The sequence below is a fragment of the Marinomonas sp. IMCC 4694 genome, assembly GCF_008122525.1.
Lineage (GTDB): Bacteria > Pseudomonadota > Gammaproteobacteria > Pseudomonadales > Marinomonadaceae > Marinomonas.
In genome coordinates, this window is sequence record NZ_VSRV01000001.1 from 1,095,756 (window position 1) to 1,557,128 (window position 461,373).

At 45.5% G+C, this 461,373-nt stretch carries 390 protein-coding genes, 24 tRNA genes, 1 other RNA gene, 2 pseudogenes and 1 riboswitch (2 of these 418 running past the window's edge); of the genes and pseudogenes, 259 read left to right on the forward strand and 158 right to left on the reverse strand.

The window, feature by feature from the left end:
• From FXV75_RS05040 to FXV75_RS05065, 6 genes are all read left to right on the forward strand, one after another.
• Positions 1 to 212 carry the final stretch of an aldehyde dehydrogenase family protein gene (locus FXV75_RS05040; protein ID WP_148831472.1) on the forward strand. It extends 1,306 nt beyond the left edge of the window, so only the last 212 of its 1,518 coding nucleotides appear in the window; the start codon falls outside the window, past its left edge; it ends in the stop codon at positions 210 to 212.
• 344 nt (positions 213 to 556) lie between these two features.
• On the forward strand, positions 557 to 1,939 hold the full coding sequence (locus FXV75_RS05045) for an L-serine ammonia-lyase (RefSeq protein ID WP_148831473.1): 1,383 nt from the start codon (positions 557 to 559) through the stop codon (positions 1,937 to 1,939).
• A gap of 346 nt (positions 1,940 to 2,285) precedes the next feature.
• Positions 2,286 to 3,860 carry an inorganic phosphate transporter gene (locus tag FXV75_RS05050; protein WP_148831474.1) on the forward strand — a complete coding sequence of 525 codons (1,575 nt, stop codon included), beginning with the start codon at positions 2,286 to 2,288 and terminating at the stop codon, positions 3,858 to 3,860.
• 157 nt (positions 3,861 to 4,017) lie between these two features.
• Entirely contained in the window at positions 4,018 to 4,710 is a 693-nt protein-coding gene (locus FXV75_RS05055; protein WP_148831475.1) for a hypothetical protein, read from the forward strand.
• Positions 4,711 to 4,761: 51 nt separating this feature from the next.
• On the forward strand, positions 4,762 to 5,544 hold the full coding sequence (locus FXV75_RS05060; RefSeq protein WP_148831476.1) for a hypothetical protein: 783 nt from the start codon (positions 4,762 to 4,764) through the stop codon (positions 5,542 to 5,544).
• A gap of 61 nt (positions 5,545 to 5,605) precedes the next feature.
• Positions 5,606 to 6,226 (forward strand): LysE family translocator, encoded by a 621-nt coding sequence (locus FXV75_RS05065; protein ID WP_148831477.1) that lies wholly within the window; start codon positions 5,606 to 5,608, stop codon positions 6,224 to 6,226.
• Here the strand turns inward: FXV75_RS05065 and FXV75_RS05070 are convergent.
• From FXV75_RS05070 to FXV75_RS05080, 3 genes are all read right to left on the reverse strand, one after another.
• The gene (locus FXV75_RS05070) at positions 6,223 to 8,229 is read right to left on the reverse strand and encodes a DNA topoisomerase III (protein ID WP_148831478.1); all 2,007 of its coding nucleotides are present in this window, start codon (positions 8,227 to 8,229) and stop codon (positions 6,223 to 6,225) included. The genes FXV75_RS05065 and FXV75_RS05070 overlap by 4 nt on opposite strands.
• A gap of 68 nt (positions 8,230 to 8,297) precedes the next feature.
• Positions 8,298 to 8,780: a universal stress protein gene (locus FXV75_RS05075; RefSeq protein ID WP_148831479.1), complete on the reverse strand. Its 483-nt coding sequence runs from the start codon at positions 8,778 to 8,780 to the stop codon at positions 8,298 to 8,300.
• 16 nt (positions 8,781 to 8,796) lie between these two features.
• Complete coding sequence (locus tag FXV75_RS05080) at positions 8,797 to 9,036, reverse strand: hypothetical protein (RefSeq protein ID WP_148831480.1); 240 nt, start codon at positions 9,034 to 9,036, stop codon at positions 8,797 to 8,799.
• A 195-nt stretch (positions 9,037 to 9,231) separates the two neighbouring features.
• On the opposite strand from FXV75_RS05080, the gene FXV75_RS05085 reads away from it, so the two are divergent.
• Complete coding sequence (locus FXV75_RS05085) at positions 9,232 to 9,852, forward strand: FKBP-type peptidyl-prolyl cis-trans isomerase (protein WP_148831481.1); 621 nt, start codon at positions 9,232 to 9,234, stop codon at positions 9,850 to 9,852.
• Positions 9,853 to 9,940: 88 nt separating this feature from the next.
• Here FXV75_RS05085 and FXV75_RS05090 read toward each other — a convergent pair whose 3' ends face one another.
• The 3 genes from FXV75_RS05090 to purB form a co-directional block, all read right to left on the reverse strand.
• Positions 9,941 to 10,357: a GNAT family N-acetyltransferase gene (locus FXV75_RS05090; RefSeq protein ID WP_148831482.1), complete on the reverse strand. Its 417-nt coding sequence runs from the start codon at positions 10,355 to 10,357 to the stop codon at positions 9,941 to 9,943.
• A gap of 18 nt (positions 10,358 to 10,375) precedes the next feature.
• A complete protein-coding gene (locus FXV75_RS05095) occupies positions 10,376 to 11,593 on the reverse strand; it encodes a cupin domain-containing protein (RefSeq protein WP_148831483.1) in 1,218 nt (405 codons plus the stop codon).
• 113 nt (positions 11,594 to 11,706) lie between these two features.
• Positions 11,707 to 13,080, reverse strand: a complete 1,374-nt coding sequence (purB, locus tag FXV75_RS05100) for an adenylosuccinate lyase (RefSeq protein WP_148831484.1) — start codon at positions 13,078 to 13,080, stop codon at positions 11,707 to 11,709.
• A 271-nt stretch (positions 13,081 to 13,351) separates the two neighbouring features.
• Between purB and FXV75_RS05105 the strand changes: the two genes are divergently transcribed.
• A complete protein-coding gene (locus tag FXV75_RS05105) occupies positions 13,352 to 14,953 on the forward strand; it encodes a methyl-accepting chemotaxis protein (RefSeq protein WP_187424849.1) in 1,602 nt (533 codons plus the stop codon).
• Between the two features lie 112 nt (positions 14,954 to 15,065).
• Here FXV75_RS05105 and FXV75_RS05110 read toward each other — a convergent pair whose 3' ends face one another.
• The 5 genes from FXV75_RS05110 to FXV75_RS05130 form a co-directional block, all read right to left on the reverse strand.
• A complete protein-coding gene (locus tag FXV75_RS05110; protein WP_148831486.1) occupies positions 15,066 to 17,285 on the reverse strand; it encodes an NADP-dependent isocitrate dehydrogenase in 2,220 nt (739 codons plus the stop codon).
• Between the two features lie 304 nt (positions 17,286 to 17,589).
• Positions 17,590 to 18,219, reverse strand: coding sequence for a high frequency lysogenization protein HflD (gene hflD, locus FXV75_RS05115; protein WP_148831487.1), 630 nt, complete (start codon positions 18,217 to 18,219; stop codon positions 17,590 to 17,592).
• Between the two features lie 17 nt (positions 18,220 to 18,236).
• On the reverse strand, positions 18,237 to 19,367 hold the full coding sequence (gene mnmA / locus FXV75_RS05120; protein ID WP_148835229.1) for a tRNA 2-thiouridine(34) synthase MnmA: 1,131 nt from the start codon (positions 19,365 to 19,367) through the stop codon (positions 18,237 to 18,239).
• A 69-nt stretch (positions 19,368 to 19,436) separates the two neighbouring features.
• A complete protein-coding gene (locus FXV75_RS05125; RefSeq protein WP_148831488.1) occupies positions 19,437 to 19,835 on the reverse strand; it encodes an NUDIX domain-containing protein in 399 nt (132 codons plus the stop codon).
• The gene (locus FXV75_RS05130) at positions 19,771 to 20,499 is read right to left on the reverse strand and encodes a pseudouridine synthase (protein ID WP_148831489.1); all 729 of its coding nucleotides are present in this window, start codon (positions 20,497 to 20,499) and stop codon (positions 19,771 to 19,773) included. The genes FXV75_RS05125 and FXV75_RS05130 overlap by 65 nt, the downstream gene beginning before the upstream one ends.
• A 345-nt stretch (positions 20,500 to 20,844) precedes the next feature.
• Here FXV75_RS05130 and clpS point away from each other — a divergent pair, with 345 nt between their 5' ends.
• Positions 20,845 to 21,195 carry an ATP-dependent Clp protease adapter ClpS gene (gene clpS, locus FXV75_RS05135; RefSeq protein ID WP_148831490.1) on the forward strand — a complete coding sequence of 117 codons (351 nt, stop codon included), beginning with the start codon at positions 20,845 to 20,847 and terminating at the stop codon, positions 21,193 to 21,195.
• 20 nt (positions 21,196 to 21,215) lie between these two features.
• Positions 21,216 to 23,468 (forward strand): ATP-dependent Clp protease ATP-binding subunit ClpA, encoded by a 2,253-nt coding sequence (gene clpA, locus FXV75_RS05140; RefSeq protein ID WP_148831491.1) that lies wholly within the window; start codon positions 21,216 to 21,218, stop codon positions 23,466 to 23,468.
• A gap of 105 nt (positions 23,469 to 23,573) precedes the next feature.
• On the opposite strand, the gene infA is transcribed toward clpA, so the two are convergent.
• On the reverse strand, positions 23,574 to 23,792 hold the full coding sequence (gene infA, locus FXV75_RS05145; protein WP_148831492.1) for a translation initiation factor IF-1: 219 nt from the start codon (positions 23,790 to 23,792) through the stop codon (positions 23,574 to 23,576).
• A 225-nt stretch (positions 23,793 to 24,017) separates the two neighbouring features.
• Positions 24,018 to 24,767 (reverse strand): leucyl/phenylalanyl-tRNA--protein transferase, encoded by a 750-nt coding sequence (aat, locus tag FXV75_RS05150; RefSeq protein WP_148831493.1) that lies wholly within the window; start codon positions 24,765 to 24,767, stop codon positions 24,018 to 24,020.
• 546 nt (positions 24,768 to 25,313) lie between these two features.
• On the opposite strand from aat, the gene FXV75_RS05155 reads away from it, so the two are divergent.
• From FXV75_RS05155 to cobA, 7 genes are all read left to right on the forward strand, one after another.
• Positions 25,314 to 26,189 carry a hypothetical protein gene (locus tag FXV75_RS05155; protein WP_148831494.1) on the forward strand — a complete coding sequence of 292 codons (876 nt, stop codon included), beginning with the start codon at positions 25,314 to 25,316 and terminating at the stop codon, positions 26,187 to 26,189.
• A 160-nt stretch (positions 26,190 to 26,349) separates the two neighbouring features.
• Complete coding sequence (locus FXV75_RS05160; RefSeq protein ID WP_410428242.1) at positions 26,350 to 29,067, forward strand: DNA translocase FtsK; 2,718 nt, start codon at positions 26,350 to 26,352, stop codon at positions 29,065 to 29,067.
• A gap of 122 nt (positions 29,068 to 29,189) precedes the next feature.
• A complete protein-coding gene (gene lolA / locus FXV75_RS05165) occupies positions 29,190 to 29,816 on the forward strand; it encodes an outer membrane lipoprotein chaperone LolA (protein ID WP_262368465.1) in 627 nt (208 codons plus the stop codon).
• The gene (locus FXV75_RS05170; RefSeq protein WP_148831496.1) at positions 29,816 to 31,204 is read left to right on the forward strand and encodes a replication-associated recombination protein A; all 1,389 of its coding nucleotides are present in this window, start codon (positions 29,816 to 29,818) and stop codon (positions 31,202 to 31,204) included. The genes lolA and FXV75_RS05170 overlap by 1 nt, the downstream gene beginning before the upstream one ends.
• A complete protein-coding gene (crcB, locus tag FXV75_RS05175) occupies positions 31,201 to 31,572 on the forward strand; it encodes a fluoride efflux transporter CrcB (protein ID WP_148831497.1) in 372 nt (123 codons plus the stop codon). The genes FXV75_RS05170 and crcB overlap by 4 nt, the downstream gene beginning before the upstream one ends.
• A 59-nt stretch (positions 31,573 to 31,631) precedes the next feature.
• A complete protein-coding gene (serS, locus tag FXV75_RS05180) occupies positions 31,632 to 32,933 on the forward strand; it encodes a serine--tRNA ligase (RefSeq protein WP_148831498.1) in 1,302 nt (433 codons plus the stop codon).
• Positions 32,934 to 33,009: 76 nt separating this feature from the next.
• Positions 33,010 to 33,753 carry a uroporphyrinogen-III C-methyltransferase gene (gene cobA, locus FXV75_RS05185; protein ID WP_148835233.1) on the forward strand — a complete coding sequence of 248 codons (744 nt, stop codon included), beginning with the start codon at positions 33,010 to 33,012 and terminating at the stop codon, positions 33,751 to 33,753.
• A gap of 19 nt (positions 33,754 to 33,772) precedes the next feature.
• Here the strand turns inward: cobA and FXV75_RS05190 are convergent, their stop codons facing one another.
• The 5 genes from FXV75_RS05190 to FXV75_RS05210 all read right to left on the reverse strand — a co-directional run bounded on the left by FXV75_RS05190 (position 33,773) and on the right by FXV75_RS05210 (position 35,923).
• Complete coding sequence (locus FXV75_RS05190) at positions 33,773 to 34,090, reverse strand: TusE/DsrC/DsvC family sulfur relay protein (RefSeq protein ID WP_148831499.1); 318 nt, start codon at positions 34,088 to 34,090, stop codon at positions 33,773 to 33,775.
• Between the two features lie 7 nt (positions 34,091 to 34,097).
• Complete coding sequence (locus tag FXV75_RS05195; RefSeq protein ID WP_148831500.1) at positions 34,098 to 34,385, reverse strand: DsrH/TusB family sulfur metabolism protein; 288 nt, start codon at positions 34,383 to 34,385, stop codon at positions 34,098 to 34,100.
• A gap of 28 nt (positions 34,386 to 34,413) precedes the next feature.
• Positions 34,414 to 34,761 carry a DsrE family protein gene (locus tag FXV75_RS05200; RefSeq protein WP_148831501.1) on the reverse strand — a complete coding sequence of 116 codons (348 nt, stop codon included), beginning with the start codon at positions 34,759 to 34,761 and terminating at the stop codon, positions 34,414 to 34,416.
• Positions 34,762 to 34,775: 14 nt separating this feature from the next.
• On the reverse strand, positions 34,776 to 35,168 hold the full coding sequence (gene tusD, locus FXV75_RS05205; RefSeq protein ID WP_148831502.1) for a sulfurtransferase complex subunit TusD: 393 nt from the start codon (positions 35,166 to 35,168) through the stop codon (positions 34,776 to 34,778).
• A gap of 101 nt (positions 35,169 to 35,269) precedes the next feature.
• The gene (locus tag FXV75_RS05210) at positions 35,270 to 35,923 is read right to left on the reverse strand and encodes a Bax inhibitor-1/YccA family protein (protein ID WP_148831503.1); all 654 of its coding nucleotides are present in this window, start codon (positions 35,921 to 35,923) and stop codon (positions 35,270 to 35,272) included.
• A 243-nt stretch (positions 35,924 to 36,166) separates the two neighbouring features.
• Here FXV75_RS05210 and FXV75_RS05215 point away from each other — a divergent pair, with 243 nt between their 5' ends.
• From FXV75_RS05215 to FXV75_RS05265, 11 genes are all read left to right on the forward strand, one after another.
• Positions 36,167 to 37,027 carry a DnaT-like ssDNA-binding domain-containing protein gene (locus FXV75_RS05215; protein WP_262368466.1) on the forward strand — a complete coding sequence of 287 codons (861 nt, stop codon included), beginning with the start codon at positions 36,167 to 36,169 and terminating at the stop codon, positions 37,025 to 37,027.
• Positions 36,993 to 37,754 carry a replication protein P gene (locus FXV75_RS05220; protein WP_262368467.1) on the forward strand — a complete coding sequence of 254 codons (762 nt, stop codon included), beginning with the start codon at positions 36,993 to 36,995 and terminating at the stop codon, positions 37,752 to 37,754. Before FXV75_RS05215 ends, FXV75_RS05220 begins: the two co-directional genes overlap by 35 nt.
• Before the next feature lie 119 nt (positions 37,755 to 37,873).
• Positions 37,874 to 38,521: a response regulator gene (locus FXV75_RS05225; RefSeq protein WP_148831504.1), complete on the forward strand. Its 648-nt coding sequence runs from the start codon at positions 37,874 to 37,876 to the stop codon at positions 38,519 to 38,521.
• Positions 38,522 to 38,533: 12 nt separating this feature from the next.
• Positions 38,534 to 40,357 (forward strand): excinuclease ABC subunit UvrC, encoded by a 1,824-nt coding sequence (gene uvrC, locus FXV75_RS05230; RefSeq protein ID WP_148831505.1) that lies wholly within the window; start codon positions 38,534 to 38,536, stop codon positions 40,355 to 40,357.
• A gap of 45 nt (positions 40,358 to 40,402) precedes the next feature.
• On the forward strand, positions 40,403 to 40,963 hold the full coding sequence (gene pgsA / locus FXV75_RS05235) for a CDP-diacylglycerol--glycerol-3-phosphate 3-phosphatidyltransferase (protein WP_148831506.1): 561 nt from the start codon (positions 40,403 to 40,405) through the stop codon (positions 40,961 to 40,963).
• A gap of 96 nt (positions 40,964 to 41,059) precedes the next feature.
• Positions 41,060 to 41,134: transfer RNA gene (locus FXV75_RS05240), tRNA-Gly, on the forward strand.
• 22 nt (positions 41,135 to 41,156) lie between these two features.
• Positions 41,157 to 41,230 (forward strand) — tRNA-Cys (locus FXV75_RS05245).
• Positions 41,231 to 41,240: 10 nt separating this feature from the next.
• Positions 41,241 to 41,327, forward strand: a tRNA-Leu gene (locus tag FXV75_RS05250).
• A gap of 186 nt (positions 41,328 to 41,513) precedes the next feature.
• Entirely contained in the window at positions 41,514 to 41,759 is a 246-nt protein-coding gene (locus tag FXV75_RS05255) for an Arm DNA-binding domain-containing protein (RefSeq protein WP_148831507.1), read from the forward strand.
• Positions 41,760 to 41,973: 214 nt separating this feature from the next.
• Positions 41,974 to 42,183: a hypothetical protein gene (locus tag FXV75_RS05260; RefSeq protein ID WP_148831508.1), complete on the forward strand. Its 210-nt coding sequence runs from the start codon at positions 41,974 to 41,976 to the stop codon at positions 42,181 to 42,183.
• Positions 42,184 to 42,188: 5 nt separating this feature from the next.
• Positions 42,189 to 42,902 (forward strand): nucleotidyl transferase AbiEii/AbiGii toxin family protein, encoded by a 714-nt coding sequence (locus FXV75_RS05265; RefSeq protein WP_148831509.1) that lies wholly within the window; start codon positions 42,189 to 42,191, stop codon positions 42,900 to 42,902.
• A gap of 395 nt (positions 42,903 to 43,297) precedes the next feature.
• Here FXV75_RS05265 and FXV75_RS05270 read toward each other — a convergent pair whose 3' ends face one another.
• Positions 43,298 to 44,536 (reverse strand): saccharopine dehydrogenase family protein, encoded by a 1,239-nt coding sequence (locus tag FXV75_RS05270; protein ID WP_148831510.1) that lies wholly within the window; start codon positions 44,534 to 44,536, stop codon positions 43,298 to 43,300.
• Positions 44,537 to 44,586: 50 nt separating this feature from the next.
• Entirely contained in the window at positions 44,587 to 45,684 is a 1,098-nt protein-coding gene (gene nspC / locus FXV75_RS05275; RefSeq protein WP_148831511.1) for a carboxynorspermidine decarboxylase, read from the reverse strand.
• A 179-nt stretch (positions 45,685 to 45,863) separates the two neighbouring features.
• Between nspC and FXV75_RS05280 the strand changes: the two genes are divergently transcribed.
• The 3 genes from FXV75_RS05280 (at position 45,864) to FXV75_RS05290 (ending at position 49,071) form a co-directional block, all read left to right on the forward strand.
• A complete protein-coding gene (locus FXV75_RS05280; protein ID WP_148831512.1) occupies positions 45,864 to 46,451 on the forward strand; it encodes an NnrU family protein in 588 nt (195 codons plus the stop codon).
• A gap of 89 nt (positions 46,452 to 46,540) precedes the next feature.
• Positions 46,541 to 47,905, forward strand: coding sequence for a molecular chaperone (gene yegD, locus FXV75_RS05285; RefSeq protein ID WP_148831513.1), 1,365 nt, complete (start codon positions 46,541 to 46,543; stop codon positions 47,903 to 47,905).
• 203 nt (positions 47,906 to 48,108) lie between these two features.
• Positions 48,109 to 48,320: riboswitch (cobalamin riboswitch) on the forward strand.
• Between the two features lie 79 nt (positions 48,321 to 48,399).
• Positions 48,400 to 49,071 (forward strand): energy-coupling factor ABC transporter permease, encoded by a 672-nt coding sequence (locus FXV75_RS05290; protein WP_148831514.1) that lies wholly within the window; start codon positions 48,400 to 48,402, stop codon positions 49,069 to 49,071.
• 72 nt (positions 49,072 to 49,143) lie between these two features.
• Here the strand turns inward: FXV75_RS05290 and FXV75_RS05295 are convergent, their stop codons facing one another.
• Entirely contained in the window at positions 49,144 to 50,034 is an 891-nt protein-coding gene (locus FXV75_RS05295) for a LysR family transcriptional regulator (protein ID WP_148831515.1), read from the reverse strand.
• 115 nt (positions 50,035 to 50,149) lie between these two features.
• Between FXV75_RS05295 and FXV75_RS05300 the strand changes: the two genes are divergently transcribed.
• A complete protein-coding gene (locus FXV75_RS05300) occupies positions 50,150 to 51,346 on the forward strand; it encodes an MFS transporter (RefSeq protein ID WP_148831516.1) in 1,197 nt (398 codons plus the stop codon).
• Between the two features lie 72 nt (positions 51,347 to 51,418).
• Entirely contained in the window at positions 51,419 to 51,838 is a 420-nt protein-coding gene (locus tag FXV75_RS05305; RefSeq protein WP_187424850.1) for a tetratricopeptide repeat protein, read from the forward strand.
• Positions 51,839 to 51,983: 145 nt separating this feature from the next.
• Here the strand turns inward: FXV75_RS05305 and FXV75_RS05310 are convergent, their stop codons facing one another.
• From FXV75_RS05310 to rnt, 4 genes are all read right to left on the reverse strand, one after another.
• Positions 51,984 to 52,244 (reverse strand): YdcH family protein, encoded by a 261-nt coding sequence (locus FXV75_RS05310; RefSeq protein ID WP_148831518.1) that lies wholly within the window; start codon positions 52,242 to 52,244, stop codon positions 51,984 to 51,986.
• A gap of 151 nt (positions 52,245 to 52,395) precedes the next feature.
• Positions 52,396 to 55,788, reverse strand: coding sequence for a DUF748 domain-containing protein (locus tag FXV75_RS05315; protein ID WP_148831519.1), 3,393 nt, complete (start codon positions 55,786 to 55,788; stop codon positions 52,396 to 52,398).
• A 38-nt stretch (positions 55,789 to 55,826) separates the two neighbouring features.
• Entirely contained in the window at positions 55,827 to 56,237 is a 411-nt protein-coding gene (locus FXV75_RS05320) for a YbaN family protein (RefSeq protein WP_148831520.1), read from the reverse strand.
• A gap of 68 nt (positions 56,238 to 56,305) precedes the next feature.
• The gene (rnt, locus tag FXV75_RS05325) at positions 56,306 to 56,977 is read right to left on the reverse strand and encodes a ribonuclease T (RefSeq protein WP_148831521.1); all 672 of its coding nucleotides are present in this window, start codon (positions 56,975 to 56,977) and stop codon (positions 56,306 to 56,308) included.
• Between the two features lie 95 nt (positions 56,978 to 57,072).
• On the opposite strand from rnt, the gene FXV75_RS05330 reads away from it, so the two are divergent.
• From FXV75_RS05330 to FXV75_RS05350, 5 genes are all read left to right on the forward strand, one after another.
• Complete coding sequence (locus FXV75_RS05330; protein WP_148831522.1) at positions 57,073 to 57,960, forward strand: flagellar protein MotY; 888 nt, start codon at positions 57,073 to 57,075, stop codon at positions 57,958 to 57,960.
• Between the two features lie 201 nt (positions 57,961 to 58,161).
• A complete protein-coding gene (locus FXV75_RS05335) occupies positions 58,162 to 59,394 on the forward strand; it encodes an argininosuccinate synthase (RefSeq protein WP_148831523.1) in 1,233 nt (410 codons plus the stop codon).
• Between the two features lie 134 nt (positions 59,395 to 59,528).
• Positions 59,529 to 60,422 carry a ribokinase gene (locus FXV75_RS05340; RefSeq protein WP_148831524.1) on the forward strand — a complete coding sequence of 298 codons (894 nt, stop codon included), beginning with the start codon at positions 59,529 to 59,531 and terminating at the stop codon, positions 60,420 to 60,422.
• A 44-nt stretch (positions 60,423 to 60,466) separates the two neighbouring features.
• Entirely contained in the window at positions 60,467 to 61,408 is a 942-nt protein-coding gene (locus FXV75_RS05345; protein WP_148831525.1) for a nucleoside hydrolase, read from the forward strand.
• Between the two features lie 9 nt (positions 61,409 to 61,417).
• Positions 61,418 to 61,747, forward strand: coding sequence for an RNA recognition motif domain-containing protein (locus FXV75_RS05350; protein WP_410428243.1), 330 nt, complete (start codon positions 61,418 to 61,420; stop codon positions 61,745 to 61,747).
• Between the two features lie 37 nt (positions 61,748 to 61,784).
• Here FXV75_RS05350 and FXV75_RS05355 read toward each other — a convergent pair whose 3' ends face one another.
• The 10 genes from FXV75_RS05355 to metG all read right to left on the reverse strand — a co-directional run bounded on the left by FXV75_RS05355 (position 61,785) and on the right by metG (position 72,616).
• Entirely contained in the window at positions 61,785 to 62,111 is a 327-nt protein-coding gene (locus FXV75_RS05355; protein WP_148831526.1) for a hypothetical protein, read from the reverse strand.
• A 171-nt stretch (positions 62,112 to 62,282) separates the two neighbouring features.
• Positions 62,283 to 63,620 carry an aspartate aminotransferase family protein gene (locus tag FXV75_RS05360; protein WP_148831527.1) on the reverse strand — a complete coding sequence of 446 codons (1,338 nt, stop codon included), beginning with the start codon at positions 63,618 to 63,620 and terminating at the stop codon, positions 62,283 to 62,285.
• 125 nt (positions 63,621 to 63,745) lie between these two features.
• Positions 63,746 to 64,381: an endonuclease III gene (nth, locus tag FXV75_RS05365; RefSeq protein WP_148831528.1), complete on the reverse strand. Its 636-nt coding sequence runs from the start codon at positions 64,379 to 64,381 to the stop codon at positions 63,746 to 63,748.
• 38 nt (positions 64,382 to 64,419) lie between these two features.
• Positions 64,420 to 65,181, reverse strand: coding sequence for an electron transport complex subunit E (locus FXV75_RS05370; RefSeq protein ID WP_148835241.1), 762 nt, complete (start codon positions 65,179 to 65,181; stop codon positions 64,420 to 64,422).
• Between the two features lie 15 nt (positions 65,182 to 65,196).
• Positions 65,197 to 65,814 (reverse strand): electron transport complex subunit RsxG, encoded by a 618-nt coding sequence (gene rsxG / locus FXV75_RS05375; protein WP_148831529.1) that lies wholly within the window; start codon positions 65,812 to 65,814, stop codon positions 65,197 to 65,199.
• Complete coding sequence (rsxD, locus tag FXV75_RS05380; protein ID WP_148831530.1) at positions 65,814 to 66,872, reverse strand: electron transport complex subunit RsxD; 1,059 nt, start codon at positions 66,870 to 66,872, stop codon at positions 65,814 to 65,816. The genes rsxG and rsxD overlap by 1 nt, the downstream gene beginning before the upstream one ends.
• 2 nt (positions 66,873 to 66,874) lie before the next feature.
• A complete protein-coding gene (rsxC, locus tag FXV75_RS05385; protein ID WP_148831531.1) occupies positions 66,875 to 69,109 on the reverse strand; it encodes an electron transport complex subunit RsxC in 2,235 nt (744 codons plus the stop codon).
• Positions 69,109 to 69,705: an electron transport complex subunit RsxB gene (gene rsxB, locus FXV75_RS05390; protein ID WP_148831532.1), complete on the reverse strand. Its 597-nt coding sequence runs from the start codon at positions 69,703 to 69,705 to the stop codon at positions 69,109 to 69,111. The genes rsxC and rsxB overlap by 1 nt, the downstream gene beginning before the upstream one ends.
• Before the next feature lie 8 nt (positions 69,706 to 69,713).
• Complete coding sequence (rsxA, locus tag FXV75_RS05395; protein ID WP_148831533.1) at positions 69,714 to 70,295, reverse strand: electron transport complex subunit RsxA; 582 nt, start codon at positions 70,293 to 70,295, stop codon at positions 69,714 to 69,716.
• 269 nt (positions 70,296 to 70,564) lie between these two features.
• Positions 70,565 to 72,616 (reverse strand): methionine--tRNA ligase, encoded by a 2,052-nt coding sequence (gene metG, locus FXV75_RS05400; protein ID WP_148831534.1) that lies wholly within the window; start codon positions 72,614 to 72,616, stop codon positions 70,565 to 70,567.
• Between the two features lie 223 nt (positions 72,617 to 72,839).
• Here metG and apbC point away from each other — a divergent pair, with 223 nt between their 5' ends.
• From apbC to FXV75_RS05415, 3 genes are all read left to right on the forward strand, one after another.
• Positions 72,840 to 73,922 (forward strand): iron-sulfur cluster carrier protein ApbC, encoded by a 1,083-nt coding sequence (gene apbC / locus FXV75_RS05405; RefSeq protein WP_148831535.1) that lies wholly within the window; start codon positions 72,840 to 72,842, stop codon positions 73,920 to 73,922.
• 9 nt (positions 73,923 to 73,931) lie between these two features.
• Positions 73,932 to 74,519, forward strand: coding sequence for a dCTP deaminase (dcd, locus tag FXV75_RS05410; protein WP_148831536.1), 588 nt, complete (start codon positions 73,932 to 73,934; stop codon positions 74,517 to 74,519).
• Positions 74,520 to 74,693: 174 nt separating this feature from the next.
• On the forward strand, positions 74,694 to 75,281 hold the full coding sequence (locus FXV75_RS05415) for a 3'-5' exonuclease (protein ID WP_148831537.1): 588 nt from the start codon (positions 74,694 to 74,696) through the stop codon (positions 75,279 to 75,281).
• Between the two features lie 260 nt (positions 75,282 to 75,541).
• Here the strand turns inward: FXV75_RS05415 and ppsA are convergent, their stop codons facing one another.
• Entirely contained in the window at positions 75,542 to 77,941 is a 2,400-nt protein-coding gene (gene ppsA / locus FXV75_RS05420) for a phosphoenolpyruvate synthase (RefSeq protein ID WP_148831538.1), read from the reverse strand.
• A gap of 216 nt (positions 77,942 to 78,157) precedes the next feature.
• On the opposite strand from ppsA, the gene FXV75_RS05425 reads away from it, so the two are divergent.
• The 14 genes from FXV75_RS05425 to FXV75_RS05490 all read left to right on the forward strand — a co-directional run bounded on the left by FXV75_RS05425 (position 78,158) and on the right by FXV75_RS05490 (position 91,841).
• Positions 78,158 to 78,961, forward strand: a complete 804-nt coding sequence (locus tag FXV75_RS05425) for a pyruvate, water dikinase regulatory protein (protein WP_148831539.1) — start codon at positions 78,158 to 78,160, stop codon at positions 78,959 to 78,961.
• A 389-nt stretch (positions 78,962 to 79,350) separates the two neighbouring features.
• The gene (rnr, locus tag FXV75_RS05430) at positions 79,351 to 81,978 is read left to right on the forward strand and encodes a ribonuclease R (protein ID WP_187424851.1); all 2,628 of its coding nucleotides are present in this window, start codon (positions 79,351 to 79,353) and stop codon (positions 81,976 to 81,978) included.
• Positions 81,979 to 82,084: 106 nt separating this feature from the next.
• Positions 82,085 to 82,852 carry a 23S rRNA (guanosine(2251)-2'-O)-methyltransferase RlmB gene (gene rlmB, locus FXV75_RS05435; protein WP_148831540.1) on the forward strand — a complete coding sequence of 256 codons (768 nt, stop codon included), beginning with the start codon at positions 82,085 to 82,087 and terminating at the stop codon, positions 82,850 to 82,852.
• A gap of 76 nt (positions 82,853 to 82,928) precedes the next feature.
• Positions 82,929 to 84,032 carry a nicotinate-nucleotide--dimethylbenzimidazole phosphoribosyltransferase gene (cobT, locus tag FXV75_RS05440; protein ID WP_148831541.1) on the forward strand — a complete coding sequence of 368 codons (1,104 nt, stop codon included), beginning with the start codon at positions 82,929 to 82,931 and terminating at the stop codon, positions 84,030 to 84,032.
• Positions 84,032 to 84,817, forward strand: coding sequence for an adenosylcobinamide-GDP ribazoletransferase (locus FXV75_RS05445; RefSeq protein WP_148831542.1), 786 nt, complete (start codon positions 84,032 to 84,034; stop codon positions 84,815 to 84,817). The genes cobT and FXV75_RS05445 overlap by 1 nt, the downstream gene beginning before the upstream one ends.
• A complete protein-coding gene (locus tag FXV75_RS05450) occupies positions 84,814 to 85,398 on the forward strand; it encodes a histidine phosphatase family protein (RefSeq protein WP_148831543.1) in 585 nt (194 codons plus the stop codon). Before FXV75_RS05445 ends, FXV75_RS05450 begins: the two co-directional genes overlap by 4 nt.
• Positions 85,399 to 85,490: 92 nt before the next feature.
• Entirely contained in the window at positions 85,491 to 86,105 is a 615-nt protein-coding gene (locus FXV75_RS05455) for a trimeric intracellular cation channel family protein (RefSeq protein ID WP_148831544.1), read from the forward strand.
• Between the two features lie 12 nt (positions 86,106 to 86,117).
• Entirely contained in the window at positions 86,118 to 86,726 is a 609-nt protein-coding gene (cobO, locus tag FXV75_RS05460; RefSeq protein ID WP_148831545.1) for a cob(I)yrinic acid a,c-diamide adenosyltransferase, read from the forward strand.
• A gap of 264 nt (positions 86,727 to 86,990) precedes the next feature.
• The gene (locus FXV75_RS05465; protein ID WP_187424852.1) at positions 86,991 to 88,520 is read left to right on the forward strand and encodes a methyl-accepting chemotaxis protein; all 1,530 of its coding nucleotides are present in this window, start codon (positions 86,991 to 86,993) and stop codon (positions 88,518 to 88,520) included.
• 240 nt (positions 88,521 to 88,760) lie between these two features.
• Entirely contained in the window at positions 88,761 to 89,381 is a 621-nt protein-coding gene (locus FXV75_RS05470) for a YitT family protein (RefSeq protein ID WP_148831547.1), read from the forward strand.
• Between the two features lie 144 nt (positions 89,382 to 89,525).
• Positions 89,526 to 90,062 carry a GNAT family N-acetyltransferase gene (locus FXV75_RS05475; protein ID WP_262368469.1) on the forward strand — a complete coding sequence of 179 codons (537 nt, stop codon included), beginning with the start codon at positions 89,526 to 89,528 and terminating at the stop codon, positions 90,060 to 90,062.
• Between the two features lie 26 nt (positions 90,063 to 90,088).
• The gene (locus tag FXV75_RS05480) at positions 90,089 to 90,781 is read left to right on the forward strand and encodes a pseudouridine synthase (protein ID WP_148831548.1); all 693 of its coding nucleotides are present in this window, start codon (positions 90,089 to 90,091) and stop codon (positions 90,779 to 90,781) included.
• Between the two features lie 29 nt (positions 90,782 to 90,810).
• Positions 90,811 to 91,179: a DUF2750 domain-containing protein gene (locus FXV75_RS05485; RefSeq protein WP_148831549.1), complete on the forward strand. Its 369-nt coding sequence runs from the start codon at positions 90,811 to 90,813 to the stop codon at positions 91,177 to 91,179.
• A 65-nt stretch (positions 91,180 to 91,244) separates the two neighbouring features.
• Complete coding sequence (locus FXV75_RS05490; protein WP_262368470.1) at positions 91,245 to 91,841, forward strand: TetR/AcrR family transcriptional regulator; 597 nt, start codon at positions 91,245 to 91,247, stop codon at positions 91,839 to 91,841.
• 3 nt (positions 91,842 to 91,844) lie between these two features.
• On the opposite strand, the gene FXV75_RS05495 is transcribed toward FXV75_RS05490, so the two are convergent.
• Positions 91,845 to 95,303 (reverse strand): PAS-domain containing protein, encoded by a 3,459-nt coding sequence (locus FXV75_RS05495; RefSeq protein ID WP_148831551.1) that lies wholly within the window; start codon positions 95,301 to 95,303, stop codon positions 91,845 to 91,847.
• A 367-nt stretch (positions 95,304 to 95,670) separates the two neighbouring features.
• Here FXV75_RS05495 and FXV75_RS05500 point away from each other — a divergent pair, with 367 nt between their 5' ends.
• Together FXV75_RS05500 and FXV75_RS05505 are read left to right on the forward strand one after the other, a co-directional pair.
• Positions 95,671 to 96,153, forward strand: a complete 483-nt coding sequence (locus FXV75_RS05500; protein ID WP_148831552.1) for a peptidylprolyl isomerase — start codon at positions 95,671 to 95,673, stop codon at positions 96,151 to 96,153.
• A 274-nt stretch (positions 96,154 to 96,427) separates the two neighbouring features.
• Positions 96,428 to 99,469, forward strand: coding sequence for a hybrid sensor histidine kinase/response regulator (locus FXV75_RS05505; protein WP_187424853.1), 3,042 nt, complete (start codon positions 96,428 to 96,430; stop codon positions 99,467 to 99,469).
• Between the two features lie 16 nt (positions 99,470 to 99,485).
• Here FXV75_RS05505 and FXV75_RS05510 read toward each other — a convergent pair whose 3' ends face one another.
• From FXV75_RS05510 to FXV75_RS05520, 3 genes are all read right to left on the reverse strand, one after another.
• Positions 99,486 to 99,884, reverse strand: a complete 399-nt coding sequence (locus tag FXV75_RS05510) for a PleD family two-component system response regulator (RefSeq protein WP_148831554.1) — start codon at positions 99,882 to 99,884, stop codon at positions 99,486 to 99,488.
• A gap of 33 nt (positions 99,885 to 99,917) precedes the next feature.
• Positions 99,918 to 101,738, reverse strand: a complete 1,821-nt coding sequence (locus tag FXV75_RS05515) for an EAL domain-containing protein (RefSeq protein WP_148831555.1) — start codon at positions 101,736 to 101,738, stop codon at positions 99,918 to 99,920.
• 236 nt (positions 101,739 to 101,974) lie between these two features.
• Positions 101,975 to 104,971: a chemotaxis protein CheB gene (locus FXV75_RS05520; protein WP_148831556.1), complete on the reverse strand. Its 2,997-nt coding sequence runs from the start codon at positions 104,969 to 104,971 to the stop codon at positions 101,975 to 101,977.
• 247 nt (positions 104,972 to 105,218) lie between these two features.
• Here FXV75_RS05520 and FXV75_RS16695 point away from each other — a divergent pair, with 247 nt between their 5' ends.
• On the forward strand, positions 105,219 to 105,356 hold the full coding sequence (locus FXV75_RS16695; RefSeq protein ID WP_410428244.1) for an RRXRR domain-containing protein: 138 nt from the start codon (positions 105,219 to 105,221) through the stop codon (positions 105,354 to 105,356).
• Between the two features lie 470 nt (positions 105,357 to 105,826).
• On the opposite strand, the gene FXV75_RS05530 is transcribed toward FXV75_RS16695, so the two are convergent.
• Complete coding sequence (locus FXV75_RS05530; protein WP_148831557.1) at positions 105,827 to 106,579, reverse strand: anti-sigma factor domain-containing protein; 753 nt, start codon at positions 106,577 to 106,579, stop codon at positions 105,827 to 105,829.
• A complete protein-coding gene (locus FXV75_RS05535) occupies positions 106,576 to 107,145 on the reverse strand; it encodes a sigma-70 family RNA polymerase sigma factor (RefSeq protein WP_222863088.1) in 570 nt (189 codons plus the stop codon). The genes FXV75_RS05530 and FXV75_RS05535 overlap by 4 nt, the downstream gene beginning before the upstream one ends.
• Before the next feature lie 224 nt (positions 107,146 to 107,369).
• Between FXV75_RS05535 and FXV75_RS05540 the strand changes: the two genes are divergently transcribed.
• Both FXV75_RS05540 and FXV75_RS05545 read left to right on the forward strand, forming a co-directional pair.
• The gene (locus FXV75_RS05540) at positions 107,370 to 107,921 is read left to right on the forward strand and encodes a DUF3455 domain-containing protein (protein WP_148831559.1); all 552 of its coding nucleotides are present in this window, start codon (positions 107,370 to 107,372) and stop codon (positions 107,919 to 107,921) included.
• Positions 107,922 to 108,193: 272 nt separating this feature from the next.
• The gene (locus tag FXV75_RS05545; protein ID WP_222863090.1) at positions 108,194 to 108,556 is read left to right on the forward strand and encodes a PAS domain-containing protein; all 363 of its coding nucleotides are present in this window, start codon (positions 108,194 to 108,196) and stop codon (positions 108,554 to 108,556) included.
• Positions 108,557 to 108,727: 171 nt separating this feature from the next.
• On the opposite strand, the gene FXV75_RS05550 is transcribed toward FXV75_RS05545, so the two are convergent.
• Positions 108,728 to 109,831: a transposase gene (locus FXV75_RS05550; protein ID WP_222863066.1), complete on the reverse strand. Its 1,104-nt coding sequence runs from the start codon at positions 109,829 to 109,831 to the stop codon at positions 108,728 to 108,730.
• A gap of 91 nt (positions 109,832 to 109,922) precedes the next feature.
• Here FXV75_RS05550 and FXV75_RS05555 point away from each other — a divergent pair, with 91 nt between their 5' ends.
• The 3 genes from FXV75_RS05555 (at position 109,923) to FXV75_RS16510 (ending at position 111,432) form a co-directional block, all read left to right on the forward strand.
• On the forward strand, positions 109,923 to 110,942 hold the full coding sequence (locus FXV75_RS05555; RefSeq protein ID WP_148831561.1) for a methyl-accepting chemotaxis protein: 1,020 nt from the start codon (positions 109,923 to 109,925) through the stop codon (positions 110,940 to 110,942).
• A gap of 97 nt (positions 110,943 to 111,039) precedes the next feature.
• On the forward strand, positions 111,040 to 111,159 hold the full coding sequence (locus FXV75_RS16505; protein ID WP_262368471.1) for a hypothetical protein: 120 nt from the start codon (positions 111,040 to 111,042) through the stop codon (positions 111,157 to 111,159).
• 141 nt (positions 111,160 to 111,300) lie between these two features.
• Positions 111,301 to 111,432, forward strand: a complete 132-nt coding sequence (locus FXV75_RS16510) for a hypothetical protein (protein WP_262368472.1) — start codon at positions 111,301 to 111,303, stop codon at positions 111,430 to 111,432.
• A gap of 121 nt (positions 111,433 to 111,553) precedes the next feature.
• Here the strand turns inward: FXV75_RS16510 and FXV75_RS05565 are convergent, their stop codons facing one another.
• The 13 genes from FXV75_RS05565 to FXV75_RS05625 form a co-directional block, all read right to left on the reverse strand.
• Complete coding sequence (locus FXV75_RS05565; protein WP_148831562.1) at positions 111,554 to 112,027, reverse strand: PaaI family thioesterase; 474 nt, start codon at positions 112,025 to 112,027, stop codon at positions 111,554 to 111,556.
• A gap of 57 nt (positions 112,028 to 112,084) precedes the next feature.
• Entirely contained in the window at positions 112,085 to 113,725 is a 1,641-nt protein-coding gene (locus FXV75_RS05570; RefSeq protein ID WP_148831563.1) for an electron transfer flavoprotein-ubiquinone oxidoreductase, read from the reverse strand.
• Positions 113,726 to 113,836: 111 nt separating this feature from the next.
• Positions 113,837 to 115,627 carry an acyl-CoA dehydrogenase gene (locus FXV75_RS05575; RefSeq protein WP_148831564.1) on the reverse strand — a complete coding sequence of 597 codons (1,791 nt, stop codon included), beginning with the start codon at positions 115,625 to 115,627 and terminating at the stop codon, positions 113,837 to 113,839.
• A 66-nt stretch (positions 115,628 to 115,693) separates the two neighbouring features.
• On the reverse strand, positions 115,694 to 116,629 hold the full coding sequence (locus tag FXV75_RS05580; protein ID WP_148831565.1) for an electron transfer flavoprotein subunit alpha/FixB family protein: 936 nt from the start codon (positions 116,627 to 116,629) through the stop codon (positions 115,694 to 115,696).
• Positions 116,630 to 117,418 carry an electron transfer flavoprotein subunit beta/FixA family protein gene (locus FXV75_RS05585; RefSeq protein ID WP_148831566.1) on the reverse strand — a complete coding sequence of 263 codons (789 nt, stop codon included), beginning with the start codon at positions 117,416 to 117,418 and terminating at the stop codon, positions 116,630 to 116,632.
• Positions 117,415 to 119,127, reverse strand: a complete 1,713-nt coding sequence (locus FXV75_RS05590) for an acyl-CoA synthetase (protein ID WP_148831567.1) — start codon at positions 119,125 to 119,127, stop codon at positions 117,415 to 117,417. The genes FXV75_RS05585 and FXV75_RS05590 overlap by 4 nt, the downstream gene beginning before the upstream one ends.
• Before the next feature lie 24 nt (positions 119,128 to 119,151).
• Positions 119,152 to 119,955 carry an enoyl-CoA hydratase-related protein gene (locus FXV75_RS05595; RefSeq protein ID WP_222863091.1) on the reverse strand — a complete coding sequence of 268 codons (804 nt, stop codon included), beginning with the start codon at positions 119,953 to 119,955 and terminating at the stop codon, positions 119,152 to 119,154.
• Positions 119,945 to 120,793 (reverse strand): 3-hydroxyacyl-CoA dehydrogenase NAD-binding domain-containing protein, encoded by an 849-nt coding sequence (locus tag FXV75_RS05600; RefSeq protein ID WP_148831569.1) that lies wholly within the window; start codon positions 120,791 to 120,793, stop codon positions 119,945 to 119,947. The genes FXV75_RS05595 and FXV75_RS05600 overlap by 11 nt, the downstream gene beginning before the upstream one ends.
• A gap of 23 nt (positions 120,794 to 120,816) precedes the next feature.
• Positions 120,817 to 121,740, reverse strand: a complete 924-nt coding sequence (locus FXV75_RS05605; protein WP_148831570.1) for a branched-chain amino acid ABC transporter permease — start codon at positions 121,738 to 121,740, stop codon at positions 120,817 to 120,819.
• A gap of 11 nt (positions 121,741 to 121,751) precedes the next feature.
• Positions 121,752 to 122,639 carry a branched-chain amino acid ABC transporter permease gene (locus FXV75_RS05610; protein ID WP_148831571.1) on the reverse strand — a complete coding sequence of 296 codons (888 nt, stop codon included), beginning with the start codon at positions 122,637 to 122,639 and terminating at the stop codon, positions 121,752 to 121,754.
• An 81-nt stretch (positions 122,640 to 122,720) separates the two neighbouring features.
• On the reverse strand, positions 122,721 to 123,935 hold the full coding sequence (locus FXV75_RS05615; protein WP_148831572.1) for an ABC transporter substrate-binding protein: 1,215 nt from the start codon (positions 123,933 to 123,935) through the stop codon (positions 122,721 to 122,723).
• A gap of 53 nt (positions 123,936 to 123,988) precedes the next feature.
• Entirely contained in the window at positions 123,989 to 124,702 is a 714-nt protein-coding gene (locus tag FXV75_RS05620) for an ABC transporter ATP-binding protein (RefSeq protein WP_148831573.1), read from the reverse strand.
• Entirely contained in the window at positions 124,699 to 125,481 is a 783-nt protein-coding gene (locus tag FXV75_RS05625; RefSeq protein WP_148831574.1) for an ABC transporter ATP-binding protein, read from the reverse strand. Before FXV75_RS05625 ends, FXV75_RS05620 begins: the two co-directional genes overlap by 4 nt.
• Before the next feature lie 179 nt (positions 125,482 to 125,660).
• Here FXV75_RS05625 and FXV75_RS05630 point away from each other — a divergent pair, with 179 nt between their 5' ends.
• The 4 genes from FXV75_RS05630 to FXV75_RS05645 all read left to right on the forward strand — a co-directional run bounded on the left by FXV75_RS05630 (position 125,661) and on the right by FXV75_RS05645 (position 142,654).
• Positions 125,661 to 128,573 (forward strand): cache domain-containing protein, encoded by a 2,913-nt coding sequence (locus tag FXV75_RS05630; protein ID WP_148831575.1) that lies wholly within the window; start codon positions 125,661 to 125,663, stop codon positions 128,571 to 128,573.
• The gene (locus FXV75_RS05635; protein ID WP_148831576.1) at positions 128,566 to 129,267 is read left to right on the forward strand and encodes a response regulator transcription factor; all 702 of its coding nucleotides are present in this window, start codon (positions 128,566 to 128,568) and stop codon (positions 129,265 to 129,267) included. The genes FXV75_RS05630 and FXV75_RS05635 overlap by 8 nt, the downstream gene beginning before the upstream one ends.
• Before the next feature lie 140 nt (positions 129,268 to 129,407).
• Positions 129,408 to 140,903: a YDG domain-containing protein gene (locus FXV75_RS05640; protein WP_148835249.1), complete on the forward strand. Its 11,496-nt coding sequence runs from the start codon at positions 129,408 to 129,410 to the stop codon at positions 140,901 to 140,903.
• Between the two features lie 17 nt (positions 140,904 to 140,920).
• Positions 140,921 to 142,654: a ShlB/FhaC/HecB family hemolysin secretion/activation protein gene (locus tag FXV75_RS05645; RefSeq protein ID WP_148831577.1), complete on the forward strand. Its 1,734-nt coding sequence runs from the start codon at positions 140,921 to 140,923 to the stop codon at positions 142,652 to 142,654.
• Between the two features lie 78 nt (positions 142,655 to 142,732).
• Here the strand turns inward: FXV75_RS05645 and fdhA are convergent, their stop codons facing one another.
• Together fdhA and FXV75_RS05655 are read right to left on the reverse strand one after the other, a co-directional pair.
• Positions 142,733 to 143,926: a formaldehyde dehydrogenase, glutathione-independent gene (gene fdhA / locus FXV75_RS05650; protein WP_148831578.1), complete on the reverse strand. Its 1,194-nt coding sequence runs from the start codon at positions 143,924 to 143,926 to the stop codon at positions 142,733 to 142,735.
• A gap of 179 nt (positions 143,927 to 144,105) precedes the next feature.
• Complete coding sequence (locus FXV75_RS05655; RefSeq protein WP_148831579.1) at positions 144,106 to 144,987, reverse strand: LysR family transcriptional regulator; 882 nt, start codon at positions 144,985 to 144,987, stop codon at positions 144,106 to 144,108.
• Between the two features lie 137 nt (positions 144,988 to 145,124).
• On the opposite strand from FXV75_RS05655, the gene FXV75_RS05660 reads away from it, so the two are divergent.
• The 3 genes from FXV75_RS05660 (at position 145,125) to FXV75_RS05670 (ending at position 147,750) form a co-directional block, all read left to right on the forward strand.
• Positions 145,125 to 145,826, forward strand: coding sequence for a CoA transferase subunit A (locus FXV75_RS05660; protein ID WP_148831580.1), 702 nt, complete (start codon positions 145,125 to 145,127; stop codon positions 145,824 to 145,826).
• A 2-nt stretch (positions 145,827 to 145,828) separates the two neighbouring features.
• Positions 145,829 to 146,488 carry a CoA transferase subunit B gene (locus FXV75_RS05665; protein WP_148831581.1) on the forward strand — a complete coding sequence of 220 codons (660 nt, stop codon included), beginning with the start codon at positions 145,829 to 145,831 and terminating at the stop codon, positions 146,486 to 146,488.
• An 86-nt stretch (positions 146,489 to 146,574) separates the two neighbouring features.
• Entirely contained in the window at positions 146,575 to 147,750 is a 1,176-nt protein-coding gene (locus FXV75_RS05670; RefSeq protein WP_148831582.1) for an acetyl-CoA C-acetyltransferase, read from the forward strand.
• A 146-nt stretch (positions 147,751 to 147,896) separates the two neighbouring features.
• Here the strand turns inward: FXV75_RS05670 and FXV75_RS05675 are convergent, their stop codons facing one another.
• Positions 147,897 to 148,886, reverse strand: a complete 990-nt coding sequence (locus tag FXV75_RS05675) for a 2-hydroxyacid dehydrogenase (RefSeq protein ID WP_148831583.1) — start codon at positions 148,884 to 148,886, stop codon at positions 147,897 to 147,899.
• Between the two features lie 485 nt (positions 148,887 to 149,371).
• Between FXV75_RS05675 and FXV75_RS05680 the strand changes: the two genes are divergently transcribed.
• Positions 149,372 to 153,556 (forward strand): CHASE domain-containing protein, encoded by a 4,185-nt coding sequence (locus FXV75_RS05680; protein ID WP_262368473.1) that lies wholly within the window; start codon positions 149,372 to 149,374, stop codon positions 153,554 to 153,556.
• Between the two features lie 58 nt (positions 153,557 to 153,614).
• On the opposite strand, the gene FXV75_RS05685 is transcribed toward FXV75_RS05680, so the two are convergent.
• The 4 genes from FXV75_RS05685 to FXV75_RS05700 form a co-directional block, all read right to left on the reverse strand.
• Positions 153,615 to 154,070, reverse strand: a complete 456-nt coding sequence (locus FXV75_RS05685; RefSeq protein ID WP_148831585.1) for a MarR family winged helix-turn-helix transcriptional regulator — start codon at positions 154,068 to 154,070, stop codon at positions 153,615 to 153,617.
• A gap of 126 nt (positions 154,071 to 154,196) precedes the next feature.
• Positions 154,197 to 155,516 (reverse strand): TRAP transporter large permease, encoded by a 1,320-nt coding sequence (locus FXV75_RS05690; RefSeq protein ID WP_148831586.1) that lies wholly within the window; start codon positions 155,514 to 155,516, stop codon positions 154,197 to 154,199.
• Positions 155,509 to 156,012, reverse strand: a complete 504-nt coding sequence (locus FXV75_RS05695) for a TRAP transporter small permease (protein ID WP_148831587.1) — start codon at positions 156,010 to 156,012, stop codon at positions 155,509 to 155,511. Before FXV75_RS05695 ends, FXV75_RS05690 begins: the two co-directional genes overlap by 8 nt.
• Before the next feature lie 23 nt (positions 156,013 to 156,035).
• A complete protein-coding gene (locus FXV75_RS05700) occupies positions 156,036 to 157,070 on the reverse strand; it encodes a TRAP transporter substrate-binding protein (RefSeq protein ID WP_148831588.1) in 1,035 nt (344 codons plus the stop codon).
• Between the two features lie 312 nt (positions 157,071 to 157,382).
• Between FXV75_RS05700 and FXV75_RS05705 the strand changes: the two genes are divergently transcribed.
• The 9 genes from FXV75_RS05705 to FXV75_RS05745 all read left to right on the forward strand — a co-directional run bounded on the left by FXV75_RS05705 (position 157,383) and on the right by FXV75_RS05745 (position 167,657).
• Complete coding sequence (locus FXV75_RS05705) at positions 157,383 to 158,948, forward strand: acyl CoA:acetate/3-ketoacid CoA transferase (RefSeq protein WP_148831589.1); 1,566 nt, start codon at positions 157,383 to 157,385, stop codon at positions 158,946 to 158,948.
• Positions 158,949 to 159,010: 62 nt separating this feature from the next.
• Complete coding sequence (locus FXV75_RS05710; RefSeq protein WP_148831590.1) at positions 159,011 to 160,213, forward strand: thiolase family protein; 1,203 nt, start codon at positions 159,011 to 159,013, stop codon at positions 160,211 to 160,213.
• A gap of 22 nt (positions 160,214 to 160,235) precedes the next feature.
• Entirely contained in the window at positions 160,236 to 160,997 is a 762-nt protein-coding gene (locus FXV75_RS05715; protein ID WP_148831591.1) for a crotonase/enoyl-CoA hydratase family protein, read from the forward strand.
• Positions 160,998 to 161,046: 49 nt separating this feature from the next.
• Positions 161,047 to 161,814, forward strand: a complete 768-nt coding sequence (locus tag FXV75_RS05720; RefSeq protein ID WP_148831592.1) for a 3-hydroxyacyl-CoA dehydrogenase — start codon at positions 161,047 to 161,049, stop codon at positions 161,812 to 161,814.
• A 13-nt stretch (positions 161,815 to 161,827) separates the two neighbouring features.
• Positions 161,828 to 163,570 carry an acyl-CoA dehydrogenase family protein gene (locus tag FXV75_RS05725; protein ID WP_222863092.1) on the forward strand — a complete coding sequence of 581 codons (1,743 nt, stop codon included), beginning with the start codon at positions 161,828 to 161,830 and terminating at the stop codon, positions 163,568 to 163,570.
• A gap of 66 nt (positions 163,571 to 163,636) precedes the next feature.
• On the forward strand, positions 163,637 to 165,490 hold the full coding sequence (locus FXV75_RS05730) for a feruloyl-CoA synthase (RefSeq protein WP_148831594.1): 1,854 nt from the start codon (positions 163,637 to 163,639) through the stop codon (positions 165,488 to 165,490).
• Positions 165,491 to 165,499: 9 nt separating this feature from the next.
• Positions 165,500 to 165,919, forward strand: a complete 420-nt coding sequence (locus tag FXV75_RS05735; protein ID WP_148831595.1) for an acyl-CoA thioesterase — start codon at positions 165,500 to 165,502, stop codon at positions 165,917 to 165,919.
• 56 nt (positions 165,920 to 165,975) lie between these two features.
• Complete coding sequence (locus tag FXV75_RS05740; RefSeq protein ID WP_148831596.1) at positions 165,976 to 166,725, forward strand: electron transfer flavoprotein subunit beta/FixA family protein; 750 nt, start codon at positions 165,976 to 165,978, stop codon at positions 166,723 to 166,725.
• A complete protein-coding gene (locus tag FXV75_RS05745; protein WP_148831597.1) occupies positions 166,725 to 167,657 on the forward strand; it encodes an electron transfer flavoprotein subunit alpha/FixB family protein in 933 nt (310 codons plus the stop codon). Before FXV75_RS05740 ends, FXV75_RS05745 begins: the two co-directional genes overlap by 1 nt.
• 71 nt (positions 167,658 to 167,728) lie before the next feature.
• Here FXV75_RS05745 and FXV75_RS05750 read toward each other — a convergent pair whose 3' ends face one another.
• Both FXV75_RS05750 and fdhD read right to left on the reverse strand, forming a co-directional pair.
• Complete coding sequence (locus tag FXV75_RS05750; RefSeq protein WP_262368474.1) at positions 167,729 to 170,077, reverse strand: FdhF/YdeP family oxidoreductase; 2,349 nt, start codon at positions 170,075 to 170,077, stop codon at positions 167,729 to 167,731.
• A complete protein-coding gene (fdhD, locus tag FXV75_RS05755; RefSeq protein ID WP_262368475.1) occupies positions 170,055 to 171,155 on the reverse strand; it encodes a formate dehydrogenase accessory sulfurtransferase FdhD in 1,101 nt (366 codons plus the stop codon). The genes FXV75_RS05750 and fdhD overlap by 23 nt, the downstream gene beginning before the upstream one ends.
• Positions 171,156 to 171,352: 197 nt before the next feature.
• Between fdhD and FXV75_RS05760 the strand changes: the two genes are divergently transcribed.
• The gene (locus FXV75_RS05760) at positions 171,353 to 172,729 is read left to right on the forward strand and encodes a peptidoglycan DD-metalloendopeptidase family protein (RefSeq protein WP_148831599.1); all 1,377 of its coding nucleotides are present in this window, start codon (positions 171,353 to 171,355) and stop codon (positions 172,727 to 172,729) included.
• A 25-nt stretch (positions 172,730 to 172,754) separates the two neighbouring features.
• Here the strand turns inward: FXV75_RS05760 and FXV75_RS05765 are convergent, their stop codons facing one another.
• From FXV75_RS05765 to folX, 3 genes are read right to left on the reverse strand one after another with little or no spacing between them, the layout of a single operon-like run.
• Positions 172,755 to 173,582 carry a CsiV family protein gene (locus tag FXV75_RS05765; protein ID WP_148831600.1) on the reverse strand — a complete coding sequence of 276 codons (828 nt, stop codon included), beginning with the start codon at positions 173,580 to 173,582 and terminating at the stop codon, positions 172,755 to 172,757.
• Positions 173,579 to 176,992: a transcription-repair coupling factor gene (gene mfd, locus FXV75_RS05770; protein WP_148831601.1), complete on the reverse strand. Its 3,414-nt coding sequence runs from the start codon at positions 176,990 to 176,992 to the stop codon at positions 173,579 to 173,581. Before mfd ends, FXV75_RS05765 begins: the two co-directional genes overlap by 4 nt.
• Positions 176,993 to 176,999: 7 nt before the next feature.
• Positions 177,000 to 177,368, reverse strand: coding sequence for a dihydroneopterin triphosphate 2'-epimerase (gene folX, locus FXV75_RS05775; RefSeq protein ID WP_187424854.1), 369 nt, complete (start codon positions 177,366 to 177,368; stop codon positions 177,000 to 177,002).
• A 438-nt stretch (positions 177,369 to 177,806) separates the two neighbouring features.
• Between folX and FXV75_RS05780 the strand changes: the two genes are divergently transcribed.
• The 9 genes from FXV75_RS05780 (at position 177,807) to sthA (ending at position 186,440) form a co-directional block, all read left to right on the forward strand.
• Complete coding sequence (locus tag FXV75_RS05780; protein WP_148831602.1) at positions 177,807 to 179,144, forward strand: Na(+)-translocating NADH-quinone reductase subunit A; 1,338 nt, start codon at positions 177,807 to 177,809, stop codon at positions 179,142 to 179,144.
• Between the two features lie 3 nt (positions 179,145 to 179,147).
• Positions 179,148 to 180,344, forward strand: a complete 1,197-nt coding sequence (locus FXV75_RS05785; RefSeq protein ID WP_148831603.1) for an NADH:ubiquinone reductase (Na(+)-transporting) subunit B — start codon at positions 179,148 to 179,150, stop codon at positions 180,342 to 180,344.
• Entirely contained in the window at positions 180,337 to 181,134 is a 798-nt protein-coding gene (locus tag FXV75_RS05790) for a Na(+)-translocating NADH-quinone reductase subunit C (protein ID WP_148831604.1), read from the forward strand. Before FXV75_RS05785 ends, FXV75_RS05790 begins: the two co-directional genes overlap by 8 nt.
• A gap of 2 nt (positions 181,135 to 181,136) precedes the next feature.
• Positions 181,137 to 181,799 (forward strand): NADH:ubiquinone reductase (Na(+)-transporting) subunit D, encoded by a 663-nt coding sequence (locus FXV75_RS05795; RefSeq protein WP_148831605.1) that lies wholly within the window; start codon positions 181,137 to 181,139, stop codon positions 181,797 to 181,799.
• The gene (nqrE, locus tag FXV75_RS05800; RefSeq protein WP_148831606.1) at positions 181,800 to 182,408 is read left to right on the forward strand and encodes an NADH:ubiquinone reductase (Na(+)-transporting) subunit E; all 609 of its coding nucleotides are present in this window, start codon (positions 181,800 to 181,802) and stop codon (positions 182,406 to 182,408) included.
• Positions 182,409 to 182,450: 42 nt separating this feature from the next.
• A complete protein-coding gene (gene nqrF, locus FXV75_RS05805; RefSeq protein WP_148831607.1) occupies positions 182,451 to 183,677 on the forward strand; it encodes an NADH:ubiquinone reductase (Na(+)-transporting) subunit F in 1,227 nt (408 codons plus the stop codon).
• 62 nt (positions 183,678 to 183,739) lie between these two features.
• Complete coding sequence (locus tag FXV75_RS05810; RefSeq protein ID WP_148831608.1) at positions 183,740 to 184,753, forward strand: FAD:protein FMN transferase; 1,014 nt, start codon at positions 183,740 to 183,742, stop codon at positions 184,751 to 184,753.
• A 37-nt stretch (positions 184,754 to 184,790) separates the two neighbouring features.
• Positions 184,791 to 185,024: a (Na+)-NQR maturation NqrM gene (gene nqrM, locus FXV75_RS05815; RefSeq protein ID WP_148831609.1), complete on the forward strand. Its 234-nt coding sequence runs from the start codon at positions 184,791 to 184,793 to the stop codon at positions 185,022 to 185,024.
• A 21-nt stretch (positions 185,025 to 185,045) separates the two neighbouring features.
• The gene (gene sthA, locus FXV75_RS05820; protein ID WP_148831610.1) at positions 185,046 to 186,440 is read left to right on the forward strand and encodes a Si-specific NAD(P)(+) transhydrogenase; all 1,395 of its coding nucleotides are present in this window, start codon (positions 185,046 to 185,048) and stop codon (positions 186,438 to 186,440) included.
• Positions 186,441 to 186,556: 116 nt separating this feature from the next.
• On the opposite strand, the gene FXV75_RS05825 is transcribed toward sthA, so the two are convergent.
• Both FXV75_RS05825 and FXV75_RS05830 read right to left on the reverse strand, forming a co-directional pair.
• A complete protein-coding gene (locus tag FXV75_RS05825) occupies positions 186,557 to 187,108 on the reverse strand; it encodes a hypoxanthine-guanine phosphoribosyltransferase (RefSeq protein WP_148831611.1) in 552 nt (183 codons plus the stop codon).
• Between the two features lie 37 nt (positions 187,109 to 187,145).
• The gene (locus FXV75_RS05830; RefSeq protein WP_262368476.1) at positions 187,146 to 187,958 is read right to left on the reverse strand and encodes a YihY family inner membrane protein; all 813 of its coding nucleotides are present in this window, start codon (positions 187,956 to 187,958) and stop codon (positions 187,146 to 187,148) included.
• A gap of 364 nt (positions 187,959 to 188,322) precedes the next feature.
• On the opposite strand from FXV75_RS05830, the gene FXV75_RS05835 reads away from it, so the two are divergent.
• From FXV75_RS05835 to FXV75_RS05870, 8 genes are all read left to right on the forward strand, one after another.
• Positions 188,323 to 188,399: transfer RNA gene (locus FXV75_RS05835), tRNA-Arg, on the forward strand.
• Positions 188,400 to 188,516: 117 nt separating this feature from the next.
• Positions 188,517 to 189,842, forward strand: coding sequence for a trigger factor (gene tig, locus FXV75_RS05840; RefSeq protein WP_148831613.1), 1,326 nt, complete (start codon positions 188,517 to 188,519; stop codon positions 189,840 to 189,842).
• 74 nt (positions 189,843 to 189,916) lie between these two features.
• Positions 189,917 to 190,549 carry an ATP-dependent Clp endopeptidase proteolytic subunit ClpP gene (gene clpP, locus FXV75_RS05845; protein ID WP_148831614.1) on the forward strand — a complete coding sequence of 211 codons (633 nt, stop codon included), beginning with the start codon at positions 189,917 to 189,919 and terminating at the stop codon, positions 190,547 to 190,549.
• Between the two features lie 16 nt (positions 190,550 to 190,565).
• Positions 190,566 to 191,846 (forward strand): ATP-dependent protease ATP-binding subunit ClpX, encoded by a 1,281-nt coding sequence (gene clpX / locus FXV75_RS05850; RefSeq protein ID WP_148831615.1) that lies wholly within the window; start codon positions 190,566 to 190,568, stop codon positions 191,844 to 191,846.
• A 229-nt stretch (positions 191,847 to 192,075) separates the two neighbouring features.
• On the forward strand, positions 192,076 to 194,469 hold the full coding sequence (gene lon, locus FXV75_RS05855) for an endopeptidase La (protein WP_148831616.1): 2,394 nt from the start codon (positions 192,076 to 192,078) through the stop codon (positions 194,467 to 194,469).
• Between the two features lie 125 nt (positions 194,470 to 194,594).
• A complete protein-coding gene (locus tag FXV75_RS05860) occupies positions 194,595 to 194,867 on the forward strand; it encodes an HU family DNA-binding protein (RefSeq protein WP_148831617.1) in 273 nt (90 codons plus the stop codon).
• Between the two features lie 7 nt (positions 194,868 to 194,874).
• Positions 194,875 to 194,951: transfer RNA gene (locus FXV75_RS05865), tRNA-Asp, on the forward strand.
• 76 nt (positions 194,952 to 195,027) lie between these two features.
• Entirely contained in the window at positions 195,028 to 196,854 is a 1,827-nt protein-coding gene (locus tag FXV75_RS05870; protein WP_148831618.1) for a SurA N-terminal domain-containing protein, read from the forward strand.
• Between the two features lie 161 nt (positions 196,855 to 197,015).
• Here FXV75_RS05870 and FXV75_RS05875 read toward each other — a convergent pair whose 3' ends face one another.
• The 6 genes from FXV75_RS05875 to FXV75_RS05900 are packed head-to-tail and all read right to left on the reverse strand — an operon-like array spanning position 197,016 to position 203,974.
• Positions 197,016 to 198,839, reverse strand: coding sequence for a BatD family protein (locus tag FXV75_RS05875; RefSeq protein ID WP_148831619.1), 1,824 nt, complete (start codon positions 198,837 to 198,839; stop codon positions 197,016 to 197,018).
• On the reverse strand, positions 198,833 to 200,563 hold the full coding sequence (locus tag FXV75_RS05880; protein WP_148831620.1) for a VWA domain-containing protein: 1,731 nt from the start codon (positions 200,561 to 200,563) through the stop codon (positions 198,833 to 198,835). Before FXV75_RS05880 ends, FXV75_RS05875 begins: the two co-directional genes overlap by 7 nt.
• Positions 200,560 to 201,573 (reverse strand): VWA domain-containing protein, encoded by a 1,014-nt coding sequence (locus FXV75_RS05885; RefSeq protein ID WP_148831621.1) that lies wholly within the window; start codon positions 201,571 to 201,573, stop codon positions 200,560 to 200,562. Before FXV75_RS05885 ends, FXV75_RS05880 begins: the two co-directional genes overlap by 4 nt.
• Complete coding sequence (locus FXV75_RS05890; protein ID WP_148831622.1) at positions 201,566 to 202,063, reverse strand: DUF4381 family protein; 498 nt, start codon at positions 202,061 to 202,063, stop codon at positions 201,566 to 201,568. The genes FXV75_RS05885 and FXV75_RS05890 overlap by 8 nt, the downstream gene beginning before the upstream one ends.
• Entirely contained in the window at positions 202,063 to 202,974 is a 912-nt protein-coding gene (locus FXV75_RS05895; protein WP_148831623.1) for a DUF58 domain-containing protein, read from the reverse strand. Before FXV75_RS05895 ends, FXV75_RS05890 begins: the two co-directional genes overlap by 1 nt.
• Positions 202,975 to 203,005: 31 nt before the next feature.
• Positions 203,006 to 203,974, reverse strand: a complete 969-nt coding sequence (locus tag FXV75_RS05900; protein WP_148831624.1) for an AAA family ATPase — start codon at positions 203,972 to 203,974, stop codon at positions 203,006 to 203,008.
• Between the two features lie 129 nt (positions 203,975 to 204,103).
• Between FXV75_RS05900 and FXV75_RS05905 the strand changes: the two genes are divergently transcribed.
• From FXV75_RS05905 to FXV75_RS05925, 5 genes are all read left to right on the forward strand, one after another.
• Positions 204,104 to 204,325 carry a DUF2835 domain-containing protein gene (locus tag FXV75_RS05905; RefSeq protein ID WP_148831625.1) on the forward strand — a complete coding sequence of 74 codons (222 nt, stop codon included), beginning with the start codon at positions 204,104 to 204,106 and terminating at the stop codon, positions 204,323 to 204,325.
• A 35-nt stretch (positions 204,326 to 204,360) separates the two neighbouring features.
• Positions 204,361 to 205,401: a quinone-dependent dihydroorotate dehydrogenase gene (locus tag FXV75_RS05910; protein WP_148831626.1), complete on the forward strand. Its 1,041-nt coding sequence runs from the start codon at positions 204,361 to 204,363 to the stop codon at positions 205,399 to 205,401.
• A 63-nt stretch (positions 205,402 to 205,464) separates the two neighbouring features.
• Positions 205,465 to 207,633, forward strand: a complete 2,169-nt coding sequence (gene rlmKL, locus FXV75_RS05915) for a bifunctional 23S rRNA (guanine(2069)-N(7))-methyltransferase RlmK/23S rRNA (guanine(2445)-N(2))-methyltransferase RlmL (protein WP_148831627.1) — start codon at positions 205,465 to 205,467, stop codon at positions 207,631 to 207,633.
• 97 nt (positions 207,634 to 207,730) lie between these two features.
• A complete protein-coding gene (gene purU, locus FXV75_RS05920; RefSeq protein WP_148831628.1) occupies positions 207,731 to 208,591 on the forward strand; it encodes a formyltetrahydrofolate deformylase in 861 nt (286 codons plus the stop codon).
• A gap of 190 nt (positions 208,592 to 208,781) precedes the next feature.
• On the forward strand, positions 208,782 to 209,042 hold the full coding sequence (locus FXV75_RS05925) for a formyltetrahydrofolate deformylase (protein ID WP_148831629.1): 261 nt from the start codon (positions 208,782 to 208,784) through the stop codon (positions 209,040 to 209,042).
• A gap of 287 nt (positions 209,043 to 209,329) precedes the next feature.
• Here FXV75_RS05925 and FXV75_RS05930 read toward each other — a convergent pair whose 3' ends face one another.
• Entirely contained in the window at positions 209,330 to 210,400 is a 1,071-nt protein-coding gene (locus FXV75_RS05930; RefSeq protein ID WP_148831630.1) for a DUF3549 family protein, read from the reverse strand.
• Between the two features lie 99 nt (positions 210,401 to 210,499).
• Here FXV75_RS05930 and FXV75_RS05935 point away from each other — a divergent pair, with 99 nt between their 5' ends.
• From FXV75_RS05935 to can, 5 genes are all read left to right on the forward strand, one after another.
• Positions 210,500 to 210,841 (forward strand): YqcC family protein, encoded by a 342-nt coding sequence (locus tag FXV75_RS05935; RefSeq protein ID WP_148831631.1) that lies wholly within the window; start codon positions 210,500 to 210,502, stop codon positions 210,839 to 210,841.
• The gene (locus FXV75_RS05940; protein ID WP_148831632.1) at positions 210,841 to 211,713 is read left to right on the forward strand and encodes a DUF1853 family protein; all 873 of its coding nucleotides are present in this window, start codon (positions 210,841 to 210,843) and stop codon (positions 211,711 to 211,713) included. The genes FXV75_RS05935 and FXV75_RS05940 overlap by 1 nt, the downstream gene beginning before the upstream one ends.
• Before the next feature lie 61 nt (positions 211,714 to 211,774).
• Positions 211,775 to 213,805: a putative bifunctional diguanylate cyclase/phosphodiesterase gene (locus tag FXV75_RS05945; protein WP_148831633.1), complete on the forward strand. Its 2,031-nt coding sequence runs from the start codon at positions 211,775 to 211,777 to the stop codon at positions 213,803 to 213,805.
• A 120-nt stretch (positions 213,806 to 213,925) separates the two neighbouring features.
• On the forward strand, positions 213,926 to 214,762 hold the full coding sequence (locus FXV75_RS05950; protein WP_148831634.1) for a putative RNA methyltransferase: 837 nt from the start codon (positions 213,926 to 213,928) through the stop codon (positions 214,760 to 214,762).
• 9 nt (positions 214,763 to 214,771) lie between these two features.
• Positions 214,772 to 215,404: a carbonate dehydratase gene (gene can / locus FXV75_RS05955; RefSeq protein ID WP_148831635.1), complete on the forward strand. Its 633-nt coding sequence runs from the start codon at positions 214,772 to 214,774 to the stop codon at positions 215,402 to 215,404.
• Positions 215,405 to 215,425: 21 nt separating this feature from the next.
• Here the strand turns inward: can and FXV75_RS05960 are convergent, their stop codons facing one another.
• Complete coding sequence (locus FXV75_RS05960) at positions 215,426 to 216,379, reverse strand: LysR family transcriptional regulator (protein ID WP_148831636.1); 954 nt, start codon at positions 216,377 to 216,379, stop codon at positions 215,426 to 215,428.
• A gap of 96 nt (positions 216,380 to 216,475) precedes the next feature.
• Entirely contained in the window at positions 216,476 to 217,660 is a 1,185-nt protein-coding gene (locus FXV75_RS05965) for an AGE family epimerase/isomerase (RefSeq protein ID WP_148831637.1), read from the reverse strand.
• 171 nt (positions 217,661 to 217,831) lie between these two features.
• On the opposite strand from FXV75_RS05965, the gene FXV75_RS05970 reads away from it, so the two are divergent.
• Both FXV75_RS05970 and FXV75_RS05975 read left to right on the forward strand, forming a co-directional pair.
• Positions 217,832 to 219,052, forward strand: coding sequence for an ROK family transcriptional regulator (locus FXV75_RS05970; RefSeq protein ID WP_148831638.1), 1,221 nt, complete (start codon positions 217,832 to 217,834; stop codon positions 219,050 to 219,052).
• Positions 219,049 to 220,545: a TyrR/PhhR family helix-turn-helix DNA-binding protein gene (locus tag FXV75_RS05975; protein ID WP_148831639.1), complete on the forward strand. Its 1,497-nt coding sequence runs from the start codon at positions 219,049 to 219,051 to the stop codon at positions 220,543 to 220,545. Before FXV75_RS05970 ends, FXV75_RS05975 begins: the two co-directional genes overlap by 4 nt.
• A gap of 85 nt (positions 220,546 to 220,630) precedes the next feature.
• Here FXV75_RS05975 and FXV75_RS16335 read toward each other — a convergent pair whose 3' ends face one another.
• The 4 genes from FXV75_RS16335 to FXV75_RS05990 form a co-directional block, all read right to left on the reverse strand.
• The gene (locus FXV75_RS16335) at positions 220,631 to 220,792 is read right to left on the reverse strand and encodes a hypothetical protein (RefSeq protein ID WP_187424855.1); all 162 of its coding nucleotides are present in this window, start codon (positions 220,790 to 220,792) and stop codon (positions 220,631 to 220,633) included.
• A 169-nt stretch (positions 220,793 to 220,961) separates the two neighbouring features.
• Entirely contained in the window at positions 220,962 to 221,783 is an 822-nt protein-coding gene (locus FXV75_RS05980; RefSeq protein WP_148831640.1) for an HAD-IIB family hydrolase, read from the reverse strand.
• Positions 221,784 to 221,914: 131 nt separating this feature from the next.
• Complete coding sequence (locus FXV75_RS05985; RefSeq protein ID WP_148831641.1) at positions 221,915 to 222,268, reverse strand: HopJ type III effector protein; 354 nt, start codon at positions 222,266 to 222,268, stop codon at positions 221,915 to 221,917.
• A 66-nt stretch (positions 222,269 to 222,334) separates the two neighbouring features.
• On the reverse strand, positions 222,335 to 223,528 hold the full coding sequence (locus FXV75_RS05990) for a Bcr/CflA family multidrug efflux MFS transporter (protein WP_148831642.1): 1,194 nt from the start codon (positions 223,526 to 223,528) through the stop codon (positions 222,335 to 222,337).
• A 305-nt stretch (positions 223,529 to 223,833) separates the two neighbouring features.
• Between FXV75_RS05990 and FXV75_RS05995 the strand changes: the two genes are divergently transcribed.
• Both FXV75_RS05995 and FXV75_RS06000 read left to right on the forward strand, forming a co-directional pair.
• Entirely contained in the window at positions 223,834 to 225,696 is a 1,863-nt protein-coding gene (locus FXV75_RS05995) for an ABC transporter ATP-binding protein (protein WP_148831643.1), read from the forward strand.
• Positions 225,697 to 225,705: 9 nt separating this feature from the next.
• Positions 225,706 to 226,035, forward strand: a complete 330-nt coding sequence (locus FXV75_RS06000; RefSeq protein ID WP_148831644.1) for a DMT family transporter — start codon at positions 225,706 to 225,708, stop codon at positions 226,033 to 226,035.
• 56 nt (positions 226,036 to 226,091) lie between these two features.
• On the opposite strand, the gene FXV75_RS06005 is transcribed toward FXV75_RS06000, so the two are convergent.
• Genes FXV75_RS06005 through FXV75_RS06015 form a run of 3 tightly spaced genes read right to left on the reverse strand, consistent with a single transcriptional unit; the run spans position 226,092 to position 229,989 of the window.
• Positions 226,092 to 227,852 carry an alpha-amylase family glycosyl hydrolase gene (locus FXV75_RS06005; protein ID WP_148831645.1) on the reverse strand — a complete coding sequence of 587 codons (1,761 nt, stop codon included), beginning with the start codon at positions 227,850 to 227,852 and terminating at the stop codon, positions 226,092 to 226,094.
• A 36-nt stretch (positions 227,853 to 227,888) separates the two neighbouring features.
• Positions 227,889 to 229,124, reverse strand: coding sequence for a glycosyl transferase (locus FXV75_RS06010; RefSeq protein ID WP_148831646.1), 1,236 nt, complete (start codon positions 229,122 to 229,124; stop codon positions 227,889 to 227,891).
• Positions 229,125 to 229,146: 22 nt separating this feature from the next.
• Positions 229,147 to 229,989: an HAD-IIB family hydrolase gene (locus FXV75_RS06015; RefSeq protein ID WP_148831647.1), complete on the reverse strand. Its 843-nt coding sequence runs from the start codon at positions 229,987 to 229,989 to the stop codon at positions 229,147 to 229,149.
• 140 nt (positions 229,990 to 230,129) lie between these two features.
• Here FXV75_RS06015 and FXV75_RS06020 point away from each other — a divergent pair, with 140 nt between their 5' ends.
• Positions 230,130 to 231,038: a DMT family transporter gene (locus FXV75_RS06020; protein WP_187424856.1), complete on the forward strand. Its 909-nt coding sequence runs from the start codon at positions 230,130 to 230,132 to the stop codon at positions 231,036 to 231,038.
• 364 nt (positions 231,039 to 231,402) lie between these two features.
• Here the strand turns inward: FXV75_RS06020 and FXV75_RS06025 are convergent, their stop codons facing one another.
• A complete protein-coding gene (locus FXV75_RS06025) occupies positions 231,403 to 232,377 on the reverse strand; it encodes a transposase (RefSeq protein ID WP_148831648.1) in 975 nt (324 codons plus the stop codon).
• 239 nt (positions 232,378 to 232,616) lie between these two features.
• Positions 232,617 to 233,054, reverse strand: a complete 438-nt coding sequence (locus FXV75_RS06030; protein WP_148831649.1) for a DUF3010 family protein — start codon at positions 233,052 to 233,054, stop codon at positions 232,617 to 232,619.
• Positions 233,055 to 233,362: 308 nt separating this feature from the next.
• Between FXV75_RS06030 and FXV75_RS06035 the strand changes: the two genes are divergently transcribed.
• Entirely contained in the window at positions 233,363 to 234,595 is a 1,233-nt protein-coding gene (locus FXV75_RS06035) for a pyridoxal-phosphate-dependent aminotransferase family protein (protein ID WP_148831650.1), read from the forward strand.
• 18 nt (positions 234,596 to 234,613) lie between these two features.
• Here FXV75_RS06035 and FXV75_RS06040 read toward each other — a convergent pair whose 3' ends face one another.
• Positions 234,614 to 235,531 carry a DMT family transporter gene (locus FXV75_RS06040; protein WP_148831651.1) on the reverse strand — a complete coding sequence of 306 codons (918 nt, stop codon included), beginning with the start codon at positions 235,529 to 235,531 and terminating at the stop codon, positions 234,614 to 234,616.
• Between the two features lie 249 nt (positions 235,532 to 235,780).
• Between FXV75_RS06040 and FXV75_RS06045 the strand changes: the two genes are divergently transcribed.
• From FXV75_RS06045 to FXV75_RS06120, 16 genes and pseudogenes are all read left to right on the forward strand, one after another.
• Entirely contained in the window at positions 235,781 to 236,773 is a 993-nt protein-coding gene (locus FXV75_RS06045) for a Bug family tripartite tricarboxylate transporter substrate binding protein (protein WP_148831652.1), read from the forward strand.
• Positions 236,774 to 236,855: 82 nt separating this feature from the next.
• A complete protein-coding gene (locus FXV75_RS06050) occupies positions 236,856 to 237,296 on the forward strand; it encodes a tripartite tricarboxylate transporter TctB family protein (RefSeq protein WP_148831653.1) in 441 nt (146 codons plus the stop codon).
• Position 237,297: 1 nt separating this feature from the next.
• Entirely contained in the window at positions 237,298 to 238,821 is a 1,524-nt protein-coding gene (locus FXV75_RS06055) for a tripartite tricarboxylate transporter permease (RefSeq protein WP_148831654.1), read from the forward strand.
• 101 nt (positions 238,822 to 238,922) lie between these two features.
• On the forward strand, positions 238,923 to 239,606 hold the full coding sequence (locus FXV75_RS06060) for a response regulator transcription factor (RefSeq protein WP_148831655.1): 684 nt from the start codon (positions 238,923 to 238,925) through the stop codon (positions 239,604 to 239,606).
• Positions 239,569 to 241,047, forward strand: coding sequence for a sensor histidine kinase (locus FXV75_RS06065; protein WP_148831656.1), 1,479 nt, complete (start codon positions 239,569 to 239,571; stop codon positions 241,045 to 241,047). Before FXV75_RS06060 ends, FXV75_RS06065 begins: the two co-directional genes overlap by 38 nt.
• A complete protein-coding gene (locus tag FXV75_RS06070) occupies positions 241,044 to 242,108 on the forward strand; it encodes an ABC transporter substrate-binding protein (RefSeq protein ID WP_148831657.1) in 1,065 nt (354 codons plus the stop codon). Before FXV75_RS06065 ends, FXV75_RS06070 begins: the two co-directional genes overlap by 4 nt.
• 127 nt (positions 242,109 to 242,235) lie before the next feature.
• Positions 242,236 to 242,859, forward strand: coding sequence for a methylamine utilization protein (locus tag FXV75_RS06075; RefSeq protein WP_148831658.1), 624 nt, complete (start codon positions 242,236 to 242,238; stop codon positions 242,857 to 242,859).
• 65 nt (positions 242,860 to 242,924) lie between these two features.
• Positions 242,925 to 243,767, forward strand: a complete 843-nt coding sequence (locus FXV75_RS06080) for a DUF3034 family protein (RefSeq protein WP_262368478.1) — start codon at positions 242,925 to 242,927, stop codon at positions 243,765 to 243,767.
• Positions 243,767 to 244,192, forward strand: coding sequence for a group I truncated hemoglobin (locus FXV75_RS06085; RefSeq protein WP_262368479.1), 426 nt, complete (start codon positions 243,767 to 243,769; stop codon positions 244,190 to 244,192). Before FXV75_RS06080 ends, FXV75_RS06085 begins: the two co-directional genes overlap by 1 nt.
• A 151-nt stretch (positions 244,193 to 244,343) precedes the next feature.
• Positions 244,344 to 244,682: a carboxymuconolactone decarboxylase family protein gene (locus FXV75_RS06090; protein WP_148831660.1), complete on the forward strand. Its 339-nt coding sequence runs from the start codon at positions 244,344 to 244,346 to the stop codon at positions 244,680 to 244,682.
• 392 nt (positions 244,683 to 245,074) lie between these two features.
• The gene (locus tag FXV75_RS06095; protein WP_148831661.1) at positions 245,075 to 245,890 is read left to right on the forward strand and encodes an alpha/beta fold hydrolase; all 816 of its coding nucleotides are present in this window, start codon (positions 245,075 to 245,077) and stop codon (positions 245,888 to 245,890) included.
• Positions 245,874 to 246,740: a diguanylate cyclase domain-containing protein gene (locus FXV75_RS06100; RefSeq protein WP_148831662.1), complete on the forward strand. Its 867-nt coding sequence runs from the start codon at positions 245,874 to 245,876 to the stop codon at positions 246,738 to 246,740. Before FXV75_RS06095 ends, FXV75_RS06100 begins: the two co-directional genes overlap by 17 nt.
• Positions 246,740 to 249,952: an ATP-binding protein gene (locus FXV75_RS06105; RefSeq protein ID WP_148831663.1), complete on the forward strand. Its 3,213-nt coding sequence runs from the start codon at positions 246,740 to 246,742 to the stop codon at positions 249,950 to 249,952. Before FXV75_RS06100 ends, FXV75_RS06105 begins: the two co-directional genes overlap by 1 nt.
• Positions 249,953 to 249,968: 16 nt before the next feature.
• Positions 249,969 to 250,841 (forward strand): annotated as a pseudogene (locus FXV75_RS16640) (methyl-accepting chemotaxis protein); the annotation flags it as partial.
• 305 nt (positions 250,842 to 251,146) lie between these two features.
• Positions 251,147 to 251,425 carry an STAS domain-containing protein gene (locus FXV75_RS06115; RefSeq protein WP_148831665.1) on the forward strand — a complete coding sequence of 93 codons (279 nt, stop codon included), beginning with the start codon at positions 251,147 to 251,149 and terminating at the stop codon, positions 251,423 to 251,425.
• Between the two features lie 35 nt (positions 251,426 to 251,460).
• Complete coding sequence (locus tag FXV75_RS06120) at positions 251,461 to 253,878, forward strand: SpoIIE family protein phosphatase (RefSeq protein ID WP_148831666.1); 2,418 nt, start codon at positions 251,461 to 251,463, stop codon at positions 253,876 to 253,878.
• A gap of 156 nt (positions 253,879 to 254,034) precedes the next feature.
• Here the strand turns inward: FXV75_RS06120 and FXV75_RS06125 are convergent, their stop codons facing one another.
• The 9 genes from FXV75_RS06125 to FXV75_RS06165 form a co-directional block, all read right to left on the reverse strand.
• A complete protein-coding gene (locus tag FXV75_RS06125) occupies positions 254,035 to 254,577 on the reverse strand; it encodes a chemotaxis protein CheD (protein ID WP_187424858.1) in 543 nt (180 codons plus the stop codon).
• Entirely contained in the window at positions 254,574 to 255,680 is a 1,107-nt protein-coding gene (locus tag FXV75_RS06130; protein WP_148831668.1) for a chemotaxis response regulator protein-glutamate methylesterase, read from the reverse strand. Before FXV75_RS06130 ends, FXV75_RS06125 begins: the two co-directional genes overlap by 4 nt.
• Positions 255,680 to 256,546 carry a CheR family methyltransferase gene (locus FXV75_RS06135; protein ID WP_148831669.1) on the reverse strand — a complete coding sequence of 289 codons (867 nt, stop codon included), beginning with the start codon at positions 256,544 to 256,546 and terminating at the stop codon, positions 255,680 to 255,682. Before FXV75_RS06135 ends, FXV75_RS06130 begins: the two co-directional genes overlap by 1 nt.
• A 62-nt stretch (positions 256,547 to 256,608) precedes the next feature.
• Positions 256,609 to 257,136, reverse strand: coding sequence for a chemotaxis protein CheW (locus FXV75_RS06140; RefSeq protein ID WP_148831670.1), 528 nt, complete (start codon positions 257,134 to 257,136; stop codon positions 256,609 to 256,611).
• Between the two features lie 12 nt (positions 257,137 to 257,148).
• Positions 257,149 to 259,218, reverse strand: coding sequence for a methyl-accepting chemotaxis protein (locus tag FXV75_RS06145; protein WP_148831671.1), 2,070 nt, complete (start codon positions 259,216 to 259,218; stop codon positions 257,149 to 257,151).
• A gap of 14 nt (positions 259,219 to 259,232) precedes the next feature.
• Positions 259,233 to 261,338 carry a chemotaxis protein CheA gene (locus FXV75_RS06150; protein ID WP_148831672.1) on the reverse strand — a complete coding sequence of 702 codons (2,106 nt, stop codon included), beginning with the start codon at positions 261,336 to 261,338 and terminating at the stop codon, positions 259,233 to 259,235.
• Entirely contained in the window at positions 261,335 to 261,649 is a 315-nt protein-coding gene (locus FXV75_RS06155; protein ID WP_187424859.1) for a lipid asymmetry maintenance protein MlaB, read from the reverse strand. The genes FXV75_RS06150 and FXV75_RS06155 overlap by 4 nt, the downstream gene beginning before the upstream one ends.
• Before the next feature lie 33 nt (positions 261,650 to 261,682).
• Positions 261,683 to 262,045, reverse strand: coding sequence for a response regulator (locus tag FXV75_RS06160; RefSeq protein WP_148831674.1), 363 nt, complete (start codon positions 262,043 to 262,045; stop codon positions 261,683 to 261,685).
• 209 nt (positions 262,046 to 262,254) lie between these two features.
• Positions 262,255 to 263,631, reverse strand: coding sequence for an anti-phage deoxyguanosine triphosphatase (locus tag FXV75_RS06165; RefSeq protein WP_148831675.1), 1,377 nt, complete (start codon positions 263,629 to 263,631; stop codon positions 262,255 to 262,257).
• Between the two features lie 110 nt (positions 263,632 to 263,741).
• On the opposite strand from FXV75_RS06165, the gene FXV75_RS06170 reads away from it, so the two are divergent.
• Complete coding sequence (locus FXV75_RS06170) at positions 263,742 to 264,107, forward strand: LysR family transcriptional regulator (RefSeq protein WP_148831676.1); 366 nt, start codon at positions 263,742 to 263,744, stop codon at positions 264,105 to 264,107.
• Positions 264,108 to 264,162: 55 nt separating this feature from the next.
• On the opposite strand, the gene FXV75_RS06175 is transcribed toward FXV75_RS06170, so the two are convergent.
• The 3 genes from FXV75_RS06175 to pabB form a co-directional block, all read right to left on the reverse strand.
• Positions 264,163 to 264,897, reverse strand: coding sequence for a phosphoadenylyl-sulfate reductase (locus tag FXV75_RS06175; RefSeq protein WP_148831677.1), 735 nt, complete (start codon positions 264,895 to 264,897; stop codon positions 264,163 to 264,165).
• A gap of 159 nt (positions 264,898 to 265,056) precedes the next feature.
• On the reverse strand, positions 265,057 to 265,707 hold the full coding sequence (locus tag FXV75_RS06180) for an NUDIX hydrolase (protein ID WP_148831678.1): 651 nt from the start codon (positions 265,705 to 265,707) through the stop codon (positions 265,057 to 265,059).
• Positions 265,708 to 265,715: 8 nt separating this feature from the next.
• A complete protein-coding gene (gene pabB / locus FXV75_RS06185) occupies positions 265,716 to 267,140 on the reverse strand; it encodes an aminodeoxychorismate synthase component I (protein WP_148831679.1) in 1,425 nt (474 codons plus the stop codon).
• A gap of 131 nt (positions 267,141 to 267,271) precedes the next feature.
• Between pabB and FXV75_RS06190 the strand changes: the two genes are divergently transcribed.
• The 5 genes from FXV75_RS06190 (at position 267,272) to FXV75_RS06210 (ending at position 270,474) form a co-directional block, all read left to right on the forward strand.
• Entirely contained in the window at positions 267,272 to 268,138 is an 867-nt protein-coding gene (locus tag FXV75_RS06190) for an alpha/beta fold hydrolase (protein ID WP_148831680.1), read from the forward strand.
• Between the two features lie 92 nt (positions 268,139 to 268,230).
• On the forward strand, positions 268,231 to 268,740 hold the full coding sequence (locus FXV75_RS06195) for a GspH/FimT family pseudopilin (protein ID WP_148831681.1): 510 nt from the start codon (positions 268,231 to 268,233) through the stop codon (positions 268,738 to 268,740).
• Positions 268,737 to 269,105, forward strand: coding sequence for a hypothetical protein (locus FXV75_RS06200; RefSeq protein ID WP_148831682.1), 369 nt, complete (start codon positions 268,737 to 268,739; stop codon positions 269,103 to 269,105). The genes FXV75_RS06195 and FXV75_RS06200 overlap by 4 nt, the downstream gene beginning before the upstream one ends.
• Positions 269,102 to 269,989, forward strand: coding sequence for a type II secretion system protein (locus FXV75_RS06205; protein ID WP_148831683.1), 888 nt, complete (start codon positions 269,102 to 269,104; stop codon positions 269,987 to 269,989). The genes FXV75_RS06200 and FXV75_RS06205 overlap by 4 nt, the downstream gene beginning before the upstream one ends.
• A gap of 41 nt (positions 269,990 to 270,030) precedes the next feature.
• Positions 270,031 to 270,474 (forward strand): hypothetical protein, encoded by a 444-nt coding sequence (locus FXV75_RS06210; protein WP_148831684.1) that lies wholly within the window; start codon positions 270,031 to 270,033, stop codon positions 270,472 to 270,474.
• Here FXV75_RS06210 and FXV75_RS06215 read toward each other — a convergent pair.
• Positions 270,458 to 270,718 carry a PP0621 family protein gene (locus FXV75_RS06215; protein ID WP_148831685.1) on the reverse strand — a complete coding sequence of 87 codons (261 nt, stop codon included), beginning with the start codon at positions 270,716 to 270,718 and terminating at the stop codon, positions 270,458 to 270,460. The genes FXV75_RS06210 and FXV75_RS06215 overlap by 17 nt on opposite strands.
• A 73-nt stretch (positions 270,719 to 270,791) precedes the next feature.
• Between FXV75_RS06215 and FXV75_RS06220 the strand changes: the two genes are divergently transcribed.
• From FXV75_RS06220 to FXV75_RS06230, 3 genes are all read left to right on the forward strand, one after another.
• Positions 270,792 to 272,429, forward strand: coding sequence for an NAD+ synthase (locus FXV75_RS06220; protein WP_148831686.1), 1,638 nt, complete (start codon positions 270,792 to 270,794; stop codon positions 272,427 to 272,429).
• 176 nt (positions 272,430 to 272,605) lie between these two features.
• Positions 272,606 to 273,919, forward strand: a complete 1,314-nt coding sequence (locus FXV75_RS06225) for an NAD(P)/FAD-dependent oxidoreductase (protein ID WP_148831687.1) — start codon at positions 272,606 to 272,608, stop codon at positions 273,917 to 273,919.
• Positions 273,920 to 274,036: 117 nt separating this feature from the next.
• Positions 274,037 to 274,522 (forward strand): YbjN domain-containing protein, encoded by a 486-nt coding sequence (locus tag FXV75_RS06230; RefSeq protein WP_222863094.1) that lies wholly within the window; start codon positions 274,037 to 274,039, stop codon positions 274,520 to 274,522.
• Between the two features lie 183 nt (positions 274,523 to 274,705).
• Here FXV75_RS06230 and FXV75_RS06235 read toward each other — a convergent pair whose 3' ends face one another.
• The 3 genes from FXV75_RS06235 to FXV75_RS06245 form a co-directional block, all read right to left on the reverse strand.
• A complete protein-coding gene (locus FXV75_RS06235) occupies positions 274,706 to 276,778 on the reverse strand; it encodes a putative bifunctional diguanylate cyclase/phosphodiesterase (protein WP_148831688.1) in 2,073 nt (690 codons plus the stop codon).
• 81 nt (positions 276,779 to 276,859) lie between these two features.
• On the reverse strand, positions 276,860 to 277,300 hold the full coding sequence (locus FXV75_RS06240) for a hypothetical protein (RefSeq protein ID WP_148831689.1): 441 nt from the start codon (positions 277,298 to 277,300) through the stop codon (positions 276,860 to 276,862).
• Complete coding sequence (locus FXV75_RS06245) at positions 277,301 to 278,539, reverse strand: hypothetical protein (protein WP_148831690.1); 1,239 nt, start codon at positions 278,537 to 278,539, stop codon at positions 277,301 to 277,303.
• Between the two features lie 126 nt (positions 278,540 to 278,665).
• Between FXV75_RS06245 and FXV75_RS06250 the strand changes: the two genes are divergently transcribed.
• Positions 278,666 to 280,120, forward strand: a complete 1,455-nt coding sequence (locus FXV75_RS06250; RefSeq protein WP_148831691.1) for an FAD-dependent oxidoreductase — start codon at positions 278,666 to 278,668, stop codon at positions 280,118 to 280,120.
• A gap of 124 nt (positions 280,121 to 280,244) precedes the next feature.
• Here the strand turns inward: FXV75_RS06250 and FXV75_RS06255 are convergent, their stop codons facing one another.
• Positions 280,245 to 281,723, reverse strand: a complete 1,479-nt coding sequence (locus FXV75_RS06255; RefSeq protein WP_148831692.1) for a RimK family protein — start codon at positions 281,721 to 281,723, stop codon at positions 280,245 to 280,247.
• Between the two features lie 278 nt (positions 281,724 to 282,001).
• Between FXV75_RS06255 and FXV75_RS06260 the strand changes: the two genes are divergently transcribed.
• Complete coding sequence (locus tag FXV75_RS06260; RefSeq protein ID WP_148831693.1) at positions 282,002 to 283,153, forward strand: peptidase C39 family protein; 1,152 nt, start codon at positions 282,002 to 282,004, stop codon at positions 283,151 to 283,153.
• Between the two features lie 47 nt (positions 283,154 to 283,200).
• Here FXV75_RS06260 and FXV75_RS06265 read toward each other — a convergent pair whose 3' ends face one another.
• On the reverse strand, positions 283,201 to 284,034 hold the full coding sequence (locus tag FXV75_RS06265; RefSeq protein ID WP_148831694.1) for an amidohydrolase family protein: 834 nt from the start codon (positions 284,032 to 284,034) through the stop codon (positions 283,201 to 283,203).
• 214 nt (positions 284,035 to 284,248) lie between these two features.
• On the opposite strand from FXV75_RS06265, the gene FXV75_RS06270 reads away from it, so the two are divergent.
• On the forward strand, positions 284,249 to 285,313 hold the full coding sequence (locus FXV75_RS06270; protein ID WP_148831695.1) for a threonine aldolase family protein: 1,065 nt from the start codon (positions 284,249 to 284,251) through the stop codon (positions 285,311 to 285,313).
• A gap of 248 nt (positions 285,314 to 285,561) precedes the next feature.
• Here the strand turns inward: FXV75_RS06270 and FXV75_RS06275 are convergent, their stop codons facing one another.
• From FXV75_RS06275 to FXV75_RS06305, 7 genes are all read right to left on the reverse strand, one after another.
• The gene (locus FXV75_RS06275) at positions 285,562 to 286,134 is read right to left on the reverse strand and encodes a chemotaxis protein CheW (protein WP_148831696.1); all 573 of its coding nucleotides are present in this window, start codon (positions 286,132 to 286,134) and stop codon (positions 285,562 to 285,564) included.
• Positions 286,135 to 286,155: 21 nt separating this feature from the next.
• Positions 286,156 to 288,225, reverse strand: coding sequence for a methyl-accepting chemotaxis protein (locus FXV75_RS06280; protein WP_148831697.1), 2,070 nt, complete (start codon positions 288,223 to 288,225; stop codon positions 286,156 to 286,158).
• Positions 288,226 to 288,235: 10 nt separating this feature from the next.
• The gene (locus FXV75_RS06285; RefSeq protein WP_148831698.1) at positions 288,236 to 289,969 is read right to left on the reverse strand and encodes a chemotaxis protein CheA; all 1,734 of its coding nucleotides are present in this window, start codon (positions 289,967 to 289,969) and stop codon (positions 288,236 to 288,238) included.
• Positions 289,966 to 290,274 (reverse strand): lipid asymmetry maintenance protein MlaB, encoded by a 309-nt coding sequence (locus FXV75_RS06290; protein WP_148831699.1) that lies wholly within the window; start codon positions 290,272 to 290,274, stop codon positions 289,966 to 289,968. The genes FXV75_RS06285 and FXV75_RS06290 overlap by 4 nt, the downstream gene beginning before the upstream one ends.
• A 44-nt stretch (positions 290,275 to 290,318) precedes the next feature.
• Complete coding sequence (locus FXV75_RS06295; protein WP_148831700.1) at positions 290,319 to 291,425, reverse strand: PleD family two-component system response regulator; 1,107 nt, start codon at positions 291,423 to 291,425, stop codon at positions 290,319 to 290,321.
• A gap of 384 nt (positions 291,426 to 291,809) precedes the next feature.
• On the reverse strand, positions 291,810 to 292,661 hold the full coding sequence (locus FXV75_RS06300; protein ID WP_148831701.1) for a universal stress protein: 852 nt from the start codon (positions 292,659 to 292,661) through the stop codon (positions 291,810 to 291,812).
• Between the two features lie 56 nt (positions 292,662 to 292,717).
• Positions 292,718 to 294,208, reverse strand: coding sequence for a SulP family inorganic anion transporter (locus FXV75_RS06305; RefSeq protein WP_148831702.1), 1,491 nt, complete (start codon positions 294,206 to 294,208; stop codon positions 292,718 to 292,720).
• Between the two features lie 439 nt (positions 294,209 to 294,647).
• Between FXV75_RS06305 and FXV75_RS06310 the strand changes: the two genes are divergently transcribed.
• Positions 294,648 to 305,786 carry an Ig-like domain-containing protein gene (locus FXV75_RS06310; protein ID WP_148831703.1) on the forward strand — a complete coding sequence of 3,713 codons (11,139 nt, stop codon included), beginning with the start codon at positions 294,648 to 294,650 and terminating at the stop codon, positions 305,784 to 305,786.
• A 111-nt stretch (positions 305,787 to 305,897) separates the two neighbouring features.
• Here FXV75_RS06310 and msrA read toward each other — a convergent pair whose 3' ends face one another.
• On the reverse strand, positions 305,898 to 306,554 hold the full coding sequence (gene msrA, locus FXV75_RS06315) for a peptide-methionine (S)-S-oxide reductase MsrA (protein ID WP_148831704.1): 657 nt from the start codon (positions 306,552 to 306,554) through the stop codon (positions 305,898 to 305,900).
• Between the two features lie 268 nt (positions 306,555 to 306,822).
• Between msrA and FXV75_RS06320 the strand changes: the two genes are divergently transcribed.
• The 6 genes from FXV75_RS06320 (at position 306,823) to umuC (ending at position 309,985) form a co-directional block, all read left to right on the forward strand.
• A tRNA-Met gene (locus FXV75_RS06320) sits at positions 306,823 to 306,899 on the forward strand.
• A 46-nt stretch (positions 306,900 to 306,945) separates the two neighbouring features.
• Positions 306,946 to 307,022 (forward strand) — tRNA-Met (locus FXV75_RS06325).
• Positions 307,023 to 307,097: 75 nt separating this feature from the next.
• Positions 307,098 to 307,174, forward strand: a tRNA-Met gene (locus tag FXV75_RS06330).
• An 83-nt stretch (positions 307,175 to 307,257) separates the two neighbouring features.
• Positions 307,258 to 307,334: transfer RNA gene (locus FXV75_RS06335), tRNA-Met, on the forward strand.
• 933 nt (positions 307,335 to 308,267) lie between these two features.
• Positions 308,268 to 308,717, forward strand: a complete 450-nt coding sequence (gene umuD / locus FXV75_RS06340) for a translesion error-prone DNA polymerase V autoproteolytic subunit (protein WP_148831705.1) — start codon at positions 308,268 to 308,270, stop codon at positions 308,715 to 308,717.
• The gene (gene umuC / locus FXV75_RS06345; protein ID WP_148831706.1) at positions 308,714 to 309,985 is read left to right on the forward strand and encodes a translesion error-prone DNA polymerase V subunit UmuC; all 1,272 of its coding nucleotides are present in this window, start codon (positions 308,714 to 308,716) and stop codon (positions 309,983 to 309,985) included. Before umuD ends, umuC begins: the two co-directional genes overlap by 4 nt.
• A gap of 470 nt (positions 309,986 to 310,455) precedes the next feature.
• On the opposite strand, the gene FXV75_RS06350 is transcribed toward umuC, so the two are convergent.
• Together FXV75_RS06350 and FXV75_RS06355 are read right to left on the reverse strand one after the other, a co-directional pair.
• Complete coding sequence (locus tag FXV75_RS06350) at positions 310,456 to 310,698, reverse strand: type II toxin-antitoxin system ParD family antitoxin (RefSeq protein ID WP_148831707.1); 243 nt, start codon at positions 310,696 to 310,698, stop codon at positions 310,456 to 310,458.
• Positions 310,699 to 311,089: 391 nt separating this feature from the next.
• A pseudogene (locus FXV75_RS06355) lies at positions 311,090 to 311,398 on the reverse strand (hypothetical protein); the annotation flags it as partial.
• A 575-nt stretch (positions 311,399 to 311,973) separates the two neighbouring features.
• Between FXV75_RS06355 and FXV75_RS06360 the strand changes: the two are divergent.
• The 5 genes from FXV75_RS06360 to FXV75_RS06380 all read left to right on the forward strand — a co-directional run bounded on the left by FXV75_RS06360 (position 311,974) and on the right by FXV75_RS06380 (position 318,281).
• Positions 311,974 to 313,389, forward strand: coding sequence for a HAMP domain-containing protein (locus FXV75_RS06360; protein WP_222863095.1), 1,416 nt, complete (start codon positions 311,974 to 311,976; stop codon positions 313,387 to 313,389).
• Positions 313,390 to 313,472: 83 nt separating this feature from the next.
• Positions 313,473 to 314,519, forward strand: coding sequence for a LacI family DNA-binding transcriptional regulator (locus FXV75_RS06365; protein ID WP_148831708.1), 1,047 nt, complete (start codon positions 313,473 to 313,475; stop codon positions 314,517 to 314,519).
• 155 nt (positions 314,520 to 314,674) lie between these two features.
• Positions 314,675 to 315,454, forward strand: coding sequence for a ThuA domain-containing protein (locus tag FXV75_RS06370; protein WP_148831709.1), 780 nt, complete (start codon positions 314,675 to 314,677; stop codon positions 315,452 to 315,454).
• Complete coding sequence (locus FXV75_RS06375) at positions 315,454 to 316,503, forward strand: Gfo/Idh/MocA family protein (RefSeq protein WP_148831710.1); 1,050 nt, start codon at positions 315,454 to 315,456, stop codon at positions 316,501 to 316,503. Before FXV75_RS06370 ends, FXV75_RS06375 begins: the two co-directional genes overlap by 1 nt.
• 173 nt (positions 316,504 to 316,676) lie before the next feature.
• A complete protein-coding gene (locus FXV75_RS06380; RefSeq protein WP_148831711.1) occupies positions 316,677 to 318,281 on the forward strand; it encodes a putative bifunctional diguanylate cyclase/phosphodiesterase in 1,605 nt (534 codons plus the stop codon).
• A gap of 71 nt (positions 318,282 to 318,352) precedes the next feature.
• Here FXV75_RS06380 and hpxO read toward each other — a convergent pair whose 3' ends face one another.
• Positions 318,353 to 319,507 (reverse strand): FAD-dependent urate hydroxylase HpxO, encoded by a 1,155-nt coding sequence (gene hpxO, locus FXV75_RS06385; protein ID WP_148831712.1) that lies wholly within the window; start codon positions 319,505 to 319,507, stop codon positions 318,353 to 318,355.
• A gap of 254 nt (positions 319,508 to 319,761) precedes the next feature.
• Positions 319,762 to 320,142: a hydroxyisourate hydrolase gene (uraH, locus tag FXV75_RS06390; protein WP_148831713.1), complete on the reverse strand. Its 381-nt coding sequence runs from the start codon at positions 320,140 to 320,142 to the stop codon at positions 319,762 to 319,764.
• 152 nt (positions 320,143 to 320,294) lie between these two features.
• Here uraH and uraD point away from each other — a divergent pair, with 152 nt between their 5' ends.
• Complete coding sequence (uraD, locus tag FXV75_RS06395) at positions 320,295 to 320,816, forward strand: 2-oxo-4-hydroxy-4-carboxy-5-ureidoimidazoline decarboxylase (RefSeq protein WP_148831714.1); 522 nt, start codon at positions 320,295 to 320,297, stop codon at positions 320,814 to 320,816.
• Between the two features lie 108 nt (positions 320,817 to 320,924).
• Here uraD and FXV75_RS06400 read toward each other — a convergent pair whose 3' ends face one another.
• The 5 genes from FXV75_RS06400 to FXV75_RS06420 form a co-directional block, all read right to left on the reverse strand.
• Positions 320,925 to 321,911, reverse strand: coding sequence for an isopenicillin N synthase family dioxygenase (locus FXV75_RS06400; RefSeq protein WP_148831715.1), 987 nt, complete (start codon positions 321,909 to 321,911; stop codon positions 320,925 to 320,927).
• 90 nt (positions 321,912 to 322,001) lie between these two features.
• The gene (locus FXV75_RS06405) at positions 322,002 to 322,793 is read right to left on the reverse strand and encodes an ABC transporter permease (protein WP_148831716.1); all 792 of its coding nucleotides are present in this window, start codon (positions 322,791 to 322,793) and stop codon (positions 322,002 to 322,004) included.
• A complete protein-coding gene (locus FXV75_RS06410; protein ID WP_148831717.1) occupies positions 322,771 to 323,574 on the reverse strand; it encodes an ABC transporter ATP-binding protein in 804 nt (267 codons plus the stop codon). The genes FXV75_RS06405 and FXV75_RS06410 overlap by 23 nt, the downstream gene beginning before the upstream one ends.
• Before the next feature lie 3 nt (positions 323,575 to 323,577).
• Positions 323,578 to 324,573 carry an ABC transporter substrate-binding protein gene (locus FXV75_RS06415; RefSeq protein WP_148831718.1) on the reverse strand — a complete coding sequence of 332 codons (996 nt, stop codon included), beginning with the start codon at positions 324,571 to 324,573 and terminating at the stop codon, positions 323,578 to 323,580.
• 198 nt (positions 324,574 to 324,771) lie between these two features.
• Positions 324,772 to 325,518, reverse strand: coding sequence for a pseudouridine synthase (locus FXV75_RS06420; protein WP_148831719.1), 747 nt, complete (start codon positions 325,516 to 325,518; stop codon positions 324,772 to 324,774).
• 216 nt (positions 325,519 to 325,734) lie between these two features.
• Between FXV75_RS06420 and xdhA the strand changes: the two genes are divergently transcribed.
• The 4 genes from xdhA to pssA all read left to right on the forward strand — a co-directional run bounded on the left by xdhA (position 325,735) and on the right by pssA (position 331,979).
• Complete coding sequence (xdhA, locus tag FXV75_RS06425; RefSeq protein WP_148831720.1) at positions 325,735 to 327,264, forward strand: xanthine dehydrogenase small subunit; 1,530 nt, start codon at positions 325,735 to 325,737, stop codon at positions 327,262 to 327,264.
• Positions 327,257 to 329,596, forward strand: a complete 2,340-nt coding sequence (gene xdhB / locus FXV75_RS06430) for a xanthine dehydrogenase molybdopterin binding subunit (protein ID WP_148831721.1) — start codon at positions 327,257 to 327,259, stop codon at positions 329,594 to 329,596. Before xdhA ends, xdhB begins: the two co-directional genes overlap by 8 nt.
• The gene (gene xdhC, locus FXV75_RS06435) at positions 329,593 to 330,471 is read left to right on the forward strand and encodes a xanthine dehydrogenase accessory protein XdhC (RefSeq protein ID WP_148831722.1); all 879 of its coding nucleotides are present in this window, start codon (positions 329,593 to 329,595) and stop codon (positions 330,469 to 330,471) included. The genes xdhB and xdhC overlap by 4 nt, the downstream gene beginning before the upstream one ends.
• Before the next feature lie 170 nt (positions 330,472 to 330,641).
• Positions 330,642 to 331,979, forward strand: coding sequence for a CDP-diacylglycerol--serine O-phosphatidyltransferase (gene pssA, locus FXV75_RS06440; protein ID WP_148831723.1), 1,338 nt, complete (start codon positions 330,642 to 330,644; stop codon positions 331,977 to 331,979).
• 63 nt (positions 331,980 to 332,042) lie between these two features.
• On the opposite strand, the gene FXV75_RS06445 is transcribed toward pssA, so the two are convergent.
• On the reverse strand, positions 332,043 to 333,323 hold the full coding sequence (locus tag FXV75_RS06445) for an aromatic ring-hydroxylating oxygenase subunit alpha (RefSeq protein WP_148831724.1): 1,281 nt from the start codon (positions 333,321 to 333,323) through the stop codon (positions 332,043 to 332,045).
• Between the two features lie 309 nt (positions 333,324 to 333,632).
• On the opposite strand from FXV75_RS06445, the gene FXV75_RS06450 reads away from it, so the two are divergent.
• From FXV75_RS06450 to FXV75_RS06485, 8 genes are all read left to right on the forward strand, one after another.
• Entirely contained in the window at positions 333,633 to 334,760 is a 1,128-nt protein-coding gene (locus FXV75_RS06450; protein ID WP_316247094.1) for a hybrid-cluster NAD(P)-dependent oxidoreductase, read from the forward strand.
• Positions 334,761 to 335,039: 279 nt separating this feature from the next.
• Positions 335,040 to 336,146, forward strand: a complete 1,107-nt coding sequence (locus FXV75_RS06455; RefSeq protein ID WP_148835264.1) for a GlxA family transcriptional regulator — start codon at positions 335,040 to 335,042, stop codon at positions 336,144 to 336,146.
• Positions 336,147 to 336,286: 140 nt separating this feature from the next.
• Positions 336,287 to 337,078, forward strand: a complete 792-nt coding sequence (locus tag FXV75_RS06460; RefSeq protein ID WP_222863096.1) for a glycosyltransferase family 32 protein — start codon at positions 336,287 to 336,289, stop codon at positions 337,076 to 337,078.
• Positions 337,079 to 337,236: 158 nt separating this feature from the next.
• Positions 337,237 to 337,917, forward strand: a complete 681-nt coding sequence (locus tag FXV75_RS06465; RefSeq protein ID WP_148831726.1) for a response regulator transcription factor — start codon at positions 337,237 to 337,239, stop codon at positions 337,915 to 337,917.
• A complete protein-coding gene (locus FXV75_RS06470; protein ID WP_148831727.1) occupies positions 337,914 to 339,200 on the forward strand; it encodes a sensor histidine kinase in 1,287 nt (428 codons plus the stop codon). Before FXV75_RS06465 ends, FXV75_RS06470 begins: the two co-directional genes overlap by 4 nt.
• 113 nt (positions 339,201 to 339,313) lie before the next feature.
• The gene (locus FXV75_RS06475) at positions 339,314 to 340,312 is read left to right on the forward strand and encodes a pirin family protein (protein WP_262368480.1); all 999 of its coding nucleotides are present in this window, start codon (positions 339,314 to 339,316) and stop codon (positions 340,310 to 340,312) included.
• Positions 340,313 to 340,354: 42 nt separating this feature from the next.
• Positions 340,355 to 340,552 carry a tautomerase family protein gene (locus FXV75_RS06480; protein WP_148831728.1) on the forward strand — a complete coding sequence of 66 codons (198 nt, stop codon included), beginning with the start codon at positions 340,355 to 340,357 and terminating at the stop codon, positions 340,550 to 340,552.
• Positions 340,553 to 340,591: 39 nt separating this feature from the next.
• On the forward strand, positions 340,592 to 340,948 hold the full coding sequence (locus tag FXV75_RS06485) for a VOC family protein (protein ID WP_148831729.1): 357 nt from the start codon (positions 340,592 to 340,594) through the stop codon (positions 340,946 to 340,948).
• A 34-nt stretch (positions 340,949 to 340,982) separates the two neighbouring features.
• Here FXV75_RS06485 and FXV75_RS06490 read toward each other — a convergent pair whose 3' ends face one another.
• The gene (locus FXV75_RS06490) at positions 340,983 to 341,189 is read right to left on the reverse strand and encodes a DUF2986 domain-containing protein (protein WP_148831730.1); all 207 of its coding nucleotides are present in this window, start codon (positions 341,187 to 341,189) and stop codon (positions 340,983 to 340,985) included.
• Between the two features lie 92 nt (positions 341,190 to 341,281).
• Positions 341,282 to 341,366, reverse strand: a tRNA-Leu gene (locus FXV75_RS06495).
• A 158-nt stretch (positions 341,367 to 341,524) separates the two neighbouring features.
• On the opposite strand from FXV75_RS06495, the gene queA reads away from it, so the two are divergent.
• The 5 genes from queA to secF all read left to right on the forward strand — a co-directional run bounded on the left by queA (position 341,525) and on the right by secF (position 347,064).
• Positions 341,525 to 342,586 carry a tRNA preQ1(34) S-adenosylmethionine ribosyltransferase-isomerase QueA gene (gene queA, locus FXV75_RS06500; protein WP_148831731.1) on the forward strand — a complete coding sequence of 354 codons (1,062 nt, stop codon included), beginning with the start codon at positions 341,525 to 341,527 and terminating at the stop codon, positions 342,584 to 342,586.
• 5 nt (positions 342,587 to 342,591) lie between these two features.
• Entirely contained in the window at positions 342,592 to 343,737 is a 1,146-nt protein-coding gene (gene tgt / locus FXV75_RS06505; protein WP_148831732.1) for a tRNA guanosine(34) transglycosylase Tgt, read from the forward strand.
• Positions 343,738 to 343,808: 71 nt separating this feature from the next.
• Positions 343,809 to 344,135: a preprotein translocase subunit YajC gene (yajC, locus tag FXV75_RS06510; protein ID WP_148831733.1), complete on the forward strand. Its 327-nt coding sequence runs from the start codon at positions 343,809 to 343,811 to the stop codon at positions 344,133 to 344,135.
• Between the two features lie 151 nt (positions 344,136 to 344,286).
• A complete protein-coding gene (gene secD, locus FXV75_RS06515; RefSeq protein ID WP_148831734.1) occupies positions 344,287 to 346,140 on the forward strand; it encodes a protein translocase subunit SecD in 1,854 nt (617 codons plus the stop codon).
• A 9-nt stretch (positions 346,141 to 346,149) separates the two neighbouring features.
• Positions 346,150 to 347,064, forward strand: coding sequence for a protein translocase subunit SecF (gene secF / locus FXV75_RS06520; RefSeq protein WP_148831735.1), 915 nt, complete (start codon positions 346,150 to 346,152; stop codon positions 347,062 to 347,064).
• Positions 347,065 to 347,157: 93 nt separating this feature from the next.
• On the opposite strand, the gene asd is transcribed toward secF, so the two are convergent.
• The 3 genes from asd to rsgA form a co-directional block, all read right to left on the reverse strand.
• Positions 347,158 to 348,018, reverse strand: a complete 861-nt coding sequence (gene asd / locus FXV75_RS06525) for an archaetidylserine decarboxylase (protein WP_148831736.1) — start codon at positions 348,016 to 348,018, stop codon at positions 347,158 to 347,160.
• A gap of 40 nt (positions 348,019 to 348,058) precedes the next feature.
• Complete coding sequence (locus tag FXV75_RS06530) at positions 348,059 to 349,531, reverse strand: HDOD domain-containing protein (protein WP_148831737.1); 1,473 nt, start codon at positions 349,529 to 349,531, stop codon at positions 348,059 to 348,061.
• A 99-nt stretch (positions 349,532 to 349,630) separates the two neighbouring features.
• Positions 349,631 to 350,665, reverse strand: coding sequence for a small ribosomal subunit biogenesis GTPase RsgA (gene rsgA / locus FXV75_RS06535; RefSeq protein WP_148831738.1), 1,035 nt, complete (start codon positions 350,663 to 350,665; stop codon positions 349,631 to 349,633).
• 74 nt (positions 350,666 to 350,739) lie between these two features.
• Between rsgA and orn the strand changes: the two genes are divergently transcribed.
• Positions 350,740 to 351,300 (forward strand): oligoribonuclease, encoded by a 561-nt coding sequence (gene orn, locus FXV75_RS06540; protein WP_148831739.1) that lies wholly within the window; start codon positions 350,740 to 350,742, stop codon positions 351,298 to 351,300.
• A gap of 57 nt (positions 351,301 to 351,357) precedes the next feature.
• Here the strand turns inward: orn and FXV75_RS06545 are convergent, their stop codons facing one another.
• Complete coding sequence (locus tag FXV75_RS06545) at positions 351,358 to 352,107, reverse strand: sulfite exporter TauE/SafE family protein (RefSeq protein ID WP_148831740.1); 750 nt, start codon at positions 352,105 to 352,107, stop codon at positions 351,358 to 351,360.
• A 134-nt stretch (positions 352,108 to 352,241) separates the two neighbouring features.
• On the opposite strand from FXV75_RS06545, the gene tsaE reads away from it, so the two are divergent.
• The 34 genes from tsaE to mutT all read left to right on the forward strand — a co-directional run bounded on the left by tsaE (position 352,242) and on the right by mutT (position 390,008).
• Complete coding sequence (gene tsaE, locus FXV75_RS06550) at positions 352,242 to 352,694, forward strand: tRNA (adenosine(37)-N6)-threonylcarbamoyltransferase complex ATPase subunit type 1 TsaE (RefSeq protein WP_148831741.1); 453 nt, start codon at positions 352,242 to 352,244, stop codon at positions 352,692 to 352,694.
• A gap of 104 nt (positions 352,695 to 352,798) precedes the next feature.
• Positions 352,799 to 354,127 (forward strand): N-acetylmuramoyl-L-alanine amidase, encoded by a 1,329-nt coding sequence (locus FXV75_RS06555; protein WP_148831742.1) that lies wholly within the window; start codon positions 352,799 to 352,801, stop codon positions 354,125 to 354,127.
• 83 nt (positions 354,128 to 354,210) lie between these two features.
• Positions 354,211 to 356,142, forward strand: coding sequence for a DNA mismatch repair endonuclease MutL (mutL, locus tag FXV75_RS06560; RefSeq protein WP_148831743.1), 1,932 nt, complete (start codon positions 354,211 to 354,213; stop codon positions 356,140 to 356,142).
• Positions 356,143 to 357,075 (forward strand): tRNA (adenosine(37)-N6)-dimethylallyltransferase MiaA, encoded by a 933-nt coding sequence (gene miaA / locus FXV75_RS06565; protein WP_148831744.1) that lies wholly within the window; start codon positions 356,143 to 356,145, stop codon positions 357,073 to 357,075. It abuts the gene before it with no gap.
• A gap of 130 nt (positions 357,076 to 357,205) precedes the next feature.
• Entirely contained in the window at positions 357,206 to 358,183 is a 978-nt protein-coding gene (locus FXV75_RS06570) for an IS5 family transposase (protein ID WP_148830718.1), read from the forward strand.
• Between the two features lie 213 nt (positions 358,184 to 358,396).
• Complete coding sequence (gene hfq, locus FXV75_RS06575) at positions 358,397 to 358,642, forward strand: RNA chaperone Hfq (RefSeq protein WP_148831746.1); 246 nt, start codon at positions 358,397 to 358,399, stop codon at positions 358,640 to 358,642.
• Positions 358,643 to 358,677: 35 nt separating this feature from the next.
• On the forward strand, positions 358,678 to 359,967 hold the full coding sequence (gene hflX / locus FXV75_RS06580; RefSeq protein ID WP_148831748.1) for a ribosome rescue GTPase HflX: 1,290 nt from the start codon (positions 358,678 to 358,680) through the stop codon (positions 359,965 to 359,967).
• A gap of 42 nt (positions 359,968 to 360,009) precedes the next feature.
• Entirely contained in the window at positions 360,010 to 361,257 is a 1,248-nt protein-coding gene (gene hflK, locus FXV75_RS06585) for an FtsH protease activity modulator HflK (protein WP_148831750.1), read from the forward strand.
• Positions 361,257 to 362,138 (forward strand): protease modulator HflC, encoded by an 882-nt coding sequence (hflC, locus tag FXV75_RS06590; RefSeq protein ID WP_148831752.1) that lies wholly within the window; start codon positions 361,257 to 361,259, stop codon positions 362,136 to 362,138. Before hflK ends, hflC begins: the two co-directional genes overlap by 1 nt.
• Before the next feature lie 114 nt (positions 362,139 to 362,252).
• The gene (locus tag FXV75_RS06595) at positions 362,253 to 362,459 is read left to right on the forward strand and encodes a DUF2065 domain-containing protein (RefSeq protein ID WP_148831753.1); all 207 of its coding nucleotides are present in this window, start codon (positions 362,253 to 362,255) and stop codon (positions 362,457 to 362,459) included.
• A gap of 4 nt (positions 362,460 to 362,463) precedes the next feature.
• Complete coding sequence (locus FXV75_RS06600; RefSeq protein ID WP_148831755.1) at positions 362,464 to 363,651, forward strand: ATP phosphoribosyltransferase regulatory subunit; 1,188 nt, start codon at positions 362,464 to 362,466, stop codon at positions 363,649 to 363,651.
• A gap of 26 nt (positions 363,652 to 363,677) precedes the next feature.
• Complete coding sequence (locus FXV75_RS06605) at positions 363,678 to 364,976, forward strand: adenylosuccinate synthase (RefSeq protein ID WP_148835269.1); 1,299 nt, start codon at positions 363,678 to 363,680, stop codon at positions 364,974 to 364,976.
• A 223-nt stretch (positions 364,977 to 365,199) separates the two neighbouring features.
• The gene (locus FXV75_RS06610) at positions 365,200 to 365,898 is read left to right on the forward strand and encodes a response regulator transcription factor (RefSeq protein ID WP_148831756.1); all 699 of its coding nucleotides are present in this window, start codon (positions 365,200 to 365,202) and stop codon (positions 365,896 to 365,898) included.
• Positions 365,899 to 365,904: 6 nt separating this feature from the next.
• On the forward strand, positions 365,905 to 367,212 hold the full coding sequence (locus FXV75_RS06615) for an ATP-binding protein (protein ID WP_148831758.1): 1,308 nt from the start codon (positions 365,905 to 365,907) through the stop codon (positions 367,210 to 367,212).
• Between the two features lie 74 nt (positions 367,213 to 367,286).
• Positions 367,287 to 367,635, forward strand: an RNA gene (gene rnpB / locus FXV75_RS06620) — RNase P RNA component class A.
• Positions 367,636 to 367,832: 197 nt separating this feature from the next.
• On the forward strand, positions 367,833 to 368,288 hold the full coding sequence (mraZ, locus tag FXV75_RS06625) for a division/cell wall cluster transcriptional repressor MraZ (RefSeq protein WP_148835271.1): 456 nt from the start codon (positions 367,833 to 367,835) through the stop codon (positions 368,286 to 368,288).
• Complete coding sequence (rsmH, locus tag FXV75_RS06630; protein ID WP_148831760.1) at positions 368,285 to 369,223, forward strand: 16S rRNA (cytosine(1402)-N(4))-methyltransferase RsmH; 939 nt, start codon at positions 368,285 to 368,287, stop codon at positions 369,221 to 369,223. The genes mraZ and rsmH overlap by 4 nt, the downstream gene beginning before the upstream one ends.
• Positions 369,216 to 369,494: a cell division protein FtsL gene (ftsL, locus tag FXV75_RS06635; protein ID WP_148831762.1), complete on the forward strand. Its 279-nt coding sequence runs from the start codon at positions 369,216 to 369,218 to the stop codon at positions 369,492 to 369,494. The genes rsmH and ftsL overlap by 8 nt, the downstream gene beginning before the upstream one ends.
• On the forward strand, positions 369,491 to 371,254 hold the full coding sequence (locus FXV75_RS06640; RefSeq protein WP_148831764.1) for a peptidoglycan D,D-transpeptidase FtsI family protein: 1,764 nt from the start codon (positions 369,491 to 369,493) through the stop codon (positions 371,252 to 371,254). Before ftsL ends, FXV75_RS06640 begins: the two co-directional genes overlap by 4 nt.
• Before the next feature lie 17 nt (positions 371,255 to 371,271).
• Positions 371,272 to 372,753: a UDP-N-acetylmuramoyl-L-alanyl-D-glutamate--2,6-diaminopimelate ligase gene (locus tag FXV75_RS06645; RefSeq protein ID WP_148831766.1), complete on the forward strand. Its 1,482-nt coding sequence runs from the start codon at positions 371,272 to 371,274 to the stop codon at positions 372,751 to 372,753.
• Entirely contained in the window at positions 372,743 to 374,089 is a 1,347-nt protein-coding gene (gene murF, locus FXV75_RS06650) for a UDP-N-acetylmuramoyl-tripeptide--D-alanyl-D-alanine ligase (RefSeq protein WP_148831768.1), read from the forward strand. Before FXV75_RS06645 ends, murF begins: the two co-directional genes overlap by 11 nt.
• A 14-nt stretch (positions 374,090 to 374,103) precedes the next feature.
• A complete protein-coding gene (gene mraY, locus FXV75_RS06655; RefSeq protein WP_148831770.1) occupies positions 374,104 to 375,186 on the forward strand; it encodes a phospho-N-acetylmuramoyl-pentapeptide-transferase in 1,083 nt (360 codons plus the stop codon).
• Positions 375,187 to 375,195: 9 nt separating this feature from the next.
• The gene (gene murD, locus FXV75_RS06660) at positions 375,196 to 376,545 is read left to right on the forward strand and encodes a UDP-N-acetylmuramoyl-L-alanine--D-glutamate ligase (protein WP_148831771.1); all 1,350 of its coding nucleotides are present in this window, start codon (positions 375,196 to 375,198) and stop codon (positions 376,543 to 376,545) included.
• Positions 376,542 to 377,738: a putative lipid II flippase FtsW gene (gene ftsW, locus FXV75_RS06665; protein WP_148831773.1), complete on the forward strand. Its 1,197-nt coding sequence runs from the start codon at positions 376,542 to 376,544 to the stop codon at positions 377,736 to 377,738. Before murD ends, ftsW begins: the two co-directional genes overlap by 4 nt.
• Positions 377,735 to 378,808, forward strand: coding sequence for an undecaprenyldiphospho-muramoylpentapeptide beta-N-acetylglucosaminyltransferase (gene murG, locus FXV75_RS06670; RefSeq protein WP_148831775.1), 1,074 nt, complete (start codon positions 377,735 to 377,737; stop codon positions 378,806 to 378,808). Before ftsW ends, murG begins: the two co-directional genes overlap by 4 nt.
• Positions 378,805 to 380,226, forward strand: a complete 1,422-nt coding sequence (gene murC / locus FXV75_RS06675) for a UDP-N-acetylmuramate--L-alanine ligase (RefSeq protein ID WP_148831777.1) — start codon at positions 378,805 to 378,807, stop codon at positions 380,224 to 380,226. The genes murG and murC overlap by 4 nt, the downstream gene beginning before the upstream one ends.
• 1 nt (position 380,227) lies before the next feature.
• Positions 380,228 to 381,181 (forward strand): D-alanine--D-alanine ligase, encoded by a 954-nt coding sequence (locus FXV75_RS06680; RefSeq protein ID WP_148831778.1) that lies wholly within the window; start codon positions 380,228 to 380,230, stop codon positions 381,179 to 381,181.
• Positions 381,182 to 381,184: 3 nt separating this feature from the next.
• Positions 381,185 to 381,865: a cell division protein FtsQ/DivIB gene (locus FXV75_RS06685; protein WP_148831780.1), complete on the forward strand. Its 681-nt coding sequence runs from the start codon at positions 381,185 to 381,187 to the stop codon at positions 381,863 to 381,865.
• Positions 381,866 to 381,940: 75 nt separating this feature from the next.
• Positions 381,941 to 383,212 carry a cell division protein FtsA gene (gene ftsA, locus FXV75_RS06690; RefSeq protein ID WP_148831782.1) on the forward strand — a complete coding sequence of 424 codons (1,272 nt, stop codon included), beginning with the start codon at positions 381,941 to 381,943 and terminating at the stop codon, positions 383,210 to 383,212.
• 39 nt (positions 383,213 to 383,251) lie between these two features.
• Complete coding sequence (gene ftsZ / locus FXV75_RS06695; RefSeq protein WP_148831784.1) at positions 383,252 to 384,481, forward strand: cell division protein FtsZ; 1,230 nt, start codon at positions 383,252 to 383,254, stop codon at positions 384,479 to 384,481.
• A gap of 106 nt (positions 384,482 to 384,587) precedes the next feature.
• Complete coding sequence (gene lpxC / locus FXV75_RS06700) at positions 384,588 to 385,505, forward strand: UDP-3-O-acyl-N-acetylglucosamine deacetylase (protein ID WP_148831786.1); 918 nt, start codon at positions 384,588 to 384,590, stop codon at positions 385,503 to 385,505.
• A 143-nt stretch (positions 385,506 to 385,648) separates the two neighbouring features.
• Positions 385,649 to 388,354, forward strand: coding sequence for a preprotein translocase subunit SecA (gene secA / locus FXV75_RS06705; RefSeq protein WP_148831788.1), 2,706 nt, complete (start codon positions 385,649 to 385,651; stop codon positions 388,352 to 388,354).
• A gap of 47 nt (positions 388,355 to 388,401) precedes the next feature.
• Entirely contained in the window at positions 388,402 to 389,622 is a 1,221-nt protein-coding gene (argJ, locus tag FXV75_RS06710; protein WP_148831789.1) for a bifunctional glutamate N-acetyltransferase/amino-acid acetyltransferase ArgJ, read from the forward strand.
• Complete coding sequence (gene mutT / locus FXV75_RS06715; protein WP_148835273.1) at positions 389,622 to 390,008, forward strand: 8-oxo-dGTP diphosphatase MutT; 387 nt, start codon at positions 389,622 to 389,624, stop codon at positions 390,006 to 390,008. The genes argJ and mutT overlap by 1 nt, the downstream gene beginning before the upstream one ends.
• Before the next feature lie 80 nt (positions 390,009 to 390,088).
• Here mutT and FXV75_RS06720 read toward each other — a convergent pair whose 3' ends face one another.
• On the reverse strand, positions 390,089 to 390,886 hold the full coding sequence (locus FXV75_RS06720; protein ID WP_148831791.1) for a response regulator: 798 nt from the start codon (positions 390,884 to 390,886) through the stop codon (positions 390,089 to 390,091).
• A gap of 135 nt (positions 390,887 to 391,021) precedes the next feature.
• Here FXV75_RS06720 and FXV75_RS06725 point away from each other — a divergent pair, with 135 nt between their 5' ends.
• From FXV75_RS06725 to FXV75_RS06740, 4 genes are read left to right on the forward strand one after another with little or no spacing between them, the layout of a single operon-like run.
• On the forward strand, positions 391,022 to 391,300 hold the full coding sequence (locus tag FXV75_RS06725) for a peptidylprolyl isomerase (RefSeq protein WP_148831793.1): 279 nt from the start codon (positions 391,022 to 391,024) through the stop codon (positions 391,298 to 391,300).
• Between the two features lie 21 nt (positions 391,301 to 391,321).
• Complete coding sequence (locus FXV75_RS06730) at positions 391,322 to 391,750, forward strand: TIGR01244 family sulfur transferase (RefSeq protein WP_148831795.1); 429 nt, start codon at positions 391,322 to 391,324, stop codon at positions 391,748 to 391,750.
• 40 nt (positions 391,751 to 391,790) lie between these two features.
• Positions 391,791 to 392,402: a helix-turn-helix domain-containing protein gene (locus FXV75_RS06735; RefSeq protein ID WP_148831797.1), complete on the forward strand. Its 612-nt coding sequence runs from the start codon at positions 391,791 to 391,793 to the stop codon at positions 392,400 to 392,402.
• A 36-nt stretch (positions 392,403 to 392,438) separates the two neighbouring features.
• Positions 392,439 to 393,785 carry a class II 3-deoxy-7-phosphoheptulonate synthase gene (locus FXV75_RS06740; protein WP_148831799.1) on the forward strand — a complete coding sequence of 449 codons (1,347 nt, stop codon included), beginning with the start codon at positions 392,439 to 392,441 and terminating at the stop codon, positions 393,783 to 393,785.
• Between the two features lie 106 nt (positions 393,786 to 393,891).
• Here FXV75_RS06740 and FXV75_RS06745 read toward each other — a convergent pair whose 3' ends face one another.
• The gene (locus FXV75_RS06745) at positions 393,892 to 394,593 is read right to left on the reverse strand and encodes a GIY-YIG nuclease family protein (protein ID WP_148831801.1); all 702 of its coding nucleotides are present in this window, start codon (positions 394,591 to 394,593) and stop codon (positions 393,892 to 393,894) included.
• A 93-nt stretch (positions 394,594 to 394,686) separates the two neighbouring features.
• A complete protein-coding gene (locus FXV75_RS06750) occupies positions 394,687 to 395,313 on the reverse strand; it encodes an O-methyltransferase (protein ID WP_148831803.1) in 627 nt (208 codons plus the stop codon).
• Positions 395,314 to 395,550: 237 nt separating this feature from the next.
• Here FXV75_RS06750 and thrS point away from each other — a divergent pair, with 237 nt between their 5' ends.
• From thrS to FXV75_RS06870, 24 genes are all read left to right on the forward strand, one after another.
• A complete protein-coding gene (gene thrS / locus FXV75_RS06755) occupies positions 395,551 to 397,488 on the forward strand; it encodes a threonine--tRNA ligase (RefSeq protein WP_148831805.1) in 1,938 nt (645 codons plus the stop codon).
• 8 nt (positions 397,489 to 397,496) lie between these two features.
• Complete coding sequence (gene infC, locus FXV75_RS06760) at positions 397,497 to 398,030, forward strand: translation initiation factor IF-3 (RefSeq protein WP_148831807.1); 534 nt, start codon at positions 397,497 to 397,499, stop codon at positions 398,028 to 398,030.
• Between the two features lie 92 nt (positions 398,031 to 398,122).
• Positions 398,123 to 398,317, forward strand: coding sequence for a 50S ribosomal protein L35 (gene rpmI / locus FXV75_RS06765; protein ID WP_012070284.1), 195 nt, complete (start codon positions 398,123 to 398,125; stop codon positions 398,315 to 398,317).
• A 47-nt stretch (positions 398,318 to 398,364) separates the two neighbouring features.
• On the forward strand, positions 398,365 to 398,721 hold the full coding sequence (gene rplT, locus FXV75_RS06770) for a 50S ribosomal protein L20 (RefSeq protein ID WP_112139413.1): 357 nt from the start codon (positions 398,365 to 398,367) through the stop codon (positions 398,719 to 398,721).
• 129 nt (positions 398,722 to 398,850) lie between these two features.
• Positions 398,851 to 399,846, forward strand: coding sequence for a phenylalanine--tRNA ligase subunit alpha (gene pheS / locus FXV75_RS06775; RefSeq protein ID WP_148831809.1), 996 nt, complete (start codon positions 398,851 to 398,853; stop codon positions 399,844 to 399,846).
• Between the two features lie 23 nt (positions 399,847 to 399,869).
• Entirely contained in the window at positions 399,870 to 402,254 is a 2,385-nt protein-coding gene (gene pheT / locus FXV75_RS06780) for a phenylalanine--tRNA ligase subunit beta (RefSeq protein ID WP_148831810.1), read from the forward strand.
• A 4-nt stretch (positions 402,255 to 402,258) separates the two neighbouring features.
• Positions 402,259 to 402,555 carry an integration host factor subunit alpha gene (locus tag FXV75_RS06785; protein WP_148831813.1) on the forward strand — a complete coding sequence of 99 codons (297 nt, stop codon included), beginning with the start codon at positions 402,259 to 402,261 and terminating at the stop codon, positions 402,553 to 402,555.
• A gap of 306 nt (positions 402,556 to 402,861) precedes the next feature.
• Positions 402,862 to 402,938 (forward strand) — tRNA-Pro (locus tag FXV75_RS06790).
• A 13-nt stretch (positions 402,939 to 402,951) separates the two neighbouring features.
• A tRNA-Thr gene (locus FXV75_RS06795) sits at positions 402,952 to 403,027 on the forward strand.
• Positions 403,028 to 403,082: 55 nt separating this feature from the next.
• A tRNA-Thr gene (locus tag FXV75_RS06800) sits at positions 403,083 to 403,158 on the forward strand.
• A 42-nt stretch (positions 403,159 to 403,200) separates the two neighbouring features.
• Positions 403,201 to 403,276, forward strand: a tRNA-Thr gene (locus FXV75_RS06805).
• A 45-nt stretch (positions 403,277 to 403,321) separates the two neighbouring features.
• A tRNA-Thr gene (locus FXV75_RS06810) sits at positions 403,322 to 403,397 on the forward strand.
• Positions 403,398 to 403,424: 27 nt separating this feature from the next.
• A tRNA-Val gene (locus FXV75_RS06815) sits at positions 403,425 to 403,500 on the forward strand.
• Positions 403,501 to 403,549: 49 nt separating this feature from the next.
• Positions 403,550 to 403,626, forward strand: a tRNA-Asp gene (locus FXV75_RS06820).
• Between the two features lie 36 nt (positions 403,627 to 403,662).
• Positions 403,663 to 403,738: transfer RNA gene (locus FXV75_RS06825), tRNA-Val, on the forward strand.
• Between the two features lie 358 nt (positions 403,739 to 404,096).
• Positions 404,097 to 404,306 carry a YqiA/YcfP family alpha/beta fold hydrolase gene (locus tag FXV75_RS06830; RefSeq protein ID WP_148831815.1) on the forward strand — a complete coding sequence of 70 codons (210 nt, stop codon included), beginning with the start codon at positions 404,097 to 404,099 and terminating at the stop codon, positions 404,304 to 404,306.
• A gap of 125 nt (positions 404,307 to 404,431) precedes the next feature.
• Complete coding sequence (locus tag FXV75_RS06835) at positions 404,432 to 406,162, forward strand: type I restriction-modification system subunit M (protein ID WP_262368481.1); 1,731 nt, start codon at positions 404,432 to 404,434, stop codon at positions 406,160 to 406,162.
• Positions 406,152 to 407,615 carry a restriction endonuclease subunit S gene (locus tag FXV75_RS06840; RefSeq protein ID WP_148831816.1) on the forward strand — a complete coding sequence of 488 codons (1,464 nt, stop codon included), beginning with the start codon at positions 406,152 to 406,154 and terminating at the stop codon, positions 407,613 to 407,615. Before FXV75_RS06835 ends, FXV75_RS06840 begins: the two co-directional genes overlap by 11 nt.
• A 75-nt stretch (positions 407,616 to 407,690) precedes the next feature.
• Positions 407,691 to 410,969, forward strand: coding sequence for a type I restriction endonuclease subunit R (locus FXV75_RS06845; protein ID WP_148831818.1), 3,279 nt, complete (start codon positions 407,691 to 407,693; stop codon positions 410,967 to 410,969).
• Positions 410,970 to 411,124: 155 nt separating this feature from the next.
• A tRNA-Asp gene (locus FXV75_RS06850) sits at positions 411,125 to 411,201 on the forward strand.
• A gap of 36 nt (positions 411,202 to 411,237) precedes the next feature.
• Positions 411,238 to 411,313 (forward strand) — tRNA-Val (locus tag FXV75_RS06855).
• Positions 411,314 to 411,362: 49 nt separating this feature from the next.
• Positions 411,363 to 411,439, forward strand: a tRNA-Asp gene (locus tag FXV75_RS06860).
• A gap of 86 nt (positions 411,440 to 411,525) precedes the next feature.
• Positions 411,526 to 411,602, forward strand: a tRNA-Asp gene (locus FXV75_RS06865).
• A gap of 36 nt (positions 411,603 to 411,638) precedes the next feature.
• Positions 411,639 to 411,714: transfer RNA gene (locus FXV75_RS06870), tRNA-Val, on the forward strand.
• Positions 411,715 to 412,441: 727 nt separating this feature from the next.
• Here the strand turns inward: FXV75_RS06870 and hpaR are convergent.
• The 7 genes from hpaR to FXV75_RS06905 form a co-directional block, all read right to left on the reverse strand.
• The gene (hpaR, locus tag FXV75_RS06875; RefSeq protein ID WP_148831820.1) at positions 412,442 to 412,873 is read right to left on the reverse strand and encodes a homoprotocatechuate degradation operon regulator HpaR; all 432 of its coding nucleotides are present in this window, start codon (positions 412,871 to 412,873) and stop codon (positions 412,442 to 412,444) included.
• Positions 412,874 to 413,294: 421 nt separating this feature from the next.
• Positions 413,295 to 414,470, reverse strand: coding sequence for a multidrug effflux MFS transporter (locus FXV75_RS06880; protein ID WP_148831822.1), 1,176 nt, complete (start codon positions 414,468 to 414,470; stop codon positions 413,295 to 413,297).
• A gap of 61 nt (positions 414,471 to 414,531) precedes the next feature.
• Positions 414,532 to 414,954: a GlcG/HbpS family heme-binding protein gene (locus FXV75_RS06885; RefSeq protein WP_222863098.1), complete on the reverse strand. Its 423-nt coding sequence runs from the start codon at positions 414,952 to 414,954 to the stop codon at positions 414,532 to 414,534.
• Positions 414,955 to 415,154: 200 nt separating this feature from the next.
• Positions 415,155 to 415,961, reverse strand: a complete 807-nt coding sequence (gene hpaI, locus FXV75_RS06890; RefSeq protein WP_148831826.1) for a 4-hydroxy-2-oxoheptanedioate aldolase — start codon at positions 415,959 to 415,961, stop codon at positions 415,155 to 415,157.
• Between the two features lie 54 nt (positions 415,962 to 416,015).
• A complete protein-coding gene (gene hpaH / locus FXV75_RS06895) occupies positions 416,016 to 416,819 on the reverse strand; it encodes a 2-oxo-hept-4-ene-1,7-dioate hydratase (RefSeq protein WP_148831828.1) in 804 nt (267 codons plus the stop codon).
• A 10-nt stretch (positions 416,820 to 416,829) separates the two neighbouring features.
• Positions 416,830 to 417,597: a fumarylacetoacetate hydrolase family protein gene (locus FXV75_RS06900; protein WP_148831830.1), complete on the reverse strand. Its 768-nt coding sequence runs from the start codon at positions 417,595 to 417,597 to the stop codon at positions 416,830 to 416,832.
• Positions 417,598 to 417,610: 13 nt separating this feature from the next.
• On the reverse strand, positions 417,611 to 418,348 hold the full coding sequence (locus FXV75_RS06905) for a fumarylacetoacetate hydrolase family protein (protein WP_148831831.1): 738 nt from the start codon (positions 418,346 to 418,348) through the stop codon (positions 417,611 to 417,613).
• 290 nt (positions 418,349 to 418,638) lie between these two features.
• Here FXV75_RS06905 and hpaE point away from each other — a divergent pair, with 290 nt between their 5' ends.
• From hpaE to FXV75_RS06935, 6 genes are all read left to right on the forward strand, one after another.
• Complete coding sequence (hpaE, locus tag FXV75_RS06910; protein ID WP_222863099.1) at positions 418,639 to 420,102, forward strand: 5-carboxymethyl-2-hydroxymuconate semialdehyde dehydrogenase; 1,464 nt, start codon at positions 418,639 to 418,641, stop codon at positions 420,100 to 420,102.
• A gap of 99 nt (positions 420,103 to 420,201) precedes the next feature.
• Positions 420,202 to 420,582 carry a 5-carboxymethyl-2-hydroxymuconate Delta-isomerase gene (locus tag FXV75_RS06915; RefSeq protein WP_148831836.1) on the forward strand — a complete coding sequence of 127 codons (381 nt, stop codon included), beginning with the start codon at positions 420,202 to 420,204 and terminating at the stop codon, positions 420,580 to 420,582.
• A gap of 29 nt (positions 420,583 to 420,611) precedes the next feature.
• Entirely contained in the window at positions 420,612 to 421,541 is a 930-nt protein-coding gene (gene hpaD, locus FXV75_RS06920) for a 3,4-dihydroxyphenylacetate 2,3-dioxygenase (RefSeq protein ID WP_148831838.1), read from the forward strand.
• Between the two features lie 27 nt (positions 421,542 to 421,568).
• Positions 421,569 to 422,030: a DUF3237 domain-containing protein gene (locus tag FXV75_RS06925; protein ID WP_148831840.1), complete on the forward strand. Its 462-nt coding sequence runs from the start codon at positions 421,569 to 421,571 to the stop codon at positions 422,028 to 422,030.
• 116 nt (positions 422,031 to 422,146) lie between these two features.
• On the forward strand, positions 422,147 to 422,683 hold the full coding sequence (locus FXV75_RS06930) for a TRAP transporter small permease (protein ID WP_148831842.1): 537 nt from the start codon (positions 422,147 to 422,149) through the stop codon (positions 422,681 to 422,683).
• Position 422,684: 1 nt separating this feature from the next.
• Complete coding sequence (locus FXV75_RS06935) at positions 422,685 to 424,013, forward strand: TRAP transporter large permease (protein ID WP_148831844.1); 1,329 nt, start codon at positions 422,685 to 422,687, stop codon at positions 424,011 to 424,013.
• A 249-nt stretch (positions 424,014 to 424,262) separates the two neighbouring features.
• Here the strand turns inward: FXV75_RS06935 and FXV75_RS06940 are convergent, their stop codons facing one another.
• Entirely contained in the window at positions 424,263 to 425,240 is a 978-nt protein-coding gene (locus FXV75_RS06940; protein ID WP_148830718.1) for an IS5 family transposase, read from the reverse strand.
• A 75-nt stretch (positions 425,241 to 425,315) separates the two neighbouring features.
• On the opposite strand from FXV75_RS06940, the gene FXV75_RS06945 reads away from it, so the two are divergent.
• A complete protein-coding gene (locus tag FXV75_RS06945; RefSeq protein ID WP_148831846.1) occupies positions 425,316 to 426,344 on the forward strand; it encodes a TRAP transporter substrate-binding protein in 1,029 nt (342 codons plus the stop codon).
• 463 nt (positions 426,345 to 426,807) lie between these two features.
• Positions 426,808 to 427,050, forward strand: a complete 243-nt coding sequence (locus FXV75_RS06955) for a hypothetical protein (RefSeq protein WP_148831848.1) — start codon at positions 426,808 to 426,810, stop codon at positions 427,048 to 427,050.
• Between the two features lie 22 nt (positions 427,051 to 427,072).
• On the opposite strand, the gene FXV75_RS06960 is transcribed toward FXV75_RS06955, so the two are convergent.
• Positions 427,073 to 427,157 (reverse strand) — tRNA-Leu (locus FXV75_RS06960).
• A 214-nt stretch (positions 427,158 to 427,371) separates the two neighbouring features.
• On the opposite strand from FXV75_RS06960, the gene FXV75_RS06965 reads away from it, so the two are divergent.
• The 4 genes from FXV75_RS06965 (at position 427,372) to FXV75_RS06980 (ending at position 431,958) form a co-directional block, all read left to right on the forward strand.
• Positions 427,372 to 428,103: a DUF599 domain-containing protein gene (locus tag FXV75_RS06965; RefSeq protein ID WP_148831850.1), complete on the forward strand. Its 732-nt coding sequence runs from the start codon at positions 427,372 to 427,374 to the stop codon at positions 428,101 to 428,103.
• Positions 428,093 to 428,797, forward strand: coding sequence for an O-methyltransferase (locus tag FXV75_RS06970; RefSeq protein WP_148831852.1), 705 nt, complete (start codon positions 428,093 to 428,095; stop codon positions 428,795 to 428,797). Before FXV75_RS06965 ends, FXV75_RS06970 begins: the two co-directional genes overlap by 11 nt.
• A 162-nt stretch (positions 428,798 to 428,959) precedes the next feature.
• Entirely contained in the window at positions 428,960 to 430,888 is a 1,929-nt protein-coding gene (gene htpG / locus FXV75_RS06975) for a molecular chaperone HtpG (protein ID WP_148831853.1), read from the forward strand.
• A 161-nt stretch (positions 430,889 to 431,049) separates the two neighbouring features.
• A complete protein-coding gene (locus FXV75_RS06980) occupies positions 431,050 to 431,958 on the forward strand; it encodes a DNA ligase (RefSeq protein ID WP_148831856.1) in 909 nt (302 codons plus the stop codon).
• Positions 431,959 to 432,002: 44 nt separating this feature from the next.
• Here the strand turns inward: FXV75_RS06980 and FXV75_RS06985 are convergent, their stop codons facing one another.
• Both FXV75_RS06985 and xthA read right to left on the reverse strand, forming a co-directional pair.
• Positions 432,003 to 432,317: an ArsR/SmtB family transcription factor gene (locus FXV75_RS06985; protein ID WP_187424860.1), complete on the reverse strand. Its 315-nt coding sequence runs from the start codon at positions 432,315 to 432,317 to the stop codon at positions 432,003 to 432,005.
• A gap of 176 nt (positions 432,318 to 432,493) precedes the next feature.
• Positions 432,494 to 433,306, reverse strand: a complete 813-nt coding sequence (xthA, locus tag FXV75_RS06990; protein ID WP_148831859.1) for an exodeoxyribonuclease III — start codon at positions 433,304 to 433,306, stop codon at positions 432,494 to 432,496.
• Positions 433,307 to 433,483: 177 nt separating this feature from the next.
• Here xthA and gorA point away from each other — a divergent pair, with 177 nt between their 5' ends.
• Positions 433,484 to 434,860 carry a glutathione-disulfide reductase gene (gene gorA, locus FXV75_RS06995; RefSeq protein ID WP_148831862.1) on the forward strand — a complete coding sequence of 459 codons (1,377 nt, stop codon included), beginning with the start codon at positions 433,484 to 433,486 and terminating at the stop codon, positions 434,858 to 434,860.
• 252 nt (positions 434,861 to 435,112) lie between these two features.
• The gene (locus FXV75_RS07000; RefSeq protein WP_148831865.1) at positions 435,113 to 436,420 is read left to right on the forward strand and encodes an OmpP1/FadL family transporter; all 1,308 of its coding nucleotides are present in this window, start codon (positions 435,113 to 435,115) and stop codon (positions 436,418 to 436,420) included.
• A gap of 175 nt (positions 436,421 to 436,595) precedes the next feature.
• Here the strand turns inward: FXV75_RS07000 and FXV75_RS07005 are convergent, their stop codons facing one another.
• The 6 genes from FXV75_RS07005 to FXV75_RS07030 form a co-directional block, all read right to left on the reverse strand.
• Positions 436,596 to 438,863, reverse strand: a complete 2,268-nt coding sequence (locus tag FXV75_RS07005; RefSeq protein WP_148831867.1) for a GGDEF domain-containing phosphodiesterase — start codon at positions 438,861 to 438,863, stop codon at positions 436,596 to 436,598.
• Positions 438,864 to 438,975: 112 nt separating this feature from the next.
• Complete coding sequence (locus tag FXV75_RS07010) at positions 438,976 to 440,085, reverse strand: DUF1513 domain-containing protein (RefSeq protein WP_148831870.1); 1,110 nt, start codon at positions 440,083 to 440,085, stop codon at positions 438,976 to 438,978.
• A gap of 2 nt (positions 440,086 to 440,087) precedes the next feature.
• Positions 440,088 to 441,143, reverse strand: a complete 1,056-nt coding sequence (locus FXV75_RS07015; protein WP_148831873.1) for an imelysin family protein — start codon at positions 441,141 to 441,143, stop codon at positions 440,088 to 440,090.
• Positions 441,143 to 442,519: a di-heme oxidoredictase family protein gene (locus FXV75_RS07020; protein ID WP_148831876.1), complete on the reverse strand. Its 1,377-nt coding sequence runs from the start codon at positions 442,517 to 442,519 to the stop codon at positions 441,143 to 441,145. The genes FXV75_RS07015 and FXV75_RS07020 overlap by 1 nt, the downstream gene beginning before the upstream one ends.
• A gap of 132 nt (positions 442,520 to 442,651) precedes the next feature.
• A complete protein-coding gene (locus FXV75_RS07025; protein ID WP_148831878.1) occupies positions 442,652 to 443,944 on the reverse strand; it encodes an imelysin family protein in 1,293 nt (430 codons plus the stop codon).
• Positions 443,945 to 444,069: 125 nt separating this feature from the next.
• Complete coding sequence (locus FXV75_RS07030) at positions 444,070 to 444,654, reverse strand: hypothetical protein (RefSeq protein ID WP_148831881.1); 585 nt, start codon at positions 444,652 to 444,654, stop codon at positions 444,070 to 444,072.
• Positions 444,655 to 444,989: 335 nt separating this feature from the next.
• On the opposite strand from FXV75_RS07030, the gene FXV75_RS07035 reads away from it, so the two are divergent.
• Together FXV75_RS07035 and FXV75_RS16405 are read left to right on the forward strand one after the other, a co-directional pair.
• Positions 444,990 to 446,180: an NAD(P)/FAD-dependent oxidoreductase gene (locus tag FXV75_RS07035; RefSeq protein WP_148831884.1), complete on the forward strand. Its 1,191-nt coding sequence runs from the start codon at positions 444,990 to 444,992 to the stop codon at positions 446,178 to 446,180.
• A 63-nt stretch (positions 446,181 to 446,243) separates the two neighbouring features.
• On the forward strand, positions 446,244 to 446,486 hold the full coding sequence (locus FXV75_RS16405) for an N-6 DNA methylase (protein WP_148831886.1): 243 nt from the start codon (positions 446,244 to 446,246) through the stop codon (positions 446,484 to 446,486).
• 146 nt (positions 446,487 to 446,632) lie between these two features.
• Here the strand turns inward: FXV75_RS16405 and FXV75_RS07045 are convergent, their stop codons facing one another.
• Both FXV75_RS07045 and FXV75_RS07050 read right to left on the reverse strand, forming a co-directional pair.
• Positions 446,633 to 449,431 carry a bifunctional aconitate hydratase 2/2-methylisocitrate dehydratase gene (locus FXV75_RS07045; protein ID WP_148831889.1) on the reverse strand — a complete coding sequence of 933 codons (2,799 nt, stop codon included), beginning with the start codon at positions 449,429 to 449,431 and terminating at the stop codon, positions 446,633 to 446,635.
• Between the two features lie 235 nt (positions 449,432 to 449,666).
• Positions 449,667 to 451,427 carry an SUMF1/EgtB/PvdO family nonheme iron enzyme gene (locus tag FXV75_RS07050; protein ID WP_148831892.1) on the reverse strand — a complete coding sequence of 587 codons (1,761 nt, stop codon included), beginning with the start codon at positions 451,425 to 451,427 and terminating at the stop codon, positions 449,667 to 449,669.
• A gap of 88 nt (positions 451,428 to 451,515) precedes the next feature.
• On the opposite strand from FXV75_RS07050, the gene FXV75_RS07055 reads away from it, so the two are divergent.
• Together FXV75_RS07055 and FXV75_RS07060 are read left to right on the forward strand one after the other, a co-directional pair.
• A complete protein-coding gene (locus FXV75_RS07055) occupies positions 451,516 to 452,127 on the forward strand; it encodes a tRNA-(ms[2]io[6]A)-hydroxylase (protein WP_148831895.1) in 612 nt (203 codons plus the stop codon).
• Between the two features lie 97 nt (positions 452,128 to 452,224).
• On the forward strand, positions 452,225 to 452,536 hold the full coding sequence (locus tag FXV75_RS07060) for a hypothetical protein (RefSeq protein WP_148831898.1): 312 nt from the start codon (positions 452,225 to 452,227) through the stop codon (positions 452,534 to 452,536).
• Between the two features lie 102 nt (positions 452,537 to 452,638).
• On the opposite strand, the gene FXV75_RS07065 is transcribed toward FXV75_RS07060, so the two are convergent.
• From FXV75_RS07065 to queC, 3 genes are all read right to left on the reverse strand, one after another.
• Positions 452,639 to 453,418, reverse strand: coding sequence for a UDP-2,3-diacylglucosamine diphosphatase (locus FXV75_RS07065; RefSeq protein ID WP_148831901.1), 780 nt, complete (start codon positions 453,416 to 453,418; stop codon positions 452,639 to 452,641).
• Positions 453,415 to 453,921 (reverse strand): peptidylprolyl isomerase, encoded by a 507-nt coding sequence (locus tag FXV75_RS07070; protein WP_148831903.1) that lies wholly within the window; start codon positions 453,919 to 453,921, stop codon positions 453,415 to 453,417. The genes FXV75_RS07065 and FXV75_RS07070 overlap by 4 nt, the downstream gene beginning before the upstream one ends.
• A gap of 124 nt (positions 453,922 to 454,045) precedes the next feature.
• Positions 454,046 to 454,705 carry a 7-cyano-7-deazaguanine synthase QueC gene (queC, locus tag FXV75_RS07075; RefSeq protein ID WP_148831905.1) on the reverse strand — a complete coding sequence of 220 codons (660 nt, stop codon included), beginning with the start codon at positions 454,703 to 454,705 and terminating at the stop codon, positions 454,046 to 454,048.
• A gap of 172 nt (positions 454,706 to 454,877) precedes the next feature.
• On the opposite strand from queC, the gene FXV75_RS07080 reads away from it, so the two are divergent.
• The 4 genes from FXV75_RS07080 (at position 454,878) to cysS (ending at position 459,121) form a co-directional block, all read left to right on the forward strand.
• Positions 454,878 to 455,588 (forward strand): AzlC family ABC transporter permease, encoded by a 711-nt coding sequence (locus tag FXV75_RS07080; RefSeq protein ID WP_148831908.1) that lies wholly within the window; start codon positions 454,878 to 454,880, stop codon positions 455,586 to 455,588.
• Complete coding sequence (locus FXV75_RS07085; RefSeq protein WP_148831911.1) at positions 455,585 to 455,914, forward strand: AzlD domain-containing protein; 330 nt, start codon at positions 455,585 to 455,587, stop codon at positions 455,912 to 455,914. The genes FXV75_RS07080 and FXV75_RS07085 overlap by 4 nt, the downstream gene beginning before the upstream one ends.
• Before the next feature lie 146 nt (positions 455,915 to 456,060).
• Positions 456,061 to 457,734 (forward strand): glutamine--tRNA ligase/YqeY domain fusion protein, encoded by a 1,674-nt coding sequence (locus FXV75_RS07090; protein ID WP_148831914.1) that lies wholly within the window; start codon positions 456,061 to 456,063, stop codon positions 457,732 to 457,734.
• A gap of 4 nt (positions 457,735 to 457,738) precedes the next feature.
• Positions 457,739 to 459,121 carry a cysteine--tRNA ligase gene (cysS, locus tag FXV75_RS07095; protein WP_148831917.1) on the forward strand — a complete coding sequence of 461 codons (1,383 nt, stop codon included), beginning with the start codon at positions 457,739 to 457,741 and terminating at the stop codon, positions 459,119 to 459,121.
• Between the two features lie 63 nt (positions 459,122 to 459,184).
• On the opposite strand, the gene FXV75_RS07100 is transcribed toward cysS, so the two are convergent.
• Positions 459,185 to 459,619, reverse strand: coding sequence for a universal stress protein (locus tag FXV75_RS07100; RefSeq protein WP_148831920.1), 435 nt, complete (start codon positions 459,617 to 459,619; stop codon positions 459,185 to 459,187).
• 63 nt (positions 459,620 to 459,682) lie between these two features.
• On the opposite strand from FXV75_RS07100, the gene FXV75_RS07105 reads away from it, so the two are divergent.
• Positions 459,683 to 460,162 carry a hypothetical protein gene (locus FXV75_RS07105; RefSeq protein ID WP_148831923.1) on the forward strand — a complete coding sequence of 160 codons (480 nt, stop codon included), beginning with the start codon at positions 459,683 to 459,685 and terminating at the stop codon, positions 460,160 to 460,162.
• Positions 460,163 to 460,206: 44 nt separating this feature from the next.
• Here FXV75_RS07105 and FXV75_RS07110 read toward each other — a convergent pair whose 3' ends face one another.
• On the reverse strand, positions 460,207 to 460,962 hold the full coding sequence (locus FXV75_RS07110; RefSeq protein ID WP_148831925.1) for a DNA topoisomerase I: 756 nt from the start codon (positions 460,960 to 460,962) through the stop codon (positions 460,207 to 460,209).
• 190 nt (positions 460,963 to 461,152) lie between these two features.
• On the opposite strand from FXV75_RS07110, the gene topA reads away from it, so the two are divergent.
• Positions 461,153 to 461,373, forward strand: the 5' end (the start) of a protein-coding gene (gene topA / locus FXV75_RS07115; protein WP_148835280.1) for a type I DNA topoisomerase. 2,407 nt of this gene lie beyond the right edge of the window; the window shows 221 of its 2,628 coding nt (coding positions 1-221); it begins with the start codon at positions 461,153 to 461,155; its stop codon lies beyond the right edge, outside the window.

Consider the following 461,373-nt stretch of genomic DNA (forward strand, 5'->3'; position numbering starts at 1 on the left):
GTGATACCAATTTGGCGTACCGCATGGGCCGCAACTTAGAAGCAGGCCGCGTATGGATGAACTGCTATCATCAGTATCCTGCCCACTCTGCGTTTGGTGGCTATAAGAAATCTGGCGTGGGTCGTGAAACTCATAAAATGGCACTTGAACATTATCAGCAAACCAAAAACATGTTGGTGAGCTACGACGTTAATCCTCTCGGGTTTTTCTAATCCGGCGGGATAAGCAAAGATAAACACACACGAATAAAGTGTTTACATTAAATGACAGACATAAAAACCAAAAGACGGATCGGTCTTTTGGTTTTTTTCGTTTGTGGGTTGTTAAGCGTTTAACGGTAAACGCTACTCGCCGCATCAGGAGCGAATGCGGAGCGGGTATTGGTCTTTAAGCGTCATAAAGTTGCTTATTTGCTCTGTTGAGCAGGATTTAGTGGCGAATCCCGTGTTTCCGATTGGAAACTTAATATCATAAATGCTAATTTCTTACATCAATGATTTTTTGTTATTCATCTTTAGCGTCGTATGGCATTGCTGCCTCGGCAAAGGAAAACACCATGGCCATCAGTTTATTTGACCTTTTCAAAGTGGGGATCGGCCCCTCCAGCTCCCACACCGTTGGCCCAATGGTGGCAGCCAATCAATTTGCCCATCAACTGGAATCACGCGGCTTACTGCCAAGCGTGTGCCGTTTGAAAGTTGACTTATATGGGTCACTGGGTGCAACGGGTAAAGGTCATGGAACCGGAACAGCGGTATTAATGGGGTTAGAAGGTGAATTGCCAGAATCGATCGACCCCAGTGGCGTCAATGATCGCGTAGCAGAAATACAAGCTGTTTCGAAATTAGTATTATTGGCGCATCATGTTGTTGCGATGGATGTTTCAAACGATATTATTTACCACCGTGTTGACCGTTTAGATTTTCATGCCAATGGCATGGTGCTTGTGGCGTTTGATGGTCAAGGTGCTGTGATGCATCAGGCGACGTTTTATTCAGTCGGTGGTGGCTTTATTGTTCAAGAAGATGAAGATGGTAACGTTGCGCTTGTCGAAGACACAACAGAGTTGCCTCATGTATTCCATAGTGCCGAAACGCTGATCACGCTGTGTCGAGAGCAGGACAAGAGCATCGCACAAATTATGATGGAAAATGAACGACATTGGCGAAGTGACGCCGAGATCAAACAAGGCATTTTATCTATTTGGTCGGTGATGAAAGAGTGCGTTCAACAAGGTATTCGTAACGAAGGTATTTTGCCTGGTGGATTAAAAGTGAAGCGAAGAGCCGCCAGCTTGCACAGAGATCTGAGCAGCAAGACGCGCATGGATATGATTACACCGTCTTTAGGTGCGATGGATTGGGTCAATTTATACGCCCTGGCTGTGAACGAAGAGAATGCCGCGGGCGGTAGGGTGGTCACGGCTCCTACTAACGGTGCGGCTGGCATTATCCCCGCGGTATTGCATTATTATTGGGAGTTTTGCCCACGTTCCAGTGAAGAGGGAATTGTGACTTTTTTCCTAACCGCAGCGGCAATTGGTATGTTGTTTAAAGAAAATGCGTCTATTTCTGGCGCCGAAGTGGGTTGTCAAGGCGAGGTTGGATCAGCTTGTGCGATGGCCGCAGCGGGTTTGGCGGCTGCTACAGGTGGCTCTCCAGAACAAGTAGAAAACGCCGCCGAGATCGGCATGGAGCACAATTTAGGATTAACATGCGATCCCATTGGCGGTCTGGTGCAAGTTCCTTGTATAGAGCGTAATGCTATGGGGTCAATTAAAGCCATTAATTCCGCCAGCATGGCGTTGCGTGGAGACGGTACGCATTATGTGTCGCTCGATAAGGTTATTCGCACCATGCGTGATACCGGTCGAGATATGAATGATAAGTACAAAGAAACCTCACGAGGCGGGCTTGCCGTTAACGTGATTGAGTGCTGATCTGCAGCGTTTGGTATGGCTCTTTTTTATCAACGTATTTAGGCAATCACGGGTCTAAATAGGGCTGTAACAAAACAGTCACATTTCTGTAGTATATTCTTAACAAGCGCCTCAAGGGGTGCTTTTTTCATTCTTTTTATCACCTTGTACACGAGCCGTTTAAGGGTTTTTATCTGTGAATGCTCAGTGTAGAATGGCGTTAAAAATCACATGTTGAGAAATGTGATGTGATGATTTGAGAGCCAAATGAGTTTGGATGCTAGGACAAGCATGTCGTTGATTTTATGCGTGTGACGTGAAAATTGATGGTTTGGCAAAGATTAATATTAGAGACAGAAGAGCCCTTATGGATCTTAAAAATAACCTGAAAGAAGAATCTAGTTTATTAAGTGGTCATGAATTTGTACGTGTATTGATTGCTTTAGCATTCGTGTTGGCGGCTGGTTTTTATGCCTCTAGCCATGGCGCTGGCGTTTCTAACCTTTCTATTCTTGTTATCGCGGCGGCGATTGGCGCTTACATGGCTGTCAATATCGGCGCCAATGACGTAGCGAACAACGTCGGTCCGGCCGTTGGATCGAAAGCTTTGTCTATGACAGGGGCTATACTCATTGCCGCTGTATTCGAAGCCGCTGGTGCCCTTATCGCTGGTGGTACTGTGGTCGGTACGATCAAAAACGGCATTATTAACCCTAACGCTATAGGTGACACAGAAACCTTTATTTGGGTCATGATGGCGGCTTTGCTGGCCGGTGCTATTTGGTTAAACTTAGCGACTTACTTGGGCGCACCAGTGTCCACTACTCACTCTATTGTAGGGGGCGTATTAGGGGCTGGCATTGCAGCGGGTGGCTGGGACATTGCTAACTGGGACAAAATGATCGCTATTGTGGCTAGTTGGATTATTTCCCCAGTAATGGGGGGGGGCATCGCTGCATTGTTTCTGATGTACATTAAACGATCCATTACTTACAAAAATGACATGATTGAATCGGCAAAAAAAGTCGTGCCTGTATTAGTCGCTTTTATGATGTGGGCTTTTTCAACTTATTTGATTTTGAAAGGTTTGAAGAAGATCTGGAAACTGGATTTCATCAGCGCAAGTTTGGTCGGTTTTGCCATTGCTTTAACCGTGTACTTTGTTGTGCGTCCTATCGTGGATAAGGCCGCTTCTGCCTTAAAAAATGATAAAGATGCTGTAAACAGTCTATTTACTATTCCTTTAATTGTATCGGCGGCGCTGTTAAGTTTTGCCCATGGTGCCAATGATGTCGCTAACGCGATTGGGCCATTAGCGGCGATTAACGACGCTTTGATGACAGGCGCTGTTTCTGCCAAAGCTGCAATTCCTCTTTGGATTATGCTAGTGGGTGGTGTCGGTATTGCGGTTGGTTTGGCACTATTTGGCCCTAAATTGATCAAAACAGTAGGCTCAGAAATCACAGAATTGGATAAAACCAGAGCATTTTGTGTTGCTATGGCAGCGGCGATTACGGTGATTATTGCCTCTCAGCTGGGGTTACCGGTGAGTTCTACACACATTGCAGTAGGTGGGATCTTTGGTGTGGGTTTTCTTCGTGAGTACTTGAAGTTATCCTACGAGAAAAAACTGTCTGGTATTATTGCACATTCAGAATCCGCAGGTCACAACGGTCAACAGACTCAAGTTTTTGTTAAACGCTTTAAGCTGGCCGATGTTGAAGAGAAGCGTGCTATTCTGAAAGAATTAAAAGCGGCTCAATCGGCTTCTCCTATTTCTTCTTCAGAACGCAGAGGGTTGAAGAAAGCGACTAAAAAAGAGCTTGTTAAGCGTTCAGCCTTGTTTAGAATCGCAGCGGCTTGGGTAATTACGGTTCCTGCGTCGGCGACACTGTCTGCTATTATATTTTATATGCTGTTAGGTTTTTCTGTTTCTCGATAAATCCATTTTCAGCATTCAAAAAAAGATCAGGCGAACTGGTCTTTTTTTGTTTTTATCACCTCGACAATGTTATATAACATCTTATCATTGTTCAATTTTTACTAATGTTTCAATTAAGAGTAGAGAAATAGATAAAATCTAAAAAGTGGAATCGAGAATGTGGATTTTTGTAGCCATTATTACTGTGGCAGTGAGTTGTCTAATTCCTCCTTATTTTCATTGGAAGAGTAAGCAACGAGAGATGAGAGAGAGATTACTGTCACGTTTGTCCAAACGCAGCGATCACATGTTGTATTCTCTAAAGAAGGTATCAGACCGTTACCTCACGAGAGACACTAAAATTTTCATCATAGAATACTTACTTAATGTGATAGCGGAATGCGTAAGGGCCAATTTTCGAACGCCGTTTATTGAAAAGAAAGAAGAGCTTCTCATTCATTTGTCTGAGTTAAAGCTGGGCCGTAACATAGCGTCAAAAGATCGTGTGTCGAGCCAGCAACAGTTTGAACAAATGCAGAATATCCTGCAGTACATGCTCAGAGAAATTCGCAATATGCCAGAGAGTTATGGTGGTAGTCGGGTGGTCATAAAGCATCACCTGACCCTCATTCGTTACGCTCATGCTTTGGCGCAACGTGATTTATTGGTCAAACAAGCGCGGCAAGATTTAGAGGAAAACAAAAAAGCGCGTGCGTTAGAGCGTTATCGCTTTGCGCTGTCCATCATTGAGAAAAATGGCTCCATTGTGAGCTCCAAGCGCGAGAAAGCACGATTGCAAAAAATGATACAAGATGTCGAAATGCTTTTGTTTGACAAAAACAGCGATGATATTGCAATAAAACGACAATGAACATACAGGGCGACGTAAGCATGAATTTTATTAAGGTTCACGATATTTAAAATGGCCACTTTAACCACAGCCGCACTTTTATTGTTTATTGTAGGATTTCTTGCTCTTGTTATTTTTTTGCAATTGAAAGAACAGGCCCGACTGGACAGATTGCGCAAGGTGGCATTTTTAAACAATCAGTTGCGTCAAGTACGACGCTACCTCGATGATATTCCCCCTCAGTATCAGCCTAAAGATATGAGGTTGTGGCTGTATTCTCGAAAAGTCGCGATATACGAACAGTTGCTTGTTTTACACCCAGACCCAACCCTTGCGCGGCGTCATAATCATATCGTAGAAGAAATGAATGCGTTTCAAAACAGTAAACATAAACGCCGAGCCAAACCCATCAATGACGAATTGTTGATTATGGAAATAAAGCGCCAATTTGAATCGTTTAAAGTATTTCTCGCGTTATGCCAAAAAGACAGTACGATCAGTTCGGACGTTGCCCATAGGTACAAAAAGCTGATGAACTTTTACCACTTTAAAGTCAATGCGGATTACCACTCTTACCTTGCTAGGCAAGCATTTTTAAATGGCTTAATGGAGAACTCGGTCAAAATGTACAAAGAGGCTTTGGCACAGTTAGCGCCGGTGAAAGACACGCCCGAGGCTCAACCTACTATTTTAAAATTGAATGATTTAATACGAGAAATTGAAGAAGACTCTGCTTTGCAAAAGGCCGAAGAGGAGATGGCAAGAAGCTCAGACAATAAAGCCGATGCCGAGCTGGATTCTGAATGGGATAAGTTCATGGAAGACTCAAACCGAAATATTAAGAAGCGTTTTTAGCAATTTTTGTGTTTTTAAAGGGTTGTTTACCGAATAACTTTAATGTCTATAAGGATTTTCTGTGAGTCTAGCCGTACTTTCAGCGTTTATTCCCACCTTTTTCTTTGTTTCCATCACCCCTGGTATGTGCATGACCTTGGCCATGACATTAGGCATGACCATTGGTGTAAAAAGAGCCCTATGGATGATGTTGGGGGAGCTTGTCGGCGTTGCAATGGTGGCGACCTTGTCGGCCATTGGGGTCGCAGCCTTACTGTTGAATTACCCAAGTGTGTTTATGATTTTAAAATACATTGGAGGGGCGTATCTTGCTTTTGTGGGCCTGCAAATGTGGCTTTCCAAAGGCAAAATGGCGATCAAGACAGAAGACGCCAACGCCACGCCCGCTTCGCGCGTTGAACTGATGTCGCAAGGTTTTGTGACCGCGATAGCCAATCCAAAAGGGTGGGCATTTTTTGTGGCTTTATTGCCGCCTTTTTTGGATGCCAATCTGCCTCTTACTGGACAGTTAGTTATTTTGATTAGTATTATCTTGGCGCTAGAGTTCAGTTGTTTGCTCATTTATTCTGCTGGGGGCAGAACGCTCAAATCCATACTAATGAAAAGTGGCAACGTGCGTATTATGAACCGTATTGCGGGTTCACTCATGATCGGGGTAGGGGTCTGGTTAGCTATTGGCTAGGCCTTTGATCGCCTTTTAGTATGAGAGGTGCTGGTGGTTTTGGCGTTGCTTGCACTTCTCGTGAAGGACACTTTTTTTCCTCTGCTTTTACGTTTTGAAAAGGGGGTTTTGTTAGGCGAGGGCAGGTTTTGCAGTGCCGATGAGGGCATATCGCGTGATGCAATAAGCAGATCATTTAAATTATTTTCCAGGTGTATCATGAAATCTTGATAACTGGCCTCTCCCAGGCTAATGCTATTGAGTATAGACTCCCATTGTGCCGTCATGTCTGGCGTCACCAGTTGTTCAGGTAGGCAATCAATAAAAGCTCGACCTGTTTGGCTGGCGTTAATTTGCTTGCCCTGTCTTATTAGAAATCCCCGTTTAAATAGTAATTCAATAATACTCGCTCGAGTGGCCTCTGTACCCAATCCATCGGTGTCTCTTAAAATGGCTTTAATGTCTTTATTGCTGACAAAGCGACTGATGCCCGTCATGGCCGCCAGTAGCGTAGCATCGGTAAAAGCCGCCGGTGGCGTGGTTGTTTTTTCTTGAACCATGCCTTTAGTGCACCAGAGCGCTTCATTATTATTTAGTTTTGGCAGTTCGTTTTGGTTTTCGTTGTCCGCATCGTCTGCAGGCTTTTTGTTGGGTAATAAGACCTTCCACCCAAGCGCCACAGGGGTGTTACCTTTTGCTTCAAATAAGCCTTTTTCAATATCGAGCTGGATGTAAGACGCTAAATAGGTGTAATCAGGATAAAATTGCATTAGATATTGTCGAGCGATTAAACCAAATACTAACGCTTCTGTTTTGGACAGCGAGGCTACTTTGTGGGCTTGTGTAGTAGGAATAATGGCGTGGTGAGCAGTAACTTGTTTGTCGTTCCAGGCTTTATTTTTACGCGTTGGATCAGCATTAAGCGCGCCCTTGCTCAACTCTTTACTCAGTCCCTCGCCCTCGGCGCGACGCAGAGCGGCGAGGACAGCGGTCGCGTCTTTGTGTTGCTGAGTGGGTAAATATCGACAATCCGATCTGGGATACGTGATTATTTGATGACGCTCGTACAAGGCCTGACAGGCATCCAAAACGTGCTGGGCAGACAGTCCAAACGCTTTTGCTGCATCAATTTGTAATGCCGATAAGCTGTAAGGTAAGGGTGCGGCTTGTTTTTTCTGTTGGTAACTTGCTTCGATCACACGAGCGGGTTTATCGGTAATCCGAGACGCCACATTGTGCGCAAGTGATGCACTCAATACTCGGTTGTCTGTGTCCATGTAGGGTTGGCAGGCCTCGCTCGGCCGCCACTTAGCTTGAAAACACGTGCCCTGAGGGGTTTGCACATTCGCCCATACTTGATAAAAATCCTTAGCAACAAAAGCCTCTCTTTCTTTGTCTCGAGCAACGACCAGCCCTAATAAAGGTGTTTGCACCCGCCCTATTGATAATACTCCTTGATAGCCAGCTTGACGTCCTTTAATGGTGTAGGCTCGGGTAAGATTGAGGCCAAAAAGCCAATCGGCCCGAGCACGACCCAGTGCCGATCGAGATAAAGCAGCAAATTCGTTATTGGAACGTAAAGTATGCAGGGCTTTTTTTACTGCAGAGGGGGTCAGGTCACTGATCAATAAGCGCTGAGTGCTTTTTAGTTTTTGTGCTGAAACTTTTGTGTAATGCAGCACTTCATCTACTAATAATTGACCTTCTCTGTCAGGGTCACCTGCGTGAACCAAAACAGAGGCTTTTTTAATCAGCTTTTTGAGAATGCTTAATTGTTTTTTGGTACTGGCTTTTTCTTGCCATTGCCATTCTGTTGGAACGATGGGTAAGTGGTCCAAACTCCACGATTTGTAAGCAGGGTTATACTGGTGTGGCTCGGCTTGTTCCAGTAAATGCCCAATGCACCAGCTGACACAATCCCCATTGGGCAACCAAATGCAGCCCTCTTCTTTTTTTTGAGGCGAGGGAAGAGCCGCGGCGATCGCTCGGGCGAGGCTGGGTTTTTCAGCAATATAAAGAATCATAGATACACTTACTGTTTATATATACAGTAAGTGTATCTAAGGTAGGCAAGCATGACTAGAGAAATGTGCTATTTAATGGGCACAACTAAAACCGGAATAGTGCTGGTGTGAATGACTTTGTTGGCAGTTGAGCCAATGATCATTTGGCTGATCCGACTGTGCGTCCGGCTGTTCATGACAATAAGATCGGCTTTTTTGTCTTTGGCGGTACGTTGGATGCATTCAGACGGCACCCCATTGGCTAATACGGTTTCAGGTTCGATGGCTAAGGTAGAAAGTTCATCCGCATAGGTGGTCATAAAGTGGGACAGCAATGCATTCATACGGGCATTGATCTCAACGATCGCATCTTGGCGCATCGTTTCTCTTACGTCTTCACTGATGTAATTAGAGATCATAGTCGTGGCTTGTGCGTTGAGTGGTTCCATTGCGTGCATCAAAACAACTTTCGAACCATGAGCTTTTGCAAGGCTCATTACTAACGCCATAGCAGAGTCGGTTTTGTTGTCTAGGTCGCAGGCATAAACGATCGTATTAATCTTAGGTAGCATGATAAGGTCCTCTTCTTTATGTCTCTAAAGTGTAAGCCTTTTCGCTTTTCCCGTTCTGATCTGTATCAATCATTGTGGTGCTTATTGGAGGAATAGGGTCTAAATAATCAGACGCTTTTTTACTGCCATGGTTAGCCAACAAAAAGCTCCCCATAGAAGACAGACAAATAATAAAGACAAACAGTGCCCCCCAGAAATCGGTCTTTTTGCGGTTTGGTTGCATCTGATCTTTCAGAATAATCGTTCTTTTTTTCATTTTAACACCTCACTTTTACTAATTTATTAAATGATAATGAATATCATTAAAATAGTATATGGGGAGGGATAAAAAACAATAAACCCTTTTTTTGTGGGTGGATATCCAGTGCGCCATGAAAAACCCGCCTAGGAGATTCTGCCTATGTTATAATTCGCCTTCAATTTTTTCGTAAATGAATAAGAGAGTGTAACCATGTCAGAACTGTCGTTCGATTCTAATGAATCAAAAATCGCCTACGGTATTGGTCGTCAGATCGGTGATCAACTTCGCGGCAGCGATTTAGGTGAATTGTCCTTAACGCATCTTTTTGCTGCGATCGAAGATGCGCTTAACGGCGTAGAAATGCGCGTTCCAGGTGAAGAGCTCGAGGCCGCTTTCGCTCAACTTCAAGCGTCAATGGAAGAAAAAGCCCGTACAGGATCTGAAGAGACAGTCAAAGCGGGCGAAGATTTTCTTGCTCAAAACAAAGCAAAAGACGGTGTTCAAGTGACCGAGAGTGGCTTGCAGTTCGAAGTGCTTGAAGAGGGGGCTGGTGCCACGCCTGTTCGTGAAAACACCGTTCGTGTTCATTACGAAGGTCGTTTGATTGACGGACAAGTATTTGACAGCTCTATCGCTCGTGGCGAGCCAATTGAGTTTCCATTGACTGGCGTGATCGCTGGTTGGACGGAAGGCCTACAGTTAATGAAAGAAGGTGCAAAATACCGTCTTACTATTCCAGCTGAATTGGCTTACGGCGCACAAGGTGCCGGTGCTATGATACAGCCTTTTTCTGTATTGCAGTTTGATGTTGAATTGATTGCGGTTGTGTAATCATTTACTGAATACAAAAAAAGAGTACGCCCTAGTGGGTGTGCTCTTTTTTTGTCTCTATTTTGCAGTTACTTTAAAGAACCAACGGCTAAATATCACGCTCCATGCGAATGTGCATTTTGCCTGCTTCTAAAAATACTTTACCGTCTGTGGTGAAATTTTGCTTATCATAAAAAGGTTGAACATCGACCTGCGCATGCAAAAAAACCTGGCGGATCCCCATTTCTCTGGCCACTTTAATTGCACGAGCTAATAGCATTTCGCCGTAGCCTTGGTGGCGATACGCTTGCAGCACGGCCAAGCGGCTTATTCTGCCATCGTCGGTGAGTCGACAGGTTCCCGTTGGAACGGCGGTGGTGCCAAAAGAAACAAAATGTACAGCGTCTTCATCTTGATCGTCCCACTCCTCTTTTGGGTCGATGCCTTGCTCCAGAATAAACACTTGTTTTCGTACAAAACTGATTTGATCTTTGCTGCTGTTCCAGTCTGATGTTAGTACTTTCATAGTATGTCCTAAATCCTTTTATTCTTCTGGGGCCATTAATTCAATCAAACCTTGCTGACGAATAAAGAAGCGAACTAGGGGTTCCAGTTCGGCATTTTGCGACAAATCTAAGCCAGAAAAATCAAACTCAACCTGATGACAAACGGCTTCTACAAAGCCGATTAATGTGGCGTTGACGAGCAGATGCTCGCCGTTACAAAATACCCGTATTTCGCCTTGTTCTGCTTGCAGGTGTTCAAGGTTCTGCTCTTGTACATAATAGCAGATACGTGCGTCGCCAGGGCGAACAAAGGTTTGCCCTTTAACGGCATTAACAAACGCTTCGTCCACATCGTGTTGATTGAGGGGAGACAAGTATTCTGGATACTTGCTTTCACTCATGGTTTCCCCAAGCCATTGTGCCAGTTGATCTGGCTGGTTGATCAGGCGAGCCAATTGAGCCTGAAGATAGCCGATATCGTCTTTACTGATGTGCGCGCTGTGTTGTCGCGCGGCGGTTTCTGGCGCGGCAAAGCGGTCTTTGACGTTGTCTGTTTCGCACAGTTTGTCACGAATGCCAGTGAGCACATCTTGCATGCTTGGAGCGCGAAAGCCAATGGAGTAGGTCATGCAATCGTCGTCCAAAGCGCGGCCATTGTGGGCAAAGTTTGGTGGTAAATAGAGAATATCACCGGTTTCTAATTCCCAATCCATGTCGGTATTCACGGGAAAGTTATCTAAAATATGCAGCGAGATGTTTTCAATGGCGGAATCTTGGTATTCGTTTGGTGCCAATACTTGCCAACGACGACGACCGCTGACTTGCACTAAAAACACATCGTATTGATCGTAATGAGGGCCAACACTGCCGCCTTCGGTGGCGTAACTGACCATCACATCGTCTAAACGCCAGCTGGGTAAAAACTCAAATTGCTCTTTTAAGGCTTGTACTTCCGGCACCCAATGGTCGAGCGCTTGGATCAGCAGTGTCCATTCTTTTTCAGGCAAGTTAGCAAAGGTTTTCTCAGTAAATGGCCCTTGTTTGGTTTCCCATGGGGTTTTGCCATGTTCGATTACAATGCGGGACTCAATGTCTTCTTCCATCGCCATGCCAGCCAATTCGTCGGCTTCTAACGGCAAAGTGAAATTCACTAACCCCCCTCGAATCAACAAAGGCTTTTTCTGCCAATAATCATCAAGAAAAGTTTGTGCGGTCATGCCACCAAGAATAGTCAGCGGAGTCGTTAGGTCTGTCATGGAATGCTCATTAAAAGAAGAAATAAAAGGGCGTTGATCTAGTAAAATAAAGCGACAAAAAAGAGCCGATAAATCGGCTCTTTTTTTCAGTAACCGTCTCGTAAGCTAAAAAATTAGTGACGAATGGCTTTGGCTTGTGCCACCGCGTTACCGATGTAAGTGCCAGGTGTTAATTTTTTCAGTTCGGCTTTCGCTTGTTCTGGCATCTCAAGCGTATCGACAAACGCTTCGATCGTCGCTTGGTCTATAGTCCGGCCACGGGTCAGTTCTTTTAGCTTCTCGTAAGGCGATTCGATGCCGTAACGACGCATCACGGTTTGAATGGGCTCCGCCAGAACTTCCCATGCATTGTTTAAATCCGCGTTAAGACGTGGCGCGTTAATTTCTAACTTGCTGATGCCTTTTAATGTCGCTTGGTAAGCGATTAAGCTGTGTGCCAAACCAACACCAAGGTTACGAAGAACTGTAGAGTCTGTTAGGTCGCGCTGCCAGCGAGAGATCGGAAGTTTCGCGCTTAAGTGGCCCATGATGGCATTTGCAATCCCCAAGTTGCCTTCGGAGTTTTCGAAGTCGATTGGGTTTACTTTATGGGGCATAGTAGAAGAGCCGATTTCGCCAGCAATGGTTTTTTGTTTGAAGAACCCCATGGAAATGTAGCCCCACACATCGCGGTCGAAATCGATCAGGATGGTGTTGAAACGACAAATGGCATCGTACAATTCCGCGATGTAATCGTGTGGTTCGATTTGCGTGGTGTAAGGGTTCCAAGTCAAACCCAAAGAGGTAACAAACGCCTCAGCATGCGCTTGCCAATCTACGTCTGGGTAAGCAGAAAGGTGAGCGTTGTAGTTACCTACTGCGCCGTTGATCTTACCCAAAAAATCCACTTGTTCGATCTGCTTAAGCTGACGACTCAGTCGCGCCGCCACGTTGGCCATTTCTTTACCAACCGTTGAAGGCGATGCTGTTTGTCCATGAGTACGAGACAACATAGGTTGTTCAGCGTGTTCAATTGCAAGGTCTTGAATGGCCGTAATCACTTTGTTTAATTCTGGAGAAATACCGTCAGCCAAGGCCTCACGTAACATCAGCGCGTGGGACAAGTTGTTGATGTCTTCTGAAGTACAAGCGAAATGGACAAACTCAGAAATAGCGGCCAGTTCAGCGTGGTCAGCCATTTTGTTTTTAATAAAGTATTCAACGGCTTTGACATCGTGGTTAGTGGTTTTCTCAATGTCTTTAATCGCTTGCGCATCGGCTTCGCTGAAGTTATCTGCAAGTTGGTCTAAAACGGCGCTTGCTTGAGCGCTAAGAGCAGGAACTTCCATAATTTGTGGGTGATTGGCCAAAGCCTGTAGCCAGCGAACTTCGACTATGACTCGCATACGCAGCAAACCGTACTCGCTCACTGAGCGACGTAATACGTTGGTTTTCGATCCGTAACGACCGTCGATAGGGGAAATTGCATTTAAGCTAGTTAATTCCATTGAGATAACGCCTCGAACATGGTTTTCAGGGAGCCACTATTATAGGCAAAAGAGGCGGTCACGGCTATGGCTGAGGAGTGACTCAGGCCTAGCCTGAGAGACATTTTGTGCGCCGCTATAGATCGATCGCTCAATTGGCATTCAATAACGAACATTTTGAATTTAATTAGACTGTTTTTGACTACATTCAGCGTTATTATAGCGACGATTAAACGCCATGCCGTTTTGGTAATGTGCAACTTTTATGCTGTTTGCTAGGAAGCTGTTTATTATGAAGATAAGTCGTATTATGAACATAGTCATTGTTATCGTAATGATAGCCTTGTCTTTATTGTATTTTATCAGTCACCAAGGGCTAAACCGAAATGAGGACGCAATACGCCAACAAGTGGTTGTGTCTGATGCTGTATCGGCGATGAAGGACGCTCGTTATTATGTTGTTCAAGTGCAGCAGTTTTTGACAGACATGGGAGCAACTCGTAGTGAAGAAGCGCTCCCAGAGGTTGAGGTGAGTTTGAAGGGGGCCATGAACAGTCTCGACGAATTGTCGGCTATTCTGCCTGAATACAGCGTCCGTGTGATGGGGTTGGAGAAACAGCTTAGCAACGTTTATAACGTGGGCCGAGACATGGCATCGGCGTATATCGAGAATGGCACCTTTGCAGGTAACACCTTGATGAAAGGGGAAGGGGGCTTGGATGACGCCGCGGCGAATCTTGCTGATGCTTTCGAGCTTATTGCCAATGAATTGACCGATCGGCTTGATAAAAGTGCAGAGGCATCGATTGGAACACTGGAAGACTCTAAATTTTTGTTTTTGATAAGCAGTTTGGTGTCTGCGTTTGTCATCATTGGTGGGATTGTTCTCTTGCGTCGGCGTATATTGCCAGGCTTGAATTCATTGGAAGCTTCTTTGCACAACATTTCGGTCGGTGCTCGTGATTTAACGGTGCGATTGGATGATAATGGCAACGATGAATTGGCGTCTGTTGCCGGCAGCTTTAATGTGTTTATAAAAGGCATTCAAGAGCTTGTTGTTACTCAACAGGGTCAAGCGACTCAGTTATCTGTCGCCGGTGAACAAATGTTGGTTTCTTCTAATAAAACCAGTAAGGGAATGCAAGGGCTACAAAAAGAAACGTCAGGCATTGCAAACGTTGTTGCGGATATGCAAACGACGGTACGTCATGTTGCTGACAGAGCCGATGCGGCGGCAAAAGCGGCAAAAGAATCTGACAATATTGCGAAAGATGTCGAGTTGGTCGTGCAAACCAGTGTTTCGTCTATCGAAGAATTGGCAAAAGGTGTTGATAAGGCATCGAGTGTTCTTCAAGCATTGGAGAAAGACACATCGGATGTTGGCAGTATTTTGGATGTGATCCGTGGTATTGCTGACCAGACTAACTTACTTGCCCTTAACGCGGCGATAGAAGCAGCAAGAGCCGGAGAACAAGGTCGAGGTTTTGCGGTGGTTGCTGATGAAGTTCGTACTTTAGCGCAACGCACACAAGAATCGACAGAGCAAATTCAGCGAATGATTTCTCAATTACAAGCTGGCTCACACGATGCTGTTCAGGTAATGGGCATCAGTAAGCAGCAAGCGGAGCAAAGTGTTTCTCAATCGTTAAAAGCGAGAGAAGCATTACGAGCAATAACTTCCTCAATGGGCAGTATTTCTTCTATGGCGATCGACATAGCCTCTGCCATGGAGCAACAAGCAGCAGCGTCTGAAAATATTGATGGTCGTATTCGCTCGATTCGCGATGAAGCGGAGTTAACGAATGACAATGCCAAGCAGTCAAACCTTGCTGCGACTCAGGTATTAAGTCAGTCTAAATCTCTGTCTCATCTTATCTCCAGCTTTAAAGTATAAGGAACACGTTCGACACAAAAAAGCCTAATAAAAAACCCCGAGCAATTTACGTTGCTCGGGGTTTTTTATTACTAGGTAAAAACCGTAATGGTTTTTACCTTCGTTGTTGGTATTACAAAGAAGACAGTGCTGTGTTGAACGTGGTGCTAGGACGCATGATCTTAGTCACTTCAGCTAGATCAATATGGTAGTAACCTGATAGGCCAGCAGGCTTACCTTGAACCGCGGCTAACTCGGCTACAATAGTGGCTTCTTGGTCAGCCAAGACTGTCGCTAGAGGAGCAAATTTTGCCGTCAGCTCAGCGTTGTCAGACTGTGTCGCAAGTTCTTGAGCCCAGTACATAGCAAGGTAGAAATGGCTACCACGGTTATCAATTTCACCCACTTTACGGGAAGGTGATTTGTTCGTATCCAAAAGTTTGCCTGTTGCTTTGTCTAGGCAGTTCGCCAACACTTTTGCTTTTTCGTTGTTGTGCTTAATGCCAAGCTCTTCGAAAGACACCGCGACGGCCAAGAATTCACCTAGTGAATCCCAACGTAGGTAGTTTTCTTCCATTAGTTGCTGAACGTGCTTAGGCGCTGAACCACCTGCGCCCGTTTCATACATACCACCGCCTTCTAGCATAGGTACGATGGACAGCATTTTTGCAGACGTGCCTAATTCTAAGATTGGGAACAAATCGGTTAGGTAATCACGCAAGATATTGCCGGTAACAGAAATCGTATCTTGACCACGAATGATGCGTTCCATAGAGAAACGGATCGCTTCATTGTAGTTCATGATGCGAATGTCTAAACCGTTAGTGTCATGTTCTTGTAGGTAATGCTGAACTTTTTTACGGAGTTCATTATCGTGTGCGCGGTTCTCTTCTAACCAAAACACAGCCGGTGTAGACGATTGGCGAGCGCGGGTAACGCCTAACTTCACCCAGTCGCGGATCGGAGCGTCTTTGGTTTGACAAGCGCGCCAAATATCACCTTTTTCGACGTTGTGTTGCATTAACACATTGCCATCAGCATCAACAACGCGCATAACGCCATCTGCTTTTAGTTCAAATGTTTTGTCATGAGAGCCGTATTCTTCGGCTTTTTGTGCCATTAGGCCAACGTTTGGTACGGTGCCCATCGTCACTGGGTCAAAAGCGCCATTCGTTTTACAGAAGTTAATGGTTTCTTGGTAAATACGAGCATAAGTGCTGTCTGGAATGACGGCTTTAGCGTCATGTGCTTTGCCATCGCGCCCCCACATTTTACCTGAGTTACGAATCATCGCTGGCATGGACGCATCAACAATCACGTCGCTTGGTACGTGTAGGTTGGTGATGCCTTTGTCAGAATCTACCATCGCCAATTCAGGGCGTGTTTTGTAAACGTCTTGAATGGCTTGTTTGATCTCTTCTTGTTGTGCGGCTGGCAAGGTTTGGATCTTGTCGTAAACACTGCCCAAACCGTTGTTTGGATTAACGCCAATCTCTTTGAACAACTCGTCGTATTTTTCAAACACGTCTTTGAAAAATACCGTTACCGCATGACCGAATACGATAGGGTGGGATACTTTCATCATGGTCGCTTTTAAGTGAACAGACCACATAATGTTGTCTTCTTTCGCTTCTTGTAGCGATTTTTCGAAAAAAGCGCGTAACTTGGTGGTGCTGATGTTCATACTGTCGATAATTTCACCCGCAATAACAGGCAGTGATTTTTTTACTTCAACAGAACCGTCTTGGCCTACAAATTCAAGGCGAAGCGTTTGGGCTTTTTCCATAGTCACGGATTGTTCAGATGAGTAAAAATCGCCATCACGCATGTAATCAACGTGTGAAACCGATGTTTTGCTCCATTTGCCCATAGAATGCGGGTTTTTGCGAGCAAAGCCTTTAACCGCAGCTGGCGCGCGACGGTCAGAGTTACCTTGACGTAAAACCGGGTTTACCGCAGAACCGAGCACTTTAGAGTAACGTGCTAATACGTCTTTTTCTTCGTCTGTTTGAGGGTTTTCTGGGTAGTTAGGTAAGTTATAACCTTGCGCATTTAATTCTTTAATGGCGGCATTTAGCTGTGGGAGAGAAGCACTGATATTCGGTAGTTTTACAATGTTAGCTTCTGGCGATGCCGTCAACTCACCTAGAAACTTCAAGCCATCTTCCGCTTGTTTGTCAGCAGGAAGTAGATCTGAAAAAGACGAAAGAATGCGGCTCGCTAGTGAAATGTCCGTAAGCTCAAGTGTGATGTCCGCTTCTTTTGCAAAAGCACTAAAAATTGGAAGCAGAGAGGCGGTCGCAAGTGCGGGTGCTTCATCCGTCAATGTGTAATAGATGGTTTGTTTCGACATGTATTTTCCCCTAACATTTCAGGCTGTTGGCCTATTGGATCGAAGATGACTTTTAGTCGCCATTCGCGAATGTACATGACTTAGTCGAGACGAACGCGTCTAAGTCAAAAAATTGCACAATATAATACCTAAAAAAATTACACAGAGATATTGGCTGTTGGATATAGTGAAAATTGATTTTAATTATCTGTCAATAAATGGCTATTTTTAAAGGCAATTTAGCGGTGATAGGTGGCTATAAAAAAAAGACCCATAGGGAGCGCTGTAGGGTCTTTTATAGGCGAATTGAAGCGTATTTATGGCATTAGGGTCGAGCGTCGAGCGCCTGTAAGAGCGCTTTTCGTTTGAACACCAGATGCCAGCGTTTACCGCCCAGTTGTCGCCATAGCATGGCCGCACGAATGCCTGACATGAGGATGGCTCTGACTTGATTGGCCACTTGAGGTTGTTGCAAAAAACGACTGTCGCCATGCACTTGAATTCGAAAAGGCAGTTTACTCAAGGTGTCTTGGTACATTCCTGAAATAGACGCAATCATGTTTTCGTGTAATACGCTGTCATAATGGGCTTTTTTTTGTTCAATCTGGCCGATTTTTTGCCCGATTAGCGACAGCATATCCGGTGCTTTTGACAATTTGTTTTCCAAGTGAATTAAGCTTAAGGCGTATCTTAGTGTATCGGGGTTGACACTGCTGCGTTCTTTGCCCAGCGCCTTGCGTGACACTTTTCGACCGAGCGCGAGGTGGGTTTGGCAGTCCCATTGGCCGCCATAAATGTCTTCAGTTGAGCTCGCATTGACGGTGAGAATGCTGTTTAGCATAGGTGCTAAGCTGTCTTTGTCGACTTGGCCTGTTTTGGCCAAAATAGACACCAATTCTGCCGCTTGAAATACCGCAGACAAGGCAATGGATTGCTCTTTTTCTCGACTACTCACGTAATACGCTCTCTGAATTATGGGTTAAAGGCAACATTGATGATGCCGCCACCTAGGCAAAGGTCATCGATGTAAAATACCACCGACTGGCCTGGTGTGATGGCACGTTGAGGTTCGACAAACGATACCTGTACTCGACCATCGGCTAATTCGGTTAGGGTGCATTCTTGATCTGGTTGGCGATATCGGCATTTAGCCTTGCAGGTCAATGGGAACGCGGGCTTTTCTCTGGCGACCCAGTCAAAGCCATCTGCAATAAGATGCGTTGTGAATAAGGATTCGTGTTGGCCACCTTGGGTGACAATCAGCACGTTGCGTTCTAAGTCTTTTTTGACCACATACCAAGGATCATCAGAATACTTAGCCAAACCGCCGATGCCCAAGCCTTGACGTTGCCCAATGGTGTGATACATCAAGCCGTGATGGCGAGCAATAGTATCGCCCTCTAACGTTTCAATGTTGCCCGGTTGTGCCGGCAAATACTGCTCTAAAAAGTCTTTAAAACGACGTTCACCGATAAAACAAATGCCGGTACTGTCTTTTTTGTTGTGAGTAACCAGCTGGTACTCTTCGGCTAAGCGGCGTACTTCGGGCTTTTCTAGTTCACCTACAGGAAACAAGGTTTTGGCTATTTCGTTTTTACCAACCGCATACAAAAAATAACTTTGGTCTTTATTGGCATCAAGGCCTTTAAGCAACAAGGCTTCTCCATTTAAGCCTTTCCCACGGCGTACATAGTGCCCCGTGGCAATGTAATCGGCGTTGAGTGCCATAGCGTATTCTAAAAAGGCCTTAAATTTGATTTCTTTGTTGCACAAAATATCAGGGTTTGGGGTGCGTCCGGCTTTGTATTCTTCTAAAAAATGCTCGAACACGTTGTCCCAGTATTCCGATGCGAAATTAGCGGTGTGCAATTTAATACCAAGCTTGTCCGATACCGCTTGCGCGTCGGCAAGGTCGTCTTTGGCGGTACAATATTCGGTGCCGTCGTCTTCGTCCCAGTTTTTCATGAAAAGACCCTCTACCTGATAGCCCTGTTTCATCAAAATAAGTGCAGAGACAGAGGAGTCGACGCCGCCAGACATGCCTACAATGACTTTTTTATCGTGATTGGCGGGGTTATTCGTGAGGTATTGGTTTTCATTCATGACCGGTTGTTTCTCATTAAGCGTAGAGGGCGAGCCTCGGTAAATTGTATGTTTCATTGTACTGTATTTTCACGAGGTCAGCACGGGAGATAGAAACTGATCGGATAGAAACGTTAAAGGTACAATGGGGGTGTTTTGTGAATCTTCAATGCAGGTTTTTATTAGTGGGCTGCGGTGTGGTAGCGCCATGATCTCGTCATAGGTTAACCAGTGGCTGGAGACAATATCGTCGTCCAGTGGTGTATGGGTTTCCGTTATCGGTTCACATAAAAAGCACAAGCGGTGATAGGTGTCTGCACCTTCAAACGGCGTGAACGAATACAATCCCAGCAAACCTATGGGTTTTACTAGCCAGCCAGATTCTTCTTGGGTTTCACGAATTACCGCTTCTAGGGCGCTTTCGTCATTTTCGATGTGACCGGCGGGCTGATTCAATACGAGTGTCCCGTCCTGCCATTCTTTTACCATCAGAAACGTGGGGCCTTTTTTGACCACCGCGGCGACGGTCAGATGAGGTCGTTTTGTTCTTTCTTTGCTTGCTAAGCGCTCTTTGTTGTTCAAACTGAGTGACCTCTTTTATTAGGGTGTCTGTTGGCGAGGCAAACTGCCATTCACTGACTGCAATGGCATCTAAAGTATAAGGACCAATAGCATAACGAATTAAGCGTAAGGTAGGGAAGCCAACCGCAGCGGTCATACGTCGTACTTGGCGATTTTTCCCTTCACGAATTTGCAATGACAACCAGCTTGTCGGAATGTTTTCTCGATGTCGGACCGGTGGGTTTCTTTGCGCTACGTTGGGAGCATCCATTCGCTCTGCCATCGCCGGTTTCGTCATGCCATCGTTGAGCTCGACGCCTTGACGAAGCTGTGACAGGGCGGTTTCAGAAAGGTCGCCTTCTACTTGTACCCAATAAGTTTTGGGCAATTTAAAATCAGGCGACGCAATAACATGTTGTAAAGCGCCTTGATCGGTTAAGAGCAGAAGGCCTTCGGAGTCGTAGTCGAGTCGCCCAGCAGGGTAAAAATCCGGTGCATCTATGTAATTTGCCAGCGTGTCTTTCTCGCCCTCGACAGAAAACTGACTGAGTACACGAAAAGGTTTGTTAAATAAAATTAAATTAGAAGTCATTTTTATGAGTGTAGTTGAGTGTAATTAAGTGCCGTAAAACCCATATTTACCAAGGATTTTTTACTTTTTATCAAATGCTAAGATAACAAACTTGTCACAGGATAGCGATGGCTGCCTAGTTTGGTAGGCGAGAGCTCGGTTTATTAAACGTGTTTACAATAAACATCACAACTAACCCGCTGTGTTTGATTGATTACCTCTTAGCTCGCCCCCATAAAACTTAAAAGGTCATTTGGCGTTTGTAAAATCTAAGTGGTAATCTGTAATGCGTAACATGACGTATATAAATAATAATAGGCCAAAGTTTGGCCTATTATGTGAACAGTGTAGCCACAGAGGCGTGGAATGATTGTAGATCAGAAAATTAAACTAACATCAGAAGATGACGAGCAACATGGGCATTCGAATATTGCCATTGCGCCAGAAGAGACCGAGTTGAAACCACCTTCCTTGTATCAGGTTGTGTTGTTTAATGATGACTACACGCCAATGGATTTTGTCGTGTTTGTATTGCAGCGTTTTTTTTCGATGGAAGGAGAGAAGGCAAACCAAGTAATGTTAGAAGTACACATGAAAGGAAAAGGTGTGTGTGGAATTTATCCTTTTGATATTGCCGAAACCAAAGTAGCAATGGTACAACAGTTCGTAGAGCAAAATGAGCACCCTTTAATGTGCGACCTACAAAAAGTCGACTGATTCAGAGTGAGGGCATAGCAATGTTAGACAAAGAACTAGAGCAAACCCTAAACACCGCGTTTAAAGCGGCGCGTGACAAGTGCCATGAATTCATGACAGTAGAGCATTTATTACTTGCTCTTATTGATAACAGCGCCGCGTCTAGTGTGCTTAAAGCGTGTGGCGTTGATGTAACGGTTTTAAGTAAAGAGCTTGAAGAGTTTGTTGACAGCACAACACCACTTATTCCTAACGACGACGAAGAGCGCGAAGTGCAGCCTACCTTAGGGTTTCAACGTGTCCTTCAGCGTGCTGTTTTTCATGTGCAATCTTCTGGCAAGCGCGAAGTCACCGGTGCCAACGTGCTGGTAGCGATTTTTAGTGAGCAAGAAAGCCAAACCGTGTATCTGTTGAAACGACATGGCGTGGCAAGAATCGACGTCGTCAACTTTGTAGCTCATGGTATTTCTAAGTCAGGCGATACGGCGCCACAAGGGGAGCAAGACGAAGAGGTCGAAGATACCGCAACGGCTCCTTTGCAAAAATTCGCGACCAATCTCAACGAAGAAGCCAAAGCCGGTAAAATAGACAAACTAATAGGACGTGAATACGAAGTAGAGCGAGTAATTCAAACCTTGTCTCGTCGTCGTAAAAATAACCCTTTATTGGTTGGCGAGTCTGGAGTGGGTAAAACTGCCATCGCAGAAGGCTTAGCAAAACGCATCGTGGATGGTCAGGTGCCCGATGTTATCGCCGATGGCGTGGTGTATTCATTGGATTTAGGTGCCTTGTTAGCCGGTACTAAGTATCGAGGGGATTTCGAGAAACGCCTCAAGCAGTTGTTGAATGAATTGAAAAAACTGCCTAATGCGATTTTGTTTATTGATGAAATTCACACCATTATCGGTGCGGGTGCCTCGTCTGGTGGGGTGATGGACGCATCCAATTTACTCAAACCAGTTCTAAGTTCTGGTGGTTTGCGTTGTATCGGATCGACCACTTTCCAAGAATTTCGTGGTGTGTTTGAAAAAGACCATGCGCTGGCGCGTCGTTTCCAAAAAATTGATGTAAATGAGCCTAGTGTAGACGACACCTACCAAATTTTAAAAGGCATTATAGGGGCGTTTGAAGATCATCATCAGGTGAAATACGAAGAGCCTGCGTTGTTGGCGGCCGCAGAATTAGCTCAGCGTTATGTGACCGATCGTCATATGCCAGACAAAGCCATCGATGTGATTGACGAAGCGGGCGCTTATCAGCGTTTACAACCCGAAGATCAGCGTACGGGTGTGATTACCGTGGCCGATATTGAAGACATAGTGTCCAAAATCGCCAGAGTGCCAGTAAGAGCCGTTAACTCAGACGACAGACAAGTCTTGTCGAACCTTGAGCGCAATTTGAAAATGGTGGTGTTTGGGCAAGATAGCGCCATTACCACCTTATCCGCAGCGATTAAGTTGTCTCGTGCTGGCCTTAAAGCAGAACAAAAGCCCATAGGCTCCTTTCTAATGGCGGGACCCACTGGCGTCGGTAAAACCGAAGTTACTAAGCAGCTGGCGAAACAGCTAGGCTTGGAGCTAATCCGTTTTGATATGTCGGAATACATGGAGCGCCATGCCGTATCTCGTTTGATCGGTGCGCCACCAGGTTATGTTGGTTTTGATCAGGGCGGTTTATTAACCGAAGCGGTCACTAAAAACCCACACAGCGTTGTTTTGTTAGATGAAATTGAGAAAGCACACCCAGAAGTATTTAATTTACTTTTACAAGTGATGGATCACGGCACCTTGACAGACAACAACGGCCGCAAAGCGGATTTTCGTAATGTGATCTTGGTGATGACGTCTAACGCGGGAGCCGAAGAATTGGCGCGTCGTTCGATTGGCTTCTCAAGTCAGGATAACTCGACCGATGGCATGGAAGTGATCAATCGTACCTTCACGCCAGAATTTAGAAACCGATTAGATGCAGTGATTCAGTTCCAGCAACTGGACGAACGCATTATCTTTAATGTGGTGGACAAATTCTTGGTGGAACTGCAAGCTCAGCTTGACCCTAAAGGTGTGTTGTTGGATGTATCTGACACCGCAAGGGGTTGGTTAGCCAGTAAAGGCTATGACCGTCAGATGGGCGCTCGTCCGATGGCGCGCGTGATTCAGGAACACCTGAAAAAACCCTTAGCGGAGTATATCTTGTTTGGTGACTTGAACGAAGGCGGCCATGTTAAAGTGGCGCTGGATGAAAAGAGTGACGAACTGAAATTTGAAGTGATCAAAGAAACCGTCGTGCATTAAAACACGTTTTTTAGACATAAAAAAACCGGACGTAAATCCGGTTTTTTTATGTCTTCTGTTTGCGTTATTTCGTCAAAAACAAAGCAACACTAAAAACTCTGCCAATTAACGCGCGCGGTAAACGATACGGCCCTTGGTAAGGTCGTAGGGCGTTAATTCAACTTTTACCTTGTCACCGGTTAAAATACGAATGTAGTTTTTGCGCATTTTTCCAGAGATATGAGCGATTACAACGTGTCCGTTTTCTAATTCGACACGGAACATGGTATTAGGCAACGTATCAATGATAGTGCCCTCCATTTCTAAGCCTTCTTCTTTTGCCACAATATGTGTCCTATGGTATTAAAACTGTCTATTAATTAGTAGACGCCGACCATACCTTCTTCGGAGGTCTACGGACGAAGAGAAAAAATGTTCCTCTTGGTCGATTGAGCGCTAAATGTTGACACTTAGGATTACGTATTTAGCGACGTCTGAATTTTGATCGAGCGTATTTTGCCTAAAAAAGCGCCGTAAGGCAAATCGAGTTACGGTTTAATGCGCTCTATTTTAGCGAAAAATGGGCTGTTTTTGCTGTCGTTGGCCTATTTCGATCAACGCGACGTTCTTTTGTATCGTCGATATTCGCTGTTTTAGTCCTGTGCAAAAGGCTTCCCGAGTGACGCATCTTGCCCCCAAGGAAAGCAAATGATCCGATTCGACTTGGCAATCGATGAGCGTGATGCCGCAGTCTTTGGCAAGGTCGCAAAAGAGTTTAAGCGCAACCTTAGAGGCATTCGGTTGCAGCGAAAACATGGATTCACCAAAAAACACCTCACCCATAGCAACGCCGTAAAAGCCTCCAATAAGCTCGTCCTCACGCCATATTTCTATCGAATGAGCGAAGCCCATGCTGTGAAGCTGGGTGTAAGCGGCTTGAATGTCTTTAGAGATCCAGGTGCCTTCTTTGTCAGCTCGTAGCGCGGCGCAGTGGTGAATCACGCGTTCAAAGGCGGCATTGACAGAGAACGTCCAAGGGGTGTTTTTTACGGTTTTATTTAAAGACTTAGCACAGTGAAATTGCTCTGGGAGAAGTGTGCAGCGTTCTTTAGGATGCCACCATAAAATCGGATCTGGATCGCTGTACCAAGGAAAAAAACCGTTACGGTAAAGGTGAAGTAACCGTGTTGACGACAAGTCCCCTCCAACGGCGCAAAGCCCTTCTGGATCGAGCAAGGCGTTGTCTGGATCGGGAGTGTCGTAAGGGGAACCTGTGAGCCATACGAGCTCTTGTTGTTTGGCGTTATTAGGGGGAGTCATTCGTTACTGATGAGCCTTTTTTGTTTGATTTTTGAACATGTTAGGGTGATTAGAGAGATTGTATTTATAGGCAGCAATACTGTCTTAAAAAAATAACAAAATAAATTAAAGAATCAACATCACCTACCGATACATGAAGTAAGGAAGAAAAAATATTCAGCTTGCGACTTACTGACACAATGTTATGCTTGACTCATTAAATAAAGCATGAAAAAAGCACACAAAATGTATCTCGCATGCTGGGTTGAGTGTTTTTTGCTCAAACCGGCGAGTAAAATGGAAAAAAAGAGAAAAAAAGTGCACGGAGTGCTTGACCAGTAATGGAAAACTTGGTTTTAATCGATGTAGTCCAAAACGGTAGCTCGAAAGTTCATTGAATGCGGTGTTGGGAACTACAATTAATCTTGCTTTTTAGTGATTGTCACAAAAGCGAAACTGATTGGTTTTAAGATACGAGGGTCGTTGTTTTTCAACGAGTCTTATAATGATAAAGATCAATCAATAGGTCTACTAGACCACATAATATAATATAAAGGGGAATCTTGAATGAAAGCGACTAAACTTGCTTCTGTGTTTGCGGTAACTGCTCTTGCGGCTGCTGTTTCTTCAACTACTTTTGCAGCTGAGGCAGTTATCTCTGGTCAAGCTGGTCTTGAGTATCGTTTACTTGGTGATACCCATGCTGATGCTGCAGGCGCAGCTGCCAATAACAATACTTGGAGAAGCAAAGGTGAGCTTAATTTAAATGTTGATACAGGTGTTGTCGCGGCTCTTGTTGAGTTTCGTGAGAATGTAGCAACTATTGTTAAAGCAACAGTAACTCAAGGTGCTGTATCTTTTGGTGACTTCGATGGGTCTATCTCTGATGATGCTTACTTGAAAGCAACACGAGTAATTGAAGGTGAATACGGTGACGGTTCTAAAACTGATCTAGGTGTTCGTTATGATCTTGGATCAGGTTTGGTTGTTGCACTAGAAATGAAAACTGATCAAGACGGTGTTGGTTTTGCAGCAGACTATAGCGTAGATCTAGGCATGGCTTCTCTTGATCTTTCAGCTGGTACTTATGCTGGTGAAAGTTCTGCTAAAGTTAAAGATGAAGTGTCTAACTATGCAATAGGTGTTTCTGTTCCAGTTGGACCAGCAACATTTATAGCTTCATATGCTGGTGGTACAACAACTACTGGTACAACTGATACTGATATTGGTGTTACTACAGTAGGTGTTACTTTTGCAGTATCTGATGCGTTTACTCTTGGTATTCAGAACTCAACTGACTTAGAGGCTGCTGCAGGTACAGACGATAACAACACTGAAGTTGCTGCTTTCTATACAGCTGGTGATATCACTTATTATGCAGCGGCTCTTTCTGGTGATGATCTAAAAGAAGAGACTCGTATTGGTGCTAAAGCTTCTTTCTAAGACTTTACTTTTAAAAGTGTTTTCTTAAAAGTAGTCTTTCTTAGTTAAAGCGAAAGCCAACCCTTTGGGTTGGCTTTTTTTATGGTAAGCTTAGCGAACTTGTCGCTCCGTGATATGGAGTCAATTTTGTTTTGCTTGGCATAAGATAGGAAGGCGTGTTTTGTCAGAAAAAATGAGTGAGTCGGTACGATCACCAATTTGGGATATGTTTGCCAAACAGGCAGCGTTTATTACTGCCCTATTGTTATTATTCTTTTTTGGGTTGGCGACCTATACTTACAACCCAGCTGATGCGGGTTGGTTTTATTCTGGTAGCGGTGCAGCGACTCAGAACTCTATGGGGCCAATCGGTGCTGTTATCGCAGATTTAGCATCTGGCTTTTTTGGTTCTTTGTTTTATTCCTTACCGCCTTTGTTTTTTTGGGTAGCCATCATTATATGGCGCAACCCTCATTCTTTATTGCCTCTCAATAATGCCTTGCTCTGTACTATTGGCAGCATTTTGTATTTATCTTTTGGCTCTGTGTTGTGTTTTTTGCATACCGTTGGTGAACCATCATTGCAATATGGCACTGGCGGCATCTTAGGGCGCGGTCTTGGTGTCTTGTTATATGGCTTTATTGGCTACGACGGAGCGACGTTAGTCAGTCTCGCCTTGGTTGTGCTGTCTTTTACTTTGTTGGCGCAACTGCATTGGTTAAGCCTGATGGATGGATTGGGTGAAAAGGCTTTTGCGTTGATTATGCATATTCGACAAAAATGGTCAGCTCGACAAGAGTTGAGACATCAGAAAAAAGCGGATCTAGATGGGGCTGTTGACGATATTATTGAAGAACCTGCCATCGTCAGAAAAAGGCGTTTAGCTAAAAAAGACACGGCTGAAACGAAAGAGGCAGACCGTATTGAGTTGGATGATTCCAATGATGTGGATGTGCAGGAAGGTAAAAGGTCTCGATTTGGCTTTTTGTCTTTATTGTCTAAATCAAAGGACAGATCATCGAAAGATGCTGTGACGGAGGAATCGTCGAATCGCGTCCATGAAGAACCTGAGTTTGGTGGTCTGGATGAGCTGTCTCTAGATGATGAGGTAAACTTTGGTGATACGCTTTACATAGAAGAGTCTTGGGATACGCCAAAACCCAAGCCAACCGCTGCGGCGGATACTGCCTCGCCAGTGACGGATAATTCAGCTACAGATCAAGAGCCTTCTCAGATCCAAGTACCTTCATCTACTGTTTCTAAAGAGCAAGCGGATGCCATGTTGTTTGAAGAGGATTCAGCTTTTGTTATTCCTCCTGCTCATAAGCCAGCGTTTCGAACGTTATCGGAAGCCAAGCAATTGGATTCTCTTTCTGGGCCTTATTCCGATGAAGCTGAGAGTAATAAAAAAGCAGAAGTTTACTCTTTGCCTGATCGCTCGGTTCTCACCAAGCCAAAACCTAAGCAGGGTGGTTACTCTGAAGATGAGCTGCTGGCGCTGTCAGAATTACTGGAGCAACGTTTACAAGATTTTGGCGTGAAAGCCGAAGTGGTTGAGGTAAACCCAGGACCAGTTATCACGCGTTTTGAAATTCAGCCAGCACCGGGTGTGAAAGTATCCAGAATCACGAATTTAGCAAAAGATCTTGCCCGTTCTTTAAGCGTTATGAGTGTGCGAGTGGTAGAAGTCATTGCGGGTAAATCCACCATTGGTATTGAAATTCCCAATCAGGTGCGGGACACGGTGTATTTTTCTGAGGTCATTAACTGCGAAGCCTATGACCGTTCCTCTTCGCCGCTCACCTTGTCCCTCGGTCATGATATTTCGGGTGAGCCTGTGGTGGTGGATTTGGCAAAAATGCCCCACGTATTGGTGGCGGGCACGACCGGCTCGGGTAAATCGGTCGGTGTGAATGCGATGATTTTAAGCATGTTGCTCAAATCGACCCCAGACGAAGTGCGTATGATCATGGTGGATCCCAAAATGTTGGAGTTGTCGATTTATGAAGGCATTCCGCATCTGTTAACACCGGTGATTACCGATATGAAAGACGCTGCGAATGGCTTGCGTTGGTCGGTCGATGAAATGGAGCGACGGTACAAGCTGATGTCGAAATTGGGCGTGAGAAACATTGCCGGTTATAACAAAAAAGTGCGTGATGCGATCGAGGCGGGTGAGCCCATTCAAGACCCCTTGTGGCAACCAGAAATGGCGATGTTCTCAGAAGACGGTGTGGCGCGAAGCGTGCCGTATTTAGAGCCGCTGCCTTACATTGTGATTGTGGTGGACGAATTTGCCGATATGATGATGATCGTCGGTAAAAAAGTCGAAGAGCTGATCGCTCGTATTGCGCAAAAAGCCCGCGCGGCGGGTATTCATTTGATCTTAGCCACACAGCGACCTTCGGTGGATGTGATCACGGGGTTGATTAAGGCGAACATTCCGACACGAATGGCGTTCCAAGTTTCGTCTAAGATCGACTCCCGTACTATTCTTGATCAAGGCGGTGCGGATCAATTATTAGGCATGGGAGATATGCTGTATCTTCCTGCTGGTTTGCCAACGCCAATACGCGTGCATGGGGCCTTTGTGTCAGATGAAGAGGTTCATGCGGTGGTTGAAGAGTGGAAGTTAAGAGGTGAGCCTGAATACATCAATGATGTGGTGGTGAACCCTGAAGATTTAATGTCGGGCGACGACAGTGAAGACAAAGACGCTTTGTACGATGAAGCCGTTAAAATTGTTATTGAAACCCGCAAAGCGTCTATTTCATCGGTTCAGCGACGTCTCAAAATTGGCTACAACCGAGCGGCTAATTTAGTGGAAGCGATGGAGGCGGCGGGTTTAGTAGGCCCCATGGGCACAAATGGACAGCGAGATATTTTAATACCCGAATAGCGACCGCTGTGTTAAACGGCTCATATTGAATTGTTTATTGAATCCTTTGTTGGGTTCTTGATTGAATCGTTTATTGGATTGTTAGTTGGATTGTTAGTTGAATCGTTTATTGGAGAGATAGGTTGATAAATACGTTAGTTGCCATAGCAATATTGAGTGTTGTTGCTTTTCAAGCGGTTATTGTAAAAGCCGAAAGTCAGGCTTCTGGTTCGATTGAAAACCTACTCGAAACGAACCGAAACATTGAGGGAGAGTTTCGCCAAGTAACCTACGATGAAAAAGGTAAGCAACTACAGGTAAGTGAAGGTATTTTCCTTTTGGCAAAACCCAATCAATTTGTATGGGACAGCGTGACGCCTTTTGCCCAGCGTATTATTTCAGACGGTCAATACATCACGATCTGGGATGTGGATTTAGAGCAAGCGACCAAAAAGCCGCTGTCTGGCGCGGTGGGGAATTCTCCAGCCGCTTTATTGGGGCAGCCAGCCGCTGAGGTGTTGCCAAATTATGTGGTGACTCAGTTAGGTGAGCAAAAATTCCGTTTGGCGCCAAAAGGAGATCAAGATTTATTCCAAAATTTGACCTTATCGTTTCGTGATTACACCATCAGTGCGATGAGTATTTTAGATGCACTGGGTCAAACAACGGTGATTGAATTTAAACATGTAGAAGCACACGATGGTGTGGCAAAAGAAAACTTTGTATTGGATTTACCAGACAACGTGGACATTATCGTAGAAGGTCAGTAATGAAAGACCTGTTTTCAGAGGCGCCTGAGTCGGCTTATCAGCCGCTCGCCGCGAGAATGCGCCCCCACACACTGGACGACTATATAGGTCAGGCGCATTTGGTTGGCCCCGGAAAACCGCTAAGGCGCATGGTAGAAACAGGGCATTGCCATTCGTTTATACTTTGGGGGCCGCCGGGTGTGGGTAAAACGACGTTTGCTCAACTTTTATCTCATGCCTTAGAGGCGCAGTTTATTGAGTTGTCTGCGGTGATGTCTGGGGTAAAAGACATTCGTGCCGCGGTGGATCAGGCTAAGCAGTTGCGAGGGATGAGCGGCACGCAAACTGTACTGTTTGTCGATGAAGTTCATCGGTTTAACAAATCACAACAAGATGCTTTTTTGCCGTTTATTGAAGACGGTACTTTTTTGTTTATTGGCGCCACAACGGAAAACCCCGCGTTTGAATTAAATTCGGCCTTGTTGTCTCGAGCTCGAGTTTATCGTTTGACGACTCCCAGTGCAGAGGATGTCGCTTTAGCGTTGAATCGCGCTTTGGCTCATGTTTTACATCGTCACGATGACGGTAGGGCAGAGCCAGGTTTTCACATTGACGACGGTTATTTGTCGGTCATCGCACAAGCGGCGGACGGTGATATTCGACGAGGATTGAATTTTCTAGAAATTTTGTCGGATTTAGTAGAGCCTGGCGCGGCGGTTACGCAAGAGCAGCTTGAAGATGTATTGGGTGGCAGCGTTCGCCGTTTTGATCGTAAGGGCGATGTCTTTTACGATCAGATATCTGCGTTTCATAAATCCGTTCGTGGTTCTTCTCCAGATGGGGCTCTATATTGGATGGCGCGTATGCTCGATGGAGGCTGTGATCCTTTGTATATTGCCCGGCGTTTGTTGGCGATTGCCTCCGAAGACATTGGCAATGCAGACCCGCGAGCTTTGCAAGTTGGGCTCAACGCGTGGGATGTGTTTGAGAGAGTGGGTCCGGGTGAGGGCAACCGTGCTATTGCACAAGCGGCGGTTTATATGGCGTGCGCACCGAAAAGTAACGCGGTGTATAAAGCGTTTAACCAAGCAATGGCCGATGTGGGTGCTCAGCCGAGTTATGAGGTGCCAAATCACTTACGAAATGCCCCCACCACATTGGCGAAAAGTATGGGCCATGGTGAGGGTTATCGATACGCCCACAACGAAGACTTTGCCTACGCAGCAGGGGAGCACTATTTGCCCGAGGCGCTTGTAGGCCAGCGCTATTATTCTCCTTCAGATCGTGGGTTGGAAAAGAAAATTAACGACAAACTGGCTTGGCTTGCGGATCTTGACGAGCAAAGCCCCGTGCAACGTTATGAGACCAATGTAGCGAACCGTGACTTGCCTCAGGAGAACGAGAAATGATGTACGTTATGATCGCCATTGGTGGTGCTTTAGGGGCGCTGAGCCGTTATGGGGCAACGAAGTGGATCAACAGCCACTGGCACTCTTCTTTCCCCATGGCGACCTTGTCGATTAATGTCCTTGGAAGCGTGTTAATGGGGGTGGCGTTCGTGATTATCATGGAGCGAATGCCAGCTTTGGTGCCTTATCGTCCCTTGGTTATGGTGGGGTTTTTAGGGGCTTTCACTACTTTTTCGACTTTTTCTTTAGAAATTGTCGCGCTTATTAACATGCAGGCTTGGCTAAGTGCGATAAGCTATTTATTATTAAGCTGCATTTTGGGGATCGCTGGCTTGGCGGCTGGCATGGCGATGGCTCGTTTATTTTAACAGCGAGAAACCTCCTTCTCTTTATTTTTACACACTGTTTAAAGGATATTGTTGCACAAATGTTAGACATTAAAGCATTGCGCGCTGACCCGGAAGCCATTGCGGCTCAACTTAAAAAGAAAGGCTACGAGCTGGATGTCGCGATTTTTTCTTCGCTGGAAGAGCGCCGTAAAGTCATTCAGATGGAAACGGAGCAGCTGCAACAAGCCCGAAACTCGGTCTCCAAAGAAATTGGCCAAGCGATGAAGTCTGGCGACAAAGATAAAGCCGCTGAACTGAAATCACAGACAGCCACTTTAGGCGATGATTTGGAAGCAGCCAAAACACAGCTAGCGCAAGTTCAATTTGAATTTGAAGCCTTACTCGAAGGTATTCCCAATTTGCCTCATGCCTCTGTTCCAGAGGGCGTGACGGAAGACGATAACGTCGAAGTCCGTCGTTGGGGTACGCCAAAAGACTTCGATTTCGATGCGAAAGATCATGTTGACCTTGGTGAAGCTTTGGAGATGCTCGATTTTGCGGCGGCGGTGAAAATTACCGGTTCTCGCTTTGCGGTGATGCATTCTGACCTTGCACGCCTTCACCGCGCATTAACACAGTTTATGATTAATACCCACGTTGATGTGCATGGTTATACGGAAGTGTACGTGCCGTATTTGGTCAATGCACATTCTTTAAAGGGCACCGGTCAGTTACCTAAGTTTGAAGCGGATTTGTTCAAAGTGCCAGTAGACAAAGACAGCGGCAATAATGACTTGTACTTGATACCCACAGCGGAAGTTCCTGTGACTAACTTGGTTCGTGACGAGATCTTAAACGACGCCGATTTACACAAGAAATTCGTCGCTCATACGCCGTGTTTTCGCAGTGAAGCGGGCAGTTATGGTCGTGATACTCGAGGCATGATTCGTCAACATCAGTTTGAAAAAGTGGAGCTGGTGCATGTTTGCCGTCCTGATCGCTCTGAAGCGGTGTTGGAAGAATTGGTAAGCCATGCAGAGTCTATTTTGCAAAAGCTGGATCTACCTTATCGTACGGTCATTTTATGCGGCGGTGATTTGGGCTTTTCCGCTCACAAAACCTACGACATTGAAGTGTGGTTGCCAGGTCAAGCCAAATACCGTGAAATTTCGTCTTGCTCAAATATGTGGGATTTCCAAGCTCGTCGTATGCAAGCGCGCTGGCGCAACCCTGAAACGGGTCGTCCGGAATTGGCACATACGTTGAATGGTTCTGGTTTGGCGGTAGGTCGAACCTTGGTTGCTGTGTTAGAGAATTATCAAAATGCGGATGGCAGTGTTCGCGTTCCTGATGTGTTGGTCCCTTATATGGGCGGTAAAACTCTGTTGAAAAAAGCGTAATTCACAGCTCTTTTAGATAAGTAACGCAAAAAAGCCTTAAGAAAAGGCTTTTTTTTATGATTGGATAGTGAATATTATGACGGGTAAGGTGTATTTAATTGGTGCAGGTCCTGGTGATCCTGAGTTATTGACGTTGAAGGCGCATCGCTTACTCACTATGGCCGATGTCGTGTTGTACGATCGCTTGGTCGGCAAAGAGATAATTGATCTTATTCCAGCAACGGCGGAAAAAATGTACGTTGGCAAAGCGAAGTCACTGCACAGCTTGCCACAAGAAGAGATCAACAGTTTGTTGGCGGCGAAAGCAAAAGAAGGCAACATGGTGGTGCGTCTTAAAGGCGGTGATCCGTTTATTTTTGGGCGCGGCGGTGAAGAGCTCGAAGAGCTTATCGAGGAAGGCGTGCCTTTTGAAGTGGTGCCAGGTGTCACGGCAGCAGCAGGTTGTGCTGCTTACGCGGGCATTCCCTTGACGCATCGTGATTATGCTCAGTCGGTTCGTTTTTTAACCGGTCACTTAAAAGATGGTACAACAGACTTACCCTGGGAAGAGTTGGTGCATCCAGCGCAGACCTTGGTGATTTATATGGGGCTCACAGGGCTTAAAGAGATCAGTGAGTCGTTAATGCGTTTTGGTATGCTGCCATCGATGCCAGTGGCTATTGTGGAAAAAGGCACCACGAGTGAGCAGCGTGTGTTTACCTCGACCATGCAAGACATTTATGAAGTTGCCATACAAAATGAAGCGAAATCGCCGGCTTTGCTGATTATTGGCGAAGTCGTCACTTTGCAGAAAAAATTAGAGTGGTACGGAAAGTATTAACCCTTAAAAATGTGTACGGTTACAGGCAGTTTGCTGGTTTGGGAAGGCCAGCAATTTTCGCGGCTAATTTGGGTGGGCTGCCAGGAAATAAAGTCATTAAATAGATGCTTCTTCCTTTGTCGGCACCGAGTTTTCTGCTGACGGCTTTTACCAACGGTCGCATGGCGGGTGAGATTTCGAAAGCGGCGTAAAATTCTCGCAGTAGATAAATAATTTCCCAATGTGCCTCGGTCATTTCAACCTCAACCTCAAGCGCTAGCTGGTTCGCCAGTTCAGGCGTCCAATCTTGTAAGTCGAGTAAATACCCTTCTTCATCGAGCAGAATGTCGTTGTTCATAGCGTTGTTACCAGCTTATGTGCGTTTCGGCGTTAAAGGTGAGTGTTACCCATTCTTCGTCTGTTAGTGGCGTGCCTATCGAAGGAAAGACACCGTACGCGTTAGCGTCACTTTGAAGATAGTACAGGGTCACGCCTTTTTCGTCGCTCAGTGCGTTCATCGCTTTGCTGTGTTGGGTTAGGCGTAATAGGCCAGATTCTATCAATACAATTTGATCGCCAATTTGTAGGCTATTTTGCCAGCAGTTTTCGATGGCGCTGGGGTAGTCGAGTTGATTAATCTGATGAAGTTGCATAGTCAAAGTCGCTTATGGAAGTCAAAGGTTAAAACCGAAAAACTTGTTGGTATTGTGAAAATAAAGCCTGCCATTGCTCGGTATCGAGTGGTGTTATGCCGGACCAGACACTCTCATTACTTGGGTCTATGGTGTTGATTTCGACAAATACATTTTCGATGTCATAAAACTCTAGCCCATCGAGGAGTTTGTGCAGGTTTTTACCTTGGGTTGAGTCAGGCTGTTGTTGGGTTGATAGCAGCGAGACCGCTGCGCCAGATACGCAGAGGTCCACCGATTGCTCAAAGGTGGCAAATACTAAAGCAAGATCCAAGCCTTCTTTGCAGGCGAGGCTCGAATATGGGCCGCTGTTTAGGTGTATTAACGTTTTTTTCATGGTGTTTTAGGGTGCTATCTAAACTGAATGAGTTTATGAGTGGTGTTCATCAGATCAACTAAGGTGCCTAGTCCTTCTAATTGGAAATGCTCCGCAAGAGAGCTTTGATTAAGCCCATAACGCTGGCTTTCAGATTCACTGATAACGCCGCGTCTCACCGCGGCGGCAATGCACAAGTAAAGTGGAATATTGTGCTGAACGGCGATCTCTTGCCACGCTTTTGTCAGGTGTATTTCATCTCTTGGGGGCTGTGCTAATGCGTTACCGATTAAAACAGCGTCTTCATAAAAAAACACACCTTTGATGCTATCAGGGGACATAGACACCGCGGCATTAACGAAGCGTAAGGCAGAGTGACAGGCTTTGCTGTGATATGGCGATCCTGTGATCAGCAAGGTGTGTTGCATAGTAAATATGACCTTAATGAATAATTCGATAAATTTTACACACAAAAAAGGCCGCAGTCAGCGGCCTTTTTGTGTTCATTTTTACGTTGGTTGCCTGCTGTTTAATCGCGAGACATACCAAGCAACGACAAGACACTAATGAACATGTTGTATAAAGATACATACAGATTCACGGTCGCCATGATGTAATTGGTTTCACCGCCGCGTACGATCTGGCTTGTTTGCAACAAGATAACCGCTGCTGAAAACAGCGCAAAACCCGCCGAGATAAAAATTTGAAGTGCAGGCATTTTAACGAAAATGCCAGCAATAACGGCAAATAGGAGTACAAAGAAGCCAACCGTAATGAATCCATTAAGGAAGCTGAAATCTTTCTTTGAAACCAGTGCATAAGCCGATAAGCCTAGGAAGGATAGGCCTGTAATACCTAATGCGCTCATGATCAAGCTAGCACCGTTGGTCATGTTCATATACATGCTCAAAATTGGTCCAAGCGTCACTCCCATGAATCCAGTTAGCGCGAATACGCATAAAATGCCCAGCGCGCTGTTCTTAAATTTGTGGGTTAAAAATAGTAAACCATAAAAGCCGACTAGCGTGATAATCAGACCAGGATGGGGTAAGTTTAAAGCCATGCTCAAGCCCGCAGTGAAGGCGCTGAACAAGAGGGTAAGCGACAACAGTCCGTAAGTATTGCGGAGCGTTTTGTTTGCCGCTAGTGACGAATGTGTCGAAAGGGCTTCTGTGTAACGCATGGTAATAACTCCTATGAGGTTAATTGCAAATCAATAGAGTTAATATGCGGTGGAAAGTTCCAAACTTCAAGGTAGATTGTTTTATTCGCGGCTAAATAAGCATAAATATCTACGCTGATACAGCCTCCCCATCCAATAGCGTTTTTTTTCCAGCGCTATTGCTGTCAATGGTATTTCTTGATCCGCTAGCGGCTGACTTAAATCACTAAAAGTTCATGGCCTTGATCGAAGGTTATCGTGCTTATGGCAAAGGCTTTTGATAAACTATTGCGCTCATTATACGAAGTGGGATTTATGTTGGATAACGACTATTCATTGCCGATATCATTTTCGACGGCCGCTCAAATAGGCTTAGAAGAAACCGTGTTGCTTACCTTTTTGAAGCAACAGGCTTACCTCGTTAATTCGACAGTTTTGCGTGTTGAAATGCACAGATTGAGTGCTCAGTTACCTTTTTGGACTGTGCCTATGCTAATGAAGTTGTTAGGAAACTTGCAGCTCAGCCAGTTGCTCAGTTTTCAGCGTCAGGAAGAGGTGTTAGAGATACACCTGGTGTCGCCGCAGAAAACGGCACAAGCGGTGAAACCCACTGTCGAGCGATCTTCGTCAGACGAGTCTTTGATGAACAAAATGGATCGTTTACACAAAGCGTCTCGGGATAAAAACGATGAGTTTACACCTCAATCGAAGAGTTATCCTACCAAGCCGCCTGTTCGTCAATATGGCGCGCCACCTTCTCCGCCGGTAGCAAACGATCGACGTGGTGTGACAGATTTTGATTTATATTTGGAGCAAAAAGAGCGTGCGCGTCAGCCAGATCAGTGGCAACCAGAAGAAGCAACATTAGAACAAATTGTACAATCAGGCATTGCGCGTGAGTTTGCCTTGACGTTGCAAACTGAATTTTTGCTAAGAATCAAAGAACAACGTAAAAACGTCAGAACGTGGAACAGCGAGTTTTTCAAATACGTAAAACGCCAGTGGCAATATAAACAATCGGATCGGTCTTCATATGAAGGAACCTCAGGCAGTTCAAAATTTACTAAAACCTCTCGAGAGCAAGTTAGCGATGCCCTCAACAACATACACGACACCGACTGGTGAGTTTGAGGCGGGCCATCACTCTTCTCGTGATGCGGGCCCAACGGAAGCAGAACAGCAAACACGTGTGCTTGTTAATATGCTTTTTGCACGCTTTAAAGCCATTTATACCCATAAATTTGCCTCAGCATACAGCACCACAGACGAAGTAAAGCTGGCAAAACGAGAGTGGGCTGTCGCGTTAAAAGGTTTTCAGGAGCCCCTGTTGGCGTATGCGGTTGAGCGCACCAAAGAGGTCCATGCTTGGCCGCCGACCATTTCTGAATTTTTAAAGCTCATTAGTACCGCTTATAAGGCGTATGGTTTAGTCGATCCTCGATCTGCCTATCTTGAGGTGTGTGCCTGTCGTACAGACCCTTTAAAGCACAGATGGAGTCATCCTGCGGTTTTTTTTGCGGGTTCTGCAGCAGGATGGTACAAGATTAAGTCAGAAGAAGAGCGCGTTAGTTGGCCTTTGTTTGAAGCGAGTTATTTGAAAGTAGTCGACCGTGTGATTGCCGGCGAGCGTTTGTGCATTCCTAAAGTCATTATGATCGAAAACAAGCAGACCTTGAGTGTGCATAACTTGGCCGGCGACATTGCCCGCGCCTTGTCATTGTCTGTAGACGCCGTTATGCCGTTACTGTATTACACTCAAAAAACGCATGGGTCTGGTGTGCGAGTCCGATATCGAGAAGTGAGCCAAAAAAAGCTACAGGAAATGGGATACAACGAAAAACTACCAGAATAACGGTGAGTTTTGTGTCCTGGTTCGATACCATCATTAGAAACGGCGGGATGCCGTTGGCACGATTCCTTTGTACAGAATGGGGATTGATACAGAGAGTGACAAACTTTGCTGAGGTTACCATGTTAAAAGTATTAATTGTTGATGATCATGATGTGGTTAGTCACGGTATTAGCCGTGTATTACAGGATGTAAATGGAGTGGAGGTTGTTGGTGTGGTTCACAGTGGCGAAGAGGCGGTAATTCAATCTAAGGCCTTGCTGCCAGACATCGTTTTGATGGATGTACACATGCCAGGGATAGGGGGATTAGGGGCCACCAAAGAAATAAAGCGCTTGTTTCCAAGCATAAAAGTGATTGCTTTGTCGGCCCTAGACGATAATTTGTACCCGATGAAGCTACTGGAAGCAGGAGCGTCCGGTTATTTAACGAAGGGTACCAAAACGTCGGAATTGCTGGATGCTATCCAAGCCGTTGCGAGAGGGGAGCATTATATTTCCAACAGCATCGCCCAGAAAATGGCACTGACGAAGTTTACGGTTGATGGTCAAGGGTCGCCCTTAGGTCAATTGTCTGACAGAGAATTGCAAGTGTCGCAAATGATTGTAGATTGTAAAAAATCTCACGAAATCGCTGAGTATCTTAATGTCAGTCCCAAAACAGTCAGCACGTACCGTGCGCGTATTTTCGCTAAATTAAATATAGAGAGCGATGTAGAGCTCATTCATTTGGCCATGCGATATAACGTATTGGGCATGGGCCAGGCGTAAAACGAGGTTGGTTTGAGCCATTCAGAATTTGATCCAAAACATTTTGTAAACAATCTCACCAGTCGCCCAGGCGTGTATCGCATGTATGACAGTAAGGGTGAGTTGCTTTACGTTGGAAAAGCAAAAAACCTTAAAAATCGTGTTGCCAGTTATTTCAGGCCCACTGGATTAACAACCAAGACCATGGCCTTAGTAAGCCGTATTGATTCGATCGAAATTGCCGTGACCAAGAGCGATACAGAAGCTTTGTTGCTTGAGCAGACGCTGATTAAGCAACATCGACCTCCGTACAACATATTGCTTCGCGACGATAAATCGTATCCTTACATTTTGTTATCCAATCATTCGCACCCTGCTTTACTGTTTCGTCGTGGCGAAAAGGCCGCTAAAGGTACTTTATTTGGTCCCTTTCCAAGCGGCTCAGCCGTAAAAGACAGTTTAATTACCATGCAAAAAGTCTTTAAAGTCCGCCAGTGTGAAGACAGCACGTACGCCAATCGGTCGCGCCCCTGCTTGCAGTATCAAATTAAACGATGCTCTGGACCTTGTGTTGGCTTGATTTCAGACGAAGAGTACGACGTGGATGTACGCCATGCACGGATGTTTTTACAGGGCAAAGATCAAGAGCTCACCGCTGAGATTACCTCGCAAATGAGCACCGCCGCCATTGATATGGAATTTGAACGTGCCGCTGAACTGCGTGACCAGATTATTCAGCTGAAGCACATACAAGAGCAGCAGTATGTATACGGTCAAACAGGAGAGGCCGATGTCATCGCTTCCATTATTCAGCCTGGTGGCTTGTGTGTGCATGTGATGATGGTGCGAAAAGGTAAAGTGGTGGGCAGCAAAAGCCATTACCCTAAAATGCCGATTGAGATTTCTGAAAGTGAGCTATTGTCTTCTTTTATCGCACAATTTTACCTTGGCGGAATTCAAGAGCTGCCGAAGACGCTTATCATTAGTCATGCGCTAGAAGATGCCGATGCCTTGGTTGAGGGTGTTTTTGAGACTACACAGAAAAAAATTGAGGTTCTTAGCAGCGTGCGTGGTCAGCGCGCGCGTTGGCTTGAGTTGGCACAATTGAACGCAGAGCAGGGCTTGCAGGCGCGTTTATCTGATAAACGCAATCACTTTAGTCGTGTCACTGCATTGCAAAAGTTGTTAGGCTTTGACGAACCGCCTGCGCATATGGAATGTTTTGATATCAGTCACTCCAGTGGTGAAGCCACCGTCGCGTCTTGCGTGGTATTTGGTCCTGATGGTCCGGATAAAAAACGTTATCGTTCCTTTAATATCGAAGGGGTTGAGCCGGGTGATGACTACGGCGCCATGAAACAAGCACTGACACGTCGTTATAAACGCGTGAAAAGTGGTGAACTAGATGCCCCTGATGTGTTGCTTATTGATGGCGGCAAAGGCCAGCTGACACAAGCCGAAACAGTATTAAAAGAGTTGGGTTTGGTGAATATCTTTTTATTGGGCGTGGCAAAAGGGGATACAAGAAAGCCAGGTTTAGAAACTTTGTATATCGGTTCTAAAGAAGATGAAGTCGTGTTGCCGCCAGATTCATCCGCTTTGCATTTGATCCAGCACATACGAGATGAGGCACACCGATTTGCCATTACAACCCATCGGCGTAGGCGCGACAAAAAGCGTCGACATTCGTCACTGGAAGGTATTCCTGGGATTGGCCCAAGTCGTCGCAAAGAGTTGCTTATGGCCTTTGGTGGTTATCAGGAATTACTCTCTGCAAGCCAGGAAGATATTGCAAAGGTGAAAGGGATCAGCGCTAAAAAAGCAGAAGACGTGTATCTTTATCTTCATAAAAGTTAAGTTTGGCCAGATGTTGGTGCATCGGGCGTAATCATTAGGAATAAAATGAACATACCAAATATATTGACTTCCGTACGGATTTTTATGATTCCGATATTGGTCACTATTTATTATTTGCCATGGGAAGGTCGCTATTACGCTTGTGCCATTATATTCGCATTAGCCGCGGTCACTGATTGGCTGGATGGTTACTTGGCCAGGAAGCTCGACCAAACCACCGCTTTTGGTGCTTTCTTTGACCCAGTCGCCGATAAACTCATGGTGTCAATTGCTTTGGTGTTGCTGGTGGCGAGTTATGCTAACCCTTTACTGACATTGGCCAGTGCTGTGATTGTAGGGCGCGAAATAGTGATTTCTGCTTTGCGTGAATGGATGGCTGAAATGGGCAAGCGCGCCAGCGTTGCAGTCTCTTACATTGGCAAGTTAAAAACGACGATGCAGATGTTGGCGATTTTTATTCTACTGGGCAGTCGTCCAGATACCTTCGAAGCCCATGTGGGTGAAGTTGTGCTTATTGCAGCGGCATTATTAACGCTTTGGTCAATGTATGTTTACCTGAAAGCCGCGTGGCCCGAGCTAATGTTCAAAGAGTCGAACAAAAAATAAACAGATATTAAAAAAATGGCTAAGTTCGTTATTTATTTGGTTTTTTCCCTTGACGTGAAAGCTCAAATACATAGAATAGGCCACGTCTTTTGAGACGCGGGAATAGCTCAGTGGTAGAGCACAACCTTGCCAAGGTTGGGGTCGCGAGTTCGAGCCTCGTTTCCCGCTCCAATCAAAAGATAATCTGATATGAGGCCGGATGGCAGAGTGGTCATGCAGCGGACTGCAACTCCGTTAACGCCGGTTCGATTCCGACTTCGGCCTCCAATTCAGATATGCCCGGGTGGTGAAATTGGTAGACACACAAGACTTAAAATCTTGCGCTTTAACGAGCGTACCGGTTCGATTCCGGTCCCGGGCACCACTTAGTGGTGCCTTTTTTTTGCTCAAACATTCCAGCCTCGTCAAGCCCCCGTACTTCCTAGCTTTCAGCGCTTTTATTCCCCCATTAAAATTTTAAACTTTTGCTATCTTATGCTATCTTTTCCGAAACTCAGCACCTTTTTTGCACCCAATTTTGCACCCATTAGGCATTTCAGGAAAATTTAATATGGCTACGGCTTACAGGAAGAATAATGGTTGGCGCGGTCAAGTGACAATAAAGACCAAAGAAGGGTTCACAACCAAACGCGAGGCTATGGCATGGGCTGCAAATGAAGAGCGATTGGCCAAGGAAAGCACTTCCTCTGATATTCTTGATCGCCCATTTTCTGATGCGCTGACTCGCTTAGCCAAGAAAGTTGATGTGCTTAACTTGGCTAAAATATCGGGCCATACGGATTTGCGGATTTTGTAGAAGGTGTATTACGCGCCCGACATGGGCGATATTGCGCTGATGTTGGACTAAATAAGCAATGATGTAACTAATTTTTGTTTACTGTGTGTACAATTAATATGTTTTTATGTAGGATTTTTATTAATAGTTTTTTCTAAATTCGGCACCCAACGATCTTTTTTGTGTTAGCTTAGTGCTATACGATAACTATTTAAGTGAGTGATGAGAGGCAACTGTGCCAAATATCAACAGAACTAAATACCATGAGTTAAATCTTCTTTTGTGGGATATGCACAAGAAGTTTGTTGATCCCCAAACTGCTTTTGAATTGTATGAGAAGCGCTGGGCCTACGTAGATCAGGATAAATTATCAGATAAAGAGCAGAGCCTGATTCGAAAGTTGACGGAAGATTTTGGTAATGGTTATTTTATGCCAGCAATGTAATTAAAATGACTAAACACACCTTAGCTCATCATAAAACAATAGTATCAGCGTTAAGTAATTTTAACGCTGATTTTTTTTGTCAAAATATTATAATTTTTGGCGGAGGAACTCGTATAGCGCTTGAGCTTGACGAGTTCAGAGAATCTATTGATATTGATTTTCTTTGTCCGAACAAAAAGTCTTATAGGGCTGTAAGAAGTAATGTTACTAATTCAAGTCTTGGCGATCTAGTAAAAACAGAATTTGAATATGTAAGAGAAGTTCGTGCAGATCGCGATGGCGTTAGGACTATAATAAAATACCAAGATACAGCGATAAAGCTTGAATTTTTGAGCTTTGATAATTACGGGCTCTCTTATGAATATCAAAAGGATGTATTTAATGTTCCCTTCCTTGATAGGCAGTCCTGTTTTTACACAAAGTTGTTAGCAAACAGTGATAGAAAGCTACAGTCACCTTTTAAAGATATTTTTGATATACTTGCAATGTATAAATGCTGGGGATCAATACCCAGTAAGTCTATCGAGTTAGCTGAAAAACATTATGGAAAAAGAGTTGTTTTATCGAGCTTGATAAATGCATTAGAAGACATAATGAAGAATAAGTCGAAGTACTACCAGGCATGTGAAAATGTAAAAATGAAGGGGAGCTGGCCTCATGATCTTATAGAAGTAGAAGTAGAAGTGGATAAGCTTTTAGGTGAAATGCGATCAGTATAGGCATTAAATCGCAAAAAATTATTGGTAACTCATTAACGATTAGCTGTATTAAGAACGGCCTTTTGGTCAAGACAAACGCATTAACATTATTTAATCACCCCCACCACCTTAAACAGATACTTATCATCCCAGCCGCAGGCTTTGCGTTTGTTCTTGATGCCCAACGTTTACCGCTGTCTCCCATGGTGATTTAGTCGGTGATGAGTGATCAGGTTGGGCCGACATTGTTAATTGAGCCGACATTGTTAATTGAGCCGATATTGTTGATTGGGCTAATATTGTCATAAATAGCCTTTCAAAGTGAATTTAGTAATTTGGAGACAGATACAAAAAAACCTCCGTATTATGGGAGGTTTTTTGTACAAAAATCTAAACGGTTTTAACTTGAGTGGGTTTTAAAGTGTGAACGGACGGTCGCCGTTTTCGTCTTTAATGCGCGTCGGTAAGCCCATGTCGTTTAGTAACGCTAAGAAGGGTTTAGGGTCGAGTTGCTCTACGTTGCGCATTTCTTGGGCATCCCAAGTGCCATTAGCAACAAGGATAGCGGCGGCGACCGGTGGCACGCCCGCGGTGTAAGAAATACCTTGGCTACCCACTTCATTGAACGCGTCTTTATGATCGGCTACGTTGTAGATAAAGACTTCTTTTTCTTTGCCATCTTTTAAGCCTTTCACTACATCACCGATGCAGGTTTTGCCTGTGTAATCAGGGGCAAGAGAAGAAGGGTCAGGCAGTACCGCTTTTACCACTTTTAATGGAATGACTTCTAGGCCTTCCGCGGTTTTAACGGGTTGTTCAGACAAAAGCCCTAGGCTTTTTAATACGGTAAATACATTGATGTAGTGCTCGCCAAATCCCATCCAGAAGCGCACGTTTGGTACGTTTAGGTTTTGCGAAATAGAGTGCACTTCATCATGCCCTGTCATGTAAGCGGTTTGTTTACCGACAACAGGTAAGTCGTCTGTTCGGCTGACTTCGAACATCTTGTTTTCTTGCCATGCACTGTCTTGCCAAGAGTAAACACGACCGGTAAATTCACGGAAGTTGATCTCTGGGTCAAAGTTTGTAGCGAAATATTTGCCATGGCTACCGGCATTAATATCAATAATATCGATGTCGCTGACGCTATCGAAATAGTCATTGTAAGCCAATGCGGCATAAGCATTGACCACACCCGGATCAAAACCTACGCCAAGAATAGCGGTCACGCCTTTGTCTTTACATAATTCGCGGCGTTTCCATTCGTAGTTTGCATACCAAGGGGGTGTTTCACAGATTTTTGCTGGGTCTTCATGTATTGCGGTGTCTAAGTACGCCACGCCTGTTTCAATGCACGCTTCGAGAACCGACATGTTAATAAACGCAGAGCCAACATTGATGACCATTTGTGACTCTGTGTCTTGAATCAGTTTAACCGTTGCGGAAACATCAAGGGCGTCAAGAGCGAATGCTTGAATGCGGCCCTCTACCTTCATGCTGCCTTTGTCGAGGACACTGGCTACAATATCGTCGCATTTCGTAACGCTGCGCGAAGCAATTGCGATATTGCCCAGTGTGTCATTGTGTTGGGCGCATTTGTGGGCTACAACTCGAGCCACGCCTCCGCCACCGATGATGAGGACATTTTTTTTCATAATAACGCTATCTCCAAAATAAAAAAGTGTTGAACGGTCTTAACTTATGATCAAGACAAGTTCTGTTCGAAATCGTGGTAACCGAATTCCCTAACGAGTTCGATGCGGCCATCCAATTGGCGAATGGCAATCGACGGCATTTTGACGCCGTTGAACCAGTTCTTTTTCACCATGGTGTAACCGGCTGCGTCTTGAAACGACAAGCGATCACCCACCTTTAGTGTCTTATCAAATTTGAATTCGCCAAAAATATCGCCCGCTAGGCAAGATTTTCCACAAATCATGTAGTCATGTTCACCTTCACAGGGCGCCATTTTCGCATTTTCTCGATAAATTAATAAGTCCAACATGTGGGCTTCAATTGAACTATCGACCACGGCCAGATTTTTGCCATTGAATAAGGTGTCTAATACCGTGACTTCAAGGGTCGTACTTTTCGTGATGCTGGCTTCACCAGGTTCTAAAAATACCTGAATATCGTATTTTTCAGCGAAGGCTTTTAGGCGCTGGCAAAATTGATCGATAGGGTAATCGTCACCGGTAAAGTGAATCCCACCACCGAGGCTGACCCATTTTACTTGCTCAATGAGGTGACCAAAGTTTTCCTCAATGAGGGTTAACATGTCATCAAAGCGGTCAAAGTCGTCGTTTTCACAATTGTTATGAAACATGAAGCCTGAAATGTCGTCGATTACCGTGGCGATTTTTTTAGGATCCCATTCACCAAGGCGGCTAAAAGGACGCGCTGGATCAGCAATCAAAAACTCCGAGGTGCTGACTTGAGGGTTGACGCGTAGGCCGCGGGTTTTGTCTTGGCTGATGTTTTTGAAGCGGTTAAGCTGGCCAATCGAATTAAAAATGACTTTATCCGAGTGGGCAAGTACTTCAGCGATTTCATCGTCTGCGAAGGCGACGCTGTAGGCGTGAGTTTCACCTTGAAATTTGGTCTTACCCAATTTGACTTCGTATAAAGACGAGGACGTTGTACCGTCCATATACTCTTGCATTAAATCGAACACAGACCAAGTTGCAAAGCACTTAAGTGCCAGCAAAGACTTGGCGCCAGATTGCTGACGCACATAGGCTATCTTTTCTAAATTCTTTAGCAGCGCGGCTTTATCGATGAGGTAATAAGGTGTCTTAATCATGTCGACCTGTCTGGGTATAAAAACGGACTATTTTAGAGCAAAGAAGGGGGCGTTTTCTAGCTAAAAATCGCCATTTACCTTTATAATCGCAGCCAATAATGAGAAATAGGGCGTGTTAACACCTTGGCGTTTAGCCGCCAATAAATGATTTTTTAAATAACAATAAGGGATACCTTGGCATGTTGGTTTTAGTGATAGGTTTGGTGATTTTTTTTGGTGTGCATTCTATCGGTATGTTTGCACCAAAGTGGCGTGAAAGAGCCATGGCACGTGAAGGTTCCCTGCGTTGGAAATTACGCTTTGGTATGATAACCCTGATTGCGACGGGCTTTATTATAATGGGTTATATGCAAATGCGTGTGGAACCCGTGTGGTTGTGGTTTCCGCCGCTGTGGACGCGCCACGCGTCGGCATTGATGATGCTGGTAGCGTTGTTTTTCGTCGGTTCTGCTTTTATACCCAACAGTACGATGAAAAACAAAATGGGCTATCCATTGTGGATCGCAGTGAAAATTTGGGCGCTTGCACATTTGCTTAGTAATGGCACTTTGGCGGATGTCATGGTGTTTGGTGGCTTTTTGGTATGGGCGATTGTGGGCTTTGCTGTGTATCGCCGTCGAGACCGCAAAGCGGGTGTGGTGTACAAAACGTCCGATAAATCGAGTCTTCGACCTAATATTGTCTCGTTGGTGTTCGCGATGGTGTCTTGGATCATGATTGCCTTTCATTTGCACCTTGCTCTTATTGGCGTAGCGCCATTTGTATAACGCTATGTATGTGATATTCAAAGTGATAATGCCCGCGTTTTCTGCTATCTTGCGCGGCCATTTTATTGGTAATTTTAGGTAAGACATAGATGATTTGTGGATTTGATTACGGCACATCGAACTGCGCCCTGGGTATTGTGCAAGACTCAGCGGTGCGTTTGGTGGCATTGGAAGGCAATCATTCTTTTTTACCCTCTACGCTTTATGCGTTAGACCGAGACCTAATTACAGAAGCGGTCGGGCGTGGCATGCAAGGGATGACTGCGCGCCATGACTTTGCTCAGTTACGACAAAACGCGCTGACTAGAGCGAAGCGTGCACGTTATGAAGAAGACATCGCCGACGACGATCAAACGGTGTTTTTTGGTCGTGCGGCGTTTGAAGAATATTTCCAATGGCCGGAAGAAGGCTACTTTGTGAAATCCCCCAAGTCGTTCTTGGGTGGCACCGGCCTGCGTGCGGAGCACATCTATTTTTTCGAAGATATCGTGACCTTGATGATGCAAAACATCAAACAACGTGCGGAAAAAAGCCTAGGCGCTGAGATCACCCACACTGTGATCGGTCGTCCGGTGAACTTTCAAGGCTTAGACGCCGAAGCGAGTAATCGACAGGCCTTAGAAATACTCACCACCGCGGGCAAACGGGCGGGATTCAAAGAAATCGAATTTCTGTATGAGCCGATCGCGGCGGGGTTGGATTTTGAGGTCAAAATGACCGACAACAAAACCGTGTTAGTGGTCGACATCGGTGGCGGCACCACCGACTGCGCCATGGTACGAATGGGGCCAGATTACGTCAAAAAAGACGATCGCCGCGGTGACTTTTTGGCTCATACCGGTGAGCGTGTCGGCGGGAACGATTTAGACATACAAATTGCCGGTAAACATCTCATGCCGTTGTTTGGTATGGATTCTTTGTTAAAAACCGGTTTGCCCATGCCAACGCAGATGTATTGGAACGCGATCACGACCAATGATGTGTCGGCGATTGCGACGTTTAACAGTATGGAAACAAAGCATCAGATTACTCAGATGCGTCAAGACGCGGCGCAACCCAAGCTGATCGAACGCTTTATGCGTATGCGTGAAGAAAAGCACAATTACCACATTGTGCGAAGTGCAGAGGAAGCCAAAATCGCCTTGTCTGACACCCACGAGCATAACGTCTTGTTAAATTACATTGAAGCGGGACTGAGTGCGGACATCACTCGTGACAGATTAGCGGCTTCTATTGCGTCGCCGCTGGAAAAAATGTTGAGCTTGATGTCGGCTGCGATAGAGCAAGCTGGTGAAAAGCCGGATGTGATATACATGACCGGTGGTTCAGCAAAATCGCCTGTTATTCGTGCGGCGATTCAGCAGCGAATTGGCGATATCCCCGTACTAGACGGGGACCACTTTGGTAGCGTTGCCGCGGGCTTAACTGTCTGGTCTGAACGTCTTTTTAAGTAATATGCTTGGTTGTTTAGAATGTTTTTGTGTGTTTTTTTAGATTATAGTCAGAAAATACCATGCATTAAGTGGGCTGTGGATGAGTCGCGTTCTGATGAGCATGAAAAGTATTCTTGCTGGCATGACTATTTGCTCTTGATTGGTTGCTTAACCTCTCATAAAACTTTAGGCTTCCAGCCTGCGATAGCACGCTATTTAGTGTGCTTATCGATTCTTGTAAAGGTGCTCAAATACGAGTGAAACGGGAAACAGGTGCGAGTTTGAACAAAGCCTGTGCTGCCCCCGCAACGGTAGATCAGCGATGTGTTTTTTCTTATTGCCACTGTTTGATTATGGGAAGGAATGAGAATCGCAAAAACACAGTATTCCCCTACGCTGATGAGTCCGGAGACCGGCCTTTATTGTTGGGCTTTTTATGAGCAACGTGTGTTGTATTAAAAGTCGTTGAATTTGAATCATACGGGTGTGTATGACATTTATTTTGGAGGCACATTGTGCATATTGAACCAGGCGTTGTAGACGGCGCTAAAATTGTTTTAAGTTACGCTACGGCGTTAGCGGCGTTTGGCTTTTCTGCGAAAGCGTCCATCGACATGATCAAAAAAGACGGATTTATGTCCTTGGTGGGGCGCAGTGTATTCACGACGCTGCTTGTGTTTGCTTTTTTTGAAATATTGCCCCATCAAACGGTGGGTGTCTCCGAAGTGCATCTTATTTTGGGTTCAACTTTGTTTCTGATCTTTGGTCCAGCGGCGGCGTCCATTGGGCTTATTTTGGGATTACTCACTCAAGGCGTTCTGTTGGCGCAGTTTGACCTGCCTCAATACGGTATGAATGTGACCACATTGTTGTTGCCATTGTTTGCTATGTCTGTGGTTGCGCGTCGCACGATTGCGGCCAATACTGCTTACGTGGATATTAGCTACCAACAAGCATTCAAATTGTCTTTGACTTACCAAGGCGGCATCGTAGCTTGGGTAGCGTTTTGGGCATTTTATGGACAAGGTTTTGGTGCTGAGAATCTAGCGTCAGTGGCGACCTTTGGTATGGCGTACCTGAGCGTGGTTTTGCTTGAGCCCTTGTTAGACCTTGCGGTACTAGCGAGTGCAAAAAACCTCCAACGTTTCAAAAAATCTACATTGATTGAAGCGCGCTTGTTTCACTGATCAACGGGTTTTAGCATTCCAAACGGTAAGATACCCAAGCAGTCGCTGCGCTACTTGGGTATTTTTTGTTTTCTAAACACGCTGACGTTCGCTTTGACTGTGTTCAATCACAAAATCGAGAAAAGCGCGGTTGGCTTTAGATAGGTAACTATTTTTACGCCAAGCGATGTTGAGATCGAGCCAAATGGGCGGGTCAAACGAGCGAGTGATCAGTTGGTCGTCGTCTTCAATGACCATGGCCAGCAAAGTAGACACGCCAAAGCCTTGTTGAGTAATGGACTTAATCAGCGGAATCAAATTGGTTTCGAAGCCAATTTTAGGCGTTCGTTGACACGCTTTTGCCAATTTATCGACGATGCGCCGATGAAAGAATCCTTCTTTAAACATCACTAATTCTTCGTCAAAAAACGCTTCTGGCGAGATCTTGTCCAGTTGGCTAAAAGGGTGGTCTGTTGCAATGGTGACCAGCATTTCTTCCCTGAGTAGCGCTCGAGTGTCTAAGCTGTCTGGCAATGTTTCGGCCACGATCACGCTCAAATCCAGCTCGCCTTTTTCGAGCATTTGCTGAAGCTGCCAAGTGCCACCTTCAATGACTTTTAAAGTGAGTGTTGGGTGTCGATGTCGAAACGCCATTAAAATGGGGGGGAAATAATACGATCCCAGCATGCTGGGAATCCCTACGCGAACTTCCCCTTGGCTAAGGCCTTTGAGTTCACTCATTTCAAGCAGGGCTTCGTCGGTCGCCTGAATGATTTTTTCTGCATGCAGTAAGAGCTTCTTACCTTCATCGGTTAGGCCGATATTGCGATCGGCACGATGAATCAGGGTCAAGCCCAGATCTTGTTCGAGTTTTTTAATCGCCATACTGACGGCAGGTTGTGCCACCTTTAGCTGCTGAGCGGCCTGGGTGAAGCTGGCCGTGTTGGCAATGGCAATAAAATAGCGCAAGGGTTTAATGTCCATCAACAAACCTTATGAATTGAATAAATTACATATATTTTATTGATAAATGACGCCAGCGTATAGTGGCCCCCTTGTTTCATTTTACGTGGGGGTTGTTACCCCAGTGGAGTCTCGTGTGATCGAAGTAGGCAGTGCGGTGTTTTGGCGAGGGACTTTGGCCTTGGTTATTGGGTCTTTTATGATTTTTTCGAATGTGTACGTAACGCAGCCTCTGTTGCCCATGATCGCCAATGAATTTGACATTACGCCCTTGCAAGCCAGTGCGAGCTTTACGATTACCACATTGACTTTGGGTATTTCTTTGTTGTTCTACGGGCCGATTTCCGACGCATTAGGCCGTAAAGGCATCATGGTGATGACCATGGTCGGCATTACGTTAACCACGTTTTGTTTATCGTTGGTAAAGAGTTATGACATGTTGTTGGCGTTGCGTGGTTTACAGGGATTTTTTCTTGCGGGGTTACCGGCTATCGCGGTGGCGTATCTGGGCGACGAATACACCCCAGAAGCGTTGTTGGTGGCCGTGGGCTTGTACATCAGTGGCAACACCTTGGGTGGCATTGGTGGACGTTTGATTGGGGGCTTTGTGGGGGAATGGCTGGGGTACTCCGCCGCGTTCAGCGTGATGAGTGTGATCAGCCTATTGTGCTTGTTGGCGTTTTTTATTTTATTGCCGACCTCACGGCACTTTGAACCCAAGCCGCTTCGCGTTGGTCATATTGTGTCGAACATGAAAAGCCACTTACAGAACCGTCGTTTGTTAACCTGTTATTTGATTGGTGGCTTTAGCTTTTTTATTTTTATCAATCAGTACAGTTATGTGACGTTCGTATTGGAAGCTGAGCCATATGGCTTGTCAGCGAAATACGTTGGTTTATTGTTTTTGACCTATTTGTCGGGCACCTTGGGTTCGGCTATTTCGGGTAAGCTTGCTAAGCGTTGGAGTCAGCCAAACATCATGGTGCTGGGCACGGGTATTTTTATGATGGGGTCGTTGGTGACGCTTGGTGATTCCTTGTTGGCGATTATCCTTGGTTTGCTGATCAACAGTTTTGGTTTTTTCTTGTGTCATTCGACGACCAGTGGGTTTGTTAGTCGTAACGCCAAACACGCCAAAGCCAGCGCGTCGTCTTTGTATTTGGTGTTCTATTATTTGGGTGCGAGTTTGGGGGGGTTCTACCTTGATCCTTTTTGGCAGGCGAAGGGTTGGACAGGAGTCATTATGGGCTCTTGGATCGTGCTAGGTTTGGTTTTGTTAGCGGGTCTTAGTTTGATTCGTCGACACAACAAAGCGCTGCAGATGGCACAATAAACTGTCATAACAGCGGATTTATAATTACCATATGATCGATTGAATCATTAAGTGCCTAATGCTGAGTAAATTATGAACACCAAAGTCTATAAAGAAGTACTGTACCTTGCTAAAGAATTAATGAGCTGCGCCCATAAAAAAGACCAAGCGGGTTTTGATGCTTTTTATGCCGAATTGCAGCAATTGTGTGATGAAAACGACGGCACAGATAAAGATCATCCGGTGCAGTGGGAAACATTAGGGGATTTTACCGATGATTTGGAAGAGGCGATTAAAATCTACGATAAAGCACTGGTGAAAGCCTTAGCGATTAATTCGAAAGATTATTTATCCTCGTTAGGCTTTGCGGCAGCGACGTTAAAAATTGAGCTAGGAGATACGGTTGGTGCGATAGCGTATTTAGAGCAGGCTAAAATACACAGCAATAAAATCATCGATAAAGAGCTCAAAGCGGAAATCCATGACGTACTAAAAGCCTTACAAGACGTTTAAAAAGTCGTTTTAAGCAGGGAGTGTTTAGGTGCGATGACCCCAAGTAATTTAACAATTTTTTTAAATTAGATCGCTGAAGCAAAAAATATAAAAGTGGATCAATTGATCCACTTTTTATGGTACTGACCACACATACAGTGTTATTTTACGCTTTTATTGACGCGAGTTTGGAGGCTTTAATATAACCTTGAATCGTATCTTTTAACTGCAAACGTTGCTTCTTCAATTTCTCTTCTTCTAGCGTTGTTGATGGAATAATCTCTTGTTCCATTTTCGCCACCTCTTTCGTTAGGTGATGGTATTCGTCGTATAGCTTTTTAAAATGTGCATCGTCCATTTTTAACTGGTGTATATCGTCTTTAAATTCTGGAAATTCGTTCACTAAGCTATGATTTTCAATCGGCATACTGGCCTCCTTGGTTATTATCTTTATACCTAGAATAGCTTAGTTAATGCTGTTGTAACTTGATGCGTGTCAAGTTTTACACTTTCTGTTCGCTCTGGTTATCGTGTCCTTTCTATGGCTATTTATTATATCTGGCACATTAGATCTGACGTTAGAAATTCAGCTCGATACGCGGTGGGCTGTTTTTACCTAAATCTACTTCTGGCGAGCACACAAACACTCTTGAAGAAGGGATGCCTTCTTTTACCAAGTAGTCTTTTAAGTGATTAGCTCGCGCTTGTGCCAGCGCTTTAGCGGTCTCTTGCTGGGTGTTATTCAGTGTTGCCGGCGGATTTTCTAGGGCAAGGTCAAGGTAGCTGGCTACTCCGCAGGCTTTTAATTGGCTGTCTTCTTTGTCTTTCATCAGAGCAGCAAGCTGAGATAAAAACGGGGTTTGGCGTTCGTTGAGGTTTTCATCGCCAACGTCAAATAGCAGCGGTTCAACACGGATTTTGAGCAACTGATCCCCAGCGAATTGCGCAATACTGATGACGTTCGCATACGGTATGAAGGTCTGCATCAAATAGCTGCTAGAGGCGGTGTAAAGTGCTTTTTTAACCGGCAAAAACAGAAAGTCTCGCCAGCCAAACTCTGGGTTATCAATGTCGCCTGAAAAGGGGATATCCAGTTCAATGGTGTTGTTGCTGTCTTTTAAAATCCCCACAGCAATGTTCAGCGGTACAGCGCCTGCTTTTATTACCGAGCTGCTGTCTTGGCGCCCTCCAAGATCAAATTCCCGCAACACAATGTGAGAGCTGCCATCGAGCACACCCTCGTTGGCGTGCAATGTGAGGTCTAAATCCAATTGCCCCGAATCGATCTGATAGCCTAAAACACTGGCAATATAGGAGGAAAAAGGCGGTAATTCTGCTTCTCGAACCCTAAATTGACTGTTCAATGTGAGTCGGTCGGCGAGAGGCTGAATCGTCACGTCGCCCTCTAAAATGGCGTACTTATCGTTGCGTGCTTTAAGAGTGACCAGCGTTTGTTGGTCTTTTTTCTGAGTATTGAGATGTCTCAAAGACAAGATTTCAATGTCGACTGAGCGCTGAAGAGCCGGCGAAATGCGGTTGTCTTGAACATAAAAAGTAGATTTTCCGGTGGTATCGTAGCGGTCTATTATTAGGTAATAGGGGACTTTAAAGGCGTTTTGTTGTTCGACATCGACATCGATATCTACATTGGCTTTGGGCAGAGTATCTTGTGATTTTGGTGTCGACGCCGCCTGTTGTTCAGCGTCAATGAAAACAAGGTTTTCAAGGCGTTTTTGTGCATCCAAAATAACGTTGACGTTAAAGGTATCAGCGGTGATTCGATGTATTTCAGCACCTTCCTGGTTCGCTTTTAACTGTTCAATGTTAAGGGCGCCAATATGGCTTAAAGCGGGCAATGGGGTTTGATTGTTATCGTCTGCAATTTGCTGCGACAGCACTAAATCCTGTAGTGAAAGTTGTGCGAGCGACACGTCGTAGTGTTTACCTTGTTGGCGGAACGATACGCCACTTAGCTCGACTTCTTCCCAAGACGCTAAACGCTTATTATGATTCAGAATACTGTCTAAAGATTCGCTCGACAGATTGAGATTTGCGGCTTCAATGCTGGGTTCCTGTTCCCCCTCCAACTGGACGGTTAACAGATCTGCGTTTAAATTGGCGGCTGTCAACGAGATTTGTGTTCCATCTGCTTGTTCGGCGCTTAAACCTTGGATGTCGAGAGTGAGTTGACGATTCTCAGCGGTCAGTGTGTTGCCCTTTTTTTGCAATAATAGGGTGTTGCTAAAGCTTAATGCATCGTAATGAGCCTGATTGCCAGCTTGTTGTATGGATAGGTCTTGGCTGTTGATGGCTGCGGTGACAACGGCGGTGAGGGCTGACGGTGTTGTATCGAGCGTATCGAGATCTTGCGGCGTATGCAATGTGGCGTCTACATCGCTGAGTGTTAGGGCTAGGTGCTCATTGTGTAGAGCAAGATCGTCTAGTGCAACGGACAGTCCATGAACGTCTAACTGTGTTGAGAGGGTTTTAGCCGATAAGTCAGTCGGATCACGTGAGACTTTGAAGGGTGACCACAACGACAACGCATCAAATTGCATGGTCTGGTTTCCCTGATTTAGTAATGCGTTGCTAGACGTTGCTTTTAACTCTCCTGAGATCGACAGGTTGGCATTATTTTGTTTTATATCAAAAGGCGTCACCAGTGTGACGGTATCAAACTGGGCTTTTTGCTCATCTTGGGCAAACTGTGGTTTGAGCATGCTGACATTAAGACGACCATTGGCTGCAATGTCATTCTCGTTTTGCAACACATCAAATGGTAACGTCAATGCCAGTTCATCGTACTCTACGGTTTGTTCCGCTTGGCGAAAATGCAGCTGCTCAGACACGATATTAAGCATACCAGAGGCCGTTAATTTTTCGCCATTTTGTTCGATATGTAAAGGCGAGCCTAGGGTGAGAAGAGCAAACTTCAGAGTCTGATTTTTTTGAGTGAAAGACGCATGGCTAGCCTGTAAATCAAAGGCGCCTTTGACTGAAAATTGAGTTGGAGAAGCAAAGGTAAGTTCTGAATCCTGAACATGAAAAGACGTCGACTGTGTGCTGGCCTGGCTTTGCTGATCTGTGAATAGGGTTAGGTCCTCGCCTTGAACTTGAAGGTTAAGCTTTTTAACGTTTAGAGACGTCGCGCCATTCATGCTGGTTTGCAAGACTTGAAGGTTAGATGTCAGGTCCACTTGCCCTTTGCTTTGGTTAAATGGTGCGGGGATGAAGTGGCGAAAATCTTCTAACCACAAACGGGTATTGTCAATATTAACGCTCGCCTGAGCCTGCTCGGGCGAGTAATCAAATTGGCTTCTTATCGACACTTTAGTGCTGTTTATCAAGGCCGACAGCGAAAGGTCGCCTTGCCAGGTTAAGGCTTGCCCAAACAAATCATTTACCGTTAGTTCGGCTACGCGAAGCGTGTCTTGCATGGCAGGTAAGGTTAAGTCAGGTTGCTGAGAGACATTGACCTGGCTATTGGTGAAAGTAAATACCGGCAAGGAGATGGTCCAAGCACTTTCTAGAGGCACTTTTAGTTCTACTTCCTTTGAATCAGCGTCTGGCTTGTCTGTCGATGTGTCTGTGAGGTACTGAGTTGTATTGACGCCGGCAATGATCCAATCATTTTCTTGTTGGGTTACTTGCAGGGTCAAACCGTCTATTTTTGCGTCCGAGATAGACAGTTTTTTTGTGAACAGCGGCCACAGTTCAACTTCAAACAGCGCGCGTTTGAGTGTCAGGGTGTCTTGTTTTTCGTTGTTAATGGTGAGGTTTTTAAGGTCGATTCGCGGAGGAAAAAAGTCGACAGACAGGGTGCCAATAGAAAGGCGCTGCCCTTGTTCACTCATATATCTGCTTAAGTAATGTTCCGCTACAAATGGCGTTGCTAACCAGATGAGCGTGATTAAACCGATTAATGCCGCAAAAGGGTAAAATACAAATTGACGAAAGTAATGGCGTGTCATTATGAAAATGCCTTTTAAAGGATGTTCTTGAATGGAGGCTAGTGGTCTTTGTCTTGCTGTGTGGTCACGTCAGCCGGGTCTTGTTCTGTACGTAATGGCATGCGCAGCAAATACGTGCTCACGCACATGCCGATAGCAATGAGTCCAATGGTGGCCCAAAAACGTGATACAACCCATATTGAAATTCCCATGCCAAGCCACATAAACACAATCGCGCGGTTTCTGGCTTGGCGAGGAATGCCATCTGAAGATTGCCAATCTTTCACAATAGGGCCCAAAAATTTGTGCTCAAGCAGCCAAGTGTGAAAGCGTTTAGACGACTTAGAAAAACACCATGCCGCCAGTAAAACCAGGGGGGTTGTCGGCAGCAAGGGCAAGAAAATACCAATAATACCGGTGAAAAGGGAGAGCCACCCGAGCAATAAATATAAGATTCGCTTACCTTGCATCGTGAACCTCGTCCTGGGGGTAAAGAGTAACGCACTGGATAAAGCCCGAATGCGTTTTCAAAAAAGCTTTATTTTCCAGAATGAAAAATAGCCGCCATACTGTCTTCTTCCACTTCGTTTTGAACCAAGGGCCAACCGCCAAGGCGTTTCAGTCGGTTTACCATTTCACAAAACAATTCAGCGGTTTTCTCGGTATCGTATTTGGCCGAATGCGCTTCTGAACTATTAAACGGAATGGCCGCGGCTTCGCAAGCTTTTGCCAGCACTGTTTGTCCATACACCAGGCCGCCTAGACTCGCTGTGTCGAAGCTTGAAAAAGGATGGAATGGGTTGCGCTTAATGTCGGTGCGCGCAATCAGGGCATTTAAAAAGCCATGGTCGAATGCCGCATTGTGTCCCACTAAAACCGCCCGTTTGCACCCCACGGATTTCAGTTCCTTTCTTACTTTAGTGAACAGCTGAGTCAGTGCGTCGCTTTCATCTATGTCTTCCCTGCCTGGGGCGAAAGGGTCGATGCCGGTGAAGTCTAACGCGGACTTTTCAAGATTGGCGCCTTCAAAAGGTTTAATTAAAAACGCCAATGTTTCATGAATGTACAGGTCACCATTTTCATCCATTCTGAGAATGCTGGCGGCCATTTCTAATAAAGCGTCCGTTTTTTGATTAAAGCCTGCGGTTTCTACGTCGATAACTACCGGTAGGAAGCCGCGGAATCGGTCTTTGATTTCATGGTTTGACAAAAGAGGGTCCTTAATTCTACCGTCTTATCAACAGTGACGGTGTACAATAGAGTCGGATCATAACACAATTGATAATGCTTGAACGAGATGTCTAAATGGGAATTACCCAACAACTGCTAATTCGTACTACATTTTTTTTGGCCACGTGCTGGCCCTTTGTTCAGGTGAACGCCATTACCCATTATCAGTCTGGCATTTCTGATTCTGAATGGCTGCTTTCTGGCGATATTTTTTCATGCAGTTTGACGCATCCTGTTCCGCATTATGGTGAGGGCCACTTTATCAAGGAAGCGGGTGAGCCGATGAAATTTATTTTACAGCCGCAAAATGAGAAGCTGGGCCCAGGTCAGGTGTACATTATTTCTCAAGCCCCTAATTGGTCACCTGGCGTGAAACCTGAGACATTAGATATTTTACCCTACCCAGGTTATGGCTTAACCGTAGAAGTGGGCGGCAAGGTCGCAGAACGTATGCTTACAAGCTTGGATCGTGGCCGTCATCCTGTGGTGGCGGGCACCGCTTGGGAAAACAATCGTGAAACTGTTGAAGTGGGCTTATCGAACATTAACTTTGCGCCCGCATACAATGAATTCAGACGTTGTCTTTCGGGTTTATTGCCCGTTAATTATGACCAAATAGCCAGAACCGCCGCCTTGTTTACGACTAATGGTGTTAATCTTACAGACAGGATAAGGGCGCGGTTGGACTTGGTCGCCTTGTACGTTTCCTCTGATCCTAGCGTGGGGTATATCTACATCGACGGTCACACCGATATTATTGGCTCGCGCCGCGATAACCGCGAGTTATCTAAAGTTCGTGCCGAAAAAGTCACCGCGTACTTATTAGAAAAAGGCGTACCCGCTGAGAAAATCATCTCTCGCTACCATGGTGAGCGGTACCCTTCGACCACTAATAATACGGCCCAAGGTCGAGAGCGTAACCGCCGTGTGACGATTCGTTTAGAGAAGTCTGACGCGAATTAATCGGTGTTTCTACCGGCTTACTGTCGAATGGCTTTTAAAGGCTCTTTTTGTTCAATTGTCGACGCAAAAAAGGCTTTTTACTTGCTAAGCAAGAATCGAGATCTTACACTTGCGTTCCCATTTTTTAATTATTTGCGCCGCCATGTACTGGTTTAAAGGCATTGGTGTGGGAGCGCTAGCTCGTTGAGGAGAACAGAAAAAATGTCTGACGTGAAGAAGGTAGTGCTTGCCTATTCTGGCGGCCTTGACACTTCGGTAATCGCGAAGTGGCTTCAAGAAGAGTATAACTGTGAAGTGGTTACCTTTACCGCTGATTTGGGTCAGGGTGAAGAGGTTGAACCAGCTCGCGCTAAAGCTCAAGCGTTGGGTATTAAGGAAATCTACATTGAAGATTTGCGTGAAGAGTTTGTCCGCGACTTCGTTTTCCCTATGTTTCGTGCCAACACCATCTATGAAGGTGAGTACTTGTTAGGTACGTCTATCGCACGTCCTTTGATCGCAAAACGCTTGATCGAAATCGCTAACGAAACAGGCGCTGATGCCATTTCTCACGGCGCGACAGGTAAAGGTAATGACCAAGTACGTTTTGAGCTGGGCGCTTACGCGTTGAAACCTGGCGTTAAAGTCATTGCCCCATGGCGTGAATGGGACCTTACTTCTCGTGAAACGCTCATGGCATACTGCGAAGAGCATAAAATTCCAGTAGATTTCTCTACCAAAAAGAAAAAATCTCCTTATTCCATGGATGCCAATTTGCTGCACATTTCCTTTGAAGGCGATCAGCTAGAAGATCCTTGGACAGAGCCAGAAGACGACATGTGGCGTTGGTCTGTGTCTCCTGAAGAGGCACCAAACGAAGCAACTTACCTAGAAATCGGTTACGAAAAAGGTGACCCTGTTTCTATTAATGGCGAAGCCATGTCGCCAGCGACCATTTTGGAAACGTTGAACAAGGTCGGTGGCGCAAATGGCATTGGTCGCGTAGACATCGTCGAAAACCGTTTCGTTGGGATGAAAGCGCGTGGTTGTTACGAAACCCCTGGCGGCACCATCATGATGAAAGCGCATCGCGCGATTGAGTCCATTACACTTGACCGTGAAGCGGCGCATTTAAAAGACGAAATGATGCCTCGCTACGCTAAGTTAATTTACAACGGCTTTTGGTGGTCTGAAGAACGTCGTATGATGCAAGCGATGATCGACACCTCGCAGAAATACGTCAGCGGTACCGTGCGTCTTAAATTGTACAAAGGCAACGTGAGCGTTGTAGGTCGTCAGTCTGAAAACAGCCTATTCGATAGCTCTATTGCCACTTTTGAAGACGATGCAGGCGCTTACGATCAAAAAGACGCAGCGGGCTTTATTAAGCTTAATGCGCTTCGTATGCGCATCGCAGCTCAAAAAGGCCGTGGCTTTTTAGATAACGACAAGTAATTCGTTTATCTAAGAGAAAATAAACTTCCCAAAAACGCCTCATTCTTGCAGAATTGAGGCGTTTTTTTATTTTTGTACAATTGGTCAGTATTGGAAGTGCTAACAATACTGACTCCGACGCTGAAGGAAAAAGCATGACAATATACAATGTGGGTTCGATTAACCTTGATCATCTATATCAATTGGATCATTTTGTTCGTCCAGGCGAGACGATGGCGTCTAATAGCTATCAGTGTTTGCTAGGCGGTAAAGGAGCAAATCAATCTGTTGCCCTTGCTAAAGCGGGTGCTGATGTAAAACATGTAGGCGCAATTCATCGCAGTGATCAAGGGGTTATTGAGCAGTTAGAATCCCTTGGTGTGGATACTGGACTGATAAATCGAATCGATGTGCCAACGGGTCATGCGATTATCCAGCTAACCAAAGAGGCGGAAAACTCGATTATTTTGTATCAAGGCGCCAACCATGCATTGACCCATGATCAAATCGATCAAGTTCTGTCGCAAGCAAATGCTGGTGATTGGGTGTTGCTACAAAATGAAACGAACCTTATCGAATACACAATGCGCAAAGCGCAAGAAAACAAAGTTAAGGTCGCGTTTAATCCAGCTCCTATGGACGCTGAACTCACCAAGAAAGTGCTTGGTTTTGTTGATCTATTAATTGTTAACGAAGTGGAAGCCATGGATTTGATTGGCACGGTGGATATAGACAGCACCATTGAAGCATTTCCAAAAATTTACCCTGAGCTGGCCGTATTGATGACGCTTGGCAAAGCGGGTGTTTGTTACTTTAACGGTAATGAGAAGTTATCGGTCAAAGCGTTTGCTGTGGAAGCGGTAGATACGACTGCGGCTGGCGATACTTTTATTGGTTTTTGTTTATCTTCTTTAATGAATGGGGAGAACATGACGAACGCCATTACTCGTGCGTGTGCCGCGTCGGCTATCTGCGTGACTCGTTTGGGGGCGGCATCGGCGATTCCTACTCAACAAGAAGTGACCGATTTTCTGGTGAAAAATACCTAATCTAAGACTAAGCCAAACACACAGAATTAAAAAAGGACGACATTATGGCTCGTAAAATTATTATTGATACGGATCCAGGCATCGATGATGCAATGGCAATTTTCTTTGCTTTTCAAGCGCCGCAGTTAGAAGTATTAGGCTTAACAACAACCTTTGGTAACGTGTCAGTAGACTTGGCGACCCAAAATGCCATCACTCTGACTGAAATTGCAAAAGTGACCGTACCTGTCGCGAAAGGGGTGTCGGTTCCTTTTGTTATTGCACCGCGTCCACACCCAGACTTTGTTCATGGTAAAGATGGTTTTGGCAATATTGATCTGCCTGCTCCTCAAGGCAAAGCGATTGATAAAAGTGCGGCGCAATTTATGGTTGATACGGTACGGGAATTTCCTGGGGAAGTGACCATTATTGCACTGGGCCCACTAGGGAACTTGGCTTCGGCGCTGATTTTAGATCCAGGCATTGCCAACCTCGTTGACGAAGTGGTTTTGATGGGCGGCACGGCTCTTGAATATGGCAATGTTTCACCGGTTGCTGAAGCCAATATTATGAATGATCCACACGCTGCGGACGCTGTTTTTACCGCCCCTTGGCAAGTGACCATGATAGGTTTAGACGTGACACACCAGGTGTTACTTGATAATTCGATTTTAGAACGTATCAAAGCCGCTAACCCAGTGCAGGGTGGTTTTTTATACGATTGTGCGCAGTATTATATTAATTTCTACAGTAGCCGTTTTGATATGAATGGGTGCTATTTTCATGACGCATCCACCATTGCCTATGTGATGGATCCGAGTATTTTTAGCGTGGAATTAGGGGCGGTGCGTGTTGCGTGTGAAGGCATTGGTATTGGCCAGACCATTTTTGCGCCACAAGGCATGAGTTTTCCAGAACCACATTGGAACGATATGCCAATGACACAGGTGTGTATGGAAGTAGACAGTCAAAAATTGTTAACACTGTTTGAGACAACGTTGTCGTAAGCCGTTAGAATGGCGACAACACACCAAGGCATGGAAAACGCCATGCCTTTTATTTATCAAGAGAAGAATATGAAATTATTAGTCAGAAATTTAGCGCGTAATACCACGGAAGACGAGTTAAAAAACTTGTTCTCTGTTCATGGTACTTTGCAATCTTGCAACCTAGTCATAGACAAAGAAACAGGTGAGTCAAAAGGCTTTGCATTTATTGAAATGCCAAAAGTGGGTGAGGCGAAGGTGGCCATCAAAACGTTAAATGGTATGGACGTTGACGGTTCAAAAATTCGTGTCAAAAAAGCCGAAGAAACGGTCAAAAAAGAAGAGGCAGACACAGAGTAACAACGTTCGTTTAAACGCTTTTCGCTATTGGCTTGTGCTATTTGTGAGACTCAGTAAAGGCTTGTATAAACGCTACATCTTTCTTTGAGATCGTGTGGTAGCTCATTTTTATGTAGTGTTTGTTGTGCTCGTTAAACACATCTAAAATAGGATCACATAGGGCCACAATCGTAGTGGTGTTGCCTTCATGAATCGCCTTTAACTCTAGTTTGAGCAATTTGGATCCTTGCAAACCACCGTCTGCTTCCACTTCAACCATCTCAGTCGATATGTGTGTACAATGAACCGACATGACGACACCATTGGTTAAAAACAGCGAGCCTTTCCAGAAACAGCGAACATAATGAGGATCAGTAATAGGCACCGATTTTATCCTTTAACAAAAGAGGATTCAAAGACGTAACTAAGACTAACAGAATACTCATTTCAATGTGACTGTGTCAAATAAGGATGTGTGAAAAAACACGATGAATCAAGATGTTATATAAGCACATAACATCTTGATTCATCGGAGCAGAATACGAGGGGCACTTTCTCAGTTTTGCTGCTTAATGGTTTCGCCTAGGGCGTTTATTAGGCTGTCAATCTCAGATTGCTCGGTAGTGAAAGGTGGGGCTAATTGAATGGTGTCGGCGCCATATCGTACATAGTAGCCTTTTTCCCACATAGCCATGGCTATTTGGAATGGGCGTTTCGCTGGCTCGCCATCGATTGGTGCGATGGTAATGCCCGCAGAAAAACCAAAGTTGCGAATGTCCGTCACAATGTCACTGGCAACTCTAAGCTGGTGCACACTGTTTTCCCACGTGCTGCTCATACCGTTAACCCGTTCGATTACCCCTTGTTTTTTGATTTCACCTAGGGACGCTAAACCAGCAGCACAGGCGATAGGGTGCGCTGAATAGGTATAGCCATGCGGAATTTCTAGCATGTAATCTTTGCCACCATGCTCCATAAACGTATCGTAAATTTCTTGTTTAAAAGCGACGGCACCCATTGGAATAACGCCATTGGTCACTTGTTTTGCTAGCGTGATAATATCGGGCGTCGCGCCAAACGCTTCAGCGCCGGTTTTCGTGCCCATGCGGCCAAACGCCGTGATCACTTCATCAAAAATCAGCAAGATATTATGTTGATCACATATCTCACGTAAACGTTTTAAATAGCCAATGGGGGGGACGATGACGCCCGCTGATCCAGACATGGGCTCCACAATAACTGCAGCAATGTTAGACGCATCGTGCATCATAATTAAATTAAGAAGATCATCGGCGCGTTCTGCGCCTTTTTCGGCCATGCCTTTGGTAAATTCAGTACCGGGTACTTGTGTATGAGGCAGGTGGTAAGACTCTAGGCCTTGGCCGTAAAGAGCGCGGTTGGCCGGAATGCCGCCCACACTGAATCCCGAAATCCCGGCGCCATGATAGCCCTTGGCACGACCGATAAACTTGGTCTTCGTACCCATGCCTTTTTTACGCCAATACGCGCGCGCGACTTTCAATGCGGTATCAACCGACTCAGACCCAGAGCCTGTAAAGAAAATTCGATTCAAACCCTCAGGCATGAATTCGGTGATTTGCTCGGCCAACAAAAAAGACTTTTCATGACCAAATTGGAAGGCAGGCGAGTAATCCAGAGTTTTGACTTGTTCAGCTACCGCCTCATTAATAGCGGGCACGCTATGGCCCAATCCGCACGTCCATAAACCAGACAAGCCATCAAAGATTTTGCGTCCCTCGATGTCCGTATAATAATGCCCCGCTGCGGCCGTTAGAATGCGCGGATCTTGCTTGAATTGGCGATTGCCTGTGTAGGCCATCCAATGCGCGTCAAGTTGGGCTTGGGTTAAACGGGACTTAGCAATATGGCTCATGGCATCCTCTTTAAAAGATAAAGTGATAAATTAGGTGATGTATTAAATTCAAGAGAGACAGAATGCCGAGATGGAAAGGTTTAATAAATTCGATGTTATTTAATTTTAGATTAGTAAATAGTTAACTAATTAGACGCCTTATTGCTGTACTCACATAAGTCTTCAATAATACAAGCATCGCATTTGGGTTTGCGTGCCACGCAGATGTAGCGCCCATGCAATATCATCCAATGGTGAGCGTCTAAGAGAAATTCTTTTGGAACGAATTTAAGCAATTTCATTTCCACTTCTAAGACATTTTTGCCGGGGGCAACCTTAGTGCGATTACCAAAGCGGAAGATGTGTGTGTCTACCGCCATGGCGACTTGGCGAAAGGCTGTATTCAGCACCACGTTGGCGGTTTTTCGACCGACGCCGGGGAGTGCTTCGAGTGCTTCACGAGTGTCTGGTACGACGCTGTTATGTTGTTCGACTAAAATCTGGCAGGTTTTGATGGCGTTTTCAGCTTTGGCATTAAACAAACCGATGGTTTTTATGTAGGTTTTTAAACCATCAACGCCCAAAGCCAGCATGCTTTCCGGCGTATTGGCGACTGGGAAGAGTTTCCGAGTCGCTTTGTTGACACTAACGTCGGTGGCTTGGGCAGAAAACAACACAGCAATCAACAATTCAAAAGGCGAGCTGTATTCCAGTTCGGTAACGGGGTTGGGGTTTTCGGCTCTAAGGCGAGAAAAAATCTCGTGGCGTTTTTGCTTGTTCACACTCTTAGCCTTATTAGGTTGCAGTTGAGGATGTCATGTTAACTCACTTGGCCTGTTACGCGCACACGCTTTGAGGTCGCTGGGCCTTCTTTGGCTTTTTCGGCGGCAAGGCGTTTTTTCTCGCGTTCGTCTAAGTAATTCTTGCCAGCGATCAATAAACCTAAGCCAATAAACGCGCCGGGCGGGAGCACCGCAAACAAGACGTTTGGATAATTCTCAAATACAACCCACTTCCAATGTACTGCGTTGTCCCCAAACAGCAGCTGCATGTCAGAAAATAAAGTGCCTTGGCCAATCAATTCACGCATGGCGCCTAAGGTGACAAGGATAAACATGAAGCCCAAGCCCATCATAAAACCATCGAGTGCAGAAGGAAGTACTGGGTTGCGGCTGGCAAAGGCATCAGCACGACCTAAGATGGCGCAGTTAGTGACGATTAGGGGAATGAAAATCCCTAAAATCTGATACAGCTCGTAGGTATATGCCTGCATGATGAGCTCGATAGAGGTAGTAAACGACGCGATGATCATCACAAACGCAGGCAAACGAACCGCGTCCGCCACGTAGTTTCTAATCAAGGACACGGCGATATTGGAGCCAACCAATACTACGAGTGTCGCTAAACCTAGTCCTAAAGCGTTCACCACGGTGCTGGTCACTGCGAGCATAGGGCACAAGCCGAGTAGCTGAACCAGTGCGGGGTTGTTTTTCCAGATGCCGTTGTAAATGATTTCAGCGTAATTGGCGCTTGGCTTGCTCTCTTCTTGAGTAGCGTCACTTGTTGCTGTTTCTGCGCTCATTTTCATTAGCCTGTCCTAATACGCAAGCAGCGTATCTTTGTGTTGATCAAAATACGTTAAGGTGTTTTTAACCGCACGAACCACCGCACGGGGTGTAATGGTCGCTCCAGTAAACTGGTCAAATTCGCCGCCGTCTTTTTTCACTGCCCAGCCTTTAAGGTTTGGCTGATCAAGTGATGTATTCGCAAAGCTGAGAATCCAGTTCGATTTTTTCAGGTCCACTTTGTCACCCAGTCCAGGCGTTTCTTTGTGACTGATGACTCGACTGCCGGTGACAACACCGGTTTTATCGATAGCAACGAGCATGTCTAAATTGCCGTTGTAGCCGCGGGGTGCAATAGTTTCAAAAATAATGCCCGTCACCGCGCCATTTTTTCTGGCAATGTGAATTTTGATGTCGGTTTCACTGCCCAGCAATGGGTCGGCTGGCAAGATCGCCGTGTCTGTAGTCAGATCGTTATCGTACAGGTCCGCAGGCAGAATTTCATTAAACGCAGCGATTTGCGCGTCTAAGATATTATTCTTAATGGTGTGGTCAGTGAGCTGGTGAGTGATCGCGATTAATCCAGCGGTTAACACAGCAAAAATGGCTAACCCTAAGCTGTTGCGACGAATGGAAGCGAATAATTCCATCAGTGATCCTCTCCTATGGTTAAGCCACTTTTGGCTTTTTTGTGGCCATATGTTCTGGGTTGCGTGTAATAATCGATTAAAGGTGCGGCAAAGTTCATCAGCAAAACGCCAAAGGCAACGCCATCAGGATAGCCACCCCAAGCGCGAATGATGTAGATTAAAATCCCAATGCCAGCGCCATAAATCAGTTTGCCTTTATTACTTGTGCAAGACGATACCGGATCCGTCGCAATAAAGAAGGCTCCGAATACGGCCGCGCCTGTAGTCAAATGAAACCAAGGTGTGGCAGTTTGCGCCATATCGAACACATGGAAAACGCCGGACATCACTAACAATGCGCCCAACAACGCGACGGGCGTGTGCCAGGTAATAATGCGTAACCAAAGTAGGGCAATGCCACCGACTAGGTAAGCAAGATTAACCCACAACCAGCTGTTTATGCTGGCCGCTTGCAGGGCCGGAACGGTTGCGAAAGCCGTTTGGCTGTCGAGCAAATCTTTGTGTTTAAACCCATCAAGAGGCGTCGCCATGGTATAGGCGTCGATGGTCGGCAAGTGATGAAAGATCGCTTGAATGCTCTGCATGAAAGACAGGGTTTCTCCAGCCGTTACCATGCTGTTAACGCCCAGCCATTGGCTCATCGGAACCGGAAACGACACCAAGACAATGGCATAACCGACCATGGCCGGGTTGAAGGGATTATTACCCAGGCCGCCATACAGTTGCTTTGCAAAAATAATCGCAAAAGAGATGGCGGTTACCGTGACCCACCAGGGAACGGCCGGAGGCAAGGCGACCCCAAGTAATACGGCCGTGAGTAGCGCACTGTAATCCTTGAGAAAAAAGCCAACCGCACGTCGACGAATGGCTAAAATAGCGGCTTCACTCAACAAAGCGGTGATACAAGCAATTACCACGTTAATCGCTGTGCCCCAGCCAAACAACCAGGTTTGTACCAACATCCCGGGTACGGTTGCCAAGATCACCATTTGCATGACCCAAGAAGTACGGCGACCTGCACGTTGAGTGTGGGGGGAAGTAATCCTCAATAAAGCCATGTTTACTGTGTCTCTTGCGGGTTATTTAGCGATTGAATGAGAGTGGCCAATAACGCTTCAGCGCTTTCTAGTCGCTGTTGTGCGGCCGCGATGTCCTGTGGGAGCGTGTCGGCTTCTTCAGGCGCGGTGAGCAAACGTTTATTGAGCTTGTTTATTTGCGCTTTCGCCAGTGCCACAGCGATTTTCTCTTTTTTGATCTGGTTCGCTAAGTCCAGTTGTGCCGCACTGATTGGCGCGGCAACCGATTCATGGCTTGCAGGAGACGTGGCTGGTTGACTAACGGCTTTTTCTAAGGCGTTGGCGCGCGCTTGTGCGTCTTTGAGTTGCTGGCGAATGGTGTCGATTTCTGGCGCATTTATGTCTTCTGCTTTTTTCAACGCTTTCTCGACTTTTTTGACAGCGGCCTTGGCAATAGCGGCATCAATTTTGGCTTTTTTCAATGCGTCATCGACAGGGCTTTTTACCGTAGATGTTTCGGCCACAGTGGGGGTGGGTGCGGGCGCCTTTGCCACGACATTACCTAATTGTTCCTCCAGTGACGCGATGGTTTTTTCTTGATCAGTGACTTGCAGTTGCAGGGTTGTTACGTCGTCAAGGTGCTCGTTTTCTTGTGCTTCAAGCAATTGCTTTTGCAGCTTTTTCAGTTTGGATTTACCAATCGCTACATCGACTTTGAGTTTTTTTAATTCATCATTGGCCAGTGACACTGGAGCGGCTGTAGCGCCCTCAGATGGCGCTTTAGATGGCATCGCTTTAGCGGGTGAGGCCTTTTTAGCCTCGGCGGATTTATTGGCCGTGGCTTTTTGGCGCGCAAGGCGTTTGGCTTCTTTCTCGGCGGCTTCAGCGTCTTGGCGTGCTTTGCGGGCCTCAAAGCGCTGTTTAGCTAGGTCAGATTTTACATTGGCTTCGCGTGCATCTCGAATGCTGCTTTTGGTGTGTCGGTAATACTGCACCAAAGGAATGCTGCTTGGGCAGACATACGAACAGGCACCACACTCAATGCAGTCAAAAAGATTGTGGTGCTCGGCTTTTTCGTGTTCTTGGCTTTTGCTAAACCACAGCAGTTGTTGTGGTAACAAACTGGCTGGGCAGGCTTGTTCACACATGCCACAGCGAATGCACGCTTGTTCCGGTGCGGGCGTGGGGAGTTCTTTTTTGCTGGCCGCAAGAATACAGTTACTGGTTTTAACGATGGGCACGGCGGCGGAGTTTAAGGTGTAGCCCATCATGGGACCGCCCATAATCAAACGGTGCAATTTTTGTTGTTGAGCTTGCGCGTAGTCGAGTAAATGCGCGACGGGAGTGCCTAAAAGTACGTCGACATTTTGCGCTGCATTTAGGGCATCGCCGGTTAAGGTCGTAATTCGAGAAATCAGTGGCTTGCCTAAATACACGGCATCATGAACCGCCACACAGGTGCCGACGTTTTGACACAGCATGCCGATGTCGGCAGGGTGTTGTCCACTTGGGACTTCTTTGCCTGTTACTAGCTGAATAAGCTGCTTTTCCCCGCCAGAGGGGTATTTAGTGGGTACTACGGTCAACTGAATATTACTGTTGCGTTCCTTGAGCACTTTTTTTAGCGCGGCAATGGCCGTGGGCTTGTTGTCTTCAATGCCAATAACAACGGCGTCTGCTTCAACAAGGTGTTGGAAAATTTCGATACCAAGCACCATCTCGATGGTTTTTTCGCGCATTAACATATCATCTGCGGTGATGTATGGCTCACATTCGGCCGCGTTGATAATAAAGTGAGACAAGGGTTTTTTGTGAGCGCCTTGCAGCTTTACGTGCGTAGGAAAGCCTGCGCCGCCCATGCCAACAATGCCCATTTCAGCCAGATACGCTAACACATCTGTTTTACTCACGGTTTGCCATTGCGTTAAAGGCTCAAGGCTTTTCCATGTATCTTGGCCGTCAGGTTGCAATACAATGCAAAGATCGCTCAAACCAGAAGGATGAGCAATAGGGCGCTCTTCAATAGCAACAATGGTGCCTGACGTTGGCGCGTGCAAAAAGCTGCTTAAGAAGCCGTTATTAATCGCAATCGTGTCGCCTTTTAGTACCCTATCCCCTTGCTTCACCAGTGGACGTGAACTTTGTCCAATGTGCTGTCCAAGGGGAAGAATAAGTTCACTCGGTAACGGTGGACGCCCTAGGGGTAATTGAAGAGATTGAGTTTTGTTTTCTTCAGGGTGAACGCCACCGTGAAAGGAAAAAACGTGAGCCGTTTGCATTAGTGAGACGCCTCCGTTTGGCGATCGGTTGCAATAAGATTAAGTGACGTTTCTGTGATGCCTTGTGGTTTGTTCCACGACCACGTTTTTGCGGTAACACCCACGTCGACCATGTCGATACAATCGACCGGGCAGGGTTCAACACACAAGTCGCAACCGGTGCACTCGTCGGCAATCACCGTGTGCATTTGTTTGGCGGCCCCAAGAATGGCGTCAACAGGGCACGCCTGAATGCATTTGGTGCAACCGATGCATTCGTCTTCGCGAATCACGGCAACGCGCTTGGCGGACTCTGTGCCATGATCGCCATCTAAAGGCACTGCTTCTACGTCTAATAGGTCAGCCAACGCTTGGATCGTTGCTTGTCCGCCTGGTGGGCAATGGTTGATCGCTTCACCGTCTGCAATGGCTTGAGCGTAAGGGCGGCAACCTGGGTGACCGCACTGACCGCACTGCGTTTGTGGCAGCAATGCGTCGATTTGATCCACAATAGGGTCACCTTCAACATGAAAGCGCACATTGGCATACCCTAAAATGCCACCAAAAATGAGTGATAAAAGAACTAAAATTCCAATAGCAAGCAGAACAGTTAACATGCCGGCTCCTAAATCTGTACGAGGGCGGTAAAGCCCATAAATGCCAGCGCCATTAGGCCTGCGGTAATCATGCCGATCGCCGACCCTTTAAATACCACCGGCACGTCGGCCACATTGATGCGTTCGCGCATGGCAGAAAATAGAATCAATACAAATGAGAATCCAACCGCCGCACCGAAACCATAAAGAATGGATTCTACGAAGCCGTTTTGTTTACTGATATTTTGTAACGCCACGCCAAGCACGGCGCAGTTTGTGGTGATAAGAGGCAGAAAAATCCCCAACACTCGATACAACAGCGGGCTGGTTTTGTGTACCACCATCTCCGTAAATTGCACGACCACCGCAATCACTAAGATAAAAGAAATGGTCTGCAAATACTCAAGTCCAAATGGCTGCAATACGTAGGTGTAAGTGAGGTAACTACACAAGCTCGATAACGTCAAAACGAAGGTCGTTGCCATCGCCATACCAATGGAGGTTTCCAGTTTCCCAGACACGCCCATAAAAGGGCAAAGCCCTAAAAACTGTACCAGTACAAAATTGTTAACCAGAATGGTACTGACCAGTATCAGCAGGTATTCAGTCATTTCGCGTCCAATGTTGGTGGTGAATAGAGTGATTTAAAGTGCTTCAATAGAAAAGCAATGTCGAGCGTAACTATACCCATCTTCTTATAACTAACAAGGCTAAAAGAGTTGTGTTTTTAGTCTAATTAAGTATATAGATAATAAGTTATGCTTATATAATTTCGATTTATGATTGACAATAAATAACAATGCCCACCTTATTGATGGTTTGACTTATCGAACAAGGCGAGCATGTGGTGTTACGAGGTATGGCCTTATTTAGATCAACTTCACATGACTCTTTGGCCAGGTTTGGCGCCGCTATGTGGCTCCAATAAGTAGATCTCTTCACCACCAGGTCCTGCGGCCAACACCATGCCTTCGGATAAGCCAAACTTCATTTTGCGTGGTGCCAAGTTGGCCACCATGACCGTGTGTTTGCCTTCTAGGTCTTCTGGCTCATAGGCGGACTTAATACCAGAAAAAACAGTACGCGTTTCGCCACCAATGTCTAACGTGAGTTTTAACAGTTTATTGGCTTTTTCTACGTGCTCGGCTTTGACGATTAGTGCGATGCGTAAATCGACTTTGGCGAAATCATCAAAAGTGATTTCGGCTTCGAGAGGCGCTTTGCTGAGTTCGGTTTCGACTTGAGTCGGTTGCGCGGCTTCTTTGGCGGCGGCTTCTGCCTCCGCTTCTATTTTGCCTTCTTCGATCATGGCGTCGATTTGAGTTTGTTCGATACGACCCATAAGCGGCTTAAACTTATTGACAGTGCGGCCAAACAGTAATTCGCTGCGGTTGTTCCATGTTAGTGTTTTATCGAGAAAGGCTTCCGCGTCGGCAACCATTGTTGGCATTACTGGCTTCAAATAGGTGGCCAATATGCTGAACAGGTTCAAAGCAACAGTACATACGTCTTGAACTTTCGGCAGAGTGACGTCGTCTTTTGCTAACACCCAAGGCGCCTGTACGGCGATGTATTCGTTGGCGACGTCAGCAAGGCGCATGATCTCACGTACAGCTTTGCCGTACTCGCGGTTTTCAAAGTGATCGGCAATCACGTCACCCGCGTCGATAAAGGATTGAATCATCTCAGCTTCGCTGACGGTGCTGGCAAGTTGCCCGTCGAATTTTTTACCAATAAAGCTGGCTGTACGGCTAGCGATGTTCACCACTTTACCGACAACGTCTGAGTTTACTCGCTGAATGAAATCTTGCAGGTTTAGATCGATGTCGTCCACGCTGGCGTTCAATTTAGCGGCAAAGTAGTAGCGCAAGTATTGTGGGTCTAGATGATTTAAGTAAGTGCGGGCTTTGATAAAAGTACCGCGCGATTTAGACATCTTGGTGCCGTTCACCGTCACGTAACCGTGAGCGTTTACTTTAGTTGGTGTGCGATAGCCTGCACAGTCCAGCATGGCAGGCCAGAATAAGGCATGGAAATTGATGATGTCTTTGCCGATAAAGTGGTACAGCTCAGCGTCGGAGTCTTTTGCCCAGTAGTCATTGAATTCTAATCCGTCAGTGCGGTCACACAAGTTTTTAAAACTCGCCATGTAACCAATCGGAGCGTCTAGCCAAACGTAGAAATACTTGCCTGGCGCGTCTGGGATTTCAAAACCAAAGTAGGGCGCATCGCGGCTGATGTCCCACTCTTTTAAACCAGAGTCGAGCCATTCTGCGAGTTTGTTAGCGACTTGATCTTGCAAGGTGCCGCTGCGGGTCCACTTCGCCAAGAACGCTTGAAAATCGGGCAATTTGAAAAAGTAATGTTCAGACTCTTTTTCGATGGGGGTCGCACCCGAGTACACAGAGCGCGGGTTGATCATTTCCATCGGTGTATAGGTGGCAGAACAGACTTCGCAGTTGTCGCCATATTGATCTTCGGCCTTGCATTTAGGGCAGGTGCCTTTGATAAAACGATCGGCCAAAAACATGTCTTTTTCAGGGTCATAGGCTTGCACAATGGAGCGCACTGAAATTTTTCCGTTGTCGCGCAGTGCTGTGTAAATGCTGTTTGAAAAGTCGCGATTTTCGTCAGAGTGCGTCGAGTAGTAGTTATCGTAACCGATCATAAAGTCATTGAAATCAGCCATGTGTTCTTGTCGCACGCCATCAATTAACTGTTCTGAGGTAATGCCTTGCTGATCCGCTTTGATCATAATTGCGGTACCGTGTGCGTCATCGGCACACACTGCGGTACAAAGATGGCCGCGCATTTTTTGAAAACGCACCCAGATGTCGGTTTGGATGTGTTCCAGCATGTGCCCCAAATGGATAGAACCATTGGCATAAGGAAGGGCGCTGGTGACTAAAATTTTGCGTTGTGGTTGAGCCATTTTTGTTAAGCCTGCTGGATTAAAAAAGGTCGGGTATTCTATCAATAATTAGGCGTGAATAACGAATAAATAACGCACTTAAACAATCAATAGTGTTCAAATGTCGCCATTATAAGAGCCAGCTTCATGTGTGCAAGGGTTAGGCTTGCTTTTCCCTCATTTGCCCCCATTCTTGGAGGTTAATCGGTTACAAATTTAATCACGGCCGTACTAGGAGCTTTAAATGCAAACTGATGCCCAATTACAGGCAACATTAAAAACCCTTATCGATGATAACAGCGGCCTACCTTATGGCGATGTTTGGACGCTCATAAGCGATGATCGTCGCTTGCATATGACAATGACTTTGGCGTATCCCGCTCAAACGGAACAGCGAGCGTTAGTGGCGAAAATCCAAACGTTAATCGCCGATGATCGAGAATTAACGTTAGACATGGAATGCGACATTCAGCCACAAGCGACCCAAGGCAACATAGCGGGTTTGAAAGGCGTTAAAAATATTGTTGCCATTGCCTCTGGCAAAGGTGGGGTCGGCAAATCGACCACCACCGTGAATCTGGCATTGGCCATGGCCAAAGAAGGGGCGCGAGTGGGTATTCTTGATGCCGACATTTACGGCCCAAGCCAAGGTATGATGATGGGCTTCGCCGATGGTACTCGCCCTGAAGTGCGTGATGATAAGTTTTTTATTCCGCCAACGGCCCATGGTGTTCAAGTCATGTCGATGGCATTTCTAACCACCAAAGATACGCCAGTGGCGTGGCGCGGCCCTATGGTGACCGGCGCCATGATGCAAATTTTGACGCAAACCGATTGGAATGATTTGGATTATTTGTTTATCGACATGCCGCCAGGCACGGGCGATATTCAATTGACCTTGGCGCAAAAAGTACCGGTGGCGGGTTCAGTGATTGTCACTACTCCTCAAGACATTGCATTATTGGATGCTCGTCGAGGCATTGAAATGTTTAATAAAGTCAACATCCCTGTGCTTGGCGTGGTGGAAAATATGTCCACGCACATTTGCTCGAACTGCGGACATCATGAAGCGATCTTTGGTGACGAAGGTGGCGCAAGCTTGGCCGCTGAATATCAGGTCGATGTGTTGGGTAAACTACCACTGAACATGTCCATCCGCAAACAAAGCGACGCCGGTACACCGGTGGTGGTGAGCGCACCAGAAAGTGACGTAGCGGACATTTATCAGTCGATTGCTCGTAAGCTTGGTGCTACCCTTGCGCATCAACAAGATTCACTTAACCATCAACTCTTCACTATGCCAACAATCGGCATGAGTGACGACTAAGGAAAAGCAATGCGTTTGTGTGACCGAGATATTATAAAAGCCCTCGACGACGGTGAGATAGTGATCGACCCGCGTCCTGATAACAGCGTGATCAGCGGTGTGTCTGTTGACTTGCGGTTAGGCAATTCATTTCGGGTGTTTCAAGGTCACCCAGCGCCGTATCTCGATTTGAGCAGTTCAAAAGCGGATTTGAGTAAAGTCATTGAATCTGTGATGAGCGAAGAAATTTTGGTCGATGATGGCAAGCCGTTTTTTATCCATCCGGGCGAGCTCGTACTAGGCGTTACCAAAGAGTCGGTCACTGTGCCAGATTATTTGGTGGGCTGGCTCGATGGCCGGTCATCGTTGGCCCGCCTTGGCCTTATGGTGCATGTGACCGCGCATCGGATTGATCCAGGTTGGAGCGGCGGCATCGTGTTGGAATTCCTTAACGGCGGCAAACTGCCTATTGCCTTAAGTCCAGGCATGACCATTGGTGCGATCAATTTCGAAACCATGTCCGGCCCAGCCGATCGCCCCTATAACAAACGCGACAACGCCAAGTACAAAGGGCAAACCTCCGCGGTGGGCAGTCGTATTTCTGGGGATAAATCCTAACGGTTTTTTGTAACGTATTTGTCCAGTGCTAACCATTGAGCACAGCCAAACATCAGTTATTGTCTCAATGAAACGTATTTTCAGACACTCTAATCCTCGTTATTATGCGAGTGATTGTAAACATTACCACGCGTAGCACGTCACTGAGTTTACACTTTTTGCATGAGATAAAAAATGGAACGCCCTACGAAGGAACAGATCATCGAGTTGCCCCTTTACACTGGCCTCGATCTTACACACATCCATCTTGTTGAAAATGAACAGGACGCGGAACGTGCCTTAAAAGCATTAGAAAACGAGCCTTGCTTGGGATTTGATACTGAAAGTAAACCGATTTTCCAAAAGGGTGAAATAAGCCCAGGGCCGTCACTTATTCAGCTGGCGACAGAGTCAAAGGCGTTTCTATTTCCAACGCGATTCCCAGATGCTGTGGCGGCGGCTAGAATAATATTAGCGAACCCAAACATTAAAAAAATCGGTTTTGGTATTAAAGGTGACAACAAAGAACTGCGTGGGAAATTGAACATCGAGATAGCGAACACACAAGACCTATCCGTCTTACTGAAGAGGCTAGCGGGCGATAAAAACACCATTGGTGCTCGTGCTGCCGTGGCCATGGTTCTTGGGAAACGTCTTGCAAAAGGCGCTCAAAAGTCCAACTGGGGCGCGTATCCCTTAAAAGAACACCAAATTCTTTACGCTGCCAACGACGCTCATTCGGCGATTTGTGTGGAGAGGGCGTTGGTTCTGTTAACGTTTTAGTGTTTTCCCTTTTTTTAAGAGGTAAAACGTGATGCGAGCTGATGATTTTTTTGCCGCTGGCTTCGCAACTACCCCTGACGCTAAAATTAAAAAAAAACCCCGCATGGCGGGGCTATAAAACTAGAGTGTGACACTTACAATAACTAGGGTAAGGTCATGTGCTGTTGTGACACAGCGCTCTGATCGGGTGGCGTACGATACGCCACCAAGATGCAGCGGGTTTACCGTAACGCAGTTTAGGGCGTTACGAGCAGGTTATTTCACACGGCTTTGTGGTTCAAGTCTGTGTTTTTAAGCACGTCATCTAGGTGTAGCCAAGTTTCAATCACGGTGTCTGGATTAAGAGACATGCTTTCGATGCCTTGTGCGACTAACCAGTCAGCAAAGTCCGCGTGGTCGGATGGGCCTTGGCCACAGATGCCCACGTATTTTCCTTGTTCACGACAGGCGGTGATCGCCATTTTCAAGAGCTTTTTAACGGCGGGATTACGTTCGTCGAATTTGTCGGCGATCAATCCTGAGTCGCGGTCGAGGCCAAGTGTTAATTGAGTCAAATCGTTCGAGCCGATTGAGAAGCCATCAAAGTATTGTAGGAACTCGTCAGCCAGTAGAGCGTTAGACGGTAGTTCGCACATCATGATGACTTTCAGGCCGTTTTCGCCACGAGCCAAGCCTTGTTCCGCTAGGAGCTCGGTAACTTGCTGTGCTTCTTCTAGGGTGCGTACAAAGGGAATCATGATTTGTACGTTGGTCAGTCCCATGACGTTACGAACGCGGCGAATGGCTTCGCATTCTAGGGCGAAGCAATCGCGGAACGAGTCGTCGATGTAGCGCGCGGCACCACGAAAACCCAGCATTGGGTTTTCTTCGTCTGGTTCAAACAACGGGCCGCCCACAAGGTTGTGGTATTCGTTTGATTTAAAGTCAGACAAACGCACGATGACTGGCTTGTTGTAGAATGAGCAAGCGAGTGTCGCGACGCCTTCAACCAGTTTGTCGACGTAGAATTCCACTGGGCTGTTGTAGCCGGCGATGCGATGGTCGATTTCTTCTTGCAAGGCGGGCGTCATGTCCGCGTAGTTCAACAAGGCTTTTGGGTGAATGCCAATCATGCGGTTGATGATGAATTCTAATCGCGCCAAGCCAATGCCTGCGTTTGGTAACATGGCAAAGTCGAAGGCACGGTTTGGGTTACCGACGTTCATCATGATTTTCACGGGCAGTTCTGGCATGTTGCCGACTTCGGAAGTGATGATGTCGAATGGCAATTCGCCTTGGTAAACAAAGCCCATGTCGCCTTGTGCGCAAGAAACAGTGACTTTTTGACCGTCTTTTAAAACGTCGGTTGCGTCGCCACAACCAACAACAGCGGGAATGCCAAGTTCGCGAGCGATGATCGCCGCGTGGCAAGTCCGTCCGCCGCGATTGGTGACAATCGCAGAGGCGCGCTTCATGATGGGTTCCCAATCAGGATCGGTAATGTCAGTGACCAAAACGTCACCAGGGTTGATTCGATCCATTTCGGTAATAGAAGACAGCACCTTCACTTCACCTGTGCCGATCTTGTGGCCAATGGCTCGGCCTGTGATCATCACGTTAGAGGTTTGTTTTAGGTTGTAACGCTCCATACTTTGCGCGTTGCCTTGGCTACGAACGGTTTCTGGTCGTGCTTGAACGATGTAAATTTTGCCGTCAATGCCGTCTTTCGCCCACTCAATGTCCATCGGACGTTGGTAGTGTTTTTCGATGATGCAGGCTTGGCGAGCAAGGTCTTCAATCTCGTCATTGCTCAGTGCAAAGCGATTTTGGTCGTCGAGAGCAACCGGAACAATTTTGACGAATTCGTCGTCGCTGCCTGCTTCGGCGTATTCCATTTTTTGAGCTTTGCTGCCGAGGCTTTTACGAACCACCGCTGGGCGTTCTGCCGCAAGGGTTGGCTTGTGAACGTAGTATTCGTCTGGGTTGACCGTACCCTGTACAACCATTTCACCCAAGCCATAAGCGGCGGTGATGAAAACCACTTCGTCAAAGCCAGATTCGGTGTCTAATGTGAACAACACGCCAGAAGCGCCAATGTCACTGCGTACCATTTTTTGAATGCCAGCGGACAAAGACACACCTTGGTGTTCGAAGCCTTGGTGTACGCGGTAAGAGATCGCGCGGTCATTAAAGAGAGACGCAAACACGCGTTTGATCGACGCTTTGATGTCGGCCAAGCCTTTTACGTTTAAAAAGGTTTCTTGTTGGCCGGCAAAAGACGCATCGGGTAGATCTTCCGCGGTAGCAGATGAACGGACGGCGAAAGAGGTATCGTCGGCGTTGTCATCGCATAATACGGTGAAGGCGGCTTCAATTTCTTGGTCAAACTCCGCAGAGAAAGTAGCGTCGGCAATCCATTGGCGAATTTTCACGCCAGTTTCAGCAAGAGCGTGAACGTCGTCGACATCCAATTCGTCGAGTGCTTGATGAATTTTGTCGTCTAAGCCACTTTCTGTAATAAAACTTTGATAAGCATAGGAAGTGGTTGCGAAACCGTTGGGTACTTGAATGCCCAGGTCTGTCAGGTTAGAAATCATTTCACCCAAAGAAGCGTTTTTACCGCCCACTTCACTGACATCTTCCATATGAAGATCTTTAAACCACTTAATAAACTTGCTCACAAGAGACTCCATTTTTTTTAATTATGAATAACAGGAATAATTTTACAGCCAGTTTTCTATGTTATGTGTTAGACGATTGGGCACTTGTCAAAGCGCTTGATCTGGGTTCATTGTATGTAGGTGAGTGGCTTTGAATAAAATCGAATATTCGATGTAGTTTTATTTCAATCGAAAAAACAAATGTCGTTAGATAACAACAAAATAGGTGAAAAGTGAATGAAAGTGTATTTTGTGTCCGATGGAACAGCGATCACGGCGGAGGTATTCGGCTCGGCCATGTTGTCGTTTTTTGATGTGGCCGTAGAGACGAAGAGTGTGCCGTTTTTAGTGACAAAAGATCAGGCAGAAGGTTTGAAACAACAAATAGCATTAGAGGTGCAGAGCGGCGTTGCTTTATTGGTTTTTTATACTATTTCTGATGTGGTTATTCGCGATATTATCGAAGCTTGTGACTGCCATTGTTACAATTTATTTGGTGATTTGTTGTCGCCGATTGAACAAGCGTTAGGGGTAAAAGCGCAACCTACCGCGCAAAAAGCTCATGGAATGAAAGAAGGTATTTATGATGGTCGAATGGACGCGATTAACTATGCGCTTGCCAATGATGACGGAGCGTCGGTGAAAAATTTTGCTGAGGCCGATATTATCCTGTTGGGTGTATCGCGCTCCGGTAAAACGCCCACCAGTTTGTACTTGGCGATGCAGTACGGCATAAAGGCGGCGAACTATCCGATTACCGAGGATGACTTCTCCACGCCTGGTTTGCCCAAAGTATTAAAAGATCACAAGAAAAAACTGTTTGGTTTGACCATCGATGCTCAGCGCCTACACGAAATTCGCACAGGACGTATGGCGGCGAGTAAATACGCGTCTTCTCGCCAGTGTCGTTATGAAGTCGACGAAGTAGAGTCTTTATACCGTCAAGAGCGCATCCCTTTTTTGAATTCAACGAAGCTCTCTGTGGAAGAAATTTCCACCAAAGTGATGGCAGAGATGAATTTAGTGCGACACCGACAATGAATTAGATCGATAAAACCATCTATTAATTCGATGGATTAAGGTTTATTGATTATGTTTTAGACAGAAAAGCAATGAAAAATGTCTCTTTAGGCCAAAATGATAGGAGCGGCCGATGTACCGAGACCGCGCAAACCGTATGAGGCACGAAGAATTCAACGAATTTGTTGCGAAATTACCGAACTCAAAGGACAACCGTGCGCTGATTGCATTAAGAGCTTCGCTAACTTGAAGAGTATTTGTGCATAATGCTCTATAATAGTCAGTAATATATCGCGTGAGTGATAGACCACAAAGACAAACGGTCATCAAACGCACTCCCAATAGTGAGACGGTCACATTTCTATTTTATAAAAGGACGTCTTATTGCAAAAACCAAGGATAAACATACATTGAGTAAAAAAATTAACGATCCCCACCAGCAGCGTGAAGCGTCTAAGTACGATAATCCGGTCCCCAGCCGTGAATTCATTTTAGAGTTTCTCGCCACTCAAAATAAAAGCATGGGTCATTTTGATCTTTGTGCTGCATTTTCGCTTACGGGCGAAGATGAAATAGAAGCCCTACGTCGCCGTCTCATCGCCATGTGCCGCGACAATCAAATGACCAGCAATCAAAGTGACGAATATTCCCCCATTTTAGAAAGTGATTTAATCGAAGGGTATGTTCAGGGAAATAAAGAAGGTCATGGCTTTTTGCTGCGTCAAAATGACGACGATATTTTTTTATCAGCGCGACAAATGCAAAATGTGATGGACGGCGATAAAGTGAAAGCGCGTCTGTCTGGTCGTAGTGTAAAAGGGCGTTTAGACGGTGTTGTTGTCGAAGTAACCGAGCGCAAGCACAGCCAGCTGGTAGGGCGTTTCTACCAAGAAACGCATCGCGACGGTCGCAGTGCTGCGTTTGTGACACCAGAAAATCCTCGTATTGCCCAAGATATCTTGATCACGACAGATTCGGGTTTAACACCGGTTCATGGTCAATACGTATTAGCTGAGATCGTTGCTTACGCGGAACGTGGCAAACCCGCTCAAGGCTTGGTGAAAAAAGTCCTTGGCGACTTTATGGCGCCGGGCGTTGAGATTGACGTTGCCATGCACCGTTTTGAGATTCCCCATGACTGGCCTGCAGCGGTCGAGAAACAAGTGAAAAATTTCACGACGGAAGTAGCAGAAGAAGACAAAGCACACCGTGTTGATCTCCGTGATACACCGTTTGTGACCATAGATGGTGAAGACGCCCGAGATTTTGACGACGCGGTGTATTGCGAAAAAACACCGGGCGGTTGGAAGCTGTTTGTTGCCATCGCGGATGTGTCTCATTATGTGAAGAAAGACACCGCCCTAGATGAAGAAGCGATAGTGCGCGGTAACTCGGTGTACTTCCCTGGTAAAGTAATTCCCATGTTGCCGGAAGTCCTGTCGAACGGTTTGTGCTCCTTGAATCCAGATGTCGATCGTTTGGCGATGGTGGCGGAAATTTCGCTGACAACCCGTGGCAAGATGCGTGGCTTTAAGTTTTATGAAGGTCTGATTCGCTCTCATGCGCGTTTGACTTATTCAAAAGTGGCGAAAATGATCGCGGCGGAGCCTGAAGAACAAGGCGTTGAACTTCGTGAACGTTATGGGTCGATCGTGTCTCATATTGATGATTTGAACGGTTTGTATCATGCACTAAGAGGCGCCCGTGATGAACGGGGTGCTATGGAATTCGATACCATTGAAACGCGCATGGTGTTTGATGAAAACTCCAAAATCGAGCATATTATTCCGGTTGAGCGCAACGATGCGCACAAATTGATTGAAGAGTGCATGTTGTGCGCCAACGTCGCCACAGCAGAGCTATTGATCAAGGCCGACTTACCCGCCTTGTTCCGTGTTCATGAAGGACCAAAAGACGATCGGTTATTAACCTTGCGAACCTACCTTGGTTTACTGGGTTTAGAGCTGACTGGTGGCACCAAGCCGACACCTGCGGATTATGCCGTTTTATCCGAAGCGATTAAAGATCGTGCTGATGCACGCAGCATTCAAACTATGATGTTGCGCTCTATGTCGCAAGCGGTGTACCAAGCGGATAATTTGGGGCACTTTGGTTTGAATTATGAAGCGTACACTCATTTTACCTCGCCGATTCGCCGCTACCCTGACTTACTAGTCCATCGTGCGATTCGCTACTTGATTCGTGGGGAAGGTCGTCCTGATGTGCGTCAAGCGCATCGTGTTACCGGTAGCCCAGAGTTAAAACAGCGTAAAATTTACGGTTATAACCACGCCGACATGGATGGCTTTGGTGATTCATGTTCTTTGACGGAACGCCGTGCCGATGAAGCCACTCGCGATGTGGAGTCTTGGTTAAAGTGCCAATACGTTGAGCAGCATTTAGGCGATGCTTTTGATGGTGTCGTAACCGCGGTTACCTCATTTGGCTTGTTCGTTGAGCTGCAAGGTTTGTTCGTCGATGGTTTGGTGCATATTTCTGGACTGGGGCAAGATTACTTTGTTCATGACATAGAGCATCAGGCGATTGTTGGCGAACGAACAGGTCGAGTGTTCCGCTTGGGCGATACCATCAAGGTCCGCGTAGCCAGTGTCAACCTAGAGCAGCGTAAGATTGATTTGAGCCTTGATGAAGGTACGGCTGCGCGCCCAGCGCGTAAGAAAGTCGCCCGTAATGACAAGACCGAGTTGGATATGCAATTGGCTCAGCTGCCACCCATTGAGCTAGGCGGCCGTCCGAAACCTAAAAAAGGCCCTAAAGTCGCTGAGAAGTCAGACAAAGCAACGAAAGACGCTAAGCCAAAAGAAGGTAAAGAGGGCAAAGAAGTAAACGTAAAAGAGCCAGACGGTAAGGCGAAGAAGAAACGTCGTTCGCCAATTTCGAAGGGCAAACGTATTCGCCAGAAGAAGACCGCTTCTGCAGCGAACGCCAGCGGTAAACCGGCTTCAGCCGCCGCCAAAAAGCCGAAGAAACCTAAAAAGCCGAAAAAAGCCAACGCTAAGCCAAAAGCAAAAGAGTAAACGCTGACAAAAGAGTTTCAAGGTGTCGCACGGCGTTTTGAGCTTGGATTAGAATGGTCTAGATAAACAAAAGGGGGCGTAAGCCCCCAAATTGATAGAGTAGAGAATGTCAGATTTAGAATGGATATACGGCATACACGCCGTGGAAAATGCGCTAAACCAGCAACCCGAACGCATTAAAGAAATACGTTTTCAAGAAGGCCGAGACGATAAAAAAACACAGCGTCTACAGCAGTTATGTAAAACCAACAAGGTAACTTTTAGTGTGGTGGCACGACGCGATCTGGATCAGCTTTTCACAAAAAGCAAAGATCGTGTGGTTCACCAAGGTGTTGTGGCTTACACCACAATGAACAAGGCCGGTAATGAAGCGGATTTACACACTTTAGTGGCTGGGCTTGATGAAAACCCTCTTATTATTATTCTCGATGGTGTGACCGATCCCCATAACCTGGGCGCGTGTTTGCGCAGCGCCGACGCAGCGGGCGCTCATGCTGTTGTCATGCCGAAAGACAATTCTGCTCCATTGAATGCGACGGTGAGCAAGGTAGCGTGTGGCGCGGCGGAAAGCATTCCCGTTTTTGCGGTGACCAATTTAGCACGCACCATGAAAAAATTGCAGGATCAAGGGGTGTGGATTTTTGGCACCGCGGGCGAAGCGACGCAAACCGTGTATGAGCAAGATTTTACTATTCCAACCGCCATTGTGATGGGGGCAGAAGGCGAAGGCATGCGTCGTTTGACACGGGAGCAATGCGATTATTTAGTTAAGTTGCCGATGGCTGGCGTTGTGTCCAGTTTGAACGTATCGGTTGCGACCGGCGTTTGCTTGTACGAAGTGGTGCGTCAGCGTGCCGTTAAGGCAAAAATCTGATACGTGCAGTTGAATGACATGCCGTTGAAAGACACCGTTGAGATACAGGTTTAAGGAAGAGGTTTAAGGGATCAGCATGTTTACATCGTTTTCTATTCAAGCGCCATTGACGGCTATTGATTCTACGTTACAGCAAAAAATCGACAACAAAACTAAGCCACTAGGGTCATTAGGCGAAATTGAAGGGCTTGCTTTTCAACTGGGTCATATTCAACAGACTTCTTCGCCTGATGTGTCTAAACCCAAAATGATTGTTTTTGCCGCTGATCATGGCGTCGTAGCCCAAGGTATCAGTTTGTTCCCCCAAGAAGTGACACCACAAATGGTGATGAATTTCTTGCAAGGCGGCGCGGCGGTGAGTGTATTTTGTCAGCAGCATAAGGTGCCTTTACGCGTCGTTGATGTGGGTGTCAATGCTGAGTTGGAAGCGCATCCGTTGTTGGGCGTACGCAAAGTGGCTTACGCGTCACAAGATTTTAGCGTGCAAGCGGCGATGACAGGCGATCAAGTGGCGCTGGCGCTTCAGGCGGGCGTCGATGAAGTCAATCTTGCCCTCGATGAGGGGGTAAATGTATTGATGTTTGGTGAAATGGGCATTGGTAATACTTGTGTGTCTTCTTGCATGATGACCGCTTTAATGGGTGTCAGTCCTGAGAACTGTGTCGGTCGTGGCACAGGGTTAGATAAGGCGGGCGTTTCTCATAAAGCTCAGATTATCCAGGCTTCCTTGCATCGAGCGGAACAGGATACAGGGCTCCCCATGTCGCAATGGACCGCGCAAACGCTGGCTGAGCAGGTCGGTGGCTTTGAAATTATTGCGATGGCGGGTGCGATGTTGCAATCGGCGCAGCGTCAAACGGCGTTTGTGGTAGATGGTTTCATTTGTACCGTGGCCTTGCTGTTCGCTCAAAAAGTGGCGCCCAATGTGGTGGCGTACGCTGTGTTTTCGCATCAGTCGAATGAACAAGCTCATACGCAATTGTTGGCGCATTTTAAGGCTCAGCCTGTCTTGTCGTTAGGCTTACGCCTAGGGGAAGGATCCGGTGCGATTTTGGCGTACCCATTGATTCAAAGTGCCTGTGTGTTTTTGAATCAGATGGCCAGTTTTGACAGTGCCGGCGTAGCTGAGGCGAATAGTACTATCGAGCCAAAGAGTAATGTTGAGGTGAAAAGCGAGTGATGAAAGGCATGATCGTCGGCCCTTATTGGCAAGGTTTTAAACGCAGCCTAGTTACTTATACTCGAATCCCATTAAAAGTCGATTGGCAAGAGGATGTAAAACACGTCTCCCCCGTGTGCTTTTTGCCGTGGATTGGTGTGGTGGTGGCTCTGATCAGTGCTTGGCCATTGTGGTTTGATTTTTCTGTGTCTCTGCAAGCCTTATTGATGCTGCTCACTGGAGTCTTGTTAACGGGCGGGTTTCATGAAGATGGCTTGATGGACAGCTGTGATGGCTTGGTTGGTGGCTGGAATAAAGAGCAGCGCTTAACCATCATGAAAGATTCCCGTATTGGCAGTTATGCGGCTTTGTCGATTTGGTTTTCTTTGACACTGAAGTGGCTGTTATTGAGTGAATGGCTTGAATCGGTACCGGATTCTTTTTTAGGCTTTATTTATACCTTGAGTGGTTGGTGTACGGTGCACGTGTTGGCCAGAGTGTTTCCATTGGCGTTAATGTCGACACTTGATTATGTCACTCTTGGGCAAAGTAAAGCCAAAAGCATGATCGCTAAGCTGAATTTTCAGCAATGGATTGTGGCCTTGGTGCCTTGTGTGTTGTTCGGCATCGTGGCGTTTAATGTGTTTGACCTTGTTGTGATGCTCTTTTCATGCGGTGTTTTGATCGTTTTAATGCGTTGGTATTTGTATCAAAAAATCGCCGGGTTTAATGGCGATACATTAGGAGCGAGTGAGCAGATAGCCGAAGTGTTTATTATATTGTGTTTATTGGTGTCTTATACATGAAGTTATTTCTGATTCGTCACCCAAGACCCGATGTCACATCAGGTCTGTGTTATGGCGATATGGATGTGCCGCTTTTGGACGGATGGCAAACCGGTGCTGAGTCGTTAAAAAGCGCTCTGTCACTGGACTTTAGACAGCCTTCTGACAGGTGTTTTCACAGTCCTTTGAGCCGAGCCGCGTTACTTGGCGAGTATTTAAGTGATGGGGACTCTCAGTCAGTGGCCGCGTTAAAAGAGTTGGATTTTGGCGACTGGGAAGGCATGTGTTGGCAAGACATTCCTAAGCAAGAAATAGACCTTTGGGCTGACAATATGGTTAACGCTGCGCCTTATCATGGTGAGTCGTTGCAAGTGGTGGCGGACCGAGTGTGGCATTGGTGGTTGTCGATTAAAGACACCCCCATGGAACACTGTGTGGTGGTGGCGCATTCTGGGGTAATTAAAGTGTTGGTTAGTCTACTTTGCCAATGGCCGCTAGACCAATGTCATCGTATTGATGTGGGATTCACCAGTTTGACGGAGTTCTCGATACAGGGTGAGTTTGTTACTTTGAAGCGTTTAGGGGCGGGGGATTGGGTGTAATACGTATCGTCGGCGTCGAGTTTATTATCTGATTTAGTGTTCACTGAATCCTCTTATTTTCCGTGTTTAATGTTCAGTTGAGAAAATACACAATGTTGCTCTATTGGTTAGGTCTGTTCGGCATCGCGGCATTTGCGATCACCGGGGTCATCTCGTCCGGAAAAAAAGACATGGATTTGTTCAGCGTGGTGTTTTTAGGCATGGTGACGTCTCTAGGGGGCGGTACCATTCGCGACACCGTGTTGTCCGTCGAGGCGGTGTACTGGGTAAAAGATACCTCGTATTTGTGGGTGGCTTTTTTGTCGTCGGCGTTGGCGTTTTTTACGGTTCGATTTATCGAAGATCGACAAACTGTTTTTCATTACGCTGACTCGTTTGGTTTGGCGTTGTTTACCGTCGTGGCAACAGAGAAAGTTTTAATCTTGGGTTTTCCGCCCACCATCGCTATTACTATGGGAATTGTTACCGGGGTCGCTGGCGGTATCATTCGGGACGTGTTGAGTCATCGACCGCCACTGGTGTTAGGGCGAGAATTTTACGCAACGCCGGCGTTTCTCGGTGCACTGTTGCTGGTGTTACTTGAAAAAAACATTCCCACGCATGAATTCAACTCGATTTACGCGGTGGCGTTAGTCTTTATACTTAGGGTGTTTGCCATTCATAAGGATTTATATTATCCGAGTTGGCTACTGTACAAAAAACGATAAAGTGAGAACACTATGACAGAGCAATTGAATCAAGACGAAAAAAATGAAGCGCGCTTATTACAGAAAAAAGCCATTGTTGATCAGCGTATTGCGGCGGCAACAGAAGAGCGTGGCGTGACCATTTTGCTAACCGGCAATGGCAAGGGAAAAAGCTCCAGTGCTTTTGGTACTATGGCGCGCGCGTTAGGTCATGGTCAGAAAAGTGCGGTGATTCAATTTATCAAAGGGCGTAAAGCAACGGGTGAGCAATTGTTCTTTGGTTCGCACCCGCTGGTGGATTTTCATGTGATGGGCCACGGTTTTACATGGGAAACACGCAACCCTGAACTGGAAAAACAAGCCGCCGAGCAAGCATGGGATCTCGCCAAACAGGTGCTGTCCGACCCGAGCGTGTATTTTGTTTTGCTGGATGAAATTACTTATATGTACAAATACGGCTATTTAAACGCAGATGACTTGATAGCGGCATTGGCTGCTCGACCGCTTCATCAAAACGTTATGATGACGGGACGTACTGCCCCGCGAGTCTTGCTAGACAGCGTGGATACACACAGCAAAATTGGTAACGAACGACACGCGTTTGCCAATGGTGTCAAAGCGCAAATGGGCATTGAGTGGTAGCGATTATTTTTGCCGTGAGTCAATCGGCGTAATTTTATTTCCTTTAAATGAATGTCGATTCATAATCTGTAGTATATTGTTTTTAGTATTTCATTGGTGAATGGTATTAAGTGAGGCTCCATGTTCAATAGTATTCGGGTTAAGGTTTATCTTTTTTTGGGTGTTCTTGCAATCACGTTCACAACCCAATCTATTCTTCAGTTTACACATTCTGACCGTGTTCGCGATCAGATGAATTATCTTTCGAGTACTCAAACGAGGATAATGTCACAGCTTCATTTATTGCAAGTGGCCACGATTCAAATTCAACAATGGTTGACAGACATAAGCGCGACTCGCGGTCAAGATGGCCTTAATGACGGGTTTGATGAAGCGGACAAATCCGTCGCTCAATTTCGTTCTTCAGTTTCCCAGCTTAAGGTATTAGATACCCGATCAGGTATTGATTATTCGTCATTAATACCTGTGATGGAGGTGTATCATCAAACCGGAATAAAAATGGCGAATGCGTACATAGAAGGGGGGGCGCCTGCTGGTAATAAAATAATGGCTGAATTTGACCAGGCTGCATCCGATATCTATGGCGAAATTGATGTTATAGCGGAGCGTCTTGAGGCATTACAAGCGGGTGCCTTTCAGAAAGAACTTAATGCCACTAAAACGTCAGAAAACATGATCGTGCTCTTTTCTATCATTTATATCGTTTTGCTGAGTATTTTGCTGTGGGGCGTTAAGCGATTTGTACTGACACCGGTGAGTAATATATTGAACATGACAGAAAATTTGTCGAGTGGTGACGGTGATTTAACCCAACGTTTGACGGTTAATGGAAAGCATGAGTTGGCTCTTCTAGCAATGAGTTTTAATGCCTTTATTGTAAAAACGGACGACATGGTGTCTCAGGTAACACGATCAGTGATTCGGTTGATTCCTATGGCGAAAGAGTTAACCGATACCAACAAGGAGATTGAAGACGCGTCACTTATCCAAAGCGAGCACAGTCGTCATGTTTCAGAACATATCGAACTCACAAAAGTTTCTGCGGGTGAGGTCTCTGTGCTGATTAAAGAAATAGCCAGTGCGGTTAAAAGCAATGTGACAGCCTTGGATGACGGGCAGCATGTTGTTCGTGACATGATTCAAGGTATGGATAAATTATCAGGTGAGATTGGTTTGGTGTCTGAGGCGGTCACCCAATTAAGAGAAGACAGCAAAAAAATTGAGTCTATTGTTGATGTGATCAATGCTATTTCAGAACAAACAAATTTGCTTGCACTGAATGCTGCGATTGAAGCGGCTCGCGCTGGTGAAGCAGGACGTGGCTTTGCAGTCGTTGCAGATGAAGTTCGAACATTGGCCAATAAGACGAAAAATTCGACTGAAGAAATTCAATCTATGATCAATTCTATTCAGAATGGCACATTGCAAGCGGCTCGGACCATGGAAAAAGGTATGGAGTCTACTCGCAGCAGCGTTGATCAAGTTCATCAGAGTGCAGAAATGCTGAAAAACCTTGGGTTGTCGATGTCCGAAATTAACACACAAGCTGAAAAAATAGAGAGTGAAACGGATGTTCAATCTCATCACTTCCATTCCGTTTCAGAGAATATCAATATAATGGAATCTCAATTCACTAAGACCTTAGAGCGGCTCGAATACAATCTCCAATTTGGTGCGGATCTAAACAAATTGAGTGAAAAGTTGAGCAGTTTAATCAGTAAATTTAAAGTCACAGATTCAGATTGGAGTGATTCAAAACGTACACAAAAACGTGACCCGAATCAAAGTAACTAGCCATACGTGAATGATTCCAAATAAAAGCCGTTTTGGCCGTTTGGTTATTATACAGAGTTGGATAGGGCCCAATGTGTAAGGCAAAAGCAAAGGGGTCTATTCTCCAGTGTACACAAAACAAGACAGTTTTTAAGGTAGCTGGAAAATAGTGTTTAGTCTGGTGGTTGGTGTTGTTGGGGTTTTTCTCTAAAATCCCACCATTGTCACACCGACCATTACTATTGAGTTTGAGAGCCCTTTATGTCCTCCATTGAGTTACCAAAAGCCAAAAAGCACACACGCCTTGAAGATGCCCAAGCGGTGATTTTAGGTACTTTGATTATTGCATTAGGTGTGAATTTGTTTACCTATGCGGGGTTGCTAACGGGTGGCTCAGCAGGATTGGCTTTTTTGATGCAGTATTCCACCCCGTTTACTTTTGGCGAGGCGTTCTTTTTAATTAATTTGCCCTTTTATGTGTTGGCTGTGGTGCATTTTGGGTGGGAATTCACCATCAAAACTTTCTTGTCGGTATTCTGTTTATCTGTTTTTGCTGATGTGACGCCAATGTTAGTGACGTTTGATGAGGTGAATCCTATTTACGCCAGTGTGGCGGGCGGCTTTTTGATGGGCGTCGGTTTTTTGATGCTGTTTCGTCATAACGCCAGTTTAGGTGGATTGAATATTCTGGCGCGCTATCTATCCGAAAAATATGGTATTTCTATGGGGAAATTTCAAATGGTGGTGGACTGCATGATCGTTTTATTGTCAGTCTTTGTGGTTGACTATAACTTGATTCTTATTTCCTTTGTCGGCGCCATCGCTCTCAATATGATTATTGCGGTGAATCATAAACCTGGACGTTATATGGGCAATGTGTAAATTGGCACGTTAATACCCCTGTTGCCCCTTTAAAAAGACGGCTTTGGTCGTCTTTTTTGTGTCTCTGTTTCTCTTAATTGCGGTAGGCGTTTCCTAACGGTGTCTTGCTCAGGTATTATTACGGCAATTTGACACCGAGAGGACATGCGTTTGGAATTGCTCAAAGTAGACAACCTAATTCCTTATTTAGAGGATCTGATCGCATTATTATGTGATGCGGTCGATTCTGGGGCTCCCATCGGTTTTTTACCTCCCATGAGCGACTCCGAGGCCAAGGCGTATTGGTTGAGCATCAATGACGACTTGCTTGCCAATTCACGCCAAGTATTGTTGGTGCGTGAAGACGATAAGGTGGTCGGTAGCGTACAGATCGGCATGTCTCCCAAAGCCAATGCTTTGCATCGTTGCGATGTAGAAAAGCTAATGGTTCACACTCAAGCGAGAGAGCAAGGCTTGGGCAGCATCTTGATGCAAGGCGTGGAGCGTGTAGCGGCATCGATGCAAAGACAGCTACTGATACTCGAAGTGCGAAGTGACGATATTGCTCATGATATGTACATTAACATGGATTACATTGCTTTTGGCGAAGTCCCCGGCTATACCCGTAGTGCTAATGGTATGTTGCACAACGCGACTTTTTTTTACAAAGAAATTGAAACAACCCACGAAGTTTTTTCTTAAATGATACAGAGCCATAGGCGAACCTCTTGAGACTTGATTTTTATTTATCCCATGTGACTGAGTTGGCTCGTAAAGCCGCTAAAATTGCAGCATCGAAAGGCCGTGTTACTGTTAACGGTGTTGTGGTTAAAAAAGCCAATTATACCGTACAAGAAGACGATGAAATCCACCTCGATGACACCCTTCTAGCATGGCCCTCAGAAGGCTATTACTTGCTTAACAAGCCAGCTGATTATGTGTGTGCAACACAAGATTCAGATCACCCAACGGTATTGGACCTTGTCCCTCCGCATCTAGGTCAAGGCTTAAAAATAGTCGGGCGTTTAGACAAAGACACCACGGGATTATTGCTGTTGACCACCGATGGTCAGTGGTTACATCGCATTACTTCACCGCGTAGCCGCTGTAATAAACGTTACCGTATGATGCTTGCTGAGCCCATCAGTGACGAAGCACTAACGCAGCTGGAAAATGGGGTAATGTTAAACGGAGAAGCAGAACCAACCTTGCCCGCTGTCGTAGAACGAATCAGTGAGTGTGATATATTCTTAACGATTCAAGAAGGGAAATATCATCAGGTTAAGCGTATGTTGGCGGCCGTGGGTAATAAGGTGGAAGAACTACATCGTGACCAAATAGGCCCCCTTGAATTAGATGCAGACTTGGCGATGGGCGAATTTCGCGCCTTAACTGACGCTGAAGTCGCGTATTTTAAATAAGCCTGTACGTTAATGAAGAGAGCGAAAAAATGAAAGAACTATCTATGGAAGAGCGCGTACAACTTTTGGTCGCACCAGACAGTGAACGACTGGCGTATTTTGTTGAACAAGCCAAAGCCACCGAATTAGTTTGGAGTCTGAGCAACGACGAAGGTTTTGTGATGGTAGAAACCGACGATGGTGATTGTGTGATGGTTTGGCCAGACGCCGAATTTGCCAGCCAATGGGCGATTGAAGATTGGGACGATTGCGAACCGGTTTCTATTTCACTGCAACAGTTCAAAGCGGAGTGGTTGCCAAGCCTGACACTGGATAAAATCACCGTGGCCGTTTTTCCTAATATTGAAGACGAAGGAAAATTATCGACAGCAGAAGAATTGACACGTTTGTTTGCTTGATACGATTCACATAAGGATTTAATGCTCCGATGAGTAAGCGCCAGAATAATCGTGAAGAAATTTTTATGAAAATCCTCGACGCGGCCGAAGTCGAATTTGGATTAAAGGGTTACAACGGTGCCAGTTTGCAGCATATTGCTGAGCGTGCTGGTTTGCCAAAACCTAATATTATTTATTATTTTCAGTCCAAAGCGAACCTCTACAAACAAGTATTGAATCAAACATTAACAGGCTGGAATGATGTATTTGATCGCGCTACGTTGGACGATGACCCAGCTTTAGTGTTGGACAGCTTTATCCGCGTAAAGTTAAGGCAAAGTTTTGAGCAAGGCAAAGGATCACGGTTATTTGCTATGGAGGTCATAGGCGGCGCCTTGCACATTGGCGATTATTTAAAAGAAGAACTTCGCCCTTGGTTCGCTTCACGTGCGGCTTTACTACAAGGCTGGATGGACGCAGGAAAAATGCGACAATGTGATCCTTCCAGCGTGATTTTTATGATTTGGGCGACAACACAACATTATGCGGATTTTGAAGCGCAAGTCTTGGCGCTTAGTGGAATTGACACTTTGCATACTGAAGATTTGCAGCGTATTGGAGATACGGTCAGCGGCATTATTTTGTCGGGCTGTGGTTTAACACCATCGAATTCAGACCAATAAACTTTACTGACTTTCTTCTCTCAGAGTGTGTATGTGTTGAACCAAAGCCCGCAGCTTCGCGGGCTTTGCGGGTTTTGCCATATAGGTAATATTTAGCTGTTTGCATTGCTCTACCAGTTTTGGGTCTCTCAGTGCTGTAATCAGCACGGCAGGAATAGTTTTACCTGCTCTCTTACGCAGCGTTTTTATCAAGGATAAACCGTCTTTATTATCGTCTAGGTGATAATCCACCAGCAAAAGCTCTGCCTCCCCCACAGCGTCAATGGCATCGCTAAAACGGTTAAAGGTGCGGCAATCACACTGCCAATGGGTGAGTAGGGTATTCATTGCGGTAAGGTTGTTCTGTTCGTCATCGATACACCAAACGTAACAAGTCGCGAGTTTTTCATGGGTCGTATTAATCACGTGTGGCTGAGATACCGTTGCTATGTGTGTGCCTTGAGCCAATGGAATGGCAATACTAAAACAGCTGCCTCTTCCAGGCGTCGAATGGATTTGCGTGGTGACGCCTAGCTGTTTTTGCATTCGACGAACTAAGCCAAGCCCTAAACCCATACCCGGTTCTTTCGTGTTTTCCCACCGGTAAAAATCATCAAAAATTTTCTTTTGTTCAGCGACAGGTATACCCACACCGGTATCCCATACTTGAAGGTATACGACGCCGTTGCGGGGCCGAACGCTCAATAAAACACGGCCTTTTTGAGTGTATTTAACCGCATTTGAAACAAAGTTTTGAATGATACGACGTAAATAAATAGGATCAGTGTGCACTCTAAAAGGGCGTAAATGGGTGCTTAGACGAATGTGTTTGCTGTCGGCAATGACGCCAAACTCCTGCACAATAGGGGCGAGTATTTCTTGTAAGTCGCAGTCGACTAATTTGGGTTGAATGGCGCCTTGGTCAAGTCGAGCAATTTCTAACAAGGTAGAAATGAGCGCTTCAGTAGATTCCAGTGAGTCCGACAACCGGTCGATTACTTGGCTGGTGTTGTCTGGTAAAGAGGTGGATTGCAAAATGCCCATATAGAGTTTAGCGGCGTTCAGTGGTTGTAAAATATCGTGACTGGCTAGCGCCAAGAATTCTGTTTTTGAGGCGTTGGCTTGCTCGGCTTCCGCTTTGGCACTAATGAGATCGATTTCAGCTTGATTACGACGCTCGATTTCTTGCATTAATTCGTAGTTCACACCTTGAACCTCCACGGTTCGAGCTTCAACCCGTTTTTCAAGATCAATATTGGCCTCTTTGAGGGCCTGTTGACTTTCAATGTGTTCCGTTACGTCGGTAAAACTGGTGACGAATCCACCATCGGGAAGTGGGTTGCCGACCATTTCTATGACGCGTCCGCTGGCACGACGGCGTAAAAAGCGGTGTGTTGTGCCTTTTCTAAGATGCTCTAAACGTTTATTGACCAACTCTTCTATGTCCCCTACGCCACATTCTCCATGTTCAGCGTTAAAGCGGATGAGCTTTTCAACGGGTAAGCCGACCGTCAGCATGCTTTCTGGATAAGGGTAGAGCGACAGATAGGTTTTGTTCCAAGCGACGATGCGTAGGTCTTTATCTACCACGCTGATTCCTTGGTCTAAATTATCCATCGAGACAAACAGTAAGTTTTGGCTGAATTGAATAGCTTGCGTCGTTTCATCCAAATAGGTCACCATTTCTTCTACCTTGATCTGTTTATCAACCAAGATGGAATTGATGATGGTACGGGCGGATGACCCTCCTAAAACACCGCCTAAAATTCGCTCGCAATAATCCACAAACAGGCGATTGGGTGACGTGTTGTGAGGAATGGTCTGATTGTAGTCTTGCTCAAAACTGGATAATACTTGCTGGCTTTTTTGTTTGCCTAAAAACGTTTCTAGCAGCACAAAAAAATCGCTGTTTGTGGCTTTGCTTTTAGGCTTAAAAAAGCCTTTTTCAAGCTCTGTGGTGGGGCTTACAAAGGCGGTGGCTTGAATGCGATCGATTAAGCGCTCAGTAGACAAAATTGAGCCTACAATATAGCCAAAGATATTCGCTAATAGGCTAATAAAAGCGCCATAACTGATCAGCTCTGAGCGAGACTCTTCACTGCTTAACCCCCAATCCATACTGCCCGTTAGCGGCAACATCATCAGTAATACCCAAGACAAAAAGCCCAAGGTTAAGCCCATATAAACGCCGTAAGCGTGGGCTCGTTTCCAATACAAACCACCCAGTACCGCCGGCATCAATTGCAATACCAGAGAAAATGCCAGCACCCCTGTACCAGCAAGCGATTCATTGTTGGCCATTTTTTGATAATACAAAAAAGACAACGCCAAAATGCCCATCATGGCGAGTCTCCTTATCATGAGTATGCGTCGCCTATAGAGAGGCAAGGCTTGTTGCTGCGCACTGGCTCGCGCCAACATGAGCGGCAAGATCACATCGTTGCTGATCATGATACTGAGCGCAAAGGTCGCGATAATGATCATGGCCGTGGTCGCAGACATCCCTCCCAAAAAAATTAGGATCTGCAGTGGTAAGTTATCAGACGCTAGGGCAAATTGAATGACGTAGGTATCTGGATTGATATCAGCCGAAAAGAGGCTTTGGCCTGCAATGGCAATAGGTGGAATTAACACAGCAAAAATAAGCAAATACAAGGGGAATAGCCAGCGGGCCATGTTGGATTGCTTGTTATTTTGGTGGTCTACTACGGTGACATGGAACTGGCGTGGTAAACAAATAACCGCTGCTGCCGACATAAAGGTTTGCATCAAAAACGAAAAAGACAGCAATTGTTCCGGTTTCCAAACAGAAAAATTGACATTTCTTTGCGCTTCTTCGATGCCGATATCTTGCGTCATTGACACGGCTACAATACCTACGGCGATAATAGCGACAAGCTTAAATAAAGACTCGGTGCCAATGGCCAGCATCATACCCGAGCGGTATTCCGTTACCTCTACTTTACGCGTACCAAATAGCATGGCAAACATACCAATCAAGATCGTTGAAACAAAAACGACAAAGCTGGCAGAAGATTCATCTTGGTTAACAAACAAAGCGAAGTTAGAGCCTATCGCTTTAAGTTGCAGCGCAATGTAGGGAATAACCGCAAGCATGCTAATCAATATGACCAAAGGGGCCGTCATGGGGCGTTTGCCATAACGCGATGAAATGAAATCCGCAATGGACGTGATGTTTTGCTTGCGGCTCACGGTAATCAACTTACGAAGCAATGGAAAACCCAACAAGTACAAAAGAATGGGCCCTAAAAGTATAGGTAAATAGCTCCAGCCTGAACGGGACGCCTCGCCGATGGATCCATAAAAAGTCCATGCGGTGCAGTAAATAGCCAATGATAAGCTATAGACAAAAGGGTGTCGTGTGAGCTTTTTAGCGGCGGCACTTTCTTTATCGCCCCAGATTGCAATCCAGAACAGTCCTAAAACGTATAAAACGGCTAACAAAATCCAGAAAACAGTCATTGATTACACTACCTGAATATGGGCCAAAACAGCATTGTATAAAAAGGTAACTTTAACATATGGCGCTACATAATCCTCTACGACTTAGGTCTTGTAAAAAAATGGCAAAAGGGTTTAGGGAAAACGCGCATAAATCTAGCCAAGTATTTTTTAAATAATGACCTAACATCCCTTTAAAAATCCTCGAACGTACCAAACTTTTAAGGTCATGCGGTAGTTATTGCGTTTATGGCACGTTATCATAATACGACACACTATTGTTTGGGTTCGTTCTGTGGCAGTGTCTCGCTTATTATTGAATGTAAGGTTTGCTTGTATCAGACGTTCGTTCCCTTATTACTTATTATCAAATTCTTAGGAGAATACAATGCAAATTACTGAAAACGCGGTTGTGAGCATGCACTACACATTAACGGATGAGCAGGGCCAAGAACTCGACTCTTCTATCGGTCAAGAGCCGTTAGTGTTTCTTAGTGGTGCGCAAAATATTATTGATGGATTGGACAAAGCTCTGCAGGGTAAAGTGGCAGGCGATAAACTCGATGTGTCTGTCGCCCCTGAAGAAGGTTATGGTGTTGTGCATGAAGAATTGATTCAAAAAGTGCCAACAGAAAATTTTCAAGGAGTGGATGACATTCAGATTGGTATGCAATTCATGGCGCAAACACCGGGCGGCCAACAACCCGTTACCGTTATTGCTGTTGAAGACGATGGCATCATGCTAGACGGAAATCATCCCTTGGCAGGAAAAACGCTGACCTTTAATGTTGAAATTATTGACGTGCGTGAAGCGCTGGCTGAAGAGCTAGAACACGGTCATGTTCATGGTGAGGGCGGTCATCACCACTAGGTCTGGCTTAACGTCTTACTTACGTTCAGGAAATAATTAAAAGCAGCGTCTGGCAACAGGCACTGCTTTTTTTAGGCGCCATCACAACACGCTGTTTTTGTTAAGGTGGTTTAGAATTTTGTTGTATTAATGTTGCGATTGCTACTTTAGGTTTAGGGTACTGCTATACTGTGGTAGAGGCACCGACTAATGCATTTTGCATCTCATATTTTATTAGAAAGATAACAATATTCCTATGGAAATTACCCACTTGTTCAGACCTAGATTGACATCTATGTTGATTTTACCTTTTGTACTGGCTGTGTCGGTTGTGCTCACCTATCTTGATTTCGAACGCAGAGAAAGCTCGTCCACTGCCAAAGTGATTTCAGATGTGAATCGAGTCTACAGTACGGCTGATGCCATATTGAATACATTTTATTGGGAAAGTGTCGACACGACGATTGGCGTAACCTTTCAAGGCATTCAAAAGAATATATTTGAAAACTTTGTTGAGAATAGCGAAAACTACATAGAAATAGACGCTATATTTCGCAATTCATTTGAATTAAATCAATCAGTTAGTCAGATTAGATGGATTGACAAAAGCGGTTTTGAGCGTTACCGAATGAATCGAGACAGTAGTGAGAATCTAGCACAAAACGTCTACGTCGTAAGTCCTGAAGAATTACAAGATAAGTCAGAGCGCTATTATTTCACCGAAACCAGAAAACTTGAAAGCGGTTATATCTATCTGTCAAAACTGGATTTAAACATTGAGAACGGTGAAATTACGACGCCCTATCAGCCCACTATACGATTGGCAACACCGGTAAGAAATGATCAAAATGAATTCCAAGGGATAATAATTATAAATTTTAACTTGAATGATATGTTCGCCACGCTGACAGAGATACCTTCCCAAGGTATAAATATTGATATTTTTAATGGAAGCGGAGATCTTCGTTACTCTAATACTCTTCCTGAAGTGACTTTTCTTGATATTATAAAAGATAATGTATTATCAGTAGGGATAGAAAAAGTAAAAAATTATTACGAAAAGGTTGAAGAGTTTAATAAGGTTAGCACTTCCAAAAATACAAACGCATTTTATGCTTTCGGTAATATTGAATATGCCCCTCAAGTTCGCGTTCAAGAAAATATTTCTTTACTTGTCTCAGTGCAAGAAAGTCAAGTGTCTAAAATCTCCAGAAAAAACTTAATAGAGTCATTAATGATAGGGCTGGTTACCTTGTTGTTGGGGTTTTTGCTGATATTTTTGCTCTATAGAGCCGATAAAAAAGTGGTAACACTCAATGTTGAACTGAGTAAGCAATTAAGAATTTCTGAAAAGTCTCGTGAAGTAAAATCTCAATTTTTAGCGAACATGAGCCATGAAATTAGAACGCCGATGACGGCTATTTCAGGTTTGCTGGAATTACTATTAAAGGAAAAATTAGATGATCATGTATACAAGCGCCTATACATTATTAAAGAATCTTCTGATGGATTAAGACGCATTATTAATGACATCTTGGATTTAAGTAAAATCGAAAGTGGTAAGTCGATTTTATCTGAAGCCGAGTTTAGACCGTCTTTGACGGTAGAGCGTTGTATCTCGACCTTTAATGGTTCTGCCAGTTTGAATGGTTCTGAAATATTATTAGATATGGACCCTGGGTTATTCTTTTACTATTGCCTAGGTGATGAATATCGTATTGAACAAGTAATCAATAACCTACTGAGTAACGCCATTAAATTTAGTGATAACAAACCCATTACCATTTCTGTTCGAGCGGAAATTAGTCCTGATGAAACCTTAGAGCTTATTTGCTCTGTGATGGACGGTGGTATAGGAATGCCAGAATCGTTAGTGAAAACGCTAGGTGAAACATTTACCCAGGCTGATAATACAGTCTCAAAAGATAACCAGGGTACTGGTTTAGGGTTGTCTATTTCCAAAGCCCTTTTGCGTTCTATGGGGTCTGATCTACAAATTAAAAGCGAGTTAGGAAAAGGGTCAGAATTCAGTTTTCAAATAAATTTGCCCGTGACTAAAAGAACAAGTGTATTTAACTTAGACAAAATGAACATTGATACACTTAATGTATGGTTGGTTAATCAAAATAACAAAAATTCAGAATTTATAAAGAAGTTGTTCAATCACTGGGGATGCAAGGCGACCGCTATTCAGACAAAAGAGCAGTTAGATTCAACTGTCACTGAACTTATAGAAAATAATTTAGCATTAGATTTTATTCTTTTTGATTTAGAACATGCGGTTACTGAGAACGACATACTGTACATCGTCGATCGATTTACTTCTGACAGAATTAACAACACTAAGCTTGTTTTAATGACGTCCGATGAAAGTAAAATAAAGAACTACGCTGGACTAAACGTTCATGTAGATTTACTCAAAAAGCCAATTACTATATCTGGATTTTTAGAATTGCTTCAAACACTGAAATTAGTGCCTAATATTCAAGCAATAGAAGATAATGAGAATGATATCGTTAAGACACTGGAGAGAAATATAATAGAACGTGTTAAGCGAGAGGGTCAGCCTAAAATATTATTAGTAGAAGATAACTTAACCAATCAAAGTGTTATTTCTGAAATATTCAAAAGTATTGATATCAATGTTGTTGTAGCAAGTAATGGAAAAGAAGCGGTTGATTTAGTGATGAGTCAGTCATTTGATATGATCTTTATGGACGTGCAAATGCCAGTAATGAGTGGTTTAGAAGCCACTAAAATCATTAGAGAACGATTTAATATGGAAGAGATGCCAATTATTGCTTTGTCTGCAGGCGTGACAGAGCAGGAATTCCATAAATCTAGTAACGTCGGCATGAATACTCATGTACCTAAACCTATCGATCTAAATAAATTGATGCATGTAGTGATTGAATTTTGGCCAGAAAAAATGAAAGAGGTCGGTTTAGGTCACCTTACTACTGAACAGCAAGCTGTAGCGTCAACAGTCGGTAATGAGGTTATAAACCGTACTTCTAGTAAGGTAGAAGATCTTAACAGACTGGATAGATTTGACTTGTCAAATACGGTCTATCAATGGTTAGGAGAAGATGCTTATTACAAGGTGACGGATGCTTTTTTAACTCAGTATTTACAGCCAAACATAGAAAACCCATCTCAAAAAGAGAAATCAGAGTTCGTGCATGGCTTAAAAGGTGCAGCGGCTAACATTGGTGCTGTCAAATTATTCAGTTTATGTGAACAGCTCGAGCAACAGCTTAGGGAAGCAGATGTCTCTATTGATGTACTATTAAAAGAGCTCGTAGCAGATATATTAATACTTCAGAAAATAAGATAGTAAAAAACCAAACTCCTTATCCTATTTTAGGTATAGGGAGTTTGATATTTAAGTTTACATTGATACGCATTAACAGCCTGATTAGATTGACAGGTTTGCTAAGATAATCTGCTGCACCCGCTTCATAAGCTTGCATTTCAAAAATTAAGTCTTTGTATCCAGATATAAAAATCACCGGAATGTGCTTGGTATGTTCTTGTTGTTTAATATGGTTACAGATGTCGAATCCAGATATATCAGGTAAATCGACATCCAGTAGTACCAAGTCGAAATTTTCATTATTTAATAGATCAATCGCAGCTTTACCTGTTCCCGCTGTTTTAATGTCTACATTTGCATTCAGCAAACAACGAACCGCTTCGATAGAGGTGAGCTCATCATCGACCATTAATATTTTTGCCATTTTTATTGACATGATTTCTCCGTATTAAGTGAGTTTAAGAGTTAATTAAATGCCAAGATAGTTCAGAATATCGTTTCTGGGTATGGCTTTAGAATAGTAGTAGCCTTGACCAATATTACAACCTCGTTGTAATAAGTAATCTACTTGTTCCTTATTTTCAATGCCTTCACAGATTATTTTAGCGTTAAGATTTTGTATCATAGCAATAATTGCATTCAGAAATTTCCTTTCATTCTCATGTTGTTTTTTTATTTCTTCTATGAAAATCTTATCAATTTTGACAATTTCAAAGTTGATTTTTTTTAAGCTGTAAATAGACGAATGCCCTGTACCAAAATCATCTAATACTAGGCTATAGCCCAGTTTATTTATGTGATTAAGATTTTTGATTGCAATGCTGTCGCTTTCAAATAGCATGGTTTCTGTGACTTCAATTTTCAAAAGCCTTACAATATCAGGAGCACTTTCTGCTATTAACTCCAACTCTTTTATAATAGCGTCTGATTTGACCTGATAAGATGATAAATTTACACTGATAGGCAGATGAACACCATGATACTTTAGTACCTTGAGATATCGTTTTATCTCTCTTATTTGATTAACACCCAGTTTATGAATAATCGGATCAGACTCAATATAAGGTAAAAAATATGATGGTGGCTGCAAAATACCTTCTTCATTAATGTATCTTGCCAGTGCTTCAAATGAAACAACATCTCCTGTCACCATGTCATGTATTGGTTGAAAATAGAGATGCACTAAGCTTTTCTCGACCGCTTGCTCTATCTCTTTGAATCTGTGCTCATGTTGGTTGGTTATTTTTTGTTTTTCATAATTATAAAAGGCAAAATCATTTCTACCAGACCTTTTGGCAATGTACATGGCGCTGTCTGCAGCATTGAGCAGGCTGTTTTTCGACATTGAGTCATCGGGGTACTGAGCAATACCGATACAACAAGTGCATTTGTACTCAAGGTCTTTGAGTGTGAATGGCCTTGAAAACTCACTTAAAATACGTCTTGCAACAGATTCTAAGTTACTTTTTGGTTGGTTTCCGGGTATTAAAACAACAAATTCATCTCCGCCCAATCGAGCGACAAAATCACTCGACATACTGCAATTATTTAATCTTTCAGCAGCTTGGGTTAATAATAAATCACCATACTCATGGCCGTATTGGTCATTTAAATATTTAAATTTATCAAGATCTATAAAAAATATACTGAGTTGTTCGCCTTGCCTTTGAGCTTCTTCAAATTGCTCTTTAAATGTCACGTTGAAACTGTGGCGATTGGCGATCCCTGTTAAGGGGTCTTTAAATGCCACGTCTTTCATGCTTTCTTCGGCTGTAACTTGCTTTGTTATATCTTCAACAAAATGTAAAAAATTATGTGATTCGTCATCATGTACCATAACTATATTTACATTACATATGACAGGTGCCGCATTGTCAAAGGCAGTAGTACATGTCATTCTTTCTTCGACATGATCTACTTCATTAATAAGGCTTTCAATTGCTTCATCATGTAATTTTTTCGAACTGTGGTGATAAAGAATATCATCCTTCTTGTCTTTTATATCTAAATAGTCACGACCAAAAAAGTGTGTAAAACTCGGATTTACGAACAAAATATTATGATTGCAATCAGTCAGGTAAATACTTTGATTCGAGCTTTCAAATGCTTGCTTGTAAAGGAAATCTTCTGATTTACTGTGAGAGTTATGTGTTAATGGAGAAAATGTAAAAAAGAAAGTAACTTTATTGTCGACAATATGTTTACTGTGACTGACAATGAATAGCTTCTTCTTTTTAATACATCGAATAAGTAATGGAATGGGTTTTTTCGTTTCATCTTTTAGTTCCACCCAATAAAAAAAGTAGATAAATCAGATGATATCAGGCGTGTTATTGAAACCATTGATTCTTTTAAGTCGTTACTTTTAATATGCCGACCAAACGTTTTATTGGCAAAATCATTATAATAAATGATACCAAAGTGTTCATTGGTTAATATGCAAGGTAAAGCTAAATAATTTAGCATATCATTATTCATTTATAACCCACTACCATTAATAAATTTAATCCTTTCGGAATCTCATTTTTATATTTTTGAAGAAAATAAGGTAATTAAAATTTTACTGGCTGCTAAGGTATTTTCATCCAACTCATAGATTGTATGATTAGCATACACAGGAACAGTACCTTCTTCGTTTGCAAGTGATATTTTGTAGCTACTGGGTGTGGCTTGACCAGGCTTAGAATCGATAACTGTTTGTATAACAGAGCGAAATTTTTCTTGATCTTTCTGATCAATGAGTTCAAAAAACTGCTCATCTTTAAAGGGAATCAAAGATTCTAATGAGTAGCCAAGTAACTTTTGAAATTCAGCATTAATATAATCAACAGACATAGTTTTTAAATCAATAACGCAGGCTGCATTAAGGCTACTATTAAGGATGTAGCTTATTTTATCTTTGTATATGGTTTGTTCTCGCTCTGACATAATACTTTCTGTGACATCAGTCATCGTGCCCATTACCCTTTCAGCTTGTTTCAAGTCATTAAAAGAAACAACCGCTTCCAAAGAAATAATAATCGTTTTCTTATTTCTATCATATGCCTCAAAAATAAAAGGTTGACTTGCTCTATTGTGCAATAGATTCGTCAATTGTTCTTCTAAGAGCCCACGATAATGGTCTTGAGCCAAGCCAATAAAGGCTTCGTACGACGGGTGAAACACTTTCTTATCTAAACCGAATAGTTGATAACAGCCATTACTCCAATCTATTTTACGGGTTGGAATATCCCAAAGCCATGATCCCATTTTGGCTGACTTCTCAGCGTCTTCGAGTAAGCTGTTGGTATGTTGTAAATTATTTCTTAGTGCTTCAAGTTCTGTTCGTTGATGCTCTCTTTCTTCATAAGCCATACGCAATTCTGCATAGGCAGTTTGTAGCTCTTCATTGGTAGATTGTAGTTCTTCATTGGTGGTTTCTAGCTCTTCATTTGAGCTTTGTAACTCCTCGTTCGAACTTTGTAATTCTTCGTTCATCGACTGCATTTCTTCGTTAGAGGTTTCTAGCTCCTCAATAACGTTTTGTAACTGTTCTTTTGTTTTTAGTAGTAACCTTTGTTGTTCGACTAATACCGCTTGATTAGAAGTATCTTGATTTCCCTCAGGCAGTACTGGAATATTTACGGGTTCTTCGACCTGAGAGAAGATCAAAATTAGAGAGCCTAAAGGCCCTTCACGTTTAATCGAGATTAAAATTAGTTTTACCCAGACATCCTTTCCATCTAAATTAAAAGATTGAAAGCCAGTGTTAGCGATGTCTTTTCCAGTATGAAGTTGGTGGAAAGCACTTCGTAAATCAATCGATAATTGAGGATGAAGGTTCTTAAAAATATTATTAGTGGGCAAGCCAGATGGACGTACTAATAGTTTATTTTCACCCTCTGTAAAAATAATATCTTGGTTTTCATTGATGAGCATAGCATTTGGTAACACAAACTCTTTAAGAGTCTGAGAAATGATATTTGAAAATTCTTCGTTTAATTTAGTCCGCCTAGGGCTTTCAGTTATCGATTGCTCTTTATAATCGATTGCTTTCTTCCTAATACCGCTTGATTTTCTTTCCGGTGGCAGTTGTTTACCTACAAATAAAGCCTCGTATATTTTACTCGTTTTAGAAAGAGGACGGTATTGTTCTTGAAAAACACCGATGGATTCGGATTGACCGAGCATTAAAATCCCTTTTGGATTTAATGCATAGTGAAACGTCGGTAATATTTGTCTTTGTAGCTCTACTGTAAAATAGATCATTAAATTTCGGCAAGTGATTAGATCAAGTCGTAAAAACGGTGGGTCGTTGTTAATATCATGAACTGAGAAAATCACATGTGATTTAATGGCTTTTGTTAACTCAAATTGATCGTCATTGACTAAGAAAAATTTATCACGAATGGGTTTGGGTAAATTTTGTAGGGCTGATTCAGGGTAAATAGCATTGCGAGCAAATTCAATAGCATGCTTGTCTATGTCAGTGGCAAAAATTTGAATTTTGTAGTCACTAATTTTATCGCCCAATATTTGACTTAAGATAATAGCGATGGAGTAAGGCTCTTCTCCAGTCGAGCAGCCAACACACCAAATGCGCAGCTCTTTTGTTTCTTTATTTAATATATAATTTGACAGCTCTCTGTCAAGACGATCAAATGCTCTTGCATCACGGAAAAAAGAAGTAACACCAATTAACATGTCATTAAATAGTAAGCTGACTTCTTCTGGATGGCCCTTTAAGTGATCTAGATACATGTCTGTATCATGAATACGCAAAGATGTCATTCGACGATCAATACGGCGTACAATGGTATTTTCTTTATACAATGTAAAGTCGACTTTACATTGCTTTTTTAAAATATTAATAATGCCATTATAGGTATCTCGTGAAATGGCATTTTCATTATCCACAGACCGTCTACGTGGAAAGTGCATAATATTTTTTAATTCAGTGCCGATCTCTGTGGACTGAACAATTAAATCAACATTGCCGGAATTAATGGCTGAATTCGGCATACCGTCGTATTTTGCATCTTTAGGATCTTGGACGATACCAAAACCATTTTCACCCTTTATAGCTCGAATGCCACGGCTGCCGTCGCTGCCCGTTCCAGACAATATGATACCAATCGCGTTTTCACCTTTTACAGAAGCGATGGATTCGAACAGCATATCGACAGAGGGGCGAGGAGTGCGTCGTGTCTCGGGATAACTGATTAGACTGATTCGATCGCCACTGGTGATTTCGATATTGAAGTTGGGGGGACAAATGTAGGCATGATTGGGTTCTAATACTTCATTATTTATTGCACTGGTGATCGGAATAGTGCTGCCTTTTTCGAGTAAATCTACCATCATGCTTTTGTAGGAAGGTGACAAATGCTGTGCCACAACAAACGCCATATTGGTGTCAGTAGGAAGGTTAGAAAGCATCGACTGCAAAGCTTCGAGCCCACCGGCGCTGGCGCCCACACCAACCACAGTCAGATTGGGACGCGTGATGGTCGTATTTTCATCTATGTTGTTTTTCTGTGACATAATATCGCGTCTCTTTAAGCAGTAACACACAGTTATTGTCGTGATTAGGTCAACTTTACACTGGCACACTGATCAGCGAAACGTAGCAAAATCGTTTTTAAAAAAGTGAATTTACGCGGCCTATCTGTGTTGTTGTTCATTGATCTCTATATATAAAATAGCTTATGCAAGTGATAAAAGATAATTTAATTCAAACTAAACAGCCATTACAGAGAGATTAATCACAAAAACATCGTAACGTAACTTGGTGATCTCGTATCGGGCCTTGACTCCGGTACTGAATAAAAACGGCTCAGCACTCATGCTATGCAAGTTACAAAAAGCAAGGTCCTTGCTTCAGCGGGGAAATGCAAAGGTGGAAAAACGGGCACCTTTTACCATCTAGCTACCAATGACCATGTGGTTGCTATCTGCCTATAAGGGTGGTCAGCTTGTCGAACTCAATCCTAGTGTCTACATCGAACGCATCGAAAGGAGATTATTAGCTCACCAAAGGCCCTTGATCTGAAAAGAAAATCTCTGTTGGTAAGATCTTCGGCCTTGAGAATCATGACTTTATTTCGACTCCGCAAGGTGATGGGTTCGTTCAAGGCAAAAGAAGCACAGGCTATTTTGGATTAGAAATGATCCCTTGTGAAATCGTTTACGCCAGTACGAACATCAAAAAAACACACTTCGGATTTCAGCTCAAACCACAGCATTAATTCAAAAAATTCAAAAAATGGAGCGCGCAAGCCATTCCCCTCCCGTTAAATTAGGAGGTATTCTTGCCAAGAATAGGATCAAAAGTTACCTGTTTTTAAGAATATTCTATCGAATTAAGCCGAGTATAAAGAGGCGTGTTTCATAAAAGCACTAGAGCATGATGACGCCGCGACCAATCGACGTGATGGGCCCCGTCGGGCGACCAGTCGGTGAGCCAGTTTCTTGCTCTAAGGTTAACTCGAACAATTGGTTCTCGGCGAGCGGTGGAAGCTGCTCTAACTCTACCCTAAGCGTTTCGCCTTTTTTTACCAAGCCTAAGGAAACCGGCGCATCCCAATTGTCTGCCTTTGTCCAAAATTGCAAAGCTTTGCCTTCTGGAATGTCAATGGTCATGAGGGGAACCAGTTGCAGTTGCCGTTGATTTGATTGGTTGGTCTGAATCACCCAGCCTGGGGTTTTATCCTCTGGAGCCACTAAAACGGCAATGTAAGTGGGCTCGCTGGGTGTGGGTTTTAGAGTGTGTAATTGCACTGCGAAAAATACGGCCAACGCCATGCCTGCTCCGGTTAATCCACGCCAAATGGGCAAACTTTGCCAGAAAGACGTTTTTTCTCTAGTAGGCTTTGACGTCGCGGGTTGATCAAGCGCGTCTAGACTGCGCTCAATACGAGCTGTCAAAGGCGGCGGCGCGGACACCGGTGGTAATTTATCGGTGATGGAAACAAAATGATTTTGCCACTGATTCACCTTTTTTTGTAATGCTGGGCTTTCTACCAGTCTGGCTTCAAACGTTAGACGTGCGGCTTTGTCCAGCGTGCCTAGTACATATTGGCCAGCAAGATTGCTGTCTGTGTCTGGAATATCCGTATCTGTGTCTGAAATATTTGAATGTGGTTTGCTCATTGTAAACACTCCTTCAACGAATTTAGGCTGCGCTTGATCCAGGATTTCACCGTTCCGAGTGGTTTGTCGAGGAGGGTGGCGATTTCGCCTTGCGTATAACCGTCCACATAAGCGTGTAATACACAGAGTTTTCGCTCAGGCTCTAAGTGATCCAAGCAACGAGTGAGGGAGGCTTGTGTCAATGGATCGTTTGCCAGCGTTTCTACATCATCAAGATGATGTTCGCTTTCTTGTAACTGGTTATCACACAGGTCGAGCAGGAATTCAGGTTCAAATAGAATTTGTCGGTTGCTGTATTTTAGAGCGTTGAGCGCCAAATTTCGAGTTAGGGTGTAAATCCAACCACGGGCTGACCCCAGGTCGCTATGGTAACTTTGAGCATTTTGCCAAATTTTAATAAAAGCATCGTGTACCACGTCCTCTGCGAGTGGGCGATTTTGTAGAATTCTCAGCACCACCGACAGTAATTTCGGTGCTTCTTGCTCATACAGTTGCCTTAAAGCACGACGATCACCGGCGGCGCAATACTTGAGCGTGGTTTCGTAGTCAAAAATAGAGGGAGACACCTTGATCCGTCCTAATAAAAAAAACAGTGTACAAAACTGACTCTTTGAAGTCATTAGGCACGAGGTAAGAAGCCTATTTTTTAAAGCATTCATCCTTTTTTAACTATTTTTTTAATTTTTTTAAAACAAACTGCATCCAAATGCTTATCTCGATTGTTGTACTTATAACGAACCGTCAAACGGACTGTTTATTCCATCAAAACTCGCTAAAAAAGGACACAACAATGAGCAATAAAATGATGTTTAAAAGCCTTCAAATCGCTGCAGTATCGGCTTTAATGATCACGAGTGTGCAATCACACGCTTGGACGTTTTCTCAAGACAACCTTCCCGCGTCTGTACAAGTACCAGCGGGCAACAAGGTTGCTATGTTTACGTCAGCGGTAGGTAACATTACGTGGGAATGTAAAGCGGATTCAAAAAATATGGATCAAGCAAGCTGGGCGTTTGCAGGCCCACGTGCGATCTTGAGTGACAATAAGGGTAACCACCTTGTTTCATACTTTGGTCCACCAGCAACATGGGAATCGATAGACGGTTCTTCTATTACTGGCAAACAATTGGCGGTTTCTCCTTCTGAAAAAGGCAGTATCCCAATGCAATTGGTCAAAGCCAACACCTCATCGCGCCCTGGCGTGCTAGAAGGCGTGACTTACGTGCAGCGTATTAACCTTAAAGGTGGCGCAGCACCAGAAACAGGCTGCAACATGGACAAGATTGGCCATAAAGTGGTTGTTAACTACTCTGGCGAATACTTATTCTGGAAAGCTAAGTGATAATAGAAAAATCTATCATTAGTAATTGATCAATACCTATTTAGTATTATTCCTATAATGGAATGATAATTTACGATTCTAGCATCAGTGAACTTATTTTATAATATAAGTTTGCTGATGCTCTTTTGCGTTTTAAAAGTATTTAAACACTTTGAGAAGCAATAATAATTAAAAATTATACACAATAAAACTTAATGTAATTCTATAATCATTTAAATGTTGATTTTATAAATTATAATATTTTTTAATTGGTTTCAATGAGGTTCAATCTAATGTTATCTAGGTTTTTTACCGGAAATTCTGCTTCAATAGATGAGCTTTTAAAAAGTAAAGAAGAGTTGCTTAAATATAAGCAAATATTGATATCCCAGAAAAAGCATCTTTTCTATATTACCTTTGATACTAAAGGCAATATTTTAGACGCTAATAGCCATTTTCTTAACATTATGGGGTACCAGAAAGAGGATGTTATCGCATTGAATCATGCTATTTTTTGTGAAAAAAATTACGCACAGAGCGAAGAGTATCAAGTCTTTTGGAGGGACTTGAAAAACGGAAATTTTCAAAAAAACATTTTCAAACGTATCACTAAGAGAGCATCTTGCAAAACTAATAGCCAACCCATTTGTGGATAACTTATCGCCCTTTTAGAGGCTGTTTTTTTACTCAGTTAAGCATGTGTTTCTATGCATTTTCTATTTTGACTAGGTCGTCATCGCTTTTCTCTCTTTTTTGATCATAGCGGCTCGTTCTGTGACCACCCCAGAAGCACAATATCCTCGATACATGACTTATTTTTCTGCGATTTATTGCCGCAGTCGAAGCAGTTGATCGACACTCAGTACTAAAATGCCAAACATCAGGTGACTCATGACTTTTACCTCACCACGTACCCAGATGTGTCGACCTCCGAACTCATCCTTGAGTCGGCCATTGGCTCGTTCTGCGCCCGAACGTTCCCGATAACGCACCGTATCGGCGGGTTCAAATTCTTCTTTCTCGCCCCCTCTGGGGTTGTGATCTATCAGGGGCACATGCCCTAACTCTCTACTGTGCTCATGCAGGTCAATACTGCAGTAGGCGGCGTCCATCAGATCATAAAGGTTGGTCACCCTCGCCGCACTGATGTGAGACAGAGGGATGGCGGCACGGCTGTCATGCATGGAGGCTGAGGACAGCAAAGCGGAGATGGGGACGCCACAGTCTGCAATGTCTAGATGCAGTTTGTAGCCATTCCAGCTGTTTTTATAGCCTTGAGCATTGCATTTTGTGCCACGACGGCAATCAACCGGGATCTCATTAAGCATCTCTTCTAGGCATTGGGTACGTTGCCGTGCCACATTGAATTTGATCGGGCGGTTTTCATCTTTGTCCTTGCGGGGCCGCCCTTTAAGCTTAGGTTTATCCGTGTCCACTTTGTCGATCTTTTGTGGACGTTCTCTCACCTTAATCGCCGTCCCGTCTCGGCTGATATGCCCAATGAGACGATCTCCAAAGTGCATTTTGATCAGCACCTCGTGGGCACGTTCGGCCAACTTATCTTTGGCAAACGTCTCGAACGCACGAGAAAAAGTCGAGGCTGAGGGCAGTTTCTTATGAAGCGGAAATCCACAGATTCGCTGTAATGCTTTGTCCATGTTTAGGCGTTCTATTAGATGCACCGTGGTGGTAAGCCCAAGCACTACCTTGGCAACAAACGCGTTGGCTAACCAAGCGAGTTCATGGGGAGGACGCCCCGTCCGATACGAAAAGCGTGTCACAAACTCTTCGATGCGAGACCATTCCAAGATATGAATCAGTTTTTCAAGTTTTGGGGTCAACAAGCCTATTTCTTGGTGTAAAGCAGGAATCAATTGGCCTTGAACGATTTGCCAGCGTTGCATTATTTGTTGGGGCGTCGTAGCATTCATAGAGTGGGTATGTCGATGTTGTGTGAGAACGCTATCGTCGCCGGAAACGGCAGCCCACGTCTTCTCTTTTTTCGTTATTCCACGAATAGATATGGCTTATATCGACAGTTTTGCAATTACCTCTAAGAGTAAGAAAGTTGTTTGGCTAGATTCTATCTACTTTCCTGTTGAAGATGAAAATGGAGCAGTTATTGAAATTGTAAAAGTAGCAAGTGATATAACGTCAACCATCGAAGAATCTCAGGATAAGCAAGCACTCATCGATTCATTGGAAAAATATATGGCTGTTATTAGTTTTGATAATAAAGGTCATGTCTTGGCGGCAAATGATAATTTTAATAAAGCAATGCAATATGAATTAGATGAAATTATTGGTCAGCACCATAAGAAATTTTGTTTTGATGATTTTTACAAAGAAAATCCAGATTTTTGGCTAAGGCTTTCAAGTGGGGAAAGCTTTCAGAGCCGCTACTCACGGAAAACAAAAACAGGTGAAGAAGTTTGGCTAGATGCGACATACAGTCCTGTTTTTAACGCTCAGGGCGAGGTTTACAAAGTAGTCAAGTTCGCTATGAATGTGACTGAACAAGTTCAGACGTTCAATAAAGCGAAAGAAATAACAGAGAAAACCTCCAAAGAAACGTCTGAAATCACCCATAAAACGTTGTCTGCTTTGGATGAGGTGTTAAAGACATCAAAAGCGGCTCTTCATGGGATTGCACAAGCCAGTAAAATAACGGTGGATTTAAACGCACAAGCAGAAAAAGTCTCTTCAATTGTAAAAGCGATTCAAGGTGTGGCGGATCAAACCAACTTACTGGCACTAAATGCGGCGATAGAAGCGGCAAGAGCGGGGGACGTTGGCCGAGGCTTTGCTGTTGTTGCTGACGAAGTTCGATCTTTGTCACAGCAAACCGCCAGTCAATCAAAAGAAATCCACTCAGTAGTGAGCAAAAATTCTGCGCTAATTGAAGACCTGAAGTGTTCAATGGAAAGCTCTAGTCAGCTCGCTCTTTCTAGTACGATCAAGGCTGAGGATATCCTCTCGTACATAGAAGACATTAATCGAAGTGTTAACGATCTTGTGAGATCAATAAATGATTTGAAGTAGACTTTACACAGTAGAGCTCTGCTAGGATGCGCATACTAACCGCTGATTAGTATGCGTTTTTAAAGCCATTCCCGTACGATGATTACGAGCCGGGTTTGTGGGTGAATTAGGTTACGAAATACACATGCCGACCTTATTTTGTGGCGTCTTGTGGGATCTGTTAATGAAAGCCGGTGTGGAATTTAACATGAAGCCGTTTGGGGTAGAAACACGGTAATTCTGGTAGGTTTTAAATTACGCATACAAAGTGCACGTCCAAAAGAAGGTTGTATTGTGTTGGCGTGGAATCAAGAGGATTGCATGATGACGGGCAACGTCATCTCGTTGGAATATTCCAACACAGTAGGTGTAAACATCGGTGGCGAGAATCAGCGCCATAGTGACAAAACAAACACAAAACGACAGCGACTATATTCTGCTATTTGCAGACATCGCCAGCGTACAATATTTGTGGGAAGCCTTAACCGACGCCACGGTAGGGTTTGCTTAAGCGAGCGATCTTCACCAGCGTGTAAGCACAAAAAGGTATTTTATGGTTGCCATTAAACAAGGGATTTTGTTTAGTGGTTTTTTATTTTGGGAGGCTCTTTTTTTATCGCTAAGATTGTTCGCTACTCAGGCTTTAATGCCACAGCAACCATGGTCGCTGTGGCGCAAGGCTCGCCGTTGGCGCTCAGACTTAGTGCTACGGTGGCCTTTCTGCCCTCCAACTGAGTGATTTCTCCGCAAAGCGTCAATGCCTCTTTAATCGGCGTAGGGCGCAGAAAGTCGATTGATAACGAAGCCGTAACAAAGCGAAGAATAGGCGCGGTGCCCATCTTTCGTCCTTCTTTTAAATAGGCCGCTGCAGCCGCTGATGCCGTGCCGTGACAATCTAAAAGCGATGCAATCAGTCCGCCATAAGCCTTATCGGGAACACCTCCAGTGTGATAGGGCTTGGGGGTGAAATGCGCGATAGTATGTGTTTTATCTTCGTCATCTAGCCAATAACTTTTTAGCTGCAAGCCGTGAGGATTATCACGACCACAGCCATAGCAATGGCTGAACTCGGCCGGATAGAAATCTTGAAAAGCCTGTTTAGACATGATGTTGTCCCTGTCTTTAGTGTTATAAAAATACCGTTAAGAAAAAGGCAGTGAAACCTACATATTGGGATAGTTCGGTCCACCACCACCTTCTGGCACTCTCCATTGAATATTTTGCCCATAGTCCTTGATGTCGCAGGTTTTGCAATGAATGCAATTTTGCGCGTTGATCTGCAGCTGTGTTTGATTGTCTTTCTCGATCAGTTCATACACACCGGCTGGGCAAAATCGCTGGGCGGGCTCTTGGTGCAACGGAATGTTGACTCGATAGGGCTGGTCTTTATCATGCAAATGCAGGTGGCAGGGCTGGTCTTCTTCGTGATTGGTATTAGATAAATACACGGAAGACGATTTATCAAAACTCAGCACACCATCCGGTTTTGGATAAACGATTTTTGTGCACTCGGTCGTGGGTTTGATTTGTAAATGGTCAACTTTTTTATCGTGGAGTTGAAGAGGTAAACGCCCCTTAAAAACGTTTTGTTCTAACGTGTTGAACGCACCGCCCCAAAATGGCCCTAACTTATGCAACGCAGGACCGAAGTTTTTTGATTGGAACAACTCGCTGTACAGCCAACTATCACGAAAGAGTGATTCGAAGCCTGTCGCCTCAGTGTGTTGATGTGTTAAGGCACTAACAACGGCCTCAGCCGCGAGCATGCCGGATTTCATGGCGGTGTGCGTGCCCTTGATGCGGGAAAAGTTCAGCGTGCCGGCATCGCAGCCAATCAAGAGGCCACCGGGAAAGGTCATTTTAGGCAAGGCGTTAAAACCGCCTTTGGCAATGGCACGCGCGCCATAAGAAACACGTTTGCCGCCATCCAAATATTGGGCTAAAGCAGGGTGATGTTTGAGCTGCTGACATTCGTCAAATGGACTGACCCAAGGGTTGCTGTAATTGAGATCGACAATCAGGCCGACCGCAACCTGATGGTTGTCCGCATGATAAAGAAAGAAGCCACCGCTTGTGTCATCTTGAAGTGGCCACCCAGCGCCGTGTATTACTAAGCCTGGTTGGTGTTTAGCGGGGTCAATATCCCACAACTCTTTAATGCCAATGGCGTAATGCTGGGGGTCTTTGCCTTTGTCTAAGGCGTATTTTTCAATCAAGGTTTTGCCTAAATGACCACGGCAGCCTTCGGCAAAAAGCGTAAATTTAGCTTCTAATATCATGCCAGGCATATAACCAGATTTGGGTTCGTTTTGTGCGCTAAGCCCCATATCGGCGGTGACAATTCCTCTCACGCTGCCATCGTCGTGGTAGACCACGTCGGCGGCTGGAAAACCTGGAAAAATTTCCACACCCAAGCCCTCTGCCTGATCGGCCAACCAGCGACATAGATTACCTAAGCTGGCAATATAATTGCCTGTGTTGTGCATGGTTTTCGGGGCTAACCACGTTGGAATCGTCCAATGTTGGGTTGGATTGCGTAGCCACAGTATCTGATCTTCCATGGCAGGTACGGTCAAGGGGGCGTGGCGCTCGGGCCAATCCGGAAACAACTCGTTGAGCGCCTTAGGATCAATCACCGCCCCCGATACGATATGAGCGCCTACTTCAGAGCCTTTTTCAACCACGCAAACGCTGATCTCTATTTGCTCTGCTTGTGCTAACTGTTTTAGACGACAAGCCGCAGACAATCCCGCGGCGCCAGCGCCTACAATGACCACATCAAATGACATGACGTCGCGTTCCATGTTGCCTCTCCTTTTCGAGTCTTAATTTTTAGCGTCTTAGTTTTTAAAATATGAGTTTTTAAAATATGAGTTTTTAAAATATGAGTTGTTAGAATGTTAGTTTTTAAAATGTTAAAGCTGATCAAGATCAAGTGAAAAGGTACTGCTTAAACCGCTTAGTATGGTGTCACCATGCTGATGAACACGCGGTAAATAGTATTCTGCGTAAAAATGCGCCGTGCCTTGTTTCCCTGTTAAGAACTCGTTGCTGTATTGTGTGTTTTCATTATGGGCTGCGTTGTGAGTCCGTAATTGCGCAGCGCGTAAGGCACTTTTTGCCATTAACCAACCGCCACACAAATAGCCCATCATCATTAGATAATCGACACTGACAGCCGCCGCCATTTGGCGATCTGATTGGCCTTGATCAAGCAACCAGTTTTTTACTGTGGTGGCTTTTTGTAATGCTAGCGTGAGTCGTGGTGTAATGTGTTGAAGCGTTTTATCCGTGCTTGCGGATAATTCCGTAAGGGTGCTGTCTACCTCGTTAAGCAGCTGAGTCAAGGCGTTTGCTTCATCGCTGAGGGTTTTTCGACCAACTAGATCCAGTGCCTGAATGCCTGTGGTGCCTTCATAAATGGTTAAAATACGAGCGTCACGAAAATGTTGCGCTGCCCCTGCTTCCTCAACAAAGCCCATACCACCGTGAATTTGAATGTTCAGCGACGTGAGTTCTTGGGACAGTTCGGTCATCCAGCCTTTTACGATAGGCGTGTAGAATTCAATGCGCTGTTTAGCGTCTGAGTCGCCGTGGTGATGTTTATCTATGTCGGCTGCGGCGCAAAGCGATAAAGCACGCATGGCTTCGCAACCGGATTTCATGGCCATTAACATACGGCGTACATCAGGGTATTCAATGATCGCGATTTTCTGGCCGTTTTTGTTCGTGCCTTGGGTGCGGTCTTTGGCAAATTGAAGGGCCTGTTGATAGGCTCGCTCAGAAATAGACAAACCTTGTAGGCCGACAGATTGTCGAGCATGGTTCATCATGGTGAACATGTAGTTCAAGCCTTTATTGGGTTCACCGATCAAATAGCCTATGGCGCCGCCATTATCGCCAAAACTCATGGTACAGGTTGGACTGGCGTGAATACCCAGTTTATGCTCAAGAGAGATACAGCGAGCATCATTGAGCTCAGTTGGTTCTCCGTCCTCAGACAATACATACTTTGGCACCACAAACAATGAAATGCCTTTTACGCCCGCGGGTGCATCTGGCAGCCGAGCTAATACCAAATGCACGATGTTGCTGGTCATCTGGTGATCGCCCCAAGTGATGTAGATTTTTTGGCCACGAATACGGTAATAATCGCCTTCTGGTGTGGCTTTACACGCCACGGCAGCCAGATCAGAACCTGCGTTAGGTTCTGTCAGGTTCATGGTGCCAGTCCATTCCCCTGAGATGAGTTTGTGAAGATAACGCGCTTGCAGCTCTGGGCTACCGTGTGCGATTAAGGCTTCCACCGCGCCTTGGCTCAACATAGGGCAAAGCGCAAACGCCATGTTGGCCGAGTGCCAAAGTTCATTGACCGCGGTGCCCAGTACATTCGGTAGGCCTTGGCCGCCAAATTCAGTGGGTCCCGTTAACATGGCCCAGCCATTATCAACATATTGCTGGTAAGCGTCTTTGTAGCCAGGGCTTTGCTGAACGCCTTGATCGGTCAACACAGCGCCGTGTTTATCGCCTTCGGCATTGAGAGGTGCCAGTACATCGGTAGCCAATTTACCGGCCTCTTGCACGATAACGTCTGCCAATTCGAGAGACACATCCTCTAATGCATACTGTGCGGCAAGCTTGTCCAGCTCCACCAGTTGATCAAGGACAAAAATAGTATCTTGCTGGGGTGCAATGTAAACACTCATAAATCACCTTAAAAATAAGTAAACGGTTGTTGTTCGGTAAACATGCTGCGTAAAAACAGTGAGCGCCTACAAACGTGCTGTCATCGCGGGGAGCGTTTCAAATAAGTCAGCCACAAGGCCGTAATCAGCGACAGAAAAAATAGGGGCCTCTGGGTCGTTATTAATTGCCACAATGACCTTAGAGTCTTTCATTCCGGCAAGATGTTGAATGGCACCAGAAATGCCAATGGCAATGTAAAGGGAGGGCGCCACTACTTTGCCGGTTTGACCGACTTGCAAATCGTTGGCGATGTAGCCTGCATCGACCGCCGCTCTTGAAGCACCGACCGCGGCACCCAGCTTGTCTGCTAAGTCATAAATGAGGGAGAAATTGGCGTCAGAGCCGACAGCACGACCACCAGACACAATGATCTCGGCGCTGTTTAATTCGGGGCGGCTGGATTCACTCAGTGTTTGCTCAACGAAGCGCACAGACGTGTCAGGTAACTCGATGGACAGCGCTTGAATGTGAGCAGGCGACGCGGCGGTTTCATGGCTCGGAGCAGAAAACGCACTGGTGCGAATCGTGACGACTTGGCAAGCCGCGTTATTTTGTACGGTGGCAATGGCATTACCCGCGTAAATAGGGCGTTTGTATTGGTTAGCGCTGATAATGTCGATCACATCAGACACCGCATTTACACCACACAGCGCAGCGATTCGAGGAGCGAGGTCTTTGCCAAATGACGAAGACGCCAATAAAATATGGCTGTATTGTGAGCGTAAATTGGCAATGACAGGCGCGAGTATTTCGCTAAACGGCATGGCGAGTGCTTCATGATCCCAGCTTAATACACGATCAATACCGGCAATGGTCGCCGTGTCTTGGCTCAATTGTGCCATGTCGTGACCCGCAATAAACACGTCGATCGGTTGCCCAAGCTGTTGCGCTGCTCCTAGTGTTACCAAGGTGTCGGCTTTTAAGGCGTGGTGGTTATGTTCCGCAATAATCAATGTTTTCATCTAGGCTTCCTTATCGTGCTTGGGCATCTGTACGTTAGGGTCGTTGCGCAATGTCGACATCAACTCATCCACGGAGCTCAATATGACGCCGGCTTGGCGCTGGGTTGGGCTGTCTACTGAGATAAGCTCAATGTCGGTGGTCAGTTCGATAGCGAGGTCGGCTAAGGTTTTCACTGCCAAGGGTTTGCGTTTGGCTTGCATGATTTTAGGCAGAGCCGCAAAGCGAGGTTCATTGAGGCGTAAGTCTGTTGTGATCACCGCGGGTAAAGACATTTCGACGGTGAGTAAGCCGCCGTCCACTTCCCGTGTGACGATCGCTTTGTTATGTTCAATGTGAACGCGAGATGCGCAGGTCGCTTGTGGGCAGTCGAGCAAGGCCGCGAGCATTTGTCCGGTTTGGTTATTGTCGGCATCGATGGATTGCTTGCCTAATAGGAAGATGTCGGCGTTCTCTTCTTGCTGGATTTTTTGCAATATTTTGGCGACATCCAATGGGCTGACTGGTGTATCGCATTCCACCTGTAAGCCTCGGTCAGCGCCTAAAGCTAGGGCGCTGCGAATTTGTTCTTGGCAACTTTTGGGGCCAATCGACACGACGACAATTTCGCCTACGAGGCCAGCTTCTTTTAAACGTACCGCTTCTTCCACCGCGATTTCACAAAAGGGGTTCATCGACATTTTGGTGTTGCTTAAATCCACATCGCTGCGATCGGCTTTGACGCGCACTTTCACGTTGTAATCGATAACGCGTTTTACCGCGACAATGGCTTTTAAGGGATGATGTGTCATGTATGTTTCTCCAATGAAGCGTGTGCCGAAGGCAAGGCATTCGCCTGATCTCTGAGTAAAAACTTTTGTACTTTGCCGGTTGAGGTTTTAGGTAAGGGGCCAAAAACCACGTATCTTGGTGCTTTAAAATGCGCCATATGTTCACGGCAGAACTGAATAATGTCGTGTTCACTGACGGTGTTTGCGCTGTTCTTTAAGGTGCTGTCTTTTAAAGCTCTGTCTTTTAAAGTGATAAAAGCACAGGGTGTTTCGCCCCATTTTTCGTCTAACTTGGCGACAACGGCGGCTTCTTGCACCATAGGGTGACGATAAAGCGTGTCTTCTATTTCGATGCTGGAGATGTTTTCGCCCCCCGAGATAATGATGTCTTTCGAGCGGTCTTTGATTTCGATGTAGCCATCGCTGTGCCAAACGGCCAAATCCCCTGAATGAAACCAACCGCCCGCAAAGGCTTTGTCTGTAGTGGCTGGATTGTTTAAGTAGCCTTTCATGACTAAATTGCCGCGCATGAAAATTTCCCCCAAGGTTTTCCCATCTTGTGGGACCGGCTCTAAACTGTCTGGATCGGCCACCATTAGGCCTTCCAGCATGGGCGCTTTGATGCCTTGTCGAGCTTTTAAGCGGGCTTTTTCTTCGGCGCTATGATCGTCCCACTCGTCTTTCCAAGCACAATACACGCAAGGGCCATAGGTTTCGGTCAAACCGTACACATGAGTAATATTAAAGCCGATGGCCTCCATAGCCTGAATAACCGCCGCTGGTGGCGCTGCACCGGCGGTCATCACGTTCACAGAGTGTTCTATGCCAGATTTGACGCTGTCATCGGCGGCGTTGAGCATGTTGAGAATGATAGGGGCGGCACACAAATAGCCGACTTTTTCTTGTTTGATGATGTTGAACACGTCATCGGCTTTGGCGTGGCGTAAGCTGACACTCACGCCCGCCATGGCGGCAATCGCCCAAGGGAAACACCAGCCATTGCAGTGAAACATGGGCAATATCCACAAATACACTGGGTGCTGAGTCATGCCCCACGACATGGCGTTGCTGATGGCGTTTAAATACGCGCCGCGGTGATGATACACCACGCCTTTTGGGTCCCCTGTGGTGCCCGATGTGTAATTCAGCGTAATAGAATCCCATTCGTCTTCAAGTGCTGGGCAATCAAAAAATTCGTCGCCTTGCGCAAGAAAAGCTTCGTAGTCTGTGGTGCCAATCAGCTCACCTCCTCGCCATTGGCTGTCATCAATATCGATGACTAAAGGTGGGTGGGACATGAGCGTTAAGGCGTCTTTTAATAGGGCGCCGAATTCACGATCCACAAAAACGATTTTGCTGTTGGCGTGTTGCAAAATAAACGCAATGGTCGGGGCATCGAGACGAGTATTGATGGAATTTAAAATGGCGCCAGCCATGGGCACGCCAAAATGTGTTTCAAAATGCTCTGAAATATTAGGCGCAATAACCGATACCGTGTCGCCCTTTTTAATGCCCTCGCGTTGTAATGCGCTAGCAAGCTGGCGGCAGCGTTGATAGGTTTCATGCCAGGTGCGCTTGATCGGGCCATTAATGGTGGCAATACGGTCAGGGTAAATACTGGCGGTGCGCTCTAAAAAAGAGATCGGTGTTAAGGCCGTGTAATTTGCGGTGTTTTTATCCAAATGACCATTTATGCTCAATTGGGTATCGAGGGCGGTATTATTATTCATATTGTTGACCTCATAATAATGTTGTTATAGATGTGAAAAACGAGCAGTACGACGTTCAATAAAAGCCGTCATTCCCTCGGTTTGATCTTGTGTGGTAAAGCAAAGCGCAAAGCGTTCGGTTTCAAGCTGGCAACCGTCTTGCAGTGACATGTTTACACCTTGATGGATCAGTTGCTTGGCAAAGCGCACAGCATGCGGCGCATTTTTGGCAATGTTTTCTGCTTGCGCTAGGCCGCCTTTCAACAGCTCAGCTGGGCTGAATACCTGACTGCAAACCGTCAGTTTGAGCGCCTCTTGAGCTGAAATGCGGTCGCCCGTAAGAATCCATTGCATGGCGTTCCCTTTGCCAATGCTTCGTGCCAAACGCTGTGTACCGCCAAACCCCGGTGTGATACCCAGAGACACTTCAGGTTGACCAAATACGGCGTTTTCACTGGCCAAAATATAATCGCAGCTCAGTGCTAATTCGCATCCGCCTCCCAGACAAAAACCATTCACCAAGGCAATCACTGGGGCAGCACAAGCCTCTATTTGGTGCATCAAAGCCATGCCCAAATGCGAAAATTCTCGCGCTTCTAGGGCCGTCATAGATTGCATTGCAGCGACATCGGCACCGGCTACAAAAGCTTTATCGCCGCTACCGGTGAGCAGGATGACTTTTGTGGTTGGCAACGAATCCAACCAGTAAAATGCTTGGCTCAAAGAGGCCAACAGTGCTTTGTTTAAGGCGTTTAAGGCGGTTGGGCGATCAATGGTAATCAGCCAAACGTCGTCTTGCGGTTGCGTTAGCAAAAGATGGTCAAAGGTCGGTGTCATGCTAGTGTCCATAATGATAAAACCCTTGGCCGACTTTTTTACCCAATCGCCCAGCGTCCACCATTTGGCGCAATAAGGGCGCGGCACGGTATTTGCTATCGCCGAATTGGGTGTGCAAAACGTCCATGATACTTAGGCAGGTGTCCAAGCCGATTAGATCGGCAAGAGCTAATGGACCAATAGGGTGAGCCGCGCCCAGTACCATAATCTGATCGATCTGTTCGGCTGTGGCACAGCCTTCTTCGAGTACAAATACCGCCTCATTAATCATGGGCAACAGAATGCGATTCAATACAAAACCAGCGCGATCCTTGACTGGAATCGCGATTTTGTCGGCTTTTTTTGCCACCTGCATGATCGCGTTGCGTGTCGATTCAGCGGTTTGCAGACCTTCAATCACTTCAACCAGTTGCATTAATGGCACGGGGTTCATAAAGTGCATGCCAATCATGCGTTCTGGGCTTGGTATGCTGGCAGCCAAGCGAGTAATCGATAACGACGAGGTGTTACTGGCGAACAGTGTGGTCGTTGGACAAATCGAGGCCAATTCTTGAAAAATGGCGATTTTCACCTTTTCTGATTCTGTCGCCGCTTCAATCACCAAATCTGCTTTGGCAAGTGATGTCAGCTCTGTTGAGCATTGAATCGCTTCAATATAGTCATTGCCTTCTTCGAGGACGCCTTTGCTGGTTAATTTATCCATACTGTGACGGATGCGTATTACCGCGTTATCCAACGCGTTGGCAGAAGAATCGATCAACTGAACCTGATAACCGGCGCAGGCCATCACTTGCGCGATGCCTTGTCCCATTTGTCCGGCGCCAATCACGCCAATAATTTGAATGCTCATGGAGTGTAGTCCTTAGCCAAAGCTTAAAAGTTGTTACGACGAAATTTATTAAATTGACCGACAATGCCGCTGCGAAAACTCAATACACAGATGACAAATACCGCGCCCATAATGATGTGCAAGTAGTTGCCGAGCTCGCCGCCACTTAAGTAATTTTGCATACTCACCACAACCCCTGCGCCGATCAATGGCCCTACGATGGTGCCAACGCCGCCAACCAGCGTCATCAAAATCACTTCCCCTGACATGTGCCAATGCACATCGGTCAAAGACGCCAACTCGAAGACGAGAGTTTTGGTGGAACCCGCTAACGCCGACAGTGCCGCAGAGATAATAAACGCAATCCATTTGTACTGATTCACGTCGTAACCGAGTGACGTAGCACGACTTTCGTTTTCGCGGATGGCTTTCATAATTTGCCCAAAAGGCGAGTGCACCGTGCGGTGAATCAACCAGAAACCGGCTAAGAAAATAGCTAATACAAAGTAGTACATGGTTTGATTATCGGCTAAATCAATGAGGCCAAACACTTTGCCGCGCGGCACCCCTTGTAAGCCGTCTTCACCCCCTGTAAAGGGCGCTTGTAGGTATAAGAAGAAGACTAATTGCGCCAAGGCTAAGGTCACCATGGCAAAATAAATGCCTTCACGTTTTACCGCCAATTTACCAAAAATCGCCCCCAGCAAGCCGCCAGCGATTGTGCCCGCGATGATGGCAATTTCTGGTGTTAAACCGCTGTTGATCATTAACCAACCAGTGACGTAACCGCCCGTACCAAGAAAAACCGCGTGCCCAAAAGACAGCAAACCGGCAAACCCCAATAGCAAGTTAAACGCACAGGCAAAAAGGGCAAAACATAATACTTTGGCCAGAAAAACCGGATAAATGACCAGAGGTGCGGCAAGAGCCAAGCCCAACAAAACTAAAATAGCCAAACGAGATCGCATAAACAGTGCTCCTAAGCGTTTTTACCAAATAGACCAGAGGGTTTGATCATCAGTACAATCACCATGACGAGAAAAATCACCGTCGCCGACGCTTCTGGGTAAAAGTACTTGGTTAAGCCTTCTACCACGCCCATTCCCAGCCCAGTTAAAATGGCGCCGCCCATCGACCCCATTCCACCAATCACCACAATGGCAAACACGATAATTAAAATATTTGAGCCCATATCGGGAGAAACGGAATACACCGGGGCCGCCATAACGCCTGCGAAACCCGCTAAACCCACACCAAAGCCAAAGGTGAGCGTGACGATCAGTGGCACGTTAATACCAAAGGCCTGAAGTAATTGAGGGTTTTCCGTGCCAGCACGTAAGTACACTCCGAGCTTGGTTTTTTCGATCATCCACCAAGTGGAAAAACACACCAAAACGGAGACCACAATGATCCAAGCGCGATAATTAGGCAGATACATAAACGGTAAACGCATCCCGCCTTTTAATGCCTCGGGCACTGGATAAGACTGACCCGAAGAACCAAACCAGTGGGTGAACAAGCCCTGTATCATTAATGCCAAACCAAAGGTCAGCAGTAAGCTGTATAAATGGTCTTCATTGGCAATAGGGCGAATTAAAAAACGTTGGATTAAAATCCCCATTAGGCCGACAACAAGGGGCACTACTAAAAGTGCGACCCAGTAGTTCATTCCCATGTACTTAAAGCCCAACAAGGCGACAAAAGCCCCTAGCATGTACATGGCGCCTTGGGCGAAGTTGATGATGCGTAACAGGCCAAAAATAATGGCTAAGCCGAGGCTGAGCAGAGCGTAAAAAGAGCCGTTGATCAGTCCGATTAATAACTGACCAAACAATGCAAAAAAATTGATTCCGAGAAAGGTTGCCATAAGGTGTCAACTGCCTTGAATGTGAACATAGTGTTTAAACATTAGGAAAGCCGAAACCGGCTTTCCTCACTACTGCCAAGATCAGAACGCGCAACTTGGCAACATCGGGTTGTAGGCTTTGTTGCCCGGAATCACCTCAACAATGTTGTAGATGTCGTTTTTACTTTTGCGATCGGCGGCTTTCTTGATTTCGACCAATAACATGTCGTGCTCCATACGACCGTCGGCACGTAAGGTTGCATTTCGTGCGAAGAAGTCATCTGGTTTGGTGAGTTTCATTTGCTTCATGACGGCATCAGAATCATCCGATCCCACGGCGGCAACCGCTTTAAGGTAATGCATGGTGGCTGAATAGGCGCCTGCGTGCGCCATGGAAGGAATCGCCCCGTGTAACGCTTCAAAGCGTTTGCTCCAAGCGCGTGTTTGATCATCCATATCCCAGTAGAACCCAGTCGTTAAGCGCATGCCTTTTGCTGTATCTGGGTCCATGGCTTGCGCATTGGGTGTGAACACCAATAAGCCGGCAATGTCCATGTAATCTGTCAGGCCAAATTCTGCTGCCGCGTTTAATGCGTTCACGGTATCGTTACCAGCATTGGCTAAGGCTACGACGTCCGCGCCAGACGCTTGGGCCTGCAGTACGTAAGAAGAAAAGTCTGTCGTGCCTAATGGCGCTCTCACTGTCCCCAAGGTTTCACCGCCATTTTCCTCAATGACTTTCATAGAAACGCCTTCCAGTGCGTGGCCAAAGGCGTAATCCGCGGTAATAAAGAACCATTTCTTTTTGCCTGCATTCACCATTTGTTTCACTGTGCCGTTGGCTAAGGCCACGACGTTGTAGGTCCAGTGAGCGATGTAAGGTGAGCAGGCGCTGGTAGTAAAGGCGTTGGACGCTGAACCAGTAATCAAGGTGATGTTTTTACTGCTGTTGGTGACCTGAGTTACTGCGCCTGTCACAGCGGATGACACGAGTCCACCAATTACATCAACGCCTTCATTTTCGACCCATTTACGTGCTACGGAAGACGCAATGTCGGGTTTAAGTTGCGAATCAGCCGAGACTAATTCGATATCGTGCCCAAGCACCTTACCGCCGAAATCGTCAATTGCCATGCGTGTTGCGGTAACGCAGCCTGGACCGCATAAGTCGGCGTAGGTCCCACCCATATCCGCTAATACGCCGATTTTTACTTTGCCGTCAGTGGTGGCTGAGGCCGTACTGGCGATGGTGGCTGCAACCGTTGCAACGACGATGCTGGTGATAAGAGCAGATAGGTTTTTCTTTTTAAATATCATGTTGTGACTCCAAGCTGTGGTTATTTTTATTGTGCTTCTGGTGTTATCTGGGATTACACCCCGAGATAGGTATTAAGTAGATCGCTTTTTGTGCTCAGTTCGCTGGCCAAAATCTCTTCCACAATGTGGCCGTGTTCCATGATGTAATGACGATCAGCAATGGGGGCAGCAAAGCGGAAGTTTTGCTCGACCAACAAAATGGTCAGTCCGCGATTTTTGAGGAGCATGAGGACTTCAGCGAGTTTTTGTACAATGACCGGTGCTAAGCCTTCGGTGATTTCATCTAATAAAAGAATGTTTGCACCGCTGCGTAAAATGCGAGCGAGAGCAAGCATTTGTTGTTCACCACCCGAGAGGCGGGTGCCTTGGCTGGTGCGGCGCTCATAAAGGTTAGGGAAAAGCTCGTATATCTCCTCTAGGCTCATGGCATCGGAGCGAACTTGTGGTGGCAGTAAGAGATTTTCTTCAACACTTAAACTGGCAAAAATACCGCGCTCTTCAGGACAAAATCCTAGCCCAAGATGCGCAATTTTATGAGCCGGCATGGTCATGGTGTTTTCGCCGTTGACGACAATTTCACCACTGCGTTTGCCCACCATATTCATGATGGCTTTTAGAGTAGTGGATCGGCCAGAGCCATTACGACCCAGTAAAGTCACAAGCTCACCTTGCATCACAGAAATATCGATGCCATGCAGAATGTGCGACTCGTCGTAAAAAGCATGCAAATTAGTAATACGCAGTTTTTCACGTGAATTGTGGCTCATGCGGACACCTCCTGATCGACGGTCTCGGTGCCCATGTAAGCCTCTCGAACTTGGGGATTGGCGGACACAGTGGCATAGTCACCTTCGGTTAAAATCGCTCCGCGCTGCAACACAGTAATTTTGTCGGCTAATTTGGATACCACGTGTAAATTGTGCTCCACCATTAAGATAGTGCGGTTTTTAGAGACCTTTTTGATCAAGTCAGCGACCAGGTCAATGTCTTCATGCCCCATGCCTTGAGTGGGTTCATCGAGCAGCATGAGCTCTGGCTCAAGGGCCAATGTGGTTGCTATTTCCAGTGCGCGCTTGCGGCCATACGATAAATCCGTGGTTTTGCTGTAGGCAAAGCTTTCTAGGCCAACCGAAGCGAGCAGCTCAATCGCTTTGACATTTAGCTTGTTGAGCACTTTTTCAGAGGTCCAAAAATGTAGGCTGTTTTTTTCTTTGCGCTGCAGGGCAATACGTACATTTTCCAGTACAGACAAATTAGGGAAAACCGCGGAAATTTGAAAAGAACGAATCACGCCCAAGCGCGCAATAGCGGCAGGATCGAGTGCCGTGATGTCTTGATTATTAAACAGAATCTTTCCTGATGAAGGCGGAAGAAACTTTGTAAGTAGGTTGAATACCGTGGTTTTGCCTGCGCCGTTTGGCCCGATTAAGGCGTGAATATCACCACGAGTAATATTGAGATTCACATCATCGACCGCCGTGAAGCCTTTGAAGCCTTTGCTCAGATGGTGTGTCGATAGGATAAAATCCGCTTCTGTTTTAGACATCGTATTTACTCTATGCAAATAAGCAGACAGGTCTGCTTGTGTTGTTATTTTTATATTTGCATTGATACTAGATGAGAAACATTGCCAAACTATTTTCCAATTCTAACCAAATGTAACAAGCCGGTGGTGCTGAGTAAGTTTGTGTTAGGATTGAATTCTAATAAAAAAAGAAGAAAACCATGTTTCGTCTGTCGACCATTACGCTTCGGCTGTTTGTTTTATTGATATTGCTGATCAGCAGTATCTTCGGTGCTATTTATCTTTTATCTGTCCCGCTGATTAAAAATAACGTTTTTACATTAGAGCTCAATTCAAACCGTCAGGTGTTGAACGTGGTTTATGATTTAGCCAGCAGCATTTCGTTTAATTCCAATACGTACCTTGACCGTACCTTAAACCACCACGAGCAACGCTTAAAATCCATTGTGGAACTCAGTGAACACTACATCGAAAGTGCGGTGATAAATGGCAGGCAAAAAGGGCGTTCTGACGCAGAAATTTGGCAGGATATTTTTTTCAGCTTACGCCATTTTAAATTTGGTTTTGAAGGCTATGTGTGGATATCAGACTACGATGCAAAGATTTTAGCCCATCCATCGCCTCTGTTTCATGATACGGATATGTCCCTTTACATTGACGTAAACGGCGAGCGAGTTATTCCAAAATTGGTGGCGTTAGCTTTAAAGGAAGGCGAAGGCTTTTATAACTATAAATGGAGTCGACTCGATGAAACTCAGGTCATTGACAAATACTCTTTTGTTAAAAATATGCCCCAATGGGGCTTAGTGATCGGCGCTGGTGTGTACATTGATGACATTGAAAAAGAGATTGCCGCGCAGAAAGAAAAAGCCGTTAAAGACATTGCTGATGTCTTAAAAGACATTAAAATTTCCAATAATGGTTATCTTTATGTGTTTGATTCAAAAGGCAATATGCTGTTTCACCCTAATGCTAATATCAATGGTATTAACTTCAAAACGCAACTTAATCCAGTGACCGGTAATCCTATTTACAAAGATCTTATGGCGATGGCTGATACCGGCGAGGAGCTCTATTACAAATGGGATCGGCCAGACGATCCTGGGCATTACAACTACGAGAAGTTATCCCTGACTCGGCACTTGTCCGGCTTTGATTGGTACATCAGTTCGTCGGTGTACTTTGATGATTTGATGTTCAGTTCGATTCAATTAAGCCAGCGTATTGTCGCAATTGGTGTGGTGGGGTTATTAGTCGGCGCGCTGGTGGCGTTCTTGTTTGCTAAATGGATTACCTCGCCCATTCGTAAACTGTCATTGACAGCACAAAAAATCAACAAGGGCGACTTAATGGCAAAAACAGGCATTAAACGCAATGATGAACTGGGCGTATTGGCCGAGTCGTTTGACTACATGGTGTCTCGTTTACGCAATAACATTCACACGTTAAACCTCAGGGTGGCGGAGCGGACACAGGGGCTATCTGAAAGCAATCAGCAGCTTTTAGGTGCCGTGCAAAGGCTGGAATTAACGCAATCTGAATTACGAGCGACAGAAGCAAGGCAGCGACTGATCCTTAATGCGTTGCCAGCGCAAGTGGCTTACTTAGACAGCGATTTGAACTTTGTGTTTGCCAACCGTGAATACCTAGAGATCTTTAACGAAACCAAAGACAGCATTGTCGGTAAGCGTATTTCAAGTGTGGTGGAGGCTGACATGTATGCCGCAATACACCCACACATTGAACGTGCTTTACAAGGTGAGCGCGTGATTTATGAGTACCCTTTAATTGACAAAGGCAAACCTATTTTAACGCGACGAACGGTATTGCCATTTTATGATGAGAGTAAAAAAGTGGTGGGGTTATTAACCTTATCGATTGATATTACTAAAGAGCGAGAGACTGAAATTCGTTTAGCAGAAGCCAGTAAAATGAAAACGGTCGGGCAGCTATCGGGTGGTTTGGCCCATGATTTTAATAATTTACTGACCATTATTCTGGGTAACTTGTTGGCGTTACAGCATCAAGACGCGGTGCCAGAAGCATGGGAGCATCATTTGGCCCCGGCGATAAGGGCCACGCGTCGTGGCGCTGATCTTACTCGGCGTCTGTTGGCGTTTTCTCGCCGTCAGCCTTTGTCCCCCAGTTACCTTGAGCCCCAATCTTTGGTTCATGATGTGGTGGCGCTGATCTCGGCACCACTACCCGATCATATTATTTTGGTCACCCAAGTCACAGATCATTGTCCGGCGATTTATGTTGACTCTGCACTCATGGAAGACGCCCTGGTGAATTTATTACTCAACTCAGCGGATGCCATGCCAAAAGGTGGGCGCTTGTTGCTCAGCGTTAATAAGGTCAATGGTGCAAAACTGGACTCACGAGATACCTTTGATGAGCCTATATTTCCTGGACAATACGTGTTGTTTTCTATTCAAGACAGTGGAACGGGCTTTACGCCGGAAGCCTTGATTAGAGCGTGTGAACCGTTTTATACCACCAAATTATCCGGTGCGGGATCGGGCCTCGGATTGAGCATGGTATTTGGCTTTGTTAAGCAATCAAAAGGTTACATGCGCGTCACGAACAACGACGACACAGGGGCGTGTGTGGAAGTGTTATTGCCCGCCACCGACGGTGTGAAAGACATGGCCAAATATGCATTGCCCTCAACAACTCGGCGAACTAAAAAGCCTAATAACGCGCTGGTTCTATTAATAGAAGACAACCAAGACGTTCGGTCTGTGGTCCGTGAGCAGTTGCTTGGATTAGGTTACGCGGTGATTGAAGCCAGCACGGCCGATGAAGCGATGGGGCTGCTCAACGTCGGATTGCCTTCTCTCGTAGGTGTGGTATCAGACGGCGTTATGCCAGGGAAAGCGAGCTGTTATGACGTTTTTTCGTTGGTACAAGAAAAGTTCACCACGGCCTTTTTTGTTCTGATGACAGGGTACAGCGATCAGCTGATTCAAACTGAATATAACGGGGTCTTGCTACAAAAGCCGTTTGATAGCACCGCGCTTGCTGGGGCGATTGAAGCGAACTTTACAGGTTACTTAACAGATAATTTCACAGGCAATTTTACAGATAACTCAGGACACAAACATGACTAAAAAATGTCTGATTTATATCGTTGAAGATGAAAAAGACCTAGGCACCTTGATTTGCAATACCCTGAATCAGTTCTATTTCGATACCAAATACTTTAGTACTGGCCAAGCGGCAGAACAAGGTATTTTGGCCAAGCAGCCCGACATCTGTATTGTGGATTTAACCTTACCCGACATGGATGGCATCGACCTCATCCGCCGCTTACAGTACAAAAACATTGGCATTATCATCGTTTCAGGCAGAGACGCTCTGACCGATCGCGTGCTTGGCTTAGAGCTGGGTGCAGACGATTACATTACCAAACCCTTTGAACCGCGTGAATTGGTTGCCAGAGTGCAGAGTCTACAACGACGCATGCAAACCCACGAAGAGAAACCTGCCCATAAAGCGCACTGCGCCCGGTTTGCGGGGCTGACTTATCATCCAGGATCTCTCACACTCAATGCCGACACCCCGACTCAAGAAACCTTAAGTCGCGCTGAAGCCGACATGCTACTGGCCCTGCTCAAACATCCCTACCAAATACTGTCGCGTGACCAATTATTAGGTGAAAACACCGTACCTTATGACCGCAGCATTGATGTACGTGTCTCTCGGCTGCGCAAAAAAATCCAACCTGAAAATACTAAAAATACGCTTATTAAAACCGTTTATGGCGCGGGTTACATGCTAGTAACTGAAGTGGAGTGGGGGTGAAATAATAGGTAATAAGCTGTATTTAATAATTAATTGACAAGCTTTTTTACAAATCACAACAAAAATTACATTTCTTTTATGTGAATTTTTTTCAAGTCATTATATATTAGAGGTAATAAAAATTATGCTGAGATTTGTTTATGAACCGTATTTACCGTGTTATCTGGAATTCCTCGTTAGGTGTTTGGCAAGCTGTGAGTGAAATTGGCAAGAGTGCCGGTAAAAAGAAAAACCAAGGACGTCATCAAAAAGCCAGACTGAGTTTAATTGCTGGTAGCGTTTTCTTGGTGAGTGCTCAAGTTTATGCAGGGGCGTTGCCTAGTGCGGGCGCGGTAAGTTTAGGTTCAGGTAATATTTCTCAATCCGATGCGAACACGCTTAATATCACGCAAACAACCCAGAAAATGGCCATCGATTGGCAATCGTTCAGCGTTGGTCAAGATAGCACGGTTAACTTCATTCAACCTTCGGCGTCTTCCATTGCTTTAAACCGTGTTACCGGTTCGGATGTGTCCACTATTCAGGGCGCGATCAACGCTAACGGTCAAGTCTTTCTTATCAACCCCAATGGCATTTTGTTTAGCTCCACAGCACAAGTTAACGTAGGCGGTCTGATTGCGTCGACAAGAGACCTAACGAACGAAAATTTCAGTGCCGACAATTTTGTGTTTGAAGGCAGCAACGGCAACGCAGTTGTTAACCGAGGCCGCCTAGTGGCAACCGACGGTGGTTACGTCGTGATGATTGCAGCGACCGTACAAAACATGGGCGATATTATTGCGAATCAGGGCAGCGTTCAGCTTGCTGCGGGGGACTCTGTCTTAGTCAACATGGGCGGTACGGTCAGTGTTGAGGTACAGCAAGGGGCTATTGATGCTTTGATACAAAACGGCGGCGCGATAAGAGCCGACGGCGGTCACATTTTGCTTACCGCCAAAGCCGCTGGTGATCTTGCGGCCAGTGTTGTTAATAATTCCGGTATTGTCGAAGCTACAAGCTTAGTATCCCAAGGCGGCGAAATCGTCTTTATGGGTGATGATATTACCAACAGCGGAACCGTGGTTGCCGACGGGGCAACCGGCGGTGGTGACATTCTACTAGGTGGTGATTGGCAAGGTGAAAACGCCGATCAATATGCCCATGCGACCAAGGTTACCTTAACGCAGACCAGTGATATTTCAGCCAGCGCTACGGTGCAGGGTGATGGCGGTAAAGTGGTGGTGTGGTCTGACATCAAAAATGCTGATAGCGTGACCAAAGTGGCTGGTAGCATTAGTGCAACAGGCCAAGGTGAAAACACCGACGGTGGCAAAATCGAAACCTCTGGTCACGCTTTAAACGTGGCAACGGGCACTCAAGTGAAAGCTTCTGAATGGTTGCTTGATCCAACGAACATAACTATCAGTTCTGGCAATGGTGGCAGTCTTACGAGTGACGCTACAAACAGTGATATTGGTGCAGAAACCATTGAAACCGCGTTAAACGCGGGCACTAGCGTGACCGTTCAGACAGATGCGGAAGTGGCTAGAGACGGTGATATCACCGTTGCAGCGAATATTTCGAAATCATCCGGCGCAGAGGCAACACTCACGTTAACCGCTGCAAACAATATTGTTATTAATGACAATGTGTCTATTACCTCGACCACGGGCGCACTTAACACCGTGCTTCGCGCAGACAACGACAGTAACAGTACTGGCGCAGTGACGATGGGAGCTGGATCTTCCATCACGACGAATGGTGGTAATGTCTTTATAGGTGGCGCAACAGACACAAGTTCTGCGGCTGCGGTAACCACACAAGCGATCACGGCAACAGCCGGTAACGTTAAAATATTATCCACGGGTGACATTAGCCTAGGTAGCATTACATCAACCGGTGCGGTTGAACTGTCTTCTACTGGTGCGGTCACCCAAACCGGTGCCATTACCGGCGGACAAGCTCTAAACCTATTGGGGACTGGCGGAACATATACCCTAACCAACGCTTCTAATGCGATTGGCACGCTTACGGCTAATACTGGCAGTGTGGAATTGGTGAATGGCTCTGCACAAACTACTGGCCCTATTACTACAACTGGGGCGTTAAGCCTCACCTCTGATGCGCTGACGATCAATGGAGATATCGATGCCGATGCTGGGGACATAACATTTAATACTGATGCACTGACTGTTACCAGCGGCACGGTCAAAAGTACGGGTTCACTACAAATAGCGGCCAAAACAGCAGCCACAACCATTGGTATCGGTGGTGGAGCAGGCACTCTGCAAATCACGGCGACTAATTTTAGTACAGACTTTGTCGATGGATTCTCAGATATCACGATTGGTGATGCGAATCAGTCAGGAAACATTGATGTTGGCGCAACCGCTTTGAATGATGCATTGACACTGCAAACCACGGGTAGCATAACTCAAAGCGGTGCCATTACCGGTGATCAGAACCTGACATTGCTAGGTGGTGGGGCTCACACGTTAAATAATGCTGACAATGCGATAGGCCAGTTAACGGCCACCAGCAGCACATTGAACTTCCATGGTACGAGCTACAGTTTAGGAGACATTGCTACCACCGGCGCGGTTGAATTGTCTTCGACTGGCACGGTGACACAAACCGCTGCCATTACCGGCGGGCAAGCTCTAAACCTATTGGGGACTGGCGGAACATATACCCTAACCAACGCTTCTAATGCGATTGGCACGCTTACGGCTAATACTGGCAGTGTTGAATTGGTGAACCGTTCAGCCCAAACCACCGGCGCTATTAGCACAACTGGGGCATTGAAGTTAACCGCGAATGCTTTAACTCTTGGAGCTATTAATACTGGAGGCGCAGTTGAGCTGTCTTCTACTGGCGCGGTGACACAAACCGCTGCCATTATCGGCGGACAAGACCTAAACCTATCAGGCACGGGTGGAGCATACACCCTAACCAACGTATCTAATGCGATTGGTACCTTGACCGCGAATACCGGCAGTGTTGAGTTGGTGAACCGTTCAGCCCAAACCACTGGTGCGATTACCACAACCGGTGCACTTAACCTGACTTCTGATGCCTTAACCATCAATGAAAACATTGTCACTGGTACGGGTAATATCACATTCAACACCGACGTTCTATCGGTTGCGAGTGGTAAGACGGTTGCTGGAGAGGGGGCTTTACAGATAGCCGCTAAAACAGCCACCACAACGATTGGTGTTAATGGCGGTTCTGGCGCTTTGCAAATTTTGACTGGTGATTTTGTCGATGGTTTCTCAGCTATAACCATAGGCAGTGCCGATCATACTGGTGGCATTGAAATTGGTGTCGGCATTGAAATTGGTGTCGGCACCTCGATTAACGATTCAACCACGCTTCAAACTGGCGGTACTTTAGCGGTTAAAGATAATCTAGATGTCCGCGGAAACAATTTGACCTTAAAAGTAGGCAAACTTACTATCGCCGATGGCAGAAACATTTCTGGTTCGGGTGTGTTGACGGTGGCATCTGAAAAAGACAGCGAAACAATTGACATTGGTGGAACAAGCCAGCAATTAAACGCTGCGGATTTTGGCAGCAAGATTGTCAGTGATTTCTCTGACATTGTCATTGGTGGCGTGGATCAAACTGGCGATATTAATATTGCAGAAGATTCTACCTTGGCCGCTTCAGTCACACTACAAACTGGCGGCATTTTGTCAGTAAGCAATAATTTAGCGGCTGGTACGAATAATCTGACGTTAAAAGTGGGCGATCTTTCGGTAGAAGATGGCAAAGCTATTTCTGGTACCGGTGTACTTACCGTTGCTTCTAATACCGATAGTAAAACGATTGGTATCGGTAGTGCAGACGGAGACCTGCAACTGACAGCTGACAATCTTAATACTGACTTTGCCGATAGTTTCTCGGAGGTTGTAATAGGTAGTGCGAGCCAATCAGGCAATATTACGATTGCAGAAGTTGCTTTTGATAAGGCGTTGACATTACAAACTTCTGGCGCAGTCACCCAAACGGGTGCCATTACAGGTGATCAGGATTTAAATTTATTGGGCGTCGGTGGCACGCATACCCTGACTAATACAGGCAATGTCATTGGTAATCTAACCGCCAATACAGGTAGTGTGGCGTTAGTGAACAGTTCAGCCCAAACTACTGGTGCTATTACGACATCAGGAGCTTTGAACCTGACTTCTGATGCGTTAACCATCAACGAAAATATCGCCACGGGTGCGGGTAACATCACATTCAATACCGACGCTTTAACGATAGCGGATGGAAAAACAGTGGCTGGTTCTGGAACTTTGCAAATAACCACTAAAACAGCAGATAAACTGATTGATGTGGGCGGTACAACAGCCGATGCTTTGCAATTAACGACCACAAACATTAGCACGGATTTTTCCGGTGGGTTTGCAAATATAACCATAGGTAGCGCCGACCATACCGGCGGTATTGAGATTGGCGCAGACACAACCTTTAAAGACGCAGCAATACTGCAAACTAGTGGTGCTTTGTCCGTCAGTAATAATTTAGCCGCTGGTGCGAATAATCTGACGTTAAAAGTGGATGAACTTTCGGTAGCCGAAGGCAAAGCCATTTCTGGCTCGGGTGCATTGAATATTACGAGCGATACTGCCAGCGACGCGATTAGTATTGTGGATACGATTGACGATAATGCAGTGGACACACTTCAACTACTTTCTGCTGATTTTGTCTCAAAAATTGCGGATGGTTTCTCTGGCATTGTGATTGGTGATTCCAGTCAATCAGGCGATATTACCATTGGTGCCACCGCGTTTAACGACGCATTGACTTTACAGTCAACGGGCACCGTGACCCAAACCGGAGCCATTACCGGTGGGCAAGACTTGAATCTACTTGGCGCGGGTGGCACGCATACTCTGAGTGATGAAGGCAACGCTATTGGAACACTAACCGCTAACACTGGAAGTGTTGAGTTTGTCAGTGCAAAAGAGTTAGTAGGCGCAGCTGATATTACGACAGAAACCTCTCAGTTAGGCTCTATGATCACGTCTGGGGCGTTAAGTGTTTCGACTGTAGACGGTGACATTACTGTATCCGAAAATCTAACAGCAGGTGGTGCTTTAACGCTAACGTCGGCGAAGGACATCACCGTAGAGAGTGGCAAAACCCTTACGTCTCCAGAAAGTATTGCCTTGTATGGTACAAACATCACTCAGAAGGGCGCCTTGGACGCCAGTAGCACAACGGCGAATGGTGGCAACATTACCTTAGCAAAAGACGCCTCTACAGCGGCGGACTTTATTAATTTAGTGGGCGTGTTAAATGCCAGCACGACCAGTGGCGCTGGCGGTACAATCGTGACCAATGGTGCGTTTGTACTTTTAAACACCACCAGCGCTAACGTTACCACGGCGGGTAATACAGCAAACGGAACTTGGAAAACGCCTGTTTCGACGTTTGATACGGTTGTGGCGGAAACCGGTGGTGATATTACTGGGCAAACCATATCTGATGCGTTAAAAACAGTCAATTACGAGCTAACGGCCAGCAGCGACAAAGTAGCGCTAAGTAACACCTTAGCGGGTAAAAATAACCTAATAGATATCAATACAGACAACGCTATTACCAGCGCCGATTTTGGTGGTATTACGATTAATGATGTCATCACCAAAGTAGCGGTTGTCGGCGGAACAGAAGAAAAGCCAGTTGATATTACAACGGACACCACACTGACCGTTACGTCAACTAGCAACATCACAGTGAACGGGGCGATCAGTTCAGAAAAACAACGTCTCAATGTCGTTTTAACAGCGAACAGCGATAATACTAATGGCGGCGATGTTATTTTTGGCACCAACGGCAGTGTCACCACCAATAATGGTAACTTTTATGTTGGTTCAGTGACATTAGGAACGGCGACCAATGGTGTATCGTACGCCTACAATGCCCCTTATCCTGATGTTGTTACAGCCTCTGCTGAAAACTTCACCATGAACACAGGGGGTCAAATAAACGTTGGTACTGGCTCACTGATTGTTAAAGTGACCGAAGATATTAATCTACCAACAGGCGATGCGACGGGTAAGTATTATTCGTTGAATTCTACTGCCAGTTCTTCAGGTTACAACAATGAGACGGAAACCAATCGCCTTCGTTTAGGAACCGCAAATAATGAATCCATAGGGACTGTCCCTGTTTCTGTGACACTCGAAGCAGGCGGTTCCATTACTGGCGCAAGTACAGCCTCTACCAAAATTAGCACGAACTCTTCGTCCGCAATGGTAAATGTGACGAGTGCTGAGAATATAGGTTCTGATGATTCTCCAGTATTATTTTCTAGTAGTTATGGAACCATTAATATTACCAATACTGTCGGCAACTCATATATTAAGTTTGCCAATGAAAGCGAAAGCTCTAATTTCTCGACTTTAAACTTAACGACAGATGTCAGCACTAAGAACACAACACAACGGATAGATTTTAATGGCGACGGATCGCATAGACTGTTAGCCACAACGGATGCCAATGGCTTGTTTAGTATTGCTACGGGTGGTTTTGTTGACGAAACCTCTTCCAAAAATATAACCATTAAAGCCCCCAATATTACCTTGGCGAATGGGGCTATTGTCGCTACCGGAGGATTTACGTCTGTTAATTCTTCTGATAACGCACTTCTAAATGGAACAGGGCTGAATTTAACGTTAACGGCATTGTCTGGCTCCACTTACGGTGAAATTAAAGCCGACAATGCGGCAGCTGATTACAGCTCGACTACTGCGCCCAGTGATTTTGCACACAAAGAGGTTTACCTACCAAATGGCACGCTGACGTTAAACTCCAGCAATGCGGGGGTCAAAACCAGCGGTGATAACGTCTGGGGCAATGCGCTTGAAGTGACGGCGAACACACTAAATATCAATAATTCTGGTGGTTCAACCTGGTTGCGTAACAGCGACTACAACAGCATTAATTTTTCGGCGGTTGACACTAATGGGACTGCAGCAGGACATCATCATATTCTGTCGACCAATGGGGATTTCGTCAACATAGAGACAACGGCTTTAAACGAAACCATTATCCACACGATAGATACAGAGAATTCATTATCGGGTATTAAAACCGATAATCGTAACGTTAGCTTGAAAACGGGAGCTTCAATTAGTGAATCACGCAACATTATCATGGCAGACAATGCCATCGACATTGGTGCGGCTACGCTTTCATTAACCTCTTACTATGGTAAACAGATTCTGGCTTACTCAGTCGACCATGTTCAGAGTGTCGGCGATACGATTACAGCCACTACATTATCAAATGAATCGACACCAACCGTGACAGTCGGTAATTTAAATTTAACTACTGCAAATAATACGACAGACACCGCTTCAATTGGTGGCGATGGCTATACCCTTAAAGTCGCCAAAGGCGGAGAAGTCGGCGAAGCCAATGTGGGTGAAAACGTACTGACGATTAACAATGAAAGTGGTGACATCGACCTTCATGAACTGTCTGCAGAGCACTTTAAAACTATAAAAGTCAGTTACTCAAGCACGGACAGTACAGCAAGAGCGCACACAGTAGCGATTGATTTATTTGACAATAATGCTGTTACGGAAAATCTGAATTACTCAGATACGGGTAATGGGCTCATCACGTTAGAAAATTCTACCGACAGTGTCGTGCTATCGGGCTTTAACCGTAATTTTGATTTGTATGCCTATAATAAAGACATTCAGGTGAATAACATTTATGGTGGTTCAGGTTATTTCAACTTATCTTCAATTACTAAGAGTATTACGTTAAATGGTGATGTGAACACCAATGGCGGTAACATCTCGTTAGTCAGTAATACCTTTAAATTGGCCGGTTCATCTCGCATTGACAGTAACGCAGACGACAAAACCAATACCACATCAGTAGGCGCTGCTGGCCGTATCTCGTTAAATAATAGCTCAGGCAGTAGAGGTGTTGATATCTCTGCGAATACGGGTGTAACGGCTGCGTTAACGCTTGACTCAAGCTCTAGTGACGGATCTGGTGGAAACATCTCGACAGATATGAACGCTACCAATACTGCAGGTTCATACCTAACCGACTTATCGTTTATAGGCTCTGGAGCAACGACAGATAAAGACGGTTCGATTTCATTAACGGGTGCAAGCTATGCGCTTAACGGTGGTTTTACGGCAACAGGTAAAGTGGCATTAAGTGGTGGAGAATCCACTTCCTCTTACAACATACCTGATGTGTTCATCGACACCAACCAATCAGTAACCCATAGCGGTGATATTACCTTCTCTGGTTATAGTTTATCAGGTAAGTCTTCTCGAAATTATAGTTTTAATACCAGTTCTACAGGTGGTAATGGTGGCGATGTCAATTTGTACCCAGCATCAACCACAGGCACATTTAGTGCAGGTTCGATGACGGTTAATACCGAAGGGTCAACATCAGAAACTTGGGGCACAATAATATTGCCTGCTGTTACCACGTATAAGAATAGCGGCTCGTACTCAACCACCAGCGCTCAAAGCTATACAGGGTCAACTATTACGCTTAAAGGTAACTTGCAATCCAACCAGGCCGATATTGATATATTGGGTTCTGAAGTAGTCTTAGCCAATGACGTGTCGATTGATACCTATCCGGGTTTTGTTTCTGGACAAGCATCAACAACATCTGACATTTCAGCAGGGTCAGTCACTGTCGGTAGCACAGGAGCCGAACTCACAAACAATGATCCAGCTTACTCTTTAGCAATAGACACCAGCGGTAATAAAGGAGCGGCGAATAATGGCGCGATAACTTTGAGAGATTCTACAGCAACAACGTTTAACAACTTCAGTATGGTCGGTGGCGGTAACTTAAATACTGGCTTTGAGACAACCAAGTATTCTGCAACAGGTCAAGTTACCATTGGTCAAATGGATGGTGGTTCTTTTATTTGGAGTGATCTCAGTGCGGGTAACTTGTTGCTCAAAGGGCCTGCCAATTACACCATCACCGGCAACATAGGGGCGGGTACTGGCGATGATTTTGTCGCTGGAACCTTAGCCGCAACGGGCGTGGCTAACCTAGATGTCACGACCAACAAGGCGCTGACTATCGGTAGTTTGTCCTCTGTGAATGGTATATCAGCAACAGGAACGGTAAGTATTGCTACTAAAGCCGACGATCTAACGGTCAATAACAACATTACAACTACCTCAACGGCAGATAATGCAATAACCCTTAATGCCGGCTTAGACACAGCAGTAGGCACGGCTACTGGTGGCAATGTTTTATTGAAGGCTAATTTGTCTACAGGAAGTGGAGGCCGAGCAACCGTTTACACCGGCAGCCTTGAAGACAGTGGTTCGTATAATTTTGGTAATGGGCATTACCGCTATAAGAGTGACGAAGCAACTACCAACTATACCACCGCTTTAGGCGCGGGTAGCTACGCCGTTTATCGTGAGCAACCCACATTAACCGTTGAATTAGTTGCCGATAAAGTATATGACGGTATTGCGGTCACTCCTTCGACTGGTGATATTTCGGGCATTAAGAACGGTGATACATCGCAATTCACAGACAATTTTGTTTGGCAGGTCACTGGTGGTGGAACGATTAAAAACGCAGCGACTTATGGGATTACACGTACAGGCTCTCTAACAGGAGCAATTGAATTGGGCTATAAGATTGAGGACTCCGCCTATAGCTATATTGTGTCGCCTAAGCAGTTAGCGGTTACGTTAAATAATCCTATTACTAAGGTTTATGATGGCGCTAAGACAGTCGATTTCACAGGAAATGGATTAACATTGACCGGTGTTGTGTCTGTAGAAGGGGTTACCTTAAAAAGTACAGAGTCCAAAGTCTTTGAATACAACAGCAAAGATGTCGCAACGGCTAACTTAGTAACAACCAGCCTAACGACAGAGAATTTTAACGTTGCAGTTGGCACACTCGTTGACAACTATGTATTGCCGACTACGGCAACGGGGACCGGTAGTATTACCAAACAAACGTTAACCGCTTCGATTACGGATACACCAACTAAAGTGTATGACGGTAATACCGATGCGACACTAACGAATGACAACTTCAGCCTAGCGGGCTTGGTCGGTAGTGAAAGTTTCACCGTTAAAAACACAACAGGGATGTATAACGATAAAGACGTAGCGGATGCCAATAGCGTCATGATTAGCTTAGTTGAAGGAGACTTCACTGAAGTAAGCGGCACTTTAGCAAGTAACTATAATCTGACTATGACGGCAACGGGAGCCGGTAGTATTGCCGCTAGAACACTGACGGCGTCGATTATTGAAACACCTACTAAAGTGTACGACGGCAATACCGATGCGACATTAACCAATAACAACTTCAACATAGCGAACCTTGTTACTGGTGAAGGCTTCACGGTAAGTAAAGCAACAGGGACTTATGATGATAAAGACGTCGCCGATGTGAGCAGCGTTACAACGAGTCTATTAGCAGACGATTTCGCTGTAGAGGGCTCAACACTGGCCAGCAACTACACCATGCCGGTGACGGCAACGGGAGCTGGTAGTATTACGAAAAAAACGCTTACCGTTTCTATTATTGGTTCGCCCACTAAGACTTATGACGGCAATACAGCGGCGACTTTGACTAACAGTAACTTTAATCTAGTGGGTCTTGTTGGAAGTGAAAACCTTGCCGTTAATAAATCGGCGGGGACTTATAACAGCAAAAATGTTGCTAATGCGAACACTGTTACCACTGACTTAGCATCAACTGATTTTGGCGGTGTAAATGGGTCGTTAACCTCCAACTACACGTTACCGACTACAGCATCAGGTGATGCTTCCATTGCTGCTCGCTCTTTGGTAGCGGTTGCAAAAACGGAAGATAAAATCTTTGATGCAAAAACCGATACCAAAACAGTGTTGTCGGTTGCTAAAGAAAACGCCAATTTAAGAGAGGGTAATGATAAAGCTAATCCATTGGTCGTGAACGGCATTGTTGGCAATGAGCAAGCCTTTATCACCTTTACGGAGGCTAACTTTTCCGATATGGCTGTTGGTGTAGATAAAACGGTAAAAATTAATGGCCTAGCCGTTGCTGGTGCCGATGCAGCCAACTACGTTGTGATGGTGAAAAATGCGTTAGGTCGCTTAACGGCACCTGCCAATACGATGACAACAACCGCTGACATTAATCCAAATAACATCCCTGCGGTCAATATTCCAGTGGCGGCCCCTGTCCCTGTGGTGATTCCTCAGCCAAACTTAGGCAATGCGCCAGTTATGGGCGTGGGCGGCATGAGAGTGGTTGCTATTCAATCGACGGGGGCAGAAGTAATCACCACCTCGGTGAATTCTGACGCTCAGGGAGGGACTCCGGTAGAGGCGGTATTATTAGCACAAGCTAACAGTGGTGTGGATTTTGGCAACCAAGTGTTCATCGTTGATGGCGGTGTTAATACCGTGACGTCAGCTGGAGTGGCTCCTGATCAAGCTGTTAGCCCTGATCAAGCTGTTAGTCCTGTTGAAGCGGCTGCTCCTAATGAAGCTACTAGCGCTGCCATTGTTACTGATGATGTCGCCAGCTCGACCGAAGGAGAAACTACGAGTCCTGTGGAGGCGGATGCCACAGCGGAACAAGAAGGTTTTGAAGAATCTGTTGATCAAGCAACTACCGAAAATTAAGATTAAGGTTAGATTTTATGAAGAAAATACTATTTACACAAAATGCCATCGTGCCTTTTAATCTAATGGTCGGGACAGTTTTAACCACGGTGGCAATGAGCGCTCATGCAGCGACCTTGCCACCGGTTAATTCAGGAACCATTATGCAACAAACCCAGCAAGGGTTAGTGGTGCCTGAGGCCTCTGATTTTAACATTCAGTTTGATGGTAATGCGTTAACAGAAACTCGTTCTGGTGGGCCTCAAGCCGTCTTAAGAGCGCTGCGCCTTACGGGACTGTCGGTTTTCACAGAAGCCGAAGTGTTGCTTAGTTTGGGCGATATAACGGATAAGTCCTATGATTTAGCCGGCTATCGAGCGCTTGCTAACACCATTAGTCAGTTTTATCGTGACCGTGGCTATCCGTTTGCGAAAGCGTACATCCCTGCGCAAAGCATGAAAGAGGGAGAGTTGCGTATTGATGTGTTAGAAGGTCAATACGGCCGCGCTACGGTTAAATCAACGAAAGACATTCAAGTCAGTGGGCAAGGGTACTTGTCGTCAATCATGGCAGGTGAGGTGATAGAGTCGAGTAAGCTGGAGCGTATATCGTTAATTATGAACGATCTTCCGGGCTACAAGGCTTTGCCTTCCATCAGCCCTGGTGAGCAGCCTGGTACAGCAAACCTTAATGTACTTTTAGTTCCTGAAGAGCTGTTCTCTGGTGATGTGACGGTCGATAATCAAGGTAGTCGATATACGGGATACAACCGTGTTCAAACTGGTGTGAAGAGATCTCGTCTGTGGACATTGGGTGATGAGATCACTGCACGGGCCATGTATACCGATGAAAATATGGTGTTTGGCTATTTAGGCTACAGTTTGCCAGTGATGCCAAACGGTTTAAGAGCCAACGCCACTTACAGTCGGACGGAATACAGTTTGGGACGAGAGTATGAATCTCTGGATGCCATAGGCAGTTCTGCTGTTTACAGCGTGGGATTAAGCTATCCACTTATTCGTTCACAACTCACCAACGTAAACGCGAAAGTAAATCTTGAGCGTAAAGAGCTGATGGACTTTTACAGATCCGCAAACAGCAAATTATCCAAGTCGGTAAACAGTATTCCATTGGCGCTTTCGTTTGATACACGTGATCAGTATTTGGGTGGAGGTATTACTTACGGCGCGCTAACACTCGGTATTGGTAATCTTTCTAATGATGAAGATACCGTGAACAGTGACGGCGATTTTGTTAAGACTACCCTAGATATTGCTCGTATTCAGTCATTGCCCGCGGGTTTTAGTCTTTTCGTTAAAGGTAGCGCTCAACAAGCCAACAAAAACTTAGATTCTTCAGAGGATTTATATTTGGGCGGCACGAATGCCGTTCGCGCTTACCCTTCTGGTGAAGCGGGTATTAATGGCGGTGGCGATGAAGGCTACTACACGCAGTTAGAATTACGCTACAGCATAAATGAATACACACCTTATGTGTTTTATGATGCGGGCCGTGTAAGTACTTATGCAAAACCTACTGCTTCTTTGTTAACTGAAACGCGTAATTTGGCCGGTGCCGGGTTTGGTTTAAAGTACCAACGCGGTGATTGGAGTGCTGATATTTTTGCCGCATGGAAGAAAGTGGGTGGTGCGTCTGTATCGGATATTTATGATGACGCTTCACCACGAGTTTTAGGCTCGTTAACGTATCGTTTTGGTGGTGGACAACCTGCTAATCTCGATGCGTCAGAATTATCAGACGGCATACATTAAATAAAACTTGACGGTTTACATAAAAAAACTCGCTAGCCTGTTCGGTTAGCGAGTTTTTTATTATTGCTGCTTAGTCACTCAGCTCACCATTTTATGAGGGTCGATGACGAATTTCTTCGCGGCGCCGCCGTCGAAGTCGGCGTAGCCTTGCGGTGCTTGATCCAGTGAGATCATTTGTACGTTGACCGCTTTGGCGATGTCGATTTTATCAAATAAGATCGCTTGCATCAGTGCTCTATGGTATTTCATCACTGGGCATTGGCCAGTATGAAGGGAATGGGATTTAGCCCAACCCAGTCCGAAACGCATACTTAGGCTGCCTTGTTGTGCTGCGCTGTCGGTGGCACCTGGGTCTTCTGTTACGTACAACCCTGGGATGCCAATTTGACCACCGGCGCGGGTGATGGTCATGGCTGAGTTTAACACCACAGCAGGGGATTCCTGATGATGGTTGCAGCCACAGGCGTGGGCTTCAAAACCCACACAGTCGACAAAGGCATCCACCTCACGATCGCCTAGAATGGCTTCAATTTTGTCTTGAATATCGCCTTCTTCTCGTAAATCGATGGTTTCGCAGCCAAAAGAACGCGCTTGATTCAAGCGATCTTCCACCATATCACCCACAATAACACAGGCTGCGCCTAACAAATGAGCCGACGCGGCGGCGGCCAAGCCAACCGGTCCTGCGCCTGCTATGTAAACCGTCGAACCCGGTCCAACGCCAGCCGTGATACAACCGTGAAAGCCAGTAGGGAAAATGTCAGAAAGTAGTGTTAAGTCCTGAATTTTTTCACGGGCTTGGTCCGCATCGGGGAATTTTAGTAGGTTAAAGTCAGCATAAGGCACCATGACGTAGTCGGCTTGTCCGCCAACCCAGCCGCCCATGTCCACGTAACCGTAGGCAGCACCAGGGCGGGCTGGGTTTACGTTTAGGCAAATGCCAGTTTTACCTTCTTTGCAGTTGCGGCAACGGCCGCACGCAATGTTAAAAGGCACAGAGACCAGATCACCCACCTTAATAAACTCCACATCGCGGCCACATTCTATGACTTCGCCGGTGATTTCATGACCAAGCACTAAGCCGCTGGGGGCGGTGGTTCGACCCCGAACCATATGCTGATCACTGCCACAAATATTGGTGGTGACGACTTTTAAAATCACACCATGGTCACAGCGACGCTTACCAATCGCCAGTTCAGGAAAAGGGATAGCTTCTACTTTTACGGTGCCATTGCCTTGGTAAATGACCCCACGGTTTGCGTATTGACTCATAACGACATCCTTTTTGCAGTTGTTTTTGTTTTTTTGCACGATCGATTATTTTGTCACCAGCAGCAAAAAGGATCGGTCTTTATACGACCAAAAGACGTGTCGAAAACGACGCCCTTGATTATTTATTGTGTATTAACAAAAAACGCTAACGGTAAATAAGAGGTTTAGGTTGAGCAGGGTTAAGAGTAGGTTTCGATTAGCACATCCAGCATGGCCGCTGCGGCGATGGATAGGTTGGATCTGGGTTGGCAGATCACGCCAACTCGTCGGCGAATTTCGGGTGCTATCACTGGTCGGCAGATTGCGCCTTGTTCTATGGCTTGTTGTCGGCACAACGCCGGGACAACAGCCACGCCCATGTCTTCGCTGACCATGCGCCCTACCGTAGCAAGTTGGTGAGCATCAAACGCCACATTGAGTTCGATGCCTGCCTCATGGAGTGTACTTTCTATCATGGCGCGAACACTAGAAGGGCGTTGCAAGGTGATGAAATCGTATTCTAAAAGCGCCCGCCAACAAATCGTGTCTTGTCCTTCCAGTGGGTGATTTTTTGGCAAGATCGCGATAAACCTGTCTTCATAAAGTGGATGGAAAGACAAATCCAATAGGGTGCTTGGCTCGAAGGTAATGCCCAATTCGACCTGATTATTTCGCACCATTTCGACCACGATATCGGACAGCACATCATCGATGGCAACCTGAATGTTCGGATAAGACGCGTGATAATTACGAATGGCTTTAGGCAGCAAAGACGCTGCAAAAGACGGCATAGACGCCAGCGTAATCTTACCCATTTGCAGAGCAAACCGTTGTTTCATTTCATCTTCGGCGTTTTCCCACTGGGCCAATAATCGTCTGGCCAGCGGAACTAAAGCGTGCCCCTCCGGTGTGAGTGCAATGTGGCGTGTGGTGCGAGTAAAGAGCTTTCCGCCTAAATTATCTTCCAAGTTTCTGATCGATAAGCTTAAGGCTGGCTGTGATAGGTGCAGTTGGGTCGCCGCACTGGCAAAGCTTAACGACTGGGCTACAGCGAGAAAAGCGCGAACTTGTTTGATATTCACAATGTGGGTTCCGGTGACATGATGTGGTATTTATTGTTTTAAAAAACTTATTAATAAACAGTTAAAACAAATTTAATTAATTTATCGTTATGAGTCAAACTGATTGTATGTAACAAACACAAAACGGGAGACAAACAATGGCAGGTTTTGACAAAGTCGTCAGCTCTTACGAAGAGGCCATGGCGGGCCTAGAAAATGGCATGACCGTTCTGGCTGGGGGGTTTGGTTTGTGTGGTATTCCAGAAAATCTGATCGCTGAAATTAAGCGCAAAGGCACCACGGGCTTAACCGTGGTATCAAACAACTGTGGCGTGGATGGTTTTGGTTTGGGTGTCTTGTTGGAAGACAAACAAATACGCAAGATGGTGTCGTCTTATGTGGGCGAAAATGCGCTGTTTGAAAAGCAATTATTGAACGGTGAACTTGAGGTCGAGCTGACACCACAAGGCACCCTTGCTGAAAAAATGCGCGCTGGCGGCGCCGGCATTCCTGCTTTTTATACTGCGACCGGCGTGGGCACGCCGGTCGCAGAAGGCAAAGAAACCAAACTTTTTAACGGTCGTGAATATTTATTAGAAGAAGCCATTACCGGCGACTTCGCCATCGTGAAGGGCTGGAAAGCCGATCGTTACGGTAATGTGGTTTACCGCCACACCGCACAAAACTTTAATCCTCTGGCCGCGACAGCCGGTAAAATCACCGTGGTTGAAGTGGAAGAGCTCGTCGAGGTGGGTGAGCTTGACCCGGCGCACATTCACACGCCAGGTATTTATGTTGACCGTGTGATTGTTGGTCACTTCGAAAAACGCATTGAAAAAAGAACGGTGAAGGAGGCTTAGTCATGGCATTAACAAGAGAGCAAATGGCGCAGCGCGTCGCCCAAGAATTACAAGACGGTTTTTACGTGAACCTTGGCATTGGTATTCCAACGCTGGTGGCCAACTATGTGCCATCAAACATGGAAGTGATGCTGCAATCGGAAAATGGCTTATTGGGAATGGGCGAATTTCCTACCGAAGACACCATCGACGCCGACATGATCAATGCCGGCAAGCAAACCGTGACTACCGTTAAAGGCGCGTCTATTTTTTCATCGGCAGAATCCTTTGCGATGATCCGTGGCGGCCATGTGGATTTGACCGTGTTAGGGGCGTTTGAAGTCGACGTAAACGGCAATATCGCTTCATGGATGATCCCTAATAAATTGATCAAAGGCATGGGTGGGGCGATGGATTTGGTGGCGGGCGCCGACAATATCATTGTCACCATGACTCACGCTTCTAAGCACGGTGAATCCAAATTGCTCAGCGAATGCGCGTTGCCATTAACGGGCAAAGGTTGTATCAAAAAAGTACTGACCGACTTGGCATGGCTAGAAATTGAAAACGGTGCTTTTGTGCTAAAAGAAAGAGCGCCTGGGGTGACGGTGGAAGAAATCATCGAGAAAACCCAAGGTAAGCTCATTGTGCCTGATCACGTCCCAGAAATGACATTTGCCTAAGTATTTAGGCCCGATAATGGCGAACGTAGGGGCAGACAGGCACTAAAACAAAAACAAAAACTATACAATAAATAGGAATATCAGTTATGAAAGCAGTCATTGTAGCGGCGGCAAGAACGCCAATAGGCGCCTTTAATGGTGGATTATCTTCCTTAAGCGCCGTGCAACTTGGCACTCAATTGTTATCCGGTATGTTGGAAAAACAACCCGAACTAAAAGACCACATTGACGATGTGATTTTGGGGCAAGTTTTGGCAGCAGGCTGCGGCCAAAACCCAGCGCGTCAAACCGCCATTCATGCGGGTTTGCCGAACCAAGTGTCGGCCATGACCATCAACAAAGTCTGTGGCTCTGGTTTAAAAGCCGTGCAACTGGCCGCACAAGCGGTGCTGAACGGCGATGCCAATATGATTGTTGCGGGCGGACAAGAAAGCATGAGCCAAGCCGCGCATGTGCTTCCGAACAGCCGCTCAGGCAAAAAGATGGGCCACTGGACCATGATAGATACCATGGTCACCGACGGTTTGTGGGATGCGTTTAACGATTACCACATGGGACAAACGGCGGAGAACATCGCCAACCGTTGGGATATTAGTCGAGAAGAGCAAGACGCCTTCGCGGTTAATTCACAACACAAAGCGGCCGCAGCGCAAGCCGCTGGGCGTTTTGTAGAAGAAATCATTCCTGTCTCGATTCCTCAACGCAAAGGCGAGCCGATTATCATCGACGCGGATGAACAAATTCGCCCGAACACCAGCGCGGAGACACTGGCGATATTGCGTCCTGCTTTTACCAAAGAAGGCACGGTCACCGCGGGCAACGCATCGACCCTCAACGACGGTGCGGCCATGGTGATTGTGACGACGGATGAATACGCCAACCGTTTAGGCTTGCCCGTTTTGGCGGTGATTGAAGCGGGCAGCGCGGCGGGCGTTGATCCAGAAATCATGGGTACGGGCCCGATTGCTGCGACGAAAAAAGCCCTTGCCAAAGCCAATTGGCAAGTGAGTGATTTGGATCTTATCGAAGCCAATGAAGCCTTTGCCGTGCAAGCCATGTGCGTGAATCAAGAGCTCGGTTTAGACACGAGTAAAGTCAACGTGAACGGCGGTGCCGTCGCCTTAGGTCATCCCATTGGTGCATCGGGTTGTCGAATTCTCGTGAGCTTGTTGCATGAAATGCAGCGTCAAGACGCTAAAAAAGGACTGGCGACGCTTTGCATCGGCGGCGGGATGGGGGTCGCGTTGTTAGTGTCGTGTTAGTTTGCTCGTTTACATGGAACATAATTGAAGATAGTGACCTCCCCATATAACGGTGCAACCGTTTCATCCAATCCTATTTTTTGGTTGGATGAAACCATCTTAAGGTGTTTTTTGTTTATCGATCTAGTAAATGTATTCCAGTTATCTTACGCCAAACGTCTCGTCTGGTTGTCCGCTACTTGAGAGTTCAACAAGTTGTTTATGGTGGTTTCTGCTATGTGATTTAAGGCTTCAATCGTGAAGTAGCCTTGGTGACCGGTGACGACGACGTTGGGGAAGGTGAGCATGAGTTGGAAGACGCTGTCTTGGATGATGTGGGACGACATGTCTTCGAAGAAAATTTTGTTTTCTTGTTCGTACACATCGAGTCCAAGATAGCCAATTTTGCCTGTGTACAGGGCGTCGATGGCTTCTTGTGCATGAACCAGTGCGCCGCGGCTGGTGTTGATTATCATCACCCCGTCTTTCATTTTGTGTAACGTTGTTTTGTTGATTAGGTGATGTGTAGATTCGTTTAGCGGGCAATGCAGGCTGATAATGTCGCTTTTTGCATAGAGGTCATCAAGAGGCACGTATTCACACCCTAGGTCTATTAGGGCTTGGTTTGGGTAGACATCATAACAGTACAGGTGACAGCCAAAACCTTTCATAATTCGGCAAAATGCGGTGCCGATACGCCCCGTTCCAATGCAGCCGACGTTTTTGCCTTCTAAATTAAATCCCATTAAGCCTTCTAAAGCGAAGTTGCCTTCTTTGACTCTGTGATAAGCACGATGGGTTTTTCTATTCAGCGTCATGATCAGTGCGACAGCATGCTCTGCCACAGAAGTGGGGCTGTAGTCTGGCACGTGAAAAACACGGATACCTTCGATTTTAGCGGCCTCTAAATCCACATTATTAAAGCCAGCACAACGCAGAGCGATGCAAGTGATTCCTTGCTGTTTTAAACAGTGGATGACAGTGGCGTTAATGTCGTCGTTAACAAAACAGGACACAGCATCAAAGCCTTGGACTAAACTGATGGTTTCCATGCTTAAGCGACTTTCAAAATACGTCATAGATAAGAGGGTGTCTTCTGCATGAGAGGACAGTGTTCTTTTGTCGTAGGGCTTACAAGAAAATACCGCGATTTTCATAAAATGCCATCCTGTTGCTATTTATAAAGTAATTGTAAAGGTCTTTTTATAAACCATACTCTACATGAGTGGGTTTTGTCGAAATAACCTTGATATGAAGCGGTGAAATGATACGCTGATCGTTTTTTGAAAAGAAATGTAAACGGCTGCCTCATTAATTGACGGACGGCGGGAGAGCCTGCATGCGCTTTGTCACAGTCTGTTTGCGGTGGGTCTGTGATGGTTATTTGAGGGGCTTTAAGAAAGTGAATCGTATTGGGCATTGGTATTCTTTACAGGACAACACAAACAGGGAGATTCAGTGTGACATGATGTCGATGTTTATATTACCCAACGTACAGCGCCATATTTAAACGCCAAATATCTTTGGATGGGAGACAAGGTTGAATTCGATATCTTCAAGGAATATCTACAGCGGTTGGGCTTTATGTACTTTAATAGCGTGTGTGTGCCTTACGCTATTGGTCGCTCATAATGTTCAGCGTGTGAATGAAAAACGAATTGCAGACAATGCCAACGAGACGGCTAAGAGCGCGATGGCTGACGTGGTGTCGCTTATTGAGCTGTATCAATACGGGTTACGTGGGGCACGTGGTGCCATTTTAACGGCGGGTGAGGCCGGTATTAGCCGAGCGTTATTTCTCACTTACAGCTCTACCCGCGATGTGGATGTTGAGTTTCCTGGTGCGCGAGGCTTCGGTTTTATTCGTCGAGTTCCCCAAGCAGATCTGCAAGCGTTTACTGAGACGGCTCGACAAGATGATTGGCCAACGTTTTCCATCAAAATGCTTTCTCCCCATACGGATGAGCATTTTATTATCGAGTATATAGAGCCTGTGGAGCGTAACCGTCAAGCCGTTGGGTTGGATATCGCCTCAGAGACGAACCGTCGTAACGCGGCTATTTCTTCACTTGAGAGTGGTGATGTTCGACTTACCGGTCCAATCACATTGGTTCAAGCATCAGGCAAACCCCAGCAATCTTTTCTGATTTTAATGCCCATTTATCGTGGCAGTAAAACGCCAAATAATCAGGCAGAACGTCTTGCCTCTGGTTTTGGCTGGAGCTATGCGCCTTTGTTGATGGAAGAGGTGCTGAGTGCGTTAGACATGGACTCAAAAAAGTTTCACCTTGAGCTGACAGACATAACCGACGCAAACGAGAACGTACTTTTTTATAACAGCGGTGAAATGCAGGATAGTCAATATGAGCAAACAAGTACGGCGTTAGTCTATGGTCGTAAATGGCAAAGTAGGTTAAGCGTTTCTTCTGCGTACATTGACAGCTTGCATTTGTTGGACCCTACGTTGTTTTTGGTTGTAGGTTTATTTATTAGTGCCATGGCAACCATTTTGGTGGCGGTGGTGCGCTTAGACATGGCAAGGCACAAACAAGTAGTGGCGTATCAATCCAGAGTCGCCGCCGTGGTTGAAAGTTCGGCGGATGGCATTATCAGTAAAAATTTAGAGGGCGTGATTCAGAGCTGGAACAAAGGCGCTGAACAGCTTTTCGGGTATCGCTTCGAAGAAGTAATGGGCAACCGACTTTTGGATTTACTGGTTCCGAGTACCCTTGCTGAAGAAGACAGTGCCATTATGTCTCGTGTTATTCAGGAAAAAGAAGCTCAATCGATCGAGACCCACAGAAAGACCAAATTTGGCACCGAGGTTCCTGTTTCTGTCGTGACATCACCTATTTTTGACGTTCATCACCAGGTTATCGGTGTATCGCAGAGCATCCGAGACATCTCTGATAGGAAGAAAGCAGAAGCGAAAATACACGATTTAAACACCAATTTAGAAACTCAGGTGAAAGCGCGAACGGCAGAATTAGGCGAGTTAAATTTATTATTAAACGAAGTACTGAATGCGTCTTCTGAAGTATCGATTATCGTGACGAATGTTGACGGGCTTATTACGCTCTTTAATAAGGGTGCCGAGAGAATGTTGGGGTATTTGACGGATGATGTCGTCGGTAAAATGACGCCTGAAAAATTCCATTGTGTTGCAGAAGTGGAGCGTCAACGAGCGGTATTGTCTGAAACGACAGGCGCTGTGTTAAACCGTGCTATGGATGTCTTAGCGTTCAATGCTTTGCAAGGTGACTACGACAGTCAGGAGTGGACTTACATTGCGAATCATGGGCAGTTGCGTCCTGTTTCGTTGGTCATTACGCCGATGAAAAACATTGACCAGGTTGTGATTGGCTTTTTATGTATGGCAATGGACATTTCAGAGCAAAAACGCAATCAGCAAGCGCTGGCGTACGCAAGGGATCAGTTACTGATGGCGGCGGAAGTGGCTCGTTTGGGTATCTGGAGCGTTGAAAAAGACAGTAAAGCGTTGGAATGGAACGATTTAATGTTCGATATCTATCATATTCCGCCCTCTGAGCGAGAGCAGGGCATGGGGGTTGAGGGTTGGTTTGATCTATTGCATCCAGACGACAGGGATAGGGTGAGAACCGCGTTGGCCTCGGTTTTTGAAGGTAAGGGTTATTACGATTTGGTTTTTCGGATAAGGTTTCCTAATGGCCATGTTCGTTACATTATGGCCAGTGCTTCTTTGCAAGAAGGTATACATGGTAAACCAACAAAAGTAACCGGAATTAACCGAGACATTACACAAGAGCGCGAGCTAGAAAGTTGGTTACGTAAAGCCAAAGATGAGGCGGATGCCGCCAGCGCTGCAAAATCCAGCTTTTTAGCGAACATGAGTCATGAGATCCGTACTCCAATGAACGCCATTATTGGCATGTTGCATTTAGTGACGCGTACGGCGTTGACGGATCAGCAAAATGACTATATTTCAAAAGCACAGATTTCAGCAAAGTCTTTATTAAGCCTAATCAACGACGTATTAGATTTCTCAAAAGTGGACGCCGGCAAGCTTGAGTTAGAAAAGGCCCCTTTTGAGCTTGAGTCGTTGTTATGTGAATTATCAACGGTATTGTCAGGCAGTTCACTAGAAGAAAACGTCGAGCTTATTTTTGATATAGATAAAAATATCCCTGCGTATCTGGTGGGCGATAAGTTACGGCTTTTGCAAATATTGATTAACCTGCTCACTAATGCGATTAAGTTTACTTTGCAAGGTTGTGTGGTTTTAGAGATAAAACAGCGAGTCACCAATGACCGCATCGCGCATTTGATGATCTCAGTAAAAGACACTGGTATTGGTATTGAGCCAGAGCAGATCGACGCGATTTTTGAGGTGTTTTCCCAGGCAGAGTCTTCCACCTCGCGACGCTTTGGCGGCTCGGGCTTAGGGTTAGTTATTTGCCGTCGTTTTGTCGAGTTAATGGGTGGCAAGTTGCAGGTAGAGAGTACGCCCGGTAAGGGCAGTCGATTTTATTTTTCGGTGGATCTTCTTATTGACGATGCACAAGTAAAAAAAGCATTGGTTGATAATGCACAGATAGACAACCAAGGTTTCTCTTCTGCCATACAATCGTTACGTGTCTTAATAGTGGATGACAATACTGCGACGCACATGATTTTTTCTCGGATGGCATCAAGTTTAGGGTGGGGGTGCGAAAAAGCCGAAACTCTCGATCAAGCGCTGACAATGTTGAGACATACCGCTGAGCAGTGTCACCTATTTGATGTGGTGTTGTTGGACAATAAAATAGCCGATTTTGAAGGGCAAATCAGTATCGATGCTATACATAACGCGTATGCTCCATTTGGTCATGCAGTCAAGGTGGTTCTCTTGTCGAATCTGTCGAGCAACCATAAAGGAAATGCCTTCGATTCGGTCTCCGGTGTATTGGTGAAACCCGTTACCTTAAGTCGACTATCCGAAACGGTTTACCAGTCTTTATCACACAATAAAATGGCGTTGATCCAAGGGCGATCAATTGATCACGTAGGCAGTCGGTTGGCTGGGGTTACTTTGTTGTTGGTCGAGGACAATGCCTTTAATCGTCAGGTGGCGAGTGAATTGCTTATAGCAGAAGGCGCCCATGTTACGCTTGCAAACAGTGGAATAGACGGCGTTTCTACGCTGATGGATGCGGTAGAAGGTACATACGATCTTATTCTCATGGACATGCAAATGCCTGGCATGGATGGCTTGGAAGCCACTAGGCACATTCGTAAGACCGCGCGGTTTCAGGCTCTGCCTATTATTGCAATGACCGCGAATGTATCAGATGTGGACCGCAGAGCGTGTTTTGATGCTGGTATGAACGATCATATAGGAAAGCCGCTGGATATTGATAAAATGGTGGGCTGCATTTTAAGTAATCTCCATGAAAAGCGTGCGAGTACGGGCACTTTAGTCCTAGCTTCGAACACCGTAGCGACCCTTGAGCATGAAGATGTGCAGACTATTTTAGTGCGTTTTGGTGGCAGCGTAGCTTTATTTAGCAGCGTCGTAGAAGGGTATCGTGTCGATTCAAAAAATCTGCTGAACCAAATCGCATTGAGTGTGGCAGAGAAGGACGTCGCAAAAACGAGAGCGCATCTTCATACGTTAAAAGGTGCATCGTTAACCATGGGACTGGTCGGTCTGGCTAAACAACTTGCCACGTCTGAACAGACACTGAAAATCACCAGTGACCCTGAAGCAATAGCGGCGTGCTTATCCAGTATCGACACGGAGCAATGGTGGGATCACATGTGCGACGTATTATCTCTGATTATTAACGACCTCAACCCCTCTGTTTAGTCGCACGGTATCGACAGATCGGCATAGGCGAGTCATAGATGGTCGTCTAGCTATAGGGTTAATTTTTTGACAAAATGTCTAACGTATCCAATAGCCAATCTAATTCCTTGTTTCCTTCCAAGCGCGCGGCCATAATCTGCTCGTGCTCCATGACACGATCACTTAGCGTAAGAAAGAATTTTTCACCGGCTTGAGTCATAAAAAGTGCGTATGAGCGCCGATCATTTTTGGCAGGGCGACGTTCTATAATGTCCATTTTTTCCAATTTGTCGACGGCGGACACCATGGCTGACCTATCGTTGCCCAGAGCTTGAGCGACGGCGGTTTGTGTTAACCCTGGATTGCGTTCAACAATGGCGATAATAGCGAATAAGCCTGGGCTTATGCCAAGATCAGAACAGACTTCTGAAAACTTGGTGAAAAAATTCATTTGGGCACGACGAAGGCGATAGCCGATTAAGGTATTAAGTATGCCGAAGTCTACGGGATCAGTGTGTTTTGTATCGTCAGCCATTATGGTCTCGTTTTTGTGTGTATAGGTCTTATTATACTATAAAACACCATTTTGATGTAGTGCTAAACTGTTGTCGCTGTTAGCAAGAAAAAACCCGCTAAAAAGAGGGTTTTTTCTTGCCAAGTCCTAACCGATTAAATGAACCAGTCCTAGCGTAATGCCAGGGAAGAGAATAAGCAAAGCGACCCGTACTACGTCCGAGATCAAAAAGGGAATCACACCTTTAAAGCATTCTTTTAACTTCAATGAGTCATCAAACGATTTAATGATAAACACGTTCATCCCCACTGGCGGGGTGATTAAGCCAACTTCGACTACGATTAGCGCTAAGATGCCAAACCAAATTCCTAAATCGGCTTGAGGGATGCCAAAATCCATTGCCATGATCATCGGGAAGTAAATCGGAATGGTCAACAATATCATTGCCAAACTGTCTAAAAAACACCCCATAACCAAATATGTCAGCAACATAATCACCAATAAGGTGTAAGGCGACAGTCCTGAGTTCTGGATCAATTCTACACCCAGATCAGGCAGTCTTGATAAGGCGATAAACACACTAAACAAGTCTGCACCTAATACGATGAAAAAGATCATCGCTGAAGACACGGCGGTTTTCATTAAGCAAACCAGTAAGCCATCCACTCGCATTTTTCCGTGAGTAAACGCTAATACAGCAGTTAAAATCACCCCAACAGACGCCGCTTCCGTGGGCGTGAAAATACCCATATAAATGCCGCCTAGTACGACGAGAAAAATGCACGTAATATGCCAGACATCTTTGGTCGATTTTATCTTTTGAGCGAAGGTGGTTTTTTCACCACGAGGTCCTGCATTCGGAAAAATGCGAACATAAACAGCAATCGCTACAATGTAGCCACCAGCGGCTAAAAAGCCAGGAATAAAGGCCGCAATGAACATTTTAGAAATATTTTGTTCTGTCAAAACAGCAAAAATAATCAAGACCATAGAAGGTGGAATCAAGATGCCTAACGTGCCTCCCGCCGCCAATGCGCCTGCGGCTAAACTGCCTGAATAGTTGAGTCGTTTCATCTCCGGCAGAGCGACCTTTCCCATGGTTGACGCGGTTGCAAGAGAAGAGCCACAAATGGCACCAAATGCGGCGCAACCTGCCACGGCAGCCATAGCAATGCCACCACGCTGACGGCCAATCCAAGTGTTGCACGTTCTAAACAGCTCGGCGGTGATGCCGGAGCGTGTTGCCAGTTCGCCCATGAGCAAAAACAATGGCACAACAGACAGATCATAGGTGGAAAATTTAGAAATTGGCGCCGTACCTAAATACTCTAATAGTGCCGGTGTGCCGCCAATAAGCGCATAGCCTACGGCGCCGCAAATCAACATAGACAGCGCAATCGGAACACGAATGCTCATTAATACCAGCAGCGCTGCCATCATTAAAAACGCCAGCTCAATGTTACTCATTTGTGCCTCCACAAAATGTGGTGAAGAGTTTATAGAGACCGCAGAGTCCACATAACGTCATGGACATGACTCCAACAATAAAAGTCCACCAAGTCGGCAATCCGAGTAGCATACTTTGCTCTAAATATTCTTTAGCTTCAACGCCACTTAAGCTCATACGATAAGCAAAAATACAAGCCACTAAGGTAAATATAAGGTCGCTGGCAGTGTCTAAAAATGCGATCGTGGTAGGTTTGCAGTGCGACGTAAATAGGTCAACAATCACGTGACCTTGGCGCAAATAACATTCAGGTAGAAACAGAAACACCGCCATGGCGAGCCCCATTTCTGTGATTTCATAATCGCCTTCTATTGATTGCCCTGTGGTCGTTCTACCCACAATACTGGCGACGGTAATCGCCGCCAGTATTAGCATGATAAAACCACCCGTTAGCGCGAATAGATTCGATAATCGACCTATATAAGATCGATGGATATCTGTCGTAAATGAGATCATGCTAACTTATCCAACAAAAGGAATTAATAGTTTTGGTATTTGTTGATCAGAGCTTTTGTTTTGTCTAATAAGCGTTGACCATCGTAACCATCCTTTGTCATTTGTTTTACCCAGTCTTTGGTAACAGGCGCCATGGCGTCTTCCCAACGTTGGTGCTCAGCCCCTTCGATGTAATCAAATGTGTTACCGTGATTTACAGCGTATTGACGGCTACTGACTTCATATTTATCAAACAGTTCGCCAATATGGCCCGCCAGTTCAATCCCAGAGTTATCGTCGATGACTTTTTGCAAGTCAGCCGGCATGTCTTCGTACACTTTTTTATTCATTGAAAAAAAGAAGGTGTTTGCGTACAAACCTGATCCTTTAAATTCCGTATGGTGACCGACCAATTCGTAAATTTTCATTGGGAAAACCACTTCAAACGGCAGGACAGCGACATCAAACACCCCTTTAGAAATCGCGCTGGGCATTTCGGTAACCGGCATGAAAACAGTATTCGCGCCGACTATATCAAATGCTTCAGACATAACCTTGTTGGGTGCTCTAACCTTCATTCCTTGGATATCTTCAAGCGTTTTAATGGCTTTATCACGCGAGTGGAATGATCCAGGCGTATGAGTGTGTACTGCAATTAAATGAACATCTTTTAATTCATCTTGCATTTCTGTTTCGGCGTACTCTTGAAGAGCCATACTGGTGGCTTTCGCGTTGCTCGGTATGAATGGAAGCTCAAACGAGGTCATTTTGGGGAAGCGTCCAGGTGTGTATCCCGCCACTGTCCATGATATATCGACAATGCCTTTGCGTGCTTGGTCAAACAGTTGAGGCGGTTTTCCACCTAGTTGCATTGCAGGGAAAACATCGATTTTGATGCGACCGTTGGAGTCTTTTTCAACTTTTTCTGCCCAAGGTGTCAGTATCTGAGTGTGAGCCATCGACATAGGTGGCAGCATGTGATGCAGCTTCAAGGTGTACTCTGGGTCGGCTGCCATGGCGTTGATAGACAGTATGGAACTGGCAACGAATGCCAAACTTTTTAGTGGAAACTTGTTCATTATGTTCACCTTATTTTTTTTGTTGTGGAGCTTTTATTGTCAGCGATGTTCAGACTGCAACGACGTTTTCTATCTGTAAACGTCATCAAAGTGAAAGCGCATCACAGTGTGTTTTGCCGTTCTTATTCAAGAAGTATTACTTTGTGACATAAATTGTTGGGCTTTTCAACAATTGGTTTGATCAGATTTTCACACAGGGTATTCAAAAAAAGCAAGGTGAAAATAAATGTTTGAATTTATAATAGTTGTGGTGTACAACATAATAAAATTCACACACAAACTAACAATGATAAAACCAATGTGAGGGTCAAGATGAGCAAGGTTATTTCCCTAGCGCAAGCGGCTGATTTAATCGCCGACGGCGACAGTGTGGCGTGGTCTACGGTTGGCATGTCTTACTTTGCCGAAGCGGTCGCCAAGGCGGTTGAGCAGCGTTTTTTAAAGACAGGTCACCCACAGCAATTAACCTTGATTCACGACTGTGGTTGTGGCGACGGAAAAGACGCGGGTATGTCACGTATGGCGCACCCCAATTTGGTTAAGCGTTTGATTTCTGGTCATACGGGCCAAGCGCCAAAAATGGCACAGATGATCACCGATGACGCGATTGAAGCGTATTTATTGCCACAAGGTGTGCTGACCACGATGTGGCGCCAGATTGCTGGTAATAAGCCGGGTGTGATTACGAAAATTGGGATGGGAACCTATGTTGACCCGTTGGTCAGTGGCGGTAAAGTGACGTCATTAACCAAAGAGGAGCTGGTTAAGCGCATCAATATTGAAGACGAAGAATGGCTGCTGTTTAAGAAGTTTCCATTAAATGTGGTGGTCATTCGTGCCACGACAGCCGATGAGGACGGTAACTTGTCGGTAGAAGAGGAAGCCATGCTGGCGGAAATATTACCGATGGCGCAAGCTGCTAAAAACAGCGGGGGTATTGTGATCGCGCAGGTGAAATACATCGCGGAACGTCATTCAATTCATCCTAAAGAAGTCAAAGTTCCTAGTGTATTGGTGGATTACATCACGGTAGCGCCCGCGGAAGACCACAAACAAACTATTGCTAGTACTTATAACCCTGGCTTAGCAGGTAATGCTCGCGTCCCTTTAAATGCATTACCTCCTATGCCTTTTGGTGATCGTAAAGTGATTGCTCGTCGTGCGGCGATGGAGCTTCAAGCTGGCACCATGGTGAACCTGGGGATTGGTATGCCAGATGGCGTGGCGGCGATTGCAGCGGAAGAAAAAGTCTCCAGTTTGTTTACCTTAACCACGGAATTGGGCACTTATGGTGGAATTCCGGCGTCGGGTGGTGACTTTGGTGCGGCGTGGAATGCGGACGCGATTATTGAGCATGAAGCTCAATTTGATTTTTATGATGGTGGTGGCTTAGACGTTGCTTTTTTAGGCCTTGCGCAAGCGGACAAAGACGGCAACTTAAACGTGAGTAAATTTGGCCCTAAGGTCGTCGGTCCGGGTGGTTTTATCAATATTTCTCAAAGTGCTAAAAAAGTGGTGTTTTGCGGCACCTTGGTCAATGGCGCCAAGCTGGGTTTTGAAAACGGCAAAATGACAGTGTTGGAAGAAGGTAAAGTGCAAAAATTTGTCGATACGGTAGATCACATTACTTTTAGTGGTGCGGTGGCAAGAGCCAATAAGCAGCCGGTGGTTTTTGTTACCGAGCGGTGTGTTTTGGAATTACGTGAAGAAGGCATGGTGCTAACCGAAATTGCACCGGGTTTGGATTTGGAAAAAGAGGTGCTGAGTGTGATGGCTTTTCGTCCTATTATTTCACCGGATTTAACCACCATGCCAGCCGCTATTTTTACGGAGCAATGGGGCGGATTGGGTGAGATTATGGCCGTGTCGAAACAATAGTGCGTCACTTTTACAACGTTATTATAGCCATTTATTTTTAGTCATTTATTTTAGGAATTCCTATGTCCATTCAAAATATCGAGATCCCCTACGGCGCATATTGGAGTACGCCTTTCACGAAATGGCAGGGTGCTTTGCAGCATTTGCATTCGATGAAGTTTGCTGCCCACGTGGCCAAAGCAGAATTGGCAAAACGCAACATCGATCCATTGATCTTTGATTCGGGTGTGCTGGGCATGACCATCAATCAGTACCAATCGTTTAACGGAGCGCCTTGGCCTTTATACGATATTGGTGCGGTTAATACTGCTGGCCACGCGGTCAATCAAGTGTGTGCAACCAGTGCGCGAGGCTTGTTTGCTGCCGCCTCTGAAATTGTGTGCGGCATGGCGAAAGTGTCATTGTTGATGACGGCAGATCGTTGTTCCAACGGTCCGCATATTTATTACCCCAATGCCAAAGGGCCGACCGGTTCCTCAGAAGACCAAGTCACTTACAACATGATGAACGATGTGATTGGTGGGCATTCTATGATGCAAACGGGGGAAAACGTTGCTAAACGTTTTGCTATTACCCGTGAAGAGTTAGACCAAGTGACGTTCCGTCGCTTTGAGCAATACCAAGACGCCTTAAAGGACAATCAAGCGTTTCAAAAACGTTACATGACCGTACCACTATCCATACCGACGGCGAACTTCAAAAAAGAAGACACGGTGATTACGGGGGATGAAGGGGTTTTCCCGATGACGCTGGATGGTTTGCAAAAACTCAAGCCGATTCAAGAGGGTGGTGTTATCACCTTTGGTAATCAGACGCACCCTGCTGATGGCAACGCGTCCATGGTGGTTTGTCACACCGACCAAGTGGCGGATTTGACTCAAAACCCCGACATTAAAATTGAAGTGTTGGGCTTTGGTCAAGCGCGTGATGACTTAGGCTATATGCCTGCGGCGCCGATCGAGGCCGCAAAACGAGCGCTGGCGGTGGCGGGGGTCGACATTAAACAAGTCAATGCCATCAAAACCCACAACCCATTTGCTGTGAACGATGTGGCGCTGGCCAAAGCTATGGATCTTGATGTGATGGCGATGAACAATTTTGGTTGCTCCTTAATTTGGGGGCACCCACAAGGCCCAACAGGCACGCGCGCTATTATTGAGTTAATTGAAGAATTGGCCATGAATGGTGGGGGTTACGGTTTGTTTACAGGGTGTGCCGCCGGTGACACTGGTATGGCGGTGGTGATTAAAGTATCCGACCGATAAATATAAGAATAGAGGCAATGTTATGACAAGTTACCAATTTATTGATTTTTCTGTGGCTGAAGGGATTGGGCATTTACAGCTGAACCGCCCAGAAAAGAAAAACGCGATTAATGACCGTTTGTGTCTTGAAATTGAGCACGCATTTTTGAATTTAACTGACGATGTGAACGTCATTGTTTTGTCGGGAAGTGGTCCTGAATTTTGCTCTGGTTTGGACCTGCGTGAGCACAAAGCCCGTGAACCTTTTGACGTGGTTAAGCATTCGCAAATGTGGCACCGCGTGTTTGGACACATTCGTGAATCTGGCATCCCTGTGGTGGCTGCGATGCACGGCGCGGTGATTGGTGGTGGTTTGGAGTTGGCGATTTGTGCCCATGTTCGCGTCTCAGAAGGCAACACTTTTTATCGTTTGCCAGAAGGTAAGCACGGTATTTTTGTAGGCGGTGGTGCGTCTGTCAATGTCGCTAACGTGATCGGTACTAGCCGGATGACGGAAATGATGTTAACGGGTCGCGATGTGAGCGCCGAAGAGGGCTTGCGTATTGGCTTAGCGCATTATGTTGTGGACACAGGCGAGGCATTAGCCAAGGCGTTTGACATTGCCAAAGGCATTGGTAAAAACTCCAAATATTCCAATTGGGCGATGACCACAGGCTTGAGTCGAATCGGCAACATGTCATCTCAAGAAGGTTTGTACACCGAGTCTTTGATTTGCGGTATCACTCAAACCAGTGAAGAAGTGAAAGCGCGAATTGATGCGTTTTTGAACCGTAAAAAATCTTAAATGATCTTGATTAGACGATAAAAACAAGAGAAATACGAGGAAAGCTGACATGCAAATTCAAGGCAAACATTTTGTGGTGACGGGTGGTGCGTCTGGTATTGGTGAAGCGGTTGCGCGTCGTTTACATCGCTTAGGCGCCACGGTGACGCTCGCTGATGTAAACGACGCGGGTTTGACCCGAGTAAAAGCTGAATTGGGTGATCGTGTGCAGGGTTGTGTGACCGATATCGTTGACGAAGCATCGGTAAAAAGCGCGTTGGATAAAGCCGTGGCCGCTTTTGGCCCCATTAGTGGTTTGGTTAATTGTGCTGGTATTCCTGGTGCAGAGCGTATCGTTGGCCGCGAAGGCCCCCATCGTTTGGCGTCTTTTCAGCGCGCAGTGTCGGTTAACTTGATTGGTACGTTTAACATGATTCGCTTAGTCGCAGATAAAATGCAACACAATGAGCCAGAGGCCAATATGGAGCGCGGTGTGATGATCAATACGGCGTCTGTAGCCGCGTTTGATGGTCAAATTGGTCAAGCAGGCTATGCGGCTTCAAAAGGCGGCGTATGTGCAATGACCCTGCCTATTGCCCGTGAATTGGCGCGTTTTGGGATTCGTGTGATGACCATAGCGCCTGGGTTGTTTAAAACGCCGATGATGGATGTGTTGCCTGAAGAAGTGCAGAAATCGCTGGGCGCTTCAGTACCTTTCCCACCGCGTCTTGGTGAGCCGGATGAATACGCGTCTTTGGCGCAACATATTATTGAGAATGGCATGTTGAATGGCGAAGTGATTCGTCTTGACGGCGCTATTCGAATGACGGCGAAATAGACCGGAGACGATGATGAGCTATCAAGCACCTTACAAAGACATGCAACTTCTGGTGGCACAGGCCTATCAGCAACATGGCTTAAATAGCATTGAATCCTTGGAAGGGTTTGACCCCGAGCTGGCCAATGCCGTGATGGAAGAGGCGGCGAAGTTCGCTTCTGGCGTTTTGGCGCCGCTGAATACGGTGGGTGATGTGCAAGGCTGTCGGTTTGACAACGGACAAGTCACAACACCGGATGGCTGGAAAGACGCATTTCAGCAGTTTGTTGAGTCGGGCTGGATGGGCTTAGCGTTACCTGAGGCGTTTGGTGGTCAGGGTCTGCCGAAGTACATTGCCCAACCTGTCAATGAAATGTGGTTGTCAGCGAATTTGGCGTTTGTGATGTTTCAAGCGTTGGCGCAAGGTGGCTCAGAAATCTTGATGGCGTTCGCTAATGACACGATTAAACAGCGTTATTTGACGAAAATGGTCACTGGGGAATGGACGGTCGCGATGGCGCTTACGGAACCCAATGCTGGTTCCGATTTGGGTGCGTTAAGCACAAAAGCCATCCCGCAAGCCGACGGTACTTACCTAATTAAAGGTCAAAAAATTTACATCACCTATGGCGAGCATGACTTAACCAGCAATATTGCGCATTTAGTACTGGCGAGAACCCCAGACGCCCCAGCGGGCAGTCGCGGTATTTCGTTGTTTATCGTGCCTAAATATCGTGTTGATGAGGAGGGCCGTTTAGGCCAATTTAACGACGTTCGTTGTACGGGGATTGAGCATAAACTGGGTCTGCACGGCAGCCCAACCTGCTCCATCAGTTACGGCGATCAAGACGCGTGTATGGGCGAATTGGTCGGTGAACTGAACCAAGGTTTGATGGCGATGTTTGTACTGATGAACGAGGCCCGTTTAAGCTGCGGTATGCAGGGCGTCGCTCTGGGTGAGTTGGGTTACCAGCGCAGCGTTGACTATGCCCAAGAGCGCACGCAAGGCACCAACAGTAAGGGGCAAGCTGTGGCCATTATCGAGCATGCAGATGTGAAACGTATGCTGGTTGATATGCGAGCAGAAACCTTCGCGTTGCGTGCCTTGGGTTATCAAATTGCGGCACAGATTGATGCGGTCGAACACTCACAAGACCGCGCCACACAAGACAGAATCGCCTTGCTAACGCCAATTTTTAAAGCGTTTGCAACGGAACGTGCCAATATCATGGCCGGTCAAGTGATTCAGGTATTTGGCGGCATGGGGTTTGTGGAGGAAACGGGCGTCTCGCAAATCCTTCGTGATGCTCGCATTACGACCATTTACGAAGGTACGACGGGGATTCAGGCCCGTGATTTGGTGTTCCGTAAAATTCGTGGCGATCAAGGTTGTGCCTTGTCCGCTTTGCTGGATGAAATGGACGCGATGGCGGCTAAGTTCGATGCCGATGATTCACTCACAACCAGTGCGGCGCAGATGCGTCATGCTGTTCAGAAGGTTCGCTGTTTGTTGACGACACATTTATTGAGCGAAGACGCGACTTTTTTACAGGGTGTGTCCGTGTCTTTGCTAGAGGCCATGGGGGTTTTAAGCTGTATGTGGCAGCTCTTTAAGGTATTAGATTACCTGCCTATCCAAGGCACGTCAGACGAAGCCTATAAGCAAAACTTAGTAGCCATGACGATGTTTTATGGTGCGTATCGTTTGCCTTCTGCGTTGGCAGCGTTAAATGTCGTTGAGCAGAGTGGGGCAGGGCTGAGCGTGTTTGAGTTTTAATGGCAAGGCGAGCGTCGACACAATTGACAATAATAAAAATAACCAACGTGGTTTCGGGAGTAAATAATGAACGGTGAATTCCATCCTATAAAAGTCGTTACCCATCCGATTGATATTGAGAAACGGGCAGATGGTGTACAAATTATTAATAGTCAAAAAGCACTGGATCACTATGCTCGTTGTTGGACGGACCAACTCGAATATTGGGCCGATAAAACCCCGGATCAACTGTTTGTCGCGCAACGTGATGCGCAAGGGGAATGGCAAAAATTCACCTATGCTCAGACGGTGACCCGAGTGCGCCAGATAGCTTCTTGGTTGCTGTCACAGCCGGTGTCGGTTGATCGTCCTATTGTGTTTTTATGTGGCAACAGCGTAGAGCATTTACTGCTGGCATTGGCGGGAATGTATGTGGGAATTGCCCATGCCCCCGTGTCGCCTGCGTATTCTTTGATTGCGACGGACTACAGTAAGTTACAGCACATTTTTGACGTGCTCACCCCAGGCTTAATTGTGGTGGATGAGTTGGCACCTTATGAAAAGGCCATAAAAGCGGTTTGCCAAGACGTAGACACGCCGGTTGCGGTGATCAAGGGCGATACGAACGCCAGCCTCATTGATAACCCTATTATTTCGTTTGAACAATCGTGGGATTTTCCTGAATCCACTTTGGTGGATGATGCCAACGGGCAGGTAACCGGTGACAGTGTCGCAAAAATACTTTTTACTTCGGGCACCACAGGCATGCCCAAAGGTGTGATAAATACCCAGCGTATGATCTGCGCGAATCAAGTGATGATCCGTCAAGTGATGCAGTTCTTGCAAGATCAGCCGCCGATTATGGTTGACTGGCTGCCTTGGAATCATACCTTTGGCGGCAATCACAATGTAGGTATTGCTTTGTACAATGGCGGTAGTTTATATCTTGATGATGGTAAGCCGACGGAAAAAATGTTTGCCAAAACGTTGCAAAACTTAGCAGAAATCTCACCTACCGTGTATTTCAATGTCCCAAAAGGGTTTGAACTCTTGGTGAAAAACCTTAAAGCCGATACCGAGTTGGCGCAGAAGTTCTTTGCTCGTTTGCAGTTCACTTTTTTTGCCGCGGCGGGCTTAGCGCAGCATATTTGGGACGATTTGGATGCGTTGGCCATTCAATACACGGGCAAAAAAATTCCCATGCTAACCGGTTTGGGCTGCACAGAAACCGCCCCATCGGCCACATTTGCATCGGTAGAAGAATCCACTTCTGGTGTGATTGGCCTGCCTGCTCCTGGTGTGACGATCAAATTGGTGCCGAATGAAGGCAAATTAGAGGCAAGAGTCAAAGCCGAAACCGTGATGCCAGGTTATTGGCGGCAGCCTGAATTGACCGCAAAAGCCTTTGATGAAGAGGGTTTTTACTGTTTGGGTGATGCGTTTGCGTATTTAGATGAAAATGCACCACAGCGAGGTTTCCGTTTTGATGGGCGTGTTTCTGAAGACTTCAAATTAGACAGCGGTACTTGGGTGAGTGCGGGCACGTTACGAGCGAAATTCATCAGTGCGTTTGCGCCCTTTGTTCAGGATGTGGTGTTGTGCGGTTCGAATCGTGGCTACATTACGGGGTTGGTTTTCCCTGATTGGGCCCATTGTCAGGCGATTTTGCCAGATGGTTTGGTGGAAACTCATGAGCAAATAATAGAACATTTTGCTGTGCGCGAAGCATTTCATCAAAAGCTCTTAGCGTTTGCCAAAAACAGCACAGGTGGATCCACTGTCGTACAGCGAATTCTATTGCAAGCCCTACCGCCCAGTATTGATGCTCACGAAGTCACAGATAAGGGCTCGTTGAATCAGCGCGCGGTTCAGGCGAATCGTGAAGATCAAATCGAGCTTTTGTACCAAGAGTCTGTGCCGGATTCGGTCATCAGTTTATAGGGGCGTATTATGTTTCATAACACGCGCCAAGTGTCTATCGAGTGGGGTGACTGTGACCCTGCTGACATTGTGTTTTATCCAAGGTATTTTGCTTTTTTTGATGCTTCGACTGGGGCGTTATTTGACGCTATGGGCTTCACCTTAAAATACATTCGTGATGAGCTTCATGCGGTGGGTTATCCGATGGTGGACACACGGTCACAATTTTTTAAACCGTCGAGATACGGGGATGTGGTGACCATACACAGTGAATTGACACACATTGGGCGAGCCAGTTTCGGCATTCGCCATCGACTTTTTAATGGGGATGATTTGGCGGTTGAGTGTTCAGAGAAGCGAGTCTGGGCTTGTCATGACGCGTCAGGTGCGCTAAAAGCGCTGCCCATTCCTGAACAAATTAAACAGCGAATGAGCACTGATCGACCATGACCATGAAGACAAACAGACAGACAGACAGACAGATTAAACGAATAGGACAGTAAAAAATGAAAATATTAGTCGGTGTTAAGCGAGTAATTGATTATAACGTCAAGGTTCGGGTGAAAGCAGACGAAAGCAATGTGGATTTAACCAATGTAAAAATGGCCATGAACCCTTTTTGTGAAATTGCTGTGGAAGAAGCCGTGCGTTTAAAAGAGGCGGGCGTTGCATCAGAGATTATTGTGATGAGCGTGGGCGGCAGCCAAAGCCAAGAGCAGCTACGAAACGCGCTGGCTTTAGGTGCTGACCGTGCCATTTTAGTGTCTGTGGAGGGCGAAGTTGAGCCTTTAAACGTTGCCAAAGCCTTTGCGGCCGTGATGAAAAAAGAACACGTCGGCTTAGTACTCTTGGGTAAGCAATCGATTGATTCGGATAACAATCAAATGGGGCAAATGTTGGCGGCACTGACGCAGCGCCCACAAGGCACGTTTGCCTCAAAAGTGGTGGTGTCGGACGATCTCGCTCTGGTGACTCGTGAGATCGATGGTGGCTTGCGAACCTTGGCTCTGTCATTGCCCGCCATTGTGACGACGGATTTGCGTTTAAACGAACCGCGGTACGCTAAGTTACCTGACATCATGAAAGCCAAGCGTAAGCCTTTAGATACGATGACGTTAGCGGATTTAGATGTCGCAGAAAAAAAACATACTCGTGTCGACAAGGTAGCGTCACCGATTACCCGAAGCGCGGGCGTAAAAGTGGCTTCAGTAGACGAATTGATCCGTAAATTAAAAGACGACGCGAAGGTGATTTAATGACAACTTTATTGATAGCAGACCATAATACAACCGCTTTGTTACCTTCTACTTTGTCTGCCCTATCGGCAGCGCAAGCGATTGGCGGCGATATTCATGTGTTGGTGGCCGGCAAGAACATGGAGCAAGTGGCAGCGCAAGCGGCGCTTTTATCGGACGTCAGTAAGGTATTGTGTGCCGATAACGACGCTTATCAGTATGCGTTGGCAGAACCCATGGGAGAATTGTTGGTGCATTTGTCTTCTGGTTATTCGCATATTTTAGCGGCGTCGAGCTCCGAATCAAAAGATTTTATGCCGCGTGTGGCGGCACTGTTGGATGTGGGTCAAGTGTCGGATATTTGTGCGGTGTTGAGCGCGGAGCAATTTAAACGACCTATTTACGCCGGTAATGCGATTGCCACGATAACGATGTTAGATGCGGTGAAAGTGATTACGGTGCGTGCCTCTTCTTTTGATAGAAATACCGAGAAAAATGCTCAGGCTTGCGCGATTGAAGCGGTGAGTTTTGTCGCTCAGAATGGCTTATCCATTTGGCAGAATGATGAGATTACCGAGTCAACGCGCCCAGATTTGTCCGGTGCTGGTCGCATTGTGTCTGGTGGCCGCGGCGTCGGTAGCGGTGAGAGTTTTGCGTTGATTAATGCGTTGGCGGATAAGCTAGGTGCGGCCGTCGGTGCTTCTCGTGCTGCCGTGGATGCGGGGTTTATTTCCAACGATAGTCAGGTGGGGCAAACGGGTAAAATTGTGGCGCCAGATTTGTATATGGCGTTTGGCATCTCCGGTGCTATTCAACATTTGGCTGGGATGAAAGACTCTAAAGTAATCGTTGCGGTTAACAAAGACGAAGAGGCCCCTATCTTTCAAGTCGCCGATTACGGTTTAGTCGCTGACTTATTTGATGTACTGCCGGAAATGACAGCAAAATTATGAGTGTGTGGACAGGGTTTAGCCCGTTTATTGGTGACCTTAACCGAGCCTAGGCTCGGTTTTTTTTGGCTCTTTTAGGGGCGTGAAGAAAGCGCGATCTTACTGCTATTGTCTTCGAAGGCCTCCAGTTCAATCGCGATGCTTTTTGACGTAGGCGTATGGCTAAATTCGCCACGGCTGTCTAGCGGTACTAACGGGTTGGTTTCTGGGTAGTACGTTGCGATGTTGCCAGCGGGTATGCTGTACGGCACCAGTTTGAAACCACTGACTTTTCGTTCCACACCATCGTCCCACAGGGAACGCAGTGTGACGCTTTGACCTTCTTGAAACCCTAAGCGTTGAATGTCGGCCGGGTTAATAAACACCACATTACGCTCCCCTTTAATGCCACGATAACGGTCGTTCATCCCGTAAATAGTGGTGTTGTATTGATCGTGTGAGCGCAAGGTTTGCATGATCAAGGTGTTATCTGTGACCAAGCTTCTGGCGCGTTTTGGCAAAATCGACTCCGGTAAGGCATGCGTGTGGCAAATGGCTTTGCCAGCAGGGGTTTTCCAGTGGCGCTCTCTGGCGCTGTTGCCCAAATAAAACCCTCCGTCTTGTACTATGCGTTGGTTAAAATCGCTAAAACCTGGCACCACGTCAGCGATGTAATCGCGAATAATGCGGTAGTCACCAATGGCCTCGTTCCAGTCAATAGGGAAATCGCCTAAAGTAGCCGCCGCCATGCCAGCAATAATAGCGGGTTCGGATTTTTGTTGGTTGCTTAGTGGTTCCAATACGCCGCCCGAGGCGTGAATCATGCTGAAAGAATCTTCTACCGTAACTTTTTGTTGGCCATGGGCTTGGTGGTCAATGTCAGTACGGCCCAAACACGGCAGGATTAAGGCATCGGTGCCGGTCATGAGGTGCGATCGATTGAGTTTGGTGCTGATTTGCACGGTCAGTTGGCATTTTTTCAATGCTTGTGTCGTGGCTTGAGTGTCGGGTGTTGCGGCCGCAAAGTTACCGCCTAAAGCAATGAATACACCGACTTTGCCCTCACGCATAGCATGAATGGTGTCGACCACCGCCAAGCCTTTATGCTGTGGTGGTGTAAATGCGAAACGTGTTGCTAAGGCGTCCAAGAACGCTTGGGAAGGATTCTCATTGATGCCCATAGTGCGATCACCCTGCACGTTACTGTGGCCGCGTACCGGACAGGCCCCTGCACCTGGTTTACCAAGGTTGCCACGCAGTGCCAGCAGATTAACCATTTCGTGAATCGTTGGCACAGAATGATGATGCTGAGTAATACCCATCGCCCAGGTGAGAATCACGCTGTCTGCTTTGGCATAGACGTTGGCGGCTTGGGTGATGTCGTCTTGAGTGAGTCCAGATTGTTCAATAATCGCCTGCCAAGGGGTGCGTTTTACTTCTTCCAGATATTCCTCTAGCCCTTGCGTATGCTGATGGATAAATTCATGGTCAAATACAGCTTTTTGGCCTTGTTGTTGAGCCTCGGTTTCGAGATCGATCAGCACCTTAACCATGCCGCGAACTACGGCCATGTCTCCGCCAATTTTCGGGCAATAATACCCAGTATTCGTCGGCTTAGACCCGTTGGTGAGCATTTCAATGGGGTTTTGAGGGTTCTGAAAACGCTCTAAACCACGTTCGCGCAGAGTATTAAATGTAAGCAGTTGAGCGCCGCGTTGAACGACTTCTTTCAGTGTTTCCAGCATACGTGGATGATTAGTGCCAGGGTTTTGGCCAAACACAAACACCGCGTCGGCGCGTTCAAAATCGTCTATTTCAACCGTGCCTTTGCCAATGCCAATACTGCTGGTGAGGGCATAGCCGCTGGCTTCATGGCACATGTTGGAGCAGTCTGGGAAATTATTGGTGCCGTAAGCACGAGCGAATAATTGGTATAAAAAAGCGGCTTCGTTACTGGCGCGTCCCGAGGTATAAAAGGCCACATTGTCAGGGCTGGATTGGCTTTTTAAAGTGTCGGCAATGAGCGCAAATGCGTGTTCCCAAGAAATGGCTTCGTAGTGATCGGTGTCTTGGTTGTATCGCATAGGCTCGGTTAAACGGCCTTGGTATTCTAAAAAGTAATCACTTTGAGTATTTAACCAAGAGACGCTGTGTTCAGCCATAAAAGCCGCGTCGACTTTACGTGAGGTAGCTTCCCAGTTAACCGCTTTGGCACCGTTTTCACAAAAACGAATTTTGGCCGGATCGTGTTTTTCACCCCAAGCACAGCCCGGGCAATCAAAGCCGTGTGGTTGATTGGTTTTGAGCAAAGTGTGTATATTACGCACGGCATTGTCGCTTTTTAGCCAATGAGTGGTGGTGCTTTGCAGTGCGCCCCAGCCGCCAGCAGGGCCCTTGTAAGGGGTATAAAAATCTGTTTTTTTACTCATGGTCTTTTTGCTCATGGTCTTTGCCCTCTGGTGGTTGCGAAGACGCAAATACACGCGGTGCATCTTGCTTGGGTAAATGAATTAACGTTAAACCATAATGCTGTGCCAGTTTAACCGCTAGGGTACTAGGAGACGCCAAATGTATGAGCCTCGACAAGCCAACTCGTACTGCTTTTTGAATCAATTCTGTACTGCATCGGCTGGTCATTACTACACTGTGGTTGTGTAGATGAATACCCTGTTGGAGTGCGTAGCCGATGACTTTATCTAGGGCATTGTGGCGACCGATGTCTTCCATGCAAAAAATAGGCTCGCCTTGTGGCGATATCAATAAAGCGGCATGAATGGCACCCGTCAGCTTGCCCAATGTTTGGCGATCTGACAGCTGTGTTTTCAATCGCGCCAATGTTGCTTGGTCGATCGGGGCGCTAAAGGGCAGTACATCGAGTGCGGGAAGGGCTTGATCAAGCGATTCTACGCCGCATAAACCGCAGCCACTGGCGCCAAGGTGTCGGTGTTTTCTTTGTTTGAATTGAGCAAATCGACGAGGACTCAGCACAAGGTTAATCTCAAGGCTGTGAATGCCAAGGTCAGAATGGGTGTGTTGCCATTCCATGTCTCTGATGTCGTCCAAATGACGAACAATACCTTCGGTGCGAACGAAGCCGATAACAAAGGCGTCTAAATGGCTTGGTGTTACCATCATGACGGCGTGCACAATGCCATTGACGCTGATTGCCAAAGGGGTTTCTACGACTAATTCGACCGACTCGGCGTGGTCCGACACAAGGTCGCCTCGGTCAAATGTTTGCGACTTGTGACTAGGGAAAGAAAGAGTCGAGTGTTGCATAGTATGGGATACAATCCGTTTGAAAGCAGGTTCAATAGTACGGAGACACGCCACGGTCGTCCAATGCTTTTGCGCCAAAAAAGAGCATGAAAGCGACGCCACCTTGTTCTTCATGGTCGTGTGGATCTGAAAACCTTGTCTTGCTTCATATTCATAAATGATAATATACAATTGATCGAAAAAGTAACGTATTCTAACGCCATGGCCTGAACGTTTGAGCCGCCAGCAATGAGGTCTTGGCATTAAGATTAAGTCGATGTTGTGTAAAGCGTACGGTCAAAATCGCACAGACTGTGGTTTTTTACTTGTCGTGTATGGTAATGGATCGGCGTATGTTGCAGAGTACGCCGCTGTTTTTTATTCAATGAGCGTGTATGGCCAAAGTGTTAGCGCGTAGGTCGGGTTTTGTAGCGCCTTTTTTGTGGATGAGTTGTTAATTTATGTCGTTTATTGCACGTCTTTTAAGTGGGCTTTTGTCCGGCCCAAGAGCTTGGATTGTACTTATTATCATTGTGTTTATTGGATTGTTGTTGGTGTATCGATCTCTAGTTTCACCGTCTCTTAATCCTTCGAGTTATCAGTTGCCTCTTACCATAGATTCTTCAACGCTGACGGCTGCGCCGGAAGACTTAGTCGCACCGCCCTATGTTGTAACGACCGATAAAAAGACTGAAACCGAGGATCGTGCGCTTGTAAGTACGAACCCTTTAGACATCATCGAAAAGCCACCGGCTGGGATTCCAGCGATCGACTATGAGATTAAGGCGGGCGATACGCTAGCGGGCATTTTTACCAGTTTGGGTTTACCTGTTAATGATTTGTATGGCGTGCTTGAAGCGGATCAAGAGTACTTGGTGCTTGAGCCACTGATGCCTGGTGATACCTTTATTTTTGCTTTGGACGAGAAGGGCGAATTAGCGTCACTAACGCGTCGCTTGGATGTGAGCAAAAGTGTGTCATACGTTCGACATGATAACGGTGGTTTTAATTACGAAGAAACTATTAAGCCTATTACTTACTTGAGTGAGGCGTTGCACACTACTATACAGAATAACTTTTACTTGTCGGCAAAAAGTATTGGATTGTCTGATGGTAATATTCTGATCGTTAACGATTTATTAAAAGGTCGGGTGAATTTTCGTAAAGATTTACGCGCAGGCGACGCGTTTAACGTCATCATTAAAAAGGGCACTGTAGAAGGTGTTGACGTTGGGAAAAGCCAAGTAGAAGCGTTAGATATCACCGTGAGAGGTCAAACTTACAGTGCATTTTTACATTCCGACGGGCGTTATTATGATGCAGATGCAAACAGTTTAACCGCCGCCTTGTTACGTTGGCCGACACGAAAGCCTTTTCGCATCAGTTCTTCGTTTAATGCAAATCGTTTACACCCTATTACAGGCGGTAAATCGCCTCATAATGGGGTGGATTTAGCCACGCCCAGTGGTACAGAATTAGTGGCGACAGGGGACGGTGTGGTGACAAGAGTCGCGACCCATAAATACGCAGGTAAATACATCGTGCTTGATTATACGGGGCCCTATGGCTCGCGCTATTTGCACTTGAGTAAGGTATTAGTAAAAAATGGCCAGCGAGTAAAGCGCGGCCAAGTGATTGCTTTATCGGGTAATACTGGTCGCACAACAGGGGCCCATTTGCATTATGAGCTTCATATTAAAGGCAAACCAGTGAATCCGATGACAACAAGCATTCCAACCTCTCAATCCATCGCAAAAGAGGAACGTCAAGCCTTTGTGGCCAATGTGGCTGAGTGGTCAAAACAGCTCAGGTCAGACGTCAGTGATGTTTTACAGTAGGATACGGTTTTGCGGTGGGTGTTCGTTACTCTGCTACGGTTTTGGCGGCTATTTTTTCGATGGCGTCGTTTAACTCGATCGGTTCAAAATACAGCATAGTGCCGATCGTTGGGTGGTCTAAATAGTTGACTTTTTTGCTGGCGGTTTTGTTGCTTTGGTTGAGTGTTAACACCAGTGCGGGCTCAAATTCTTTGAACTGCGTTTGTGGCGCTATTGGCTTTGTAAGAGCGTTTTCCGGTTCTGACGCTGTCGTGGGTTGAGTAAAAATAGAACGCAAGATGGCTTCTTGATCAACCGGTTGTAGGTCGAGTGAGCTGTCTGCGACCTCCAGTTGTTCGGGCACAGTGAAACTGTCGAATAAATAATGCTGATAGCGAATGTCCGACTCCAAATAACGTCCTAAGGTGATGGCGATCGTGCCTGTCAATTCTGGGTAACCGTCTTTTATTTGTTCGCTGTGGAAGGTTTTTCGTACAGTGTCGCCTGTTTGTTTGAAAATCAGTGTCCATCGCTGGTTTGATAATACGGTAACGTGGCGATTCAATTTTTGCTTGATATCAGCAAAAGGTGCCAATTCTCGCGTTTTATCCAGTGTACTTTCTTGCAGTTTTGGCTGTGTTAATGAAAGAGGTGAGCCATCGCTTGTATCAATGATATCGAGGCGCAGCAAGTTCTGTACAGAGAGGACGTTCTCGTAGTCAATATGCTCTTCAGATTGACCTTCTGGCCATAAAAAAGTCACTAAAAAGCCTTCATACGCTCGGGCGGTTTCTGGATTAAAGTCACTGTCCTCGGCGAACAGTGAAGTACTGAGCAGAGTGAGGGTTAGGGCGGTCACGATCAAGGCTTTCAATGTAATAATTCCAAAGTCAGAGTGGTTTGCTGGAAGCGTTCTTCAGCTGTGTTCATGGTAGCGATAAACTTCAAGGTGTCCGATCCTATTAACTTGTAGGTGTCCGGTTTGGTTTGAATAAGTTTAATCAGTTTCATTGGGTCGACCGGTGTTTTGCTGTTAAAAAACAGTTTACCTTCTTTTGCATTCGCTTCAATTTTATTAATGCCAAGTTGTTCTGCTTTTAGCTTTAATTCAGTTTGGCGAAACAGATTTTTTGTCGCGTCCGGAAGTAAACCAAAGCGATCAATCATTTCAACTTGTAGATCTTTAAGCTCACCGCTGACTTTGGCACTGGCAATGCGTTTATACAAAATCAGTCGAGAGTGTACATCGCCTAAATAGTCTTCAGGAATCAAGGCTGGCACTCGTAAATTCACGTCCGTTAGCGCCGGTGACGTGATGTCTACATCGGGGGACTCTCCGTTTTTCAACGATTTGACGGCCCGATCCAACATGTCCATAAACAAAGAAAAACCAACGTGTTCAATATGACCACTTTGGCCGTCGCCTAATAGTTCGCCAGTACCACGAATTTCTAAATCGTGAGTAGCTAGGGTAAAGCCGGCGCCAAGGGTGTCGGCGAGCAGGATGGCTTCAAGGCGTTTTTCTGCATCACCCGTCACTTTTCGATCATTGGGTGTAAGCAAATACGCGTACGCCTGGTGATGCGATCGACCTACGCGACCACGTAATTGATGGAGTTGGGCTAAGCCAAACTTGTCGGCACGTTCAATAATAATGGTGTTGGCGTTAGGGATGTCTATACCGGTTTCAATAATAGTCGAGCACACTAAAACGTTGGCGCGCTTATGATAAAAATCCGACATAACTTGTTCTAATTCTCGTTCGCGCATCTGGCCATGGCCCACAATGACTCGCGCTTCAGGGATTAACGCTTCCAGTTCTTCGGCGGTTTTTTGAATGGTTTGCACTTCGTTGTGTAAAAAATACACCTGACCACCACGATGCAACTCTCGTAATATGGCTTCTTTTATTTGATGATCATCGCGCTGCTGAACGAATGTTTTCACCGACAAACGTTTGGCGGGCGGAGTGGCGATAATGGACAAGTCTCGAATGCCTGACAGGGACATGTTAAGCGTTCTTGGAATCGGAGTAGCGGTGAGCGTTAATATGTCGACTTCGGCTCGCAGCGCTTTAAATTGCTCTTTTTGTTTCACACCAAAACGGTGTTCCTCATCGATGATGACCAAGCCAAGATTGGCAAATTTCACATCACTTTGTATTAGTTTGTGTGTGCCGACAACAATGTCAGCTCGACCATCTTCTAGTTTATCAATGGCGGCGTTGGACTGCTTACCAGAACGGAATCGTGACAGCAATTCAATTTCGACAGGCCAGTCTGCAAAGCGGTCGCAGAAGTTTTCATAATGTTGTTGGGCAAGCAGTGTCGTGGGCACCAGTACGGCAACTTGTTTGCCATCTTGTACGGCTAAAAAAGCCGCCCGCATGGCGACTTCGGTTTTGCCAAAGCCCACGTCGCCACAGACTAAGCGATCCATAGGTTTTTTGTTGGACATGTCGGTCATTACCGCATCGATGGCCATTTGTTGGTCTGGAGTTTCTTCGAATGGGAAGCCAGCAGCGAACAATTCATATTGGTCATCGGGTTTAGCAAACGCATAGCCTGCGCGGGATTCTCGTTGGGCGTATATTTCGAGTAACTCCGCGGCGGTGTCACGGGCTTTTTCAGCGGCTTTTTGTTTGGCTACGCTCCATTTGTCGGTGCCTAATTTGTGCAGCGGAGCCGTATCTTCGTCGGCGCCCGTATAGCGTGAAATAAGTTGTAAGGATGATACGGGTACATACAATTTCGCGTCATTAGCGTATCCCAGCGTTAGAAGCTCGGTTTCTTGTCCGTCGATTTGTAGGTTGGTTAAGCCAAGATAGCGGCCGACTCCGTGATCAATATGAACCACGGGCGCGTTCATTCTTAGTTCAGTCAGGTTGCGAATAATCGCGTCTTCACTGACGTTGTTTTGCTTGTTGCGTCGGCGATGTTGGGAAACACGTTCGCCCAGTATTTCGCTTTCAGGTATCAGTGTTAACTCATCGTTAATGACAAACCCCCGGCCAATATTACCTTCCGTAATAGCGAGGGATTTGCTTGATTTTGTGAACGCTTTCCAATCATCCACGTGTTTAGGTTTTATGTTGTGTTTTTTAAGCAGATCTAACAAGGCTTCGCGACGACCAGCGGATTCTGCCACGATCAAAACACGGGTATGAGTTTGGCTTAAAAAGTGACTGAGTCTGCCTAGGGGCTCGGCGGCCTTGGAGTCAATTTTGACACTGTTTAGGGCTTGATAAAACGGGTGTTCTCCTGTTGCTGTGAAAATAATGTTGGTGTATCGATTCAGTTGAGCAAACAGCTCATCTTCCCTCAGGCAGATTTCGTCTGGCTTTAAAATCGGTCGTTCAATGTTGTAATTCAGGGATTCATGGCGGCTGCGAAAATCCAGCTGGATGCTGGCAAATTGTTCGTTAAAGGTATCTGAACGTACGATTAGGGTAGTGTCTGGTAAGTAGTCAAACACACTGGCGGTCTGTTCAAAAAACAACGGCAAATAATATTCTATTCCCGCAGGAATAAGGCCGCTTGAGATGTCTTGGTAAATAGGACTGGATAAAGGATTGGTTTCAAAACGTTCCCTAAATCGTTGGCGAAAGCTTTGTATGCTCTGTGATGTTGTTGGAAACTCTTTTGCTGGCAACATTTTAATTTCAGAGACTTTATCAATGCTGCGTTGAGTTTCTGGATCAAACCAGCGAATGGTGTCAATTTCATTATCAAACCAGTCTATACGAATGGGGTTTTCCGCTCCCATTGGGAACACATCCATCAAGGCGCCTCGAATCGCGTATTCGCCATGTTCGTGAACATTGTCTACATTTAGGTATCCGGCGTTGGTAAGTTTCCTTGAAAGTTGTTCAAGGGGGAGCTCTTGGCCTGCTTTTAAATGAAAGCGCTGGGCGTCTAAATGCTGTTTGGGGCAAAGGCGTGTGATGCAGGAGGCGACGGTGGTTAAAATAATGGGGTTCTTTGTTTCGGTCAGTCTAGCTAATGTTTCCAATCGTTGGGAAACAATGTCTTGATGAGGTGAAAACGCATCGTATGGCAAGGTCTCCCAGTCACTAAACCTGAGAATTTCCTTTTTTTGATGATTAAGAAAATGTATTTCGTCTTCAAGCTCATTGAGCTCGGCCACCGTGTTCACCATAAATAAGATAGGCTGTTTGTATTGGGCGGCGATCGCAAGGAGTTGAAGCGCTTTACGACTGCCTTCTAATCCATGAAGGGTATTTTTAAAGCCTGGTTTTAAGGTGATCGATACGGTGTCAGACATGGTGGTTTTATGGTTCTCTATTAGCAGAAAGCGTTAGTGATACAGAGTCCGCGAAGCGTAAAGCGTGTGGCTTAGCGACTTCAATTTTGGCAAACGTAACGTGATGAGACGTCATGCAAAGTTCCAATAAATCGGCGGTGAGTTTCTCAAGTAAAAGGAAACGGTTGCCTTCGGTATGAGCAATCATTTCTTTGCAAATAGTACGATAATTGACGGCATTTTCCACGTCGTCGGTATCGTAAGCTTGTGAAGCAGGATACTGAATCCAGGCATTAATCACGACATCTTGTTTGTTTTGTTTTTCAGATTCATTGAATCCGATATAAGTTCTTAGGCGTAAGTTTTTAATATGAATTTGAGCTTCTGGTTTGATCATCGCTTTTCTTCCATTGTTTGGCCTGCTGAATCAGTAGGCAATATTGTGTCGTTTTCAACATTATAAGGCAACTCAGTACGGTACGGCTCAATGTGTTGTTTGGATTAAAAGGTCGTACTTTTATGTTGCTAAAAGACGATGCGTTTAATAATGCACAACTTTTGTAATTAAATAACAAAAAAGACAGCTAGAAGTGAAAGAAATCCATCTGTGGAGAAAGAATTAGTAATTTAAGTAAAAGTTGGTGCTTAAAGGCATCGTCATACGCTGGTCAAGGGGGGGAATGATCTTTATAATACGTCGGTTTTTTGGTGAAGTGAGTTTGTGTTTCGCAATTAAGGTTAACTTAACTGCTAGCTTATGCATGATTTCCCGGAGGGGGGTGTAAGCACAGCACATTACGCTTTTTGTGTTCAATTTATTGTTGGGCAGAACATAATGTATAAAATTACAAAAGGCCTGGATCTGCCGATCTCAGGTGCTCCCAATCAAGTGATTGAGAAGGCGGCTAACGCAAAAACAGTCGCTGTTATCGGTCCTGACTATCATGGTATGAAACCTACTATGTTGGTTGCGGAAGGGGATAAAGTTAAAAAAGGTCAAGTTATCTTTACAGACAAGAAAACAGACGGTGTGAAATACACAGCGCCTGCTGCTGGAACGATAATGGCCATCAACCGCGGTGCACGACGTGTTTTTCAATCGGTTGTTATCCGTGTTGAAGGGAATGAATCTGAAACGTTTGCTGCGTATTCTGGATCAGAATTGAAGTCTTTGGAACGTAGCAAAGTGGTTAGTAATCTGGTGGATTCTGGATTATGGACCGCATTTCGTACACGTCCTTTCTCAAAGGTACCTGAAGTTGCTTCAGTGCCAAACTCGATTTTTGTTACAGCGATAGACACGAATCCATTGGCCGCTTCTCCTGAAGTTGTGTTGGCTGATCAGGCTGAGGCGTTTGCTGATGGTCTTACTGTGTTGACGCGTTTGACAGAAGGTAGCGTGTTTTTGTGTAAAGCACCCGGCGCTAAAATTCCAACAACGAGCGATGTGACCGTTGAAGAGTTTTCTGGCGTACATCCTGCGGGCCTAGCTGGTACTCATATTCACTTTCTTGATCCTGTAAACGATAAAAAAACGGTTTGGTCGATAAACTATCAAGACGTCATTGCCGTTGGTAAATTATTTGTTACCGGTGAACTGAGCGTAGATCGTGTTGTTGCATTGGCTGGCCCACAAGTCAAAAAGCCTCGTTTGCTTCGAACGCAAGTAGGCGCGAGCCTAGATGGTTTGTTAAACGGCGAGCTAAGCAGTGGGGAAAACCGAGTCATTTCAGGGTCGGTATTATCTGGTCGCAATGCTCATGGCCCGTTTGCTTATCTTGGTCGTTATCACAACCAAGTGTCTGTATTAGAAGAAGGTCGTGAGCGCCAAATGATGCATTACCTTCGTGCTGGTGTCGAAAAACATTCTATTATGAATGTATTTTTCTCTAAGCTGACAGGTAAAAAGTCGTTTGATATGACTACGACAACCAATGGCAGTGATCGTACCATGTTGCCGCTGGGGAATTTTGAGCGCGTTATGCCGCTTGATATATTACCGACTCAATTGCTGCGTGCGCTGGTGGTGAACGATACCGAGCAAGCTCAAAAATTGGGTGCGCTTGAGTTAGATGACGAAGATCTGGCTTTGTGCACTTACAGCTGTTCAGGTAAGTTTGAATACGGTCCGATCCTTCGGGATTGTCTAACTCTAATAGAAAACGAGGGTTAATTCATGGGACTTAGAAAAGTACTCGATAAAATGGAGCCTGATTTTCATACAGGCGGAAAATATGAAAATTGGTATGCCCTCTATGAGGCCGTTGACACCATTTTTTATCGTCCTAGTTCTGTTACTAAAAATGGTTCACACGTTCGTGACGCGGTTGATATGAAGCGCATCATGATTTTAGTGTGGATGTGTACCTTTCCAGCGATGTTCTTTGGCATGTATAACATTGGTTTTCAAGCCAATACGGCTATGGATGCAATGGGCGTCACTGCAGTGGACTCTTGGCGTCATTCGATTATTGGTAGTTTAACCAATTACGATGCGACCAGTGTCTGGGACAACATGATTTATGGCGCACTGCATTTCTTGCCTATCTATCTAACGGCCTTTGCAGTAGGTGGTTTCTGGGAAGTCTTGTTTTCTTCCGTGCGTAAGCATGAGATTAACGAAGGTTTCTTTGTTACTTCTATTCTTTTTTCGTTGTCTTTGCCGGCTACCGTTCCATTGTGGCAAGTCGCCCTCGGGATTAGCTTTGGTGTGGTATTGGCGAAAGAAGTGTTCGGTGGGACAGGTAAAAACTTCCTTAACCCGGCGCTTGCAGGTCGAGCCTTTTTGTTCTTCGCTTATCCCGCGTCTATGTCGGGTGATGCGGTTTGGACAGCGGTTGATGGTTTTTCAGGTGCAACGGCATTAAGTCAGCTTGCCGCTTCTGGTGTAGCGGGTTTGACTGTGGGTTGGTCTGATGCCTTCTTTGGCTTTGTTCAAGGTTCTATGGGTGAAACGTCTACTTTAGCAATTTTAATCGGTGGTTCTGCTTTACTGATTATGCGCATTGCGGCTTGGCGAATTGTGGCGGGCGTGATGTTGGGCATGGTGTTGACGTCATCATTGTTTAACATGATAGGTTCGGACACGAACCCTATGTTTGCAACGCCTTGGTATTGGCATCTTGTTCTAGGTGGTTTTGCCTTTGGTATGATGTACATGGCAACCGACCCTGTTTCTGCTTCTATGACGAATCGTGGTAAGTGGTTTTATGGTGCCTTGATCGGTCTGATGGTTGTTCTTATTCGTGTTGTTAACCCTGCTTATCCCGAAGGGATGATGCTAGCCATTCTGTTTGCGAACTTGTTTTCGCCATTCATAGATCACTTTGTGGTTCAGGCTAATATCAAACGGAGGGTTGCACGCAATGGCTAGCAGTAACGATAGTATTCAAAAAACCATCATAGTGGCGTTAGCGTTATGTTTGGTGTGTTCTGTGTTTGTTGCCGCCGCGGCGGTTGGTCTAAAACCTATTCAGAACTCCAACAAAGATTTAGATCGTAAGCGTAATATTTTATCTGCTGCTGGTATGTTAGAACCTGGTAAATCAGTCGACGAGATATTTCAGACGGTAGAAACGCGCATTGTTAACTTACAAACTGGCGCCTTTGCGACAGACGCTGAAATGAAGGAAGCGGGTATTAATCCGGCTACCTACGACCAGCGAGCCGCTTCGAAAGACGCTAATTTATCGGTTGCTTTGAAAGGAGAAAATGATCCGGCGAGTATTAAACGTCGTGCGAATTTTTCTTCAGTCTATTTGGTGAAATCCGGCGATCAAATTGATCGGGTAATATTGCCTGTTCATGGTTATGGTTTATGGTCCACTATGTACGGTTTCATGGCATTGAAAAATGATTTTAATACCGTGATAGGCTTTGGTTTCTACGCTCAAGGTGAAACACCTGGGTTGGGCGGTGAAGTAGACAATCCAAACTGGAAAGCGTTGTGGAAAGGAAAAGAGGTATACGACAACGAAGGTCAAGCGGTGCTTAGGCTTGCCAAAGCCGGTGTTGACAGCTCGGATCCTGAAGCGATACATAAAGTTGATGGTTTGTCTGGTGCAACCTTGACCAGCCGTGGTGTCACTAACCTTGTGCAATATTGGTTAGGTAAAGAGGGCTTTGCCCCCTTCTTGACACAACTTCGTAGTGGAGGAGCTTAAGAATGTCTGATATTAAAAAAGTTCTCTTTGGGCCTATTCTTGCGAATAACCCTATTGCTTTACAGATTTTGGGTATTTGTTCTGCACTGGCGGTAACCAGTAGTTTGAAAGTCAGTTTGGTTATGGCAATTGCCTTAACTTTGGTAACGGCTTTTTCAGGCTTTTTTATCGCTATTATCCGTAATCACATTCCAAACAGCATTCGTATCATTGTACAGATGATCATCATTGCGTCCTTGGTTATTGTGGTGGATCAGATCTTAAAAGCCTTTGCGTTTGAAATCAGTAAGCAGCTTTCTGTGTTCGTTGGTTTGATCATTACGAACTGTATCGTAATGGGTCGTGCCGAAGCGTTTGCAATGAAAAATGGCCCTGTTATGAGCTTTGTCGATGGTATCGGTAATGGCTTGGGTTACAGTGCTATGTTGATTGTGGTGGCGTTTTTCCGCGAATTACTGGGTGCTGGCAAATTATTCGGTTTTGAGATTTTCGCAACCGTTCAGAATGGTGGCTGGTATCAACCAAATGGTCTGATGTTACTTCCGCCAAGTGCTTTCTTTGTGATTGGTTTGGTTATTTGGGCGTTGCGTTCTTACAAGAAAGAGCAAGTTGAAGCGCCTGAGTTTAAGATAGCAGCCAATTCTCGCTCTCAGGAGGCGCTCTAAATGGAACATTTAATCAGTCTATTTGTTAAAGCTGTTTTTGTTGAAAACATGGCGTTGGCGTTCTTCCTTGGTATGTGTACTTTCTTGGCTTTGTCCAAAAAAGTAGAAACCGCTATTGGGTTAGGTATTGCCGTTGTTGTTGTGTTAGCGATTACTGTACCGCTTAACAATTTGTTGTACAAAAACCTTCTTGCGGATGGTGCTCTTGACTGGGCGGGTTTGCCAGGGGTTGATCTTAGTTTCCTAGGTCTATTGAGCTACATTGGTGTTATTGCCGCGGTGGTTCAGATATTGGAAATGATGCTAGATAAATACATGCCCGCGTTATACAACGCGCTGGGCGTCTTTTTACCACTAATCACAGTGAACTGCGCCATCATGGGTGCGTCTTTGTTCATGGTTGAGCGTGACTACAATTTCAGTGAAAGTCTCGTTTACGGTGTCGGTGCGGGTATTGGTTGGGCGTTGGCTATTGCGGCGCTTGCTGGTATTCGAGAAAAGCTTAAGTATTCAGATGTTCCTGCAGGTCTTCGTGGTTTAGGTATCACGTTTATCACAGTAGGACTGATGAGTTTAGGGTTTATGTCATTTTCTGGTGTGCAGCTTTAATCGGCTGCATGTTTAGACAACCAAGAATAAGGTGTAAATAACATGGTCAACTTAGAAATTATTCTAGGTGTGGTGATGTTCACAGCTATCGTGCTTGCGTTAGTAGCAATTATCCTTGCTGCTCGTGCACGCTTGGTAAGCACTGGGGACGTTACAATTCGCATCAATGGTGAAAAAGAAGTGACTGCCCCTGCTGGTGGTAAATTGCTTCAAACTTTGGCGAATAGCGGCATTTTCTTATCATCCGCTTGTGGTGGTGGTGGTACATGCGCGCAATGTAAATGTAAAGTGACGTCGGGTGGCGGTTCTATGTTGTCCACTGAGCAATCGCATTTCACACGCCGCGATGAGAAAGAGGGTTATCGATTGTCCTGTCAGGTTTCTGTTAAGCAGGACATGGATGTAGAAGTACCTGAAGAAGTTTTTGGTGTTAAAGCTTGGGATTGTACTGTTGAGTCAAACCCCAATTTGGCCACTTTTATCAAAGAGCTAACGCTTAAATTACCAGAAGGCGAAAACGTAGACTTCCGTGCTGGTGGTTACGTTCAGCTTGAAGCGCCAGCGCATACGGTTTACTACAAAGATTTTGATATTGAAGAAGAGTACCGCGGTGACTGGGATAAATTTAACCTTTGGAAATTCGTTTCTAAGGTTGATGAGCCAGTGATTCGTGCGTATTCAATGGCAAATTACCCAGAAGAGCGTGGTGTTGTTAAGTTTAATATTCGTATTGCTTCACCACCTCCAGGTAAAGATGATTTACCTCCTGGTCAAATGTCGTCGTATGTATTCAGTTTGAAACCGGGCGATAAGATTAAAGTATATGGTCCTTTCGGTGAATTTTTCGCGAAAGATTCCGATGCTGAGATGGTATTTGTTGGTGGTGGTGCTGGTATGGCACCAATGCGTTCACACATATTTGACCAGCTTAAGCGTCTGAATTCTAAACGTAAAATTTCCTTCTGGTACGGCGCTCGTAGCGTTCGTGAAGCATTTTACTCTGAAGAATATGATAAGCTTCAAGAAGAGAACGAGAACTTTGAATGGCATTTAGCTTTGTCTGACCCTCAGCCAGAAGATAACTGGGAAGGTAAGACGGGCTTCATTCATAATGTACTTTATGATAGCTATTTAAAAGATCATCCTGCTCCAGAAGATTGTGAGTTCTACATGTGTGGGCCTCCAATGATGAACGCTTCTGTGATTAAGATGTTAGAAGATCTTGGTGTAGAAAAAGAAAATATCCTATTGGATGATTTCGGCGGCTAGCACCATAATAAAGACCCACCTTATGGTGGGTCTTTATTTTATAAGCAACGAAAAGATTAAATATGCGTAAAAAAATTGTATTTTCAGCCTTATTGCTTGTTGTCATTGCGGTTATCTACCGTGTGTTTGCTTTTACTCCCGAATTAGTCAGTTTTTCAGGCCCAACAATGGGTACGACTTACACGGTTAAGTTTTTTACTACGCCGGATGTCACAAGCTCGCATGATTTGAAAGATGATGTTGATGCTATTCTCGTTAAAGTAAACAAACTCATGTCTACCTATGATCCGAACTCAGAACTTTCTCTATTTAATGCATTGCCCGCCGGCCAATCGGCGAGCATTAGCGAAGAAATGGCTTATGTCATTGATAAGGCGTTGTTGATTAGTGAGATGAGTGAGGGTGAATACGATATTACGATTGGTCCATTGGTGAACCTTTGGGGTTTCGGCCCAGGTAAGCGTGAAGATAAAGTGCCTGCTCAGGACGCCATCGATGAGGCCAAATCCCGAGTCGGATATCAATATTTGCAGCTTGATGGCCGCCGATTAACAAAAGAAAAAGACATCTATGTGGACTTGTCATCAATTGCCAAGGGGTATGGCGTTGATGCGGTTGCCGATGCGCTTCAGCGTCGTGGTATCGACCAATATCTGATCGAGGTTGGTGGTGAGATCGTATCCAAAGGCGTAAAGCCGGATGGCACCCCTTGGAAAATAGCGATTGAAAGCCCTGCTGGCGGACATAATATCGCAGAGCGCATTATGTCAGTCACTGATATTGCGGTGGCGACTTCGGGCGATTACCGAAATTACTTTGAAAAAAATGGTGTTCGATATTCTCATACTATTAACCCAATTACTGGTCGACCCATTTCACATCGTTTGGTTTCTGTTACTGTGATGGACAAGACGACCACCATGGCGGATGGCCTTGCTACAGCGATTACCGTACTCGGGCCCGAGAAAGGGTTTGAATTTGCACAAAAGAATGGCATCGCGGCCTATTTGTTAGTGAAAACAGATTTTGGTTTTGAAGAGCGTCCGTCTGATGCATTTAAAAATTTTTTACAGTAATGGCAGTATTTTTAAGTTTTATTATTAGGAGAGTCTTATGTTAACCGTTGTTTTGGCATTTGCCCTTATGCTTCTGTTGGTTGCAGCAATGGCTGTTGGCGTCTTGATGGGAAGGAAACCTATATCGGGTTCTTGTGGCGGTATGAGTGCACTGGGCATGGAAGTGGCCTGCGATATTTGTGGGGGTGACAAAGGTAAATGCGAAAAAGAAACGAAAGAGGGCGTTGCCGCAAAAATTTCTGATGACACGTTTTATGACGCAAGCAAATAATTGAATGGCGAAGAGGGTAATATGACAACAAGACATTATGATGTAGTGGTGTTGGGCACAGGCCCTGCAGGTGAAGGTGCTGCCATGAGTGCTGCTAAAGCTGGCAAGAGAGTGGCCGTTATCGAGGCCAGTTCACAAGTGGGTGGGAGTTGTACGCACTTAGGGACGATTCCATCAAAGGCGTTACGTCATGCTGTTAAGGAAATCATCGTTTTCAATACCAACCCTATGTTTCGTGACATTGGGGAGCCCCGTTGGTTCTCGTTTCCTAAAGTCTTAGACCGTGCCAATCGAGTGATTGATCAGCAGGTCATGGGTCGTACTGAGTATTATGCGCGGAATCGTATCGATATCTTTTTCGGTAAAGGTAAATTCAAGGACGCTCACACGATTGAGGTGAATACCTATGAAAAAGGGCCTGAATTGTTGATCGCTGAAAAAGTCGTTATCGCAACGGGCTCTCGCCCTTATCGTCCAGCAAACATCGACTTTTCTCATCCGCGCATTTATTGTTCAGACACTATTTTGAGCTTAAGTCATACGCCGCGTTCTTTGATTATTTATGGTGCGGGCGTGATTGGGTGTGAATATGCGTCGATTTTTTGTGGGTTGGGTGTGCGTGTTGAGCTGATTAATCCTGCTAAAAAGTTACTGAGCTTCCTAGACGACGAAATTACCGATGCACTTAGTTACCACTTACGAGATAGCGGTGTTTTGATACGACACAACGAGACTTATGAGTCCGTCGAAACAACGGAACGCGGTGTTGTGATGCACATGTCATCAGGCAAGAAGCTAAGAGCTGATGCCTTGCTGTTTTGTAATGGACGTTCGGGTAACACTGATGGTTTAGGATTAGAGAGCATTGATCTTGAAGCAAACGGTCGAGGCCAACTTGCGGTGAATGACACGTATCAAACTCAAGTCGAAAACGTGTATGCAGCGGGTGATGTGATTGGTTGGCCAAGTTTGGCCAGTGCGGCCTACGATCAAGGTCGTGCTGCGGCTGCAAACATGTTGGGCACTGCGGGTGGGGAGTTTATTAGTGAAGTGCCAACCGGTATCTACACGATTCCAGAGATCAGTTCAGTCGGTAAGACAGAAGCGGAGCTAACAGCAGAAAAAGTGCCATATGAAGTAGGGCGTGCTTTCTTTAAAAATACCGCTCGTGCCCAAATTACAGGCGAAGCGGTGGGGATGCTAAAAATACTTTTTCATAGAGAGTCGCTTGAATTGCTAGGCATTCATTGCTTTGGTGACCAAGCGTCAGAAATCGTTCACATCGGACAAGCAATAATGAAACAGCCGGGTGAGCAAAATACGCTTAAGTATTTCCTTAATACAACGTTTAACTATCCGACTATGGCGGAAGCATATCGAGTCGCTGCCTTGAATGGCTTTAACCGTGTATTTTAATGTTTAGTGTGTAAAAAAATGCCCGTTTCATAAACGGGCATTTTTGTCTAGTTGATGAGTTCTTTAAAGAGTCAGACTTTACTTGTAATATCGCAAGGCGCTATGAAATCGGGTGTCTAACTGCCTTTAACAGCATAAATGCCTTTAAGGTTTCTAAAAAAGCCTTTGTAATCCATGCCGTAGCCAAAGAGAAAACGATCAACTACATCGGTGCCGATATAATCGGGTGTCATGTTTGTTTTACGATCATGCAGTTTATTAATGACCGTGGCGGTGTAGACGCTGCTTACCTCTTGTTCTTCAAGCCACTGAGCGATAGCTTGAAGCGTGTGTCCTTGATCGAAAATGTCATCAACGACTAAAACATGCCTATCTTTAAGCGTGCTTTGTGGATAGCTTAACCAGTTTAGCTGAGCGCCTTCGGTTTCCATGCCATATCGTGTGGCGTGAATGTAATCTAATTCTAACGGAAAATGGAGTCGTTCAATCAGCGCGGCGGTTGGAATTAATCCGCCGTTCATAACGCATAGAACCAGAGGAAGCTTGTCCGCAAGATCCGCAGTTATTTGTACTGCCATTTTATCCAGTGCGTCGTTTAAACCGGCTTCGTCGACTAAGCAATCCGCTTCATCTAAAATAGTGTTTAGGTCGTTGATTGTGTTTGTCATATTGGGCCTTTACTGAGAAAATTTGCGAAATTTTACATTAATCTTGACTGGATGCTAAGTTTTTATCTTTTATATTGTGTAATGTTGCGCATAAACAAATGGATGCAAGGACAATTAGCCAAGAGCTTTGTAGCCAAACAAGAAAAATAGGAATGGCAGCAAATGCACCGTAAACGACTTGATAGTTGGTAAAAAATTGTGCGAAAGAACTGAAAATAGTATTTAAAAGGAAAAGACCTAGGCTACCCACCAAAGCAGAAACAGAAGCCCACTTTATGGATACGTCGGCGTTTGGTGTCAAGAAGTTCAAGGTCAGCAGCATTAAAAAATACAAAACAACCGTACCAACTCCTAGAATGAAATTGATCCAGCTATTTTCAGGTGCATTTTGAATTTGCAGTGAAATAAGTGTGCCGTACAAGCTTAATGAAGCGGCAAAAATAATGGGTCCTAATGTCAGAATAGCCCAATAAGTTAATAGTCTCTCTCTTAATTTTCGTGTTTTTCTTATGCCCCAAATAGATTGTACGCTGCTTTCAAAGCTGTTTAGTAATAGCAATGCCGTCAGAAATAATGCAATCAGCCCCGCGAGCGGCAAGTTTTTGCTTTGGGTTGAGAACTCGATTAAATAAGGTAATAAAATGTCACTTGAGCCAGGGGCTAAATGTTGCTCTAGTAATTCAAAAAGTTGAGATTGCATGGCCTGAAGTGCGGGGGTGAAACTTAGAATCCCAACAATGATGGTAATAATAGGCACTGCAGCCAGCAAACTGGAAAGAGTGAGTTGGGCCGCTTTTTGTGAAAGGTTGCTTTGCTGAAAGCTTTTGACTGTCAATTGCCCATAATACAACAAGAGGGTATGCGGCGCAGTGCTAGATCGGGACATGAAGATTTGCTCATTAATATACAGCGCAAGAGTATCACAGTTTTAAAAATTATAAGACTGACCGAAGGTTAATGCACATTGCACAAATACGGTGCAACGTGCTGTATCTTAGCGCGTTTTACTTGTTATTGTGTTTATTGACCGGTAAAATTCGCTTCGTTCCTTTTGTGATTTTTGTGCTTAAAAGCAACGAATATTTAGTATTCTTGCTTGATTGGCTACAAATAGTCATCTTTAGCCCAGTTTTACTGGGCTTTTTTATGTCTATTAGTTGACGATTATTATTCCGTCCCTATAATAGCCCACCAAATGAAATGTAATGCTTTTAGTTCCGTTAGCTCAGTTGGATAGAGCAACCGCCTTCTAAGCGGTAGGTCACTGGTTCGAATCCAGTACGGAGCACCATTTCAGTCCATTACTTTATTTAATTATTTTTTAGGTTTTGTTGGTTGTGACTTGAAAAGTCTCTTGTTTTTAACAAGGTAATCAACAAATTAAAGCAAGTTCCCGAGAGGAAGTTTTATGCAAGTTTCTGTAGAGACAACGTCTCCAATCGAGCGCGTTCTAAACATTATTGTTCCTGCTGCTCGTGTTGACGAAAAAGTAAATTCTGAAGTGGCTAAAACAGCGAAAACAATTCGTATTGATGGTTTTCGTAAAGGTAAAGTACCTGTAAGCGTTGTTAAAAAACGTTACGGTCAAGGCATTCGTATGGACGCTGTCGAACAGATTATGCGTGATGCTTATGTTGAAGCAATTCAAAAAGAGTCATTGCAGCCGGCTGGTATGCCATCAATTGAGCCTAAGAACTTTGCTGAAGGCGCTGATCTTGAGTTTTCTGTTAAACTTGAAGTTTACCCTGATGTCACGTTAGCGGACAATGCAGCGATCAAAGTAGAGCGTGTTTTGTCTGAAGTAACAGACGCAGACGTTGATACTATGCTTGAAACATTACGCAAGCAAAACGCGGAATGGACAACGGTTGAGCGTGATGCTGCTGATGGCGATCAAGTGACGGTTGATTTCGTTGGCTATCTAGGCGATGAAGCGTTTGAGGGTGGTGCGGCTCAAGGTCACAAACTTGTACTGGGTTCCAATACCATGATTCCAGGGTTTGAAACTGGCATTGTTGGAACAAAAGCCGGTGAAGAGCGTTCTATTGCGGTTACCTTTCCAGAAGACTACCAAGCAGAGAATTTGAAAGGCAAAGAAGCGACTTTCAAAATTACTGTGTCAGAAGTAGCTGAGCAAATTCTTCCAGAGCTTAATGATGCTTTTGTTGAAAAGTTTGGTCTAGAAGAGGCGACAATCGATGCTTTGCGTGCTGAAGTGCGTAAAAACATGGACCGTGAGCTGAACCAAGCGATCAAATCCAAGCTTAAAAATGCCTTGTTTGAAGGTTTGTCTTCAATAAATGAAGTGGAAGTTCCTTCCGCTCTTATTGATCAAGAAGTAGATGCACTGCGTAAGCAAGCCGCTCAACAATTTGGTGGAGAAGGTTTCGATGCCTCTCAATTGCCCGCTGAGCTATTTCAAGAGGAAGCAAAAAAACGCGCTAAGCTCGGTTTGTTGATTTCTGAAGTGATTAAGCAGAATGACATGAAAGTAGATGACGATCGCGTCCGCGCTTTCTTGGAAGACATGGCTCAAGCTTATCAAGAGCCACAGCAAGTCATTGATTTCTACTTGAAGAACAAAGAGCAATTGTCTCAAGTGCAATCTGCTGTACTTGAAGAGCAAGTTGTTGATAAACTGTTAGAATCTGCTCAAGTTACTGAAGTAACATTGGGGTACGAAGATGCTATCAAGCCAAATGCTCAAGCTGTAGAGGCTGGGGAAGAAGCATAAGACAAGTCTTATCTTTTTTAATAAGGTCGACATAGCTCATGCTGTGTCGACCTTTTTGTTTTAAGGAATGCGATATGAATTTAATGAACCCAACTACTGGTCCTGTTGCAATCACAAGCAATGGTCTTGTCCCGATGGTAATTGAGCAGACCGCTCGTGGGGAAAGATCATTTGATATTTATTCTCGCTTGCTTAAAGAGCGAGTTATTTTTTTGGTTGGTCAAGTTGAAGATCACATGGCGAACCTGGTTGTGGCTCAGTTATTATTTTTAGAGTCAGAAAACCCAGATAAAGACATTCATTTGTATATTAACTCGCCTGGTGGTTCCGTTACGGCTGGTATGTCTATTTATGATACGATGCAATTCATAAAACCTGATGTGAGTACGATGTGTATCGGTCAAGCGGCTAGCATGGGGGCATTATTGCTTACGGCGGGTGCCGAGGGTAAGCGTTATTGTTTACCGAATTCGCGAGTGATGATTCACCAACCCTTGGGTGGCTATCAAGGCCAAGCGTCTGATATTGAGATACACACACGTGAAATTTTAAGCATAAAGCATAAGTTGAATGAAATCATCGCTTTTCATACAGGTAAGCCTATTGAGCAGGTGGCTATTGATACGGATCGTGATAATTTCATGAACCCGCAAACTGCGAAGGACTATGGTTTAATTGATGAAATTTTGCAGAAACGCACTGTTTAAAAAAAGGGTGGAATAAATGTCGGATGATAAGTTCAGCCGTGGCGACCATTCAGATCGGTTATTGTACTGTTCTTTTTGTGGCAAAAGTCAAGATGAAGTAAAAAAGCTCATCGCAGGTCCGTCGGTTTACATTTGTAATGAATGTGTCGACTTGTGTAACAACATTATTACGCAAGAGCTTTCTCAGCTTAATGAAGAAAATGCGTCTTCTGATGAGTTGCCAACGCCCGCTAAACTGAGTGCGGCTTTGGATGAGTATGTTATTGGTCAAGACAGGGCAAAGCGCGTTTTGGCGGTGGCTGTATATAATCATTACAAACGCTTGCGTCATCAAGGTAAGTCAGATACGAGTATTGAACTTGGTAAGAGTAACATCTTGCTAATAGGCCCTACTGGCAGTGGTAAGACGCTTTTAGCGCAAACTCTGGCGCGCGTGTTAGACGTGCCCTTTACTATAGCTGATGCGACAACCCTAACCGAAGCCGGTTATGTGGGTGAGGATGTTGAAAACATCATTCAAAAGCTGCTGCAAAATTGCGATTATGATGTGGAAAAAGCTCAGCGAGGTATTGTTTATATTGATGAGATCGATAAGATTTCAAGAAAGTCAGACAATCCGTCGATTACTCGTGATGTGTCCGGAGAGGGTGTTCAGCAAGCGTTGCTTAAGCTAATTGAAGGTACGGTTGCTTCTGTTCCACCTCAAGGTGGTCGCAAGCACCCTCAACAAGAGTTTTTGCAGGTAGACACCTCCAATATTTTGTTCATTTGTGGTGGTGCCTTTGCTGGATTAGAGCGTGTAATCAGTGACAGAACAGAAAAAAGCAGCATTGGTTTCTCCGCAAAAGTGAAAAGTAAGGATGAAGGTAAATCTTTCTCTGAGGCGGTTCATCGTGTTGAAACCGAAGATTTGGTTAAATTTGGTCTTATTCCTGAATTTGTCGGTCGTTTACCCGTTGTGGCAACGCTGTCAGAGTTGGATGAAGAAGCCCTTATGACTATTTTAAGTCAGCCTAAGAATGCTTTGGTTAAGCAATACCAACACCTGTTCGAGTTAGAGGGTGTCGAGCTTGAGTTTACTCCAGAATCGTTGAAAGAGGCGGCTAAACTGGCGTTAGAACGTAAAACCGGTGCGCGCGGTTTACGAAGTATTTTAGAGTCTTCATTATTAGATTGTATGTATGAACTTCCAACCCGTAGTGATGTTGTTAAAGTGGTTATGGATGGTGGTTCCATTCGAGGTGATTCCGCGCCATTAATGGTGTTGGAAAAAGAAGCGTTGGCGAAAAAGGCCTAGTTTTTATAGCCTCTATTGCTAAAGTGCTACCCTCTTTACGAAAAGGCCAGATTTAAGTGTTATTGCTTGAATTTGGCCTTTTTTATGTTTTCTCGTCAATTATTACTCTGTAGACTAAATTCACTGGGTGAATGTGCTTGTAATTTCGCGCTTCGGCCTTATCTCTTTCCTAATCAAAGTTGAAATAACAAAGTGCGCTTTTACTCATGCGCCCGGATTGGAAAAAAATATGACAGATTCTTTGCTCCTGCCAATGTTGCCACTTCGTGATGTGGTGGTGTATCCGCATATGGTGTTGCCACTTTTTGTGGGTCGTGCTAAATCCATTGCAGCTTTAGAGTCGGCGATGAAAGGCGACAAATTAGTGTTTCTTATTGCTCAGCAGGACGCCTCTAAAGATGATCCTGTTTTAAATGATCTTTATGCGATAGGTACAACAGCGAAAGTGATGCAGTTGCTACGTTTACCGGATGGAACGGTAAAAGTGTTGGTTGAAGGTGTTGAGCGAGCTCGCCTTGAGAAAATGGAAGAAGCTGACGGCTTTGTGTTAGGTCGGATTAGTGAACTTGATACTCAAGACGAAGATCAAACCGAGCACGGCGTGATTCGTAACGCCTTATTAAAACAGCTCGATGAGTACGTTGCTGGCAGTAAGCGGATACCTGCAGAAGTCGTGGCGTCGCTAAAGTCGATCGATGATTTGTCCAAGTTAATCGACAACATTACGGGCCACATGAGCTTAAAGCTTGAAGATAAGCAAAAAGTGCTGGAAATGGACTCTTTAACATTGCGTGGTGAATATCTAATCGGCTTGATGGATGGTGAGCTGGACATTGCTCATCTTGAAAAAAACATTCGCAGTCGCGTTAAAAAGCAGATGGAAAAAAGCCAACGTGAATATTATTTGAATGAGCAAATGAAAGCCATTCAGAAAGAGCTTGGCGACATGGAAGATGGCAGTAATGAGCTGGATCAGCTGCAAGCGAAAATTGCGGAAGTCGGTATGTCTGATGAGGCAAAAGAGAAAGCAGAAGGCGAGCTGAAAAAGTTACGCATGATGTCGCCCATGTCGGCGGAAGCGGCGGTGGTCAGGGGTTATATTGATTGGCTAACGTCATTACCTTGGAAAAAGCGCAGCAAAGTTCGCAATGATTTGGCTTACGCTGAAAAAATCCTAAACCAAGATCATTATGGTCTTCAAGATGTGAAAGAGCGTATTTTAGAGTTCCTTGCGGTCCAACAGCGCGTTAAAAAAGTAAAAGGGCCGGTATTGTGTTTGGTCGGTCCACCAGGAGTAGGTAAGACGTCCCTTGGTCAATCTATAGCGAAAGCGGTTAATCGTCAGTATGTTCGTATGGCGCTGGGTGGTGTGCGTGATGAGTCTGAAATTCGCGGCCATCGCCGAACCTACATAGGGTCAATGCCTGGTAAATTGTTGCAGAAATTGGCTAAAGTAAAGGTGAAAAATCCACTTTTCTTGCTTGATGAAATTGACAAAATGGGCATGGATCAGCGGGGTGATCCTGCGTCGGCGCTATTAGAAGTGCTTGACCCTGAGCAAAATCACACGTTTAACGACCATTATTTGGAAGTGGATTTTGACTTATCTGATGTCATGTTTATCTGTACATCCAACAGTATGAACATTCCGGGGCCACTGTTAGACCGTATGGAAGTGATTCGAATTCCTGGCTATACCGAGGATGAAAAGTTAAACATTGCTAAACGCTATTTATTGCCGAAACAAATTAAATTGTCAGGACTAAAAGAGCGTGAAATTCAGGTGTCTGATGAAGCCCTAATGGATGTGATTCGTTATTACACCAAAGAAGCGGGTGTGCGAGGGCTTGAGCGCGAGTTGAGTAAAATCTGTCGTCGCGTTGTCAAGCAGCAAGCATTAAGCAGCGCGAAAGAGGCCAAAGCTGTCGATGTGAGCAGTGCTAATTTAGAAGATTTTTCCGGTGTTCATAAATTCAGCTACGGTAAAGCGGAAGAAAAAAATCAAATTGGTCAGGTCACTGGATTGGCTTGGACGTCCGTCGGTGGTGAGTTATTGACTATTGAAGCGGCGGGTGTGCCGGGTAAAGGTCGCCACGTCAAAACAGGCTCTTTGGGCGACGTGATGCAGGAGTCTATTCAGGCAGCGCTAACGGTGGTTAGAAGCCGTGCGATTGGTTTGGGTATTGATGCAGATTTTCATGAAAAAACAGATTTGCATTTGCATGTTCCAGAGGGGGCGACTCCGAAAGATGGCCCGAGTGCGGGAGTAGCAATGTGTACGGCTATCGTCTCTGTGTTGACAAAAATCCCTGTTAAGGCGTCTGTGGCGATGACGGGAGAGATTACACTACGTGGCGAAGTGCTTCCTATAGGTGGACTTAAAGAGAAGTTACTGGCCGCCCATAGAGGCGGAATTAAAACCGTTATTATTCCTCAAGAAAACGCACGTGATTTGAAGGAAATTCCTGAGAACATTAAAGCAGATATCAAGGTAATACCGGTAAAATGGATCGATGAAGTTTTGGATATCGCTTTAGAGTACATTCCTTCACCAAAAAAGGTAGAAACCTTACCTTCAAGTGAAAAAACTGTTGATGAACAAGAAACTGTCAGTCATCATTAGGGGCATAATCTGTGTTGACAGGGAGCATGCAGGGCTTGTATAACTTCTTGCTCTGCTTTGTTGGTAGGTATTTATACTGTACCGAAAAAATTTAAAGCACTACGATAATACTGAAGGGGTACAACGTGAACAAATCTGAATTGATTGATGCTATTGCAGCGTCTGCTGATTTATCTAAAGCGTCTGCTAGTAATGCTCTTGACGCGACTTTGAAAGCTATTGAAGCGGTTCTAGCAAAAGGTGAGCAGGTTACACTAGTTGGTTTTGGTACTTTTGCAGTGAAAGAGCGCGCAGCACGTACAGGTCGTAATCCTCAAACTGGTGAGGAAATCCAAATCAAAGCAGCGAAAGTTCCTGGTTTTAAAGCCGGTAAAGGTCTTAAAGACGCTGTAAACTAAGGTTTTTGGAGCAGTAGTTCAGTTGGTTAGAATACCTGCCTGTCACGCAGGGGGTCGCGGGTTCGAGTCCCGTCTGTTCCGCCATTAGACACAAAAGGTGTATTCCAAGCGGAATGCACCTTTTTTATTTGTAATTTCATTCATTCATTTGGAGGCAGTAATGCTCCAGGATATAAGAGATAAGTCCCAAGGCATTGTGGTAAAAATTATCGTCGGCTTTATCGTCGTGACTTTTGCTCTGTTTGGTGTTGATGCCTTGGTTCAAAGTTTAAGCTCATCCGATACCGTGGCGGAAGTCGATGGTGTTGGCATCAGTCGTACTGATATGTTGCAAGGTGCGGAAACACAGCGTCGACAATTAATTTCTATGATGGGCGGTCAGGTTAATCCTGCCTTGTTAGAAGATAATGTGTTACAACGCCGCGCTTTAGACGAATTAGTTCAGCGTATCGTGCTGGTTAATCAGGCGCAGGGTTTGGGTTTAGGGGTTTCTGATGCTCAGGTCAATACGTACTTGTTGCAGGCTGAGCAATTCCAAACCAACGGACAATTTGATCAAAACAAGTATTTAAACCTAATTAATTCACTAGGGTATACCCCGCTTGCTTTTAAAGAGCGAATCAAACAAGACGTTTTGATTCAGCAGCCTCGTAATGCCATTTCAGGTTCTGAATTTGTTTTACCGTATCAAATCAATGACGTTTCACAGTTGCAAGCACAGCAGAGAAGTTATGATTATGTGTCTTTTTCTTTGGCGGACGAGTCTGAAAATACCAGCGTATCCGAAGCAGAGCTAAGAGCGTACTACGATGAAAACAAAGACAACTTTAAAACACCGGAGCAAGTGAAGGTGGATTATGTTGTTGTGTCCAGTTCTGATTTTTACAGTCGAGTGTCGGTTACCGATGTCGAGTTGAAAGACGCCTACCAAGCGTCTATCAATGGCCTTGTTCAAGAAGAAAGGTTTGCATCTCATATTCTGATTGATACTTCGGATAAGACAGATGATGCAGCTCAGAAACGGCTTGAGGAAGTTCAAGTTAAATTAGATTCAGGCGCCCTTTTTGCTGATTTAGCGGCAGAATATTCGGATGATTTGGGTTCTAAAGACGATGGCGGAAACCTGGGCTATGTTGAAAAAGGCACCATAGACCCAACGTTCGACGATGCCTTGTTTGGAATGAAAAAAGGTGAGATCAAATCGGTTAAAACGCAATTTGGTTATCATTTGATCCAATTAAATGACATCACGACACCGGAAGTGCCAAGTTTTGCGTCGCAAGAAGCGCAGCTTAAGCAAACCTTACTTGATATCAAAGCGAGGGATGCGTTGTTAACCGCTCATGAAGACATCACAGATTTGGCTTATGCGAGCGATAAACTCGATGTGATCGCTAAAGAATACAATGTTGATGTGCAGAAAAGTGATTATTTTAGTCGTGAGGGTGGGGCTGATGAGATTACTAGCAATGCTAGTTTTGTGGCGGCCGCGTTTAGTGTGTCTGTTTTAGAAGATGGCCAGAACAGTAATCTTGTAGAGTTGAATGATGATCAAGTTGCGATTATTCATTTAAACGATCGTCAGGTAGAAGCGGTGCAGGATTATGATTCGACTAAAGAACAAGTCACTTCTATTGTTGTGCAAAATAAAGCGTTGGAATCACTTAAGCTAAAAGCCGAAGCCGCTAAAGCATCAGAGATGACGGTGTGGTCTTTCGTGGCCAATGCGAAACGTGGTCAAGATGAAATTGCGTCATTGGCCTTTACCCTGCCTCATCCAATAGCAAATCAACCGGTGGTTCAGATCAAAGACTTATCCAATGGTGATGTGGTTTTGGTTAGACTAAATAGTGTAGGTGTGGGGGCAGAGGAGGTTCCAGAGGATCAACAACTGGCCTATGAGCGTTATTTAACGCAAACTCAAGTGAGCCTCAGCACACAGAGTCAGCAGGCGTTGCTTAAGAATACCGCTAAGATAGTGCGATAATTATTCTATATTGACCGAAGGTTAACCCGTGATAACCTATAAAAAACCACCTTATGGTGGTTTTTTTTGTGTTGCTCAACAGAATGTCTTGTGTATTTTTTGTCCCCCCATCGTTACCTGGGTAGTGGGTACCTTCGGTTGACTATTTGATTATGGGGCGGCTAGAAATTAGGGTATAGAGTTTTTAGCTGACTGGCTTGAGACGGCTTTTCTTTACCACTTGTGAATTCTTGAAGGGCGTCTGCAAGCGGCTCGCCCTGCCAAATATGTGTCGGGTTTTGGGAATACATCATCAGTTCTGCTTCCATAAGAAGCTGAGTCACTTGAACGCTGGTGAGACGTTTTATGTCATCGACACTACGGATCTCCTCATCTCCCCACCGGTGACGAGCCCATTCCAATAATCGCGATCTTAGCTGTTGCAAATCGTTTTGTTGGCAGCCGTCAATGAGCGCCTCGAAGGCGCTGGTCTCGTCACGAGTATTGAGGGGGGCAAACTGTTCCAAAGTAGGTACGTCGTCGACGCGGGTGGGCTCTGTTTTACGTTGCTTCCACCCCATCCGTACCCACAAGCTAAGCATCAGTAAAGCCAATACTAATAATCCCGTCACAAGATATTGTTTAATAGACCAAGTGGGAGCTTCATTCGACGAGGCGATTAAGGCGGTTGCGGTAGGTTTTTCTGCCGGTTTTAATGGCTGTGTTTTAGCTAAAGATATAGGGGCGACTGAACGCGTTTGTGGTGGCAGAGGTGCATCTACGATCACTTTGTCATCAAGGGCGTCTGTTTTCTGCTTAACCATTATTGGTAAGGGAGCAATGTTGATACTGGGCGTAACGGCAGTGACGGTGTTCAAGCGGCTTTGTTGCGTATCCCAATAGGAGATACTGATGGGGGGTAGTGTTAAGGTGCCTTCTTCTGTTGGTACTACTTCAATGATAATCGTCTGTTGCCCAATGACGCCACTGCGGCTTTTTTGAGTGTCAAATTTCGGAGGCTTAGGGTAAAGCTTATAGTGGCGAGTGCTGTTAAATTCGATGGTAGGGATTTGTTCAGGAAGCGCGCCATCGGCTTGCATGGTGATGGTCCAGATGAGCGTATCGCCCACCCTAGGCGAATCGTTGGTTTTGGTTAGCTCGGTGGTAATGGTAACGTTTTGGCTAGGCAGCCAAGCATCATTGGAATAGCTGGCGGGAATCGGCAGAACTTGCAGTGTCAGGGGATCGCTTTGAACCTTGATCATTCTTCTTCCAGTAGATGTATTGATCATGGCTTGTATGCTTTGTGCCGGAACTGTAAGGGTTCCGCTGCGCTGGGCAAAGGCCAAGTACTCACGAGTAACAACTTGGTACTGGGTGCCATTGACGGTTTGATAGCTCATTTGATCGTCAAACAGTCTTTCAACGACTAAATCAGGGTGAGATGGTATTGAGCGATTGGCGTTCTGTAAGGCGACTGAGGTATACAGTTTCACACTCAAAATGACTTGTTCTTGTAAGTAAGGCTCTGTCTCAGAGGCTTCCAACTTTATCATAACGGGTGGGTTGCCATTATTGTCCATCAATTGAGGGGAGCTTTTTACAAGAATTCGGATGGGGTCAGATTGATAGTCACCAATCTTGATAGAGGGAATTTCAATCGTACCGACTGACTTTGGCATCAAGTTGATTACCCAGAAATTTAATGCCGTACTTGTCCCCAAATTAAAACTAAACTGACTATTTTGGCTTTTACCCAAAATGGTAAAGTCGCGTTCTAGCGGCGTGAGATCGGGACCGTCTCCGGTGTCAGAAAAGTCCGCTCGTAGAGTGAGTTGAATGACTTCATTTTCAATGGATACTTTATTGCTTAGCGACGCCGTGACACTGGCAGCATAGAGAGGGCTGGTTAAAAAAACACACAGAAAAAAAGTAACCACAGCATAACGCAATTGAAACGACGTATTTCTAGAGAGTAGTGTTAAAAGATAGTGCTTTATTACCATGGGTTTTGCCCATCCTCTTGTGAAAATCTATTTTCATTGCGTCTTTCTTGATGTAAATACCAGAGTTTACGCTGTAACAGTAACCCCGGGTCATCCTGAATTTGTCGTAACCATTGGTTGAGTGCTTGTGTTTTTTCTTGGTCTAATGGGGTGGTGGGCGACTCACCTAATGGCTCGTTTACTGCGTTTTCAGGTGAGTCATTATCCTCAGGTGGTTTCTTTTTGTCTTGTGTTTCGTCTTTTTTATTATCATTTTTTGCATCGTCTTCTGCATTAGATGGGTTTGGTTCGTCTGTGTCGGATGATTTACCTTGTTCGCTGTTTTGATCTGAAGTGGGTTCTTGTTGTCTTTTCTCTTGTTGTTCTTGTTCTTGTTCTAGCTGTTGTTTTAAATAGTCTAGATTTTCTTTTGCCTCTAGCAGTGATGGATCTTGTTCTAGTGCGGTTTCATAGGCGCTAATAGCAGCTTGTGTGTCGCCGGATAGGGCCAGCGCATTGCCCATATTGTAGTTTTCCGCCGCGCTTCTGTTACTCAGTGTGTTTAAGGTTTCAACGGTAGACTCGTAATCTTCTAACGCATAAGCAGAGGCTGCTTTCCATTTTGGGTCGGAGAATGCTTGTTCGGCGCTCCTCCAGTCTCCTTGATCAACGGCTTTTTGCCCCTTTTGATCCGGTGTCAAAAACCAGTCCAGTGGTGAGGCTTGGAGTGGGTCAGAAGGAACCCAGATGATGCTAACCAATAAGATCAGCATCAGGCCTTTTCTAAATTGAAACGCTAACCAGAGCAAAAACGGTAGGGCAAACCAGTGGCCTTGATCCATCCACTGAGTGCTTTGATTTTGTGCCTTTTTCGTCTGATCGTTATCAATTGATACCTCGGTGATTTTTTCCAGTTCTTCTGGGCTGAGTCGTCCCTGATGAAAGATTCCATTCAATGCCGTGGTTAAGGTGTTGAGTTCGGCCATTGGTGTGCCGGGGATGACCAGTTTGCCATCTTGTCTGAGAACTTGTCCGTCAGGTAGCTCAATTAACGCGCCTTTTTGAGTGCCCACAGCAATCAAGTCTAGGCGAATGTTTTGATCTTTGAGTAAAGCGGGAACGCGTATTTTGTCCTCCTCACTTAAATCATCAGTGAATATAATCAGGTGTATCGGTGACAGACTGTCTTTATTTAATGCGAGTGCCGTTTCAATGCCATGACTTAAATTACTGCCATAGACGGGCATAATGCGTGGATCTAAAGCCAAAAGAAAGTGCATGATGGTTTCTCTGTCCTGGCTAAATGGGCTGATCACAAAGCCTTCGCCAGCAAACGCAACCAGAGCAATGTCGCCTTCTTTGCTTTGATCTAAGATATCTCGAATGATTTGTTTTAATTGTGTTTGTCTGTTTGGCTGAATGTCGGTGGCGTACATCGACAAAGATTGGTCCACCACGAGCACGGTTTTTTGAGTGTTTTCAAACATGGTCGTTGGGGCTTGAGTCCAGCTGATGCCCGCTATTCCAATCCAGCAATAACACACAGCGACTATGCCAAGCCATTTATTGCGGTGACTGGTCGTATTCGTGTAAACCAAGTGTTTGAATAAATTGGGGGCGATGACTGCTTTTAATGCGTTCTGTTGTGAGGCTGGATTCGTCACAAAGCGAGCCAAAACTAGGGTGGCAGGAATAAGCAAAAGCCACCAAGGTCGTTCAAAATGCAGCCAGTCGAAGAGCATCATGCGTCGTCTCCTGTTTGTTCCGCACGTTGACGCCAAGCAAGCTGACGGCCTACCAGTAAAGATAATCCTAAACATACCATCGACGCGAGGCTTAACCAGTGAAATAAGCTGGTTAGAGGGCGTTGCCATACGGCTTCATCGGGCGTTGGTTCCAAATCATTCAAGGTCTGGTAAATGGCTTGAAGGTCTTGCGTGCTTTTTGCTCTGAAATATTCCCCGCCAGTTTGTGCCGCAATATTTCTGAGCAGTGTTTCATCTAAATCACTGGAAGGATTAACAACTTTCGCACCAAAAAAGCTTTGTACTACCATGCTGTCAGCTCCGATTCCGATGGTGTGAATGCGCACATTTTGTGATTGTGCAAATGCTGCGGCCTGTTGCGGTTGCACGCGGCCCGCGGTGTTCGCACCATCGGTCATCAATATTAGGACTTTTTTATCGGAAGGTTTGTCTTCGAGTCGTTTTATTCCCAACCCAATGGCGTCGCCAATCGCGGTTTGTTCCCCAGCGAAGCCAATTTGCGCTTCTTGCACCAACTGATTAATAGTATGCGTATCGAAACTGAGCGGCGCCTGTAAGTAGGCTTTTGATCCAAATACAATAATGCCGATACGATCGCCTTGTCGTGCTTCGATAAAATCGGCCAAAACGGATTTTGCAGCATTGAGTCGATTCGCCGGCTCGTCGTTCAGTGTCATGTCGGACACTTGCATACTGCCGGATAAATCCAAGGCAATCAGTAAATCTCGACCCGAAGGAGTGACTTTAGTGGGTTCGCCAAGCCAAATGGGTTGCGTCATGGCGGTTACTAATAACCCCCACGCGGCCAGCAACATCATATACTTTAAGGTAGGGCGTTTGGCGGCCGCCTTATGGTCTTGATAATGCTGCAGTTGTTCTGTGTTATTCCACCATATAGCCTGGGTGTTGGTTTTTGATTCCGGTAAGAAATACATAAGCAAGGGAACAGGTAGCAGCCATAAAAACCAAGGCCAAGTGAGTTCAAGCATGGTGCTTCCTTATCCAATAACAGGTTACCTGAATCATCCGTGTGCGTTGCTCGGAGGTTAATTCGATCTGCGGACGATAAGGACCTTCTATAAATACCGCACCAAGAGAGCCAAACCGATGCTTTTTTGGCAGATGCCTGTCTAGGTTTTCAAACAACACAGTGCTTGGCAGCGAGGCAAGTAACTGCTGGCGCTCGCTGATTAAACATCGACGAACCATTTCATGGCAAAGCAAGATGTATTGTTTGTTATTTAGGTTGTCTGGCATGCTCTTAATCGACGTTAAGGCGTCACGGCGATAGCCCCGTTGTTGATAGCGTCGGTAGCTGAAAAAGCAAATCGCCAGTAAGACGACGAGAAGGGCGGCGACCAGAAGCCAAGTCCACCAAACAGGGGGCCACATGGCGATGTATTTTGGCAATAAATAGGCTTTATTAGGCAATTCAATCGTGCTGGAAGCCTCTGTCATTGTTTTTGCAACCGAAGTCATCAGCGTAACGCCCCTTGTGACAGTAAGTATCGGGCGATATTTTCTGGCGGCTCGGTCAAATCAAACACATGATGGCGTATGCCAAGTCTAGCCAGATCTTGTCGAAACTGTGCATTGTGCTCGACAAAATCCGTCTTGGCGTGTTGGATACTGCGCTCGCTGATAGACACGGTTTTTACACCGCTTACGTCGGCCATTTGATACTGTCCGGTAGGTAAATTAAAGGCGTTGCTGTCGATAATTTGTACCCAGTGTACGCTGTTGTGTTTGGCCAATTGCAACAGCGCGGTGTCGTCGATTTCTTCCCAGTAGGGTTTGTCCGTTAAAATGATGACGTCTTTGTTGTGTGCGTGTTGCGTGAGAGCGTGTTTTGACCATGCGGCGGGTCGTAATGCATTATTTGTTCGATGATAAAGACGTGACGCGTCTTTTAGCTGCTTCAATAGTCGTGGTAAAGCGCTGGCTTGTTGATCGGCACAGGCTTCATTTCCAAACAGCAAACGGTACGATAACGTATCGCCTTGCTGTTTTGCTCGCCACGCGATGATGCCAGCCAACTGAATAAACCGAGTAGAAATAAAAGTGTGTCGGGTGCCAAAGTAAGCGCGGCTGGATAAGTCTAGTAATAGCAGTCGTTGGTGATCGTTTTCTTGAGCGTAAAGTCGAGTGTGAGCTTGGCCGGTGCGAGCTGTGACACGCCAGTCAATGTGCCGAAAATCATCGCTGGCTTGATAAGCGCGAAGCTCAAGCATTTCCATGCCGTGGCCTTTTTGCCGAGAGCGCCGTTCACCTGTGGTCGAGGCAAAGCGCATGGCTTTTGGCGCACGGCCAAGATGTTTGGCGTAATGGGCTAAAAGGGCAAAATGCGTGTCATCTAATTCAGGTGAGTCAGGGGCTAATAATGGGCTCATGTTTGGTTTGCCTTATGAAGCAGCCTTGGCATTACAGCGCTGGAACGTGGCTGATCAGTCGTTTTAATAAATCATCCACGGATAAACCGGCCGCTTGTGCTTCGAACGTGGTGATAACGCGATGACGTAAAACGGGCAGAGCAATCTGTCGCACATCGTCTGGGGTGACAAAATCGCGACCATTGAGTAGCGCGTTGGCGCGGGCGCAACGGTCCAGCGCCAAGGTGCCGCGAGGGCTGGCGCCAAACTCGATCAAGTCCGTGCCCTTGCCAGCGTCGCCAAGGTACAGCTCAGGGTGTCTGGTTGCCATAATAAGCTGGACTATGTACCGCTCCACACTGTCTGACATGTACAAAGACAAAGCCTTTTGTTGTAACTCAATAATGTCGCTTGGCGTGCAAATGGGCGCCGTTGCGCTGGACGTTGTCTTGTGTAAATCCTGTTGGCGAATTAAGCGCAGCACTTCTAATTCGCTGGCGGCGCTTGGGTAACCTAAATGAATTTTCATCATGAAGCGATCAAGCTGTGCTTCCGGCAATGGATACGTGCCTTCTTGTTCAATGGGGTTTTGTGTGGCGATCACAAAAAATAACGCCGGCAAGGCGTAGCTGTGGTTGCCTACGGTGACTTGTCGTTCACCCATGGCTTCCAGTAACGCAGACTGAACCTTGGCTGGTGCGCGGTTAATTTCGTCGGCCAACACAATGTCGTTCATGATGGGGCCGGGGATGAAGCTAAATTCTCCGGTTTCTTGCTGATAAATATCGGAGCCAGTCACGTCGCCAGGCAGCAAATCCGGCGTGAATTGAATGCGTTGAAAGTGGCTGTCGATGGCACTGGCTAAGGCCTTAGCGGCCGTGGTTTTGGCAATCCCCGGTGGGCCTTCAAGCAGAACATGACCATTGGCAATAAGGGCGACCAGTAATTCATGGGTCAAATCGGGTTGGCCAACAACGGCACGGTTTAGGTGGTTTTTTAGTTGTTCAATTAGCGCTACCATCGAACCTAGATTCCTTATACTTCTGTCAAAAAAAGTGTCAACACAATATAATAGCGTCCATCTTATCGGATTCAATTCTTTACGCACAGAGTGTTCTCTGTAAGGGTAATGTAAGTACAGGACAAAAGAATGGCAAAAGTGGTATTAAATGTGGCCTTGTCCGCATTGAAGTATGAAGCGATGTACACAGGGTTGGCGAAAAATCTTGTGGCGAGCAGCACAGACGGACGAAAAATCCAGTTGCCTTTGTCGGCCTTTCAGCGTTTTGTTACTCACCAAGGAATTTACGGCTTCTTTGAGGTTGAATTCGACGATTCGAATAAATTGATTAGCGTTACAAAAGTTAGATAGCGCTGTCTAATGTTAACCGCCTAGGAGCTTTACCTATGTACCAACTCGCGCGCTCATTGTTGTTTAAATTGGACGCTGAAGTGTCCCATGACTTGTCTTTAGAGCTTCTTGGGGCAAGCAGCCGATTGGGCCTAAACAAGTTCCTAGGAGACATGCCTTCTACCAAACCCGTTGATGTGATGGGGTTGCACTTCCCTAATGCCGTAGGTTTGGCCGCCGGTTTAGATAAAAACGCTGATGCGTTTGAAGCGCTGGGTGCATTAGGCTTTGGCTTTGTGGAAGTCGGGACAGTAACACCAAAAGGTCAGTCGGGTAACCCGAAACCACGCTTGTTCCGTTTGCCTGAGCATGAAGCCATTATCAATCGCATGGGCTTTAACAACAAAGGCGTGGATCATTTGGTATCGCGCATTAAAAAGCACCGTTATCCTGGCATTCTGGGTGTTAACATCGGAAAGAATTTAACCACCTCCGTGGAAGATGCGGCCGCTGATTATTTAGCTTGTCTAACCCAAGTGATCCCATACGCTGATTACATCACCGCTAACATCAGTTCGCCTAACACGCCTGGTCTTCGCAGCCTGCAGTTTGGCGACAGCTTGGCGCAGTTAATTGCTCCCTTGTGTTCCGCTCGAGATCGTTACGAAGCCGAGCACGGTAAACGCGTGCCTTTGGCAGTGAAAATCGCCCCAGACATGACCGACGATGAAATCAAAATGGTCGCTGACACCTTGGTCGCTCAGGGTGTCGATGGCATTATCGCCACCAATACTACCTTGTCTCGTGAGGCGGTAGCGGGTCATGCGTTTGAAAAAGAAGCCGGCGGTTTGAGCGGTGCGCCGGTGCGCGATGCGTCTACCCATGTGGTTCGAGTATTGGCGGAACATTTAAAAGACACCTTGCCGATTATTGGCGTCGGTGGCATTTCCAGTGGCGCTGATGCCGTTGAAAAATTGCAAGCGGGCGCGCGCTTAGTGCAAATCTATTCTGGTTTTATTTACCATGGTCCAGAGCTGATCAAAGAAGCCATTGCAACCACAGACGCTTACTATCGCGAACGAGAGCTAGACTTGTAAGTTTACTGCTTCTAAGCTTTTTACGCGCGACACATTCATTGATATTAAAAAAGTATGTTAAAAATGAGCACAAAATTACAGACAGCCGACTCAACCAGTCAGGTTTATGCGTTAGAAATCACCTGTCCGCTTGGGTTAGAAAATGTCTTAGAAAAAGAATTGCACAGCGAAGGGTTAACCCAAACGCGCTTTGGTGAAGGTCAGGTGAAGTTGAGCACCGATTTAGAAGGCATGTACAAAGCCTGCCTTTGGTCTCGTGTGGCGACGCGTGTTATGTTGCCGATTGCTAATTTCAAAATCGATTCTGCAGACGACCTTTATGATGCCGTGAAAGCAATCAACTGGTCCGAGCACATGGCCGCAACGGATACCATCGCGATTGATTGCCACGGTACTAACCACCATATTCGTAACACGCAATTCGGTGCCGTGCGCGCCAAAGATGCGATTGCCGATTACTTTGTGGATTTGTCTGGCGAGCGCCCAAGTGTGCAAAAAGAACAGCCCGATGTGCGCATTGCTTTGCGTATTAAGCGCGAAGTGGTGACGGTGAGTATCGATTTATCTGGCGAAAGTATGCACCGCCGTGGATATCGCCAACAAGGCAGCATGGCGCCACTGAAAGAAAACTTAGCCGCAGGGTTATTATTGCGCGCCGGTTGGCACAAAGACTGTGGTTTAACGCAGCTGATCGACCCTATGTGTGGCTCGGGCACTTTTTTAGTGGAAGCGGCGATGATGTCGTTGGACATGGCGCCTGGTCTGGGTCGTCAGTATTGGGGATTCAAAGGCTGGAAGCAGCACGATCACCGCCTGTTTCAACAATTAAGTGACTTTGCCAAGAACCGTAAGCGTAATGCGGACGAATTAGGCTTGCGTTTCCAAGGTACGGATCGCGATCAAAGAGCGATTGCGGCGTCCCGTGAAAGCATCAAACGCGCTGGTTTGGTTGGCGTGATTGATGTCAGCATGACGCCATTTCAAGAGCACGAGTTTGCGATTAACGAAGCCCTGCCAGGTTTGGTTATTTGTAACCCGCCTTACGGCGAACGTATCGGCGATGAGATGGCGCTGATTGCTCTGTATCGTGAGTTAGGCGAATGGGTAGTAACGCACGCACGCGGTTGGCAGTTTATGATGCTGACCAGCAACGACCACTTGGCGCGTCAAATTCCGGTTCGTCCTGAAAAAAGCACCCGCGTGATCAACGGTGGCATCGAATGTCGCGCCTATTTGTTCCCGCTTTTAGCAGGCAAGATAAAAGAAGATGTGGTGGCGCAAGCCGCCATGACACCGGGCGCGCAAATGTTCGCCAATCGCCTGCAGAAAAACGTAAAAAAACTGAAAAAGTGGGTCGATAAAAACAAGATCCAATGTTACCGCGTTTACGATGCCGACATGCCTGAGTATGCCGTGGCAATTGATATTTATAAGGATTGGGCGCACGTTCAAGAGTATCAAGCGCCAAAAAGCGTTGACCCAGAAAAAGCCAAACAGCGTTTGTTTGAGGTGATGTCAGCGATTCCAACCGCATTGAACATTGCCGAATCGAATGTGATTTTAAAGCGTCGTTTGCGTCAAACGGGCAAAGAGCAATACGAAAAATTGGATCAGTCCAAACATGAAATGATCGTTGAAGAATACGGTTGCGATTTTATTGTGAATCTAAAAGATTACTTGGATACAGGTTTGTTTATCGACCATCGTCCCGTGCGCAAATTGATTCAAGACAAAGCCAACGGCAAGCGGTTCTTAAACCTATTTTGCTATACGGCGACAGCGACGGTGCATGCAGGCCAAGGCGGAGCGCGCAACTCGTTGAGCGTTGATATGTCCAATACTTATACAGAGTGGGCGCGTCGTAACATCGAGCTAAACGAATTTTCAGATTTGCATCACCAAGTGGAACGCGCCGATTGCATCGAGTGGCTCAAGCAAAGCCGTGATAAATTTGACTTGATCTTTATGGACCCACCGACGTTTTCGAATTCAAAGAAAATGGCCGATGTGTTAGACATACAGCGAGATCATGGTGAGTTAGTGCGTTTGGCGATGGCGAGATTAGCGCGAGGCGGCGAGCTTATTTTTTCCAATAACTATCGTCGTTTTGTCCTTGATGCGGATCTTGAACAGGAATTCAATATCAAGAACATTACCAGTGAAACGTTAGACCCAGATTTTGATCGTAACGGCAAAATTCACCAGTGCTATTTGATTAAGTTTAAGTCTTAATCGTTGGTCATCGGTAGCCCTTGGTAGATCACAGTCGTGGTATGCCAAACGTTTCAACTTGTTAGTAATATATTTTTTAGGTTTTTAAGATTGCCTTATGAGAAAAAAAACATTTCGTCTGGTTATTAGTTGTCCAGACAGGGTAGGCATTGTCGCGGCGGTCAGCCAGTTTTTGAATGATCGCCAAGGGTCTATTATCGAAGCGAGCCACCACACGGATTTGGAACAAAAATGGTTTTTTATGCGCCATGATATTGATGCCGAAAGTTTGAATATCAACGTAGAGACTTTTCGTCAAGAATTCGAACCGATTGCACAAGCTTATGCGATGCGTTGGTATGTGAAAGACAGTGATGATCGCCCTAAAGTGATTTTGTTGGCGACCAAAGAATCCCATTGTCTAAACGACATCATGCATCGCTGGCACACGGGGGAATTGAACTGTGATATCGTGGGGGTAATTGCCAATCATGAAGACTTACGATCTATGGTTGAGTGGTACAAAATCCCCTATTTTTGCATTCCGGTGCCGAAAGAAAATAAAATGCCTGCTTTTCAAGAAATTGAAGCCTGCATCGACTCGACCAAGGCCGAAACCATTGTTCTTGCGCGTTATATGCAGATTTTTCCTGAATATTTGTGCGAGAAATATCGTCACAGGGTCATCAATATTCATCACAGTTTCTTACCGTCCTTTATTGGTGCTAAGCCTTACCATCAGGCCGCGGTTCGTGGTGTAAAATTGATCGGCGCGACGTGCCATTATGTGACGGCAGATCTGGACGCTGGCCCAATTATTGAACAAGATGTGATTCGTGTTCGCCACAGTCATACAGCCGAAGACATGGTGCGCTTGGGTAAAGACATCGAAAAATTGGTGTTATCTCGCGGCTTGCGTTATCACCTAGAAGATCGAGTGCTCGTCCACGGTAATAAGACGGTCGTGTTTGCTGAGTAGCGCAGTAAGACGGAAGCGTTTACATTAAAAGGGAAGGCGAGTGCCTTCCTTTTTTTATGCTTTCAGTTTGTCGTTCTGCGCTGAGTGTTAAGTCACGTTCAGAATGAAAAAAAACGGATGTCAAAAAAACGGTCTATAGTTAACAGGAACGAAAAACGGCCAAATAAGAGACGGCAAAGCGAGGTGGACAATGAAACTCAAGTTAACGCCTACTCAAAATTTATGCATTGGGTATTTAGAATCTGGTTTTAAACTCATCCAATTAGACGAGCAGTTTTATTTTATCAAGGGCGAACGTCGACAAAAAGTCCTGCCCAAAACCTTAAATGCTCTTATCGATCGTGGTGCGCTGGAGCACACCGATCAGGGGGATTATACCCTGAGCAATGAGTTTGTTGAGCATCGAAGAAAAATGCGAGTTATGCACGAGCCAAAAAAGATACGCCATTAACGGTGTTGTGATCCGTGTCATTTTGATGTGTATGAAGAGTGTGTAAATCAAGCCGCTTTTTATGGTCATCAACTTAGGATTAGGTCTTCTAAGTAGGCCGCCGTAACTCAGCGTGTCGAAAGAAACTACCAGATTCGTTATGTTGAATAAGAAAAAATAGGCCGTAACGTCACTTCTTAATTCTATTATTTGTAACGATAAAAAAGAGAGCCTGTCGCACTTCTTGCTTCAGGCTCTGATTTTGGGCGTTTTTCTTTGGCACCAAGCCATCATTTAGGCCACCGCCATCAATGTAAGGGCTTAGGTGACTGTGTGAATAAAAAACCAACGGCTTGGGCCAATTTAGGACTGACGTGCCCGCTGCGCAGTAAGGCCCAAAGTGGTTGTTTGGTTTCTGGGTGTTGGCTGAGCTCTGTCGTGATCTGTTTGAAGGCGATGTGACCATCTTCACGGTGGGCCAGTTTTTCCATGATGATGCGCAATAACTGCGGGTTACGCCCGAGCCAATGAGGACACTTGGCGGCCAGCGCCGCAATAGGGTGCAGTGTTTCATTATGGCATTCTGATAGGCTGCCCAATAAAGCAAACAGTGGCATTAACAAAGCATCGTTTAGCTCCATTCGTGATAAAGCGCGCAAAAAACTGGCTTGTATTAAGGTGTCTTGCTCGGTTTGGAGTTGGTTAATTAAGGTATTTTGCAGCGATACTGGCAGGGTTTCATGCTCCAGCGCGTGGCATAAAGCGCTCACCACAGGCTTAGCGGCATGGCATAACGCTTTATCTATCAAATGCGTGTATTTAGGTTCGTTTACGCGTGTAGCGAGTTCCGCCATGCCTTGTAAGCCCAGCGTTTGCCAGTGGCTATTTTGTACTGTGAGATCCGATGACAGGTAATCGACTACGTCTTGAAAATAAGCCGAAGGTGACTGACGAAGATCTTTAGCAAGGATGGCGTGAAAGCTGGCCATACGCTGTTGGTCGGGTTTGAACACATACGGGCTGTCTTCCAACGCGTCCGATAATCCGGCCGTCTCCCCCTTTAGAAGAATTTTATCAACAATGCTTTTGATAAAGTGATCTCGCGTTCCTAAGTTCAAGCAGCCAGATTCATCCAGAGGTAATTTTACGAACCAAATAACACCGAGTTCCGCTACGCTTTTTTGTGCGGTGTTTTTGGGTTTTAGTAAGCATGCCAGCCACGCATGTTGGCGAAAAGGATAGGGGTAGGCGTGTTGTTTGCGGTCGAACTGTATGGCTTGCTGGGGGGTTATAGGCGTAATATTGCGCCCCAAATCGTAGTAGCTTACGTCGCAGCCGACTAGGTCAAAGACGTCAGAAAGAGATTCAATGTTGTTCATGCTAAAGTTTTGGCTCTGGTTGCCGATAAAAGCGCTACTGCGCTTTCATACGTTGAATAAAGATGTCTTATGTTACCGTTTTTTGAAGGAGAAATCAGGTTGAAAAACCCCTTTTCTGACCATCACATTTTGGCCGATTTATTAATGAATTTACAAATGGCCCTGCAAGATGCGGGGGTTTGGGTATGCGACATCCCGTCGCCATTCGCTATGCAAAGTGTTGAACCTTTTTGCATAGACAGCATGAGATTTGAGCAATGGTTGAGGTTTGTGATGCTTGAGCGTTTTAAAGTGATGCTGTCCCAAGGCCAAGCATTACCGAATAGATGCCACATTTCGCCTATGGCGCAAGACGCATTTAAGGGGCTGCCAGAAGATAAGATTCGTGCCATTGTTCGGTGTTTGGACAGAATAGATCAACATCTGAGTAACGATTCTTAATGGCGTTGCACCTGGCTCAGCAGATGGCTCACCCGTTTGTGAAAGACCTTGCTTGGCTGGTGGAGGGGCATTATATTACACGTGATTTTCAGCTTGAGTCCTACTGGGTTGAAGATATACAGCGTCGTTTATTCGCTCTTGATCAGCAGCCTGAAGCGCTGATCCTTGCGGTGTCGGCTTGCAAGTCTCACTTTATGGGGCGCTATTTTGAAACGTTGTTTTCTTACGCTATCGAGCATTTATCGACGCTAACAATTCAACTCGAGCATCTTCAGATACAGGCCGATGGTAAAACGCTGGGCGAAATAGACATGTTGGTGGAAACGCCAGAAGGTGGGCTGCATCAATTTGAAATTGCGGTTAAATTCTACTTACAGCGACCAGATTTTCACCCCAATGATTGGATTGGACCCAACAAAAACGACAGTTTAGCAAAAAAAGTGTCTCGAGCTAATGCGCATCAACTTACTATTTTACATACCGAAGAGGGAAAAGCGGCCATCGCTAAGGTGTCTAAAGGGCGTACTCCTCGGGCGAATTTATTGATTTTTGGGCGCCTTTATGAGGCCTTGAAAACGCCAAAAGACATCGATCATTGGTTTAACCAGTCCAGCCATGGTGGCTGGGTCCGGGTTTCTGACTTAATGTTGTTAGCCCAACACTTTTCTCATTATCGCTGTTTAGAAAAGCCGCATTGGTTGGCGCAAACTGATAGTAATGGTAAATTTACTTTCAATTCTCTTCAATCTGCCTACAATCCTGTAGGAATTTTCTTGCAGGATGATCGCCCTAAGCACCTTCTTTTGTGGCCAATTCCTAAGCATGCAGAAACACTACAGCGACCTGTATTTGTTGTCCCAGACACATGGTGATGATTTTTGTCGTGCTCCGTATTGCTATTTTTAACCTCATTTTCAGTAGTGCCTAAAATTAATGACCGATTTATCAGAATTATTGCAGCGTAAAATGCCTGTAGCCGCATGGGTTATCGACATTGAGGAATCCAGTGTGCCATGGAGTAATGAGGCGGCCAAAATTTTATTAAAGGATTCCTTAAGCAGCATTAAATTGGGCCAACGTGTTATCAGTGATGCTCTAAAGGAACGTCTTTCTGGGTATTTAGAGGCTTTGGACGTGGGCGATGTGTTGCCCTTCAAATGGCCCTTCGTTGCGAAAGATGGCTCGCGTTTCCGTGTCAGTGGCTCGGTTATCTCGTTGGGAGGCACTAAAAAAGGCTTGTCTGTCGAGGCGCATCGGGTTATCGATCTAAAGAGCCGGGAAGCGATGTCAAATGTCGCTATCTTGAGCCAGTTTACTACGCTGTCTTTTGTGGTATTTGATCACGGCGGCGTTTTTGTAGATGCCAGCGCTTGTTTTACAGAGCAATTTGGCGACGTTGCTCAGGTGAGCGATTTGTTCGCGGTGGCTGGGGCAGCCAACAGTTTTATTCGGCGTTTGTTAGACCGCGAACCCATGCTGCAAGAGATCAGATTGTCGACCATTCATGGTGTGCGTTGGCATAACATCGAAGTGTCTTATTCCCCTTCGAGGCAATACGTATACGTGTTGGTTCACGATATTCAAGAAGAGCGAGATCATGAGATCGCCTTGTATCGGCTTAACAATTATGATGGTCTGACACATTTGCCGAACAGACACCTGTTGTATCAGCAATTAGAAAGTGCGTTGGTGAACGCTCGTAAGCGACATCGTCAATTTGGTTTGCTGTACTTAGATTTGGATGGTTTTAAGGTCATCAACGACAATTTTGGTCACCGCGTAGGGGACGAGTTGATACAGCGTGTGGCTGAGCGAATTAAAGACAGCATTCCTTCCGGTGCGTGTTTGTATCGACTGGGGGGCGATGAATTTGTCGTAGTGTTGGAAAAGACTCAGTCGGTGGAGGAGCTTGAAAACATTGCGCAAAGTATCATGCAAAACGCGAGCAATACCTACCCTGTCGCTAAAATGGAAATGACGATTACTGCGAGCATCGGCATTGCCAGTTACCCACAACATGCTGCGGACATTGATAATTTATTAAAAAATGCTGATGCCGCCATGTATCGTGCCAAATCAAAGGGACATAATCTGTATTTTGTGTACGAAAACCACATGGCGGAAAATATTAATGCGCACCTTACCTTGGGTGGCGGCCTTCGAAAAGCGATAGATGAAGAGCAGTTTGTTTTGCACTATCAACCTAAAGTCCGTCTTTGTGATGAAGCGGTAGTAGGTGCTGAAGCTTTAATTCGTTGGGTGCACCCAGAACTTGGCATGATCAGTCCTGATCAATTTATACCGTTGGCTGAAGAAAGTGGGTTGATTCTTCCGCTAGGGGAGTGGGTTATTCGTCGGGCGTGTCGCCAGCTTCAAGAATGGCGCGAGTCAGGGTTGGCTCCTATAAATATGTCAGTCAACTTATCCAGTCGACAATTTATGCAGGTTGACTTAGTCGATATGGTAAAGCGCACACTGGAAGAAACGGGAGTCGACGCACAATTTTTTGAGCTTGAATTAACCGAAAGCATGTTAATGGCCGACGCGCAGCAGTCAATTGAAAAGTTGCACAGTTTTCGAGAGCTGGGTCTCACATTATCGATTGATGATTTTGGCACAGGCTACTCTTCTCTTGCCTATTTAAAAAAATTCCCCATTCAAACGTTAAAGATTGATCGCTCTTTTGTACACGATTTAGGTCAGGGTTGTGATAATGATGCCATCGTGAAAGCAACCATCACTATGGCGAATGGTTTGAACCTTAAAGTCATTGCAGAAGGGGTTGAGAAACGGTCGCAGGTTGAGGCGTTGAATCGGTATGGGTGCCAAGAAGTCCAAGGTTATCTTTTTTCTAAGCCATTGAGCAGCGATGACTTTTTAGCCTTCATCAAAGCGTATAACGAGCGGTGTCCTTTGGGGAAAAGCATTGAAGTAAACACAGCACCAAGTGATACCTTAAAATGACAAGAGCAAGCGACAAGTAAATACGAAGAAAGTACAGAGCGTCTGGTTTTTTTGATGTTCTGCGCCATTGAATAAGGTATTCTCTCATTTCTGCGCCCTTTTAAACTCAATAGGTACATTGTGTCGACGCTTGAACATCTTTCTTGTCCAATAGAGGCATCGCCATTAAGTTGTGGTGAACGCGTTTTAACGTGCGAACATGGACACACCTATGACGTTGCCAAAACGGGCTACGTGAACCTTCTTCCCGTGCAAAATAAACGATCAAAAGACCCTGGTGACAGTAAAGAAATGGTCGCCGCAAGACAACGTTTTCTCAATGGCCAACATTACTACCCGATTGTAAGTGCGATTGTATCTTCATGGCCACAAGGCCATTTGACGGAAGGCGTGCGCATTTTAGATGCAGGCTGTGGCGAAGGCTATTATTTGCATGAAATGAGCAAGGTATTCTCCAAGCAAAATATAAACGTTCAGCGTGTTGGTCTTGATATTTCAAAATGGGCCATTTTAGCGGCCAGTAAGCGTGACAAGCAAGCCAGCTGGCTAGTTGGCAGTAATGCCAATTTGCCTGTGCCAGCAGCGCGTTTTGATGCGGTGCTGTGTTTGTTTGGTTTTCCGGTTTTTGACGAGTTTTCACGTTCTCTAAGCGATAAAGGACTTCTGCTTTTGGTCGAGTCTGGGGCCAATCATCTTATTGAATTACGCCGTCTTCTTTACCCCTCTATTCATGATTACCAGCCTACTTATCCCGACGGCGTGCCGGGGTTTGAATTGATGCATAAGCACACTGAAACCTTTGAATTTTACTTACCTAGTCAGGTGAAAATTCAAGATTTGCTGAGCATGACGCCGCACATACACAAGGCGTCTTATGACGGGCGCCAAGCTGTACGGCAACTGGACTCGCTACTTTTAACCGCTGAGGTCACACTTCGTTGGTACCAAAAAAATTAAGGAAAAATCATGCCTAGTCATTTAGATGAACTTTTTAGCAAAAATCGAGAATGGGCGGCGAAAGTTACGGCGGAGGATCCCGCTTTTTTTTCGACCTTGTCTCACCAGCAGCATCCAGATTATTTATGGATAGGGTGCGCCGACAGTCGTGTGCCGGCCAATCAGATTGTTGACTTACTGCCGGGTGAAGTTTTTGTGCATCGGAATATTGCCAATGTCGTCGTCCATACTGACTTAAATTGCTTGTCAGTGATTCAATTTGCGGTCGATGTATTAAAAGTGAAACACATTATGGTGGTCGGACACTATGGTTGTGGAGGGATTAAAGCCGCTATGGGGACGGAAGAGCACGGCATGATAGACAACTGGTTGCGCCACATTAAAGACGTGTATCGTTTGCATCGCGACGAGTTAGACGCCATTGATGACCAGCCTACGCGTTTTGATCGTATGTGTGAACTTAATGTAGTGGAGCAAGTGGCCAACGTATGCCAAAGCAGTATTGTACAAAATGCTTGGAAAATGGGCCAAGAACTGCATGTTCATGGCTGGTGCTACAGTATTGAGAATGGTCATATTACCGATTTGAAGCGCACGGTATCCAGTGCAGCTGAATCTATTGAGCAGCTGAACAACATGTAATACAAATTTTTAATGTGAGAGCTATAAATTGTTATTTTCAGCAATGGTTCTGGCGCAGCCTGCGATGGTTGAGCGAAGCCAGATATGCCCAGGATCGTGTTGCAGTAAAGGGCTCCAGAGCATTTTTAATTCTACCGGTGGAATATCAAACGGCGGTGGCAATACCACGACATTCTTGTTGTCTTTCATTAGGCGTGTCGCCAGTGAGGGTAAGGTAGCGATCAAGCCAAGTTGCTCAGTGGCGCGCATGGCCACGTTGTAATTGCGTGTGAAGAGTCTAATGTTGCGTTTAAAGCCCAAATCCGCTAGAGACCCGTCAACCCAACCTAGCTTTTGCACTTCTTCTGGCTGAATGCCTACGCCGACACCAAAGCCGGTTTTGCTCACCCATACATGGGGGGACGCAAGGTAGGTGTCTAATGAAAAATTATTTGCAATGTCTGAATTGGCAGGTACTAAGCAAGAAAAGTGATCGACCCAAACCGATTTTTGATGAAACGACTGGGGTAATATATCGAAGCGATTGATCACTAAGTCCACTTTCCCTTTTTCTACATCGTGAAAACTGACATCGCTTGGGTTCATCACGTCTAAAATGACATAGGGTGCTTCGTCTTGAAGTTTTTTCATTAAAGGTGGAATGAGTGTCGCTTCGGCGTAATCGCTTGCCATAATGCGAAATACACGAGAGCTGGTGCCTGCTTCAAAATTTTGTCCGAGGTGTAGTATTTCATCTATCGATTGTAAGATGCCTTGTACGCGAGGTTGAAGCTGAATAGCCAGAGCCGTTGGCATCATGCCATCGCTGGTTCTAACGAGCAGAGGGTCATGAAAAAGGTCTCTTAGACGACGCAATCCATTGCTCATAGCGGGTTGCGTTATGCCCAGTTGATTCGCGGCATGAGTGACATTTTGTTCTCGCAATAGGGAATCTAGGTAACGAAGTAAATTGAGATCTATTTTGTCTAATTGCATAAAGAAGGAAGCGCTCGTTACTAACGTTGGGGTTGCATCATACTGCATTTTGCCTATGAATAGAATGATCCCCACCGTTAGTAAGGGCAACTAAGACTAATGGCTAAGTTGCGTTATGACGTCATAACAGGCGCCCATAGTATGATAATCGGTCTTTCCAGCAGGGCTTTTACAGTCATCAAAAGGGTGATTGTCTTGGCTGAGTAGACGAAACCAAGCGCCATATTGATGGTCTATCATGTGCGACCAACTGTAGTGCCAAAGTTGTTGATATTTTTCCCAGTATTGGTTGTCTTCAGTCAGGACAGCGAGCATGGCCGCGGCGGCAAAGGATTCGGCTTGCACCCAGAAATATTTGTCTCCATCGCAGACTTGGCCTTTAAGATCGTATCCATAACATAAGCCGCCATGCTTGTTGTCCCACGCTTTTTGCCATGCCTGGTCGAACAAGTGTTTTGCCGTAGGAAGTAACCACTCCTGTGGTGCCCGTTGGTGAATTAATAACAGCAGTTTTGCCCATTCCGTTTGGTGTCCAGGCTGGAAGCCCCAGGGGCGAAACAGATGTTTTGGGTCGGCTTTGTTGTATTCCCAATCAACTTGCCAATCGACAGTGTAATGCTCCCAAACCTCTCCACCTGCAAGCTTGGCTTGGCGAATACAAATGTTCTGAGCGAGTTGTGTCGCGCGTTCTAGGTACGTGGTATGTCCTGTGGCATCGTATGCAGCAAGCAGGGCTTCGCAACTGTGCATGTTGGCGTTTTGTCCACGGTAGGGTGAAATGGTCTGCCAATCATGGGAAATTTCATCTTTATATAAGCCAAATTCTTCATCCCAAAAGTACTGCTCCATGGTGTCGAAGGTTTCTTTTATCCACGGTTTGGCCTCTGCTACGCCGGCTTGATAAGCTGTAGCATACGCCAGCAAAACAAACGCAAAACCATAACAATGATTGGTTTCATCAAGATTTTGGTCTTGGGTTAATAACCACACATACCCTCCATTTTCACGACGATGGCGCTCTCTTAAATAGGTTAGGCCATGACGAGCTGCGCTTAAATAGTCGGCATTACCTTGCGTTTGATAGGCTTTTGCGTAGTTAAAGATAAAGCGTGTGCTGCTGACTAGGTGACGAGTGTTGGTGTCGTAAACGTCACCATTGTCCTTAAAAAAATGGAAAAAGCCTCCGGCAGGATCAATGCAACGGGGATGATAAAATTGCAGCGTCGTTTGTATGTGTTCGCGTAAAAAGTCGATGGATTTAAAATCAGCAGGCGTTGGCATAAAGTTGTCCTTTTCAGCATTCAGTGGATTGAGTGCTTTTCTTGATGGTTGGCTTTGTTAGATTGTCTGAACCTATGCAGGTTTTTATCTTAATGAGTTATGCTGTTAAATCAACGAGATTTACTAAATGCCAGTCATTCGTTCACAGGCTTAATATTAGGGGAGTGTGCTATGAAATCGTCAGGGAGTACCTCAGAACAAAGTCGCATTTACAATGAACGAATTATCCTTCATTTAGTGAGACAGAACCCCGAAATCTCGCGGGTCAATATAGCTAAGAGAACGGGATTAAGCGCGCAAACGATATCGGTGATTACCTCGTCTTTGCTGGAACGTCATCTGCTTGAAGTAACAGGAAAGGTAATCGGTCGTCGTGGTCAACCTTCTATTAAATTAAGCATTAATACGCAGGGCGCGTATGGCGTTGGCATCAATGTAGACCGTGATCACATCAGCGCGGCTTTATTGGATTTTAGCGGTGCTTGTGTTTTCCAATTAGAACGAGCGGTGTCTTTTCCGACCGAAAACCTGGCTAAGTCCATTGCCGCCGAGCTCATAACCGACGTTAAAGCAACCTTGGGGGATCGTTGGCATAAGGTTCAAGGCATTGGACTGACAAGACCAGATTACATGGATTCTTGGTTAGAGACCTTAGTGACAGACTCGCAACAAAGAGCGGATTTGAACGCACTAAAAGATGCGCTGGCGTATTGGCGATCAACGGCGTTTGAAACGTGGCTAGCACAATTCACAGGGGTGCCGTGTTTTTGTGAAAACGATGCCGTGGCGGCGGCATCCAGTGAATTATTGTTGGCATCGGCGGTGCCATACCGGGATTTCTTTTACTTATTTGTCAGCACCGCATGTGGTGGCAGCTTGGTCGCAAACGGAGAATGCTATTTTGGTGCGAACGGCAAAGCCGGCAGCTTTGGTTTGATCCCGACGGCGACGGGAAAGCACGGCAAATGGATCTTAGAAGCCTTGTCACTGTCGTCGCTACAGCGTTTTTTTGCCTCACATGGCATGATATGGTCATTAGATGAAACGACGTGGTGCGATATTCAATATCCTCTTTTGATTGGGCGATGGGCGAGCGAGGTTGCATTGGAAGTCGCCCCTGCATTGGCGTCGGTGATTGCCCTATACGACCCTGAAGTGGTGCTGATCGGGGGGCGTTTACCCCAATCTGTGCTCATCGCACTTATTGGTTGTTTGGGCAACGCTTTAGCGCCTTATACTATATTGCCATTACCCGAAATACGCATGGCTCAAACGGGTCAAGCGGCTGGCGTTTTGGGGGCGGCGGTGTTGCCTTTGTATGGTACCTTTGCACCACAACAAAATGTACTTTTATTGAGTTCAAAAGACAGCAAACGTCAGGTATCGGCATGAGACTAGAGATTCAGTGCGAAGACAGAATAGGCATGATGCATGAGGCATTAGACTTGTTCATTCCGCACGATATTGATATTCGGTTAGTCGAGGTGGATGCCAAGCGGCGCTGTATTTATTGCGGTTTCTCAGACATTCCATTTTCTAAGTTGCAGCGTTTATTGGCTGAAATTCGGCGTTTGGACAGTGTTGAAGATGTCAAAACAGTGATGTTTACACCATCAGAAAGAGAGCACAATGCCCTTTATACGTTATTAGAAGCTTTGCCGGACGGTGTGATTTCTGTTGACCTAAAAGGCCAAATTACCATGGTGACCGCGTTGGCAGCCAAGGACCTTAAAACGCCTGTTTACGATCTTCTGCACAAGCCGTTAGCCCAGTTTATTAAAGGTATTCACGTTACGAAAGAGACCTGGGCTAACCCGAGAGAAGGGCTAAGCAAACGAATTCGACTCCATGGGAAAACCCTATTGCTGGAAATGAAGCCTATTTTCGTGAAAGATGAAGCGGGGGCTAAAAATGCGGCCGGGACAGTGATTTATTTGACATCTAAAACCCGTGTAGACCGTGAATCCGCTCGATTAATCCAGGCGCCTGAAGCAGAACATCATCTTGAGCATTATTTTCAGTCTGCTGTCCTAAAAAGTGTGGCGATGAGCCGAATGTTGAGCCAAGCGAAACGATTTGTCGACGTGTCCATACCTTTGTTGATTCAAGGTGAAGTAGGCACAGGAAAGCGTTATTTGCTTGATGCGCTGTTTCAGTATTGGTATCAGAGACAAGGTGAGATTGATGCGCTGCTCATGGTTTATCACGCGAAGGACATTACCTCACAGGTTATTTTAGATCTTGATAATGCCTCTGGGTGGCTAGTGATTGAGCACGTTGAGTGCCTTGGGAGAGCCGTGCAAGGCGTCTTGTTTGATTGGTTAGCACGACAATCCAGCACGAATACCAGCTTAGACACGGCTGTAAGGGTGATCAGTACTTCTTCTTTAGATCTGGCGACGCTGGCGCGAGGTGAGCATCTCAGTAAAGATGTGTATTTTACCTTGTCTGCTTTAACGCTCTCCATGCCGCCACTGCGGGAGCGACAAGAGGACTTGGAAGGCTTGGTGCAGCAAATTAATCAATCGCAATCAGAGCGCTATCGGTTGCCTCTTCCGACATTGTCAAAGGGAGCACGGATGAAAATAGCGCGATATGATTGGCCTGGAAACCTGAAAGAATTACGTAATATTTGTCTGCAAACGCTACTGACAAAGCCATCCACCGAGTGGCAAGCTGATGATATTTTACTGCCTGACAGCCACCCACAGACAAACAGAGCTCTGGTTGATCATTCGCTAGAAATCACTCTTAAACAGTGGGAAGCGGAATTGTTAATGCAGCTTTACCCCCGTTTCCCAAGTACTCGCAAGCTGGCCAAAGCCGTTGGTATGAGCCACAGCGCGATAGCGAATAAACTCAAAGAACATGGCATAAAGACATAAAAAACCAGGCGTTGTCGGCCTGGTTTCGTGCTCATATGAATAGAGCATTACACTATGAATCGGCAAGTTATCTTTGTTAAACGGTCTAGTAGGGACGTTTTTGGCGAGGCACTGGACGACGCATTTTTTCACGCTCGATTTTAATCGGCTGAAGTGTTGATTTTGGTGGCATCACAGACCGCTGGACAGTGGTTACCAAGAAAGCCATTGCCACACAGGCAGCAATGAACAGCAAAAATTCAAACATGGCATATCTCCAAACGAATTATTCTTATCACCATCATGATTCACTATGATGGCTGGGTAAAGTCAATTATGTTGTCTTTTAGTAAATGGAGGGTGTTGGTTAAATATCAACCCCTTGCCATCAAATGACACTTGTCAAAACATAAACAAAAAACATGGACTGAGAGAGATCACAAGTCATAGCGTTGTCTTAAATATTTGGCTACGCCATCCTCGTCGTGGTGGCCAATCACTGCTGATGCATTGTTTTTAATGTGATCTTCAGCATTGTCCGTTGCAAATGCTTCATCAGATAATGAAAACATGGAAATATCATTATCTCCATCACCAAACACCACTAACCTTTCGGCACCAATTTCAGCTTTAAGTTCCATCAGAGCCGAGCCTTTACACACATTACTGTGATGAATGTCGAGCCAAAATGCGTCCGGGTGGTATATTCCACCACCAGAATAAGCGGTTAAGTGAGTGTGTTTCTTACTGTCAGCGACAATGTTGTCTATAAATTCAGGTCTGCCCATAGCGCTGATATTGGTGATTTTGTAATGGGGTGACAACTCGGCTATCGGATGAAGGCTCATGTTTTTGTGATTGCCCAGTTCATTCGCAATGTGATCGCTAAGATGGCCTGTAAGAGGAGAGTGATAAACACGATGAGCGCCGTTTTCATCTAAACAAAATACGAACGGCGTCACGTTGTTTTTTTCAAATGACAGTAACAATTCAGAGATGTGGTTTTGTGACATCAAACTTTGGTGGCGATACTGCTTTAAGCTTGGGTCCCACCACTCCACTCCGTTTTTAAAAATTTGCCAATGGGGAAAGTCATGGCCTTGGATGCAAGGCATAGCAGCAAGGTGAGTACGCCCCGTCGCTACTGTGTAAAATACACCAGCGGACTTTAAACGCTCCAACGTTTCTATCGTGTAATCTGATAAGCGTTGATGCCGATTGAGTAGCGTTCCATCAAGATCAAAAGCCACGAGTTCCATAATCACCTCATTATTATCGTTGTTTTGCACTATCGCATTTTATCGGTGATGAATTCAACCAGGGCGAGTGACGATATTTCATACAACAGGTTACGCAAGGGAAGGTCAAACGGTTCACCGTCGTGGTCAGGCTAGGCGTTTTTTTTGGTCAGTGCGAAGTGTTTAAATTGGATGCCCGCCCAGCCATTCTCAATAAATTGACGGATATTTTGATGATCTTCGGCGTTTGGGTTTTTTAAGACATCAACGCGATAAAACTCACCAAACAAGTTCAGTGTCGCTAATTCGTCCAGGTGGTGAATCATCGCAAACGCAAAAATCTTACAAGAGCCATTATTTTCGTTGATTGCATTGTGTTGTTTGCCATTGGTGAACGCAGAAGGCGTGAATGCGTATTCGCGTTCAATCACATTAATCACTTCATTAAACTGTACGTGTTCTGGGCTGAGGTGAACTTTTTCAATAAGGGTTTGGGTGCTTAGCATAAAGGCTCCGATTGTTGTTTGTTATGATTTAGATGAAAAATGCCACTATAAAAATACACATGTGCATCAAGGGTCAGTCTTTGATGTTGTGAAGTGAACCGTTGCTTTCAAACACACAAACGCCACTATGCCACAAGTGGCGATAGTCCCCAGCATAGGTACAAAAGTACCATCGTGAAGCACGCTCACTACCACACCCCCTAGTGCGCCAAAGGCAAATCGAGAAGACCCCGCAAGAGCGGTTACGCTGCCATTGTGATTGCCTGAGTAGCGTAATGCCCCCGCCATAAAGCCACTACCTAAAATACCCATTGGGCCCATAAAGAGAACGCTGGAGGTAATGATTAACCATAAAGGCGGGTGATTTAAAAAACACAGCACAATCATTAATATTGCCGCGATTAAAGGAACGTAAATTGCGTACTTCGACAGCACTTCTGTGCCCAGCTTTTCTACATAGCGGCTGTTAATGGTGGAGGCAAACATCATTGCAATGACATTTAAACCGACAAGAAACCCAAAATGTGCCGGGTTTACACCGTAAATTTCGATATAAACAAAGGACGCGCCTGTGACAAAGCTCATCATGCCCGCAAAATAAAAAGCGGAGGCAACAATGTAGCCCATCACAGCACGGTTTTTTAATAAGGTGGCGTAGTTTCGCAGTGCATTAAAAAAAGAAAAGGGAATCCGGTTTTTTGCGGGTAGTGTTTCTGGAATAGTGCGAAGAAATAAACCGATTGCCAGCAGGGCCACCCCCCCCAGCAAAACAAAAATATAATGCCAGCTTAATAACGTTAAAATGGCTCCGCCTACAATGGGGGCCGCTAATGGCGCCAGCGCCATGACCAGCATGATCATGGACATGGTTTTAGCAAACTGATTGATCGACAATCCGTCTTTAACCAGGGCCGGTACGCATACGGCGACCGCTGCACCGCCAAAAGCTTGAATCGCCCGACTGGCTAGCAAAAGTTCATAGCTTGATGACAGCGCACAAGCAAAACTGCCCAGTGCAAAGACAATCAGACCACCGACAATCACTTTGCGCCGCCCAATGGCATCCGAAATGGGCCCAAATACAATTTGCATAAATGAAAACACAAGTAAATAGACACTCAGCGTTAACTGTACAAAATTGATTTCTGTGTTTAAGTCTTTAGAAATGGTCGGAATACTTGGAAGATAGGCGTCCACGGCAAAAGGCGTCAGTCCAGATAAGAGTCCGAGTACTAAAATAATAGGTAAAGAGAGCGTCATAACATAACTTATCAGCTAATGGGTCTACGAGAATAGACAGAAACAATGTGATAGGCAGGAAAATACCTGACAACTTTTACGAAATTATAATCTTTTTCGTCCATAATCGTGGGTTTAATTGTGCAAACAGCAAGTAAAAATCTATGCGCTGTGTGTCGATAAAGTGATATTTTCTGGTTTTCGACGGGGGAACATGGTTCAATTTGTCACCCTTTATATTATGGAAATCATAATCGTTTTCCCACGCAATACGCGCATACGATGTTCTTTTTGTCGTGCCATCCTATCGTTTAGCAAGGAAAGTCATGTTACGTTTTTTTGAAAAGTGGGTCGATGCTTACCCCGACATTCAGGTCGCACAAGCGCCGAATACCTTGTTTGCCTTTTGTCGTTATTATTCAAAGGGGGTGGAGCTGCCGCTGATATTAATGTCGCTGTTGACTGCAACCATCGCGATTCTTGAGGTAACGCTGTTTAGTTTTATGGGGCAGCTGGTGGATTGGTTGATCAACAAAGACCCAGACACCTTTTTCGCCGAAGAAGGCCAGCATCTTCTATGGATGTCCTTGATGATTTTAGTGCTGATGCCCTTAGTGACTTTTGTTCACTCAGCGATTATCCATCAAACGTTATTGGGCAATTACCCTATGCGCATACGATGGTTGTCCCATCATTATATTTTACGCCAAAGTATGTCTTTTTTTCAGGATGAGTTCGCGGGACGTATTTCAACCAAAGTCATGCAAACTTCCCTTGCTGTCCGTGAAACGGTGATGAAGCTACTGGATGTGCTCGTGTACATTGGCGTGTACTTTATTTCGATGGTGGTGTTGATCGCAAAAGCGGATTACCGCCTGATGATCCCGATGCTGGCGTGGTTGTTGTGTTATGTTTTGCTGCAACTGTATTTTGTGCCTAAATTGAAAAAAATCTCGGCAGAGCAAGCCGATGCACGTTCCACTATGACGGGTCGAGTCGTCGACAGCTACAGCAATATTTCCACGGTTAAATTGTTTTCTCATCATCAGCGTGAAGCCAATTATGCCAAAGAGGGTATGGATGGTTTTCTGCACACCGTGCATAAGCAAATGCGTTTGGTCACTCTGCTGAGTGTGGGAGTACAAACGTGCAACTATGTGTTGGCGTTTTCGGTGGCGGCCTTGTCTATTTGGTTGTGGACCGGCAGCATTATTAGCGTTGGCGCGATTGCTATCGCTGTCAGTTTGGCGCTTCGCTTGAATGGTATGTCTCAATGGATTATGTGGGAGGTCAGTGCTTTATTTGAAAACATCGGCATGGTCAACGACGGCATGAAAACCTTATCACGCCCTATTGAGATCGAAGACAAGCCTAATGCTTCGAACTTGTCAGTACCTCATGGCATTATTGAATACGACGCGGTTAATTTTCACTATGGCAAGCAAGACAGTAAGGTAATTGAAAACCTTGTATTGAGCATTAAAGCGGGTGAAAAAGTCGGATTAGTTGGGCGCTCTGGGGCTGGGAAATCCACTATTGTCAATTTGTTGATGCGCTTTCATGATATTGAATCGGGCCAAATTCGCATTGATGGTCAAAATGTGTCTGATGTCAAACAAGACTCGCTGCGAGCAAAAATTGGTATGGTGACGCAAGACACGTCCTTGTTGCACAGAACCGTGCGTGAAAACTTACTGTACGGTCGACCTGATGCCTCCGATGAAGAGATGATCTCGGCGGCACAGCGAGCCGAAGCCCATGAATTTATCCAAACCCTAACCGATCCTTTTGGTAACAGCGGTTACGATGCCATGGTGGGAGAGCGTGGTATTAAGTTGTCAGGTGGTCAGCGTCAGCGCATCGCGATTGCGCGCGTTTTATTAAAAGACGCGCCCTTGCTTATTTTAGATGAGGCCACGTCGGCGTTAGACTCTGAGGTAGAAGCCGCGATTCAAGCCAGTTTGTATACGCTAATGCAAGGTAAAACGGTCATCGCGATTGCACACCGTTTATCAACGATTGCCGCGATGGACCGATTAATCGTACTGGACAAGGGCAATATAGTAGAACAAGGCCGCCACGAGGAATTGATTCTACAGAACGGCATTTACGCTTCACTGTGGTCGCATCAAACGGGTGGCTTTTTAGCAGAAGACACAGCGCCTGAAACAGATCCGTCGAAGGCGTAGGAGGGAGCGATGACCTACGTGATTTTATTATTAGCGATCGTGGCAGAAGTGATCGCCACAACCGCCTTAAAAGCCTCGGACTCATTCAGCAAGTTGGCCCCCAGCGTCATTGTCATTGTCGGTTATGTTGTCTCTTTTTACTTGCTAACGATTGTGATGCGCTCCATGCCGACGGGGGTGACCTACGCTATTTGGGCTGGACTGGGCGTGGTGCTGATCTCCTTGTTTGGCTACTTTTTTGCCAATGAAAAACTCGACTTAGCCGCGTGCATTGGTATGTCATTAATTGTGACGGGTGTGGTAGTAATTAACGTGTTTTCAAAAACGGTGAGTCACTAAACCCGCTTAGCAACGCACCGTTTTTGCTTCTTTCAAGTCGTGGGCTTATCGCTTCCTTAGTTTGATGACTTGGCTCGGCCTTTTTTGTTCGCTAGCCAGACAAACTGGTACGGCATCAGCGTGACTTTACCTAAACGATCCTCATAGACTTGCTCCGATACCAAGTCGGTCCAGTCGTCTGTGGCGATCAGATTAAGCTCTGACAAATTAAAGCTTTGCGGTTGATCCGTCATATTGTACACCGCGAAGAGGCTTTGTCTTCTATCAATACTCTGGCGCCAAAATGCGAACAAATTTTCTCCCATGTGCAAGACGTATTGTGTCGCATTAGGGTGGAAGGCTGGCTGGGCGCGGCGAATCCGTATCAGTTTATTCATACTCTGAAAGACTTTTTGGTGGTGCGTAGGTGTATTAAGCGCGTGTTCCAAGTCTTCTATGTCCCAAATATGGCGATTAATAGAGCGAAAGTGCCCCGTGTTTTCAACGCGTTCTACGTCATTTTCAGTACCGAACAAGCTGTGAATATAAAAGGCAGGCACGCCTTCCAGAGACATCATCACACCAGCCGCGCAAAGAAAACGCGCAAATTGCCATTGGTCTGGTCCTTGTAGTGCTGAGCCAGATAAGGCGTTCCACAGGCTGATGTTGATCTCATAGGGCTTGGCCTCTCCTTGTGGTGTCGTACGTGAGCTGATTTTGCCGCCAAAACGTTTCATTGTATTGATCAGCGTGTCCAGCTCCCACTCGGTTAGCAATCCCTCGGTAGGGCGTAAACCTATGCCATCATGAGAGGCTACAAAATTCAAATAGGTGGTGCCTTGTTGTGCAGGCGGCATACTCATTAACCATTGTTTTAAATGATTGCTGTTGCCTGTGACCAAGCTGTTGATCAGTAATGGCGGCAAAGAAAAGTTGTAAATCAAATGGGCTTCGTTGGCGTTACCAAAGTAGGTCAAATTTTCTTGATTGGGGATATTGGTTTCAGTGATGATGACGGACTCAGGTGCATAATGCTCAATCATCAAACGCAATAACCGAATGATTTCATGAGTTTGCGGTAAATTAATGCAGCTGGTGCCGGGGACTTTCCACAAAAATGCCACCGCGTCCAAACGAAACCAACGAATCCCTTTTTCAAGATACAATCGAATAATACCCAAAAATTCCAGTAGCACTTCGGGCTTTTCAAAATTTAAATCCACCTGATCGTGGCTAAATGTACACCACACATGTTTGTCACCGTGTTTGGTTTTGACTTCTCTGAGCAACGGTGAGGTTCTAGGGCGCACGACTGCGCTTAAATCTGCTGCTGGGTCTGCTTCATAAAAGAAGTGGGCTCCTGGATGAACGCCAGCTTTAAAGTTTTCAAACCACAAACTTCGGCTTGAACAATGATTAATTACCAAATCGCCCATGACGTTCACATCTTTCGCCAAATTCGCCACATGACTCCACCGACCACACGACGGGTTTACCGTGGTGTAATCCATCACACTAAAACCATCGTCAGAGCTGTAGGGAAAAAAGGGCAACAAATGCACGGTTGAAATGGCGTCTGAAAGCTTGCTTTTGACAAAGTGATGCAAGGTTTCTAATGGTGCTTCGTCAGTTTTGCGTAAGGTATCTGCATAGGTGATTAACATAATGTCAGACTGATCCCACAGACTTGTATGTGGGCGAGGAGATTCCGTTCTTGGATCTAAATCAAACGTCGCCAAGCACTTGTCTGCCAGCTCCTTGCTGTTCAAATGTGGGTAAATGGCTTGCAAGTGAGCGATCAAACGAGGCTCTAAATGAGACAAAGGGGGATTTTCCATGGTTATCTGCCTGTCTTGTGGGTCGAAAAAGTTATCCTATTTGGATGACTTAGGGCCAAACTCATGCATGTCTAATTCTACCGCATTGGCGAGTTGCGACATCACACCGGGGAAAGCACTGACGACGCGATTCCAGCTTGGGATAAAAGGGGTTTCCATTGGGTTCTCAAGGTACTGATTACCGGCTTTCATAATATTACTGGCAAACAACTCAACCGCTTGCTCTTCCGTATGGACATCCAGTTTAAGGCCATTGATTTCTGCGTCGTTGCGATAGGTTTCAATGAAGTCTAATGCCACGCGATAATAAGTCGCCTTGATAGTGCGGAAGGTTTCTTGATTAAAAATGGTGCCGTTGGTAGCCAGCTTTCTGAAAATCGCTTTGGTGATATCAATCGACATCTTAGACAAGCCGCCGTCGTCGTCGTCAGCAGAAAGGGCTTGGTGTTTGTGATCGTAAATATCGGCGATATCGACCTGACACAAGCGATTGGTCGAGTAGTTACGGTACATCTCGCTTAATACGCCAATCTCTAGGCCCCAGTCACTCGGGATGCGTAAATCGGTCATCACGTCACGACGGAAAGAAAATTCACCCGCCAATGGGTAGTGGTAGCTGTCTAAATAATCTAAATAATCCAAATGACCAAAGACTTTTTTTAAGGAATACAATAAAGGCGTGACCAACAAACGGCTGACACGGCCGTTCATTTTCCCATTGGCGGCGCGCGCATAAAAACCTTTGCAAAATTCGTAGTTAAAATTAGGGTTGGCGACAGGATAAATCAGACGCGCCAGTAATTCTCGGTCGTAGGTGACGATGTCGCAATCGTGCATAGCGATGGATTCTGCTTTGCCAGCAGCTAGGTTATAGCCCATGCAAAACCATACATTGCGGCCTTTACCTGGATCAGATGGAGACAGGTGCTCACCTTTCAATACACTGTCGATGGCTCGTAAGCGTGGGCCATCGTTCCAAAGTACCTTTACCTTTTGTGGCAACACACTGAAAAATTCCAACGCATGTCGATATTGTGCTTCGGTGGCGCGATCCAAACCGATAACGATTTCTGATAGGTAAGGCACTTGTTGCAAATGCTTTAAGATATTGGGCATGGCGTCTGTTTCTAATTCCGAATATAGACACGGAAGGATAAGAGACATCGGACGCGTTTTTGCAAATTCACAAAGCTCTTTTTCCATTTCCTCTAACGGACGGTGCGCTAAGTTATGAAGGGTGGTAATGATGCCATTTTGATGAAAGTCGCCCATAGTCGTTCTCCTAAATGAGGTATTAAGTGTTATTTTTGTCTACAAAACCATGTTGCTTGAGCCACACATTGACAGCCTGTGCCCAACCTTCTGGACCACAACTCTCGGTTAACCAAGCGTCGCTGCGGTTAGGTACTTTGGGTGGCGTATGAGCAGGGGATCGAATAACAACCGGAACGTCCGCTTGTCGCAACATGCCAATGTCGTTTTCGCCATCGCCTAAAGCGATAGTGTGGATGTTGCTGTTGCTGTTGCTTTGTTTCTGGTAAAGCCCTTTAAGCCACATCATGGCATGGGCTTTGTCGCACTCTTTTCCCATTAAATGCGCAAAGCGCCCGCCCTTTTGGATTTGTACATCGAAGGGAGCAAGTTCTGCACGCAAGACATTAAGCGCTGAATCTGAATCGACCCATAGCATGGGTTCACTGAAGTCGCGTTGCATGGCTTGCGTAGCGTTTTCCTCGTTTAAACCTGTGATCGACATCAGCTCTTGACAGGTCATGTCGCTAAAGCGGGTAAATTGAAAAGAGTTTTGTTTATCGTTTGTCAGTGCGATAAGTTGGTCACGATGGGGGCCAAATGATTTGCGCCAGAAGTCGCCGCAGTCTTCCAGTGCGTCATCACTACGCAGGGCTAAATGCTTAGGAATGTAAACAGCAGAGCCATTTTCGACGATGAAAGGGTCTTGATGCTCTAAAGCTTGTCGAAGTGAAATAAGCTCAACAAAGGTTTTGCTGGTGTTGATGATGCAAGGAATGCCAAAGGTCTTCAACGACCGCAAAGCCGCCTCAGCGGGCTGAAAATCGTAACTGTGGTGATCAAGCAAAGTGCCATCTAAATCCGTAAAAAGTAAAAGCGTCGTCATGTCGATTCCTGTTTGAGTCCATCCGAGTCATGCGAGTAGACGTTGATTTTAGACTTGCAAATCCAGTGCCAGTGCGCAAAAGTAGCCGACTATTCAACGAAGGTAAGCGTCTAAGGTTAACTGGGCGTTTCAATAAATTTATGACAAATTCGCCCCGTTTGTACGTATACATTGCACTGGCATTAATTGCTTTTGCGGCCAACTCGGTATTGTGTCGATTGGCGTTAGCGGATGAGCTAATCGACCCTGCCAGTTTTGCCGTGTGGCGATTGTTTAGCGGCGCCGTTACCTTAGCCTTGTTGTGTATTTTTAAATCATTAAAAACGAAGCCACCATCGGTTAAAAAAATATGGCTAGAAGGCAGCTGGTTATCGGCAATCGCTTTATTTATCTATGCAATTGGCTTCTCATTTGCTTACGTGACATTAGAGACGGGAACGGGTGCCTTGATCCTGTTTGGCGCGGTGCAATTAACCCTGATTCTCTTTGCGGTTTGGGCAGGTCAGAAACTGACTGGGTTGGAGTGGGTTGGCCTGCTCATCGCCTTTACTGGCTTTGCCTACCTTGTAATGCCGACCTTGACCTCACCCTCATTAATTGGCTTTATTTTGATGACCATCGCCGGCATCGCCGGCATCGCCGGCATCGCCGGCATCGCCGGCATCGCATGGGGCTTGTATACCTGGCGCGGTAAGATCTCATCCAAACCTTTATTCGCTACGGCGTCTAACTTTGTTCGCACCCTTCCTATGCTCTGTGTTGTCTTGCTCGTCGCGAGTTTGTACGGCAGTGAACAAATACATTCTGAAGGGATTGTGTACGCCATGATCTCAGGCGCGATTATGTCTGGATTAGGCTATGCCTTGTGGTACGCTGTATTGCCTTATCTTAGTGCTTCATTGGTAGCGGTATTGCAGCTACTGGTTCCTGTCATTGCGACATTGGGGGGTGTGATTTTTACTAATGAATCCATCACCTTACACCTTATTATAGCGACCTCTGGCGTACTTGGCGGCGTATTACTCGTTATTATGGGAAAAAAACAATGATCAAAATTGCCTTATTTTGGTGCGGTTTTATCTCAATGCGCCATAATCGACTGTAAGAGTTATTTAGACACCCAGAGTTATTTAGACACCCATGTTAGTGGCTAGAGTTACCGGAGAGTTACTAGAACACCCAAGAGTTATTAGGACATCCATGTAAGATAACCATTTTAGTTTTATATGGGTGTCTTAATAAAAAGGTCAGTCGGTTGTTTATGTCTTAAGTTGTTGATTGAGTAAGTTGTCAAGTTGTTTTCTGATGCGCTGCTTTGGTCTGTTACTGGTTTTTTCAGGGGGTAATACCATTTAAGCGAGTTAAATCCTTGCTTTAGAGCTGTAATAAAGGGTGTGACGCAATCGGAGGGTGTTAGGCTAATAGCGCTTTAGTTTTGTTGATTTTTGGCCGGCGTTTGTAATCAAATTTCTGGTAGTAGTCTGTTAGGATAGCTTCGGTTCCAACTGCCGTACAGGTATGCTGTTCAAATTGTGTCGCCATTATTATCCAGCTTTCTGCAGGCACATTTAGGCGTTGGAGAATGGGGGCAAGGGATAAATCGATGCTGCCTGGTTTATCGTGGTAAATGATGCGACCTGTGAGATCGACCAGTTCTAAATATTCTTTCAGATCAAAGGGTAGACCATTGGTTCTCTCTTCTTTTGAATGGCCAATAAACGGATTGAGTAAGTTGGGTTGTCTGTTCCGCTTCGCTGAGCGAATGCGCATTTTGATGCTTGTATGTGCTGATGTTTCAGGTGTCTTGTCGACGTTCGCTCTGATGGGGTTTAAATCGACGTAAGCCATGCAAGCGATCAGCGCGGACTCATCAAGGAGTGCTTGCGATTTGAAGCGGCCCTCCCAGAATCGCCCTGTGCATTCGTCTTCACGGTTGGCTTGCCGAGCTATATTTTCATTGAGTTCCCTCATGAACCAGCTAACGTCCATAAGCCGTTGTCGATACGTTTCAATGGTTGCATCCAGAAAAGGCGTTAAGTGGCTAGGTATGTGACCGTCTCTCATGAATTGCTGTGTTAACAGGGTGCCTTTATGTAATTGATGCCAGCGTGTTAAAACGTCGTCAGCAGTCCATTTTTTGGCCTTTTCAACATTGACACAAAGCACAATATGCGTGTGGTTGCTCATTACCGCATAAGCGCAAATTTCTATTGCAAACAGGCGACTTAAATACAGCATGCGCATCTCAACCCAGCCGCGTCTATGTTCGTAATTTTTACCGGTAACGGCGTCTTCGCCGCATAAAAATGCACGTCGAACACATCGTGAAACACAATGATAGTAAGGTGTGTCCGACAAACTAATTTGTTGCTTTCTTGCGGTAGGCATACGCTGAGCCCTCTTTCCATGAGTCATTCGATTACAAAGACCATAGAGTCATACTGTTCATTTGTACAGTGTTTTATGGCTGTCATGTGAAGAATGGCTTTATGGAAAGTCATCTACTTCTTATTAAATCAGGAATAGAAATGAGTGGGTGTCTTAATAAGAAAAAATGAGTGGGTGTCTTGTGTTGAGTATAAGGACACGTTTGATAGTGTCCTTAATGTCGTTGCAGGTGTGACAGTTTACGCTTCGTTGATGTGTTCTGAGAGTGCGGCGTAGGCGACGGTGAAGGCGCCTTCTTGGTACGCGCGCAAGCCGGTGGCTTTGAACGGAATCGGCATCGGGTTGTGTTGCAGTATGTCTTTGGTTTTCGCTCCACTGAATAGGTCGACGTCTACAGTGTTGATCAGTTGAATCGCGGCTTCGATTTTAAAGCCGACGGCGGCGCCAGCGAATTTGCCTTTTGTGGGGCGTTCACGGATCACCGCGCGTTTTACCTTGTAGTCTTCAAAGAGTTTTTTCAGCATGAACTGAAATTTGCGTACGCTGTCGCTGTCGTTTGGGTTGTTCAATGTGTGACGTGTTTGGCGACAGTCGGCAATTTGAAACAAGCCATCTTGTTTTGATAGCAAGCAAAGAATGACTTCGCTGCCTTTTATTTCGATACCACAAGTGATCATAACGGGGTCCTAACGGTGTTCTAACGAAGAGTTTCACGCATTATGGCACAACAAGGATCAATCGCGCAGAGTAAAAAATGCTGCGGGTTGAAATCCAGGCACGTCAGATGTAAGGCGAATCCAAGCACCTCTGGTTGATTACACTCTTTTGATTTTGTTCGCTCTTATTTTTTAAAGGGATATTGTAATATTGCAAGATAATATTTTGTAAAAAATTAATTTACGATATTTTATTCTGTTAAAAGCTAATAACAGTGCTTTTAACGATCACTTCTTTCTTTCCATTTAGACTAGTTAGGCTGCTTAACATGACCGTTTTATCGCCAATGGGTATTCCACGCCCCCAGGTGAAATCTTTAGATGATATTCTGCCACACGAGCCTTTGTTAATGATGGGAGCTGGCCCTGTGCCGATTCCTGAGCGTGTAGCGAAGGCGAATTCGATCGTGATCAATCACCTCGGTAGTGTGATGGCGCAGGTAATTGGGCAAGTTAAGTCGATGGCGCGTTATGTGTTTCAAACGGAATCTAAGTGGGTGCTTGGCGTAGCAGGGCCAGCGTCTGCAGCGATGGAGATGGCGGTAGCAAATTTGTTAGAGCCGGGTGAGCGCATTTTATGCATCAATAATGGTTTTTTCAGTCATCGTATGGCAGAAATGGCGACACGTATTGGTGCTGATGTGCACGAGTTGCATGTGGGCGTTCATGAGGCGGCTGACCCTGAGCGAGTTCGTCGTGCGATCGAAGAAACGCGCCCTAAAGTGTTGACCTTAGTTCAGGGTGAAACGTCGAATACGGTGTTCAATCATTCGCTACAAGAGATCACGGCGATAGCCAAGTCTTACGGTTGTCTTGTGGTGGTGGATGCGGTGTGTACGTTAAGTACCATGCCACTGAAGATGGATGAGTGGCAAGTGGATGTGGTAATCACCGGCGGCCAAAAAGGCTTGTCGTCTATTCCGGGTGTGTCGTTATTGGTGTTTTCAAACGAGGCTTGGGCGGCAGTGAAGCGCCGAACGAAACCAACAGTGCAATGGTGTTTTGATGCTCAGCTAGCGGAAAACTTCTGGCACAATGATGGGTATCATTATACGGCTCCTGTGTCTGGCATTATGGCATTGCATGAAGCATTGAAGTTGGTGTGTGATGAAACCTTAGAGCATCGTTTTGCTCGTCACTTACGCTGCTCTAAGGCCTTGCAAGCTGGGGTCGAGGGTATGGGGTTGTCGCTGTTTATCCCCGAGTCTTCACGGTTGAACTCTGTGGTTGGGATAAACATTCCTGAAGGATTAACCGCGCCACAAATTTGCCGTCATATTTCTGAATTATACCGAGTTGAAATTGCGGGATCGTTTGGCCAGCCCATTGTTCGTATTGGCCAAATGGGTGAGCAGTGCCGGGAACATAACTTGTTTCGTACTTTGCACGCTTTGGGCAGTACGATGCGGGATTTGGGAGTAAAGGTAGACCAGCCTAATGGCATGGCGGAGATGGAGAGTTACTTACAAAACGCGCCGCGCTCTTTGTATCAGGTTGCGTAAACGCGTCGAGTAGGAAAGCTAGATCCCCTTGGTTCGAGTGATGTCCAAGGGGATTTTTTTATTTGGCATTAAACTGGCAAACAGTGCCCCAGTGGTAATCAATAGGCAGGCAATAATTTGTCCTGTGGTCAGTGGCGCGTCAGTAAACAGCCCTAACCAAGTTGTCGATAACGCCGGTGCGGTATACGACAGTACGCCTAGCAGTGATAAGTTGCCTTTTTTTACACCCAAATCCCAACAAAAAAAAGCCACGCCAACGGGCCCCAACCCCAGTCCCAAAATGGCGATCCATGTGTTTAATGTCAAAGGCTCGGCCTGCTTTTCAAGCGCAACATGAGACACGCCAGCCAGTAATGCGGTGACCAAGCAATACCAAAGAACCGCACTGGATGGCACGGTTTGAAAGCGTCGATTTGCAACTGAATAGCTTGACCATATCAAGGCGCAAGCAAAAGCGGCGGCGTAACCTGTCCAGTGAATGGCACTGTCATTGGCGATAACGGTTTGGTCTTTTGAGTGCAACATGATGCCGGTGCCGACAAAGGCGATGATGGCGCCGATCAAATGCGTCCACGACAGCATGTTGCCTTTGGTTAGCCCCACCATGAGCACAATAATCAAAGGCCACAGGTAAGCTATTAGTCCAGCTTCTACAGGGGGGGCGTGCTGAAAGGCGTAAAAATACGCCAAGTGATAGCTGTAAAACCCTAATCCCCCCATCGTGATGGCGCTTTTTGGCGTTTGTTGCCACGATGTTTTAAGCTCTCCCTTAACAAGGTAGACCACAAAAAACAGCACGCTGGCAACACAAAAAGTCAGTGTTAACAGCAGCAACGGCGGCACGGCATTGGCTTGTGTTGTGAAGAGGGCTAGGGTGCTCCACAGTAAAATAGCTAGGCTACCGATGAGCGTTGCACGAGGGGGATTATCGCTCATTAGAAAGCTTCCTAACGTCTGATCAAGGCGAATAAAGAAGAGAAGGTTACCTTGTTTCTTAGGCAATGACATGGCTTTACGAGTACTTTTTATAAAAAAAGGGCGATGTTTTTGACACAATTATGCAAGAAAAGTTAATGACTGACAGGGTAGTGACAGGTTTGGGGGGTAAGGTTTAGCGATTCAAGTGTATTAAAATTTTTTTCGCGCTTGATTTGCCAACAAAAAAATAACAAGCAGGAGATAACCATGCTTAAAACTCTTTCTTTAAAATCTGTTCTTATCACAAGTGCTGCGGCATTAACCATTGCTGGCCAAGCTTACGCTTATGAGCCAGCTCGAAGTGCAGAATGTATTGCCCCAGCTAACCCAGGCGGCGGTTGGGATTTTACCTGCCGTAGCGTTGGTAAAGTGTTAGTCGATCAAAAATATTTTTCTGGTAACGTACAAACCGTCAACATGTCTGGTGCCGGTGGTGGTGTAGCCTTTGCTCATACCGTTAGTAAGCGTGATACCGATGAAAACCTTATTGTCGCGGCGAGTACCGCAACGACAACACGTCTTGCTCAAGGCCAATTTCCTGGTATGAATTCCGACCAAGTAAAATGGGTAGGCACTTTAGGTGCTGACTACGGCATCATTGCTGTCGGAAAAGAGTCAAAATATACGTCTTTGACACAAGTGTTAGACGCACTGAAAAAAGACCCAGGCGCGGTTAAGTTTGCCGGTGGTAGTGCTTCTGGTGGCTGGGATCATTTGAAAGTACTTATGACGGCTCAAAAAGCCAATGTAGAGCAGTTGCCAAAAATTCGCTACTTAGCGTTCAGTGGTGGCTCTGAGGCTTTGGTACAAGTTGTTGGTGGTCACATAGATGCCTTCACGGGTGACATCTCTGAAGTAAAAGGCTTCATGGATTCTGGTGATTTGCGTGTTCTTGCCGTGTTATCGGAAGAGCGTTTACCAGCCCCATTTGATGCTATTCCAACGGCGATGGAGCAAGGAATTGATTCGGTTGCACCAAACTGGCGTGGATTTTATGTACCAGGCAACGCAAGTGCTGATTCGTACGATTGGTGGGTAAGCACGATTGATGAGCTATACACAACGCAAGAATGGAAAGATGTGATGACCAAAAACGGTTTGATGCCCTTCCATAAGTCAGGTGCTGATTTTACTCAGTTCGTTAAAAACCAAACACTTGATATCCGAGTGTTGTCTCAAGATATCGGTTTAATCAAATAACGTAGACCGCTTTGGAGGGGGTCTTTCCCCTCCTGTTTTTCCCTTATTTTTCCCCTAAGAATGACCTACATGGAGCAAAGACATGCGTATTAACGATCGTGTGTTTGGCATGCTGATGCTGATTCTGGCCGTTGTATACGGACTAGAAGCAACCAAATTTCCTATTCCTTTTGGTGGGCACGAAAGTGTTGGGCCAGAAACCTTTCCTATTATGCTGTCGATCATTTTAGGTGTAAGCGCTGTTTATTTAATGGTTCGACCTGATGAAGATGAGCCATGGGCCCCCGTGTCTATGTTAATTGAACTGAGCGTCGTGGTTCTTTCTATGATGGCGTTTGCTTGGGCTATTGAACCGATTGGCTTTATGCCGGCAGCGGCTTTGGTCGTGAGTTTCTTGAGTTGGCGTATGGGAGCAAATGTTGCTAAGAGTCTTATCACGGGTGTGACAAGTTCGGTAGTGATCTTTCTGCTGTTTAATAATGTGCTTGAACTAGCACTGCCTCTAGGTCTATTGGAGTTTTAATATGGATACTATGAGCTTACTAATGCAAGGCTTTGCGGTGGCATTAACGCCGGAAAGTATTATGTTTGCGGTTATTGGTGCTATTTTAGGAACATTAATCGGTGCGTTACCGGGGCTTGGCCCTGCAAACGGCGTGGCAATTTTGATTCCGTTGGCGTTCAGTTTAGGGTTGTCTCCTACTTCTTCTCTGATTCTGCTTACATCAGTGTACGCTGGTGCCATGTATGGCGGTCGTATTTCCTCTATTTTGTTAAACATTCCGGGCGATGAGCCTGCGATGATGACCTGTTTAGACGGCTATCCGATGGCGTTAAAAGGCAAAGCAGCGGAAGCGCTGGCGATTTCTGCAATCGCGTCTTTTATAGGCAGTTTTATTGCGACGATTGGACTGGTTGTTTTGGCGCCTATTCTTGCTAAATTTGCCTTGAAATTTGGTCCTTCTGAATACTTCGCCTTGTTTGCGTTGGCGTTTGCCACCTTGGGTGGTATTACTGGAAAGAATCAATTTAAAACCTTAATGGCGGCGGCGATTGGCTTGATGATTGCCACAGTCGGTATTGATATTTCAACGGGCGTGCAGCGTTTTACGTACAACACGTTGGAATTGTTTGAAGGTGTTGATTTCATTATTGCGATTGTTGGTTTGTTTGCGATCAGTGAGTTATTGTTTTTCCTTGAGCGCCATGCTGGTGATGGGCTTAAACAGGTCGCGATCAATAAATTGAAACTGTCGCCAAAAGACATTATTAAGGTGCTTCCTGCGTCTTTGCGCGGGGCGGTACTTGGCTTTATTGCAGGTGTGTTACCTGGTGCCGGTGCTTCTTTGGGCAGCTTTATCAGCTACACGTTAGAAAAACGGGTATCGGATAAAAACGGCACCTTTGGGAAGGGAGATTCTCGCGGTGTAGCGGCGCCTGAAGCCGGTAACAATGGTGCCGCGTCGGGAGCCCTAGTGCCCATGTTAACTTTGGGTGTCCCTGGTAGTGGTACGACCGCCGTATTGCTGGCGATGTTGATCTCGTTGAACATTTCACCGGGTCCCATGTTGTTTCAACAAAATGCGGATTTAGTCTGGGGTGTGATTGCCGCGATGTTTATCGGTAACTTGGTCTTGTTACTGTTAAATATTCCTATGGTGGGTATTTTCGTTAAACTGTTGAGCATTCCACCGAAATACCTGATGCCAGTGGTCACACTGATTGCATCGGTCGGTATTTATTCGGTCAGCCACAGTGCGCTCGATTTGTACTTTATGGTGGGTTTTGGTGTGCTTGGTTACATCTTCCGTAAGGTCGATATTCCACTTGTGCCGATCATTTTGGGCATGTTGCTTGGGCCAGAAATGGAGAAAAGTCTTCGTCATGCGTTGGTTTTGTCCGACGGTGATTGGATGGCGCTGTTCAATAGCGGATTGAGTATTGGGCTATGGACGGTGGCGGTTTTGGGCTTGGTATTGCCTATTATTGTTGGTCCGATTGTTCGCGCTAAAATGAAGAGATCAAAAGACGCTGTTAAAGACGCGTAAGCCCTGCAATACTAATGGCCTTGCGATAAAAAATTCGAGTAACGAAGGTTGCTCGAATTTTCTCGTCTATACCTAGAAAAATAAAAAAATGGCGAATTTGTATGCGTATTTTAGTTGTAGAAGACACTCAAGTATTGGGACAGGCAATTTGTGAACGATTAACCAGTTTAGGTCATGGCGTCGATTTAATTGGCGATGGAAAGCGTGCCGACGATTTACTCAAATATCAGTCGGTCGATTTGATCTTATTGGATCTGAATTTACCCGGCTTATCGGGCCTGCAATTGTTACAAAAACTCCGCCAACGTGAAGACGACACGCCTGTGTTGATTTTAACCGCGAGGGATCAAATAGAAGATCGCATTCGGCTGTTAGACGAAGGCGCAGACGACTACCTCACCAAACCCTTTGACTTCGGCGAGTTAGAAGCTCGTTGTCGCGCTTTATTGCGCCGTAAACAGGGTTACGCCGCCAACGTGACCGAACATGGTAATATCACGGTTAATCGAGACAGCCGCCAGGTCTTTGTTGAAGGCGAATTAACCGCCATTACCAACCGAGAGTTTCGGCTCTTAGAGATTTTTCTTGGGCACTTAGGCCGAGTATTAAGCAAAGATGAAATTACCGATCATTTGTTTAACTTTAATGAAACACCCAGTCCTAATGCGATAGAGTTGTACGTTGGACGCTTAAGAAAAAAAATGGTCAAGGGTGACGTGGTGATCAGCACATTAAGAGGCATTGGCTATGTGGCGGAAATCACTAAACCCTCCAAATCTCAGTGAAGAAGAGGAAAAAAGTGCATTAAAAAAAGCACCGTCGTTACGTTTCCGCTTTATTCTTGCGGGGGTGCTGGTGATCGGTATTATTGCGGGTTTGGCGGTGAATTTAATTTTTGACTACAGTCAGAAATTAGCCGATTTATCTTACGATCGTTTGTTGCGCAGTGCTTTACTGCAAATGGATGAGAACGTTGGTTTAATGCGCAACGAAGTCAGCATCGACATCCCTTGGTCGGCGTTTGCCACGTTGGCACAAGCGGAGGAAGATCGGGTATTTTATAAGGTCGAAAGCCTAGAGCAGGGCTTTATTACTGGCTACCAAGACTTAAACAGTGTGCCGCCCAAACCGCCGGTGCTTGATCAAATCCAGTTTTACAATCAAGAGTACTCGGGAGAAATGGTGCGTTTTGCTTGGGTTGAGCGTTACCTAACCGACCCCGAAACGGCGCAAACGGTGAGGATTGTTTTAGGCCAAACCCGCTTGTCTCGAGAAGCCATGTCTTCGGCGGTCACTCAAAAAGCGGTTGAGGTGGTGGTGTTGATTGCGCTGGTGGCGATTACTTTAATCATTATCGGCAGCCATGTGGTGCTGCGTCCCTTGCATCGAATCGAACGAGTGCTAGAAGAGCGCGCCGTCGGGGATTTGACCCCAATTGACATTAACACACCAAAAGAAACCCATCATTTAAAAGTCGCGATCAACCACTTTATGGCGCGGTTGCAAACCAACTTAGAGCAACTCGAAAATTACACCGCCGACGCCGCCCATCAGTTGCGTACCCCTTTGGCTAGCTTGCGTGCATTGGCAGAAAATGCTCGGGACTACACCTCAGCTGGTAATCAATCGCCCGAAAAGCAGCGCTCCACTTTGGAGAATATTGTCAAGCAATGCGACACACTTAGCCAAACCGTTACCTTGTTGTTAAATCAAGCCGTGGTATCCCATCGGCTGCAAACGCATCGACTCGAACCAATCCATTTATTGGAGCCGGTGATGGCGTCCTGTCGTGAGCAAGCCGTGACTGCCTTGCATCAAGGTGTTCGACTTTCCTTGGACGGTGAATTGAACGAAAGCTGGATCTTAGGCGACAGTTTTTCCATTCAGCAAATGATGCAAAATCTCATTGAAAACGCCGTGCGATATAGTGGTTTAGGCGTTGAGCACGCAACTGAAGTCATTGTGCAGTTAAAAGAGTTTGAGCGTTTTTATCGTATTAAAGTGATTGATTACGGCAGTGGTATCCCCGATATTGAAAAAGAGCGAGTGTTTGAGCGCTTTTATCGAGGACGTTATGACATTGCGGGCAGTGGCGTGGGCCTTGCTATGGTGAAAGACATCGTTGATCACCATTCTGCCAGCATTGAAATATTGGACACAGAGCCCAAAGGCACAACGTTTCAGGTGGATTTTGCGAAGTATATAACCAGCGAGCGTACGTCATGAAAACGATGATTTATATAGTCAGTTTGTGGGCCACACTCACCAGCAGTAAGCTATTGGCTGAGGCGCCGGTGTGGTTTGGTAGCGACTCGGCTTCGCGCATTTTATACATTAATTCCGCGATGGATCTGGCATCGTTCGCACCAATTTTGACGGAGTTTGTAAGCTTGTATCCGGATGTTCGGGTTGCTTATCGAGACGTTAATACTTTGGAGTTGTATTATCAAACCATTCAAGAGCAGACGCATCCTCAGGCCAGTTTGGTGATCAGCAGTGCAATGGATTTGCATTTAAAATTAGTCAATGATGGTTATGCGCAAACCTACCAATCGAGCTTTACCGAACGTTTACCCACCAATTTCAAGTGGCGCAATCAGCTGTTTGCGTTTTCGCTGGAACCGGTCGTCATGTTGGTCAATAAGGCGGCTTTTCCGGGTGATCTACCCGAAGATCGCCAGTCATTGTTGCAAACCATTCGACAAAACGAAAAAGCCGTGACCCAGCGCATTGGAACCTATGATATTCGTAAAAGTGGCGTAGGGTACTTATTAGCGAGCCAAGATGCACGACAGGCCGACGTGACCTGGGGGCGTTTATTAGAGGCCTTTGGTAGCCACGACGTGCAAACTTACTGCTGTACTCATGAGATCATTGACGACGTGGCGTCGGGTAAATTGGTGTTAGGTTACAATTTGCTAGGGTCTTACGCATCGCAAAGAGCTCGGGACGATGATCGACTGAAAATGATTTTGCCAAAGGATTATACGCTGATGTTGATGCGTGTGGCGTTGATTCCCAAAGGGGCACCAAACGTGCAAGATGCGGGTGTTTTTTTGGATTTTTTACTCTCTGATCGCGGTCAGAAAATGATGCAAACCCAAGGTCTATTGTTTCCAATACAGCCAGATATGAACAACCCTGATGACCCATATGTTGTTAACGCGCCGGGGCCAACGGGGATCATTGAGCTGGATCAACAGCTATTGGTTGGGCGTGACTACGCCAAACAAAAACGGTTTATACGTAATTGGGAAATGGCATTAGAAATAAGCGAACCAGAATAGCCTACACAAAGAAGGTGCACGTATGGCGCTGGCGGGTGTATTTCTAGTATAGTAAAAACAATGAGATTGACCTGAGGAACGAGTTGATCAATCGTAAAACGAATAGACAACTGTTTAAGGATACATTATGCGTTATTTGCTTGCTTTATTGTGTGCATTGGCTCTGCAAAATGCTTACGCTGATATGACGCTGACGGTGTTAGATCAAAAGGGACTCCCTGTCCCCGACGCTGTGATCACGTTGAACAGCCAGGCGTCGATTACCCCGAACACCGTGGCAGTGATGGACCAAATTGATGAATCTTTTGTGCCAAGAGTGTTGGTCATTCAAAAAGGCCAATATGTCCGCTTTCCAAACAGTGATGATATTCGTCATCACGTGTATAGCTTTTCAAAGCCCAAAGCATTTGAAATTAAGCTGTATAAAGGGTCTGACATCCCTCCTGTCTGGTTCGATAAACCGGGCTTGGTTGCGTTGGGTTGCAATATTCACGATGACATGATCGGCTATATTGTTGTTGCAGACAACGCCTTCTCTGTAAAAACAGACCGCAATGGTCGTGCTACTTTACCGGCAAAGCAAGGCGATGTGGTGGACTTATGGAGTGAAAGAATGCTCGATGGCGTAACTGATGTGGCGCAAATCAACATTGTTAGCGAAAAAACACAGACCATCACGCTGGAGCTGTTACCGCCTCTCGACTTGATGGATCACTCTCAACACTCTGGTTTTGGGAAGAAAAAATGGTGAGCATTCTTTGCTTTAGGGCCTCTTTAAAACCAATTTTTTTGTTAAAAAACGCCGTGCTGTTGAGCATGACAGTGGGTCTTTTTAGCGTCACCAGCGTTCTGGCCGCTGAAGGGAAAATAGTCGCCACAGCGGGTTTGTCTCAATTAGAGGGGAGTGGAGGCGGTGGCCTTGTGCCTTGGGCGACGTTAGCGGGATACGACAGCCGTGATGAGATCGCGGCGTCGGCCTTTATGACCGACGTGAATGTGACCGATTACCGCTTGTCGTCAATGGGTGTCGCGGTTGGTTTTTATGACAAGGTAGAGCTTAGCTTTGCTCAGCAGACATTTGCTTTACCCGCCTCGTTAATCACAGGCTTAGGGCTTAATTCAGCCGAGATTAAGCAAAATATTGTGGGCATAAAATTACGTTTGTATGGCGATGCTGTGTATTCAGCGTACCCACAAATCAGTGTTGGTTTGCAGCACAAGCAACTTGATAAAGCCACCATTGCAACCTACCTTGGAGCAAAAGACAGCGAAGGAACCGATGTGTATCTGGCGGCCACTAAGGTGCATTTGGGTGCGTTAGGCGGTTATAACTTAGTGTGGAATGTCACGGCGCGTGCCACGAAAGCCAATGAAATGGGCTTGTTAGGCTATGGTGGACCCGATAATAAACATTATCAGGTGATGATGGAGAGCAGTGTTGGTGTTTTGTTATCACCGCATTGGGTCATCGGCATGGAATACCGCCAAAAACCGAATAACCTTTCCAGTGTAGAAGAAGAGGATTGGAGCGATGTGTTTGTCAGTTATCTTCCCAATAAAAATGTGAGCTTCACCGCCGCGTACGCCAATTTGGGTACCATAGCGACGAAAGCGGATCAGTCGGGTGTGTATTTATCAATGACGGGGTACTTATGGTAATGATCATAAAAACATCTGTGTTGGCCTTTGCGTTATTGTTGGCGGCATGTGCCGCACCGTCTCAAGCCAATAAAAGTCTGTACGATGAAATAGGCGGCGCCGGTGTTGTAGAGGCTGTCACCGACAATTTTATTAAAGAAATCAGTTTCAACGAAACCATTTACCGATATTTTGAAAAATCCAATATCACGCGATTCCGTGAAAAGTTTATTGAGCATCTGTGCGTGAGTACCGGTGGCCCTTGTCATTACACGGGCGACACTATGTTGAGAGTGCATCAGGGGCAAAATATCAGCGAAGCCGACTTCAATACCACGGTAGATTTACTGGTGAGTGCAATGGAAGACGCGGGTTTAAGCTATCCTCAGCAAAACAAGGTGTTAAACGTATTGGCGCCGATGCGGGATGAGATGCTGTACAAATAAGACATGAGCCTGTATGTATTCTGCTTGGTGTTTGTTTTGTATTTGTCCTAGGTCATGCTTTGCGTAGAATGCGCTTTTCGTTAAGTCGTTAATCCTTTACATTAGTTTAATCTAATTTTATTTAGTTTAATGTAACTGGAAGGTGCTAAACATGAAAAGCTATAAAGAGATCAACAAAGACCAAAATGCGTTTGCCCGTGAATTTCGTAAAACGTCGCCTGATATTTTAAATGGCTTTATGGCAATGCACAAAGCGGCGATGGAAGAAGGTGCTCTGTCGACAAAAGTGAAGGAGCTGATGGCGTTAAGCATTGGCATTGCGGCTCGTTGTGACGGTTGCATTGCTTCCCATGCCAAAGCTTCATTACGGGCTGGTGCCACGCGTGAAGAGCTGGTAGAAACGATCAATGTTGCCATCATGATGGGCGGCGGCCCCGCGGTGATTTATGGTACTCAAGCGCTCAGTGCCGTTGATGAGTTTTTATCTTAATAACGGGTTTATCAATGCGTCTGTTGTAAGCGTGACATGCGATTCGCCTGCCACGTTTTAACTCATTTACGGTCCCACAGCGTCAACCCACATAAAGCCGTCTATACTCATAATGAGCTTGTTAATGTTAAGCCGTCATACAGTATCAGATCGGATCAGAATGCGTTTTTTATGTTGCTTTTTATTGGACATAAAACAACCAAAAAAACAGTGGTGCATTCGCTGTTTTCAAGTAAAAAACTTTAATAATCAGTTATTTAGGGTATTATGTAATTTTTTTACGAAATAGGCATAAAGCGTTACAATAATACGCACTTCTTTTATTTCACAATCTAGGCAGAGCGTCTATTATCCTTTATCCATAAAATCTATTTATGAAAGTAGGAAAAACAATGAAAGTGACAGACATCGTCAAACGAAACAATGTGCGTATCCTTGGTCAGGGTCAAAAAACCCTGATGTTTGCGCATGGCTTTGGTTGCAATCAAAGTATGTGGAACGCATTGGTAGCGTGCTTTGAAGACAACTATAAAATTGTCCTGTTTGATTATGTTGGTTCCGGTCATTCCAATATTGCCGAATTTGATGTTGAAAAATACGCTCGTTTAGAAGGCTATGCAGAGGATATTTTGGACATATGTGATGCATTAGCATTGGAAAATGTTCATTTAGTTGGTCACTCAGTTAGCTCCATCATAGGTTTGCTTGCGGCTAAAGCGCAGCCTCAGCGTTTTTCCAGTTTAACCATGGTTTGTCCGTCGCCTTGCTTTTTGAATTTGCCTGACGAAGGCTACTTTGGTGGCTTTGAGCGTGAAGATTTGGTGGAATTATTGGACCTAATGGACAGTAATTATATCGGTTGGGCAAATTACTTAGGGCCAGTTATTACCGCGCAATCTGCCGATGAGGCTGTGACCGATGTGTTTATTAACAGCTTTTGTTCTACGGACCCTGTGTGTGCAAAAGTGTTTGCGGAAGCGACTTTTTTATCTGATTACCGATCTGAACTTCCAGGCAGCCAGATCCCTGTACTGATTTTACAGAGTGAAAACGATGCATTAGCGTCTACCCAAGTCGGAACCTATATGCAAGCACAACTTGCCAACGCGGTGTTAAACGTATTGCCCTGTAAGGGACACGCAATACACATGACGGATGCCAGTTTGACCGCACAGTCGATGGCAGAATTTTATGCAAACCGATTCTAACGAAGGGTTGAATGAGGTAGCCACGTTAGATTTATTCCATGTTGGTTTGGTTGTGACAGATTTGGAATGCAATATCGTGTCTGCCAATGATTTCGCTTGTAATATGCTTGCCTTATCGCCGTTGCAAGTCAATGAGATGAACCTAAATGATCTCATGACCAAGCCGTCAAAAATAATGTACGAATCTTATATTATTCCAATGCTGCTCAAAAATGCGCTGTGTGATGAAGTGCAAGTTACCTTGCTAGACAGTCATCATGTACGCAAGGAAGTGCTGGTTAGTGTTCGTTTGGATGAAGCCGATAAGCTTTGTTACTGGAGTTTGGTGTCGTTGGAAAAGCGTAAAGCGCATATCTCTGCCTTGTTGATGCGCAACAAAGAAAACGAAGCCATTATTTGCAGATTAAAAAATGAACAGCAGAGAGACAAGTTAACTGGGCTGTATGAACGTCAATACTTTATTGATAACCTGCTCAGTATGGCAGAAAAGCACAAATATAACCGTAAGCGCGTGCGCTTTTTTATGTGCAAGCTGTTATGTATTAAGGCACTCGGTCCTAAATCGTTCAACGAAGAAGACGCCATTCTTATACAAGCCAGCCAGATTTTGCAAGAATTCAGCCATACCGTGGAGAATTTTTCACGGCTCAGTGGCAGTGCTTTTATTGGCTGTTATTTGCTTTCTGATACAAAAGCCGGTGACGAAATGGAAGCTGAGCTTATTCACCATCTTACAGAATTGGACCAAGACGCTTTGTTTGCAAGTTACACCACAACGACCAATGAGCTTGGCGATATGGAAGCCATCGTGAGATTGTTGCGTCATTCGCTGCATAAGGCGGATACTTAATGAATTACACTCGGAATCAAAAAAGTTGGCTGGATTTAATTGGCTCTCGCAGGGTGCAATTTTACATGGCCGCCATGATGGACGCGTTGAAGGCAGACGTTATTTATGTTCAAACATCGACACGACAGCGTGAGTCATGGTGCTGTTACACCCGTACAAATGCCTCTTTTTGCTCAAAAATCCTGCTGAGCGAGAAACAACTACCGGCTAACTTAACGAAACTGCCTCTTGATTATGCCAATTCAACCACGGGGGATGTGTATGTATTGCCCAGTGTTCATGTTGAAGAAGAGGGTTCTGCACTTAGGCACATTATCGATTTACTGGCTGAAGACATAGAGGTGTATTCTCAAGCGCCTCAGATCAAGCAAGCCCTATTTAATCGTTATATCCAATCAGTAGAAAACTTTCCTGGAGTGATGATTCGTTTTATATATGATGACAGCCAAGTCATGCCAACAGAGTTGATCACTGTTCACGGTGCTCATCCTTTTTATGATCACATCAGTCAGAATCTGTATCGTGAAGACATCCTGATGATACTAGATGACTTCACTTTAGATCGAACTCTTAATTTGCACAGTGAATTATTAACTCAGCACGCTGATGAAAGCCGCTTTAGTCGAGTAGGTGCATACAGCATCGAGCAAAAAGACTATTGGTTTAGGGAAGACTACACAAGGGTTCATATAGAGGATTCTTTGTATGAAATAACCTTGTACATGACCGATGTGACGGAATTTCAGCATGCCCAGGCGATGTTTGAAAAGATAGCCTTTCATGTGCCCGGTATGCTTTATGCTTACAGTCAGGGTGATGACGGAAACAGTTTTGAATACGCATCGGATGGCATTAATGAATTATATGGCATAACGTCTGATCAGATTTTAGAAGACGCTGAGTATATATTTAATCTCATAGAAATAAATGATGTACCTGATATTGTAAAATCAATTGTGGCGTCAAAAAAAGAACTGGGGTATTGGGAAACTAAATTTAGTCTTATAAATGGGAAGAAAATACATTCTCATTCGATGCCTGAATTTGATTTGCAGTCAGGTAAAACAACTTGGTACGGTTATGCACAAGACATTACGGCCATTGAAGACAAAGAGCTGGAGCTGCTTAATTTAAACCGTTTTTTAGAGGGCATTTATAATAATATACCTTCTTGTATCGTTGTGTACGAAGAAGAAACAGGCAATATATTACGTATTAATAAGTTGGCTAATGAGTTTTTCTCTTTGTCAATTTTAGAGTCTACTGTATTTGATGAATTTTCGATAAAAAAGAGGATTGAAGACACATTTATTCGCTATGAGCATCACTCTAGGTCTGATGATGGTGGTGATATTATTAGTTATTTTGATATTTACCAGTTTGCGTCAGAGGGTGTTGAGTCTTGGTTGGTCTTTATTGATGTTACTCGAGAGGTGCAATCGGATATACGAAGTGCGATGGAAAAAAGGCTTTTATCGGAAGAGCTTGAAGAAAAAAATCAGTTTTTAAGTGTCGTCAGTCATGAAATAAGAACCCCATTAAATGCCATTCTTGGTATGTCTGAAATGCTTTTTCATAAGGCGAACTCTCCAGAAGTATCCGATATTTTGGACGTATTGGATTTTAATGCTAAAGGATTAGTCAAGTTATTGGATAATATGCTGTTTGTGTCAATGGACAAAGCATCGAAAGGTGCTAATGATAGGAGGCTCATAGAAGAAAAAATCAATGTATTTGAGTTTTTTTTGGGGTGTAATCTTAATTATAAATTCATGTCGGAATCTAAAGGGCTAAGTTTCGATTATACATACGACATCGATTTCAAAAGTTTTAATGTTGATGCGGTCCTATTAAAGCAGCTGATTGATAATCTGCTTACTAATGCCATTAAATACACAAAGTCCGGTGGTATTAGTTTAGACATAAGTTTAAAAAAATTAAGAAACAGCCAGCAAACCGAAGAGAATCCTGGGCAGTTGGCGACACTGGATATTTTAATCCGTGATACGGGGATTGGGATTCCAAAAGATTTCCAAAAGAAGGTGTTTGAATCCTACACACAAGTGGACCAAACAAGCGACGGCATTGGTGTGGGTTTGTTTATTGTTCAGCAAATAGTGACGGCCTTGAAGGGGAGAATTGAGTTGCAGAGTGAAGTGAATAAGGGCTCTGCTTTTACTATCCGACTGCCCATTTTCAGCGTTTACGATGAAAATGGGCAGTCGCTTGACGCGCTTGACGCGCTTGACGCGCTTGACGCATATTATAACACTATATTGGTCGTCGATGATAATAATATTAACTATTATGTTCAGAAGTTTTATTTAGATCGATTACACATACATTGTGAACGTGCAGAAGACGGTAATATTGCTTTGGATATTTTAAAAAGCAGCAAAGATACGCTTTTTGATCTGATCATTATGGATGTGAATATGCCAAACAAAAATGGCATAGAAACCACGCTCGATATACGTAAGGGCTTGGCTGGACCACAGTATAAACGGATTCCTATTATTGGTTTGACCGGCGACAGTATGACAGAAACGAGAGCCGCTTGTATTCATGCTGGAATGGATCATGTTTTATTAAAACCAATCAGTTTCGATGATTTTAAATCAACGCTGTTTTTTCAAGCCAAAAGCCAATTTATAACCACGTCACAAAGTTATTTTAAAGACGTTAGCAATGGGATGAATAACAACGAACAAACAGTAACAGGGCGATCAGAAGTGCAATCGGAAATACCGTTAGAAATACACGCTGTTAGTGCCGTAAACCATTTACGGTTGCCTATTGAAGTGACTGGTATCGAAAATGATATTGTAACGGACAAGGTGAATCACAATATTACGCTTGTTGATGTCTGGGATTATGACGGTTTTCTTGAATTGGTCGGCGACAACGATTCATTGGCCATGGTGTTATTAACGTCGTTTAAGGCCGCTGTTGATGACTTTATGGTGAAGCTTAAGAGGACATTAAGTAATGTGGATAAGGCGTACACTGATGAAGTTGCCAATGTTGTCCATACGGTTAAAGGTAGTGCTGGACAGCTATGCTTTAAAAAATTAGAATCTAGTTGTTTTGATTTTCTACAAAAATACAACGCCGTTCATTCAATAGAGATACTGCAAAACGCCAAAGATGATCTACGTTGTCGAGGCCTTGAAGTTCAACGTGTTTTAACCGACAAACTGGAAAAAATCTAAAGGTAATATTGCGCAGATGAATATTTTTGTTTTTAGTTTAGTGGGTTACTTCTTCATAAGTAATTTGGTTTTATGGTTTGTAAGTGGCTCGGTTGAAGATGGGGTTATTATTTTCCTAACGGCAGTGGGCATCAGCGTTGGTTATGTGTTGTTCTTTTTTATCCAGCATCACCGTGATAAAGATACCGCGCCTAGTTCGAAAGAAAAGCTTAAGTCAGTCGATACCGCCCCCATAGACGGTGTTTTTTCAGCCAATAAGGCGCTTGCTAATGAGTTGAATCAGTTTACAGCGCAATTAATTGATGCACTGGCTTCTATAAAACACTTACAACACAATGGAATAGACGATTTGTCCGGTGCTTTTTTGCATCTACAGACGTTATCTCATTCTCAAAATGATCAAATAGGCGAATTGGTCAACAGTGACGGCGACAGTAATAACACCTTATGGATGCAAACCTTTGCTGAAACAATATCGTCTACCTTGGACCAGTTTGTTACGACAACGGTTGATATGTCGGCGGCTTCTATGGATTTGGTCGAGAAAATCGATCGTGTGCATGAGTCAATGCCAGACATTACCAAGGCGTTAAAAGACATTGATGAGATAGCCAGCCAAACCAATTTGCTGGCTTTAAATGCAGCAATCGAAGCGGCAAGGGCGGGTGAATTTGGCCGTGGTTTTGCTGTGGTTGCCGACGAAGTAAGAGCCTTGTCGAAACGATCTGCTGGTTTTAGTGAGCAAATTCAACAAAAACTTGGCGATATCGGTCAGCAAATCGGCAGTTTGAACCACGATATTGGTAAAGTGGCTTCTCAAGACGTGACCTATGTGATGGAAGCTAAGAAAACAGCACAGGATGCTATCGCTACTTTATTGAATAAAGTGCACACAGACGTAAAAATCGCCGAAGATTTGCAAGTTAACCACAGTATTATGAAGCATTCTCTCGATTCGATTGTGGGCGGTTTGCAGTTTGGTGATATTAATGGCCAGCACATTGACTACCTAATCAAATGGTTAGAGGCGTATCAGAATAACGTTTTTTCTGAGATGACTCGCCATCCGATATTAGACGAGGCGGGTTTGCAGGTTCTTATTGATGGCCTTCAAACATGGCAAGACTCTAATCGCAACCCGGTCTCAACCAGCCATTCAGCTGATGATGTAGACTTCTTTTGAGTAAATAAAACATGTCAGAAACTGTCGTTATTAACTTGCCTGCTAAGTTTGATTTTGGGCATTATAAAATTTTTCATTCCGATATTGAAGCCACGCTAAAGCGTAATCCTAGCCTAGTAGTGATCGATTTTTCTAAAGTGCTTTACATGGACAGCTCGGCCTTAGGTATGTTGGTGCTGTTTTCGAAGAAAAACAGCCACAATACCAAGTTGCAAATTAAGGGCGCATTTGGTGTGGCGAAAGATATTTTGCTCATGGCGAACATGGATAAAATATTTGATTTTTCGTAATCCCTTACTGTGCATTCAATTTTTAGGTAGCAACCATGTCACATGACGTTTTTCACACCGACCACGACGCGGGAATACTCGTACAAACGCTGGAGCAAGCACTTGATGCGGTCGTTTGCATTGACGAAAATAATGCGGTGTTTTTTTTTAACGCTGCGGCAGAAGCTTTGTGGGGGTACAACAGAGCCGAGGTATTGGGTGAAAATGTCAACATGTTGCTTCCTGCCGCGATTCGTCATCACCATGACGCTTACGTGGACAACAACCGTGCGACGGGTGTCGATAAAATTGTTGGTACCAGTCGAGACGTTGAATTTTTAAGTTCTAAAGGCAATACCATTTACGCGAAATTATCTATTTCTAAAATTCACTACGGTGATAAGATTTTATACACCGCATTTTTGAAAGATAAAACGTATGATGTAATTTCACGGCAAGACAGTGTGTTTTTAGAGTCAATATACGAATACTCTGACAATCTTATTATAGGTATAGATAAAAATGGCGTTATTCTTCATGAGAATATTCATTTTGATAAAACCTACAGTGACAATGGTCACAAATATAAAAATTTCTATGATTTATTGGCCAATTCAAATAACAGTGATGCCACGATAAAACGGTTTTCTGATTCTTTGAAGAACAATACCACTTTCATTGATGATTTTTCTGTTGGCATAGATAACCCCATGGTTTTTTCGGTGCACCTCCAGCCTATTAATATCGGGTCGTTTTATTCCGGTCATTTCGTACTTAATCTTAAGCCTATGGAACCGCTTGATATCCTCTACGATAACAATGAGTATCACATTGTTATCGTAGAGGATGATCTGGTTTTTTGCGCTTTGTATGCCGACTATTTCACTCGAAAATCACTCACTTTTACTTTGCTACATTCGTATCAGGCTTCGGTTGACTATTTGAGCAACCCTTTGAATCGTTTTGACGTGGTCATTTTAGACAATCAGCTACCCGATGGGTGTGGGTTGGATTTGTTTGATCAGTTTAAGAAAGTGAACCCTTACTGTGGCATTATTATGGTCACTGGTAGTGAAAAAAGTCAGTTCTTTATCGATGCGTATGATAAAGGCATTGACGATTTTATCCGAAAACCGATTGTTATGGATTTATTATGGATAAAATGCGTTCGGGTATTGGATAAAATATTAACCGACAGTAAATTGCGGCAACAAAAACACCAGTTAGAAAAAAAATTAGAACAGGAAAAAATAGACCAAGGTTTAGCACTGCATGCGTTTAATTCTTTGTTTGAAATGCACAATAAGTTTTGCCCTGGACTAAAGAGCTTTATCAGCAGTGAGTCTGTTTTTTGTGGGGATAACTTGTTGCAAGCCCAAGCCTCGAATGGTTGCTGGTATTTTATGCTGGCCGATGCAATGGGCCATGGTTTAGCCGCTGCCACGTCGTTAATGCCAATTGTGGAGCCTTTTTATAACATGGCCCGTGGCAATGCCCCACTGAACAAAATAGTGCTGAAATTAAATGGACTGCTAGAGCGTTGTTTACCAGATGATCGGTTTGTGGCAGCGACTATCGTTAGATTGGACCCCTATAATCAGGAAGTGAGTTTCTGGAACGGTGGTATGCCTGCAGTGAATTTATACAACCATTTTAATGAAACGACTCAACAGGTGGTGTCTAGCAATTTGGCACTGGGTATTTTTGCTAATGATAGGCTCAGTATTAACATAGAGACTGTGGACTTTAGTTCTTTTACTCATATGTTAATGCATTCAGATGGTCTGTCGGAAACATTGCAAATATCGGGTCAATTTTCTATTGATGATGTGAAGGACGTGATTGATTTCGACAACATTGACACGGCTTTTTATGAGCTAGAATCGTCATTAAAAAATAAAATCTCCATGGTACATGACGATATTTCGATTGTGCTGTTTGATCTTAACTTCTTCAGTTTAGGGGATTTAACGCTTTCCTCTGAATATGTGGTATCAAGTGAGAGTTTTGCCGTTGATTTGGATTTAAACGGCTCTATTATTGATGTGGTTGATATTACACATATGCTCTGTTCAGTTTTACATTCAAAGAATTTTCATGAAAAAGTTGTACAGAAAATTTCGCTAATCACAACAGAGTTAATATCCAATGCCATTGAGCACGGAATATTAGACCTGGACAGTACGGTTAAACAAACAGACGGTGGGTTTTTTACTTATTATTCCGATAAAGCCGAAAAACTACAGCAACTGACCATGCAAAGTCAGCTGACTTTTGGTTTTGTGTTTAATGCGGAAACTAAAGAAATTTGTATTAAAGTAAAAGATTCTGGCGCAGGCTTTAAATTCGATAAGGTGACGGGGGATAAAGATTCGTTTTTTGGTCGTGGTTTAACCATTGTGAAAGAGTTGGCGGATCGGGTTCAGCTAAACGAACAGGGCAATATGATTTCGGTGTATTTGTATTACCGATAAAGCTTATTCACGATCATAGAATTTATTAACGATCATAGAGTACGTTAAATGTTTATCACATTCACTTCTCGTAAAAATCTGACCCAAACTACACTAAGAGCGCTTTTTTAAGCGCTCTTTTTAGAACTCATTGATAGGGTTTAGTATTAATCGTCGTTAGTTTTTAATGACGCTGTTGTATTCCACAAATGATTCCCCGCTGTAAGGGTCAAAGTACACCTTGCGATAACCGAACTCACCGACGTCTACTTTTAAAATTTTACAATTGACCTCAAGCAGTAACTCAAAAGCAACGGCGGCGTTTTTTTCACCAATAGGTTGCTTTTCCCATTCGGCTTCTAAACCACTAAGGCCACTGTTGGCCGCGTGTTTGTGCAGCATGTTGCCACCGCCAAAAATATTCGCACGGTATTCTTTAAGCTGAGTGCCTCTATCAGCGGCGGCTTGTTCAAAGAGCTTCAAGCAATCTCGCGCATAACGGGCATCGAGTTTAGCTGGGGCTTCTGGTGGCTTTTCAGGTAAGGCGAAGTGGCACAGACCTGCAAACCGGTGTCTTGGATGCCATAAAGTGATAGCAATACACGAACCAAGCAAGGTGAAAATGGGCTTTTTACCTTTGCCAAAGACTAATTCACCAGCATGGACCACAATCTTGTCATTGGGGCTGTCTTGTAAACGCTGTTCGAACGTAGAGCTCACGACGATAATTCCTTAGATTTGCGGATTAAATTGCCCGCTATTTCTAATAGCGGAAGTTCTCGATCAACCGCGTTGCGTTTAACCGCCTCTTTGGGCATGCCATACACGACACAAGTGGCTTCATTTTGCGCCACTGTCCAAGCGCCAGCGGTGTGCATTTCTAGCATGCCATTGGCGCCATCGTCACCCATGCCGGTAAGAATAGTCCCCAGTGCGTTTGCACCGGCATAGCGAGCAGCAGAGCGAAATAAAACGTCAACAGAAGGGCGGTGGCGTGATACCAAGGGGCCATCTTTCACTTCCACATAATAGCGAGCCCCGCTGCGTTTTATCAGCATATGCTTGTTGCCAGGGGCAATTAAAGCGTGACCACGTAATAAAGGGTCACCATCCACGGCTTCTTTTACATTTATACTGCACAATTTATTTAAACGTTCAGCAAAAGATTTGGTGAACCCTTCAGGCATGTGCTGTACAACGGCTATGGCTGGGCAATCCAGCGGCATGGCTTCTAACAATTGTCTTATGGCTTCTGTACCACCGGTTGATGCGCCGACAGCAATGATCTTTTCGGTGGTAGCCGCCATGGATTTGCTGGCGCTTGTTTGCTGGTAGCTGATGACGGCATCGGCATTGAGTTTGGCGGTGGGTTGCTTTTGTAGCGTTAAGCGCGGCTGAGGTTTGCTTTTCGCCGCGGCTCTAATCGCATCGGTAATCAACAGCGAGGCTTCTTCTAAAAAACGTTTGGTGCCCAATGTTGGCTTTTGAATGATTTCTATCGCACCAAGCTCCAGCGCACTCAGCGTCGTATGGCTGTTGGCGGTTGCAAGAGAGGAGCAAATGACCACGGGAAGTGGGTGTTGTTTCATGATTTTTTTTAAGAAAGTGATGCCGTCCATTCGAGGCATTTCTATGTCCAGGGTGATGACATCGGGTGCTTGCTGGCGGATTTTGTCGACCGCTATATACGGGTCTGCCGCGGTGTCGAGCACATATAAGTCTCCACTGGCATTGATGATTTCAGTCAACGTTTGGCGAACTACAGCGGAGTCGTCGATAACCAAAACACTGATTTTATTTTTAGTTGAGTTAGGTAAAGTCATTAGGTATCTACACTATGGCGGTGAGAGGCGTTAGACACTTTGCGGTAAACGGTGGGTATGATCTGCTTAAAAATATCGTTATTGCCCGTAAGACCTTCTGAGTGACCAATAAAAAAGACCCCTTCGTCGGTTAGACTATTATTAAAGTGTCTGATCATATTATTGCGTTGTTCATTGTTAAAATAAATCATGACATTACGACAAAATATGAGGTCATAACTGCCGGATTTTGGGTAAGTATCCGTGATGAGATTAAACTCATCAAAAAACACTTTTTGACGAAGTTCTTTACACATTTTGTAAAGTTTTTTCTCACTATTACGGCTCTTTAACAGATACAGCTTTCGCATTGATTCGGGTATGGACTCAATGCGAGCTTCGGTATAAACGCCAGATCTTGCTGTCTGCAATACACTGACAGAAATGTCCGTTGCGTCGATACGAAAATCCGAAATATGACGGTCTCTGCGCAGGCTTTCTAAAATCATCGCTAAAGAAAAGGCTTCTTCCCCTGTTGAGCAACCAGCGCTCCAGACGCGCAATGTTTTGTTTTTAAATTCTGCGTTGTGGCTTAAAAAGGATTCGATATAATCAAAGTGACTCGATTCACGAAAAAAATAGGTTTTGTTTGTGGTTAACGCATCAATAAGCATGATGGTTTCTGGGCTATTATCAGCCAAGGCGTAATCTATGTACTTGCTTAAGGTCGCCATGTTATTGACTTTTTGGCGTTTACGCAAACGGGACTCAATCAAGGAACGCTTATGGGACGGTAACTGAATGCCTACCGCCGCATCAATAAATTCAGCAACACGCTGATGATCTTTGGGGGTTAGATTATCTGATTGAACCATGCTGCTGCTCATTGTGCCCACTTGTTGCTTATTGATGCTTATTGTTGTTGTGTGTAAAAAAGCGAGATTAACCCTTAACCATTGTCGCTTTTCATGGGCGTACCGGTCATTTCTTTTAACTCTGCGAGATCGTCCCCGTTAAAGACATTGGCGAGATGCAACAAGATGATCATGTCTTCTTCCTGTCGTATGATGCCTTTAATGAATTTAGTTTTGATGCGTGCCCCTAAACTTGGCGCTGGCTGAATTTGATCAGCAGTCAGTTCAAGTACTTCCTGAACACTGTCAGCGAGTAAACCAATAAAGGCTTCTTCACCTTCAATCATAATGTCCACAATAATAATGCAACTGTTTACCGTGGGGGTGGTGATGGTTAAGCCAAAGTAGTCTCTAAGATCAATGACTGGCACGACTTTGCCGCGCAAGTTAATGACCCCCAACATATACGACGGGGTACGGGGTACCGGCGTGACACGCCGGTACTCCAATACTTCTTGTATGTGTTGGATCTCAGTACTGAACCACTCGTTGTCCAAAACAAAAGTTAATATTTGCAAGTTAGGGTCCTGCTGCTGAGTGTTTGGTGAAACTTGTGTCGTCATAAGGTGGGCTCCTTAATATTTGACAAAGTCGTCATCGTCGTCCAAATCTATGTCAACGCCTTTGGATGAAGAGGCTCTTTTCTCAACGCTTTTAACTGTTCCGCCATGTTTGACTTTACTGTTAACCCTATTTCCCTTGTTTGGTGTTTTAGGGATTTTCTTGCCATGGTTTTTAGAGTCGGAGCCATCAACCACAAAGAATTCCATAGTGCTGTTCATTTGCTCTGCTTGAGCGGACAACTCTTCCGATGTTGCGGCCATTTCTTCAGCCGCGGCGGCCGATTGTTGTACCACTTGATCAAGCTGTTGAATCGCTTTGGTAATCTCACTAGCGCCTTTATCTTGTTCGATCGACGCCGCGCTGATCTCTTGGATAAGGTCAGATGTTTTGTGAATGTTTGGAACCAGTTCATTCAGCATTTTTCCGGCTTGTTCAGAAATTGACAAGCTGCTGCTGGACAGTTCGACGATTTCAGCCGCTGCATTTTGGCTTCGTTCCGCCAATTTGCGCACTTCGGCGGCGACCACGGTAAAGCCACGGCCGTGTTCGCCAGCCCGTGCAGCTTCGATTGCGGCGTTAAGTGCGAGCAAGTTCGTTTGGCGGGCAATTTCTTCAATGATATTGATTTTTTCAGCAATGTTTTTCATTGCGACAACCGATTGAGTAACCGCACCGCCGGTTTTTTCAGCATCTACGGCCGCTTGACGGGCAATTTGCTCTGTCTGGCGAGCATTGTTTGCACTGTGAGCAATGTTAGAAGACATCTCTTCCATTGCGGACGAAATCTCTTCCAGAGACGCGGCTTGTTCCGTAGAACCTTGAGCAATCTGTTGCCCAGTACTGGACAGTTCGATACTGCCAGTCGTGACATTGTCTGATGCTTCTTTGATTTCAGACACCACATCGCGCAGCTTCGCGTTCATGTTACGAAGCACGCCGTAAATGTCTTTGTCGTCCATTTTGGTGTCGAATTCGATATTCAAATCACCTTCGCCAATTCGCGTTGCGATACGTGCGACTAGATTGATACGTTTGACAATAATAGTGGCGATGAGTAAGGCAATTAATAGCGATGCCGCCAACATACCGAGCAGCAAAGTACGAGTGCTGACAAATAAGGCTCCAGCTTCGGTTACCAGTGTTGCCATCATGGATTCAGCCGTATCAACCAATATGACAGATTGATCTGAGATCGCCAATTGCAAAGGGCTAGCTTGGTTGTTTGTCATGTCTAGGGCGCGGCTGTTGCCATTCTCTAGGCTGAGTATCATGACTTGTGACGAGACAGTGTAATAGCTTTCGAGATCTGTTTTAAATTGTTCTAGCCGTGTTTTGTCAAACGAGGTATTGCCCAAGGTACTGAATGCCTGGTTAATATCGAGTTTGATTTTAGTCAGCGTATCGCTGTACTGAGCCATTAACGTCGCATCAGTGGTCACAATAAAGTCACGTAAGAGCGTCTGGAAAGCTTGTGTTTTGCGCTGTAAATTGGTCAAGGCGTGTATTTGGTTAGTCGTATCGTTTTGATCAACTATGTTGTCGAAACGAGCCGCGCTTTGGCTGCTTTGCAGTAAAGCGTTGTCCATTCCAACGGTGACAGTATCAAACATTTTGGCAAAAAGTGGACGTTGTTGTTCATCAAACAAGGCTCTGGCGCGAACATTTGAGTTTAATAGCGCCAAGGTGCTGATCTGATCCAAAACGCTGATGTAGCTATTGGTGGTGTCTTGTAGCGTTTTAACGGCGTCTATTTCACTGTCACTGATGATTTCTTGGTAGCGCTTGATACGCCCCACAAGTTCTGTCCCGCGCTCATCCATGCGCGTTTTAATGGTGACCATCTCCGCTCTTTCTGAGGTCAGAATCATACTGCGGATCATTCCATCTAGCGCTAACCCATCTTGACGAATACGCGCGGCTAAACGTACTTTTTCGGCAGGGCGATCGACGATACGAGTGAGGCTGTCGTAAATGTTGGTGGCTGATTTAATGCCTTCGTAGCTAGAAACCCCTATTAGCAGGATCATTAAGGCAAATCCAACAATAAGCAGATTTTTCATGGTGACGCGATTTATAAACATGTGATTTACCTATGTCAGTGTTGATTGTGGCGTTTGAGTTCTTCAGCCAGTTCCATTACATCTAATATCATTGCAACACCACCGTCACCGGTTATGGTTGCACCCATTATGCCAACCGAGTTTTGGTAAATTTTACCAAGGCTCTTTATGACGGTTTGCTGTTGTCCAATTACTTCGTCGATGATAATGCCAAACTTTCCGTCACCGACATTGGTAACTACCGTCTGTTCAATCATGATTTTCTCTGAAGGTATACCAAAATATTCCCGCAAGCGAACGCAAGGGAAGTGCTGTCCACGTTGCTGCAGCAATAACGTGCCATTCTCCTGAGTCGGAGTGTTACCGTTCGTTTCGATACACTCTTCAACTATGGACAATGGAAGGATGAATTTTTCTTCTCCAACCCTGATCATTAGTCCTTCAATAATGGCCAATGTCATCGGTAAAAAAATTCGAATTTGTGTGCCTTTGCCGCGCACGCTGTCGATGCGAATACGACCGCGCAGTTCATCAATAAAATTACGCACGACATCCATGCCTACGCCACGACCAGATACACCTGAAATGGTGTCAGCGGTCGAGAAGCCTGCTTCAAATATCAGCTGATGCAGCTTTTCTTCAGACAAATCGTGATCGGCAGGGATCAATCCCTTTTGGATGGCTTTTTGTTCAATGCGTGTGGTGTTGAGTCCAGCACCGTCGTCACTGATGGTAATTAAGATTTGGCCTTCACTGTGCGACGCCGACAGCATGATCGTACCCCGAGCCGATTTACCATTGGCCAGTCTGTCTGCAGTCGATTCAATGCCATGGTCCATGCTGTTGCGTAACAAATGAATAAGAGGGTCCCCGAGCTTGTCGAGCACCATTTTATCTAATTCTGTGTCTGCGCCTGAGGTTTCCAGTACCACCTCTTTGTTTAACTCTTTGTTCAGGTCGCGAATAAGGCGTTTGTAACGGGCAAACGTGGTTCCGATTGGCAGCATTCGAATATCAAATGCGGTATCACGCAAATCGGTGCTTAAGCGATTCATTTCTTCTGTGACGGTTAACAAGTCTTCATGGCCGATGTCGCTGGCCAGCTGTTCCAGCCTTACCTGAGCAGTAACCAATTCGCCGACCAAATTCATTAAAATATCCAATTTATTAACGGGGATTTTAATGCTTTGCTCTTCGCTATGTGTTTTGCTGCGTGGCGTATTACTGGAGCCGGCATTACTGGTATTTATATTGGCAAGACTGGCTTCTTTGACGGTCGCCAAGGCTTGACTAATGGCTTGAATCGCGCCAGACGAGGTCGGCTTTTGTTCTATGGCCATTTCGGTTTCAATCTCAGCGTCGTCAGTGCGAGCGTCTGGCGTATCAATAATGCTGTGGTTCGCCGTGTTGTTCTGCGCCGTGATGTCAATCTGCCAGTCGTCTACGACGAAGATGAAGACATCTTCTATGCTCATGAGATTGACGTCGGTGTCGAGTTGGATGCTAAGCTCGACATAACACAGCGTCACGTCAATAATGTCATTATTGACGTGGGTGTTGAGTGTTGTCTTGACGTCAATGTCACCCAAAGAGGCGAGCTCTTTGAGGATGGGCATAATATCAAAGCCTTCTTGAAAGGTTTTCGAAGCGGGTTTGATCTGTATAAGCCAGCGTTTTTTATCCGACTCGGTGTCATCTTCGCCTTGAGCTGTAATGCTTGTGGCGTTATCACCTGTTGTCGCGGTTTGAGCGTCGTTTGTTGTTTCATCTTGTTGAAGGTATTGACGTAACTCATTGGTTAAAAATTCACTGCGACTGGCTTGTTCTTTACTTGGCGTAACGTCTTCCAATAGGCCTAGAATATGGTCTTGGCAGCTTAATATTAAGCTGATCAAATCGGAGTTTAAGATTAGGCTGCCGGCTCGGACCTGCTCGAATAAAGACTCAAGATTGTGAGTGAAGCTCGATAAATGATCAAAGCCCACCATGCCCGCCGAACCTTTAATGGTGTGCATCGCACGAAAAGCCACATTAATGTGCTGTTGGTCGGTTGGGTTATCTTCCAAAATTAACAGCGCACCTTCTAAATTTTGGATGTGTTCGAAGGCTTCTTCGCGAAAAACCGTTAATAAATCATTCATATTGTCATCTGCTTAGGCGATTCTGCCTGTGGCAACGCACTTTCAAAGATCGTGTCGGCACCAAACAGAGACAGTTGCTGTCTCAAGGCTGTATCCACATTGATGAATTCAAGTGATTTTGCAGACAAGGTCGCCGCATGACGAATAAGCATTAATAGTTGGCAACCGCAGGAATCAATTTCACTAAGGTCAGCTAAATCCATAGACCAAGCGTCGCCTCGAGTGGCTATGTCGCTTAGCACGTCCGGCAACTCGCTTACTTCGTAGATGGTGAGGGTAGTAGGGGCTTTCCAGTGACACATTTCGGACATACTTTTCTCCATTCCCCTTAAGTAATTGATTAATTAAGCTAATTTTGAAATGGCGGACAGCAAAACATCGGGACGGAAGGGTTTAACTAACCATGCTTTGGCACCAGCGGCTTTGCCTTTTTCTTTCATAGAAGCATCTGATTCGGTTGTCAGCATCAGGACAGGAGTGAATTTGTGTGCAGGGTCTTTTTTAAGCTCTGTGACAAAGGTGATACCGTCCATAACCGGCATATTGACGTCGCTGATAATTAAGTTAACACGCTGTCCTTTGAGTTTTCTCAGGCCATCAGCGCCATCTACCGCTTCGATTACGGTGTTGCCGCTGGCTTTGAGTGTCATACTGACAACTTGGCGAACAGAGGCGGAATCGTCGACAATTAGGATGGTTTTAGACATTAGAAAAAGGATCCTCAACAAGGTAATGGTATTTAAAGATAGGTAAGTTTGTTTAAGATGTCCATTAAACGCAGGAAATCTAATATTTGCCGTATTGAATCACAAAAGGCGTAATCTGACGCATACCATTGTGTTTATTTTTGTAATAGATTTAACGGGTCGACTCTGTGCGTCGTGTGCCTGTCTCGAGGCGAGTTGCACCTCGTGTATTACATAGGCTCAAACACCGACCCTAGGCTTGGAACAAACAGTTTATTGTACATACGACTGGCGTAATCGTCCGTCATTGACGCCATATAGTCGCAAATAATACGGAGGCCATTTTCATCTGTGTCTTGGCTTTTTTGCCATTCGATTGCGATCTCACGAGGTAACAAACGGGCGGGGTCTGCACTGTATGCTTCGAACATTTCCAGTAACATTTGTTGGCCTTTGTAAACCAGCATTTGCACTTCTGGTCGTTGGATGATGTGTTGCATTTCAAATTGCTTTAACAATGACAATGCTTGACGCTGCCCCTCAGGTAAGCCGACTTGAAAGCGCAGTAATGGGTGGTCAAACTGCGACTTTTCTATGACCTGGCAAGAGGTAATAAACCAGCTGACTAAACTCCCAATCGCTTCTTTTCGTAAATGACTTTGTCGACTAAAAAGCTGGCTGCGTAAATCATTTAGGTTGTCAGTGAAATAAGGAGACGCCAGTGCCGCGAGTTTAGGTTCTAAATGTTCGAGCCACATGTCTTTGGTGACCATGCCCAACACGATTGCGTCTTCTAAATCGTGCACGCCATAAGCAATGTCGTCGGCCAGGTCCATGATGCTGGTGTCAAAACTAGCGTGTTTGGCTTTTGCATGTTGGGTTTTAGGGCGTTTGTTATCAAAAAAACTGTTTGTTTCTGCCTCGTTAACCTCGTGCAATAAAGCCCGGTCTGTGGCGTTAAAAGGTTCAGTAATCCATTGTAATAAATCGTGCTCGTCTTGATAAACGCATTTTGGTGGAGACCAGTCAGAGGCTTTGAACTGACGAAAATTTTCCAGCTTAGAAGGGTAAGTACCCACCACATTCGCGTGTAATACGGGGTATTTTAATGTCCCTAAAAGGGTCCGGCGGGTCACGTCCATGCCATAAATTGGTGAATAGGAGCCGCGTTTGCCCAAAATTCGCAATGTTTGGGCGTTACCTTCAAAGCCCCCATCGGATTGCATCATGTAATTTAGGGCGACTTCTCCCCCATGCCCAAAAGGGGGATGCCCAATGTCGTGGCTTAGGCATATGGTTTCTATGAGCGTGTCGTCGGCGAGCCAAGGGTGAAAGGCGGCCTCGGGGGCGGTGCTGTGTTTGAGCTGGTGAACAAGGCCTTTGCCAATTTGGGCCACTTCTAAAGAATGCGTGAGTCGGGTTCGGCTGTAGTCATTTTGTCGAATAGCAAGGATCTGTGTTTTGGATTGTAGGCGACGAAACGCGGCACTGTGGATGATGCGAGCGCGATCACGTTGATAAGGCGTGCGGTAATCGTTGTGACGAGATGTCTGGTGACCGGATTGTCTTTCATGCCAAGGTAACATTTCGTCGTGTGTGTGGTTCATGCTCTTAATCCGTAGAGTGAATAATTCTGAGTCTTTCATGAAAACACGATCTAGGTCAATGCTGGCACAGAAGGCCTTGGGCATAATGCGCTTTAATATAAGGAATCTTTATGCTAAACACACAACATCTCCTCACATTTCAGGTTTTGGTTGAAACGGGCAGTTTTACGAAAACCGCAAAACAACTTGGACTGACGCAGCCGGCGGTGAGTCAACATATCCAAAAATTAGAGCGTGGCTTGGGTGAGCCGTTATTCGTTCGACATGGTCGTACGACGGCGATTACGCTAGCCGGTGAAGTGCTTCTTAAGCACATTCAAGAGCTTGAAATATGCTATGACGGTTTTAAAAATTCTTGGCAATCGTTTCTTGCCGCCAATACGAATACAAATTTCAACGCCAATATTGGCACGAATGTCAGTAAGAACATTGACATAAACAAGAATAACCATTTCACCGCCACCAAAAACGGCTGACCCGTGGGGAGCCGTTTTCTGGGTACTTCCTAAGCGCATGTGCGGGTTAGGGTGTTTATGGTTGCGCCGTTGGGATCAGATTGCCAACGTGTAAACCACACTCTTTATTGTCCGACTCTTCCCACCACCAGCGGCCTTCGCGTTCGTGTTGATTCGGTAGAATAGGGCGAGTACATGGCTCACAACCAATGCTGGTAAACCCCTTTGCGTGCAGTTCATTGTACGGCACATCAAACATCTTAATGTAATTCCACACATCCTCAGAAGACCAGTTTGCCAGCGGGTTAAACTTGAACAAGGTTTTTTCGTCGTGGCTGAATGCGCTGTCTTTTTCAGCGAACGCTAAGACATTTCGTGTTCCAGGGCTTTGGTCTTTGCGTTGTCCTGTGATCCAAGCGTCGAGGGTGGCGAGTTTGCGCTTGAGCGGCTGAACTTTGCGAATGCCACAGCACTCTTTATGCCCCTCTTCAAAAAAGCTAAATAAGCCTTTGTGCCGTGTAAACGTTTCTAGGGCCTCTCGGTCCGGTGAAAGAATGTCGATATTGATATTATAGTGCTGGCGAACCTGCTCCATAAAACGGTAAGTTTCTGGGTGTAGGCGCCCGGTATCAAGAGAGAAAACAGCGACATTTTTGTTGGCTTTTACCGCCATGTCGATCAAGACAACGTCTTCTGCGCCACTGAACGAAATGGCAATATTATCGAAAGATTTCATCGCGTTGTGGAGGATTTTTTGGGCTTCGTCTTGGTTGTTGTTGGCAATAAAAGACGCTAAATTAAAGGCTGACATAAGAGGCGTTACCAGAATTTTGGTGAGTTTGTTGGTACTTTACCAATTCGTGATGGCGAAGCAAAAGACGAAAGCACGCTATCCTTATAATGGATCTTTGAAAAGATCCCAAAGCGCACGATTTGTAAGCTTGATGGACAAGATAAAAGCGCGCTAATATCAGCGTATGTGACGAGCAAGCGTTTGATAAAGACCATATAAAATACCAGCGGTTACACCCCAAATACGAATGTCTTCGTACTCGATTTCGAAGTAACCGCGTGACACAGTATCGAGTGTCTTTTTTCTAAAACGATAATTTTGTGGTGTCAGTAAATGCCTTAAAGGGACCCAATGAACGGATTTTACCTCGTCTTCACACAGGCTCAGTTCGCTGCGTCGGGTCATTTCGGCCACTATAGGTTTAATGCAATAGCCTGAAATAGTGCAGTATTCGCCCAATTCGCCCAGTAGATCGAAGCAGTCTGGTGAGAGTCCGACTTCTTCCAGTGTTTCGCGTAAGGCCGTGTACTGTATGCTGGCGTCATTGGGGTCATGTTTGCCGCCAGGAAAGGCAATTTGGCCAGGGTGATTGCGCATGTGTAAAGCGCGCTGAGTCAGCAACACATACAGTTCATCGTTAGTCGGCTCGCGCCAAATAGGGATCAATACCGCGGCAGACCGATACGTTAAATCATACCCGCTGGGAAACATTTCTTCGTCAGGGTTATGAATTTGTTGCGCATAAGGGGTGCTGTCTAATGCGGCGCGAATATCATCCAAACTCAAATTAATCGGAGGAGCACTTAAAAACTGCTCTATGTCAGACATGGTACGGCCTATTTCAAAAAGTCTTGTTCAAGAGTATGGGTTAACTTGCCTACCTTGGTAAAGGTTTCTTGGTATTCTTCTTGCCATTTTGAATCGGCAACTAAGCCGCCACCTGCCCAGCAGTGTAGCTTTCCGCGGTCGGCCACCAGCGTTCGAATGGTGATGCTGGAATCCATTTGGCCATTTGCGCTGAAATAGACAACAGAACCACAATACGCTGAACGCTGATGAGGTTCTAACTCGTCGATGATTTGCATCGCGCGAATTTTAGGCGCGCCCGTAATGGACCCACCAGGAAAGCTTTGGTGAAAGACTTTAATGGCATGTTCAGCCTGATCGATACGACCTTCAACGGTAGACACCAAATGATGAACATTGGCGTAACTTTCTAATGCAAACAGTTTGGGCACGTTAATGCTGCCCGTTAAGCAGGTACGCCCTAAGTCGTTACGCAGTAAGTCAACAATCATAAGATTTTCGGCGCGGTCTTTAGTGGACGCGAGCAGCCAATCGGCGTTGGCTTTGTCTTCTTCTGGCGTTGCGCCACGTGCCACTGTGCCTTTTATCGGTTTGGATTCCACTCGACCTTGGTCGCACAATAAAAAGCGCTCTGGGGAATGGCTGAGCAAGCTTTGTTCTGCGGAAAGTTGTAAGTACGCCGAAAAGGGCGTTGGACAGGCGTGGCGTAATGCTTGATATGCGGTAAAGGTATCGCCTTCGTAGGTGCTTGAAAAGCGCTGTGCTAAGTTTACCTGATAGCAATCGCCAGACTGGATGTACGCTTGTACCGCCGCGAATTTTTCGGCGTAGTCGGTGGCGCTCATGTTAGAAATAAACGGTGAGGTCAGGGCAAACGCTTGAGTGTGATGCAAACTGTGCTTCACCAAGACATCGTCACAGGCGCTGGTAAAACGGTTTATTAGGTCAGCGGCCGTTTCGGCATCACACCAAGGCGACAAAATCAATTGCGTTGTTTTGGTGTGATGTTTGGTTACTACCGCCCACGAATACAGCCCAATGTTCAAGGTGTCGAGGGCGATGTCGTGTTCTACTGTATCGGGCAAGTGCTCGACAAAGTGACCACTTTCATAGCCATAATAGCCTAATAAACCGCCGATAAACGGTCGCTCTTTAGGGGCATTTTTTGCCCATGGCTCTTGGCAAATAAAAGTCATTAGCTCATTTAACAACGTCATCGGGTTGTCGGTTTTGCTTAATGAATACAGAGGTTTGGTCAACCAAGTAATGGGGTCGCCTTCCTTCTTGGTGTGAATCCGTGCCAGCGGCCCGGCAACCAAAATGTCATGCTGGGTGTCTGGAAAATGCGCGTGGTTGCTGTCCAATAACGCCGGATAAGGCAAGTCGCGAACAGCAGAAAAAAAAGACAACAACGATGCCTGATAAGGAAGATGGATGTATTCGACTTCTGACATTTTGGCTCAATACCTAGTAATATAGGGTCGTTTGGCTTATTTTCGATTGACGTAGTTTGTAACGACATCGACATTGTAAAAAAGCGTTACATTGTAATCTTTTAACTGATCGGCTCACAGGGTATTTACCGGTGTCTAATGTATTTTTTCTTTCTTTACCCAATGCGGACATTGCGTACCGTCTATATGAAAACCCTTTAGCAAAAACCGACCGTACGTGCTTGCTGTTGCATGGGGCTGGTGTTGCGGGGGACATTACCTATGAGCCGATGTTGCCGCATTTAACGCAATGGCGATGGATGTTGGTGCCTGATTTAAAAGGCATGGGGGCGTCGTTTCATCAGCATGGTCGTGAAGCTGCGGTGAGTATTGCCGAATTAACTGACGAAGTAGCGGCTCTGGTGGCGCATATTGACTGGCACGATTTTGATGTGATAGCTTATTCTTTGGGCGGCTTGGTGGCGCTGAACCTGAATCATCGGCGGTGTTTGCAAGGCCAAAAAAGCCTAAAAATGGCGTTGCTCGAACCCGCCTCTTTGGATCGGGAAGATCTGTCATTGCTGAAGGATGTGCGCCAAAAATACCGTTATGCTTCCGGGTTGATACGTGACACGGGCGACGTTGAGCTGGGGGTGGCGAGCTTTATGGATGGCGTGTCTCCCAATCGTCGCAAGCACCCTGTTGCCGAAGCTACCACGCAATCGCGCTTGGCGCATCGGCCGTTTGGCTTCGCCTACGCATTGGATGCCGTGACGGACTTTGTCGAAACAATGAGCGCGCAACCGCTGTTGCGCGAGTCGATGATCGCCTCGTCAGAGCAGGTGTTTTTATTCTCGGGTGAGCTAAGCCACGAAGCATTGAAACAGCATTATGAACTATTGAGCCAACAAAACACCGCGTGGCAACACACAAGTCTGAGCGCATGTGATCACTCTTTACCGTTTCAAAAACCTCGGCAAATCGCCAATCATATTAACAAATGGTTCGCGATGGTTTAGTGTTAAGCACGATAAAGTAGGAACGCAGCAAGCAGTAAGGTAACAAACAGCAATACGACAAACAGCAATACGACAAACAAGGAGGTTTGTGTATGACCCACCAGCAGGGGTTCTCCCTCATTGAGTTGATGTGCGTGCTCGCGATTATGAGCCTTTTAGCAGCCCTTGGTTCGGCGCATTTTTTGCGTGTTAGCCAACACACCCAAGATAAAAACACCCTCATTCTAGGTCGTCAATATTTAGCCGATGCATTAACACAAGCCCGTCAGCTGGCGGTGGTTAGTGGAAAAACGAGTTTCTTGTGTGGTGGTTTGGTCTGTGATGGTCGTTGGTCGTCGGGGTTTACTTTGTATCAAACCGACTCGGTTCAAGGGCGTCGTGTGGTTCAAGAGCATGTGTATGAGGCGCTGTTGCAGGTGGTTTGGCAAGGCTTTCCGACACAAAAAACACAGATTGAATTTCAGAGTAATGGCTTGTCAGGTTATCAAAATGGCACTTTTGCGTTTTGTTTGGGAGCATGGCAGGCGGATTTAATTTTGAATCAAAGCGGACGTTTTTACACCACGGACCTGCAAAAAAAAGCCACAGGAGCGTGTCAATGATACGCTTTAATAGGCTTTACACGCTTCGCCCGTTGCGCCAGCGAGGGTGGGTGATGATCGAGATGATCTTGTGTTTGGTGTTGTTTTCTGTGGTGCTGCACCTAGCTCAACAACAAAACGAAAGCCATTGGCAGTCTATTCAGCTGGCGCAGCAAGCGCAAAAGCAAGCGGATAACGAGCTTAAGAAAAGGCGAATGGTGCAACTCACCGGGTCTACAATCTGGCTAAAGCACGACCCCATCCCAACGGCACCGTACCCGAATTGTCAGCATTGTACGGACAGCGCGTTAAAAACGTGGTTTTTTGCTTCCTTGTATCCGGCATCTGCGCCGGACGCCGTCGCCGAAGAGGAGCCTCAACCATGACATTCAAATATCAGCATCAGGGCAGTATTTTGATTGAGATGCTGGTGGCGTGCGTTTTGATCGCGATCTTTTTGCCTCTGCTGGTTGTGGCGTCCACGCGTTTGCAAGAACGTCACCGGCTTGCACAGGCCTACCAAGATCAATTTGAGATAAAAGCGGCTATTGAGGCGCATTTTCAAGCGCAATGGGCGCGTTTAGTGCCGGCCAACTGCTATCCCGATGACACGGCTTTGTTGACTATTGGGTCAGGAATGTCGCCACCGGTTCGTCTGGCGTCACGTAAGGTTGCTGAGTCGTCTGACTGGATCAAAGGCACCGATTACGGTTTATGTCGGCGCTCTCTTACTGTCCACGAAAATCCGTTAGAAGTGTCAATGGCGTGTCATTGGCGAGTGGGTGATCCAGTCGTTTTTTCCAGTTGTAACGCTGGCTTCTCTGGTCAACTGACTTACGTTAACAGCCGAGGTAACCGAAGTAGAATCGCGTTTGATGATGAGGATGTGATTGGGCAATCCGGTGTGATCGAAAGCCAAAATGGTTTTTATTGGTATCTTTCGCCCGGCAAAGATGGCCGTGAAGCGTTTTGGCGAACCCCAGCTGAGAGTGGCAATTCATTAGAGCTGTTTAATGGTATTGAGCGTGTGGCGATATTTGCGTTATTAGACGAAAATAATGACGGCTTAGTCGATGCTTTAGGCGCAAGTTACGGTGATGTTTCGTTAAAAAAACTGCGCGGTTTATGGGTGGAATATCAATATCATTTGCGTGACTGTGGTGTCCAGAAAATGACACTGTCCATGCGCGAGTATGTTTCGATGAGAGGAGAGACGTGGTCATATTTTGCGCCGTGTCAGGGCGTGGGTAATCAGATAATTATTTTTTAAAATAGGAGTGAAAACACGAGGGGCTTATGAGGAAACGTATTGTGTTACATGCAACACCACGGGGATGGGTGTCTTTGCCTATTATTGCGGTGCTGTTGGCCGTATCGACCCTGTCGTTTCGTTATCAAGACAGTGTGATGGCGTCTTACCAGTGGCGAGGGCAATTAAGCGATGTCAACGAAGCGCAGCAGATATGGATCGACTTCCAAGAGCAATTTGTGCGTGCACCTCGTTTTATGGATTCGGTATCAAGGGGGTGCCAAGGGTTTTGTCGCTTGACAGACAGTCAGTTCACCGAGTACGAAAAAATAGGGTCATCCAAGGAAGGGGGGAGTGGCCTTTTTTATCAGTGGAATCGCTACGAAAAAGCCGATACCACCATGGTGTATCGGCTCTGTGGTTCTCAGAATCAGCGCCAATACCAGTGTTGGTGGTGGCAAGACCATCGTTTGATGTCAGCCGGTTGGGTCAGTGCTTCTGATTAAAGGCTTTTAAATGTTCAGCGCTACAAAACGCTCGAGCTTCTTGGTCATGAATAGCATGGGAGCGGGGCATAAACGTTTTGCATTCTAGGCAGCGCACCATTCTTTCTTGCGACTCGTCTTTTTGGGTTGACTCTGTGTTTTGGGCTTTCTCTGGCGATTTCCTCCCTGTAAAACGCACGAATTGGCGATATAACCACCAACCAATAAAAAAAATAGCAACAAAAACGATCAAACGTACCATCATATACTTTACCTAGCTTGGCTTATTCCAGACAATAACGAGCATATTCTAACAGAGTCCACGAGATAGCAACTGTATGACATTACGAATTGCAATGGCCCAGCTGGACATGCTGGTCGGCGACATTAAGAGCAACACCCAGTCAGTCATAAAGGCGGCCCATAAAGCACGCGACGAAGAACACGCCGATGTGGTGGTGTTTCCTGAGTTAACCTTGATGGGATATCCTCCGGAAGATTTACTACTGCGCTCAAGTTTAGATCAGCGTATTGAAGCGGCGTTGGCTACGATGATGACAGAGATTCGTGACATTTATGTGGTAGTCGGTTACCCGCGTCGCATAGATGGTGAATTATTCAATTGCGCTGGGGTGATTTACCAAGGCCAATTGTTGTTGGAATACGCCAAGCAAAAGTTGCCCAATTTCTTGGTCTTCGACGACAAACGTTATTTCAGTGAAGGCCAGGTTGCGGGCATTGTTGACCTAAAAGGGGTGAAAGTGGGCTTGAGCATCTGCGAAGATATTTGGCACCCTGAACCCATTGCTCAAGCGAAAGAAGCGGGCGCTGAGCTGATTTTGAATCTTAACGCGTCGCCTTATCACACAGAAAAAATGGGCGAACGTGAAGCCTTGCTGCATCAACGTGCAACCGAAGTGGGCTTACCCATTGTGTATGTTAATTACATGGGCGCACAAGATGAGCTTGTTTATGAAGGTGGCTCTTTTGTGGTCAATGCCAAAGGCGTGAAAACTCAGCAAGCGCCTTGGTTTGAATCTGGCTTGTATTGTGTTGATATGATGGTCGATCAAAGCCAATCCAGTAAAGTGTCGCCGGTTGCAGGAGTGATTGCGCCGGCGATGGGGCTTGAAGCCAGTGTTTACCAAGCCATGGTGCTGGGACTTAGAGATTACATCACAAAAAACCGTTTTAAAGGCATAGTATTGGGGTTGAGTGGTGGCATTGACTCCGCTTTGTCGCTTGCCGTGGCAGTAGACGCCATCGGTGCAGACCGAGTGCAAGCCGTGATGATGCCTTACACCTACACCTCTTCTATCAGCTTGCACGACGCCGAAGAAGAGGCAAATTTGTTGGGTGTAAAATACAGCGTTTTGCCGATTGAATCTATGGTGTCGGCGTTTACTGATGTGCTAGCACCCGAGTTTGACGGCTATGCAAAAGACACCACAGAGGAAAACTTACAAGCCCGCACCCGTGGCGTAGTTTTGATGGCGATTTCCAACAAAAAAGGCTTAATGGTACTAACAACCGGCAACAAAAGTGAAATGGCGGTGGGCTACGCCACCTTATATGGCGACATGGTGGGCGGCTATTCGGTGTTAAAAGACGTGTTTAAAACTCTCGTGTTTAAACTGTGCCGATATCGCAATACATTAGGTTATGTGATCCCTGAGCGGGTTATAACACGCCCACCATCGGCGGAACTCGCACCCGATCAAAAAGACGAGGATTCGTTACCAAGCTACGACATTTTGGACGAGATTCTTCGTTTGTACATAGAAGAAGACCAAAGTGCCGACGCCATTTTGGCGACAAAAAAGTTCGACCGAGAAACCGTGTACCGCGTCCTTCGCTTGGTTGACGTGAACGAGTATAAGCGTCGCCAAGCACCAACGGGTGTTCGCATAACGGCACGCGGTTTTGGTCGTGACCGTCGTTATCCTATTACCAATGGCTGGCATATTGGGGAATAGTGTTATTCATTTTTCCACTTATTTGATCTAAGTCGTAAAACGGCCCATTAACACAGCTTTTGCTGTACAAGCAATGTACTATATTAGTTTGTATTTATGTTGTCGTTAGAGTATTTACGATTTATAAAACGGATGCATCTCAATCGATGTGTTAGCACAGAATAAGGTAGGAAAACATGGTCATCAGTCGACGTAATTTACTTATTTCGGGGGCTACATTAGGCGCCGCTTCTGCCGCAAGTTTTTTGAGCTGGGAGCTGAGCAAGCAAGATACCAATGCTCGGGTCGTTGTCGTAGGCGGCGGCGCGGCGGGTATTGCCATCGCTAATAAATTGCAAATGTACCTTAATGGGGTGCGTATTACGGTTGTCGACCCTCGTCCTTATCACTGGTATCAACCAGGTCAGACGCTTTTGTTAGCGGGTGTGTATGACAACAAAGAGGATGTGATTAGTCCTAATAAGCAGTATCTGAATGCAGATATACGCTGGATAGAAGACCAAGTAACAGAGTTTGACCCTGACAATAATCAGGTACTGACCGGTCAAAGTGGTCGGTTGGATTATGATTATTTGATTGTATCGACCGGCCTAGAGCTGCGCTACGACTTAATCGAAGGGCTGGATCCAGATCAAATCGGACAAGATGGTATATCAAGCATTTATCACAGCCCTGAGGCAGGCTTAGCCAGTCACCGACAGGCCATGAAGTTTGCCCAATCTGGTGGTGGTAAAGGCATTTTTACGCGTCCCCATGGGGCGATGAAATGTGCAGGGGCTCCCATGAAAGCCACCAATTTAGTGGAATATTTCGTTCGTCAGGCCGGTCAGCGTGAGCGTTTTCAGATGGATTACATGACCGCCGAAAACGTTTTGTTTAGTGTGAAGGTATTTGATGCCCGTTTGCAAGAAATTTGGCAAGAAAGGCAAATAGCGCACCATTATGAACACGAGCTAAAAGCCATAAATAGCCAAACTAAGCAGGCTTGGTTTGGTACTAAAGAAGGTGGGACGATCGAAACATCTTGGGATTTTATTCATATTTCTCCCCCTATGTCTGCAATCCCCGTGGTGCGTCATTCACCCTTAGCGAATAATTCAGATTTTAAGGGTTACTTAGACGTAGATAAGTATACGTTGCAGCACAAGCGTTACCCTAATGTGTTTGGTTTGGGTGACACTGTGGGAACGCCCGTTGGCAAGACCGCGGCGTCGGTGAAATCACAATTGCCTGTTGTTGCGACGAATCTAACCGCCTTAATCCGCGAAGAAGCCTTACCTGCTCAATGGGATGGTTACACCTCTTGTCCAATGATTTTAGATGTGGGTCATGCTATGTTATGGGAGTTTGACTACACTTTACAGCCAGTTACTGCTTTGCCTTTTGAAGTCGTTGATCCGCTAAAGGAAAGTAAATTATCTTGGGTGATGGAAAAATCTTTACTCAGGCCCATTTACGACGTAATGCTCGAAGGCTATACCCCGATTTAATGTCGCGATTGGTCACAATATGGCTGACATATTGTGAGTTCACAGGGCATAGTATTTAGGCATTTTAACCGCTCGGTGTCTTGTTGATTTAAAAAGAGTGGACTTAGGAGAAACGTAATGGAAAACGTAATGGAAAACAAATCAAAGCTCATATTAGCCGCATCACTTCTGTGTCTATCTACTATTCCAACGGTTCACGCAGAGACATTGGTGTCTGCTAAAGATCCAGACAGTATCTTAAACATAGCAAGAGGTTTTGGTTACGCTCAACTAGAAACTGACTCTCAAGGCGACCCAAAGATATCAGGTCGAATAGATGGGGTTAGATATGGTATTTATTTTTATGGGTGTAACGGTGGTGCAAATTGCAATGATGTACAGTTTGCAACAGGCTGGAGCGGGGAAAATGTTTCTCTTGACGACATAAACGAATGGAATAGAACACAAAGATATGGCAAAGCCTACCTTGATGGTGATGGTGACCCTCGTTTGGAGTTAGTGGTGAACACAGCCTACGGCGTGACAGCTAAAAACTTTGGGGACACACTCGATTGGTGGTCCAAGGTCATGAAAAAGTTTAACCAAAGTGTATTGGGTAATTAATCGGTAATTTAGACACAGTCGATATCACGCCGATCTTAAAAGTGGCGTGTTTCACTCGGTCACGGCGTGGTATCGACGCGTCATATTGTGCATGCGCCACGGTCTTTCATACGGCCAATGGAAACGAACGTCTTTACATGATGCCCTAGGGTGCCAAGACGGTGTTGTGGCAACTGAGCTTTCCTATCCCAGATCGAGTTTTTGGTACTGTTTTTTTGCTCTGGCAACCGCGTGTGCGACTTGGCCTAGCGGGACACTTTCACTGAAGTAAAACCCTTGTAAAACGTCGCAGCCTCGATCGATAAGGTATTGCGCTTGTTCTGGGCTCTCTACGCCTTCACAGCAGGTGGCTGAGCCTATGTTGTTTGATAGTTCTAAAATCGTGTCTAGCACCATTTTGTCACGGGCATTATTTTGGGCGTTGGCAATAAAATGCTGGTCTATTTTTAGGGTGTCAATGTCAATACGAGTGAGGTAACTCAGTGAAGAAAAGCCAGTCCCGAAGTCGTCGAGCGCGATGGTAGCCCCCATATTTTTAACGAACGAGCAAAAACTGTTGGCGGCTTTGAAATCATAAAGGTAGCTTGATTCGGTCAGCTCAAATTGTAAGTGTTGGGTAATATTGGGGTGTTGTTGTATTAGTTGGGCAATAAATTTTTCCAATTTTTGATCTTTTAAATCCAATGAAGAAATGTTTACGGATATTTCTACATTCTCCTGGGTCGATGCACGAAGGTTGTCTAGGTCTGTGATGACTTGTTTAATGACCCATTCGGTGATGTGAGTGATCATGCCGCAGGATTCCGCTATCGGGATAAATTCAGAAGGCATGATAAAGCCCAGTTCGGCACTGTCCCAACGAATAAGCGCTTCCAAGCCTTGGATTTCTCCCGCAGCAGTGATTTTGGGCTGATATTGCAGAAACATTTCTTTGTGTTGTAAGGCGTAGGCAATGGAGCTTGAGATCTGTGATCGACGTAGGGCTTTTTTGAGCATGTCTTTGTTAAATAGGGTGGCACTGCCTTTCGCCTGTTTTTTAGAGTGGTACATGGCAATGTCAGCAAAATTGATCAGATTTTCTAGGTCATATTCGGCTTCGTCCAGAAAAGCGATACCAATGCTTACACCCGTGTTAATGCTCCAATGATCGATTTTAATAGGCTCTTTGACTCGGTGTATAATGTCTTCGGCAACCTGCACTGCGTCGCTTTTTTTGGTCAGTTTGGGCAGCACAATTACAAACTCATCACCCGCTAAACGGGCTAATACAGCGCCACTGTTTAACATTCCTTTAATCAGCACTCCCAACCGCACCAATAATTTATCCCCAATATCGTGACCCATTCGATCATTGACCCCTTTAAAACCATCGACATCAAAGTACAAAATCGCCAGATTAGAAGAGTGCTGCTGTGATAGGGCGATGTTTTCTTGTAACCAAGACATAACATACCGTCGGTTAGGAAGGCCCGTCAGTTGGTCATTGTTGGCAAGTTGGTACATGGTTTCACGTTGTCTGCGTAGCTGGGTGTTTTTACTGACATTGGATTGGATTTCTTGGTTAATTTGTTTTAATAAACCGTTAATATCCTGAGCCAAGGTCGCGACTTCGTCAGAGCCTGTGATGGTAAACTGCATGGTATATTGTTTGCTCTTACTGGCTTCACGGGTAAAGCTGGAGAGCCTAACCAGAGGGTCGAGTAAGCGTTTAATCGTCGATAAAATGGTGGTGAGCCCGATGAGCATGATGATCGCCAGCAAGGGCAGCGATAAGGTGATGAGTTCATATCGACTTTGTGCAATGGGCTGTTGGTAGTCGTGAGCGACCAAAATATACCCGCTAATGTTGTCTTTTTCGCCGATGATACTCACCGAATACGCCGTTTTGTCCAAAATAGACACGCCAAGGGTCAAGGTCTTTGGGTCGATTTGTGAGGGCAGTAAATACTCTGAAAGATCGTGGCTTGGATTGGTTTCGAGATAATTGGGGTGAATGTACTGCTCGAAGGCATGCCAGTTTGCATCGTATAAAATGGAGTACTTAATATGATGATATCGGTCGAATCTGAGCAGGGCGCTTTTGATCAAGAAAGGATCGTTGTTGTCAGCGTACACCAGCAATAAGTCGTCCGCCGTGTTGGCGGTTAAGGCGGCGAGATTTTCTGTGACAGAGTCAGAATAAATGATCTCGTGTTCATTCAAAGAGACAAAGAACACGGTCAAGGCGGAACTAATAATAGACACCGCACCGATCATTAAAAATTTTGCCTTAATACCGAACTTAATAATACTAAATGTCCTTATTTACGTCTTTCGCGTTAGCGCTGTTTGCCATGGTTATTTTTCGTAAACAACGACATAGGTGTCAGGAATGTCCATGTTACTTGGTACATAGGCAATGCTGTCGGGGTTTTTTTCAAGGTACGCTAATACGTCGTCAACGGATTGCATTTCTTTGGGTGGGGTGCTGCGTCCGGTAAACAGCAGTTGGTCCCAATAGGATTGAATGCGGTTTTCAGTCAGACCTATTACGGTATTATTAAATGTGTTGCGTGTGTCGCTGCCAACAGGCAAAGAAACCGCGCTGTACTTGCGGCTTAATGTTCCGCCCATGTAAATCTGGCGAATTTCATTTCGTGTCAGTGTTTGTAGTGATGAGTTAACATTCGAAATAACCTTTAAGTCTTGGGAATGCGCCGCAAAGCTGTGATGGGTCACCATAAAAACAAGGCTGGCCAGCACGAATGCAAATCGATTAGTAAACGTTGAGTATGCCATTTAAAATACCCACTCCATTGCCACTTGATAGAGTGCGGTTTTACGATCAAAGCCGCTTTGGATGGAGTCAAACAACGCCGTGTCGTCTTCTTCGCCCTGGATAAAGGTCACATCGGCTTTTAGAGCAAGTTTGGGTTTTACGTCCCAGCGTGCGCCTACGGTCCAACTTTTCAGTTGATCGGTACTGCGACCTGTAGAAATCTGATTTAGCCCCCCCACTATTTGCTGTAACCCACTATAGCGTGGATCGCTTGTACTCATGCCGGCCAGCGCTTGTGAGATTTCAGTGGGGAAATTATTGTAGTCAAATTGACTTTCAGCAAAAGTAAGGTGCACCGTTACAGGGTTAAAAATGTACCCGACGGTAGCGTAATAGCTGTTGATTTTAGGTATAAATGTTTGTAATTCGGGGCGTATTTGTGTCCACTCAAGCGCCGCAAAATAATTGAACTCGTCATACCTTACGCTCAATTGCGTTAGCTTGACGACTCCCTTTGTTGACAGTGAGTTGACTGTGTCATTGTAAACACCAAATTGGCTGATGCTTGAAGCAAGGGATTTTAGATCCGCCTGCTTGATATCCGCGTTACCACCGTGATGCGATGCTCTAAACTCAAAATTATTGTAGCGTACGGAGCCAATCACCCCACCTTGTTGGAACACCTCATAATCGGTTGTTTTGTTATTGAGGGTTATCTCTCCATCATTTTTACCATAATACACTTCTAAAGACGTATCTAATTGATCTGTTGAATGCCCCCAATAAATATCAATTCCCTTGAATATAGGAAAAATAAACGCACCATAAACTTGTTTTGGCGGGGTAATCCACTGATAAGCGTAACCAATGTCTACCACATCACTGAGCATGAACAAAGGAGTACGCAATTGGCCAATTTTGAACGACACGTTATCATCCGGCTGAACGGTGGCGTACAACCAATCTAATTTGGATGTTTCCTCTTCGCTGGTTCTCAGAACGCCTTGCGCCGTAAAGCTCAGATAATCGGTGGCGTAAGCATTGACCTGAAGGCCAAGCAATGAATTGGGTCGTGCAGTAACATTATTGGAGTAACCGCGAAAATTGGCCTCTTCTGTGGCCAACTGACCCGCAACAATGCGTCCAAAACCTGACATTGTGACGTGTTTAGTGTCTTCTGCCAGTGCGTAATGACTCAGACAACACAGCAAGATAGCCTGATGGCGTTTTTTGAGGACAAAGGGATTTAATAAGCTCATGTTCAATAACCGACAAATAATTGTGTATATGATAATGTGCTTTCATTTCGTACAGTAGGGAGTTTAGTACGCGTTTTGTATGATTTTTGTATACTGTGTAAGGAAAGTTGAGATGAAAGGTCAAATATGAGCCCAGTTGACGTTAATAATATGAACTGGACCGTGTGTCCGGACTGTCAAGGCCAAGGCAAAAAGAGTCGTCGGCTACGAAAAAAAGTACGCTTACACTATTTAAACGCCATGGCGGCCTTCGACAAAGCGGGGGGCAACGGCACGGAGCCGGTTCGTCCGAAAGGGCATCTTGAATCTTGCGTTTCCTGTGCTGGCTCGGGGTTGTGTGAGTCACTTGAACCGACCCCCGTGAAGGCTGAGCAATACCCTCATGTGGCCATTATTGGGGCGGGTATTGGCGGCGTTGCCTTGGCGGTTGCCTGTTTGCATCGTGGTATTCCATTTACCCTTTATGAACGGGACGCGGGCTTTAATGTTCGATCCCAAGGGTATGGTTTAACCCTGCAGCAGGCCAGTAAAGCCATTGAGGGCTTTGGCGTTTTTTCACTCGATGACGGCGTGGTATCGACTCGTCATGTTGTGCATACCCCAGAAGGCAAAAAAGTGGCGGAATGGGGAATGCGTAAATGGAGGGCGTCTTCAGATCAAGCGACGGTAAAACGCACCAATGTGCATATTGCTCGGCAGTCTTTGCGTTTCGCTTTACTTGAGCAGCTTGGTGGTGCCTCCCATGTAAAATGGGGGCATCAGTTGCTGAGTGTTGTGCAACATAAAGACGCACCTGCTGAGCTTACTTTTGCAGTAGATGGTCGTCAAATTCACGTGTCCGCTGATCTAATCGTCGGTGCCGATGGCATTCGAAGTACTGTACGCAAACAATTACTTTGTGACGAAAAAGCCCCTCTGCAATACCTTGGTTGTATTGTGATTTTGGGTATTTGTCCTTTAAGTGACTTACCCAAATGTGATCATGACTTATTGGATTCTGCCACGGTCTTTCAAACCGCCAATGGCAACGAGCGCATTTACGTGATGCCGTTTGATGCCAAGACGGTGATGTGGCAACTGAGCTTTCCTATGCCAGAGTCTGAAGCGATGGCGTTAAGCCAACAAGGCGCTGAGGCATTAAAGGCGGAAGCGATTCTACGCACACAGTGGCATGATCCTATTCCACAGATTGTGAGTGCGACACAAGCCAGTAGGGTGTCTGGTTATCCGGTGTATGACCGAGCTTTACTGGACGCCGGTTGGCTACAAAAAAATCCACAAGCGACCTTAATCGGTGATGCGGCGCACCCAATGAGCCCCTTTAAAGGGCAAGGTGCGAACCAAGCCTTATTAGATGCTTTGTCATTAGCGCGTGATATGACAAAGGGTTGTTGGCGCCAGTCCCATTGGCGTGAAATGGGCATAAGAGAGTCTGTTCTTAATGAATTCGAAGAGGAAATGTTGGCCCGTAGTGCCGTAAAGGTGACAGATTCTGCGGCCGCGGCTGAGTTTTTGCATTCTGATATAGTGCTTTATGAAGGTGATGAGCCTCGTGGGCGAGTACTTGATCGAATGAAATAACCCAGTGCCAATAAATCCGACGTCACAAACAGACAGACTGTGTCGTCTCTTCTGTTTGTGATGAATCTGTTTGTGATTAATCTGTTTGTGTTAAGCCGGTTTATAACACGCCTTGTTAATACGCTCAGCTTGGCGTGTTGCTGCGTTTTAATTGCATCCGACGCAAAAACTCCGACATGATGTGCATGTAAAGCTCGTCGCCTAAGTATTTGTCTTCCACACCTCGGTCGATACTGGGGTTATCGTTTACTTCGATGACATAGCCTCGACCATTGATTTCTTTCACATCAACACCGTATAAACCCTCGCCAATGGGTTTGGTGGCGGCAATAGCGGCTTGCAAAACACGACGCGGCACTTCGAACGTAGGTAGGGTATCAAAGCCACCACTTTGGCTTTTACTGCCGGTATGTTGGTAAATTTGCCAATGATTTTTAACCATATAATAGCGACAAGCAAAGATAGGCTTGTTGTTCAGTACGCCGATACGCCAGTCAAATTCGGTGTACAAATATTCTTGTACCAGCAGCAAAGACGACTTTTTAAACAGCGTGTTTAAGCTCTCGGTCAGCGCTTCGCGATTTTCGGCCTTGATCACGCCTTTAGAAAACGCGCCATCAGGGATTTTGACGACCATTGGGTAGCTAATCGCCGCTTCTAGGGCGTCTTCAACGTCTTTTTCTCCCTTGTGAACAATGCGTGTTTTTGGACAAGGGACTTTATGTGTGTTGAACAAATCCGCCAAATACACCTTATTGGTGCAGCGCATAATGGATTGCGGGTCGTCCATCACGACCAAGCCTAGCCCTTCGGCTTTTTTGGCGAAACGGTAGGTATGGTGGTCGATATTGGTGGTTTCACGAATAAATAAACCATCGTATTCCGGCAGGCGCATGATGTCTTTTGGCCCAATCGTATCGACATGAATGCCCAGCTGTTTACCGGCTTGAATAAACTTCTTAATCGCTTGATCGTCACTGGGCGGCATGGCTTCTTCTGGGTTGACCAAAATCGCCATATCGAATTTTGCCGCCCGTTGAATACGACCTTTGCTCCATACCTTATTGCTGAAGGCTTCTAAGGATTCAGCGAACAGCGTTTCTTCCACGTCGCTGAGCTTGCTCTGGGACGTAGAGAAGAGCGCAGTAACTTGCCATTCTTTGCGAAACTTCAACGTGACTTCTAAGACCGGGCTTGGAAAACTTTCGAACAATTTGCGCGCAAACTCTTTCATCTCAGGATGAATGGTTTTACCGAATACGCAATGGAATTTCATCTCCATTGGGGCATCGGGTTTGGCCAGTTTTTTTGCTAACAAAGGCAGCCATTGAGAAATTTCGAGCTCATATAGGTCTTTTTTACTCAGATCATTGAGCACGCGAACCGACGGCATAACGTGATGGCCGCGGCTTTCTGCCAACAGGGAGCAGTAATACCCATCGGATAAGTATTTGCTGCTTTTACAAAGGTTGATAATGCGAGTGCGACCTTGGCTTTTGGTGGCGGCCAAGTTTAAATATTGCGTGAAAGTGATTACTCGATCGCTTGGTAAAAACGCAGACCAATCTTTGGCCTGATCAACAACGATGTATGTCTGTGACATTGGTTCTCTGATTCCTTTTATAAGACGCGATTTCGCGTTTGAATGTGGCCTTTTAGCAAGGCGGTTTGGTGCTGTGAAGCCCCTTGAAATTGTGCGGATAGTGCGCCTGTTTTGTGGTTTTAACAATAGACTATTTTAAAAAAATTAAATGTTTTTCTGCGCATTTTTTAGACTATCTTTTAAAGAAGGTTCGCCCTAAAATGCGCAAAATTTTCTCTCGTCTAATTCATGCTTGATACGACGACCCTAACGACCTTTTGCCCTTTCGAGGCGATACCATGAATACACGTTCGGTCATTGATTCTGCCCCAAATATTGACATCTGTTTAGCCAGTATAGAGGACCTAAAAGCCTTGCTTGTTTTAGAAAATACCGCATTTACTGGCGATCGTTTGAGTCGTCGAAGCTTTCGTCATGCGATCACCAGCTCAGGCTCTGCGTTGTTTGTGGCGAAGCAAGGCGAGGGCGATTTACTTGGGTATGCCTTATTGCACTTACGCCAAGGCACTCGGTTGGCACGTTTGTATTCATTGGCGGTCGCACCGCAAGCGCGAGGCTTGGGCATTGGCAAGCTCTTGATGCAAGCCTGCGAGAAAAAAGCGCTTAAAAAAGGCAAGCTCTTGTTGCGTTTGGAAGTGAGTGCTGTCAATCAGAACGCCATCGCCTTGTATCAGAAAATGGGCTACAAAGAATTTGGCCATTACGATGCGTATTATGAAGACCAAACCGATGCGATTCGAATGCAAAAACGGCTGCGTCATGAGGGAGACCTGCCAACCACGCGAGCCATTCCGTGGCTAGCCCAAGGTACGCCATTTACTTGTGGCCCTGCCTCTTTGCAAATGGTGCTGTCTTCCATGCACCCAGATTATCACGCAACGCCGAACGATGAGTTAGAAATTTGGCGTGAAGCGACGACGATTTTTATGACGTCTGGTCATGGCGGTTGTCACCCTATGGGGCTGGCGTTGGCAGCGAAAAAGCGTGGCTTGTCAGCAGACGTTTGGTTAAGCGAAGAAGGTCCTTTGTTTGTCGACAGCGTGCGTAACGAGCTAAAGAAAGAGGTCATTACTCGCGTGCATGACAGTTTTGTTGAGCAATGCGAAGATGTCGGTGTGCCATTGCATTATACGGCGATGCCGCTAGAACAATTAATAGAAGCCTTTGATGAGGGCGGCTTGGCGATTATCTTGATCAGTACGTTTAGGATGGACGGGAAAAAATCGCCTCACTGGGTGGTCATGTCGGGTTACGACGAACATTGTATTCTCGTGCATGATCCCGATTTGGACGACGATAAAAAATTACCAGACGATCCACCAAGTCCGCTGGATTGCCAATTTGTGCCGATTGCCCGGGATGAGTTTGAAAAAATGTCCCGCTTTGGGCAGAGTCGTTTGCAGGCGACGGTCGTACTAAAAAATCGGTAATTTGGTAAATACCATAGGGCTGAAAACGGCTTATTATGTCTGATTGTCTATAGTGGAAAGCCGCAGAGTTTGGCTGCGTTCTCCCAGAAAAACTTTGCTCGTATCCTTGCATCAGGAAATTGCTTCTGTGCAAGGGTGAGTAAGGTGCCATAATCCATCCTATGTTGTGCTTTTAAAAACGGCCAATCTGATCCCCAAATTATGTAATCCTCTCCGAAACTTTCAATAATGGCCTCGACATAAGGTTGTGTGTCCACATAAGGAAAGAGGCCCTGTGTGAATTTGGCAAAACCAGACACCTTGATGTAAGTACGTTGCGTTTTTGCTAGCGCAAGCACGGCTTGAAAACCCTTGTTAGTAATACCTTTTTCAATGTTTGGTCGGCCACAATGGTCAATCAGAATGTGTGCCTTGGTGTGCATTAATAACGGCGCGAGATCGAGCATTTGCTCGTCTTCGACTTGCACTTGAACAATCATATCGAGGTCGGCTAGGCGATCCATCAAAAGTGCCGATTGCGCAAAGTGCTCAAACCCATAATAAGCGACATTAAAGGTGACACCGATCACACCTTTAGCTTTTAATTGCGCAAGTTCTTCTGTCGATGCATCTTGTTTGACGACAGCCATGCCTTTGAAACGACCATTAGAGCGCGCTATTGCATCCAATAAAGCGCGATTGTCATTTTCACCGTAGGCGGAATTTGGTCCAACTAATAAGGCATGAGAAACACCGTAGGTTTCTAAAACGTGTAGGAAATAATCCGCCGTGGCGACTTCATGGCCTTCTGGTGCATAAGGCGTATCGGCTTGATAGGGAAAGCTCTGTGGGTCAAAAATGTGATTATGGCAATCTATTTTACGTTCAGTGAACACCGACATGGGAACTCCTTTTATAGGGTGCCTGTACAGTAATGAAAGAAGATCAGCCAGGCTATTTGATTTTGGTCTTTAGGTATTGAAAATACCGGACAGTGTTTTGCTTTTAAGAACGTTATTTTATTTATTATGCCGCACAAAAATCCAAGCGCAGGTTTTTAAAGGCTGTCATGATGTTGCTTATTAATCTCAAATAAATTGATTTAAGGGGTATTCAATGAAGGTTGCGTTTACCAGTGACAATATTGCCGGAGCGTCAGAGTCTGTTTTTAACGCCATGATGGAAGCCGCTCAAGGTGATGCCATGCCGTACGGCCATGATGATGGCACGGCGCACGTCACGCGTATGTTGTCGGAACTGTTTGAGTGTGATGTGGATGTGTTTTTGGTGTCTACCGGTACGGCCGCGAATGTATTGAGTATCAGTGCGTTAACGCCACCTTGGGGGAGTGTATTGTGCCACCAAGAAAGCCATCTGCTAAACGACGAAAGTACCGCGCCGGAGTTTTACACCAGTGGTGCGCGGTTTGTTGGCATGGGGGGTGCGGATGCAAAGATGGATCCTGTTCAACTGCAAAAATTGGTCAATCAGAAAATCGGAGATGTGCATTCTTGTCAGCCTTCTGTAATCAGTTTGTCGCAAGTGACCGAAGTGGGCAGTGTGTATTCTTTGGATGAAATTCGAGCCATTACCGATGTGGCCAAAACGGCAGGCTTGCCAGTTCACATGGATGGCGCGCGTTTTGCCAATGCTTTGTTGGCTTTGGGTTGTACGCCAGCTGAAATGACATGGAAAGCGGGCGTGGATATGGTGTCTTTTGGCGCGACAAAAAATGGTGTGATGGCGTCTGAAGCCATCGTTGTGTTTAAGCAGTCTTTAGAAGATAAAGGCGTCTCTAGCGAGAAAGTAGCCAAAGATCTGGGTTATCGTCGTAAGCGTGGCGGTCATTTGCATTCGAAAATGCGTTTGCTGTCGTCGCAGATGATTGCTTACTTAACGGATGATTTGTGGCGTATTAACGCGGCTCATGCCAATGCCATGATGGCGCACCTGCAAGACGGTTTGAAAACCGTTCCGGGCGTAAAAATTAATACGCCAGCGCAAGCCAATATGCTGTTTTGTACCTTGCCACTGCCAATGATTGAGCATTTGCAGGCGGAAGGTTTCGGCTTTTATGGCGGTCGTTGGGAAGAAGGTGTTATTCGTTTGGTGACATCTTTTAGAACGCCAAAAGAAGGGGTTGAAGCGTTTGTTGACTGTGCGCGAAATTTTGCGTCATAAGGTTTATGGTTGAAACGAATGAATGATGTTCTAGTGCAGAATGTCACATCAATAATTAAGAATCGAAGATGATGGGTATGTTGTGTGGACATGTTGTATGGACATGTTGTGTGGATAAGTAAGAAAAGCATGGGTTAGCTTAGGGGTATCCAGAGACTGGCATGGATATGCCCGTCTCTGTTGGTCTGTTGTCGGCCAGATCAAAAAAAACCTCACTAGAACCACGCCATAAGCGCCATGATGAAGGGTTAATGATCGGCTGTAGCGTCCTTTGTGGCTGAGTTATTTTGATCGGTAACATTCGTAATTGACTCAAATACGTCGCCTAGCTCTTCATCGGCCAATACTCTCGCTAAGTTCAATATGATAATAAACTCTTCATTGTGGTGTCCCATGCCACTGATAAATCGAGTATCAATTCGGCTGCCTATTCTAGGTGCTGGGCTGATGTCGTCATGGGTCAGTTCGATCACCTCTTTTACCGCATCGGTTAACAGCCCCAGTGAGACTTTTTCGTTTTCCAGTTCGATGTCGATAATGACAATGCAGGTATTCACTGTCAATTCAGACACAGCCATCCCAAATTGCTGACGCAAATCCAGCACCGGCACGACTTTACCTCGTAAGTTGATGACCCCTAGCATAAAGCTAGGGGTGCGTGGTACGGGAGTGATACGGCGGTATTCTAAAACTTCTTGTACTTGGGTAATGTCGGCGCCATAGATTTCATCGTCCAACATAAACGTGAGTAACTGAAGGACATCGTCGTCATTCGTTGCTGAAACGAGAGACTGTTTTTCAGTATCTAATTGATTTGTCATAGTCATCTCCATAGAGTTCGATTAATAACGCACAAACTCAGACGAGTCATCGTCAAGGTCAATGGACACACCTTGTGTTGTATCACGATCATTTGACGTCAGCTTTTTTTGCGCAGTCATCGGCTTAGGGATGGCCGACTTTTTACTGGATTGGCCGCGACCACCACCATTAGAGCGATGACTGTTTGCGTTGTTGCTGCCTGAATTGTCCAGATTGAAAAAAGTCATTGTGTTGCTTAACTGTTCAGATTGTGCAGACAGCTCTTCCGACGTTGAGGCCATTTCTTCGGCCGCGGCGGCGGACTGCTGTACGACTTGGTCTAATTGCTGTAACGCCTTGTTGACTTCAGCCGCCCCCGAATCTTGCTCTCTGGCGGATGCACTGATTTCTTGAACTAAATCCGATGTTTTACGAATGTCAGGCAACAGCTGAACCAGCATTTTGCCCGCTTGCTCGGAAACATCTAGGCTTCCTTGGGCCAGTGTGACGATTTCTGACGCGGCATTTTGGCTACGTTCTGCCAATTTTCTGACTTCGGCGGCGACAACGGTGAAGCCTTTACCATGCTCTCCTGCACGGGCGGCTTCTATTGCGGCGTTTAAAGCCAATAGATTGGTTTGGCGAGATATTTCTTCAATCACGCCAATTTTGTTCGCAATCTCTTTCATTGCCGCGACCGCTTCGTCAACCGCTTTGCCAGTGGCTTCGGCGTCGATGGCGGCTTTGCGCGCGATTTGCTCGGTTTGTTTGGCATTGTCGGCACTGTGCGAAATATTAGACGCCATTTCTTCCATGGAAGAGGATATTTCTTCAAGTGACGCCGCTTGTTCTGTCGCACCTTGAGCGATTTCTTGCCCTGTTGAGCTGAGTTGAGCGCTGCCGACAGAGACGTTACCAGACGCTTCTACGACTTCAGAAACGATGCCTTTAAGGCTGCTGTTCATATTTCTTAGAACGCCATAAATATCCGCATCGCTGGCTTTAGGGTCAAACGTTTCCGTTAGATCTCCTTTACCAATGCGCTCGGTGATTTTGCTGACGAGATTGACACGACGGATGACCGTCCACGCTATTAGCAGGGCGATGATGATCGACACGGCCAAAGAGATAAGAAGAATGTTACGGGCGTTGGTGTAATTCGTGTCGCTGGTGACTTTGTCTGTTTGCATGTCGCTGTCATTGATTTTGACAATGTCAGCAATGTATTGCTCGGCTTGTTCCAGCGCGGCTCGTCCAGCGCCAGAAGATAGGGCAAAAGCACGACTATTGCCGTTTTCAGCGGTAATAGTTTGCACTTCTTCCGATAAGGCAAAATACCCTTTAACCTGATCTGAAAAGGTTTGTATAAGCTGTTTGTTTTCCCCAGTGGTCAGAATTAATAGCTCATCAACGATAAAGTCGATGTCACTTTTAGCATTGGAGAAAGCGGTTTTGTAGAGTGCCATTTCGGATTCTGAGATAGACAAAATGACATTTTTTTCAGCACGCTGCGCTTCCACTATTTTGGTGCGTAGGTTGTATACTAAGGTCTGGATAACGTTTTGAGCTTGCAAACTCTCAAGGTTGACGACGTCTTCTACTCTCGATTCGTACACGCTTCCTAAGGTAACCAGTGTCGCCTCAGCAACGTCATAAGCTTCGCGTGCCGTTCCTTTGCTTAAATCGGTGGCTCTTTTGTTCGAGTTAAGACGCGCCAGTAGACGAATTTCTTCGTTTAATACTAGGTATTCATCCCACGTTTTTTCGAACTGGTCGAGCCTTCTTATGCCATCGTCATTCGCCAAGGCGCGCAATGTACCGAGCTTTGCGTTGAGGTCTGATATGGCGGTATTCATGGACGCCGCAAACTCATCCATTTCTTCTTGGGTACGAGCAAGGATGATGTTCTTTTCGGAACGACCAATGAATAAAATGTCTTGTCGTGCTCTGGCGGCCACTTTTACTTTTTCAGCACTGCTGTCCACAATGGCGTTGATGCTGGTGTTCATGTTGGATAATGAATTGATACCCAAATAGTTCGTGGCGGCCATGGTGCCTAAAATTAGGATAAATGCTCCTAATATGAGTGCTTTTAAGGTAATTCTGTTCATTGTTTTCTCCTCAATTCTGGGTGCTTAATGTTGTAGTGTGTTCTTGATCGGCGGCTTCAATTAACGAGGAAGGGTCCAGAATCATAGCAACGCTGCCGTCCCCTAAAATGGTGGCGCCACTAAAACCAACGGCGTCTTCATAGACTCTTCCAAGCCTTTTCACCACCGTTTGGTATTGACCGACAACCTCATCAACGCACAGACCAAATTGCTCATTTCCAACATGGACGATGACAATTTGCTCAATAGCGGGGCGTTCTCCTGGCGCTTCAAACCACTCTCTTAAAATCAAATAGGGAATTTGTTTTCCGCGGGTTTCCACTAATTTATTCTGGGTGTGTTTAGCGCGTAACGAAGGCGGCATCTCTATGCATTCTTCCACACAGCTCAGGGGTAAAACGTAATGCTCGTCTCCGACGACAACCAGTAATCCTTCAATAATCGCGAGTGTCATTGGAAGGCGTATGGTGAATTCTGTGCCAATATTATGACCAGACTGAATGTCAATTTGCCCGCCTAGTTCTTGTATTGAACGCTTGACAACGTCCATGCCGACGCCGCGTCCAGAAAGATCGGTAACGGTATCTGAGGTGGAGAAGCCTGGTTCAAAAATCAGCTGTTGTAGGGCTTCATCGCCCAGTTCGTCTTCTTGTTTGATCAGCTGGTTGGCAAGGGCCTTGGCGTGAATTTTGGGCAGGTCTAAGCCTTTTCCATCGTCTTTTATGGTGATAATCACGTATGAATCTGAGTGCTCGGCACTGAATGAAATAAGCCCAGATTCTGTTTTGCCAAGCGCGATACGCTCCTCAGGTGTTTCGATACCATGATCGATACTATGGCGTATAAGGTGAACCAGTGGGTCGCCCAGTTTATCGATCACCATTTTGTCTAGTTCTGTTTCAGCACCAAAAGTCACGAGATGTATTTTTTTGTTTAATTCACCAGATAAGTCTCTAACCAGACGTTTAAACCGCGCGAAGGTGCTGCCTATTGGTAGCATTCTGATGCTGAACGTTTGATCCCGCATTTGGGTGGTTAATAAATCCAGTTCTTCAGCGATGGACATAATGTCCTCATTGTTATCGCGGGCAGAGACTTGGTTTAATCTGGCTTGCACAATTACAAGCTCACCCACGAGGTTCATGAGGTTGTCTAATCTGGAAGAGGGGACTTTAATGGTTGGGTCGTTCTGCTCGATTGTGTTTTTTGGTGTTGTGTCTTGCTTGGATTGTTTGGTCTTAGTTGGAGTGTCTGGTTTGGTCTGAGGTAGTGGTTGTTTGATTTGGTCGGTGCCTAAAAGGGGGCTTTCAGACAATGGGTTTGGTGCTGTGTTTAAGGGTGAGCTAAGGGCATTTTGCTTTGTTATTTGTTTTTCTAGCCAGTGTTTCATGTTTTCTGTCAGGGAATCTATGCTTTCATCATTGATTAGAGCAAAGGTAATGTCCCAGTCATCGCTAACAAAGGTGAAAATGTCTTCAATGTGCTTTGGGCTGACATTAGTATGAAGCAACACTTGCCATTGCAAATAGCTTTTTTCGGGATCGATATCTTGAAACTTAGGCAGGTCTTCACACTGACTAACCACAAGACAGGCCCCCAAAGCGCGAAGGTTTCTGAGTACTGGGCCGGTGTCCATACCATTTTGAAAGGCATGTTTATCGGGTGTGAAGGTAACAGAGTAACAATGCCACGAGCCCTCGTTCTCCGGTATTTCGGTGATAAAGGTATCAACGGGTCCAATCATGTTGCTTCCTTTTTGGTTATCGTTAAGGGAAAGTGAAAGAGATCAAACGCCTCAATCACGGCGTCTGAACCGAATGTGGTTGAAACGACACGGTTGTTGTTTAGAAGTGCCTGATGGTAGGCTATGAGAAGCTGAACGCCGGCGCCATCTAGCGTGGTTGTGTGCTGAAGATCCCATATCACGGACTGTTGATTCAGGGATAACTGACACAGTGCATCATAGTGTTGAGCCACATTGAAAATACTGATCTCTTCAGGAAATATCACCCGATTGTCCAACTGAGTGATGACGTCAACGGTCATCATGCCCCCTTGTTTCTGATGAAGTTAATATTGCCATCCAAAAGTCACTACGCCCCACTCACTGACTGAGCTATTTTGTTTGCTATGGCTTGTAATTCTTGGTCGCCTGAATCCCCTTGTTCATACAAACTTAATGTCTTTAAATTGTATTTCTCGACCATTTTTAGTAAGACGTTTTCTTGCTCTTCTGTTAGGCCATATTGAAAAAGGTTGTCATTGAGTTCAATCATTAAGTCATCCATTACTTGTACATTCGCCTCTCGCTGAATGGTCTTATTCTCTTGATAATGGCTGATAGATACCTTGGTGCAATCTAATACGATTTTCATTTCGTTCATTAATGTAATGGCTTTTAATCGACTGGTTGCCGCTTCTAATATGAGCGCTAAATGATCACGCAATCGTCCGCATTTTTCTTCATCATCGGGTAGGTTTTTAATCAGTTGTGAGATGGTGCCAAAATTTAGTATTAAGCGGCGTCCCATTTGCTGAATGCGCTTGGCATTTTTAAGAGTACTTAATACTTCGTATTCAAGAGGGGGAATTCTATTGCCAGAGGTTTCGGCGATACTTTCATGGGAAGTTTGGAGGATGATGGAGTTTTCAAGACCAAAGCCAGCGGCGCTGCTAACAATGAGTTTTGCCAATGATTTGACAGAAGTGCATTGGAAACTTTCCCGCATAAAATGTATAACGGTCGACAGCTCACCGGCATCGGTAATGGCTGTCATCGCGGTTTCCATGGCTATTTTTGATTCTGTGCAAGCGTTTTGAAATTGAGTGTAGTGTTGTAGGGCAGAATTCACTTTCTTGATTAGTTCGATAGGCTGGACAGGTTTAACCATGAAATCACTGGCGCCTGCATCATAGCCTTTAATTTTTTCTTCTATCGAATCATGCCCACTAACAAAAATAATATCGACGGCGGCAAAGTCTGGATTTTGTTTAATGATTTGACACGTTTCATAGCCATTCATACCGGGCATTGATGCGTCTAAAATAATGACTTGGGGTGCACAGTCTCCAGATAACAAGACCGAAATTGCCTCTTCACCACTCGAAGATTCAATGACATTAAAGTTTTTGCTGAGTAATGCAGAGCTTAACTTTAAATCGGTTGGGTTATCATCAACAATTAATATCGTATTATTCATAATTACCTTCTGAAAACCAACAAGTGTAAATATTCCATCATTAATCTTATGTTAATTTTTATTTATTTAGTGGATCAGTTTTTACTAATAATTAGGGTAAATTGATCTATGTCAATCCACAATGAAATAGATGTTTATTTATGTAAGTAGATTAAGCGGAGGAGTCTATGCACGATTTTTTTGTAGTAATAACAAAAGTAAGTGTTTTTTTAAAAGATTTTAATCATACTTTTTTGCTTATTTGTGTGTTTTTTTTATGTTTAGGAGGGTGTGTCTTGATTGATTAAAGGGGCGTTAAGGTGAAAAAAATTAGAAAGATCAACCCAAAAGATGAGGCCAGTAAGCTTCATCTTTTGGGGCGTTGGTCACTCGTGAGCTTTTATATTAGCGAAGTATCAGCAAGGGAATATCGCTTTCAATGATCATTTTGCTGGTGTTGCTGCCGACAAAGAACTGTCGAACTTTGGAGTGAGCGTAAGCGCCCATGGCCATCAGTTCGATGTGGTTTTCTTTGCGGTATTGGGTCAGTACGGAATAAATATTACCTGGCGTTATTGAGGCGGTTACTTTAAAGCCTTCTTTTTGAAGGCGTTGTTTTGCTTGTTCTAGCTGCGCTTGTTTGGCGGAGGTGATGTCTCCTGCCATGACAAGGTGACAGGGCAGACCGGCCAGTAACGGGCTTTTTGCGATGCGGTCAATAGCATTGTCTGCGGCTTCGCGTCCGTCGTACGCGATCATGACGTTTTTTGGCGGTGTGAAATCGCCCACTGCGATGAGCAAAGGGCGATGGCAAGTGCGGGCAACGCGTTCTATGTGTGAGCCCACAGTGTGTGCGTTCATCGTGTGATCGGTGCCGATGCGGCCTAAGACGATAAGGCGCGTGTTTTTTTCCAAATACAATAAATTCTCGACGAGGTCGCCGTGGCGTTGCAAGGTGTCAACTTGTGTTGCACCAGCGGCTTTCGCGTCTTCGAAGGCCTGGTTAAGCATCAGCGTGCCATGTTCTAGTGCCAGCTTGGCACGCTTTTCATCCAGTGCGACCAGCTCGTCGAGTAAGTGTTCTCGACTGCCAAGGCCAATAGAACCAGACAAGTTGTCATCGGTTTTCACAACGTCTTTTTCTAAGGAATGCAGCAAGGTCAACGGCGCTTCCATTTGCTTGGTCGCCCAGACAGAGGCGCTAATAACGCACCCTGATAAAGACGATCCATCAATACAGGCGATTACATTTGTCATTTTGCACTCCTGGTTTTGGTGAGTGATAGGGTGAATGTTATTGTAGTGAGAGCGGCTTAATGGCCGCCCATGACTTTTTCAACTTCTTCGGGGTTGTTGTGAACGCCAAACTTATCTACCACAGTGGCGCTCGCTTCATTCATGCCGACCAAGTTAACCTCAGCGCCTTCACGGCGGAATTTAATCACGACTTTATCCAACGCAGAGACGGCCGTAATGTCCCAAAAGTGCGCTTCAGTCAAATCTATCGTAACCCGTTCAACGGCTTCTTTAAAATCAAAAGACGCCGTAAATTGATCTGATGACGCAAAAAAGACCTGTCCGATGACTTTGTAGGAGCGGTGCCCTGTTTGAACGCCGCATTCGTTCTTCACCACCATAAAACGCCCAATTTTGTGAGCGAAAAACAGCGACGCCAACAACACACCCACAAACACACCAATCGCCAGATTGTGTGTCGCCACAACGATAGAAACGGTGGCCAACATAACAATGTTTGTCGAAAGCGGGTGTTTTTTCAGGTTGATAACGGATTCCCATGAGAAGGTGCCAATGGAAACCATGATCATCACAGCGACTAAGGCCGCCATTGGGATTTGTCCGATTAGATCATCCAGAAACACCACCATGATCAACAGTAATAATCCCGCGATAAACGTAGACAAACGACCTCGTCCTCCCGATTTTACGTTGATAACCGATTGACCAATCATAGCGCAACCTGCCATGCCGCCCATTAAGCTGGAACCTATATTGGCGATGCCTTGGCCTTTACATTCACGGTTCTTGTCGCTGGTGGTGTCGGTAAATTCATCGACTATGGTGGCTGTCATCATGGATTCTAATAAACCGACGACCGCCAATCCTAAAGAATAAGGCAAAATGATCAGCAGTGTTTCCAAGTTAAGTGGCACGTCTGGCCACAAGAAAATAGGCAAAGTGTCGGGTAATTCGCCCATGTCGCTTACCGTGCGTATGTCTAAACCGTATGTCATGGCGAATACGGTCAACAAGACAATGCACACCAAGGGAGAGGGGACGGCTTTGCCAATCACTGGCAACAATGGAAATAAATAAATGATTCCCAGACCCGCCGCCGTCATGGCGTAAACATGCCAAGTGACGTTGGTGAGTTCAGGAAGTTGCGCCATGAAAATCAAAATGGCCAACGCATTGACGAAACCCGTGACCACAGATCGAGACACAAAGCGCATTAAAGAGCCCAGTTTTAAATACCCCGCGATGATCTGAAAAACACCGGTCAGTAAGCTGGCCGCTAATAAATACTCCAAACCATGGTCTTTTACTAACGTCACCATTAACAGCGCCATAGCACCGGTTGCCGCTGAAATCATTCCAGGCCGGCCGCCAACAAAGGAGATAATAACGGCAATGCAAAAAGAGGCGTACAGGCCAACTTTGGGGTCTACACCCGCAATAATAGAAAACGCAATGGCTTCTGGGATCAGGGCGAGCGCCACGACGGTGCCAGCGAGCGAGTCACCTTTGATGTTTGAGAGCCAGTCTCGTTTTATCGATTCGATCATGTGTTACCTTCTGTAAGACATGAAGGCCAAATTCAGCATCAGGCTGCTGTATTTGGCCTTCATTTGTTAAAAATTCGTAGGTGCTGTGTTTTGGTGTTCGCACACTCAATAAAACACATAGGACGAGCCAAAAGCTTAAAAAGCCAAGGGCTAATAAATTAGACAGTGGGTAATGTAATGTGCACTGAGGGAATAAGCACTACGCCCAAAATTTGCCAAAATTATAGAGAGTTGATCTTGGTATGGCAATGACAAGCACTCAGAAGCTCAATCGTTCAAAGAAAAAGTCCGTAAAACCCGTTTAATGGTCTGGAATCCGAAAAAAAAGCGCTCGACTGTACCAAGGTACAATGGCCGGGCGTGCGTGCTTCATCTATCTTAGTTGTCATTATACGAACATTTTGACTTTTACAGTCTCCTCAACTTTAGGGAAAACATCATGAGCGACAGTCAACAACCTTTTGCAACACTAGGCAATCCGATCGGTTTCGTCACAGTAATGAAAGGCAGCATTCTGGTTCGGTCTCTCGACGGCCAAGAGCGAGTGATAAAGCTGGGTGATCCTGTTTTCTTTGGGGAGATGGTTATCACTGCAGGTGGTGCAAGCGTCACCATTGAATTTACCAACGGCACTCAAGTGGTGATTGGTAACGATTCCATTGTCGAAATGACCGATGAAATTTATAACACAGGGAATGCCGACGATTTGGTCGCGGATTCTGCTGCAGAGGCGGCCGCTTTACAAGACGCTATATTAGCCGGGGTTGACCCGACATTAATTCAAGACGCGCCCGCAGCGGGTGAGGTTCAAGAAGAGCAAGATCGTTTTGACGTTGATATCGATCGTAATGACAACAGTGCGCAGGCTGGCTTTGGTAATGACACCTTAAGCAGTTTGCCTACGTACGGTTACGATACCGAAAATGGCAGTGGCTTAAACTCAGCGCCGAATATTGCGTCTTTTGCCCTTCGCGGTTTGGGTCGTAGCGCCGCTTCTGATAGCAGCACTGATAATGAAACGGGTTCAGGTTCAGGTTCTGGAGCCCTTGTGACGCCAAACGTCGCTCAGTTTGCTGATGGCTTGGTAAACGGTGTTTCGTACAGTACGTCCAGTGGATTGTCTGGTTTGACGGGCGATCAGGGGGCTGATGGGTCTTTCCAATACAATGATGGCGATATTATTACTTTTACCGTGGGTGCGGTTACGATTGCTGAATTTCCTGCATCGTCCATTCAGGGAAGTATCGTTTTTCTACAAGACATTGCCGGCGTAGACTTATCCAATACGAATCTTAATTATATTGAGAATATGGCGATTTTCTTACAAGCCATCAGTGAGGGTTTGCAAGATAGCGACAGTTCAGATGGCGTTCTGAATACCAACGACATCATCAATATGCCTTCGGCTAATACTACGCTCACCATTACACAAACGATGCGCGATGCTTTTGCTGATTATACGCTGAACATCAGTGACGCTGGCAAAGAGATGATTTCAGAGGCGCTTGCTCATGTGGGCATCGTATTTACTCGTGAAAGCGAATTATCGGATGGTTCTGGCCAAAACGTATTTGAAACGGATGCCGTCGAGCACCTTACCTCGACGATTAGCGAACTGGCTGGAGATCGTGCACCTTCTAGCTTTGATGAGCGCACCGTGGATACGATTGACATACCCGGTGGGCAAGTTAGCTACAACTACAGTCAAGTGGATGGCGAGATTACCTTTTTAGCCAGTGATCTGCTGGCCGGTGCGGTGGCTAAGCAAGTTGTGGCGGAAAACTTGTTGGTGTCCAACGTGAGTTTGTCAAGCGCTTACGCAGGAATTGGGACCTTAGTTGATAACGGTGATGGCTCTTATACGATCGCATTGAACGAAGGCATTGATCAATACGACCTTGAGGGATTAAGCCTAGATTATCGTGTGGAAGATTGGACAGTATTCAAAGAGGTTACTTCCTCAACATTGGATACGTTTAAATCTCACCTGTCTACCGATGTACAGTCTGTTTCAGAAGGTGACGATTACAACCAATTTACCCTCTCTAGCACCTTGTCTTTTGACGATAGCCAAACCCTTAGAATTACCTTTACCAGTGAAAACCTCAGTGCAGAACTGGGTAAGCAAATTGCCGAATACGCCGATGATTACTCTATGCCGGTTGAATATTCAACAGACGGTGGGGCTACGTGGATTGCAGTAACGCTTGACTCAGTTGAATTTAGAGACAGCGTTGCTTGGCCAACATTTAGTATGGAGCTACCTGCGGGCAGTACCTCTATAGATGTGCGTATTCCTATTTTTGATGACGTTAAGGTGGAAGGTACCGAGTACTTTGATGCCGTCATTACAGGTGATAACTTCTACGATGAATCTGTTTCGTTTGAAATTATTGATAATGATACTGTCGAAGCGACAGGTCCGGTCGTTTCTATTAACTACGTTTATGCGGTAGAAGGTCAGGAGTTCGCGGAATACACCGTGTCTTTAAGTACAGCGTCTACGACGGAAGTGACGGTTGATTATGACGCCATCGGCGTTGGTGCAACGGCAGGTGTGGATTATACCGACTACATTGGAACCCTTACTTTTGCGCCAGGCGAGACTGAGAAAGTCATCCGCATTGCGATTACTGACGATACAGAAATAGAAGACATGGAAATGGCGTTTGTTACCTTATCAAACGTAACGGGTGACGCTGTTTTGGGTGATGTGCAGGGCTCCCTGCGTATTTTTGATAACGACGCGCCATCTACATTGGATGTGCAGCTTAGTATTGATGACATTACCACCGACAATGTGATCAATAAATCAGAATCAGAAGGCACTATTACCATTACGGGTAATGTTACTGGTACAGACTTCAGTATGGCCATCGTCACATTGACCGTAAATGGACAGACTTACTCTATTAAAACGGCTGTCGACGGGACATACAGCCTTACATTAGGTGCCAGCGAACTGACCAGCGACAGCGACCTAGTCATTGAAGGTAAAGTAAACGCTTTCGATAATAATGGTAATCGTGGTGAAGCAACGGCTACCCATACATACACCCTAGACCTTGCTGCTGAAGCCGGCACCGTGTCCATCGACGCCATTACCTCCGACGACATCATCAACGCAACAGAATCGGCACAAACCATCACTGTTACCGGCACAGCAACCGGCGGCGACATCGCAGAAGGCGACGCCGTCACCATGACCATCAACGAAACAGCCTACACAACCACCGTCGATTCAGAGGGTAAATGGTCTGTTGATGTTACAGGTTCTGATCTGGTAGCGGATACAGCGTTTGATGCAGTTGTGTCGTCTTCTGACGCTGCTGGTAATACGGTTAATAGTGTTGGTACTTCGACTCATACGGTTGATGTTGATATTAATGGACGAATGTCTATATCAGATGACATTATTTCTGCTGCTGAAGCTCAAGGTACTGTAGCTATTACTGGGATTGTTTCTGGGGATGTGAAAAATGGCGATATAGTTACTCTTACTTTAAATGGTAAAGAGTATTCTGGCTCCGTTACTAATCGTTTGTTTAGCATAGATGTTGCTGGTAGTGATCTTGCCCAAGATTCAGATAGACGTATCGATGCAACAATTACTCTGAGCGACAATGCAGGGAATATTCTTGTTGTAACTGCTAACTCAAATTACCAAGTTGATACGACGGCAGCGAGTGCGCCAACGGTTAGCATCGTTGACGATACAGATAATGATGGTCTGATCAGCAAAGACGAGTTGGGCAATAACAACGTCCAAGTGAGTGTGGCGGTGAATGCGGCGGATCTTGCGGCAGGCGGATCAGTGACGTTGAGCATCGGTAATGGCGATAGCGATAACACCGTGACGTTGAGCGCAGCGGATCTGTCTGAGAATGACACTTACAGCTACGACGCCGAGACGGGCACGATCACGTGGACAGAAAGCGTGGCGGAAGGTGCGCAGATCACAGTCACGGCGACACAAACGGATGCGGCGGGCAACGAGTCTGGTACAGGTTCAGACAGTGCGGCGATGGACAGCACAGCGGGCACAATCAGCATCAATGCGATCGCGACCGACGACGTGGTGGATGACAGCGAAGACGACAGCGTGACGCTAAGCGGCTCAACGACAGGCATCGAAGAAGGCCAAGTTGTGAGCGTGAGCGTGGTTGATGCGGACAATGAGGTTGTTTACAGCAACACAGCCACAGTAGACGCAGACGGCAACTGGTCAATCAGCGGCGTGGACATGAGCGAGTTCGCAGATGAAGCGAGCTACACAGTGAAAGCGGATGTGAGCGATGCGGCGGGCAACGCGGCGGAACAAGCGACTCGCGACTTCGACACAGAAGACAGCACAGCGGGCACAATCAGCATCAATGCGATCGCGACCGACGACGTGGTGGATGACAGCGAAGACGACAGCGTGACGCTAAGCGGCTCAACGACAGGCATCGAAGAAGGCCAAGTTGTGAGCGTGAGCGTGGTTGATGCGGACAATGAGGTTGTTTACAGCAACACAGCCACAGTAGACGCAGACGGCAACTGGTCAATCAGCGGCGTGGACATGAGCGAGTTCGCAGATGAAGCGAGCTACACAGTGAAAGCGGATGTGAGCGATGCGGCGGGCAACGCGGCGGAACAAGCGACTCGCGACTTCGACACAGAAGACAGCACAGCGGGCACAATCAGCATCAATGCGATCGCGACCGACGACGTGGTGGATGACAGCGAAGACGACAGCGTGACGCTAAGCGGCTCAACGACAGGCATCGAAGAAGGCCAAGTTGTGAGCGTGAGCGTGGTTGATGCGGACAATGAGGTTGTTTACAGCAACACAGCCACAGTAGACGCAGACGGCAACTGGTCAATCAGCGGCGTGGACATGAGCGAGTTCGCAGATGAAGCGAGCTACACAGTGAAAGCGGATGTGAGCGATGCGGCGGGCAACGCGGCGGAACAAGCGACTCGCGACTTCGACACAGAAGACAGCACAGCGGGCACAATCAGCATCAATGCGATCGCGACCGACGACGTGGTGGATGACAGCGAAGACGACAGCGTGACGCTAAGCGGCTCAACGACAGGCATCGAAGAAGGCCAAGTTGTGAGCGTGAGCGTGGTTGATGCGGACAATGAGGTTGTTTACAGCAACACAGCCACAGTAGACGCAGACGGCAACTGGTCAATCAGCGGCGTGGACATGAGCGAGTTCGCAGATGAAGCGAGCTACACAGTGAAAGCGGATGTGAGCGATGCGGCGGGCAACGCGGCGGAACAAGCGACTCGCGACTTCGACACAGAAGACAGCACAGCGGGCACAATCAGCATCAATGCGATCGCGACCGACGACGTGGTGGATGACAGCGAAGACGACAGCGTGACGCTAAGCGGCTCAACGACAGGCATCGAAGAAGGCCAAGTTGTGAGCGTGAGCGTGGTTGATGCGGACAATGAGGTTGTTTACAGCAACACAGCCACAGTAGACGCAGACGGCAACTGGTCAATCAGCGGCGTGGACATGAGCGAGTTCGCAGATGAAGCGAGCTACACAGTGAAAGCGGATGTGAGCGATGCGGCGGGCAACGCGGCGGAACAAGCGACTCGCGACTTCGACACAGAAGACAGCACAGCGGGCACAATCAGCATCAATGCGATCGCGACCGACGACGTGGTGGATGACAGCGAAGACGACAGCGTGACGCTAAGCGGCTCAACGACAGGCATCGAAGAAGGCCAAGTTGTGAGCGTGAGCGTGGTTGATGCGGACAATGAGGTTGTTTACAGCAACACAGCCACAGTAGACGCAGACGGCAACTGGTCAATCAGCGGCGTGGACATGAGCGAGTTCGCAGATGAAGCGAGCTACACAGTGAAAGCGGATGTGAGCGATGCGGCGGGCAACGCGGCGGAACAAGCGACTCGCGACTTCGACACAGAAGACAGCACAGCGGGCACAATCAGCATCAATGCGATCGCGACCGACGACGTGGTGGATGACAGCGAAGACGACAGCGTGACGCTAAGCGGCTCAACGACAGGCATCGAAGAAGGCCAAGTTGTGAGCGTGAGCGTGGTTGATGCGGACAATGAGGTTGTTTACAGCAACACAGCCACAGTAGACGCAGACGGCAACTGGTCAATCAGCGGCGTGGACATGAGCGAGTTCGCAGATGAAGCGAGCTACACAGTGAAAGCGGATGTGAGCGATGCGGCGGGCAACGCGGCGGAACAAGCGACTCGCGACTTCGACACAGAAGACAGCACAGCGGCGGGTGCGCCAGGCGTCACGATCACAGAAGATGTGAACGACAACGGCTACATCAGCGCAGCGGAGCTAGATGGTGATGTGAACGTGATCGTTTCTCTAACGGGCACCAATGCGGTACGTGGTGATACCTTGACGGTGAACGGCGCGGCTATCGTACTGACAGACGCTCAAATCGAAGCGGGCGAAGTGTTGACGATGGTAGCGGCGCCAGCAGAAGGCGCGACGTTGAGCGTGACGGCGACCATTACGGATGTTGCGGGTAACACGTCAGCGGAAGGTTCAGACAGTGCGACGATGGATACGACCGCGCCAGAAAATGGAGATGGTGTTAATACAATCTCATTTGAGACTAATGGTGATATTTATTTAAATAAAATTGAAAGTGGCTCTACGGATTTGACTGGTAAGGTTGAGTCAGGAGCTTCCGTAGTTGGTATTGTGATCACGGATAGCGCGAATCCTGCCAATACATTATCTGTTCCTGCCTCTGCTATATCAGTCGATAGCGAAGGTAATGTGTCTGTCGAAGGGCTTGATTTAGCTGGTTTAGTTGATGGTTCATTAACTGTTTCTATGTCTGTTGTTGATGCAGCGGGTAACGAAGGTAATGTTACTAATACTGCTATTTTAGATACTACTATTACAGCCGCTTTGTATTTTGATTACGTTACTGAGGACGGTATTGTTAATGCTATAGAGTCTCAGGGAACGGTTACTTTAACTGGTATCTTTGCTGTTGAAAATGACACTAATGCTAAGGATATTGTCGTTACGATCAATGGGCATGAATACATGGTTAAAGCGGAAGACATTCAGAGTGATGGAGGTTTTTCTTTAGAAGTTACGGGTTCCGATTTAGCTAGTGATTCTGATCATAAACTACAGGTAACAGCACGGTTTGAAGATGATGCTGGTAATACCATTATCATTGAAACTGGTGGTGGTCTTAACTACTCAGTTGATCTATATGTCGCTCCTCCAGTCATTACGTCAGTTACTGATGACTCAATATCTTCTGATTACTCTAAGGTGACTTTGCACGGTACTGGTGAGGTTGGTGCTGTTATTACATTGTGGGTTATTTCTGGATCGACAACGGCTGGTAATGATACTAATGAAACAGGTGAATACACTGAGTTAACCAGTGTTACTACGACGGTATCGAGTGATGGAACTTGGTCTTTGGATGTTTCAAGCCTTACTGATACACCAGTAAACGATAATGAGTTCTTCAAAGTAACTCAAACGGACACTGCAGGTAATGTCAGCGGAGACTCTAATATTGTTCATTACTGGCATGGTGATTGGACAAGTGTGAGTACAGAAACCGGTGATGATTTTGTGTTGCTAGGTAGTGGCGACGATACCGTCACAGTTGATGTCAATGACGACTCTGACTCTCTCACGGTTGATGGTGGTGCAGGTAATGATATAGCGGTGTTCTCTTCTGCGCTTTCAGAAATGCAATCTATAACATTAGATGATGCTGGTAATGTCGTTATTGTTGATGATCATGGTGACACTAATACCTTTATCGACTTCGAGTCGTTCTCGTTTGATGATGATACTTATACTAAAGATGAGTTATTTGCTCCACATGCTTATGATGATGAGGCAACAACTGATGAGGACAGTGTCGCGATTACTATTGATGTACTTTCTAACGATGTGGATTTTGACAGTCCGACTTTAACCATAACGGATGCAGACGTATCAGCGTCAGAGGGGACGGTCACGATTGTTGACGGTAAGTTAGAGTTTACACCTGCGGCAAATTTCAATGGTGAGGCGACGATTACCTATTCGGTTAGTGATGGCACAACAACTGACACAGCAACGGTCAGCGTGACTGTGAATGCAGTTGACGATGCGGTTGACGCGGTAAACGATTCTGTGACGGTTGCCGAAGACGGCAGCATTACGCTGAATCTAATCGATAATGACAGTGCGCCAGATGGAGGGTTAGAAGTTACGGCGATCAACGACGTTGAATTAACCGGCGAATCGCAAACGATCAGTGTTAACAATGGCAGTGTCGTGATCGCGGCAACGGGTGAAATGACGTTCGAGCCAGCAGCGGACTTCAGTGGTGATATCAGCTTTGACTATGATGTAAAAGACACCGATGGTTCCACAGATACTGCGACGGTTAGTGTTACTGTGAATGCCGTGGCGGATGCTCCAATTATTACTGAGTCGAGTAATAGTAGCTCTCCAGGTATTGCCTACTCTTTGTGGAGTGGTGTTTATGCGGGGGATGCAAATGGTGACGGTGTGGTAGACTTTGATGGTAATGGTGCAAGTGTCGAGCAGCTGACTGCATTGCTAGAATCAACGCAGAATACTATACCATCTGATGACAGTGGCGTTATTGGGAAAGTTTCTCCAATTAACGATATTCAACAGGGAACGCTTGCTGTTGCGACAACGTATGTCTATTTAGTAGCCGGTTCATCATATAGCTTCTCAGGAAATGCTGATGATAGTTTTTATGTGAAAGTCGGTGGTGATTTGGTTGCGGAGGCTCAGTGGGATAATGGAAATACAGCAATTGAATCCAGTGTATTAACGGTCTCTGAGTCAGGTTATTACCCTGTTGAAATTGCGTACCATAATCAAAATGGTGGTGGTTGTATTAATCTCGCTGTCAGTATTAATGGCGGTTATCCCCAAGACTTTGGCACAGATTCTTTTTCTATGTACCCAACGTCTACCATTCCAAATGCTGGCAAGGCGGTTTATGAAGAAGATGGGGTCACTGTTGATCATTACTTAATGTTGAATTCTGGTTATGAGGACTCCTCGGTTCAATTAGAGGCCTTCACCATCAGTTTGGCTGATCAAGATGGATCGGAAACATTAAATACCATTCTTTCTGGTGCGCCTGAAGGAACGTCAATTACCATTGATGGTAAAGAATACGTATTTGATGAAAACAAAATGGTTGATGTTGGTAATGAGACCGATTTCACCAACGTTACTTTGCAGACGCCAGAAAATTACAATGGAACCTTCACAATTAGTTTGACTGCCACGTCTACTGAGACGAGTAATGCTGATACGGTAGAGATGTCGAAAGATATTAGTGTGACGGTGTACGCTGTGAATGACGCCCCTGTTATATCAATCACTTCTGGTGATTCTGAGTTTGTAACTGTGTCGGAAGAAGGGCTTGAAAACGGTAACAGTGATTCTGAACAGCCAGTTGAGGCATCTGGTACTGTTTCGATTTCGGATATTGATTCAGCTACGTTTAGTATGTCGCTGGTTCCTCCTACAGCTGTTTACAAATCCAATGGCATCGACATCACTTGGGTAATCAATGGTGATGGTGATTTGGTCGGTAGTGCTGGCGACGACACAATTGTCACCATCAGTATTACGGATGTTGTTGATGGTAAGGCAACGTATACAGCTACCCTGACTGGCTCGGTAGATCATGCTGATCCTACAAGTGAAGATTCCCTTTCTATTGATTTTGGTATTGTTGCTACGGATGGTTCTGGGGCAGTGTCTACTAAGCAGAATGTTTCTGTTGTTATAGAGGATGATGCGCCTGAAAGTTCGGCGGATTTGTATTATTCAACTATCTTAGGGGAAGGGAATGATGCAACGGTCAATGGAACCTTTAATCTCGCAACCAATGAAAAGTACAAAGATTCGATTTGTATTTCAGATGCAAGCACTGGTAACAGTATAACAATTACAGCTAAAGGTGTTGCAGGCAGTGATATAGCTGGGGTTTATAGTGATGAGAATGGTGTTGGTGTGGCTTCTTATGATGTCAATCATTCTAGTAATCATGGACCCACTTACCATCAAGAAGCTCGATATGATGGTGAAATTGACTATGTCTACAATGATGGTCAATGGTCATCTGAGCAAATCATCGTTTCATTAGGTGAAGGTGAGGTTGCTTATTCCGCTAGTGTTGAATTAACCGATATGTATGGCGGTGGCGGTGAACTCGAATCGGGCGTTGCGTATTTCTACCGCGATGGTGAGCTAATTGCGACTCAGACTTTTAGTTCTGACCAAATTAGTGGAGATTATACGACTAACTTTTCTGTTTCAGAGGGTGGGTTTGATAAGATCGTATTTGAAGCAACCGCCAATGGAAATAGTGCTGATAGTGATAATAGTGACTTTTCAATTAAGTCTATTACCCTGGGGGGTAGCTCAAGCAGTGAGCCTATCTCTACTGCATCCGGTAAGATCGTTGGAGATTTTGGTGCAGATGGATTGGGCTCTATTAGTCTTACATCTGGTGAAGCTGGCACATCAAACGGTAAGACCGTTACAGTTAATGTATCCACAGATGGTAATACTATTACAGCGATAGATTCTAATGGCACTGTCGTGTATGAAGTTCACCTTACTCCAGCAACAGGCCTTTGGGAGTTTTATCAATACGAGGAGTTTGACGCTGGCAATGGAGTTATTGATTTTACCTACACTGTCACCGATGCTGACGGTGACTCGGCAGTAAGTACATTGCATTTGAATATGAGTACTTTCTTCGAAAACGTAGCGTCCAATTTAGACTCTAATCTTGCATGGTTTGAATCTAATACAGGCATTGAAGATACAACGCCAGACTCGCTGCAGGCAAACAATACAACGACATGGGATGATGATATTAAAGGTTCAGATATTACTGGGACGAGTAATAATGACACCATAGATGGTAATGCTGGTGATGATCATATTAAAGGTATGAATTTACAAGATACGCTAATTGGTGGCAGTGGATCTGATTGGCTTGAAGGTGGGGATGACGACGATAAACTATATGGAGGTGAGCAAACCACTTCTAATAGTTCTGGTAGTTCTTCTGATCGATTAGACGGTGGTGCGGGCCAAGACAAACTATATGGTGGTGGCGGCGACGACTTCTTACTTGGTGGCGACGGTACCGATACATTATTTGGTGGTGATGGCAACGACGTGCTTATTGGAGGACAGGGTCAAGACACGATGACAGGTGGTGCAGGTCAAGATTTGTTTATTTTGACTGATGATGGTGTGGATACCATTACGGACTTCAATGCCTCTGAAGATGCATTGGATATAAGCGATTTGCTGACACTGCCTAGTGATGTGAATAGTGCAGACCAAGACGCTGTAACGGCTTATTTAAATGAGCAAGTTACAATTAACAAGGATGGCAAAATGTCTGTTGATAACAAAGATGTTGTTAGTTTTGGAACAAGCTCGGATCTTGACTCCAATGACAGTGGTAGCGTCACCACTGCAGACTCCATCAAAGTCATCTACAACGACCAAGAGTACAACATCAATATTGATGGTTAATCTGGGTCTAAATAGACGTTACTAAAAAAGGCCGAATCGTTTTGCGATTCGGCCTTTTCGTTTTTATGACTTGTTTCTTTTAGAAAATGATTGTTTCCAGTTACTTAAAAGTTACACGTTTAAGCCGATAGGACAGCTTACGCCTGTTCCAGCTAAACCACAGTACCCATTTGGATTCTTGTGAAGATACTGTTGGTGATACTCTTCAGCGAAGTAGTAGGTGTCGAGTGGTTCAATTTCGGTGGTGATCATGCCGTGGCCAGCGCTGAGCAGTTCTTTTTGAAAGGCTGCTTTACTGGCTTCTACGATTTCCATATCTTTATTGTTGGTTGTGTAAATGACGGAGCGATATTGGCTGCCTATGTCGTTGCCTTGGCGCATGCCTTGAGTAGGATCGTGGTTTTCCCAAAATACCTTTAAAACACCTTCTAGGGAGATAATGGAAGTATCAAACACCACCTGCACGACTTCGCTGTGACCAGTCTGCCCCGAACACACCTCTTTATAAGTAGGGTTTGGCGTGAAGCCGCCCGCGTAACCAACAGAAGTAACCAGTACGCCAGGTGTATTCCACAGCTTGCGCTCAGCACCCCAGAAACAACCCATGCCAAGAATAACGCTCGCTTCTTTATTATCTAAAGAGCGGGTAAAGGGTTCACCATTAACAGCGTGAATCCCAGAAATTTCCAATGGTGCCTTTCGGCCCGGTAACGCTTCCTCTTGGCTTGGAATACCGGACTTTTTCAAGATATCTGCAATTTTTGTCATAGCGGTCTCTTAGTTGATGTAGTAGAAAGATTCAGATGGTTATTTTTTACATTGAGTAAAGAAGGGTTACAAGTACTTTACGGCTCTGATGTGATTCGAGTTTAAAAATACAAATAGAAAAACTATTTTCACTTAACTTCATATCTCTCGTAAAACACACTTGACTCTTGCTCCGATCTCCCTATAATACGCACCTCGTTAGCACGGGTTACGCATTTATGGTAATTCATTAACTGTCCAGAAACAGTTAAGTGCAACAAAGATTAGTCGCGGGATGGAGCAGTCTGGTAGCTCGTCGGGCTCATAACCCGAAGGTCGTAGGTTCGAATCCTGCTCCCGCAACCAACTAATCGAATGAAATTGTCAGTGATTCTTGAAAGAATTAATTTGTCGCGGGATGGAGCAGTCTGGTAGCTCGTCGGGCTCATAACCCGAAGGTCGTTGGTTCGAATCCGGCTCCCGCAACCATACAGGTTAATTTGGTCACAACAATTCAACGTCAAAAAAGATAAAAACCTAAACTATATCAATAGCTTAGTATGTCGCGGGATGGAGCAGTCTGGTAGCTCGTCGGGCTCATAACCCGAAGGTCGTTGGTTCGAATCCGGCTCCCGCAACCAACTAGAATCAGTCTAGTTTGGTCACATAGTTTTATCTTACATTTCTGAAAATAAGCTATATATATATCAATAGTTTAGAATGTCGCGGGATGGAGCAGTCTGGTAGCTCGTCGGGCTCATAACCCGAAGGTCGTTGGTTCGAATCCGGCTCCCGCAACCATTTCAAATTATACTTTTAAAAAATATCCTTCCATATCAGTGCTTTACTTAAAATACCCGGCTTTATTTCGATAAGTCTTTGTAGTGTTTTGTCTGTAGAGTGAGTCATTATAGGTACTCGTTTTTACACCGATACACGCTTGCTGCAGTCACCAGATTGATTAAATATTACCATCTGACCTTCAATGTCATCTTTTTTAGATTTTTTGTAAATCGTCGGTCCAAAAAGACAAAACAGGCTTAAAATTCCATGTGGCGAATCTGTGACCAAATTGTGACCAAAACGTTTATTTTGACGTGAAATTCTTTGCAAGGAAACTGTCAGTTTTTTACTTTAATTGACACCAAATGAGGAAGTTGTGAGCTTAGGGCAGTTTTGGTTTTCTGAGATAGCGCTAATCTTGTGGTCACATTTTTGTGTGACCAGAAAGACCATTAATGGACTTAAATAGTCTTTATTCTAAATGTTCTATTACTCTCTAACTTGTTGTATTTTATTGATATTTTTGACTGATGCCTATCTGTCAGTCAGAAGTTTTGTAGAAGGCTCTTGTGACCAATTTCTCTAACACAAAATAAATAAAGCCTCCTGTTTTCTAGCTTCTACAATAACGCCATACAACTTTTTCGTAACCGTTCACTCTCTGGCCCTCAAGCGGTGACTGTTTCGACGGAGGGCGGTTATCAGATGCTTCCAGTTCATCATAAAGCCCAGTCTGGTTAATCTACTCTTCAGTAGAGTTCAGTCACTCTAACTTCACCGAGTCTGCGCATTTAGGGTCTCATTCTGGGCGTTGTGTCGGAGTCAAGAATGATGCTCCCCCCTGATCTCAGTGCAAACATTCGGAAATCCTGTCTCTTGTAAAAATTCGCTTGGTCATTTGTACCACTTAAAACTATACTGTATAAATATACAGTTATTTTGGTGTTGATCATGCGTGTGACGTATCTTGGTGTGTCTGAGTCGGCGGTGTTTATCGCGGCCAATAGTGTGCGAATCCCTTTGTATGTGGATTCGGTATCAGCGGGGTTTCCTTCGCCTGCTCAGGACTTTGTTGAAAAGTCCTTAGACTTAAATGAGTTCTGTGTAGCTCACCCAAACGCGACTTTTTATGTGCGCGCTCAGGGTGATTCTATGGTTGATGTGGGCATTTATTCGGGTGATGTGTTGGTAGTCGATCGCTCGTTAACCGCACGTCATGGGGATATTGTGATCGCCTGTATTCATGGGGAGATGACGGTGAAAACGCTGGAGCTAAAACCTAATGTACTGCTTCGTCCGAAAAATAAAGCTTACAAAGCGATTCATATTACTGAAGAGTCTGGGCTGGAAATCTTCGGTGTGGTCACGGGCGTGGTTCGTAAGTACGAGCGCGGCGGATGAAAACAGTCTTTGCTTTGGTCGATTGCAATAATTTTTACGCCAGTTGCGAGAAGTTGTTTCGGCCAGATTTAAAAAACACGCCTGTTGTGGTGTTGTCGAATAACGATGGTTGTATTGTCGCACGTTCTAAAGAAGTAAAAGCGCTTGGCATCAAGATGGGCGTGCCTATGTTTCAGGTTCAGGACGAGATACGAAAGCACGGCATTGTGTGCTTTTCGTCGAACTATGCACTGTATGCTGATTTATCCAATCGGGTGATGACGATCCTGGAAGAAGCGGCGCCACGGCTGGAGGTCTATTCCATCGATGAGGCTTTTATGGATTTAACGGGTGTTGATCATATTACGGATTTGCTGGCGTTCGGCAAGCAAGTAAAAGCTAAGGTCGACCAATGGACAGGCATTACGGTAGGTATTGGTATCGCGCCTACTAAGACGCTGGCGAAGTTGGCTAATCATGCAGCGAAGAAATACCCGGCAACCGGTTCGGTGGTGGATTTGATGGACTCTGATAGACAAAAGCGATTATTGGCAATTGTGGATGTAAGTGATGTATGGGGTGTTGGTTGTCGTACCACGGCAAAGTTAAAGGCGAGGGGGATTCATACCGCGTTCGATCTGGCGAACGCGGATCCTAAATCGATTCGACGTGAGTTTTCTGTGGTGTTGGAGCGAACCGTTCGGGAGTTGAATGGTGTGTCGTGCTTGGATTTAGAATTAGTGAGGCCGACAAAGCAGCAGATTATTTGCAGCCGATCATTTGGTCATAAGGTGACAGACAAGCGCGAAATGTGGGAAGCCATTGCTAAGTACACCACCAGAGCCGCCGAGAAACTGCGTGAGGAAAAGCGTCTTTGTCGCGTGGTAAATGTGTTTATTCGAACCAGTCCTTTTATTCCTAATGAACCGCAGTATTCAAAAACTCTCTCTGTAGAGCTCCCCAACCCAACCGACGATACGCGAGACTTATTAGAAGTGGCCAACGTGCTGTTTAATCGACTTTGGTGTGAAGGCTTTCGTTATATAAAAGCTGGCGTGATGCTGGCTGATTTCTACGAACATGGCGCCTTTCAACAAGATTTATTCCAAACAGACAACACGAGAATGAACTCAAAAGCACTGATGCGTGTCGTAGATAAAATCAACCACCGCGGCTTCGGCAAGGTTTTTTTCGCTTCGCAAGGCGTGTCAGCTCAGTGGGCGATGAAACGAGATTATCTTTCGCCGTCCTACACGACTAAGTGGGATGAGTTGCCAAAGGTTTTTTGAACTGAAATGTAGAAAATAGCAATAAGATATTAGCGTTAAGAGGCACCGGGCCACTTTCTGCGAGCTCACTAGCAGGAATAATATAAGACGGAAAAAATTTCGTCGTGGTCGTGATTTTGCCGGAGACTATTACAACATCGAGCTTTTCCGTGCTAAGGTCTTGCCTTAACAGGGTGTTATGGTTCTTCAAAGTTAAGTTCAATATCCATACCTTTATGAAGAACGCGCACAATTAGGGTTACATCATTAACTTTATCATAAAATATTGTATGATTTTCAAACCGATGTTTTTTAAACCTTTAGCAACATCATTACACAGGGCGCAAGCTAAAGGATTTTCAGCTAAAAAATGAATACCAGATCCAAGCTTTTGAGATAGGTTCTTCGTTGTTATGCTCCCCATACTTTTTGAGTGTAACCGGCAACAGTTTTCAAATCTTTGCGTGCAGCTCTGGAAACTGAAAACGTATTCATTTGCCAAGGTCTTCATCAATCTCTTGCATCAAGCTGTCGTAGCTATACTCGGCTGAACCACTAGCGCGCCCTTCTTCTATCAATACTCGCAAGGCTTCAAGCTTAAGCTTTTCATCTTCTAATTTACGCAAGCCTGCGCGTACAACCTCACTCGCAGAGCCATATCGCCCTGTACTTAACTGGTTGGCAATAAATACGTCAAAGTGTTCACCAAGGGTAATGCTTGTATTTTTAGCCATGTCACACCTCATAAGTACCAATATATACCTAATCATGGTACATGCCCCATGGCAAGTCAATCAAGTACGCTCCATCGGTGCTGGCCTCAGAAAATCTGCACTACGCGGGGTATTTAGGCGTTAATCCCTGTATTTGATCTTTTATGAATGTCTCTCTATGAGGTACTTTCGAGTAGGTGATATTTATAAAATTTGAGCTACTTACAACACGCCACGATTAATTTGAAGCCAGTGAAAAGTCATCCAGGTACGACTGGTTAGAAGTTCATGTTAATGTGTTCGAACACTTCGGGTATGTGCCATAGCCATCAGAAGTTGGCCAATCATTATCAAATGGGGTATCGCTTTGAAAGGCTTGCTTAACAAAGCCTTATAGGCTTTTTTGCTGTTAGATATACCAAGAGTAACTGGCGCCGCGTGGACAGCCGCGCGGTTCGTGATTGGGCAAATCAGGTCGAGTGCGTGGGTAATCGGTCTGTTGCGTTTCCCAAGTGATCAAGCCATCTTTCACATAAATTTTCCAGCTGCAAGAGCCGGTGCAATTCACGCCGTGGGTGGAGCGCACAATTTTATCGTGCTGCCAGCGCTGGCGATAACCTTGCTCCCAGGTGCGATCTTCATTAGTGGTAACGCCATGCCCATCGGCAAAACTTTCTTGGCGTTTTTTTAAAAAACGTAATTTATCGAGAAGATGGCTCATTGCGTAACGGCTCCAAAAAGGCAAGCAAACTTTTATTCGTTTTTGAACAAACTGCTTAGGGTTTACGATTGACGCTTCAATACTGCGCCAAAGTTTACACCACGGCTAGTCGAGTAAAAGCGGCTCTAAAAGCCCTTTCTACCACTTTGTGGGTAGCTTTATTTTTAGTTAGTGAATTGATTTGTTTGAATTTTTGTATTTTTCTGTGTGTGTATGTCGAGTGCTTTAAGCGCCACTGGCGCGGAGGGAGTACTCCAAGAAATAGCCCACTGCGGTGGGGCAGCGGGCTTGTTTTCGCTATAGTGATAGGGGATCTTAGTGGTGCACCAGGGTCGTTAAAAATTCGTCATTATGTTCTTGGCCGCTACTATCACCCCACTGTGCGTGAAGCCCCGTCATTTAGGGCGGGGAGGATGTCAAGATACACGTTGCGCTCGGCGAGGTGGTTAAACGTTAAGACATCTCTTACGCTGACCAATGCAATGCATCAAAATGGGTAATGATGTGATAGGCCATGTGCACTAAGTGAATCCATTACCCCGGCGCAACTTACTTAATTTAATAGCGATATTATTATGAAATCTTTGGTCTATAAAAAATCGATTATCGTGCGTTTAAGCATTGCGCTGTCAGGCATAGTACTTTTAGGTATGAGTACCATGCTCATTTCTTATTGGTTGTCGGAACGCGCCGAAAATGATTCTCTGGCGATTAATGTCGCAGGTTCTCTGCGCGTGCAAACTATGCGTATGGGGTTGGTCGCGCTGCAAGAAACACCTAACACGGCAGAGTGGGTGAGTGCCTTAGGCAAGCTAGAGGCGACTTGGGCGCACTCGGTTTTCACCCCGTTTTTATATTCCAAACCGAATGTCAGTGACTTGTACCAAGCGGCATTTACCAATTGGCAAGACCAATTGTTGCCGAGCTTGCGTGAGCGGCAACAAAGCAAACAAAAACCCTCGCTGGCACAGATACAAGCTCAGCTTGACCGCCAAATCACGTTGCTTGATGTGATGGTCAACAGTATTCAAAAAGATGCCGAGCAAAAAGTACGCAGCTTTCGTATAGTGCAAATTGTTGCGCTGTTTGCCACCTTGTTAGTATCGGCCTTGGTGATGTATTTACTGAGGGTGAATGTAGGACAGCCGCTCAACCAATTAACTGCCATGGCTCAGCGTATCGCGCAGGGTGATTTTAATCACAAAATATACAGCCCTAATGATGATGAGTTAGGAGTATTGGCCAACACGTTTAATCTTATGAGTCACTCGATTGCTAATAATTACGACTCGATTGAGCAGCAGGTGAATGAAAAAACGCAAGCATTACAACAGTCTAATAATGCACTGCAATTTTTATACGATACGGCCAAATTTATTATTGAATACAATCCGCAAGGCATTAACTACGACGAAATCATTTCACGCTTATCTACCACGACCGGCCTTGGCGATATTGAGTTGTGTTTAATGACCACCGAAGGCAGTCGCCCCTACTTACAGATAAAACCAGCCAGTGAAATTGATAAGTCGTTGTGCGCCAAGCAAAACTGCAGCAAGCGTATTTCAAGCCGTGGGTTGATCGAAATTACCCAAGGTGTGGCGATCTACCGTTTTCAATTAGTGCGTAACGAGCGCGATTACGGCCTGATTGTGTGCCGTGTCCCGGAGCATGCGTTGTTATCAGTGTGGCAAGAGCAGCTGATCCAATCCACTGTTGACCAATTGGCGATTGGCATGAGCCTTAAAACGGATGAAGATCAATCGTGTCGTTTAGCGATACTGCAAGAGCGCAACGCAATAGCCCGAGAGTTACATGATTCGCTGGCTCAAGCGTTATCTTATTTAAAAATACAGGTCACTCGGCTTAATCGCGCCATTGGCAGTGAAGATAAAGAAACGATGTACGATGTCGCGGGGGAGCTACGCGAAGGTTTAAATAATGCGTACCGACAATTGTGTAATGGTCAAGTAATCCTGTGGGGTTTCTAAGTCACTCCCAGCCTTCCCAGAAGAATGTTTGTTGTATGGTTTTTTTGATTTTTTTAAAATGAGGGTATTTGAAGGGAGTGTGTTTGGGTCTTAGTCGCTTGCAGGGTGAATTTGCGATATTCTTATCGATATGTTTAAAATCCTTCAGAAGTGATCCTATTCGCATGAGTAATAAGTCCGTTACGATTCATGAACTAGCCAGTTTAGCTGGTGTTTCTATAGCTTCGGTAAGTCGAGCATTAAATGGAAAGCCTGGCATTAGTGAAGCATTACGTGCACGAATTATATCTTTGAGTGAAGAGATTAATTACAAACCGAATGTCATGGCTCGTCAGCTAATCTCTGGGAAAACGCCAGTTGTGGCGCTGTGTATGCCGCCTTCTCCTTATGAATTTTCTGATAGACCTTATTTTGTTCATCTTTATCAAGCATTAACTTTATATTTGCATCGAAAGGGTTTAGTGCCCGTTTTATTTGCCTATGAAAATATTGAGGACGTGTTTTCACAGGCATGTTCAGCGATTTTATTGGGCGCTGCAGAAGATGATCGCCCTGAGATTTTTGATCGGCAAAAGTTCCCCTGCGTCACTTTAGAAACAGGAGTGGGTGCTTCTGTTGTCACTGATGAGGCAAATGGCATGTATAAACTTACGCACTATTTGTTTAAAAAAGGTCGGAAAAACCTGCTTTTTTTAGGTGAGAATATCGACATCTCAACAAGTCAAGGGCGATTACGTGGTTATCGAAAAGCGGTTGCTGAACTAGGACTTCAAGAAAATTTTGATAATGTGCCTAGTCAAATTAGCTCTTCTCTAAGTGCTTATCGTCAGATGATGGGGCATTTCCAGTCCTCTGAGCCTTTCCCTTACGACGCTGTTGTTTGCGCAAATGATGAATTGGCGGTTGGTGTTATTCAAGCCGCAGAGGATGCTGGGTATAAAGTTCCTGAGGATATCTCTGTAACGGGTTTTGACGACCTTCCACGATTTTCTAATAAGATTACCACTATCCATCAAGACATTCCTAAGATTGCTGAAGCGGCTGTCAGTTTGCTATCAGAGCAATTAGATGGGCTTCCTCCACGTGTTGTTGAAGTGATGACACGACTCGTTAGCCGAGAGAGCGCTTAACGCTTCTTTTTCTAGCTACACCGCCTCTAATGCTTCAAAACTTGTTGTATTAATTTTTCCAAAAAAGGCTTTTATTTTTTTGAGTAAACGTTTAAGTTACGCTACGTAAACGTTTACTTTCTTTTCCATCATCAAAAAGTATCTAGGAGAAAAAAATGACAATAAAAGTGACTGTGTGGGGGGAAAATGTCCATGAAAAAACCAATAAAGTGGTCGCTCGTATTTACCCTAATGGTATGCATAGCTGCATTGCTGAGGGCTTGAATGAAGATCAGGATATTGAAGCAACCAGTGTGACTTTGCAGGATGAAGAGCATGGTCTTACCGAAGAAAAACTAGATAACACCGATGTTTTGCTTTGGTGGGGGCACGCTGCTCATGGTGATGTTGCGGATGAAATTGTTGACCGAGTTCAAAAACGTGTACTCGAGGGGATGGGCTTATTAGTCCTTCACTCCGGTCATTATGCCAAAATATTTAAACGTTTAATGGGAACGACCTGTTCTCTAAAATGGCGTGAGGCTGGTGAACGTGAACGACTCTGGGTAGTTAATCCTGGTCATCCTATTGTTCAAGGCGTGGGAGACTATATTGAGTTACCTCATACTGAAATGTATGGCGAACCGTTTGCTGTACCAAACCCAGATGAAGTTATTTTCATCAGTGCATTTGAGGGCGGGGAAGTATTCCGTTCAGGTCTTGTCTATCGGCGTGGTAATGGCAAAATATTTTATTTCCGTCCGGGCCATGAAACCTACCCTATTTACTATGATGACAAGGTGAAACGTGTCTTAAAAAATGCGGTGAAATGGTCACAGCCTGAGGGTAGCCGTTGGATCGACTCATGTCCTTGCGTCCCGGCTGATCAGGCTCCAAACCCTATTGAAGTGAAAGGCGAAGGTTTGCATAAGTCTGGTGAAGAGGGCTTTAAATAATGATTCGTATCGGCATTATTGGGACTGGCGGTATGGCGCGAGTTCACGCAGAAGAGTTTTCAAAAATAGCCAGTTGCGAAGTGGTCGCAGCATGCGATTTAAATGCTTCGCGCCTTGCAAGCTTTGTTGAGGCTCATAATATTCCTTATGCCTTTGGATCGGTAGAGGCTCTACTTAGCAGCGGTCAGGTGGACGCCGTCTCTATTGTGACACCGGATCCATTTCACAAAGATCTATCGATTCAAGCTCTGGAAGCGGGAATGCACGTGTTATGTGAAAAACCATTAGCACTTAATGCATCGGATGCCAAAGAAATGGCTGACGCTGCAAAAAAAGCACAGTGCATAAATATGGTTAATTTGAGTTATCGAAATGCTCATTCATTACAAAAAGCACGTGAGCTTATTGCAATGGGACGTATCGGCAATATTCGTCATGTAGAAGCCAGTTATTTACAGAGTTGGTTGGTATCGCCTAAATGGGGGGATTGGAAGACCGAAGACACTTGGTTATGGCGGCTATCCAGTGCACACGGTAGTAAGGGGGTGTTGGGTGATGTGGGCGTTCACATACTGGACTTTGTTCGTTTTCCTGTTGGCGAGTTCGCAAGTGTACACTGTACTCTCACGACCTTTGATAAAGCTGAAAATAATCAGATTGGTGAATACCATCTCGATGCCAACGATAGCGCATTGATCACCGCTCGAATGCAAAATGGGGCTATGGCGTCTATTCATGCTTCTCGTTGGGCGTCGGGAAATCTTAATGATTTAAGGTTGGTTGTGCATGGCGATAAAGGTGCAGTGAAAGTGTCATTAAAGCTGGATCAGGAATGGAATCAACTAGAAGTATGCTTGGATGAAGATGTGATTGATGGCGTTTGGAAAACCATAAAATGCCAAAGCACGCCCAATATCTACCAACGTTTTGTCAGCAGTATTTTGTCGGGTAATCAAGAACAACCCGATTTTGATGCTGGGTTGCAGGTACAAAAAGTGCTGGATGCCTGCGAGCAATCCGATCAGTTGGATCAGACAGTGCAACTTTAGGAGAGTGTTGGATGGCTATATTACATAGGGAAGTGCTGACCTCGTAGCAGAAGCACGTTTTGCTTTTATTCGATTTTCATTGGGATTAAAGGGGGGGGTAATTTATCCCTATAAATAAGAGGAATTAGGTTACTATATAAAATATTGGCCATTTCTTTTGTAGGCACTTCCTTATGAATGCTATGTATGTAGTTTTAACGTTTATTGGCATGTTTGCTTTGGTTGCCAGCCTTCAGCCTACCTATGATATTTGCAACCGTGATAAACATTTGGGTTGGCGTGTTTTATTCTTTCTCATTGTGTTGTTTATTCTGGGTTATGGTGGTTTTGCTTATTTTCAGCTGACGAATTCCATTGTTGAAATAATTGACGTGACCATGTCTTTTATTTTATTTGGCGGTGGTGCTTTTGTTTTGATTGTTAGCTTGTTAAGTCAGCGCAGTATTCAAGAGTTGGAACAAAGCGTGATTGATGAAAGGTATAACGCTTTACATGACAGTTTAACGGGTCTGGCAAACCGTAAAAACCTGATTGAATTTATGGATTCTTCTGTCAGCAAGTCGTCGCCGTTTTCATTGTTATCAATAGATTTGAATAATTTTAAACAGGTCAATGATGCGTTGGGGCATTATTATGGCGATCAACTGTTGGTTGCTGTGTCAGAACGGTTCAACGAGGTTCTGCCAAGTGATGTGTTTGTATCCCGTATGGGGGGAGACGAGTTTGCTTTGGTGATGAACACGGTCGATGGAGCTGATGTGATTGCGTTAGTGGGGCTGTTGCATGAATCGTTTAAGGTGCCATTTCATATTACTGGGTACGATGTCAGTGTTTTTTTGAGTCTTGGTGTGAGTAGTTTTCCCCATCACTCAAGCAATACGGATGTGCTTCTTAAGCAAGCCGATATCGCCATGTATGAATCCAAAAATAATCATAAAAACTACGTTTTTTATACAGATGAACTGGATAAAGGGGGAAGTGAAAAGTTAATTTTATCTTCTCGCATTAAAAAGGCGTTAGATAACGAAGAGTTTAGACTTTTTTATCAACCTATTGTAAACGGCGATGGCAGTATTTATGGGGCAGAGGCGCTGATCCGCTGGCCGCAGGAAGATGGAAGTTATATTTCTCCTGAAAAATTTATTGGTATTGCGGAGCAGAGTGTTTTAATTGGAAAATTATCACATTGGGTGATTAACAAGGCGTTTTCTGATTTGCAAATTATGAAGAAGAAGGGCTTTACGGGCTGTTTGCATGTGAACTTATCCGCGCAAGATCTGCAGACGAATGCTTTATATGAACTCGCTTCTGAGCTGATAGAAAGAGACCCTTTGTGTATTCATCAGATGATTTTTGAAATCACAGAAAATGCGATGCTAAAAGACTTGTACGCAGGCAAAAAAATGATGCTGCGCCTTAACGAGATTGGTTTTAAATTTAGTATTGATGATTTTGGCACTGGCTTTTCTTCTTTGTCTTTGTTGCGTGATTTACCGATAACACAAATAAAAATAGACCGTTCTTTTGTTATGAATATGACTGTCAGCTCAGTGAATCATGCGATTGTTAAATCAACCTTATTTTTGGCGAAGAATCTACATTGCAGTGTGGTTGCTGAGGGTGTTGAGGACCATCAGACCGGTCAAGAGCTGAAAAACTTAGAGTGCAATCATCTTCAAGGGTATCATTTTAGCCGAGCGGTGCCGTTATCAAGCTTTGTGGGTAGTTTTGTCGAGAGCACACTGCTCGATACCGGTGTTGTTTCTAGCGCGCCTTGAATTGAAAAGCTGCTTGTAATCATACAAAGCAGCCATTTTGTTTTCTACGTGTTTTTTGGTTTGAAAACGCCTTACGCCAATGGTCCACCCATAATGGTGTGGTGGAGTCCCGCGATGATGTTGTCGCCTTTTTCTGTTTTCAGTTCATCGTACCAAGCCTGAGTTTCCTCCATATTTTTGCCATGTGTGACGTCGCAGCGTTTACGGGCTTTTAATACTAAGTCTTTAACACGGAAGTGGCGTTTTTCTTCATAGTTTTTAAGTGCCGTTTCTATGTGTTGGCTGGCCGCGAAGCATTGACCCAAGACGACGGCGTCTTCTAAAGCGGAGCAACCGCCTTGGCCGATGTCTGGCGTAGTGCTGTGAGCAGAATCTCCCAATAAGGCAATTTTGCCTTTTACTAGCGTGTCGAAAGGATCGATATCGTGAATCTCAATTCGATTCGTGGTGTCTGGATCGATCGAATCGATCAAAATTTGGACAGGCGTTGACCAACCCTTAAAATACCCTTTTAGATCGGCTTGCACCGTTTCTCTGTTTTCTTTTAAGCCGGTTGGTAGCGGCACATCAAAAAAGAAATAGAAACGACCATCGGCAATGGGCATGACGGAAACACGTTTGCCTTCTGCCACATACGTTGTCCATTGGTCTTTAGGGGCGATGTCTTCGTTAATGTCCACTAGACCATTCCAGTTCACATAGCCTGCGTAGCGTCGGTCGGTTTGAAAACCAATGACATGCTCCCGCACTACGGAACGTGCACCGTCTGCGGCGATCATCATGTCGCCTGTTGCCGTGCTACCATCGGTAAAGTAAGCCGTGACGCCATGTTCGTTTTGTTCAACTTTTTCTAGGCGTTTACCAAACTGAATGTTGTCTTTGCCCCAATGGTCAATCATTTGGCTCTGTAAGTCGGCCCGTGATACGGGGCAAGGGCGTTCGCCGACAGATTTTACTAATGGTGCTAGGCTGAATTGCGTCATGACGGAGCCGCTCATGCCGTCGTGGTAAGCCATGTTGTGCATCGGGCCACCTAGGGCATCCATGATGTCGCCCATTCCCAAATGATTCATGCATTTCACGCCATTTGACCAAATAGACAAAGCGGCGCCTACGGGCTTTATTTCTTTAACCGCTTCAAAAATATCGCATTCGATGCCTTGTTGCTTTAATGCGGCGGCGGCTGACATTCCACCGATACCCGCGCCTATAATTACTGCTTTCATGGTGTGTTTCCTCTGATGTTTGAGATGATTTGTTGAGATGACTTAAAGCAGGACATTCGCAAGTTATATGCCATGAAACAAATGGATCTTAAAAATAAATTGTGAAACCTTTGTTTTAGAGGCGTACAGAAAAATGAACCCAAAGCCAAAGCACGCAAGGTGTGGTGTGCTATTTTGGCTCTGAGTGAAAAGCATGTTTTAACGTGGTGCGTTGTGATAAATCTTGGTGCGCTTTATGCAGTTTTTTTGAGCGCTTAGCTGCCTCGGTAGGTGCTGTATGAGTAGGGCGAAACCAGCAAAGGAATATGATAATGCGCGTCTGAGTCGCTGATTCCAAATCGGATGACCACGACGTTCAAAAATTCAGGAACTTGCTCTTTGTCGTTGTTGTCTTTAATGGCTGAAGTCGAGTGTTTGGCGAAATACTCGTCAATTAAGAATTCCAGCTCGTATACGCCCGTTCTAAAGTCGTCTGCTTGCAGCAAAGGCTCATTGCAGCGGCCATCTTCATTTGACACTGTGCTGTGAAGGCGTTGTCGTTGCCCGTCACTGGTGTGTTGGTAAAGGTGTATGGTGACCCCTGAAGCAGCGACCCCTCGGGTGGTGTCTAAAATGTGGGTGGTTAAATAGCCCATGTTATTTCCTTGATTGGTTTTGAAAAGATTGTTCCATATGTTTCAATAAATGTGCCATATGTTTCTATTGTGGTCTTTGGCGAGTTGAATGAATAAAATAGTAAACAGCTTTTTATCGTTTTACCAAAAAACTTAGAATTTGGAGTCTGATTATGCACGACCCGTTAGCGACGCTCGATAACCTCAATAAAGCGGATTTTATTTCGTTATTCAGTGGAATTTACGAGCATTCAGATTGGGTGGCAGACGCACTATGGCATCAAAAAGTGCAGCATCCCAGTGGTTATTTTCACGATATTACGAGCATTAAAATTGTGATGGCTAATATTGTTGAGAACAGCACAGACGAGCAAAAGTTGTTGCTACTTCGTGCTCACCCTGATTTAGCGGGAAAAGCCGCATTAGCGGGTGAGTTGACACATGCCTCAACCAACGAGCAGGCTGGTGCAGGTCTTGATCACTGTTCAGAAGAGGAGCTTGCGCACTTTTTGCAGCTTAACAATCGTTATCATGAGAAATTTGGCTTCCCCTTTATTATGGCCGTAAAAGGTGCCACAAAAGCGCAAATTTTGGCGGGTTTTGAAGCGCGAACCCCCAATGATTGTCAAACAGAGTTTGACCGAGCCATGAGCGAAGTGCATAAGATCGCAGGCTTTCGTTTGGCGGATTTATAATGCTGTTCGTATGATTAAACGCCAAAAAACACCCATGGCTATGATCGAAGTAAGCTCAATACAGGGTCAAAGAAATGGGTGTTTTTTTCGTCGAATGTTTGCGATGGTTTATTGATCGACGAAGTTTGCCAGTATCCGTTGCGTTAAAAAGTCGGCCGCGCTTATTGGCTGGTAACGTTTGGCAGGGCCTTGAATGATTTGCGACTTATTGGCCTGACAAAAGAAAGCGATAGAATGACGGCTGCCACAGTATTCATCGACTCGGGGTTGTCGTACTCGATGTAAATTAGAAATGAGCTGGTCATCGCTCCAGCGCATGAGCATATCGCCGATGTTGCACGTGATGACATCGCCATAGGGTGGAATGCTGGTCCAGCGTTGTGTTTCAGCTTCGGTTCCTGGGCACACTTGTAATCCGCCATGGCCTTCGTGCTGAAACAGCAGCGTTAGACAATCGAAATCCGTGTGTGCGCCTGCACGCCAGCTATTGCCTTGTTCTGTGACGCCTTCTGTAGCGAAATAGTGTAATAAACGTAAGGTACTTTGGTAATCTGGCTTGCTTGGGTCATGAGCCCGACTAAAAAAATCTTGATCAAACCCCAGTTTCGTGGCGAAGCACGACAACACTTTCATTCCCACTTCCCAGCACTTTTGCTCAAATCTTAGGGTGTTTGCTTGAAAATTAGGCAATTCGGCTTCGGTTGGCCATACATTATCCATGTGATATTGAGTAATTTGGTAGGATTCTTTTTGGTCTTTAGTGCCTGTAGAAGGGCGAATTTGGCTGCGACTTTCCCAGCCCGCGTTCACGCTTTTGGGTCTAGGGTATTGCGCTTTTATCTTGGTTGGAAGATCAAAAAAACGCTCGGATTCGCCAAAAGCGGCTTTTATCTCTTCGGGGGCGATGCCATGATGGCTAAGTTGGAAAAAACCAATTTCTGTGGCGGCTCGCCAGAGCTGTTCGGTTATTTCTTCACGACGGTTTTCAAAATCGCTTAAGTCTATGATGCGGATTTCTCGATCGTTTGTGTCTTCTCCGGCGCCACCAAAGGTGGTTTCTCGTTGCAGTTCTTCGAGTGAATAGGTCGTGCTCATTGTAAACTCCTAAAGGGAGCAATGACCCGACGCATGGTTAAGCATGCGCCTGACTGCTTCTACTCCTGTTGTTGTTGCAGTTGCTTTGGGTTATTTTTTCTTGGGTAAGCTCCAAGGGAAAAGCCACACTTGAATCCACTGTATCGATTTAAACATCAATAAGCTGATGATGGACAAGAAGATCAGTCCAGCGAACGCTTGGGGAATTTTAAAGAAAGACGTCGAGAACTGGATGAAATAACCCAAACCTTCTTCAGCCGCAACAAACTCGGCTACGACAGCGCCGATGATCGCCAGGGTAATAGATACCCGTAAACCACTGAAAATATGGGGAATGGCGTAGGGTATGCGTATTTGCCATGTTTCACGGTAACGAGGGGCGCGCAAAGATTGGCTTAATTCGATCATTTCGGGCGGAGTTTCCAGCATACCCGTTGTGGTCGACACCACCAAAGGAAAGAACGTAATTAGGCAGGTAATCAAGACTCGCGACGGATCGTCTGTGCCAAGTAATACGATGATCAAAGGAGCCACCGCTACCACGGGAGTTGACTGGATCACGATCAATGCTGGGTACAAAACACGGTTCATTAATTCAGAGCGCATCATGCCAATCGACAGCGGAATGGCAATCATAATGGATAACGCAAAGCCCATTAAAGCCACCCGTAATGTCGCCCAAAGGTGGGTTAGCCAGCGTGACATTTCTACTTCAAAAAAAGCACTAAAAATGGCCGATGGAGAAGGCAAAATGTATTCTGGCACCTTACCGACTTTACAGATGATTTCCCACAGCAGTACAAGGCCGATGAAAAACAACGCCGGCGCGAAGCGGTTCGCTTGCTGAGCGAGCCAAGATTTAGGCAGGTATGTTGGGTTCATAAATATAGCCTCTGATTTTGTCGGTTAGCTCAGCAAAGCGGGTAGAAGTGATCGTTTGAGCAGAACGCGGTCGGGGTAAATCTACTTCGATCAAGTCCAGTACCGATCCGGGGCGTTTACTCATGACCAAAATACGGTCTGACAGCAGAACGGCTTCGGTGATGGAATGTGTGATAAAGAGTACCGTTTTTGGGTGTTCTTTCCAGATGTCTAGTAGATCAAAACCGATTTGTTCTCTTGTTAAGGCATCGAGGGCAGAAAACGGTTCGTCCATTAAAAGAATGTCTGGGTTGAGCAACAAGGCGCGCACGATACCGACACGTTGCTGCATACCGCCAGACAATTCATCAGGCATTTTGTCAGCAAACTGTGTTAACCCCGCCATCTCTAGTAATTCATTAGCGCGTTTTTCATCGCTGGCAGAGTAGCTGCCGTATTTGTGTTTTAGGGGAAATAAAACGTTTTTACGTACGGTTAACCAAGGCAACAAATTGGCTTTCTGAAACACGATACCCACATCATCGCGGGGCTCGGTGACAGGGCGATTAAATACCGATACCTGTCCATGAGACGGGATCAATAATCCCGCTACCATGCGCAACAAAGTGGACTTACCGCAACCAGAAGGTCCAACTACCGCGACGAACTCGTGACGATGAATATCAAGGTCAATACCTTGCACAACCATGGGCGCATCAGGGCGTGGGTCAAATTTATGACCCACCCCCTTCATGCTGACATACGCTGCTTGTTCATTGTTAACTGCGTTATTGTCTGTCATACATTACTCCGGTTTGAATCCGTTATTAACCGAAGTTGCAGGATCGATGGCGTCTTTTGTCAGGCCGTTCGCTTCTGCAACGTATTCCCACGTCGTTTGAATGCGTGCTGGCGTAAAGTTGCCAAAACCGTCTTTTTTGGTCACGTCGTTATAAATCAAGTTGTAGATGCTTTTGATTTGTGCTGAAACGATAGTGGCATCGATTTCTGGCACCATTTTGTGCAAGTCTTCCCCTGCTTGATCTGGATTGGCGTAAGTGAATTCGATGGATTTTTTAAACGCTTTGACGAAACGTTTGGCAACGTCTGGGCGTTCCTCTAAGAATTTCTCAGACGCTAAAAGCGATGAGCTATAAAGTGATAAACCGGAATTAGACCAAGGCATTTCAATCAGCTCTTTGCCTGCACCAGCGGCTTGGCTTTCGTACAAGGCCGTATTGGTAACCCAGGCGATGATGGCGTCGGTGTTGTCGGTAATCATCATCGGAGCTAGGGCGCCTGGATCAGATTTTACCAATTTGATGTCGTCTTCACTCAAACCATTTTGCTTCAATACTAATGGTAAGAAGGCATTAGAAGAGGTAAAGGGTGAGGTGGCGACTTTTTTGCCTTTTAAATCGGCGATCGACTTGATACCGCTGCTTTTCAATACAAAGAAAGCGTGAGGGGCTTGAGTGAAGTAAGGTAGAACGGCCACAACAGGGACGTTAGATTGAGCTCTTGCCGCCATGAGTGCGCCGATGTCAGAGGTACCGATGTCGGATTGCCCAGTCGCCATCTTGGTCAGAGCATCGGTGGAGCCGCGACCACTGGCAATTTTTACTTCAAGGTCTTCGTCAGCAAAGAAGCCTTGTTGAATGCCCACGTAAACAGGCGCTTTGTCACCACCTGGCAACCAATCTAATTGGAAAGTCACATTATCGGCGGCGATCGCAGCCGTGCTTGAAATAAGACTGGCTAAAAGAGAGAGGCGAAGTGTGTTTTTAAGGGCAACTTTCATAAATGTTCTCCAGTTAGTAAAAAGGCATGAGTTTGTTTGTTTCATACTTACGAACTAGAGCAACAAGTGTTCCATGTTTTTAAATATCCGTGTATATATTTTCAAGTGACTGTATTAAAAGGAATATTTTTAAGAATTAAGGTTTTAACTAAATAATCTTCAAAGCAGAGAGAAAAAGTGGCGCACTAAAATTGTGCTTTAGATTTTTCTAATTTGGTGCGCTTGAGTCCCCCAGCGGTCAGAGTGAGCGTGAGTAAGTTGAATTTCGTTCGCCCCTAAATAACGCCATTGGCCTTTTTTTATATCAAGTCGAATGCTACCCACTTGTTCACGATGAAGGCCAACTACACGGTTTCCTACTGCCGAAAACATGCGTTTTACCTGATGAAATCGACCTTCGGTGATACTTAAAAGTACTTCAGTTGGTGTGATTAGGGTTAAGTCGGCGGGCAGAGTAGGAACGGTCTCACCTTGGAGTAAGATGCCTTGCAGAAAGCGCGCTTTAATGATTCCTGCGCGTTCAGTGCACAGCGGGCGAGACAAGGTTACGCGATACACTTTTCGGCAAGCATTGTTAGGGTGAGTTAAATTATACGACCATCGGCCGTCGTCTGTTATCAGTACTAAGCCTGTGGTGTCGGCGTCTAGTCGCCCTGCAATGTGCAGCTCTTCGGCCTTTTGAACATCAAGGCCACTAAAAATAGAAGGGTAGGTTTCGTCTTTGTTGGAGCACACTGTGCCAGCGGTTTTGTGCAACATGATGTAACGAAATGGGCGAGTGATAAGTCGCTGGCCATTCAGTTCAATGAGATTGTTTTCATGAACTTGGGTGGCGGATTCCGTGATAATCACGTCGTTGACAGAAATCTGCCCTGCCCGAATACAAGCAAGGGCGTCCCGTTTGTTGAGGTCTGTGCTTTTGCACACATATTTATCAAGGCGCATATCTTACAAACATGAGTTAATTTGATCTTAGAAAAGAGCTTTCATTATCCGGTTGGATAAAAGATTAGCAAGGTGGGATTGTTTAAAGGCAGGCTAAGAAAACCTATTGTTATCCCTGTAGGTTTCGTTTTTAATGAAAGTTTGACCGATTGGCCAAGTTTTTGCATTTTACTTTTTATTCCATTACGGCCAACTTTATTTAGAGCGGAGAGTGCGTTGAAACTTTTATTAAATGGTGAACTCATCGAAGACAATACGCTTCCTAGCGACTATACCGCTCTGAGATATCTTCGGGAAAAGCGTGGATTAATGGGCACAAAAGAAGGCTGCGCCTCCGGTGATTGTGGCGCCTGTACCTTGCTGGTCGGTGCTTTGGAAGAAGGCGAGTTACGTTATACCACGTTAAATTCTTGCATTACGCCAATTCAGTCTTTGTCGGGTAAGCATCTTGTTTCGGTAGAGTATTTATCGAAGGGCAACGGCTTACATCCAGCGCAACAGGCGTTGGTTGAGCATCATGGGTCTCAGTGTGGGTTTTGTACACCGGGTTTTGTATTGTCGTTAGCGGGCGTATATGAAGAAAGGCAAATGTGTCAGCAACTGCTGGATCGGGCATCGGTGTGTGATGCGATTTCGGGTAATTTGTGTCGTTGTACCGGTTATCGTCCGATTATCGATGCGGGGTTGGCGATGGGTGAAGTTTTGCCTGATCACGTTGCGTTAATGAGCCAAGATGAGGAAGTGAAGCGTACTCTTAGTGCGCTACAAGACGTATTATTTGAGCCTGAATCTTTTGCTCAGTCAGATCAAAAGCCAAATCCGAAAAACTATGTTCAGCCACAGAATCTAGAGCAGCTTATTCATGCTAAAAAAGCTTTCCCATATGGTATTTTTATCGCGGGTGGCACGGATTTGATGCTGGAAAATACTCAACGCTATCACGATTTTGGCACCTTGATTGATCTGTCCCAAGTAACAGAAATGCGCTCAATACAAGATAACGGCCAGAGCTTAATCCTAGGTGCGTCGGTCACTTACGCTGGGTTAGAGCGGTATTGCCAAGAAAAATATCCGCACATCCATGCCTTGTTAGGTCGCATTGCATCTCGCCAAATTCGCAACCGTGGCACCATCGGCGGGAACGTCGCCAATGCTTCTCCCATCGCCGATTTACCGCCCTTGCTGTTGGCCTTTGATGCGGACATACAGGTATTAAATGCGGAAGGAACCACTCGAACGGTGAATATCAACGACTTTTATCAGGGTTATAAACAAACCGTGTTGGAGAAGGGCGAACTGATTGTGTCGTTTTCTATGACGTTAGAAAAATTGGCTCAATGTCACCGTTTTTACAAGGTGTCGAAACGCATGGAAGACGACATTTCCAGCGTCATGCTAGCCGCGCGTTTTGCTATTGATCAAGACCATAACACCATTACCGACGTTCGATTTGCGTTTGGCGGCATGGCCGCCACGCCCATTCGCGCTATAAACGCCGAACGGGTGCTTACAAATGCGTCCATAGACGACGAACAAGCGTTGCACAACGCCATCGTACAATTACGAGAAGAGCTACACCCAATGAGCGATGTGCGAGCCTCGTCTCGCTATCGACTGGACATAGCATGCAGCTTGATTCGCAAAGCCTGGCTGGCTTTAAACGGCCAAGAAGCGGTGACGTTTTCGGGGCACGCGGTGTCAGACACGATGTTAACAACGGGTAATGAGGAGGCCACTCATGCGTAAACTGCCCCAAGATTTTACCTTAGGCGACAAGAGTGCTATGAAAAAAGGCGTCTTGCCCATTCATGAGTCAGCGATAAAGCATGTCACAGGGCAAGCGGTTTACATTGACGACCTGCCAGAATGGCTAAATGAATTACACATTGCGACCGGCAAATCCACCGAAGCGCACGCGGACATTGTGTCGATCAACTTGGACAAAGTTCGCGCGTATCCGGGTGTTGTCGATGTGATTGTTCAGGCAGACATTCCTGGCGAAGTGGATGTGTCGCCTGTGTTAAGCGGTGATTTATTGCTGGCGGGGGATTTTGTTCATTACATTGGTCAGTCAATATTTGCCGTGGCGGCCACCAGTTTGCGCGCTGCTAAGCAAGCGGTTGAGTTAGCGGAGATTGTTTATCAGCGTCGCGAAGCGACCTTGCTGCCGCAGCAGTCTTTGGCTCGTCAAGAGTTTGTGTTGCCGACGCATACCATTCAGTCTGGCGATGTCACCCGTGCTATGGCCAGTGCGCCGCGCACCATTCAATCTGAAATGTACATTAAGGGCCAAGAGCATTTTTACCTTGAAGGTCAAATCAGTGTCGCCGTACCCAATGAAGACGGTGGCGTACAGGTCTTTGCTTCGTCTCAGCACCCAGCGGAAGTGCAAAAGCTGGTGGCGCGAGTGCTTGGTTTACCCGTGGCGCAAGTGCTGGTGGAAACTCGTCGCATGGGCGGTGGCTTTGGCGGCAAAGAATCCCAAGCGGCTGTTTTAGGCTGTATGGCCGCGGTGTTGGCGGTGCGTAACCGTTGCCCAGTGAAATATCGTATGCCGCGACAAGACGACATGGTGCAAACCGGTAAACGTCATGATTTTTGGAATAGCTACCATGTTGGGTTTAACGAGGCGGGGGACATTCTCGCGGCTGAATATGACATGGTTGGCAAGTGCGGTTGCACAGCGGATTTGTCTGATGGCGTAGTAGATCGCGCCATGTTTCATGCGGACAACGCGTATTTTTTACCCAACGCTCGTATTAGTGGCTATCGCGGTAAAACTCATACCGTTTCCAACACAGCGTTTCGCGGCTTTGGTGGCCCCAAAGGGGTGATTTTGGCAGAAAACGTCATTGAAGAAATCGCTTGTGCGGTGGGCAAAGATGCGTTGGATATTCGTAAACTCAACTGCTACCAAGCTGGGAAAGACACCACCCCCTATGGGCAAAAAATTGACGATGATGTGTTATTCACTCTTATTGAAGAGTTGGAAATCAGCTCAGACTATCGCGCTCGTCGTAAGGCTATTCAGACCTTTAACGCACAGAATCCGTTTGTGAAAAAAGGCTTGGCGTTGACGCCCGTGAAATTTGGTATTTCCTTTACTTCTAAACACTTAAATCAAGGCGGTGCCTTGGTGCATGTGTATACCGATGGCAGTGTTCACATCAGTCATGGCGGTACGGAAATGGGTCAAGGGCTGTTTACTAAGGTGGCGCAAATTGTCGCCAAAGCCTTTGGTATTGATTATCAGCGGGTAAATGTCAGTTCAACACGCACCGACAAGGTGCCGAATGCGTCTCCGACAGCGGCGTCGGCAGGCACAGACTTAAACGGCATGGCGGCGTTGGACGCGGTGAACACCATCAAAGACAGACTACGCGACTTTGCTATTGAGCATTATGGTATTCAGCCGGACGATTTCGCCATTTCAGATGATCTAGTGCGATTGGGCGAGGAGACCATGAGCTTTCCTGAGTTCATCAAATTGGCGTACATGAATCGCGTCTCTTTGTCGTCGACGGGCTTCTACAAAACCCCAAAAATTGGCTATGACCGAAAAGCGGCGAAAGGTCGACCTTTCTTGTATTTTTCCAATGGCGCCGCGGTGTCTGAAGTCATTGTGGATACCTTTACGGGTGAGTACAAGGTCACGCAAGTCGATATTTTGCACGATGTGGGCGATTCCATTAATGCCGAACTGGACATTGGTCAAATCGAAGGGGCATTTGTGCAGGGCATGGGCTGGCTTACGTCGGAAGAGCTAAGCTGGGACGAAACGGGGCGAATTACCACCAACAGCCCAGCGAACTACAAAATCCCAACCTCGGCGGATGTGCCGGAGAAATTCACCGTTGCATTGTTTGATCGGGCCAACAGCGAAGAATCCATTTATCGCTCGAAAGCGGTTGGCGAGCCACCGCTAATGCTGGGTATCTCGGTGTGGTGCGCGTTAAAAGACGCTTGTGCCTCTGTGTGTGATCATCAATTCTCACCGCCTTTAGCCGCGCCAGCGACCCCCGAGGCGGTGTATTACGCCATGCAGGCCGCGCGTGATTATCAGGAGGCACGTCTATGATGTCGTCGATGGGATGGATTCAGGCGCTGGGCGAAGTGGAAAAATCGGGGCAAGCGTGGGTGATGGCCACTGTGATTGGTACGCAAGGCTCTTCGCCTCGTGAATCGTCTAGTAAAATGATCATCACGGCGTCTCATAGTTTTGACACCATCGGTGGCGGGCAACTTGAGTTCGCGGTGTGTCAGAAAGCCCGTGCCATGTTGCAAGGCACGGCATCGGCGTCTCATGTGTTCGAACACTTTCCCTTGGCGGCAAAAAGCAACCAATGTTGTGGCGGAGCGGTGAGCGTGTTGTTGGAGTATTTTCCTGAGCCTGCCACTAAAATTACCATTTTTGGCATGGGGCATGTGGCGGCGACGTTAGTGAGTGTCATGGGTAACATGCAGGCAAAAATCACGTGGGTAGACAGCCGAGCCGACTTGGTTGATCAACGCCAGCAAGAGGGTTTGGCGGACAATGTGATGGTGCGTCAATACATTTCTATGTTGGATCATATTGAGCAGATGTCAGCGGGTGAAATGGCGTTTATTATGACCCATGATCATGCGTTGGATTATCAATTAGTCGAGGCGCTGTTGGATCGAAAAAATTGTCGTTTTATTGGTTTAATTGGCTCAAAAACCAAGGCGTTGCGATTTAAAAAACGCCTTGCGAGTGCGTCTTTTAGCCCAGCGGAAATCGACTCAGTGCATTGCCCGGTGGGGTTGGCCGAAATAGAAGGTAAAAAGCCATTTGAAATCGCCATCTCGATCGCAGGGCAGATTATTCAAGTCACTCAAGAGAAAGTATCAATGACAACGCCTACGAAAAAGCTGAGTGGCCTCACATGGAAAGCCATTAACCATGCTTTAAATGAGGAAAAAGCCCAGGCATAGGCTATTTGTCGGTCGTAGCAGGGCCAATCATCGCTCGACTCTGAAGTCACTCCATTTTTTGGAATCCATTTTCAAGTCCGAAGGCGTTAAGGTGTCGATTGTTTTAGGAAAAAAGCGGTGAGTTTGTTAGAGTCTGTCGTTCGTTAAAAATAAGGTAGCCTTTCTGTATTATGCCCATTAGACGTTTATTTGGTTCATTGCCTGCGTTTGCCGTGGACCCCAACCAGTTCCATGTTTTGCCATCCGCCCTTGGTTTTCGAGAATATGTCTTAAATGCGATCCGCAATGCAACCTCTAGGATCTATCTTGTAGCACTTTATCTTGAAGATGATGAAGCGGGCCGAGAAATTTTAACCGCGGCTTATGAGGCTAAGCAGCGAAACCCTCGTTTAGACGTGGCTATTTGTGTGGACTGGCACCGTGCTCAGCGTGGTTTAATCGGCGCCAAAAATGGTACAGGTAATGCGGCCATGTATCAGGCATTTGCTGATAAATTCCCGCATCCTATTCCTGTCTATGGTGTACCAGTACGCAATCGTGAAGTGTTTGGTGTCCTGCATTTGAAAGGTTGTGTTATCGACGACTCTGTAATTTACAGCGGGGCCAGTTTTAATAATGTTTACTTGCATTTTCATGATCGTTATCGCTTTGATCGTTATCATGTTATTCAGCATACGGCGTTGGCCAATAGCATAGCGGAATTTATTCAATACGACCTGATAGATCACCCAGCAGTTCAAGATTTATCTCACAGATTGTTGCCGACGACTAAGGCGCTAAAACCTGCGATTCGACAGTTTCGTTTAGCTTTGGGTAAAGCGACGTATCGGGTTGATAATCAACCAGTGAGTGAAGGTCAAGTGGCGGTAACGCCTTTGGTGGGGGTGGGTCGACGGGGTAATGATCTCAATCAAACGATTATTACTATGCTGGTGCAAGCCGTCGACGAATTGGTGTTGTGTACGCCTTATTTTAATTTACCTAAAGTGGTGCTCAGGGAGATTAAACGGGCAATAAAACGTGGCGTTAAAGTGAGCATTGTTGTCGGTGATAAAAAGGCGAATGATTTTTATATCGCGCCAGACCAGCCTTTTAAAGCGATCAGCGGCCTGCCCTATTTGTATGAGATGAACTTGCGTAAATTTGCCGCGGTAAATGAGCGTCATATTGCCTCGGGCCAGTTGTCGATTCATTTATGGAAGCATGGCGGCAATAGCTTTCACTTGAAAGGTTTGTGGGTAGATCGCCGTATCATGTTGCTGACGGGGAACAATGTTAACCCAAGGGCATGGGCACTTGATCTGGAAAATGGCTTGCTGATTAACGACCCCAAGCAACACTTGTTGGCTAAGTTTAGCGAAGAATTCGATACTATTTACCAGCATACCCAGCGTATTGACTCGCTTAGTCAATTTGAAGTAATGGATGATTACCCTGCCAAAGTTCAGCGCTTGTTAAAAAAAGTGATTCGCACCCGAGCCGATAGGCTGCTTAAACGTATCCTTTGATTGCGCTGCACCGAGACAGTAAGCAACATAAAAAAGCGAATCGCTTTTTTATGTTTAGTGTGATTAGAGCGACGTTGCGCGTAGGTTTTTTTGTATCGTATCTGAATACCAGTCTAGGAAGTTGATCACGCCAAATTCGAACGTTTCAGAATAGGGTCCTGGCTGGTAACCGATGGAGTTAATGCCCTGCTGGTTGCGTTCACCTAATATTTTATCTTGTTCGTTCGTGGCATCCCAAACTTGACGCAGTTTTTCTGGATCGTAGTCGACGCCTTCAATTGCGTCTTTATGCACAAACCATTTTGTCGTGACGATGCTTTCTTGGGCCGATACGGGAAGCACGCGAAAAACAATAAAGTGATCGGACTGCATGTGGTTCCATGAGTTTGGTAAATGCAAAATTCGCATTGAACCTAACTCGGGATTTTTGATGCGTCCCAGCATTTTAGTGCAGGCGGATGAGCCATCGATGGTCATGACTTTGGTTTCTTTTTTCAGCGGCATGCGCACGATGCGATTGCGCTGAACCGCCCCAAAGCTTCTGTGCTTATGTGGAATTCCTTCTTGATCCCATTTTTCAGCTTGAGCATTGTAATGGTCGTGAAATTCTTGAGGTGCACGAGGGTCTTCGGTGTCATCCCATTCAAGCAAGGTGTTGAGCAGTTCAGGATGGCTGCCGGCACAGTGATAGCACTCTCGGTTATTTTCGAGTACCAGTTTCCAGTTTGCTTTTTCGTGCATGGTGGATTCTACCGCGAGCTTGGTGTTTTCAACGTCGTAGGGTTCCATATATTCGTCAAGAGTGGCTAAGAAGTCATCAAAGCCATCATCTGGGGCGGTTTTGCCGAGGCAAACAAAAATAAACCCACCTGCTGTTTTGCAAAAAGTCGACTTTAAACCATGTTGTTTAAGATCAAACCCTGCGTTCATTTCGGTGCCAGCGAACAGTAAATTGCCTTTTAGGTCATATGTCCATTGGTGATAGGGGCAAACAAGATTCGCAACTTTACCACGATGTTGAGTGCAAATAACGGAGCCACGGTGACGGCATGTGTTGTGAAAAGCATTAATGTTGCCTTCAGCATCACGCACAATAAGCACCGGGTTCTGCCCAATGTCGACAGTGAAATAATCGCCTTTTTTAGGGATTTCACTGCTCATGCCTACAAACAACCATTCTTTGTGAAAGACTTCTTCCATGTCAATTTTGAACATGTATGGGTCATTGTAGAGTGGAGCGTCTAACGAATAGTTACTAGAGCGTTGTGCCAGCCATTTTGTCATGGCGGTTTTCGCGTCCTCTAAAGAGGCATGGCGTGTATTAAGTAGGTCATGTTGATTCATCTTTCTGGGCCTTAATGACAAAAAGATTAATGGACTGATTAACAGCGTTCTGTCTTGTTCCGACCCATTTATAGTCGCTTATATAGAGTGTAAAAAAATGACCATTCACGACATCCGAAGCTACATAAATCGACCCGCTAAGGTACATGCTTCCTAGGCTTGGCTGCCATGAGCAACTTATTGTCGCTTAGAGTTAATTTGTCAAAACCGACTTTACCCAAAATGGCTCGAAAGAAGGCGCTGGTCGATTAGGTGCTGAACTTTAGAGACTCATTTTTTGCCACTTTACATCAACCAAGGGATTCCAATATGACCCACACTTCTTCTGCCATGGTGAACGCGGATTATTTAGCGCCAGTAAACACTCAAACTTGGGTAAATGGGCGTCATAATGTGCGTTGTGTCAAAGTAATCCATGAAACATGGGATGTAAAAACGTTTTGTTTTATGGCGCAGCAACCAGTGATGTTCTTCTTCAAGCCTGGCCAGTTTGTTACGTTGGAGTTGGAGGTTGAGGGTAAGCAGGTAATGCGCTCTTACACTATCTCAAGCTCACCTTCTGTACCATACAGTTTTTCTATCACGGTGAAACGTGTGCCTGGCGGTGAAGTATCGAATTGGTTGCATGACAATATGGAAGTTGGTAATGAGCTGGCGGTGCATGGCCCTGTTGGTCAGTTCAATTGTATCGACTTTCCTGCTGAGAAAGTGCTGTTGTTATCGGGCGGCGTGGGTATTACGCCCGTGATGTCAATGGCACGCTGGTGGTTTGATACGAATGCCGATGTTGACATGACGTTTATTCACAGCGCCCGTTCCCCCAGAGATGTTATCTACACGCGTGAGCTGGATCATATGGCGGCTCGATTAGACAATTTTGGGCTATACCTCATTGTAGAGCGCATGGAAAATGGTTTGCCTTGGCAAGGTTACCGAGGCTATTTAGACGCCGCTAAACTGGACATGATATCTCCTGACTTTATGGAGCGAGAAATTTACTGCTGTGGTCCAGCCCCTTACATGAAAGCGGTGCGAACACTGCTTTTGGCTCGTGGGTTTGATATGTCGCATTATCATGAAGAGTCCTTTGGTGCCACGCCTGCCAGCATCGTAGAAGATGCGTTGGAGCAAGCGGAAGTGGCACTGGCAGAAGCGGAAGCGGTAAATCAAGACGATCTATTACGCATTGAGTTCGTGGGAAGTGGCAAGAGCATTCAAATTGGAGCGGGTGAAACTTTGCACAATGCCGCGGCAAAATTAGATCTGATGATTCCGAAAGCGTGTGGCATGGGTATCTGTGGTACTTGTAAAGTGCTGATAACCGAAGGTGAAACTCAGATGGATCATAACGGTGGTATTACGGATGAAGACGTTGAGGCGGGCTATGTTTTATCTTGCTGTACCGTGGCTAAAACCAATGTTGTGATTGAATTCTAGATTGGTGTTGCTTAGATTTAACGCTGTTTAATTAAACCGAAATTCTGATCGATTTTGGTGCGTGCTTTAAATAGTTTTTATTGATTTTAGTAAAAATTAACGCGATTCTGATTGATGTTGAGAAGCTTTTTATTGTCTCTTTTTGTGGCGTGAGGGCTTTTTTTTGTATTTCCTTAAAAATAATAAACGTGTTTTTATGGCTGTTGGAGTATTTTCCAGAAATATGGTCTGGATTTTGCTCTCCATAAAAAACACACATATGAGGGCACTAATATGGCAATGGCGAACAGCACTAATTTGGCTTTTGATGCACGAAGTACAACAAAAGTAGGTTTTTTATTACTTGATCAGTTTACGATGATTGCGTTGGCATCTTCTATAGAGCCGCTGCGAATGGCAAATCAGCTATCGGCTGAGGAGCTTTATAGTTGGAGTTTGATTTCTGAAAATGGAAAGCCCGTTACAGCAAGTGATGGGTTAATATTGACGCCAGACATGTCTATTGAGGGCAGTGAAGTCTTCGATTTAGTCATTGTTGCGGGTGGCGTTGACATCACTCGCACGTTTACTGTAAAGCAGGTTTCTTGGTTGATTAAACAATCACGTAAAGGCGGCCAGCTTGGCGGTATTTGTACAGGGGCCTATGTACTCGCTCATGCAGGGTTATTAAACGGTTATCAATGCAGTGTTCATTGGGAGTGTTTAACCGCGTTGCAGGAGGCCTTTCCTAAAGTTAATAGCAACAATAAACTCTTCTCAATTGACAAGGATCGGCTTACTTCGTCTGGAGGCAGTGCGCCAATGGACATGTTTTTAAACATGATTACTAAGCAGCATGGTCCCAAATTAACCAATGCTATTTCGGACATGTTTATCTGTGATCGTATTCGAAATGAGTCTGATCAGCAGCGCATGCCAGCCCGTCAATTCAGTAGTGTGGGTGTGTGTACACCCAAGCTAGTGGATGTGATCGAGTTAATGGAAAACAACTTAGAAGAGCCGATTGAGCTAGATGAACTAGCGAGCTTTGTTGACGTCTCTCGCCGTCAGATTGAGCGCATGTTTCATCGTCATTTAGATTGTTCACCTTCGCGTTATTATTTACGATTACGATTAGAAAGAGCACGTAAATTGTTGAAACAATCAAACATGTCTATTGTGGAGATTTCCATGGCGTGTGGCTTTATTTCAACACCTCACTTCAGTCGGTGCTACCGCAAACATATTGGTGTCTCGCCACGTGATGAGCGAAAAACGGCGTGGAAAGTGGAAGCCGTTGCCCCGCTCCCGATTGACAGCAATACCCCCATCCCATTCACTCCACATGCGCAAGATGCACTCAGTAAATCTCATACTGAACCCAGCTACGGCTCCGTAGCAGTTTGAACATGAAGCGTCTTGATCAGTGAGAAGCAAGTGATTTGGTGTCAGCATTATGGTGACATAAAGAGGCGACAGGCTCTTTTTTTATTCATATAATCATGATGACAAATTGTTGTGTTTTCATTTAACAGGAAATGACTATAGTGAACGCTTTTTTTAAAGTCTTTTGTAATCGCTCTATTAGGCTGGTTGGTAATCTTGTTAAGGTCGCCTCTTATCCTTTTCATTTCTTTTTGCCTCGTGTTCGTTTTACCATTCCGGTGTATTCCGCAGCGAAAATTCGCTCCAGACCGGAATCCAAAGTCCCCAGCGTAATTTGGCAAACCAACTACTCTAATCGTTCTGCCTTGCCTGTTTATGTAAATTATCTTTTTAATCGTTTGTTGTCTCTTGATTACGAATACCGTTACGTTAGTACAGAAGATCGTGAAATTTTCATGCGGGAACATGCCCCTAAAGATGTTTATCTTGCTTATCTAAAATTAAACGATGGCGCTGCTCAAGCCGACTTGTGGCGTGTTACTTGTCTTTATATCAATGGGGGCATTTATATGGATATTGATGCCAGCTTGGTTTGGCCGCTGCGTTTCCTAGTGAAGAAAGACGTTGAGGTGCTTTACATTAAGTTCAAAAAAGACGACAAGGAGTTCACTAATTATTTTTTAGCGACGGCGCCGGGTAATTCAGACTACAAAAGTATCATAGACAAAATTGTTTATAATATTGATCACCATGACGCGTTGGAAAGAAAAGGGGTCTATCATACGACAGGCCCCTCAGTTTTTAATGAAGTGCTTGAAGGTAAGGTGGTTAATAGCGCCAAACGCGGACATGTTTGTATTCAGGGTGCCTTTACGAATGAGTATTTTCAGTACCTCGACAAGCCCCGAGGCAAGTGGACTCATTTAAGTGACGATGAGGTCATTAAAAAATAGCCTAGTGCTTTGGTAATAAGTCGGCTGGTAGCAGCCGACTATGAGAATTTTTGCCAGTCAACGTCAAAGTGCGTTTCATCTTTTTTTCATTTTTTTATCTTCCTGTTTGTCTTATATTAACGATCTTTATTGTTTTGATTTGATTTACTGAGATTGATATGAAGCTGCTGTTAGTGGAAGACCATAAAGATATAGCTGGAGTGATTTTTGATTATTTCGAGATCAAAGGGTATGTTTTAGACTATGCAAACAATGGCATTCAGGGTTATGAGTTGGCAAAGAGTGGCCATTATGATGCTATTATTTTAGATGTCATGTTGCCTAAGATGGACGGGTTGAGCGTGTGTAAATCACTGCGTGAAGTCGGGATCGATACTCCTATTTTGATGTTGACAGCGCGAGACACGAAAGACGATATATTGTCAGGTTTTACGCATTTTGCGGACGATTACTTGGTTAAGCCTTTTGATTTAGACATTCTTGACTCTCGCTTGCAGGCGCTAGTGAGGCGTCATAAAGGTTGTGTTGCGAACCGTACTTTGACGTACGCTACGCTGTCACTCGATATGAACACTCGTATGTTGTTTCGTGATGGCGATGTTTGCGCTTTAAATCCTTCCCAGTTTACGATTCTAAAATGCCTTATTCAGAAGGCACCTAACGTGGTTTCCCGAAATGAAATTTGCGACGCCTTATGGCAGGATGAAGAGCCCGACAGCAAAGTTTTGCGCAGCCATATTTATCAACTTCGTCGTTTAATTGATCGTCCATTTGATCATGCTTACCTAAAAACGGTGTCTAAAGTTGGGTATCGCCTGGTTGCGGAGGGGGAGGAGTGAAACAGCCTAAAACCGCAAAGCAGTTAACCTTTACCTATTTTTCTATTGTGGCGTTCGCCATTATTGTTTTTCATTTTTCAATGTTTGAGTCTTTGGTTGAAGACATAGAATTAATATACGCAAAAAATCGCATGTTCAAAGATAAAGATGTTGCTATGACGCTGTTAGAAGGCACAGATCTTAAGCACGTGGTTGTTCCGCCTTTTACCAATGTGTATGTCGGTATAGGTAGTGTCCCTGAAGGTGTTGTTTTTGCTTCTAATATTGCAGCAGATAGACCTTATGAGTTAGATAAGCGCTCTACTATGGATTTAGAAACCTTTTCAATGCGTTTTGACGTGGTATTAAACGGTCAAAAAAAAGACTTGTATCTACTGCATTATGATGATGTGTATGAACTATCTGAAGAGCAAATATTTCAAACACAGACCACTCAATTGGCTCTGTCTCTGCTGTTATTAGTGATCAGTTTATGGGTTGTGATGCGCATTTCAAATCGACTTACTAAACCCTTATCTCAACTTTCTCAGCGTCTTCATGCGCATAATTCTGACACTTTATCGGCTATTTCGTTGCCCGAGGGGTCAGTGACCAGAGAAATATTGCACTTGGTGGATCGTTTAAACCATTATCAAGATCAAATACGTGAACTGGTTAAGCGTGAGCGTGCATTTAATCGCTATGCTAGCCATGAATTGCGTACGCCGTTAATGGTCATAAAAGGAGCGGCGACGCTACTGGCTAAATCTGATTCTAAGGTGTTTTTGGAGCGGCAACGGGTACGTATTGCTCAGGCGTGTCAAGAAATGGAAGATTACATTAGCACTTTATTGTCCTTAACGAGGGAAGAGGATCTTGGTGCCCTTACTTATCGTGCAGTGGGGCAAGAAGAGCTCGGCGCCATACGTCAGGCGCATTTAGGCTATGTGATTGGCCCAGAAGTACAAGTTGATATTGTTCATGAGGGGGTTGTCATGACAAGATTACCTGTTGCGGCGTTGCATATCTTGGTAGGGAATGTATTAAAAAACGCATTGGCTTGTACTGATCAAGGGAAGGTGACGATTAAGCTGTCGAACAATACCCTTTCTGTTATTGATACCGGTTGTGGGTTAAAGGGGAAACCAGGTGGAGATAGTTATGGTCTTGGCTTAATGATAGTGAGGGACCTTTGCAGCAAGTATCACTGTTCATTCACGCTAACGGATAACCTGATGTCAAAAGAAGGGCGCCATGGTTGTACTGCGAAAGTGGTATTTCCCGTTTCCGATACGCCGAACTAAATAAAAATAACATCAATAGATTGAATGCTTAAGATTCAATAACAGCGTTAACTAATCGATTTTATTGATGTTATGATTGCGTTAATAAATTAAGACTTTGATGGAGAATCGCTGTGAGCTCGTCTATTTTAAAACGCCTTCCTTTAAGTATGTTTTGGCCAACGTTCGACCCCTTTCTTTTTTGTGCCTTCCACAACGATACTTACCCCAAAGGCAATGCGGCCATGGGGCCCAATGCGACCCTGAACAATCGTCCTTTAGGGCAAGACTTTAGCGGTATCGACGGCTGGAGAATGTACCATGGTAAGCGTGTTCCGGGTTTTCCGGCGCACCCACATCGTGGCTTTGAAACGGTAACCATCGTGAACAAAGGGTTCGTCGATCACGCCGACTCTATGGGCGCAGCAGGGCGTTATGGTGAGGGTGACACCCAGTGGATGACGGCCGGTCAAGGGGTTCAGCATTCAGAAATGTTCCCTCTATTAAACGAAGAAAGTGATAACCCATTAGAACTTTTTCAGATCTGGCTGAATTTACCAAGTAAAAACAAAATGGTGCCACCCCATTTCACTATGATTTGGGATGAGGATACACCGGTTATCAATGCGACAGATATAAAGGGTTTTGTTACTCAGGTTAAAATCGTGGCGGGGGAGTATCAAGATGTCACTTCTGCGCCTTGTCCACCCAACTCCTGGGCGGCAGATGGCAAAAATGATGTGGCGATTTGGTTAATCGATCTGCCTGAAGGGGGGGAGTGGGTCTTGCCGGCGTCGTCGGCCAACTTGAGCCGTACCTTGTACTTTTTCGAGGGCGACCAAGTTGAGTTGAGTGGTGATAAGGGAGGGGTCAACGAAGCGTTTGTGTTAAAAAGTGATTCGCCATTGGTATTGCGCAATCAAGGCATAAAAGCTAGGTTTTTATTATTGCAAGGCCGACCTATCGCCGAGCCTGTTGAGCAGCATGGCCCTTTTGTTATGAACACAAAAGCAGAACTGCAACAGGCGTTTCAAGATTATCAGCGCACGGAGTTTGGCGGTTGGCCTTGGCCGAGAGCAGACCAAGTTCACGATAAGGCGCAAGGTCGCTTTGCTAAGTATGCTGACGAATAGTGTCGATAGATCGAATGATGTTAAAATAATAAAGGAATGAACATGCCATACGTAAACATTCGTGTTACAGATGAAAGCGTTACCAAAGCCCAAAAACAGGCGCTTATTAAAGGGGTTACGGATTTGCTTGTGGAGGTGTTAGGAAAAAATCCATCTACAACCTTTGTTGTGATTGATGAGGTGAACACCGACAACTGGGGTATTGCTGGCGAGCAGGTAACTGAGCTTCGTAAAAAGTAAAGTTTTTCACGAAAACAACCAATGGTAAGTTGAGATGATATGCAATCTAATAAGATCAATTATGTTGAACTGCCTGCTCGAAATCTGGCCTTAAATAAGGTTTTTTTTAGCCAAGTTTTTGGGTGGGAGTTTATTGATTATGGATCCGAATACGCCGCTTTTCAAAACGCGGGGTTAGAGGGTGGTTTTTTTCAAGCTGATTTTTGTTCGCGTCCACAAACAGGCGCTGCGCTAGTGATATTATTTAGCGATGATTTAGAAACCACATTGGCGAATGTTAAAGCCGCAGGAGGTGGGATTGAGCAAGAGATTTTTGAATTCCCAGGTGGACGTCGCTTTCACTTTACTGACCCATGCGGAAATGAATGGGCTGTATGGGGTAAGTTGCCTGGTTAATTATTCACACAAACGCCGAATTTCAAATTCTTTATTAGGTCGGTTCTTCGGTTGTGATTGCGTCAGCTGAGTCCGCTAATGTGGTATCTGAAAGGGAATTTTCTTCGGCTGCTTGCGCTTCTACTTTTGCGCGTTCGGCTTTTGATATGTATTTCGGCTTGGCTTTTTTAGGGTTTACTTTTAAATTGGCCTGCTTCATGCGTTTGTCATAGATGTCTTTGATTTTTTTGCGACGATTCATGTTCATTCCTAAAGAATAGTAAGCTGGGTTTATTAAGTGAAATATTAAACTAACCAAAAAAAAGCCCTGATCATGGATCAGGGCTTTTATATTGGTACCAGTAGGCGGACTCGAACCGCCACACCCGAAGGCAACGGATTTTGAATCCGTCGTGTCTACCAATTCCACCATACTGGCCTTGAAAAAGGTGATGCAAATTATAGATAAGTTTGATCCAGTGTCAACAATCTTGTGTATCTTTTTTATCTTTTCAATAACCTCTCTCTTCTAAGTACCCTTTTGAGTGGTTTTTCGCTAAAATGCTGGGTCGTTTTTTTCTAGGTAGTGTTCTTTTCATGCTGGTTTCTGATTATCACTTTGATTTACCCGATTCACTTATTGCACATTATCCCACTCCAAACAGAACGGCCAGTCGCCTATTGCATCTTGATGGTCCGAGTGGGGCACTTGTTCATCGTCAATTTCCAGCGGTGTTGGATTTAGTGCAGCCAGGCGATTTGATGGTGTTTAATAATACGCGTGTGATTGCCGCTAGGGTGTTTGGCCAAAAAGAGTCCGGTGGGAAAGTGGAAATTCTTGTTGAGCGTGTGATTAATGGCAATGAAGCATTAGCGCACGTTCGTGCGAGCAAATCGCCGAAAGTAAACAGCACACTGATTTTGGGTCAAGATAAAGGTGAGCACATTGAAGCCACCATGATCGCTCGTTCAGGGGCGCTGTTCCATCTTGTGTTCAACGAACCCGTTTTAGATGTGTTGTCCCGTGTCGGGCATATGCCATTGCCTCCTTACATTGAACGACCAGACGAAGACAGTGATCAAGAGCGCTATCAAACGGTTTATAATCAAAAGCCGGGGGCCGTTGCGGCACCAACGGCGGGGTTGCATTTTGATGAAGCACTTTTGGTGGCTCTTAAAGCAAAAGGGGTTGAAGTCGCGTTCGTGACGTTGCACGTTGGTGCGGGCACGTTTCAGCCAATGAAAGTGGATAACGTACAAGACCACATCATGCACGCCGAATATGTGGAAGTTGAGCAAGCGGTTGTTGATCAAGTCAAGGCGACCAAAGCACGAGGTGGACGAGTAGTGGCCGTTGGCACGACCAGCGTGCGCAGCTTGGAGTCGGCCAGCCAAAGTGGTGACATTGCGCCGATGCAAGACGATACCAATATATTTATTTACCCAGGCTACGAATTTAAAACGGTTGATGCCTTGATAACCAACTTTCATTTGCCTGAATCCACATTAATTATGTTGATCAGTGCCTTTGCTGGTTATGATCACGTAATGAGTGCCTATAAAGCGGCAGTAGAGCAACAATACCGATTTTTTAGTTATGGCGATGCCATGTTTATTACACGAAATGCGCAGGCTAAAGGCCCGCACAGTGAGGAATAAGACGAATGTCTGATAAGCGTCCTGAATGTTTTATGGATTTTGAGTTGCACACAACGTCCGGGAAAGCGCGACGTGCTACCCTAACTTTTCCGCGTGGTAAGGTCGAAACACCAGCGTTTATGCCGGTCGGGACGTATGGCACCGTTAAAGGTATGTTGACTAAAGACATCGAAGAAATCGGTGCGGATATAATTTTGGGCAATACTTTTCATCTGTGGTTACGACCTGGAACCGAGGTGGTGAAAGCGCACGGTGATTTGCACGATTTTACCCAATGGAAAAAGCCCATTCTGACGGATTCCGGTGGGTTTCAGGTTTTTTCATTAGGGGAAATGCGCAAAATAACCGAAGAGGGCGTGAGTTTTCGTTCGCCAATAAACGGCTCTAAAGTGTTTTTAAGCCCTGAAATATCCATGCAGGTACAGCGCGACCTTGGTTCAGACATTGTCATGATTTTTGATGAATGCACGCCCTATCCAGCAACACCAGATGTGGCGGCAAAATCCATGCGCATGAGTTTGCGTTGGGCGAAGCGCTCCAAAGACGAGCACGGCGATAGCCCTTCGGCATTGTTTGGTATTATCCAAGGCAGTATGTATGAAAATCTCCGTGATGAGTCGCTGGAAGGCTTAGTCGACATTGGTTTTGATGGCTATGCCATTGGCGGATTGTCAGTCGGTGAGCCGAAAGACGAAATGATGAAGGTGCTCGATCACACGACACCCAAAATGCCGGCAGACAAACCGCGCTATTTGATGGGGGTGGGAAAGCCGGAAGATCTTGTCGAAGGTGTGCGCCGTGGCATTGACATGTTTGATTGTGTCATGCCGACACGCAATGCTCGCAACGGTCACTTGTTTACTTCCGACGGTGTCGTTCGTATTCGTAATGCGCAATATCGACATGATGTTGCGCCATTAGACAAAGAATGCGACTGCTACACTTGTAAAAACTTTTCTCGGTCTTATCTACATCATTTGGATAAGTGTCAGGAAATGGTAGGGGCGCAATTAAATACGATTCATAACCTACGGTATTACCAAACACTGATGGCAGGATTGCGTAAGGCGCTCGATGAAGGTAGATTTGACGCCTTTGTTGATGTGTTTTATGCAAAGCGTGGTTTGGATACGCCTGCTTTGAGTGAATAATAAACAATATACGCGTTTACTTACTATTGAGAAGGCGCAACAGTTTCATAAACCATTGGAGAGTTAACACCATGATCTCATTGATCTCACCAGCGTATGCTGAAGCCGGCGCATCATCTGATGCCGGTATTTTTAACCTAGTACTGCTTGCCGGCTTTGTTGTCATTTTTTACTTCCTTATGTGGCGCCCACAAGCAAAGCGTACTAAAGAGCATAAAAACCTCATTGCTTCTTTGACGAAAGGCACAGAAGTGGTAACCGGTGGTGGTGTATTGGGTAAAGTATCGAAAGTGGATGATAATTACGTCGTGCTGGAAGTGTCAGAAGGCGTTGAAATGAAGTTTCAAAAATCTTCTGTTGCCGCGGTTCTTCCTAAAGGCACATTAAAGTCGATTTAACGTGCCTAGAAAAGCGCTTTTGATGTTGTATCAAGGCGCTTTTCTTCTTCGTTGATCTGTTTATCTTTATTACTATTTATATTTATATTGGTAGGTTCACAGGTCAACTCAAATAATCGATCTATTCAATTCCTAGGTGAAAGGATTTTTCATGCTTAACAAGTACCCCTTGTGGAAGTATTTGCTAATTCTTCTTGTTTTGGCTTTGGGGCTACTTTATGCCTTCCCAAATCTTTATCCAGATGATCCAGCGCTACAACTGTCTACTCAAAAAAACACCGCTATTGTCGACGAGCAGTCGTTGCAAAAAGCGAAAGATGCGCTTTTAAAAGCTAATATAAATTTAAAAGAAGCAGAGCTTACCTCTGTGGGCGGTACCTTGCGTTTTAATAGCGGTGAGGACCAACTAGCTGCCAAGCCGGTTGTTGCGGCAGCATTAGGCGAAGATTACGTCACGGCGCTTAATCTTGTTCCTACGACGCCGGATTGGCTGTCATCGTTGGGAGCGGGGCCCGCTAAGTTGGGTCTGGATTTGCGCGGCGGTGTGCATTTCTTGTTGGAGGTTGATACTCCAGCGGCATTGAAGCAGCGTCTTGAAGTCAGTTCTAGCGAAATGAAAGCCGCTCTTCGAAGCGATCGTATCCGTTATCGCAGCGTGGACATCGAAGAGGGTGTGCTGTCGATTCGTTTTTTACAGTCGTCTGACTTGGATCTTGCTGAAACGCTATTGAAAAACGATTTTTCAGAATACCGCTATGGAACTCGCCAAGAAGGCAGTGATTTCTATCTAGACGTGAGTTTTACAGAAGCGTCTAAGAAAGAAATTGAATCTTATGCTTTGCAACAAAACTTAACCACACTTCGTAATCGTGTGAACGAATTGGGTGTAGCTGAGCCCTTGGTGCAACGTCAAGGCAGCAATCGTATCGTGGTTGAACTTCCGGGTGTGCAGGATACTGCGGCCGCTAAGCGTATTATTGGTGCCACAGCAAACCTTGAATTTCATCTTGAAGCTGGCCTAGACGATAATGGCGCGGACATTGAGACGCTTACGTTTCGTGACGGTAGTGGTCGTACCGCTCGTTTAGAACGAGACCTTATTATCACCGGTGACAGTGTGTCTGACGCCAGTTCTTCTTTTGATGAAAATGGTCGTCCACAAGTAAATATCAGCTTAGACGCGAAAGGCGGTAAGCAGATGAGTAAGGTGACGCGCTCTGCGGTCGGACGCAATATGGGTGTTGTGTTCATTGAACATAAGTCCCGTAGCCGTTTTGTAGAAAAAGACGGCAAAATGGAAGAAGTGCGCCGTAGTTACAGTGAGAAAGGGATTATTTCGCTTGCTACGATTCAAACAACATTGGGTAATTCATTCCGCATTACCGGCCTAGACAGCCCGCGCGAATCGTCTGAATTGGCGTTATTGCTTCGCGCTGGTGCTTTGGCGGCGCCTATTTATTTTGTAGAAGAGCGTACTATTGGCCCAAGTTTAGGGGCTGAAAATATCCAGCTTGGGGTGAGTTCCGCGCAGATCGGTTTAATCGTTGTCATGTTGTTTATGCTGGTGTACTACAAGGTGTTTGGTATTTTCGCCAATGTGTCCTTGGCATTGAATATTATTTTGCTCATGGCTTGTATGTCAGCATTGGGTGCAACCCTTACTTTGCCTGGTATTGCTGGTATTGTATTGACCATGGGGATGGCCGTTGATGCAAACGTGTTGATTTTCTCTAGGATAAAAGAAGAGTTGGCCAGCGGCCTGCCAAGTCAGCAGGCCATACATTCTGGATTTAACCGTGCTTTTACGACGATTTTAGACGCCAATATAACGACTTTGCTAGTGGCGGTCATATTGTTTGCTGTTGGTACGGGTCCTGTAAAAGGCTTCGCGGTGACTTTATCACTGGGGATTATAACGTCGATGTTTACGGCCATTGTTGTGACGCGTGCGCAGGTGAATCTTGTGTATGGCGGCGGTCGTAAAAATAAGAAACTGTTCATTTAGGAGAGCGCCATGAAAGTGACAAATATTCCGTTTATGGCAATGCGCAAAATCGTGGCTCTGTTTTCGATTGCGTTGATCCTGATTTCTATTGGTTCATTAGCGACCAAAGGGTTGCAGTTTGGTTTGGACTTTACTGGCGGTACGCTGGTAGAAGTCTCTTATCAAGAGGCACCTAGTTTAGATGACGTTCGGGCGTTGCTCGGCAATAACGGTTACAGCGATGTGGTTGTGCAAAATTTTGGTTCACCTACTGATGTTGTTGTGCGTATGGCGAATTCCTATACGCCAACGTTGGGTGATGAGGTGTTAGCCACGCTGCAAAATCAAGGCTCTAACGAAGTTTTATTGCAGCGCTCAGAGTTTGTTGGTGCGCAAGTGGGTGAGGAGTTGCGCGAGCAAGGCGGCTTGGGGATGTTACTGGCGTTGGCCATCGTGATGATTTACGTTGCGGTGCGATTCCAGTTTAAATTCTCACTCGCTTCAGTGGTCGCTTTGATACACGATGTGATTATTACGTTGGGTTTTTTCTCATTATTTGATGTGGAATTTGATCTTACGGTATTGGCGGCGTTGTTGGCGGTAGTGGGGTATTCGTTGAACGATACGATCGTTGTGTGCGACCGAATACGGGAAAACTTCCGTATTATGCGCGACACAGAACCGTATGATTTGATTAATGAGTCAATCAATCAGACACTAGGTCGTACTTTAATTACCTCTTTAACCACCTTGTTTGTGTTGATCGTGTTGTTTGTGGCTGGTGGTGAAGCTATCCATAATTTCTCGATGGCGCTTTTGGTGGGTATTGTGATCGGGACGTATTCTTCTATTTTTGTTGCAGCTAATTTGTTGTTGGCACTGGGCATAAAGAGAGAAGACCTTATACCCGCTCCAAAAGAAGAGTTGGAAGACGATTTGCCATAATATTGGTCTGAGTTTATTAAGATATAAAAAGCCTGCTTTTGAGCAGGCTTTTTATTGTGTGTAAGCTGTGAGTTGTGGTGAAAAGCGACGTGATTACTTTTCGATTACAGTGCCAAAAGGCATGCCCATTTTCGTGGGGGTTTCAGCTTGAAGAGCGTCGTCCCAGTTAACCGCGTCTTTGCCAAATAAGACAATAGCGGTTGAGCCAAGTTTGAATCTGCCTATTTCCTCGCCTTTCTTGATCTCAATATTGTTAAGGTCTTGGTAATCCCAAGTCACAACGTTTTTACTGAATGGTGTAACTTGTCCAGCCCAGACAGTCTCTATGCTGGCGACTATCATAGCGCCGACCAAGATAACCGCCATGGGACCGGCTTCCGTATCAAATAGACAGACGGTGCGTTCGTTGCGCGCGAAGACGTTAGGGATTTGTTCAGCCGTTACCTTGTTGACAGAAAAAAGTTTACCCGGGATGTGTATCATTTTGGTGAGCTTCCCCGTGAGCGGCATGTGGACGCGATGGTAATCTTTTGGTGATAAATACACCGTCGCGAATGAGCCACCGAGAAACTGAGTCGACAATGAGGCATCGCCCCCTAATAGGGTTGTTAGGCTGTAGGTATGGCCCTTAGCTTGCAAAAGTGTGCCATGTTTAATCTGACCAAGTTGGCTAATGGCGCCATCTGCAGGGCATGCGATGCTGCTTGCGCCCTCGCATATGGGGCGTAATTCAGCTCGAATTTCACGGGTAAAAAAATCATTAAAGTTACGGTATGAGCGCGGATCGCTGTTGACTGCTTCTGTCATGTCGACTAAGTATTTTTTAATAAACTGACGAATAAAGGTGTTTTTTACCCATGTGTTCTCACATTCTGCTACTTGACCAATAATGCGAGATAATGTTTTTTGTGGGGTTATGTGTTGAGCGAAGGCAAAAAGTTGATCTTTCGTCACGTGCTATATTCCTATTAAAAGTGAATGAAAAGTTCAGCGTTCAGACGCCAATCTGACTGATTAATGACGCTGTTATTTTAAAGTTTGTGTAGTCCTGCTCGCTGAATTGACCTTGCGTTTCGAGCCACAATATCACCATTTCTCGGTCCGTTACTAAAGTCGATGCCAGTATTAATTGGCTGTTTTTGCTAAGCAATTGGATAGCATTGGGTGGCAGTTCTTGTTGCATTTTTATGAATGCGTGGCCTGAAAAATGCGCCGCCGATCGTTTTTTACTTAGCGTGCTAAACACGGCCGAGGGCGCGTCCCACTTTACATATTTGATGGCTTCAGTGGGGTAGCCGTATTGAAGTATAGGCGAGAGTTTGTTGTTGATGTGTTTGAAAACAATGCACGCTTTTGCATGCGGTATGGCTTTGAGTAGTGTTTTAAGTGCCATGTTTGCTTTTTGTTTTGTATCAAAAATAGCGTGCTTACCGAGCGCTTTTTTGAGTGCTGCGATGGGCGATAATGGTGCGGCTGAGGTATCTGTGTTGATGTACAGTTCTGGGTCGATGAGTTGTTGCGCTAATGAATATTCTCCCCATTTGCTAAACTGTCTGGCGGCTTCAATGCTGGCTAAATGGGTGATATGAGAAACGTCGGCAGTGCGTCTATGCATTACGGTTGCAACAACACGGTATAAAAAAGGCAAATTTTTTGAGTCCCACTTCATTAATTTGGCCTCATGGGCTACTTGGTTAGCGCAATATGAAAAGACCATGGGGTTGTTAATTAAAATGGTGAGGCGCTGATTTTTTGTGAATTCTGGCAGTGTATTTGGATTGTGAGCCAGCCGAGCAAGTGTTTGAAGTTCGCTCGCATTGGGTATGTTGTTTGTTAGTAGGGCGTCGGTGATTTTTTTGGGCGTGTACCACTGGCGATAAAGATGAGTGGCGAGTTCGTCAATTCTACAACCTAGCGCGCTCATTTCTGCTTGATTGGATTTGTTACCCTGTTTGAGCTTAAGTCTAATCGTCAGCATGGCGGGTCGTGCATAGAACCATAATAGCCACCTTACAACATCACGAAACAACGTAATCCAGAAAATATCTTCTGTAATATTGGTGTGTTTTTCCGCTGCCCAGTGTTTTGCAATGGTTGCGGCATCGTAACTGGTTTGTATTTCATTTAAGAAAGAGACGATGTGGGGCGTATTTTCAGTGGCACTTAGACGGTAAGGCGCAAGGGAAGGGAAAAGCCTTTTAATGCCGTTGGTGCCTATAATAGCGGCCGCGTGAATGGGGCTTTTTATATCATTGTCTTTGTTTGAAATAACTCTATTTGCTTCGTTTAGGATAGAAAAGGCCAATAATGGGTCTGACATGATGCAGGCTGATATTTCATTTGGCGTGTTCTCTTCTGCCTCTATTTCATTTTTAAGGCGCAGTAATGTGCTCCCTCTAACGGGGATCTTTTTTGATTTCAAAAAATGCAGCCATTCATTGAGGCCTGAAGGTGTTTTGTCTTTCATAGCTTATTACGTAATGACTCGCTTAATAACGGCGGTTTGAGCGTGTTTTTTTAGACACATTGCTACCCTATCTTACACATCGGTACCTAAACAAGTCTGTTAAAACGCATTATTGTCTCGAATGGACTGCTTGATTCTCAAGAAACTTTGAAAACGGTGCTCGGTGATTTCGTTGTTTGCCAGAGCCTCTAATATGGCGCAGCCCGGTTCTTTTTCATGAGCACAATCACGGAATCGACAATAGCCGATATGCGGCCGAAACTCGATAAATCCGTTTAACAATTCATCTTCCGAAATATGCCATAGGCCAAACTCGCGTATGCCTGGTGAATCGATCAGATCACCGCCTTTGGGCATGTGAAATAGGCGTGCGGTGGTGGTGGTATGCACACCTTTTTTTCTTTTTTGAGATAATTCACCAACGCTGATGTCGATGCCGGGCAATAAGGTGCCAATCAGCGATGATTTGCCGACCCCAGATTGCCCCACAAAAACACTGGTTTTATTTTGTAAAAAGTCATAGAGCGCTTCCATACCGGCTTGATTTTTTATGGACGTTCTGATGATGTTATAATGCAGATCTTCATAGGTTTTTAACAGCAGATCCAAATCGTTTTGGTTGCTGTCGTCTATTAGGTCACATTTGTTGAGCAGTATAACGGGCGGAATACCGACGGTTTCCGCCGCGACTAAATAGCGGTCTATCAGGTTGGCGTGGGCGACAGGTTCCGCAGCAATCACCACGACAATGTGATCTATGTTGGCGGCGACAGGCTTGAGTCTGCCGTGCATATCGGGGCGTGACAGTGAGGTGTGTCTGGGCGTGGTGGCAACAACAACACCGCCCTCATTTTGTTTGGGACGCCAGACCACCTTGTCGCCGGTGACAAGCTGGCCAAGATTAGCGCGTAAATTGCAGCGTGTTGATATGCCAAGAAAAGGCTCTTGCGTTCCTTCAACTTCGACTTGGGTGCCAAAATGAGAGATGATAATGCCCTCTGTTTCTGGGCCCAGGTCGGATGATTGTAACAGCTCTTCAGCAACGTCTCCGCGTTTTTGAGTGCGTTCAACACGTTCTTTGTGGATTCTTTCAATGCGCCACGTTTGTTGTTTGGTAAGTTTTCGCTTCGACATTAGTTTCGTCTGATTATATTGTAAGACGCATAGAGTATAATGCTTGGCATTGATAATAAAGGACTTGGAAGATTATGAGCTTAAATGAAGAGAATTTAGTGTGGATTGACCTTGAAATGACTGGGTTAGAGCCTGATACAGATACCATTATTGAGATCGCTACTGTTGTTACTGATAAACATCTTAATGTGTTGTCAAGGGGCCCCAGTTTGGCTATTCATCAAGATAAAGTTGTAATGGAGGCGATGGATGAGTGGTGTACGCAGCATCACGGTGCCTCTGGGTTAACGGCACGGGTATTGTCGTCTACAATTACCATGGAGCAAGCCGAAGCAGAAACCCTTCGGTTTCTTGAAAAATATGTTCCGGCGGGTAAGTCGCCTATTTGTGGCAACAGCGTGGGCCAAGATCGTCGTTTCTTATACCGCTATATGCCTAAATTAGAGGCATTTTTTCATTATCGTTACCTTGATGTGAGCACAGTAAAAGAGCTTGCTAGGCGCTGGAAGCCAGAGGCGTTAGAGGGCTTCACTAAATCCGGCTCTCATTTGGCAATGGACGATATTTTAGAGTCCATCGGTGAGCTCAAACATTATCGCCGTACTATGTTTGGATTGGATGAGCCTTCGCAGTAAGGCGGTTGTCGAGTGGTGCTTTAAAAGGAGTGGCAGGGGATAATCTTCCTTTGCCCTTTAAATTAGATTGGAAGCGCCATCCCAAATAAGCTTAGTGCCCGTTAGGAGTAAAAAGCTATACATAAATTTGAAAAACAGCGCCGTGGAAATTCTGTAGTGCAGCCAAGCGCCTAACTGTACACCAAGGTAAGCAATGGGAATAAAACAAAGCGATAGGATGATATTGGAGCCATTGAGTTGTCCGAGCATACCGTATGGGATGAGCTTAACGTAATTAATGGCGGTAAAAATAACGGCAGACGTCGCCACATATTGTGTTTTGTCCAAATTTGCCCTGAGTAAGTAAACGCTCATTGGCGGGCCGCCAGCGTGGGCAATAAAGCTGGTGAAACCACCGAGCGCACACCAAAATTTCCCGATCAAAGTGCCCAGCGGTTTTTTAGTGTTCATATTATTTTTTCTGGGCCAAGAATTAATGGTGAATCCTACTGCAATGACTCCAACCATGATTTTTAGCCACTCAGCAGAAAACCATGATGCGGTTAATCCTCCAATAATCACACCGGTTACGGCGGCCGGTATGCATCGAATGAGTTGATCTGTGTTCCATTTTTTCCAGAACTTTTGTACGGTAAACAGGTCCATAATGCACAATATGGGCAGCATAATGGCAGCAGCAACAAGCGGGGGTGTTTGAAGCGAAATAAGCGGAACCGCCATTATACCAAACGCTCCTGAAAATCCCCCTTTTGAAATGCCAGTAATAAAAACGGCAATAGCGATCAATAAAATAAGAATCCAGTCCATATTAGCCTTTCAAATAAAGTGTAAAAATGCGTCATGCATTATGTGTTATTTTCAGCGTTTTAAGAAGACTTTGGTCAAGATGAGTGCCGGCTCTATTTTAAGGGCGGCGACTAATAATTCAAAAGGTGAATAGAATGAGGGTTGAAAAGCAAGTGTACGGTGAAGAAGCCATGGAGCATCTAGGTAGCCTGTTGTCTGCTATGTTAAAAGAAGGTGGGGTGGTGTATCTAAAAGGCGATTTAGGAATGGGCAAAACGACCCTGGTGAGGGGGATGTTGAAAGGCTTGGGTTACCAAGGGCCGGTTAAAAGTCCAACCTATACTCTTGTTGAACCTTATGATTTGCTTGGATTAGAGGTGTATCACTTTGATTTATATCGTTTGTCAAACCCTGAAGAACTTGAATATATTGGTGTTCGAGACTACTTCACGCAGAGGAGTTTGTGCTTTATTGAGTGGGCCGAGATGGGGTATGGTTTTTTGCCAGAAGCGGATTTGATTGTTTCTATAACCATGATTTCACAAGGCCGAAGCGTGATTTTTGATGCACATACTGAAAAAGGTTGTAGTGTGCTGAGCGCTTTTTAATTGCTCATAACGTCTTGATTTAACGGTCCCTTTACGATGAGTAAGATTGAGATCCCTTTAATCACCAGTTATAGTGTCACGCATATACTAGCTAGCTGTCTGATATGCATAATAAATTTTGTACTTTTTTTGTCGTGTTTTTACATTCACTCGTTGCGTTAGCTTTGAGTAATGCGTTCGCGGCGGACGTCCGTGATATTCGCGTTGCTCAGCAAGAGGGTGTCACGCGCCTTGTGTTTGAGCTTTCAGCGGAGTCGGAGCACCGAATATTCCCTCTTTCTAATCCTGAGCGCATTGTCTTGGACTTGAGTGGGGTAGATCTTGATGCGTCCGTTGTGAACGGTCTATCTGCTTTGACGTCGGATGTGCTAATGCGTGTGCGTTATGCCAAACGCGATACCGGTGTGCGTTTTGTTTTGGATTTGGCGCAAAAGGCCAAAGCCAAAAGTACTGTATTGGCCGCCAGTGGCACCTATGGGCCGCGAATTTTGGTTGAGCTTGAATATGGTGCTCGTAAGCCAGTCACGATTGTCAAAAGCCTAGCGAGTTTATCTAAAGAGAAACGCGATATTGTTATCGCCATTGATCCTGGACATGGTGGAAAAGACCCTGGTGCGTTAGGGCAGTACAAGGTAAGAGAAAAGGATATTGTATTGTCTATTGGTAAGGAATTGGCCAAGCGCATCAATGAGACGGAAGGTTTCAAGGCAGTGATGACGAGGTCGACGGATACCTATCTTCAGCTTCGAGATCGTTCCCGTGTGGCGCGGGAGGCGAATGCCGATTTAATGATTTCAATTCACGCGGATGCTTTTACCAAGTCCAGTGCTCGAGGGGCGTCTGTTTGGGCGCTCTCGTTAAGCGGTAAAAGCTCTGAAATGGGGCGATGGTTGGCTCAGCAGGAAAATTCTGCGGACCTTGTTGGTGGTATTTCATTAGATGATAAAGATCAATTGTTGGCGGAAGTGTTGCTTGATATGTCGATGAACTCGACGATTCAAATGAGTTTAAATGTAGGTGAAAGCGTTTTAGGGGAGATGCGAGGTGTGGCGGTGCTGCACAAAGACAGCGTTCAGCAGGCCGGTTTTGTTGTACTTAAGTCGCCCGATATTCCTTCTATACTGATTGAAACGGGTTTTGTTTCTAATAAAACAGAAGCGAAAAACTTATCCAGTCGAGCCTACCGTATTAAATTAGCTGATTCTATTTCTCAAGGGGTGATTGATTACTTTACCAAGAACGCTCCTGACGGCACTTTAGTAGCTTGGAATCAATCGAAGCAAACCGATGATATTTATACGGTGAGTAAGGGGGATACTTTGTCGGAAATCGCTCGCCGTAATCGGGTGTCTTTGGATGTTCTTCGTCAAGTAAATCGTTTAAATAATGACGTTATTTGGATAGGTCAGAAGTTGGCTATTCCCGCCGGTTAGCATTTACATTCTCTTGCTGTTTTTAAAAGCAGTGGCTCGCTACTCAGCTGCTTAGTACGCAGCGGCTCAATAAAAGGTCAATCATGCAAAGAATTCAACTATTATCTCCTCGTTTAGCCAACCAAATTGCCGCTGGTGAAGTGGTTGAGCGTCCTGCGTCCGTGGTGAAGGAATTGCTAGAAAACAGCCTAGACGCGGGTGCTTCGCAGTTGGATATTGAGGTAGAGCAGGGCGGCGTGAGACGGATTAAAATTCGTGATAATGGTACCGGTATAATGAAAGACGACTTAGCGTTGTCGTTGAGTCGTCATGCGACCAGTAAAATTATCACTTTAGACGATTTGGAAGCCGTTAGAACCTTGGGGTTTCGTGGTGAGGCTCTGGCCAGTATCAGTTCTGTGTCGCGTTTGCATTTAACGTCGCAAGCAGAAGGTGAATCTGAGGCTTGGCGAGCTGAAGCGGAAGGGAAGGATATGGCGACGGCGGTTCGTCCTGCTTCTCATCCACAAGGTACAACCATTGAGGTGCGCGACTTATTTTTTAATACGCCAGCGCGTCGAAAATTCCTGCGTACGGAAAAAACAGAATTTACCCATCTTGAAGAGGTGGTGAAGAGGCTCGCACTCAGTCGTTACGAAACCGGCTTTAGGCTGAGTCATAACGGTAAGCAAGTATATGATTTACGACCGGTGACGGATCAACTGCACGCTGAGCACCGATTGGCAACGTTGTTGGGTAAAAAGTTCATTGAAAACGCATTGGCCCTAGATGTTGAAGCTGCGGGTTTGCGTTTGTGGGGTTGGATTGGTTTGCCTACTTTTTCTCGATCTCAAGCCGATTTGCAGTATTTCTTTGTGAATGGTCGTGTAGTGAAAGATAAGTTGGTGGTTCATGCGGTGCGTCAGGCGTATCGCGATGTGCTTTATAATGGTCGTCATCCTACTTTTGTGCTGTACCTTGAGCTTGATCCTTCAACAGTGGACGTGAATGTTCATCCCACAAAGCACGAAGTGCGTTTTCGCGATGGCCGCTTGGTTCACGACTTTTTGTTTGGTCGAATACACAAAGCGATTGCCGATGTGAGGCCGGAATCAGAGGCAGCGCCAACCGGTTTGCAAGAGTCCGATCATGATTCAGTTGTCGGTTTTGGTAGTGCAATTATAGAGCAATCCGCTTTGCCTTTGTCAAATCGCTCAAGTCCTTTGGGTACAGAGTGGATGGCTTCAAATGCTGGGGCTAGCGCCTTATCTTCTGCCGATGTACGAGGTCAGATTGACGGTATGCGTCGCCTTTCTGGTTATGCTCAACAATACGCCTCTGAGACAGAAAGCATAGACCCAGTTACGGGCGAAATTAAAGAAATATCGCCTGTTCACTCCTTGGGTCAAAGTGAAGGGGTGTCTACCGGACAGGCGCCGAGTTATCAGGCTGTTCCGCCATTGGGTTTTGCTGTCGCTCAACTTCATGGCGTGTATATTCTATCAGAAAGTGAGTCTGGTATGATTTTGGTTGATATGCATGCGGCCCATGAGCGCATTGTGTATGAAAGGATGAAAATCGCGTTTTACCAAAAAAATGTGGCGTCACAGCCGCTTTTGGTGCCGATTAATATTGCGGTTTCTCAAAGTGAAGCCGACTTGGTTGAAGAAAGTCGCGATGTGTTTGGCGCTTTCGGTTTTTGCGTTGAACGCACAGGGTTAGAAAGTGTGATGGTGCGTGAGGTTCCCATTATTTTGATTCGCGGTGATGTCGAGGGGCTGGTGCGTGATGTGATCAGTGACTTAGCGACTAATGGCTTATCAGACCTAATGGAATCAAGGGCCAACGAGTTAATGGCCTCGATGGCGTGCCATGGTGCAGTGCGCGCGAATCGAAAGTTGACGGTGGCAGAAATGAACAGTTTGCTGCGTGATATGGAGGTGACGGAGCGCAGCGGTCAATGTAATCATGGGCGGCCGACTTGGGCTCACTTAAGCATGTCCGATTTAGATAAACTCTTTTTGAGAGGGCGTTAAATGACAAAACCACAGGTTGTTTGTCTAATGGGGCCAACGGCTTCAGGGAAAACGGGGTTAGCAGTAGATCTTGCTGAAAATCATAATTTTGAGATCATTAGTGTGGATTCTGCGCTTGTTTATAAAGGGATGGATATTGGTACTGCCAAACCCGACGCGGCCTTACTGGTAAGAGCTCCTCATCGATTGATTGATATTATTGATCCGCTTGAGTCGTATTCGGCTGCCGATTTTGTGATTGATGCCGTAGAGCAGGCGCAAGCGATTTTAGCGACTGGAAAAACCCCCCTTTTAGTTGGCGGTACTATGATGTATTTCAATGCGCTGCAAAAAGGGCTGGCAGAAATGCCCACAGCAGATCCCGCTTTGCGTGTTCTTATTGAGAGGGAAGCGGAAGAGAAAGGCTGGGAAGCGCTTCATAAAGAACTTCAGGCTTTTGATCCTGACGCGGCGCTGCGAATTCATCCTAATGACCCTCAGAGATTACAGCGTGCGATAGAGGTGTATCGTTTGACGGGTAAGACCATGACTCAGTTTTGGGCTCAGCAAGAGGCGGTTTCTCTGCCGTTCGATATGATCAATATGGCGGTGATGCCCAGAGAGAGGAGTGTATTGCATGCCCGCATTGAGCAGCGCTTTTATGACATGATGGATCAGGGTTTTTTGGCTGAGGTGGAGCATTTTTATCAACGTGGTGATTTGTCTGCTGATATGCCTTCGATGCGTTGTGTTGGCTATCGTCAGCTTTGGCAGTATCTCGCAGGTGAAGATACTTTAGATGATGCCGTATTTAAAGGCGTGGTGGCTTCTCGTCAGTTAGCCAAACGTCAGCTTACTTGGCTAAGAGGGTGGGACGACTTAAGGATATTTGATAGTTTATCGAAAGATCTTTTGCCGGAGGCCTTGAATTACATAGAAAGCAGGATTATATAGGGGAAATGGATAATAATTTGGTGTAGTATCTACAAAGTTGTTTTACCTGTATTTAATTGAGACCTTTGCACGAATCATCTCCTTCGATCCTATGAGATAATAACCAAAAGCAAAGAAGAGCAATCAAAAAATGGCGTGGAAAGAGTTAAAACAACAGAGCTTTGCCGATGCGCTGCAAGCATCGAATCGGTTTATTGAAGAATTTGACGAGATTCATGACTTGTTGAATTGGTCCTGCATTGAGCGATTATTCTGTGACATTCACAACCGTACAAAAGGTGAACGCGCTTGGCCTCCGTTGATGATGTTTAAAGCTTTGTTATTGCAATCATGGCACAACCTAAGTGACCCAGCGCTGGAAAAAGCACTGGCTCGCGACTTATTATTTCGCCGGTTTGTCGGTGTCGGCCTAGATCAAGGCGTTCCCGACCACAGTACAATTTGGCGTTTCCGTAATCTGCTAGAGAAAAACGGATTACTAGACGCAGCGATGACCGAGATCAATGCCCAGTTAGCCGAACAAAGTCTGATCATCAAACAAGGTGAGATAAGCATCATAGATGCCAGCGTGATAGAAGCGAAGAATGCTCGTCCTCGTAAGAATGCTGAGGGTAAAAACACGCAAGACCCAGAAGCAGGCTATAGCGTTAAGCAAAGCAGCGATGGAAAACGTAAAACCACCTATGGTTTTAAGGCCCATACAAATGTGGATGAGGATGGTTTTGTCAAAGAAGTCATGCTCACGGCAGGCAATGTTCACGATTCGATTCCATTTGAATCGATACTCACTGGTCATGAGCGGGAAGTGTATGCAGACAGTGCGTACAAAAGTGCCCAGCACAGCAGGTTATTGAAGCAAAAAAAGGTCAAAGAATGCATTATCCATCGAGCTTATCGTAATAGACCTCTTAACGAGGATCAAGAAAAGCAAAACCGTTATTTTTCCAGTATTCGTTCCCGTGTAGAGCATGTCTTTGGGATAATGAAATTGCACTATGGGTTAGGTAAAGCGCGTTATCTAGGACGGGCTCGCAATCAGGCTAGGGTGAGTTTAATTTGTATGGCTTACAACCTAAAACGGGCGTTTCGTATCCAACGAGAATGCTGAGATAGCAAGTAAAGTCCGTCCAAGTGGACTATGTGGGCATTTTTATGAGTTAAAGAGCACTGATTTTTAACGATGTTGACCGTTTTCTATAAAGACGTTGATTGAATTTTTTATAAAAGACCTTTGGCAAGCAATATGGCTAGATCGACTGCTCATGCAAAGGTCTCTACCTGTATTTAATTTACTATTTTTTGCTTGTTTAAGGAGATTACAATGTCAAAAGGGCAATCATTACAAGACCCTTATCTAAATATTCTGCGCAAAGAAAGAGTGCCAGTTTCCATCTTTCTCGTAAACGGAATTAAGCTTCAAGGTCAAATCGAATCATTCGACCAGTTTGTGATTCTACTAAAAAACACCGTTAGTCAGATGGTTTATAAACATGCCATTTCAACGGTTGTTCCATCTCGTACCATTCGCATGCCGTCTCCAGATCAGCCGGAAGACGACGCTGAGTAGTTTGCTTTTAATGAAGCAAGCAGAGGAATTTAAGATTGTTTTTTGAACGTCCAGACAGTGGTGAAATAGCTGTATTGGTCCATATAGATTTTAATGATGAACGTGAATCTTATGGTCCTGAAGAGTTTGTTGAGCTTGCTATATCTGCCGGTGCAGATCCGGTGGCTGTTGTCTCTGGGTCTCGTCAGCGACCTGACGCAAGATATTTTATTGGTACTGGTAAGCTTGCAGAAATTAAAGATATAGTGGATCGAGAAGAGGCCCAAGTGGTTCTTTTTGATCATGCTTTATCTCCTTCCCAAGAACGAAACCTCGAAAGTGTCTTTCAGTGTCGAGTCCTAGACCGTACTGGGCTGATACTTGATATTTTTGCTCAACGCGCGCGAACTCACGAAGGTAAGCTTCAGGTTGAGTTGGCCCAACTTCAGCACATGTCGACTCGTCTTATACGCGGTTGGACGCATCTCGAACGCCAGAAAGGCGGTATAGGTATGCGCGGGCCCGGTGAAACACAGCTTGAAACGGATCGTCGTTTACTTCGTGAGCGCATTAAAGCCATTCAGAAAAGATTGGCGAAAGTGAGTTCTCAGCGAGATCAAAACCGTCGTTCGCGTGATCGATCTTCTGTACCAACGGTGTCGTTGGTTGGCTACACTAACGCGGGTAAGTCAACCTTGTTTAATCGTGCGACTGGAGCCGAAGTGTTCGCAGCTGATCAGCTTTTTGCAACGTTAGACCCGACTTTGCGTCGATTGGATATTGAGCAAATTGGATCGATTGTGCTCGCTGATACAGTGGGTTTCATTCGTCAGCTACCGCATAGATTGATCAAGGCATTCCAAGCAACGCTTAAAGAGTCTTCTGAAGCAGATTTGCTGCTGCATATTGTTGATGCCGCCGATATTGCTCGGGATGACAATATGAAGCACGTTTATTCTGTGCTTGAAGAGATCGGTGCTAATGAAGTACCAACATTAACTGTTTTCAATAAAATTGACGCCTTGCCAACAGCAGAGCCACGAATTGATAGAGACGCCTACGGGAACCCTTATCGAGTTTGGTTGTCTGCTCGTGATGGCCAAGGCGTTGATCTGCTTAAACAAGCCATCGCTGAATTGTTGGCGGTGGATGTGCTTGATGAAACGCTTTACTTGCCAAGTAAGTACGGTCGCTTAAGGGCAATGCTTTTTGAGCACGGCGCGGTCAAGTCAGAGAGTTTTGACGAGATGGGACGGTTTGTCCTCGATGTAAAGTTACCTAAAAAAGATTATTTGCAGATTTTGGCTCGTGCCGGCATGTCTGAAGATCAGGTTGATGCAGCATGAGATCGGTACAGAATTATCAATTAAAAAAAGTGGAGATGCAGTATGGCCTGGAATGAACCGGGTAATAACGATAATGACCCATGGAACCCAGACAAAAACCGTAACAATGGTGCTGGACGTCCTGACGGTGATCGTGAAAAAGAAGCCAATAATGACCCTTGGGGTCGTAAACCTGCTGGTAATGATCAAAGCCCTCCAGATTTGGAAGAAGCTTTTCAGAAGCTAATGGGGATGTTGGGCATTAAGAAATCCCGCAAGTCTGGCGGCTCGAATGGAGGTGGCTCTGGTGATTTTTCTGGGAAGTTTAGCAGCGGTTTGATTGTTATCGTACTGATCGCATTATTCGCTCTTTGGGCGGCTACAGGGTTTTATCAGGTTGATCAGCAAGAGCGTGGTGTGGTGCTTCGCCTGGGCAAATACCACTCTACCGTGATGCCAGGTTTGCACTGGAATCCACCGATGATCGATACGGTTCGTAAAGTGAATGTAACCAAAGTGCGTTCACACGATCACAAAGCACTTATGTTGACCGTGGATGATGCGATCGTTGAAGTGGGGGTTTCTGTTCAATATTCTGTTCAAGACCCAAAAGATTTTCTCTTAAACGTTCGTAGTCCAGAAGACTCTTTGGCGCAGGTTACTGAAAGTGCGCTTCGTCACGTAGTGGGCAGTTCTGAGATGGATCAGATTTTAACAGAGGGCCGTGAGTTATTGGCGGCAGAAGTTAAAGAGCGTATTCAGGATTACAGTAGCGCATACGGTACGGGTTTATTGATCTCGAAAGTCAACGTCGAAAACACGCAAGCACCAACCCAAGTGCAGGAAGCGTTTGATGACGTTATCAAGGCTAAAGAAGATGAACTAAGAGTCCGAAACGAAGCGGAGTCTTATGCCAATGGGATCATCCCTGAAGCGCGTGGTCGTGCACAACGTATTAGAGAGGAAGCGGAAGCGTATCGTTCTGAAATAGTGGCCCGAGCAAGTGGTCAGGCCGATCGATTTGATCGTCTGTATCAAGAATACATCAAAGCGCCTGATGTAACGCGCCGTCGTTTGTATATCGAGACGATGGAGTCTGTTTACAAAGACGTTAATAAGGTGGTTGTCGATACTAAGGGTGGAAACAACATGTTGTATTTACCTTTAGATCAATTAATGAAGCAACGCGCGGATGCCTCTAACGGTGTGGGTTCGGTCAATTCTGGCAATATTGGGTCGCTAACAGATCAAGTTATTGATGAAATACGTAAGCGTCAGGGTACAACAATCCGCAGAGAGGGCAGAAACTAATGAAAGGCTTGTCTTTATCTATTTTATTTGTTCTTTTGCTGGGTGTTTTAATTGGTTCACAGACGCTTTTTGTGGTGAACGAAACAGAGCGTGCCGTTGTTCTCAAATTTGGTGAGATCGTTCAGGACGATGTGAAGCCAGGTATTCACTTCAAGTTGCCTATCATGAATGAAGTGAAGGTATTTGACGCTCGTATTTTGACAATGGACTCTCGCCCTCAGCGTTATTTGACGTTGGAGAAAAAAGCGGTGGTTGTTGATTCTTACGTTAAATGGAAAATAGACTCAGTGTCTAAGTTTTATCAGGCTACGTCTGGTGATGAGATCGTCGCTAATCGCGTTTTGTCTTCCCGTGTTGATACCGGTCTACGAAATAAGTTTGGTGAGCGTACTATGCATGAGGTGGTTTCTGGAGAACGTGACCAACTTATGACAGAACTGCGTGACGATCTAAATTTGGTGGCACAGAATGAATTGGGTATTTCTATTGTTGATATTCGTGTTAAACGAATTGATCTACCGCCTGATGTTAGTGAGTCTGTTTACTCAAGAATGCGAACAGAGCGTGAGCGTGAGGCTCGTGAGCATAGATCGAAAGGTTTAGAGCTTGCTGAAGGTATTCGTGCTGATGCAGATCGTCAGCAGGTTGTCTTAGAGGCAGAAGCGCAGCGCGATGCAGAGATGATTCGTGGTGATGGTGATGCGAATGCGGCGGCTATTTACTCGAATGTTTACACGCAAGACCCTGAATTTTACGAGTTTTATCGTAGTCTGCAGGCGTACCGTGCAAGCTTCAGCGGCAGCAATGATTTGTTTGTTCTTGAGCCCGATAGTGAATTCTTTAAGTATCTAAATAGTTCTACGAGCAGAGGTGCGAATTAGGCTGGATAATCAGCAATAATCGTACTTGAGCCTATTTGTTAAAATAGGAAACATGCTACTATTACACAAACCGGGCAAAGCCCGGTTTTTTAATGGTCAAAACAAAGAGGATCTATGCAGGAATTGTTGTCGTCGCTGCTGGTTGGCGTCAGCCTTTTATTGATCGTCGAAGGTGTTTTGCCATTTCTTGCTCCGCGTATTTGGAGAAAAGTCATGGAAAAAGCCATTGCGAGCCCAAATTTAAATCTACGTATTTTGGGGGCGGTTAGTATGTTTCTTGGATTAACGCTTCTTTTGCTGACGCGCCGCTATAGAGGATAATGTAATGACATCAGCTGATCGCTGGTTACTTCCAGAGGGAGTAGATGAAGCGCTGCCTGAACAGGCCGCTAAGATTGAACACCTTAGAAGAACACTGCTTAATCTCCACGAAAGCTGGGGATATCAATTAGTAATACCTCCTCTTTTAGAGTATTTGGACTCCCTTCTTACCGGAGCCGGCTCAGATTTAGAAATAGAAACCTTCAAAGTCATTGACCAGTTGTCAGGTCGGCTTCTTGGTATTCGTGCTGATTTTACCTCACAGGTTGCTCGCATTGACGCTCATTGCCTTAAAAATGAGGGTGTGCAGCGTTTAAGTTACTGTGGCAGCGTATTAAGAACCATGCCGGCTGGACTTGATGGAACGAGAAGTCCAATCCAATTGGGTGCTGAGATTTATGGTCATGGTGGTGTAGAAAGTGACATTGAAGTCTTGTCTTTAATGCTGCAAACCTTGACCGTTGCTGGTTTGGGTCATGTTGTTCTCGATTTGGGTCATGTGGATGTGGTGAGTGGAGTGCTTGCTCTTTGCGATTTAGATACTGCACAAGAGACCAAGTTAATCGAACTTTACAAAGCAAAAGATTTACCTGAGCTTGATCGTTACGTTGAGGCATTGCCATTGATGGCTACTCAGAAGCGCTGGCTGGTTGAGTTACCTAGGTTGTGTGGTGGAAAAGAGGTCTTAGAGCAAGCGACTGAGCTGTTTTCGGGTGTCAGTCAGTCCATCGACGATGCCATTATTTTATTGCAAAAAGTCAGTCAGTGTGTGGTTAAGCGTTTCCCGAGCGTTGGCCTGCATTTTGATCTTAGCGATCTTGTTTCATACAGTTATCATACTGGGGTGGTGTTTGCTGCTTACGTTCCGGGTTATGGGAATGCTATTGCGCGAGGTGGGCGTTATAACAATATTGGCCAAGTGTTTGGCCGTTCTCGTCCAGCGACCGGTTTTAGTACCGATGTGAAAGCCTTGGTGGCCTTGACAGACGTAGTTGTTGTGCAGCCTAAAACGGTGTTATCGCCTATTTGTACAAACGATGCATTATGGGAAAAAGTAAATGCTTTGCGAGAGCAAGGTTACCGTGTAATGGAATCATTAGACCATTTGCACGTAATGAATATCGATTTTAAGCTGGATTTTGTTGGTGGTGCGTGGCAATTAGTGCCAGTACAAGACGAAAATTTTCTTTAAGAACTATCTGAATGAGACCTGAAATTATGGGTAAAAATGTTGTTATTTTAGGCACCCAGTGGGGTGATGAAGGCAAGGGTAAGGTTGTAGACTTACTGACAGAAGATGTTGCTGCGGTTGTTCGCTTTCAAGGCGGACACAATGCGGGTCACACTTTGGTTATTGATGGTAAGAAAACCGTATTGCACTTGATCCCTTCTGGTATTTTGCGTGAAGGTGTTCAGTGTGTCATCGGAAATGGTGTTGTTCTTTCGCCAGCGGCACTGAAAAAAGAAGTGCTTGAGCTTTTGGAGCAGGGTGTTCCGGCGGTGGATCGCCTTAAAATTAGTGCGGCTTGCCCACTGATTCTTCCTTATCATATTGCCATTGACCAAGCGCGTGAGCTTGCGAAGGGCGAAAAGAAAATCGGTACTACGGGTCGTGGCATTGGGCCGGCTTATGAAGACAAAGTCGCTCGTCGCGCTATTCGTGTAGGCGACCTTATGGACGCTCAACGCTTTTCTGCCAAGCTGAAAGAAGTGCTTGAATACTATAATTTCGTGTTAACCCAGTACCATAATGCTGATCCTATTTCTTTCGATGAGGTGTATGCGGAGGGCTTGGAGATGGCTGAGTTCTTGCGTCCAATGGTAGCGGATACAATTACCTTGCTGCATGACTTGCGTAAAGCAGGTGCCAATATTATGTTTGAAGGCGCTCAAGGGTCATTGTTGGATGTTGATCATGGTACGTACCCTTATGTAACTTCTTCTAATACAACTGCGGGCGGCGCGCCTGCTGGTACAGGTTTTGGGCCTTTGTATTTAGATTACGTATTGGGTATCACCAAAGCTTATACAACGCGCGTTGGTTCAGGTCCTTTTCCAACAGAATTGTTTGATGAAGACGGAGAGCGTTTAGGTCGTCGTGGTCATGAGTTTGGCGCGACAACCGGCCGTTCACGTCGCTGTGGTTGGTTTGATGCGGTGGCTTTGCGTCACGCTGTTCAAATCAACTCTGTATCAGGGATTTGCCTGACTAAGTTAGACGTGTTGGACGGCTCTTCTGTTATCAAGGTTTGTGTTTCTTATGCTAATGCAGATGGGACTCCTGTGACTGGCTCTTTAGTAGACAGTGAAGGTTATGAAAACGCTCATCCTGTGTATGTTGAGTTGCCAGGTTGGACTGAATCCACAGTGGGAGCAGAAAATTTCGAGGCTTTGCCTGAAAATGCTCAATCTTACGTGCGATTCTTACAAGAGCAGGTTGGTGTGCCGATTGATATTATTTCTACTGGCCCTGACCGTAACGAGACCATTGTTATACGTGATCCGTTTAAAATGTAATCGTTTGCCGTAAGAGTTTAACCTGTTCAAAAAGCCGCTTTTTAAGCGGTTTTTTAGTCTCTATTGCGTGTTAAGTTCACCATATAAGTATTATTTGTAAAAAGAGTGAAAAGACACGATGGTGATAATTAATCGTTAAGGTAGTATTTAGCGCTGACGTTGTAATGCAGAAATGATTAATTAAATCACTTATTTAACTACAAAAAGAGAGGAGGCAGTTTGTATGGTTAAGTTGTTGTTGGCGGATGATGACGCCCGTTTATCTGACCTGATCAAAGAGTATTTTGTTGGTGAAGGATACGAGGTTGCCCACGCGTGGAATGGTCGAGAGGCGCTTGCGTTAATAGCGGTTGATATGCCTGATATTATTATTCTTGATGTGATGATGCCTGAACTAGATGGTTTTGAAACATTAAAGCAAATTCGTAGTAAAAGCGCGGTCCCCGTTATTATGCTTACGGCAAAGGGCGACGACATTGATCGTATTCTTGGTTTAGAGATGGGAGCCGATGATTATTTATCGAAGCCGTTTAATCCTCGTGAATTGCTGGCCCGAATAAAAGCGATATTACGCAGAGCAACACAAGACCGTGATGATGACCCAATGGCGGACATAGATTTGGTCGGCGTTTTGTTGCGTAGAAAAGACCGTACGGTCTATTTAAATGGTGATCTTGTTGAGCTCACAACCTCTGAATACACCTTGTTGGAGTGTATGTTGATGGCTCCAGGTCAAGTGTTGACCAAGCAGGAGCTTTCAGAAAGGGCGTTAGGAAGAAAGCTCACTATGTACGACCGCAGTTTGGATATGCACATTAGTAATTTGCGTAAAAAAATTGGCAATGTAGATAATGGTGATCCAAGAATAAAAACAGTGCGCGGTGTGGGTTACATTTTTGTTTCTCCGGAAAAGGGCAGTTAGTATTGTATGAAGAATACTTTCCTGCGTGTTTTTCTGGTTGTGCTGTTGTCCAACATTGTGGTGGTTAGTATTGGCCTAGGAATCGTCCAGTTCATACAAGAGCGAAACCAAGTGTCGGCTGATTTGCTTGGTGAGGTCGGTGTGCAATTGGTTGCAGGTTATGAGCGATTTGGTATTGTTTCGCTGCAAGAAGAAACAATCAAAGCGCAAAAAAAACTTTCTGGAACTATTTATTTATATCAAGAAAATGGCCGATCACTTTTGAAGCCGTTGCCCCGAAATTTTAGAGAGCAAAATAGTCCCAGTGTAAAAAACCAACCAGAAGCTGATTTTCTTCACAGTCAATTTATTCAGGTAATTGGCAGTAGCAATATCCAGTATTTGATGATTTTCAAACCAGATCCTGAGAGCGACCCTTTGGCGCCTGAAGCGATAGTGGGCTTTTCATTGTTAGGTCTTTTGGTGTCGAGCGGTGTGCTAGCTTACTGGTTATTGGGTCCCTTGCTCAAGTTGCAACGTGTTGCACGATCATTTGGGCAGGGTGATATGTCGGCGAGGGTTGACAATAAGTTGGCGCGCAGAAGCGATGCCGTTGGTAAGTTGGCCAGTGAGTTCAATCAGATGGCCGGGAGAATACAAACGCTGTTGTCCTCAAAAGAGCGCCTCATGCGTGATGTGTCTCATGAGCTAAGAACGCCACTAGCAAGAATAGAGGTGGCTCTGACGATCGCAGAAGATAAATACGCCATAGAGGCGCAAAAAGGGTACCTGCATCGTATCCGTACTGAGTTACATGAGCTCGATGAATTGATTGGGCAGGTGCTTACGTTGAGTAGGCTAGAGGCCGCTTCACTCAGTAAAGAAGAGATTGATGTGCAAGAGTGGCTTGGCGACATCGTAGACGATGTCAGTTTTGAGAGTCAGCTTAAAGACATTACTGTTGCGGTATTGGGTAATGCGCCTAAAACCTTGCTAGGTGATCCTTTACAGTTGCGCCATGCGATTGAAAATGTGCTGCGTAATGCGTGTTTTTATGCTGGGAACGGTGGTGTGATAGAGTTGGAAACGAGGGAAAAGTCAGGGTTTGCCTACATCTACATTCGCGATAATGGTCCAGGTGTACCAGACGATAAATTGGATAAAATTTTTCATGCTTTTTATCGCTCATCAAAAGCGAGAGAGGCTAATAGTGGTGGTTTTGGCGTTGGTTTAACGATTTCCCAACGTATTATCGGCGCTCATAAAGGTCAGATAACAGCGCGTAATCGCGAAGAGGGTGGTTTGGAGGTCTGCTTTAAATTGCCTTTGGTGTGATGATTAGTGTGCGCCCGTTGTGTGTGATAGAAAGCCCTTGTTATTGTTCTCATAGGTGAGTAGTATTCTCACCGCAAGTTGGCTAGGCAGTCGCCGCTCAATTTATTGGGGGGAGGAAAGTCCGGGCTTCACAGGGTAAAGTGCCAGGTAACGCCTGGGGGGCGTGAGCCTACGGAAAGTGCAGCAGAAAATACACCGCCTAAGCAGTTTACTGCCGGTAAGGTTGAAATGGTGCGGTAAGAGCGCACCGCGCGACTGGCAACAGCTCGTGGCAAGGTAAACCCCACTTGAAGCAAGACCAAATAGGAACTCTTTGGCGTGACCCGCGCTGAGTTCGGGTAGGTTGCTAAAGACGTGCAGTGATGTACGTATTAGATGAATGACTGTCCACGACAGAACCCGGCTTATCGGCCAACTTGCATTTTTTCTTGTTGCGTACTGAACGTTTAATGTGAAATACACACCTCTGTATATATTTTTTATACTGTATAAGAACCGCTTTCAATAAGCGGTTTTTTTGTGCCTTTTTTTTAGTAAAACGCCATTAAAACAATATTTTTTTACTATTTTTACGAAAAATGTTAAATTGTGGGAAAATGTGTCGATAAGTGGGTATGAGCGTGTTTAGAGGGATTCATCAAGTCAGTGTTGATGTGAAGGGGCGAATGTCACTTCCAGCACGATTGCGCGATGAACTTGCTCTTTATGACAGCAGTGGTGTGGTTGTGACCATAGACCCTATTTCTAGGTGTTTGTTGTTATACCCGTTAGCTGAGTGGGAGTTGATTCAGCAGAAGCTTGATAAACTGCCCACGTTTCAACCTCAGGCAAGGCGTTTGCAGCGTCTTTTGGTTGGTCATGCAACAGATGTAGACGTTGATAAAGCGGGCCGGATCCTTCTGCCAGCGCCATTACGTGAATTTGCTCGATTAGATAAAAAGTTGACACTACTTGGTCAGGGTAAAAAATTAGAGATTTGGAGCCAAGAAGAGTGGGAAGCTCAGCGCGAAGATTATTTGTCTCAAGATGCCCTTGAGGACTTACAGACTGAAACCATGATGGATATTTCTTTATGACAAAGACGATGGCAGAACACATAAGCGTGATGCTTGATGAATCCGTCGATATGCTCGTAACCGACACAGACGGCCTGTATATAGATGGTACGTTTGGTCGCGGTGGCCATACTCGCTTGGTATTGGAGCGGCTCAACGAGGGCCGTTTGCTTGGCTTTGATAAAGATCCGGTGGCCATTTCACATGGCAAGTCGTTAGAGAAAGAAGACCCCCGTTTTACCATCGTTCAAGATACTTTTGCCAACATGTCTGAACACATCTTATCGGTATTTGGTGTGAACAGAGTAGACGGTGTGATGATGGATTTGGGTGTGTCATCTCCTCAAATTGATGATGCCGAGCGTGGTTTTAGCTTTATGAACGACGGCCCGCTTGATATGCGCATGAACCCAGATAAGGGGTTGAGCGCGGCACAGTGGGTTGCAACGGTCAGTGAAAAAGACATGGCCGATGTGATGTATCAATACGGTGAAGAGCGTTTTTCTCGTCGAATTGCTAAAGCTATTTGTGAATATCGTTCACACACGCCTATTTTAACCACTTTGCAGCTTTCAAAAATTGTTGCCGAAGCAAACCCCGCGTGGGAAAAAGGCAAAAACCCCGCCACTCGTGCTTTTCAAGGCATTCGGATTCATATCAATAATGAGCTGGGCGATTTAGAAGTGGGCCTTGATGCCGCGGCAGACGCGTTAAAAGTGGGTGGTCGGCTGGCGGTTATCAGTTTTCATTCCCTTGAAGATCGTATTGTTAAGCGTTTTATGAAACTCAAAGCCAAGGGTCCTGAATTACCTAGGCATTTGCCTATTCGAAACGCACATCTGGACATTAAATTTAAAACCATTGGTAAGGCTATTAAACCATCTCAATCTGAGGTGAGTGACAATGTCCGCTCCCGCAGTGCTGTGCTGCGTGTATTGGAGAGGGTGAGTGATTAAGGTGAGTGTTTCGCCTTGGCCCTTTGCGGTCGGTGTGCTGTTTTTAGCCATCACTTCGATCGCGGTTGTTATACAAGTGTATGACTTTAGAAAAGATTTTTCTTATCTTCAGACATTAAAGCAAGATGAAGTGGATTATGAAGTGAAATGGGGTCAGTTGCTTCTTGAGCAAAGTGCACTGACTCAGCCTAGCCGTTTAGAGCAGTCAGCGGTAAAAAAATTGAATATGCACGCTCCCTCACAAAATGAATTGATAATAGTGAAGCCATGAAGATTGAAGACAGTATTCATATACCCGGCAAATGGCGCGTCAGATTTGTGTATGCGATTGCACTACTGTTGTTTCTTGTGGCAGGAGGTCGATTGTTCTATCTGACGGTGGTAGATAAAGCCTTTTTGCAGAATCAAGGTGAAATGCGCGCGGTCAGAACGGAATCGATTCCGGCTACACGAGGCATGATTTTAGATCGTCGTGGTGAGCCTTTAGCTGTGAGTACGCCAACATGGACCTTAGTCGCGAATCCAAAAGCATTGTGGGCGATGGCCGCAGACCCCTCTCAGAACATAGGCCCAGAGCAAGAAATTAAACGGCTCGCTGAAGTGATGGGGGTTGGTCGTGCTTGGTTGCAAGAAAGGTTTGAGTCGAATAAGACGCGTTCATTTATGTACTTAAAACGTCAAATTCCCCCTCATGAAGCGGAGGAAATTATGGCTGCAAAAGTGCTGGGCGTGATCAAAACGAAAGAATACAAACGATTTTATCCGGCGGGTGAAGTGGCTTCCCATGTTGTCGGTTTTACGAACATCGATGACAAAGGTCAAGAGGGAATTGAGCTTGCTTACGATCAAGCGCTTGAGGGACAGCCTGGTCGACGTAGCTACGTTAAAGATTTAACCGGTAATATTATCCGCGGTATTGGTGTTGAAGAGACTGAGCGCCCAGGTGAGAATATTGAGCTCAGTATTGATCTTAGACTGCAATATTTGGCTTATCGTGAATTAAAAGCAGCGGTCACTGAGCATCGAGCCACGTCGGCGTCTGCTGTTATTTTAGATGTTAAAACGGGCGAAATTCTTGCCATGGTGAATCAGCCATCTTACAACCCTAATGACCGTTCCAAATTAGAGTATGAAGAGCTTAGAAATCGCGCCGTAATTGATTTGTTTGAGCCTGGCTCAACCATGAAACCATTCACGGTATCGGCGGCATTGATGTCGGGGCAATACACCACAGAAACCACCATTAATACCTCACCAGGGTATTTACGATTCGGTCGATTTACCATTCGAGATGCCGCGAATTACGGCGTAATTGATTTTGAAAAGCTACTGATCAAATCCAGCAACGTGGGGGCATCTAAAATTGCTTTATCGCTTCCACAGGACGCTATTTGGAATATGGATTATGAACTGGGTATTGGTTCCCAAGTCGGTATTGGTTTTCCTGGCGAGGCGTCAGGTGTTTTGCCGTCTCATCCAAAATGGCACCCTTCTGAAATTGCTACCTTGTCTTATGGGTATGGTTTGTCCGTGTCCACTCTCCAGCTTGCTCAGGCTTACATGACATTAGCGAATAATGGCTACCGTGTTCCTGTCACTATTTTTAAACAAGATGTGCCGGCACAAGGAAAGCAAGTTATCCCTAATGATGTGGCCAAAGATGTTGTGAAAATGATGGAGGCGGTTGTGCAGGAAGGGTCGGGTAAGGCCGCACAGATTCCAGGCTACCGAGTAGCAGGTAAAACCGGTACGGTTCACAAAGTAGGGTCAAAAGGGTATGAATACGATCAGTATATTGCTTTGTTCGCTGGTGTCGCGCCGGCGTCAAACCCAAGGCTGGCGATGGTTGTCATGGTGAATGACCCTAAAGGGCGTGAATATTACGGTGGTGAAGTTGCAGCGCCAGTATTTTCTCGTGTTATGGAAGGGGCGTTAACGACCTTGAATATCTATCCAGATTTGCCTGAGGGTTTGAGGGAAGTGCGATTGGAACCGAAAAAGTCGCCCTACAGAGTGGTGCAAGGTGGCTGATTGGTTAAGGTGTTTAAATGAGTAAAGTGACTCATTTACAGCTGTTGGATTTAGCGGGTTACTCTTTAGAGAATGATTCTTTAAAAAGTAATTCGCATTCTGCTTTTTATACAAGGGTGGAAACTGACAGCCGTAAAGTTAACGGTAGCAGTGTTTTTTTTGCTTTGCCTGGGGTGGCATCAAATGGTTGGGATTACCTTGATGCGGTTGTGTCGCTGGGGTGTAAATTAGCCGTTGTTCCGTCTTATTTGGCTTTGCAACGTGATGATATTGAGCTGATTTCTGTTGAAAGTCCCACCGCGCTTTTGGTGATGTGTTTGCAGCGCTATTTTGGCCATATGCCAGAGCATATTGTGGCTGTTACTGGAACAAACGGTAAATCCTCTATTTGTTACTATGTGGCTCAGCTAGCCGAATCTATGGGTTTTAACAGCGGACTGGTTGGCACTTTCGGTGTTGGGCCTTTGCAGCAGCTTAAAGAAGCGAAGCAAACGACGCCCGATGTTTTGTCTTTGCAGCGCATTTTAATGAGCATGTCATCGTCGGGTGTTAATTTTGTCGCGTTTGAAGCCTCATCTCATGCGCTCGATCAGGGGCGTATTGACGGTGTGCCTTTTCAGACCGCTGTATTTTCAAACCTCTCTCGTGATCACCTCGATTATCATGGCGATATGATGTCTTACGCCACAGCAAAGCAACGCCTCTTTGCTTTCAATGGTCTAGCTAATGCGGTTATTTGTCTTGATGACGACTATGCGTCTTTCATGGCAAGCGTGGTGACAACCTCGACTTGTTGCTACTACAGCGAGCAAAATACAGCGGCCGATTTTTACGTCAAGCAGCTGACTTTAGGGCCAGAAGGCAGCGAGTTTATTTTGTGTCATCCTGAGGGTGAGACAAGCGTTTTTTTGCCTTTATTAGGCCGTTTCAATATTTTAAATGCTTTGGCCGCTTTAGCCAGTCTATGGCATGAGGTGAATGACAAACATATTTTAATAAAGGCCTTGTCTTTATTGCGCGGTGCGCCAGGAAGAATGGATAAGTTACAACACGAAGGCTCGCCTCTTGTGGTGGTGGATTATGCTCATACGCCCGATGCGTTGCAGGTTGCTTTGTGTGCTTTAAAGGAGCATTCAAAAGGACGCCTTATATGTGTGTTTGGGTGTGGGGGGGATCGTGATCGTGGTAAGCGCCCGTTGATGATGCAAGCGGCGTTAGAAAATGCAGATTATGTCTGGTTGACGTCAGATAACCCTCGTACTGAGTCAATTGAGCAAATCTTTTCCGACGTGTTGTTAAACACTTGTGTCGACGAAAATTTTCGTTTTGAGCCAGATCGTCGAAACGCTATTCAACAGGCTATTTTGTCGGCCGATCAGCATGATGTTGTGCTTATTGCGGGCAAGGGGCACGAAAACTACCAAGAAATACAAGGCATCAAACATCATTTTGACGATCGAGAAGAGGCGCTAAGGGCGTTGGAGCGATATGTTAATTAATCTTACGCTTGCAGAGATAGCGACAGCCTGTCATGGCGAATTAATCGGTGCAGACCGGTCGATTACTTGTGTGGTTACAGATACCCGCCACATTGTAAAGGGCTGTTTGTTTGTGGCTATTAAGGGGGAGCGGTTTGATGGTCACGATTACGCAGCGGAAGCGATTGAACAAGGTGCTGCTGGGCTTTTATCCGAGCAGGATCTCGGCCTGCCATCTTGTATTAAAGTCGATAATACCACTGTGGCCTATGGCAGGATTGCGCGTTTAATCCGAAATGCCTTTAAACGACCTGTGGTGTGTATTACTGGCAGCAATGGAAAAACGACAGTGAAAGACTGGTTGGCGCAATCACTCAGTGAAAGCAATGTCTTAAAAACCCAGGCGAATTTGAATAACCAAATTGGTGTTCCGCAAACCTTGTTGGCCCTAAATAAATTTCACGACATGGCCATTGTAGAAACAGGCACCAGTTTTCTAGGAGAGATTGCGCAGCTGGCTAAGATTGCCTTTCCTGATGTAGTGATTTTAACCAACGCCAGTGGCAGCCATTTTGAAGGGCTAGGCGATTTAGAGAGCATAGCCAAAGAGAAAGGCGAACTGATTTCAGGTTCAGCACCCCGCGCTCAGGTGATCTTAAATGCAGATGATCCGTTTTTTGCTTACTGGTGTAGTTTAGCCGGTGAGCGCCGTGTTTACTCTTTCGGCTTTTGTTCGTCGGCCGATTTGTACGCGACGCAGATAGCGTTGTTTGCTGATTTTAGCTCCGCGTTGTTTTGTTACGGCTCGCATAAGCAAACAGTCTTGATTGCGGGGGCGGGCAAGCATCACATTGCTAACGGTATGGCCGTTGTACTGGCCATGCTGGCTTTGGGGTTTGATTTTGCATATTCGGTGGCGCAATTAGCTCGTCCTGTTATGGTATCGGGTCGATTGGAGCGACTTGAGGCAAAAAATGGCGCGTTATTAATTAATGATTGTTATAATGCCAGCCCGTCCTCTGTTGAGGCTGCTATCGATGTATTAGCGATGCAATCGGCTGAGAAAACATGGCTGATTTTAGGCGCACTCGGCGAGCTTGGCGCTCAACAATATGATATCCATTATGGTTTAGGCCTCTACGCAAAAAACGCAGGACTTTCCCATTTGGTGTGTGTTGGTCCTATCGCAGCGGTTGCCGGCAAGGCTTTCCGAGATCGCGGAGGCGATGTTGTGTTTTGCGACACTCACTTAGAGGCGGCCGCGGTGGTGGCTCATCTTGATAAAAAACACGCCATTTTAGTGAAAGGCTCGCGCTCTGCTAAAATGGAATATGTAATTAAAGCATTAATTAATTAGGATAATCCTTACCAATGTTACTTCTGCTAACGGCTTTTTTAAGCAAATATTACACATTTTTTACTGTCTTTAATTACTTGTCTTTGCGAGCTATTTTAGGTGTTTTAACCGCTTTAGCGATCTCTTTATTAATTGGTAATAAAGTCATTCTGTTGTTGCAGCGTTTGCAAATAGGCCAAGCGGTTCGCAGTGATGGTCCTCAATCTCATCTAGCAAAAGCGGGTACGCCTACTATGGGCGGGGCGTTGATTATCTTCTCAATTTCTGTCAGTACCCTGTTATGGGGCGACTTGCGTAACCAATACGTATGGGTTGTGCTTTTGGTGATGTTGGCCTTTGGTGCGGTGGGTTGGGTGGATGATTATCGAAAAGTCGTCGAAAAAAATCCGCGCGGTTTACCAGGCAGATGGAAGTATTTCTGGCAAAGTATTTTTGGTTTAATGGCGGCGATTTATTTGTATTACACCGCAAGTACCCCAGCTGAAACCGCCCTCATTGTTCCGTTATTTAAAGACATTGCGATTCCTTTAGGGCTGTTTTTTATTGTATTGACGTATTTTGTGATTGTTGGTACCAGTAATGCCGTTAATTTAACCGATGGGTTAGATGGCTTGGCGATTTTGCCCACTGTATTAGTAGGAGGCGCTTTAGGGGTGTTTGCGTATTTAACCGGTAACGTGAAGTTTGCCGATTATTTGTTGATCCCTTATGTCCATGGCACAGGGGAATTATTGGTGTTCTGTGCCGCTCTGGCCGGTGCAGGGTTGGGTTTTCTTTGGTTCAATACTTACCCTGCGCAAATTTTCATGGGCGATGTGGGGTCCTTGGCGTTGGGGGCTGCGTTAGGGACTATTGCCGTGATCGTTCGCCAAGAATTGGTCTTGTTTATCATGGGCGGGGTTTTCGTTATGGAAACTGTGTCGGTTATTTTGCAAGTGGCGTCTTACAAACTGACTAAGCGTCGAATATTTCGAATGGCACCCATACATCATCACTTTGAACTCAAGGGGTGGGCTGAGCCAAAAGTGATTGTGCGCTTTTGGATTATTACGGTGTGTTTGGTTTTAGTGGGTTTTGCCACGTTAAAAGTACGTTAGGGGTTGAGTATGTCGTTGATCGGGTCAGATCGGGTTAAAGCCGTCGTTGGCTTGGGGGCGACGGGCTTGTCTTGTGTGCGCTTTTTAGCGAGTAAGGGAATGGATTTTTATGTGGTGGATTCTCGCGACAATCCACCAGGGCTCGAGGAAGCAAAAAAATACTGCCCAGAAGCGCGCATTTTTACTGGTGATTTGTCGGTGTTGGAAACGCTTGGGTTGACTGAGCTTTTTGTCAGCCCTGGTATTGCATTGAGCACCCCTGTGCTTGCGCGTATGGCGCAAAGTGGTGTGATTATGCGGGGCGATATTGATTTGTTTTGCGATTACGCCGATGCGCCTTTTGTCGCGATTACGGGCTCAAACGCCAAAAGTACGGTAACCACTTTGGTGGCTTTGCTGTTGCAAGCGAGCGGTAAAAGTGCAAAAGCCGGCGGTAATTTGGGGTTGCCAGCGTTGGATTTGCTATCGCCTGATACTGATTTTTATGTACTTGAATTGTCCAGCTTTCAGTTAGAAACGACGCACGCCTTGCAAGCGGATTTGGCTTGTCTGCTCAATGTTTCTGAAGACCATATGGATCGTTACAAAGATCTGTATGAATACCAACGTGTGAAACAAAAAGTCTATCGTGGTTGTAAGGCGGCTGTGTGTAATAAACAGGATATTCTGACCGCACCTTTATTACCAGAAGGGGTGCCCGTAAGAGCTTTCACTACAAAGAGCCCGGATTTGAAAGAATATGGGATACTCAAAGACGGCGATGGTTCGTGGTTGTGTCGTGGTGTTGAAAGGCTATATCACACCTCTGATATTGCGCTTAAAGGGGCTCACAATCATGCGAATGTGTTGGCCGCTTTGGCAATGCTCGAGTTGTTAGGGGTGCCGGTAAAGTCGGCGGCTGTTGCTAAAGTCTTAAGCGAGTTTTGTGGCTTGGCACATCGATGCGAAACGGTTAGAACCCTTGGCGACGTGACCTATATTAATGATTCAAAAGGGACGAACGTCGGCGCTACTTTGGCGGCCTTGCAAGGGTTGGGCGTTCCCGGTAAGCAAAATATGCTGCTAATTGCTGGCGGTGAGGGCAAAGGTGCGGATTTTCGTAGTCTTTCTAAGCCCATTAAAGAGCTAGTCCGAACGGTGTATTTGTTTGGCAAAGACGCGCAGAGTATTGCATCAGCATTGTCCAGTGACACGATAGTTAAGCGGTATGCGACGTTAGATGAGATTGTTGCTTGTGTTGATCAGGACAGTCAAGCTGGTGACATTGTGTTGTTGTCGCCGGCGTGTGCCAGTTTAGACATGTATGTAAATTATGAAGCCCGTGGCGAGCATTTTATTCGCTTGGTTAATGCCTTATGAGCGGGTTGAATATATTTGACCGGGTGTCGCTGCGTGAATTCTCTCAAGTCGATACGGTGTTTGTTATTTCAGTGTTGTCTATTCTTGCTCTGGGTTTAGTGATGGTGTCCAGTGCGTCTATCTCTATTTCTGAAAGTATCCATGGTCACCCTTATTTTTTTATGGGTAGGCAAGCACTTTACCTTGTTTTAGGTATTGTATTTGGCTGTCTGCTTGTGTCATTACCCACCCATCAGCTTCAGAAACATGGTGTTAAAATAATGTGGCTGTCACTGGCTTTGTTGGTGATGGTGCTGGTTCCAGGTGTTGGTAAAAGCGTCAATGGCAGTCAGCGCTGGATCAATCTGGTGGTATTCAATTTACAGGCGTCTGAAGTGGCTAAAGTCTGTATGGTGATTTATATCTCGGGCTATTTAGTACGAAGAGCAGAGCGTTTGCGGCAAGGTAGGTGGGTGGGGTTTATGCTGCCACTTTTCCTGTGTGGCGTGTTTTTGATGTTTTTGTTGTTAGAGCCAGACTTCGGTGCCTCTGTGGTGTTGTTGGGCACCGTGATGGCGTTGCTGTTTTTGGGTGGTGCTCCGCTTTATCAGTTTTTGGCTCTATTAGGGATTGCATTTGTCGTTTTATCAGGTGTTGCTATTTCAGCAAGTTATCGCTTAAAACGTTTGATGAATTTCGTTGATCCGTGGGCCGATCCTTTCAATGAGGGGTACCAGCTGAGTCAAGCATTGATTGCTTACGGACGGGGTGAATGGTTTGGCTTAGGGTTGGGTAACAGTGTGCAAAAGCTGTCTTATTTGCCGGAGGCTCACACTGATTTTGTATTTTCTATTTGGGTGGAAGAAACGGGCATGTTAGGAGGCTTGTTTCTGATTTTTTTATTCGCGGTTATGGTGACTCGTGCGTTTAAGATTGGGCATGATGCGATGGCGTTGGCGCGCCCTTTTGCCGGGTATATGTGCTTTGGTTTTGCCATTCTTATCCTTGCTCAAGTTATCATTAATATCGGCGTGAATACGGGTTTTTTACCGACTAAAGGGCTGACTCTTCCTCTGATCAGTTATGGCGGCAGTAGCTTGATTGTTACCTTGGGCAGTTTGTTTGCTATCGCGCGTGTTGATATCGAAAATCGTCGTGTTCAGCGAGATCACCAACAGGAAGTGAGTGAAACGCTAAAAGTGAGTGAAGTATGAGCACCGTTAAAAAAATCATTATAATGGCGGGTGGTACAGGCGGTCATATATACCCAGCTTTGGCCTGCGCTCAATGTTTTAAAGAGAAAGGTTTAGAGGTCCAATGGCTCGGTTCAAAAGGCGGCATGGAAGAGTCCGTCGTGCCGGATCAAGATATTCCGCTTCACTCATTATCGATAAAAGGTGTCAGAGGGAAAGGGGGGCTTGGGTTATTTGCCGCGCCATTCAGAATATTGCACGCTATTGGCCAAGCCATAGCGGTGTTGCAAAAAGTAAAACCAGATGTTGTTTTAGGCATGGGGGGCTTTGTTGCAGGTCCCGGAGGCGTGGCGGCACGTTTGCTTGGCATTCCCTTGATCATTCATGAGCAAAATGCCATTGCAGGCACGACGAATAAGCTTCTTGCTAAAATAGCGACTGTTAAGCTTCAGGCATTTGACGGGGCACTTTATCAAGGTGTGAGTGTTGGCAATCCCATTCGAGCTGATATTTTGGCACAACACGTTCGTCCTTGCAGAACCGAGACGGCGCGTCCATTGCGACTGTTAGTGGTTGGCGGCAGTTTAGGGGCGAAAGCGATTAATGACGTTATTCCTCAGGTTTTAGCGCAATGGCCTTTTTCCCAGCGTTTGGATGTCTGGCATCAAACCGGAAAGCGACATTTTGACGAGGTGTCACAATGTTACCAAGCGGCAAAAGTAGAAGCCCGTGTCGAAGCGTACCTCGATAACATGGATCAAGCATACTATTGGGCGGATGTGGTTTTGTGTCGCGCCGGTGCCATGACCGTCAGTGAGCTGGCTATAGTCGGCTTACCTTCTATTTTAGTGCCTTATCCTCATGCGATAGACGACCATCAAACAGCCAACGCTCGTTTTTTAGAAAAAGTGGGCGCGGCTTATTTATTGCCTCAGTCCCAGTTAAGCCAAGAAATCATCACGTCCTTACTCAGCGGTTTATTAGAGAGTGAAGAGACATTATTAAAAATGGGTGAGCAAGCGACCTCAATTGCGTGCCCAAATGCAACCCACGATGTGGTTGCACATTGTTTAGGGTTAATAAAATCATGATAGATCAAAAGGTTCAATACGACATTCCAACGATGCGCCGTATCCAAAATATTCATTTTATTGGTATCGGTGGTGTCGGCATGTGTGGCATCGCTGAGGTGCTGCATAATCAGGGTTATCAAGTGACTGGCTCTGACCTTAGGGCGTCTGTTGCGACAGAGCGTTTGGAGGGTTTGGGCATTAACGTTCACATCGGGCATGTTGAAGAGAATGTCTACGATGCTCATGTAATCGTCGTCTCAACCGCCATTAACGAGCAAAACCCTGAAATTATCTGGGGTAAAGAGCACCGTATTCCTATTGTTCGTCGCGCTGAAATGTTAGCCGAGTTAATGCGTTACCGTCATGGGATTGCGGTGGCGGGCACGCATGGTAAAACCACCACGACCAGTTTGATGGCGTCTATTCTTGCTGCAACGGGCGAGGCGCCGACGTTTGTTATTGGTGGGCGTTTAACCAGTGCGGGTGCCAATGCTCAATTGGGAAGTAGTGTTTATTTGGTTGCTGAAGCCGATGAGAGTGATGCTTCGTTTCTGCATTTGCAGCCACAAACCGTGATAGTGACTAACATTGATGAAGATCATATGGATACTTATGACGGTGATTTTGAGCGCGTTAAGCGAACTTTTATTGAGTTTATTCACAATTTACCTTTTTACGGTCTGGCTGTGTTGTGTGTGGATGATGATAATGTCCGTGAAATTCTACCGTCTTTGAGTCGTCCAGTATTAACCTATGGGATCGAGCAGGAGGCAGATTTTTACGCTACCGATATTGTTCAAATTGGCCGTCATTGTGAGTTTCTTGCGCATCGACCAGAAGGTGAGCCATTAAAAATTCGCTTGCCCATGCCGGGGCGTCACAACGTACTGAATGCACTGGCTACCATAGCAGTATCCACCGATCTCGGTGTGGATTCCCTTGCCATTCAAGCCGGTTTAATGGGTTTTGAAGGTGTTGGACGACGTTTTCAGGAACAAGAGCCTTTGCTTCTGCCTAATGGTGAGCACGTGATGTTTGTTGATGATTACGGTCATCATCCCAGTGAAGTGCTGGCCACGATAAAAGCCATTCGAGATGGATGGCCAGATAAAAGGCTGGTGATGGTGTATCAGCCTCACCGTTACACGAGAACGCGTGATCTATATGAAGACTTTGTACGAGTGTTATCTCAAGTCGATGTGCTCTTGTTGCTGGACGTATACTCTGCAGGAGAAACCATGATCAACGGTGCAGACAGTCGATCTTTGTGTGGCAGTATTCGACAGCGTGGAACTGTTGACCCTATTCATGTGGGCAGCGAATCAGATCTACGGTCAATTTTGAGTAACGTGTTGCGCAAGGGGGATTTGATGATTACACAAGGGGCGGGTGATATTGGTAACCTTTCTAAAAACTTATCAATCAGTGGGATCTAACATGGCTAATACACAAATGCAGCCTGTGATTGCCGTTATTTACGGTGGCCGTTCTGCCGAGCGTGATGTCTCTTTACAAAGTGGCCCCTTAGTCGCCGCGGGCTTACGCTCTAAAGGTTATCAGGTCGTTGAGCTGGATCTCTATGGGCCTGGGGCGCAGCGTGATCCTGTTGTTCAATTACAATCTATCGAATTTGATCTTGCATTTATTGCTCTGCATGGCGGTGAAGGAGAAGATGGTCGCGTGCAAGCCTTATTGGGTATGCTGGGTAAGCCCTACACTGGCAGCTCGCCTTTGGCGTGTGGATTGGCTATGGACAAAGTGTTAACCAAGCGTTTTTGGCATGGTATTGGAATTCCTACGCCAGCTTATTTGTCGTTTGTTGGGCAAGCGGACGCCGACCTTATTGAATCGAAAATGTCTTATCCGATGATTGTAAAGCCTTCTCGAGAAGGATCGACAATTGGTATTAACAAGGTAACAAATCGTGGTGAGCTTAACGACGCATTATTGAAAGCGCTTCAATATGATTCTGACATTCTCATCGAAGCCTTTGTGGATGGGCCTGAATTTACGGTCACTATTATCGATGATGTGGCTTTTCCGGCCATTGGCTTAAAGCCTGCTGCCGATCATACCTTGTATGACTATGAGGCCAAATACATTGCAAACGATACCGAGTATCTGTTGCCCTGCGGTTTAAGTGTTGATGATGAAAATGAACTGTTGGCTCTCTCTCTTCAATCTTATCGCTCTTTAGGCTGTTCTGGTTGGGGTCGTGTTGATGTGATGCGCGATCAATCTGGCGTCTTTTGGGTGCTTGAAGTGAATACTGCGCCAGGTATGACATCGCATAGTTTGGTGCCGATGGCCGCCAATTATGTTGGTATCGACTATGCATCGTTGGTAGAGAAGATCGCGCAAAATGCATGGAATGACGTTGGGCGCGATTAGACAATGAGAATGCTACTGCTCATAGGGGCTATTTTTCTGGTACTGGTTGCCTCTTTTCAGGGAAGTGACGTTTCAAATGACTGGTTCGCCATCCAAAAAATCGAAGTGAAGGGCAATCTGAACTACGTTTCAGAAGACGAATTACTGGCTGACTTTTCTTCATTAATGGGGGCCAACCTGTTAAATGTTCCCTTGTCGGGCGTGCTCGAGGTTGTTTTGTCATCAGAGTGGGTAGCCAATGCTGAAATTCGTAAAATTTGGCCTAATACCCTGCAAGTTCTTGTTCATGAACACACACCTCTTGCTTATTGGGGGGATGGGCAATTGATATCCACCTCAGCGGTTATTATCACCCCGCAACAGGTGCCAAAATTGCCGCTTACTAAGCTATACGGACCTGATGGATCAAGCGGTGTCGTGTTAGAGCAGTTTGGTTTGATTAGCCAAGTACTTTCCTCGACCTCTTTGCGTGTTGCCTCACTCAACTTAGAAGAGCGAGGGGCATGGCGTATTATTTTTACCAATGGTGTCGCGGTAAAGCTCGGAAGAGAAGACATTCTAGAGAGATTGCAGCGTTTTATAGCGGTGTATAAAAGCGATTTATCGGGTAGAATAGACCGGATAAGCTCAGTTGATGCTCGTTACCCCCATGGTGTTGCAGTAAGTTGGGTAAAAAATAATTAACATTGGCCTGATTGTTGCTTTTTTACACGATTGAGAAGGGCTTATTACCACAATACGTACTGCCGGGAAGGTGAAATGATAGTCGGTTTAGATGTAGGTACATCAAAAGTTATTTGTTTGGTCGGTGAGGTGCTGGCTGACGGTAGTTTAGATATTGTTGGTATTGGGTCCCATCGTTCAAAAGGTATGAAGCGCGGTGTTGTCATCAATATAGAATCTACGGTGCAATCTATACAGCGTGCAGTAGAAGAAGCGGAATTAATGGCCGGTTGTAATATACATTCGGTTTATGTGAGTGTGGCAGGGAGTCATATTCGCAGCTTAAATTCCCACGGTATTGTGGCTATTAAGCACGGAGAGGTACAGCAAGAAGATATCGATAGAGTGATTGATGCCGCGCAAGCTGTGCCCATTTCCTCTGATCAGAAAGTGCTGCATATTTTGCCTCAGGAATACCATATCGATTCTCAGGAAGGTATTAAAGATCCTTTGGGTATGTCTGGTGTTCGTTTAGAGGCAAATGTGCATTTGATTTCGGGTGCAGCCAATGCCGTGATGAACGTTGAAAAATGCATTAAGCGATGTGGGCTCGGTGTAGATGGTGTGATTTTATCACAGCTGGCTTCCAGTGAATCCTCATTGAGTGAAGACGAAAAAGACTTAGGTGTTTGTCTCATTGATGTAGGGGCTGGAACGTCGGACATTGCTGTCTGGCTCGATGGTGCATTACATCATACTGCGGTCATTCCAGTGGCCGGCGATCAAGTTACGAACGATATCTCAATGGCCCTGCGAACACCAACGCAACACGCCGAAGAAATTAAAGTCAAATACGCGTGTGCAATGTCTTCAATGGCAAAGGCCGATCAGGTACTTCAAGTGCCGAGTGTGGGTGATCGTCAACCAAGGTCAATTACCCGCCACGCATTAACTGAGGTTGTTGAGGCCCGGTATGAAGAAATTTACAATCTAGTTTTAGACGAATTAAGACGTAGTGGCTTTGCGGAGCGGATTCCTGCTGGCATTGTTATTACTGGTGGTACCTCTCTAATGGAGGGGGCTGCAGAGTTGGCGGAAAAGATATTTCAAATGCCCGTGAGATTATCTTTACCAGATTGTACTAAAGGAATGTCAGATATTGTCGATAACCCAATATACTCAACAAGCGTTGGTCTATTGGTTTACGGAAGTAAAGAGGCTGAAGTATCAGAGATCTCTAATCGCACAATGTCTAAGACGCAAACTAAACAAGAAGCGTCAATTTTGGCTCCAAAAGAAATCGGGCCATCCTTCAGTGCAACGAAGGCGTGGCAAAAATTAAAACACTGGTTTGAGAGTTACATTTAGTCAGAATTGATTGTGAATTTACAAAGGAGCGATATGCCCATGAACGTCTTTGATTTAGTAGAAGATAATGTATCCGATAATGCGGTGATTAAAGTCATTGGTGTTGGCGGGGGTGGCGGTAATGCTGTGCGTCACATGTTAGAAAACCGGTTAGAGGGCGTCGAATTTATTTGTGCCAATACCGATTCTAAAGCGCTTATAGGCTTTGAAACTGGCGTATCTTTGCAGTTAGGCTCAACCATCACAAAGGGATTGGGCGCTGGAGCAAATCCAGACGTTGGCAGAGATTCCGCGTTGGAAGATCAAGAGAAAATTACTCAGTTATTGACCGGCGCTGATATGGTGTTTATCACAGCGGGTATGGGTGGCGGAACAGGGACTGGTGCGGCTCCCGTTATCGCTAAAGTGGCACGTGAATTGGGTATCTTAACCGTTGCTGTTGTCACCAAGCCCTTTCCCTTTGAAGGCCGACGCCGAGCTAAGGTTGCCGATGAAGGGGTGCGAGAGTTGCGTGAAAACGTTGACTCTTTAATTACTGTCCCCAATGAGCGCCTTTTGCCTGTGCTTGGGAAAAACATCACATTATTAAAAGCATTCGGTGAGGCGAACAATGTCTTATTTAATGCGGTTCAAGGTATTACCGATTTGATCATGCGTCCCGGGTTGATAAACGTCGACTTCGCGGATGTGAGAACAGTAATGTCTGAAATGGGTATGGCCATGATGGGGACAGGCTCGGCATCGGGTGAAGACAGGGCGAGAGTAGCGGCAGAAGCGGCTATACACAATCCCTTGCTAGAAGACATCAATTTAAGAGGTGCACGTGGTGTGCTTGTAAATATAACGGCAAACGAAGAGGTAGGTTTGTCCGAGTTTACAGAGGTTGGTGGAATAATAGAAGAATACGCATCGGAAGATGCAACGGTCGTGATTGGTTGTGCTATTGATCCTAGTGTAGGGGATGAAATGCGAGTCACGGTGGTTGCAACGGGGTTAGAGGGGCGCATGGCAGCGGAAATGAAATCTGCTGTTGGTGATTCTGTCGTTTCTAATCCTGTTGTTGCGAAGGTAGAGCAAGTTGTTGAAAGTAGTGATTCTAAAATGACTGTTGCTCAATCTGTGCTGACACCTTCACCTGATGTGAAGGTGAAAGCAGTAGAGAAAAACTTGGATGAAAAGGTGGAGTCTGCTGATTCTTCCCATCTTTCAAGTGGCGATAAATTATCGTATTTGGACATTCCGGCATTTTTGCGTCGTCAAGCTGATTAGTTTGAGTAAAGACGATGCAAAGTCAGTGCGTCGGATTGTATAAAAAATGTGTTATTGATACTATTTTGTAAAGAATAGTATCCAGTCATAAAAATGTAGGATTATAATGGTACGCCAACACACACTAAAAAACATTATTCGAGCGACTGGAGTCGGTTTACATTCCGGCGAGAAAGTATACTTGACACTAAAACCCGCGCCTGTAAATACGGGTATCGTATTTGTTCGCACAGACTTGGACCCCGTTGTGGAAATCCATGGTGACGCACGATCTGTAGGGTCAACAAATTTTGCAACGGCTTTATGTCAAGGTGATGTAAGAGTGAGTACCGTTGAACATTTATTGTCTGCAATGGCAGGGTTAGGTGTAGATAACGCTTATGTAGAAGTCAGCGCTAGCGAAATTCCTCTTATGGACGGCAGCGCTAGTCCTTTTGTCTTTCTTTTACAATCAGCGGGACTTGAAGCTCAAAATGCCCCTAAGAAATTCATTCGAGTCAAAAAGCCTATTCGTGTAGATGAAGGTGATAAGTTTGCAACACTTGAGCCTCATTCTGGTTTTCGATTGTCTTTTACGATCGATTTTCAGCACCCTGCGATTGGAGAGGATGTGCAGAGTACCTCGTTTGACTTTTCAACGACGACTTTTGTGAAAGAAATTAGTCGTGCTCGAACATTTGGCTTCATGAAGGATCTCGAATACTTCAAAAATAATAATTTGGCTCGCGGCGCGAACATGGAAAATGCCATCGTTTTAGATGATTACCGTGTTTTGAACGACGAGGGCTTGCGCTACCGTGATGAGCTAGTTCGTCATAAGGTGTTAGATGCCATCGGTGACCTTTATTTACTTGGTCACAGTTTGATCGGTGAATATAAGGCTTATAAATCAGGGCACGCTCTAAATAATAAGCTTTTGTTGGCTCTGCTTGAGCATCAAGATGCTTGGGAGTATGTTGTTTTTGAAGATGAAGCTCAAACAACTCCTATCTCTTATGTTGAGCCTGTATTTGTTGGTGCTTAACAACTGTTTAAATCTTGATCGTATTTATAAAAGCCAGACTTTATGTCTGGTTTTTTTGTATTTGAGGTCTTCATATTTCATGTTTTGTCGAACATTACCATGATAGACTGTTTCTATTACTAATTGGCTATGATGAGTTCAAGATGTTAGGAAAAGTGATTAAAAAAATTGTCGGCACAAAGAATGACCGAGAAGTTAAACGATTTAAAAAAATCGTTACGCAAATAAATCAACTTGAAGAACCTTTCAGCAAACTGTCCGATGATGAACTATCTGCAAAAACCAGTGAGTTTCGCGAACGAATAAATAAAGGTGAATCACTGGATTCTATTTTGACGGAGGCTTTCGCTGTTGTTCGTGAAGGCAGTAGCCGTGTGATGGGGATGCGTCATTTTGACGTACAGCTCATTGGCGGTATGGTTTTAAATGAAGGTAAAATTGCAGAGATGCGTACGGGTGAGGGTAAGACGCTGGTGGCGACTCTTGCTGTGTACTTAAACGCTTTATCATCAAAAGGTGTGCATGTTGTTACAGTAAATGACTATCTCGCAAAACGCGATGCTAACTGGATGCGTCCTCTTTATGAATTTTTAGACATGAGTGTCGGCGTTGTTTTTTCCGGACAGGAGCGTGACGATAAAAAAGCCGCCTACTTATGCGATATAACTTATGGAACCAACAATGAGTTTGGTTTTGATTATTTGCGCGACAACATGGTTTTTAGACTTGAAGATCGAGTGCAACGTGATCTGAACTTTTCGGTTGTCGATGAGGTGGATTCCATTTTAATTGACGAGGCGAGAACCCCTCTCATTATTTCTGGTGCTGTTGAAGACAGTTCGGAGCAATATCGTAAAATTAATGCGCTTGCGCCTCTTTTGGTTAAACAAGAGCATGCTGAAGCGGAAGAAATTACCGGACATTATACGTTTGATGAATCTCAGAGAAGTATAGAGCTGACTGAGTTAGGGCATTCATTTGTTGAAGGTTGGCTCGTTGAGCAAGAATTATTAGGTGAAGGTGAAAGCCTTTATGCTGCGGGCAATTTATTATTGCTTCATCATGTTCATGCCTGTCTAAAAGCCCACGTCATCTTTAAGAAAAACGTGGATTACGTTATTCAGGGTGATCAGATTGTTATTGTTGATGAACACACTGGTCGAACGATGGTTGGCCGACGTTGGTCTGAAGGTATTCATCAGGCAGTGGAAGCAAAAGAAGGGGTAACAATTCAAGCAGAAAGTCAGACGTTAGCGTCAACTACCTTTCAAAACTATTTCCGCTTGTACGATAAACTTTCTGGAATGACGGGTACGGCCGATACAGAGGCTTTTGAATTTCAGCAGATTTACGGTCTTCCTGTTATTGTTATACCGACCAATCGTCAAGTTCAGCGTAAAGATTTCAATGATCTTATTTACATGTCTACAGAAGACAAATTTGAAGCCATCGTACAAGACATAGAATCGATTGTAGCGCAAGGTCGTCCTGTACTTGTGGGTACGGCATCGATTGAATATTCTGAACTTCTATCCAACTACCTCAACAAAAAAGACGTCAAACACAATGTGCTAAACGCTAAGCAGCATGAACGAGAAGCCGAAATAGTAGCAGACGCGGGTCGTCCTGGTGCCGTGACTATTGCAACCAATATGGCTGGTCGAGGAACCGATATTGTGCTTGGTGGTAACTTGCAAGTTGAGATTGTTCAATTGGGTGAGGGCGTTAGTCAGGATGCTATTGACGCCTTAAAGACCGATTGGAAGCAAAGAAATGAAGCGGTATTGGCGGCGGGTGGTTTACATATTATCGGCACTGAGCGCCATGAATCTCGTCGAATCGATAATCAGCTACGAGGTCGTGCGGGTCGTCAAGGTGATGTGGGTTCGTCGCGTTTCTATTTGTCTTTAGAAGACAATCTAATGCGTATTTTCATGTCCGATCGTATCAAGAAAATGATGATGGCACTTGGTATGGAAAAAGGCGAAGCCATTGAGCACAAAATGGTGTCTAACGCGATAGAAAAAGCCCAGCGTAAGGTAGAAGGGCGCAATTTTGATATTCGCAAGCAGCTTTTAGAATACGATGATGTCGCCAACGATCAGCGACAAGTGATCTATCAGCAGCGCTTTGACATGATGGTTTCTGATGATCTTTCAGGCGCTATTGCCGCTATGCGTGAAGACTTAGTAACAGGGCTTGTAGATGAGTTTATACCGCCTCAAAGTATCTTCGATATGTGGGATCTTAAGGGCTTAGAAGAAAAAGTATTAAATGAGTTTGGTACGGATTTGCCCGTGTCAAAGTGGGTTGAAGAAGACAAAAAGCTCTATGAAGAACCATTACGTCAGAAAATACTAGACACCTTTGTGAATGATTATAAGGCGAAAGAAGACGTTGCGGGCGAGCAAGCTTTTCGATCTTTCGAGAAGCAGGTATTGCTGCAAGTGCTAGATACTTTGTGGAAAGAACATTTGCAAACTATGGATATGTTGCGTCAAGGTATTCATTTACGTGGGTATGCTCAAAAAAATCCTAAACAAGAATACAAACGTGAGTCATTTGAGTTGTTTCAAGGTCTTTTGGAGCAGATTAAGTTTGAGGTTATTCAAATAATCACTCGCGTAAAAGTTCAGTCAGCCGATGAGGCGCAAAAAATTGAAGACGCACGTAAAAAATTAGAAGAAAAAACCACCATGAATATGGTTCATGATTCTTTGAACTCATTGTCTGGCGATTCTTCTGGTTCTAATGTTGACCTGCAGGAATACCCTAAAGTGGGCCGCAATGAGCCTTGTCCTTGCGGATCAGGTAAAAAATACAAACAGTGCCACGGCAGTCTTGTTTGATTTAATGTGTGTGGGTTTGAAAAGTAGTGTAGTTGGAGAGTATTCAAATGGCAGTAGGGTTGCATGATTTTCCTCATATTCCAGAGATAAAAGGAATTAAAATTGGGGTGGCTGAAGCAGGAATTAAAAAAGCCAACAAAAAAGATGTTGTGATTTTTGAATTGTGCGAAGGATCTTCTGTAGCGGGTGTCTTTACTCAAAACGCATTTTGCGCCGCTCCAGTTCGCCTTTGTCAAGCGCATCTTGGCTTGGCGGAGAGCCGATATTTGCTTATCAATACGGGTAATGCCAATGCGGGTACGGGGAAGTCGGGCGTAGAGGCGGCATTGAAAACGTGTGCGGCCTTAGCTACGCAAACCGGTGTCAGTGTTGAGTCTATTTTACCTTTTTCAACAGGCGTTATTGGTGAGCCGTTACCTGTAGATAAAATTTGCAGTGCAATTCCGACTGCGTTAGCCAATTTATCGGCGGATAACTGGTATTCTGCGGGTCTTGGTATTATGACAACTGATACCTTGCCAAAAGGTTCAATACGGTCTTTTGATTTTGGTGGGCAAACTTTTACTGTCGCTGGTATCTCAAAGGGAGCGGGTATGATCCGCCCTAACATGGCGACCATGTTAGGCTATATTTGCAGCGATATCGCCATCAGTGTTGAGTTACTTGAGGGCATCTTAAAAGACGTAGTCAACAAAAGTTTTAACCGCATAACAATCGATAGTGATACTTCAACAAATGATTCTTGTATTGCTATTGCGACGGGTAAAGCTGGAAATGCCATTATTTCATCATTAGATGAACCGCTAGCACAGGCTTTTGTTGTTGCGTTTACCGAAGTTATGCAAGAGTTGGCTCATGCTATTGTGCGTGATGGTGAGGGAGCTACTAAGTTTGTTACGGTCGAGGTTGTTGGTGCCCTCGTTGAGGCGGATGCAACAAAAACGGCTTTTGAAATTGCTCATTCTCCACTAGTAAAAACAGCCTTGTTTGCGTCAGACCCAAATTGGGGGCGTATATTGGCCGTTGTGGGTCGTGCAGGTGTCGACAATCTGAATGTTGACGGTGTTCAGCTACATATCAACGGCGTTGAAATTGCCAGAGATGGCGGGCGTTCACCAGATTACCGAGAAGAGCAAGGTAAGGTGGCAATGGCGCCGCAAGAGATACATATCGTAGTGGATTTAGGTATGGGTGAAGCATCGGATGTTGTTTGGACAACCGATTTTTCTCATGAGTATGTGACGATAAACGCAGATTACCGAACTTGATGCGGATTCGTGTTGCTGTTGGTATTATTCTCAGAGGCGATACTGTTTTGATCGCATTGAGAAAAGTCAGTCAGCATCAGGGTGGGTTATGGGAGTTTCCAGGCGGTAAGTGCGAGCAAGATGAGGCACCGCATACCGCATTGGTACGAGAACTACAGGAAGAATGTGGCATCATGGCGACAACCTGTACTTTTTTTAAGTTGATTTCTCATGATTACGTTGATAAACGTGTTGAGCTTCATTTTTACAAGGTAACGGCTTTCGGCGGCGAGCCAAGGGGCAAAGAGGGTCAGCAGGTTATGTGGGTGGCGTTCGATGATCTGTCAGATTATGCGTTTCCTGAGGCAAACCAGAGCGTTGTGTTAGAGTTAATGTCTTGCTCTTAGATAAAGTGTCGAAATTGGGATCAAAAAAAAGCGTCTATTTAGGGCGCTTTTTCGTAACTATTTTTACGTAAGTCCTCTATTTAATTGAGGATTTTCGCTAATAAATCTCGGACTACACTGGGTTCAAATGGTTTTCCACATATGGCATCGACACCTTCCTGTGCGATATTAGACAGTTTGCTATCCTCAGAATTTGAACTCACCATCAAAATGGGAATATGCGCGAGTGCAGGATCAAGGCGAACAGCTTCAGTGAGCTCGCGTCCGTCCATTTCTGGCATATTGTAGTCAGTGACAATCAGATCAAACTCCATCTTTTTTAACAGTACAATGGCCTCTTTGCCATTCTCCGCAAACTCAATGGCTTTGATACCCATTGTATTGAGGGTTTTACTCACGTGTTTTCGCGCCAAGCGGCTGTCGTCAGTCACCAGTACTCTGAGTGTTCCCGGGTCAAACAGCTCTAGATCAATGTCTTCCTCAACGATAAGATCAAGGGTGGCGTGAATTGCTCGCTTTAAATCTTTTTGGCTGAAAGGTTTGGGTAAAATAGCAAGCACGCCAGATTGCCTAAGGTGCTCTAAGTGTTCTCGGTTTCTTTCGCTGGAAATTAACATGAAGCATTGGTGTTCGGTTTTTTTGTTGTTTCGTATTTGATCGATCAGGTCGTTTGCAGACCCGTCTGGGAGGTACATCGAGGATATAATAAGGTCTGGTGGAAAAGAGGCAAGGGAGCGTATTGTTTCTTCGATGGTGCTGGAGTGTTCTATTTGTTTAATACCTGCGTCATCTAATGCTTTTGTGATGATTTTTCTTTGAGTGTCAGAAGGCTCAACAAGAAGAAAAGAGAGGTCGCTGATCGCTGCATAGGTACTCATAGTATAATTGCCTAAATGTGAGTGTTAGTTTTTTGACCAAGACTGTTTCAAGCTTAGTGATCACTTGTCACGAATTCCATTATACTAGATAGGTTACCATGTTTTATCCAGTGTGTTTGAGTGTTGGGAGGGCGAATGTCTACAGCAAGTGCGTGTCATATTTTGGTAAAAACAAAAGTCGAAGCTGAATCATTAAAGCTCAAATTAGACAAAGGTGCCGATTTTCACAAATTGGCAAAGCACTATTCGACCTGCCCGTCAGGAAAGAAAGGCGGTGATCTTGGTGAATTCCGTAAAGGGGATATGGTGCCAGCCTTTGATAAAGCCGTTTTTGGTGGTCCCTTGTATAAAATTCAAGGCCCGATTAAGACGCAATTTGGTTTTCACCTGATTAAAGTGCTGTACCGCGCTTAACGATATTATTGAGGAGATGATATGAACAATCCTATTCAGCTTGATGCTCATTATTTTGTGTTGCCTCAAGTTTTACCGGCAGACTTGGCAACACTAAAAAGCCAAGGCTTCGAACGCATCATTAATAATCGCCCTGAGAGGGAATCGGATGATCAGCCTGATGGTGAGAGTTTGCGCATAGAAGCGGATCGTTTGGGGCTTGAATACGTTAGTAATCCAATTGATTTATCTGCTTTGTCGCAAGCGAATGTTCAATCCCAAGCTGGCGCCTTAAAAGAGAGCAAGAAAACGTTGGCATTTTGTCGAACAGGTACGAGATCCTCGGTGTTGTGGGTGTTGCTAGAAAATGCCAAGGGGGCAAAGTTTACCGATTTAGAGGTCTATGTTACGGGTAAGGGATTCGATCTATCTCGATGCTTACCTGCTATGACACCTCTTTTGGTTCCATAGCCTGTATTGGCATTTTTTATTATAGATATATTGGTGCATTATGGTTAGTCGTCCGTCACTAGAAACCGCTACGGCATCAGACCCCGATCGTTTTGTTGAGCCTCTAGAATTAGGTAAGCGCGTTAAAGCGATTCGTTTAGCAAAAGGTTGGACATTGGAAGAAGTGGGTAAGCGAACCGGTATCGCTCGCTCTACTTTGTCTAAGATTGAAAACGATCAGGTGTCGCCCAGTTTTACCATTGTTCAAAAGCTCATTAATGGCTTGGAAATGGACTTGCCTCAGTTGTTTGTTGAGGCCAGTGAGCATTCCATTGCTGGGCGCAGAGACATAACGCGAAAAGGTCGAGGGGAACCTCATCCAACAGCGACGTATGAGCATGAGTTGCTTAATTACTCCATCAGTCGAAAAAAAATGGTGCCTTTTAAAACAACCGTCCGAGCCCGTTTATTTAGCGAGTTTAAAGAGTGGGTCCGACATGACGGTGAAGAGTTTTTGTTGGTGATTCAGGGTAAAATCAATTTTTTTTCTGAGCTCTATGAGCCAATAGAGTTAAAAGAAGGTGACAGTGTGTATTATGATGCGACTATGGGGCATGCGGTTGTGTCGCTATCAGCAAAAGACGCCGAAATTTTGTGGGTTGTCGCTCGTTAACATAGATTAAAAACATAAAAAAGGTTGTAGGAAATTATGTCACAGTGGAGTGTAGCAAGTTGGAGAGAGAAAACGGCATTGCAGCAGCCAACTTACCCTAATGCAGAGCATCTGGCGCAAGTTGAGAGTACGCTTGGAAAAATGCCTCCTCTTGTTTTTGCTGGTGAGGCACGTCAGTTAAAACAAGCGTTGGCGCAAGTGGCTAATGGCCGGTCGTTTTTATTGCAAGGTGGTGATTGTGCCGAAAGCTTTGCTGAATTTAACGCCAATACTATACGCGATACGTTTAAAGTGATGCTGCAGATGGCGGTGGTATTGACCTACGCGGGTAAATGTCCCGTGGTCAAAGTGGGTCGTATGGCAGGGCAGTTTGCAAAGCCTCGTTCTGCCGACAATGAGACCGTTGGTGGTATTGAGCTTCCTAGTTATCGCGGTGACATCATTAACGGCATTGATTTCACTGAGCAAGCAAGAGTGCCAGACCCTGAGCGACTTGTGCAGGTTTACAATCAAAGCGCTTCTACTATGAATCTACTCAGAGCTTTTGCTCAAGGTGGCTTTGCCGATTTGCATCAGGTACACCAGTGGAATTTAGATTTTTTGAACGCCAGTCCAGCGGGAAGTCGTTTTCAGGGTGTGGCCAATAAAATCGATGATGCTTTACAGTTTATGGAAGCATGCGGTATCGGCCCAGGCTTGGCGCAACTTAAAGAGACAGAGTTTTACACGTCTCACGAGGCGTTATTGTTGCCTTATGAGCAAGCTTTGACGCGTCAGGACAGTTTAACGGGTGGTTGGTATGATTGTTCGGCGCATATGTTGTGGATTGGTGATCGTACTCGCCAACTTGATGGAGCCCATGTAGAGTTTTTGCGCGGTGTGCAAAATCCAATTGGTGTCAAAGCGGGCCCTAGTATGGACCCAGAAGACTTATTGCGTTTGTGTGATGTTTTGAATCCAAAAAACGAAGCCGGTCGCTTAAACATTATTGTTCGAATGGGCGCGGATAAAGTGGAAGACGGCATGCCTAAGCTGATTCAAGCGATCCAGCGAGAAGGCAAACAGGTTGTCTGGAGCAGTGATCCAATGCATGGCAACACGGTTAAAGCGTCCACGGGGTATAAGACCCGCCGTGTTAACGATGTGTTGAAAGAAGTTCAGCAGTTCTTTCAGGTTCATAATGCGGAGGGCAGTTATGCCGGTGGTGTGCATTTTGAAATGACAGGGCAAAATGTGACGGAATGTGTTGGGGGGGCTTTTGAAGTGACGGAAGCGGATTTGGCCGACCGATATCACACCCATTGTGATCCGCGTCTCAACGCAGATCAGTCTTTGGAGTTAGCATTCATGATTTCAGAGACCCTTAAAAAAGCACGTGCTTAATGAAAAAACGAGTAATCGTTGTTTTTTTAGCCAGCTAGATCATGATGCAAAAAAACTCAGTTAGTTCGCTAACTGAGTTTTTTTTGGTCTTTATATGTGACGCAGATTAGCTCTTGCGTCGTCGGAAAGCCGATGTGGCCGATTTTGACGTTACATCAATTTTTGCCATGATCAGTGCCATTTCCTCAGCTTCGGCCTGCTGTTGTGATTTTAGTGTCTCTTCACGTTCTTTTTTTGCCGTCTTCTCGGCCGCACTGAGCATTTTTTGAATACTCGCTTTGCTTTTTGTGCGCGGTGGGGCTTTTTTCTTTTCTGTGACCGTTGTTATTGTCGGTGTTCCCAATCGTTCTTCACCAATCAGTTCGCCAAAAAATGACTTGGCTGTCGGTGCTGGCTCAGTGGTTTTTTTGGGTAATTCAACGGTTTTTTTTACCGCGGCTTTACGTGTTTTCTTTGGTTGCTCGGCGGTAGAAACACCGTTGGCATCAAAAAGTGCTTTCTTACCAGTATTTAAATTCGTGGCTTTCTCGGCGGTTTGTGCAATCTTGTAACCGCGTAGACTTTCGCCATTATAGATAGAGATATAATCCGTTTCTAGCTCATAAAGCTCTTGTTTATCACTGGTTTCATACAGCTCTTCAACGGTAAAAGCGTCAATGCCATTTTCCCTAATGTCATTGTACAGTGGAAAATCCAGACCTTCGTTTGATGCTTCAACGTATTGCTCGAATCGCTGAAAGCCGCTGTTAAAGGAAGTGCCAATATAGTGCTTCCCGGAGATATTATTTGTGATTCTAAAAACGACCAAAATCGCTGCCTCTTACGTAATGTCTTTTTAATAGCGCACAACACCCATTTATTTGGAGTGACCCAAATGTGAATGGGGTTATAAAGAATAGGGTTAGTGTTTTACGACGATGTTAAGGCCGTCACGAACATTCAAATGAACATTCTCAACGCGTTTGTCATTCGCAATTAAGCGATTGACTTGGTTGACAGCAACATCGCTGTTTTCTTTCGGGTCCAGAACTCGACCTTGCCATAGTGAATTATCAATGATAATAAGGCCACCAGATCGCACGAGCGGCATCACCGCTTCGTAGTAATTCAGGTAGTTGCGTTTATCGGCATCAATAAAAACAAGGTCAAATTCACCCTCTAATGACTTGATTGTATCAAGAGCGGGGCCAAAAATCGGTTTGATTTTGTTACCGTGCTCGCTACGATCAAAAAAGGATTGAGCAAATTCAATTGCTCTGGGGTTTGTTTCACAACAAATAAGCTCACCATCACATGGCATACCTTCAGCAATGGAAAGCGCAGAATAGCCAGTAAACATGCCAATTTCTAAAGCGCGTTTGGGTTGAGCTATTTTTGTCAAAAGTTTCAGCGTACGGCCAATGGTTTTTCCTGATAACTTGTCTGGGTAGCCCATATCTGAGTAGGTCTTTGCAACCAGCTCAATTAACAGGTCGGGTTCTGCTTGAGTTGTCTCAATGCAGTAGTCGTCAAGAGTAGTAAGATCCATATGGCCTTTTAATAGATAAAGTCTGTGTTAACGAGCGGCAATTTTACTCTGCACGCAGAGAATGTCTATGGTTTAAAGGCAGAAAAAGGGCTTGATTTTTGCGAATGACGTATAAGCGTCGGTTAAATCAGTCATTAAATTAGATTCGCATGAATAAGTGAAAAATGCTAATTTATGTCCTGAAATTTACATGTGCTCTTTGGTATGGAGCACCACTGACTCCGATAGGGGAATAAAATGCCTGTAATTACATTGCCTGATGGCAGCCAACGTTCTTTTTCAAACCCTGTTACTGTGTTGCAAGTTGCCGAGGATATTGGTCCTGGTTTAGCGAAAGCAACGATTGCGGGTCGTATTAATGGTGTTCTCGTTGACGCTTGTGAGCTGATTTATGACGATGCTGAATTAAGTATTGTTACCGGCAAAGAGGCGCAGGGCGTAGAGATCATTCGTCACTCGTTTGCTCACCTTGTGGGTCATGCTGTTAAGCAACTTTATCCGACATCGAAAATGGCCATTGGCCCGGTGATAGACGAAGGCTTTTATTACGATATAGCCTACGAGCGTCCTTTTACGCCAGAAGACTTAGCGGCTATTGAAAAGCGCATTGCTGAGCTCGTTAAAACGGACTATGACGTTGTTAAAAAAATGACGCCAGTGGCTCAAGCCCGTGCACAATTTATTGAGCGTGGTGAAACCTATAAAGTCGCTTTGATTGATGATATGGATGACTCCGTTAAGGAAGTCGGTTTATATCATCATGAAGAATACATGGACATGTGTCGTGGTCCTCACGTGCCGAACACACGCGTACTTCGTCATTTTAAATTGATGAAATTGGCGGGTGCGTATTGGCGTGGTGACTCCAGCAATGAGCAGTTGCAGCGCATTTATGGCACGGCTTGGAACGATAAAAAAGACTTAAAAAATTACCTAACGCGCATTGAAGAAGCTGAGAAGCGAGACCACCGTAAATTAGGTAAAAAACTGGATTTCTTCCATCTTCAAGAAGAAGCGCCGGGCATGGTTTTTTGGCACCCTAAGGGCTGGCGTTTGTATCAAGTTGTTGAGCAATACATGCGCCAAAAACAACTTGATAATAACTACCAAGAAGTGAAAACACCTCAGATTGTAGATCGAGTGCTTTGGGAAAAATCCGGGCATTGGGGTAAGTATCATGAAAACATGTTTACGACGCATTCTGAAAACCGTGATTACGCTGTTAAGCCAATGAACTGCCCTTGTCATATCCAAGTGTATAATCAAGGGCTAAAAAGTTACCGTGATTTACCGTTCCGCATGGCGGAATTTGGTTCTTGTCACCGCAACGAGCCTTCTGGTGCATTGCATGGCATTATGCGTGTGCGTAACTTTGTGCAAGACGATGGGCACATTTTTGTTACCGAAGGGCAAATTCAGCAAGAAGTGTCTGAATTCATAGACTTGTTGCACGAAGTGTATGCCGACTTTGGTTTTGATAACATTATTTACCGTCTATCTACTCGACCTGAGCAGCGAGTCGGTTCAGATGAGGTTTGGGATAAAGCTGAAAAGGCCTTGTCTGAAGCGTTGGACTCTGCGCAGTTGGAGTGGGAAGAGCTTCCCGGTGAAGGGGCTTTTTATGGCCCTAAAATTGAGTTCTCTCTCAAAGACGCCATTGGGCGTGTTTGGCAATGTGGTACGATACAAGTCGACTTTTCAATGCCAACCCGTCTTGGTGCGCAATATGTTTCAGAAGATGGCTCTCGTCAAACCCCCGTTATGTTGCACCGTGCGATTGTAGGATCGCTAGAGCGATTTATCGGTATTTTGATAGAAGAGACAGAAGGTGCCTTTCCGGTCTGGCTTGCACCAGAACAAGTTGTTATTATGAACATAACCGATCGCCAAGCAGACTATTGTGCTGATTTGGAAAAAAGATTGAATTCAAATGGCTTTAGAGCAAAACTTGACTTGAGAAACGAGAAGATCGGGTTTAAAATCCGCGAGCATACTCTTCAACGAGTGCCGTACATGATTGTCGTTGGTGATAAAGAGGTCGAACAGCAACAAGTTGCCGTTCGTACTCGTACTGGTGATGATCTTGGAGTGATGAGTATTTCCGATTTTGAAGAATTGCTTCAACAAGAAATTGCTCGCCGTAGCCGTAAACAAGAAGTGGAGATAGTACTATAAAAGGTAATATGAATCGTGGACGTACCGCTAGTAAGCAGCGTCCTCTAATAAACGAGAACATTCGAGCTACCGAAGTGCGCTTAATTGCAGCCGACGGTGAACAAGTTGGCGTTGTCTCTCTTGAAGAGGCTCTAAAGGCAGCTCAAGAAGCTACTTTAGATTTAGTGCAAATTGCTGATTCAGATCCGATTGTTTGCAAAATAATGGACTACGGTAAGCATATTTTTGAAGCGAAAAAAGCGAAAGCTGCGCAAAAGAAAAATGCGAAACAAATTCAAGTTAAAGAAATGAAATTCCGTCCAGGGACGGAGGAAGGGGATTATCAGGTAAAACTCCGCAACCTGATACGTTTCCTTGAAGGCGGGGATAAGGCTAAGGTGTCGTTACGATACCGCGGTCGTGAAATGGCCCATCAGGAGCTTGGTATGCAGCTTATGAGTCGAGTCGCTCAAGACTTGGATCCATACGGTGCAGTAGAGCAAGCTGCGAAAATGGAAGGTCGTCAATTGACTATGGTGCTAGGCCCCAAAAAGAAGAAGTAATTCTAAATAATTTGCGTTAAGTGCTTAGGCTCTTAATGCTTTTATTATTATGAAATTACACTAACATTAACGAATGCGAGAGTGGTTTTATCATGTCCAAAATTAAGTCACACAGTGGCGCAGCAAAGCGCTTCAAACGTACCGCGAATGGTTTTAAGCATAAGCAGTCTCATACTAGTCACATTTTGACTAAGAAATCGACTAAGCGTAAGCGTCATCTTCGTTCTATGAACCAGATTGCGCAAAGTGACAAAGCGTTAATTGTACGCATGTTGCCATACATCTAAGTCTCGATTTTTTAGTTCATTAATTTTATTAGTATAAGGTTTATATTATGCCTCGCGTAAAACGTGGTGTTCAGGCTCGTCGCCGTCACAAGAAGATTTTAAAGCAAGCTAAAGGTTACTACGGTGCACGTAGCCGTGTATTTCGTGTAGCGAAACAAGCTGTTATCAAAGCTGGTCAGTATCAGTACCGTGACCGTCGTCAGCGTAAACGTCAATTCCGCGCATTGTGGATTGCTCGTATTAACGCGGCTGCACGTATCAATGGTCTTTCTTACAGCCGTTTCATTGCTGGCTTGAAACAAGCTGCCATTGAAATTGACCGTAAGGTTTTGGCTGACCTAGCTGTGTACGAGAAAGAAGTGTTTGCTGCTATCGTTGAAAAAGCGAAAGCAAGCTTGGCTTAATTTCTGACGTAGCCTTAGGGTGATTTGTTTAAGTTGGATTTTGTCTAATTAAAATGAATAGCTCAATGCAGTCTTTGATAGGGGAAGAGCCAATGGTTCTTCCCCTATTTTATTTTTTGGAGTGTGTAAATGGAGAACCTAAAACAGATTCTTGCGGATGCGCTTAGCGCGGTCGCTGCGTCTGAAAGTGAGTCTGCGCTAGACGATGTTCGTGTGCATTATTTAGGCAAAAAAGGCGCACTAACGGCTTTGCTCAAACAGTTAGGCAATGTGTCTGCTGAAGACCGGCCGAAATTTGGTCAGCTTGTTAACGAGGCGAAAGACCAAGTTCAGGAAAAAATCACTGAACACAAAGCGGTGTTAGCTGCGGCAGCGTTGAATGCCAAGTTGGCGACAGAAACGATTGATATTTCTCTTTCTGGTAAAGGCCAAGAAGTGGGCGGTTTGCACCCAGTGACTCGAACTATGGAGCGTATTGAGACTTTTTTTCGTGGTATCGGTTTCGATGTGGCAGCAGGCCCAGAGATTGAAGACGACTACCATAACTTTGAAGCCTTAAACATTCCCGCGCACCATCCCGCGCGTGCTATGCAAGATACCTTCTATTTCAATCCAACCACTGTACTTAGAACCCATACATCTCCGGTTCAGGTGCGTACTATGGAAACCAGCCAACCGCCGATCCGCATTATTTGTCCGGGCCGAGTGTATCGTTGTGATTCAGACCAGACACATACTCCTATGTTTCATCAGGTCGAAGGTCTATTGATTGACGAGAATATTTCTTTTGCGGATCTGAAAGGCATCTTGCAACAGTTTTTAAATGTCTTTTTTGAAGATGACTTGAAAGTCCGCTTCCGCCCTAGTTATTTCCCCTTCACTGAACCTTCTATCGAAGTGGATATTATGCGTACCAACAGCAAGGGTGAAGAGTCATGGTTGGAAGTTTTAGGCTGTGGCATGGTTCACCCCAAGGTGCTTGAAATGTCAGGTATCGATTCTGAAAAATATACAGGTTTTGCCTTTGGTATGGGCGTTGAGCGTTTTGCCATGCTGCGCTACAAAGTAGACGACTTACGTATGTTTTTCGAGAATGATTTGCGCTTCCTTAAACAGTTCAAGTAAACCAGTTGACCTAGGGTGTTGTTATGAAGATTAGTGAAAATTGGCTAAGAGAGTGGGTCAATCCAAACATCAGTAGCGATGATTTGGTGGCTCAAATTACATTGGCTGGCCTTGAAGTAGATGAAGTTTTGCCTGTTGCCTCCGATTTTACGGGCGTGGTAGTCGGTGAGATTACGGCAGCTGAGCCTCATCCTAATGCCGACAAGTTGCAAGTCTGTCAGGTATTTGATGGTACGGAAACATTTCAAGTTGTTTGTGGTGCGCCCAATGCGCGTCCCGGCATTAAAATTCCGTTTGCAAAAATTGGCGCCGTACTTGGCGCAGATTTTAAAATTAAAAAAGCCAAACTTCGTCAAGTCGAATCGTTGGGTATGCTGTGCTCCGCTTCTGAGCTGGGCTTAAGCGATGATCACGATGGCATTATGGAATTACCTCTTACAGCGCGCGCGGGCGAAGATTTTCGTGCTTACTTAGGGCTTGACGATTGCATCATTGATGTTGATCTAACGCCTAACCGCAGTGATTGCTTGAGCTTGGCAGGTCTTGCTCGCGAAGTGAGTGTTTTGAATAAAACCGACGTGACACCGGTAGCAATAGTGCCAGTGGCCCCGGGTATTGACGAAGTTTTTCCTGTGCGAGTGGAGTCAGCAGAAAGCTGTCCTCGTTATCTTGGTCGTGTCATTCGTGGCGTCAATGTCGCAACAACGACGCCATTGTGGATGGTGGAAAAATTACGCCGTAGTGGGGTGCGTTCCATCGACCCTATTGTTGATGTGACCAATTATGTGATGCTTGAATTGGGCCAGCCAATGCATGCTTTTGACTTGGCTAACTTGTCAGGTTCTGTTGTTGTGCGTATGGCAAAGCAGGATGAAAAAATCACCTTGCTAGACGGTCAAGGCATAACGCTCCGTGACGACACCATGGTGATTGCGGATGAAAGTACTCCCTTGGCCATTGCTGGTGTTATGGGAGGAGAGGGGTCTGGTGTTCAGGCTGATACTCAAGATATTTTCTTAGAAAGTGCGTTTTTTGCGCCACTGGCGTTAGCGGGTAAAGCGCGTTCATACGGTTTGCACACAGACGCGTCACATCGTTACGAGCGTGGCGTTGATGCGACATTGCAAGAAAAAGCCATGGAACGAGCTACGGCGCTCATCTTAGAAATTTCCGGTGGTCAAGTTGGCCCAATCACACACGTGGTGAATGAGGCGTTTTTGCCTGCTGCTGCGGTAGTGACATTGCGCCGCAAAAAGCTCGATCAGTATCTGGCCTTGTCGATTGATAAAGACTTGGTGACGGACATTTTGACACGTCTTGGTTTAGAAATGGTAGAAGTCACTGATGACGCTTGGACGACCAAAGCGCCGTCTCATCGCTTTGACATTGCCATCGAAGCGGATTTGATCGAAGAAGTAGCGCGCATATACGGCTACGATAATTTGCCGTCTTCTATGCCTCAAGCCGCCGTTAATTTTACGCCGCTGTCTGAGACAAAAACGCAGATTCAAGTACTACGTTCTATCTTAGTGTCGCAAGGGTACCAAGAAGCGGTGACGTACAGTTTCATTGATCCTGTGTTGAGCAAGCAATTTTTGCCAAACATCGAGCCAGTGCCTTTAGCGAATCCTATTTCTGCTGACATGGGCGTAATGCGTCCCAGTCTGATACCAGGTTTGGTGAAAGCCTACCTTTATAACCAAAATCGCCAGCAATCGCGTGTGCGTTTGTTTGAAACGGGGCGTCGCTTTATCGGCTCGGTGGATGCCTTGGCGGATTTGGATCAGCAGCAGCAAGTGGCGGGCTTAATTGCTGGTACGCGACATGCTGAAGCGTGGTATCACGGCAGTGAAAAGGTCGATTTCTATGACCTTAAAGCGCACGTCGAAGCGTTGTTTGCATTAAACGATGGTGGTATGCCGACCTTTAAACGCTCTGAGTGTGAATTTTTACATCCAGGCCGTTCAGCAGACCTTTTCATCGATGAGCAATTTGTTGGTTTGATGGGAGAGCTTCACCCGCAATTATCTAAATCGTTAGGGGCAAACCAACCGATTTACGTCTTTGACATTGCGCTTGATGCGGTCCTTAACGCTAAACTTCCTGAATACAAAGCTGTTTCTCGATTCCCAGAAGTGCGTCGTGATTTGGCTTTATTGGTTGATCGTGATGTGCCGGTAAGTGCGTTGGAGTCAGTGATTTCAGCTACCGCGGGTGACGCGTTCAAAGGTGTGTTGGTTTTTGATGTTTATCAAGGCCAAGGTATTGATGAATCGAAAAAAAGTGTCGCCTTGGGCTTGACGTGGCAGCATCCTTCACACACTCTTAGTGATGAAGAAGTAAATAATTCTGTCGAGCTCGCTGTGGCTGCATTGTCTGAGCAGTTGGGAGCCGTTGTAAGGGGGTAGTATTATGGGGTCGTTGACAAAAGCGGACCTTGCTGAAAATTTAGTCGACTCTATTGGTTTGACTAAAAAAGATGCCAAAGACCTAGTTGAAGGTTTTTTTGATGTGGTTAGGCATTCTCTTGTTGAAAGGCAGCAAGTTAAATTGTCGGGTTTTGGCAATTTTGAAGTGCGTGAGAAAAGTCAGCGCCCTGGTAGAAACCCTAAAACAGGAGAAGAAATTCCTATTTCGGCTCGCACTGTCGTGACGTTTCGTCCTGGTCAAAAGCTGAAATCGAAAGTTGAAGATTACATGCAGGAATAGCGCTGCACGTGTGTTTCGCGGTAACGCAAGCGCATGTGATCCGTGAAAAACCACCTCTAAAGGGTGGTTTTTTTTGTTTCGAGTGTCTGTTTTGATGTTTGTAATGCTTTCCATTTATGCTTTTGAACTCGTAGTACAGCAGCCAATGAGAATTACAATAAGATCAAGGGGGGAAGCTGACCGTCACGAAACAACGCATGCTGGGTGAAATGAAAAAAAAACTATAAAACTCTTCCATTTTCAATTTCTTATAGTAATATACGCACCCGCTGACAACGATAGGGTTTACCCACATCTTGTTGGTTTCGGGGCGTAGCGCAGCCTGGTAGCGCACTAGCATGGGGTGCTAGTGGTCGCAGGTTCAAATCCTGCCGTCCCGACCATTGTTTGAGAAATGCCGCTATAGCTCAGTTGGTAGAGCATCTGACTTGTAATCAGAGGGTCCCGAGTTCGACTCTTGGTGGCGGCACCAAGTTGTGGTCAAAGTGTTCCTTTATTAAGGAACACAAATTAAAGAGATTAGTTTAGCCGCTATAGCTCAGTTGGTAGAGCATCTGACTTGTAATCAGAGGGTCCCGAGTTCGACTCTTGGTGGCGGCACCATTTCTATTATTAGAGTGGTAAAACTAAACTGCGTATCGTTATGCCGCTATAGCTCAGTTGGTAGAGCATCTGACTTGTAATCAGAGGGTCCCGAGTTCGACTCTTGGTGGCGGCACCATTACTTATTTTAACGTAGGTAATGTTGTGACGACATTTAGCGAAAGCCGCTATAGCTCAGTTGGTAGAGCATCTGACTTGTAATCAGAGGGTCCCGAGTTCGACTCTTGGTGGCGGCACCACTGAAAAGTGTTTGGCTAAATGGCATTGGGTGTGTAGCTCAGTTGGGAGAGCGTCGCCCTTACAAGGCGAATGTCGGGGGTTCGAACCCCTCCACACCCACCATCTACGGATGTAAAAAGTGAGTCTGATGAGACATTAAAAACATTGAGTTGGAGTGGTAGTTCAGTTGGTTAGAATACCTGCCTGTCACGCAGGGGGTCGCGGGTTCGAGTCCCGTCCATTCCGCCATTATTTACCTGTAAATATGGCAAAGATTTTACGAGCGGGTGTGTAGCTCAGTTGGGAGAGCGTCGCCCTTACAAGGCGAATGTCGGGGGTTCGAACCCCTCCACACCCACCAGTAAGTAAAGCTCCATAAAGCACTTTTCTTTTCAAAAAAACATTCCTTTACAAGCACTTAGCTGATTTTTTAATCGCTTCAAATGTAATGTCTTATGCTTTAAGTTCACTCTTAAATATCAAAATTTTCCTATGTGCCGAATCTGTGACAACGATGTGACCAGATTAAATGGCCTGTCTTTTCGTATTACTCATTTTCAAAACTGTTTTGTTCGTTTTTAAGTCACAATCGGATAAGGTAATAAGCTTGTCATTTCTTGGGGTTTTACACGGGATAGGCATGGATTACACCGATGGTAAGCAGGTTGTCTATGGCAGGGCGTACCACTTAGAAAAAATACCGTGGAAGAATAGGCCAAATGTCGTTGGGAAATCATCATGGGCTTCTTCTGTTCGATAAGGGTGACGAGCTTATTGATTACAGAGAAACCGTGCGGTTATTACCTGATATACAGACGTTGATATTCGAGGGTGGATCGCATCGTTTTGATCACATCGACGAATCTTTAGATGCTATTCAGCAATACGCAAATAGGCTGTCTTTAGTATTGGGATTTGGGGAAAGCTAAAGCGGCCGTTTGCTGTGTTGTAAAGGGGAAGATTGGGCTCTTAATAAGTCGTATTAGGGGTTACCCATAAAAGGCATTATCAAGTAATATGTTTGTAAGTTTTCACACAAGGTAAAGTGGTTGCATTGACTATTCTGCCCACTTTACCCCGTTTTGTACAAGGCGAAACCGCGCCAATGGAGCAAGCCCAGCACATGGAACCGATAGACGTCACCACAACCCCAGATACCCCTGTAAAAGCCACTTCAAAGAAGAAAAGTCCTGCTAAAAAGAAAGCGATAAAAGGTTTTGAAGAAACCCTTTGGGACACGGCGAATCAATTACGCGGCAGTGTCGAATCCTCCGAATATAAGCACATTGTGTTGAGTCTGGTGTTTTTGAAATTCATCAGCGATAAGTTCGAAGCGCGTCGCAAGAAGATGCTCGACGATGGCCAAGAAGCCTTTATTGAGATGAAAGAGTTTTACCAGCAAGACAATATCTTCTATCTGCCAGAAGACACTCGTTGGAGTTTTATTAAAGCGCGTGCCAAGCAAGACAACATTGCTGTGCTGATCGACACCGCCTTGTCCACCATTGAAAAGAACAACCCAAGCCTAAAAGGCGCTTTACCAGACAACTACTTCACTCGCCAAGAACTGGAAGTGAAAAAGCTCGCCTCCTTGATCGACACCGTTGAAAACATCGACACGCTGGCCAATGAGTGCGACACCACAGAAGAAGATTTGGTGGGTCGTGTGTACGAATACTTCCTCGGTAAATTTGCCGCCACAGAAGGCAAGGGCGGTGGCGAATTCTATACACCAAAGTCCGTGGTGACCTTATTGGCGCAAATGCTCGAACCTTATCAAGGCAAGGTGTATGACCCCTGTTGTGGTTCTGGCGGTATGTTTGTGCAGTCCCTGAAATTTATCCAGCAGCACGAAGGCCGCAGTAAAGACATCGCCATTTACGGTCAAGAACTCACGGGTACTACGTACAAACTGGCGAAGATGAACCTGGCAGTACGAGGCTTGTCTGGCAATTTGGGTGAGAAATCCGCTGATACCTTTTTTGCCGATCAGCACAAAGACCTCAAAGCCGATTACATCATGGCCAATCCGCCGTTTAACTTAAAAGACTGGCGCGACGAAGCTGAGTTAACCGACGACCCGCGTTTTGCAGGCTACCGTACGCCGCCCACTGGCAACGCCAACTACGCGTGGATATTACACATGCTGTCCAAGCTGAGCGAAACCGGCACCGCAGGCTTTGTCTTAGCCAATGGATCTATGAGTACTAATACCTCGGGCGAAGGCGAAATACGCCAGCAGTTGATCGAAAACGACCGCATCGAATGCATGATCGCCTTGCCGGGGCAATTGTTCTACACCACGCAAATTCCCGTGTGTTTGTGGTTTATGTCGAAAGACAAAACCGTTAACAGCGACAAAGGCTTCCGTAACCGCCAAACTGAAACCTTGTTTATCGATGCCCGCGAAATGGGCTCTATGATCAGCCGTGTACACAAAGAACTCACAGTAGACGAATTAAACCGCATCGCCGACACCTTCCATGCCTGGCGCAGCAGCGACGAGGCCTTGCAAAAGCGAGTCGCAAGCGGCGATTGCAAAGTTACTAAATACCAAGACCAAGCTGGCTTCTGCAAATCTGTCACCATCGAAGACATCAAAGCCAACGACTACGTACTGACACCGGGTAGATACGTGGGCGCAGCGGACATCGAAGACGACGGTATTCCTTTTGAAACCAAAATGCGTGAACTCAGCCAAACCCTCTACCGCCAAATGAACCAAGCCGAAGAACTGGATAAAGCCATTCGCAGTAACTTGGAGGCGTTGGGTTATGGGGAGTGAAATACAAGAATTTCGATTGGAAGATTGCATGGAAGCCATCATCGACTATCGAGGAAAAACGCCTAAGAAAACAAACTCTGGAATACCTTTAATTACTGCAAAAATAATTAAAAATGGTCGTATTCAGCCAGTCGGTGAATTTATTGCTGAAGATGATTATGAAGCTTGGATGACGAGAGGTTTTCCAAAGGCTGGAGATATAGTTTTAACAACGGAAGCGCCTTTGGGTGAAGTCGCTCAATTGGATGGTAAAAAGATTGCTTTAGCGCAAAGAGTTATTACGTTAAGAGGGAAGCAAGGATTATTGGATAATGATTATCTTTTATTCTTAATGCAATCAAGAGATGTTCAGCACCAACTTGATGGAAGAGGCACTGGTAGTACAGTAAAAGGCATAAAACAATCTGAATTAAGAGAGTTAATACTTCGATTTCCGTCTATTGATAAGCAAAAGAAAATTGCTCAACATTTAACTTCGATAGATCATAAAATCGCTCTCAATCGCGAAATCAACCAAACCCTAGAACAAATGGCGCAGGCCTTGTTTAAGTCTTGGTTTGTGGATTTTGACCCTGTCATCGACAACGCGTTAGACGCTGGCTTTTTTGATGCGGCAACCAACAGCGAATTAGACAGCCTTCCACCGGCTTTAATTGCCCGTGCTGAATTACGCAAAACCGCCCGCGCCAGCGATGGCTTCCAAGCCTTACCAGACCACGTTCGTCAGCTTTTCCCAAGTGCATTTGAAGACAGCCAAGAACCCAGTGTTGGAGTTAATGGCTGGGTGCCCATGGGGTGGGAAGTTACTAAGCTTGAAAACCTTATTGGTATTAAGCATGGATATGCATTTAAAGGCGAATATTTTAGCGAGAATGCTACTAACGATATACTACTTACACCGGGTAATGTGAAGGTTGGAGGGGGGTTTAAATCGGATAAGTATAAGTTTTATTCAGGTCCATTAGTCAGCGATTACATATTTAAAGCAGGGGATATATTCGTAAATATGACAGATTTGAGTAAGGCGAGTGATACGCTTGGATATCCATCAGTTGTTCCTAATTATGAAGGACTTACTTTTCATCATAATCAACGATTGGGTAAAGTTTCCTTTTCTGATCACCCTTGCGCTACGAAGGAGTTTATTTATCAGACATTATGTTCCAATAATTACCGAAATTCAGTATTAGGTAGTGCTACGGGAACAACTGTAAAACATACAGCACCTAAGAAAATACTTAGCTATATATTAGTTTGTAGCAGAGTGGGCTCTATAGAAAAGATATTTAATGAACAAGCTGGTGCGTTGATGCAAAAAACATATGAGAATGAATCTAGTTCTAGAGTACTTTCTAAACTTCGAGACACTTTATTGCCCAAACTCATTTCAGGTGAGTTGCGTTTAGATTCACCAGAAGTCACGCAAGCCAAGGCGTTGGTGGACGCAGAATAACCCCAACTTCCCTGAAGAAAAAGGGGAGGCGCTAGATCATTAATAATAACAAGCAATCAGAAGGAATTTTATTGCATGGGTTCAATGTTTACTGAAGCAAAGCTAGAGCAAGCCATTATCGATTTGCTGGGCGAGCAGGGTTATCCGCATGTGTTGGGTCAGAACATAGACCGAGCGGAGCCGTCTCAGGTGTTAATCGTCGATGATGTGCGCGCGTATTTATCTCGTCAATATCAGGCGGACGGCATTACTGACAACGAGATCGATTCGATCATTCGTCAGTTAAGCGCCTTGCCCGCCAGTGATTTGTACCAAAGCAATAAAACCTTCAGCGCTTGGTTAACCAATGGTTTTTTGCTCAAGCGGGAAGACCGCAACCAAAAAGACTTGTACATCGAGTTGATCGATACCCGCCACCTGAATGAAACATTGGCTCAGTTATTTGCCACTCCGAAAGACCTCGCTAAGGTAGCGGAAGGTAAGGTGCATTATTTGCCGTCGGCCGGGAAAGCGTCTTCCAGCCATAATGTTTATAAGATGGTGAACCAGCTGGAGATTGAAGGGGTAGACGGCCAGATGCGCATTCCCGATGGCATCTTGTATGTGAATGGCTTGCCGCTGGTGGTGTTTGAATTTAAATCAGCAGTTAGAGAAAACAACGCCACGATTCACGATGCTTGGCAACAAATCTGTATTCGTTACCAGCGGGATATTCCCCAACTGTTTGTTTACAACGCCTTGTGCATCATCAGTGATGGGGTGAATAACAAGCTGGGTAATGTGTTTGCGCCCTATGAGTTTTATTACGCATGGCGCAAAGAAACGGGGTATGAATCGGCCGAGAAAGACGGTATCAATTCGCTTTATACGATGCTCCACGGCTTGTTTTATCCTACTCGATTGTTGGATGTGATTAAGAACTTTGTCTTCTTCCCAGACACTAATAAAAAAGAAGTAAAAATCGGTTGTCGCTACCCGCAGTATTACGCCGCTCGTAAACTCTATTTTAATATTCTTAAAGAACGCAAACCCCTAGGCTCCGGCAAAGGCGGCACTTATTTTGGTGCGACGGGTTGTGGCAAGAGTTACACCATGCAGTTCTTGTGTCGCTTGCTGATGAAAAGCATCGACTTCGCCAGCCCGACCATAGTCTTGATTACCGATCGAACCGACTTAGACGACCAGCTTGCCAAACAGTTTACCGGGGCGACCGCCTACATTGGCGACGACACCGTGGTGTCTGTGACCAGCCGAGCCGATTTGCGCGAGAAGCTGCAAGGCATCAAAAGCGGCGGGGTGTTTTTAACCACGATTCATAAGTTCACCGAAGATTTACAGCGGTTGTCGGATCGTACCAACATCATTTGCATTTCAGACGAGGCTCATCGTTCGCAAGTGAATCTCGACAAAAAAACCGTGATCAAATACAGCGAAGGTAAAGCCATTTCGATGAAAGAAACCTACGGCTTTGCTAAATATTTGCACGACTCCTTGCCGAACGCCACTTACGTGGGTTTCACCGGCACGCCCATAGACGCCACGCTGGACGTATTTGGCCAAGCCATCGACAGCTACACCATGACCGAAGCAGTGAACGACGAAATCACCGTGCGCATTGTTTATGAAGGCCGCGCTGCGAAAGTTTTTTTAGACAACAGCAAACTTAAAGAAGTGGAAGAATACTATGAGGTGTGTGCCGCGGAGGGATCCAGCGAGCATCAAATAGAAGAAAGTAAAAAAGCCTCGGCCAACATGAATGCCATCTTAGGTGACCCAGATCGCATCGCGGCTTTGGCAAAAGATTTTGTTGCCCACTATGAAAGCCGAGTTGCCGAAGGGGCCACAGTCAAAGGCAAGGCCATGTTTGTCTGCGCCAACCGTGAGATCGCCTACGACTTTTACAAGGCCGTCAAAGTTCTTCGCCCCGATTGGTTTGAAAAGCGCCTCACCTCAGACCACAGCCGAGCCTTAACCGAAAAAGAACAAGAAACGCTGTTGCTTTTGGAAAAAGTGCAAATGGTCATGTCCCAAGGAGACAATGACACCGCTGAACTGTATGCGCTGGTGGGCAAAAAAGAACACCGCAAAGAGCTGGACCGACAATTTAAGAACCCGCTGTCCAACTTCAAAATCGCCATCGTCGTAGACATGTGGCTAACCGGCTTTGATGTGCCTGAGCTGGACACCATTTACATTGATAAACCACTGCAAAAACACAACCTGATTCAAACCATTTCCCGCGTTAACCGTAAATTGGAAGGCAAAGAGAAAGCCTTGGTGGTGGATTACATTGGCATTAAATCTCGGATGAACCAAGCCTTAGCGCAATACTCCAAAGCGGATACCACCAGCATGGAAGACGTGAATGTGTCTGTGGTGGAAGTAAAAAACCACCTAGATTTGCTCAAGCAAATGTTTCATGGTTTTGATGTGTCGGGCTATCTTAGTGGCGAACCCAAAGCGCAATTGCAATGCTTAAACTTAGCCGCCGAATTCATCTTGCAAACCAAAAAGGGCGAAAACCGCTTTATGGGCTTAGTGAAACGCCTAAAAGCCGCTTACGACGTGTGCTGTGGTAGTGAGCGAATTAATCAAAACGAACGGGATTTGATTCACTTCTACATTGCGGTGCGCTCGATTATCTTCAAGCTCACCAAAGGCGACGCGCCAGATACTGCACAAATGAATGCCCGTGTACGCGAGCTGATTGCCGAAGCTTTGCGTGCCGATGGGGTAGAGGAGATCTTCACCATAGGCGAAGCAAAAGCCGATGCCATTGATATTTTCGATGAAGACTACCTAGCGCGCATCAATAAAATCAAACTGCCCAATACCAAGATACAACTGCTGCAAAAGCTCCTACAAAAAGCCATTGGCGACTTTAAGAAGGTCAACCAAGTAAAAGGCATGGACTTCTCAAAACGCTTTGAAGCCTTGGTAGAACACTATAACGAGCGACGTGACGAAGACGTATTAAACGGAGAAGAGTTCGACACCTTCAGCCAAGAAATGACCGACATGGTCTACGCCATGGCTGAAGAAATGGGCTCCTTCGCCGACTTGGGCATCGACATGGAAGAAAAAGCCTTTTACGACATCCTCGAACACATGCGTAAAAAATACGAATTCACCTACGACAACGACAAAATGCTCGAACTCGCCAAAACCATGAAAACCATCGTCGACGACGTCGCCAAATACCCCGACTTCGCCAAACGCGACGACATAAAAGCCACACTCAAAGTTGACCTAATACTCCTACTGCACAAATACGGCTTCCCACCCGTTGCCAACGACGACGTATACAAAAGCGTGCTGGAGCAGGCCGAGAACTATAAGAAATATCGGGGGTGATTTTTGCCCACTTTGTCGTGTGGTTGGTATCGCGATAAATTTTTTAAAAAAAGGTTAGACAATCCTTTTTCTTGGTGTATTATATGCCCCGTCTTCAAGCGAAGCCGATTAATTACTTCGATGTAGTTAATTGTTTTAAAAGAAGAAATTGTGTTGGAGTGGTAGTTCAGTTGGTTAGAATACCTGCCTGTCACGCAGGGGGTCGCGGGTTCGAGTCCCGTCCATTCCGCCATTATTTATACGTAAATAGGGCAAAAGAAGTGCAAATGGGTGTGTAGCTCAGTTGGGAGAGCGTCGCCCTTACAAGGCGAATGTCGGGGGTTCGAACCCCTCCACACCCACCATCTACGGATGTAAAAAGTAAGTCTGATGAGACGTTAAACACAATGTTTTGGAGTGGTAGTTCAGTTGGTTAGAATACCTGCCTGTCACGCAGGGGGTCGCGGGTTCGAGTCCCGTCCATTCCGCCATTATTTTTAGTAAAATATTTATTAACAATGTGGCCAGTTCGCTATCTTAAATAGCGCGTCTGATGGGACGTTAAACACAACGTGTTGGAGTGGTAGTTCAGTTGGTTAGAATACCTGCCTGTCACGCAGGGGGTCGCGGGTTCGAGTCCCGTCCATTCCGCCATTATTTACCTGTAAATATGGCAACAATTTTACGAGCGGGTGTGTAGCTCAGTTGGGAGAGCGTCGCCCTTACAAGGCGAATGTCGGGGGTTCGAACCCCTCCACACCCACCAGTAATTACAGTTTTATAGTCTATTTTTTTGTTAAAAACTCCTTTTTTAATAAGTGCTTAGCTTATTTTTTGATAACTTCAAATTTCATTCATCCCCTATAAATTCAGTCTTAAATATCAAAGTTTTCCTGTGTGGCGGATCTGTGACCACATTGTGACAAAATTGAATGTCTTGTTTTCTTTTTACTTTCTGATTTACGCCAAGAAATCGGCTCACTGACTCTAAAACTTGAAAAACTGATTCCTATGCTGGAATGCACCCGTATTGAAGAATGGGTTCAACGTCCTTCGTACCTCACTGGCTGTCTTCCTCATGAACGGCATGGTTAGCCAGCGTGTTTGTAGCCATGGTGGCGCTTGGGCTTGCCACGGTGCGTCTAATAAAGCGCAGAAAAAGAACATTGCCCATTTATAAAAAGGTATGTCTGGTACAGGTGCCCTAGAACAGGCTACCGTGACCAAGAAGGTGAGAAAACCATGATGATCTATTGTTTGTTTGGCTGTGAGTTTCCAAGATGCTCGTCTCTAATGCATCAGTTAGCTTGCCGTGCTCAGTAAATAGTAGGTGAAAATGGTCTTCAAAGCGTTCTATTCCAGATGTGCATTTCTTTACAAAATTACATAGATCTTGGAATCCTAAATGTTATTTAGGATCAGGCTTAGCTCATGTACTCTTTTTTAATGCTCTAAGTGCTTGGTCAATTTCACTTGACTGGCTTTCCCAGACGTTAATTAGAGGTGCTGTCTAGCGCGATGATGTCGTTTAATAGTCGACTTAGTTCTTTCATTTTGTCTTCGCCCAATTTTTCAATGATTCGCTGGTACGATGCATCTACTTCTGGACGAAATTCTGTAACAATTTTATTGGCCTTGGGGGTCAGCGACAGCAGTGCTATACGTTGATCTGTAAGAGACTTCTTACGAATTAAGAGGTCGTCTTCTTCAAAACGCGTGATGATCCGCGTTAGGCTGGGGCTGAGAATGCAGCACAGCTCCGCTAACTGCTTTGCTTCGAGCTCTTTGTGGTCATTTAAAACTCGTAAAACCCGCCATTGTTGTTCGGTAAAGCCGGCCTTTTGTAATACCGGACGAAAAAAAGCCATGGAGGACTCTCGTGCTCGTAATAACTGTAATGTCAGGGAGTCTTCTAATCTTTTCATGTAATTTTCTGTCAACCTAGTAAGTAAATTTTTTCATTTTCACTATATTAATGTGGGTGAACAATATTAATAGAATGCTTTTACGGTTTTTTGATGATTTTTAGTACACGAAAGTGTACCTGTTCGCAGGGTAAAGGCAACTTAATATAGGATGTGAGGTGCCTATTGTTGATGTCTGTGAGATTCCCTAGTTGAGTGTTTCGTTGGTAGGTACAGAGGGAAGTTACCGAATTTATTCGAAGAAATGAGCGGGAATTAGCGCTAGTCGAGCTCCCTGTAAACAGATAGAAAGACAGCGCGAAATGGTTGTGTAAGCCTTTTTATCGATCTGTAAAAATAACAAAGCGGGTTTCGCTGGTGGTTAGGCGATAAGTTGTTAATTTACCGAAAAAGTCCACTGTGTTTTTGTGAAGAGGCTATATTATAAACGGTTCGCGCGTAGATAAAGCAACATACTGAGTGAGCCACAGCAGGCCATAATGAGTAATAAGCTGGATGGCGTGCCATCAAATAACGCACTGGCTACATAGCTCACTAGGCTGCCGATTGCGAACTGAGAGGCGATGAATAATCCTGATACCGTCCCCGCTTTTTCAGGCAATAAAAGAAAAAGCGTTGCCAAACTGTTTGCGCCAATGGCGCCGGTGACACTGATATAGAGCATGGTCACGCCGATAAAAAATAGCAGTGGCGTCCAATCAAGTCCGTACAATAACCAAATGAATAATGTGGCAGTGAACGATAACATCATGGCTGCGGTTAAAGCCACCATGATGCTGTAATGTTTGCTAAGCCATGAATTGCCCAGAGTGGCGACAATAATAGCGATGATATTCCCAGAAAATAGCATGGCGTAGTGAGTTTCAGAAACGCCATAGTGTTCGATATAAATGAAGGCCGACGTGGCGATAAAGGCAAACATACCACCAAAAGAGAGTGCATTAGTAAGGGTGTACAGTACCAAACGCGGCGCGCGTATACAGTCGAAATAGTTATTTACATAGGTTTTTAATGAGAGATGGTTACGAACGTGTTGTTTGGACTCTGGCAGCAGCAAGTAACTACCCACAAAGGCAAGGGTTGAAAAGAATGCGAGGAAATAAAAAATCCAACGCCAATCAAGATAGCTAACAATGTAGGCGCCCAATATCGGCGATGCCAGCATCACCATCATGGACACCACATGCATGTGCGATAAGATCGCGGCCGCTCTGGTGAGCTCGAAAAAATCTCGTACTAGGGCCCTACCTAACACTGCCGCCGCGGCACCTCCTAATGATTGCAAAAATCGGAATAAAATTAACTGCTCACCTGTGTGGGCCAGTGCGCAGCCGATGCTGCTGAAAAAATAAACCCCAATGCCAAGCAGCAATAGACGCTTGCGACCTAACAAATCGGATAAGGGACCAAAGAATAGCATGCCAATGGCCATGCCCATAAGAAAGACAGTAATGGTTGACTGAATCCGTTGGTCGGTGGCCCCCAAACTGTCGGCGATATTGGGTAAACTGGGCAAGTACATATCAATTGAAAGTGGCCCGAACGCCACTAACAGACCCAATAAAGGGAGGGTCAATGTATTCGACAAAGAGGTCATGGCGCTCCTAGCGTAAGCCCTACAGACGAGGCTTAAAGTGGGGTAGAGTGATTAAGTCGTCTCAAGGTATGCTGCGAAGCGCTACTGTGGCGCAGTCGATATCTTGTTGTTCACTGCCGCCTGAAATACCGATAGCGGCAACCACATCATCGGCAATAATGATGGGTAAGCCGCCTCCTATAAAGCTAAAGTCGGGCTCACTTTGCAACGCGAGTAAAATATGAGTACGATCCGCCAAACGACTTTGCCATTCTTTTGTTGGGAGTCGAAACGCCGCGGCAGTGATGGCTTTTTTTGTGGCGATTGAATGCGATAAAACCGGCGCTTGGTTCATATTCGCACTAGCAAGAAGGCGTCCTGATGGACAAACCACCGACACGCAAACCGCAATTTTAAGGTGTTTGGCATGGCCAAGCGCGGCTTGGCACAAAGATAAAGCAACGTCCGTGGTGAGTATGCTTTTTGTTATTGTCAGAGCGGTCATCATGTTCCTTATTTGTCATTGGCGTCATATCTGTTACCTAAGTAAGAGAATGTACGCAGTATCGTACGATTTCTTTGCATGATGCCACGGCGTAACGAAAAAATCCCAGCCTGAGATCGAACGCTGAGCTGGGTACCGAGGATGCTCAAAACACGCTGTATTGTAGGTGTGATGCTTAAAAGGAACGGTTCCCCCCCTTTTTAGTAAACCGAGGTCGTGGAATTTTCTGTCTTCGCTTGTTCGGGTTTGAACGTGTTGACTAGCGCTCTTGTACTGTTCATTAAAAGCCCTGTGTCACTGCCAACAGCCACAAATAACGCGCCTAGTGCCAAATAATGCTTGGCTTGTTGAACGTCGGCCATCAAAATGCCCGGCGCTTTTCCCACCGCAATAATTTTGGCGATGGCGTTTTCTATCACGGCCACCACATCAGGGTGATTTGGCTGTCCAATGTAGCCGAGCGACGCACTAAGATCCGCAGGGCCAATAAACACGCCGTCCACTCCCTCTACGGCCAAAATAGCCTCTAACGCTTGAACCGCCTTTACGGATTCAATTTGTACCAATACACAAATCTCGTCGTTGGCTGTAGTGAGGTAATTTGGCGTGCGGTTAAACTGCGATGCACGAGCCAACGCGCTGCCCACACCGCGCATTCCCAAAGGTGGGTAGCGTGTTGCTTTCACGATGGCAGCGGCTTGTTCTGCGTCGTCTACCATAGGCGCCAATATCGTTTGCACACCAAGATCGAGTATTTGCTTTAATGCTATGTGGTCTGCCCAAGCAGGACGAATAATTGGGTGACTTTTGAAGGGCGCTATGGCCTGTAATTGTCCAACGAACGTTGGTAACGTGTTGGGCGCATGTTCGCCATCCAGCAAAAGCCAATCAAACCCCGCGGAAGCGATCAGTTCAGCGGTGTAGTTATTCGCGAGACCTAACCACAAACCAATTTGTGGTTCGCGGTTTTTTAGCGCCTGTTTAAAGGTATTTTTAGGGGCAGACACGGTCATCTCCTAAGTTGAAAAATGAAAATCACGACGTTGAGCCATTCATCTTAGTTATTTAAAATGGCAAGATACCGTGCCCAAAGCCCCGTAATCCACGGTAAACGTATCGCCTTTGCGTGCGGCAATAGGGCGCGTGAAAGAGCCACCAAGAATGATTTGACCAGGTTCTAATGCCACATCAAAAGGGGCCAGTTTATTGGCCAACCAAGACACACCATTAGCTGGGTGATTCAATACGCCCGCCGCTACACCAGTCTCTTCAATAATACCATTGCGTTGCATGATAGCAGACACCCAGCGTAGATCCATGTCGCTGATCTTGATTGGCCGACCGCCTAAAATAATCGCCGCATTGGCTGCATTGTCAGCGATGGTGTCGAAGACTTTGCGTGGGCGCTTACTTTCTGGATCGATCGATTGGCTGCGTGCATCAATCAACTCAAGTGCTGGAATCACATAATCGGTTGCGTTATAAACATCAAAGATTGTGCAATTAGGTCCTTTTAAAGGTTTCTTTAAAACGAACGCCAGTTCCACTTCAATACGTGGCACGATGAACCGATCAGTGTCAATGTCACAGCCATCGTGATACAGCATGTCATCCAATAGTGTGCCGTAATCTGGCTCATCAATTTGTGAGCTCATTTGCATGGCGCGAGACGTTAAGCCAATTTTGTGGCCAATGACGTTGCGACCTTCGTCTATCTTCATTTTTACCCATTTGCGTTGTATGGCATAAGCATCGTCGAGAGTGATGTCGTGGTAATCCAATGAAATTTGACGGATCTGTACACGCTCTTTTTCAGCCAAGTGTAGGCGCTCAGCGCAGGACGTAATAATATCGTTTGATAACATGTTATCCACCTTAATGGCTGAGGGAGTTTAGGTAGTCGGTTTCTGAAACGATGGTGTTTTTCAAAACACCAATGCCTTCTACCTCGGTTACGACGACATCGCCGGGTTTCACATCCGCTAGGCCTTCAGGTGTTCCAGTGAAGATCATATCACCGGGTGTGAGGGTCATGATGTCGCTTAAATAAGCGATTAAATGTGGAATATTAAACACCAGATCCTTGGTGTTGCCTTCCTGTTTTAATTCGCCATTGATGTAGGTTCGTAACGTTAAGTTATGCGGGTCTTTCACCTCTTTAGCTTCCACTAGGTAAGGGCCAATCGGCGTACAGGTATCGCGACTTTTTACGCGCAGGTTAGGGCGATAATAGTTTTCTAAGTAGTCACGAATGGCGTAATCGTTCCCCACGGTGTAGCCGCCAACGTAGTCCATGGCGTCGTCTTGTGAAACATTTTTCGCCTCTTTACCGATCACAACGACCAGTTCACATTCATAGTGCATGTAATTAACGTTGTCTGGACGAACCGTTTTTTGATTGTGGCCAATGAGTGAATTGTTGTTTTTTAAAAACACCAACGGCTCGTCTGGCGCCTTGAAAGACAATTCAGCGGCGTGATCGGCGTAGTTGATTGCTAAGACAAAAATTTTCCCTTCGCAAGGGGGTAACCAAGTAAAAGACCCCTCTTCTAAAACCGTGCCTTCGGCTGTCATGATTTGATCTTGGTCGTTGATGGTCACCTCTAAAGGGGTGTTGTTATACAGTATGCGAGCGGTTTTCATCACGGATTCCTATTTATTCTTGTTCTACAGGGTTGGTTAGGGAGCCGATTGTTTCAATGTCGATCGTGACGCTATCGCCTGGTCGGATCTCAAGTTCAGCCGTACGTTGAGGAGTACCAGCAATAATGACGTCTCCTTCTTCGAGCGTCATGAAACTACTGATGTAACTGACGATCTCTTCAACCGAATAGATCAATTGATCCGTGTTGGTTTCGTGCACTAAAGATCCGTTGATAAGGGTTTTGATCCCTAGACTATTAGGGTGGGCGATCAACGACTTATCGGCGACCCATGGCCCAATAGGGCAAAACGTATCGCGGCACTTTGCTTTGACGGCGGGACGATAAAAAGACGTTTCGGCTAAGCTGACTTCGTTCACCACAGTAAATCCTTGGATGAAGTCCAACGCATTGGCCGCCTCGACACGCGTCGCTTTCTTGCCGATGACAATGCCAAGAGATGGCCCAGCGTAAATAGCGCCTTTGCCCTTGGGCACCTGAATAGTGTGGCCATAACCAATGTGCGTATTGTTTGTTTTGATGTGTAAAACGGGTGTTTTGGGCGGTTGGACATGCGGTTTTTCATTAAAAGCCGTTTCAAGCGACGCCATTAAAGCTTTGTTGTTTAATGCCACGCCAATCACATTACCCGTTACAGGAGGCAATAAGCCATTTGTTAAAGAAACATTGGCGGCGTTTTGTGCTGATAAATGGCGTATTTTATCCTGCATGGTTGTTCTGTAATAAAGCATGGTTTTTAATCCTAATTTGCTTAACATGTTAAATATATTTGCTCAATCTTTGCGATGTGTCAACTCAAAAAAATGGCTTTAACGTAAAATAGACCCAGTGACAGAGGCATAAAATGGATTGTTTTTTTGATCTTCTGCTCTTTTTGATGCTTGACAATGCCCTTCCGGAAGAATAATTTACTTAACATGTTAATGATTTTGCCCCTTTATAGTGTTTTAAAAAGTCGTTTCTTAGTGATGACTGACGCAGTGGGCAGGTTAATAATTCACTACATAATGAGGCAGTGACCATGATCAAGAACTTAATAAATGGCAAATGGGTCGACAGCAAAGAGACCTTTCAAACCTTTAATCCTGCCACCGGTGAGATGTTGGCTGACGTGGCGCACGCCTCCGATGCCCAAGTGGCCGAGGCCGTTGCGGCCGCCAAAGCGGCGTTTCCTGCGTGGGCCAACATGCCAGTGGCGAAACGTTCAAAAATCATCACCAAATTAGGGGATTTAATTGCCGACAACGTAGAGGCTTTAGCGCAAATGGAAACCGCTGACACCGGGTTGCCTTTGTATCAAACACAAAACGCCTTAGTTCCTCGCGCCGCCAATAATTTTTACTTTTTTGCTGAAATGGCAAAGCAAATGAATGGCCATACCTATCCGATGGACGACCAAATGCTGAACTATTCTTTGTATCAGCCAACGGGAGTGTGTGCGCTTATTTCCCCATGGAACGTGCCTTTCATGACGGGCACATGGAAAACCGCCCCTTGTCTTGCTTTGGGCAATACCGCGGTTATGAAGCAATCTGAATTGTCCCCTTTGACCACAGACTTTCTGGGGCACTTGGCGTTAGAAGCCGGTATCCCAGCTGGTGTGTTTAACATTGTGCATGGCTTCGGTGCGACAACGGGAAATGCGCTAATCACCAACCCTGACGTTGCTGCGATTTCATTTACGGGCGGTACTTCAACGGGCAAACACATTATTGCGACGGCGGGATTAAAAAAATTCTCGATGGAATTGGGCGGTAAATCGCCTGTGATGATTTTTGATGATTGTGATTACGAGCGTGCACTCGATGCCGCCGTCTTTGGTATTTTTTCAATCAATGGAGAGCGCTGTACAGCAGGTTCTCGAATTTTTGTACAAAAAACCATTTACGATAAATTCTGTGCCGATTTTGCCGCGCGAGCAAACAAAATAGAGGTGGGTGATCCGACCAATATGAACACCAAGGTGGGCGCCTTGATTAGCCAGCAGCATTGGGAAAAAGTGACCGGTTACATCCATATTGGAATCGCAGAGGGAGCGACCCTGATTGCGGGTGGGCCAGACAAGCCTATAGATGAACTGCCTGAGGCTTTAAAAGGCGGGCATTTTGTGCGCCCAACCGCGTTTCGTGATGTGACCAATGACATGCGCATCGCTCGCGAAGAAATTTTTGGTCCGGTTGCTGTGCTGATCCCCTTTGAAGACGAAGAAGATGTGATTCAAATGGCAAACGACAACGAGTACGGATTGGCTTCTTACTTGTGGACTCAAGACAACGGTAAAGTGCACCGTATTGCGAATCGAATCGAAGCGGGCATGTTGTTTGTAAACAGCCAAAACGTTCGTGATTTGCGAACGCCCTTTGGGGGGATGAAGTCCTCAGGTACCGGTCGCGAAGGCGGTGTTTACAGCTATGAGATTTTTTGTGAGCCGAAAAATATTTGCATCAGTATGGGTCACCACCACATTCCTAAGTGGGGTGTGTAATCCGTGGAAGTCTGTAATCCATGGAAGTTTGTAATGAGTGCAAATATGTCGATTTGCTAAGGTGTGCAGAGGGTAAACGCTCTGCCAAAGGGGGGATCTATGCCGCATTTTATTGTTGAGTACTCGGCCAATTTAGACGATAAACTGGACTTTCAGCCGTTATTTAAAGCGTTTCATGAGTATGTTGTGTCAACGGGTGAGTTTCCGTTGGGAGGCGTGCGCAGTCGAGCGATTCGCTGCGATGATTATCGCGTGGCGGATGGTCGTGATGATTTTGCGCTGCTGAATCTTACGCTCAAAATAGGCCATGGCCGCAGCATGGCGTTGCGTCAAGAGGTGGCGGACAATGTGTTTCGTATTTTGTGTGAGTGGATGGCACCCATAACGGACAATGGTTATTGCCAAATTTCGTTTGAGCTGACGGAATTGGATCCGGTACTTAAATTTAATAAAAATAATATTCACGCTCTTTTTCGTTAGAGCGTGTGACACGAGAAGAGGTGTTACCTATGGGTAAGTTAGCGTTGGCCGCAAAAATCACACATGTGCCTTCTATGTACCTTTCTGAATTGGATGGCCCTCGCAAAGGGTCGCGTCAGTCGGCCATTGACGGTCATTATGAGATTGCCCGTCGTTGCAAAGCATTAAACGTAGACACCATAGTGGTATTCGACACCCATTGGCTAGTGAACGCGAATTATCATATCAATTGTGCCCCGCATTTTAAGGGCACGTATACCAGCAACGAACTGCCGCATTTTATTAAGAATATGCCCTATGAAGTGCATGGCAATCCTCAATTAGGCAAGATCATCGCCCAAATGTGTAACCAGCAAGGCGTTGAAACCTTAGCTCATGACGACACCACTCTGGCCCCTGAATACGGTACTTTAGTGCCGATGCGTTATATGAATCAAGATTTACACTTCAAGGTGATTTCGGTCTCGGCTCTGTTGACGGTGCATTATCTGAATGATTCGGCACGATTTGGCTGGGCGCTGCGCGAAGCGATTGAAAAACACTACGATGGCACGGTAGCGATTTTAGCCAGTGGCTCTTTGTCGCATCGTTTTGCACAAAATGGCAGTGCACCAGATTTCGCCCATAAAGTATGGAGTCCATTCCTTGAATCTTTGGATCATTCGGTGGTGGAAATGTGGAAAAATGCTCAGTGGAAAACCTTTTGTGACATGCTGCCAGAGTACGCGGCGAAAGGTCATGGAGAAGGCTTCATGCACGATACAGCGATGTTGCTGGGCGCGCTTGGTTGGTCGGACTACGATCAAGAAGTCGAAGTGCTAACCCCTTATTTTGGGGCGTCTGGCACGGGACAAATCAACGCGATTTTCCCTGTTTCTCCCCAAACAGGTCACGCGGTGCCTGGCCCGCAGGCATCGGAAGAAAACGGCACCTTTACGTATGGTAAGAGCCGCCTTTAATTTGCCCATAGATCAAAGGAGTTAAGCATGATTCAAGCACCAGAATTAAAACATTTTGTGACCTTATATGTGGAAGTGGCCCCCCCTCAAGAAATAGGGGTTTCTTTGCATGGTGAGCGTCGAGTGATTCCTATTACCGGTGGAACCGCCAAAGGGCATGGCTGGCAAGGTAAGGTACTACCTGGAGGGGCGGATTATCAGCTGATCCTGACCCCGCGTATGGCTCATCTTGATGCTCATTATGTGATTGAACTGGACGAGGGCGAGCGTATTTACATTCACAATAAAGCCTTGCGTGTGGCGACTGCCGACGTCACAAATAAGCTGAAGCAGGGCATTCCAGTTGACCCTGAGTGCATTTATTTTCGTTGTACACCCGTGTTTGAAACCAGCGCTCCGAATCTGCAATGGATAACGGAAAGGGTGTTTATCGGAACCGGGATTCGCCGGCCAGATTTGGTTGAGTTACAAATATTTGAAGTTCTGTAACAAATATAATGATGAAACTGTATATAATTTTGTTTATAAACAGTTATAGTGAGTTACATGTTTTGTTAACATGAGAAATAATGACAATAATAATAAAGTCTCCCATGGGGGTTTTCATGCAAATGAATGAATGGATAAAGAAACATTACCCAGAACCGAACCTGTATCGATGGATCGGTGTGGTGCTGGAAGGCGTTTCAGCCATAGTGTTGCTATTTATAGTGTTGCTTACTTGTGGTGATGTGGTTGGACGGTATTTTTTTAATAATTCAATTGATGGTGCGGTCGAAATGACCCAGCTTGGATTGGCCATCATGGTGTTTGCGCAAATGCCAGTGATGACATGGCGCGGCAGTCATGTGGTTGTGGATCTTTTGGATGCGGTATTGGGTAAACGCGTCATTAAAGTGCTTGGTATTTTCTCTGTGTTCATTGTGTCTACCTCGTTTTACTTCTTAGCGTTGCGTATTTTTCAACTCGCTGAACGGTCTATTCGACGTGGCGAGTTGACCGAGTATCTCGAACTGCCTGCCGGTTATATTGCCCAATACATTGCTGTAATGAGCTGGTTAACTGCGGCTTGTATGCTTACTTATGGCGCTTATCGGGTGTTAACAAACAAAAATGACGTTTCACAATCGGTAGGAGAATAGCGTGTCGGTAGTCTTTATTGGTTTTGTTGTTCTTTTGGTGTTGATCCTGGTGTTGCGTATGCCGATTGCGTTTGCCATGGGCGTGGTGGGATTTTTTGGTTTTGCCATTTTGCAAGGCTTGGGGTTCGATAACGTCTTTTCATTTCGCTGGACGAGCTCCCTAACGTTGGCATCGAATCGTGTGATTGAGACGGTACAAGAATACAGCTTATCGGTTGTGCCTTTGTTCATTTTAATGGGCAATGTAGTGACGCGCTCTGGGCTGTCGCAAGAGCTGTACAACGCATCGTATGCGTTTCTGGGTCACCGTAAAGGCGGTTTGGCAATGTCGACAGTATTAGCATGTGGGGGATTTTCGGCCATTTGTGGCTCCAGTTTAGCGACATCAGCCACCATGGCGAAAGTCGCCATGCCGCCCATGAAAAAGTTTGGTTACTCCGATGGATTGGCAACGGCTTCGATCGCTGCAGGGGGCACTCTGGGGATTTTGATTCCACCCAGCGTGATCTTGGTAATTTATGGTTTATTGACGGAATCCAGTATCCGCGAATTGTTCGCTGCAGGCTTTATTCCAGGCATGTTGGGCATTGTTCTGTACATGGTCGCGGTGCGTTATGTGGTCTGGCGCGACCCTTCAGCTGGGCCGGCGGGTGAGCGCATGACGTTCAAAGAACGCATGGTCGCGCTAAAAGGCATTTGGGGCGTTTTGCTGCTGTTCACGATTGTGATGGGCGGCATCTACTTGGGTGTGTTCACACCGACAGAAGCCGCTGGGATAGGTGCTGGCGGCGCACTGTTAATCGGTTTTGCACGTCGTAGTTTGAACTTGGTTGCGGTATACGAAACCTTGATCGACACGGTGAGAACCTCGGCTATGTTGTTCAGCGTGGTGATTGGTGCCTTGGTGTTTTCTGACTTTATTAATCGTGCTGGCTTACCGGACGCCTTACTCAATTTTGTGACGGCGCTGGACGTATCGCCGATGGTGGTGATTCTGGTGATTTTAGGCATTTATATCGTGCTGGGTATGGTGTTTGAAAGCTTGTCTATGCTGTTGCTGACGGTGCCTGTGTTTTATCCGTTGGTGGCCAGCCTTGGGTTTGATCTGGTGTGGTTTGGTATTGTTGTGGTAGTGGTGACCGAAATCAGCTTAATTACACCGCCGGTAGGAATGAACGTGTTTGTTCTCAGTGCGGTATTAAAAAATGTAAAAGCCGCAACAATCTTTAAAGGCGTAACCCCTTTTTGGTGCGTGGATATCATTCGACTGTTGATCATTGTTTTTGTGTTTCAAGTGTCGATGTTTTTACCTGAGTTATTGTATCGATAAGTGTTGTTAGAGAGCACCGATAGGGTTTTATTAACAAGACCCTATCGGCAAAATAAATCATATAAAATAGGAATAATAAAATGAGACCTTTGCATGAGCAGTCGATCTAGCCATATTGCTTGCCAAAGGTCTTTTATAAAAAATTCAATCAACGTCTTTATAGAAAACGGTCAACATCGTTAAAAATCAGTGCTCTTTAACTCATAAAAATGCCCACATAGTCCACTTGGACGGACTTTACTTGCTATCTCAGCATTCTCGTTGGATACGAAACGCCCGTTTTAGGTTGTAAGCCATACAAATTAAACTCACCCTAGCCTGATTGCGAGCCCGTCCTAGATAACGCGCTTTACCTAACCCATAGTGCAATTTCATTATCCCAAAGACATGCTCTACACGGGAACGAATACTGGAAAAATAACGGTTTTGCTTTTCTTGATCCTCGTTAAGAGGTCTATTACGATAAGCTCGATGGATAATGCATTCTTTGACCTTTTTTTGCTTCAATAACCTGCTGTGCTGGGCACTTTTGTACGCACTGTCTGCATACACTTCCCGCTCATGACCAGTGAGTATCGATTCAAATGGAATCGAATCGTGAACATTGCCTGCCGTGAGCATGACTTCTTTGACAAAACCATCCTCATCCACATTTGTATGGGCCTTAAAACCATAGGTGGTTTTACGTTTTCCATCGCTGCTTTGCTTAACGCTATAGCCTGCTTCTGGGTCTTGCGTGTTTTTACCCTCAGCATTCTTACGAGGACGAGCATTCTTCGCTTCTATCACGCTGGCATCTATGATGCTTATCTCACCTTGTTTGATGATCAGACTTTGTTCGGCTAACTGGGCATTGATCTCGGTCATCGCTGCGTCTAGTAATCCGTTTTTCTCTAGCAGATTACGGAAACGCCAAATTGTACTGTGGTCGGGAACGCCTTGATCTAGGCCGACACCGACAAACCGGCGAAATAATAAGTCGCGAGCCAGTGCTTTTTCCAGCGCTGGGTCACTTAGGTTGTGCCATGATTGCAATAACAAAGCTTTAAACATCATCAACGGAGGCCAAGCGCGTTCACCTTTTGTACGGTTGTGAATGTCACAGAATAATCGCTCAATGCAGGACCAATTCAACAAGTCATGAATCTCGTCAAATTCTTCAATAAACCGATTCGATGCTTGCAGCGCATCGGCAAAGCTCTGTTGTTTTAACTCTTTCCACGCCATTTTTTGATTGCTCTTCTTTGCTTTTGGTTATTATCTCATAGGATCGAAGGGGATTATTCGTGCAAAGGTCTCAAAATGATGAATTTTAATAAGAGTTTACTTTGCTTGGCTGTGGGCGCCGCCGTGTCTTTTCCAGCCTTTGCAGCGGATGTGACCTTTCGTGTTGCTACTTGGTTGCCGCCGACCAACCCACAAAATGAGACCGTTTGGCCAACGTGGAAAAAATGGGTAGAAGAAGCAACCGAGGGACGAGTAGAAATTGTTATTGAGAACTACACAGGTCACCCTAAAACGATATTCGATGCAGTTGAGGACGGTGTATACGACATCGGTTTTTCGGTGAATGCGTATATTCCGGGACGTTTTTCTTTACCTGGTGTGGCTGAGATTCCAGGTGAGATTACCGACGCGGAAACCGGTTCTGTTGCCCTATGGCGAACGTACAAGGATTATTTCGAACCTGCTCACGAATACGATGGCTTGCAGCTTTTAGCCTTGTTTGTTCATGGTCCCGGACAGCTGCATACTACCTTCCCTGTCAACTCATTAGCGGATTTGAAAGGCAAAAAAATGCGCCTTGGCGGTGGTTTGCTCAGCGTTCTTGCAGAGCGTTTAGACGTCACTCCCGTGTCTGCTCCCGCACCAAAGTCCTACGAAATGATGCAGCAAGGGGTGGTTGATGGAACCTTTTTGCCCGCACAGGAACAAAAGTTCTTTCGTTTAAGAGAATTAAGTACCGACCTCACTTTGTTTCCAAAAGGCTTATACACTACCGCATTCAGCGTGGTAATGAACACCGATGCGTTTGAAGAGCTGAGTAAAAAAGATCAAGCGGCCATCATGAGTGTGTCCGGTGAAAAACTCTCAAGATTAGCGGGTGCCGCTTGGGGTAAATCGGATGAAAACGGTATTTTAGAAGCCAAGGAGAAAGGCGTAAATGTGGTTTTCTTGTCGGAAAATGATCAGCGTGTGAAAGACTTAAATGCCCTCTCTGAAGGCATCGATCAGCTCTGGGTGGAGTCTGTTGCGGACCGAGATGTGGACGCAAAAGGCGCATTAGCGGCGTTCCGTCGATACGTTAAGGACATAAACAGCGAAAAATAACAGCGCAGCGCGATGATGAGTATTCGTGACGATAAACGCCTAATGGGTTATTCATTAGGCGTTTTTTTGTGAGCACAGACCTGGTAGATACCAAGTTAAACATCGCTCAGGGTGGCGTTTAGCCTAGTCGGGTGTTGGTGCTCGATAATGGAAAGGTTCCGTTCTGTGTCTGGTGATCATATTATGTTTTCAAGGGATTAGATCGGGTTTAGATGAAACGTCTTAATACGACGAACCTCGCCCGATCCGTGTTTTGAATTACAGTTGGTTGAATTATGCATGGATTTCGTTATAACGGCCCGAGATCTGGATCTCAATCAAACCTTTGTTAAACGCATCTCGCCGTTTTTCTGCATCTGGAAGGGATTTTGACACCAGTAAATACAAATCGTTTGGCTCTATGGGCGGCATAAGTATTCCCAGCTGAGACCCGTCAAGACCTTCGGCTTTAGCGGCTTCCTTTGTGAAAGGAGAAGTTTGGCAGCATGGTTTAATCGGTATTGGGAGTGAGTGGTCTCGTCCATTTCCAGGTTATGTAGCGGGTGCCATCGACACGGCCAACGCGAGTGTTAACTCATTGGGGGTATCACGACAGCGGTCATCATTATGGCATTGTTCAACGTTGCATCAGGTGACGATTGTGATTACCCGTTCAATACGGATCATAATGCTAGAAAGTGAGAGGAGTTATAAAGCTGAGCGTTGAGCGTCAGTAAAACGCTTTAAAATGGTGCGGATGGAGAGACTCGAACTCTCACGCCGTGAAGCACTGGAACCTAAATCCAGCGTGTCTACCAATTCCACCACATCCGCATGTCGTTTTTACTTCGGTGGATCATACGGGTTTTTAGTTCTGATGCAAGTATTTTTAAAGGGGCTTTCGCTTTATTTTTTTTCATCTTTTTTCATCTTTTTTCATCTTTTTTCATTTATGTCTTTTGTATTTTGTCTTTGTCGTCGGGGACTTGTGGTGTAAAAAATGATTTAATTATGGCTTCTAAATAGACCGCTCAAGTCGAGTTAAATTATGGAAAGCCATTCCGTTTTCGTCCTGTTAAATGTCCTTGATTTAACCACTCTTTTGGTATTTTTTGCGAGCTGGTGGGGATACGCGTTTTACGCTCAATACAATTCTAAGCGTCGCTCCTGCTTGGTCAGTGTGCTCCACCAATTTCGTTTGGCGTGGATGTCGCGATTATTAAGACGCGATAACCGCATTGCCGATGCCTCTGTGATGGCCAATTTAGAGCGCAGCAGCTTATTTTTTGCGTCGAGCAGTTTGCTGATCATTGCGGGCTTGTTTACAGCGTTTAATTATTCTGAAAAGGCCTTGGGTATTTTGTCGGATTTTTATCTTCTTTCTCCGATGAGTCAGCAAGAGTGGGAGTTAAAAATTATCGTGTTGGTCGTGATTTTTGCCTACGCTTTTTTTACTTTTACATGGTCGGTGCGCCAGTACAATTTTTGCTCTGTCTTGGTGGGCAGCGCGCCTCTGGCGACGGAGCGGGGCATTGAAGACAGCGAACGTGAGCTTTACGCTACACACATGGCACAGATCTGTAGTTTGGCTGCGAATCAGTTTAATTATGGATTACGCGCGTATTATTTTGCGATGGCATTTTGTGGCTGGTTTTTAGGTCCGTATTTTTGTATGGCGGCGAGTATTATGGTGGTGGCTGTCTTGTATCGTCGTGAGTTCCGTTCGAAAACCTTTAAAACATTGAGTCGCGGATTGGTGATGAAATCTCATGCTTCCTAATTTCCCTAGAGCCGTTGCTGACGACGAAGCGCCGGTTAATCGTACCATTAAAGTCGACGATAGGCTTTATCACTATTTGCTTGATGTATCCGTTCGTGAGAGCGCGCTGTTAAAAGCGCTGCGACTTGAAACGGCGCAATATCATATGGCGCGCATGCAATTGTCTCCTGAAGTGGGTCAGTTGTTGGCGTTACTCGTTAAATTGCAAGCCCCTAAAAAGTTACTCGAAATAGGCGTGTTTACGGGGTATAGCACCTTGTCAATGGCCATGGCGATGTCTAAGGATGCGCATTTTATTGCAATTGAAAAAAAGCAAATGTGGTTAGACATTGCTACTCGGTATCTTGAACAAGCGAATGTGATGGACCGGGTAACCACGTACTGTGATAAAGCCTTGCCTGTGATGACGTCTTTTTTAGTGGATCAGAAAGAGACGTTTGACTTTATTTTTATCGATGCGGATAAGCAAAATTTGTTGGCGTATTATGATGTGGCCAAGCAATTACTTCGCCCTGGTGGCTGTCTATTAATCGACAATACCCTTTGGTGGGGAAATGTCGCGGATGAGGCTTTTACCGACAAAGACACTCAAATAGTGCGTCAACTCAATGCCACCATTCATCAAGATACCGACGTTGAGCTGTCGCTCATTCCCATTGGAGACGGTCTTACGCTGGTGCGTAAAAATACCTAACTTGCTTATTCCTTTATCTTTTTGCGTGTTTCTTTTGATTTTCACCTTGTCGCCTCTTGAAATTCAATGAAGAGGCTTTACTTATGTAGCACAAGTGAAACGTAATATGCCTTTGGTGTGATGATAAACCGAAGGTTCATTCAAATAGGAGCACGCTAAAACATGGCAACTGATACTCAAAAAGAAACGTTAGGATTTCAAACAGAAGTCAAACAACTACTTCATTTGATGATCCATTCTTTGTATTCCAACAAAGAAATTTTTCTAAGAGAGCTGATCTCAAACGCATCTGATGCGGTCGATAAGCTTCGCTTTGAGTCTGTCGCTAACGCAGACCTTCTCGCCGAAGACCCTAACTTACGCGTTCGTATCGAATTTGACAAAGACACCAATACCGTTGTGATCGATGATAACGGCGTGGGCATGTCGCGCGAAGAAGCCATTACTAACCTAGGCACCATTGCTAAATCTGGCACATCTTCTTTCCTTGAGCAATTAAGCGGCGATCAGAAAAAAGACAGCCAATTGATTGGTCAATTTGGTGTGGGCTTTTACTCCGCGTTTATTGTGGCAGATAAGGTAACGGTTGAAACTCGTCGCGCTGGTGCATCTGACGGCGAAGCGGTTAGTTGGGAATCGGATGGTTCTGGCGAATTCACGATTGAAAACATCGACAAAGCAACACGCGGTACACGGATTACTTTGCACCTTAAAGCCGGTGAAAAAGATTTTGCCGACAGTCATCGCTTGCGTTCTTTGGTCACTAAATACTCAGACCACATTTCTATCCCTGTCGAAATGGAAAAAGTCGTGTATCCAGAAATGGATGAAGAGGGTAATCCTAAGCCAGTCGACGCAAACAAAGCGGCGGAGTTTGAAGCGGTAAACTCCGCAAAAGCGCTATGGACTCGTCCACGCAACGACGTGACAGATGAAGAATACCAAGAGTTTTATAAACACATTTCTCATGATTACCAAGAGCCACTAAAATGGTCGCATAACAAGGTAGAAGGCAAGCTAGAATATTCAAGCTTACTGTACATTCCGTCTAAAGCGCCTTATGACCTTTGGAACCGCGACATGCAGCGTGGCCTGAAGTTGTACGTTCAGCGTGTGTTTATTATGGACGAAGCAGAAGCCTTCTTACCGCCTTACATGCGTTTTGTGAAGGGTGTAGTAGATTCAAATGACTTGTCTTTGAACGTATCTCGTGAGATTTTGCAGAATGACCATGCGGTTGACTCTATGCGCTCAGCATTGACGAAACGTGTATTGGATATGTTGGCTAAGATGGCGAAAAACGAACCAGAAGATTATCAAAAATTCTGGGACGAGTTCGGTAATGTCATCAAAGAAGGCCCGGCTGATGACATGGGTAATAAAGATAAAATTGCTGCTTTGCTGCGTTTTAGTTCGTCTCACAACGATGCATCAGAGCAAACGGTGTCTTTGGCTCAATACATTGAGCGTATGAGTGAAGGGCAAGATAAGATTTATTATATCTATGCTGAAAGTCACAATACGGCAAAAAACAGCCCGCATTTAGAGATTCTTCGTAAGAAAGGCGTTGAAGTGTTGTTATTGAGCGATCGTATCGACGAATGGATGATGTCCTCACTGCAAGAGTTTGAAGGCAAATCATTCCAAGATGTGACGAAAGGTAAATTAGACCTCGCTGATTCAGAAAACGAAGAAGAGAAAAAAGAGAAAGAAGAAAAAGCGGAGCAAATTAAGCCACTGCTTGATCGTATGAAAGCCGTATTAGACACAAAAGTCGCTGGGGTCAATTCAACGGACCGTTTGACAAATTCACCAGCTTGTTTGGTGGTGGGTGAGTACGACATGGGCTTGCAAATGCGTCGCCTGCTTGAGCAAGCGGGACAGCAGTTGCCAGAGTCTAAGCCGACGTTGGAAGTGAATCCAGACCACCCTATTGTGGCAAAAATGAACGAAGAGTCTGACGAAGAGCGTTTTGCTGACATGGCGTGGTTGCTGTTTGAGCAAGCCACTTTGTCTGAAGGTGGGCAGCTTGAAGATCCAGCGACCTTTGTAAGCCGCATGAACAAGTTGATTGTGCAGTTAAGCAAATAACACTTTAGACAGCTTGAAGCGATTTTTTCAAATCTGACCATACAAAAGCCCATATTTATCTGAATATGGGCTTTTTTTTCGATGGAATTTGCCTCATCGATGAAAATCGTTTAATTTCATCAAACACCTAGGAAGGGTGTTTTACTGTCAAGGAGCAGACTATGTTTATCAAGTCGTATCATTTCGCCGTGTGTGCATTCATCTCAACGGTGGTTTTTTCTCAATCCCAAGTACTATCACAAGTTCAATCCCAGTCCCAGTCAGAAGGGGATCCTACTCCAGAAGGGCAAATTAAACCGGACGTGCAGCTCGCCTCGCTTTATTCGGATGGTGTACAGCTGTCGGATTACTATATCAGTGAAAAATACGATGGTGTTCGTGCGATCTGGACCGGTAACGTACTGATGACCCGCCAAGGAAATCCGATTCAAGCGCCTGCTTGGTTTACGGACCCTTTACCCTCGGTTTGGCTGGATGGGGAGTTGTGGTCAAAGCGTAATGATTTCGAGTTTATCGTTTCGACCGTGCGAAAACATCAGCCAGTCGATCATGAATGGCGACACATTCACTACATGGTGTTTGATGCGCCCGATCAGGAAAAACGCATGACTTTCGCGCAGCGGTACGTGCGTTACTCTCGTATTGTGACGGAGTTAAAGCAGCCTCACGTGATGCCAGTAACGCAGTTTTCGATGAATGATAACGCTAAATTAGCCGCGTTGTTGGCGCGTTATGTGAGTGAAGGGTCAGAAGGTTTAATGTTGCATCGCAAACAAGCCCTTTTTGAATCGGGTCGCACTGATAATTTATTAAAGCTGAAGCCGCATATGGATGCAGAGGCCACCGTACGAGAGATATTTAATGGAGCGGGTAAATACGAGGGAATGATGGGGTCTGTGTTAGTAGAAATGCCGTCTGGAATTCGTTTTAAAATCGGCAGTGGCTTTACCGATTTACAAAGACAAAATCCGCCAGACATAGGGGAAATCGTAACATACAAATACCACGGATTTACCGAAAAAGGCATTCCAAGGTTTGCGACTTTTTTACGATACCGAGATCCATATTAACGGTAAATCACAGAGCCGGGTCACAGGGTCGAGACGTTAAACCATTACAATGACGGGCAAAATAAGTCATGCATCGTATGAATCAGAGTTTTTACTCGGTCGTCGCCCAAACGATAATAAATAGTTTGTGATTCTCGACGAGTGCTAACCAGCCCGTCTTTTCGTAACACGGCAAGGTGCTGAGAAAGAGCGGATTGGCTTAGGGGAAGCTTTTCATTCAAAGCGGTGACAGACATCTCTTTGTCTAATAGATGGCATAAAATCATCAGTCTATTTTCGTTGCTAAGGGCTTTTAAAAAAGTCGCCGCTTGTGATGACTGCTTCAGCATGTCTTCCATCGTCAGTGTGTCATTGTTCATTCTTTTTTCTCGTGTGTTCAGTGTGTAATGTTCGCAATCATTAAAGGCAAATATTATACACATTATCTGTGGATAATTAGGGTAATACTAATACAACACATTAGGCCGTGTAATGAATAGCCGTATTATAGCGTTGTGTTGGTTCTGCAAACAATATCGGGTTAAAACCTGTGGCGTTAACTGAGCGAAAAACTGGCCCAAATGGGGGCGTGGTCTGACGGCTTTTCCAACGCTCTCATATCGTAGTCAACATCGGCGTTTTCTAGGGAGGGGGTTAGACCGTTTGATGACAGGATGACATCGATTCTCAAACCACGCTTTGGGGTGTCATCAAAGCCTTTTGAACGATAGTCGAACCAGCTAAAACGATCGTTTTTTTCAGGGTTAAGCCTGCGATAAGTATCCGTCAAACCCCAATCACAAAGCGTGTTAAACCACTCTCTTTCTTCTGGTAAAAAGCTGCACTTCCCCGTTCGTAACCAGCGTTTGGCGTTTGGAGCACCGATGCCGATGTCTAAATCCGTCGGTGAAATATTAATATCGCCCATGACGATGATTTTATCGTCAGGAGAGTGAGACGCTAAATAGTCCATTAAATCTGCGTAGAATTTGCGTTTAGCTGGGAACTTGGTTTCGTGGTCCCGGCTTTCTCCTTGGGGAAAGTAACCATTGAGTACTTTTACCGGTCCCTGCGGTGTGTCAAAAGTGGCAATGATCATGCGGCGTTGCGCATCTTCATCATCCCCAGGGAAGCCGTATTCAACTTGGATGGCTTCCTGTTTACTCAAAATCGCCACGCCGTAGTGAGATTTCTGTCCATAATAATAGGCATGATAACCAACGGATTGCGGAATCTCATGAGGGAAGGCGTCGTCGTGTACTTTGATTTCCTGTAAGCCAATGACATCCGGCGTATGCTTTTCAACGAGTGCGTGTATTTGGTGTGGACGAGCACGCAAGCCATTGATATTAAAAGAGACAAATTTCATTGTATTGATCCCATTATAAAATCCAGTAATCATACCTAGTTGTTTTCGTTCCATAAAGAGCTTAACGAAGTAAGATGAATTTTTTGATTAAGTCGATAGCGGTATTCTTTTTAACTTCCTGAGAAAGCCCTGTTACACTGAGAGAAAGAATTAATGTCTTACAATCGGAGAGTTAACATGACGTATCAATATGATTTATTTGTAATTGGAGCCGGTTCTGGTGGTGTAAGAGCCAGTCGTGTTGCTGCATCTAAAGGTTATAAAGTCGCGGTAGCAGAGGGCAGTGCACTTGGCGGTACGTGCGTGAATATTGGCTGTGTACCTAAAAAATTGTTTGTGTATGCGTCTGAATACAGTCATGGCTTTGAAGAGGCGGCGGGGTTTGGTTGGACGCACAAAGGCGTTGATTTTAATTGGTCTGTATTGCGAGACAATAAAACCAAAGAGATTGAACGTTTAAACGGTATTTACGGCAACATGCTTGGCAACGCCGGCGTAGAAGTGATTTCAGGTTTTGCAAGCTTTGTGGATGCACATACTGTACTGATAGACGGTAACACTTATACCGCAGAACGTATTTTGATCGCGGTGGGCGCGAAGCCGTTTATTCCGCAATTCACGGGCAGTGAGTTGGTTGTCAGCTCGAATGAGATGTTTTATTTAGCGTCCTTACCGAAAAAAGCATTGGTTGTTGGTGGTGGTTATATTGCCGTTGAGTTTGCTGGGATTTTAAATGGTCTGGGCGTTGACACCACACTGGCTTACCGTGGCGAGCAATTGCTGCGTGGATTTGATCAAGATGTGCGTGATTTTGCGAGTGAAGAGTACAAAAAATCAGGCATTGATCTTCGTCTAAATACGGACGTGGAGCGTATCGAACTGGTCAATGCAGACGACAAAAACGGTGCTCGAATCGTGCATTTTAAAGGCGGTCATTCTGAAGAATTCGGTTTGATTCTCTACGCCACCGGTCGTGTGCCGAATGTAGGGTCTTTGGCACTGGAAAAAGCCGGTGTTGAAACGGGTAAAAATGGTGCTGTGATGATAGATAAAAACTTCACAACGTCAGCGAGCAGCGTGTTCGCGTTGGGTGATGTGACAGACAACATTCAGTTAACACCTGTTGCCATTAAAGAGGCTATGGCGCTGATTGCTTATTGGTTTGATGGTAAGGAAGTCGACTTTGATTACGATAACATTCCAACCGCGGTATTTAGTCAGCCTGCGATCGGTACCGTCGGTTTATCAGAGCAAGAAGCGGAATCTCGTGGTTTGGACTTCCGCGTATATCAAACCGATTTTCGTCCCATGAAGCACACTTTGAGTGGTGGTACAGCGCGTTCTTTGATGAAGCTTTTGGTTAGCAACGTCGATGACAAAGTCATTGGTGCGCACATGGTGGGAGAGTATTCTGGCGAAATCATCCAAGGCTTGGGGATTGCGATCAAAGCGGGTGCAACGAAAGCCCACTTTGATGAGACCGTCGGCGTGCACCCAACCAGTGCCGAAGAATTTGTGACCTTTTCGGCAGGCGCGTTAAAAGAACGTAAATAACACTTGTTTAACTGTATGTAAAAAACGAAAGGTACCGTAATGCGTCTTTTTTGAAAAAAGGCGACTCCGGACCAATTTTGGGGTTTTGTTGCTATACCAGCCGTATCAATATTTTACATTTTTCTCTGAATATTGTGTTGCTTAAGAAATACTTGCTGGTAATATCAAGACATGTGCTTCTATACATGAAGCGTATAAGTGTTTTCACGATGCAAACAAAATTTCCAATAAAAATAACAATGGAGCTTATTTATGACGACTTCTTCCAAAACATTTTTTAAGGCCAGCCTTGTTGCGATGTCCGTCGCTGCGGCGTCCTCCGCTTACTCAGCAGGTTTTGCGCTCAATGACCACAGTGCAACAGCATCGGGCAAAGCACTGGCTGGTGTTGCGGCCACGAATGAAGACATTTCAGGCAGTTTCTGGAACCCTGCGTTGTTCACCAATGCCAATAAAACCACCGTCTATGCTTCTGGCGCGTACGTTATGCCCAGCATGGAGGTGAGTAATATCGCGGCCAACAATTCAGCTATTGCGGGCGGCACATCCATATCAGGTTCTACGAGCAACAATGATTCTGTTGATAATACTTTAGTGCCGTCATTGTATATTGCAAAACCTTTGTCAGATAAAACGATTGCGGGTTTGTCTTTGAACGTACCTTTTGGGTTATCGGGTAATTATGGAGATGAATGGGCAGGTCGATTCCATGCCACAGAAACATCTCTTCAAGATATTGCCTTAAGCTTTGCCCTTGCTCATCGTTTAAATGACTGGGCCTCAGTGGGTGCCAGTGTCCAACTTCATAAAGCTGAGGTTGTTCTTGGCTCTGCGGTAGGTTTTGTCGGAAGAGAAGGCGATGGCCGGATTCAAGCGGATGATACTGGTTATGGCTACAGCTTTGGTGTGGCGTTAGAGCCCAAAAAAGGCACTCGCCTTGGGTTGGGTTATCGCAGTGAAGTGGACTTAGATTTTGAAGGTGACGTTAAATACACTGATGTTGCTGATTTAAATGCAGTTTTGACCGCCAGAGGAATGGCAAACTTAGTTGACACTACCTTAAGTGATTCCATTACATTGCCTTCCGTTTTAACTGTGAGTCTTGAGCAAGAAGTGACGAAGGATCTTACTTTTGGTTTAACCGCAATAAAAACGGGATGGAGCGCCCTTGATGGACTAAACATTGATTTCGATAGCGGCCAGTCTAATTCTGTTCTGACCTTCGGCTTTGAAGACCAGTGGATGTATGCCGCAGGTTTGACGTTTGCCTATTCTGACAAGTTGACGCTTCGTTCTGGTATTGCAATGGATAATTCACCGGTGACAGACGAGTATCGTTCAGCTCGAACGCCAGACGGCGATCGTAAATGGATCTCTGTGGGTGGCACGTACGACTTTAATGACATGACCTCCGCCACTTTTGCCTTCACACACGTGATGATTGAAGACGTATCAGTGAATCGTACTGGTTTAACAGAAGATGCGGCGCGTGGTAAATTGCAAGCCGATTACAGCTCTTCAGCCAATACCATTTCTGTTGCGATGAACATGGCGTTCTAATCGCGCGGAGCGTGTCTTAAGAGCAAAGTAAAACCAGGGTTCTTTTTTGAACTCTGGTTTTTTTTGTTTTGCTGCTGCTTTGCTGCTGCTTTGTGGCTGCCTTATGACAAGGCAATACAGCGTATCATTACATAAGATGAAACAGGAGAGCTGAGCTTTGCTTAGGGGTATGTGCTTAGTACACCATACGCAGTTCTTTGGCTTTGGCGTTGTTTTGCTCTGTCCAGTCTAACAAGGGAGACGGCTTTCCAAAGTAGTAGCCTTGTAAGGTGTGACAACCAAGCGCGACGAGAAGGTTAGCTTGTTCTTGTGTTTCAATGCCCTCTGCTATGACTTGCATATTAAGTGACTCAGCCAATTGTATGGTGGATTTAACAATGTCTATGTGTCTTTGGTCTTGGGGTAACGGCGAGACAAAACGACGATCAATTTTTAAAATATTGGCCGGAATATCAACCAATTGCCCCAGCGATGCCTGCCCTGTACCAAAATCGTCTATAGCAATCTTGTAGCCATATTGTGACAAGCTTCGCAGTCGCTTATGAATAAGTGGGTGTGTCATGACCGAGCTGGTTTCAGTGATTTCTAATTCAAGCATACTGCTTAGCCATGAGTTGTCTGCGGCCAATGACATTAACAAAGCAAAGAAAGCGTCGTTCATTAATTCTTGACCGGCTAAGTTAAACGCGATGGGCGTGCGTATGTGCTCCTTGTGCCATTGTGTCAGGGTAACCACGAGTTCTTTTATAAGATTTTCAGCCAGCAGTGGCAATAACCCCAACTCTTCGGCAATTCTGATAAAGACAATAGGAGACACATATTTGCCGTCAGTTTGCCATCGTGCGAGTGCTTCAAATGAGCGTATCTGTCCATTTGGGGTTACTTGAGGTTGCAACCAAATACGTATTTCTTTCTTTTTGATCGCGTCACACAGCTTTAACCCCAATCTATGTTCTTCCACTAACTTGTTTTCAAGGTCATGATTATAGTAAGAACAACGCCCGTTACTGGTTGAATATTCCAATGCCATTTCACAGTGCTCTAGTAATTCTTCAGCGGTTCCGCCATCGGTATGGTAGTAAGCAATACCAACTTGATAGTCCATATTAAGTCGACGACCATCCATTGTAATTTGGCTGGGTAAGATAGAGTGAATCAATGCGGAAAGGTTTTTTTGTATTAAATAGGTTTGTCCTAGAGGAATAAAACAGGCGAATTTAACGCCACGTAGACGGCCGATGACCGCTTCTTTGGATAACTTTTTTTGTAATGTCTTTGAAAAACTGAGAATAATTCTGTTGGCTCTGTCCCTACCATACTGCTTATTGAGTAGCTTAAATTGACAGATTCGCACAATAAACATCGCTCCCGTCAGATGCTTGTCTTGTTCGTTGATGCCTATATTAACCTGGCGACAAAAGTGCCGATGATTGGGCAGCAAGGTTAATAAATCAAAATGAGCAAGACGGCTGTTGGTTTGCTGGGTGGTTTCGAGCTCTTGCTGCATGGCGTGAAGTTGGCTGGTATTTTGTAAATGCAAAACATAAACGTCATGTCGTGTTACTGATGCGCGACGGACCTCGATGTAAACCTGAGGGTTTTGTTTTAAGGTGCACTGGGCAATATTGGATTGCCAAAAAAAAGTAATACGATGATTTTTTTGATGCACGGTAACCGGCGTTAGCCAATCCGAGATGCTTGTATCGGAGAAAGTCTGGTTTCGCGATTCAGAAAGTAGTTCACGAGCCAATTGGTTGGCCTTTACTATTTTGCCTCGTTGGTCACAGAGTAAGGTTGACGTACCTGACTTTTCAAAAAAGTCTTCACACATGATGGCGGTAGCATTGAGTGTTTTGTTAAGCCGTTTCATGTTGGACGCATTATTTTCCAGCGTTTGAATGATTCTGGAGACAGCAAGCGGTAGGCTGATACTTAACGTAATAAAGGTTAATAGTTGGAAGTAAAAGGCAGACGATAGGCCCGTTTGTGTCGCATCAAAATTATCCGATGCGGTTAACAAAAAGGGATACACATTAAACACCATAGCGATCAATGCGGCTTTCACATTAAACAATAACCGTATGATCAAGGGCAAAATATACAAAGAAACAAGAGCGTATTTTTGGGCATCATGTTCCCCGCTAAACGTGAGTAGCACTAAGCTGGTTATGATCAAGGTAACAATAAACACAATGGATACGAGCCTAGTGTACTGTCGACTGAAATACAGTAATCCGCCTAGTAAGAAAAGGTAAGCTGTGTTGACGCCAAGAAATGAGCGCTCAGTTGGAAAAAAAACAGAGCGGATTTCCGACACAGCAAAAACCGCCATCGTCAATATGAGCAATACTCGTAATGCACTTTTTTGCAAATGCCCCTGGCTTTCGTCTGTCAAGGAGTCTGCGTAGGTCGTAAAATAACGTTTGATAAATTCAATAAACATTTTTTAGTTTCATCTTTTTGATTAAATACACCCATATTGCTCAATGCTTTTTATCAACATTACTTAAAAACCACGCATTTAACTATATTTGTATCTATTTGTAACTAGAACTTTACACATTGATACGTTTCAGATGGTTATCCCACTGAATGTCAATGTGCTTTTTAACCAAACGACTGTTTTTTGAGACAGGGTTGGTGAGGCGCTGAGCGCCTGTTCCACTGGTTACAAGAAACTCATAAGCATTGTTTGTCGCGATCAAGCCACACACATCACGACAGTTTTCGATCCCAAGAAAGGTGTTCGAAGCAAGGTGCCAAAATGCCACCAATCCTCCTTTAGGTGTACTGACGGCAAGCACGTCACCTGTCGAATCAAAGCACACGCTGCCGCAATATTGTTTAAATCGGACTCTGATAGCCTCAGGCGGTGTCAGGTACTGTAAGGTTGTTTGACCAAGCCGAGACAAGCCGACAAGAGGGACCTGATCCCGTATGTCCCCTTGGTATTGAAAGCCCAATGCGACCGTGCCTTCGGCGTTGACATCGAGGTGACGAATGCTCAATTTGTGCCATTCATCGGGGTGAAACGATTCATTTAAAATGCGGCCATCGACTAAGTGTAAGTAAGTAACATTGGGTTTCATCGTCGATAGATTCAAAATAGTTCGTTCTTCGTCTGGGTGAGTTTTCAGCCCACCGTTGGCGATCACTAATACATGTTGATTTAAGAAAATGGCTTCATGTGGGCCAATGCCATTGCTGCTGAAAGTTGCAACGACTTGCCCAGATGGCCAGTCACGTACGACTATTTTGCCTTGGCCTGTTGGGTAATGGTTTTCCTGTGTGATCAGTGCTTTGCCATTTTTGGTAAAGAGTGCATGACCGTAAAAATGGTGCTCATGCTGCGGCTCAATACGCTGGATTCTTTGGTGGCTAGACACGTCGAAAAAGTCGATAAAAAAACCTGGTCTTCGAGCGACAATGCCGACGATGCTCTGATTAGGGTGAATGACTGGCGCGTGTGCTCGGTCGGTTAACGGGGTCGTCCATATAAAACGACCTTGCTCGTCAAACAGCCCAAAATGATGAGATTGCGTGCCCAGCGAATACGCCGACGCAAACAAAGCCGAACCAGAGGAGCTGCTTTGGGTCAATGTCGCCCATGACGGTGCGCCGAGTACTGCCCCGCTCAAAGCAAGAAACGACCGTCTGTTAAGCATGGCTAATCTCCATCACGGCTGTTAAAACCAATCTGAAATCCCAACGAAGTGACCAAGTTCGTAAGGTAGGTTTGGCTGTTTGAAATCGATTTCACTAGCGGTGTCGCGAGCTCAACCCGTTCTACTTGAGTGCGGCCTGGTTGGAAAAAATCATCGGGCAATTGTTGAGACAGTTGGCGATTTTTTATGAGCTGCAGCTCCAATTGTTCGGCTAGCTCAGGGCTTGTTTGTTGTGCGATTTCGTATAAAGAAGGGGACCCAGCATGATAAATTTCACCATACGATTGTAGATTTCGTTGTATGGCTTTAAGTGGTAAGTCGCTACGATAAAACTCTGCAAGTTTTAAATTTTCACGAGTATTATAGCCAATCGGCGTTTCTAATTTGGCGTCTTTGACGGCCGACATGTGTTCGATCCATTGTTGCAAAAACTGTTCTAAGGCGACGCTTTCAGGGTCAAATCCAGTGCCTTCTTCGTCAAACACCCAGTCTTGTGCGCTGGCGCCTTGCCATTGTTTTTCGACCTCACTGGCACTGTCTAGGTGATGACGAGTGATTTTTAAAAGCAATTGACAGTGGTCAGCCGATTTAACTGGCTCAAAATCTGGATGATACAGCAGGCTTTCAATGGCTGTTAATCCTCTTACCGCGATACTGGCGGATGTCCAGAATTTAGGCGCTTCCATCACTGCTGGGTCGCCTTGTACTAGGGTTCTGAGTTGTCTTTGCGTGACCCCCTTTTTGTCGGGCCAATACTCAAACGCGTAATACCTCATAAAATAGGTCACAGGGCCAAAGTTTAACCACTGTATCCGCTGCCAATCTAATGCATTTTGTTGAAACGCACCTTGTGCCACTAGCAAAGTCTGTGGTGAGGGCGCCTTACAAAAGTCAGCCGTTCGTTGCTGCAACGACGCCGATGAAATGGTGTAGTCTTGGTATCCCTGTTGGATAACCTGGGATGTTATCCCGCTTAAAGGGCCTTCCCACTGTCCGGCGTACAGTAAAAATGGGCTGGTGCTAATCGCCAGAGCGAACAGTTTTGGAAAATATTTCATCAAAGTGACTCCAAAAAATGAATGAGTGTTTTACGATCTGCTGAGTTTAACGCTTTATAAAATTGTTGGCTGGGTTGTGCCTCGCCTCCGTGCCATAAAATAGCCTCTTCTAGTGTTCGGGCTCTGCCGTCATGGAGAAAACCTTGTCTTTTAGACACTGTTTCGGAGAGCCCTATTCCCCATAGCGGAGCTGTTCGCCATTCTCTTGGCTGCGCGGAAAACGCTGGAAAGCCGCTGGCCAGTCCTTCTCCCATATCGTGCAGTAACATGTCGGTAAAAGGGTAAAAGGTGCGATTATTTAACCCTTGAAACGTTGAGTTTTCGCCCGTATGCATTTTGGGTGTATGGCAGCTTGCACAGCGACCCTGGTCAAATAGGCGCTTTCCTGCCAAAAAAGAGGGATCTTGTAGGCGCCGCATCGCGGGAGGCGCAGACAAAGCAATAAAGACATTGACCAGTCGCATTTGTTGTCTGTCAACTTCTAGGTTATCTAAATGTACGCTGTTGCCATTGGGGCTGTTTACACAGCCTTGCTGAAAAACGGTGCAGTCACCGGACGCATTCGGCAAAATTGGTGTTGATAGCCCCAAGTCTATATTAAAAGCTTGCTGGTTTTGCTCGCTCAACCTTGCTGTGGTGGCTTTGTAACCGAAGCGCCCTAGCTGTATATTGCCGTCGATTAGAATCCGGTTTGGGCGGCCACTGATGCCATCATTATCTAAATCGTCAGGGTCGCTATTGGCAAGAATAACGTCGTCTGGGATATGGTCTAAGAGCCCCATGCCGACTAACGGGGGGGACACGAGCAAAGTGTGGCCTGTCAGAGCGTCGAGTTTGCCATAATTAAGCGTGTTCCAGTGTAACTTTGGCTGCCTTAATTCGACCGTTGTACCATCATCGAATGTTTCAATCTGAGTCAGATAGGTAAGATGATAGTCGCCTTCTGGCTCAATGCCAGGAGCATTATGATGTTGAAACTGATGGCCATAACGGGAGTCGCCGATGTGAGGGAAAATGCCTTCGATGGTGGACGAAGCAGACGCCGTGTTTTTCCCAAGGCGAACAACAAAAGACGGCACAGAAGCCCCATTGATGTGTGCTTCAGGTGCATGGCCTCGACCATTGTTTACGTGGCAGTTTTGACAGGAGCGAGCGTTGTACAGTGGCCCTAATCCGTCACTGGCGGTCGTTGACGAGGGGGCGGGGACCCACAGTTTTTGAAAGATTGCTTCACCAATTTTGTGTTCTAATTTTTGGTGTGCGCTTATTCCACTTATGGGGTGTGTATAGTCACTCGCCAACGCCGTATTTTGTAAACAAAAAAAACCGACGCAGGCGCCAGCTATTAATTGGAAGGGCATTACTCTTGTCATCATAGGTGGATACAGCTCTTAACCGATACACTACACCACGTCCCTGTGGCTTTTTTAAATAGGTTTGATAGAGGAAACGTTCATGTTTGCTTTATGGAAACGCCGTTTTTAAACCATGGCTTAGTCAAACGCGGCTTATTCAAACACGGCGCCAGGGTTGTCTAAGCTATCTGAGCCTTCCAGCGTAATATCTTGAAGATTTAATTGATGGATTACCTCTTCTGTCGAGCGTGTTTCTTCCACTAAAGCGTCCACAAAATTTTGTACAAGTTGGTTTCCTTTTGTGTTGTTCATCGCGATCAGAACATCAAACGTTTGGCCTTGTATAGCGGCGTCGACCATGGCTTGAGCCGCGGCTTCGGTTGCATTTAGTTTTTGTTTCATGTCTGTGTCAAGGGCGCTGTTCTGTTCAGCGACAATCGCCGACAGAGATGCGCCTTTTAGCCAGCTGCCGTCAACGCGCTTGTATTCTCCCAAGTAAACATTTTTGATGCCCTTGGCGTCATAATAATGTGACCAGTGGGTATTGTCAGAGAAGCAATCGTGTTCTTCTTCTGGGTCATGGAGCATTAATCCCAGTTTGGTTCTTTCGCCCCCCAATTCGCCATAGGCCAAACTGCCCATCCCGGTCAGTATAGTCGACAAGCCTTGATCTGGAGTTTGCTGCAGCAGTGCGAGACGAGCGGCACCGGTCTTCTGCCAGTTGTTCGCCATTTCCTCTAAGTCAGAAATAAGCAAATCTGTCGCAGCGACCAAATAATCGCGGCGACGATCACAGTGGCCATTTGAGCAGTTAGCTAGGTCAAAATCGGTAGCGGGTCTTTCACCTGCGCCTGGGTTAGTGCCATGTAAATCTTGACCCCATAATAAAAACTCAATGGCGTGATAGCCGCTTGCCACATTGGCTTCTACGCCATCGGCTTCTTGTAAGTGGTTTGCAATCAAATCGGGGGTAATGATCGAAGTGTCAACTGTTTCACCAGCAATTACCAGCTGTTTAGATGCGATGACATTGGCGGTATACAGCTCGTTTAAATCCGATTCACTTCCGTAGCTGCTTTTGGCTACGTAGTCAATTAGCCCTTCGTCAAGCGGCCACGCGTTCACTCTTCCTTCCCAGTCATCCACGATGGCATTACCAAAACGATAGACTTCACTTTGCTGATAAGGAACACGAGCCGCAATCCAAGCGGTTCGTGCCGCAGACAAGTTTTCTTCGGTTGGTTCGGTTAAGAGTACGGCAATAGAGGCGCGTAAGTGCTTGGCGGTGGTTAGAGAATCCTCATAAATCGCTTCCGCTATGTCGGCATAGTGAACCACTACCGACGCTGCCGACACGGTATTAGATTCTTGCTTTACCATGGCTGGGCCACAAGCCGTTAACATGGCGGCTGTGATACCAAGGGCAATAGGGGTGAGTCGTTTCATGTTTGAATCTCCAATAGGTTTTAGTGTAATTATAGTATTGGAAATGAAAACGATTATCAATAAATATATTGGAAGGCTTGTTAGCGTGCTGTCCAGCCGCTAGAGCGTGTTCTGCTTTAATGGCGTTATTGGCGACACTGATAGTGAAATGTGGTGTTGGCCGCCTCTTTTAAATTGTAATCGCAGGCCCTTTCCCTCAATAAATGCTGGCCTTCCCATGACACGCTCATACTAACAGGCGATTTGTCTCTGTAACTCGGAATAAATCGATACGCAGCCACAACGTCAATAGCGCTGTTTGGGCCCAGTTGTATAGAGTGTCCAATGAGTCGTTGGCGTGTTTCTGAATTGTATAAAGTGTAATCCGTTGTGTATTCTTGATCGCCGTTTTGGTGAGAAAAATTGAGCCATATTTTACGGTAACTTTGGTGCTCGGATGTGGGGTTAACAAACCGTAACTTGGTGTAGATGATTTGCGGGTGAGATAGGCTGGCGCGCGCATTCTGGCTTACTTTTAAGTAGGTGGTGTTGGGTTCTTGCCAAGGTAAATGGCTACCAAAGGACGCATCAACAATCTGAATGGTTTCACTTTCAAAATGAGCGCTTATGTACTGCACAATGTCCTTGATAGGCGCGTACAGGGCGAGTGAAAAAGCACCCAATAGGGTTAGTTTATGTAAATTTTTAATCGCACTGAGACGTTTTAACATGGCTAAGTCCTAACTATTAAGTAACTGTTCATTTATACAGCACTGTATATTTAAACAGTTATTTTGTATAGAGCGTTTTTTAAAAAAGCGTTTGCATTTTTCAAATAAAGCAGAGATTTTAATTTTTCTAGTCTGTTTTTAAAAATTAATAGAAAAGATTTGATTTTATCTAACAGGCTGAAAAATAAGATAAAATTTATGATTCCCACAGCCTTTTTAACGGTTTCTGTGGACAAGATTTTCAGGGTGATATTTCGCTTTTGATGATGGCAAAAAAAAGGCTTATGAGGTGCTAATATAAACCGCAAACACTATAATGCACGCGTATTTTAATCATGAGGTCGGTTGTGGATAAAGTTGATGTGATTGTAATAGGGGCTGGCGCCTCTGGCTTGATGTGTGCCGCAACAGCTGGTTACCGTGGTAAAAGTGTGCTTGTATTGGATCACGCAAATAAAGCAGGTAAAAAAATCCTCATGTCAGGAGGAGGGCGTTGTAACTTTACCAATATGGACACAGCCCCTAAACACTTTTTATCTGATAACGCGCACTTTTGTATTTCAGCGCTGCGCCGTTATTCACCACAAGCGTTTGTCGATTTAGTGGATCGCCATGGTTTAGACTATGTTGAGAAAACACCAGGGCAATTATTTTGTGAGCATTCCGCGAAAGACTTATTAGATGTGTTGCTTACTGAGCTCGAGTGGTCCGGTGCTGAGCTAAAGCTTAATACAAAGATTCACCACCTTGACTTTCAAAATGGGCACACCCTCGTTAAAACTAATCAAGGGGATTTTCAATGTGAATCTCTGGTTGTCGCGACGGGTGGCTTGTCCATTCCAACACTGGGCGCGACGAGTTTTGGCTACGATATTGCCAAACAAGTTGGTCATCATGTGCTTGCTACAAGAGCAAGCCTCGTGCCGATTACCGTGCAGCCGGAGCGAAAAGCGCAACTGTCGACCTTGTCAGGTATCGCCTGCGATATATCCGCCGCCGCCAACGGCGAGGTATTTCGGGAGCCTATGCTCTTCACTCATCGCGGTGTTAGTGGCCCTGCTATTTTACAAATCACCAATTATTGGCAGCCAGGTGAAGTACTCAGCATCGATATTGCCCCCAATCTAACCTTGGTTGATTTGATGGCGGTACGACATAGTACACCCAAAAAAAGCTTTGAAAGCCTCTTATCCAATTCGTTACCAAAACGCCTCGTTGAACTCATAAAAGAAGAATTCACGTGGCTTTCAGAACGCAGCGCACAAACATCAAACGAACAAATTGAACGCTTACATCACTACCTTAAGCACTTTGACATCCAACCCAATGGAACCGAAGGCTACCGAACAGCCGAAGTGACTCTGGGCGGCATCAACACAAAAGAAATCTCCTCGAAAACGTTTGAATCTCAAAAGCAAAATGGGCTGTATTTTATCGGTGAAGTACTCGACGTAACCGGTTGGCTGGGTGGCTATAACTTCCAATGGGCATGGGCGAGTGGGTACTGTGCAGGGCAATATGTTTGACAAAATGTAAGCGAATTGTTGCCTTTTAAACCGCACTTTATCTAAGTCTCTGGGCAAGCTGCGATGAACTGCGTGGCGGTATGGACGCCTCCCGCGAAAATCTGGCAAGATAACACCTTGTCCAGCCCTAAGTGGAAAAATGATAACGGCGATTTGAAAGCCTTTGATTTTGCGGTGGCCAACCCACCGCTTTCAGTCAAAAGCACGAGTAACGGCATTAATCTAGCTGATGACGAATTTAACCGTTTTGAATACGGTACATGGAGGAATTTATGCCCAAATGGCGACTTCATCGTGAGACCTTGAATACATCACTTTTGTCTCATGAAGAGTGGGACTATTAAGAAAGGTGTTAGGTGTGTTTATACACTAAAAAGCCACTAAACTAAAAGTCTAGTGGCTTTTTTTGACGATTCATTGGTGCACTCATCAGTGCACCAATACAGGCTGTATTACACGTTGTTTACAGGAATGAATTCGACTGGTGCCGTTGTCATTTGATCTAACGGTGGCGCGAAGTCAGTTAGCTTAATGCCATCTACAGCGGCCTTGTATTCCTCAATAGTAGGGAAGCGACCTAACATAGTTGAAAGAACAACCACTGGCGTTGAACCAAGTAATGATTCACCTTTCTTCTCTGTAGTATCCGCTACCACACGACCTTGGAAGAGGCGTGTTGACGTGGCAATAACGGTGTCACCAGGTGCCGCTTTTTCTTGGTTGCCCATGCAAAGGTTGCAACCAGGGCGTTCCAGATACATGATATTTTCGTATTTAGTACGTGCAACTTGTTTTGGATTGGTATCATCAAATTCAAAGCCGGAATACTTCTGCAATATATCCCAATCACCTTCCGCTTTAAGCTCATCAACGATGTTGTACGTTGGTGGCGCAACAACGAGTGGCACTTTAAACTCAATTTTTTGGCCTTGTTTCTCAAGATTACGTAACATTTGAGCGATAATTTGCATATCGCCTTTATGCACCATACAAGAACCCACAAAACCTAGATCAACGGGTTTAGATTCATAGAAGGAAACAGGACGGATCACATCATGTGTATAGCGTTTAGAGACATCATCGTTATTAACGTCTGGATCAGCAATCATGGGTTCATCAAGTAGATCTAAATCAACAACCACTTCAGCATAATATTTGGCGTTATTGTCAGGTGCAAGAGCCGGTTTTGTGCCAGATTTGATTTCTTCAATACGTTTATCAGCAAGAGCAATTAAACCGTGTAAGGTTTGTGCTGCATTCTCCATGCCTTTGTTGATCATGATCTGGATACGACTTTTTGCCACTTCCAAAGATTCAATCAAGGTATCATCTTGAGAAATACAGATAGACGCTTTAGCTTTCATTTCAGCGGTCCAATCGGTAAAAGTAAATGCTTGGTCAGCCAATAGGGTACCAATGTGTACTTCAATAACGCGACCTTGGAAGACGTTGTCACCGAACTGTTTGAGCATTTGCGCTTGTGTTGCGTGAACAACATCGCGGAAATCCATGTAGTCTTTCATGTGGCCTTTAAAAGTCACTTTTACAGACTCAGGAATTGGCATAGTTGCTTCACCAGTTGCTAAAGCAAGGCCCACTGTGCCGGAGTCAGCACCAAATGCGACGCCTTTAGACATACGTGTATGTGAATCACCACCAATAATAATCGCCCAGTCATCCACGGTAATATCATTCAATACTTTGTGAATAACGTCGGTCATGGCAGGGTAGACGCCCTTCGGATCACGGGCGGTGATAAGACCAAACTTATTCATGAAATTCATAAGTTTCGGGATATTAGCTTGTGCTTTGGAATCCCAAACCGATGCTGTATGACAACCAGATTGGTAAGCGCCGTCCACAATTGGAGAAATCACAGTGGCTGCCATTGACTCAAGTTCTTGAGATGTCATTAAGCCTGTGGTGTCTTGTGAGCCAACAATGTTGACTTGAACGCGAACATCAGAACCCGCGTGTAATGCCGTTTTTGATTTAACACCGACTGCATTGTTGTTGAAAATTTTCTCAACCGCAGTAAGGCCTTGGCCTGCATGGGAGATTTCTTTAGACAGCGCGTAGACTAATTTGGCTTCAACGCCTAAGGTTTCCGCTGCAAATGTTTGCAGTTTTTTACCAAATACAATGGCGTATGAACCACCGGCCTTCATAAACTCGACTTTTTGAGCGGTAAAGGCACTAGAGACATCAGCCAGTTCTTTGTCGCCGTTGTACAGCTTTTTCTCTTTCGTGTTAATGGTTAAAACTGTACCTGTTTTGACCGAGTAGGCCTCTTCTAGCACGAAATCACCACTGTCGTTTTTAAGCGGTTGACCGTTAGCGTCCAGTTTTTTTACCCAGTTTTTCAGGTTCAAACCAATGCCGCCGGTAACATCAACGGTGGTTAGGAAGATGGGTGAAATACCGTTTGTACCTGCAACAATAGGCGCAAAGTTCACGAATGGCACATAAGGGCTTGCTTGTTGACCAGCCCACAATGCAACATTATTCACGCCAGACATACGTGAAGAGCCCACGCCCATAGTGCCTTTTTCCGCAATCATCATGACTTTTTTGCCAGGATATTGTTTTTGCAAATCTTGAATTTCTTTTTGCGCTTCGGGAGAGATCATGCATTTACCGTGAAGCTCACGGTCAGCACGGGAATGCGCTTGGTTGCCGGGAGAAAGAAGGTCGGTTGAAATATCGCCTTCACCCGCAATAAAGGTAACGACATCAATGCTTTCAGCAATCTCAGGAAGCTTGGTAAAAAACTCCGCTTGAGAGTAACTTTCAAGCACGTCTTTTGCCAAAGCATTGCCCGCTTTGTAAGCATTTGCAAGGCGCTCCATGTCAGCTTCGTATAAGAAAACTTGTGTTTTCAGTACGTCAGCAGCGGGCGCAGCAACGGTGGTATTATCAGACAAGGTTAGGTCTAGGAGCACTTCGACTGATGGGCCACCTTTCATGTGAGAAAGGAGTTCAAAGGCAAACTCTGGTGTGATTTCAGCAACGACGGATTCACCAAGAATGATTTCTTTCAGAAATTTTGCTTTTACAACCGCAGCACTGGTCGTCCCTGGAAGCGTATTGTAGATGAAAAAATTTAGAGACTCTGTACGGTGTTTATGGGCGGTATCTTTGATTTGCGCAATGATTTCAGCCAATAGATCTGCGCCATCGATAGGCTTAGGATGCAGGTCTTGATTTTTACGGTTTTCGATTTCTTGTAAGTACTCTAAATACAGGCTCATGTGCACCTCTTAACGTTATTTATGGGGGTGTTGCGGCTGAATAGCTTAACTCATTATTAAAGTAAGCTGCGTTGATACTAGACACTATGATGGGTGTCAAATTGTTTTCAGTCACCCTGCCTTCAGTACCTAAATGTTTTAACAGCGTGACTTTAATCACAGTAGTTTACAGAAAAACCTCCCGTAATAGTGACGACACGCCATAACAATTTCGAATAGGGGATATTTAGCAGAATTATTCCGATTTGGCTGTTGTATTAGATTGCTGAATGATCCTAACCACTCTGAAGCCCCAGTTACTGGCTTTTAAATTAGGTTCTGCTCTAAATCGGGTCGCGCTTCGTCCCACTCTAGGAATATCAAACCACGAACCACCTCGTAGAACACGATTGTCACATTGTTTTGCCAACCAGACTTGGTTTTTTGTGGGCGCTGCATCGTAATTATCGTGATAACAATCCTCAATCCACTCTGCTACATTGCCGTGCATGTCAAATAATCCCAGTGGGTTGCTGGCTTGGCTGCCGACAGGGGCAGAGGAAATGCCATCCCATTGGCTTCCGCAGCTGTCACACACACTGTAGCCCGGTTTTACGGAATTGCCATACCAAAATGAAGTTGTTGAATCGGCTCGTGCCGAGTATTCCCATTCAATTTCGGTTGGTAATCGATATTCCGCACTCGTTTCGGCTGAGATCCAGGCTGTGTAGGCTTTTGCGTCATGCCAGCTGACGTTGATCACAGGGCGCTGCCCACGCCCCCAGCCGTTATCAGGAGGCAGTACTCGATTTGTGGCGTTAGCAAATTGATCGTATTGATCAAAGGTGACTTCATATTTACTGATATAAAAGCCTTTTGGGATGTCAACTTCATGCGCGGGCAGTTCGTTATCATCCCCCATTCTATTTTGATCCCCCATGATAAACGTGGCGGGGGCGATTTTTTCAATTTTTGGCGCTTTGCCTGACACAGTGGTGAGCGGCTCCTCAAGCACTTGCGGTAGCGATTCGAATGAAATGGGTGTTTCTGTTGGCCTAGGTGGTGCAGTGGTAGCTTCAACAGGCAAGGGGTTAGCCGGTCGTTCAGGCCAAAAAATCACAGCGGCTAAGACCGTTGTTGAAGCGAAAGCGGCCGCTAATAATGCGTTGAACGGTGGCTTTTTAAAGAACCGCTTGAACATAAGTCTGGTTCGAGCGCGGTCATTTGGCTCAGGTTTATAGTGATTGGCGCGCAGGATGCGAACCACTTCGGTAAGTGATTTTGGTCTGCTTCGTTCATTGTCATGGCTCCAATTTACTAATTTATCCCACGTGGAATGGCTTAAATTGGGGTGAGCGTCGGGAAGGTCGACATTTAAGTTTTTATCTAAAATGGATTCGCCTAGCAAGGCGGCCATCAGCAGCCTCATAAAAGCAAAGCGATCTGAAGCGACGGTGCGCTTTTGTTCTTTTTTCAGGTATTCAGGTGGCAAAAAACGCCTATCCATGACACTGTCATCGATTCTATCCATCCAGTTGTATGCGCCAAACCCCGTCATTAAACCTAAGCCATTCACAACATGTATGGCGCTTAGATCAAGATGACCATGATATAAATTATTTTTGTGAACCTGATCCAAGGCCGTGGCAATATTATCAAACAGGCTAATAACTACATTGAGTGGAGCGCCTTCAGGGTATTTTCCTAAAAAACTGTAAAGGTTTTCTCCACCACAAACAGCCGAACAGGAAAACACCCAAAATCGCGAATAAAAGGGGGGGTAATTGGGGGTGATGGCTGGGTGTTTGATGGTCGCGTATTTTCTCGCGTTTTGTAAAAAACGATCTATTTTACCGCGCTCAGGTTGAAAAAAGCGTAATACAAAGGGCCGACCGCCCTGATCTGCGACCCAAATGGATTTGTTTTCTGTCATGGGGTAGTTCAAAACATAGGGGTCGAGCTCAACACCGACGTGTTGACCAATTTTTAGTTTTATTGGGTCATAAAAATCATTCATTACGAATTTGATATCCAAATCAAGACGTTGGTGTCTAAGTGGTTAATACCGAGTATAATCACGTTTTTTAACGCAAAAAGGTAGAGTAATGTTATCAGCGTACCCAGAGCTTGTTGAATTTCTTCCCTGCCAATCGCCAGAGGCGTGGGTGAATTGGGCGATTAAGAACCCCTCTTTGTTATTAAATGACCATGCTCATTGTGAAAAAAAAGCCGCATCTACCGCTATGAACCTGATGTATCGCTATGTGGATCGGGACAACCTTCTTCATAAAATGTCACGATTAGCGCGTGAGGAGCTGCTGCATTTTGAGCAAGTTCACAAGCTGATGCGAAGTCGTGGAATCGCTTACGAACACCTTAGTGCGTCACGATACGCCGATGGTATGCGCAAACATATTCGTACCCATGAGCCAGCTAGGTTAGTCGATACATTGATTGTTGGGGCTTTTGTTGAGGCGCGTTCTTGTGAGCGCTTTGCAGCGCTTGCTCCACATTTAGACGATGAGTTGTCTAAATTTTATGTTTCGTTATTAAAGTCCGAGGCGCGTCATTTTGAGGATTACCTCACGCTGGCGCAAGAGTATGCAGGCGAGCCTATTGATGAACGCATTGCCTTTTTTCGCGAGGTTGAGCACAAGCTAATTGTTGAGCCTGATGTGGCGTTTCGTGTGCACAGCGGCCCACCTAGTCAGGGTTGAATTACAAAACACCACAATCTATTATCGACACTTTTCTGGTCAGCGTTTATCTGCCTGCTACACTCATTAGAGGCGCTCGCTGATTTGGAGAATTAAAATGAGCATACAGAAAAGTGAAACCTTACCAGATGTTACCTATTGGCTTGCTTTGCAAATAGCTAAGGTAGACCCGGTTGTCGATTTAGATGTGATGTATAAAGGGTCTTTGGAGTTGGATTTTTTATATCAATTACTGACTTGCAAGGCGCAGCAGCATTGGTGGCGAAATTACGCTGTTGCCTTGAGCCCAGTGGTGGTGAACAACGCTTTTTTTCGCGCGGTTGCCCTGTTACACAACCGAAATATTGAGTTTAATCGCTCCCGCAACACTGACGAGACAGTTTGGGTACGAGATTTGTTAAAACGTTAGTTTTTGTCATGTGGATTATGTGTTGGATTCGCACCTAAAGGACAATAGCGCCGGCACAATGGTATGGCTGGGGCGCTATTCGGTGGATAGATTCAAATATGCCTACGAGAAAAGAGAGACTTTGTGGGTTTCGTGTAGTCCTTTTAACCCGTGCTGTAAGAAATTTTCAACAGAAGCATGGCATTGGGTATACGTGCAACCTTCGACACTTGCCAGCCAGATGAATTCGTCCCAGTCACCAAGCACGCAACGTACATGCTCTGTTTCTTGGTGAACGTTGGGGCGGTGGGTGTGGCCATGTATTACGGCGCAACATTGGTGTTCGGCTAAAGAATGCTCTACTGCGAGGGTCGTGACATCCATGATGTCGTTCGATTTCCCCGAGGCCATCGATTGGCTGTCGTTACGAAGCTGGGCAGCTAATATAATGCGCTGTTCTAATGGCATGGCGAGAATGTGCATTTGCCATTCTGTAGAGCGAACGGTTTTTCTGAAAGCCTGATACTCCGTATCCTCAAGACAATATTCATCCCCGTGCGTTAACAGTAGAGCATTGTTCTCCAGAGACAGCACCGTTTGTTCTTTGATGAGTATGGCACCCACTCGATTGAGCCATTCTTTGCCTAACAGAAAATCTCTATTGCCATGTAGGATGAAGACATTTATGCCTGATTGAGAGAGCGTTAACAAAGCACCTTCGACAGGAGTATTCCAATGAGGCTGATAGTCATCGCCTATCCAGGCTTCGTAAAAATCGCCTAGGATATACAGCTCTGCTTCTTTGTTGCGCTCAATAAGTTCGCCACAAAGCTTTACAAACGCCCGGATAAGATCCGGGCGTTTGTCGCTTAAGTGCAAATCCGAAATGAAATAACGGATCATTCGTCTTCGCTTTTGACTAATTCAGCGCTTTCAATGATCACATCTTCAGCAGGCACATCTTGATGACCTGATTTTGTTGTGGTTTTCACTTCTTTGATTTTGTTAACGATGTCCATGCCTGCAGTGACTTTGCCAAAAACCGCATAACCCCAACCATCTGGCGTTTTGCTGCGATGATTTAGGAAGCTGTTGTCTGCCACGTTAATGAAAAATTGAGCAGAAGCAGAGTGTGGGTCCATGGTACGAGCCATGGCCAACGTACCTATTTCGTTTTTAAGGCCGTTATCGGCTTCGTTTTCAATGGCAGTGCGTGATTCTTTCTGAGTCATTCCTGGCTCAAAACCCCCACCTTGAACCATGAAGTTATTAATGACGCGATGAAAAATAATGCCATTGTAAAAACCAGATGTTACGTAATCTTCAAAGTTTTTTGCCGACTTAGGGGCTTTTTCGTAATCCAGCTCTACGTGAATGTCGCCGTGATTTGTGTGTAAAATGATCATGTTAAATCCTTATGTAACTGTGGTAATGGTGTTTGTATAACAGTAAAAACACAATATGTTGTGTGCTGAGCGCATTTTATGTGTTTGTGGCGCAAGACGCTACCGTATCGGCCAGGTAAACGCATTAGGCTTCGTATATTAGAGGGTCGATTTGACCTTGCTCCGCAAATGCTTCGAGACGTTCGATGCAAGCGCCGCATTTACCGCAGGATTTTTCTCGGCCATTGTAACAAGTCCAAGTGTGACGGTAATCAAGCCCCATCTGTAAGCCAGCGTTTAAAATATCCCCTTTTGATGCCTGTAAAAAAGGTGTGACAATGTCGACTGCCTGATAGTTGGCAATCAATGAGACGGCATTCATTGCCGCCACGAACTCAGGCCGACAGTCTGGATAGATGTGATGGTCACCTGAATGGGCACCATAATAGACCTTGCTTGCTTCCAGATTGACCGCATAGGCAATCGCCATAGAGAGCAATATCATGTTTCGATTTGGCACAACGGTAGACTTCATGTTGTTGTCTTGATAATGGCCCTCTGGGATGTCTGCTTCACCGGTTAATGATGAGTTGGCCATCAGGCTATTGATCGCAGTAATATCAACTACTTTATGTGAAACACCCAAATCACGGCACACTTGTGCCGCTACCACTAATTCTTTGCTGTGCTTTTGACCATAGTTAAAGGAAATGGCATGCACTTCTAGGCCTTCTTTTATAGCCGTATTGAGCACGGTGAAAGAGTCCATCCCTCCGGAATACACAACAATGGCTTTTTCTGACATGAGAATTTTCTACTCCTTAATGTTTTGCTTTTGTGTTGCAAAAGCCTGTTTAATAATGTGTTTGTCAGTATAACAGAGTCCGTCTTTTAGCAAAGGCGCGATCAGGCGAAGTAAAATTGCATGTTGGCGCGCATTAGCGCTATAAACAGCAGATTAAAATAAGAGAAAGTTTATGACGATACTTCAACACATGCGGCGCGGTGCCGTTGCCTCCATTCCGATGATCATTGGCGGCGTGCCTTTTGGGCTCCTGTTTGGGTCTTTAGCATCCAGCTATGGCTTAAGCCCATGGTTTGCCGTTGCCATGTCAGCGATTGTTTTTGCTGGCTCTGCACAATTTGTGGCCCTTGGATTAATTGCCTTACAAGCGCCAATTTGGGTGATAGTCTCAACGACGTTTATTGTTAATCTGCGCCATCTTTTGTACGCGGCAGACATGGTGAAATATGTGAAACATTTACCCATGCCGGTGCGTATCGTGATGGGTTTTGGGTTGGTTGATGAAACCTACGCTGCGCTTCGCCCTATGTATGGCGCAGGGCTTGTTGACGAGGAAACCGGTCATAAAGTCTATTTAGGGTCTTTTCTTGCTTTTTATATAATGTGGAATACGACAACGGTTCTAGGCGTTTTGTCAGGGGAGTTGATCCCCGGAATGAGTGAATGGGGGCTTGAGTTTGCTATGGTCGCCACTTTCATTGGCATTATTACCCCGTATTTAAAAACCACACCTTTTTGGTTGTGCATGCTCAGTGCCGGTGTTTCCTCGCTTATTTTGGTGGATTTGCCGAATAACCTTGGCTTATTGGTGTCGGCCGTGATCGGCGTGACAATGGGTATTTTTGCCGATCAAAAAAGTAATGTGACGAGGGCAAGCGCATGAATACTCTGGATGCAATACTGATCATAATGGGCATGTTTGTCGTGACCTTTGGTGTGAGGTTTGTTTTGTTTGCCCGTGCGCATAAAGTCATTATGCCTGTGTTTGTGGAAAAAGCGCTAAAGTACGTACCGGTGGCTGTGTTGACCGCCATTATTACACCAATGATTTTTGTTCGGGGTGATCAGCTTGTGCTCTCTGTGTTTAATCCTTGGTTACTCGGTGCCTTGGCGGCGTTTGCTGTTGGGGTTTGGCGACAACATCAGTTACTGACTATATTGGTGGGTGTGATGGTTTTCTTTGCGGCGAAATACGCTTTTTCTCTGTAAAACGGTGAAAAGAGTTTCGGCTCAATATCCAATAGAAACTTAAATACGATATACTTATCCACTAATGTAATAGTATTTTCAGATCGCTTTTCATTGTTCGATCATTTTCCATTGTCAGACCACATTTATCGGGACTTACATCAACCATGTCAGAAACGTCAAAACCAGGTAATTTCATTACTCAAATCATTGATAAAGATAACGAATCAGGCAAACACGGCGGCAAGGTGCTGACCCGTTTTCCACCTGAGCCAAATGGCTACCTACACATTGGACATGCAAAATCTATTTGTCTCAATTTCGGCTTGGGGCAGCGTTTTAACGGTCAGTGTAACCTTCGTTTTGACGATACCAACCCTGAAAAAGAGAGCGTTGAATACATTGAATCAATAAAGCGCGACGTTGAATGGTTGGGCTTTGAATGGAAAGGCGAGCCAAAATTTGCCTCCGATTACTTTGACCAACTGTTTGATTTTGCGGTTCAGCTTATCAAGGCTGACAAAGCCTATGCTTGCGAATTGAACGCTGAGCAGATGAGAGAATACCGCGGCACATTAAAAGAGCCCGGTAAAAATAGCCCATTTCGCGCCCGTAGCGTAGAGGAAAACTTGGCTGTTTTCATGGACATGAAAAACGGCAAATACAAGGATGGCGAGGTAGTACTGCGCGCTAAAATTGATATGGCGAGCCCTAATATCAATATGCGTGATCCTATTATTTATCGCGTTCGTCACGTGCATCATCATCAAACTGGGGACAAGTGGTGTGTGTACCCAATGTACGACTTTACCCACTGCTTATCGGATGCGATTGAACAAATCACGCATTCTGTATGCACACTTGAGTTTCAGGACCATCGACCATTGTACGATTGGGTACTTGATACACTGGGCACCTTCCATCCTCAGCAAATTGAATTTGCTCGTTTAAATTTAAATTATACGGTGACCAGTAAGCGCAAACTCAAACAGCTGGTGGATGAAAAACACGTCTATGGTTGGGATGATCCGCGTATGCCGACCATCTCAGGACTGCGTCGTCGTGGGTACACCGCGTTGTCTATACGTAATTTTTGTGATCGCATAGGCGTCACCAAATCGGACAGCGTCGTTGACGTTGGCATGTTAGAGCATGCGATACGAGAAGATTTGGACGCCAGTGCTGGTCGCGCCATGGTTGTGCTTAATCCCATTAAAGTCACCTTGACCAATTATCCAGACGACAAAGAAGAAATCTTTGTGCTCGGTAATCACCCAAAAAATGAAGAGGCAGGTACACGTGAAGTACCCTTTAGCAAACATCTTTATATTGATGCGGCGGATTTCGCTGAAGTACCACCGCGTAAATGGAAGCGTTTGACTCTAGAAGGCGCTGTGCGCCTGCGGGGGGGGTATGTTATCACTTGTGATGAGGCGATTAAAAACGAAGCGGGTGAGGTTGTAGAGCTTTTATGCCGCTACGATGAACAGACCCTTGGTGTTAACCCCGAAGGTTATAAGCCAAAAGGCGTCATTCATTGGGTGAGTGCTCAGCACGCCGTCAACGCTATCGTCAATTTGTACGATCGCTTATTTGTTAATGAAGCGCCAGATGCCAATTATGAAGATAAATCATTTTTAGATTTTATTAACAGCGACTCCTTGACTGTTTTGACTGATGCCAAAGCGGAACCTTCATTGTTGACCTCTGAAAAGGGTCAAGGCTTTCAGTTTGAGCGGGAAGGGTACTTCTGCCGTGATCTTAAAGAAGATGGTGTGGTGTTTAACCGCACTGTGACGTTACGAGATTCATGGGCAAAAATTGAAGCAAAAGGAAACTAACTACATGTTAAAAATTTACAATACTTTGAGCGGCAAGAAAGAAATTTTCAAACCGATTGAGGAAGGTAAGGTTGGCATGTACGTGTGTGGCAATACCGTATATGACTTTTGTCATATTGGGCATGCCCGCGCGATGATTTCCTTCGACATCATTTCTCGCTTTATTCGTCATTTAGGTTATGAATTGAACTACGTCAGAAACATTACTGATGTGGACGATAAGATCATTAAGCGCGCTGAAGAAAACAACGAATCCACGCAATCGTTGACCGAACGTATGATCGCGGCGCAACGAGAAGACGAATTGCGCCTTGGCAATAAAATGCCAGATCGCGAGCCAAAAGCCACAGAGTTTATGCAAGAAATCATCGGCATGATTCAAGTGTTGATCGAGAAAGGTTTTGCCTACCAAGGAACGTCTGGAGATGTGTACTATCGAACCACTAAGTTTGAAGGGTACGGTAAATTAAACAATCGTAAACTTGATGACATGTTGGCCGGTGCGCGTATCGACGTGGAAGTGGCCAAAGAGCATCCAGCGGATTTTGTGTTGTGGAAGCAAACAAAAACAGGCGAGGTATCATGGTCTTCTCCTTGGGGCGACGGTCGCCCTGGTTGGCACATTGAGTGTTCCGCCATGTCGACAAATTGCCTCGGCAGTCACTTTGATATCCATGGCGGCGGTCCTGATCTCAAATTTCCACATCACGAGAATGAAATTGCGCAGTCTGAAGCTGCGACTGGTAAAGACTACGTGAATTATTGGATGCATTGTGGCGCGGTTCGAGTCAACAATGAAAAAATGTCCAAATCCTTGGGTAATTTTTTTACCGTACGCGACGTGTTGGCGAAGTTTAACCCCGAGGTTGTGCGGTATTTAATGGTTTCTAGCCAATACCGCAGCGCGATTGATTATTCGGATCAAAGTCTGCATGACGCTAAGGTAGCATTAGAGCGTTTATACACCGCGCTTCGTGATCAAGCTGTAGCTGACACCTATACTCCAACGGATTACACCCAGCGTTTTGAAGACGCAATGAACGACGATTTCAACACAGCAGTGGCTGTGTCTGTGTTGTTTGAGTTAGTTCGAGAGTTAAATAAAGCTAAGACAGAAGCGCCAGAAAAGGCCACCCTGTTGGCGGCAGAGCTTGCCGCTCTAGCCGAATTGCTGGGGTTGCTTTACCAAGACCCTGAGTATTTTATGCAGAATGGCACCGTGTCAGAAGGGTTAAATGATGCCGATATTCAAGGTCTTATTGAGGAAAGAGCGCAGGCTCGCAAAGATAAAAACTTTGCTCGTGGTGACGAAATTCGAGATGAACTATTGAGCCAAGGTATTGAATTGTTGGACAGTCGCGAAGGCACGACTTGGACAAGAAGCTAGTAACTCAAGGTTAAAAATGAAAAGGCGATGTTTGCATCGCCTTTTCTATTAAGAGGTTAATCCTCAATCTTTTGTTACTTTGACAGCCAGTACATCGCATGGGGCACCATGAAGTACGCCGTTAGCTGTCGATCCCAGCAGCAGAGCCAAACCGTGTCGACCGTGACTTCCTACGACGATGAGGTCGACTCTTTTTTCTTCAGCGATGCGATGAATTTCGCTTTCAATGCCGCCTTGAGTGATGCAGCTTTCTTTTACGGGAACCGCTAATTGAGCTTCCAACATCGAAATACGTTCTTTCGCGGTGTCTTGAAGTTGCGCTTGAATGTCAGTGATATCAATTGGAACGTCACCACCGTAGGCATAATTGAGCGATTCAATAACATGAAGAATAGTGAGTTCGGCGCCGGTGGCTTGGCACAGTGCAACCGCTTTATTAGCAACCTTGATACTTTCATCGGTTAGATCAACAGCAAGTAGAATTCTACTGTACATCATAAAATACCTCCAAATTTGGCTCGATTAACTTATTATAAATTAAAACTAGAGAAACATTGAACTATGACCGCTCTGATTGTTATTTTTATTACTCTGTCTTTAATGGGGTCCGCGCTATGGATTATGCCTCCTAAAAAAGAGCGACAGCGTATGGCATTACGTTTACATGCCCGTTCATTGGGACTTCACGTTCAGCTTACATCAATTGACCTTCCTGACAAGTGGGATAAGTCAATGATTAAGCAAAAAACGGTGGCTTATTCTGCTTATCGCCCTAAGCCCCTAGGGAGCATAGCGAAGCCTATATTTATACTGCCTTATGAAGTGTGGAAATACCATCAGGTAAAAGAAGGGTGGTGGTCGAATGCCCCCTTAGTTTTGAGTGATTTAGACCAGGGTACTCTTGATCAATATGGGGGGGTGTTATTGGCAGTGAAAATCACCTCTGAAGGCGTGGCGATTTACTGGGATGAAGCAGGCGACGATGACGCCTTAGAGACCTTATCTGGCTTTATTTTTTCGTTGCTCGACCTACCTTGTTGATCCATTATGGGCCGCATTTGCCTTTTAATGGAGCCTGTGAGCGTTTACTGCGAGCCTTTCTTAAGATCTAGATTTTGAATCAATTCGGTCAGTGCCTCTTCGGGATTATCACTGTCTTGTATGGCGGCAATAGAGGGTGAGAGTATTTGTTTCATACGATTGGCGACGAAGTCCTTTAGAATTTTTTTCTCAGGACGCTCTAAAGCATCTGATTTGATATGAGATAATATGACGCCGTAAAGGGTTTGAGCGACGCGCAAATCACCGCCTTGAAAGTTTTTATTGGCTTGCACCATTTGTCGGTTGAGTTGAATCCACAGATTTAACCAACGCAAATATTCATAACAAGCTTGGTAATGAGTGTTGCTTATTCGCCCTTTACGGCGCAGATAGAGTAGCATTTTGGCCAGTTTGGTTAAGCGCTCTTTGTAGTTGGTTTTTTCTTGAAAACTAAAAGTATCAGGTTCTGGGTTAAATGTATGTGGCTCGATATTGCGGCCTTCTTCGGCAGTGGTAATGCGGATTTCAATCTTTTCTGGGTCATCTGAATATTGCAGAAGTTCCCTGAGTGTGTCTAGATAGAAGTCATACAAAACATCCGTCGCAATGGTGTCGGTATTGATGTCTCTTAGCCCACGAATATGTTGCTCAACACGATCGGCTCGATTGGAGAGTTGCAATTGTTTTACACGTCGTTGAGTGTATTCTTTTTCTTTTTGATGGGCGCGTGATCCAACAACAACAGAGAGCAGCACAATGATGATCAGAAAGGCGATGGTTAAAATTTGGAGCGTGGCCATGATTGTCCTAAACAAACGAATCCAGTATGTTAAATAAGAAATACTCAGTACAGCAAGACTTAATGTGTGAAACAATACAGGGATCGCTTGTTATATAAAAGGTGTTTGCTTAATATCAGCGCCCCTAGAGATGAAACTTCGTGCAACGTGGATTTGCAGACCTACTTTATTAAAAGGCTTACACAGTTCAATGGGAAAATCACTGGTTATCGTGGAATCGCCTGCTAAGGCGAAAACCATCAACAAATACCTGGGCAATGACTTCATTGTTAAATCGAGTGTAGGACACATTCGAGACTTGCCAACAGGTAAAACAGCCACCTCGACGCCTCAAGAGCGTGCGAAACAAGCCGCTTTGACGCGAAAAATGAGCCCGGAAGAGAAGCTCGTATACAGAAGCAATAAATCTCG

Excerpts from the sequence above, each read along its gene's own strand:
- FXV75_RS06215 (WP_148831685.1), bottom strand. The coding sequence starts at position 270,718 with ATGATGGTACGTTTGATCGTTTTTGTTGCTATTTTTTTTATTGGTTGG.
- FXV75_RS05625 (WP_148831574.1), bottom strand. The coding sequence starts at position 125,481 with ATGTCTAAAACAGAAGCGGATTTTATCCTATCGACACACCATCTGAGC.
- FXV75_RS05670 (WP_148831582.1), top strand. The coding sequence starts at position 146,575 with ATGAAAGCAGTCATTGTAGCGGCGGCAAGAACGCCAATAGGCGCCTTT.
- FXV75_RS05550 (WP_222863066.1), bottom strand. The coding sequence starts at position 109,831 with ATGAATGCTACGACGCCCCAACAAATAATGCAACGCTGGCAAATCGTT.
- FXV75_RS05885 (WP_148831621.1), bottom strand. The coding sequence starts at position 201,573 with ATGCTTGAACTCACTTGGCCTTGGTTTTTATGGCTGCTACCTGTTCCC.
- FXV75_RS06280 (WP_148831697.1), bottom strand. The coding sequence starts at position 288,225 with ATGAACAGAATTACCTTAAAAGCACTCATATTAGGAGCATTTATCCTA.
- FXV75_RS06250 (WP_148831691.1), top strand. The coding sequence starts at position 278,666 with ATGAGCCCAGTTGACGTTAATAATATGAACTGGACCGTGTGTCCGGAC.
- rplT (WP_112139413.1), top strand. The coding sequence starts at position 398,365 with ATGCCTCGCGTAAAACGTGGTGTTCAGGCTCGTCGCCGTCACAAGAAG.
- FXV75_RS06285 (WP_148831698.1), bottom strand. The coding sequence starts at position 289,969 with ATGATTGGACCCGTTGATACCTTTATCACCGAAATACCGGAGAACGAG.
- FXV75_RS06310 (WP_148831703.1), top strand. The coding sequence starts at position 294,648 with ATGAGCGACAGTCAACAACCTTTTGCAACACTAGGCAATCCGATCGGT.
- apbC (WP_148831535.1), top strand. The coding sequence starts at position 72,840 with ATGCAAACTGATGCCCAATTACAGGCAACATTAAAAACCCTTATCGAT.
- mutL (WP_148831743.1), top strand. The coding sequence starts at position 354,211 with ATGCAAAGAATTCAACTATTATCTCCTCGTTTAGCCAACCAAATTGCC.
- uraH (WP_148831713.1), bottom strand. The coding sequence starts at position 320,142 with ATGGGCTATTTAACCACCCACATTTTAGACACCACCCGAGGGGTCGCT.
- FXV75_RS05475 (WP_262368469.1), top strand. The coding sequence starts at position 89,526 with ATGCGTTTGGAATTGCTCAAAGTAGACAACCTAATTCCTTATTTAGAG.
- FXV75_RS06840 (WP_148831816.1), top strand. The coding sequence starts at position 406,152 with ATGGGGAGTGAAATACAAGAATTTCGATTGGAAGATTGCATGGAAGCC.
- FXV75_RS16335 (WP_187424855.1), bottom strand. The coding sequence starts at position 220,792 with ATGTTTGAATTTTTGCTGTTCATTGCTGCCTGTGTGGCAATGGCTTTC.
- FXV75_RS06605 (WP_148835269.1), top strand. The coding sequence starts at position 363,678 with ATGGGTAAAAATGTTGTTATTTTAGGCACCCAGTGGGGTGATGAAGGC.
- FXV75_RS07050 (WP_148831892.1), bottom strand. The coding sequence starts at position 451,427 with ATGAATGATTTTTATGACCCAATAAAACTAAAAATTGGTCAACACGTC.
- FXV75_RS05580 (WP_148831565.1), bottom strand. The coding sequence starts at position 116,629 with ATGAAAACATTGATTATTGCGGAACATAACCACCACGCCTTAAAAGCC.
- umuC (WP_148831706.1), top strand. The coding sequence starts at position 308,714 with ATGAAAACAGTCTTTGCTTTGGTCGATTGCAATAATTTTTACGCCAGT.
- FXV75_RS06485 (WP_148831729.1), top strand. The coding sequence starts at position 340,592 with ATGCAATCTAATAAGATCAATTATGTTGAACTGCCTGCTCGAAATCTG.
- FXV75_RS05170 (WP_148831496.1), top strand. The coding sequence starts at position 29,816 with ATGAAAGACCTGTTTTCAGAGGCGCCTGAGTCGGCTTATCAGCCGCTC.
- FXV75_RS06080 (WP_262368478.1), top strand. The coding sequence starts at position 242,925 with ATGACAGTGGGTCTTTTTAGCGTCACCAGCGTTCTGGCCGCTGAAGGG.
- secA (WP_148831788.1), top strand. The coding sequence starts at position 385,649 with ATGTTAGGAAAAGTGATTAAAAAAATTGTCGGCACAAAGAATGACCGA.
- FXV75_RS05060 (WP_148831476.1), top strand. The coding sequence starts at position 4,762 with ATGGCCACTTTAACCACAGCCGCACTTTTATTGTTTATTGTAGGATTT.
- cysS (WP_148831917.1), top strand. The coding sequence starts at position 457,739 with ATGTTAAAAATTTACAATACTTTGAGCGGCAAGAAAGAAATTTTCAAA.
- FXV75_RS05565 (WP_148831562.1), bottom strand. The coding sequence starts at position 112,027 with ATGTCTAAACAGGCTTTTCAAGATTTCTATCCGGCCGAGTTCAGCCAT.
- FXV75_RS05280 (WP_148831512.1), top strand. The coding sequence starts at position 45,864 with ATGTTGGTTTTAGTGATAGGTTTGGTGATTTTTTTTGGTGTGCATTCT.
- murG (WP_148831775.1), top strand. The coding sequence starts at position 377,735 with ATGAGCACCGTTAAAAAAATCATTATAATGGCGGGTGGTACAGGCGGT.
- FXV75_RS05750 (WP_262368474.1), bottom strand. The coding sequence starts at position 170,077 with ATGAGCAAAAAGACCATGAGTAAAAAAACAGATTTTTATACCCCTTAC.
- FXV75_RS07055 (WP_148831895.1), top strand. The coding sequence starts at position 451,516 with ATGTTATCAGCGTACCCAGAGCTTGTTGAATTTCTTCCCTGCCAATCG.
- FXV75_RS06155 (WP_187424859.1), bottom strand. The coding sequence starts at position 261,649 with ATGTCCGAAATGTGTCACTGGAAAGCCCCTACTACCCTCACCATCTAC.
- FXV75_RS06180 (WP_148831678.1), bottom strand. The coding sequence starts at position 265,707 with ATGTCTGACATAGAGCAGTTTTTAAGTGCTCCTCCGATTAATTTGAGT.
- FXV75_RS06610 (WP_148831756.1), top strand. The coding sequence starts at position 365,200 with ATGGTTAAGTTGTTGTTGGCGGATGATGACGCCCGTTTATCTGACCTG.
- FXV75_RS06290 (WP_148831699.1), bottom strand. The coding sequence starts at position 290,274 with ATGATGACCGTTGACGTCATCACTCAGTTGGACAATCGGGTGATATTT.
- FXV75_RS06420 (WP_148831719.1), bottom strand. The coding sequence starts at position 325,518 with ATGCGCCTTGATAAATATGTGTGCAAAAGCACAGACCTCAACAAACGG.
- FXV75_RS05055 (WP_148831475.1), top strand. The coding sequence starts at position 4,018 with ATGTGGATTTTTGTAGCCATTATTACTGTGGCAGTGAGTTGTCTAATT.
- cobT (WP_148831541.1), top strand. The coding sequence starts at position 82,929 with ATGTTTACATCGTTTTCTATTCAAGCGCCATTGACGGCTATTGATTCT.
- FXV75_RS06060 (WP_148831655.1), top strand. The coding sequence starts at position 238,923 with ATGCGTATTTTAGTTGTAGAAGACACTCAAGTATTGGGACAGGCAATT.
- FXV75_RS06295 (WP_148831700.1), bottom strand. The coding sequence starts at position 291,425 with ATGAATAATACGATATTAATTGTTGATGATAACCCAACCGATTTAAAG.
- clpS (WP_148831490.1), top strand. The coding sequence starts at position 20,845 with ATGATTGTAGATCAGAAAATTAAACTAACATCAGAAGATGACGAGCAA.
- FXV75_RS05665 (WP_148831581.1), top strand. The coding sequence starts at position 145,829 with ATGGCATTAACAAGAGAGCAAATGGCGCAGCGCGTCGCCCAAGAATTA.
- FXV75_RS05925 (WP_148831629.1), top strand. The coding sequence starts at position 208,782 with ATGAAACTCAAGTTAACGCCTACTCAAAATTTATGCATTGGGTATTTA.
- FXV75_RS05675 (WP_148831583.1), bottom strand. The coding sequence starts at position 148,886 with ATGAAAATCGCGGTATTTTCTTGTAAGCCCTACGACAAAAGAACACTG.
- FXV75_RS07070 (WP_148831903.1), bottom strand. The coding sequence starts at position 453,921 with ATGATCATTTTACACACAAATCACGGCGACATTCACGTAGAGCTGGAT.
- FXV75_RS06450 (WP_316247094.1), top strand. The coding sequence starts at position 333,633 with ATGACCCACACTTCTTCTGCCATGGTGAACGCGGATTATTTAGCGCCA.
- FXV75_RS06570 (WP_148830718.1), top strand. The coding sequence starts at position 357,206 with ATGGCGTGGAAAGAGTTAAAACAACAGAGCTTTGCCGATGCGCTGCAA.
- FXV75_RS06410 (WP_148831717.1), bottom strand. The coding sequence starts at position 323,574 with ATGACAGACAATAACGCAGTTAACAATGAACAAGCAGCGTATGTCAGC.
- FXV75_RS05880 (WP_148831620.1), bottom strand. The coding sequence starts at position 200,563 with ATGATGCTCTTCGACTGGCTGCATTTTGAACGACCTTGGTGGCTTTTG.
- rlmKL (WP_148831627.1), top strand. The coding sequence starts at position 205,465 with ATGAGCACAAAATTACAGACAGCCGACTCAACCAGTCAGGTTTATGCG.
- FXV75_RS05980 (WP_148831640.1), bottom strand. The coding sequence starts at position 221,783 with ATGGAACTCGTGGCTTTTGATCTTGATGGAACGCTACTCAATCGGCAT.
- FXV75_RS06380 (WP_148831711.1), top strand. The coding sequence starts at position 316,677 with ATGAATGCTATGTATGTAGTTTTAACGTTTATTGGCATGTTTGCTTTG.
- FXV75_RS05200 (WP_148831501.1), bottom strand. The coding sequence starts at position 34,761 with ATGAAAAAAACGTTAATACACCTAAACAGCGGCCCATATTCGAGCCTC.
- FXV75_RS05945 (WP_148831633.1), top strand. The coding sequence starts at position 211,775 with ATGACCGATTTATCAGAATTATTGCAGCGTAAAATGCCTGTAGCCGCA.
- FXV75_RS06730 (WP_148831795.1), top strand. The coding sequence starts at position 391,322 with ATGAACAATCCTATTCAGCTTGATGCTCATTATTTTGTGTTGCCTCAA.
- FXV75_RS05960 (WP_148831636.1), bottom strand. The coding sequence starts at position 216,379 with ATGCAATTAGACAAAATAGATCTCAATTTACTTCGTTACCTAGATTCC.
- FXV75_RS06415 (WP_148831718.1), bottom strand. The coding sequence starts at position 324,573 with ATGAAAGTTGCCCTTAAAAACACACTTCGCCTCTCTCTTTTAGCCAGT.
- aat (WP_148831493.1), bottom strand. The coding sequence starts at position 24,767 with ATGACTCCCCCTAATAACGCCAAACAACAAGAGCTCGTATGGCTCACA.
- FXV75_RS06925 (WP_148831840.1), top strand. The coding sequence starts at position 421,569 with ATGATTCAAGCACCAGAATTAAAACATTTTGTGACCTTATATGTGGAA.
- thrS (WP_148831805.1), top strand. The coding sequence starts at position 395,551 with ATGCCTGTAATTACATTGCCTGATGGCAGCCAACGTTCTTTTTCAAAC.
- FXV75_RS06685 (WP_148831780.1), top strand. The coding sequence starts at position 381,185 with ATGAGAATGCTACTGCTCATAGGGGCTATTTTTCTGGTACTGGTTGCC.
- FXV75_RS05930 (WP_148831630.1), bottom strand. The coding sequence starts at position 210,400 with ATGAACAACATTGAATCTCTTTCTGACGTCTTTGACCTAGTCGGCTGC.
- FXV75_RS06645 (WP_148831766.1), top strand. The coding sequence starts at position 371,272 with ATGAGTAAAGTGACTCATTTACAGCTGTTGGATTTAGCGGGTTACTCT.
- FXV75_RS06160 (WP_148831674.1), bottom strand. The coding sequence starts at position 262,045 with ATGTCTAAAACCATCCTAATTGTCGACGATTCCGCCTCTGTTCGCCAA.
- fdhD (WP_262368475.1), bottom strand. The coding sequence starts at position 171,155 with ATGCCAAGACCTCATTGCTGGCGGCTCAAACGTTCAGGCCATGGCGTT.
- FXV75_RS06370 (WP_148831709.1), top strand. The coding sequence starts at position 314,675 with ATGACAATAAAAGTGACTGTGTGGGGGGAAAATGTCCATGAAAAAACC.
- pgsA (WP_148831506.1), top strand. The coding sequence starts at position 40,403 with ATGAACATACCAAATATATTGACTTCCGTACGGATTTTTATGATTCCG.
- serS (WP_148831498.1), top strand. The coding sequence starts at position 31,632 with ATGTTAGACATTAAAGCATTGCGCGCTGACCCGGAAGCCATTGCGGCT.
- FXV75_RS05050 (WP_148831474.1), top strand. The coding sequence starts at position 2,286 with ATGGATCTTAAAAATAACCTGAAAGAAGAATCTAGTTTATTAAGTGGT.
- FXV75_RS06900 (WP_148831830.1), bottom strand. The coding sequence starts at position 417,597 with ATGAAAACCGCTCGCATACTGTATAACAACACCCCTTTAGAGGTGACC.
- FXV75_RS05530 (WP_148831557.1), bottom strand. The coding sequence starts at position 106,579 with ATGAGCAAACCACATTCAAATATTTCAGACACAGATACGGATATTCCA.
- FXV75_RS05345 (WP_148831525.1), top strand. The coding sequence starts at position 60,467 with ATGGCTCGTAAAATTATTATTGATACGGATCCAGGCATCGATGATGCA.
- FXV75_RS06020 (WP_187424856.1), top strand. The coding sequence starts at position 230,130 with ATGACAAATTCGCCCCGTTTGTACGTATACATTGCACTGGCATTAATT.
- queC (WP_148831905.1), bottom strand. The coding sequence starts at position 454,705 with ATGTCAGAAAAAGCCATTGTTGTGTATTCCGGAGGGATGGACTCTTTC.
- FXV75_RS06680 (WP_148831778.1), top strand. The coding sequence starts at position 380,228 with ATGGCTAATACACAAATGCAGCCTGTGATTGCCGTTATTTACGGTGGC.
- FXV75_RS05710 (WP_148831590.1), top strand. The coding sequence starts at position 159,011 with ATGTCCATTCAAAATATCGAGATCCCCTACGGCGCATATTGGAGTACG.
- pssA (WP_148831723.1), top strand. The coding sequence starts at position 330,642 with ATGCCCATTAGACGTTTATTTGGTTCATTGCCTGCGTTTGCCGTGGAC.
- FXV75_RS05780 (WP_148831602.1), top strand. The coding sequence starts at position 177,807 with ATGTATAAAATTACAAAAGGCCTGGATCTGCCGATCTCAGGTGCTCCC.
- cobO (WP_148831545.1), top strand. The coding sequence starts at position 86,118 with ATGACAGAGCAATTGAATCAAGACGAAAAAAATGAAGCGCGCTTATTA.
- FXV75_RS05910 (WP_148831626.1), top strand. The coding sequence starts at position 204,361 with ATGTACCAACTCGCGCGCTCATTGTTGTTTAAATTGGACGCTGAAGTG.
- tusD (WP_148831502.1), bottom strand. The coding sequence starts at position 35,168 with ATGCAACACACCTTGCTGATCACAGGATCGCCATATCACAGCAAAGCC.
- clpA (WP_148831491.1), top strand. The coding sequence starts at position 21,216 with ATGTTAGACAAAGAACTAGAGCAAACCCTAAACACCGCGTTTAAAGCG.
- FXV75_RS06350 (WP_148831707.1), bottom strand. The coding sequence starts at position 310,698 with ATGGCTAAAAATACAAGCATTACCCTTGGTGAACACTTTGACGTATTT.
- FXV75_RS06265 (WP_148831694.1), bottom strand. The coding sequence starts at position 284,034 with ATGTCGGTGTTCACTGAACGTAAAATAGATTGCCATAATCACATTTTT.
- FXV75_RS05640 (WP_148835249.1), top strand. The coding sequence starts at position 129,408 with ATGAACCGTATTTACCGTGTTATCTGGAATTCCTCGTTAGGTGTTTGG.
- nspC (WP_148831511.1), bottom strand. The coding sequence starts at position 45,684 with ATGATTAAGACACCTTATTACCTCATCGATAAAGCCGCGCTGCTAAAG.
- rsxG (WP_148831529.1), bottom strand. The coding sequence starts at position 65,814 with ATGGAATTATTCGCTTCCATTCGTCGCAACAGCTTAGGGTTAGCCATT.
- FXV75_RS05890 (WP_148831622.1), bottom strand. The coding sequence starts at position 202,063 with ATGACTTCGGTTGCAAAAACAATGACAGAGGCTTCCAGCACGATTGAA.
- FXV75_RS05790 (WP_148831604.1), top strand. The coding sequence starts at position 180,337 with ATGGCTAGCAGTAACGATAGTATTCAAAAAACCATCATAGTGGCGTTA.
- umuD (WP_148831705.1), top strand. The coding sequence starts at position 308,268 with ATGCGTGTGACGTATCTTGGTGTGTCTGAGTCGGCGGTGTTTATCGCG.
- FXV75_RS05500 (WP_148831552.1), top strand. The coding sequence starts at position 95,671 with ATGCAAATTACTGAAAACGCGGTTGTGAGCATGCACTACACATTAACG.
- FXV75_RS05555 (WP_148831561.1), top strand. The coding sequence starts at position 109,923 with ATGGCTTATATCGACAGTTTTGCAATTACCTCTAAGAGTAAGAAAGTT.
- murC (WP_148831777.1), top strand. The coding sequence starts at position 378,805 with ATGATAGATCAAAAGGTTCAATACGACATTCCAACGATGCGCCGTATC.
- FXV75_RS05470 (WP_148831547.1), top strand. The coding sequence starts at position 88,761 with ATGTCCTCCATTGAGTTACCAAAAGCCAAAAAGCACACACGCCTTGAA.
- FXV75_RS07085 (WP_148831911.1), top strand. The coding sequence starts at position 455,585 with ATGAATACTCTGGATGCAATACTGATCATAATGGGCATGTTTGTCGTG.
- FXV75_RS05975 (WP_148831639.1), top strand. The coding sequence starts at position 219,049 with ATGAGACTAGAGATTCAGTGCGAAGACAGAATAGGCATGATGCATGAG.
- FXV75_RS06400 (WP_148831715.1), bottom strand. The coding sequence starts at position 321,911 with ATGAGCACGACCTATTCACTCGAAGAACTGCAACGAGAAACCACCTTT.
- FXV75_RS07100 (WP_148831920.1), bottom strand. The coding sequence starts at position 459,619 with ATGATGTACAGTAGAATTCTACTTGCTGTTGATCTAACCGATGAAAGT.
- FXV75_RS05510 (WP_148831554.1), bottom strand. The coding sequence starts at position 99,884 with ATGTCAATAAAAATGGCAAAAATATTAATGGTCGATGATGAGCTCACC.
- FXV75_RS05730 (WP_148831594.1), top strand. The coding sequence starts at position 163,637 with ATGAACGGTGAATTCCATCCTATAAAAGTCGTTACCCATCCGATTGAT.
- FXV75_RS07020 (WP_148831876.1), bottom strand. The coding sequence starts at position 442,519 with ATGATGACAAGAGTAATGCCCTTCCAATTAATAGCTGGCGCCTGCGTC.
- FXV75_RS06490 (WP_148831730.1), bottom strand. The coding sequence starts at position 341,189 with ATGAATCGTCGCAAAAAAATCAAAGACATCTATGACAAACGCATGAAG.
- FXV75_RS06245 (WP_148831690.1), bottom strand. The coding sequence starts at position 278,539 with ATGAGCTTATTAAATCCCTTTGTCCTCAAAAAACGCCATCAGGCTATC.
- FXV75_RS05110 (WP_148831486.1), bottom strand. The coding sequence starts at position 17,285 with ATGTCGAAACAAACCATCTATTACACATTGACGGATGAAGCACCCGCA.
- FXV75_RS06595 (WP_148831753.1), top strand. The coding sequence starts at position 362,253 with ATGCAGGAATTGTTGTCGTCGCTGCTGGTTGGCGTCAGCCTTTTATTG.
- FXV75_RS06945 (WP_148831846.1), top strand. The coding sequence starts at position 425,316 with ATGATGAATTTTAATAAGAGTTTACTTTGCTTGGCTGTGGGCGCCGCC.
- FXV75_RS06930 (WP_148831842.1), top strand. The coding sequence starts at position 422,147 with ATGCAAATGAATGAATGGATAAAGAAACATTACCCAGAACCGAACCTG.
- lon (WP_148831616.1), top strand. The coding sequence starts at position 192,076 with ATGACAGATTCTTTGCTCCTGCCAATGTTGCCACTTCGTGATGTGGTG.
- FXV75_RS05130 (WP_148831489.1), bottom strand. The coding sequence starts at position 20,499 with ATGACTTCTAATTTAATTTTATTTAACAAACCTTTTCGTGTACTCAGT.
- FXV75_RS06465 (WP_148831726.1), top strand. The coding sequence starts at position 337,237 with ATGAAGCTGCTGTTAGTGGAAGACCATAAAGATATAGCTGGAGTGATT.
- hpaE (WP_222863099.1), top strand. The coding sequence starts at position 418,639 with ATGATCAAGAACTTAATAAATGGCAAATGGGTCGACAGCAAAGAGACC.
- FXV75_RS06725 (WP_148831793.1), top strand. The coding sequence starts at position 391,022 with ATGTCTACAGCAAGTGCGTGTCATATTTTGGTAAAAACAAAAGTCGAA.
- FXV75_RS05585 (WP_148831566.1), bottom strand. The coding sequence starts at position 117,418 with ATGACACATCATCCCTTAAAAGCCATTGTCGCGGTAAAACGCGTTATC.
- FXV75_RS06970 (WP_148831852.1), top strand. The coding sequence starts at position 428,093 with ATGCTTCCTAATTTCCCTAGAGCCGTTGCTGACGACGAAGCGCCGGTT.
- FXV75_RS05540 (WP_148831559.1), top strand. The coding sequence starts at position 107,370 with ATGAGCAATAAAATGATGTTTAAAAGCCTTCAAATCGCTGCAGTATCG.
- FXV75_RS07005 (WP_148831867.1), bottom strand. The coding sequence starts at position 438,863 with ATGTTTATTGAATTTATCAAACGTTATTTTACGACCTACGCAGACTCC.
- fdhA (WP_148831578.1), bottom strand. The coding sequence starts at position 143,926 with ATGAGTCAATACGCAAACCGTGGGGTCATTTACCAAGGCAATGGCACC.
- argJ (WP_148831789.1), top strand. The coding sequence starts at position 388,402 with ATGGCAGTAGGGTTGCATGATTTTCCTCATATTCCAGAGATAAAAGGA.
- FXV75_RS05370 (WP_148835241.1), bottom strand. The coding sequence starts at position 65,181 with ATGAGCGCAGAAACAGCAACAAGTGACGCTACTCAAGAAGAGAGCAAG.
- FXV75_RS06905 (WP_148831831.1), bottom strand. The coding sequence starts at position 418,348 with ATGCTTTATTACAGAACAACCATGCAGGATAAAATACGCCATTTATCA.
- tsaE (WP_148831741.1), top strand. The coding sequence starts at position 352,242 with ATGAGGGTTGAAAAGCAAGTGTACGGTGAAGAAGCCATGGAGCATCTA.
- FXV75_RS05295 (WP_148831515.1), bottom strand. The coding sequence starts at position 50,034 with ATGGACATTAAACCCTTGCGCTATTTTATTGCCATTGCCAACACGGCC.
- FXV75_RS07060 (WP_148831898.1), top strand. The coding sequence starts at position 452,225 with ATGAGCATACAGAAAAGTGAAACCTTACCAGATGTTACCTATTGGCTT.
- FXV75_RS06885 (WP_222863098.1), bottom strand. The coding sequence starts at position 414,954 with ATGACCGCTCTGACAATAACAAAAAGCATACTCACCACGGACGTTGCT.
- FXV75_RS16405 (WP_148831886.1), top strand. The coding sequence starts at position 446,244 with ATGAACTGCGTGGCGGTATGGACGCCTCCCGCGAAAATCTGGCAAGAT.
- mfd (WP_148831601.1), bottom strand. The coding sequence starts at position 176,992 with ATGTCTGACACCGTATCGATCACCTTAAAACCAGGCTTTAAAAATACC.
- FXV75_RS06140 (WP_148831670.1), bottom strand. The coding sequence starts at position 257,136 with ATGACGACACAAGTTTCACCAAACACTCAGCAGCAGGACCCTAACTTG.
- purU (WP_148831628.1), top strand. The coding sequence starts at position 207,731 with ATGAGAAAAAAAACATTTCGTCTGGTTATTAGTTGTCCAGACAGGGTA.
- cobA (WP_148835233.1), top strand. The coding sequence starts at position 33,010 with ATGACGGGTAAGGTGTATTTAATTGGTGCAGGTCCTGGTGATCCTGAG.
- FXV75_RS06070 (WP_148831657.1), top strand. The coding sequence starts at position 241,044 with ATGAAAACGATGATTTATATAGTCAGTTTGTGGGCCACACTCACCAGC.
- FXV75_RS05590 (WP_148831567.1), bottom strand. The coding sequence starts at position 119,127 with ATGAATAATAATACCGCCCTCGATACCCAATTGAGCATAAATGGTCAT.
- clpX (WP_148831615.1), top strand. The coding sequence starts at position 190,566 with ATGTCGGATGATAAGTTCAGCCGTGGCGACCATTCAGATCGGTTATTG.
- FXV75_RS05725 (WP_222863092.1), top strand. The coding sequence starts at position 161,828 with ATGAGCTATCAAGCACCTTACAAAGACATGCAACTTCTGGTGGCACAG.
- FXV75_RS07045 (WP_148831889.1), bottom strand. The coding sequence starts at position 449,431 with ATGAGCCTGTATTTAGAGTACTTACAAGAAATCGAAAACCGTAAAAAT.
- FXV75_RS05085 (WP_148831481.1), top strand. The coding sequence starts at position 9,232 with ATGTCAGAACTGTCGTTCGATTCTAATGAATCAAAAATCGCCTACGGT.
- FXV75_RS05445 (WP_148831542.1), top strand. The coding sequence starts at position 84,032 with ATGAAAGGCATGATCGTCGGCCCTTATTGGCAAGGTTTTAAACGCAGC.
- FXV75_RS05505 (WP_187424853.1), top strand. The coding sequence starts at position 96,428 with ATGTTGATTTTACCTTTTGTACTGGCTGTGTCGGTTGTGCTCACCTAT.
- FXV75_RS06300 (WP_148831701.1), bottom strand. The coding sequence starts at position 292,661 with ATGACAAATGTAATCGCCTGTATTGATGGATCGTCTTTATCAGGGTGC.
- yegD (WP_148831513.1), top strand. The coding sequence starts at position 46,541 with ATGATTTGTGGATTTGATTACGGCACATCGAACTGCGCCCTGGGTATT.
- FXV75_RS05610 (WP_148831571.1), bottom strand. The coding sequence starts at position 122,639 with ATGGCAACCTTTCTCGGAATCAATTTTTTTGCATTGTTTGGTCAGTTA.
- FXV75_RS06085 (WP_262368479.1), top strand. The coding sequence starts at position 243,767 with ATGATCATAAAAACATCTGTGTTGGCCTTTGCGTTATTGTTGGCGGCA.
- FXV75_RS05105 (WP_187424849.1), top strand. The coding sequence starts at position 13,352 with ATGAAGATAAGTCGTATTATGAACATAGTCATTGTTATCGTAATGATA.
- FXV75_RS06145 (WP_148831671.1), bottom strand. The coding sequence starts at position 259,218 with ATGTTTATAAATCGCGTCACCATGAAAAATCTGCTTATTGTTGGATTT.
- FXV75_RS07035 (WP_148831884.1), top strand. The coding sequence starts at position 444,990 with ATGAGGTCGGTTGTGGATAAAGTTGATGTGATTGTAATAGGGGCTGGC.
- FXV75_RS06830 (WP_148831815.1), top strand. The coding sequence starts at position 404,097 with ATGTCGTTGGGAAATCATCATGGGCTTCTTCTGTTCGATAAGGGTGAC.
- FXV75_RS06405 (WP_148831716.1), bottom strand. The coding sequence starts at position 322,793 with ATGAACCCAACATACCTGCCTAAATCTTGGCTCGCTCAGCAAGCGAAC.
- FXV75_RS06090 (WP_148831660.1), top strand. The coding sequence starts at position 244,344 with ATGAAAAGCTATAAAGAGATCAACAAAGACCAAAATGCGTTTGCCCGT.
- FXV75_RS05715 (WP_148831591.1), top strand. The coding sequence starts at position 160,236 with ATGACAAGTTACCAATTTATTGATTTTTCTGTGGCTGAAGGGATTGGG.
- FXV75_RS06445 (WP_148831724.1), bottom strand. The coding sequence starts at position 333,323 with ATGAATCAACATGACCTACTTAATACACGCCATGCCTCTTTAGAGGAC.
- xdhB (WP_148831721.1), top strand. The coding sequence starts at position 327,257 with ATGCGTAAACTGCCCCAAGATTTTACCTTAGGCGACAAGAGTGCTATG.
- FXV75_RS05045 (WP_148831473.1), top strand. The coding sequence starts at position 557 with ATGGCCATCAGTTTATTTGACCTTTTCAAAGTGGGGATCGGCCCCTCC.
- pheS (WP_148831809.1), top strand. The coding sequence starts at position 398,851 with ATGGAGAACCTAAAACAGATTCTTGCGGATGCGCTTAGCGCGGTCGCT.
- FXV75_RS06555 (WP_148831742.1), top strand. The coding sequence starts at position 352,799 with ATGCATAATAAATTTTGTACTTTTTTTGTCGTGTTTTTACATTCACTC.
- xthA (WP_148831859.1), bottom strand. The coding sequence starts at position 433,306 with ATGAAATTTGTCTCTTTTAATATCAATGGCTTGCGTGCTCGTCCACAC.
- FXV75_RS06940 (WP_148830718.1), bottom strand. The coding sequence starts at position 425,240 with ATGGCGTGGAAAGAGTTAAAACAACAGAGCTTTGCCGATGCGCTGCAA.
- FXV75_RS06750 (WP_148831803.1), bottom strand. The coding sequence starts at position 395,313 with ATGGATCTTACTACTCTTGACGACTACTGCATTGAGACAACTCAAGCA.
- FXV75_RS06045 (WP_148831652.1), top strand. The coding sequence starts at position 235,781 with ATGCTTAAAACTCTTTCTTTAAAATCTGTTCTTATCACAAGTGCTGCG.
- FXV75_RS06075 (WP_148831658.1), top strand. The coding sequence starts at position 242,236 with ATGCGTTATTTGCTTGCTTTATTGTGTGCATTGGCTCTGCAAAATGCT.
- FXV75_RS06170 (WP_148831676.1), top strand. The coding sequence starts at position 263,742 with ATGCTAAACACACAACATCTCCTCACATTTCAGGTTTTGGTTGAAACG.
- crcB (WP_148831497.1), top strand. The coding sequence starts at position 31,201 with ATGATGTACGTTATGATCGCCATTGGTGGTGCTTTAGGGGCGCTGAGC.
- FXV75_RS05740 (WP_148831596.1), top strand. The coding sequence starts at position 165,976 with ATGAAAATATTAGTCGGTGTTAAGCGAGTAATTGATTATAACGTCAAG.
- FXV75_RS06035 (WP_148831650.1), top strand. The coding sequence starts at position 233,363 with ATGACCGTTTTATCGCCAATGGGTATTCCACGCCCCCAGGTGAAATCT.
- FXV75_RS06195 (WP_148831681.1), top strand. The coding sequence starts at position 268,231 with ATGACCCACCAGCAGGGGTTCTCCCTCATTGAGTTGATGTGCGTGCTC.
- murF (WP_148831768.1), top strand. The coding sequence starts at position 372,743 with ATGTTAATTAATCTTACGCTTGCAGAGATAGCGACAGCCTGTCATGGC.
- FXV75_RS05605 (WP_148831570.1), bottom strand. The coding sequence starts at position 121,740 with ATGCGATCTCGTTTGGCTATTTTAGTTTTGTTGGGCTTGGCTCTTGCC.
- FXV75_RS05705 (WP_148831589.1), top strand. The coding sequence starts at position 157,383 with ATGAGCAAGGTTATTTCCCTAGCGCAAGCGGCTGATTTAATCGCCGAC.
- FXV75_RS05870 (WP_148831618.1), top strand. The coding sequence starts at position 195,028 with ATGCTCCAGGATATAAGAGATAAGTCCCAAGGCATTGTGGTAAAAATT.
- FXV75_RS05570 (WP_148831563.1), bottom strand. The coding sequence starts at position 113,725 with ATGGAACGCGACGTCATGTCATTTGATGTGGTCATTGTAGGCGCTGGC.
- FXV75_RS06240 (WP_148831689.1), bottom strand. The coding sequence starts at position 277,300 with ATGGCATACTCAACGTTTACTAATCGATTTGCATTCGTGCTGGCCAGC.
- FXV75_RS05745 (WP_148831597.1), top strand. The coding sequence starts at position 166,725 with ATGACAACTTTATTGATAGCAGACCATAATACAACCGCTTTGTTACCT.
- FXV75_RS05635 (WP_148831576.1), top strand. The coding sequence starts at position 128,566 with ATGACTAAAAAATGTCTGATTTATATCGTTGAAGATGAAAAAGACCTA.
- FXV75_RS05660 (WP_148831580.1), top strand. The coding sequence starts at position 145,125 with ATGGCAGGTTTTGACAAAGTCGTCAGCTCTTACGAAGAGGCCATGGCG.
- FXV75_RS05320 (WP_148831520.1), bottom strand. The coding sequence starts at position 56,237 with ATGCAAGGTAAGCGAATCTTATATTTATTGCTCGGGTGGCTCTCCCTT.
- FXV75_RS06545 (WP_148831740.1), bottom strand. The coding sequence starts at position 352,107 with ATGGACTGGATTCTTATTTTATTGATCGCTATTGCCGTTTTTATTACT.
- FXV75_RS06275 (WP_148831696.1), bottom strand. The coding sequence starts at position 286,134 with ATGACAAATCAATTAGATACTGAAAAACAGTCTCTCGTTTCAGCAACG.
- FXV75_RS06010 (WP_148831646.1), bottom strand. The coding sequence starts at position 229,124 with ATGGGCGACTTTCATCAAAATGGCATCATTACCACCCTTCATAACTTA.
- FXV75_RS07105 (WP_148831923.1), top strand. The coding sequence starts at position 459,683 with ATGACCGCTCTGATTGTTATTTTTATTACTCTGTCTTTAATGGGGTCC.
- FXV75_RS05075 (WP_148831479.1), bottom strand. The coding sequence starts at position 8,780 with ATGCTACCTAAGATTAATACGATCGTTTATGCCTGCGACCTAGACAAC.
- FXV75_RS06260 (WP_148831693.1), top strand. The coding sequence starts at position 282,002 with ATGAATACACGTTCGGTCATTGATTCTGCCCCAAATATTGACATCTGT.
- pheT (WP_148831810.1), top strand. The coding sequence starts at position 399,870 with ATGAAGATTAGTGAAAATTGGCTAAGAGAGTGGGTCAATCCAAACATC.
- FXV75_RS05875 (WP_148831619.1), bottom strand. The coding sequence starts at position 198,839 with ATGGTAATAAAGCACTATCTTTTAACACTACTCTCTAGAAATACGTCG.
- infC (WP_148831807.1), top strand. The coding sequence starts at position 397,497 with ATGAATCGTGGACGTACCGCTAGTAAGCAGCGTCCTCTAATAAACGAG.
- sthA (WP_148831610.1), top strand. The coding sequence starts at position 185,046 with ATGACAACAAGACATTATGATGTAGTGGTGTTGGGCACAGGCCCTGCA.
- FXV75_RS05720 (WP_148831592.1), top strand. The coding sequence starts at position 161,047 with ATGCAAATTCAAGGCAAACATTTTGTGGTGACGGGTGGTGCGTCTGGT.
- FXV75_RS05485 (WP_148831549.1), top strand. The coding sequence starts at position 90,811 with ATGAAAGAACTATCTATGGAAGAGCGCGTACAACTTTTGGTCGCACCA.
- FXV75_RS05195 (WP_148831500.1), bottom strand. The coding sequence starts at position 34,385 with ATGCAACTTCATCAGATTAATCAACTCGACTACCCCAGCGCCATCGAA.
- FXV75_RS05735 (WP_148831595.1), top strand. The coding sequence starts at position 165,500 with ATGTTTCATAACACGCGCCAAGTGTCTATCGAGTGGGGTGACTGTGAC.
- msrA (WP_148831704.1), bottom strand. The coding sequence starts at position 306,554 with ATGACAAAAATTGCAGATATCTTGAAAAAGTCCGGTATTCCAAGCCAA.
- FXV75_RS05620 (WP_148831573.1), bottom strand. The coding sequence starts at position 124,702 with ATGAGCCACAATTCACGTGAAAAACTGCGTATTACTAATTTGCATGCT.
- FXV75_RS06030 (WP_148831649.1), bottom strand. The coding sequence starts at position 233,054 with ATGATCACTTGTGGTATCGAAATAAAAGGCAGCGAAGTCATTCTTTGC.
- FXV75_RS06025 (WP_148831648.1), bottom strand. The coding sequence starts at position 232,377 with ATGCCTACCGCAAGAAAGCAACAAATTAGTTTGTCGGACACACCTTAC.
- FXV75_RS05425 (WP_148831539.1), top strand. The coding sequence starts at position 78,158 with ATGAAAGTGTATTTTGTGTCCGATGGAACAGCGATCACGGCGGAGGTA.
- FXV75_RS05270 (WP_148831510.1), bottom strand. The coding sequence starts at position 44,536 with ATGAAAAAAAATGTCCTCATCATCGGTGGCGGAGGCGTGGCTCGAGTT.
- FXV75_RS06785 (WP_148831813.1), top strand. The coding sequence starts at position 402,259 with ATGGGGTCGTTGACAAAAGCGGACCTTGCTGAAAATTTAGTCGACTCT.
- FXV75_RS06305 (WP_148831702.1), bottom strand. The coding sequence starts at position 294,208 with ATGATCGAATCGATAAAACGAGACTGGCTCTCAAACATCAAAGGTGAC.
- FXV75_RS06740 (WP_148831799.1), top strand. The coding sequence starts at position 392,439 with ATGTCACAGTGGAGTGTAGCAAGTTGGAGAGAGAAAACGGCATTGCAG.
- FXV75_RS06615 (WP_148831758.1), top strand. The coding sequence starts at position 365,905 with ATGAAGAATACTTTCCTGCGTGTTTTTCTGGTTGTGCTGTTGTCCAAC.
- metG (WP_148831534.1), bottom strand. The coding sequence starts at position 72,616 with ATGGCTCAACCACAACGCAAAATTTTAGTCACCAGCGCCCTTCCTTAT.
- queA (WP_148831731.1), top strand. The coding sequence starts at position 341,525 with ATGCTGGTTTCTGATTATCACTTTGATTTACCCGATTCACTTATTGCA.
- FXV75_RS05305 (WP_187424850.1), top strand. The coding sequence starts at position 51,419 with ATGAACACCAAAGTCTATAAAGAAGTACTGTACCTTGCTAAAGAATTA.
- rpmI (WP_012070284.1), top strand. The coding sequence starts at position 398,123 with ATGTCCAAAATTAAGTCACACAGTGGCGCAGCAAAGCGCTTCAAACGT.
- FXV75_RS07080 (WP_148831908.1), top strand. The coding sequence starts at position 454,878 with ATGACGATACTTCAACACATGCGGCGCGGTGCCGTTGCCTCCATTCCG.
- FXV75_RS05350 (WP_410428243.1), top strand. The coding sequence starts at position 61,418 with ATGGCGACAACACACCAAGGCATGGAAAACGCCATGCCTTTTATTTAT.
- tig (WP_148831613.1), top strand. The coding sequence starts at position 188,517 with ATGCAAGTTTCTGTAGAGACAACGTCTCCAATCGAGCGCGTTCTAAAC.
- FXV75_RS05795 (WP_148831605.1), top strand. The coding sequence starts at position 181,137 with ATGTCTGATATTAAAAAAGTTCTCTTTGGGCCTATTCTTGCGAATAAC.
- mnmA (WP_148835229.1), bottom strand. The coding sequence starts at position 19,367 with ATGAATGAAAACCAATACCTCACGAATAACCCCGCCAATCACGATAAA.
- FXV75_RS06530 (WP_148831737.1), bottom strand. The coding sequence starts at position 349,531 with ATGAAAGACAAAACACCTTCAGGCCTCAATGAATGGCTGCATTTTTTG.
- FXV75_RS05315 (WP_148831519.1), bottom strand. The coding sequence starts at position 55,788 with ATGACACGCCATTACTTTCGTCAATTTGTATTTTACCCTTTTGCGGCA.
- rsgA (WP_148831738.1), bottom strand. The coding sequence starts at position 350,665 with ATGTCGAAGCGAAAACTTACCAAACAACAAACGTGGCGCATTGAAAGA.
- FXV75_RS05940 (WP_148831632.1), top strand. The coding sequence starts at position 210,841 with ATGGCGTTGCACCTGGCTCAGCAGATGGCTCACCCGTTTGTGAAAGAC.
- FXV75_RS05095 (WP_148831483.1), bottom strand. The coding sequence starts at position 11,593 with ATGACAGACCTAACGACTCCGCTGACTATTCTTGGTGGCATGACCGCA.
- rsmH (WP_148831760.1), top strand. The coding sequence starts at position 368,285 with ATGACAAAGACGATGGCAGAACACATAAGCGTGATGCTTGATGAATCC.
- FXV75_RS06735 (WP_148831797.1), top strand. The coding sequence starts at position 391,791 with ATGGTTAGTCGTCCGTCACTAGAAACCGCTACGGCATCAGACCCCGAT.
- FXV75_RS07000 (WP_148831865.1), top strand. The coding sequence starts at position 435,113 with ATGACGACTTCTTCCAAAACATTTTTTAAGGCCAGCCTTGTTGCGATG.
- xdhC (WP_148831722.1), top strand. The coding sequence starts at position 329,593 with ATGATGTCGTCGATGGGATGGATTCAGGCGCTGGGCGAAGTGGAAAAA.
- purB (WP_148831484.1), bottom strand. The coding sequence starts at position 13,080 with ATGGAATTAACTAGCTTAAATGCAATTTCCCCTATCGACGGTCGTTAC.
- FXV75_RS05210 (WP_148831503.1), bottom strand. The coding sequence starts at position 35,923 with ATGCGTTACACAGAAGCCCTTTCGACACATTCGTCACTAGCGGCAAAC.
- murD (WP_148831771.1), top strand. The coding sequence starts at position 375,196 with ATGTCGTTGATCGGGTCAGATCGGGTTAAAGCCGTCGTTGGCTTGGGG.
- FXV75_RS06270 (WP_148831695.1), top strand. The coding sequence starts at position 284,249 with ATGAAGGTTGCGTTTACCAGTGACAATATTGCCGGAGCGTCAGAGTCT.
- FXV75_RS06845 (WP_148831818.1), top strand. The coding sequence starts at position 407,691 with ATGGGTTCAATGTTTACTGAAGCAAAGCTAGAGCAAGCCATTATCGAT.
- FXV75_RS06720 (WP_148831791.1), bottom strand. The coding sequence starts at position 390,886 with ATGAGTACCTATGCAGCGATCAGCGACCTCTCTTTTCTTCTTGTTGAG.
- FXV75_RS05785 (WP_148831603.1), top strand. The coding sequence starts at position 179,148 with ATGGGACTTAGAAAAGTACTCGATAAAATGGAGCCTGATTTTCATACA.
- hpaR (WP_148831820.1), bottom strand. The coding sequence starts at position 412,873 with ATGAAAAGATTAGAAGACTCCCTGACATTACAGTTATTACGAGCACGA.
- FXV75_RS05825 (WP_148831611.1), bottom strand. The coding sequence starts at position 187,108 with ATGACAAACACAATCAACGACCTAAACACTATTTTAGATGAAGCGGAT.
- FXV75_RS06915 (WP_148831836.1), top strand. The coding sequence starts at position 420,202 with ATGCCGCATTTTATTGTTGAGTACTCGGCCAATTTAGACGATAAACTG.
- FXV75_RS05995 (WP_148831643.1), top strand. The coding sequence starts at position 223,834 with ATGTTACGTTTTTTTGAAAAGTGGGTCGATGCTTACCCCGACATTCAG.
- FXV75_RS05990 (WP_148831642.1), bottom strand. The coding sequence starts at position 223,528 with ATGACGCTCTCTTTACCTATTATTTTAGTACTCGGACTCTTATCTGGA.
- FXV75_RS05495 (WP_148831551.1), bottom strand. The coding sequence starts at position 95,303 with ATGACTGTTTTCTGGATTTTGTTAGCCGTTTTATACGTTTTAGGACTG.
- rsxA (WP_148831533.1), bottom strand. The coding sequence starts at position 70,295 with ATGACTGAATACCTGCTGATACTGGTCAGTACCATTCTGGTTAACAAT.
- FXV75_RS05810 (WP_148831608.1), top strand. The coding sequence starts at position 183,740 with ATGCGTAAAAAAATTGTATTTTCAGCCTTATTGCTTGTTGTCATTGCG.
- FXV75_RS06640 (WP_148831764.1), top strand. The coding sequence starts at position 369,491 with ATGAAGATTGAAGACAGTATTCATATACCCGGCAAATGGCGCGTCAGA.
- FXV75_RS06130 (WP_148831668.1), bottom strand. The coding sequence starts at position 255,680 with ATGACTTTACCTAACTCAACTAAAAATAAAATCAGTGTTTTGGTTATC.
- FXV75_RS06055 (WP_148831654.1), top strand. The coding sequence starts at position 237,298 with ATGGATACTATGAGCTTACTAATGCAAGGCTTTGCGGTGGCATTAACG.
- FXV75_RS06065 (WP_148831656.1), top strand. The coding sequence starts at position 239,569 with ATGTGGCGGAAATCACTAAACCCTCCAAATCTCAGTGAAGAAGAGGAA.
- FXV75_RS05220 (WP_262368467.1), top strand. The coding sequence starts at position 36,993 with ATGCCCTCAACAACATACACGACACCGACTGGTGAGTTTGAGGCGGGC.
- mutT (WP_148835273.1), top strand. The coding sequence starts at position 389,622 with ATGCGGATTCGTGTTGCTGTTGGTATTATTCTCAGAGGCGATACTGTT.
- FXV75_RS05335 (WP_148831523.1), top strand. The coding sequence starts at position 58,162 with ATGTCTGACGTGAAGAAGGTAGTGCTTGCCTATTCTGGCGGCCTTGAC.
- hpaD (WP_148831838.1), top strand. The coding sequence starts at position 420,612 with ATGGGTAAGTTAGCGTTGGCCGCAAAAATCACACATGTGCCTTCTATG.
- FXV75_RS05895 (WP_148831623.1), bottom strand. The coding sequence starts at position 202,974 with ATGAGCCCATTATTAGCCCCTGACTCACCTGAATTAGATGACACGCAT.
- FXV75_RS06600 (WP_148831755.1), top strand. The coding sequence starts at position 362,464 with ATGACATCAGCTGATCGCTGGTTACTTCCAGAGGGAGTAGATGAAGCG.
- hflK (WP_148831750.1), top strand. The coding sequence starts at position 360,010 with ATGGCCTGGAATGAACCGGGTAATAACGATAATGACCCATGGAACCCA.
- FXV75_RS06000 (WP_148831644.1), top strand. The coding sequence starts at position 225,706 with ATGACCTACGTGATTTTATTATTAGCGATCGTGGCAGAAGTGATCGCC.
- FXV75_RS05695 (WP_148831587.1), bottom strand. The coding sequence starts at position 156,012 with ATGATCTCATTTACGACAGATATCCATCGATCTTATATAGGTCGATTA.
- FXV75_RS06165 (WP_148831675.1), bottom strand. The coding sequence starts at position 263,631 with ATGAACCACACACACGACGAAATGTTACCTTGGCATGAAAGACAATCC.
- FXV75_RS05225 (WP_148831504.1), top strand. The coding sequence starts at position 37,874 with ATGTTAAAAGTATTAATTGTTGATGATCATGATGTGGTTAGTCACGGT.
- FXV75_RS05615 (WP_148831572.1), bottom strand. The coding sequence starts at position 123,935 with ATGATATTTAAAAAGAAAAACCTATCTGCTCTTATCACCAGCATCGTC.
- ftsA (WP_148831782.1), top strand. The coding sequence starts at position 381,941 with ATGATAGTCGGTTTAGATGTAGGTACATCAAAAGTTATTTGTTTGGTC.
- FXV75_RS05265 (WP_148831509.1), top strand. The coding sequence starts at position 42,189 with ATGACTAAACACACCTTAGCTCATCATAAAACAATAGTATCAGCGTTA.
- hflC (WP_148831752.1), top strand. The coding sequence starts at position 361,257 with ATGAAAGGCTTGTCTTTATCTATTTTATTTGTTCTTTTGCTGGGTGTT.
- FXV75_RS07065 (WP_148831901.1), bottom strand. The coding sequence starts at position 453,418 with ATGATCCGTTATTTCATTTCGGATTTGCACTTAAGCGACAAACGCCCG.
- FXV75_RS05645 (WP_148831577.1), top strand. The coding sequence starts at position 140,921 with ATGAAGAAAATACTATTTACACAAAATGCCATCGTGCCTTTTAATCTA.
- rsxB (WP_148831532.1), bottom strand. The coding sequence starts at position 69,705 with ATGTTAACTGTTCTGCTTGCTATTGGAATTTTAGTTCTTTTATCACTC.
- FXV75_RS05190 (WP_148831499.1), bottom strand. The coding sequence starts at position 34,090 with ATGAACAACGACATTCTGCTCGATGAAGAAGGGTATTTACTCGACTTA.
- FXV75_RS07015 (WP_148831873.1), bottom strand. The coding sequence starts at position 441,143 with ATGAAATATTTTCCAAAACTGTTCGCTCTGGCGATTAGCACCAGCCCA.
- ftsZ (WP_148831784.1), top strand. The coding sequence starts at position 383,252 with ATGAACGTCTTTGATTTAGTAGAAGATAATGTATCCGATAATGCGGTG.
- yajC (WP_148831733.1), top strand. The coding sequence starts at position 343,809 with ATGATCTCATTGATCTCACCAGCGTATGCTGAAGCCGGCGCATCATCT.
- FXV75_RS05080 (WP_148831480.1), bottom strand. The coding sequence starts at position 9,036 with ATGAAAAAAAGAACGATTATTCTGAAAGATCAGATGCAACCAAACCGC.
- FXV75_RS06230 (WP_222863094.1), top strand. The coding sequence starts at position 274,037 with ATGGAAAACGTAATGGAAAACAAATCAAAGCTCATATTAGCCGCATCA.
- FXV75_RS05330 (WP_148831522.1), top strand. The coding sequence starts at position 57,073 with ATGGGAATTACCCAACAACTGCTAATTCGTACTACATTTTTTTTGGCC.
- FXV75_RS05310 (WP_148831518.1), bottom strand. The coding sequence starts at position 52,244 with ATGCCGATTGAAAATCATAGCTTAGTGAACGAATTTCCAGAATTTAAA.
- FXV75_RS06255 (WP_148831692.1), bottom strand. The coding sequence starts at position 281,723 with ATGTCACAGACATACATCGTTGTTGATCAGGCCAAAGATTGGTCTGCG.
- FXV75_RS06175 (WP_148831677.1), bottom strand. The coding sequence starts at position 264,897 with ATGTCAGCCTTTAATTTAGCGTCTTTTATTGCCAACAACAACCAAGAC.
- FXV75_RS06135 (WP_148831669.1), bottom strand. The coding sequence starts at position 256,546 with ATGAGCAGCAGCATGGTTCAATCAGATAATCTAACCCCCAAAGATCAT.
- nqrM (WP_148831609.1), top strand. The coding sequence starts at position 184,791 with ATGTTAACCGTTGTTTTGGCATTTGCCCTTATGCTTCTGTTGGTTGCA.
- nqrE (WP_148831606.1), top strand. The coding sequence starts at position 181,800 with ATGGAACATTTAATCAGTCTATTTGTTAAAGCTGTTTTTGTTGAAAAC.
- FXV75_RS05595 (WP_222863091.1), bottom strand. The coding sequence starts at position 119,955 with ATGGACACTAGCATGACACCGACCTTTGACCATCTTTTGCTAACGCAA.
- FXV75_RS06200 (WP_148831682.1), top strand. The coding sequence starts at position 268,737 with ATGATACGCTTTAATAGGCTTTACACGCTTCGCCCGTTGCGCCAGCGA.
- FXV75_RS05965 (WP_148831637.1), bottom strand. The coding sequence starts at position 217,660 with ATGCCAACGCCTGCTGATTTTAAATCCATCGACTTTTTACGCGAACAC.
- mraY (WP_148831770.1), top strand. The coding sequence starts at position 374,104 with ATGTTACTTCTGCTAACGGCTTTTTTAAGCAAATATTACACATTTTTT.
- FXV75_RS05340 (WP_148831524.1), top strand. The coding sequence starts at position 59,529 with ATGACAATATACAATGTGGGTTCGATTAACCTTGATCATCTATATCAA.
- uraD (WP_148831714.1), top strand. The coding sequence starts at position 320,295 with ATGCACGACCCGTTAGCGACGCTCGATAACCTCAATAAAGCGGATTTT.
- ftsW (WP_148831773.1), top strand. The coding sequence starts at position 376,542 with ATGAGCGGGTTGAATATATTTGACCGGGTGTCGCTGCGTGAATTCTCT.
- FXV75_RS06235 (WP_148831688.1), bottom strand. The coding sequence starts at position 276,778 with ATGATCGGTGCGGTGTCTATTATTAGTTCCGCCTTGACCGTGTTCTTT.
- FXV75_RS05545 (WP_222863090.1), top strand. The coding sequence starts at position 108,194 with ATGTTATCTAGGTTTTTTACCGGAAATTCTGCTTCAATAGATGAGCTT.
- dcd (WP_148831536.1), top strand. The coding sequence starts at position 73,932 with ATGCGTTTGTGTGACCGAGATATTATAAAAGCCCTCGACGACGGTGAG.
- hpaH (WP_148831828.1), bottom strand. The coding sequence starts at position 416,819 with ATGTTATCAAACGATATTATTACGTCCTGCGCTGAGCGCCTACACTTG.
- rsxD (WP_148831530.1), bottom strand. The coding sequence starts at position 66,872 with ATGGCTTTATTGAGGATTACTTCCCCCCACACTCAACGTGCAGGTCGC.
- FXV75_RS05520 (WP_148831556.1), bottom strand. The coding sequence starts at position 104,971 with ATGTCACAGAAAAACAACATAGATGAAAATACGACCATCACGCGTCCC.
- FXV75_RS05465 (WP_187424852.1), top strand. The coding sequence starts at position 86,991 with ATGTCACAGCTTCATTTATTGCAAGTGGCCACGATTCAAATTCAACAA.
- FXV75_RS06980 (WP_148831856.1), top strand. The coding sequence starts at position 431,050 with ATGTTTATCAAGTCGTATCATTTCGCCGTGTGTGCATTCATCTCAACG.
- FXV75_RS05415 (WP_148831537.1), top strand. The coding sequence starts at position 74,694 with ATGGAACGCCCTACGAAGGAACAGATCATCGAGTTGCCCCTTTACACT.
- FXV75_RS05360 (WP_148831527.1), bottom strand. The coding sequence starts at position 63,620 with ATGAGCCATATTGCTAAGTCCCGTTTAACCCAAGCCCAACTTGACGCG.
- FXV75_RS06120 (WP_148831666.1), top strand. The coding sequence starts at position 251,461 with ATGTCACATGACGTTTTTCACACCGACCACGACGCGGGAATACTCGTA.
- FXV75_RS06100 (WP_148831662.1), top strand. The coding sequence starts at position 245,874 with ATGCAAACCGATTCTAACGAAGGGTTGAATGAGGTAGCCACGTTAGAT.
- FXV75_RS07025 (WP_148831878.1), bottom strand. The coding sequence starts at position 443,944 with ATGAAACGACTCACCCCTATTGCCCTTGGTATCACAGCCGCCATGTTA.
- rsxC (WP_148831531.1), bottom strand. The coding sequence starts at position 69,109 with ATGCAAACGGCTCACGTTTTTTCCTTTCACGGTGGCGTTCACCCTGAA.
- FXV75_RS06005 (WP_148831645.1), bottom strand. The coding sequence starts at position 227,852 with ATGGAAAATCCCCCTTTGTCTCATTTAGAGCCTCGTTTGATCGCTCAC.
- FXV75_RS05985 (WP_148831641.1), bottom strand. The coding sequence starts at position 222,268 with ATGCTAAGCACCCAAACCCTTATTGAAAAAGTTCACCTCAGCCCAGAA.
- FXV75_RS06015 (WP_148831647.1), bottom strand. The coding sequence starts at position 229,989 with ATGACGACGCTTTTACTTTTTACGGATTTAGATGGCACTTTGCTTGAT.
- FXV75_RS05685 (WP_148831585.1), bottom strand. The coding sequence starts at position 154,070 with ATGGCTGACGATACAAAACACACTGATCCCGTAGACTTCGGCATACTT.
- rlmB (WP_148831540.1), top strand. The coding sequence starts at position 82,085 with ATGTCAGATTTAGAATGGATATACGGCATACACGCCGTGGAAAATGCG.
- FXV75_RS06225 (WP_148831687.1), top strand. The coding sequence starts at position 272,606 with ATGGTCATCAGTCGACGTAATTTACTTATTTCGGGGGCTACATTAGGC.
- can (WP_148831635.1), top strand. The coding sequence starts at position 214,772 with ATGCCTAGTCATTTAGATGAACTTTTTAGCAAAAATCGAGAATGGGCG.
- FXV75_RS06040 (WP_148831651.1), bottom strand. The coding sequence starts at position 235,531 with ATGAGCGATAATCCCCCTCGTGCAACGCTCATCGGTAGCCTAGCTATT.
- FXV75_RS06115 (WP_148831665.1), top strand. The coding sequence starts at position 251,147 with ATGTCAGAAACTGTCGTTATTAACTTGCCTGCTAAGTTTGATTTTGGG.
- FXV75_RS06220 (WP_148831686.1), top strand. The coding sequence starts at position 270,792 with ATGACATTACGAATTGCAATGGCCCAGCTGGACATGCTGGTCGGCGAC.
- htpG (WP_148831853.1), top strand. The coding sequence starts at position 428,960 with ATGGCAACTGATACTCAAAAAGAAACGTTAGGATTTCAAACAGAAGTC.
- FXV75_RS05600 (WP_148831569.1), bottom strand. The coding sequence starts at position 120,793 with ATGAGCATTCAAATTATTGGCGTGATTGGCGCCGGACAAATGGGACAA.
- FXV75_RS06205 (WP_148831683.1), top strand. The coding sequence starts at position 269,102 with ATGACATTCAAATATCAGCATCAGGGCAGTATTTTGATTGAGATGCTG.
- FXV75_RS06105 (WP_148831663.1), top strand. The coding sequence starts at position 246,740 with ATGAATTACACTCGGAATCAAAAAAGTTGGCTGGATTTAATTGGCTCT.
- FXV75_RS07010 (WP_148831870.1), bottom strand. The coding sequence starts at position 440,085 with ATGCTTAACAGACGGTCGTTTCTTGCTTTGAGCGGGGCAGTACTCGGC.
- FXV75_RS06050 (WP_148831653.1), top strand. The coding sequence starts at position 236,856 with ATGCGTATTAACGATCGTGTGTTTGGCATGCTGATGCTGATTCTGGCC.
- FXV75_RS05155 (WP_148831494.1), top strand. The coding sequence starts at position 25,314 with ATGAAAGCGACTAAACTTGCTTCTGTGTTTGCGGTAACTGCTCTTGCG.
- FXV75_RS05575 (WP_148831564.1), bottom strand. The coding sequence starts at position 115,627 with ATGAGTGTTTACATTGCACCCCAGCAAGATACTATTTTTGTCCTTGAT.
- FXV75_RS07090 (WP_148831914.1), top strand. The coding sequence starts at position 456,061 with ATGTCAGAAACGTCAAAACCAGGTAATTTCATTACTCAAATCATTGAT.
- nqrF (WP_148831607.1), top strand. The coding sequence starts at position 182,451 with ATGGTCAACTTAGAAATTATTCTAGGTGTGGTGATGTTCACAGCTATC.
- FXV75_RS06480 (WP_148831728.1), top strand. The coding sequence starts at position 340,355 with ATGCCATACGTAAACATTCGTGTTACAGATGAAAGCGTTACCAAAGCC.
- secD (WP_148831734.1), top strand. The coding sequence starts at position 344,287 with ATGCTTAACAAGTACCCCTTGTGGAAGTATTTGCTAATTCTTCTTGTT.
- pabB (WP_148831679.1), bottom strand. The coding sequence starts at position 267,140 with ATGTCAGAAGTCGAATACATCCATCTTCCTTATCAGGCATCGTTGTTG.
- FXV75_RS05490 (WP_262368470.1), top strand. The coding sequence starts at position 91,245 with ATGAAAATCCTCGACGCGGCCGAAGTCGAATTTGGATTAAAGGGTTAC.
- FXV75_RS06375 (WP_148831710.1), top strand. The coding sequence starts at position 315,454 with ATGATTCGTATCGGCATTATTGGGACTGGCGGTATGGCGCGAGTTCAC.
- FXV75_RS06985 (WP_187424860.1), bottom strand. The coding sequence starts at position 432,317 with ATGAACAATGACACACTGACGATGGAAGACATGCTGAAGCAGTCATCA.
- folX (WP_187424854.1), bottom strand. The coding sequence starts at position 177,368 with ATGATCAAACCAGAAGCTCAAATTCATATTAAAAACTTACGCCTAAGA.
- tgt (WP_148831732.1), top strand. The coding sequence starts at position 342,592 with ATGTCTGATAAGCGTCCTGAATGTTTTATGGATTTTGAGTTGCACACA.
- FXV75_RS05760 (WP_148831599.1), top strand. The coding sequence starts at position 171,353 with ATGTCGTTTATTGCACGTCTTTTAAGTGGGCTTTTGTCCGGCCCAAGA.
- FXV75_RS05905 (WP_148831625.1), top strand. The coding sequence starts at position 204,104 with ATGGCAAAAGTGGTATTAAATGTGGCCTTGTCCGCATTGAAGTATGAA.
- lpxC (WP_148831786.1), top strand. The coding sequence starts at position 384,588 with ATGGTACGCCAACACACACTAAAAAACATTATTCGAGCGACTGGAGTC.
- FXV75_RS07110 (WP_148831925.1), bottom strand. The coding sequence starts at position 460,962 with ATGGCCACGCTCCAAATTTTAACCATCGCCTTTCTGATCATCATTGTG.
- FXV75_RS06095 (WP_148831661.1), top strand. The coding sequence starts at position 245,075 with ATGAAAGTGACAGACATCGTCAAACGAAACAATGTGCGTATCCTTGGT.
- FXV75_RS05125 (WP_148831488.1), bottom strand. The coding sequence starts at position 19,835 with ATGGTAAAAGAATGGCAGGACGGGACACTCGTATTGAATCAGCCCGCC.
- hfq (WP_148831746.1), top strand. The coding sequence starts at position 358,397 with ATGTCAAAAGGGCAATCATTACAAGACCCTTATCTAAATATTCTGCGC.
- FXV75_RS06150 (WP_148831672.1), bottom strand. The coding sequence starts at position 261,338 with ATGAATGATTTATTAACGGTTTTTCGCGAAGAAGCCTTCGAACACATC.
- gorA (WP_148831862.1), top strand. The coding sequence starts at position 433,484 with ATGACGTATCAATATGATTTATTTGTAATTGGAGCCGGTTCTGGTGGT.
- FXV75_RS05255 (WP_148831507.1), top strand. The coding sequence starts at position 41,514 with ATGGCTACGGCTTACAGGAAGAATAATGGTTGGCGCGGTCAAGTGACA.
- hpxO (WP_148831712.1), bottom strand. The coding sequence starts at position 319,507 with ATGAAAGCAGTAATTATAGGCGCGGGTATCGGTGGAATGTCAGCCGCC.
- FXV75_RS05690 (WP_148831586.1), bottom strand. The coding sequence starts at position 155,516 with ATGAGTAACATTGAGCTGGCGTTTTTAATGATGGCAGCGCTGCTGGTA.
- FXV75_RS06360 (WP_222863095.1), top strand. The coding sequence starts at position 311,974 with ATGAAATCTTTGGTCTATAAAAAATCGATTATCGTGCGTTTAAGCATT.
- FXV75_RS05900 (WP_148831624.1), bottom strand. The coding sequence starts at position 203,974 with ATGGTAGCGCTAATTGAACAACTAAAAAACCACCTAAACCGTGCCGTT.
- FXV75_RS05700 (WP_148831588.1), bottom strand. The coding sequence starts at position 157,070 with ATGAACAAGTTTCCACTAAAAAGTTTGGCATTCGTTGCCAGTTCCATA.
- FXV75_RS05630 (WP_148831575.1), top strand. The coding sequence starts at position 125,661 with ATGTTTCGTCTGTCGACCATTACGCTTCGGCTGTTTGTTTTATTGATA.
- FXV75_RS05070 (WP_148831478.1), bottom strand. The coding sequence starts at position 8,229 with ATGATTCTTTATATTGCTGAAAAACCCAGCCTCGCCCGAGCGATCGCC.
- FXV75_RS06880 (WP_148831822.1), bottom strand. The coding sequence starts at position 414,470 with ATGACCTCTTTGTCGAATACATTGACCCTCCCTTTATTGGGTCTGTTA.
- miaA (WP_148831744.1), top strand. The coding sequence starts at position 356,143 with ATGACAAAACCACAGGTTGTTTGTCTAATGGGGCCAACGGCTTCAGGG.
- FXV75_RS05090 (WP_148831482.1), bottom strand. The coding sequence starts at position 10,357 with ATGAAAGTACTAACATCAGACTGGAACAGCAGCAAAGATCAAATCAGT.
- FXV75_RS05455 (WP_148831544.1), top strand. The coding sequence starts at position 85,491 with ATGTTGCTCTATTGGTTAGGTCTGTTCGGCATCGCGGCATTTGCGATC.
- FXV75_RS07030 (WP_148831881.1), bottom strand. The coding sequence starts at position 444,654 with ATGTTAAAACGTCTCAGTGCGATTAAAAATTTACATAAACTAACCCTA.
- secF (WP_148831735.1), top strand. The coding sequence starts at position 346,150 with ATGAAAGTGACAAATATTCCGTTTATGGCAATGCGCAAAATCGTGGCT.
- FXV75_RS06965 (WP_148831850.1), top strand. The coding sequence starts at position 427,372 with ATGGAAAGCCATTCCGTTTTCGTCCTGTTAAATGTCCTTGATTTAACC.
- FXV75_RS06455 (WP_148835264.1), top strand. The coding sequence starts at position 335,040 with ATGGCGAACAGCACTAATTTGGCTTTTGATGCACGAAGTACAACAAAA.
- FXV75_RS05970 (WP_148831638.1), top strand. The coding sequence starts at position 217,832 with ATGAAATCGTCAGGGAGTACCTCAGAACAAAGTCGCATTTACAATGAA.
- clpP (WP_148831614.1), top strand. The coding sequence starts at position 189,917 with ATGAATTTAATGAACCCAACTACTGGTCCTGTTGCAATCACAAGCAAT.
- FXV75_RS05215 (WP_262368466.1), top strand. The coding sequence starts at position 36,167 with ATGGCAAAGGCTTTTGATAAACTATTGCGCTCATTATACGAAGTGGGA.
- FXV75_RS05450 (WP_148831543.1), top strand. The coding sequence starts at position 84,814 with ATGAAGTTATTTCTGATTCGTCACCCAAGACCCGATGTCACATCAGGT.
- orn (WP_148831739.1), top strand. The coding sequence starts at position 350,740 with ATGAGCTTAAATGAAGAGAATTTAGTGTGGATTGACCTTGAAATGACT.